Origin of the sequence: Rhizobium sp. CCGE531 (assembly GCF_003627795.1) — a bacterium.
Classification (GTDB): domain Bacteria; phylum Pseudomonadota; class Alphaproteobacteria; order Rhizobiales; family Rhizobiaceae; genus Rhizobium.
Genome location: NZ_CP032684.1, coordinates 3,525,967 through 3,984,599 on the forward strand (window position 1 = coordinate 3,525,967; position 458,633 = coordinate 3,984,599).

General features: G+C 61.0%; 426 protein-coding genes, 4 tRNA genes, 2 pseudogenes and 2 riboswitches (1 of these 434 running past the window's edge). Of the genes and pseudogenes, 199 read left to right on the forward strand and 233 right to left on the reverse strand.

Going from position 1 to position 458,633, the window contains the following annotated elements; all coding sequences use genetic code 11:
• Positions 1–236 precede the first annotated feature (236 nt).
• Entirely contained in the window at positions 237–902 is a 666-nt protein-coding gene (locus CCGE531_RS17180; protein ID WP_120665391.1) for a hypothetical protein, read from the reverse strand.
• 210 nt (positions 903–1,112) lie between these two features.
• Here CCGE531_RS17180 and ftsE point away from each other — a divergent pair, with 210 nt between their 5' ends.
• From ftsE to CCGE531_RS17200, 4 genes are all read left to right on the forward strand, one after another.
• Positions 1,113–1,772, forward strand: coding sequence for a cell division ATP-binding protein FtsE (gene ftsE / locus CCGE531_RS17185; RefSeq protein ID WP_120665394.1), 660 nt, complete (start codon positions 1,113–1,115; stop codon positions 1,770–1,772).
• A 91-nt stretch (positions 1,773–1,863) separates the two neighbouring features.
• On the forward strand, positions 1,864–2,811 hold the full coding sequence (locus tag CCGE531_RS17190) for an ABC transporter permease (protein ID WP_120665397.1): 948 nt from the start codon (positions 1,864–1,866) through the stop codon (positions 2,809–2,811).
• Positions 2,812–2,880: 69 nt separating this feature from the next.
• The gene (locus tag CCGE531_RS17195; RefSeq protein WP_205586453.1) at positions 2,881–3,603 is read left to right on the forward strand and encodes a YdcF family protein; all 723 of its coding nucleotides are present in this window, start codon (positions 2,881–2,883) and stop codon (positions 3,601–3,603) included.
• Between the two features lie 100 nt (positions 3,604–3,703).
• The gene (locus tag CCGE531_RS17200; protein ID WP_120665403.1) at positions 3,704–4,507 is read left to right on the forward strand and encodes a 1-acyl-sn-glycerol-3-phosphate acyltransferase; all 804 of its coding nucleotides are present in this window, start codon (positions 3,704–3,706) and stop codon (positions 4,505–4,507) included.
• 32 nt (positions 4,508–4,539) lie between these two features.
• Here the strand turns inward: CCGE531_RS17200 and CCGE531_RS17205 are convergent, their stop codons facing one another.
• Positions 4,540–5,073: a gamma-glutamylcyclotransferase gene (locus CCGE531_RS17205; protein ID WP_205586454.1), complete on the reverse strand. Its 534-nt coding sequence runs from the start codon at positions 5,071–5,073 to the stop codon at positions 4,540–4,542.
• A 50-nt stretch (positions 5,074–5,123) separates the two neighbouring features.
• Here CCGE531_RS17205 and CCGE531_RS17210 point away from each other — a divergent pair, with 50 nt between their 5' ends.
• Complete coding sequence (locus tag CCGE531_RS17210) at positions 5,124–6,137, forward strand: DUF2125 domain-containing protein (RefSeq protein ID WP_120665409.1); 1,014 nt, start codon at positions 5,124–5,126, stop codon at positions 6,135–6,137.
• A gap of 41 nt (positions 6,138–6,178) precedes the next feature.
• Here the strand turns inward: CCGE531_RS17210 and CCGE531_RS17215 are convergent, their stop codons facing one another.
• The 4 genes from CCGE531_RS17215 to CCGE531_RS17235 all read right to left on the reverse strand — a co-directional run bounded on the left by CCGE531_RS17215 (position 6,179) and on the right by CCGE531_RS17235 (position 10,200).
• Entirely contained in the window at positions 6,179–7,108 is a 930-nt protein-coding gene (locus tag CCGE531_RS17215; RefSeq protein ID WP_120665411.1) for a prephenate/arogenate dehydrogenase family protein, read from the reverse strand.
• Entirely contained in the window at positions 7,105–8,214 is a 1,110-nt protein-coding gene (gene hisC / locus CCGE531_RS17220) for a histidinol-phosphate transaminase (protein WP_120665413.1), read from the reverse strand. The genes CCGE531_RS17215 and hisC overlap by 4 nt, the downstream gene beginning before the upstream one ends.
• 247 nt (positions 8,215–8,461) lie before the next feature.
• A complete protein-coding gene (locus CCGE531_RS34290) occupies positions 8,462–9,235 on the reverse strand; it encodes a hypothetical protein (protein ID WP_162943919.1) in 774 nt (257 codons plus the stop codon).
• A 185-nt stretch (positions 9,236–9,420) separates the two neighbouring features.
• Complete coding sequence (locus CCGE531_RS17235; RefSeq protein WP_120665421.1) at positions 9,421–10,200, reverse strand: class I SAM-dependent methyltransferase; 780 nt, start codon at positions 10,198–10,200, stop codon at positions 9,421–9,423.
• A gap of 53 nt (positions 10,201–10,253) precedes the next feature.
• Between CCGE531_RS17235 and gloB the strand changes: the two genes are divergently transcribed.
• From gloB to CCGE531_RS17250, 3 genes are all read left to right on the forward strand, one after another.
• On the forward strand, positions 10,254–11,024 hold the full coding sequence (gloB, locus tag CCGE531_RS17240; protein WP_120665424.1) for a hydroxyacylglutathione hydrolase: 771 nt from the start codon (positions 10,254–10,256) through the stop codon (positions 11,022–11,024).
• Positions 11,024–11,449, forward strand: coding sequence for a cupin domain-containing protein (locus tag CCGE531_RS17245; RefSeq protein ID WP_120665427.1), 426 nt, complete (start codon positions 11,024–11,026; stop codon positions 11,447–11,449). The genes gloB and CCGE531_RS17245 overlap by 1 nt, the downstream gene beginning before the upstream one ends.
• 175 nt (positions 11,450–11,624) lie before the next feature.
• Positions 11,625–12,740: an alpha/beta hydrolase-fold protein gene (locus tag CCGE531_RS17250; protein ID WP_245458882.1), complete on the forward strand. Its 1,116-nt coding sequence runs from the start codon at positions 11,625–11,627 to the stop codon at positions 12,738–12,740.
• 33 nt (positions 12,741–12,773) lie between these two features.
• Here the strand turns inward: CCGE531_RS17250 and CCGE531_RS17255 are convergent, their stop codons facing one another.
• On the reverse strand, positions 12,774–13,673 hold the full coding sequence (locus CCGE531_RS17255; protein WP_120665432.1) for an EamA family transporter: 900 nt from the start codon (positions 13,671–13,673) through the stop codon (positions 12,774–12,776).
• A gap of 140 nt (positions 13,674–13,813) precedes the next feature.
• Positions 13,814–14,590, reverse strand: coding sequence for a DUF3108 domain-containing protein (locus CCGE531_RS17260; RefSeq protein WP_120666917.1), 777 nt, complete (start codon positions 14,588–14,590; stop codon positions 13,814–13,816).
• Between the two features lie 237 nt (positions 14,591–14,827).
• On the opposite strand from CCGE531_RS17260, the gene rpmB reads away from it, so the two are divergent.
• Positions 14,828–15,127: a 50S ribosomal protein L28 gene (rpmB, locus tag CCGE531_RS17265; protein ID WP_004107717.1), complete on the forward strand. Its 300-nt coding sequence runs from the start codon at positions 14,828–14,830 to the stop codon at positions 15,125–15,127.
• Positions 15,128–15,244: 117 nt separating this feature from the next.
• Positions 15,245–15,880: a VUT family protein gene (locus CCGE531_RS17270; protein WP_120665435.1), complete on the forward strand. Its 636-nt coding sequence runs from the start codon at positions 15,245–15,247 to the stop codon at positions 15,878–15,880.
• Positions 15,881–15,927: 47 nt separating this feature from the next.
• Here the strand turns inward: CCGE531_RS17270 and CCGE531_RS17275 are convergent, their stop codons facing one another.
• The 4 genes from CCGE531_RS17275 to CCGE531_RS17290 all read right to left on the reverse strand — a co-directional run bounded on the left by CCGE531_RS17275 (position 15,928) and on the right by CCGE531_RS17290 (position 20,872).
• Positions 15,928–16,923: an esterase-like activity of phytase family protein gene (locus CCGE531_RS17275; protein ID WP_120665437.1), complete on the reverse strand. Its 996-nt coding sequence runs from the start codon at positions 16,921–16,923 to the stop codon at positions 15,928–15,930.
• 110 nt (positions 16,924–17,033) lie between these two features.
• Positions 17,034–18,935 carry a cobaltochelatase subunit CobT gene (gene cobT, locus CCGE531_RS17280; protein ID WP_120665440.1) on the reverse strand — a complete coding sequence of 634 codons (1,902 nt, stop codon included), beginning with the start codon at positions 18,933–18,935 and terminating at the stop codon, positions 17,034–17,036.
• A gap of 17 nt (positions 18,936–18,952) precedes the next feature.
• The gene (gene cobS, locus CCGE531_RS17285) at positions 18,953–19,942 is read right to left on the reverse strand and encodes a cobaltochelatase subunit CobS (RefSeq protein ID WP_120665443.1); all 990 of its coding nucleotides are present in this window, start codon (positions 19,940–19,942) and stop codon (positions 18,953–18,955) included.
• A 309-nt stretch (positions 19,943–20,251) separates the two neighbouring features.
• On the reverse strand, positions 20,252–20,872 hold the full coding sequence (locus CCGE531_RS17290; RefSeq protein ID WP_120665446.1) for a J domain-containing protein: 621 nt from the start codon (positions 20,870–20,872) through the stop codon (positions 20,252–20,254).
• A 108-nt stretch (positions 20,873–20,980) separates the two neighbouring features.
• On the opposite strand from CCGE531_RS17290, the gene CCGE531_RS17295 reads away from it, so the two are divergent.
• Positions 20,981–21,268, forward strand: a complete 288-nt coding sequence (locus tag CCGE531_RS17295) for a BolA family protein (RefSeq protein WP_120665448.1) — start codon at positions 20,981–20,983, stop codon at positions 21,266–21,268.
• A gap of 54 nt (positions 21,269–21,322) precedes the next feature.
• On the opposite strand, the gene CCGE531_RS17300 is transcribed toward CCGE531_RS17295, so the two are convergent.
• The 5 genes from CCGE531_RS17300 to CCGE531_RS17320 all read right to left on the reverse strand — a co-directional run bounded on the left by CCGE531_RS17300 (position 21,323) and on the right by CCGE531_RS17320 (position 25,562).
• The gene (locus CCGE531_RS17300) at positions 21,323–21,907 is read right to left on the reverse strand and encodes a mobile mystery protein B (protein WP_120665451.1); all 585 of its coding nucleotides are present in this window, start codon (positions 21,905–21,907) and stop codon (positions 21,323–21,325) included.
• Positions 21,907–22,368 carry a mobile mystery protein A gene (locus tag CCGE531_RS17305; RefSeq protein WP_120665454.1) on the reverse strand — a complete coding sequence of 154 codons (462 nt, stop codon included), beginning with the start codon at positions 22,366–22,368 and terminating at the stop codon, positions 21,907–21,909. Before CCGE531_RS17305 ends, CCGE531_RS17300 begins: the two co-directional genes overlap by 1 nt.
• A gap of 163 nt (positions 22,369–22,531) precedes the next feature.
• A complete protein-coding gene (locus CCGE531_RS17310; RefSeq protein WP_120665456.1) occupies positions 22,532–23,842 on the reverse strand; it encodes an HlyC/CorC family transporter in 1,311 nt (436 codons plus the stop codon).
• Entirely contained in the window at positions 23,842–24,972 is a 1,131-nt protein-coding gene (aroB, locus tag CCGE531_RS17315) for a 3-dehydroquinate synthase (protein WP_120665459.1), read from the reverse strand. Before aroB ends, CCGE531_RS17310 begins: the two co-directional genes overlap by 1 nt.
• Complete coding sequence (locus CCGE531_RS17320) at positions 24,969–25,562, reverse strand: shikimate kinase (RefSeq protein WP_120665460.1); 594 nt, start codon at positions 25,560–25,562, stop codon at positions 24,969–24,971. The genes aroB and CCGE531_RS17320 overlap by 4 nt, the downstream gene beginning before the upstream one ends.
• A 161-nt stretch (positions 25,563–25,723) precedes the next feature.
• Here CCGE531_RS17320 and CCGE531_RS34295 point away from each other — a divergent pair, with 161 nt between their 5' ends.
• From CCGE531_RS34295 to CCGE531_RS17340, 5 genes are all read left to right on the forward strand, one after another.
• The gene (locus CCGE531_RS34295) at positions 25,724–25,891 is read left to right on the forward strand and encodes a hypothetical protein (protein ID WP_162943920.1); all 168 of its coding nucleotides are present in this window, start codon (positions 25,724–25,726) and stop codon (positions 25,889–25,891) included.
• Positions 25,888–26,877 carry a site-specific tyrosine recombinase XerD gene (gene xerD / locus CCGE531_RS17325; protein WP_120665463.1) on the forward strand — a complete coding sequence of 330 codons (990 nt, stop codon included), beginning with the start codon at positions 25,888–25,890 and terminating at the stop codon, positions 26,875–26,877. Before CCGE531_RS34295 ends, xerD begins: the two co-directional genes overlap by 4 nt.
• A gap of 63 nt (positions 26,878–26,940) precedes the next feature.
• On the forward strand, positions 26,941–27,894 hold the full coding sequence (locus CCGE531_RS17330) for an acetyl-CoA carboxylase carboxyltransferase subunit alpha (protein ID WP_120665466.1): 954 nt from the start codon (positions 26,941–26,943) through the stop codon (positions 27,892–27,894).
• Positions 27,895–28,124: 230 nt separating this feature from the next.
• On the forward strand, positions 28,125–29,420 hold the full coding sequence (locus tag CCGE531_RS17335) for a murein L,D-transpeptidase family protein (protein ID WP_120665469.1): 1,296 nt from the start codon (positions 28,125–28,127) through the stop codon (positions 29,418–29,420).
• Positions 29,413–29,646 (forward strand): sulfurtransferase TusA family protein, encoded by a 234-nt coding sequence (locus tag CCGE531_RS17340; RefSeq protein ID WP_120665471.1) that lies wholly within the window; start codon positions 29,413–29,415, stop codon positions 29,644–29,646. Before CCGE531_RS17335 ends, CCGE531_RS17340 begins: the two co-directional genes overlap by 8 nt.
• Before the next feature lie 199 nt (positions 29,647–29,845).
• On the opposite strand, the gene CCGE531_RS17345 is transcribed toward CCGE531_RS17340, so the two are convergent.
• Positions 29,846–31,042 carry a GTP-binding protein gene (locus CCGE531_RS17345; protein ID WP_120665474.1) on the reverse strand — a complete coding sequence of 399 codons (1,197 nt, stop codon included), beginning with the start codon at positions 31,040–31,042 and terminating at the stop codon, positions 29,846–29,848.
• Between the two features lie 15 nt (positions 31,043–31,057).
• Positions 31,058–32,176 carry a D-alanyl-D-alanine carboxypeptidase family protein gene (locus CCGE531_RS17350; protein WP_205586505.1) on the reverse strand — a complete coding sequence of 373 codons (1,119 nt, stop codon included), beginning with the start codon at positions 32,174–32,176 and terminating at the stop codon, positions 31,058–31,060.
• Positions 32,177–32,415: 239 nt separating this feature from the next.
• Here CCGE531_RS17350 and CCGE531_RS17355 point away from each other — a divergent pair, with 239 nt between their 5' ends.
• The 3 genes from CCGE531_RS17355 (at position 32,416) to CCGE531_RS17365 (ending at position 34,400) form a co-directional block, all read left to right on the forward strand.
• Positions 32,416–33,576 (forward strand): M20 aminoacylase family protein, encoded by a 1,161-nt coding sequence (locus CCGE531_RS17355; RefSeq protein ID WP_120665479.1) that lies wholly within the window; start codon positions 32,416–32,418, stop codon positions 33,574–33,576.
• Between the two features lie 119 nt (positions 33,577–33,695).
• A tRNA-Arg gene (locus tag CCGE531_RS17360) sits at positions 33,696–33,772 on the forward strand.
• 34 nt (positions 33,773–33,806) lie between these two features.
• Positions 33,807–34,400 (forward strand): GNAT family N-acetyltransferase, encoded by a 594-nt coding sequence (locus CCGE531_RS17365; protein ID WP_245458892.1) that lies wholly within the window; start codon positions 33,807–33,809, stop codon positions 34,398–34,400.
• Between the two features lie 527 nt (positions 34,401–34,927).
• Here the strand turns inward: CCGE531_RS17365 and CCGE531_RS17375 are convergent.
• Positions 34,928–35,194, reverse strand: a complete 267-nt coding sequence (locus CCGE531_RS17375) for a BON domain-containing protein (RefSeq protein ID WP_120665484.1) — start codon at positions 35,192–35,194, stop codon at positions 34,928–34,930.
• A gap of 201 nt (positions 35,195–35,395) precedes the next feature.
• Here CCGE531_RS17375 and dxr point away from each other — a divergent pair, with 201 nt between their 5' ends.
• Together dxr and CCGE531_RS17385 are read left to right on the forward strand one after the other, a co-directional pair.
• A complete protein-coding gene (gene dxr / locus CCGE531_RS17380) occupies positions 35,396–36,589 on the forward strand; it encodes a 1-deoxy-D-xylulose-5-phosphate reductoisomerase (protein ID WP_120665487.1) in 1,194 nt (397 codons plus the stop codon).
• Between the two features lie 97 nt (positions 36,590–36,686).
• Positions 36,687–37,652 (forward strand): pyridoxal-phosphate dependent enzyme, encoded by a 966-nt coding sequence (locus CCGE531_RS17385; protein WP_120665490.1) that lies wholly within the window; start codon positions 36,687–36,689, stop codon positions 37,650–37,652.
• Between the two features lie 103 nt (positions 37,653–37,755).
• Here the strand turns inward: CCGE531_RS17385 and hemA are convergent, their stop codons facing one another.
• From hemA to CCGE531_RS17405, 4 genes are all read right to left on the reverse strand, one after another.
• Entirely contained in the window at positions 37,756–38,967 is a 1,212-nt protein-coding gene (gene hemA / locus CCGE531_RS17390) for a 5-aminolevulinate synthase (protein ID WP_120666919.1), read from the reverse strand.
• A gap of 220 nt (positions 38,968–39,187) precedes the next feature.
• The gene (locus tag CCGE531_RS17395; RefSeq protein WP_120665493.1) at positions 39,188–39,982 is read right to left on the reverse strand and encodes a xanthine dehydrogenase family protein subunit M; all 795 of its coding nucleotides are present in this window, start codon (positions 39,980–39,982) and stop codon (positions 39,188–39,190) included.
• A gap of 20 nt (positions 39,983–40,002) precedes the next feature.
• Positions 40,003–42,348, reverse strand: a complete 2,346-nt coding sequence (locus CCGE531_RS17400; RefSeq protein WP_120665496.1) for a xanthine dehydrogenase family protein molybdopterin-binding subunit — start codon at positions 42,346–42,348, stop codon at positions 40,003–40,005.
• A gap of 82 nt (positions 42,349–42,430) precedes the next feature.
• Positions 42,431–42,919 (reverse strand): (2Fe-2S)-binding protein, encoded by a 489-nt coding sequence (locus CCGE531_RS17405; protein WP_120665500.1) that lies wholly within the window; start codon positions 42,917–42,919, stop codon positions 42,431–42,433.
• A 295-nt stretch (positions 42,920–43,214) separates the two neighbouring features.
• Between CCGE531_RS17405 and CCGE531_RS17410 the strand changes: the two genes are divergently transcribed.
• The 5 genes from CCGE531_RS17410 to CCGE531_RS17430 all read left to right on the forward strand — a co-directional run bounded on the left by CCGE531_RS17410 (position 43,215) and on the right by CCGE531_RS17430 (position 51,991).
• Positions 43,215–43,502, forward strand: coding sequence for a glycine zipper domain-containing protein (locus tag CCGE531_RS17410; RefSeq protein ID WP_113333910.1), 288 nt, complete (start codon positions 43,215–43,217; stop codon positions 43,500–43,502).
• 319 nt (positions 43,503–43,821) lie between these two features.
• A complete protein-coding gene (locus tag CCGE531_RS17415; protein WP_120665503.1) occupies positions 43,822–45,747 on the forward strand; it encodes an autotransporter assembly complex family protein in 1,926 nt (641 codons plus the stop codon).
• A 65-nt stretch (positions 45,748–45,812) separates the two neighbouring features.
• Positions 45,813–49,997, forward strand: a complete 4,185-nt coding sequence (locus CCGE531_RS17420; protein ID WP_120665506.1) for a translocation/assembly module TamB domain-containing protein — start codon at positions 45,813–45,815, stop codon at positions 49,995–49,997.
• Positions 49,998–50,220: 223 nt separating this feature from the next.
• A complete protein-coding gene (rocF, locus tag CCGE531_RS17425; protein ID WP_120665509.1) occupies positions 50,221–51,156 on the forward strand; it encodes an arginase in 936 nt (311 codons plus the stop codon).
• Between the two features lie 358 nt (positions 51,157–51,514).
• Positions 51,515–51,991 (forward strand): chemotaxis protein CheW, encoded by a 477-nt coding sequence (locus tag CCGE531_RS17430; protein WP_120665511.1) that lies wholly within the window; start codon positions 51,515–51,517, stop codon positions 51,989–51,991.
• A 115-nt stretch (positions 51,992–52,106) separates the two neighbouring features.
• Here the strand turns inward: CCGE531_RS17430 and CCGE531_RS17435 are convergent, their stop codons facing one another.
• From CCGE531_RS17435 to CCGE531_RS17475, 9 genes are all read right to left on the reverse strand, one after another.
• Positions 52,107–52,286, reverse strand: a complete 180-nt coding sequence (locus CCGE531_RS17435; RefSeq protein ID WP_120665513.1) for a hypothetical protein — start codon at positions 52,284–52,286, stop codon at positions 52,107–52,109.
• 23 nt (positions 52,287–52,309) lie between these two features.
• A complete protein-coding gene (locus tag CCGE531_RS17440; protein ID WP_120665516.1) occupies positions 52,310–52,576 on the reverse strand; it encodes a formate dehydrogenase subunit delta in 267 nt (88 codons plus the stop codon).
• The gene (gene fdhD / locus CCGE531_RS17445) at positions 52,566–53,393 is read right to left on the reverse strand and encodes a formate dehydrogenase accessory sulfurtransferase FdhD (RefSeq protein ID WP_120665519.1); all 828 of its coding nucleotides are present in this window, start codon (positions 53,391–53,393) and stop codon (positions 52,566–52,568) included. The genes CCGE531_RS17440 and fdhD overlap by 11 nt, the downstream gene beginning before the upstream one ends.
• Positions 53,394–53,622: 229 nt before the next feature.
• Positions 53,623–56,502 carry a formate dehydrogenase subunit alpha gene (gene fdhF / locus CCGE531_RS17450; RefSeq protein ID WP_120665522.1) on the reverse strand — a complete coding sequence of 960 codons (2,880 nt, stop codon included), beginning with the start codon at positions 56,500–56,502 and terminating at the stop codon, positions 53,623–53,625.
• 5 nt (positions 56,503–56,507) lie between these two features.
• A complete protein-coding gene (locus CCGE531_RS17455; RefSeq protein WP_120665525.1) occupies positions 56,508–58,064 on the reverse strand; it encodes an NADH-quinone oxidoreductase subunit NuoF in 1,557 nt (518 codons plus the stop codon).
• Complete coding sequence (locus CCGE531_RS17460) at positions 58,061–58,540, reverse strand: formate dehydrogenase subunit gamma (RefSeq protein WP_120665528.1); 480 nt, start codon at positions 58,538–58,540, stop codon at positions 58,061–58,063. The genes CCGE531_RS17455 and CCGE531_RS17460 overlap by 4 nt, the downstream gene beginning before the upstream one ends.
• A gap of 160 nt (positions 58,541–58,700) precedes the next feature.
• Positions 58,701–59,597, reverse strand: coding sequence for a LysR family transcriptional regulator (locus CCGE531_RS17465; RefSeq protein WP_120665531.1), 897 nt, complete (start codon positions 59,595–59,597; stop codon positions 58,701–58,703).
• Positions 59,598–59,667: 70 nt separating this feature from the next.
• Positions 59,668–60,006, reverse strand: a complete 339-nt coding sequence (locus tag CCGE531_RS17470) for a metalloregulator ArsR/SmtB family transcription factor (RefSeq protein WP_120665534.1) — start codon at positions 60,004–60,006, stop codon at positions 59,668–59,670.
• Positions 60,007–60,109: 103 nt separating this feature from the next.
• Complete coding sequence (locus tag CCGE531_RS17475; protein ID WP_120665537.1) at positions 60,110–60,880, reverse strand: SDR family oxidoreductase; 771 nt, start codon at positions 60,878–60,880, stop codon at positions 60,110–60,112.
• A 99-nt stretch (positions 60,881–60,979) separates the two neighbouring features.
• On the opposite strand from CCGE531_RS17475, the gene CCGE531_RS17480 reads away from it, so the two are divergent.
• Both CCGE531_RS17480 and glpD read left to right on the forward strand, forming a co-directional pair.
• On the forward strand, positions 60,980–61,753 hold the full coding sequence (locus CCGE531_RS17480; protein WP_120665539.1) for a DeoR/GlpR family DNA-binding transcription regulator: 774 nt from the start codon (positions 60,980–60,982) through the stop codon (positions 61,751–61,753).
• A 114-nt stretch (positions 61,754–61,867) separates the two neighbouring features.
• Complete coding sequence (glpD, locus tag CCGE531_RS17485; protein WP_120665542.1) at positions 61,868–63,379, forward strand: glycerol-3-phosphate dehydrogenase; 1,512 nt, start codon at positions 61,868–61,870, stop codon at positions 63,377–63,379.
• Positions 63,380–63,388: 9 nt separating this feature from the next.
• On the opposite strand, the gene soxR is transcribed toward glpD, so the two are convergent.
• Complete coding sequence (gene soxR, locus CCGE531_RS17490; RefSeq protein ID WP_120665545.1) at positions 63,389–63,853, reverse strand: redox-sensitive transcriptional activator SoxR; 465 nt, start codon at positions 63,851–63,853, stop codon at positions 63,389–63,391.
• A 74-nt stretch (positions 63,854–63,927) separates the two neighbouring features.
• Between soxR and CCGE531_RS17495 the strand changes: the two genes are divergently transcribed.
• Positions 63,928–64,503 (forward strand): NAD(P)H-dependent oxidoreductase, encoded by a 576-nt coding sequence (locus CCGE531_RS17495; RefSeq protein ID WP_120665548.1) that lies wholly within the window; start codon positions 63,928–63,930, stop codon positions 64,501–64,503.
• Between the two features lie 171 nt (positions 64,504–64,674).
• Positions 64,675–65,886: an acyltransferase gene (locus CCGE531_RS17500; RefSeq protein ID WP_120665551.1), complete on the forward strand. Its 1,212-nt coding sequence runs from the start codon at positions 64,675–64,677 to the stop codon at positions 65,884–65,886.
• A gap of 290 nt (positions 65,887–66,176) precedes the next feature.
• On the opposite strand, the gene CCGE531_RS17505 is transcribed toward CCGE531_RS17500, so the two are convergent.
• From CCGE531_RS17505 to CCGE531_RS17515, 3 genes are read right to left on the reverse strand one after another with little or no spacing between them, the layout of a single operon-like run.
• The gene (locus tag CCGE531_RS17505) at positions 66,177–67,298 is read right to left on the reverse strand and encodes a mandelate racemase/muconate lactonizing enzyme family protein (protein WP_120665554.1); all 1,122 of its coding nucleotides are present in this window, start codon (positions 67,296–67,298) and stop codon (positions 66,177–66,179) included.
• A gap of 60 nt (positions 67,299–67,358) precedes the next feature.
• Positions 67,359–68,858 carry an aldehyde dehydrogenase gene (locus CCGE531_RS17510; protein ID WP_120665557.1) on the reverse strand — a complete coding sequence of 500 codons (1,500 nt, stop codon included), beginning with the start codon at positions 68,856–68,858 and terminating at the stop codon, positions 67,359–67,361.
• Position 68,859: 1 nt separating this feature from the next.
• Positions 68,860–70,005 (reverse strand): iron-containing alcohol dehydrogenase, encoded by a 1,146-nt coding sequence (locus tag CCGE531_RS17515; RefSeq protein ID WP_120665560.1) that lies wholly within the window; start codon positions 70,003–70,005, stop codon positions 68,860–68,862.
• 117 nt (positions 70,006–70,122) lie between these two features.
• On the opposite strand from CCGE531_RS17515, the gene CCGE531_RS17520 reads away from it, so the two are divergent.
• Positions 70,123–71,028, forward strand: coding sequence for a LysR substrate-binding domain-containing protein (locus CCGE531_RS17520; protein ID WP_120665563.1), 906 nt, complete (start codon positions 70,123–70,125; stop codon positions 71,026–71,028).
• Positions 71,029–71,448: 420 nt separating this feature from the next.
• On the opposite strand, the gene CCGE531_RS17525 is transcribed toward CCGE531_RS17520, so the two are convergent.
• The 7 genes from CCGE531_RS17525 to CCGE531_RS17555 all read right to left on the reverse strand — a co-directional run bounded on the left by CCGE531_RS17525 (position 71,449) and on the right by CCGE531_RS17555 (position 79,384).
• Complete coding sequence (locus tag CCGE531_RS17525) at positions 71,449–71,856, reverse strand: F0F1 ATP synthase subunit epsilon (RefSeq protein WP_069613408.1); 408 nt, start codon at positions 71,854–71,856, stop codon at positions 71,449–71,451.
• Between the two features lie 77 nt (positions 71,857–71,933).
• Positions 71,934–73,364, reverse strand: a complete 1,431-nt coding sequence (gene atpD / locus CCGE531_RS17530; protein WP_120665566.1) for a F0F1 ATP synthase subunit beta — start codon at positions 73,362–73,364, stop codon at positions 71,934–71,936.
• Between the two features lie 23 nt (positions 73,365–73,387).
• Positions 73,388–74,272 carry a F0F1 ATP synthase subunit gamma gene (locus tag CCGE531_RS17535; RefSeq protein WP_120665569.1) on the reverse strand — a complete coding sequence of 295 codons (885 nt, stop codon included), beginning with the start codon at positions 74,270–74,272 and terminating at the stop codon, positions 73,388–73,390.
• A gap of 29 nt (positions 74,273–74,301) precedes the next feature.
• A complete protein-coding gene (gene atpA / locus CCGE531_RS17540) occupies positions 74,302–75,831 on the reverse strand; it encodes a F0F1 ATP synthase subunit alpha (protein ID WP_120665571.1) in 1,530 nt (509 codons plus the stop codon).
• Positions 75,831–76,397, reverse strand: a complete 567-nt coding sequence (locus tag CCGE531_RS17545) for a F0F1 ATP synthase subunit delta (protein WP_120665574.1) — start codon at positions 76,395–76,397, stop codon at positions 75,831–75,833. The genes atpA and CCGE531_RS17545 overlap by 1 nt, the downstream gene beginning before the upstream one ends.
• A gap of 262 nt (positions 76,398–76,659) precedes the next feature.
• Positions 76,660–77,043 (reverse strand): DUF4345 domain-containing protein, encoded by a 384-nt coding sequence (locus tag CCGE531_RS17550; RefSeq protein ID WP_120665577.1) that lies wholly within the window; start codon positions 77,041–77,043, stop codon positions 76,660–76,662.
• A 109-nt stretch (positions 77,044–77,152) separates the two neighbouring features.
• Positions 77,153–79,384 (reverse strand): primosomal protein N', encoded by a 2,232-nt coding sequence (locus CCGE531_RS17555; protein WP_120665580.1) that lies wholly within the window; start codon positions 79,382–79,384, stop codon positions 77,153–77,155.
• A 353-nt stretch (positions 79,385–79,737) separates the two neighbouring features.
• Here CCGE531_RS17555 and CCGE531_RS17560 point away from each other — a divergent pair, with 353 nt between their 5' ends.
• The 4 genes from CCGE531_RS17560 to CCGE531_RS17575 all read left to right on the forward strand — a co-directional run bounded on the left by CCGE531_RS17560 (position 79,738) and on the right by CCGE531_RS17575 (position 81,881).
• Positions 79,738–80,310 (forward strand): TetR/AcrR family transcriptional regulator, encoded by a 573-nt coding sequence (locus CCGE531_RS17560; RefSeq protein WP_162943921.1) that lies wholly within the window; start codon positions 79,738–79,740, stop codon positions 80,308–80,310.
• A complete protein-coding gene (locus CCGE531_RS17565; RefSeq protein WP_162943922.1) occupies positions 80,303–80,638 on the forward strand; it encodes a nuclear transport factor 2 family protein in 336 nt (111 codons plus the stop codon). Before CCGE531_RS17560 ends, CCGE531_RS17565 begins: the two co-directional genes overlap by 8 nt.
• On the forward strand, positions 80,613–80,972 hold the full coding sequence (locus CCGE531_RS17570) for a TfoX/Sxy family protein (RefSeq protein ID WP_120665588.1): 360 nt from the start codon (positions 80,613–80,615) through the stop codon (positions 80,970–80,972). Before CCGE531_RS17565 ends, CCGE531_RS17570 begins: the two co-directional genes overlap by 26 nt.
• Positions 80,973–81,236: 264 nt before the next feature.
• Positions 81,237–81,881: a glutathione S-transferase family protein gene (locus CCGE531_RS17575; RefSeq protein ID WP_120665591.1), complete on the forward strand. Its 645-nt coding sequence runs from the start codon at positions 81,237–81,239 to the stop codon at positions 81,879–81,881.
• Positions 81,882–82,019: 138 nt separating this feature from the next.
• On the opposite strand, the gene CCGE531_RS17580 is transcribed toward CCGE531_RS17575, so the two are convergent.
• Positions 82,020–83,156 (reverse strand): AAA family ATPase, encoded by a 1,137-nt coding sequence (locus CCGE531_RS17580; protein WP_120665593.1) that lies wholly within the window; start codon positions 83,154–83,156, stop codon positions 82,020–82,022.
• 25 nt (positions 83,157–83,181) lie between these two features.
• Positions 83,182–84,126: a 1-acyl-sn-glycerol-3-phosphate acyltransferase gene (locus tag CCGE531_RS17585; RefSeq protein ID WP_120665594.1), complete on the reverse strand. Its 945-nt coding sequence runs from the start codon at positions 84,124–84,126 to the stop codon at positions 83,182–83,184.
• 243 nt (positions 84,127–84,369) lie between these two features.
• Between CCGE531_RS17585 and CCGE531_RS17590 the strand changes: the two genes are divergently transcribed.
• Together CCGE531_RS17590 and CCGE531_RS17595 are read left to right on the forward strand one after the other, a co-directional pair.
• Positions 84,370–85,305, forward strand: coding sequence for a tyrosine recombinase XerC (locus CCGE531_RS17590; RefSeq protein ID WP_120666921.1), 936 nt, complete (start codon positions 84,370–84,372; stop codon positions 85,303–85,305).
• Positions 85,306–85,435: 130 nt separating this feature from the next.
• The gene (locus CCGE531_RS17595) at positions 85,436–86,527 is read left to right on the forward strand and encodes a TraB/GumN family protein (RefSeq protein ID WP_120665596.1); all 1,092 of its coding nucleotides are present in this window, start codon (positions 85,436–85,438) and stop codon (positions 86,525–86,527) included.
• Here the strand turns inward: CCGE531_RS17595 and CCGE531_RS17600 are convergent.
• From CCGE531_RS17600 to sdhC, 19 genes are all read right to left on the reverse strand, one after another.
• The gene (locus CCGE531_RS17600; protein ID WP_162943923.1) at positions 86,505–87,017 is read right to left on the reverse strand and encodes a DUF2867 domain-containing protein; all 513 of its coding nucleotides are present in this window, start codon (positions 87,015–87,017) and stop codon (positions 86,505–86,507) included. The two genes, CCGE531_RS17595 and CCGE531_RS17600, sit on opposite strands and share 23 nt — an antisense overlap.
• A 203-nt stretch (positions 87,018–87,220) precedes the next feature.
• Positions 87,221–90,082, reverse strand: coding sequence for an insulinase family protein (locus tag CCGE531_RS17605; RefSeq protein WP_120665599.1), 2,862 nt, complete (start codon positions 90,080–90,082; stop codon positions 87,221–87,223).
• Between the two features lie 113 nt (positions 90,083–90,195).
• Positions 90,196–91,602, reverse strand: coding sequence for a dihydrolipoyl dehydrogenase (lpdA, locus tag CCGE531_RS17610; RefSeq protein ID WP_120665601.1), 1,407 nt, complete (start codon positions 91,600–91,602; stop codon positions 90,196–90,198).
• Between the two features lie 28 nt (positions 91,603–91,630).
• Positions 91,631–92,269: a LysE family transporter gene (locus CCGE531_RS17615; protein ID WP_120665604.1), complete on the reverse strand. Its 639-nt coding sequence runs from the start codon at positions 92,267–92,269 to the stop codon at positions 91,631–91,633.
• A gap of 19 nt (positions 92,270–92,288) precedes the next feature.
• Positions 92,289–93,044, reverse strand: coding sequence for an SDR family oxidoreductase (locus CCGE531_RS17620; protein ID WP_120665607.1), 756 nt, complete (start codon positions 93,042–93,044; stop codon positions 92,289–92,291).
• Positions 93,041–93,568 (reverse strand): hypothetical protein, encoded by a 528-nt coding sequence (locus CCGE531_RS17625; RefSeq protein ID WP_245458896.1) that lies wholly within the window; start codon positions 93,566–93,568, stop codon positions 93,041–93,043. Before CCGE531_RS17625 ends, CCGE531_RS17620 begins: the two co-directional genes overlap by 4 nt.
• Positions 93,565–94,314: a DUF4241 domain-containing protein gene (locus CCGE531_RS17630; RefSeq protein ID WP_120665610.1), complete on the reverse strand. Its 750-nt coding sequence runs from the start codon at positions 94,312–94,314 to the stop codon at positions 93,565–93,567. Before CCGE531_RS17630 ends, CCGE531_RS17625 begins: the two co-directional genes overlap by 4 nt.
• Positions 94,315–94,329: 15 nt before the next feature.
• Positions 94,330–95,574 (reverse strand): 2-oxoglutarate dehydrogenase complex dihydrolipoyllysine-residue succinyltransferase, encoded by a 1,245-nt coding sequence (gene odhB, locus CCGE531_RS17635; RefSeq protein WP_120665613.1) that lies wholly within the window; start codon positions 95,572–95,574, stop codon positions 94,330–94,332.
• Positions 95,575–95,819: 245 nt separating this feature from the next.
• The gene (locus tag CCGE531_RS17645; protein WP_120665616.1) at positions 95,820–98,804 is read right to left on the reverse strand and encodes a 2-oxoglutarate dehydrogenase E1 component; all 2,985 of its coding nucleotides are present in this window, start codon (positions 98,802–98,804) and stop codon (positions 95,820–95,822) included.
• Positions 98,805–98,978: 174 nt separating this feature from the next.
• Complete coding sequence (gene sucD / locus CCGE531_RS17650; protein ID WP_120665619.1) at positions 98,979–99,881, reverse strand: succinate--CoA ligase subunit alpha; 903 nt, start codon at positions 99,879–99,881, stop codon at positions 98,979–98,981.
• A gap of 12 nt (positions 99,882–99,893) precedes the next feature.
• Positions 99,894–100,385: a DUF1579 family protein gene (locus CCGE531_RS17655; RefSeq protein ID WP_120665622.1), complete on the reverse strand. Its 492-nt coding sequence runs from the start codon at positions 100,383–100,385 to the stop codon at positions 99,894–99,896.
• A 5-nt stretch (positions 100,386–100,390) separates the two neighbouring features.
• Positions 100,391–101,584: an ADP-forming succinate--CoA ligase subunit beta gene (sucC, locus tag CCGE531_RS17660; protein WP_120665625.1), complete on the reverse strand. Its 1,194-nt coding sequence runs from the start codon at positions 101,582–101,584 to the stop codon at positions 100,391–100,393.
• 27 nt (positions 101,585–101,611) lie between these two features.
• A complete protein-coding gene (mdh, locus tag CCGE531_RS17665; protein WP_007690171.1) occupies positions 101,612–102,574 on the reverse strand; it encodes a malate dehydrogenase in 963 nt (320 codons plus the stop codon).
• Between the two features lie 180 nt (positions 102,575–102,754).
• Positions 102,755–103,918 (reverse strand): cell division protein ZapE, encoded by a 1,164-nt coding sequence (gene zapE, locus CCGE531_RS17670; protein WP_120665627.1) that lies wholly within the window; start codon positions 103,916–103,918, stop codon positions 102,755–102,757.
• A 62-nt stretch (positions 103,919–103,980) separates the two neighbouring features.
• On the reverse strand, positions 103,981–104,505 hold the full coding sequence (locus CCGE531_RS17675; RefSeq protein ID WP_120665629.1) for a protease inhibitor Inh/omp19 family protein: 525 nt from the start codon (positions 104,503–104,505) through the stop codon (positions 103,981–103,983).
• A gap of 326 nt (positions 104,506–104,831) precedes the next feature.
• The gene (locus CCGE531_RS17680; RefSeq protein WP_120665632.1) at positions 104,832–105,611 is read right to left on the reverse strand and encodes a succinate dehydrogenase iron-sulfur subunit; all 780 of its coding nucleotides are present in this window, start codon (positions 105,609–105,611) and stop codon (positions 104,832–104,834) included.
• Between the two features lie 17 nt (positions 105,612–105,628).
• Complete coding sequence (gene sdhA / locus CCGE531_RS17685; protein ID WP_120665635.1) at positions 105,629–107,485, reverse strand: succinate dehydrogenase flavoprotein subunit; 1,857 nt, start codon at positions 107,483–107,485, stop codon at positions 105,629–105,631.
• A gap of 7 nt (positions 107,486–107,492) precedes the next feature.
• Entirely contained in the window at positions 107,493–107,873 is a 381-nt protein-coding gene (sdhD, locus tag CCGE531_RS17690; RefSeq protein WP_120665638.1) for a succinate dehydrogenase, hydrophobic membrane anchor protein, read from the reverse strand.
• Between the two features lie 65 nt (positions 107,874–107,938).
• Positions 107,939–108,337 (reverse strand): succinate dehydrogenase, cytochrome b556 subunit, encoded by a 399-nt coding sequence (sdhC, locus tag CCGE531_RS17695; RefSeq protein WP_120665640.1) that lies wholly within the window; start codon positions 108,335–108,337, stop codon positions 107,939–107,941.
• A 302-nt stretch (positions 108,338–108,639) separates the two neighbouring features.
• On the opposite strand from sdhC, the gene CCGE531_RS17700 reads away from it, so the two are divergent.
• Positions 108,640–109,038 (forward strand): hypothetical protein, encoded by a 399-nt coding sequence (locus CCGE531_RS17700; protein WP_120665643.1) that lies wholly within the window; start codon positions 108,640–108,642, stop codon positions 109,036–109,038.
• Between the two features lie 6 nt (positions 109,039–109,044).
• Here CCGE531_RS17700 and CCGE531_RS17705 read toward each other — a convergent pair whose 3' ends face one another.
• Genes CCGE531_RS17705 through tsaD form a run of 5 tightly spaced genes read right to left on the reverse strand, consistent with a single transcriptional unit; the run spans position 109,045 to position 112,553 of the window.
• Positions 109,045–109,695 (reverse strand): methyltransferase, encoded by a 651-nt coding sequence (locus tag CCGE531_RS17705; RefSeq protein WP_120665645.1) that lies wholly within the window; start codon positions 109,693–109,695, stop codon positions 109,045–109,047.
• Positions 109,696–109,713: 18 nt separating this feature from the next.
• On the reverse strand, positions 109,714–110,145 hold the full coding sequence (locus tag CCGE531_RS17710) for an EVE domain-containing protein (protein WP_120665648.1): 432 nt from the start codon (positions 110,143–110,145) through the stop codon (positions 109,714–109,716).
• A gap of 3 nt (positions 110,146–110,148) precedes the next feature.
• Positions 110,149–110,442 (reverse strand): YciI-like protein, encoded by a 294-nt coding sequence (locus tag CCGE531_RS17715; RefSeq protein WP_120665651.1) that lies wholly within the window; start codon positions 110,440–110,442, stop codon positions 110,149–110,151.
• A 27-nt stretch (positions 110,443–110,469) separates the two neighbouring features.
• Complete coding sequence (locus CCGE531_RS17720) at positions 110,470–111,459, reverse strand: NAD(P)H-dependent glycerol-3-phosphate dehydrogenase (protein ID WP_120665654.1); 990 nt, start codon at positions 111,457–111,459, stop codon at positions 110,470–110,472.
• A complete protein-coding gene (gene tsaD, locus CCGE531_RS17725; protein ID WP_120665657.1) occupies positions 111,456–112,553 on the reverse strand; it encodes a tRNA (adenosine(37)-N6)-threonylcarbamoyltransferase complex transferase subunit TsaD in 1,098 nt (365 codons plus the stop codon). Before tsaD ends, CCGE531_RS17720 begins: the two co-directional genes overlap by 4 nt.
• Positions 112,554–112,637: 84 nt before the next feature.
• On the opposite strand from tsaD, the gene hemC reads away from it, so the two are divergent.
• From hemC to CCGE531_RS17755, 6 genes are all read left to right on the forward strand, one after another.
• Positions 112,638–113,567, forward strand: coding sequence for a hydroxymethylbilane synthase (gene hemC / locus CCGE531_RS17730; protein ID WP_120665660.1), 930 nt, complete (start codon positions 112,638–112,640; stop codon positions 113,565–113,567).
• Positions 113,568–113,573: 6 nt separating this feature from the next.
• Positions 113,574–114,302 (forward strand): uroporphyrinogen-III synthase, encoded by a 729-nt coding sequence (locus CCGE531_RS17735; protein ID WP_120665663.1) that lies wholly within the window; start codon positions 113,574–113,576, stop codon positions 114,300–114,302.
• 80 nt (positions 114,303–114,382) lie between these two features.
• A complete protein-coding gene (locus CCGE531_RS17740) occupies positions 114,383–115,648 on the forward strand; it encodes a mitofilin family membrane protein (protein ID WP_120665666.1) in 1,266 nt (421 codons plus the stop codon).
• A 15-nt stretch (positions 115,649–115,663) separates the two neighbouring features.
• A complete protein-coding gene (locus tag CCGE531_RS17745) occupies positions 115,664–117,271 on the forward strand; it encodes a heme biosynthesis protein HemY (protein ID WP_120665669.1) in 1,608 nt (535 codons plus the stop codon).
• Between the two features lie 114 nt (positions 117,272–117,385).
• Positions 117,386–117,871 (forward strand): TerB family tellurite resistance protein, encoded by a 486-nt coding sequence (locus tag CCGE531_RS17750; protein WP_120665671.1) that lies wholly within the window; start codon positions 117,386–117,388, stop codon positions 117,869–117,871.
• Positions 117,864–118,589: a glutamine amidotransferase gene (locus CCGE531_RS17755; protein ID WP_120665674.1), complete on the forward strand. Its 726-nt coding sequence runs from the start codon at positions 117,864–117,866 to the stop codon at positions 118,587–118,589. Before CCGE531_RS17750 ends, CCGE531_RS17755 begins: the two co-directional genes overlap by 8 nt.
• Positions 118,590–118,602: 13 nt before the next feature.
• Here CCGE531_RS17755 and CCGE531_RS17760 read toward each other — a convergent pair whose 3' ends face one another.
• Positions 118,603–119,217 carry a poly-gamma-glutamate hydrolase family protein gene (locus CCGE531_RS17760; RefSeq protein WP_120665676.1) on the reverse strand — a complete coding sequence of 205 codons (615 nt, stop codon included), beginning with the start codon at positions 119,215–119,217 and terminating at the stop codon, positions 118,603–118,605.
• A gap of 8 nt (positions 119,218–119,225) precedes the next feature.
• A complete protein-coding gene (locus CCGE531_RS17765) occupies positions 119,226–120,482 on the reverse strand; it encodes an MFS transporter (protein ID WP_120665679.1) in 1,257 nt (418 codons plus the stop codon).
• A 112-nt stretch (positions 120,483–120,594) separates the two neighbouring features.
• On the opposite strand from CCGE531_RS17765, the gene CCGE531_RS17770 reads away from it, so the two are divergent.
• On the forward strand, positions 120,595–120,918 hold the full coding sequence (locus tag CCGE531_RS17770; protein ID WP_120665681.1) for a YggT family protein: 324 nt from the start codon (positions 120,595–120,597) through the stop codon (positions 120,916–120,918).
• Positions 120,915–121,232 carry a DUF167 domain-containing protein gene (locus CCGE531_RS17775; protein WP_120665684.1) on the forward strand — a complete coding sequence of 106 codons (318 nt, stop codon included), beginning with the start codon at positions 120,915–120,917 and terminating at the stop codon, positions 121,230–121,232. Before CCGE531_RS17770 ends, CCGE531_RS17775 begins: the two co-directional genes overlap by 4 nt.
• Here CCGE531_RS17775 and ppa read toward each other — a convergent pair whose 3' ends face one another.
• The 4 genes from ppa to CCGE531_RS17795 form a co-directional block, all read right to left on the reverse strand.
• Complete coding sequence (ppa, locus tag CCGE531_RS17780; RefSeq protein ID WP_120665686.1) at positions 121,233–121,769, reverse strand: inorganic diphosphatase; 537 nt, start codon at positions 121,767–121,769, stop codon at positions 121,233–121,235. It abuts the gene before it with no gap.
• 202 nt (positions 121,770–121,971) lie between these two features.
• Positions 121,972–122,478 (reverse strand): N-acetyltransferase, encoded by a 507-nt coding sequence (locus CCGE531_RS17785; protein WP_112341386.1) that lies wholly within the window; start codon positions 122,476–122,478, stop codon positions 121,972–121,974.
• Between the two features lie 205 nt (positions 122,479–122,683).
• Entirely contained in the window at positions 122,684–124,510 is a 1,827-nt protein-coding gene (gene typA, locus CCGE531_RS17790; protein WP_120665689.1) for a translational GTPase TypA, read from the reverse strand.
• Positions 124,511–124,747: 237 nt separating this feature from the next.
• A complete protein-coding gene (locus CCGE531_RS17795; RefSeq protein ID WP_120665691.1) occupies positions 124,748–125,431 on the reverse strand; it encodes a glutathione S-transferase family protein in 684 nt (227 codons plus the stop codon).
• Positions 125,432–125,521: 90 nt separating this feature from the next.
• Between CCGE531_RS17795 and CCGE531_RS17800 the strand changes: the two genes are divergently transcribed.
• A complete protein-coding gene (locus tag CCGE531_RS17800; RefSeq protein WP_162943924.1) occupies positions 125,522–125,986 on the forward strand; it encodes a MarR family winged helix-turn-helix transcriptional regulator in 465 nt (154 codons plus the stop codon).
• Between the two features lie 100 nt (positions 125,987–126,086).
• Here the strand turns inward: CCGE531_RS17800 and CCGE531_RS17805 are convergent, their stop codons facing one another.
• A complete protein-coding gene (locus CCGE531_RS17805; RefSeq protein ID WP_120665696.1) occupies positions 126,087–128,150 on the reverse strand; it encodes a M3 family metallopeptidase in 2,064 nt (687 codons plus the stop codon).
• Between the two features lie 112 nt (positions 128,151–128,262).
• Positions 128,263–128,904 (reverse strand): LysE family translocator, encoded by a 642-nt coding sequence (locus CCGE531_RS17810; RefSeq protein WP_120665699.1) that lies wholly within the window; start codon positions 128,902–128,904, stop codon positions 128,263–128,265.
• 161 nt (positions 128,905–129,065) lie between these two features.
• Between CCGE531_RS17810 and CCGE531_RS17815 the strand changes: the two genes are divergently transcribed.
• Positions 129,066–129,548 (forward strand): MarR family winged helix-turn-helix transcriptional regulator, encoded by a 483-nt coding sequence (locus CCGE531_RS17815; protein WP_120665702.1) that lies wholly within the window; start codon positions 129,066–129,068, stop codon positions 129,546–129,548.
• A gap of 75 nt (positions 129,549–129,623) precedes the next feature.
• Here CCGE531_RS17815 and CCGE531_RS17820 read toward each other — a convergent pair whose 3' ends face one another.
• The 3 genes from CCGE531_RS17820 to CCGE531_RS17830 all read right to left on the reverse strand — a co-directional run bounded on the left by CCGE531_RS17820 (position 129,624) and on the right by CCGE531_RS17830 (position 131,502).
• Positions 129,624–130,847 (reverse strand): argininosuccinate synthase, encoded by a 1,224-nt coding sequence (locus CCGE531_RS17820; protein ID WP_120666927.1) that lies wholly within the window; start codon positions 130,845–130,847, stop codon positions 129,624–129,626.
• Positions 130,848–130,967: 120 nt separating this feature from the next.
• Positions 130,968–131,270 carry a type II toxin-antitoxin system RelE/ParE family toxin gene (locus CCGE531_RS17825; RefSeq protein WP_120665705.1) on the reverse strand — a complete coding sequence of 101 codons (303 nt, stop codon included), beginning with the start codon at positions 131,268–131,270 and terminating at the stop codon, positions 130,968–130,970.
• On the reverse strand, positions 131,260–131,502 hold the full coding sequence (locus CCGE531_RS17830) for a type II toxin-antitoxin system ParD family antitoxin (RefSeq protein WP_120665708.1): 243 nt from the start codon (positions 131,500–131,502) through the stop codon (positions 131,260–131,262). Before CCGE531_RS17830 ends, CCGE531_RS17825 begins: the two co-directional genes overlap by 11 nt.
• Positions 131,503–131,586: 84 nt before the next feature.
• Here CCGE531_RS17830 and CCGE531_RS17835 point away from each other — a divergent pair, with 84 nt between their 5' ends.
• Complete coding sequence (locus tag CCGE531_RS17835) at positions 131,587–132,441, forward strand: SDR family NAD(P)-dependent oxidoreductase (RefSeq protein WP_120665711.1); 855 nt, start codon at positions 131,587–131,589, stop codon at positions 132,439–132,441.
• Positions 132,442–132,509: 68 nt separating this feature from the next.
• Positions 132,510–133,151 carry a LysE family translocator gene (locus CCGE531_RS17840; RefSeq protein ID WP_120665714.1) on the forward strand — a complete coding sequence of 214 codons (642 nt, stop codon included), beginning with the start codon at positions 132,510–132,512 and terminating at the stop codon, positions 133,149–133,151.
• Here CCGE531_RS17840 and CCGE531_RS17845 read toward each other — a convergent pair.
• From CCGE531_RS17845 to CCGE531_RS17865, 5 genes are all read right to left on the reverse strand, one after another.
• Entirely contained in the window at positions 133,135–133,563 is a 429-nt protein-coding gene (locus CCGE531_RS17845) for a hypothetical protein (protein WP_120665717.1), read from the reverse strand. The two genes, CCGE531_RS17840 and CCGE531_RS17845, sit on opposite strands and share 17 nt — an antisense overlap.
• A 5-nt stretch (positions 133,564–133,568) precedes the next feature.
• On the reverse strand, positions 133,569–134,804 hold the full coding sequence (rlmN, locus tag CCGE531_RS17850) for a 23S rRNA (adenine(2503)-C(2))-methyltransferase RlmN (RefSeq protein ID WP_120666929.1): 1,236 nt from the start codon (positions 134,802–134,804) through the stop codon (positions 133,569–133,571).
• 285 nt (positions 134,805–135,089) lie between these two features.
• Positions 135,090–135,653, reverse strand: coding sequence for an invasion associated locus B family protein (locus tag CCGE531_RS17855; protein ID WP_120665720.1), 564 nt, complete (start codon positions 135,651–135,653; stop codon positions 135,090–135,092).
• A gap of 332 nt (positions 135,654–135,985) precedes the next feature.
• The gene (locus CCGE531_RS17860) at positions 135,986–136,375 is read right to left on the reverse strand and encodes a YkvA family protein (RefSeq protein WP_120665723.1); all 390 of its coding nucleotides are present in this window, start codon (positions 136,373–136,375) and stop codon (positions 135,986–135,988) included.
• Positions 136,376–136,442: 67 nt separating this feature from the next.
• On the reverse strand, positions 136,443–136,748 hold the full coding sequence (locus tag CCGE531_RS17865) for a 4a-hydroxytetrahydrobiopterin dehydratase (protein WP_120665726.1): 306 nt from the start codon (positions 136,746–136,748) through the stop codon (positions 136,443–136,445).
• 33 nt (positions 136,749–136,781) lie between these two features.
• Between CCGE531_RS17865 and CCGE531_RS17870 the strand changes: the two genes are divergently transcribed.
• Positions 136,782–137,264, forward strand: a complete 483-nt coding sequence (locus CCGE531_RS17870) for a low molecular weight protein-tyrosine-phosphatase (protein ID WP_120665728.1) — start codon at positions 136,782–136,784, stop codon at positions 137,262–137,264.
• Here CCGE531_RS17870 and thpR read toward each other — a convergent pair.
• Both thpR and CCGE531_RS17880 read right to left on the reverse strand, forming a co-directional pair.
• A complete protein-coding gene (gene thpR / locus CCGE531_RS17875; protein WP_120665731.1) occupies positions 137,195–137,791 on the reverse strand; it encodes an RNA 2',3'-cyclic phosphodiesterase in 597 nt (198 codons plus the stop codon). The two genes, CCGE531_RS17870 and thpR, sit on opposite strands and share 70 nt — an antisense overlap.
• Before the next feature lie 68 nt (positions 137,792–137,859).
• Positions 137,860–138,510: an arylesterase gene (locus tag CCGE531_RS17880; protein ID WP_120665734.1), complete on the reverse strand. Its 651-nt coding sequence runs from the start codon at positions 138,508–138,510 to the stop codon at positions 137,860–137,862.
• 80 nt (positions 138,511–138,590) lie between these two features.
• Here CCGE531_RS17880 and CCGE531_RS17885 point away from each other — a divergent pair, with 80 nt between their 5' ends.
• The 4 genes from CCGE531_RS17885 to CCGE531_RS17900 all read left to right on the forward strand — a co-directional run bounded on the left by CCGE531_RS17885 (position 138,591) and on the right by CCGE531_RS17900 (position 143,457).
• Positions 138,591–139,301 carry an ABC transporter ATP-binding protein gene (locus CCGE531_RS17885; protein WP_120665736.1) on the forward strand — a complete coding sequence of 237 codons (711 nt, stop codon included), beginning with the start codon at positions 138,591–138,593 and terminating at the stop codon, positions 139,299–139,301.
• The gene (locus CCGE531_RS17890) at positions 139,298–141,844 is read left to right on the forward strand and encodes an ABC transporter permease (protein WP_120665739.1); all 2,547 of its coding nucleotides are present in this window, start codon (positions 139,298–139,300) and stop codon (positions 141,842–141,844) included. The genes CCGE531_RS17885 and CCGE531_RS17890 overlap by 4 nt, the downstream gene beginning before the upstream one ends.
• 196 nt (positions 141,845–142,040) lie before the next feature.
• The gene (locus CCGE531_RS17895) at positions 142,041–142,781 is read left to right on the forward strand and encodes a Bax inhibitor-1/YccA family protein (RefSeq protein ID WP_120665742.1); all 741 of its coding nucleotides are present in this window, start codon (positions 142,041–142,043) and stop codon (positions 142,779–142,781) included.
• 118 nt (positions 142,782–142,899) lie between these two features.
• Complete coding sequence (locus CCGE531_RS17900) at positions 142,900–143,457, forward strand: GNAT family N-acetyltransferase (RefSeq protein ID WP_120665745.1); 558 nt, start codon at positions 142,900–142,902, stop codon at positions 143,455–143,457.
• A gap of 260 nt (positions 143,458–143,717) precedes the next feature.
• Here CCGE531_RS17900 and CCGE531_RS17905 read toward each other — a convergent pair whose 3' ends face one another.
• The 3 genes from CCGE531_RS17905 to acnA form a co-directional block, all read right to left on the reverse strand.
• Entirely contained in the window at positions 143,718–144,119 is a 402-nt protein-coding gene (locus CCGE531_RS17905; RefSeq protein WP_120665748.1) for a DUF2794 domain-containing protein, read from the reverse strand.
• 366 nt (positions 144,120–144,485) lie between these two features.
• Positions 144,486–145,229: a thioredoxin family protein gene (locus tag CCGE531_RS17910; protein ID WP_120665751.1), complete on the reverse strand. Its 744-nt coding sequence runs from the start codon at positions 145,227–145,229 to the stop codon at positions 144,486–144,488.
• 258 nt (positions 145,230–145,487) lie between these two features.
• Complete coding sequence (gene acnA / locus CCGE531_RS17915; RefSeq protein WP_120665753.1) at positions 145,488–148,178, reverse strand: aconitate hydratase AcnA; 2,691 nt, start codon at positions 148,176–148,178, stop codon at positions 145,488–145,490.
• A 261-nt stretch (positions 148,179–148,439) separates the two neighbouring features.
• Here acnA and ccmA point away from each other — a divergent pair, with 261 nt between their 5' ends.
• From ccmA to CCGE531_RS17955, 8 genes are all read left to right on the forward strand, one after another.
• On the forward strand, positions 148,440–149,087 hold the full coding sequence (ccmA, locus tag CCGE531_RS17920; RefSeq protein WP_120665756.1) for a heme ABC exporter ATP-binding protein CcmA: 648 nt from the start codon (positions 148,440–148,442) through the stop codon (positions 149,085–149,087).
• Between the two features lie 361 nt (positions 149,088–149,448).
• Complete coding sequence (gene ccmB / locus CCGE531_RS17925; RefSeq protein ID WP_120665759.1) at positions 149,449–150,108, forward strand: heme exporter protein CcmB; 660 nt, start codon at positions 149,449–149,451, stop codon at positions 150,106–150,108.
• Between the two features lie 180 nt (positions 150,109–150,288).
• A complete protein-coding gene (locus tag CCGE531_RS17930; protein ID WP_120665762.1) occupies positions 150,289–151,050 on the forward strand; it encodes a heme ABC transporter permease in 762 nt (253 codons plus the stop codon).
• Between the two features lies 1 nt (position 151,051).
• Positions 151,052–151,225 (forward strand): heme exporter protein CcmD, encoded by a 174-nt coding sequence (gene ccmD, locus CCGE531_RS17935; RefSeq protein WP_120665765.1) that lies wholly within the window; start codon positions 151,052–151,054, stop codon positions 151,223–151,225.
• A complete protein-coding gene (locus CCGE531_RS17940) occupies positions 151,222–151,833 on the forward strand; it encodes a DsbE family thiol:disulfide interchange protein (protein WP_120665768.1) in 612 nt (203 codons plus the stop codon). The genes ccmD and CCGE531_RS17940 overlap by 4 nt, the downstream gene beginning before the upstream one ends.
• Before the next feature lie 254 nt (positions 151,834–152,087).
• A complete protein-coding gene (locus CCGE531_RS17945) occupies positions 152,088–152,951 on the forward strand; it encodes a tyrosine-type recombinase/integrase (protein WP_120662595.1) in 864 nt (287 codons plus the stop codon).
• 5 nt (positions 152,952–152,956) lie between these two features.
• Complete coding sequence (locus CCGE531_RS17950; protein WP_120662594.1) at positions 152,957–154,144, forward strand: IS91 family transposase; 1,188 nt, start codon at positions 152,957–152,959, stop codon at positions 154,142–154,144.
• Positions 154,145–154,537: 393 nt separating this feature from the next.
• Positions 154,538–155,486 (forward strand): IS630 family transposase gene (locus CCGE531_RS17955; protein WP_120662593.1). Its coding sequence is split into 2 segments (ribosomal slippage): positions 154,538–154,873 and positions 154,875–155,486, totalling 948 coding nucleotides; the frame shifts between segments, so codons are not numbered across the junction.
• A 133-nt stretch (positions 155,487–155,619) separates the two neighbouring features.
• Here the strand turns inward: CCGE531_RS17955 and CCGE531_RS17960 are convergent.
• From CCGE531_RS17960 to CCGE531_RS17985, 6 genes are all read right to left on the reverse strand, one after another.
• Entirely contained in the window at positions 155,620–156,210 is a 591-nt protein-coding gene (locus tag CCGE531_RS17960; protein WP_120665771.1) for a DUF2585 domain-containing protein, read from the reverse strand.
• On the reverse strand, positions 156,207–156,926 hold the full coding sequence (locus tag CCGE531_RS17965; protein ID WP_120665774.1) for a septation protein A: 720 nt from the start codon (positions 156,924–156,926) through the stop codon (positions 156,207–156,209). The genes CCGE531_RS17960 and CCGE531_RS17965 overlap by 4 nt, the downstream gene beginning before the upstream one ends.
• Entirely contained in the window at positions 156,923–158,392 is a 1,470-nt protein-coding gene (ftsY, locus tag CCGE531_RS17970; RefSeq protein WP_120665776.1) for a signal recognition particle-docking protein FtsY, read from the reverse strand. The genes CCGE531_RS17965 and ftsY overlap by 4 nt, the downstream gene beginning before the upstream one ends.
• Before the next feature lie 18 nt (positions 158,393–158,410).
• Positions 158,411–159,685 (reverse strand): tRNA (N(6)-L-threonylcarbamoyladenosine(37)-C(2))-methylthiotransferase MtaB, encoded by a 1,275-nt coding sequence (mtaB, locus tag CCGE531_RS17975; protein ID WP_120665779.1) that lies wholly within the window; start codon positions 159,683–159,685, stop codon positions 158,411–158,413.
• Complete coding sequence (gene dapF / locus CCGE531_RS17980) at positions 159,682–160,587, reverse strand: diaminopimelate epimerase (protein WP_120665782.1); 906 nt, start codon at positions 160,585–160,587, stop codon at positions 159,682–159,684. Before dapF ends, mtaB begins: the two co-directional genes overlap by 4 nt.
• A 109-nt stretch (positions 160,588–160,696) precedes the next feature.
• Positions 160,697–161,296, reverse strand: a complete 600-nt coding sequence (locus CCGE531_RS17985) for a hypothetical protein (RefSeq protein ID WP_120665784.1) — start codon at positions 161,294–161,296, stop codon at positions 160,697–160,699.
• A gap of 277 nt (positions 161,297–161,573) precedes the next feature.
• Between CCGE531_RS17985 and CCGE531_RS17990 the strand changes: the two genes are divergently transcribed.
• Positions 161,574–162,017, forward strand: coding sequence for an SRPBCC family protein (locus CCGE531_RS17990; protein ID WP_162943925.1), 444 nt, complete (start codon positions 161,574–161,576; stop codon positions 162,015–162,017).
• A gap of 70 nt (positions 162,018–162,087) precedes the next feature.
• Here CCGE531_RS17990 and CCGE531_RS17995 read toward each other — a convergent pair whose 3' ends face one another.
• Positions 162,088–163,107: an MBL fold metallo-hydrolase gene (locus CCGE531_RS17995; protein ID WP_120665790.1), complete on the reverse strand. Its 1,020-nt coding sequence runs from the start codon at positions 163,105–163,107 to the stop codon at positions 162,088–162,090.
• Entirely contained in the window at positions 163,104–164,093 is a 990-nt protein-coding gene (locus CCGE531_RS18000; RefSeq protein ID WP_120665793.1) for a hypothetical protein, read from the reverse strand. Before CCGE531_RS18000 ends, CCGE531_RS17995 begins: the two co-directional genes overlap by 4 nt.
• Positions 164,094–164,465: 372 nt before the next feature.
• Here CCGE531_RS18000 and ffh point away from each other — a divergent pair, with 372 nt between their 5' ends.
• The 11 genes from ffh (at position 164,466) to leuC (ending at position 173,355) form a co-directional block, all read left to right on the forward strand.
• Positions 164,466–166,031, forward strand: a complete 1,566-nt coding sequence (gene ffh / locus CCGE531_RS18005) for a signal recognition particle protein (protein ID WP_120665796.1) — start codon at positions 164,466–164,468, stop codon at positions 166,029–166,031.
• An 18-nt stretch (positions 166,032–166,049) separates the two neighbouring features.
• Positions 166,050–166,352, forward strand: coding sequence for a chorismate mutase (locus CCGE531_RS18010; protein ID WP_015341476.1), 303 nt, complete (start codon positions 166,050–166,052; stop codon positions 166,350–166,352).
• A gap of 126 nt (positions 166,353–166,478) precedes the next feature.
• Complete coding sequence (gene rpsP, locus CCGE531_RS18015) at positions 166,479–166,841, forward strand: 30S ribosomal protein S16 (RefSeq protein ID WP_120665798.1); 363 nt, start codon at positions 166,479–166,481, stop codon at positions 166,839–166,841.
• Between the two features lie 222 nt (positions 166,842–167,063).
• Positions 167,064–167,645, forward strand: coding sequence for a ribosome maturation factor RimM (gene rimM / locus CCGE531_RS18020; protein WP_120665801.1), 582 nt, complete (start codon positions 167,064–167,066; stop codon positions 167,643–167,645).
• Between the two features lie 24 nt (positions 167,646–167,669).
• On the forward strand, positions 167,670–168,362 hold the full coding sequence (trmD, locus tag CCGE531_RS18025) for a tRNA (guanosine(37)-N1)-methyltransferase TrmD (RefSeq protein WP_120665804.1): 693 nt from the start codon (positions 167,670–167,672) through the stop codon (positions 168,360–168,362).
• 152 nt (positions 168,363–168,514) lie between these two features.
• The gene (locus CCGE531_RS18030; protein WP_120665806.1) at positions 168,515–168,934 is read left to right on the forward strand and encodes a DUF1801 domain-containing protein; all 420 of its coding nucleotides are present in this window, start codon (positions 168,515–168,517) and stop codon (positions 168,932–168,934) included.
• Between the two features lie 278 nt (positions 168,935–169,212).
• Positions 169,213–169,749 (forward strand): 50S ribosomal protein L19, encoded by a 537-nt coding sequence (gene rplS, locus CCGE531_RS18035; RefSeq protein ID WP_120665809.1) that lies wholly within the window; start codon positions 169,213–169,215, stop codon positions 169,747–169,749.
• Positions 169,750–169,960: 211 nt separating this feature from the next.
• Entirely contained in the window at positions 169,961–170,758 is a 798-nt protein-coding gene (locus CCGE531_RS18040) for a transporter substrate-binding domain-containing protein (RefSeq protein ID WP_120665812.1), read from the forward strand.
• Between the two features lie 34 nt (positions 170,759–170,792).
• Entirely contained in the window at positions 170,793–171,671 is an 879-nt protein-coding gene (locus CCGE531_RS18045) for an amino acid ABC transporter permease (protein ID WP_120665815.1), read from the forward strand.
• Between the two features lie 81 nt (positions 171,672–171,752).
• Entirely contained in the window at positions 171,753–171,875 is a 123-nt protein-coding gene (locus tag CCGE531_RS35205; protein ID WP_281024458.1) for a hypothetical protein, read from the forward strand.
• A 70-nt stretch (positions 171,876–171,945) separates the two neighbouring features.
• Complete coding sequence (gene leuC / locus CCGE531_RS18050; protein ID WP_120665818.1) at positions 171,946–173,355, forward strand: 3-isopropylmalate dehydratase large subunit; 1,410 nt, start codon at positions 171,946–171,948, stop codon at positions 173,353–173,355.
• An 80-nt stretch (positions 173,356–173,435) separates the two neighbouring features.
• Here the strand turns inward: leuC and CCGE531_RS18055 are convergent, their stop codons facing one another.
• Positions 173,436–174,335 carry an EamA family transporter gene (locus tag CCGE531_RS18055; protein WP_120665821.1) on the reverse strand — a complete coding sequence of 300 codons (900 nt, stop codon included), beginning with the start codon at positions 174,333–174,335 and terminating at the stop codon, positions 173,436–173,438.
• Between the two features lie 83 nt (positions 174,336–174,418).
• On the opposite strand from CCGE531_RS18055, the gene CCGE531_RS18060 reads away from it, so the two are divergent.
• Positions 174,419–174,910: a MarR family transcriptional regulator gene (locus CCGE531_RS18060; protein WP_120665824.1), complete on the forward strand. Its 492-nt coding sequence runs from the start codon at positions 174,419–174,421 to the stop codon at positions 174,908–174,910.
• On the opposite strand, the gene CCGE531_RS18065 is transcribed toward CCGE531_RS18060, so the two are convergent.
• Positions 174,884–175,810 (reverse strand): LysR family transcriptional regulator, encoded by a 927-nt coding sequence (locus CCGE531_RS18065; RefSeq protein ID WP_120665827.1) that lies wholly within the window; start codon positions 175,808–175,810, stop codon positions 174,884–174,886. The genes CCGE531_RS18060 and CCGE531_RS18065 overlap by 27 nt on opposite strands.
• Before the next feature lie 138 nt (positions 175,811–175,948).
• On the opposite strand from CCGE531_RS18065, the gene CCGE531_RS18070 reads away from it, so the two are divergent.
• A complete protein-coding gene (locus CCGE531_RS18070; protein WP_120666931.1) occupies positions 175,949–177,409 on the forward strand; it encodes an MFS transporter in 1,461 nt (486 codons plus the stop codon).
• A 43-nt stretch (positions 177,410–177,452) separates the two neighbouring features.
• Here CCGE531_RS18070 and CCGE531_RS18075 read toward each other — a convergent pair whose 3' ends face one another.
• Positions 177,453–178,349, reverse strand: coding sequence for a LysR family transcriptional regulator (locus CCGE531_RS18075; RefSeq protein WP_120665830.1), 897 nt, complete (start codon positions 178,347–178,349; stop codon positions 177,453–177,455).
• 69 nt (positions 178,350–178,418) lie between these two features.
• Here CCGE531_RS18075 and CCGE531_RS18080 point away from each other — a divergent pair, with 69 nt between their 5' ends.
• Entirely contained in the window at positions 178,419–179,075 is a 657-nt protein-coding gene (locus tag CCGE531_RS18080; RefSeq protein WP_281024430.1) for an NADPH-dependent F420 reductase, read from the forward strand.
• 86 nt (positions 179,076–179,161) lie between these two features.
• Here the strand turns inward: CCGE531_RS18080 and CCGE531_RS18085 are convergent, their stop codons facing one another.
• Complete coding sequence (locus CCGE531_RS18085; protein ID WP_120665833.1) at positions 179,162–179,992, reverse strand: aldo/keto reductase; 831 nt, start codon at positions 179,990–179,992, stop codon at positions 179,162–179,164.
• 144 nt (positions 179,993–180,136) lie between these two features.
• A complete protein-coding gene (locus CCGE531_RS18090; protein ID WP_120665836.1) occupies positions 180,137–180,685 on the reverse strand; it encodes a L,D-transpeptidase in 549 nt (182 codons plus the stop codon).
• Positions 180,686–180,833: 148 nt separating this feature from the next.
• Between CCGE531_RS18090 and CCGE531_RS18095 the strand changes: the two genes are divergently transcribed.
• Together CCGE531_RS18095 and CCGE531_RS18100 are read left to right on the forward strand one after the other, a co-directional pair.
• Positions 180,834–181,517: a response regulator transcription factor gene (locus CCGE531_RS18095; protein ID WP_120665839.1), complete on the forward strand. Its 684-nt coding sequence runs from the start codon at positions 180,834–180,836 to the stop codon at positions 181,515–181,517.
• A 9-nt stretch (positions 181,518–181,526) separates the two neighbouring features.
• A complete protein-coding gene (locus CCGE531_RS18100; protein ID WP_120665842.1) occupies positions 181,527–181,982 on the forward strand; it encodes a cyclic nucleotide-binding domain-containing protein in 456 nt (151 codons plus the stop codon).
• 11 nt (positions 181,983–181,993) lie between these two features.
• Here the strand turns inward: CCGE531_RS18100 and CCGE531_RS18105 are convergent, their stop codons facing one another.
• From CCGE531_RS18105 to tesB, 6 genes are all read right to left on the reverse strand, one after another.
• Positions 181,994–182,797 (reverse strand): exodeoxyribonuclease III, encoded by an 804-nt coding sequence (locus CCGE531_RS18105; RefSeq protein WP_120666935.1) that lies wholly within the window; start codon positions 182,795–182,797, stop codon positions 181,994–181,996.
• A 204-nt stretch (positions 182,798–183,001) separates the two neighbouring features.
• Entirely contained in the window at positions 183,002–183,670 is a 669-nt protein-coding gene (locus tag CCGE531_RS18110) for an outer membrane lipoprotein carrier protein LolA (protein ID WP_120666937.1), read from the reverse strand.
• A 137-nt stretch (positions 183,671–183,807) separates the two neighbouring features.
• Positions 183,808–186,477: a DNA translocase FtsK gene (locus tag CCGE531_RS18115; protein ID WP_120665845.1), complete on the reverse strand. Its 2,670-nt coding sequence runs from the start codon at positions 186,475–186,477 to the stop codon at positions 183,808–183,810.
• A gap of 273 nt (positions 186,478–186,750) precedes the next feature.
• Positions 186,751–188,118 carry an ammonium transporter gene (locus tag CCGE531_RS18120; protein ID WP_120665848.1) on the reverse strand — a complete coding sequence of 456 codons (1,368 nt, stop codon included), beginning with the start codon at positions 188,116–188,118 and terminating at the stop codon, positions 186,751–186,753.
• Between the two features lie 28 nt (positions 188,119–188,146).
• Positions 188,147–188,497 carry a P-II family nitrogen regulator gene (locus CCGE531_RS18125; RefSeq protein ID WP_034509110.1) on the reverse strand — a complete coding sequence of 117 codons (351 nt, stop codon included), beginning with the start codon at positions 188,495–188,497 and terminating at the stop codon, positions 188,147–188,149.
• Positions 188,498–188,711: 214 nt separating this feature from the next.
• Entirely contained in the window at positions 188,712–189,596 is an 885-nt protein-coding gene (gene tesB, locus CCGE531_RS18130; protein ID WP_120665850.1) for an acyl-CoA thioesterase II, read from the reverse strand.
• An 84-nt stretch (positions 189,597–189,680) separates the two neighbouring features.
• On the opposite strand from tesB, the gene CCGE531_RS18135 reads away from it, so the two are divergent.
• Positions 189,681–190,895, forward strand: coding sequence for a ubiquinone biosynthesis hydroxylase (locus CCGE531_RS18135; RefSeq protein WP_120665853.1), 1,215 nt, complete (start codon positions 189,681–189,683; stop codon positions 190,893–190,895).
• A gap of 252 nt (positions 190,896–191,147) precedes the next feature.
• On the opposite strand, the gene CCGE531_RS18140 is transcribed toward CCGE531_RS18135, so the two are convergent.
• The 6 genes from CCGE531_RS18140 to CCGE531_RS18165 form a co-directional block, all read right to left on the reverse strand.
• Positions 191,148–191,843: a methyltransferase domain-containing protein gene (locus tag CCGE531_RS18140; RefSeq protein WP_162943926.1), complete on the reverse strand. Its 696-nt coding sequence runs from the start codon at positions 191,841–191,843 to the stop codon at positions 191,148–191,150.
• Between the two features lie 19 nt (positions 191,844–191,862).
• Positions 191,863–192,576, reverse strand: coding sequence for a hypothetical protein (locus CCGE531_RS18145; RefSeq protein ID WP_162943927.1), 714 nt, complete (start codon positions 192,574–192,576; stop codon positions 191,863–191,865).
• Between the two features lie 193 nt (positions 192,577–192,769).
• Positions 192,770–192,958 carry a Trm112 family protein gene (locus CCGE531_RS18150; protein ID WP_069614795.1) on the reverse strand — a complete coding sequence of 63 codons (189 nt, stop codon included), beginning with the start codon at positions 192,956–192,958 and terminating at the stop codon, positions 192,770–192,772.
• A 10-nt stretch (positions 192,959–192,968) separates the two neighbouring features.
• On the reverse strand, positions 192,969–193,628 hold the full coding sequence (locus CCGE531_RS18155; protein WP_120665861.1) for an LON peptidase substrate-binding domain-containing protein: 660 nt from the start codon (positions 193,626–193,628) through the stop codon (positions 192,969–192,971).
• Positions 193,629–193,884: 256 nt separating this feature from the next.
• Positions 193,885–194,859: a thioredoxin gene (gene trxA, locus CCGE531_RS18160; protein ID WP_120665864.1), complete on the reverse strand. Its 975-nt coding sequence runs from the start codon at positions 194,857–194,859 to the stop codon at positions 193,885–193,887.
• 159 nt (positions 194,860–195,018) lie between these two features.
• Positions 195,019–195,528 carry a prolyl-tRNA synthetase associated domain-containing protein gene (locus tag CCGE531_RS18165; protein WP_120666939.1) on the reverse strand — a complete coding sequence of 170 codons (510 nt, stop codon included), beginning with the start codon at positions 195,526–195,528 and terminating at the stop codon, positions 195,019–195,021.
• A 244-nt stretch (positions 195,529–195,772) separates the two neighbouring features.
• On the opposite strand from CCGE531_RS18165, the gene CCGE531_RS18170 reads away from it, so the two are divergent.
• Positions 195,773–195,847: transfer RNA gene (locus CCGE531_RS18170), tRNA-Gly, on the forward strand.
• Positions 195,848–196,043: 196 nt separating this feature from the next.
• Positions 196,044–196,685 (forward strand): DUF1007 family protein, encoded by a 642-nt coding sequence (locus CCGE531_RS18175; protein WP_120665867.1) that lies wholly within the window; start codon positions 196,044–196,046, stop codon positions 196,683–196,685.
• A 137-nt stretch (positions 196,686–196,822) separates the two neighbouring features.
• Here the strand turns inward: CCGE531_RS18175 and CCGE531_RS18180 are convergent, their stop codons facing one another.
• Positions 196,823–197,566, reverse strand: coding sequence for a phosphatase PAP2 family protein (locus CCGE531_RS18180; RefSeq protein WP_120665870.1), 744 nt, complete (start codon positions 197,564–197,566; stop codon positions 196,823–196,825).
• Positions 197,567–197,913: 347 nt separating this feature from the next.
• Between CCGE531_RS18180 and CCGE531_RS18185 the strand changes: the two genes are divergently transcribed.
• Positions 197,914–198,762 (forward strand): MipA/OmpV family protein, encoded by an 849-nt coding sequence (locus CCGE531_RS18185; RefSeq protein WP_245458899.1) that lies wholly within the window; start codon positions 197,914–197,916, stop codon positions 198,760–198,762.
• On the opposite strand, the gene CCGE531_RS18190 is transcribed toward CCGE531_RS18185, so the two are convergent.
• The 12 genes from CCGE531_RS18190 to CCGE531_RS18245 form a co-directional block, all read right to left on the reverse strand.
• On the reverse strand, positions 198,703–200,037 hold the full coding sequence (locus tag CCGE531_RS18190; RefSeq protein ID WP_120666941.1) for a cyclopropane-fatty-acyl-phospholipid synthase family protein: 1,335 nt from the start codon (positions 200,035–200,037) through the stop codon (positions 198,703–198,705). The two genes, CCGE531_RS18185 and CCGE531_RS18190, sit on opposite strands and share 60 nt — an antisense overlap.
• Complete coding sequence (locus tag CCGE531_RS18195; RefSeq protein ID WP_205586456.1) at positions 200,037–200,462, reverse strand: EamA family transporter; 426 nt, start codon at positions 200,460–200,462, stop codon at positions 200,037–200,039. The genes CCGE531_RS18190 and CCGE531_RS18195 overlap by 1 nt, the downstream gene beginning before the upstream one ends.
• A complete protein-coding gene (locus tag CCGE531_RS18200) occupies positions 200,462–201,610 on the reverse strand; it encodes a GNAT family N-acetyltransferase (RefSeq protein ID WP_120665875.1) in 1,149 nt (382 codons plus the stop codon). The genes CCGE531_RS18195 and CCGE531_RS18200 overlap by 1 nt, the downstream gene beginning before the upstream one ends.
• Complete coding sequence (locus tag CCGE531_RS18205; protein WP_120665878.1) at positions 201,591–202,403, reverse strand: alpha/beta fold hydrolase; 813 nt, start codon at positions 202,401–202,403, stop codon at positions 201,591–201,593. The genes CCGE531_RS18200 and CCGE531_RS18205 overlap by 20 nt, the downstream gene beginning before the upstream one ends.
• Positions 202,393–203,265, reverse strand: a complete 873-nt coding sequence (locus CCGE531_RS18210; RefSeq protein ID WP_120665881.1) for a fatty acid desaturase — start codon at positions 203,263–203,265, stop codon at positions 202,393–202,395. The genes CCGE531_RS18205 and CCGE531_RS18210 overlap by 11 nt, the downstream gene beginning before the upstream one ends.
• Positions 203,262–203,615 carry an EamA family transporter gene (locus tag CCGE531_RS18215; RefSeq protein WP_120665884.1) on the reverse strand — a complete coding sequence of 118 codons (354 nt, stop codon included), beginning with the start codon at positions 203,613–203,615 and terminating at the stop codon, positions 203,262–203,264. Before CCGE531_RS18215 ends, CCGE531_RS18210 begins: the two co-directional genes overlap by 4 nt.
• The gene (locus CCGE531_RS18220) at positions 203,612–204,565 is read right to left on the reverse strand and encodes an arginase family protein (RefSeq protein ID WP_120665886.1); all 954 of its coding nucleotides are present in this window, start codon (positions 204,563–204,565) and stop codon (positions 203,612–203,614) included. The genes CCGE531_RS18215 and CCGE531_RS18220 overlap by 4 nt, the downstream gene beginning before the upstream one ends.
• A gap of 4 nt (positions 204,566–204,569) precedes the next feature.
• A complete protein-coding gene (locus tag CCGE531_RS18225) occupies positions 204,570–205,988 on the reverse strand; it encodes an aminotransferase class III-fold pyridoxal phosphate-dependent enzyme (RefSeq protein ID WP_120665889.1) in 1,419 nt (472 codons plus the stop codon).
• Positions 205,989–206,008: 20 nt separating this feature from the next.
• On the reverse strand, positions 206,009–206,692 hold the full coding sequence (locus CCGE531_RS18230; protein ID WP_120665892.1) for an MtnX-like HAD-IB family phosphatase: 684 nt from the start codon (positions 206,690–206,692) through the stop codon (positions 206,009–206,011).
• A 102-nt stretch (positions 206,693–206,794) separates the two neighbouring features.
• Positions 206,795–208,171: a HAMP domain-containing sensor histidine kinase gene (locus CCGE531_RS18235; RefSeq protein ID WP_120665895.1), complete on the reverse strand. Its 1,377-nt coding sequence runs from the start codon at positions 208,169–208,171 to the stop codon at positions 206,795–206,797.
• Positions 208,168–208,824, reverse strand: a complete 657-nt coding sequence (locus CCGE531_RS18240) for a response regulator transcription factor (protein ID WP_112341725.1) — start codon at positions 208,822–208,824, stop codon at positions 208,168–208,170. Before CCGE531_RS18240 ends, CCGE531_RS18235 begins: the two co-directional genes overlap by 4 nt.
• A 171-nt stretch (positions 208,825–208,995) precedes the next feature.
• On the reverse strand, positions 208,996–209,853 hold the full coding sequence (locus CCGE531_RS18245) for a LysR family transcriptional regulator (RefSeq protein WP_120665898.1): 858 nt from the start codon (positions 209,851–209,853) through the stop codon (positions 208,996–208,998).
• Positions 209,854–209,958: 105 nt separating this feature from the next.
• On the opposite strand from CCGE531_RS18245, the gene CCGE531_RS18250 reads away from it, so the two are divergent.
• Positions 209,959–210,387, forward strand: coding sequence for a VOC family protein (locus tag CCGE531_RS18250; RefSeq protein WP_120666945.1), 429 nt, complete (start codon positions 209,959–209,961; stop codon positions 210,385–210,387).
• A 70-nt stretch (positions 210,388–210,457) separates the two neighbouring features.
• Here CCGE531_RS18250 and CCGE531_RS18255 read toward each other — a convergent pair whose 3' ends face one another.
• Positions 210,458–211,909 carry a PLP-dependent aminotransferase family protein gene (locus CCGE531_RS18255; protein ID WP_120665901.1) on the reverse strand — a complete coding sequence of 484 codons (1,452 nt, stop codon included), beginning with the start codon at positions 211,907–211,909 and terminating at the stop codon, positions 210,458–210,460.
• A gap of 109 nt (positions 211,910–212,018) precedes the next feature.
• Between CCGE531_RS18255 and CCGE531_RS18260 the strand changes: the two genes are divergently transcribed.
• The 5 genes from CCGE531_RS18260 to CCGE531_RS18280 all read left to right on the forward strand — a co-directional run bounded on the left by CCGE531_RS18260 (position 212,019) and on the right by CCGE531_RS18280 (position 217,068).
• Positions 212,019–212,882: a DMT family transporter gene (locus CCGE531_RS18260; RefSeq protein ID WP_120665904.1), complete on the forward strand. Its 864-nt coding sequence runs from the start codon at positions 212,019–212,021 to the stop codon at positions 212,880–212,882.
• 84 nt (positions 212,883–212,966) lie between these two features.
• Entirely contained in the window at positions 212,967–213,431 is a 465-nt protein-coding gene (locus CCGE531_RS18265) for a nuclear transport factor 2 family protein (protein WP_120665907.1), read from the forward strand.
• Between the two features lie 5 nt (positions 213,432–213,436).
• Positions 213,437–214,000 carry a TetR/AcrR family transcriptional regulator gene (locus CCGE531_RS18270; protein WP_120665910.1) on the forward strand — a complete coding sequence of 188 codons (564 nt, stop codon included), beginning with the start codon at positions 213,437–213,439 and terminating at the stop codon, positions 213,998–214,000.
• A 251-nt stretch (positions 214,001–214,251) separates the two neighbouring features.
• Positions 214,252–215,568 carry a glucoamylase family protein gene (locus CCGE531_RS18275; RefSeq protein WP_120665913.1) on the forward strand — a complete coding sequence of 439 codons (1,317 nt, stop codon included), beginning with the start codon at positions 214,252–214,254 and terminating at the stop codon, positions 215,566–215,568.
• A gap of 225 nt (positions 215,569–215,793) precedes the next feature.
• Complete coding sequence (locus CCGE531_RS18280) at positions 215,794–217,068, forward strand: IS4 family transposase (RefSeq protein WP_245458850.1); 1,275 nt, start codon at positions 215,794–215,796, stop codon at positions 217,066–217,068.
• Positions 217,069–217,106: 38 nt separating this feature from the next.
• Here CCGE531_RS18280 and CCGE531_RS18285 read toward each other — a convergent pair whose 3' ends face one another.
• From CCGE531_RS18285 to CCGE531_RS18295, 3 genes are all read right to left on the reverse strand, one after another.
• A complete protein-coding gene (locus CCGE531_RS18285; protein ID WP_120662389.1) occupies positions 217,107–218,036 on the reverse strand; it encodes an IS110 family transposase in 930 nt (309 codons plus the stop codon).
• Positions 218,037–218,511: 475 nt separating this feature from the next.
• Complete coding sequence (locus tag CCGE531_RS18290; protein WP_120665916.1) at positions 218,512–220,047, reverse strand: aldehyde dehydrogenase family protein; 1,536 nt, start codon at positions 220,045–220,047, stop codon at positions 218,512–218,514.
• A 98-nt stretch (positions 220,048–220,145) separates the two neighbouring features.
• Positions 220,146–221,429: an FAD-binding oxidoreductase gene (locus tag CCGE531_RS18295; RefSeq protein WP_120666947.1), complete on the reverse strand. Its 1,284-nt coding sequence runs from the start codon at positions 221,427–221,429 to the stop codon at positions 220,146–220,148.
• A 207-nt stretch (positions 221,430–221,636) separates the two neighbouring features.
• Between CCGE531_RS18295 and CCGE531_RS18300 the strand changes: the two genes are divergently transcribed.
• The 3 genes from CCGE531_RS18300 (at position 221,637) to CCGE531_RS18310 (ending at position 224,863) form a co-directional block, all read left to right on the forward strand.
• Positions 221,637–221,873 carry an Lrp/AsnC ligand binding domain-containing protein gene (locus CCGE531_RS18300; protein WP_120665918.1) on the forward strand — a complete coding sequence of 79 codons (237 nt, stop codon included), beginning with the start codon at positions 221,637–221,639 and terminating at the stop codon, positions 221,871–221,873.
• Between the two features lie 184 nt (positions 221,874–222,057).
• Entirely contained in the window at positions 222,058–223,332 is a 1,275-nt protein-coding gene (locus CCGE531_RS18305; RefSeq protein ID WP_245458850.1) for an IS4 family transposase, read from the forward strand.
• A 328-nt stretch (positions 223,333–223,660) separates the two neighbouring features.
• On the forward strand, positions 223,661–224,863 hold the full coding sequence (locus CCGE531_RS18310; protein ID WP_120665920.1) for a glycosyltransferase family 4 protein: 1,203 nt from the start codon (positions 223,661–223,663) through the stop codon (positions 224,861–224,863).
• Here CCGE531_RS18310 and CCGE531_RS18315 read toward each other — a convergent pair.
• Positions 224,830–225,684 carry a glycosyltransferase gene (locus CCGE531_RS18315; protein ID WP_120665922.1) on the reverse strand — a complete coding sequence of 285 codons (855 nt, stop codon included), beginning with the start codon at positions 225,682–225,684 and terminating at the stop codon, positions 224,830–224,832. The genes CCGE531_RS18310 and CCGE531_RS18315 overlap by 34 nt on opposite strands.
• 200 nt (positions 225,685–225,884) lie before the next feature.
• Here CCGE531_RS18315 and CCGE531_RS18320 point away from each other — a divergent pair, with 200 nt between their 5' ends.
• The 4 genes from CCGE531_RS18320 to CCGE531_RS18335 all read left to right on the forward strand — a co-directional run bounded on the left by CCGE531_RS18320 (position 225,885) and on the right by CCGE531_RS18335 (position 231,322).
• On the forward strand, positions 225,885–227,384 hold the full coding sequence (locus CCGE531_RS18320; RefSeq protein WP_245458902.1) for a polysaccharide biosynthesis C-terminal domain-containing protein: 1,500 nt from the start codon (positions 225,885–225,887) through the stop codon (positions 227,382–227,384).
• Positions 227,385–227,394: 10 nt separating this feature from the next.
• Positions 227,395–229,185 carry an alpha/beta hydrolase gene (locus CCGE531_RS18325; RefSeq protein ID WP_120665925.1) on the forward strand — a complete coding sequence of 597 codons (1,791 nt, stop codon included), beginning with the start codon at positions 227,395–227,397 and terminating at the stop codon, positions 229,183–229,185.
• Between the two features lie 63 nt (positions 229,186–229,248).
• The gene (locus CCGE531_RS18330; protein WP_112341471.1) at positions 229,249–229,917 is read left to right on the forward strand and encodes a response regulator; all 669 of its coding nucleotides are present in this window, start codon (positions 229,249–229,251) and stop codon (positions 229,915–229,917) included.
• Positions 229,907–231,322, forward strand: coding sequence for a sensor histidine kinase (locus CCGE531_RS18335; RefSeq protein WP_120665927.1), 1,416 nt, complete (start codon positions 229,907–229,909; stop codon positions 231,320–231,322). The genes CCGE531_RS18330 and CCGE531_RS18335 overlap by 11 nt, the downstream gene beginning before the upstream one ends.
• 256 nt (positions 231,323–231,578) lie before the next feature.
• Here the strand turns inward: CCGE531_RS18335 and CCGE531_RS18340 are convergent, their stop codons facing one another.
• The 3 genes from CCGE531_RS18340 to CCGE531_RS18350 all read right to left on the reverse strand — a co-directional run bounded on the left by CCGE531_RS18340 (position 231,579) and on the right by CCGE531_RS18350 (position 234,414).
• Positions 231,579–232,460 carry an ABC transporter permease gene (locus tag CCGE531_RS18340; RefSeq protein ID WP_120665929.1) on the reverse strand — a complete coding sequence of 294 codons (882 nt, stop codon included), beginning with the start codon at positions 232,458–232,460 and terminating at the stop codon, positions 231,579–231,581.
• 13 nt (positions 232,461–232,473) lie between these two features.
• The gene (locus CCGE531_RS18345; protein ID WP_120665931.1) at positions 232,474–233,292 is read right to left on the reverse strand and encodes an ABC transporter ATP-binding protein; all 819 of its coding nucleotides are present in this window, start codon (positions 233,290–233,292) and stop codon (positions 232,474–232,476) included.
• Between the two features lie 108 nt (positions 233,293–233,400).
• A complete protein-coding gene (locus tag CCGE531_RS18350) occupies positions 233,401–234,414 on the reverse strand; it encodes an ABC transporter substrate-binding protein (RefSeq protein ID WP_120665932.1) in 1,014 nt (337 codons plus the stop codon).
• A 365-nt stretch (positions 234,415–234,779) separates the two neighbouring features.
• Here CCGE531_RS18350 and CCGE531_RS18355 point away from each other — a divergent pair, with 365 nt between their 5' ends.
• The 3 genes from CCGE531_RS18355 to CCGE531_RS18365 all read left to right on the forward strand — a co-directional run bounded on the left by CCGE531_RS18355 (position 234,780) and on the right by CCGE531_RS18365 (position 236,348).
• Positions 234,780–235,088: a hypothetical protein gene (locus tag CCGE531_RS18355; protein ID WP_120666949.1), complete on the forward strand. Its 309-nt coding sequence runs from the start codon at positions 234,780–234,782 to the stop codon at positions 235,086–235,088.
• A 209-nt stretch (positions 235,089–235,297) separates the two neighbouring features.
• A complete protein-coding gene (locus tag CCGE531_RS18360; protein WP_120665935.1) occupies positions 235,298–235,756 on the forward strand; it encodes a helix-turn-helix transcriptional regulator in 459 nt (152 codons plus the stop codon).
• 352 nt (positions 235,757–236,108) lie between these two features.
• Positions 236,109–236,348 (forward strand): hypothetical protein, encoded by a 240-nt coding sequence (locus CCGE531_RS18365; RefSeq protein WP_120666951.1) that lies wholly within the window; start codon positions 236,109–236,111, stop codon positions 236,346–236,348.
• 207 nt (positions 236,349–236,555) lie between these two features.
• Here the strand turns inward: CCGE531_RS18365 and CCGE531_RS18370 are convergent, their stop codons facing one another.
• Positions 236,556–237,233: a TetR/AcrR family transcriptional regulator gene (locus CCGE531_RS18370; protein WP_120665937.1), complete on the reverse strand. Its 678-nt coding sequence runs from the start codon at positions 237,231–237,233 to the stop codon at positions 236,556–236,558.
• Positions 237,234–237,413: 180 nt separating this feature from the next.
• On the opposite strand from CCGE531_RS18370, the gene CCGE531_RS18375 reads away from it, so the two are divergent.
• From CCGE531_RS18375 to CCGE531_RS18385, 3 genes are all read left to right on the forward strand, one after another.
• Positions 237,414–238,637, forward strand: coding sequence for an efflux RND transporter periplasmic adaptor subunit (locus tag CCGE531_RS18375; protein WP_120666953.1), 1,224 nt, complete (start codon positions 237,414–237,416; stop codon positions 238,635–238,637).
• A 9-nt stretch (positions 238,638–238,646) separates the two neighbouring features.
• On the forward strand, positions 238,647–241,793 hold the full coding sequence (locus CCGE531_RS18380) for an efflux RND transporter permease subunit (protein ID WP_120665939.1): 3,147 nt from the start codon (positions 238,647–238,649) through the stop codon (positions 241,791–241,793).
• Positions 241,794–241,954: 161 nt separating this feature from the next.
• Positions 241,955–242,398, forward strand: a complete 444-nt coding sequence (locus tag CCGE531_RS18385; protein ID WP_162943928.1) for a hypothetical protein — start codon at positions 241,955–241,957, stop codon at positions 242,396–242,398.
• Positions 242,399–242,586: 188 nt separating this feature from the next.
• Here CCGE531_RS18385 and CCGE531_RS18390 read toward each other — a convergent pair whose 3' ends face one another.
• The 4 genes from CCGE531_RS18390 to CCGE531_RS18405 form a co-directional block, all read right to left on the reverse strand.
• Positions 242,587–245,694, reverse strand: a complete 3,108-nt coding sequence (locus tag CCGE531_RS18390) for an efflux RND transporter permease subunit (RefSeq protein WP_120665943.1) — start codon at positions 245,692–245,694, stop codon at positions 242,587–242,589.
• Entirely contained in the window at positions 245,691–248,810 is a 3,120-nt protein-coding gene (locus CCGE531_RS18395) for an efflux RND transporter permease subunit (protein WP_120665945.1), read from the reverse strand. Before CCGE531_RS18395 ends, CCGE531_RS18390 begins: the two co-directional genes overlap by 4 nt.
• On the reverse strand, positions 248,807–250,306 hold the full coding sequence (locus tag CCGE531_RS18400) for an efflux RND transporter periplasmic adaptor subunit (protein WP_120665947.1): 1,500 nt from the start codon (positions 250,304–250,306) through the stop codon (positions 248,807–248,809). Before CCGE531_RS18400 ends, CCGE531_RS18395 begins: the two co-directional genes overlap by 4 nt.
• A 212-nt stretch (positions 250,307–250,518) precedes the next feature.
• Positions 250,519–251,628 (reverse strand): RHE_PE00001 family protein, encoded by a 1,110-nt coding sequence (locus CCGE531_RS18405; protein ID WP_120665949.1) that lies wholly within the window; start codon positions 251,626–251,628, stop codon positions 250,519–250,521.
• A gap of 173 nt (positions 251,629–251,801) precedes the next feature.
• On the opposite strand from CCGE531_RS18405, the gene CCGE531_RS18410 reads away from it, so the two are divergent.
• From CCGE531_RS18410 to CCGE531_RS18420, 3 genes are all read left to right on the forward strand, one after another.
• A complete protein-coding gene (locus CCGE531_RS18410; RefSeq protein ID WP_120665951.1) occupies positions 251,802–254,303 on the forward strand; it encodes a heavy metal translocating P-type ATPase in 2,502 nt (833 codons plus the stop codon).
• 106 nt (positions 254,304–254,409) lie between these two features.
• Positions 254,410–254,796: a Cu(I)-responsive transcriptional regulator gene (cueR, locus tag CCGE531_RS18415; RefSeq protein ID WP_120665953.1), complete on the forward strand. Its 387-nt coding sequence runs from the start codon at positions 254,410–254,412 to the stop codon at positions 254,794–254,796.
• 306 nt (positions 254,797–255,102) lie between these two features.
• On the forward strand, positions 255,103–256,044 hold the full coding sequence (locus CCGE531_RS18420; protein WP_120663283.1) for an IS110 family transposase: 942 nt from the start codon (positions 255,103–255,105) through the stop codon (positions 256,042–256,044).
• Positions 256,045–256,109: 65 nt separating this feature from the next.
• On the opposite strand, the gene CCGE531_RS18425 is transcribed toward CCGE531_RS18420, so the two are convergent.
• On the reverse strand, positions 256,110–257,306 hold the full coding sequence (locus CCGE531_RS18425; protein WP_120665955.1) for an acetyl-CoA C-acyltransferase: 1,197 nt from the start codon (positions 257,304–257,306) through the stop codon (positions 256,110–256,112).
• A 173-nt stretch (positions 257,307–257,479) separates the two neighbouring features.
• On the opposite strand from CCGE531_RS18425, the gene CCGE531_RS18430 reads away from it, so the two are divergent.
• Positions 257,480–257,707, forward strand: a complete 228-nt coding sequence (locus CCGE531_RS18430) for a type II toxin-antitoxin system VapB family antitoxin (RefSeq protein ID WP_120665957.1) — start codon at positions 257,480–257,482, stop codon at positions 257,705–257,707.
• Positions 257,707–258,102 (forward strand): type II toxin-antitoxin system VapC family toxin, encoded by a 396-nt coding sequence (locus tag CCGE531_RS18435; RefSeq protein WP_120665959.1) that lies wholly within the window; start codon positions 257,707–257,709, stop codon positions 258,100–258,102. Before CCGE531_RS18430 ends, CCGE531_RS18435 begins: the two co-directional genes overlap by 1 nt.
• Before the next feature lie 126 nt (positions 258,103–258,228).
• On the opposite strand, the gene CCGE531_RS18440 is transcribed toward CCGE531_RS18435, so the two are convergent.
• The 6 genes from CCGE531_RS18440 to CCGE531_RS18465 all read right to left on the reverse strand — a co-directional run bounded on the left by CCGE531_RS18440 (position 258,229) and on the right by CCGE531_RS18465 (position 262,787).
• Positions 258,229–258,534: a hypothetical protein gene (locus CCGE531_RS18440; protein WP_112341489.1), complete on the reverse strand. Its 306-nt coding sequence runs from the start codon at positions 258,532–258,534 to the stop codon at positions 258,229–258,231.
• A gap of 83 nt (positions 258,535–258,617) precedes the next feature.
• Positions 258,618–260,078: an MFS transporter gene (locus tag CCGE531_RS18445; RefSeq protein WP_120665961.1), complete on the reverse strand. Its 1,461-nt coding sequence runs from the start codon at positions 260,076–260,078 to the stop codon at positions 258,618–258,620.
• 205 nt (positions 260,079–260,283) lie between these two features.
• Entirely contained in the window at positions 260,284–260,946 is a 663-nt protein-coding gene (locus CCGE531_RS18450; protein WP_120665962.1) for a sulfite oxidase-like oxidoreductase, read from the reverse strand.
• Positions 260,947–261,018: 72 nt separating this feature from the next.
• A complete protein-coding gene (locus tag CCGE531_RS18455) occupies positions 261,019–261,651 on the reverse strand; it encodes a Fic family protein (protein WP_120665964.1) in 633 nt (210 codons plus the stop codon).
• Positions 261,652–261,843, reverse strand: coding sequence for a hypothetical protein (locus tag CCGE531_RS18460; protein WP_162943929.1), 192 nt, complete (start codon positions 261,841–261,843; stop codon positions 261,652–261,654).
• Positions 261,844–262,208: 365 nt separating this feature from the next.
• Entirely contained in the window at positions 262,209–262,787 is a 579-nt protein-coding gene (locus tag CCGE531_RS18465; RefSeq protein ID WP_120665968.1) for a HutD family protein, read from the reverse strand.
• Between the two features lie 75 nt (positions 262,788–262,862).
• On the opposite strand from CCGE531_RS18465, the gene CCGE531_RS18470 reads away from it, so the two are divergent.
• The gene (locus CCGE531_RS18470) at positions 262,863–263,126 is read left to right on the forward strand and encodes a type II toxin-antitoxin system prevent-host-death family antitoxin (RefSeq protein ID WP_120665970.1); all 264 of its coding nucleotides are present in this window, start codon (positions 262,863–262,865) and stop codon (positions 263,124–263,126) included.
• Complete coding sequence (locus CCGE531_RS18475) at positions 263,123–263,509, forward strand: type II toxin-antitoxin system VapC family toxin (RefSeq protein WP_120665972.1); 387 nt, start codon at positions 263,123–263,125, stop codon at positions 263,507–263,509. The genes CCGE531_RS18470 and CCGE531_RS18475 overlap by 4 nt, the downstream gene beginning before the upstream one ends.
• Before the next feature lie 17 nt (positions 263,510–263,526).
• Here the strand turns inward: CCGE531_RS18475 and hutU are convergent, their stop codons facing one another.
• The 3 genes from hutU to hutI are packed head-to-tail and all read right to left on the reverse strand — an operon-like array spanning position 263,527 to position 268,002.
• Complete coding sequence (gene hutU, locus CCGE531_RS18480) at positions 263,527–265,212, reverse strand: urocanate hydratase (protein ID WP_120665974.1); 1,686 nt, start codon at positions 265,210–265,212, stop codon at positions 263,527–263,529.
• A 1-nt stretch (position 265,213) separates the two neighbouring features.
• Positions 265,214–266,749, reverse strand: coding sequence for a histidine ammonia-lyase (gene hutH / locus CCGE531_RS18485; protein WP_120665976.1), 1,536 nt, complete (start codon positions 266,747–266,749; stop codon positions 265,214–265,216).
• Positions 266,746–268,002, reverse strand: a complete 1,257-nt coding sequence (gene hutI / locus CCGE531_RS18490; RefSeq protein WP_120665978.1) for an imidazolonepropionase — start codon at positions 268,000–268,002, stop codon at positions 266,746–266,748. Before hutI ends, hutH begins: the two co-directional genes overlap by 4 nt.
• Before the next feature lie 101 nt (positions 268,003–268,103).
• Here hutI and CCGE531_RS18495 point away from each other — a divergent pair, with 101 nt between their 5' ends.
• The gene (locus CCGE531_RS18495; RefSeq protein WP_120665980.1) at positions 268,104–269,447 is read left to right on the forward strand and encodes a formimidoylglutamate deiminase; all 1,344 of its coding nucleotides are present in this window, start codon (positions 268,104–268,106) and stop codon (positions 269,445–269,447) included.
• Positions 269,448–269,526: 79 nt separating this feature from the next.
• Positions 269,527–270,246: a histidine utilization repressor gene (gene hutC / locus CCGE531_RS18500; RefSeq protein ID WP_120666955.1), complete on the forward strand. Its 720-nt coding sequence runs from the start codon at positions 269,527–269,529 to the stop codon at positions 270,244–270,246.
• Positions 270,247–270,333: 87 nt separating this feature from the next.
• Here hutC and CCGE531_RS34300 read toward each other — a convergent pair whose 3' ends face one another.
• Positions 270,334–270,486, reverse strand: coding sequence for a hypothetical protein (locus CCGE531_RS34300; protein WP_162943930.1), 153 nt, complete (start codon positions 270,484–270,486; stop codon positions 270,334–270,336).
• A 321-nt stretch (positions 270,487–270,807) separates the two neighbouring features.
• On the opposite strand from CCGE531_RS34300, the gene CCGE531_RS18505 reads away from it, so the two are divergent.
• The 3 genes from CCGE531_RS18505 to CCGE531_RS18515 all read left to right on the forward strand — a co-directional run bounded on the left by CCGE531_RS18505 (position 270,808) and on the right by CCGE531_RS18515 (position 272,154).
• Positions 270,808–271,422, forward strand: a complete 615-nt coding sequence (locus CCGE531_RS18505; RefSeq protein ID WP_120665982.1) for a hypothetical protein — start codon at positions 270,808–270,810, stop codon at positions 271,420–271,422.
• Positions 271,423–271,511: 89 nt separating this feature from the next.
• Entirely contained in the window at positions 271,512–271,745 is a 234-nt protein-coding gene (locus tag CCGE531_RS18510) for an AbrB/MazE/SpoVT family DNA-binding domain-containing protein (protein ID WP_120665984.1), read from the forward strand.
• Position 271,746: 1 nt separating this feature from the next.
• Positions 271,747–272,154: a type II toxin-antitoxin system VapC family toxin gene (locus tag CCGE531_RS18515; protein WP_120665986.1), complete on the forward strand. Its 408-nt coding sequence runs from the start codon at positions 271,747–271,749 to the stop codon at positions 272,152–272,154.
• Positions 272,155–272,175: 21 nt separating this feature from the next.
• Here CCGE531_RS18515 and CCGE531_RS18520 read toward each other — a convergent pair whose 3' ends face one another.
• Positions 272,176–275,334: an efflux RND transporter permease subunit gene (locus tag CCGE531_RS18520; RefSeq protein ID WP_120665988.1), complete on the reverse strand. Its 3,159-nt coding sequence runs from the start codon at positions 275,332–275,334 to the stop codon at positions 272,176–272,178.
• Positions 275,334–276,503 (reverse strand): efflux RND transporter periplasmic adaptor subunit, encoded by a 1,170-nt coding sequence (locus CCGE531_RS18525; RefSeq protein WP_120666957.1) that lies wholly within the window; start codon positions 276,501–276,503, stop codon positions 275,334–275,336. Before CCGE531_RS18525 ends, CCGE531_RS18520 begins: the two co-directional genes overlap by 1 nt.
• A gap of 203 nt (positions 276,504–276,706) precedes the next feature.
• Between CCGE531_RS18525 and CCGE531_RS18530 the strand changes: the two genes are divergently transcribed.
• A complete protein-coding gene (locus CCGE531_RS18530; protein ID WP_120665990.1) occupies positions 276,707–277,330 on the forward strand; it encodes a TetR family transcriptional regulator in 624 nt (207 codons plus the stop codon).
• Here CCGE531_RS18530 and CCGE531_RS18535 read toward each other — a convergent pair.
• Positions 277,327–277,797, reverse strand: coding sequence for an Lrp/AsnC family transcriptional regulator (locus tag CCGE531_RS18535; protein ID WP_120665992.1), 471 nt, complete (start codon positions 277,795–277,797; stop codon positions 277,327–277,329). The genes CCGE531_RS18530 and CCGE531_RS18535 overlap by 4 nt on opposite strands.
• A 150-nt stretch (positions 277,798–277,947) precedes the next feature.
• Here CCGE531_RS18535 and CCGE531_RS18540 point away from each other — a divergent pair, with 150 nt between their 5' ends.
• From CCGE531_RS18540 to CCGE531_RS18565, 5 genes are all read left to right on the forward strand, one after another.
• Positions 277,948–278,697 (forward strand): tryptophan 2,3-dioxygenase family protein, encoded by a 750-nt coding sequence (locus CCGE531_RS18540; RefSeq protein WP_120665994.1) that lies wholly within the window; start codon positions 277,948–277,950, stop codon positions 278,695–278,697.
• Between the two features lie 414 nt (positions 278,698–279,111).
• On the forward strand, positions 279,112–280,470 hold the full coding sequence (locus CCGE531_RS18550; protein WP_120665998.1) for an Nramp family divalent metal transporter: 1,359 nt from the start codon (positions 279,112–279,114) through the stop codon (positions 280,468–280,470).
• A gap of 132 nt (positions 280,471–280,602) precedes the next feature.
• Positions 280,603–282,450 carry a M23 family metallopeptidase gene (locus CCGE531_RS18555; protein ID WP_120666000.1) on the forward strand — a complete coding sequence of 616 codons (1,848 nt, stop codon included), beginning with the start codon at positions 280,603–280,605 and terminating at the stop codon, positions 282,448–282,450.
• 174 nt (positions 282,451–282,624) lie between these two features.
• Positions 282,625–283,257 carry a TetR/AcrR family transcriptional regulator gene (locus tag CCGE531_RS18560; protein ID WP_120666002.1) on the forward strand — a complete coding sequence of 211 codons (633 nt, stop codon included), beginning with the start codon at positions 282,625–282,627 and terminating at the stop codon, positions 283,255–283,257.
• Positions 283,258–283,326: 69 nt separating this feature from the next.
• Entirely contained in the window at positions 283,327–283,704 is a 378-nt protein-coding gene (locus CCGE531_RS18565; protein WP_120666004.1) for a DUF427 domain-containing protein, read from the forward strand.
• A gap of 98 nt (positions 283,705–283,802) precedes the next feature.
• Here the strand turns inward: CCGE531_RS18565 and ugpC (CCGE531_RS18570) are convergent, their stop codons facing one another.
• The 4 genes from ugpC (CCGE531_RS18570) to CCGE531_RS18585 form a co-directional block, all read right to left on the reverse strand.
• Entirely contained in the window at positions 283,803–284,873 is a 1,071-nt protein-coding gene (gene ugpC, locus CCGE531_RS18570; RefSeq protein WP_120666006.1) for a sn-glycerol-3-phosphate ABC transporter ATP-binding protein UgpC, read from the reverse strand.
• Between the two features lie 20 nt (positions 284,874–284,893).
• Positions 284,894–285,742, reverse strand: a complete 849-nt coding sequence (locus CCGE531_RS18575; protein ID WP_120666007.1) for a carbohydrate ABC transporter permease — start codon at positions 285,740–285,742, stop codon at positions 284,894–284,896.
• Positions 285,735–286,673, reverse strand: a complete 939-nt coding sequence (locus CCGE531_RS18580) for a sugar ABC transporter permease (protein WP_120666009.1) — start codon at positions 286,671–286,673, stop codon at positions 285,735–285,737. The genes CCGE531_RS18575 and CCGE531_RS18580 overlap by 8 nt, the downstream gene beginning before the upstream one ends.
• 72 nt (positions 286,674–286,745) lie before the next feature.
• The gene (locus tag CCGE531_RS18585) at positions 286,746–288,047 is read right to left on the reverse strand and encodes an extracellular solute-binding protein (RefSeq protein WP_120666011.1); all 1,302 of its coding nucleotides are present in this window, start codon (positions 288,045–288,047) and stop codon (positions 286,746–286,748) included.
• A 220-nt stretch (positions 288,048–288,267) separates the two neighbouring features.
• Between CCGE531_RS18585 and CCGE531_RS18590 the strand changes: the two genes are divergently transcribed.
• From CCGE531_RS18590 to CCGE531_RS18635, 10 genes are all read left to right on the forward strand, one after another.
• A complete protein-coding gene (locus tag CCGE531_RS18590) occupies positions 288,268–289,470 on the forward strand; it encodes an ROK family transcriptional regulator (protein ID WP_120666012.1) in 1,203 nt (400 codons plus the stop codon).
• Between the two features lie 142 nt (positions 289,471–289,612).
• Complete coding sequence (locus tag CCGE531_RS18595) at positions 289,613–290,713, forward strand: Gfo/Idh/MocA family oxidoreductase (RefSeq protein WP_120666014.1); 1,101 nt, start codon at positions 289,613–289,615, stop codon at positions 290,711–290,713.
• Positions 290,714–290,737: 24 nt separating this feature from the next.
• The gene (locus CCGE531_RS18600; RefSeq protein WP_120666016.1) at positions 290,738–291,379 is read left to right on the forward strand and encodes a ThuA domain-containing protein; all 642 of its coding nucleotides are present in this window, start codon (positions 290,738–290,740) and stop codon (positions 291,377–291,379) included.
• 759 nt (positions 291,380–292,138) lie between these two features.
• Positions 292,139–293,221: an ABC transporter ATP-binding protein gene (locus CCGE531_RS18605; RefSeq protein ID WP_120666018.1), complete on the forward strand. Its 1,083-nt coding sequence runs from the start codon at positions 292,139–292,141 to the stop codon at positions 293,219–293,221.
• A gap of 9 nt (positions 293,222–293,230) precedes the next feature.
• The gene (locus tag CCGE531_RS18610; protein WP_120666020.1) at positions 293,231–294,301 is read left to right on the forward strand and encodes an ABC transporter ATP-binding protein; all 1,071 of its coding nucleotides are present in this window, start codon (positions 293,231–293,233) and stop codon (positions 294,299–294,301) included.
• A gap of 2 nt (positions 294,302–294,303) precedes the next feature.
• Positions 294,304–295,176, forward strand: coding sequence for a sugar ABC transporter permease (locus tag CCGE531_RS18615; protein ID WP_120666021.1), 873 nt, complete (start codon positions 294,304–294,306; stop codon positions 295,174–295,176).
• Positions 295,177–295,214: 38 nt separating this feature from the next.
• Positions 295,215–296,096, forward strand: a complete 882-nt coding sequence (locus tag CCGE531_RS18620; protein ID WP_245459177.1) for a carbohydrate ABC transporter permease — start codon at positions 295,215–295,217, stop codon at positions 296,094–296,096.
• Positions 296,097–296,128: 32 nt separating this feature from the next.
• Positions 296,129–296,395: a DUF2160 domain-containing protein gene (locus CCGE531_RS18625; protein WP_120666025.1), complete on the forward strand. Its 267-nt coding sequence runs from the start codon at positions 296,129–296,131 to the stop codon at positions 296,393–296,395.
• Positions 296,396–296,463: 68 nt separating this feature from the next.
• Positions 296,464–298,194, forward strand: coding sequence for an ABC transporter substrate-binding protein (locus CCGE531_RS18630; RefSeq protein WP_120666027.1), 1,731 nt, complete (start codon positions 296,464–296,466; stop codon positions 298,192–298,194).
• 229 nt (positions 298,195–298,423) lie between these two features.
• A complete protein-coding gene (locus CCGE531_RS18635; protein ID WP_162943911.1) occupies positions 298,424–299,491 on the forward strand; it encodes an IS5 family transposase in 1,068 nt (355 codons plus the stop codon).
• A 336-nt stretch (positions 299,492–299,827) separates the two neighbouring features.
• On the opposite strand, the gene CCGE531_RS18640 is transcribed toward CCGE531_RS18635, so the two are convergent.
• Entirely contained in the window at positions 299,828–301,123 is a 1,296-nt protein-coding gene (locus CCGE531_RS18640; RefSeq protein WP_120666029.1) for an ABC transporter substrate-binding protein, read from the reverse strand.
• 150 nt (positions 301,124–301,273) lie between these two features.
• On the opposite strand from CCGE531_RS18640, the gene CCGE531_RS18645 reads away from it, so the two are divergent.
• The 4 genes from CCGE531_RS18645 (at position 301,274) to CCGE531_RS18660 (ending at position 305,917) form a co-directional block, all read left to right on the forward strand.
• A complete protein-coding gene (locus CCGE531_RS18645) occupies positions 301,274–302,296 on the forward strand; it encodes a LacI family DNA-binding transcriptional regulator (protein ID WP_120666031.1) in 1,023 nt (340 codons plus the stop codon).
• A gap of 40 nt (positions 302,297–302,336) precedes the next feature.
• Positions 302,337–304,193: a DUF2264 domain-containing protein gene (locus tag CCGE531_RS18650; RefSeq protein WP_120666033.1), complete on the forward strand. Its 1,857-nt coding sequence runs from the start codon at positions 302,337–302,339 to the stop codon at positions 304,191–304,193.
• Positions 304,190–305,215: a hydroxyacid dehydrogenase gene (locus CCGE531_RS18655; protein ID WP_120666035.1), complete on the forward strand. Its 1,026-nt coding sequence runs from the start codon at positions 304,190–304,192 to the stop codon at positions 305,213–305,215. The genes CCGE531_RS18650 and CCGE531_RS18655 overlap by 4 nt, the downstream gene beginning before the upstream one ends.
• A 114-nt stretch (positions 305,216–305,329) precedes the next feature.
• Positions 305,330–305,917: a transglycosylase SLT domain-containing protein gene (locus tag CCGE531_RS18660; RefSeq protein ID WP_120666037.1), complete on the forward strand. Its 588-nt coding sequence runs from the start codon at positions 305,330–305,332 to the stop codon at positions 305,915–305,917.
• 31 nt (positions 305,918–305,948) lie between these two features.
• Here CCGE531_RS18660 and CCGE531_RS18665 read toward each other — a convergent pair whose 3' ends face one another.
• From CCGE531_RS18665 to CCGE531_RS18675, 3 genes are all read right to left on the reverse strand, one after another.
• Entirely contained in the window at positions 305,949–307,211 is a 1,263-nt protein-coding gene (locus CCGE531_RS18665) for a Gfo/Idh/MocA family oxidoreductase (RefSeq protein ID WP_120666039.1), read from the reverse strand.
• A gap of 398 nt (positions 307,212–307,609) precedes the next feature.
• The gene (locus CCGE531_RS18670) at positions 307,610–309,031 is read right to left on the reverse strand and encodes a mandelate racemase (protein ID WP_120666041.1); all 1,422 of its coding nucleotides are present in this window, start codon (positions 309,029–309,031) and stop codon (positions 307,610–307,612) included.
• Between the two features lie 422 nt (positions 309,032–309,453).
• Complete coding sequence (locus CCGE531_RS18675; RefSeq protein WP_120666043.1) at positions 309,454–310,149, reverse strand: TetR/AcrR family transcriptional regulator; 696 nt, start codon at positions 310,147–310,149, stop codon at positions 309,454–309,456.
• Positions 310,150–310,329: 180 nt separating this feature from the next.
• Between CCGE531_RS18675 and CCGE531_RS18680 the strand changes: the two genes are divergently transcribed.
• The 6 genes from CCGE531_RS18680 to ugpC (CCGE531_RS18705) all read left to right on the forward strand — a co-directional run bounded on the left by CCGE531_RS18680 (position 310,330) and on the right by ugpC (CCGE531_RS18705) (position 316,763).
• Positions 310,330–311,613, forward strand: coding sequence for an ABC transporter substrate-binding protein (locus CCGE531_RS18680; protein ID WP_120666045.1), 1,284 nt, complete (start codon positions 310,330–310,332; stop codon positions 311,611–311,613).
• A 61-nt stretch (positions 311,614–311,674) separates the two neighbouring features.
• Positions 311,675–312,586, forward strand: coding sequence for a sugar ABC transporter permease (locus tag CCGE531_RS18685; protein WP_245459181.1), 912 nt, complete (start codon positions 311,675–311,677; stop codon positions 312,584–312,586).
• Positions 312,587–312,614: 28 nt separating this feature from the next.
• Positions 312,615–313,463: a carbohydrate ABC transporter permease gene (locus CCGE531_RS18690; protein ID WP_205586506.1), complete on the forward strand. Its 849-nt coding sequence runs from the start codon at positions 312,615–312,617 to the stop codon at positions 313,461–313,463.
• Between the two features lie 72 nt (positions 313,464–313,535).
• Positions 313,536–314,561 carry a Gfo/Idh/MocA family oxidoreductase gene (locus CCGE531_RS18695; protein WP_120666051.1) on the forward strand — a complete coding sequence of 342 codons (1,026 nt, stop codon included), beginning with the start codon at positions 313,536–313,538 and terminating at the stop codon, positions 314,559–314,561.
• Positions 314,562–314,568: 7 nt separating this feature from the next.
• Entirely contained in the window at positions 314,569–315,639 is a 1,071-nt protein-coding gene (locus tag CCGE531_RS18700; protein ID WP_120666053.1) for a Gfo/Idh/MocA family oxidoreductase, read from the forward strand.
• Positions 315,640–315,683: 44 nt separating this feature from the next.
• Entirely contained in the window at positions 315,684–316,763 is a 1,080-nt protein-coding gene (gene ugpC, locus CCGE531_RS18705; RefSeq protein ID WP_120666959.1) for a sn-glycerol-3-phosphate ABC transporter ATP-binding protein UgpC, read from the forward strand.
• Positions 316,764–317,072: 309 nt separating this feature from the next.
• Here ugpC (CCGE531_RS18705) and CCGE531_RS18710 read toward each other — a convergent pair whose 3' ends face one another.
• From CCGE531_RS18710 to epmA, 7 genes are all read right to left on the reverse strand, one after another.
• Positions 317,073–319,541: a glycoside hydrolase family 2 protein gene (locus CCGE531_RS18710; protein ID WP_120666055.1), complete on the reverse strand. Its 2,469-nt coding sequence runs from the start codon at positions 319,539–319,541 to the stop codon at positions 317,073–317,075.
• Positions 319,542–319,617: 76 nt separating this feature from the next.
• Positions 319,618–320,577 carry a DUF1839 family protein gene (locus CCGE531_RS18715; RefSeq protein WP_120666057.1) on the reverse strand — a complete coding sequence of 320 codons (960 nt, stop codon included), beginning with the start codon at positions 320,575–320,577 and terminating at the stop codon, positions 319,618–319,620.
• Between the two features lie 7 nt (positions 320,578–320,584).
• Positions 320,585–321,493 (reverse strand): amino acid--[acyl-carrier-protein] ligase, encoded by a 909-nt coding sequence (locus CCGE531_RS18720; RefSeq protein WP_120666059.1) that lies wholly within the window; start codon positions 321,491–321,493, stop codon positions 320,585–320,587.
• Positions 321,494–321,498: 5 nt separating this feature from the next.
• Positions 321,499–322,692 (reverse strand): acyl-CoA dehydrogenase family protein, encoded by a 1,194-nt coding sequence (locus CCGE531_RS18725; protein WP_120666961.1) that lies wholly within the window; start codon positions 322,690–322,692, stop codon positions 321,499–321,501.
• Positions 322,692–322,943: an acyl carrier protein gene (locus CCGE531_RS18730; protein ID WP_112336202.1), complete on the reverse strand. Its 252-nt coding sequence runs from the start codon at positions 322,941–322,943 to the stop codon at positions 322,692–322,694. The genes CCGE531_RS18725 and CCGE531_RS18730 overlap by 1 nt, the downstream gene beginning before the upstream one ends.
• A gap of 360 nt (positions 322,944–323,303) precedes the next feature.
• Positions 323,304–324,356, reverse strand: coding sequence for a lysine-2,3-aminomutase-like protein (locus CCGE531_RS18735; RefSeq protein WP_120666061.1), 1,053 nt, complete (start codon positions 324,354–324,356; stop codon positions 323,304–323,306).
• Entirely contained in the window at positions 324,353–325,417 is a 1,065-nt protein-coding gene (gene epmA / locus CCGE531_RS18740; RefSeq protein WP_120666063.1) for an EF-P lysine aminoacylase EpmA, read from the reverse strand. Before epmA ends, CCGE531_RS18735 begins: the two co-directional genes overlap by 4 nt.
• A 151-nt stretch (positions 325,418–325,568) precedes the next feature.
• On the opposite strand from epmA, the gene efp reads away from it, so the two are divergent.
• Positions 325,569–326,138 (forward strand): elongation factor P, encoded by a 570-nt coding sequence (efp, locus tag CCGE531_RS18745; RefSeq protein ID WP_120666065.1) that lies wholly within the window; start codon positions 325,569–325,571, stop codon positions 326,136–326,138.
• 212 nt (positions 326,139–326,350) lie between these two features.
• Here efp and CCGE531_RS18750 read toward each other — a convergent pair whose 3' ends face one another.
• Positions 326,351–328,201 carry an ABC transporter ATP-binding protein/permease gene (locus CCGE531_RS18750; protein ID WP_120666067.1) on the reverse strand — a complete coding sequence of 617 codons (1,851 nt, stop codon included), beginning with the start codon at positions 328,199–328,201 and terminating at the stop codon, positions 326,351–326,353.
• Positions 328,202–328,366: 165 nt separating this feature from the next.
• Between CCGE531_RS18750 and CCGE531_RS18755 the strand changes: the two genes are divergently transcribed.
• Complete coding sequence (locus tag CCGE531_RS18755; protein WP_120666069.1) at positions 328,367–329,209, forward strand: MoxR family ATPase; 843 nt, start codon at positions 328,367–328,369, stop codon at positions 329,207–329,209.
• A 128-nt stretch (positions 329,210–329,337) separates the two neighbouring features.
• On the opposite strand, the gene CCGE531_RS18760 is transcribed toward CCGE531_RS18755, so the two are convergent.
• A complete protein-coding gene (locus CCGE531_RS18760) occupies positions 329,338–330,279 on the reverse strand; it encodes an IS110 family transposase (RefSeq protein WP_120663283.1) in 942 nt (313 codons plus the stop codon).
• 349 nt (positions 330,280–330,628) lie between these two features.
• A riboswitch (SAM riboswitch) is annotated at positions 330,629–330,706 on the forward strand.
• A gap of 48 nt (positions 330,707–330,754) precedes the next feature.
• On the opposite strand from CCGE531_RS18760, the gene metA reads away from it, so the two are divergent.
• From metA to CCGE531_RS18795, 7 genes are all read left to right on the forward strand, one after another.
• Positions 330,755–331,681 (forward strand): homoserine O-succinyltransferase, encoded by a 927-nt coding sequence (gene metA / locus CCGE531_RS18765; protein ID WP_120666071.1) that lies wholly within the window; start codon positions 330,755–330,757, stop codon positions 331,679–331,681.
• A 3-nt stretch (positions 331,682–331,684) separates the two neighbouring features.
• Positions 331,685–332,878: a VWA domain-containing protein gene (locus CCGE531_RS18770; RefSeq protein WP_120666073.1), complete on the forward strand. Its 1,194-nt coding sequence runs from the start codon at positions 331,685–331,687 to the stop codon at positions 332,876–332,878.
• Between the two features lie 383 nt (positions 332,879–333,261).
• Positions 333,262–334,287 carry an aldose epimerase family protein gene (locus tag CCGE531_RS18775; RefSeq protein ID WP_120666075.1) on the forward strand — a complete coding sequence of 342 codons (1,026 nt, stop codon included), beginning with the start codon at positions 333,262–333,264 and terminating at the stop codon, positions 334,285–334,287.
• Between the two features lie 236 nt (positions 334,288–334,523).
• Entirely contained in the window at positions 334,524–335,297 is a 774-nt protein-coding gene (locus CCGE531_RS18780) for a GntR family transcriptional regulator (RefSeq protein WP_120666077.1), read from the forward strand.
• Positions 335,294–336,325 carry an SIS domain-containing protein gene (locus CCGE531_RS18785; protein WP_120666079.1) on the forward strand — a complete coding sequence of 344 codons (1,032 nt, stop codon included), beginning with the start codon at positions 335,294–335,296 and terminating at the stop codon, positions 336,323–336,325. The genes CCGE531_RS18780 and CCGE531_RS18785 overlap by 4 nt, the downstream gene beginning before the upstream one ends.
• A complete protein-coding gene (gene nagA / locus CCGE531_RS18790) occupies positions 336,325–337,482 on the forward strand; it encodes an N-acetylglucosamine-6-phosphate deacetylase (RefSeq protein ID WP_120666081.1) in 1,158 nt (385 codons plus the stop codon). The genes CCGE531_RS18785 and nagA overlap by 1 nt, the downstream gene beginning before the upstream one ends.
• A 23-nt stretch (positions 337,483–337,505) precedes the next feature.
• Positions 337,506–338,234 (forward strand): SIS domain-containing protein, encoded by a 729-nt coding sequence (locus tag CCGE531_RS18795; RefSeq protein WP_120666963.1) that lies wholly within the window; start codon positions 337,506–337,508, stop codon positions 338,232–338,234.
• 5 nt (positions 338,235–338,239) lie between these two features.
• Here the strand turns inward: CCGE531_RS18795 and CCGE531_RS18800 are convergent, their stop codons facing one another.
• The 5 genes from CCGE531_RS18800 to CCGE531_RS18820 form a co-directional block, all read right to left on the reverse strand.
• The gene (locus tag CCGE531_RS18800; RefSeq protein ID WP_120666083.1) at positions 338,240–341,416 is read right to left on the reverse strand and encodes a multidrug efflux RND transporter permease subunit; all 3,177 of its coding nucleotides are present in this window, start codon (positions 341,414–341,416) and stop codon (positions 338,240–338,242) included.
• Positions 341,413–342,588, reverse strand: coding sequence for an efflux RND transporter periplasmic adaptor subunit (locus CCGE531_RS18805; RefSeq protein ID WP_245459183.1), 1,176 nt, complete (start codon positions 342,586–342,588; stop codon positions 341,413–341,415). The genes CCGE531_RS18800 and CCGE531_RS18805 overlap by 4 nt, the downstream gene beginning before the upstream one ends.
• 321 nt (positions 342,589–342,909) lie before the next feature.
• Entirely contained in the window at positions 342,910–344,739 is a 1,830-nt protein-coding gene (locus tag CCGE531_RS18810) for an ABC-F family ATP-binding cassette domain-containing protein (RefSeq protein WP_120666085.1), read from the reverse strand.
• 2 nt (positions 344,740–344,741) lie between these two features.
• Complete coding sequence (locus CCGE531_RS18815; protein ID WP_120666087.1) at positions 344,742–345,395, reverse strand: thiamine diphosphokinase; 654 nt, start codon at positions 345,393–345,395, stop codon at positions 344,742–344,744.
• A 72-nt stretch (positions 345,396–345,467) separates the two neighbouring features.
• On the reverse strand, positions 345,468–345,995 hold the full coding sequence (locus tag CCGE531_RS18820) for a MarR family transcriptional regulator (RefSeq protein ID WP_120666089.1): 528 nt from the start codon (positions 345,993–345,995) through the stop codon (positions 345,468–345,470).
• Between the two features lie 167 nt (positions 345,996–346,162).
• Between CCGE531_RS18820 and CCGE531_RS18825 the strand changes: the two genes are divergently transcribed.
• From CCGE531_RS18825 to CCGE531_RS18845, 5 genes are all read left to right on the forward strand, one after another.
• Entirely contained in the window at positions 346,163–347,698 is a 1,536-nt protein-coding gene (locus CCGE531_RS18825) for an MFS transporter (protein ID WP_120666967.1), read from the forward strand.
• Between the two features lie 71 nt (positions 347,699–347,769).
• Positions 347,770–347,885: riboswitch (TPP riboswitch) on the forward strand.
• Between the two features lie 197 nt (positions 347,886–348,082).
• A complete protein-coding gene (gene thiB / locus CCGE531_RS18830) occupies positions 348,083–349,075 on the forward strand; it encodes a thiamine ABC transporter substrate binding subunit (protein ID WP_245459185.1) in 993 nt (330 codons plus the stop codon).
• A 10-nt stretch (positions 349,076–349,085) separates the two neighbouring features.
• Complete coding sequence (thiP, locus tag CCGE531_RS18835) at positions 349,086–350,723, forward strand: thiamine/thiamine pyrophosphate ABC transporter permease ThiP (protein WP_120666093.1); 1,638 nt, start codon at positions 349,086–349,088, stop codon at positions 350,721–350,723.
• On the forward strand, positions 350,716–351,444 hold the full coding sequence (locus CCGE531_RS18840; protein ID WP_120666095.1) for an ATP-binding cassette domain-containing protein: 729 nt from the start codon (positions 350,716–350,718) through the stop codon (positions 351,442–351,444). The genes thiP and CCGE531_RS18840 overlap by 8 nt, the downstream gene beginning before the upstream one ends.
• 375 nt (positions 351,445–351,819) lie before the next feature.
• On the forward strand, positions 351,820–353,247 hold the full coding sequence (locus CCGE531_RS18845) for a M48 family metalloprotease (protein ID WP_120666969.1): 1,428 nt from the start codon (positions 351,820–351,822) through the stop codon (positions 353,245–353,247).
• Between the two features lie 39 nt (positions 353,248–353,286).
• Here CCGE531_RS18845 and CCGE531_RS18850 read toward each other — a convergent pair whose 3' ends face one another.
• From CCGE531_RS18850 to CCGE531_RS18870, 5 genes are all read right to left on the reverse strand, one after another.
• Positions 353,287–354,150 (reverse strand): RNA polymerase factor sigma-32, encoded by an 864-nt coding sequence (locus CCGE531_RS18850; RefSeq protein ID WP_120666097.1) that lies wholly within the window; start codon positions 354,148–354,150, stop codon positions 353,287–353,289.
• Between the two features lie 407 nt (positions 354,151–354,557).
• On the reverse strand, positions 354,558–355,130 hold the full coding sequence (locus tag CCGE531_RS18855) for a CarD family transcriptional regulator (RefSeq protein WP_120666098.1): 573 nt from the start codon (positions 355,128–355,130) through the stop codon (positions 354,558–354,560).
• A 398-nt stretch (positions 355,131–355,528) separates the two neighbouring features.
• Positions 355,529–355,867, reverse strand: a complete 339-nt coding sequence (fdxA, locus tag CCGE531_RS18860; protein ID WP_120666100.1) for a ferredoxin FdxA — start codon at positions 355,865–355,867, stop codon at positions 355,529–355,531.
• Positions 355,868–356,073: 206 nt separating this feature from the next.
• Positions 356,074–356,478 carry an RNA-binding S4 domain-containing protein gene (locus CCGE531_RS18865; protein ID WP_120666102.1) on the reverse strand — a complete coding sequence of 135 codons (405 nt, stop codon included), beginning with the start codon at positions 356,476–356,478 and terminating at the stop codon, positions 356,074–356,076.
• 3 nt (positions 356,479–356,481) lie between these two features.
• Positions 356,482–359,652 carry a helicase-related protein gene (locus CCGE531_RS18870; protein WP_120666104.1) on the reverse strand — a complete coding sequence of 1,057 codons (3,171 nt, stop codon included), beginning with the start codon at positions 359,650–359,652 and terminating at the stop codon, positions 356,482–356,484.
• 1,237 nt (positions 359,653–360,889) lie between these two features.
• Between CCGE531_RS18870 and CCGE531_RS18875 the strand changes: the two genes are divergently transcribed.
• The 3 genes from CCGE531_RS18875 (at position 360,890) to CCGE531_RS34305 (ending at position 361,770) form a co-directional block, all read left to right on the forward strand.
• Positions 360,890–361,045, forward strand: a complete 156-nt coding sequence (locus CCGE531_RS18875; protein WP_120666106.1) for a DUF3309 family protein — start codon at positions 360,890–360,892, stop codon at positions 361,043–361,045.
• A gap of 41 nt (positions 361,046–361,086) precedes the next feature.
• Positions 361,087–361,341, forward strand: a complete 255-nt coding sequence (locus CCGE531_RS18880) for a YMGG-like glycine zipper-containing protein (protein WP_112341591.1) — start codon at positions 361,087–361,089, stop codon at positions 361,339–361,341.
• A gap of 255 nt (positions 361,342–361,596) precedes the next feature.
• On the forward strand, positions 361,597–361,770 hold the full coding sequence (locus CCGE531_RS34305) for a hypothetical protein (protein WP_162943931.1): 174 nt from the start codon (positions 361,597–361,599) through the stop codon (positions 361,768–361,770).
• Between the two features lie 130 nt (positions 361,771–361,900).
• Here CCGE531_RS34305 and phbB read toward each other — a convergent pair whose 3' ends face one another.
• Both phbB and CCGE531_RS18890 read right to left on the reverse strand, forming a co-directional pair.
• A complete protein-coding gene (gene phbB, locus CCGE531_RS18885; RefSeq protein WP_120666108.1) occupies positions 361,901–362,626 on the reverse strand; it encodes an acetoacetyl-CoA reductase in 726 nt (241 codons plus the stop codon).
• Positions 362,627–362,787: 161 nt separating this feature from the next.
• Positions 362,788–363,969 carry an acetyl-CoA C-acetyltransferase gene (locus tag CCGE531_RS18890; RefSeq protein ID WP_120666110.1) on the reverse strand — a complete coding sequence of 394 codons (1,182 nt, stop codon included), beginning with the start codon at positions 363,967–363,969 and terminating at the stop codon, positions 362,788–362,790.
• Here CCGE531_RS18890 and CCGE531_RS18895 point away from each other — a divergent pair.
• Positions 363,953–364,207 (forward strand): hypothetical protein, encoded by a 255-nt coding sequence (locus tag CCGE531_RS18895; RefSeq protein WP_162943932.1) that lies wholly within the window; start codon positions 363,953–363,955, stop codon positions 364,205–364,207. The genes CCGE531_RS18890 and CCGE531_RS18895 overlap by 17 nt on opposite strands.
• 2 nt (positions 364,208–364,209) lie before the next feature.
• Positions 364,210–364,782: a polyhydroxyalkanoate synthesis repressor PhaR gene (gene phaR, locus CCGE531_RS18900; protein WP_120666114.1), complete on the forward strand. Its 573-nt coding sequence runs from the start codon at positions 364,210–364,212 to the stop codon at positions 364,780–364,782.
• Positions 364,783–365,138: 356 nt separating this feature from the next.
• Here phaR and tnpA read toward each other — a convergent pair whose 3' ends face one another.
• The 4 genes from tnpA to mtgA form a co-directional block, all read right to left on the reverse strand.
• Entirely contained in the window at positions 365,139–365,573 is a 435-nt protein-coding gene (gene tnpA, locus CCGE531_RS18905; RefSeq protein WP_120663694.1) for an IS200/IS605 family transposase, read from the reverse strand.
• Between the two features lie 175 nt (positions 365,574–365,748).
• Positions 365,749–365,934, reverse strand: a complete 186-nt coding sequence (gene rpmF / locus CCGE531_RS18910; RefSeq protein WP_006724402.1) for a 50S ribosomal protein L32 — start codon at positions 365,932–365,934, stop codon at positions 365,749–365,751.
• A 179-nt stretch (positions 365,935–366,113) separates the two neighbouring features.
• On the reverse strand, positions 366,114–366,761 hold the full coding sequence (locus tag CCGE531_RS18915) for a glutathione S-transferase family protein (RefSeq protein WP_120666116.1): 648 nt from the start codon (positions 366,759–366,761) through the stop codon (positions 366,114–366,116).
• A 175-nt stretch (positions 366,762–366,936) separates the two neighbouring features.
• The gene (mtgA, locus tag CCGE531_RS18920; RefSeq protein ID WP_245458906.1) at positions 366,937–367,698 is read right to left on the reverse strand and encodes a monofunctional biosynthetic peptidoglycan transglycosylase; all 762 of its coding nucleotides are present in this window, start codon (positions 367,696–367,698) and stop codon (positions 366,937–366,939) included.
• A gap of 163 nt (positions 367,699–367,861) precedes the next feature.
• Here mtgA and CCGE531_RS18925 point away from each other — a divergent pair, with 163 nt between their 5' ends.
• A complete protein-coding gene (locus tag CCGE531_RS18925) occupies positions 367,862–368,776 on the forward strand; it encodes a polyprenyl synthetase family protein (RefSeq protein WP_120666120.1) in 915 nt (304 codons plus the stop codon).
• A gap of 272 nt (positions 368,777–369,048) precedes the next feature.
• A complete protein-coding gene (locus tag CCGE531_RS18930; RefSeq protein ID WP_120666121.1) occupies positions 369,049–369,690 on the forward strand; it encodes a LysE family translocator in 642 nt (213 codons plus the stop codon).
• Positions 369,691–369,708: 18 nt separating this feature from the next.
• Here CCGE531_RS18930 and ispG read toward each other — a convergent pair whose 3' ends face one another.
• On the reverse strand, positions 369,709–370,962 hold the full coding sequence (gene ispG, locus CCGE531_RS18935; RefSeq protein WP_120666123.1) for a flavodoxin-dependent (E)-4-hydroxy-3-methylbut-2-enyl-diphosphate synthase: 1,254 nt from the start codon (positions 370,960–370,962) through the stop codon (positions 369,709–369,711).
• Positions 370,963–371,089: 127 nt separating this feature from the next.
• Complete coding sequence (locus CCGE531_RS18940; RefSeq protein ID WP_120666125.1) at positions 371,090–372,289, reverse strand: MFS transporter; 1,200 nt, start codon at positions 372,287–372,289, stop codon at positions 371,090–371,092.
• 256 nt (positions 372,290–372,545) lie between these two features.
• On the opposite strand from CCGE531_RS18940, the gene CCGE531_RS18945 reads away from it, so the two are divergent.
• Complete coding sequence (locus CCGE531_RS18945) at positions 372,546–373,418, forward strand: DMT family transporter (protein ID WP_120666971.1); 873 nt, start codon at positions 372,546–372,548, stop codon at positions 373,416–373,418.
• Between the two features lie 114 nt (positions 373,419–373,532).
• On the opposite strand, the gene CCGE531_RS18950 is transcribed toward CCGE531_RS18945, so the two are convergent.
• Positions 373,533–374,660, reverse strand: a complete 1,128-nt coding sequence (locus tag CCGE531_RS18950; protein ID WP_120666127.1) for an acyltransferase — start codon at positions 374,658–374,660, stop codon at positions 373,533–373,535.
• A complete protein-coding gene (locus CCGE531_RS18955) occupies positions 374,599–375,579 on the reverse strand; it encodes an SGNH/GDSL hydrolase family protein (RefSeq protein WP_162943934.1) in 981 nt (326 codons plus the stop codon). The genes CCGE531_RS18950 and CCGE531_RS18955 overlap by 62 nt, the downstream gene beginning before the upstream one ends.
• A 281-nt stretch (positions 375,580–375,860) precedes the next feature.
• Between CCGE531_RS18955 and CCGE531_RS34310 the strand changes: the two genes are divergently transcribed.
• From CCGE531_RS34310 to CCGE531_RS18980, 5 genes are all read left to right on the forward strand, one after another.
• Entirely contained in the window at positions 375,861–376,058 is a 198-nt protein-coding gene (locus tag CCGE531_RS34310) for a hypothetical protein (protein WP_162943935.1), read from the forward strand.
• Entirely contained in the window at positions 376,055–376,828 is a 774-nt protein-coding gene (locus CCGE531_RS18960; RefSeq protein WP_120666131.1) for an amino acid ABC transporter substrate-binding protein, read from the forward strand. The genes CCGE531_RS34310 and CCGE531_RS18960 overlap by 4 nt, the downstream gene beginning before the upstream one ends.
• An 82-nt stretch (positions 376,829–376,910) precedes the next feature.
• Complete coding sequence (locus CCGE531_RS18965; protein WP_120666133.1) at positions 376,911–377,591, forward strand: amino acid ABC transporter permease; 681 nt, start codon at positions 376,911–376,913, stop codon at positions 377,589–377,591.
• Entirely contained in the window at positions 377,588–378,349 is a 762-nt protein-coding gene (locus tag CCGE531_RS18970; protein ID WP_120666135.1) for an amino acid ABC transporter ATP-binding protein, read from the forward strand. The genes CCGE531_RS18965 and CCGE531_RS18970 overlap by 4 nt, the downstream gene beginning before the upstream one ends.
• Positions 378,350–378,604: 255 nt before the next feature.
• Positions 378,605–379,858 carry an MFS transporter gene (locus CCGE531_RS18980; RefSeq protein ID WP_120666138.1) on the forward strand — a complete coding sequence of 418 codons (1,254 nt, stop codon included), beginning with the start codon at positions 378,605–378,607 and terminating at the stop codon, positions 379,856–379,858.
• A 100-nt stretch (positions 379,859–379,958) separates the two neighbouring features.
• On the opposite strand, the gene pyc is transcribed toward CCGE531_RS18980, so the two are convergent.
• Positions 379,959–383,420, reverse strand: coding sequence for a pyruvate carboxylase (gene pyc / locus CCGE531_RS18985; RefSeq protein ID WP_120666140.1), 3,462 nt, complete (start codon positions 383,418–383,420; stop codon positions 379,959–379,961).
• A 116-nt stretch (positions 383,421–383,536) separates the two neighbouring features.
• Positions 383,537–384,277: a LuxR family transcriptional regulator gene (locus CCGE531_RS18990; protein ID WP_120666142.1), complete on the reverse strand. Its 741-nt coding sequence runs from the start codon at positions 384,275–384,277 to the stop codon at positions 383,537–383,539.
• Between the two features lie 379 nt (positions 384,278–384,656).
• On the opposite strand from CCGE531_RS18990, the gene CCGE531_RS18995 reads away from it, so the two are divergent.
• The gene (locus CCGE531_RS18995; RefSeq protein ID WP_120666144.1) at positions 384,657–386,426 is read left to right on the forward strand and encodes a glucan ABC transporter ATP-binding protein/ permease; all 1,770 of its coding nucleotides are present in this window, start codon (positions 384,657–384,659) and stop codon (positions 386,424–386,426) included.
• Between the two features lie 381 nt (positions 386,427–386,807).
• Here CCGE531_RS18995 and CCGE531_RS19000 read toward each other — a convergent pair whose 3' ends face one another.
• The 15 genes from CCGE531_RS19000 to CCGE531_RS34320 form a co-directional block, all read right to left on the reverse strand.
• The gene (locus tag CCGE531_RS19000) at positions 386,808–387,899 is read right to left on the reverse strand and encodes a porin (RefSeq protein ID WP_120666147.1); all 1,092 of its coding nucleotides are present in this window, start codon (positions 387,897–387,899) and stop codon (positions 386,808–386,810) included.
• A gap of 340 nt (positions 387,900–388,239) precedes the next feature.
• Entirely contained in the window at positions 388,240–389,454 is a 1,215-nt protein-coding gene (gene opgC / locus CCGE531_RS19005) for an OpgC domain-containing protein (protein ID WP_120666149.1), read from the reverse strand.
• Between the two features lie 91 nt (positions 389,455–389,545).
• On the reverse strand, positions 389,546–398,056 hold the full coding sequence (locus CCGE531_RS19010) for a glucoamylase family protein (RefSeq protein WP_120666151.1): 8,511 nt from the start codon (positions 398,054–398,056) through the stop codon (positions 389,546–389,548).
• Between the two features lie 890 nt (positions 398,057–398,946).
• Positions 398,947–399,105 carry a hypothetical protein gene (locus CCGE531_RS34315; protein ID WP_162943936.1) on the reverse strand — a complete coding sequence of 53 codons (159 nt, stop codon included), beginning with the start codon at positions 399,103–399,105 and terminating at the stop codon, positions 398,947–398,949.
• A gap of 162 nt (positions 399,106–399,267) precedes the next feature.
• On the reverse strand, positions 399,268–399,456 hold the full coding sequence (locus CCGE531_RS19015) for a hypothetical protein (protein ID WP_120666153.1): 189 nt from the start codon (positions 399,454–399,456) through the stop codon (positions 399,268–399,270).
• A gap of 161 nt (positions 399,457–399,617) precedes the next feature.
• Positions 399,618–400,367: an ABC transporter ATP-binding protein gene (locus CCGE531_RS19020; RefSeq protein ID WP_120666154.1), complete on the reverse strand. Its 750-nt coding sequence runs from the start codon at positions 400,365–400,367 to the stop codon at positions 399,618–399,620.
• On the reverse strand, positions 400,364–401,197 hold the full coding sequence (locus CCGE531_RS19025) for an ABC transporter ATP-binding protein (RefSeq protein WP_120666156.1): 834 nt from the start codon (positions 401,195–401,197) through the stop codon (positions 400,364–400,366). Before CCGE531_RS19025 ends, CCGE531_RS19020 begins: the two co-directional genes overlap by 4 nt.
• Positions 401,194–402,120 carry an ABC transporter permease gene (locus CCGE531_RS19030; RefSeq protein WP_120666158.1) on the reverse strand — a complete coding sequence of 309 codons (927 nt, stop codon included), beginning with the start codon at positions 402,118–402,120 and terminating at the stop codon, positions 401,194–401,196. Before CCGE531_RS19030 ends, CCGE531_RS19025 begins: the two co-directional genes overlap by 4 nt.
• Positions 402,117–403,184, reverse strand: a complete 1,068-nt coding sequence (locus tag CCGE531_RS19035) for an ABC transporter permease (RefSeq protein WP_120666160.1) — start codon at positions 403,182–403,184, stop codon at positions 402,117–402,119. Before CCGE531_RS19035 ends, CCGE531_RS19030 begins: the two co-directional genes overlap by 4 nt.
• Before the next feature lie 21 nt (positions 403,185–403,205).
• The gene (locus CCGE531_RS19040) at positions 403,206–404,846 is read right to left on the reverse strand and encodes an ABC transporter substrate-binding protein (RefSeq protein ID WP_120666161.1); all 1,641 of its coding nucleotides are present in this window, start codon (positions 404,844–404,846) and stop codon (positions 403,206–403,208) included.
• A gap of 48 nt (positions 404,847–404,894) precedes the next feature.
• The gene (locus CCGE531_RS19045; RefSeq protein WP_120666163.1) at positions 404,895–405,953 is read right to left on the reverse strand and encodes a dipeptidase; all 1,059 of its coding nucleotides are present in this window, start codon (positions 405,951–405,953) and stop codon (positions 404,895–404,897) included.
• 176 nt (positions 405,954–406,129) lie between these two features.
• On the reverse strand, positions 406,130–407,155 hold the full coding sequence (locus CCGE531_RS19050; RefSeq protein ID WP_120666165.1) for an ABC transporter permease: 1,026 nt from the start codon (positions 407,153–407,155) through the stop codon (positions 406,130–406,132).
• A 32-nt stretch (positions 407,156–407,187) separates the two neighbouring features.
• Positions 407,188–408,729 (reverse strand): sugar ABC transporter ATP-binding protein, encoded by a 1,542-nt coding sequence (locus tag CCGE531_RS19055; protein ID WP_120666167.1) that lies wholly within the window; start codon positions 408,727–408,729, stop codon positions 407,188–407,190.
• Positions 408,730–408,801: 72 nt separating this feature from the next.
• Positions 408,802–409,731, reverse strand: coding sequence for a sugar ABC transporter substrate-binding protein (locus CCGE531_RS19060; protein WP_120666169.1), 930 nt, complete (start codon positions 409,729–409,731; stop codon positions 408,802–408,804).
• A 37-nt stretch (positions 409,732–409,768) separates the two neighbouring features.
• Entirely contained in the window at positions 409,769–409,915 is a 147-nt protein-coding gene (locus tag CCGE531_RS34320) for a hypothetical protein (protein WP_162943937.1), read from the reverse strand.
• 189 nt (positions 409,916–410,104) lie between these two features.
• Between CCGE531_RS34320 and CCGE531_RS19065 the strand changes: the two genes are divergently transcribed.
• Positions 410,105–410,614: a DUF1993 domain-containing protein gene (locus CCGE531_RS19065; RefSeq protein WP_120666171.1), complete on the forward strand. Its 510-nt coding sequence runs from the start codon at positions 410,105–410,107 to the stop codon at positions 410,612–410,614.
• Positions 410,615–410,620: 6 nt separating this feature from the next.
• On the opposite strand, the gene CCGE531_RS19070 is transcribed toward CCGE531_RS19065, so the two are convergent.
• The 4 genes from CCGE531_RS19070 to CCGE531_RS19085 form a co-directional block, all read right to left on the reverse strand.
• A complete protein-coding gene (locus CCGE531_RS19070) occupies positions 410,621–412,192 on the reverse strand; it encodes an alkaline phosphatase family protein (protein ID WP_120666173.1) in 1,572 nt (523 codons plus the stop codon).
• A complete protein-coding gene (galE, locus tag CCGE531_RS19075; protein WP_120666973.1) occupies positions 412,170–413,153 on the reverse strand; it encodes a UDP-glucose 4-epimerase GalE in 984 nt (327 codons plus the stop codon). Before galE ends, CCGE531_RS19070 begins: the two co-directional genes overlap by 23 nt.
• Before the next feature lie 149 nt (positions 413,154–413,302).
• A complete protein-coding gene (locus CCGE531_RS19080; protein ID WP_120666975.1) occupies positions 413,303–413,983 on the reverse strand; it encodes a DUF1275 family protein in 681 nt (226 codons plus the stop codon).
• A 96-nt stretch (positions 413,984–414,079) separates the two neighbouring features.
• On the reverse strand, positions 414,080–414,268 hold the full coding sequence (locus tag CCGE531_RS19085; protein WP_120666175.1) for a hypothetical protein: 189 nt from the start codon (positions 414,266–414,268) through the stop codon (positions 414,080–414,082).
• Between the two features lie 252 nt (positions 414,269–414,520).
• Here CCGE531_RS19085 and CCGE531_RS19090 point away from each other — a divergent pair, with 252 nt between their 5' ends.
• The gene (locus CCGE531_RS19090; RefSeq protein WP_120666177.1) at positions 414,521–415,807 is read left to right on the forward strand and encodes a nucleotide sugar dehydrogenase; all 1,287 of its coding nucleotides are present in this window, start codon (positions 414,521–414,523) and stop codon (positions 415,805–415,807) included.
• Positions 415,808–415,822: 15 nt separating this feature from the next.
• On the opposite strand, the gene CCGE531_RS19095 is transcribed toward CCGE531_RS19090, so the two are convergent.
• Positions 415,823–416,758 (reverse strand): SDR family oxidoreductase, encoded by a 936-nt coding sequence (locus tag CCGE531_RS19095; protein WP_120666179.1) that lies wholly within the window; start codon positions 416,756–416,758, stop codon positions 415,823–415,825.
• A 187-nt stretch (positions 416,759–416,945) separates the two neighbouring features.
• Between CCGE531_RS19095 and CCGE531_RS19100 the strand changes: the two genes are divergently transcribed.
• The 5 genes and pseudogenes from CCGE531_RS19100 to CCGE531_RS19120 all read left to right on the forward strand — a co-directional run bounded on the left by CCGE531_RS19100 (position 416,946) and on the right by CCGE531_RS19120 (position 422,835).
• Positions 416,946–417,521 carry a sugar transferase gene (locus tag CCGE531_RS19100; RefSeq protein ID WP_120666181.1) on the forward strand — a complete coding sequence of 192 codons (576 nt, stop codon included), beginning with the start codon at positions 416,946–416,948 and terminating at the stop codon, positions 417,519–417,521.
• A gap of 159 nt (positions 417,522–417,680) precedes the next feature.
• On the forward strand, positions 417,681–419,066 hold the full coding sequence (locus tag CCGE531_RS19105) for an O-antigen ligase family protein (protein ID WP_245458909.1): 1,386 nt from the start codon (positions 417,681–417,683) through the stop codon (positions 419,064–419,066).
• Between the two features lie 266 nt (positions 419,067–419,332).
• Positions 419,333–420,196 (forward strand): tyrosine-type recombinase/integrase, encoded by an 864-nt coding sequence (locus CCGE531_RS19110; protein ID WP_120662595.1) that lies wholly within the window; start codon positions 419,333–419,335, stop codon positions 420,194–420,196.
• Positions 420,197–420,201: 5 nt separating this feature from the next.
• Positions 420,202–421,389, forward strand: coding sequence for an IS91 family transposase (locus CCGE531_RS19115; protein ID WP_120662594.1), 1,188 nt, complete (start codon positions 420,202–420,204; stop codon positions 421,387–421,389).
• Between the two features lie 387 nt (positions 421,390–421,776).
• A pseudogene (locus tag CCGE531_RS19120) lies at positions 421,777–422,835 on the forward strand (IS630 family transposase).
• 16 nt (positions 422,836–422,851) lie between these two features.
• On the opposite strand, the gene CCGE531_RS19125 reads toward CCGE531_RS19120, so the two are convergent.
• The gene (locus CCGE531_RS19125; RefSeq protein ID WP_120666185.1) at positions 422,852–423,961 is read right to left on the reverse strand and encodes a glycosyltransferase family 4 protein; all 1,110 of its coding nucleotides are present in this window, start codon (positions 423,959–423,961) and stop codon (positions 422,852–422,854) included.
• Positions 423,962–424,148: 187 nt separating this feature from the next.
• Between CCGE531_RS19125 and CCGE531_RS19130 the strand changes: the two are divergent.
• A pseudogene (locus tag CCGE531_RS19130) lies at positions 424,149–425,081 on the forward strand (IS630 family transposase).
• Positions 425,082–425,287: 206 nt separating this feature from the next.
• On the opposite strand, the gene CCGE531_RS19140 reads toward CCGE531_RS19130, so the two are convergent.
• From CCGE531_RS19140 to CCGE531_RS19200, 13 genes are all read right to left on the reverse strand, one after another.
• Positions 425,288–426,157 carry a glycosyltransferase family 2 protein gene (locus tag CCGE531_RS19140; protein WP_162943938.1) on the reverse strand — a complete coding sequence of 290 codons (870 nt, stop codon included), beginning with the start codon at positions 426,155–426,157 and terminating at the stop codon, positions 425,288–425,290.
• A 51-nt stretch (positions 426,158–426,208) separates the two neighbouring features.
• Positions 426,209–427,114 carry a glycosyltransferase family 2 protein gene (locus CCGE531_RS19145; protein ID WP_120666189.1) on the reverse strand — a complete coding sequence of 302 codons (906 nt, stop codon included), beginning with the start codon at positions 427,112–427,114 and terminating at the stop codon, positions 426,209–426,211.
• The gene (locus CCGE531_RS19150; RefSeq protein ID WP_120666191.1) at positions 427,107–428,486 is read right to left on the reverse strand and encodes an ABC transporter ATP-binding protein; all 1,380 of its coding nucleotides are present in this window, start codon (positions 428,484–428,486) and stop codon (positions 427,107–427,109) included. The genes CCGE531_RS19145 and CCGE531_RS19150 overlap by 8 nt, the downstream gene beginning before the upstream one ends.
• Positions 428,476–429,306 carry an ABC transporter permease gene (locus CCGE531_RS19155; RefSeq protein ID WP_120666193.1) on the reverse strand — a complete coding sequence of 277 codons (831 nt, stop codon included), beginning with the start codon at positions 429,304–429,306 and terminating at the stop codon, positions 428,476–428,478. Before CCGE531_RS19155 ends, CCGE531_RS19150 begins: the two co-directional genes overlap by 11 nt.
• On the reverse strand, positions 429,307–430,449 hold the full coding sequence (locus tag CCGE531_RS19160) for a glycosyltransferase family 1 protein (protein WP_120666195.1): 1,143 nt from the start codon (positions 430,447–430,449) through the stop codon (positions 429,307–429,309).
• On the reverse strand, positions 430,428–431,300 hold the full coding sequence (locus CCGE531_RS19165; RefSeq protein WP_120666197.1) for an NAD-dependent epimerase/dehydratase family protein: 873 nt from the start codon (positions 431,298–431,300) through the stop codon (positions 430,428–430,430). Before CCGE531_RS19165 ends, CCGE531_RS19160 begins: the two co-directional genes overlap by 22 nt.
• Positions 431,297–433,729, reverse strand: a complete 2,433-nt coding sequence (locus CCGE531_RS19170; protein ID WP_120666199.1) for a glycosyltransferase — start codon at positions 433,727–433,729, stop codon at positions 431,297–431,299. Before CCGE531_RS19170 ends, CCGE531_RS19165 begins: the two co-directional genes overlap by 4 nt.
• 105 nt (positions 433,730–433,834) lie before the next feature.
• The gene (locus CCGE531_RS19175) at positions 433,835–434,590 is read right to left on the reverse strand and encodes a glycosyltransferase family 2 protein (protein WP_120666201.1); all 756 of its coding nucleotides are present in this window, start codon (positions 434,588–434,590) and stop codon (positions 433,835–433,837) included.
• Between the two features lies 1 nt (position 434,591).
• A complete protein-coding gene (locus tag CCGE531_RS19180) occupies positions 434,592–435,527 on the reverse strand; it encodes a GDP-L-fucose synthase (protein ID WP_120666202.1) in 936 nt (311 codons plus the stop codon).
• 3 nt (positions 435,528–435,530) lie between these two features.
• Complete coding sequence (gene gmd, locus CCGE531_RS19185; protein WP_120666204.1) at positions 435,531–436,613, reverse strand: GDP-mannose 4,6-dehydratase; 1,083 nt, start codon at positions 436,611–436,613, stop codon at positions 435,531–435,533.
• A 1,020-nt stretch (positions 436,614–437,633) separates the two neighbouring features.
• A tRNA-Gln gene (locus CCGE531_RS19190) sits at positions 437,634–437,707 on the reverse strand.
• 237 nt (positions 437,708–437,944) lie between these two features.
• Positions 437,945–438,580 (reverse strand): NrsF family protein, encoded by a 636-nt coding sequence (locus CCGE531_RS19195; protein WP_120666206.1) that lies wholly within the window; start codon positions 438,578–438,580, stop codon positions 437,945–437,947.
• Positions 438,567–439,133 carry a sigma-70 family RNA polymerase sigma factor gene (locus tag CCGE531_RS19200; RefSeq protein ID WP_120666208.1) on the reverse strand — a complete coding sequence of 189 codons (567 nt, stop codon included), beginning with the start codon at positions 439,131–439,133 and terminating at the stop codon, positions 438,567–438,569. The genes CCGE531_RS19195 and CCGE531_RS19200 overlap by 14 nt, the downstream gene beginning before the upstream one ends.
• A 274-nt stretch (positions 439,134–439,407) precedes the next feature.
• Between CCGE531_RS19200 and CCGE531_RS19205 the strand changes: the two genes are divergently transcribed.
• The 5 genes from CCGE531_RS19205 (at position 439,408) to CCGE531_RS19225 (ending at position 442,240) form a co-directional block, all read left to right on the forward strand.
• Entirely contained in the window at positions 439,408–439,674 is a 267-nt protein-coding gene (locus CCGE531_RS19205; RefSeq protein ID WP_120666210.1) for a DUF2282 domain-containing protein, read from the forward strand.
• Between the two features lie 45 nt (positions 439,675–439,719).
• Complete coding sequence (locus CCGE531_RS19210; protein ID WP_120666211.1) at positions 439,720–440,007, forward strand: DUF2282 domain-containing protein; 288 nt, start codon at positions 439,720–439,722, stop codon at positions 440,005–440,007.
• 81 nt (positions 440,008–440,088) lie between these two features.
• Positions 440,089–440,943, forward strand: a complete 855-nt coding sequence (locus tag CCGE531_RS19215) for a DUF692 domain-containing protein (protein WP_120666977.1) — start codon at positions 440,089–440,091, stop codon at positions 440,941–440,943.
• Positions 440,944–440,953: 10 nt separating this feature from the next.
• Entirely contained in the window at positions 440,954–441,709 is a 756-nt protein-coding gene (locus tag CCGE531_RS19220; RefSeq protein WP_120666213.1) for a DNA-binding domain-containing protein, read from the forward strand.
• An 18-nt stretch (positions 441,710–441,727) separates the two neighbouring features.
• Entirely contained in the window at positions 441,728–442,240 is a 513-nt protein-coding gene (locus tag CCGE531_RS19225) for a DoxX family protein (RefSeq protein WP_120666215.1), read from the forward strand.
• Between the two features lie 32 nt (positions 442,241–442,272).
• On the opposite strand, the gene CCGE531_RS19230 is transcribed toward CCGE531_RS19225, so the two are convergent.
• Entirely contained in the window at positions 442,273–443,229 is a 957-nt protein-coding gene (locus CCGE531_RS19230; RefSeq protein WP_120666217.1) for a phytanoyl-CoA dioxygenase family protein, read from the reverse strand.
• A 453-nt stretch (positions 443,230–443,682) separates the two neighbouring features.
• Between CCGE531_RS19230 and CCGE531_RS19235 the strand changes: the two genes are divergently transcribed.
• Entirely contained in the window at positions 443,683–444,600 is a 918-nt protein-coding gene (locus CCGE531_RS19235; protein ID WP_120666218.1) for a DUF1003 domain-containing protein, read from the forward strand.
• 48 nt (positions 444,601–444,648) lie between these two features.
• Here the strand turns inward: CCGE531_RS19235 and CCGE531_RS19240 are convergent, their stop codons facing one another.
• The gene (locus CCGE531_RS19240) at positions 444,649–444,891 is read right to left on the reverse strand and encodes a hypothetical protein (protein ID WP_120666220.1); all 243 of its coding nucleotides are present in this window, start codon (positions 444,889–444,891) and stop codon (positions 444,649–444,651) included.
• A 383-nt stretch (positions 444,892–445,274) separates the two neighbouring features.
• On the opposite strand from CCGE531_RS19240, the gene CCGE531_RS19255 reads away from it, so the two are divergent.
• Positions 445,275–445,670 (forward strand): cupin domain-containing protein, encoded by a 396-nt coding sequence (locus tag CCGE531_RS19255; protein ID WP_120666222.1) that lies wholly within the window; start codon positions 445,275–445,277, stop codon positions 445,668–445,670.
• 98 nt (positions 445,671–445,768) lie between these two features.
• Positions 445,769–446,538 (forward strand): IS5 family transposase gene (locus tag CCGE531_RS19260; RefSeq protein ID WP_120663716.1). Its coding sequence is split into 2 segments (ribosomal slippage): positions 445,769–446,080 and positions 446,083–446,538, totalling 768 coding nucleotides; the frame shifts between segments, so codons are not numbered across the junction.
• 34 nt (positions 446,539–446,572) lie between these two features.
• Here CCGE531_RS19260 and CCGE531_RS19265 read toward each other — a convergent pair.
• Positions 446,573–446,662, reverse strand: a tRNA-Ser gene (locus CCGE531_RS19265).
• A gap of 303 nt (positions 446,663–446,965) precedes the next feature.
• On the opposite strand from CCGE531_RS19265, the gene rplU reads away from it, so the two are divergent.
• The 11 genes from rplU (at position 446,966) to modC (ending at position 456,579) form a co-directional block, all read left to right on the forward strand.
• The gene (gene rplU, locus CCGE531_RS19270; protein WP_004127263.1) at positions 446,966–447,283 is read left to right on the forward strand and encodes a 50S ribosomal protein L21; all 318 of its coding nucleotides are present in this window, start codon (positions 446,966–446,968) and stop codon (positions 447,281–447,283) included.
• 32 nt (positions 447,284–447,315) lie between these two features.
• A complete protein-coding gene (rpmA, locus tag CCGE531_RS19275; RefSeq protein WP_112429549.1) occupies positions 447,316–447,585 on the forward strand; it encodes a 50S ribosomal protein L27 in 270 nt (89 codons plus the stop codon).
• Between the two features lie 128 nt (positions 447,586–447,713).
• Entirely contained in the window at positions 447,714–448,349 is a 636-nt protein-coding gene (locus CCGE531_RS19280; protein WP_120666224.1) for a GNAT family protein, read from the forward strand.
• Positions 448,346–448,933, forward strand: coding sequence for a GNAT family N-acetyltransferase (locus tag CCGE531_RS19285; protein WP_120666226.1), 588 nt, complete (start codon positions 448,346–448,348; stop codon positions 448,931–448,933). Before CCGE531_RS19280 ends, CCGE531_RS19285 begins: the two co-directional genes overlap by 4 nt.
• A gap of 266 nt (positions 448,934–449,199) precedes the next feature.
• Complete coding sequence (gene obgE, locus CCGE531_RS19290) at positions 449,200–450,300, forward strand: GTPase ObgE (protein ID WP_120666228.1); 1,101 nt, start codon at positions 449,200–449,202, stop codon at positions 450,298–450,300.
• The gene (proB, locus tag CCGE531_RS19295; protein WP_120666230.1) at positions 450,297–451,466 is read left to right on the forward strand and encodes a glutamate 5-kinase; all 1,170 of its coding nucleotides are present in this window, start codon (positions 450,297–450,299) and stop codon (positions 451,464–451,466) included. The genes obgE and proB overlap by 4 nt, the downstream gene beginning before the upstream one ends.
• Positions 451,459–452,742, forward strand: coding sequence for a glutamate-5-semialdehyde dehydrogenase (locus tag CCGE531_RS19300; protein ID WP_120666979.1), 1,284 nt, complete (start codon positions 451,459–451,461; stop codon positions 452,740–452,742). Before proB ends, CCGE531_RS19300 begins: the two co-directional genes overlap by 8 nt.
• Positions 452,743–452,779: 37 nt before the next feature.
• A complete protein-coding gene (locus CCGE531_RS19305) occupies positions 452,780–453,361 on the forward strand; it encodes a nicotinate-nucleotide adenylyltransferase (RefSeq protein ID WP_245459187.1) in 582 nt (193 codons plus the stop codon).
• Positions 453,362–453,922: 561 nt separating this feature from the next.
• Positions 453,923–454,720, forward strand: a complete 798-nt coding sequence (gene modA / locus CCGE531_RS19310; protein WP_120666234.1) for a molybdate ABC transporter substrate-binding protein — start codon at positions 453,923–453,925, stop codon at positions 454,718–454,720.
• Between the two features lie 87 nt (positions 454,721–454,807).
• Positions 454,808–455,509 carry a molybdate ABC transporter permease subunit gene (gene modB, locus CCGE531_RS19315; RefSeq protein WP_120666236.1) on the forward strand — a complete coding sequence of 234 codons (702 nt, stop codon included), beginning with the start codon at positions 454,808–454,810 and terminating at the stop codon, positions 455,507–455,509.
• Complete coding sequence (modC, locus tag CCGE531_RS19320; RefSeq protein WP_120666238.1) at positions 455,506–456,579, forward strand: molybdenum ABC transporter ATP-binding protein; 1,074 nt, start codon at positions 455,506–455,508, stop codon at positions 456,577–456,579. The genes modB and modC overlap by 4 nt, the downstream gene beginning before the upstream one ends.
• Here the strand turns inward: modC and CCGE531_RS19325 are convergent, their stop codons facing one another.
• Positions 456,580–456,963: a winged helix-turn-helix domain-containing protein gene (locus tag CCGE531_RS19325; protein WP_120666240.1), complete on the reverse strand. Its 384-nt coding sequence runs from the start codon at positions 456,961–456,963 to the stop codon at positions 456,580–456,582.
• Between the two features lie 325 nt (positions 456,964–457,288).
• Here CCGE531_RS19325 and rsfS point away from each other — a divergent pair, with 325 nt between their 5' ends.
• From rsfS to CCGE531_RS19340, 3 genes are all read left to right on the forward strand, one after another.
• Positions 457,289–457,735: a ribosome silencing factor gene (gene rsfS, locus CCGE531_RS19330; RefSeq protein ID WP_075853393.1), complete on the forward strand. Its 447-nt coding sequence runs from the start codon at positions 457,289–457,291 to the stop codon at positions 457,733–457,735.
• 113 nt (positions 457,736–457,848) lie between these two features.
• Positions 457,849–458,331 (forward strand): 23S rRNA (pseudouridine(1915)-N(3))-methyltransferase RlmH, encoded by a 483-nt coding sequence (gene rlmH / locus CCGE531_RS19335; RefSeq protein ID WP_113360509.1) that lies wholly within the window; start codon positions 457,849–457,851, stop codon positions 458,329–458,331.
• 189 nt (positions 458,332–458,520) lie between these two features.
• On the forward strand, positions 458,521–458,633 hold the 5' end (the start) of the coding sequence (locus CCGE531_RS19340) for a murein hydrolase activator EnvC (protein ID WP_245458911.1). It continues 1,327 nt past the right edge of the window; only the first 113 of its 1,440 coding nucleotides appear in the window; it begins with the start codon at positions 458,521–458,523; its stop codon lies beyond the right edge, outside the window.

A 458,633-nucleotide genomic window follows, 5' to 3' on the forward strand; every position in this document is an offset into this window, starting at 1 on the left:
ATATATGACGCGCAAAGGTCGCTGTAGCACTTTAAATCTGCTGCATAATTTTATCCTTAAATCGGAATCGATTTAAGGAACTATGCAGTAGCCCGTAGCACAATCAACAGGCCCGACACACCCCCAGAGACGGATGATTTTAGGTCGATTCGACCTAAAATCTGAATCCGCTCCGGAATCGAATAGGTTGAGCATGATGTCGCCCGAAAACCGCCTACACTTTTCGGCATCATGCTCTACGGCATGAAGGAAAGCCGAACATCCGGCGTTTTTCCACCGGGATGCTGCAATCGCGTCGAAAATCCGCGGCTTTCATGCGGCCCGAGACGATCGACTGGCGTGTCCACGACGATGCTTCTGACCAGCTGATCGCCGGCGAAAAGATCGGCCCGCATCTGGGGAACCGAAAGCGTGGCACCGCTGTCATTTTCGATGATGCCGTTCAATTTCAGCACCTGCAGTCCGTTCTCGTCACGCGGCGTCAGCGTCACATGCGAGAATTGAAGCGGTGCGGCCGCTCCCTCGGCCGGCGCGCTGGACAGGCCGGAAAAGCCACCTGAAAGGCCGAAGATCAATATGGCAAGGGAGACGATCAGCGCCGCGAAACTGCGCCGCGATGCCTGCTGCAGGATCTCTTCCGCGCCGCGCAGGACGGACAGGATGCGCGAGAGAGCATTCTTGCGCGTCGCTGGCCGCGGCCGTGATTGCGGGTGGCCGCCATAGCGCATGTTGACGCTCGATGCGGTTTTCCCGCGTGCGCCGGAGACGGTCACGAATTCGGCATCGACGATATCGGGCTTCGGCATGAAGCGATGCGCGTGGCCTGATCCCGATCCGCGTTCGGGCGGAATGAGGTCATAAACCATTCCCGCCTGCTGTTGACGGTGGCGAAAAGCGCCCATGATGACCTCCCTTTGCGGTGATCCACATGGTTTCGACGCCCATTGCCAATCTGGGCATTGAAACGAATCCTGCCCAGTCGTAAATTTTAATGGTTAATGCTTTGCAAAGATCGCCATGAATAGGGCGCCTTTCCAGAAAAGTTTACCGGCTGTTAACGCCGTTGGTTAACAAGTCGCCTGATTGAACCCTGCGGAAGACTGGACTGCCCGTTGATTCACTTTGAGAACGTCGGTTTGCGCTACGGCATGGGTCCGGAAATCCTCCGTGACCTGAGCTTCGACATACCGAGGAAATCGTTCCAATTCCTGACCGGCCCTTCCGGCGCCGGCAAGACGACCCTGTTGCGGCTGCTCTTCATGTCGCTGCAGCCGACGCGTGGCCTGATCCGCATGTTCGACCGGGAGATTTCCTCGATCCCGCGCAATGAATTGCCGCTGCTGCGCCGTCGCGTCGGCATCGTCTTTCAGGATTTCCGGCTGCTGGAACATCTCACCACTTACGAAAACGTCGCGCTGCCCTTGCGCGTGCGCGGCAAGGATGAAAGCTCCTATCGCACCGACGTATTGGAGCTGCTGAAATGGGTGGGCTTGGGCGAGCGCATCAATGTGCTGCCGCCGATTCTGTCGGGCGGGGAGAAGCAGCGCGCGGCGATCGCGCGCGCCCTCATCGACCGCCCGGAAATCCTGCTCGCCGACGAACCCACGGGCAATGTCGACCCGCCGATGGCGCGCCGCCTGCTCAACCTGTTTCTGGAACTCAACCGCCTCGGCACCGCCGTCGTCATTGCCACGCACGATCTCGCCCTGATGGACCAGATCGAGGCCAGGCGCATGATTCTATCGGGGGGGCATCTCGATATCTATGACTGAGCCCGCCCCCCGCAGAAAAGCGCAAGGCACCGGCGCTCCGCAGGCACGGCAAGCGCCCGGTACGCCGCCTGTGGAACGCAAGCGCCCGGAGATGCGCGTGCGCCCGACCGGGCCGATCGTGCCGTCCTCCAATATTCAGGGCAATGCGCTGATCGTCGTCATCGCCATCATGGCCTTTCTCGCCTGCCTGACGCTCGGCGCCGTCAGCATGGTGCGTTCGACGGCGGCAAGCTGGGAGAGCCAGATTTCCCGCGAGATCACCATCCAGATCAAGCCGGACGACAATCTCGACATGGAAAAGACGCTGGCAAGCGCCCGCGATATCGCGCTGAGCTTCGTCGGCACCAAGTCCGGCCAGATCGTTGACGAGGCGGCGACGGCACGCCTTCTCGAGCCGTGGCTCGGCGCCGGCCTCGACATCAAGGAACTGCCCGTCCCGCGCCTCGTTATCATCACCATCGACGAGACGCATCCGCCGGATTTCGAGGCGATGCGCAGCCTGCTCAAGGCGCAGATCCCGCAGGCGTCGCTGGACGACCATCGCACCTGGGTCGACCGGCTCGTTTCGATGGCGCATACGACGGTTCTCATCGGCACCGGCGTGCTGCTGCTGGTCTTTACCGCCATGGTGCTGACGGTGGTCTTCGCCACGCGCGGCGCGCTGTCAGGCAATCGCCACATCGTCGAAGTGCTGCATTTCGTCGGCGCCGAAAGCACCTTCGTCGCCAACGAGTTCCAGAAGCATTTCCTGAAGATCAGCCTGAAAGGGTCGGCGGCCGGCAGCGGGCTCGCCGCCCTGTTCTTCACCATCGCCGGCGTTCTGCAGAGCCGCACGATCGCAACGCCGCAGACCGACCAGGCAACCGCGCTTTTCGGGACGTTCTCCGTCGGCGCGCTTGGCTATATCGGTATCCTCGCCACCATGATCATCATCGCATTGCTGACAACGCTGACCGCGCGTTTCACCGTCATGCGCACGATCTACGAAATAGATTTGATCCGTTCCGACCCCGGAAGGACGGATAGTGTCCAGAATTGACGCTTTGGCGATGTTTTTTTACCGTCCGCCAGCCCGTTCCTTGCCGCAATTGGCGTATAATAGCGAATCATGAGCATGGATCTGACGACTCGCAAAACCGTGAGTTCGCAGCCGTTGCAGGAGCAATCCCGCAGCGGTAGGCCCGTGCGGCGCAGCTTGTTTCGCCGTCTCCTGCGCTGGGGCGGCTTCGCCTTCATTTTTCTCGCCGCCATCGTTTTCGGCGGCTTCCTGCATTTCGCCGATTCGATCACCACCCTGAAGCCGCCGCCGGATCCGAAGGCCGATGCCATCGTCGTGCTGACGGGCGGTTATCAGCGGATCGATCAGGCGGTCGAGCTGCTGCGCACCGGTGCAGGCAACCGCCTGCTGATATCGGGCGCGCATCCGACCACGACGCCGTCGCAGATCCGCAAGCTGACGCAGAGCTCCGTCAACCTCTTCAACTGCTGCGTCGACATCGGCTATGATGCCCTCGATACCATCGGCAATGCGCGCGAAGCGGCAAAATGGATCCATGCCAGGGGCTACAAGAGCGTTCTCGTGGTGACGAACAATTACCACATGCCCCGCAGCCTTGCGGAACTGAAATATGTCGATCCGTCGACCGATTTCATTGCCTATCCGGTCGTTAATTCCGATCTCAAGGCCAAGAACTGGTTCACGGATCCGAATGCATTGCGCACGATGATCTCCGAATATGCCAAGGTGCTGCTCGCGGGCGCCCGCAATCTGACCGGCCTCGGGCGGCCCATTGGCTTGCGCTCGCGGCAACCGAGCGATGACGATGACTGAGATCGAAGCCGAAACCACGCGCCGACTTTTTATTGACGCCGTAATCGTGTAGGCAGACCTTCGAATGCCGGCGCCAAGCCGGTGCGCTGGGAAAGCCTCGATGATTATCTTGCGTTCGGTCCTGTTCAATACCGTCTTCTATGCCAATCTGATCATTCGCATGATCGTGCTGACGCCGATCTATTTCCTGATGCCGCGCAAGGCGGCCTATGCGATTCCCAAGGCATGGGCGCAATCGAGCACATGGCTGATGGAAAAGATCGTCGGCACGACCTTCGAGATCGAGGGCCTGGAGAACATTCCGAAGGGCAGCTACATCTTCGCGCCCAAGCACCAGTCCTTCTGGGATACTTTCGCGCTGCTGCCCTATCTCGACGACCCAGTCTATATCCTGAAACGCGAGCTGATGTGGATCCCGCTCTTCGGCTGGTATGCGAAGAAACAGCGCATGATCCCGGTGGATCGCAGCGCGCGCGGCAAGGTGATGTTCGACGTGTTGAAACGCACGCGCGAAGAGCTTGCCACCGGCCGCCAGCTCATCATCTATCCCGAGGGAACCCGCCGCCCGCCGGGCGCCGAACCCCTCTACAAATACGGCATCGCCCGCGTGTATCGCGACCTTGGAATACCCGTCGTCGCCGTTGCCATGCATCCCGGCCTGTTCTGGCCGCGCCGGACCTTCCGCAAATATCCGGGCCATTTCAAGGTGCGCATCCTGCCGCCGATCGAGCCCGGATTGGACCCGGACGCCTTCTTCGCGCGTTTGATCGAAGAGACCGAAAAGGCGAGCGACAAACTGCTGGTCGAAACGATCGCCGAAAACCCGCATCTGCCCATTCCGCCAACCGCGGCCCAGCGCCTGGCGGAACTCGGCAAGGCAAAGCCGGTGACCGCGGCGGTTTGAGCCGTTGCGACAGCTCGCATCGAAAAGAATGGCTAGGAAGCCTTTCGCATCCGCTCCACTTCACCGACGACCTGCTCAAGCCAGTGATCGCGGATGCCCATGTCGCGCAGATGCGTCAGCGTATTGAAGACATAGGCATCGTTCGGGCCGGAGCGCCCGCTGGCAGCCTCCACCACATGGGCCGCCTCGACCGCATCCAGCGTACCGGCATATTGCCTGTGAGCGCGGTCGACGACATAGGTGACGGCGCTGACGCGCCGTCCGTCGGCGAGCCGAATCGGCAGTGTCTTTTCGAGATAGACGTTGGTGACGAGTTCGCGCTCGCGCAGATAGGCCAATACCTCGTCCCAGCCGAAGGCCGGGACACGGAATGCCATGCCACGGCAGGAACCGCCACGATCGAGGCCGAGGACCAGGCCGGGGCTCGCTTCCGTGCCGCGATGGACCCAGGAACGGACGCAGAGCAAGCGACGATAACCGAAAATAAGGGCCTCGGCCCTTTCGTCATAACCAAAGCCCGGATTCCACATGAGGGATCCGTAGCCAAACACCCAAAATTCGTCCATATCCAACGCCAAATCACTGTGAAGCTTCAGTCCAACCATTGGAGAACAACATGGCAGCGTCAAGCCAGAGCGTAACGACCGGTCGAGGCAAGCGTCTGTGGCTCATCCTGCTGGGGCTCGTGGTGGTCCTGGCCGGCCTCTACACGGGTGGATGGTACTACGCGACCGGTTTCGTCAGGACCAGTGTCCTGAAGGCGCTCGGCCAGCAGAACAGCGCCGGCGTTGCCGGCAAATGCGGGAACATGGCCTTCAACGGCTTCCCCTTTTCGATCGGCCTGACCTGCGACACGGTGACGGTCGACAACCAAACGCGCGGCGTCTCCGCCAATTTCGACACGCTCAGCGCATCGGCGCCGGTCTTCCAGCCCAACCACGTCAGCTGGAGCCTGAAATCTCCCGCCGAATTGCGCACGACCGCAGGCCTGACCGTATCGGCGGAATGGACCGACCTGCAATCGAACCTCGTCGCCAAGGGCCGCGGCGTTGCACAGAGCCAGACTGTCATCAATGGGCTGAAGGCAGGCATCGTTTCCTCCTTCACCGGCCAGAGCGTCGATGTGACGGCCGCCCATACCGAGATGCATGCCAGCCAGAACGGCAGCGATCTGGATTTCGCCATCGGCGTCGAAAACGCCAATGCCGTGATCAAGGATTTTCCGCAGACCCTGCCGACCGCATCGACCAGCGCCAATGTGACGCTGTCAGGCAAGGCCGGCCTGCTTGACGGCAGCGACCGCGAAGGGCTTCGCGGCAGCGCGGGCGTGCTGCATCAGGCCGTCATCGACATCGGCGACGGCCGTATCATGACGCTTTCCGGCCCCTTCAATTTCGACGATGAAGGCTTCCTGTCCGGCCAGTTCAAGCTGGAGATCAATCAGATCGGCCCCTGGGGCGATAGCCTGACCGCGACGCTCCCCGCCGCCAAGAACATCATCAAGACGGCCACCAAGATGCTGAAGGCTCTTGCCAACGGCGCCGACAAGGTCTCCGTCGATCTCACCGCCGATCGCGGCCGCCTCTCGCTCAGCGGCTTCATCCCGCTCGGCAAGATCCCTCCGATCTGAACCCCAATACCTTCGCCCCAACGCGGAAGGCAGAAGAGCTGCTATTCCTTCGTATCCAGGGCATGACGGCCGAAATCCGGCGTGTCGACGTCCTGGCCGGCCTCAACGATCGAGCGGCGGATGGCGCGGGTGCGGGTGAAAAGTTCGAAGATCTTGTCGCCTTCGCCCCAGCGGATGGCACGCTGCAGCGATGCGAGATCCTCCGAGAAACGCGACAGCATCTCCAGGATGGCATCGCGATTGTGCAGGCAGACGTCGCGCCACATGGTCGGGTCGGATGCGGCAAGGCGCGTGAAGTCGCGGAAGCCTGAAGCCGAATATTTGATGACTTCCGACTCGGTCACCGTCTCCAGATCGTCGGCGGTCCCGACGATGTTGTAGGCTATGAGATGCGGCAGATGCGAGACGATCGCCAGCACCTTGTCGTGGTGCTCCGGATCCATCTCGTCGACGCGGGAGCCGAGAGTTTCCCAGAAGTCACGAAGCGCCTTGATCGCGGCTTCGTCCGTGCCGGGAACCGGCGTGAAGATGCACCACCGTCCCTTGAACAGCCCCGGAAAACCCGCATCCGGCCCGGATTTCTCCGTACCTGCCAGCGGATGGCCCGGAATGAAATGCACGTTGGAGGGCATATGCGGCTGCATCTGCGCGATGACCGACGCCTTGGTCGAGCCTACATCGGTGACGATGGCGCCCGGTTTCAGATGTACAGAAATCTCCTTGGCGACGCTCTCCGATGCTCCCACAGGCACGGAGACAATGACCAGATCGGCATCCTTGACCGCCTCGGCCGAGGACGGCGTATAGCGGTCGCCGAGCTGCAGCTCTTCCGCGCGTTTCAGCGTCTCGGCGCTGCGCGTCGAGATCACCACCTCCTTGGCAAGGCCAAGCCGCTTGATGTCATGGGCGATGGAAGAACCGATCAGGCCGATGCCGATCAGCGCGATGCGGTCGAACTGGATCGTGCTCATACCTTGCGCCCCATAAATTCGGTCAGGGTGTCGATGACGCCGAGATTGGCCTCCTCTGTGCCGATGCTCATGCGCAGAGAGTTCGGAAAGCCATAGGCGCGCACGGCCCGGACGATATAGCCGCGGCTCGTGAGGAAATCATCGGCCTCCGCGGCGCGCTTGCCGTCGCTGTCGGGGAAATGGACCAGAACGAAATTCGCGACCGACGGCGTCACTCTGAGGCCGATGGCTTCGAGTGCCGCCGTCATCTTCTCGATCCAGAGCGTATTATGCGCGACCGCCTTTTCCGTGAAGGCCTGATCGTGAATGGCGGCCGCACCCGCGGCGATGGCGGCGACGTTCATGTTGAACGGCATGCGCACCCGGTTGAGAGCATCCACGATATCGACAGGCCCGTACATCCAGCCGACACGAAGCGCCGCGAGACCATAGATCTTCGAGAAGGTGCGGGTCATGACGACATTCTGGTTGGCCGAAACGAGCTCCAGACCCGCCTCGTAGTCGTTACGACGAACATATTCGGCATAGGCGGCGTCAAGCACGAGAATGACATGATTTGGCAGGCTCGCCTGCAGGCGGCGGATCTCGCTGACCGGGACATAGGTGCCCGTCGGATTGGCCGGATTGGCGACGAAGACCATCCTGGTCTTCTGCGTGACGGCGGCGAGGATTGCGTCGACATCGACGGTGCAATCCTTTTCCTTCACCGTCACCGGTGTCGCGCCGGCCGCCATGATCTGGATCTTGTAGACCAGGAAGCCGTGCTCGGTGATGATGCCTTCATCGCCTGCACCGAGATAGGTATGGCAGAGCAAGGCGAGCAGTTCGTCCGAACCGTTGCCGCAAAGAATGTTGGCTACATTCAGCCCATGCACGTCGGCGATCGCCTGACGCAGCTCCCTGGCCTGCCCGTCGGGATAGCGCTCGAGATGCTCGGCAGCACCACGGAAGGCTTCGATGGCCTTCGGGCTGGCGCCGAGCGGTGTCTCGTTGGAGGAGAGCTTGAACACGCGCGCAACGCCCGGCGCATGCTCCTTGCCCGGCACATAGGCAGCGATATCGAGAATGCCGGGACGCGGGACGGGCTTGCTCATTTCCATGCTCATGGGATCGACCTTGGGAAGGGCCGGAAAATTCCGGTTTATGACACCCCGTCGCATTAATGCGGAAACGCTGTTTTGTCGAGGGTTTGACGGAGAAGCCCGGAAATCTTGGTTGGCTTTCAAAACAAAATCAGAAACCACAAACTGCTAAGTAGACATCCATGGCCGCAAGTAGAAACCGGGAGAAAAAGCCTTGATCCACGACCCTATCACTTTGGATTGTGCTCGCGAGATCGTACTGGCCGCTTTCTCAGTCGAAAACAGCGTTCAAAAATGCCAAAACGTAGCCAACCTTGAGGATCTGAAAAGTGTCCTTTCCCCCTCGAACTATGAGGCCGGCGAAATAGGCACGTGGTCGCCCATCTTCGAGCTGGACAACGAATGCCGATCCACCACTCATGCCGTCGGGAAGCTTATCCAAGGGCTTCGAAGCTTGAACAGTAAGCAGCGCTTCGTCGTTCGGTTGCGCGCCCGGTAGACAAACTATATTGCGACGAAAGAGACCAAGATGGTTGCTCTCATGGAGGTTATATATCTGGTCAGCAGAAGGGAACCCACTCAACAGAATTGCTAAGACATGGATATTTAATACGTCGGGCGGTCCCTCGCGCAGTTCAAAAAATCGTTTCTTGAGCTCAGGGCGATCCGCGCATGGTTCACTAAAATCGAAAGCAACTATGTCGTAGGCATCGGTATCTGACCGAGGGCTGTAGCGACGGACTCCTCCAGAAGTAATAATATGACTGCCGGAATCAGTCAGCATTGCGACCTGTGTTTCGTCCCTTCCACGAAGTTGATGCTGTGTGGCTAGCAGTATTTGACGACCACGATAACGAATCGCCGTTGCTGAGCCGACAAGGGAAACCTTGAAAACTTCATGGTCGTTGTTGATTATCAAATTAAATACGTGGCGAGAAAGAACACTCTCGATCGAACGTCCTGGAATGATCAGACCATTGATTTCGACGCCATGATCGGAAAACTGGCGAAGTATAGTACCCCGCATCTGATCTTCGTGAATCAAGCAAGCACCTCTAGTAAAGCGCATCCGCCAACGATCTACGCTCGGAGAAAAATGGTCTCTGAATCAGACAAGCATAAGATCAACTGTTTATTTCGTCGCCTCAAAACAAATTTCAAGTACAGCAAGGGATGAAACACTTGCTGCAGATGACCCATTACCGAACCGTTTAATGATGATCACTCAAGCTAAGTGCCGTCGCGCGTGGTCGGTATGCCACGCGGGGCCAGCACCGGCACGAAGACGCGGCGCGAGGCGCGAACGGCAACCGGCAGCCCCTGATAGAGCCGCTTCTGCGCCTCGACGATAATGACGCCGGAGAAAGCGGGCCAAAGAGTACGGCCGATCCGCTCGAAAGCATGGCGCAGCCGCAGCACCGCGCGCAGCTTGGAAGGTGGGAAGAACAGCGCCTCGGCCGTAGCACCCGGCGTGAAATTGGTTTCCCGCAGCAGCGACGTGAGCTGGCCGCGCGAATAGGGCCGGCCGGAGCCGAACGGCGTGTGCTCCATCCGCGCCCAGACGCCGCGGCGGTTCGGCACGGCAATCACAAGCCGCCCACCCGGCGCCAGCACCCGCCAAAGCTCCTTCAAGGTCTCGCGCGGGCTTTCGGCGAATTCCAGCGAATGCACCATCAGCACGCGATCGATCGAACTATCCGGCAATGGCAGTTCTTCATCGAAAATCAGCGCCGTCGACGATGCCGAGCCCATCGGCCAGTTCACCGCGCCCTGCCCCGCCGGCATGAAGGCGAAGGTGCGCTCGGTATCGCCACGGAAGCGATCGAGATAGGGAACGACATAGCCGAGGCCGACAAGCCGCTCCTCCGGCATACGCGCCCAGATGGAGGAAAGCGCCATGGCAATCGACTGCTCCGCCAAGCGACCGAGCTCGGAATGATAAAACTGGCGGAGATCGACGATATCGGTATGCATCGAAACAAATGTTACCAGCCGAACGTTGGACTTCAAGGCCGAACGGCTTACATTCTGCACTAACGGAAAAGACGAGGACGATTTTGATCATGAAACCATTGGAATTAGAGATATTTATCTGCCGTTCCGACAATTACGGCGTCTTGGTCCATGATCCCGAAACCGGGCTGACGGCATCGATCGACGCTCCGGAGGCGAATGCGATCCTGAAGGCGGCCGAGCGCCGCGGCTGGGCGATCAGCCATATCCTGACGACCCATCATCACACCGATCATGTCGAGGGCAATCTGGCGCTGAAGGAGCAGTTCGGCTGCGAGATCATCGGCCCGATCAACGAGGCCGTCGCCATTCCCGGCCTCGATCGCGCCGTCGCCGACGGCGATACGTTCGAGTTCGCCGGCCACACGGTCAATGTCATCGAAACACCCGGCCACACCGCCGGCCATGTCTGCTATCACTTTGCCGACGACAAGCTGCTGTTTGCCGCCGACACATTGTTTGCGCTGGGTTGCGGCCGCCTGTTCGAACGGCCGGCAACGGATATGTGGGCCTCCCTGCAGAAGCTTGCGGTCCTGCCGGACGAAACGGCCGTCTATTTCGGTCATGAATATACACTCTCGAATGCCCGCTTCGCGCTGACCATCGATCCAGACAATGAGCGGCTGAAGGCACGCGCCGCCGACATCGAGGCGTTGAGGGTGGAAGGCAAGTTCACCATTCCGACGACGCTGGCGCTGGAGAAGGAAACGAACCCGTTCCTGCGCGCCGCCGATCCCGCGATCCGACGCCACCTTTTGATGGAAAGCCGCAGCAACGACGAGGTCTTTGCCGAGATCCGCAAGCGCAAGGACAATTTCTGATGCAGGCAAAAGAGATTATCGAAACGCTTTCCATGCAGCGGCATCCGGAAGGCGGCTGGTACGTGCAGACGTTCCGGGACGAGAACGGCGGCGCACGCGGCCACTCCACGGCGATCTACTACCTGCTCGAGGCCGGCGAGCGCTCGCATTGGCATCGGGTGCGCGATGCGGCCGAGGTCTGGCACTACTACGCAGGCGCGCCGCTCGCCCTGCATCGCTCGGCCGACGGCAAGGCCAGTGAAAGGCTCGTTCTCGGCATCGACCTCGTAAAGGGCCAACGCCCGCAGGCGATCATTCCGGCCAACTGGTGGCAATCGGCCGAAAGCCTCGGCGAATTCACGCTTGTCGGCTGCACGGTCGCACCCGGCTTCGAATTTTCAAGCTTCGAGATGGCCGCGCCGGACTGGAAGCCCGCCTCGGGTTGAGCTTCATTACCTTTCATTGACATCACGCAGGATGCGGGCAGACGGCGCGGAGCAACGGCCTTGAAAAAGCTTGGGGCTGTGACAGCTTTACAGGGGGGGAGAGAATATTGGTTCATCCTGAGGAGGTTTTTTCGTGCGTTTGTTGTTTCCTTTGCTCGTTACGGCAGGCTGTATCATGAGCGTCCCTGCCCTTGCCCTTGATGCGCCGGCTTCGCCGCCGGCCGCCCAGCCCCTGAAAAACTTCGTGACCTCGGTCGAAAAGGACGGCTCGATCACCTTCCGCCTTTATGCACCGGCGGCAAAGGCGGTCGCCGTCGCCCTCGGATCGCGCGATCCCATCGCCATGCAACGCGGTGACGATGGTACCTGGACTGCCAAGTCCGACGTGCTGAAACCCGATCTTTATGAATATTATTTCAATATCGACGGCTTCCGCAGCATCGATACGGGCACCAATGCGCCCAAGCCGCAGCGGCAGGTCAATACCAGCCTCATCCTGGTGCCCGGCAGCATACTCGATACCCGCAACGTGCCGCATGGCGACCTGCGGCTGGTGACATTGCATTCCAAGGCGCTGGATTCGGAACGGCAGATGTATGTCTACACGCCGCCCGGCTACACCGATTCCTCCAAGCCGCTGCCCGTGCTCTACCTCTATCACGGCTTCGGCGACACTGTGGGGTCCTGGGTTGCCCAGGGCCGCGCGCCGCAGATCCTCGACAATCTTCTTGCCGAGAAGAAGATCGAGCCGATGATCGTCGTCATTCCCGATACGGAAACCGACGTACCGAATGCGATCGCCGAGAACTTCCCCGCCGCTGATCGCCGCGCGAATTTCTATCCGGCGAATGCCGAGGCGGCCGACCGCGAACTGACCGACGATCTCATTCCGCACATGAAGAAACACTACCGGGTGCGGAACGATGCCGACGGCCGTGCCGTTGCCGGCCTGTCACAGGGCGGATATCAAGCCCTCGTCTCCGGTCTTTCCCATCTCGACACCTTCGGCTGGGTCGCAACCTTCAGCGGCGTCAGCACGACGACCGTTTCGAACAAGACCGTGGACGCGGTGCTGAACGAACCGGACAAGATCAACAAGGCCTTGCACAACTTCACGGTGACGGTCGGAAGCAAAGATCAAGTCGTCGGCAAGGACGTGGCGGGCCTGAAGGCAACGCTCGACGAGAAGAAGATCAAGCACGAATATCACGAATATCCGGACCTCCAGCATGAGATGGATGTCTGGCGGCCCTCGCTCGTGGCCTTCTTGGAAAAGGTCTTCAAGAAGTAACGTCGGGAATTACTAGCAGCGACTGCGGCGGAGCTATTCCGCCGCTTCCGCCCGCGCCCGTTCGGAATTGTCCCGGCGCAGGATCATCCGATGCGCTGCCAGTACCGCCCCGCCGGTGACCAGCAGGCAGGCAAGCGCGATGCCCCAGCTCGGCTCGGCAAAGCCGAAAAGCGTCAGGATCAAGGTCGACAGCAACGGTGCGGCATAACTCGCCGCGCCGAGGATCTGGATATCGCCGTTCTTGACGCCGTAATCCCAGGCATAGAAGGCCGCGCCGACGGGAAAGAGGCCCAATCCGAGGACTGCGACCCACTGCGCCGCGCTCTCCGGCCAGATGGTTTCCTCCAGGCCGAGATGGCAGAAAAACGAGAGAATCGCTGTCACCAGGCAGAATATGGTAACGACGTCGGTGGAAACGGCCTCGAAACGGCGCGTGATCAGCGAATAGCCGGACCAGGTGAAGGCACAGAGTAAGGCCGCGCCGTAGCCGACCGCATAGGCGCCTTCGAAATGAAAGCCGTTGCGGCCGACGATCAGAACCGTACCCGCAAGCCCCATCAAGGCGCCGACGATATGATACCAGCGCAGCCGCTCGCCGGGCAGCAGCGCCGAGCCGACGACGATCAACAACGGCCAGAGATAGGCAATCAGCCCCGCCTCCACCGCCGGGGCATGGCGCAGAGCGGTGAAATAGAGGAAATGATAGCCGAACAGGCCCGCAATGCCTGTGATCCAGACCTTGGCCGGCTGGCGCAGGAGCTGAAGCCGCTCTGGCCTCAGCACGAGCACGACGATGCCGGGGATGCTGCCGATGGCAAAGCAGATGGCGAGCAATTGAAAGGGCTGCATCTTGCCCGACGCTACCGTCAAAAGCGCCAGAAACGACCACATTGCGATGGCCGAAAAACCTGTCAACGTCGCGCGAAATTTCAATTCTGCCCCCAGCTCGTTGCTGCGGACGTCCCCAATCCGCTAAAGCAATTCCAGGAAAAGCGTTCGGCGGCTTTCCGTCCGGAATTGCGTAGAATTACTAGCTAGGACCGTCAGACGCTTCCGTAAAGCGTCTGACGGTCCTAGCTGCCGTATTTCACGGCTGTAATCGTCACGGTCCCGTATTGCGTCGGTATGCGGACGTAGACCGGAGCATATACATTCATGGTATCGGCCTTGGCAAACCAGATCTCCATGTCGTCGCTCTTGGCGAGATAGAGGTAGTCCTTGCGCGTGCTCTTATAGCCGCTCTTCGGCATGAAGCGCACGCCGCAGGCAACCGTCTTGCCCTTGAAGCCTTCGGTCGAGAACGGGTGAGACCCCTTCGGCGATAGCTTCAGATCCATCCGCATCTCGCCGTCGAAGACGGCCAGCGTCTGATTGCAGAGGTTGAGGCTCGGCGTGATCGGAAAGATCATGCCGGAAATCGGATCGAGCACGGATTTCAGGTCGCCTTCCGTGATGGGGACCCAGGTGTCCGGCCGTTTCGGTTCGGGCGTGATCGTGTTCGATGTCACGTTGCCGTTGGTATAGGCGACATCATAGGTACGCTCCCTCTTCCCGCTCTTGTAGAAGAGCGTGTAGTGCGTCGCCTGCAGCCTACTGTCGTTGACGACGCCGGTCACATCCGTCCTGGCGTCGATGGAGGTGACAAGATCGGCAAGGCCCGCGGAGGTGATGTCGCCGCGGATGGTGAACTGCTTGCCGGTGACTTCCGTTTTGAAATCCGCCCTGGCGATCGGCAGGCCGGCCAGCGAAACGCGATAGCGCGTTTCATGGCGCAGCACGTCGGCCAATGCCATCGACGGCATCGACGCGACGATCGCTGAAATGAGAAGCCACTTCCGAATTTGAACCATGATCAAGGCCTTCAACGAGGATCAGGCAAGTTATATAGTTGCTTTGCTCGCCTGCTGCGAGCGTCAGACAACAGCAGCTTTTTGACGGAATTGCGGGAAAAGACAAGGTTTGGCTTGACGCGGCCGGCCTCTCTGACTATAGAACCGCAACTTTCCAATTATGGCCTGTTGGATTGCGTGTCGGGCTTTGCCCGGGATGTCTATCCGATGGCCGAGAAAAACAAAAGTAGGTGTACCATGTCCCGCATGTGCGAATTGACCGGCAAGGCCGTCCTCGTGGGCAACAATGTCAGCCACGCCAACAACAAGACCAAGCGTCGGTTCCTGCCGAACCTCTGCCAGGTCACGCTGATCTCCGACGTTCTCGGCCAGCGCTATCGTCTGCGCGTTTCCGCTGCAGCGCTTCGCTCGGTCGAACATCGCGGTGGTCTGGACGCTTTCCTCATCAAGGCAAGCGAAAACGAACTCAGCATGCGCGCTCGCCTGCTGCGTCGCCAGATCGTCAAGAAGTCCGCTGAAGCTGCAGTCGCTGCCTAAGCAGTACTAGCGTTTCGCGATTTCATACCGGCTAAGAGGCTTGCACGGATCATCTCCGGACAAGCCTTTTTCCATGTCCGGTTTCTTTCAACTGGTGGCATCTCCCAGGATAAAAAAATGCTGACGGCACGTCATACCATTATCTACGTTATGCTGATGACGCTGGTCGTCGTCGCCTCCAATATCCTCGTGCAGTATCCGCTGCAGGCCACATTCGCCGGCATCAATCTTGCGGATATCCTCACCTGGGGCGCCTTCACCTATCCGGTCGCCTTCCTCATCACCGATCTGACCAACCGCCAGTTCGGCCCGAAGGCCGCCCGCAAGGTGGTGCTGGCCGGCTTCGTCGTCGGCGTCGCCCTGTCGTTCTATACGGCTCAGCCGCGCATCGCGATCGCCTCCGGTTCGGCCTATCTCGCCGGCCAGCTGCTCGACATCTCGGTCTTCAACCGCCTTCGCCGCATGGCCTGGTGGCGTGCCCCGCTGTTCGGCTCGCTCATCGGCTCACTGCTCGATACGCTGATCTTCTTCTCATTCGCCTTCGCGCCCTTCTTCGTCTTCTTCGGGTCGAACGATCCCTTCGCGATCGAATGGGCTCCGATCCTCGGCGCGTTCTCTTCGTCGGCGCCGCGCTGGATCTCCTGGGCCATCGGCGATTTCGCCGTCAAGACGACTGTCGGCCTCGTCATGCTGCTGCCCTACGGCGCGCTGATGAATGTGCTGAAACCGATGTCGCAGGCGCCCACCGCCTGAACGGCGATGATTCGAAGCGCGCCAGCATCGGCGCGCGACGACATGTTTCAGTTCTGGCTCACGACGTTTTCGTCATGCAGGCGAAACTCGAGTATCAGGCTGCGCTGCAGGATCGAATGATTGTCATCCGAGACCAGGATGAGATGTAGGGAGCCATCGGCGGCGCGGAAGACGTCTATGCCCTCCATATTGTCGATCTGATCTCTGGTCCCGGCCTCGAAGATCACATTGCCGTCCACGACGGCGCCCGGCTTGATATCAGCGCCGGCGATGCGGCGGATACGCAGGCCAAGGCCATGTATCAGCCCGAAGCGTCGCTCCAGCAACAATAGATCCCCGTCGGGCGTAAAGACGCCATCGCTGACATTGAAGCCGCCATAATGCCGAACGGCAAACCGGCCTTGGAGCGGCCCGTCCAGGACGGCAGCCGCCATATTGCCCTGCTCGTCCAGACCATCTTCCGCGACGACGACGGCGCCTCCCGCAAGCGGACTTGACCGTGGCGCAATCATCAGCGCCTCGAGGCTGCGATTGGCGCGCAGCTGCCATCTTGGGATCGGGAGGGGGATGGTGCCGTCGGGCGGCGAAATCTCGAAGCCAGGATCGGGATAGACATCGACGCGATGATACTGCTCGTAACTGACAAGGACATGGTCGCCACGCAACGCAAGCCCCTCGGCATCCATATCCCCCTTGCCGGCATCGATGTCGCCGTCGCGATCGATCATCGGCGAGATCAGCGCATCACCGATGCCCTTCAACCGGCCCGCGGCGTCACGCTCGATGGCGCCGGTGAGCCAGTGGCCGGTATCGAGCACCGAGATGAAATGCCGTTGGTCGGGGCGAAAGCGAATGGCCGAGATGGCGCCGAGAAGCGGATTGTCAGAACTGAGCTCAAGACCGCCGAGGAACTCCAGCGCATCGAAGCGTGATTGATCGGAGCCGGACCTGAAGGTGGAAATAACCCTTGCCTGAATGGCAACCGGACCACCCCCGCCGGGGTCGTTTCCGAAGCCGCAGCCCGCGAGCAGGCCGGCAAGCATGGCTATCACGCAGGCGCATCTTCCGGCAGCCGGCAAGCCCCCAGAACCGGCGGCGCCGGATGGAAAGGGCACCGGCCATAAGGCCGATGACGCGGGACGACGCGGCGGGCTCAGCTGGCGCGGCGCATGCGCGAGCGCGGCATGCTCGTCTGATCCTCGAACAGCGAGGCAAGCTGCTCCGTCATCGCTCCGGCCAATTCGTCGGCATCGACGATGGTGACGGCGCGGCGATAGTAGCGTGTCACATCGTGGCCGATGCCGATCGCCAGCAATTCCACGGGCGAACGCGTCTCGATCTGATCGATCACGGCGCGCAGATGCCGCTCCAGATAATTGCCCGGATTGACCGACAGCGTGGAATCATCGACCGGCGCACCGTCCGAGATCATCATCAGGATACGGCGCTGCTCGCGACGTCCGAGCAGGCGGTTATGCGCCCAGATCAGCGCCTCGCCGTCGATATTCTCCTTGAGCAGGCCCTCGCGCATCATCAGCCCCAGATTGCTGCGCGCCCGTCGATAGGGCTCGTCCGCGGCCTTGTAGATGATGTGGCGCAGATCGTTCAGCCGCCCCGGCGTCTGCGGCTTGCCGCTGGCAAGCCACCTCTCGCGCGCCTGTCCGCCCTTCCAGGCCTTGGTGGTGAAGCCGAGGATCTCGACCTTGACGCCGCAGCGCTCCAGCGTGCGCGCCAGAATGTCGGCACAGGAGGCGGCAACCGTGATCGGGCGGCCGCGCATCGAGCCGGAATTGTCGATCAGCAGCGTCACGACCGTATCGCGGAACTGTGTATCGCGCTCCATCTTGAAGGACAGCGCCTGCGTCGGATCGATGATCAGGCGCGGCAGGCGAGCCGGATCGAGATAACCCTCTTCCAGATCGAAGTCCCAGGAGCGGTTCTGCTGCGCCATGAGGCGGCGTTGCAGGCGATTGGCGAGACGTCCCACAGCGCCCTGCAGATGCGCGAGCTGCTTGTCGAGGAAGGCGCGCAGGCGCTCGAGCTCGGCCACGTCGCACAGCTCCTGTGCCGTCGTGGTCTCGTCGAACTCCTCGGTATAGACGTGATAGTCGACCTTCTCGTTGAAATCAGCAAAGGGCGTATTCGGACGGCGGGTTTCACCCGGCGTTTCCGAATCTTCCTCGCCTTCTTCGCTCATATCGTCGTCGGAGATTTCGCCGCCGTCTTCGGTCGCGCCGTCGTCCATCTGCTCGTCGGAGGCTTCGCTATCCTCCGCCGGTGCGGCGTCGGCGCCCTCGTCTTCCTTGACGTCGTCGTTATCCTGGTCCTCGCCGCTCGGCTTGTCCTCTTCGCTCTGCTGATCGTCGCTGTCGGGCTCAGACTGCTCGTCGCCATATTCCTCGGCCATCTCCATGGCCGTCAGCATATTGCGCACGATACGGGCGAAGCTTTGCTGATCGTTGATGGACGAAAGCAGATTGTCGAGATCGCCGCCGGTCTTCTCCTCGATGAAGGGGCGCCAGAGATCGAGCACCTTGCCGGCGCTTTCCGGCGGCTTCTGGCCGGTCAGCTTCTCGCGCACGATCATCGCCATGGCTTCGCCGATCGGCGCATCCTCGCGCCGTTCGATGCCGGAGAAATTCGCCTTGGCGTATTTCTCCGTATTCATCGAGTTGATGTTGGCGGCAACGCCGCTCATGCGCAGCGAGCCGATCGATTCGACGCGCGCCTGCTCGACCGCATCGAAGATGCTGCGGGCATCGGCGCCCTGCGGCGCCATGACGGCATGCACGCGGGCATCGTGACAGGCGAGCCGCAAGGCCATCGAATCGCCCAAGCCCCGCGTCACCGCAAGCTCGTGAGCCGTCGGCCGTTTCGAAAGCTCCGGCAGGCGGATGCGCTCGCCGGTCATGCCCGGGCGTTCGTTGGCAAAAGCCACCTCGACCTCGGCATCGCCGGCGATCGAGCGGACACAGCCGGTGATCGCCCGGCGCAACGGCTCCATGTCCATCGGGGCGCCTGGCTTCGCTTTGGAATTATCTCCGCGACCTGACATGATGTGTCGGCTTTTCCTTAGGCTTCGAGCACGATGTTGGCGGCACTTTCCTTCAGCTCGACGCCGAAGGCGCGCTGATAGTGCTCGGCGACCAGCGGCCGCTCCAGCTCGTCACACTTGTTGAGGAAGGTGACACGGAAGGCAAAGGCGATATCGCCGAAGATCTCCGCATTCTCGGCCCAGGTGATGACCGTACGCGGGCTCATGACGGTCGACAGATCGCCGTTCATGAAGGCCGCGCGCGTCAGATCGGCGACGCGCACCATCTTGGAGACGGTATCGCGGCCCTTCTCGGTACGGAAGGACTTTACCTTCGCCAGCACGATATCGACTTCGTTGTTGTGTGGCAGGTAGTTCAGCGTCGTCACGATCGACCAGCGGTCCATCTGCGCCTGGTTGATCTGCTGCGTGCCGTGATAAAGGCCGGTCGTGTCGCCGAGGCCGATCGTGTTGGCGGTTGCGAACAGGCGGAAGGCCGGGTGAGGACGGATGACGCGGCTCTGGTCGAGCAGCGTCAGGCGGCCCGAGGATTCCAAGACGCGCTGGATGACGAACATCACGTCCGGACGGCCGGCATCGTATTCGTCGAAGACGAGGGCGACGTTGTGCTGATAGGCCCAAGGCAGGATGCCGTCCTTGAATTCGGTGATCTGCAACCCGTCCTTGACGACGATCGCATCCTTGCCGACGAGATCGATACGGCTGACATGGCTGTCGAGATTGATGCGCACGCAAGGCCAGTTGAGGCGGGCTGCGACCTGCTCGATATGCGAGGACTTGCCGGTGCCGTGATAGCCGGAGATCATCACGCGGCGATTATGGGCGAAGCCGGCGAGAATGGCGAGCGTGGTCTCGCGGTCGAAGAGATAGTCCGTATCCAGATCGGGTACGTAGGCGCCGCCCTTGCTGTAGGCCGGAACGCGGATGTCGGAATCAATGCCGAAAACCTCACGGACCGAAACGGTGGTGTCGGGGATCTCGGAAATATCAAGGTCAATCTTGCTCATCATGTCTCCAGGGCGGGTGGCTCTCACCCTGCCGTATCAATCTCAGCCGCCTAATCCGATACGCCGCAGCATTTTTGCCCGCATCCGTTCGGTCGGAACAACGGCGATACTTCTGCGGGACTAAAGCAAAATCTCGGCGCGATAATATGATCGCTTGCGAGCATCCTTGAACAGAGTCCCGGACAAGAAACGCCGCGTCCGGAAAGTTGGCCGAGGTGCAGCCAGCCAAATGCGCACCCTGCCGCGGTTGCCCGCAGCTTCAGCCGATTTGGACCATACCTGATTGAAGGCGGAGAGCAAGGACAGGAATTAACAAAAACCGTTCTGTTTCAATAATTGATAGGCCTGAATGACCTCGCGAAAACGTTCCTCCGACCCGCGGTCGCCGCCATTGGCATCGGGATGGTGCATTTTCACCAATTCCTTGTAGCGGCGCTTGATTTCCAGCGCCGTGGCGGTGGCGCCAAGCCCCATCGTATCGAACGCCTTCGCTTCCAGCGTCTTCAGCTTGCGCTGCTGCGGGAAGCGCGGGCCTCGACCCTGTCCCTCCCCCTCCTTGACGAAGCCGAAGGGATCGCGGACGCGGGAATAGGAGCCGGAGCGGATATCGGATTGAAGCGGGCTGTTTTTGGCAGCCTTGTTGACGCCTACAGTCCAGGTCGGACGATGGCCGGTGATGGCTTCCTTCTGGTAGCGCGCGATCTCCCCATCCGAGAGGCCGGAGAAATAATTGTAGCCCTTGTTGTATTCCTTGACGTGCTCGAAGCAGAACAAAAAGAACTGCCCTTCCGCATTGCGCCCGACGGGAGCGCGATGCGTACCGTGCTTTTCGCAGCCGTCCCACTGGCATGTCGGCGGGCCTTGCTCAGGCTCCTGCGCGCGCTTGCGACGGGTGCGAATGCGATCGAAATATTTTGAATCAAGTCTCATGGCGCCCTAATTATGGGGCCTTGGTTACCCCACAACAAGAATTGACAAACAGGAATGTTATAGGCTTTGTGGGAGCCTTTTTTTCGAGAGCGAGGTCGACGCGGGAATATGGAAACGACACTGCAATCCCGCATTGAGCGGAAGCTCAGAGACGCTTTCGCGCCCGAGCGCCTTGCCGTCATCAATGAAAGCCACCTGCATGCCGGCCATCAGCCCGATATGACGGGAGCCGGCGAGACCCATATAAGAATTCGCATCGTCTCCGCCAAGTTCGCTGGCATGCCGCGCCTGGCGCGCCACAGGGCCATCAATGAATTGCTGAAGCCGGAACTGGATGCCGGCCTTCACGCGCTGGCCGTGGAGCCGGCAGCACCCGGCGAAGCGGTTCGCTGGTAGTCTGATTGCCGCTGGCAACGGATAACGCGGCCGAGCCATCCCCCCAACGGTGCGTTATGCGCCGACAAAACTGAAAAGCGGCGCCATATTGCCGGTGTCTGCCGCCCTAAGAGCGTGGATATAAGCGCTCCGCCGTTCGTTATCGGCCTGCAGATCCACACCACTTGCCCACTCGATCGGCGGATGCCCGAAATAATCCCAAAGAAAAATGTCAGCCGCTATCCGGGCGTGGCGACCGTTTCCATTCGGGAACGGATGTATCCGTACCATTCTGTGATGAAAGCGGGCGGCCGCCTCCTTCGGCGGAAAAACCGAGTGCTCCGCCCAATAGCGCGCATCGTCCAGGAGAATCCGAACCTGAACAGATATTTGAAGAGGGTCGATGCCAATATTTTTCTCAATCAGGCGATAGGTCCCGGCCCATATCCAAACATCACCAAACAACCTCTTGTGCAGCAGCCTCGCAAACTCGCCCGTCAAAATGTCCCCTGTCCGCCGTCGGCCGACCCATCGAAGACCAGCCGTGATATTGGCGCTTTCAAGCTCATCAAGTTGAAGACGAGTCGTGATATGCTTGAATTTCAGTCCCTCGACGTCGTCAGCGTCAAGCGGTGTCGCGCCCTCAGGCTCTTGAAACATCACTCAGTCGCCCAGAGATCCGATGGTCTTTTTTCCGCGATTTCCCTGGCCAGACTCTCGATCTCCTCGTTGAGAGCATCTGGTTGCAAAGCCTGTTTCTCCAAGGCCATATGGGCATTCGTCCGATGGATCACCGATCGTGCCTTCATCCGTGCCTGATCCATGATCATCACTTCGACGGAGCCGTTCGGCACGATGCCATAGACGAAACGCCCTCCCATCGCTTCCGCAAGCTTTTCCATCTGCCCGATGGAGATCGCCTTGGAACGCTCATTCTGTTCTGCTTGATAGATCGAGCCACGGCTTACGGCCAGCCGATCGGCGAGCTGCTGCACGGACATTCCCAACGCCTTCCTCACCGTGGTTATCCAGCCTTCAGACGGCACGTCGCTCAAGGGCTGGTTCACAGCCATGTCGACCAGTCGAATATATTGCTTCGCCACGGTTTTCTTAATGTTCATTGGCCAGCCGCCGATATTTTATGTCTATCTATAACTAGACATTTATATCAAATTTGTCCAGTTACAAGGATACAAACAAGAAAGAAATGTACAGCTATAAATGACAAATCACGGCATGGATGGCGAGGTTGGCGCTGGAGACAATCGATCCTGATCGCCAAATCTAGTTCGGCTTCACCTCTTCCGTCTCGGCAGGGCGGATGCGCAGCTTGGTGATGCGGTTCTTTTCCCGCTTCATGACGATGAAGCGCTTGCCGTAGAAGGTGAAGGCCTGACGCTCTTCCGGGATGGTCATCGATTCGTGGATGACGAGACCGGCGATTGTCGTTGCCTCCTCGTCGGGCAAATGCCAGTCGAGAGCACGATTGAGGTCGCGAATCGGCACGACGCCATCGACGACGATCGAGCCGTCGGCCTCCTGCCGCACGCCCTGGATGTCGAGGTCATGCTCGTCGGCGATATCGCCGACGATCTCCTCCAGAATGTCTTCCAGGGTGACGATGCCCTGCACCTCGCCATATTCGTCGACGACGACGGCGAAATGCTGCTTGCGGCGCAGGAAGGCGTTGAGCTGGTCTTCGAGGTTAGTGCTGTCGGGCACGAACCAGGGCTTTTGCGCGATTTTGACGATGTCGAGATTTTCCGGTTCGACATTTCGCTCCGCCAGCGCCCGCAGCAGATCCTTGGCATGCACGACGCCGATGATGTTGTCGATGGTGCCGCGCCAGAGCGGCATGCGCGTGTAGGGACTGTCGAGAATGGCGCGCACCACCACCTCGGGCGGATCATCGGCATTGATGGCGCGCATCGCCGTACGGTGCACCATGATGTCGGAAAGCTCCAGCTCGCCGAGATCGAGCACGCCGCCAAGACGGTCGCGGTCGGCCTTGACGACCGAACCTTCGCGATGAAGCAGATCCACGGCGCCGCGCAGCTCCTCATGCGCCGACAGCATCGACACTTCCTTGGAGAGGTTGATGCCGAAAATGCCGAGAATCAAGCGAACGATGGCGTTGACGAAACTCGATACCGGGCCGACGACAGCGACAAACAGCCGCACCGGCGCGGCCACGTTGAGCGCAAAGCGATCCGGCGTCGAAATCGCCCAGCTTTTCGGCAGCACCTCGGCGAAGATGACGAGGATGACGGTCATCGCAGCCGTGGCCAGCGCCACGCCAGAATTGCCGAACAGGCCGAGGAACACGCTGGTCGCCAATGACGACGACAGAATGTTCGCGAGATTGTTGCCGATGAGCAAGGTGCCGATCAGCCGGTCGCGGCGCTCGATGAGGCGGCGCACGACGCCGGCGCTTTCGTCGCCATTGGCCTCCAGCGTGTGGATTCGCGTCCGGGAGACCGCGGTCAACGCCGTTTCCGAACCGGAGAAGAATGCCGACAGCAGCACGAGCACGATGATCGAGGCGATCTCGGGCCAATATTCGAACAATATAGCCAGCGTGCTTTCGACCGTCATCAGGGATGTTTTTCCTTCAGGAAGCTCAAGACCTCCGAGGACGGCACATCGTCCGCAACGAAGGACTGGCCGATGCCGCGCGTGAGGATGAAGGTGAGCTTGCCGCTCTTGACCTTCTTGTCCTGCGCGATCGCATCCATCAGCGTTTCGGCCGGCGGCAGCTCGCCGGGGATATCGCCCATCCGGGTCGGCAGGCCGACGGCCTTCAGATGCGCCTCGACGCGCTTCGCATCGTCGGGACTTGCGAGATTGAGGCGTGCGGAAAATTCATGCGCCAGCACCATGCCGATCGCCACGCCTTCTCCATGCACCAGCCGGCGGCTGTCGTAAGCGGTGGCCGCTTCGAGTGCGTGGCCGAAGGTGTGGCCGAGATTGAGCAGAGCCCGAGGACCATTTTCGCGCTCGTCGGCGACGACGACATCGGATTTCGCCTGGCAACTCGCCGCGATCGCCTCGATACGAGCAGCACCACCCGAGAAGACTTGCCTCCAGTTCGCCTCGAGCCAGGCGAAGAAATCCGGCTTGTCGATCAGGCCGTATTTGGCGACCTCGGCGTAACCGGCGCGGAATTCGCGTTCGCTGAGCGTATTCAGCACATCGGTATCGGCAAGCACCAGATCCGGCTGATGGAAGACGCCGACGAGGTTCTTGCCGTGATGGGTGTTGATGCCGGTCTTGCCGCCGACCGACGAATCCACCTGCGACAGCAGCGATGTCGGCACCTGGACGAAACGAACGCCTCGGCGCACGATGCCGGCGGCAAAGCCTGAGAGGTCGCCGATGACGCCGCCGCCGAGCGCGATCACCGTATCGTTGCGCTCCACGCGCGCGGTCAGCACCGCGTCGCAAACGGTCATGAGATGCTCGAAGCTCTTGGTCTTTTCGCCGGCCGGCAAGACGAGGCTGGAGGCATGGATGCCCGCAGCTTCGAGACTTGCGATCAATGCATCGAGATAATGCGGCGCGACGTTTTCATCCGTAATCACGGCGGCCTTGCGGCCCGTCAGCCGCGCGGCGATTTCGCGACCTGCGCGGGCGATCAGGCCGGGGCCGATCAGGATGTCATAGGCGCGCTCGTCGAGAGGCACGCGCACGAGACGCTCTGCGGAGGCCGGTGTGATCGCATTCATGGCACTTTGCTTTCTTTTGTCTTTCCGTCGACGATGGCGGCAAGGACTTCCTTGACCATGACGTCCTTGCTCACATCACGGGAGAGAACCGTAAGATCGGCTTCCGCATAGATGGGGTAGCGCGCATTCATCAGGTTCTCGAGGGTCTGTTTCGGATTCTCGGTCTTGAGCAGAGGGCGCGTGTCCCGCTTGTTGACCCGGTCCCACAGCACGTCGAGATCGGCCTTCAGCCAGACGGAAAGGCTGCCGCGCTTGACATGCAGGCGCGTGCTCTCGTTGATGAAGGCGCCGCCGCCCGTCGAGACGACACGCGGCCCGCCCTTGAGGAGACGCTTGATGACGCGCGTTTCCAGCGCCCGGAACTCCAGCTCGCCATAAGCGGCAAACAGTTCGGCGATCGTCATGCGCGACACGCGCTCGATCTCGACATCCGTATCGACGAAGGGAATGCCAAGCTGCTGTGCCAAAAGCCGGCCGACCGAGGATTTGCCCGCACCCATCAACCCCACGAGGACAAGATTGCGCTGACCCAGCGCAGCGCGCGCGCTGTCTTTAAGGCTTTTGGCAAGGGTCAGGACTTGTTCACTCATCGGCCCATTCACAATTTCTTTGGAAACGGTATCGTCAAATGCACCGGTAGCGTCAAGACGCCGCTATCGTAAACATGTCTGCAATATCCTTCAGCTAACGCTTGGCGAACATGATTGTTGCTCGTCGCCGGGCCGATGAAGGAGAGAAGGAGAGTTTTCGAATGCCAACCCTGTTTCGCTTCCTTGTCATCTGCGCGGTCATCGCCGGATCGATATATGGGGCGATGTGGGCACTCGTGCTCTTTGTCGATCCGCAGCCGCGCGACGTGACGATCCGCATTCCGCCTGAGCGCCTCAACCCGCCGACAACAGGCTCGCTGAAACCATGAGCACACCGGCCGTGAACGCAAAAACCGGCGCGCGTGATCTGGGGCGAGCGCACCTGGAAGCCTTCCTGGAGATGATGAGCGCCGAGCGCGGCGCGGCGGTCAACACGCTGCAGTCCTATCAGCGCGATCTCGACGACCTCCATTCCTTTCTGTCCGGGCAGGGTGTCCGCCTGACGGAAGCCGGCGCCAACGATCTCGGCGCCTATCTTTCCAGCCTGTCGAGCCAGGGCTTCAAAGCCTCGTCGCAGGCGCGGCGGCTCTCCGCCATGCGGCAGTTCTATAAGTTCCTCTATGCGGAAGGCCTGCGCACGGACGATCCCACCGGAATTCTCGATGCGCCCAAGAAAGGCCGCGCGCTACCGAAGACGATGGGCGTCGACGAGGTGACGAGGCTTCTGACCCAGGCCGAGCAGGAAGCAGCGGCTAACGGACCCGACCAGCTGCAGCGCCTGCGCATGCTGGTGCTTCTGGAAATGCTCTACGCGACCGGCATGCGCGTCAGCGAGCTCGTCTCTCTGCCGGCAAAGGTGCTGGATCAGGAGGGCCGCTTCCTGATGATCCGCGGCAAGGGAAACAAGGAACGGCTGGTGCCGCTGTCGCACTCCGCCATTTCGGCCTTGAAGTCCTATGGACGGTTGCAGACGGAGATTGCGGCGAATGCCAAACAGCCCGCGCCGGAGAGCCCATGGCTTTTCCCCGCTGCCTCCAAGCAGGGCTACCTGCCGCGCCAGGTCTTCGCGCGCGATCTCAAGGATCTTGCCATCCGCGCAGGCCTGAGACCCTCGATGATCTCGCCGCATGTGATGCGCCATGCCTTCGCGAGCCATCTTCTGGCCAATGGCGCGGACCTGCGCGTGGTGCAGGAACTTCTCGGCCATTCGGATATTTCGACCACGCAAATCTATACGCACGTGCTGGAAGAACGCCTTCATCAGCTGGTGCAAACGCATCACCCCCTTGCCAAACAGGCAAAAAAACAGGATTAGGACCGGCATACAGGCTAAAGCCGCCGTCTCTCGTCACGGGCAAAAGGATCGGAAACGCATCTCATGCACAATTATCTGGACTTCGAAAAACCCATCTCGGATCTCGAAGGCAAGATTCACGAGCTCAAGAAACTGGCGAGCGAAGACGAAAGCATCGACACATCGGACGAAGTCGGGCGGCTTGAAATCCGCGTCCGCGAGGCGATGGCCGATATCTATTCCAAGCTCAATGCCTGGCAGAAGACGCAGGTCGCTCGCCATCCGCAGCGCCCGCATTTCGTCGATTATGCCAGCACCCTCTTCACGGAATTCACGCCGCTGGCCGGCGACCGCAAATTCTCCGAGGATGCCGCCATTCAGGCCGGCTTCGCCCGTTTCCGCGGACAGCCCGTCGTCCTCATCGGCCAGGAAAAAGGCAACGATACCAAGAGCCGCCTGAAGCACAATTTCGGCAGCGCCCGGCCGGAAGGCTATCGCAAGGCGATCCGTATCCTTGAAATGGCCGACCGCTTCCAGCTTCCGGTCATCACGCTTGTCGACACGGCCGGCGCCTATCCCGGCGTCGGTGCGGAAGAGCGCGGCCAGGCGGAGGCGATTGCCCGCTCCACCGAGATGTGTCTTGGCGTGAAAGTGCCGATCGTTTCCCTCGTCATCGGGGAAGGCGGCTCCGGCGGCGCCATCGCGATTGCCGTCGGCAATCGCGTCTACATGCTCGAACATTCGATCTACAGCGTGATTTCGCCCGAAGGTGCGGCCTCGATCCTGTGGCGCGATTCAACGCGCGCAAAGGAAGCCGCGACCAACATGAAGATCACGGCCGAAGACCTCAAGGGCCTCGGCATTATCGACGGCATCATCCCCGAGCCGCTCGGTGGCGCGCACCGCGATCCCAACACGGTGATAGCCTCGGCCGGCGACACGATTGCGAGCGCGCTCGGCGAGCTTTCCAGCCGTTCGGGCGAACAGCTGCGCAACGACCGGCGCCAGAAATTCCTCTCCATGGGCCGCAATCTCTAACCGGCCTTCGGAAAAAGTGATCGCTGAAAACGGGAATGAGGCCAAACCTTGGCCACATTTCCGTTATCGAAGCTGTTATGGCAAAGAAAAGCTTGCCGACGCGCTGCGGGCAGGTCATAGGCTGGTAAGGAATTTTCAAGTATAAACCGTCTATGATTCCGTTTCATGCTTCGAGGGGAGTGGCGAAACAGATCAAGCTGCCGCTCTTCGCATTTATGGGCTAAGTCAGAATGCGCATCCGTCACCTTGCCTATGCCTCATTGATGGCGCTGTTACTCGCCGGCTGCAACGATGCGCTGGACACGGCGTCGGTTGACCTGTCGATGGTCAAGAACAAGGTCGAACAGCCGCTTCCGAGCCATATCCTCGCCGATATGACCAAGAAGGGCATGGACCGCAACTCGCCGATCATGATCCGCATCTTCAAGGAAGAGGGTGCGATGGAGATCCTGAAGGCGAACCAGAACAATCGCTTCGAAGTCATCGCGGATTACAAGATCTGCGCCTGGTCCGGGCGCCTGGGTCCGAAGGTGAAGGAAGGCGACAGGCAGGCGCCGGAAGGCTTCTACATGCTGACGCCGGCCAACCTGAACCCGAATTCGAAATACTACCTCGCCATCAACACCGGCTTCCCGAACCGCTACGACGCCGCCAATGGCCGTAGCGGCGCCAATCTGATGATCCATGGCGCCTGCTCTTCGTCCGGCTGCTATTCGATGACCGACCAGCAGGTGCTGGAAATCTACGCCTTCGCGCGCGACGCCTTCAAGGGCGGCCAGAAGGCAATCCAGCTCGAGGCCTTCCCCTTCCGCATGACTGCGGAAAATATGTGGAAGCACCGCCTCAGCCCCAATATCGACTTCTGGAAGATGCTGAAGGTCGGCTACGACAATTTCGAAGTCACCAAGCGGCCGCCCGAGGTCGAGGTCTGCGAGAAGAAATACGTCTTCAACCAGCAGGCCAGCGGGCCATTCAACGCCGGCGGCAAATGCCCGGTCATGACTACGCCGCCAGCCCTGCAGGTGGCGCTTGCGACCTACGACAAGCAATACCAGGCCGATTATGCCATCGCCACGAAGAAGTACGACGGTGTCGCCTGGTACGATCCGACCGAAGCCGAGCGCAAGGCCGTCGTCGCCAAGCAGCGCAAGGGGCACGATCTTGCCTATGCTCCCACAGGCACCGCACTCGCCGCCGGCAAGATGATGAAGGTTGCCGATCTGGAATCGATGACATCCAACCAATCGGCACAGCAGATTGCGCGCGGCGGCACGGTAGCGAGCCCGACGGCTAATCCCTCGACTGCAAGCATCCGCGTAGCAAGTGCGGCTCCCGAGACGACCGCCCAGCAGCCGGGCGGCCCCGTGGTAGCGGCCAATATTCCGGCCAATGTGCCGATCCCCATGGCGAACCCGATGAGCCAGGCCGTCAATCCACTCGCCTATGCGCCGCCTCCGCCTGTCGAGACCGCGCAGACCGAAGCCAAGAAGCCGCCTTTCTGGAAGTTCTGGGCCAAGAGTGAATAGCTCGGATGACGGGATCTATGATCTGCGTGGGCTGAAATGCCCCTACCCGGCGATCAAGACGGAAAAGCGCCTGCGCGGCATGGACAGCGGCGCGACGCTGACCGTCGAGACGACCGACCCGCTGGCCGCCATCGATATCCCGCATCTCTGCAATGAGAAAGGCCACACGCTTCTCGTGAACGAAAAGACGGAAAGCGGCCATCGCTTCGTGATCCGGAGAGGCTGACGGCCGGGACCATCCTCGTGGTTCGAGAGTCGCTTCGCTCCCGCCTCACCATGAGGATGGAGCGAGTCCGGGTGTACCTTGGCACGCCTAATGCCGTTCTCCGATAATAGGTGCCAAAGCACAGAGATCAGCCTCACCCTGAGGTGGCCCGCAGGGCCCTCGAAGGGCGAGGCGGGTTGTTTGGCCCCATCAACGGAGGCTAAAACCGCATCCCCGGCACGGCGAGCGGATTGTCCTGCAGCGCCGCCCTGTCAGGCGTATCGACGCGCGGCTTGCTGAGGAAGGCGTCGAAGAGGCCTTTCACGAAATCTTCCGGCAGGTCCTTGGTGATGATCACCATGCGTGTGCGGCGGTCTTCCGGATCGGGCCAAGCCGGCAGCCGCACCGGCGGATGGAAGATGTTCTGCACGCCATGCAGCACGACGGGGCGCTCCGGTCGGTCGGACACGGCAACGATCGCCTTCATGCGCAGCAGCTTTTCGCCGTGCGCGGAACGAAGGAGATCGATGAACATTTCCAGCGCCATCGGGTCGATCGGCTGGGTCTCGACGATCGAAAAGGATCGGATCGAGGCGTCATGGCGGGTCACATCATGGCTGTGCTGATGCCGGTGGCCGTGGTGATGTGCATGATGGTGATGTCCATGATCGCCGTGATGGTGGTCATGATCATGGTCGTGGTGATCGTGATCATCATGGTGATGATGATCGCCGTCCGCCTCCAGCTCGTCCCGCAGCCAGCGGCCGACATCGGCGATCTTCGAAGCCGGGTCATAAAGGCCGTTGACGAGAATGGCGGCGCGTCCCGCCTCGTCGCTATCGGCATTCAGGATCTGCGCGCGCGGATTGAGCGCCCTCAGCCGGCTCTCCAGCTGGCCTTCGGGCACAGCGCCGGCGATCCCGGTCTTGGAAACGATCAGCCGGTCGGCAACCGCCACCTGCTTGCGCGCCTCTTCGTGATTGTCGAGCGTCTGCAGGCCGTTGACCGCATCGACGACGGTGATGACGCCATCGAGGTCGAAATTGTTGGCGATGATTGGATTGCCCATGATCGACTGCATGACGGGAGCAGGATCGGCAAGGCCGGTCGTTTCGATGACGACGCGCTTCAGCGGCCGGATGCGGCCGGTCTGCATGGCGTCCATGAGGTTCGCCAGCGTATCCACCAGCTCGCCGCGCACCGTGCAGCACAGGCAGCCATCGGAAAGCTCGATGATGGAATCGCCGGAGCTTTCCACCAGCAGATGATCGATACCGACATCGCCGAACTCATTGATGATGACGGCCGCATCGCGCATGTCCCCGTCCTTGAGGATGCGGTTGAGCAAGGTCGATTTACCCGCTCCGAGAAAGCCGGTCAGGATGGCAACCGGCACTCTTTGCTGCGAAACGCTCATGGGTGATATCCGATATCAGAAAGTGGGACGCGGCATCGGGATCGGCACACTGGACGCGCCGCCGGAAATGGCGATTTTGTTGTCCCTGGTCGCCTTGTCGCCTCTTGCCGTGACATCGTCCTTGTCGCCTTTGACGGCGGTCGCGACATCCTGGCCGCCGATCAGGCCGGCATAGACGAAATTGGGGTCGTGATCCATTTCATGGATATAGGGCGACTGTACCTTGGTGCGGCCGAACGGGTCGCGGGTTTCGCTGCGCGCCTGCGCGCCCTTGGTGCTGCAGATGTCGGCGGTGACATCGGCGACATCGGCTGCAAGCGGCGCGTCGGGTCTGAGCGTCGCCAGCGTGTCGCGGGTCGACAGCTGGTTCTGGAAACCCTTTTCCAGGAAATTGGCGGAATCGTCGGCGCGCGCCGCCAGGCTATCGGTTCCGAGAACGACCGAGATCAGCGTACGGCCGTTGCGGGTTGCCGATGCGATCTGGTTGAAGCCGGACGCGCAGATGAAGCCGGTCTTCATGCCATCGGCGCCGTCGAAGCGGCCGATGAGCATATTGATGTTCGGCACCTGCTTCACGCCGTTGGTGAAGCCTTCGAGCGAGAAATAGCCGGCATATTGCGGAAACTCGCGGCGCAGCGCCACACTCAGAATGGCAAGATCGCGCGCCGTTGTATATTGCCCCTTGCCGGGAAGGCCGTTCGGATTGATGAAATGCGAGTCGCGCATGCCGAGGCGGGCGGCTTCCGCATTCATCCGCGCCACGAAGCCCTGCTGCGAACCGCCGACGGTCTCGGCAACGGCCATGGCAAGATCGTTGGCCGATTTGACCAGCATCATCTTCATGGCATTGTCGAGCGTCATCTTCTGGCCCGGCTTGAAATACATCTTCGCCGGCGGCTGTGCCGCTGCAAGCTTCGACATGACGACGGGCGAATCGAGCCTGACCTGGCCGGACTGGATGGCCCGGAACGTCACATAGGTCGTCATCAGCTTGGTGAGCGAAGCGGGATACCAGCGGCGAAACGCCTCCTGCTGGTCGAGCACGCGCCCGGTGCCGACATCGACGAGAATATGCGGATTGGCTCCGGCCGTTTGCGCGGTCGACAGGAAAAGCATGGATGCTGCTGCGGCCATAGGGGCGAGCCGCAGGGCGGCATACAAACGATTCTGCTTCGTCGGCACGATCTATCCTTCAGAAGTCCGGAATTTTCTCGAAAGCTTCGTCTATTTAACCTATATGGCTAGGAGAAGGCAAAGCGATTGACGACTTTTTTCCCGTTAGCACGCCGCAAAGGCCCCGATAAGCTGGCCAAAGCCGTGCGACGGATCCGTGAGTTGAACCAGAATCGATATTGAGCAGCAGGAAAATCAGCATGCCGATCTTGAACAGGGCCGCAGAACTCCAGGGCGAAGTGACCGAGTGGCGCCGCCACATCCATGCGCATCCGGAACTCCTCTATGCCGTTGAGAATACGGCCGCCTTCGTGGCCGAGAAACTGCGCTCCTTCGGCGTCGACGAGGTGGTGACCGGCATCGGCCGCACCGGCGTCGTCGGCCTGATCCGTGGCAAGGGCGAAGGACGAACGGTCGGCCTGCGCGCCGATATGGACGCCCTGCCGCTGACCGAAATCACCGGCAAGCCCTATGCTTCCGAAACGCCCGGCAAGATGCATGCCTGCGGCCATGACGGCCACACGGCCATGCTCTTGGGCGCTGCGAAATACCTCGCCGAGAACCGCACCTTCAACGGTAATATCGCCGTCATCTTCCAGCCGGCCGAAGAAGGCGGCGCCGGCGGCGACGCCATGGTCAAGGACGGCATGATGGAGCGCTTCAAGATCGCCGAAGTCTACGGCATGCACAATATGCCGGGCCTGCCTGTCGGCCATTTCGCCATCCGCAAGGGCGCGATCATGGCGGCGACCGACGAATTTACCGTCTCCATCAAGGGGCTCGGCGGCCATGCCGCCATGCCGCACAAGACGATCGATCCGATCGCCATCGGCGCGCAGATCGTCTCCAATTTGCAGCTCATCGCCTCGCGCAGCACCGATCCGCTGAAATCGGTCGTCGTCTCCGTCACCAAATTCAATGCCGGCAACGCACATAACGTCATCCCGAACGATGCGAGCCTTGCCGGCACGGTGCGCACGCTCGATCCCGAAATACGCGACCTGGCCGAACAGCGCTTCAAGCAGATCGTCTCCGGCATCGCCGCCACCCACGGGGCGGAAGCCGAGATCGAATTCCAGCGCAACTACCCGGTCACATCAAACCATGCCGACGAGACCGATCACGCGATCGCGGTCGCTCAAGAGATCGCCGGCGCGGGCAATGTCATCCGGGATATCGACCCGATGATGGGCGGCGAGGATTTCTCCTACATGCTGAACGCCCGCCCCGGCGCCTTCATCTTCGTCGGCAACGGCGACAGCGCCGGCCTGCACAACCCCGCCTACGACTTCAACGACGAAGCCATCGCCCACGGCATCTCCTATTGGGTGCGCCTCGCCGAGCAGCGCCTCAACGCCTGAGGCACCCCCATCATTCTCCGTGCGCCCACCAGGGCGCGCGGCACCGCAAAAGCGAATTGTCCCTAGGACGTAAAAGGGCTTGGCTTCGCGCCTTTGCTTTTGTATGGATCATCTCGAGTGGTCTCGTAGCTCAGCAGGATAGAGCACCAGATTCCTAATCTGGGGGTCACGCGTTCGAATCGCGTCGAGATCACCATTTTCCATCCTCACTGATGACCGCGTGATCGAGATTGGAAGAACATCAAACTTCAGCGCGTGCGAACGATTTAACCCTTGTTGAGCCAAGCCTGCTCAATTTACGGGGCTTTGAACAAGCGCTCATGCGCGGTTGGTCGCCCGATCCACGGCGCCAGCATGACAAGTCGTTTATCGAAACTGAACTGACGACACTCCGGAAAGACAGATCAGCTTTCCTCACCCGTACTATATCGAACGAAATCGTCGCCACAGCGGTATCGAATCGGGAACCTCAATGCCTTATTGCCCGCCCGTTCTGGATCTGGGATGGAGGCTTTTGCGGCTACATTACATTGCGTTATCTGGCTGGAACGACCCAACTGCCCTTACACGTGCCGGGTCATGTGGGCTATTCGATCGTCCCTTGGAAACAAGGACGAGGGTACGCAACGCAAGCACTGCTGCTTCTATTGCCTGTCGCAAGGAAGGCTGGCTTTGCCAATATCAGCATCGTCTGCAACGAAGATAACTTCGCCTCGAAACGCGTTATCGAGAAAGCGGGAGGCGTGCTTTGCCGGACGGGCACCCACGCATCGGATTCTCCAATCGTATCGAAACTATTCTTCGATCTGCCGACTCATTTGTAATTGAACGCATCCGGATGGTTCCCCAGACTGCCGGTCAGCGCTGCGTAGAGGACCGTCTTGCCGTTGATCCAATCCGGCACCCGTGGCCTTTCGCCATCGCCTTGAAGGCAGCGCTCGCGGCTGGGTCCGAGGCGATTTCGCGGAATGTTGTGGGATGATCTTGCGCGGATGCACCGATGGCGGCGAAGATGCCCAGCATTGCGACGGCCGCCATTATCTTTCTCATATATTTCACCTCGATAACCGGGGTAATCGCATGTGAGGCACATCGGTGCCGCACATCCCTTCTCCCCTCGGGGAGAAGGTGGCCCGAAGGGTCGGATGAGGGGGCTGGCCGATTTGAATGCGGGAATTTTCGTGCTCTTGGCAGGCGCCCCCTCATCCGCCTATCGGCACCTTCTCCCCGAGGGGAGAAGGGGGGACGCGGCAACGACCTCATTTCATATGCGATTGCCCTACCTCAAGAACGGAGTACGCCCGTAAATCCCCATCGGGCGCAGCATGAACGCGAACTCAAAGCCCGGATATCACCCCACCGCAATCCTATTCCTAACCAGCCTGACGCCGCGGATCGATTCGGCGACTGCGGTCGCCCGCATCACCTCCTGCTGCGTTGCGACCGAGCCGTCCAGGCGGATTTCCTGGCCCGCGGCAGTCACCGTGACATCGGAAGCATCGATTCCGCCGGCAACGGCGAGCGCATTGGCAACCGCGGATTCCAGGGCCGAGCGCCTGGCCTGTTCGTTTTCCAGATAGAGCTCCATGCCATGAAATGTTGCCGCCTTGAAAACCATCCATCACTCTCCGCATTCGAGTGGTCGGAAAACGCAGCACTTTGCATTTGGTTCAACAGAACCTCGAAAAATATTACTAAATCGGCTATTTCACCTTTTGCGTGCATATTCAACACGATGCAGTTACACGGCTGCGGACTTGCCGCTCCGGGCAATCCCCTGTAGAGCCTTGGGGGAACAGCAGCAAATGCGGATACCTGAATGAACACCGGCAGCAAGGCACGTCGCCGCCTGACGATATTGGGTTCGACCGGCTCCATCGGCCAGAATACGCTCGACGTCATTGCCCAGCTGGGCGGGCGCGACGCCTTCGACATCGCCGCCATCACCGGCCATGACAATATCGGCCTGTTGGCCGAGCAGGCCAAGGCGTGCGGTGCCGCTTTCGCGGTAACCGCCAATGAAGAGCGCTATCAGGAGCTGAAGAGTGCCCTGGCCGGGTCGGGCATAGCCGTCGGCGCGGGCAAGAACGCCTTGATCGAAGCCGCCTCGATGCCTTCGGATTGGGTGATGGCGGCGATCGTCGGCACCGCCGGCCTTGCGCCGACGCTGGCCGCCGCCCGCCGCGGCGCCGATATCGCGCTCGCCAACAAGGAATGCCTCGTCTCCGCCGGCGATCTTTTCGTGCGCGCCGTTGCCGAAGGCGGCGGCCGGCTGATCCCGGTCGACAGCGAACACAGTGCCATTTTCCAGGCGCTGGAAGAGGATCAGCAACACGCTGTCGAGCGCATCATCATCACCGCATCCGGTGGCCCCTTCCGCACCTGGACGCGCGAGCAGATGGCCAATGTTACGCCTGCGATCGCCCGCGCCCATCCCAATTGGTCGATGGGCTTCAAGATCTCCATCGGCAGCGCCTCGATGTTCAACAAGGCGCTGGAGATGATCGAGGCCAAGCACCTGTTCAATGTGCGCCCCGATCAGATCGAAGTCGTGGTCCACCCGCAATCCGTCATTCACTCGATGGTCGGCTATACGGATGGTTCCGTGCTGGCGCAGCTCGGCTGTCCGGATATGCGCACCGCCATCGGCTATGCGTTGACCTACCCCGCCCGCACGAAGCTCAGCGTCGACCGGCTGGATTTCGCCAAGCTCGCCCGACTTGACTTCGAGGCGCCGGACGAAGTTCGCTTCCCGGCTCTGCGGCTTGCCCGCACGGCGCTGGAACGCGGCGGCCTGCAGGGCGCGATCATGAATGCGGCCGAAGAGATCGCCTTCCATGCCTTCGTGGATGGCCGCATCGGCTTCCTGGAAATGGCCGATATCGCCGAAGCCGTCATGGACGAGATGATCGCGACCGGCAGCGCCGAAACCATGGATGCCGTCTTTGCGGCGGACGCCGAGGCGCGCGGCCGTGCCGCCGTGCTCATCGCCCAGCGGGACAAGGCGGCCTAAGCAATTCCAGCAAAAGTGCGAAGCGGTTTCGCATCTGGAATTGCGTGAAAGCAAATAAAACATCATCGCCCACAGCGCTTTGCGGAGAGATCACTGCATGTCCCTTCATCTCGAAACTCCGCTTCTCGAATCCGCCACGCTGAGCCAGGCATCGGGACGCTCCATCTGGTTGAAAATGGATGCGTTGCAGCCGCCCGGCTCCTTCAAGATCCGTGGCATAGGTGCCGCCTGCGAACACCATGCCCGAAACGGAAAGCGGCGCTTCGTGTCCTCCTCCGGCGGCAATGCCGGCATTGCGGTCGCCTATGCCGGCCGTCGCCTTTCGATCCCGGTCTCGGTCTTCGTTCCCGAGACGGCGACGGACCGGGCGAAGTCGCTGATCCGCCAGGAGGGAGCCGAGGTCTTCGTGCACGGCGCTTCGTGGCAGGAGGCAAACGAACGCGCGCTTCAGGCCGTCGATGCGGAAACCGCATTCATCCATCCCTTCGACGATCCGCTCCTCTGGACCGGCCATGCGACGATGATCGACGAGGCCGTCAGGGCCGGCTTCGCCTTCGACGCGGTCGTTCTTTCGGTCGGCGGCGGCGGATTGATGGCTGGCGTCTCGGAAGGGCTCGATCGCAACGGCCTTCAGCATATTCCGATCATCGCCGCCGAAACGGAGGGCGCTGCCTCGCTGGCAGCTTCGGTCAAGGCCGGCAGACTGGTGGAACTGCCCGGCATCACCAGCATCGCGACATCGCTCGGCGCCCGAAAGGTCTGCCAACGCGCCTTCGACATCACCCAAAACAGGCGGGTCGATTGCGTCACCGTCAGTGACCGGGCTGCCGTCGACGCCTGCCTGCGCTTCCTCGACGATCATCGCGTCCTCGTGGAGCCCGCTTGCGGCGCCGCATTGGCCGTCGCCTATGCCCATGCCGATCGGCTGGCGCGCTTCGAGCGCGTGCTGGTGATCGCCTGCGGCGGAGCGACTGCTACCCTCAAGCAGCTGCAGGCCTGGCAAACATCCCGATCGCTGCCAGGCGTCGAGCATGGACGCTCTTCGATGTGGTGGGTTTGCTGAGGGATAAACGTAAGCCTATGCCTACGCATATATTTCCGAATATCCCAATGGGAAGGAGCCGTGCCCGTCAAATTCGGCACGGCAGACTTCAGAAAGCCGCCCCTTACGCGACAGCCCGCGCAAGCGCACAGCGCGACCACAGCGCATGCAGCGCACCGACCAGCTGCTCGATATCGCCATCCGAATGCAGCGGCGTCGGCGTGATGCGCAGGCGCTCGGTCTTCTTCGGCACGGTCGGATAATTGATCGGCTGGACGTAGACGCCGGCGTCGAGCAGCAGATCCGAAATCCACTTGCACTTGGCGGCATCGCCGACCATGACCGGCACGACATGGCTCGGGTTAGGCATGTGCGGAATGCCGGCGGCATCGAGCTGCGCACGCAGCTTGCGCACGCGATCCTGATGGCGCATGCGTTCGAACTGGCTGACCTTCAGGTGCTGGATGGAGGCGACAGCGCCCGCAGCAAGCGCCGGCGGCAGCGAGGTCGTGAAGATGAAGCCGGACGCGAACGACCGGATGAAATCGCACAGCGCGGTCGAAGCGGCAATATAGCCGCCCATGACACCGAATGCCTTGCCGAGCGTACCTTCGATCACGGTCAGGCGATCCATCAGTCCCTCGCGCTCGGCAATGCCGCCGCCGCGCGGGCCGTACATGCCGACGGCATGGACTTCGTCAAGATAGGTCATCGCGCCGTACTTGTCGGCGAGGTCGCAGATTTCCTTGATGGGGGCGATATCGCCATCCATGGAATAGACGCTCTCGAAAGCGATGAGCTTCGGCGCCTTCGGATCGGCAGCCTTCAGCTTGGCTTCGAGATCGTGCAGGTCGTTATGCTTCCAGATGACCTTGTCGCACTTCGCATAGCGGATGCCTTCGATCATCGATGCGTGGTTGAGCGCGTCCGAGAAGATGATGAGGCCGGGAATGCGCGCGCCGAGCGTGCCGAGCGTCGCCCAGTTGGAGATATAGCCCGAGGTGAAGATCAGAGCCGATTCCTTGCCGTGCAGATCGGCGAGCTCCTGCTCGAGCAGAACATGGTAGTGGTTGGTGCCAGAAATATTCCGGGTGCCTCCCGCACCCGCGCCACAGTGATCTATGGCTTGCTTCATCGCCTCGATCACTTTCGGATGCTGGCCCATGCCGAGATAGTCGTTGGAGCACCAGACGGTCACTTCCTGAGGGCCATTGGCCGTATGCCGGATTGCGCGGGGGAAATTGCCACGGCGGCGTTCGAGATCCGCGAAGACCCGGTAGCGGCCTTCATTGTGAAGACCTTCCAGCTCGCCCTTAAAAAATGCTTCGAAATCCATCATCTGCTCCAGTACCGTGCGACCGTTTTCGAGAATGCCGGTTCGCACGTCAACCCCTCGATATTGCTTTCACGCCCCGCTGCGGCAAATGGCCCCTAATTTTGAACAATTCCAGACAAGAATAACCATTCACGTCAAATTGACAATCCAAACCGTGCTGGAAACACTCTCTCCGGAGCGAGGGGTAAACCCCATCGCTCCGGTGTTTCTCTTGGCTCACCTATGCTGCGGCCACGGCGCGCTTTGCCATGACCTTGACCAGGTTGGCGCGATATTCGGCCGTCGCATGCAGGTCGGAGAGCAGCGAACCGGGATCGACGGTCACGCCTGCAACCGCCTCCGGCAGCCAGTTCGCCGCAAGCGCCTGTTCCATATCGCCCTGGCGGAAGACGCCATCCGCACCGGCACCTGTGACGGCAACGCGCACGCCGCCCGCATTTTTGGCGACGAAGACCCCGGTGATCGCATAGCGCGAGGCCGGATTGCGGAACTTGGCGTAGCCCGCCCTTTCCGGCGCGTCGAAGGCAATCGACGTGATCAGCTCGGCGCCTTCCAGCGCCGTCTCGAACAGGCCCTGGAAGAAGTCGTCGGCCGCGATCTGGCGGCGATCGGTGACGATGGTGGCATTCAGCGCCAGCATCGCCGAGGGGTAGTCCGCCGCCGGATCATTGTTGGCGACGGACCCGCCGATCGTGCCCATGTGCCGGACATGCGGGTCGCCGATCATGCCGGCAAGCTCGCAGAGCGCCGGACAAACCGCGCGGATCGCCGCCGAAGAGGCGACCTCCGCATGGGTGGTCGCCGCCCCGATCGTGACCCTGCGGCCATCAACCCGTATTCCTTTGATCGAAGGGATATGCCTGAGATCGACGAGATCGCTCGGCGAAGCCAGGCGCTGCTTCATGGTGGCGATCAGCGTCATGCCGCCGGAGACGTATTTACCCTCGTCCGTGTTCGACAGCAGCTTGACGGCTTCGTCGACCGAAGAGGCGCGATGGTAATTCGTTGCATACATTGTCCTATCCTCCTCTCGTCTCAGGCCGTAGCCTGCGCCGCTTCCCACACCTTGAGCGGCGTGGCCGGCATGGTCAGCGTGTTGTTACCGATGGCGTCGGTGATGGCATTCATCAGCGCCGGCGGCGAGCCGATGGCGCCCGCCTCGCCGCATCCCTTGATGCCGAGCGGATTGCTCGGGCACGGCGTGTTCTGGTGCGAAAGCTGGAAGGACGGCAGATCGTCGGCGCGCGGCATGGTGTAGTCCATGAAACTTGCCGTCAGGAGCTGGCCGTTCTCATCGTAATGCACGGCTTCCAGCAGCGCCTGGCCGATGCCTTGCGCGATGCCGCCATGCACCTGTCCCTCGACGATCATCGGATTGATGATGTTGCCGAAGTCGTCGGCCGCGACGAACTGGATAATTTCGGTCTTGCCGGTTTCCGGATCCACCTCGACCTCGCAGATGTAGCAGCCGGCCGGGAAGGTGAAGTTCGCCGGATCGTAGAAGGCGGTTTCCTTCAGACCCGGCTCCATGCCGGCGGGCAGGTTGTGCGCGGTGTAGGACGCCAGCGCCACCTGGAACCAGGGCAGCGATTTGTCGGTGCCCGCCACCTTCACTTCACCATTCTCGATGACGATATCGCTTTCGTCGGCCTCCATCAGATGCGCGGCGATCTTCTTTGCCTTCGCCTCCACCTTGTCGAGCGCCTTGACGACGGCGGACATGCCGACGGCGCCCGAGCGGGAGCCATAGGTGCCCATACCCATCTGCACCTTGTCGGTATCGCCATGGACGATGGACACGCTGTCGATCGGCACGCCGAGCCGGTCGGCGACGAGCTGCGCGAAAGTGGTCTCATGTCCCTGCCCGTGGCTGTGCGAGCCCGTGAGCACTTCGATCGTTCCGACGGCATTCACGCGCACCTCGGCCGATTCCCACAGGCCGACGCCCGCGCCGAGCGAACCCACAGCTTGCGACGGTGCGATGCCGCAGGCCTCGATATAGCAGCTCATACCGATGCCGCGCTTCATGCCGCGGCCGGCCGCCTCCGTCTTGCGGGCGGGGAAGCCAGCCCAATCCGCCTGCTGCATGGCGGCATTGAGCGAGGCTTCGTAGTCGCCGGCATCGTAGTTCATGATGACGGGTGTCTGGTAGGGGAAGGAACGGATGAAGTTGATCCGTCTGAGCTCCGCCGGCGAGACGCCGAGCTCACGCGCTGCCGTCTCCACCGTACGCTCGAGCAGATAGGTCGCCTCCGGCCGTCCCGCCCCGCGATAGGCATCGACCGGCACGGTATTGGTATAGACCGTGCGGACATTGGCGTGGATCGCCGGAATGGCGTACTGGCCCGACAGCAGCGTCGCATAGAGATAGGTCGGCACTGCCGAGGAGAAGAGCGACATATAGGCGCCGAGATTGGCGATCGTATCGACCTTCAGCGCCGTCATGCGGTTCTGTGCGTCGAAGGCCATCTTCACCTTGGAAACATGATCGCGGCCATGCGCATCCGTCAGGAAAGCTTCGGTGCGGTCGGCCGTCCACTTGACCGGCACGCCGGTCTTCTTCGATGCCCAGAGACAGACGATTTCTTCCGGGTAGATGTAGATCTTCGAGCCGAAGCCGCCGCCGACGTCAGGTGCGATGACACGCAGCTTGTTTTCCGGCGCGACATTGTAGAAGGCGCTCATGACGAGCCGCGCCACATGCGGGTTCTGGCTCGTCGTGTAGCAGGTATAGTGGTCTTCGGCCGCATCATAGATGCCGAGCGTTGCGCGCGGCTCCATGGCATTCGGCGAAAGCCGGTTGTTGTAGATCTCGATCTCGGTGACATGTGCGGCCTCGGCGATCGCCTTGTCGGTCGCCGCCGCATCGCCAAGTTCCCAGTCGAAGATCAGATTGTTCGCCGCTTCCGGATGGATCTGCGGCGCGCCCGCTTTCAGCGCATCCGCCGCCTGGACGACGGCAGGCAGTTCCTCATAGTCGACAACAACGGCCTCGGCCGCATCGCGGGCCTCGCCGAGACTGTCGGCAACGACGATGGCGACGGCATCCCCGACATAGCGGACGGTGTCGACCGCTAGGGGTCGCCAGGCGCCCATATTCATCGGCGACCCATCCCTGGAATGGATCATCCAGCCACAGATCAGGTTGCCGATGCCATCATCAAGCAACTGCTTGCCCTCGAGCACGCCGATCACGCCAGGCATGGAAAGTGCCGCCGTCGTGTCGATGCTTTTGATCTTTGCATGCGCATGCGGGCTGCGGACGAAATAGGCATATTTCATGCCCGGCGTCACCATGTCGTCGGTGTAGCGCCCCTTGCCCGTCAGAAATCGCTTGTCTTCCTTGCGCGCCACACGCGCACCAATGCCTTCAACGCCCATCACATCCTCCATCGGGGTTGCGGGCCTGGCACCACGCCAAGACGACGATCATCGGCGTTCGCCAGACGGTCTCGGTGAAACTCTATTCAGCCGCTTGGCTGGCGGCATTCATCTCGGCATTGGCTGAAAGCACCGCCTTGACGATATTGTGATAGCCGGTGCATCGACAGATATTGCCCTCGAGCTCGCTACGAACAGTCTTTTCATCCAGTTTGCCGCCATGACGGTTGATCATGTCGACCGATGTCATCACCATGCCCGGCGTGCAGAAGCCGCATTGCAGGCCATGATGTTCCTTGAAGGCGGCCTGAACCGGATGCAGCTCACCATTGGCGGCGAGACCCTCGATGGTTGTGATCTTGGAGCCGGAAGCCTGAGCGGCCAGGATCGCACAGCTCTTCACCGACTTGCCATCCATATGGACGACACAGGCGCCGCACTGGCTGGTATCGCAGCCGACATGGGTTCCGGTCAGGCCGAGTTTTTCCCTGATGAAATGGACAAGCAGCGTGCGATCCTCACACTCGCCGCTGACCGAACGGCCGTTCACCGTCAAAGTCACTTTTGCCATATTTTCCTCCTCGCCTCTCCTCCAGAGGCAAGGGGCATCATTTGACTTTTTTGAAGTCCAATCAACCTCTACTTTAGAGCGGTCGCGGATTTTCTGTTTCGCGCACGCCGTTTTACTCTCCGGACGCGGAGCTGCCTTTGTTCGGCAACAAAAAAACTATTGGCAACCAATGGACAATCATATTTTGCACGATATTTTCTACACGTGCAGGACTGAAAGACAGCCCATCGCGGTGGAGCTGAAGAATGGGACGACGTTGGCCGGGGTTCGGCTTAACTAACGTTGGAGAGAGTAAATGAAAAAAGTTCTTATGCTCGCATTGGTCGGCTTGTCTATCGCAAGCTGCACGCCGACCGAACAGGGCGCAGGCATCGGTGCAGCATCCGGCGCCATCATCGGCGGCGCAGTCACCGGCAACGTCCGCGGCGCCGCAGTCGGCGCAGCTATCGGCGGCGTTTCCGGCGCCGTCATCGGCAGCGTCCAGGAACAGCCCGGCCAGTGCTACTACCGCGACCGCTACGGTCGTCGCTACATCGACGATTGCCCGCGCGGCGGCTATCGCGGTGGCTACGGCGGCTACTGATCGATCCTCTATCGAAATTTCGAAAGTCCCGGACGGCAAGTCCGGGACTTTTTGCTTCCGGCTGGCAAAGGGGCTTTGCATCGACGCCAGCTCGGCCCGCCGCATGGCCGGGACAACCCACGGGCGCTGCGTTTCAGGCCACGCGAATATATGGAAACTATGCGGGAAACCTCGGCGTTTCACCCATTATTGGGCATCTTTTCCACGTTTTTGACTCCAAAAAGGTACACCTGAAAGATTTTTGCCTCTATGGTGGCCGCGCGTTAACTCCCGGGAAACGTCAAACTGAGTAAGTTCTCATGTAACCGTAAAGCGGCGTATGCATAAAAGAACTGGACCGAGGAAGAGTATTGCGTATCGGCGGGCAGGAACCGTGGCAGCGGTTGCGGCAGTGCTTGCGCTCGGTCCGATATATGCCGGAAACGCTTTTGCGTTCAAACTCTTCGGTATAAAGCTCTGGGGCGAGGACGAAACGGCGGATCAGGTTTCCGATCCCGTTCGCTACACGGTCGATTTCAAGGCCGACAATCTCGACAAGGATCTGAAGGAAGCGTTGAACGACAGCTCGATGCTGGTTTCCGACGCGAAGAAGCCGGTGTCCGGCGATCTCGGCGTTGTCGTCAAGGCGCGTGACGATCGCGACAGGCTGATTGCCGCCCTCTATGAAAAAGCTCGCTACGGCGGCGTGGTCACCATTACCATCAATGGCACCCCGCTCGATGCATTGCCGCCGACGCCGACCTTCAGCCGCGCCAAGCCGGTCGCGGTGACCATCGGCATCGACCCAGGCCCGGTCTTCAAACTCGGCAGAATCAACCTGCAGGGCGACGCCGCCAGGCTGGACCCGGCGAATTATGGGCTCGTGCGTGGCGGCGATGCCGGCTCTCTGACGATCCTGAAAGCAGGCGACAAGATGGTCGCCGACTTCAAGAACGAGGGGCATCCGCTCGCCAGGTTCGACAAGCGCGACGTCGTCGCCGACCATGCGACCAACACCGTCGACGTATCGCTGAAGGTCGAAAGCGGCCCCGTCGCTCCCTTCGGCAATGTCGGCGTCACCGGCCAGAAATCGGTCGACCCGGATTTCATCAAGCGCTATGCCCGCATCAATGAAGGCAAGCCTTACTCTCCCGACGAATTGAAGAAAGCGTCGGACCGCTTGAGAAAACTCGGCGTCTTTTCCAGCGTCACCATCCGCGAGGCCGACAAGCTGGCGCCTGATGGTAGCATCCCGACGACCATTGAAGTCTCCGAAGGCAAGCAGCGCTTCTTCGGCGTCGGCGCGCAATATTCCACCATCGATGGTTTCGGCCTGCAGGGCTATTGGGGACACCGCAACCTGACCGGCCGCGCGGATTCGCTGCGCATCGAGGGCTCCGTTTCCCGCATCGGCGAGACGACCGATGTCGGCCAGTTCGATTACACGGCCGGCATCACCTATGTCAGGCCCGCGACCTTCTATCCTTCGGCGACCTTCACGACCGGCCTCAAGATGCAGAGCCTGCATCCGGACGCCTACGACGCCAATACCGTGACGGCGAGCGGCAGTCTTGCTTACGAAATCAACGATCAGGATACCGTCTCGGCCGGCGGCGAGGTATCTTATGAACAGGATACCACCGACGCCTTCGGAAAGCACAACTATCTGACGGTCGCGATCCCGCTCGAATACATTCGCGACACGCGCGACAACAAGCTGGACCCGACGGAGGGCTACCGCGCCTCGATCAGCGCCAAGCCGAGCTACGAGGCGATGGGCGGCACGATCTTCGGCTCGTTCGAGGGCTCGGTCACCGGCTACAAGGGCATCGGCGCCAACAACAATGTCGTCCTTGCCGGCAAGCTTGCCGCCGGCTCGCTGCTGGGCGCGAACAATATCGAGGATATTCCAGCCACCCGGCGCTTCTATGCCGGCGGCGGCGGCTCGGTGCGCGGCTACGGCTACCAGGAGATTTCGCCCTACAACTCCAACGGTGACGAGACCGGCGGGCGCTCCTATGTGACGGCGTCATTCGAAGCCCGCGTGAAGATCACCGATACGATCGGCGTCGTACCCTTTATCGACATGGGAAGCGTTACCGACACCACCTTCCCGGACTTTTCCGATCTACGCATTGGCGCTGGCGTCGGCCTGCGCTACGCTACGCCCTTCGGTCCGATCAGGCTCGATGTCGCCGTTCCATTGAAGAAATATGACAACGGCACATCTTATGGCATCTATGCCGGCATCGGTCAGGCCTTCTGACAAGCCGTATAGTTGTCGCGGACGTTTCAGCACACGGTCACAAAATTGGGGTTACTGTCTCTTTCATGAGCATATTGATTCGAATCCTCGGGAGATTGGTGCGCTGGATCGCCTACGCGGTCGTGGCGATCCTTTTGCTCGTGATCGCGGCTGTGCTCGTCGTCGGCATGATACCCTCCGCAACGAGCTACGCCGTCGACCAGGTGGCAAAACTCGCTTCGACACCCGACCGCACCGTTACCATCGCAGCGCCTTCCGGGCTGCTGAACGGAAACCTGAGGGTTGGCGCCATTACGGTGGCGGACGCGAAGGGTGTCTATGCCAAGGTGCAGAACCTTGCCGTGGATTGGTCCCCGCTGTCCTTGCTGACGGGTACGTTCCACGCAGATCGTATCGCCGCCGATGTGGCCGATTTCCAGCGCCTGCCGGTTTCGACGGCGGCGCCCACGCAGGAAACACAAACGGCAGGCGGCAACGGCTTTTCGCTGCCCGTCGCCGTCAATATCGACGCAATCGCGCTGCCCGATCTTCGTATTGGTCAGGCCGTCGCCGGACAGGATTTCATTCTGGCCGCCAATGGCAGCGTCAAGGCAAACGGCAGCAGCATGGGCCTCACGCTCAATGCCACCAGGCGTGACGTGCCCGACGCCAAGCTTTCCGCCGATATCGCTTTCGTGCCGGCCGAGAACCAGCTGAAGCTGAAGACGCAGATCTCCGAGCCGCGCAACGGCATGCTGGCGGGCCTCCTGCATCTGCCTGGCGGCCCGGCCGTCAACATCGATCTTTCGGGCGAAGGTCCGCTATCCAACTGGGCCGGCAAACTGCAGGCCGCGCTCGACGGCAAGCCGACAGTCGCCATCAACGGCCATCACGGCCTTTCCGCCGACGGCCTGCATCATATTGACGTCAAGGGCGGCGGCGATGTCGATTCGCTGCTCCCGCCGACCATGCGGCCGCTCTTTGCCGGACAGACCACCATCGATCTCTCCGCAACCTTCGACGGCAAGGGCAAGATCGACATCCAGACCGGCAATCTTGCCACCGGCAGCGCGGTGCTTGCCGCATCCGGCACACTGGATCCCAACGGCAATAACAGCCTCAATGCCAATCTGCTCGGCACCTCCGGCCCCGTCGACTTCCGCTGGCCGATGGAGAACGGCGAGGTCCGCGCTTTGATTTCCCGCGTCGATATCGCGCTGACGGGCGCGGCGCAATCGGTGAAGATCGATGCGAAGGCAGCTCTCGACAGCGCCAGCACGCCGCAGGGGCAGATCGGCCAAGTAAACCTTAGCGCCAGAAGCGACGCCTTCAATCTGACCGCCATGTCCGGCCCGCTGCAGCTCCGCCTGGTCGTCGGCCAGACGGCCTTCCTCAGCGCCGATCTCAACCGTCTGATCCGGGCGCCGATCGCGCTGACCGCGCCTTTGCAGCTCTCGCCCGACACGATCGGCTTCAACAATACAACGTTGGAAAGCGCCAGCATCGGCGGAACGGTCAATGGCAAATATACGCTGTCTTCGAAGGCGCTGACGGGCAATTTCAAGCTCTTCGCCCTGCCTGGCGTGCTGCCCGACGGCGTCTCGGACAAGTTCGAAGGCACGATTTCGCTGGAAGGCCAGGTCGCCGGCACGGTGCCGACCAAGATGACGCTCTCCAACCTTGCGGTGAAATCCAATGTTGCCGAGATCACCGGCAATGTCGCGCTCAACGACCAGTCGCTGACCTCGGATCTATCAGGCAAGCTGCTCGACCTTTCCAAGCTCATTCCAAACGCCGAAGGGCAGGCCGATATCGGCCTCAAGGCCAAGGGACCGCTGACCGCGCTTGGCATCGACGCGACGGCCAAGGCCGTCAACGTCAAGCTGGCGGGTCGGCTGCTGGATACGCTTGATATCGGCGTGACAGGAACCGCGGATCCCATGGCCCCGCAGGCCAAGGTTCAAGCGAGCGGAGCGATCGACGGCAAGCCGATCCGCATCGCCGCCGACGCCGTTTCCAAGGATGGCCGCACCAGCATCCCGTCGCTATCGGCCGAAATCGGCACGAACAAGCTGCAAGGCAAGCTGGACCTGTCGCCCAGCTTCGAACCATCAGGCGCGCTGACATTCGATCTGCCGGATCTGAGCCTCCTTGCAGCCCTTGCCGGACAAAAGGCCGAGGGTGACCTCAAGGGCTCGCTCGATATCGCCAGCGCCAATGGAAAGACCGGTCTGAAGGTCAACGCCAGCGGCAATGGCATCCGCCGTGACGATCTCGTCATCGGCAAGCCGGCTGTCGCGCTCACCATCGACGACCTCAAGGCCTTCTCCGCCAATGGCAGCATCCGCGCGGATACCATCGCCTCCGGCGCCAACCGCATCACCGGTCTCGACCTGACCTTCACTCAGCAGGGAAGCCGCACCGACTTCGATCTGAAATCCACATATGACAACGCGCCGCTGACGACGCGCGGCGGCGTCGAGACATCAGGCGGCCAGACGACGGTGAGCCTCGACTCATTTGCCGGCGCTCCGCGCACGATCCCGGTGAAGCTGGCATCGCCGACCAAGATCGTCATCAAGGATGGGGCAGCGTCGCTGAATGGCCTGACCCTCCAGACGGGCGGCGGCTCGGTGACCGTTGACGGCACCGCCGGTCAGACATTGAACATCAATGCCAAGATCACCAACCTGCCGGCGAGCCTTGCCAATGTCTTTGCACCGACGCTTGCAGCTGAAGGCATCATTTCCGGCACGGTAGCGGTCACCGGCAAGGCCACCGCGCCCGCCGTCGTGTTCCAGACAAACTGGTCGGGCGCGGCGACGAGCCAGACGAAATCCGGCGGTCTTGCCGCGCTCGGCATCAAGGCGGATGGCAAATTCGCCGACAATGTCGTGACCATCAACACCAACCTGACCGGCCAGAGCGGCCTCGCGCTCAACGGCGGCGGCACTGTCGTCATCGCCGGCGGCAAGGCCATGGCGCTGAAGTTTTCCGGCAATGTGCCTTTCGATGCCCTTGCCGGCCAGCTCGCCGCCCAGGGCCTGGTCGTGACAGGTGCGGCGAGGATCGACATGCAGATCGGCGGCACGACGGCAGCACCTGCCATATCAGGCACGATTGCCACCGACGGCGGCAAGCTGGTCGACGTCCGCCGGAACCTGACCCTCAACGCCCTTGCCGTCACCGTAACCCTCGACGGCAAGCAGGCCGTCATCTCGCGGCTCAGCGGCAACCTGACGAGCGGCGGCAGCATTTCGGGCAGCGGCACGGTCGGCATTACCCCGGACAGCGGCTTCCCCGCCGATATCCAGATGAAGTTCAACAACGCGACCTATGTCGACGGGACGCTGGTGGCTGCGACCATCAACGGCACGCTCGGCGTCAAGGGTCCGCTGATGACGGCGCCGATGCTGACGGGCAATCTGAGGATCAACAAGGCATCGATCACGATACCGGAGAAGCTGCCGGCATCGCTCTCCGAGATCAATATCAAGCACAAGAACGCCCCGGCCGCGGTCAACGCCCAGTTCAAGGATCAGAAGCCAGAGGGACCGCGCAGCAAATCGACCACCCTCGGCATCGACCTGCAACTCGAGGCACCCTCGCAGATCTTCGTGCGCGGCCGCGGCATCGACGCCGAACTCGGCGGCAGCATCACGGTGCGCGGCACGGCAGCGGAACCTGTCGTATCCGGCGGCTTCACCATGCGCCGCGGACGCCTGACCATCCTCAGCCGCCGGCTTGATTTCACGGATACCAGCAAGATCACCTTCGGCGGCGACCTGACGCCGGCACTCAACATGGAGGCGACATCGACGGTGAGCTCCACCACGATCACCGTCGATGTCATCGGTCTCGCCACCGACCCGCAGATCGGCTTTTCCTCTTCGCCGGCGCTGCCGCAGGACGAAGTGCTGGCGCAGCTGATCTTCGGCCAATCCATGTCGAAACTATCGGCCATGCAAATCGCCCAGCTCGCCGATGCGGCAAGCCAGCTCGCCGGCGGACGCTCCACCTCGCTGTTCGAAGGATTGCGCAGCCATCTCGGCGTCGACGATCTGGATATTTCGACCGATGCGAACGGCCAGGCGCAGGTCGGCGCGGGTAAGTATTTGAACAAACGCACTTATATCGAGCTGCAACAAGGCGCCTCCAACAACACCAAGGCGATCATCAACCTCAATGTCGGACGCGGCGTGAAGCTGCGCGGCGCGGCCGGCTCGGACGGAGCAGGCGAAGCCGGTATCGTCTACGAGCATGAGTATTGAAATATAAATCCCCTCGCGCCTCATCAGCCGCCTCATTCGCGCGCTGCTACCCGACGAACCGAAGAGGTTGATGTCAAGGTCACCCGTATATTTGTCATTTTTGCTAAATCGAATTGACCAATTCGCCAAAAGCTAGTCAGTTTTCGACAATTTTCCATCTTTTTGCTGTCATGCGGAAAATCGATAATGCGGGTCAATAGCCTCTAACCTCGGAGCAATGCCGATGAATACGCAATCCACTTCCATTACCTTGATCGGCGTTCCCCTGGAGGAAGGCTCCGGCCGGCGCGGCGCCGGCATGGGTCCGACGGCACTGCGCATCGCCGGCATCGAAACCACGCTGATCGAGCTTGGCCATCGCGTCACCGACAGCGGCGACCTGCATCCTGTTCCGGCAGCAGATCTTCCGGAGCATCCGCAGGCCCATAATCTGAAGATCGTCGGCGCTTTCACGCGTGCGCTGGAAGCAAAGGTCTACGATGTCGCCTCATCCGGAGGCTTTCCGCTGATCCTTGGCGGCGATCACAGCCTGTCCATGGGCAGCGTCTCCGGCATGGCGCGCTGCGCCGCGGAGGTCGGCCGGCCGCTCTTCGTGCTCTGGCTGGACGCACATTCCGATTTCAATTCGCCGGCCACCTCGCCGTCAGGCAATATTCACGGCATGCCCGTCGCTTTCTTCTGCGGCGAGGCCGAGATAGAGGGCGTTCTGCCGGCCGGCCGGCCGTTGGTCGATCCGACGAAGGTCTTCCAGGTCGGCATCCGCTCCGTCGATCCGCGCGAGCGCGAGGAAATCCGCGAGCACGGCGTCAACGTCTTCGATATGCGTTCGCTCGACGAGCAGGGCGTGGCCGCCATCATGCGCAAGGTGCTCGATACCGTCAGCGCCGCCAACGGCCTGCTGCATGTGAGCTTCGATCTCGATTTCCTCGATCCGGATATCGCGCCGGGCGTGGGCACGACGGTGCCTGGCGGCGCCACCTATCGCGAGGCGCATCTGATCATGGAGATGCTTTCCGACAGCAGCCTCGTCTCGTCGCTCGACCTCGTCGAGCTCAACCCCTTCCTCGACGACCGCGGCAAGAGCGCCCGCGTGCTGGTCGAGATGGCGGCAAGCCTCTTCGGCCGCCGCATCTTCGACCGTCCGACACGGGCTGCCTGAGGACGGTCCTCACTGACAGAAGAATCGGATGCGCGTTGCCGGAAGGCGGGCCATTCTTCCCTCGAGGCCATCCTCGCCCTTCGACGGGCTCAGGGTGAGGATGGAGCGAGCAGCATCGTTAATGCAGCTTGTGGTTCCTTGGCAGCGAAGCAAGAAGATCAGCCCTCACGGTGAGGTGGCGCGCAAGCGCCCTCGAACCGCGAGGGCGGGTGACCGTCCCCTTTTTCAAACCGTCGCACTTTGCAGCATCAGGTCCAGTCGAAACCGCTTGTATAGATTTAGGTTTGAGCAATGTTCTTGCTCTATCGTGGCATGAACACGCCGTATTCGGCGTCACGGTTCAATGGGAAGAACGTTCATGGCCACGATCAATTCCACAAGCTTCAGCGGCGAGACTCTGGAGATCATTGCCTTCCGGCTGCATGATCAGGAATTCTGCGTCAAGACCACCACGATCCGCGAAATTCGCGGCTGGGCGCCGTCGACGCCGATTCCGCATGCACCGGCCGATGTCATCGGCGTCATGAACCTGCGCGGCTCGGTCATCCCGATCATCGATCTCGCCTACAAGCTCGGCATGCAGAGCACGGTTGCCAACGAGCGCAGCGCCATCGTCGTCGCCGAAGTGCACAACATGGTCATCGGCATGCTGGTCGACCGCGTCTCCGACATCCTGACGATCGCCTCCAGCCAGGTGCAGCCCGTGCCGGAAGTTACGGCCTCCTTCGATCGCGTCTATTGCGAAGGCATCATCGCGACGGAGAATGGAATGATCTGCTTCCTGAACCTCGCCAAGATGTTCAAGGAAAACGAAACGGACGAACTCGCCGCATAATTTCGCACAGCTCTGTTTTTGAGAGCCGCCCGGCATAATCGCCGCCGCACATGCCTTCTCTGCACGAAGCCGCCTCGAAAACTCAAGGCGGCTTCGTCGTTTTCCGAGAGATTGTTTAGCCGAACAATGCGTAGGTGCTCCTGATCGTCACCCAAACACCCCAGAGCAGCGGAATGCCGACGAGCGCCCAGGCGATCAGCGCCTTGCCGTCGAAGCCGCCCGTGCCGATACCGAAGGAGCCGGTGGGGCCGGCATTGACGGGAACTCCATATGCGGATGGATTCTTCCTCTCCACCGCTTCACCTTGTCATGTGAATACTAAGCCGGCTTGATTTCTTCAACGGATGGCGGCTTGTGGATCAACGGCGCCGCCTCGAGAACCAGGGGGCTCAGCCCGCTATCGCCGTGGTCGATGATCGCAAACAGCTGGCGCCGCATGCGCGGTTCCCAGAATTTGTTGATATGCGTAGCAACGCCCTGAACCGCCTCGCCTGCCGGCTGCGTCTTGAAGAAAGTGGCGATCTGGTTCGCCATATAGATGAGCTTGGTTTCGGTCTTGCCGTGCGGCGTGTCGTCAGGCGACATCGGCGATGCTCCCCGTGATAATGCGATGCGGATGGGTGAAAATCTCGAAATCATCGCCGCGCACCAGCGCCACCAGCGTCATGCCCGCCTCATCGGCCGTACGGATGGCGAGCGCCGTCGGCGCGGAGATGGCGACAAGCACGGAGCTGCCCAATATCGCCGCCTTCTGCACCATCTCGACCGACAGCCGGCTGGTCACGGCTACGACACCGTCTGCCCCCTTGCGGCCGGAACGGATGACCGCGCCGCAGAGCTTGTCCAGCGCATTATGCCGGCCGACATCCTCGCGCACGGCAAGCAGACCCTCGGACGGAACATAGAAACCCGCGCCATGAACGGCATGCGTCTCGCGATGCAGCGGCTGCGCATCGTTGAGCAGCGCGACCGCACGGACGATATCCCGCTGCGTCAGCTTCAATGCGATTTTCGAAACGTCAGGCACCTTGCGCACGGCCTGCTCGATCGATTCGATGCCGCAAAGGCCGCAGCCGACGGGACCTGCCATATGGCGGCGGCGCAGCCGCAGGGCATCTGCCGCATCATCGACGAGAGTGATCTGCACGTCGATCCCCTGCTCGTCCTCGATCGGTTCGACAGCCGCGATCTGAACGACTTCAGTAATAATGCCCTCGGTCAGGCTGAAACCGATGGCAAAATCCTCGATATCGGCAGGCGTTCCCATCATGACCGCATGCGACGTCCCGCCATAGGAAAAGGCGATCGGCACTTCCTCGGGGACGATGCGGGAGCCGGCATGGACGACGCCATTGCGACGGGCGGTTTCGGGGACGGGGGTGGTGGGGAGGAATTTGGTCATTGGGTGATGGGGCGTGAAATACCCCCCTCTGTCGCTTTCGCGACATCTCCCCCACAAGGGGGGAGATCGTTAGGAGTTTGCCGTTCCCTATCTGCAAAACAATAGGCTGCTGCTTCTGCGGATTCGATGTCTATTTGAGGCGAGAGCGCCCCGCGAGTTACCAATCTCCCCCCTTGTGGGGGAGATGTCACGAAGTGACAGAGGGGGGTATCCCTCCACATCCTCAAACTCACTCCGCCGCCTCCATCTTGCCGACAATGCGACGCGACTGCCGGGCCTGCTCGTCATAATCCACCTGCCATTGCGACGGACCATTCGACGGCGAAACCTGCACCGCCGTCACCTTGTATTCCGGGCAGTTCGTCGCCCAGTCGGAATAGTCCGTGGTGATGACGTTCGCCTGCGTGTCCGGATGGTGGAAGGTCGTGTAGACGACGCCCGGCGCGACACGATCGGTAATCAGCGCGCGAAGCGTCGTGTCGCCCGAGCGGCTCGTCAACTTGACCCAATCACCCTCGCGAATGCCGCGCTGCTCTGCATCATGCGGATGGATTTCCAGGCGATCTTCCGCATGCCAGACGACATTCTCGGTGCGCCGCGTCTGGGCGCCGACATTGTACTGGCTGAGGATGCGCCCGGTGGTCAGCAGCAGCGGGAAGCGCGGGCCGGTGCGCTCGTCGGTCGGGACATATTCGGTGCGGATGAACTTGCCCTTGCCGCGCACGAAGCCGTCGATATGCATGATCGGCGAACCGAGCGGCGTCTTCTCGTTGCAGGGCCACTGCACGGAGCCCATCTTCTCCAGATAGTCGTAGGACACCAGCGCGAAGCTCGGCGTCGTCGCTGCGATCTCGTCCATGATCTCGGATGGATGCGTGTAGTTCCAGCCAAGACCCATGGCCTGCGCCATCTTCTGCGTCACTTCCCAGTCGGCATAGCCGTTGCGCGGGGTCATGACCTTGCGGACGCGATTGATGCGGCGCTCGGCATTGGTGAAGGTGCCGTCCTTTTCCAGGAAGGTCGAGCCGGGCAGGAAGACATGCGCGTAATTGGCCGTCTCGTTCAGGAAGAGATCGTGGACGACGACGCATTCCATCGCGGCAAGGCCGGCTGCGACATGCTTGGTATCCGGATCGGACTGAAGGATATCCTCGCCCTGAATATAGATGCCCTTGAACGTACCTTCGACCGCGGCATCCAGCATGTTCGGGATGCGAAGACCCGGTTCGCTGTTGAGCTTCACGCCCCAGAGCTTTTCGAAGATATCGCGGGTCGCATCATCGGAGATATGGCGATAGCCCGGCAGCTCGTGCGGGAAGGAGCCCATGTCGCAGGAGCCCTGCACATTGTTCTGCCCGCGCAGCGGGTTCACACCGACACCCGGACGGCCGATATTGCCTGTCACCATGGCGAGGTTGGCGATGGCCATGACCGTGGTCGAGCCCTGGCTGTGCTCGGTGACGCCGAGGCCGTAGTAGATCGCGCCATTGCCGCCCTTGGCATAGAGGCGGGCAGCACCACGAACGAGATCGGCGGGAACGCCGGTGTATTTTTCCGATTCCTCCGGGCTGTGCTGCGGCTCGGCGACGAAGGCTGCCCAATCCTCGAATTCGGACCAGTCGCAGCGCTCGCGGATGAACTTTTCGTCGAACAGGCCTTCGGTAACGATGACATGGGCCAGCGCCGTCAGCATGGCAACATTGGTGCCCGGCTTCAGCGGCAGGTGATAGCTCGCCTCGACATGCGGCGTACGTACCAGATCGATGCGGCGCGGATCGATGACGATGAGTTTCGCACCCTGGCGCAACCGCTTCTTCAAACGCGAGCCGAAGACCGGATGGCCGTCCGTCGGATTGGCGCCGATGACGATGACGACATCGGAATGCTCGACGCTGTCGAAATTCTGCGTGCCGGCCGAGGTGCCGAAGGCCTGGCCAAGGCCATAGCCTGTGGGAGAATGGCAGACACGGGCACAGGTATCGACATTGTTGTTGCCGAAGCCAGCGCGCACCAGCTTCTGCACCAGGTAAGTCTCCTCATTGGTGCAGCGCGAGGAGGTGATGCCGCCGATAGAATCGCGGCCATACTGATATTGCAGCCGCTTGAACTCGGTGGCGATATGGGCAAAGGCCTCGTCCCAGGTCACTTCGCGCCAGAGGTCGGTCACCTTCTCGCGGACCATCGGGTTGAGGATGCGGTCCTTATGGGTCGAATAGCCATAGGCAAAGCGGCCTTTGACGCAGGAATGGCCGCGATTGGCCTGGCCGTCCTTCCAGGGCACCATGCGCACCAGCTCCTCGCCGCGCATCTCCGCCTTGAAGGAGCAGCCGACGCCGCAATAGGCGCAGGTGGTGACAACAGAATGTTCCGGCTGGCCGATCGAGATTACCGATTTCTCGGTCAGCGTCGCGGTCGGGCAGGCCTGCACGCAGGCACCGCAGGAAACGCACTCGCTGTCGATGAAATTCTCGTGCATGCCGGGCGAGACGCGCGAACCGAAGCCGCGGCCTTCGATGGTCAGCGCGAAGGTGCCCTGCACTTCTTCGCAGGCGCGCACGCAGAGCGAGCAGACAATGCACTTGGAAGGATCATAGGTGAAATAGGGATTGGACTCGTCCTTCGGCATCCATTTCAGATTGATGTCGCCGTTATCGCGCGCCTTGACGTGGTTGTCGCCTTCGTAGCCGTAACGCACATCGCGCAGGCCGACCGCACCGGCCATGTCCTGCAGTTTGCAATCGCCGTTGGCAGCACAGGTCAGACAGTCGAGCGGGTGATCAGAGATATAGAGCTCCATCACGCCGCGACGGATGTCCTTCAGCCGGCCCGTCTGCGTATGCACGACGATGCCGGATGCCACAGGCGTCGTGCATGAGGCCGGCGTTCCGTTGCGGCCTTCGATCTCGACGAGACAGAGGCGGCAGGAGCCGAACGCATCGACCATGTCGGTGGCACAGAGCTTCGGCACCTGAATGCCGGCTTCCATCGAGGCGCGCATGATCGACGTGCCTTCCGGCACCGTAATCTGCTGCCCGTCGATGGTCAGCGTCACCATGGTTTCGGAGGTGGAGGCCGGCGTACCGTAATCGATTTCTGGAACGAGGGACATGGATCTTACTCCGCCGCTTTAATCAAGGGAGCCGGAGAAAAGTCCTCCGGAAAATGGGTCATCGCGCTCATGACGGGATAGGGCGTGAAGCCGCCGAGCGCGCAGAGCGAACCGAACTTCATCGTGTTGCAGAGATCGGCAAGCAGAACCCGGTTCTTCTCCGGCTCGATCCCTTGCGCGATCTTGTCGGCCGTCTCGACGCCGCGCGTCGAGCCGATGCGGCAGGGCGTGCACTTGCCGCAGCTTTCGACCGCGCAGAATTCCATCGCGAAACGCGCCTGCTTCAGCATGTCGGCGGTATCGTCGAAGACGACGATGCCGGCATGGCCGATCAGGCCGTCCTTGGCCGCAAAGGCTTCGTAGTCGAACGGCGTGTCGAACAGGGCGCGTGGGAAATAGGCTCCGAGCGGCCCGCCCACCTGCACCGCCTTGACCGGCCGTCCCGTCGCCGTGCCGCCGCCGATCTTGTCGACGATATCGCCGAGCGAAAGGCCGAAGGCTGTCTCATAGAGGCCGCCATGCTTGACGTTGCCGGCGATCTGCAGCGGGATCGTGCCGCGCGAACGGCCCATGCCGAAATCGCGGTAGAAGGCCGCACCCTTGTCCATGATGATGGGGACGGAGGCGAGCGAAATGACGTTGTTGATGACGGTGGGGCAGTCGAACAGGCCCTTATGCGCCGGCAGCGGCGGCTTGGCGCGCACGACACCGCGCTTGCCTTCAAGGCTGTTCAGCAGTGCCGTTTCCTCGCCGCAGACATAGGCGCCGGCGCCAGTGCGGATTTCCATATCGAATGCCTTGCCGGAACCAAGCACCGAGGCGCCGAGAATGCCGGCCCCGCGTGCGATTTCGACCGCTTCGGTCATCGCGGCGATCGCATGCGGATATTCCGAGCGCGTATAGACGAAGCCCTTGGTCGCACCCGTCGCCAGGCCGGCGATTGCCATGCCTTCGATCAGCACGAAGGGATCGCCTTCCATGATCATGCGGTCGGCGAAAGTGCCGCTATCGCCTTCGTCGGCATTACAGACGATGTATTTACGATCGCCCGACGCATCGAGCACCGTCTTCCACTTGATGCCGGTCGGGAAGCCCGCACCGCCACGGCCGCGCAGGCCGGAATCGGTGACGTCCTTGACGATATCGCCTGATGCCATGCCGACGGCGCGGCGCAGCCCCTTGAGGCCGCCATGGGCTTCATAATCCTGCAGCGACAATGGATCGGTGATGCCGCAGCGGGCGAAGGTCAGGCGGGTCTGTTCCTTGAGGAATGGGAGGCTTTCGACCTCCCCAAGACAGAGCGGATGCCCGCCGCCTTCGGCGAGCCCGGCGTCGAACAATGCAGAGACATCCTTTGCCTTCACCGGCCCATAGCCGATGCGCTTGCCGCCGATCTCGACTTCGACCAGCGGCTCGAGCCAGAACATGCCGCGCGAACCATTGCGCACGATGCGCGCATCGAGGCCACGCCTGGCGATTTCCTGCGCGACTGATTTCGCCACTTTCTCTGCGCCGAGCGCGAGGGCTGCGGCATCGCGGGGAATATAGATAGTCAGCGTCATTGGCGCGCCTCCTTCACGAGGTCTTCGGCGCTCTCATCATCGAGCCGGCCATGCAGCTCACCGTCCAGCATCGCAGTCGGCGCACAGGCGCAAAGCCCGAGACAGTAGACCGGCTCCAACGTGACACTTCCGTCGAGCGTCGTCTGATGGAAATCGATGCCCAGCAGCCGCTTGATACGCTCCGCCAGCGCATCGCCACCCATCGACTGACAGGCCTCGGCGCGACAGAGCTTCAGGACATGACGGCCGGCAGGATGGTCGCGATAGTCGTGATAGAAGGTCATGACGCCGTGCACTTCGGCGCGTGAAATGTTCAGTGCCTTGGCGATCAGCGGCAGCGTATCCTGCGGCACATATCCGAATTCCTCTTGAATTCCGTGCAGGATCGGCAAAAGCGGCCCCTCCATCGATTTCATGTTATCGATGATGGCACCGGCGCGAGTTGCGACATCGCCCGCGGCCTGATTCAAATTCATTAGCAGCCTCCCGCGCATAGCTCCGAAAATCGAAGGCGAATTTTCGGAAAAGGCTTATGCGGCATTTCCTCCTGGCATGCGATCGACACGCCATGACGATAAGCTCGCAGGGAGAAGGCAAAGGATCAATAAGGCAGTCCCGTCGTTCGATAGGAATTTTCTATCGATTCTTGTTCTCTTCCGCGAGCAATCTCGCCTCATGCAACAATGCGGAGACAAGCGGCGTAAAGGGTTCCCGGTGCGTGGCGACCAGGCCGACAAGATGCTCGGCGTCAGGTTCCGTGATCGGAATCTTGTGAATATCGGCCGGAAAACCGAAGGAATCGGCAATATTCTTCGGCATGATGCTCGCCCAGCGCCCGGTCTGAACATGCGAAAACAACACGATCATCGAATTGGATTCCAGCGTCGGCTTGGCCATGACGCCCGCCTCGCCTAGGTGGCGATTGATGATGCGGCGGTTTTGCATGTCGGCGGTCAATAGACAAAGCCGAAGGTCGCCGACTTCCTTCCAGGTAACGGTCTCGCGCTCGGAAAACGGGCTGCCCGCCGCCGTGATCAGGTGATAGCGCTCGGCATAAAGCGGCACGCTGGTGACGCGGCCGAGCGGTTCGTTTTCCAGGTAGGTAATGCCGGCATCGATCTCGAGATTTTCAAGCAGGCTCAGAACCTGCAGCGAATTGCGCGACAAAATGGAGAAGGTGACGTCCGGATGCCTCTCCTGAAAAGGCGTGGTGATTTTCTGCACCATCGCAAGCGCCGTTGGAATGGCGGCCATGCGGATGTGACCGGCAAGACCCTTGCGCGCCGCTCGCATTTCCTCGCGCATGGTGCGGCTGTCGCCGACGATGCGGCGCGCCCATTCCAGCACGCGCTGCCCCTCGGGCGTCAATCCCTGGAAGCGGGAGCCGCGGCTGACGAGCATCACGCCCAGCTGGTCTTCCAGCTGCCGGATCGCCGCCGACAAGGTCGGCTGCGTCACGCCGCATTCCTCGGCCGCGCGGCCGAAATGCTTCTGATTAGCCAGCGCGATGAAGAATTCCAGCTTGTCGATCATGGCGCTCTCCCGAAGCGAAAGAGTTAGACCGACCGCCCGGCGAACGCAACACGCAAGGCTGTTTCAAACCTCAAGGTTCACCCTGACAGAATGCCTTCTGCAACCAATCGACCACGGCGCAGATTTCCGAATGCGCAACGGCATAGTGGATGAGCCGCCCTTCGCGGCGCGTGTCGACGAGCTTGTCCAGGCGGAGGCGTGCCAGATGCTGCGAAACGACAGCCTGTGGAAGATCGAGAAGCGCCTCGAGTTCCATCACTGTTTTCTCGCGCTTGGCGAGCATGAAGAGGATCGCCAGACGGGTTTCATGGGAGAGTGCTTTCAGCAGGGCGCTCGCCTTTCGAGCCCTGTCAGTCATTTCCTCGACATCATATTCCGCAGCACCGCCTTGCGGTGGAGACGACAACATATCACTGCCTCTAGTGAGAACTCGCACAGGGAAATGCTTATAATATTATCAAGCCAAAAGCTGATTCGAAAAAGATATGGAAAACCAAAAAAGGTCCGTTTTATCAGCAGATAAGCTGGCCGCCATTGATCTCGATCACCTGTCCGGTGATGTAGCCGGACAACGTCGGCGCCGCCAGGAACAGATAGGCGGGGGCGCAATCCTCCGATGTGCCCAAACGCTGCAGCGGGATCGACTTGCGCGTCTGCTCCAGCTTCTCCCTGGACGAATAGCGCTCGTGGAAGTCGGTCGATATCGTGCCGGGCGAGACGCAATTCACCCGAATACCATCAGGCGCCAGCTCGCGCGCCAGTGCCTTCGAATAGGTCGAGACGAAGGCTTTGGAGGCGGAATAGATGGCGGAGCCGGGACTGCCGCCGGTGATCGCGGAAATCGAAACCGTGTTGACGACCGCGGCCTGACCGGCAGCCCGCAGCAGTGGCAACAATCCTCGCGTTATCTCCACGACGGAGGTCTGGTTGAGGTGAACGATCCCTTCATACTGCTCGTCAGTCAATTCACCGGCGGGAAAGCGCCCGACCATGGTGCCGGCATTGTTGATCAGCACGTCGACGCGGTCGAAACGCTCGCTGGCGGCGCTGACGAAATCCCGCGTACCGTGGCCGGTAGCGAAATCGCCGGCAATGAGAAAGGCGCGACGATCGGCTTCCGCTTCCATCAGGAAATCAGGCAATTCGCGACCGGCATCACGGCCGATATGGACAAGCACGCGCGCACCGCAATCGAGAAACTGCCGCGCGACTTCCAGTCCGATACCGCGGCCGGCGCCGGTGACGACGACGTTGCGATTTTCGAATAGCTTCGGATGAAACACGATAACCTCCTAAACCGCACTCAATTCGCGCGCCGGTAATTGCGGAATTTTCACTTTATCATATGATGACGAAAAAACGAAAGAAAGGGAGCGAAAACCATGTTCCTATCCGGACGTCAGACCGAAATCCTCGAAATCGCCAAGACCGAGGGGCGCGTGCTGGTGGAGGAGCTGGCGTCGCGCTTTTCGGTCACGCCGCAAACCATCCGTAAGGATCTCAATGATCTCTGCGATGGCCGCGTGCTGTCGCGCGTGCATGGCGGCGCAATCTTTCCCGGCGGAACCGAGAACGTGAAATACGAGGCGCGCCGCTCGATCGCCGCGCCCGAAAAGCAGGCGATCGGCCGCGCCGCCGCCAGCATGATCCCCAACAACAGCTCGCTTTTCATCAATATCGGCACGACGACGGAAGCCGTTGGCGAAGCGCTGCTCGGCCATCACGAGCTGATGGTCATCACCAATAACATCAACGTTGCCAACAAGTTGCGAATTTTCCCATCCATCGAGGTCGTCATTGCCGGCGGCGTCGTACGCGGCTCCGATGGCGGCATCGTCGGCGAAGCCGCCGTCGATTTCATCAAGCAGTTCAAGGTCGACTACGCGGTCATCGGCGCCTCCGCGATCGATGCCGACGGCGCGCTTCTCGATTATGATTTTCGCGAAGTGAAAGTGGCGCAGGCCATCATTGCCAATGCCCGGCACGTTATTCTCGTCGCCGACGGCACCAAGTTCGAACGAACCGCTCCGGTTCGCATCGGCCATCTGTCGCAAGTTCACACCTTCGTCACCGACGAATGCAGCATTGAATCCGTGCGATCCATCGCCGCGGAACATGATGTGCGCCTCGTGGAAACCGCCCGCCGGCAGACCTGAGCGGCTCGCTTTCTGTCAAGAAACGTTCGTTTGACATTCGTATCTGTTTCGCTTTAGATGGATTAGTTTCGATTTTCCATCTTCACGGGATGGCTGACCTTTGCGGAGGGGCGGGTGAGCGAACAGGTCTACGATATTTTCGTTATCGGCGGCGGCATCAACGGCTGCGGCATTGCCCGTGACGCCGCGGGACGCGGCTACAAGGTCGCGCTCGCCGAGATGAACGACTTCGCCTCCGGCACATCTTCCGGTGCTACCAAGCTCATCCATGGCGGCCTGCGCTATCTCGAGCACTATGAATTCCGCCTCGTGCGCGAATCGCTGATGGAGCGCGAAGTGCTCTGGGCGATGGCGCCGCATATCATCTGGCCGATGCGCTTCGTCCTGCCCTATCACAAGGGCGGCATCCGGCCGGCCTGGCTCATCCGGCTCGGCCTTTTCCTCTACGACCATCTCGGTGGCCGAAAACTGCTGCCGCCGACGGCAACGCTGGACATGAGGAAGGATCCGGCCGGCAAGCCGCTGAAGGCGCTTTTCACCAAGGCTTTCGAGTATTCCGACGGCTGGGTCGACGACGCCCGCATGGTGGTGCTGAACGCCCGCGACGCCGCCGATCGCGGCGCCGCGATCATGCCGCGAACGAAGGTAATTTCCGCCCGCCGCGACGGTGCCGCCTGGGCGATCGAAACGGAAGATACGATCAGCGGCCAGAAGCGCCGCTTTCGCGCGCGCATGCTGATCAATGCCGCCGGCCCCTGGGTCGATCATGTCTTGTCCGATGCCTTCGGCAAGAACCAGGTACACAATGTCCGCCTCGTACAGGGCAGCCACATCATCGTGCGCAAGAAGTTCGACGATCCGCGCGCCTATTTCTTCCAGAACCCGGACAACCGCATCATCTTCGCCATTCCCTACGAGCAGGATTTCACGCTGATCGGCACCACGGATCGCGATTACAGGGACGATCCGAAGGATGTGAAGATCACCGAGGAAGAAACCGTCTATCTGTGCAACGCCGCCAGCGAATACTTCAAGGAGCCGGTTCGGCCAGAGGATATCATCTGGACCTATTCGGCCGTGCGCCCGCTTTACGACGACGGGGCGTCCAAGGCGCAGGAGGCGACGCGCGATTACGTGCTGAAGGTCGAGGGCGAAGAAGGCCAGGCGCCGCTCTTGAATGTCTTCGGCGGCAAGCTCACCACCTATCGTCGCCTGAGTGAGCATGCGCTGGAAAAGATCGGCGAGGCCATCGGCCTGAAGGGCACGCCCTGGACGGCCAAGAGCTCGCTGCCGGGCGGCGATTTTCCGGCTCGCGGTTATGATGCCGAAGTCTCGAAGTTGAAGTCGCGCTACCCCTTCCTTGCCGATCAGCATGCGCGCCGGCTCATCCGGCGCTATGGGACGCGGGCCGCGATGATCCTTGGCGACGCGAAGGCGATTGCCGATCTCGGCCGCTGCTTCGGAAGCGATCTTTACGAGGCGGAGGTGCGTTACCTCGTCGAACAGGAGTGGGCCTATAGTGCGGCCGATATTCTCTGGCGCCGCTCCAAGAAAGGCCTCTATCTTTCGAAGGAAGAAGCCGCCGCTCTCGAAAGCCACATGGCCGACAGCCGCGTCCACGCCTGAGCGTTCAATTCACTCTTCGGGATCGAGCAGCCGCGGTCCCGCCCCTTCGTCCGAAAGCGTATCCCAGGGGTTACGCAAGGGACAGCTGTCGAGCGACAGGCAGCCGCAGCCGATGCAGCCGTCCAGCTGATCGCGAAGCCCCTGCAGGCGCTTGATGCGAGTGTCGAGATCGTCTTTCCACAATTCAGAGAGCGCCTTCCAGTCGGCCGCCGTCGGCGTGCGCCCCTGCGGCAAGGCCTCGAGCGCCGCCTGGACTTCGGCAAGCGGAATGCCGACCCTTTGCGCCACCTTGATGATGGCGACCCGGCGCAGGACTTCGCGCGGATAGCGCCGCTGGTTGCCGCGGCTGCGATGGCTCTCGATCAGCCCTTTCGCCTCGTAGAAATGCAGCGCGGAGACCGCCACGCCACTACGCGCCGCCACCTCACCGACCGTCAGCTGCTTGGAAAATTGACCAGGCTCGATTTTTCCCATTTTGCGCTATTGACCTCAACTTTACTTGAGGTTTTATAACCCCAGCTCCAAACCGCGTAAAGCAGGAGCAAGACATGACAGAAAGAACCCGGCTGGCGATCATTTACGGCAGCACCCGCCCAGGCCGCCTGTGTGACCGGGTGGTCAACTGGGTCGCGCGGGAACTGGCGCATTATCCCCTCATCGACATCGATCTGATCGACCCCCTGGAATTCGACCTGCCCTTCCAGCACGACCGCGAGCATCCCGGCGTTGCCGCGCTTTCAGCGCGGCTTTCGGAGGCGGATGCCTTCATCGTCGTCACGCCCGAATACAATCACAGCTTCACGGCCTCGCTGAAATTCCTGCTCGATCTCGTCTATGAGCCGTGGCACGGCAAGCCCGTCGCCTTCGTTTCCTATGGCGGTATTTCCGGCGGCCTGCGCGCCGTCGAGCAGCTGCGGCTGGTCTTTGCCGAGCTGCATGCCGTCACCGTGCGCGATACGGTCAGCTTCGCCAATCCGTGGGGCAGGTTTGCCGAAGACGGTGCGCTGGAAAATCCGCTCGATGCCCGGAAATCGCTGGTGCTCTTGATTGCGCGGCTGACCTGGTGGAGCAATGCTCTGAAACCGGCTCGCGCAACGCGCCCCTATCGCTCCGTCGCCGCCTGATCCTCCTTCCACCATCCGAATCCGGTCTCTCGTCTCTGGCAGGTACGGGAGATCGGTTCGACGCCCGGACCCTGCACCACGGGTCCGGGCGTCGTGCCATCAAGGATCCGCCTTGCCGAAACCGTCGCGATGACCTAACGCAATGGAGAGGGAGTTTCGGCGGATACGGGAATGGAGAACAGAAGACGTCTGGGAGGAGCGGATTTCATGCGCGCCGTCGCATGCCTGATGGTGCTCGTTCACCATCTCGTGCTTCGCATGAACTTCTACAAAATTCCGCCGACCTTGGACCTGACCTTCATCCTGGCGCGCTTCGGCAATCACGGCGTCTCGGTCTTCTTCGTTCTCAGCGGCTTTCTTCTTGCGCGCCCTTTCTGGCTGGCGCTGGATAAGGCCCAACCCTTGCCTTTACTGAAGATCTACGCCATGCGCCGCGCAGCACGCATTCTGCCGGGCTTCTGGTTCGCGCTGACGGTCGGCTTCCTGATCAGCTTCACGGTCTACGGGTTTGCGCTCGATGGAGAGCTGGTCGGCCGGTACATCGCCGGCTTCCTGTTGATGAGCCAATGGCATTGGCGCACCTTTTTCCCGGTGCAGGGTGACGGTCCTCTATGGTCGATCCCCTTCGAGACGACCTGCTATGTTCTCCTGCCGATCGGCTTCCTGCTGCTGTTCCATGCGAAGCTGGGATCACGCTCCGCTCTGGTCAGCCGTCTGCTCTGGATCAGCATCATCGCAGCCTCGCTGCTCGGCCACTGGCTTGTCGTCACCTATCTCCCGACTGATAGCATCGGGCGGGGATGGCAATATGGCTTCCAGGGCGGCGCCAAGGAATGGATGCCGCGCTACAACCCCATCGGCTTCTTCGCGATATTCGCGATCGGCGCATTGGCCGCCGGAATCCAGACCGTCATTCCGGGCCGCCGCTCGGCAATCTACGATGTCATCGGAGGGCTCGCGATCGTCATGGGCGCGTGGCAATTGCCGCAGTCGATCGGCGGCGCCGGAGAAGGCTATGCCTTGCTTGGCATTCCCTATCAATTCCCGCTGCTTCCGCTGGCGGTCGCCATTGCGCTTTGCGCGCTGCCGCAATCGGTGCTGCTGGCAAGATTGCTCGACAACCGCCTTACCCGCTACATCGCCACCGTCTCCTTCGGCGTCTATATCTGGCAGGACATCGTACTGACCTTGATGCCGCAGCTCTTTCCCTCGTCCTTCGGCGCAGGCTCGGACGATGTGCTGGGCGGCTGGATAACCTCAAGCCTCATCGCAACCGCCATCATCTTCACCATCGGCACGCTGAGCTACGTGCTGCTCGAACGCCCCGTCATCCAGTGGGCACGGACACGAGAAAGCAAAGTAATGCGACCCGTCACCGCGTGACATGGGACCATCAGGCACGTCGGCGCCGCAAATTCCTTCTCCCCTCGGGGAGAAGGTGGTCCGAAGGGTCGGATGAGGGGGTTGCCCGATTTGAATGTGGGGATTTTCGTACTCCTGGCAGGCGCCCCCTCATCCGCCTATCGGCACCTAACCGGGGTTGAGCCGCGGGTCTCAACCCGTCCTTTGGACCCCCGAGGGGAGAAGGAGGGCAGGCACCGACGTGCCTGACATGGCGATGGCCCTGCTGTATGATGGGGCAAACAGATAAGGCTTAGAATTCTGAAGGCGCCTTAAATGCGCGTCGCCTTCAGGCGCTCTTCATCGAGAACGATCCCGAGCCCCGGCGCAACGCCGAGATCCAGCCAGCCGGCATCGTGCCTGAGCGGCGATGCCATCGGATAGTCGCGGCGGGCTTCGCTCCATTCCGGATTGTCGTAGGGATATTCGAGCCAGGCGGCATCGCCGACGCCGGCGGTCAGATGCGCATTGGCCAGCACCCCGATGCCGTTCGTCCAGGAATGCGGCGTGAACTGCACGCCCGCCTCGCGCGCCTGATAGACCAGCCGTCGGCAACCGGTGATACCGCCGACGAGCGCGACGTCGGGCTGCACGACGTCGAAGGCGCGCTCCTCGATGATATCGCGGAATTCGTAAAGCTCGCGCGTCATCTCGCCGCCGGCGATCCTGACCGACGTCGCCTGTTTCAATTCCTTCATGCCCTTGCGATCGGACCGATGCAGCGGCTCCTCCATCCAATAGACGCCGAGCCGTTCCAATTCCTTGGCGACAGCAAGCGCGTCCTTAAAGGTCCAGGGCAAGGTCGTATCCCAGGGCATGCGCCAACCCTGATTACAGTCGACCATCAGCTCCAGCCGATCGCCGACGCGGGCGCGGATCGCTTCCAGCGCCTTGACGTCGGCGCGCCAGCCGCCGCGGCCGCCCGAAGACGAAGAGAAACGCACCTTCATGGCCGGAAAGCCTTCGTCGATATAGCGCTCCGCCTGATCGGCCATTTCAGAGGGTTCGCGCAGAACGCCGGAGGATGCGTAGAGCCGCACGCGGCTGGCGCGCCCACCGAGCATCCGCCAGACCGGCTCGCCGGTGATCTTGCCGGAGAGATCCCACAGAGCCAGATCCATCGGCCAGCAACGGCCATAGTGGAAGTTGATATGCGACAGGACTTCATAATGGCGCTCAAGGTGCCGGGGGTCCTGCCCGATGAACAGGTCCTCGTGCCCCTCGAAACCCTTCATCAAGTCGCCGGAGCCGATGCCCTCCCTGCCCTCGTCATCCCTGACCCGAACGATGGTCGCATCGAAATGCCGGCGCGGACGGCCGTCCCAGCTTGCCTTGAATGCCGGATCGAGCGGCAGGCGGTGATGGGTGATTTCGATGGAAACAATCTTGCTCATGGTAACTCCCCTCCTCCGAGGCATGATCCCGTCATTTCGGGATCATGCCGATGTCACATCTCAACCGAACTGCTGCCAGATCGTCTTGTAATCGCAATATTTATCGATCGCATGCACCGAACGGTCGCGGCCGAAGCCGGACTGCTTGAAGCCGCCGAACGGCGTGGCGAAGTTCGACATGTCATAGGTATTGATCCATACCGTACCCGCATGGATCTCTTCGGAAAAGCGATGCGCGCGATCCATGTCCTTGGTGAAAACGGCGCCGGCAAGCCCATAGATCGTGTCGTTGGCGATCTTGAGTGCCTCCTCCTCCGTATCGAAGGGAATGGCGGCTAGTACCGGGCCGAAGATTTCCTGCCGCGCCAGGCTCATGTCGTTGGTCATGTCGACGAAGACGCCCGGCGAAACATAATAGCCGCCGGTTTCACTCAAGACGCGCTCGGCACCGAAGGCACGCCGCGCGCCTTCCTTCTCGCCGGCCGCGATCATCGCCAGCACCTTGTTCATGTGTTCCTCCTCGATCAGCGCACCGATCTGTGCCGAGGGGTCGAGCGGATGCTTGAGGGCGATATCCGAGCGCGTCACTGCCTCGATCTTCTCGATCAGCCTGTCCTGCACCGAACGCTGCACGATCAGCCGCGTCGAGGCGTGGCAGGTCTCGCCGGAATTATAGAAGCAGCCCCAGGCGGCCGCGACGGCGGCGGCATCGAGATCGGCATCTTCGAAGACGACCAGCGGCGACTTGCCGCCAAGCTCCAGCGCCACGCGCTTGACGTTCGATTGCGCTGCATAGCCCATGATCAGCTTGCCGACCTCGGTGGAGCCGGTAAAGGCGATCATGTCGACATCCATGTGCAGCGCCAGCGGCTTGCCGGTCTCTTCGCCGTAACCTGTCACCACGTTGAAGACGCCGGCAGGCAGGCCTGCCTCGACTGCGAGTTCGGCAAGGCGGATCGCCGAAAGCGACGACTGTTCGGCCGGCTTCAGCACCACGGAGTTGCCGGCGGCGATAGACGGCCCGAGTTTCCAGGCATCGATGATCATCGGATAGTTCCAGGGCGTGATCGCACCGACAACGCCAATCGGCACCTTGCACACCAGTGCGCGGGCATTCGGGCCGGTCGGGGCGATCTCGTCATATATCTTGTCGATCATCTCGGCATAGAACTGGATGCCGTCCGCACAGAGGCGCACATCCACCGTCAGCGACGCCATGACCGGCTTGCCGACATCGATCGTCTCCAGCATGGCAAGTTCATCGCCATGGGCGCGGATCAGCTCGGCCCATTTCAGCATGATCTTCTTCTTTTCCAGCGGCTCCTTCTTGCGCCAGACGCCGCTTTCGAAGGCCGCGCGGGCAGAGGCGACGGCGGCGTCGATATCGGCAGCATTACCGCGAGCGAGCTCAGCGCCGGGCTTGCCATCCATCGGGCGGATGCGGGTGAAGGTCTCGCCCGATGCGGCGGCACGATGGGCGCCGTCGATGAAATGGCGCCCTTCGGGCTTGAGGCCAGAAAGAACGCTTTCCCAATAATCGCGCGTATAGTTCTTGGTCATCTCAGATTCCTTTCGGCAGCGCCATGACGGCAGCGGCAAAGCGGTCGATATCGGCATCCGTCACGTCGCGGATCGTCGCGCGCCGCATGGGCTGGTTTTCGGTTGCGCGCATCTCGCGGGCGAGATCGCTTTCATCGAACGGCTTGAAGGCAGCCGGCAGCGAGCGGACGACACCGCAGCGATCCATCCAGTCGGACACGAAAGCGGGCAGCTCAGCGGCGCTATCGACACCGCAGGCCTTGGCCGCGGCATTCAGCTCCGGCGTGTCGGCTTCGACAAGCCAGCCAAGCGTCACTTCGAAGCCCAGCGCCGTCGCAAGCCCGTGATGAACGGGACCAAGACCCGCCAGCGCGTGGCTGACATTATGCGCGATCGCCGTGCCGCAATTGTCGATGGCGATGCCGGCAAAGCAGGAGCCGAGCAACACATCGCCGCGAGCGGCGATGTCATCCGGCTGCTTGACGGCCGTCTCCAGAGCGCCGGTGATCAACCGCAGTGCCTGATGCGCATAGAATTGCGCACCACGATGGGTGTTGCGGTTCGTTGCCGCTTCGAAAGCATGGATGAAGGCATCGAGGCCGCACCATGCCGTCAGATTGGCCGGCAAGGTCTTCGTCAGCGCCGGGTCGAGGATGACGAGATCGGCCTTCGTCTCCGGCCCCCAGATCCAGAGCTTCTTGCCCTCGGGCCCGGCGAAGATATTCGTCGCCGACGTCTCCGAGCCAGTGCCGGCCGTGGTCGGTATCATGATCTTCTTCAGCGGATTTTTCGGCAGCGGATTGGCCGCCAGCGCGTAGTGCATCGGATCCTCACCGGAGGCGATGCAGCAGGCGACGATCTTGGCGATATCGAGTGCCGAGCCGCCGCCGATGCCGATCACCATATCCGCCCCCTGCCCGACCTCGATCGCCGCATGCAGATGCGCCAGCTTCGGCTCGCCGGCAAAATCGGAAAAGACCTGCGTCTTCACACCGGCTTCGGCAAGCTCGGCGTTGACCTTGGCGGCTAGGCCCGACTGCGCCAGGAATGCGTCGATCACAAGCAGAACGGCTCCGACGCCATCGAAGGATTTGACCGCGGCAGGCAAGCCGGAGAGCCTACCCTCGCCGAAATGAATGTCTGGAATGGCGGAAATGGAAAAGGACACGCAAAAACCCCTTGGAAAAGCGGCCGAAAATGATGCCACAATCTTGCATCACAATTTCAGATCTTCAAATCCGGGCAATTATCGGGAATATTGATGATCTGAAGTTATGGAGAACTCATGCTGGAGAAAATACCGCTGGAGGCCTTCCGCGTGTTCGATGCGGCCGCGCGCGCCATGAATTTTTCCCGCGCCGGCCGCGAGCTGAACATCACCCAGGCCGCCGTCAGCCGCCGCATCAAGGGGCTCGAGGATCACCTCGGCGCGACGCTCTTTACCCGGCGCGGCCGAAATCTGGCGCTGACGCCGGATGGTGAGCGGCTGTTCCAGCGCGTGCGCGCCACTTTGGAATATCTGGAGGAGAGCCTGGAGCCGTTTCGCGCCGGTACGGGCGAGATCATCTCGATTGCGGCGAGCGGCTCGATCTCGCATCTCTGGCTCGGGCAGCGGCTCAGGGACTTCGGCAAGGAGAGCCCAGGCATCTCCGTGCGCCTGCTGACGACGGACGTCCATTCGGAACTTGCCTCGGAGAACAACGACCTCATCATCATCTATTCCACGGGTGAACATCCGCGCTGGAGCCTGACGCCGCTGATGAAGGAGGTGCTGGTGCCGATCGTATCGCCGGACTATCTGGCTGTCCGTGGCCTCGACCCGGAGGCGCTGACAGCGGTCGACATCGCCGGGCTTGATCTCATCGACTACGAGCGCGCCAACGCCCATTGGATCAGCTTCCGCCAATGGTTCGGCCGCATCGGCGATCCCTTGAAAGGCAAGCTGCCGAGGCCGCGCCTGTCATTCTCGACCTATATCATGGCAGTGGAAGCAGCGCTCAGGGGCGAAGGCATAGCGCTCGGCAGCCTCGGCCTCATCGAGGAATATCTGCAGTCAGGCGCGCTCGTCACCGTCGGCAACGATCGCGTGGAAAGCGGCTTCGGATACTATCTCGGCGCTCCTCGTTTCCGCTCGCTGTCTCCCGAAGCGGCCCAGCTGCACCGGTTTCTGCTGCAGGGGCAACAGGTCTGATGGGATTTCGGGAGGAATCTTCTCACCCCTCCGCTTTGAGAAGTCGGAGTTGCAGTCGCTCGCCACCCGCCCTCGTGGTTAGAGGCTTCAGCCCCCATTCGACAAGCTCATGGGGCTTTCGCACCTCACCATGAGGACTAATCTTGCGTGCCTCTCCACAGGGGCTCTTGCGTGCCTCGCCACAGGGCGTGCTCCACCTCATGGTGAAATGCAACGCCGTTAAGCGGAGCGAAAACGGTGATGCCTCGAACCACGAGGTGGCCCGGGTTCGCACCGAATGTTATCCCAACCCTGTGATTTGCTCCACCCCACCTTGAAGTAAGCAGCCGAAGCCTCGAAGGGCGAGGATGGCCCCGGCTCCTCCAACAAAAAAGCGGCCCATAGGACCGCTTTCATCTCATTCACCACTTTGGGATCGCATCAATCCTGCGGGATCGAGCCACGCAGATGCGAGAGTTCCATGATGAAGTGCTCCAGGCGCGACTTGTGCTCGTGATGCTCGGCATCTTCAAGCTCTGCCTTGGCGGCATTGATGCGGCGGTCCAGCTCGTCGCGGCTCATGTCCTCGACCGGCACGGCGGATTCGGCAAGCAGCGTGCAGCCGGTCGGCAGGATATCGGCAAAGCCGCCGAAAACGACATAGTCCTGCTTCTTGCCCGAAGCGGAATGCACCTTGACGACGCCCGGCTTGATCGTCGTCATGGTCGGCGCATGGTTCGCCATGACGGTCATCTCGCCTTCGGTCGCGGGGATGACGACATCGATGACCTGTTCCGACAGCAGCAGGCGCTCCGGAGAAACCAGTTCGAAATTGAAATTGTCAGCCATGGCCCGTCACTTCTCGATTGTCTCATTCGCAAGGCAAAGGCGCGCGGGCAGTGCCGCGCGCCGATGGATTGGCCTTATCAGGCAGCCAGCTTCTTGGCCTTTTCGATCGCTTCGTCGATCGAGCCGACCATGTAGAAGGCAGCTTCCGGCAGGTGGTCGTATTCGCCGTTGACCAGGCCCTTGAAGCCCTTGATCGTGTCTTCGAGCGCAACGAGCTTGCCCGGCGCACCGGTGAAGACTTCGGCGACGAAGAACGGCTGCGACAGGAAGCGCTCGATCTTGCGGGCGCGGGCAACGGAGAGCTTGTCGTCTTCGGACAGTTCGTCCATGCCCAGGATGGCGATGATGTCCTGCAGGGCCTTGTAGCGCTGCAGCGTCGACTGAACCTTACGAGCGATTTCGTAATGCTCTTCGCCGACGACCAACGGATCGAGCATGCGCGAGGTGGAGTCGAGCGGGTCGACAGCCGGGTAGATGCCCTTTTCAGCGATCGAGCGCGACAGAACCGTCGTTGCGTCCAGGTGGGCGAACGAAGTTGCCGGCGCCGGGTCGGTCAAGTCGTCGGCCGGAACGTAAATGGCCTGAACCGAGGTGATCGAACCCTTGGTCGTCGTGGTGATGCGTTCCTGCATCTGGCCCATGTCGGTGGCGAGCGTCGGCTGATAGCCCACGGCCGAAGGAATACGGCCGAGCAGAGCCGACACTTCCGAACCTGCCTGGGTGAAGCGGAAGATGTTGTCGACGAAGAACAGAACGTCCTGGCCTTCATCGCGGAAGTTCTCGGCAACCGTCAGACCGGTCAGAGCGACACGAGCGCGGGCGCCCGGCGGTTCGTTCATCTGGCCGTAAACCAGCGCTGCCTTGGAACCTTCGCCGCCGCCGTGCTTGTTGACGCCGGACTCGATCATTTCGTGGTAAAGGTCGTTGCCTTCGCGGGTACGTTCACCCACGCCTGCGAACACCGAGTAACCACCGTGCGCCTTGGCGACGTTGTTGATCAGTTCCATGATGAGAACGGTCTTGCCGACGCCGGCGCCGCCGAACAGGCCGATCTTGCCGCCCTTTGCATAAGGCGCGAGCAGATCGACGACCTTGATGCCGGTGACCAGGATCTGGCCTTCGGTGGATTGCTCGACGTAGGACGGAGCGTCCTGGTGGATGGCGCGCTTGTGGGCAGTCACCAGCGGACCGGCTTCATCGACGGGCTCGCCGATGACGTTCATGATGCGGCCGAGCGTTTCGTGGCCGACCGGAACCGAAATCGGAGCGCCGGTATCGGAAACGGGCTGGCCGCGAACCAGACCTTCGGTGGAGTCCATGGCGATCGTGCGGACCGAGTTTTCGCCGAGGTGCTGCGCGACTTCCAGAACAAGGCGGTTGCCGTTGTTGCTGGTTTCGAGAGCATTCAGGATCTTCGGCAGATCGCCGTCGAAAGAAACGTCCACGACGGCGCCGATAACCTGCGTAACCTTGCCGACCGAAACTGCGGCCTTAGCTGCGTCAGCCATAATCTTACCCTCTTTTCCTAACCTCAGAGCGCTTCCGCGCCCGAAATGATTTCAATCAATTCCTTGGTGATCTGCGCCTGACGCTGACGGTTGTAGTTCAGCGTCAGCTTGTTGATCATCTCACCGGCATTGCGCGTCGCGTTGTCCATCGCGCTCATCTTGGCACCCATTTCGCCGGCGACGTTTTCGAGCAACGCGCGGAAGATCTGGACGGAGATGTTGCGCGGGATCAGGTCCGCGAGGATCGAAGCCGCATCCGGCTCATATTCGTAGACGGCGCCCTTGTGAGCGGCGTCTTCTTCGACAACAGCCGGAGCCGAGGCCGGAATGAGCTGCAGCGCCGTCGGCACCTGGCTGATCACCGACTTGAACTCGGAATAGAACAGCGTGCAGACATCGAACTCGCCAGCTTCGAACATCTCGATGACGCGCTTGCCGATCGCATCGGCATTGTCGAAGCCGATGCGCTTGACGTCGCGCAATTCCTTGCGCTCGATGATCAGCGAGGCATATTCGCGACGCAGGATGTCGTGGCCCTTCTTGCCGACGGTGAAGATCTTCACCGTCTTGCCTTCGGCCAGCAGCTTGCGGGCATGATCGCGGGCGAAGCGCGCAATCTGCGAATTGAAACCGCCGCAGAGACCGCGCTCGGCCGTGCAGACAACAAGCAGATGCACATTGCTCTTGCCGGTGCCGGTCATCAGCAGGGGTGCGTCATCCGCATCGCTGACGGCAGCGGTAATGTTGGCGAGAACGGCGCCCATGCGCTGCGAATAAGGCCGTGCGGCCTCAGCCGCCTCCTGGGCACGCCGAAGCTTCGCCGCGGCGACCATTTTCATCGCCTTGGTGATCTTCTGCGTCGCCTTGACGGAGGCGATCCGGTTTTTCAGATCCTTAAGTGAAGGCATCCGGTATCCGTCCTAGAAGTGAGTCCCGATCAGGCGAAAGACTTGGCGAAGCTATCGAGAGCAGCGGTGAGCTTGCCCTTGGTCGCGTCGCTGATGGCCTTTTCGGCGCGGATCGTGTCGAGGATTTCCTTGCCTTCCGAACGGAGGTAGGACAGCAGGCCCTGTTCGAACTTGCCGATCTGCGGAACCGCGACCTTGTCGAGGTAGCCATTGACACCGGCGAAGATCACCGCAACCTGCTCTTCCGTCTTCAGCGGCGAGAATTGCGGCTGCTTCAGGAGTTCCGTCAGGCGTGCACCGCGGTTCAGCAGGCGCTGGGTTGCGGCATCGAGGTCCGAACCGAACTGGGCGAAGGCGGCCATTTCACGATACTGGGCGAGTTCGCCCTTGATCGAGCCGGCAACCTGCTTCATCGCCTTGATCTGCGCGGACGAGCCGACGCGCGAAACCGACAGACCGACGTTAACGGCCGGACGGATGCCCTGATAGAACAGGTCGGTTTCGAGGAAGATCTGGCCGTCGGTGATCGAGATCACGTTGGTCGGAATGAAGGCCGAAACGTCGTTGCCCTGGGTTTCGATGACAGGCAGAGCGGTCAGCGAGCCGGCGCCCAATTCGTCGTTCATCTTGGCAGCGCGCTCAAGGAGACGCGAATGCAGATAGAAGACGTCGCCCGGGTAAGCTTCGCGGCCCGGCGGGCGGCGCAGCAGCAGCGACATCTGACGATAGGCAACGGCCTGCTTGGAAAGGTCGTCATAGCCGATCAGGGCGTGCTGGGCGTTGTCACGGAAATATTCGCCCATGGCGCAACCGGCAAACGGAGCCAGGAACTGCATCGGAGCCGCGTCGGAAGCGGTTGCCGCAACGATGATCGAATACTTCAGCGCGCCGCGCTCTTCGAGCACCTTGACGAACTGGGCAACGGTCGAACGCTTCTGGCCGACGGCGACGTAGACGCAGTACAGCTTTTCGCTGTCCGGGCCGGCATCGTGGATGGCCTTCTGGTTCAGGATCGTGTCGAGAATGATGGCGGTCTTGCCGGTCTGGCGGTCACCGATGACGAGCTCGCGCTGGCCGCGGCCAACCGGGATCAGAGCATCAATAGCCTTGAGGCCGGTCGACATCGGCTCATGAACCGACTTGCGCGGGATGATGCCCGGAGCCTTGACGTCGACGCGCGAACGGCGGGTCGCATTGATCGGGCCCTTGCCGTCGATCGGGTTGCCGAGCGCGTCGACAACGCGGCCGAGCAGTTCCGGACCGACCGGAACGTCAACGATCGCGCCGGTGCGCTTGACGGTGTCGCCTTCCTTGATGTCACGGTCGGAGCCGAAGATAACCACGCCGACATTGTCGGATTCGAGGTTCAGCGCCATGCCGCGGATGCCGCCGGGGAATTCGACCATTTCGCCGGCCTGGACGTTGTCCAGACCGTAGACGCGGGCGATACCGTCACCGACGGAGAGAACCTGGCCGACTTCGGAGACTTCAGCTTCCTTGCCGAAGTTTTTGATCTGATCTTTCAGAATTGCGGAAATTTCCGCTGCGCGGATATCCATCAGCCGACCTCTTTCAATGCAAGCTTAAGGGTGGAGAGTTTGGTGCGAAGGGACGTATCGATCTGGCGGGAGCCGACCTTGACGATCAGGCCGCCGAGGATCGTCGGATCGACGGTGACGGCAATTGCCACGTCCTTGCCGGTGACGCCCTTCAGCGCCGCCTTCAATTCATCTTCCTGCGCGGGGGTGAGCGCATGGGCCGAGGTGACCTCGGCGGAAATCTCGCCGCGATGCTGGGCGGCGATGATACGGAAAGCCTTGATCATGCCCGGCAGCGCAAAAAGGCGCCGGTTGCTGGCCACAAGCTTCAGAAAATTGGTGACATAGGCGCCGAAGCCGGTCTTCGTTGCCAGCGCCTGGATCGCGCCGACCTGCTCTTCGGCCGAAAAGACCGGGCTGAGGACGAAACGCTTCAGATCTTCGCTTTCGTCGAGCATGGCTTGGAACCGATCGAGATCGGCAGTCACTGCCGGCACCGCACCTTCTTCAAGGGCCAACTCGAACAGCGACGAGGCATATCGTTCTGCAACACCAGAAATATGCTGGGATGTGTCTGCCACGGGCACAAAATTCCCTGATTTCAACCCAAGAACTCGGCTCCCGGGAGACGGAAGCCATATGTCCTTGAATTCGTTTTGATTTCCCCCAGAAATCAGCAGGAGCGCGCTCCCACCTCATCCGAAATTCGGGGTTCGTCTAACATAGGATATTGAGACTCGCAACACGCGTAATCGACGAATACGCCATTCGGGCGAATTTATGATGCCAAAATTCACGAAGCATGGGGATAGCGCAGGCAAATAAGGCCGCGCCGGAGTCGTTTTCGGCTCAAATATAGCCCAGCCCATAGAGAAAAGGTAGCGTCGCGAGAATCGCCTGCACAACCAGAAGGAGAAGACTCAAAAATAAGCTGCCACGATCAGACATCAGCGACAGGATGCGGCCGAACGCCGCGACGCCGAAGGAGGCGCCGAGCGCGAGATAGATCATCGGCTGCGCCAGGAGGATCGCCACCAGCCCCAGGCCGACCATGAAGCCGCCGGCCGACCGAGCCTCGGCATAGGCTTCAGACCGCCCTTCCTTCACCTGCAGCTTGAGGAAGCGATAGGCGTAACCGGGCGCAAACATCAGGAAGAGGCCGATCAACGCCGTGACTGCAGCCGAACAATAGGCAAGCCGCTCGCCGAATTCGGTCGGAAAATAAAGCTCCATCGATCGCCCTCAAATCAGCCGGCGCGCAAATCACGCAGTTGAGAAGGCCGACTTATGGCATGATCCGGGTTGCAAGGGGAAGGCGCAGTCAAGATATCTGCCGCATCAATCACAAGAAGCTTTGCGGATCGATATCGAGCTGAACCTGCACGGAGCCGCGCTCCTTCGGTGACTGCGCCAGCAAAGCGCGAAGGAAACCCTGCATGTCGGAATTGCGCCGGCCGTGCACCAGCAGGCGGAAGCGATGGCGGCCGCGCACCAGCGCGATCGGCGCTTCCGCCGGGCCGAGCACCGATATGCCGGTCACCTGCGGCGCCGCGTTGCGCATGCTTCGTGCGTGGGTTTCGGCATCCTGCCTCGTGTCGGCGGACACGATGATCGAGGCGAGCCGGCCGAAGGGCGGCAATATGGCCCTTTCGCGCTCCGAAATCTCGCGCTCGTAAAAGGCGCTGGCGTCGCCTGATACGATCGCCTGCATGACGGGATGCTGCGGCTGGTAGGTCTGCAGCAATCCGTGGCTCTCAAGACCGGTTCGCCCGGCGCGTCCCGTCACCTGCGACAGGAGCTGGAACGTCCGCTCGGCGGCGCGGGGATCGCCATTGGCCAAGCCTAGGTCCGCGTCGACGATGCCGACCAGCGTCATCAGCGGAAAATTGTGTCCCTTGGCGACGAGCTGCGTGCCGATGACGATGTCAGCCTCGCCCTTGGCGATCGCATCGAGCTCAAGCCTCAGCCGCTTGACGCCGCCCATGATGTCTGAGGACAGCACGATCGTCCGCGCCTCGGGGAAATGCCGCTCCACTTCTTCCGCGATGCGCTCGACGCCTGGCCCACAGGCGACGAGGTGATCGAGCGTGCCGCATTCGGGGCAGGCTTCCGGCGTGCGCTCGGCATAGCCGCATTGATGGCACTGGATCTGGCCGCGAAACCGGTGCTCCACCAACCAGCTGGAGCATTGCGGGCACTGGAACCGGTGGCCGCAGACGCGGCAGAGCGTCAGCGGCGCATAGCCGCGCCTGTTGAGGAACAAGAGCGCCTGCTCGCCCTTGGCAACCGTCTTGCCGATCGCGCGGATCATGACGGGCGAAAGAAAGCCGCCGCGCTCCGGCGCATGCCGGCGCATGTCGATCAGGTGCAGGTCTGGAAGTGCTGCATCGCCAAAGCGGGTCGGCAAATGGATTGTCGTGTAGCGCCCGCTCTGGCCGTTGACCTGGCTTTCGACCGAAGGGGTCGCCGAGACCAGCACCACGGGAAAATCGCCGATGCGGCCGCGCACCACGGCCATATCTCGCGCATTGTAATAGACCCGGTCCTCCTGCTTGTAGGCGGGATCGTGCTCTTCATCGACGATGATGAGGCCGAGATCCTCGAAAGGCAGAAAGAGCGCCGAGCGCGCGCCGGCCACGACCCTGACCTCGCCGGTGACGGCCTGGCGCCAGACCTTTTCGCGCATGCGCGGCGCAAGATCGGAATGCCATTCGGCCGGCTTGGCGCCGAAGCGATCCTGAAAGCGATCGAGAAAACTTGCCGTCAGCGCGATCTCCGGCAAGAGGATCAGCACCTGCTTGCCGCGCCTCAGCGTTTCGGCAATGGCCTCGAAATAGACCTCCGTCTTGCCGGAGCCGGTAACGCCGTCGATCAGCGAAACCGCAAACTCGCCCTTGCGCACGTCAGCCAGGATCTCGTCGGCCGCCTCCTTCTGCGGTCCTTGCAGCCGCGAAAGAGTGAATTCCGGGTCTGGCTTGGCGACGACCGGGGGCGGCGGCAAAAAAATGGTCTCGAAAATGCCCTGCGAAATCAGCCCGTCGATGACGCTGGTGGAAACCCCCGCCGCGTGCGCCAGCCCCGTGCGCGTCCAGGATAGCCCGTCGGCGGCAATCTCCATCACCTTGGCGCGGGCCGGCGTCAGCCGCTCCGGCTGGCCTCCGATAAAGCGCAGCCCTTCGATCATCGGTTCGGGATCGAAGGCGGCCGGCGCCCGCAAGGCCATGCGCGCCACCAGCCCCGGCGGCGACAGCGTATAAGTCGCGACCCAATCGACGAAATCGCGCATATGCTTGCCGAGCGGCGGGCAATCGAACACATGGCTGATCGGCCGAAGCTTCTTCGGATCGACACCGCCGTCGTCATCACCATCCCAGACGACGCCGATGACCTGCCGCGGCCCGAGCGGCACCTGCACGACCGAACCCGGCTCCACCGCCATGCCCTCGGGCACGGCATAGGAATAGGCCCTCGGCGCCGGCATCGGCACGAGAACAGGAACCGTGCGGCTCATGACAGGCTTCGCGGGCGCCGCCTCGAAAAGCGCACCGAACAGATCGGAAGAATCTTTGCTCATTGCGCCAGACCATGCCCCGGACGAGCGCAAAAGAAAACCCGGCAGCTACTCAAGAGCACGCGCAAAATGCGAACGGTCCGCAACTCCGGCGAATGTCTGGCCCTGTGCGGCAACACCACCAATGACCACAATCGGCCCGAAGCGACTATCAAAGTCAGAAGCGACTTCCAAGGGCTATTAGAATCTGTGGGCTCAGCCCTTGACCTTGCCAGCGTGAGCAAGGACGCGTCGGAACTGACCCCGCACTGTGAGATTTAAGATACGAAATCAGCGTTCTCCATAAGAACCGATTTCGTGTTGACTCCATTCTAATATGATTGTTATAGAATGACCATATTAGAATGGAGAAGCACATGGCTCGACCAGTCGAGTTCGACGAGAAGCAAGCGCTGACTTCAGCCATGGAGATTTTCCGACGGCGTGGTTTCGCTGGTGTTTCCATAAAAACACTTGAGAAAGACACAGGAGTATCGTCCGGCAGCCTTTACAATAGCTTTGGCTCTAAGGATCGACTGTTCGTCAGAGCTATCAATCACTACAATGCGTACGTGGTTGCCAATCGCATCCATCGTCATCTCGAAGCGGACGATCCTGGCGCGGGCCTGCTTTCGATGTTTCTGTCATTACTCGATGAGCCCGGCGGTGGTTCAGCAGGTTGCCTGTTGACCAATACCGCCGTTGAATTCGCTGGCGAGGGCGGTCCGGTCACAGACGGCGTTTCACAAGGATTTGAGCTTTTGCTCAGCGCTTTTGAAAAAGTGCTCCTTCGAATCGGAATTATCGCGGGATCACGGCAGGGAGCGCTCAAGCTATTGGTCCTCTACCAGGGGCTGCTTGTGCTCATCCGCCACGGTCATTCAAACCAAGACTTACGCGCTATCATCTATGCCGAAATCAATTCAATTACAGGAGAAAACCATGTCTGAAGCCAATTGGAGTCGTTACAGCAAAAGCTGGTCGCAACCGCAAGCGGAGCGCGATGCAGCGCTCGCGGCGTTGACGTCAGATAATGTCACTTATACGGACCCCAATGTCGAGCTAACCGGACGCAAGGCCTTTTCCCAGTACATGGGCGAGTTTCAAACTCAGTTCCCTGGAACCGCATTTGAGATAGTCGACGTACGCGAACATCATGAGCAATCGCTCGCCAACTGGAAGCTGGTCGACGGCAATCGCGCTACGATCATGCTGGGTACAAGTCATGCGAGACTGACACCCGAGGGGAAATTTGCGTCGTTCACAGGATTTTTTTGAGATCGATTTGGCAACGGCACGTAAACCGGATTTCGTTGATTTTCTGGAAGCGGAGTTCAATCGGTTAGTCAAAGTCGAAACTCTGCGGTTTTTTGGTGGTTGGCAGTTCCGTGCGGCAGGAAAGCAATTCGCGATCCTGATGCGTGATGTCCTGTATTTCATCGCCGATCCCGCCATGCGGGCCGAGCTTGAAGCGGCGGGCAGTCAGCCATTTAGTTATCACAAAGATGGAAGGCTGGTCGTTGTTGGGCGCTATTTTTCGGCCCCAGACGATGTAATGGATGACATCGACAAGTTGCACCATTGGACTGCGCGCGCGATAAACATATCATGATCTCGATTTCATCGAACATCTGACATCATCGCCCTGGGACAGACGCGGTTCAGTTGGGAGGAGAGGATTTTTGGTTCCTCCGCGCCCGCTCCGGCTCGCGCTAAAAGCTGCCGATGTCACTTGGCAGCTTTTAGCGCGAGCCGGACATCCGCCGTTCGGCGTTTTTCAACAATTTTTCACTGCGATGTCGGATCGCCACACGCTCGTGCGTCTTAGAGGCACTGGCGGACGGACGTCGGCTCCTCGGCGAGAAGGAGATGGGCCATGATCACGGTTTACGGTGAAGGAAGAGGGTTTCGGGTCGTCTGGCTTCTGGAGGAAATGGGCCTTCCGTACCGACTGAGGCCCGTAGACCTGATAGCCGGAGTTGCCGATGACGCAGAATTCCTGGCGATCAATCCAGCCGGATTCATTCCGGCACTTCGGGACGGCGAAGTCACGATGGTCGAGTCGATCGCGATCATGGAATATTTGATGGCGCGATACGGACCGACGCCGCTTGCGCCGTCCCCACGCCATCCCGCCTTTCCCCTATACCAGCAATTCCTGCATCTTGGCGAAGCCAGCCTTGCGACCTTCATGTATGTCGTCGCCGTCAGCCGCAATCTTGCGCCGGAGGCCGAGCGTAACAACTGGGGCGCCCGCATGGCACAGGCGGTATTCGAGAACCGGTTGGGACTGGTGACACGGCAGCTCGCACGCACACCCTATATTGCCGGCGAAATGTTCACGGCAGCCGATATTTCGGTGATCTACGCCCTGGAGTTCGCGCGAAGATCCAAAGGATTGGTCTACGGCGAGACGGAGCAAGCCTATATCGCCAGAACCACCCAGCGCGATGCCTACAAGCGCGCCATGGAAACATGTCAGGACACAAAAGCTTGGAACGCCAGAGTTTCGGGCCAATGACCGCTATTGGCGCAAAGTTGCCGCGAACACCTCCGCCCAGGATGGTGGCATCTGCCACCGCATGATCATTCAGCAGAGCGGCTCTACTCCCGTTTCATGAGGTGCATAGGCTGGAAGGCGGCGAAGTCGGATCGTCCCTTATTCATCGTCATCGTCGATCTCGCCGGTCAGCCGCATGCCGTCGATCCAGGTGGAGCCGTCTTCGCGGATCACCCGGCGCGGCTTGGCACCGCAGCGCTCGCGCACGGCCTCTGCCAGACCTTCGGAATGGGTGACGATCCAGATCTGGCTCGTTTTCGCCGCCTCGGCGATCATGTCGGCAAGCGGCGGCAGCATGTCCGGATGCAGGCTTGCCTCCGGCTCGTTGAGCGCGATCAGCGGCGGCAGGCGATAGGACATCAAGGCCGCGGCAAGACCGAGAAAACGGATCTGGCCATCGGAAAGCTCGCGTGGCTGGAAGACGCGATTGGAAAATTCCGGCAGCATCAGGCCGAAATCGGCCGCCTCCCGCGGCTCCGGCACGACGAGCCGCGCGCCACCGAGCGCTGCCGCAAGAACCCGGTCGAGCTCAATGGTATCTTCCCGCGTATGCACGAGGGTGGCAAAGACGGTCGCGATGTTGGCTCCGTCTTCGTCCAGCATGGGCGATGTCACGGCAAGACACGGCGCGCGCAACGGCGAGCCGCGATCGGTGCGAAAGCCATGATAGAACCGCCAGGCGTCGACGGCGCGCCGGAAGGTACCGATTTCAGGATAGTATCCGGCATCACCCAGCAACGCGATCGCCGTCTCAGACGTCAGCGCCTGCTCGCGGTGCTGCTCCATGCGGCCGCCTTCGCCACGAACGGCAATCCCGGGTCCATCGCGCTTCATCATCGTCACCGGCCGACGGCCTGTTTCAATCGACAGTTCCTCGGCCTTGACCTGCGGCTCCAGCGGAAATCCGGCGGATGCCAAGGGCGGCCGCATGCCGGCCTCAATGTAATAGCGGAAGGTCGCCGCCCGTTCCATATCGAGCAGCTCGACATCGAAGCGGATGCGGGCGGATTCATGCGAACGCCGCTTGCCCGACCACATGGCCGAGAACATGCCGCCCTCGCTGGAGATTTCATGCGCCAGCCGCCCGCGAACCGCCGCCTGCACGAGCTGCAGCGAGCGATAGAGATTGGACTTGCCCACACCGTTCTCGCCGATGAAGAGATTGACGTCGGAGAGATCCATGCGGATCGAGCGCAGGGAGCGATAATTCCGGGCAAACATGGAGCGTAGCTGCATGCCCGGGGTTTAGCCGATTCCCACGTTAAAGAGAATGCGAAACCAGGGGCTGGTCCTGCTCGGTGGGAACAAGCGGCGAGAAGGTTGCATTACCGTCGGCGGCAAGGTCGACGACCGTGTGCTTCTCCAGTGCCTTCGTCACCTCGTTCACATCGCCATCCAGATGTTCGACGGGGATGAGATTGCCCACGAGGAAATCGAAGCGGTCGCCGCGCTTGTTGAGCAGCTCGTGAAAGACCGTCATGTCGCGCAGCTCGGTCGACCACTTGGCGAACCAATAGAACAGGCCGGAATTGCGCGCCGTCAGATGAACCGGCAGGATCGGCAGATTGTATTTGCGCGCCAGGCCCACGGCCGACGTTTTCCACGGGCGCTCGTTGAGCCTGCCGTTCGCCCAGTAGGCGATGCGGCCGGAGGGAAACAGCACCGTGACCTTGCCGTCGGCAACAGCGCGGTTGGTCAGCTGCAGCGTTTCGCGCGTCTTCGGTTTGCTCTTATATTCCTCGCGCCACTCCACAGGGATAATCATCTCGGCAAAGCGCGGATTGACCCGCACCGCGTCCCGATTGGCAAAGATCATCATATCGGGTCGGCGCGATTTCAGAAGATCGAAGACCGCAACGCCGTCGGCAATGCCTGTCGGATGATTGCTGACAAGAATGAAGCCGCCGGAGGCGGGAATCCGATCAGCGTGGGTGACGCCGATGTCGAGCCGCAGCAGATCGCTCATATATTCGAAGCACTGGAAGCCCGAAAGCTTGGCGACATCATCGGCGAATTCGATCGCCTTGTTGTAGCGCAGCAGCGTGTAGAGAAACGGGCGCATCAGCGGCCAGAGCGGATTGCGGACGATCTTCTGGCCACGCTCGGCGATCAAAGTATCGACAATATGTCCCGGCTGACCCTGGGACACCAAAGCGATCGCCTCTGCAAGCTGTCCCAGTGCAGTTATCGACCCGCGGCGTGCCATGAAGTGTCCTGAATGGTTGGGAAATATTCTATCGCAATCGAATATGATCGAAGCATGACAAGCGCCCCGCATACAGCCACCGAACCACCGGGGATATGGGAGCAGGCCTGCATGCCGTTTTGTGTGCCGCCGCATCCCCGGGCACATGTGGAAACATGCCTGGAGCAGCGGGAAAGTTAGCGATTCCATAACCTTCCTTCCTTCAAAGTGGCAGAAGGAATCCGAATTTCAAGGGGTTTTCCACTGAACGAATTGTTGATCATCGCCGACTCAGGGTTGATGGCGGAGCGCAGCCGCTGGCTCGAAGCGCTCGGTCACGAGCGGCGGCTCGCCGCTCACACATTGAATGCCTATGAGCGCGACACACGGCAGTTTTTGACGTTCCTCACCGGCCATCTCGGCGGTCCGGCGACGATCGCCGATATCCACGCGCTGCGCCCCGCCGACTTTCGCGGCTTTCTCGCCGCCCGCCGAAAAGATGGCGCCGGCGCTCGCTCGCTTGGGCGCAATCTCGCCGGCCTTCGCTCGCTGCTGCGCTACCTCGAAAAGAAGGGTTTGGTCAACGCCGCCGGTGCTGCCGCCGTGCGCTCGCCGAAGCAGCCGAAATCGCTTCCCAAACCGCTCTCCGACACGCAGGCGATCACCGTCGTCAGCGACGAATCGCAGCTGCACGAGGAACCCTGGATCGCCGCGCGCGACGCCGCGGTCCTGACCCTGCTTTACGGCTGCGGCCTGCGCATTTCCGAGGCGCTCGATCTGAAGCCGCAGGATTTTCCGCCGGGCGCAACCTCGCTGCGCATCACCGGCAAGGGCAACAAGACACGGCTGGTGCCGTTGCTGCACATCGTTGCAGAAGCGGTCGACCACTACCGGGCGATTTGCCCTTACCATCTCGATGCGGACGGCCCGCTCTTTCGCGGCGCGCGTGGCGGCAAACTGCAGCCGGGCATCATTCAGCACGGCATGCAGAAGCTGCGCAGCGCCTTCGGCCTGCCGGATACGGCCACGCCCCATGCGCTTCGCCATTCCTTCGCCACCCATCTGCTCGCCGGTGGCGGCGACCTGCGCACCATCCAGGAACTGCTCGGCCATGCCAGCCTCTCGACGACCCAGGTCTATACCGGCGTCGATTCCTCGCGCCTGCTAGAGGTCTACGACCGCGCTCATCCCCGCGCGTAAGAAAAGATTAACTTCTTGCGTTAAGGAAATCTCCGTCTCGTGCGCATAAAGCAGAACCATGTCTCGGCATGCCTCCCGAAAGCCGCTTTCGAGCGTTAGGGATCACGCCCGCTGCAAACGGAAGATTTTGATGATTTCTGCCCTCGGATCCAGGACGATGCGGTCGATGAAGCCGGCGCCTGGCGATATCATGCTTTGGCTTGCCACGGCCTTTCCGTTGACGCTGGCGATCCTGCTGATCGCGACGATGCTGACGCTGCAGCCGGCGCATGCGGAAGGTGCTGTCTCAGATAGTTGCGGCGGCAAGGATCTTATGGCCGAACTTCAAAAGACCGATCCGGCCAAATATGCCTCCATCATCACCGCTGGCGACAAGGTGGAAAACGGCAAGGGCATCTTCTGGAAGATCGAAAAGCCCGGCCTGAAGCCCTCATGGCTGCTCGGCACCATGCATGTCTCGGATTCCCGCGTGCTCACCATGCCGAAGGGCGCCGCGGACGCCGCTGCCGGCGCCGATGCGATCATCGTCGAATCCGACGAGATCCTGGATGACAAGAAGGCAGCCCTTGCCCTTTTCGCCAATCCCTCGCTCACGATGCTGACCGACGGATCGACCATCAGCGAGCATCTGTCGCCTGAAGACAATACCCGGCTGGAAGCCGGTCTGAAGGAGCGCGGCCTGACGCTCGCCGCCGTCTCGCGCATGCAGCCCTGGTTGATCTCCAGTTCCTTCGAAATGACCGGCTGCGAGGTTCGCCGCAAGGCGGTCGGCACGAAGTTCCTCGATCAGAAGCTGGCAGGCGATGCCGCCGCCAAGGGCAAGAAGGTCGTCGGCCTCGAGACGCTGGCCGAGCAGGCCAAGGCCATGAGCGATCTGCCGATCGCGCTGCATCTGAAATCGCTGATGCAGACGCTGGAACTGGGCAACAAGATCAACGACGTCAACGAAACGATGACCGGCCTCTATCTCGCCGGCAATATCGGCGCGATGATCCCGATGCTGAAGGTGATCGAGCCGGACCAGAAGATCACGGACGACGATACCGCCGCCTTCGAGCAGCGCATCATCCTCGACCGCAACAAGGTGATGGCCGAACGCGCCGCGCCGGTTCTCGACCGAGGCAACGCCTTCATCGCTGTCGGCGCGCTTCACCTCGTCGGTGACCAGGGTCTGGTGGCGCTGCTTCGCAAGCAGGGCTTTACAGTGACGGCGGTGAACTGACTGCTCGCATCCGCTTGCTCAAATTCGAAAGCGTCGTCGCGACGATCAGCCGATGGAATGGCGTGATGATTGCGAGATAGATCCGTCCAAGCAATATTTTCCGCCTAACGAGCGTCGTGGCATCGACCAGTCGACGCCCCTGATCGTCGTTCCGCACGTCGATGACGACCCGAAAATCGAGATGCCGATCGTCGAACCCGAGCACAACCTGATGGTCGGACTTGCTGACGATGGGAAAGAAGCCGATTTTTTCCAGCTCGTCCGCCCGAAGGTCGCTGCTGGATCTCAACCCAAACAAGCCTGTTACCGCATCGCGCACTCGTATCAGCAGCCGTACCCAAAACGGAAAGCGGCTGAGCATCGTTTGGGCAGCGGCAATGGCCGTCAGATCCGAGTTCGGGATATTCAGTTCGTAGCAGTCAGCCCAATCGGCATCCGGCAACGCCGGATGCGGCATAAGGGGCTTCACCATCAAAGGCCTTGCAGACATGGTTTCATCCGCCTTCATTCGACGTCTGCAAGCTACCACACATTGCGATGCTACCCGATCGACAAACGTCGGCTGCGGCAATTTGGCCGGCAGACGGCAGGCTAGCGCAATTCCAGGAAAAGTGCGCAGCGGCTTTCCATCAGGAATTGCGTGAAAACAATGAGATAGAGCGGTTCAGGGATGCAGTGAAAAGCTGAGCCGGTCTAACGCACCGCCGATCCGCCGGCCGGCAATATCTTCATCCGCCAGGAGGTTGCCGGCTTCAGATAGGTCGTCGCGATGGCGCGGACGTCCTGTGCGGTCACGACCTGATAACCGCTGATGGCGCTGCGAATCCGTTCGAGGCGACGCGGGTCCGTCTGGGCGTTCTGCAGGCTTTGAAGCCAGTAGCTGTTGCTCTGCTGCGAACGCTTGACCTCCTCGATGATCGGAGCCTTCGCGCGCGTCAGCTCATCCGGCGAAACATCTCCGACGCGCAGATCGCCGGCGATCTTGTCGACCAGATCGAAGAAGTGATCCAGCTTGGCCGGCGTCGTCTCGACATAGGCATAGGCAAAGCCGTAGCCTGGGATCGATCTCGACAGATCGACTTCGCTCTGGGGGCTGTAGGTTGCTCCCTCGGCGAGACGGAACTGGTCGACCAGGCGATTCTGCAGGATCGCCCCGGTCACATTTGCGGCGGCGGCTCTGGGCAGATCCGAGAGAAAATCGCCGATCGGCATGGCGACGGCTGCGCCGGCATTGTCGCTTCGCCCGTCGTGAAGCCGGATGACCGGCTCTACGGTCGGCGCGGGAAAATGCACATCGGCGCTGTTGACCTGACCCTGCGCGTCGCTGCGCGGCGGCAGCGCGCCGAAGGTTTCGGCGGTCATGCGGATGGCGTCATCGACCTCGACGTCGCCGGCGATGATGACCTCGATCCGCCCCTTGGAAAGGAGCGGCTGCAGAAGCGCCTCGAAATCCTCCGGCCTGGCATCGAGCAGTTGCGACCGGCTCGGGAATACCCAGCGCGGATCTCCGGAGTGCAGGAGGCCGGGCAGATCGCGACCGACCACGCTGCCCGGCGCCGCCTGAAGCTGAGCAAGACTGTTCAGGTAGGCCTGCTGCACCCGCTTGAAGACGTCAGGACGGTAAGCCGTATCAGAGGCATAGGCCGTCAGAAGCTGCAATTGCGCCGCCAGATCGCGCGGCCGCGTCGCGCCCTCGAATTTGAAGGCGGCATCCTGGATGGCAAAATCGTTGCCGGCGACCTTTTCAGCAAAAGCCTTTTGTATGTCGTCATAGCCGATGGCCTTCAGGCCTGATAGCGGCAGTGCCGGCGCCGCCCATATCGGCAGCGGACGGTCTTGCGGCAGGTCCAGCCGGCCATGGCCGATATTGGCGCGTACCAGCACCTCGTCGAGGCGGTACTTCGTCGGCTTCACCGTCAGGCGGACGCCATTGGCGAAGCGAACCATGGTAATGCCGAGATCATCGACCGAGCGCCGTTCGACAATGGTCCCAGGCTGCCCGAAATTGGTATAGGGCCAGGCGATCGCGGCCGCTTGCTCCGGCGCGGTGACCACAACGGCGCGTGACGCGGCGTAGGCTTTCTCGACGGCGGCATCGCCACCCTCGGGCATTTGCGGGATTTGCAGCACGAGCTGCGGGCCGTTGCCGGCGAAGACGCGCTGAAGGGTTTGATTGACTTCATCCGCGCTCAGGCCCTTCATCGCGGTATCGAACAGCGAAAGATCGTCCGCGGGCGAGGTGAAAACCAGGCGCTCGCCGACGCTCCAGTTGAGCGATGAGGCAATGTCCGGGCTGGTCCGCGTAGCCGCCCCGCCCGCAGCCGCCTGCAGGGTGGAACGATATTCGGCGATTTCGCGGTCGATCTCGCTTTGATCGACGCCGAACCGCGCGATGCGGCGCTGCTCCTGATCGATGGCCGCAAGTGCTGCCTGCCACTTGGCGGAATCGCTATCGGCGGCAATCAACGCGACGCGGGCCGACTTGAAGAAGTCCTGCGCACCGGCCTGCGCATTGACGAAGGGCGGATTGGGCTGCTGTGCCAGAAGGGACAGGCGCCGATTGAGAACGGCGAGACCGATATCCTCGATCAGCTGCGCGCGACGCTTGGCGGCCATATCAGGCGAAGCATCATAGGGGCGTGTCCAGGCGAGCTGAACGCGGGTAGCGCCACCCGGCACGACGACCGTACCGACGCGTTCGCCATGCTTTTCCAGCGTGCCGAGATCGGGATCGATCGGCGCAGGGTTGGCGGCGGCCCAATTGCCGAACCGGTTGCGGATATCGGCTTCGATGGCGGCGGCATCGACATCGCCGACCACGATCAGCGTGGCGCGATCCGGGCGATAATAGCTGCGGTAAAAGTCCCGCACGAGATCGACCGGAGCATTGTTGATGATGTCGGTCTTGCCGATCGGTGAGCGCTGCGGCACGAGCTGGCCCGGCAGCAGCTGATTGAGGAAGCCGGTCCCGCCGCGATATTGCGGCGTGTCGCGCAGCTTCTCTTCCGAAAGGATGACGCCGCGCTCGCGGTCGAAGGCCCCGGCATCGAGCTTCAGCTCGCTGGCCGTCTCCCGCATCAGCATCAACCCGGTCGAAACCGTCTCCGGATTGGCCTCCGGCAGATCCAGCGCATAGACGGTTTCGCCATAGCTTGTGGACGCATTGGTATCCGCGCCGAAGGCCAGGCCGAGACGCTGCAGAGTGCGCACCATCTCGCCTTCGGGAACATGGGTCGAGCCCTTGAAGGCCATATGCTCGAGGAAATGCGCCAGGCCCTGCTGGTCGTCACGCTCCTGCAGCGAACCGGCGCCGATACGGAAGCGGATCGCCACCTGGCCCGCCGGTGTCGCATTGTGCATGACGGCAAAGCGCATGCCGTTCGGCAAGATCCCGAAACGAATTCCTTGCTCCGCGGGCAGGTCGCTGGCCGCCTGCGGCCAACCCGCAACCGGCGCTTCGGCATGCACAGGCGCCGCAACGGTAACGAGGAAAGCGAACGCCGTCGCAACGAAAAGTTTCAGGGATGGGTAAGCGGCTGGGATTTGGCGTGACATGCTTGCTTTGTTGGTGAGAACGATCGGACGATGCGATGCACGGGAGCCCCGTACATCGCATCATCAGGCAAGCATTGCAATCCCGGCGCTTGTCTCGCCGGGGCCGTCCGATCTTACATATGGATCGGCTTGAAGAAGGTCGCGAGAGCGGCTTCCTTGACGGCTTCCGACATCGTGGGATGCGCGTGGCAGGTGCGGCCGAGATCTTCCGAGGAGCCGCCGAATTCCATCAGCACGGCAATCTCGTGTATCATCTCGCCGGCGCCGAAGCCGACGATATGGCCGCCGAGAACGCGATCCGTTTCCTTGTCGGCCAGAATCTTGACGAAACCGTCCGTCGCCAGCATGGCGCGGGCGCGGCCATTGGCGGTGAAGGGGAACTTGCCGACCTTGTAGGCGATGCCCGCGGCCTTCAGCTCTTCCTCGGTCTTGCCGACAGAGGCGACTTCCGGCTGCGTGTAGACGACGCTCGGGATGACGTCGTAATTCACATGGCCGGCCTGGCCGGCGAGGATTTCGGCCAGCGCCACACCCTCGTCTTCCGCCTTGTGCGCGAGCATCGGCCCCTTCACGACGTCGCCGATGGCAAAGATGCCGGCGACATTGGTCTTGAAGTGGCCGTCGATCTCGACGCGGCCTCTGGCGTCGAGCACAACGCCGGCTTCTTCGAGGCCGAGGCCTGCCGTGTAGGGCTTGCGGCCGGTGGCGACGAGAACGACATCGGCATCGAGCACGACCTTGTCGCCGCCCTTGACCGGCTCGAAGGTGACCTTCGCGCCATTGCCTGATTTTTCGACACCGACGACCTTGGCGCCGAGATTGAATTCGATGCCCTGTTTGGCGAGCATGCGCTGGAACTGCTTGGAGACTTCGCCGTCCATGCCGCCGAGGATGGTGTCGAGATATTCGACGACGGTGACCTTGGCGCCGAGGCGCGACCAGACCGAGCCGAGCTCGAGACCGATGACGCCGCCGCCAACCACGATCATCTTGCCCGGTACCTTGTCGAGCGCGATGCCGCCCGTCGACGAGATAATGATCTTCTCATCGATTTCGAGGGACACGCCCGGAATGCCGGCAACGTCGGAGCCGGTGGCGATGACGATATTCTTGCCTTCGATCTCGGTCACCTTGCCGTCGTCGGCGGTGACGGCAACCTTGCCGGCCGAAACGATCTTGCCGGTGCCCTGGAAGGCATCGATCTTGTTCTTCTTGAAGAGGAAGGCGACGCCGTCGACATTCGACTTAACCGTCGCGTCCTTGTGCGCCAGCATCTTTTCAAGATTGAGCTTCGGCGCAGCAACCTCGACGCCGAGCGCATCCATGCCATGGCCGGCATGATGGAACACTTCGGAAGCGTGCAGCAACGCCTTGGAGGGGATGCAGCCGATGTTGAGGCAGGTGCCGCCATAGGTCGCGCGCTTTTCGACGACCGCGACCTTCAGGCCGAGCTGCGCTGCCTTGACTGCGCAGACATAGCCGCCGGGGCCGGTTCCGATAATGATCACATCGTAGGACATGTCTTAATTTCCTTGTTTTCTATCTCTGTTAGTCGGCCGCCCGCGCCAAGGCGAGGCGGATGCCGAAGCCGACGAGCGCCGCTCCGGTGATGCGGTTGAACCATTTGCCTGACGCGATGAAGCGATCGCGGACCGGCTTGACGGTGAAGAAGGTGGAAACGCCGGCAAACCAGGCGACAAGCGCCACCGCCATGCCGATGCCGTAGCTGAACTGGATGAGCGCCGGCGTGTCGTGATGAACGAGCGTCGAAAACAGCGACAGGAAGAACAGCACCGGCTTCGGGTTGAGAGCATTGGTGATGAAGCCCGTCACCAGGCAACGCCAGACGGAAATCGGCTTGCGGTCCGCCTCGGTGATCTCGACATCCTTCACCTTGAAGCCCGGCTCACGGAAGGACTTGATGCCCAGATAGACGAGATAGAGGACGCCGGCCCACTTCACCACGCTGAACAGGGCAAGCGACTGCGACACGATCAGGCCGAGGCCGAGAATGGTGTAGCTGATGTGGAAGAGCAGCGAGAAGCCCATGCCGAGCCCTGTCATCATGGCGGCACGCCGGCCATGCACGATGCTCTGGCGCAGGATGACGGCGAAATCGGCGCCGGGAACGACGATGAAGATCGAGAACACCGCCATCAGGCCGAGGAATTCGAGAATATATTGCATCTTGTCGCACCCTTTCCGATTAGCGCCCGCCGCTCACATCGAGCACTGCGCCGGTTATATAGGACGCGTGCGGACTCAAAAGGTAGAGGATGGCGTCGGCGACCTCATCGGCCGTTCCCGCGCGCTTCATCGGCAATTGCGGCGCGATATCGCGTGCCCGATCCGGCAGGCCGGCGGCTGCATGGATATCGGTATCGATGATGCCGGGCCGCACCGCATTGACGCGGATGCCTTCCGCCGCCACCTCACGCGCAAGCCCCACAGTGAATGTATCGATCGCTCCCTTCGAGGCGGCGTAGTCGACATATTGTCCGCCGCCGCCGAGCGTGGCGGCCATGGAGGAGACATTGACGATCACCCCGCCCTTGCCGCCATGCCGGGTCGACATGCGGCGCACGGCTTCCGCCGCCGCCAGCATCGAGCCGGTGACGTTGATGCGGAACATGCGGTCGAGCCGCTCCGGCGTCATCTCGTCCAGGCGCTGGATGGCGTCGACAATGCCGGCATTGTTCACAAGCCCGTCGATGCGGCCGAAATGTGCGTCGACTTTGGCGAAGATCGATTTGATATCCTCGGGCTTGCCGACATCACCGGCGATCGCAATCGCCTCGCCGCCGGCATCGCGGATCGTTGCCACCACGGCCTCGGCGGCATCCTTGTTGGACGCATAGTTGACCGCCACGGCCCAGCCATGCTGGGCGGCGGCCAGGCAGACCGCGGCACCGATGCCGCGACTGCCGCCGGTCACGAGGAGAACGGGCGCATTCTCGGTCATTGATTGCATCCTTTCAGGCTGAGGACGTCCCAGGGTGCGACGGTCGCTTTCCCTTTGCCCCACAGCGACGATTTCTGGATCGAGGGGCCAAGCGCCGGCAGGAACAGCCGGTCCGCAGCACTCTCGCCTTCCGCCGGCAATGCGCGGATATGGCCCTTCAGGTCGGAGGCATAGACCATGCCCTGCCAGACGGTGCAGGCCCGCAGATCCGCGCCGGTGACATCGCCCTCGGGGCATTCGAACATGATCCGGCCATCGGCGCGCAGCTGATCGTCTGTGCGCATGACGATGCCTTCGGCCACGATGGCGGTATTGCGCACGGCGAGCTTGAACCTGTTGCTGACCGACGATTCCGACCCCATCGGCTCGAACCGCAGCTCGTAGGCATTGTCCATATCGACGTAGACGGCCTTTTCCTGCACGCATTCTTCCGCATGGACAGAGACGGGAGCAGCCGCGCAGGCCAGTGTTACCAACGGCATCGAAGCCAGTCGTGCCATCATGTTCTGAGCCGGCATGGTCATTCCCCTCCCGGCTCATGCCGGCCATCGGCATTTTCGGTCACGCCGAAATCGGTGAGAAGCACAAGCGGCCGGCCGCTGGCATTGAGCCCCCAGAAGACCGGATAGAAGCCGTCGCCCCAGCCGCTCCAGAAGATCGCGACATTGCCGCGCTTGCCCGATACCGGCCGATGCATGACATAGTTGTCGCTGTTGGCGCTCAGTTCGGACGCCAGAACATCGTCATAGTAATTGACGTCGGACGAGGCCTTCTCCAGCTGAACCTGCTTTTCGCGCATTTGAATCAGCGCATAGGTATCGGCATCCATGTAGCAGCCGAGACCGGCATCGACCGGATAGCCGAAGAATTCGTCATTCTTCAGCGAATTGATATCCTGGCCGGGGATCACGGCCAGCTCCCAACGCACCGGCTTGCCCTCGGCAAAGCGCATGCTCGCCGCGGCGATCCGGCCGAAGGCTTGATAGAGCGTGACGGGATAATCACCGGGGGAAACGGCGCGAGTAAGCGCTGGACGGTCAGGCCCGACGAGCGGATCGCTGGCGACGATACGCCCCGAGGTCAGTTCCACCTTGCCGATGCGCAGGACATTGATCGAGCGGGCGGCAAGATCGGCGTCGCTGAGCGACGCCAGATCGAGATTGCTGCTGAGCTTGGAAATGTCGAGCTCGACCGAGCCAGCGGACGATGGCATCCATGCGGAAACGGCGCACATCAATCCGCGCAGCGTCCGCATGGGCCATGTCGACATGATCCAACGCTCCCCTTAGAGATCGAGAACGAGACGTTCCGGATCTTCCAGGCTTTCCTTGACGCGCACGAGGAAGGTAACCGCTTCCTTGCCGTCCACCATGCGGTGGTCGTAGGAGAGCGCCAGATACATCATCGGGCGGATGACGACCTGACCGCCGATGGCGACCGGACGCTCCTGGATCTTGTGCATGCCGAGAATGCCCGACTGCGGCGCGTTCAGGATCGGCGAGGACATCAGCGAACCGTAGACGCCACCATTGGTGATGGTGAAAGTACCGCCCTGCATGTCCGCCATCGACAGCGTGCCGTCGCGAGCAGCCTTCGCCAGACGGCCAAGCTCCTTCTCGACTTCGGCAATCGACATCTGGTCGGCATCGCGGATAACCGGAACGACGAGGCCCTTGTCGGTGCCGACGGCCATACCGATGTGGCAGTAGTTCTTGTAGACGATGTCGGTGCCGTCGATCTCTGCGTTGACAGCCGGCAATTCCTTCAGCGCGTGGGTAACGGCCTTGGTGAAGAAGCCCATGAAGCCGAGCTTCACGCCATGCTTCTTCTCGAAGACGTCCTTGTACTTGTTGCGCAGGTCCATCACGGCCTTCATGTCCACCTCGTTGTAGGTGGTGAGCATGGCGGCGGTGTTCTGTGCATCCTTGAGGCGCCGAGCAATCGTCTGGCGCAGGCGCGTCATCTTCACGCGCTCTTCGCGGCTGACGTCCTCGACGGCAGTCGGGGCGCGCGCGGCAACGGGTGCGGCCGATGCGGCGGCAGGCGCCGAAGCAGCCTTGACGACAGCGGCGATGGCATCGCCCTTCAGCACCTGGCCGCGCTTGCCGCTGCCTTCGACCTGATCGGCGGAGAGATTGTTTTCGGCAAGCAGCTTGGCTGCGGCCGGCGCCGGCGGCATGGAAGAAGCCGGAGCGGAAACGGCGGGCGCTGCAACCGGTGCGGCAGCGGCCGGTGCCGGAGCAGCCGGAGCCGCGGGTGCGGCAGCCTGTGCCGGAGCGGCGGCGGCGCCATTGCCGGCGGAGATCTGGCCGAGCAGCGCGCCGAGGCCTACGGTTTCGCCGGCCTGGGCAACGATTTCGGAAAGCGTGCCGGCGGAAGGCGCCGGGACTTCGATCGTCACCTTGTCGGTTTCAAGTTCGAGAAGCGGCTCATCAGCCTTGATGGCATCGCCGACCTTCTTGAACCAGGTACCGACGGTCGCTTCGCTGACGGATTCGCCGAGGGTAGGAACGCGGATTTCAGTGGCCATTGTTCAAATCCTGATTTTCGTCATTATGAGTTAGATGGAATTCCGGCGGCAGAGGGCCGGGGGACGGGTGATACGCCGCGACGCTGGCGCCCGGACAACGACAGCGGTCGACCGGGCTTTTGCTTGATCGCGGCGATAGGCTGCATGTTGCTGCATGACGGCCATCTTCTCCCCCGTCGCATCATGCGGAAGGCTGGAGCGCGACGACGCGATTTTCAAACGAAAACGCGTCATCGCGCAACCCCTCAACCGCCGAGCGCGTCCTCGAGGAACGCCGCAAGCTGCGACAGATGCTTGGACATCAGGCCCGTCGCCGGTGAGGCGGCGGCCGGACGGCCGGTGTAGCGAACGCGCTGGTACTTGGCATCGATATGGGCAAGCACCCATTCCAGATAGGGATCGATGAAGGACCATGCGCCCATGTTCTTCGGCTCTTCCTGGCACCAGACCATCTCCGCATTGCGGAAGCGGCTGAGTTCGTTGATGAGCGCCTTGGCCGGGAACGGATAGAGCTGTTCGATGCGCAGCAGGTAGACATCGTCGATGCCGCGCTTCTCGCGCTCTTCCAGGAGATCGTAGTAGACCTTGCCCGAGCAGATGACGACGCGACGGATCTTGTTGTCCTTCTGCAGCTTGATCGGGCCATCCTTGATCACTTCCGCATCGTCCCACAGCAGACGGTGGAAGGAGCTTTCGCCCGCCATCTCCGCAAGCGTCGACACGGCGCGCTTGTGGCGCAACAGCGACTTCGGCGTCATCAGGATCAGCGGCTTGCGGAAGTCGCGCTTCAGCTGACGGCGCAGGATGTGGAAGTAGTTCGCCGGCGTCGTGACGTTGGCAACCTGCATGTTGTCCTCGGCGCAGAGCTGCAGATAGCGTTCCAGGCGGGCGGAAGAGTGTTCCGGCCCCTGGCCTTCATAGCCATGCGGCAGCAGGCAGACGAGGCCGGACATGCGCAGCCACTTGCGTTCGCCCGACGAGATGAACTGGTCGAAGACGACCTGCGCACCGTTGGCGAAGTCGCCGAACTGGGCTTCCCAGAGGGTCAGCGCGTTCGGACGGGCGAGCGAATAGCCGTATTCGAAGCCGAGAACCGCTTCTTCCGAGAGCATCGAGTTGATGACTTCGTAGCGAGCCTGGGTCGGCGCCAGGTTGGCGAGCGGAATGTAGCGCTCTTCGGTCTCCTGATCGTAGAGGACTGAATGGCGCTGCGAGAAGGTGCCGCGTTCGCAGTCCTGGCCGGACAGGCGGATCTTGTGGCCTTCGACGACGAGCGAACCGAACGCCAGGGCTTCCGCCATGGCCCAATCGATACCATCGCCCGTCTGCACCATGTTGGCGCGGTTTTCCATGAAGCGCTGGATGGTGCGGTGCGCATGGAAGCCGGACGGGATTTCCGACAGCTTGCGGCCGATTTCCTTCAACGACTTCATCGGCACGGCGGTCTTGCCGCGGCGCTGCTCGTCGGCATTGTCGGCCGCATGCAGGCCCGACCACTCGCCGTCAAGCCAGTCGGCCTTGTTCGGCTTGTAGGACTGGCCGGCCTCGAACTCCTGTTCGAGATGGGCGCGCCAATCGGCCTTCATTTTCTCGACTTCGCCTTCGGTCAGCACGCCTTCACCGACCAGCCGCTGCGAATAGATCTGCAGCACCGTCTTGTGGGCGCGGATGACCTTGTACATGTTCGGCTGCGTGAAGGACGGTTCGTCGCCTTCATTGTGGCCGTAGCGGCGGTAGCAGAACAGGTCGAGGACCACAGGCTTGTGGAACTTCATGCGGAATTCGGTGGCGATCTTCGCCGCATAGACGACAGCTTCCGGATCGTCGCCGTTGACGTGGAAGATCGGCGCTTCGATCATCTTGGCGACGTCGGACGGATAGGGCGACGAACGCGAGAAGGCCGGATTGGTGGTGAAGCCGATCTGGTTGTTGATGATGACGTGCATCGTGCCGGCAACGCGATGGCCGCGCAGACCGGAGAGGCCGAGGATTTCGGCGACCACGCCCTGGCCTGCGAAAGCCGCGTCGCCGTGGATCAGCAGCGGCACGACCTTGGCGCGTTCCGAAAGCGGAATGATGTCGCCGTCCCATTGGGTGGCGCCCATGTCCTGCTTGGCGCGAGCCTTGCCCATGACGACGGGATTGACGATTTCCAGATGCGAGGGGTTCGCCGTCAGCGAGACGTGCACCTTGGCACCATCGAAATCGCGGTCCGAGGACGCGCCGAGATGGTATTTCACGTCGCCCGAACCTTCGACTTCGTCAGGCGCATAGGAGCCGCCCTTGAACTCGTGGAAGATGGCGCGATGCGGCTTGCCCATAACCTGCGAAAGCACGTTCAGGCGGCCGCGATGGGCCATGCCGAACAGAGCTTCCCTGAGGCCGAGCTGGCTGCCGCTCTTCAGGATCTGCTCGAGCGCCGGGATCAGCGATTCGCCGCCGTCGAGACCGAAACGCTTCGTGCCCTTGAACTTGACGTCGAGAAACTGCTCGTAGCCTTCGGCTTCGATGACCTTCTGCAGGATGGCCTTCTTGCGCTCGGGATTGAAAGCGATGCCCTTGTCCGGCCCTTCGATGCGCTCCTGAATCCAGGCCTTCTCCTCCGGATTGGAGATGTGCATGAATTCGACGCCGAGGGTGGAGCAATAGGTGCGCTCGAGGATATCGATCATCTCGCGAATAGTTGCGAATTCGAGGCCGAGCACGTTGTCGATGAAGATCTTCCGGTCGAGGTCCGCATCGGTGAAGCCATAGGCTTCCGGCGACAATTCCTTGTAGTCTTCGACAGGAGCAGCAATGCCGAGCGGGTCGAGCTTGGCGTGCAGGTGGCCGCGCATGCGATAGGCGCGGATCATCATGATGGCGCGCACGGAATCGCGCGTCGCCTGCAGGACGTCGGTCGTGTCGGCCGGCGCGCCGGCGGTTTCGGCCTTCGTCTTCAGCTTGGTTTCGATGACCTTTTCGACAACGCCCCAGTCGCCGTCAAGCGCCGACACGAGATCGCCCTTTGCCGGAATCGGCCAGTTCTTGCGCTGCCAGGAGGCACCCTTGGCCGCCCTCTTCACATCGTCGGGGCTATCCTCGAGCGCCTTGAAGAAAGACCGCCATTCGTCGGAGACCGATGAAGGATCGTTCTCGTAGCGCGCATAAAGCTGCTCGATATAGGCAGCATTGGCGCCATCCAGGAACGAGGTGATCTGAAATTGCTCGTTGGCTTCTTGCCTTGCCATGGTGAATCCGCGGACGCTCTCGCCCGTCTCCCAACTTGTTTGCGCTGCCGGTTTTCGGATCCCGGCGACCGTATTTCGTTCGCGGCCCTCAGGGCCGCTGATATGCACTTGCGAATTTCGAAACCGGACGGGACAAGGCGGCTGCCGCCCCGTCCGGCCTTGCTATAGGTAGGCTCAGCCCTTCAGGACTTCCACCAGCGTCTTGCCGAGACGCGCCGGCGACGGCGACACGCGGATGCCCGCCGCTTCCATCGCCGCGATCTTGTCTTCCGCGCCGCCCTTGCCGCCGGAGATGACGGCACCGGCATGGCCCATGGTGCGGCCGGGAGGTGCCGTGCGGCCGGCGATGAAGCCGACCATCGGCTTCTTGCGGCCCTTCTTGGCTTCGTCCTTGAGGAACTGCGCGGCTTCTTCTTCCGCCGAACCGCCGATTTCGCCGATCATGATGATCGACTTGGTTTCGTCGTCGGCGAGGAACATTTCCAGGATGTCGATGAATTCGGTGCCCTTGACCGGGTCGCCGCCGATGCCGACAGCCGTCGTCTGGCCGAGGCCTTCATTGGTGGTCTGGAATACGGCTTCGTAGGTCAGCGTGCCGGAACGCGAGAGAACGCCGACGGAGCCCTTCTTGAAGATGGAGCCCGGCATGATGCCGATCTTGCATTCGTTCGGGGTGAGCACGCCCGGGCAGTTCGGCCCGATCAGGCGCGACTTCGACTTCAGGAGGCGGTCCTTGACCTTGACCATGTCGGCGACCGGAATGCCTTCCGTGATGCAGACGATCAGCGGGATCTCGGCTTCGATCGCCTCGAGGATCGCGGCCGCGGCACCCGCCGGCGGCACGTAGATGACCGAAGCGTTGGCGCCGGTGGCATCCTTGCCTTCAGCGACCGACTTGAAGATCGGCAGCTTTTCGCCGTCCTTGCCGGTCCAGGTTTCACCGCCCTTGGAGGGATGGATACCGCCGACCATCTTCGTGCCGTGATAGGCAAGCGCCTGTTCGGTGTGGAAGGTACCGGTCTTGCCGGTCAGGCCCTGAACCAGAACCTTGGTGTCTTTGTTGATGAGAATAGACATGCGAGGCCTTTGTTACGAGAGGTTGGAAGACGCGGAGGCAACGCGACGATAGACACCGCTGACGACCTCCTGCCATGTATCGCTGCCGGCGGGCGAGAACGTGACGCCCATGCGGTAGCAGTCTTCATTTTCGAACTGAAAGAGAGTGCGTTGCTGACCGCGCGGCGAGACTTTGGTCAGGACAAGCCTGTCGTCGATCCACTCGCCGGAGGCCGGCGCGGCGGGCACAAAGCCCACCGTATCGAACTGATAGAGCTTGTAGGCCTGATCCGCAGCGTCGAAGCCGAGAATGTTCCGGGCTTCGAACGATGTGCTGCCGTCCCGCCTCTGCACGTAGCGCTGTTCGACGAAAAATCCGCCAAACAGACACTCTGCCGTGAGCTGCGCGGTTGCCGTTCCTTCCTTCGTCCAGGCCGAAGCCGCGACGCGCTCTTCCCCTTCCCAGGTGCCGGCAAAGGCACCGAGGCGAAGATGAGCAGCCGTTGGAGCGAAGGAAGCAGCCATCCCGATCAGCCCTTGACTGCCTTGACGATCTTCTGGGCGGCATCGTCCAGGTCATCGGCGGAGATGACGTTGAGACCGGATTCGTTGATGATCTTCTTGCCGAGCTCGACATTGGTGCCTTCGAGGCGAACGACGAGCGGAACCTTCAGACCGACTTCCTTGACGGCGGCGAGCACGCCTTCGGCAATGACGTCGCACTTCATGATGCCGCCGAAGATGTTGACCAGAATGCCCTGGACAGCCGGATCGGCGGTGATGATCTTGAAGGCGGCCGTGACCTTTTCCTTGGTGGCGCCGCCACCGACATCGAGGAAGTTCGCCGGCTCGGCGCCGTAGAGCTTGATGATGTCCATGGTCGCCATGGCAAGGCCGGCGCCGTTGACCATGCAGCCGATGTTGCCGTCGAGGGCGACATAGGCGAGATCATGTTCGTGCGCCTGAATTTCCTTCTCGTCTTCCTCCGACGTATCGCGCAGCGCGCGGACGTCTTCATGACGGAAGAGGGCATTGCCGTCGAAAGAAACCTTGGCGTCGAGAACGCGCAGGCGGCCGTTGGTCATGACGATCAGCGGGTTCACTTCGAGGAGCGCCATGTCCTTTTCGACAAAGGCCTTGTAGAGGATCGGGAAGAGCTTGGCGGCATCTTCACGGGCAGCCCCTTCGAGCTTCAGCGCGTCGGAAAGAGCAGCCGTGTTGGCCGCCGTGACGCCCGTCGACGGATCGATGGCGACAGTGATGATCTTTTCCGGCGTGTCATGCGCGACGGTCTCGATGTCCATGCCACCTTCGGTCGAAACGACGAATGCGACCTGACCGACGGAGCGGTCGACGAGGATCGAGAGATAGAGTTCGCGGTCGATGTCGGCGCCGTCTTCGATGTAGAGGCGGTTGACCTGCTTGCCGGCCGGGCCGGTCTGCTTGGTCACCAGCGTGTTGCCGAGCATGTCCTTGGCGTTGGTAACGACATCGTCGACCGACTTGGCAAGGCGGACGCCGCCCTTGGCATCCGGGCCGAGTTCCTTGAACTTGCCCTTGCCGCGGCCGCCGGCGTGGATCTGGCTCTTGACGACGTAAAGCGGGCCTGGAAGCTGCTGGGCAGCGGCGGCGGCTTCGTCAGCGGAGAAGATGGCAACGCCGTCCGCGACGGGTGCGCCATAGGTCTTCAGCAGAGCCTTGGCCTGATATTCATGAATGTTCATGGGTTTATCCCTGTTATAACGGCTAGATTACTTCAGCGACGGCGCAATGGTGATGCAGGCTTCGCAAAGGCCGGCGACGGATGCGACCGACTTGTCGAAGGCTTCCTTTTCGGCCTTGTTCAGGTCGATCTCGATGATGCGCTCGATACCGCCGGCGCCGATGACGGTGGGAACGCCGACATACATGTCCTTGACGCCATACTGGCCGTCGAGGTGAGCAGCGCAGGGCAGGACGCGCTTCTTGTCCTTGAGGTAGGATTCGGCCATCGCGATGGCGGAAGCGGCCGGAGCGTAATAGGCAGAGCCGGTCTTGAGCAGGCCGACGATCTCGGCGCCGCCGTCACGGGTGCGCTGGATGATCTCTTCGAGGCGCTCGGCGGTGAGCCAGCCCATGGTGACGAGGTCCGTCAGCGGAATGCCGGCAACGGTGGAGTAACGGGCGAGCGGAACCATCGAGTCGCCATGACCGCCGAGAACGAAAGCAGTGACATCTTCGACGGAGACGTTGAATTCCTTGGCGAGGAAGAGGCGGAAGCGCGACGAGTCGAGCACGCCGGCCATGCCGACGACCTTGTTGGCCGGGAGGCCCGAGAACTTCTGCAGCGCCCAGACCATGGCGTCGAGCGGATTGGTGATGCAGATGACGAAAGCATTCGGGGCATACTTCTTGATGCCGGCGCCGACTTGCTCCATGACCTTGAGGTTGATGCCGAGAAGATCGTCGCGGCTCATGCCGGGCTTGCGGGCAACGCCTGCCGTAACGATGCAGACGTCAGCGCCTTCGATCGCGGAATAGTCGCTGGCCCCGGTGAGGTTGGCGTCGAAGCCTTCGACCGGCGAAGACTGGGCGATGTCGAGACCCTTGCCCTGAGGAATGCCGTCCGCGATGTCGAACAGGACGATGTCGCCCAGCTCCTTCAGGCCGGCGAGATGCGCCAGCGTGCCACCAATCATGCCAGAACCAATAAGTGCGATCTTGTTGCGCGCCATTTCGGTATATCCTTTGCGATCAAAATCCGTGGCGGGACACCGTGAAAAGCATCCACAATAGCCGTCAATCGCATAGACCCAAAGGGTGAAATTGGCAATTGATTATTTTGAGATCAGGAATTTCAATCGGTTAGATATAAAATCTCTTACGTAAACGTAAGATACTCTGTCACCGAATTGTTACTCGGCGGCTCGCCTGGCTGGAGTCTGGGCCAGATATTCGGCGCTGCGCATCTCAAAAAGCCGCGACGCCGTGCGGTCGAATTCGAAGCCTTCCGTCCCTCGCCGTCCCTCCAGCAGATCCTCCGGCATGGCGGCCGCAGACACATAAAGACGGATGTTGTGATCGTAGAGCGTGTCGATGAGAATGATGAACCGCTTCGTCTGATTGCGCTTTTCCGGCCCGAGCTTCGGTATGCGATCGAGGAAGATCGTATCGAAGCGTTCGGCGACGGCGAGGAAATCGGCGGGCCCGAGCGGCGCCTCGCAAAGATCGGCGAAGGAAAAACGCGCCATGCGGTCGACGGCGAGCGGTACGTGAATGGAGCGTCCTTTCATCGGGATCTCCATCGGTTGCGCCTTGCGTCCGTGCAATGCCTGCATCCACGACGCATCCATTGCCATATCGGTGCGCTGGTCAAGCGGGATGAGATAGACGGGCTGGCTGTTCAGCTTCTCCATGCGGTAATCGGTCGGAGAATCGAGCGTCGCTACGCCAACATGCTTCTTCAATAGATCGATGAAAGGCAGGAACAGGCCGCGGTTGAGCCCGTCACGATAGAGATTGTCCGGCTCGACATTCGAGGTGGCGATCAGCACGCAGCCGAGCGAGAATAGCTCGGAAAACAGCCGCGACAGGATCATCGCATCGGCGATATCCGTCACGGTGAATTCATCGAAGCAAAGCAGTTCGGCTTCGGCGTAGAGATCGGCGGCAACCGGCGGCAGCGGATCGGTCTGCTTGGTCTCGCCATTCTTGAATTTTAGCCGCTGTGCGGCAATGCGATTGTGCACATCGGTCATGAACTCGTGGAAATGCGCCCGGCGCTTCTTCTGGCAGGGCGCCATCGAGAAGAACATGTCCATCAACATGGTCTTGCCGCGTCCGACGCTGCCGTGAATATAGAGGCCCTTGATTGTTTCGGCGGACTTCTTGCGCGCGGCAAACATCCAGCCGAGCGCGCTGGATTTGGCAGCGGGCCGCTTCCGCTTGAGATCGGCAAGCACCCGGTCCAGCATTTTCGCCACATCCATCTGCGCCGAATCCACCTGGAGGGATCCGGATGCCGTCAGCGCCTTTAGCTGTTCGCAGACGCTGATCGAGTAATCTGGCATGGGCTGCATGGGGAACTATCCGCCTGTGCAAATGGGGCGCATCCTAGGGATGCCGCCCCTTTCAAATAAGCTTATCGGCTGAGGCTGAGCGGTTGGCCGGAGGCGGTCGAGCCGTCGAAGCGCGAATCGGCTGTCTTGTAGACCGTGCCGACCGTCGAGCCGTCACGATTCTTCAGGAGAACCTGCTTGCCGGAAACTTCCCACGAGCCCATCGATGTCAGTTCGCCCGCACAACCGCGCGTGCCGCCGCGCGAACCGCTGCCGAGGTTCGTCAGCGTCAGGAACATGTCGCAGCTCGATCCGCCATTGCTGACCTTCCAGCTGCCGACCATCGATTCTTTCGTGACATCCATGGCCGAGGCCGCCATCGCCTGCTGTTGCTGCGGATTGGCGGCGTTCGGCAGGCTCGCCGGAGCGGCCGGAAATTGCGAACCGTTGCCGGCGCCGGCAGGCGGAAGCTGGCTGGATTGTACGGAAGGAACAGGCTGGGCCTGCAGTGGCGGGGCAGAATAACTGTCGTTATTGTATGCCGTGCGCTGGCAACCGGCAAGCGACAGACCAATCGCCGCAGCCGTCACTGCATATCTGAACTGCATCATCACACTCCTAATTGATTGTCCACCGCTGACATCTGCGAAGTAATGTTTAATGATGTCGGAATTATCGTATTTCACTTTGGTTAATCAAGTCGGTACCGCTACAAATTGCCGTAGGCGATAGCTGGACAAGAATCGGGTGGTTTCAAGGCTATCCGCCAGACCTCGCCCAAAATGGATGCAAGCGGCGAATTTCGGCATCCTCTCGGATCCTATCTCGTGTCATCTGGAGGACCACTCCGGCGCTTCGGCAAATCTGCCGAAGCATTTCTTTCGTCCTTCGCGGTAAACGCCGCAGACATGTCGAAAACAGCCGGAACGGCGGGTTAAACCCGCCGCTCGACCATCATCTTCTTGATTTCGGCAATTGCCTTGGCCGGGTTCAGACCCTTCGGGCAGGTCTGGGCGCAGTTCATGATCGTGTGGCAGCGATAGAGGCGGAATGGATCCTCGAGATTGTCGAGGCGCTCGCCCGTGGCTTCGTCTCTGGAGTCGATCAGCCAGCGGTAGGCCTGCAGCAGCACGGCCGGGCCGAGATAGCGGTCGCCGTTCCACCAATAGCTCGGACAGGAGGTCGAGCAGCAGGCGCACAGGATGCACTCGTAAAGGCCGTCGAGCTTCAGGCGGTCTTCATGGCTCTGCTTCCATTCCTTGGCAGGCGGCGGCGATACCGTCTTCAGCCAGGGCTCGATCGAGCGATGCTGCGCGTAGAAATTCGTCAGATCCGGTACGAGATCTTTGACGACAGGCAGATGCGGCAGCGGGTAGATCTTTACCGTGCCCTTGACTTCGTCCAGACCCTTTGTGCAGGCGAGCGTATTGGTTCCATCGATGTTCATCGCGCAGGAGCCGCAAATGCCTTCACGACAGGAGCGGCGCAGCGTCAGCGTCGGATCGATCTTGTTCTTGATGTAGAGCAGACCGTCGAGCACCATCGGGCCGCAATCGTCGATATCGATGTAATAAGTATCGATGCTCGGGTTCAGGCCGTCATCCGGGCTCCAGCGATAGACGCGGAATTTGCGCGTATTCTTGGCTCCGACCGGCTTCGGCCAGACCTTGCCTTCGCGCATCTGAGAGTTCTTGGGGAGAGCGAGTTCAACCATGGTCAGTTCCTCTCAGATCAATACACGCGTGCCTTCGGCTCGATCTTGTGCGGATCGATGCCTTCGGCGATCAGGTCGGTGTGAACGGGACGATAGTCGAGCTTCACGTCGCCTGCATCATTGACCCAGGCAAGCGTATGCTTGCGCCAGTCTTCGTCGTTTCGGCCGGCGAACTTGCCCTCGGTGTAGTCCTCGCGGGCATGCGAGCCACGGCTTTCCTTGCGGGCCTCGGCGCCGTAGATCGTCGTGATGGCGTTGGCCATCAGATTGTGCAGTTCCAGCGTTTCGACGAGGTCGGAATTCCAGATCAGCGAGCGGTCGGTAACCTTGATATCGGACATTTCCGTCCAGATCTCCGAAAGGCGGCGGCAGCCGGATTCCAGCGATTCCTGGGTGCGGAACACGGCGGCGTCTTCCTGCATGGCGCGCTGCATCTTTTCGCGCAGTGCTGCCGTCGGCGTCGAGCCGCTGGCGTGGCGCAGACGATCGAAGCGCTCCATGATCTTGTCGCAGGCCGCGACGTTCACAGGCGGGACCGGACCGACGCGATCGACGACCTGGCCGGCGCGGATGGCGGCGGCGCGGCCGAAGACCACAAGGTCGATCAGCGAGTTGGAGCCAAGACGGTTGGCGCCGTGCACCGAGGCGCAACCGGCTTCGCCGACGGCCATCAGGCCGGGCAGCACCCGCTCGGGATTATTGCTGTCGGCATTCAGCACTTCGCCCCAGTAGTTGGTGGGGATGCCGCCCATGTTGTAGTGAACCGTCGGCAGGACCGGGATCGGCTCGCGGGTCACGTCGACGCCGGCGAAGATGCGGGCGCTCTCGGAAATGCCGGGCAGGCGCTCATGCAGCACGGCCGGATCGAGATGGTCGAGATGCAGGAAGATATGGTCCTTGTTCTTGCCGACGCCACGACCCTCGCGAATTTCCAGTGTCATGCAGCGCGAAACGACGTCGCGCGAGGCAAGGTCCTTCGCGGAGGGAGCATAGCGCTCCATGAAGCGCTCGCCCTCGGAATTGACGAGATAGCCGCCTTCGCCGCGCGCGCCTTCGGTGATCAGGCAGCCCGAACCGTAGATGCCGGTCGGATGGAACTGCACGAATTCCATGTCCTGCAGCGGCAGGCCGGCGCGGGCCACCATGCCGCCGCCGTCGCCGGTGCAGGTATGGGCCGAGGTTGCCGAGAAATAGGCGCGGCCGTAGCCGCCGGTCGCCAGCACCACCATCTTGGCGGCGAAGCGATGGATCGTGCCGTCATCGAGACACCAGGCAACGACGCCGGTGCAGCGGCTGCCATCGTCGGACATGATGAGGTCGAGCGCGAAATACTCGATGAAGAATTCCGCATTGTTGCGCAGCGACTGGCCATAGAGCGTGTGCAGGATGGCGTGGCCGGTACGGTCGGCGGCAGCACAGGTGCGCTGCACCGGCGGTCCGTCGCCGAAATTCTGCATATGGCCGCCGAACGGGCGCTGATAGATCTTGCCCTCTTCGTTGCGCGAGAAGGGCACGCCGTAGTGCTCGAGCTCGTAGACCGCCTTCGGGGCTTCCATGACCATGTACTGCATGGCATCGACGTCGCCGAGCCAGTCGGAGCCCTTGACGGTATCGTAGAGATGCCACTGCCAGCTGTCCGGCGTCATGTTCTGCAGCGAGGCGGCAATGCCGCCCTGGGCTGCGACGGTGTGCGAACGGGTGGGGAAAACCTTGGTAATGCAGGCGGTGCGGAAGCCCTGCTCGGCCATGCCGAGCGTGGCGCGCAGGCCGGCGCCACCGGCGCCGACGACGATCACGTCATAGGAGTGGTCGACATACTTGTAGGCTTTCCCGTTCTGAGCGGGCCCATTCTGAGCAGAAGAGTTCGGTGCCATGATACAATTATCCTACGAACGCGATCTTCAGAATGGCGAAAAGACAGAGCCCCGCCACCACGACCGCAAAGAACGTGTTGAGCATGAGAAGGACGATCTTGCCGAATTCGCCGTGGACATAGTCCTCGATGATGACCTGCATGCCGATCTTCATGTGAATGATGGCGGAGATCACCATCAGGCCGAAGATGACGGCGACGATCGGGTTCGAGATCGCATGCACGACTTCAGCGTAGGGCGCGCCGGCATAGATCATCAGGAAGATGACGAAGAAGAGAAAGAGCGGAACGTTGGCAACGGCGGTCAGGCGCTGACGCCAGAAATGATCGGTTCCTTCCTTGGCGGAACCGAGACCGCGGACTTTGCCCAGAGGAGTGCGCATATCCATGAGAATTATCCTTTAAAGCATGATCCCGAAAGGCATCCGAGCGCTTCCGGGAATGATCATGCCAATCAACCCAGCCGGATGACGGTGCCGATGATCCAGACCAGCGCGGTCAGACAGATCGAAGCGACGAGCGTGAACTTGGCCATCTTCGTCGAGACGGCAGGATCGAAACCATACCCGAGGTCCCAGACGAAATGGCGCAGACCACCGACCATATGGTGCAGCAGCGCCCAGGTGTAGCCGAGCAGGATGATGCGGCCGATGATCGTACCCATGATCCAGTTGACCAGCTCGAAATAGGCCTGGCCCGTCGCGGCGGCGATCAGCCACCACGCAACCAGCACCGTGCCGAAATAGAGCGCGGCGCCGGTGATGCGGTGGACGATCGACATGACCATGGTGGGGATGGGTTTGTAGATTTGCAGATGCGGCGACAGAGGCCGGTTTTGTGTGACGTTCGCCATCAGAACCTCGCGGCGTTACGATACGCTTAGAACCCGGTTATCCGGGGCAACGCGCGCGCAGAGACATGCGGTGTGCGTTGCATCATTGCGACCATTAATCACCCAGACGCCTATCGACAAGCACAATTGATGCCAGCATTGAATTTAATCGATTCGGATCGCTCTGCACTTTAGCGAGCATGCAGAGACCAGCCGCCCAATCCGCGCCATTTACCATTTCGGCAACCCTGGCGTGGACTTCGCCGCGGTCTTGGGGCAATCTGCCGTTAAGATTTCATTAACGAACCGGAGCGGGGCGAATCATGACACCGCATCTTTTCAAGGCGGCAGCGCTCGTTTTGGCGGCAGCAGCCACCCTCTCCTTCGCGCCGGCATCGGCGGGCGACTACCGCCACTGGCATCATCACGATAGCTCCGGCATTGTGCGCCTGCACCAGATTTCTCAGCCGCAGGGTCTCGGGCAGCAGCCGGCAAGGATCGTAATCATGGAACGTCGCGACGCGGCAAACGCTGGCAGCTATGCCGGCACGGCCGATGTCTATCGGGCCGATGGCGGCACCTACGTTATCGGCTACGGCGGCTACGATCCCTACGCGCGGCCCACCGCGCCGCAGCTGAGGCCGAAGGCGAAGGTCATTGATATCCGCTATGCCGGCAATCCCTGCTCCTACGAAGCCGGCGTCTGCGTCATCAGGCACTGACGATTTTCAACTGGCGAGAAATCGCCAGACCGTCGTTTTCTTGATCTCGCTATCCTCTAGCGCCCGCGTCACCGGTACCTGGTAGGTCGCCTGCGCCTCGAGGTGGTCCTTGGGAAGATAGGCTCTGCCGGGATCGCCGACGAGAACCAGCCTCCCCTCACCGGCCAGCTGCCGTACCCAGGGAATGAGGCTCGCGGCAAAATCGCGATCGTAGAAGACATCGCCGGCAAGAATGACGTCCGCATCCACGGCTCGGCCGATGATATCGTCACCGGCGAAATCGAGATCCACGCCATTTTCAGCGGCATTTAGCCGGATCGCCGTGCCCGCCCAGGGATCGATATCGACGGCAAGCACATGGGCGGCACCCGCGCGCTTCGCCGCAATGGCGACAAGCCCGGAACCGCTGGCAAAATCCAGCACGGTTTTGCCAGTCATGGTCTCCGGATGATCGAGGATATAACGCGCCAGACCCTGGCCGCCCGCCCAGGCAAAGGCCCAGAAGGGCGGCGGCAGGCCGATCTCTTCCAGCTCCTCCTCCGTCTTCAGCCAGAGCGCATGCGCCTCGCTTGCAAGATGCAGCCGGATTTCCGGCACATGCGGCGGCGCCATCAGGCTGGTATTGGCGCGGATGAAGCTTTCCGGATCGGTTTTCAACGGGTTCCTCGCGCCTACTCAGACCGGCGGGTTGTCCAAACCGCCCATGCGGCAGACTTCGAGCCATTCCTCATCGGTCACCGGCTGTACGGAGAGCCGCATGGAGGTGACGAGCGCCATCTGCGAAAGCTTCGGATTGGCCTTGATATCCTTCAAGGAGACAAATTTCGGCATGTCTCGGACGGCGCGGATATCAACGCATTCCCAGCGCGGATCGTCCTTGGCGGTCGAATCCGGATGCGCCAGCGCGCAAACCTCGACGATGCCGACGACCTCCAGCCCATCATTGGAGTGATAGAAGAAGCCCTTGTCGCCGATCTGCATGGCCCGCATGTTGTTGCGGGCGAGATAGTTGCGCACGCCGGTCCATTCGGTTCCCTTCGCCCCCGCGTCCTTCTGCTGCTGCCAGGACCAGGAGGACGGCTCGGATTTATAAAGCCAGTGCGCCATCTCTCATGCCTCCGGATTGTTGAAGACCCAGTTGAACGGCTTGATCTCGACGCTCTCGAACAGGCCGGCCTTCGTATAGGGATCGGCATCGGCAATCACCTTCGCCGCCTCGATGCTCTCGGCATTGACGACCACGAGACTGCCGTTCGGCTTGCCTTCGGCATCCAGGAAAGGCCCCGCCATCTTCAGCGTCCCCTCGGCATTGAGCTTGTTCAGATGCTCCAGATGCGCCGGACGCGTCTCCATGCGAACATTCAGATGGCCGGGCTTGTCCTTGCAGACAAAGGCAAACAGCATTGTTTGGCTCCTTTAGATATCCAGAAATTATTCCGTGGTGATCGGCCGTGTCATCAATTGCCCGATGGCTGTGGCTATGTCGAGCTTGCCGTCGATGATGGCGGAAACCGCGTCTGTGATCGGCATGTCGACGCCGAGTTCGTGGGCAAGCCGCGCGGCGATGGAGGCCGCATAGGCGCCTTCGACCAAGGTGCCATGTGTCGGATCGGCTGCTTCGCCCTCGCCAAGCGCGATGCCGAATCGCAGGTTGCGGGATTGATGGCTGGTGGCCGTCAGCACGAGGTCGCCAAGGCCCGAAAGCCCGCGCACCGTCTCAGCCTTGCCGCCCTTGGCCGCGACAAAGCGCGACATCTCGGCGAGGCCGCGGCTGATGAGCGCCGCGCGCGCGGAATCGCCGATGCCCCGTCCCTCGACGATGCCGCAGGCGATGGCGAGAACATTTTTCAGCGCGCCGCCGAGCTGTACGCCGATGCGATCATCCGATGCATAAAGACGGAAGGTCGGTCCGGAAATCGTCTGGGCGAGCCTTTCGGCCACGGCGATGTCGGCAGCGGCAATCGCCATGGCCGTCGGCAGGCCCTTGGCGATGTCGGAGGCAAAGCCAGGCCCGGAGAGAACGGCGATGGCATGCTGCGGCAATTCCCGCTCCAGCATGTCGGTCAGGAGATCGCCGGAGATCTTGTCGATGCCCTTGGCGCAGGTGACGACGACGGCATCCTTGGCGAGATAGGGGCCATACTGGCGGGCGGCATCGGCCTGCGCCTGCGAGGGCATCGCGAAAAGAACGATGCCGGCGCTGGAAACGGCATCCGCCTCGGCCGAGAACCGCAGCGAATCCGGAAGCTCGATCCCGGGCAGGACGGCATCATGCATGCGATCGGCGGCAAGATCCGCCATCAGCCCGGCTTTCCGCCCGACGAGCGTCACGTCGCTGCGGCCGGTCAGCGCGATGACGGTTGCGAGCGCGGTGCCGAAAGCGCCCGCGCCGATGACTGCGATCTGCTCGTTGCCGCTCATGCCTTTGCTCCTCGTTTGCCATGTCCAAGCAGAGTTGCCGCCTTCTGATCCAGCGGCCAGCGCGAACGCGGCTGCACATCGAGATCGTCAGGGGCCGCCCCCGTCGCCATGCGTTCCAATCCCGCCCAGGCGATCATGACCGCATTGTCCGTACACAATCTCAATGGCGGCGCGATGAAGCGGAAACCGTTGGCATCGCAAAGCTCCTGCAGGGTGCGGCGCAGCTCGAGATTGGCGGCAACGCCGCCTGCCACGACAAGCGACGGCTTTTCCGCCGTCTTCGGAAATTCCGTCTTGAAGCGCTGCAGGCCGCGGCCGATCCGGTCCTTCAGCGTGCGCGAAATCGCCTTTTGGAAGGAGGCGCAGACATCGGCGATATCTTGCTCCGTGACCGGCGCGATCGCCGTCGCCGCCTGCCGCACGGCCGTTTTCAGGCCGGAAAAGGAAAAATCGAGGCGCGCTTCGCCGACAAGCGGGCGCGGAAGATCGAAGCGATCCGGATTGCCGTTCCTGGCGGCTGCCTCCACCGCCGGACCGCCGGGATAGGGCAATCCCAATAGCTTGGCCGTCTTGTCGAAGGCTTCGCCGAGCGCATCGTCGATCGTCGTGCCCCAGCGTTCGTAGTCGCCGACGCCGCGCACCAGGATCAGCTGGGTATGCCCGCCGGAAACGAGCAGCATGAGATAAGGAAAAGCGAGCCCGTCGGTCAGCCGCGCCGTCAGGGCATGGCCTTCCAGGTGGTTGATGGCGTATAATGGCTTGCCTGTCGCCCGCGAGATCGCCTTGCCGGTCATCAACCCGACAAGCAGCCCGCCGATGAGGCCGGGGCCGGAGGTGGCGGCAATGGCATCGACGTCTGAGAGCGACACATTGGCGCGTTTCAATGCTTCGTCGATCAGCGTATCGAGCGCCTCGACATGCGCCCGCGCGGCGATTTCCGGCACGACGCCGCCATAGGCGCTATGCTCGTCCAACTGGCTGAGGACGACATCGGAACAGACCGTGGGCGTGCCGTCATCCCGGCGCTCGACAATGGCCGCGGCGGTTTCGTCGCAGCTTGTTTCGATGCCGAGAATGCGAAGAACGGGCGCCATGGAGATTGTTCGTTGCCTACAGGTCGATTGCGATAAAGCGGAAATATGGTTACGGGAACTGTCGGTAACAACGGATCAAAGCGGATGCAAACAAAACCTTTCCGGATCGGCACGCGCGGCAGCCCGCTGGCGCTTGCCCAGGCGCGAGAAGCGCGCGACCGCCTGATGGCGGCCCATAGCCTTCCGGAGGAGATGTTCGAAATCGTCGTTCTCAGCACCAAGGGCGATCGCATCACCGACCGCTCGCTAGCCGCAATCGGCGGCAAGGGCCTGTTCACGGAAGAACTGGAAGAAAAGCTGATCTCGGGCGAGCTCGATTTCGCCGTGCACTCCGCCAAGGACATGGCGACGAAGCTGCCGCAGGGACTGGCACTGACGGCCTACCTGCCGCGCGAGGACATTCGCGATTCCGTCATCGGCCGCACCGCGCCGAAACTGATCGAGCTGCCACATGGCGCAATCGTCGGCTCGGCGTCGCTGCGCCGCCAGGCGCTGATCCGCCGCCTGCGCCCGGATATCAACGTCATTACCTTTCGCGGCTCGGTCCAGACCCGGCTCCGCAAGCTGGAAGAAGGGCAGGCCGACGCGACCTTGCTGGCGCTCGCCGGCCTGAAGCGGCTCGGCATGGTCGAGGTCATTACGGATATTCTCGACCCCGATGAATTTCCGCCGGCACCCGCGCAAGGCGCGATCGGCATCGAGAGCCGGATCGACGACAGCAGGATGAACGACCTGCTCGCCGCCGTGAATGACGCGGCGACCTTCGACGCGGTATCCTGCGAGCGCGCCTTCCTCGCAGCGCTTGACGGCTCCTGCCGCACACCAATAGCCGGCTACGCAATTTGCGAAGGCGATCATCTGCGCTTCTTCGGCATGATCCTCACCCCGGATGGCGAGCAGGTACACACGACCACCATCGAAGGCCACCGGCGCGATGCCGAGGCACTCGGCGTCAACGCCGGCCAGGCGATTCGCGCCGAGGCCGGCAGCACTTTCTTCGAAGACTGGACCTGACGAAAGATGCGCGTGGTCGTCACCCGCCCTCAGCATTCGGGTGAACGCACCATGCGGCGACTGGCGCGGATGGGCCACGAGGCTTTCCTGCTGCCGCTCGCCGAACCTGTCCATTACATCGAGGAAGCAGGGCCGGCGCTGCTGAGCACCCAAGGCGCCATCGCCGTCACCAGCGCCGAGGCAATCCGGGCGCTTGCATCATTGGGCTCCGATCTGGCGCCGCATCTTGGTCGTACCCTCTTTGCTGTGGGAAAGGCGACAGCCAAAGAGGCGGCCGATCTCGGCTTCGGCAATATCGCCATGTCGGAAGGTGGCGGCGCCGAGCTTGCCGCCTTGATATCAGGCCATCCGGCCAGCCTTGGCGGGAACCCCCTTCTCTATCTGGCCGGCTCCCCTCGGGCGCCCGGTTTCGAAGCGGGGCTGATGGAGCTGCAAGTGCCGTTCTTCATCGTGGAATGCTATCGGATGCGAGACATTGCTCCGGACAATGCCGTTCTTCGCCGACTTTTTACAGACGCCCGCGCCGATGCCGTGCTGCTTTACTCCTATCAAACAGCGCAGCGCTTTTTCAGCCTGCCCTTCATCCAGGAAAATCCGGAAGCCTTTACCGAAACGCGGTTCCTCTGCCTGAGCGAGGCCATCGCCGAGGCGATTCCGGCGCGGATGCATTCTCGCACCGATATCGCCGACATGCCGAACGAAGACCGACTTCTGGCGCTTCTGATCCATGAGTAACGCCGCAATTTTGATCTAAGGTCTTTCCATAATCGTCTTGTCTGTCTAACTTCGTTGCAGCGCATGATAAAGAGGACCTCATGGTATCGCGAAAACCGCCTAACCATTCGAAGCCCAACGACGAACCGGTCACGATCGACCTGGAAGCCGAAAAAACAGCGCAGGACGCAGCTCCAGAAGACGTGACGGAGCGCAGTCACGACGAATTCGGCTCCTCCTCCGCCAATGAAGTGGAAATGCCGCTCGAAACGGACAAGGAGCCGCTGCGCGAGGAGTTTCAGGAGTCTATCTTCGCGTCTGCCCCCGAAGAACGGCAAACGACGACACAGCAGGCAGACCCTGAGCCTCCCCATGCCGAGCGGCCACAGCAGCAGCCCCGCGAAGGCTCGACCTCGGGCCTCATCGCGGCCGGCATCGTCGGCGGCTTGATTGCCCTCATCTGTGCCGGCGCGTTGCAATATGCCGGTCTTTTGCCGGGCGGACGCGCCGCGAAGGATAGTTCCGCCGATGTAGCCGCACTGAATGCGGAGATCGACGGCCTCAAGCAGAGCATCGCCAATCTCGCGGCCGTGCCGGCGGCCAAGCCCGACGAGGCGCTTACGGCCCGCGTCGCAGCGCTTGAGACGAGCGCCGCCAACGGCACTTCGACGGGCGGATCCGGCGGAGCCGCAAGCGCGGCGTCGGATCAGAAGATCGCCTCGCTGACCGGTGAAGTCGAGCAGCTGAAGGCGGACCTCGGCAAGGCGACCCAGAGCCAGGCCACTTCCGATGCTGAAGTCAGCAAGCGTCTCGACGACGCCGAAAAGAAGCTGAGCGGACCGAGCCAGGAAAGCGCCGTTGCCCGCGCCATTGCCGCGGCTGCCTTGAAGGCGGCGATCGACCGCGGCGGCCCCTTCCAGCCCGAGCTCGACACTTTCGCCAACGTCGCGCCGGACGATCCAGCCGTTGCCGATCTCAAGAACTTCGCCCAGACAGGCGTTCCCTCCCGCGCCGACTTGATCCGCCAGGTTTCCGATGTTGCAACCGCAATCGTCGCGACGGCGCAGACGGACGATCCCAACCAGAGCTGGAGCAGCCGCCTGATGTCGGGCGCCAAATCGCTGGTCCAGGTCCGTCCTGTCGGCAACGTCCCCGGCGACAGCATCGATGCCATCGCCGCCCGCTTCGAGGACAAGGTCAGGAATGGCGATCTGCCGGGAGCTGTCACCGAGTGGAACGGCCTGCCCGATGCGGCCAAATCGGCTTCGGCCGCCTTCAAGCAATCGCTGGAGGCCCGCATCCGCGTCGAGGATCTGGTGAGCGACGCCTTGTCGAAGGCGATCGCCAATACCGGGAAACAGAACTAAGGACGGAGCGCGGCAATGATCAGACTGCTTATCTTCGCCATTCTCGTCCTGGCTCTCGGCTATGGTTTTTCCTGGCTGGCGGATCGTCCCGGCGATCTGTCGCTGGTGTGGGGAGGCCAGCTTTACCAGACCAAACTGATCGTCGCCGCCGCAATCCTGATTGCGCTCGTCGCGGCCGTCATGATCCTTTGGTGGTTCGTGCGGCTGATCTGGACCTCGCCTCACTCGGTCACCCGCTATTTCCGCGCCCGCAAGCGGGATCGCGGCTATCAGGCATTGTCCACCGGCCTGATCGCCGCCGGCGCCGGCAATTCGCTGCTGGCCCGCAAGATGGCGGCGCGCACCCGCGGCCTCATTCGTGCCGATCAGGAGCCGCTCATCAACCTGCTTGAAGCGCAGGCGGCCTTGATCGAAGGCAAGCATGACGAAGCCCGCCAGAAATTCGAGCTGATGGCCAATGACCCCGAAACGCGCGAGCTCGGATTGCGCGGTCTTTATCTCGAAGCCAAGCGCCTCGGCGCGCATGAGGCGGCGCGGCAATATGCCGAGAAGGCGGCCGACCAGGCGCCCTACCTGCCTTGGGCGGCGCAGGCGACGCTGGAATATCGCAGCCAGGCCGGCCGCTGGGACGATGCCGTCAAGCTGCTGGACCAGCAGAAGGCTGCCCATGTCGTCGACAAGGCCACGGCCAACCGGCAACGCGCCGTGCTCCTGACGGCACGCGCCAACGACAGGCTGGAGAGTGATCCCGCCGGCGCTCGCGACGATGCGCTGGCGGCGCTGAAGCTCGTGGACGATTTCGTGCCCGCGGCACTGATCGCGGCCAAGGCGCTCTTCCGCGAAGACAAGGTGCGCAAGGCCGCCTCCACCCTCGAGCAGGTCTGGAAGGCGCATCCGCATCCCGAGATCGGCAGGGCCTATGTGCGTGCCCGCAGCGGCGATTCCGTCCTCGACCGCCTGAAGCGCGCCGAACGGCTGGAAGCCATTCGCCCGAACAATGTCGAAGCGCTGCTGTTGACGGCGAAGGCGGCGATGGACGCTGGCGATTTCGGCAAGGCCCGCGCCAAGGCCGAAGCCGCCGCGCGGATCGATACGCGCGAAGGCGCCTTCCTGCTCCTCGCCGACATCGAGGAAGCCGAAACCGGCGATCAGGGCCGTATCCGGCACTGGATGGCGCAGGCGTTGCGCGCGCCGCGCGATCCGGCCTGGGTTGCCGACGGTTTCGTATCGGAAAAGTGGCTGCCATTGTCGCCGGTCACGGGCCGTCTCGATGCTTTCGAGTGGAAGGCGCCCTTCGGCCAGATCGAAGGCCCGGTGGAAGAGGGCTCAACCGTTTCGGTCGATGCGGCACTGAAGTCGCTCCCGCCGGTACGCGAGGCCGCCTCCGCAACCGTGGCGGAGAAGCCAAGTTCACCGAAAGTTGCATCGCCGGCGCACGATACTTATGTCATGGAATTGGAGCCCGCCGTGGCGAAGCCCGCATCGAGCGCACCCGGAGCAGAACCGCAGCCGACGCAGCAGGATGCGGAACCCCGGCCTTTCTTCGGCGGCGCGCCGGACGATCCGGGCGTCAAGGATCACAAACTTGAACCGGAACCCAAGACACGGCTCAAGTTATTTTAGGAGCAATTCCAGCAAAAGTGCGCAGCGGTTTTGCGTCCGGAATTGCGTGAAGACAAAAAGATGGAGCATGGTGACCCAAGCACCTTGCTCGGCTTGTTTTGAGAACGGAAACGCATGTTCGAACGCTTTCAGGAATTCCTTCATAACCTGACCCAGGACAACCCCAGATCCGGCTTTGCACCCGACGACCCGCGCGTTGCGGTGGCGGCGCTGTGCATCCAGGTCATGGAGGCGGACGGCAAGATCGAGAACAGCGAGAAGAAAAGGCTGCGCAAGCTCCTGAAGGACCAATATGGTCTCGACGGCCGCCAGCTCGAAGCGCTGATCGCCGCCGGCCAGGAAGCCGAAAGCGAGGCCGTCGATTATTATCGCTTTACCTCGGACCTGAAGCGCCATCTCGACGGCGCCCAACGGCTGGAACTGCTCGGCATACTCTGGGATATCGTCTATGCCGATGGCGAGCGCAGCGAGATGGAAGACCATGCGATCTGGCGCATCGCCGACCTGATGGGCATTTCCGACCGCGAACGCATCATGAAGCGACAGGAAGCAGCCTCACGCGCACCCGGTTCCAGGGTAGAGACAGGCAATGATGATTGAAGCGCCGAAGAGCGCGGGCCGCCCGATACTGATCGTCCTGCATCAGGAGCGCTCCAGCCCCGGCCGCGTGGGCCAGATGCTGCTGCAAAAAGGCTATGATCTCGATATCCGCCGCCCGGTCCTTGGCGATCCCCTGCCTTCGACGCTCGCGGCCCACGCCGGCGCCGTGGTCTTCGGTGGCCCGATGAGCGCCAACGACCCGGACGAGTTCATCAAGACCGAGACCGACTGGCTGAAGATCCCCCTCAAGGAAAACCGCCCCTATCTCGGCATCTGCCTCGGGGCGCAGCTGCTCGCCCGCCATCTCGGCGCCAAGGTGAAGGGCCGCGACGACGGCAAGACGGAGATCGGCTGGTATGCATTGCAGCCGACCGAAAAGGGCCGGCTGCTGATGCGCTGGCCGCAGATGGTCTATCATTTCCATCGCGAAGGCTTCGAGCTGCCGCACGGCGCCGACCTGCTGGCAACGGCGGAGACCTATCCCAACCAAGCCTATCGCTACGGCGCCAATGCCTGGGGCCTGCAATTCCATGCCGAGCTTACCCGCGCCATGATGCAGCGCTGGGTCGTGCATGGCGAACATCGCTTCTGCATGCCGAACGCCCAGCAGGGCCGCGAGCATCTGGAAGGCCGCATGATCTTCGATGCCGCGCTCAAGGCCTGGCTATCGGAATTCCTTGACCTCGTCTTCGAGGGCAAACAGGCGATGGCCGCCTGACACGCTCGACGCCTCAATCAGGTGTATGATCGAATTGATCGATCGCGTGGCGAACCGCCCTTGCATACCGTTCCAGCTTTTCCGTATCCGCCATGAGAGCGTCCCTCACGCCTCTCGGGATCTCGATCTGCACGCCGGCATGACGCTTGCCGCGATTGCAGATATTGCCGACGGACGTTCCGGCGAGTGCCTCCCCTCTTGCTCTTACGGCCGCCGCAAAACCATTCCGGCATAAGGCCTCCACAATCCGGTCGCGCAACGAGAGGCCGAGGCCGCCGATCCAGCTCGTCTCCGGATCGTCCCGATCCGTCCGGCCATGAATGGCGACGACGACCGATGATTTGGCCACCAGGCTGTTGGCCACCGGCTCGTCGAAGTTGTCGGAGGTGATGTGCAGCTCGTGATGGAGCCTCGCCGGGTCGAGCCCTTCGAAACAATAGAGGGAAAAGCGATCGCGCGCGATCGCCAGCGCGACGTCCGACGTGGCGGGCTCTATGAAGCCGCCATGCGGAGTGATGATAGCGACATTCGACGATCGATCCTCGATGCGGATGCGATAGTCGATGCCCTCAGTCTCATGCTCGCAAAGCGCCGAAAACGAACCATATCGATCCGGCTGCCTTGTCATAGCGCTCCTCAAACCGGCTGCGGCTCGCGCTCGCGGTCGGGGGCATTGAGACTATCGATCTGGCGAAGCTGCGGGAAGCCTGTAGCCCAGAGGACGGCAACCGCAAGCGTGCCGATGCCGCCGATGACGACGGCGGGGATCGCGCCGAAATAGTGCGCCATGGTGCCGGCGCGGAATTCGCCGAGCTCGTTCGATGCGCCCACGAAGACCATGTTGACGGCATTGACGCGGCCACGGACATGATCGGGCGTCCAGAGCGTGATCAGCGTTTCGCGCACATAGACGGAGATCAGATCGGACGCGCCCATGACGGCAAGAGCTGTTATCGACAGCCATGGCGTATGCGAGATGCCGAAGACCAGCGTGCCCACACCGAACATGGCGACGCCGGCAAACATATAGAGGCCGGCGCGATGCCGGATGGGATAGGTCGCCAGAAACAGGCCCATGGCGATCGCGCCGAAGCTCGGCGCCGCGCGCAAGAGGCCGAGCCCCCAGGGTCCGAGCGTCAGGATATCACGCGCATAGATCGGCATCAGCGCCACGGCGCCGCCGAGCAGCACTGCGAAGAGATCGAGCGAGACTGCGCCAAGCACCACTTTTTCCGACCAGATGAAGCGGAACCCGGCAAGGATCTCGTTCATGCTTTTCGACTGATGCGCCGCACGCTGCTGCGGCTTCGGGATGAGGTAGGTCAAGATCGAGCCGGCGGCCAGGAAGATCACGGCGACCGTATAGGATGCGCCGGCGCTGAAGCCATAGAGCAGGCCGCCAGCGACGGGACCGAGAATGGCCGCCGCATCCCAGGACATCGAATTCCATGTCACCGCATTCGACAGATCCTGCGGCGGAATGAGATTGGGAGCGAGCGACTGCATTGCCGGCGTCATGAAGGCGCGCTCGACGCCGAAGACGGCGAGGATCATGAAGACGGGCAGAGGTGCAAAGGTGCCGGTGACGGTCAGGAAGAGCAGCGCTACCGTGCAAAGCATGCCGGCGAAGATGCAGATCGCGGCGACCCTGCGCCTGTTGTAGCGGTCAGCCACAGTGCCGGTGACAAGGATCAGGAGCAGGGAGGGAAGGAACTGCACAAGGCCGATCAGGCCGAGATAAATCGGGTTGCCGGTGTGGTCGTACATCTGCCAGCCGACCGAAACACTGACTATCTGGGTGGCGAAGGCCGTCAGAAACCGCGCGAAGAAGAAATAGGTATAGGCGATGTGCCTGAAGGCGGCAAACCGGTCTCCGCTGGCGGCAAACGACATGGGACGAGACTTTCCGACGCGAAGGCCAGCGCAAACGCCCGCACCGGCCTTTTAAACATGATTCAACATGCTTCGGAGCATGGGACTTGCCCGTTTAGTCGCCAATGTCTACATGTCTGTCAACCGCGAAATGGAGACAAACATGCTCGCCTTATTTCAAACCATTGATCTGGCTTTGAATCTTTATACCTGGGTACTGATCGCCAGCGCCATCTTTTCCTGGCTCCATGCTTTTAACGTTATCAATTCGAGCAATCAGTTCGTCAATTCCGTCGGTAGCTTCCTTTATGCGGTCACCGAGCCGGCATTGCGCCCGATCCGCCGCATCCTGCCCGATCTCGGCGGCATCGATATCTCGCCAGTGATCCTGCTTCTCCTCATCTTCTTCATCCGCTCGCTGATGTGGAATTCGATCGTTCCGCTGTTCCTGCGGTGAACGAGCCCTGGCAGGCGTCTTCGGATCACCTGCGACTGTCAATCCGGCTCACGCCCAACGGTGGGCGTGATGCGATCGACGGGGTGGAGACCGGCAGCGACGGCGAAAGCTATCTGAAGGCGCGCGTCTCCGCCGTGCCGGAAAAGGGCAAGGCCAACAAGGCGCTCATCGCGCTGCTGGCCAAGAGGCTAGGCATCCCCAAATCATCGCTCAGTCTGATCAGCGGCGACACCGCACGTAAAAAAATCCTCCGGATCGAGGGCGAACCGGAGGATTTGATAGAAAGGCTTTGCGCCGTAACCGAAGGCCGCTGATCAGGCCTTGGTGTTCTTGGCGCGTTCGATCGCTTCGAGAATGAGCTCGCCGGCTTCCTTCGAGCCCTTCCAGCCGAAGATCTTGACCCACTTGCCGGGCTCGAGATCCTTGTAGTGCTCGAAGAAATGCTCGATCTGCTTCACCGTGATCTCGGGCAGGTCGGTATATTCCTTGACCTTGTCATAGCGCATCGTCAGCTTCGGCGAGGGAACGGCGATGATCTTCTCGTCCTTGCCGGAATTGTCTTCCATCATCAGCACGCCGATCGGGCGGACATTGATGACGCAGCCCGGCACCAGCGGGCGGGTGTTGGCGATCAGAACGTCGATCGGGTCGCCGTCGTCGGAGAGCGTGTGCGGAACGAAGCCGTAATTGCCCGGATAGGTCATCGGCGTGTAGAGGAAACGGTCGACGACCAGCGTGCCGGCCTCCTTGTCCATTTCATACTTGATCGGATGACCGCCGACCGGCACTTCAACGATGACGTTGACGTCTTCGGGCGGGTTCTTGCCAATGGAAATCGCGTCGATACGCATACTTGTCCCCTAATAAGGATGGTTGCCGCCAGCCAAATAATAGGATTCATCCCGCAACGCAACAACGCATCGGGAAACAGGCGGATTTACTGCATAATTCCTTAAATCGGAATCGATCTAACGATAAAATTATGCAGAAAATTTAAAGCTCTGCAGCGACCTTTTGCGCGTCATATATGACGCACGGCGTTGTAGGTGCCGCTCAGGGCCAGACGAAGCCGATCTTTCGCAGCTGCCTGTGATCGAAGGTTTCGATGCCCTCGCAGAAATCCGCGCCGCCCTGCCCGCGATAGAAGCGGTAGGCATTTTCATTTTCCTCGAGGCACCAGACGACCAACCCCTTGCAGCCAAGAGACTTCAACAGCCGGCGCGCCTCGCCGAACAGCATGCGCCCCAGGCCCAGCCCCTGATATTGCGGGCGCAGGTAGAGTTCGTAGATTTCGCCCTCCTGCGGCAGCGCGCGGGCACGGTTGAGGCCGAGCGTGGCATAGCCCGCGATCTCGCCGGCAACGTCCAGAACCAAGAGCGTTGCCGGACCGCTGGTCGCCTTGCGCCACCAGTTTTCGCCGCGGCGCTCGATCATCTGGCCGAGGGCGCGATGCGGAATGATGCCGGCATAGGTGTACTGCCACGACTGGCGGTGCACCTCCGAAATGGCTCGGGCATCATGGGGTTCTGCCCGCCGAACATCAATCGACAACGTCTTCATAACGTCTACTCTGGTCTTGCGAGCCCGAATTAACCATCCTCATTCATAAAGACGGCAGACTTGCCCACAGGCTTTATCCGTGGATCATCAATAAAAATTAACGACTTTTTAACCTATACAGCAAGAGCCCGGAATCGAACACACAAAATAAAACCCCGGCACAATGGCCGGGGTCTGATGGTTCGAAGAAGTTCAGGCTTTGCCGTTATGCGGTACGTGCCTTTTCGAAGCGCTTACGCTCGTTCGGGTCGAGGTACATCTTGCGCAGGCGAATAGACTTCGGCGTGACTTCCATCAGCTCGTCGTCCTGGATCCAGGAAAGCGCGCGGTCGAGCGTCATGCGGATCGGCGGCGTCAGCTTCACGGCTTCATCCTTGCCGGCGGCGCGGATGTTGGTCAGCTGCTTGCCCTTGAGCACGTTGACTTCGAGGTCGTTGTCGCGGGAATGAATGCCGATGATCATGCCGGCATAGACCTTTTCACCCGGTTCGATGATCATCGGACCGCGGTCTTCCAGGTTGAACATCGCGTAGGCGACGGCTTCGCCGGAGGCGTTGGAGAGCAGGACGCCGTTGGTGCGGCCGCCGATCGCGCCCTTGAAGGGCTGATAATCATGGAACAGACGGTTCATGATGGCGGTGCCGCGCGTATCAGTCAGCAGTTCCGACTGATAGCCGATGAGACCGCGGGTCGGCGCAAAGAATTTCAGGCGCAGGCGATTGCCGCCGGACGGACGAAGCTCGACCATTTCGGCCTTGCGCTCGGACATCTTCTGCACGACGACACCGGAATGTTCTTCATCGACGTCGATGACGACTTCTTCGATCGGCTCCAGCATCTGGCCGGTGGCTTCGTCCTTGTGCATGACGACGCGCGGACGCGATACGGCAAGCTCGAAGCCTTCGCGGCGCATGGTTTCGATCAGGACTGCGAGCTGCAATTCGCCACGGCCGGAGACGTAGAACGAGTCCTTGCCTTCGGCTTCTTCGATCTTCAGCGCGACGTTGCCTTCGGCTTCCTTGAACAGGCGGTCGCGGATGACGCGCGAGGTAACCTTGTCGCCTTCGGTGCCGGCCAGCGGGCTGTCGTTAACGATAAAGGACATGGTGACGGTCGGCGGATCGATCGGCTGGGCGTGCAGCGCACCGGTGACGGACGGATCGCAGAACGTGTCGGCGACCGTGCCCTTGGACAGGCCGGCGATGGCGACGATATCGCCTGCATGGGCTTCCTCGATGGGCGTGCGCTCGATGCCGCGGAAGGCGAGGATCTTGGAAATGCGGCCGGTTTCGATCTGCTTGCCGTCCTGGCCCAGAACCTTGACGGCCTGGTTCGGCTTGATCGAACCGGAATGAATGCGGCCAGTAATGAGGCGGCCGAGGAACGGGTTGGCTTCGAGAAGCGTGCCGATCATGCGGAATGCGCCGTCTTCTTCGCCGACACTCGGCTCCGGCACATGCTTCAGCACGAGATCGAGAAGCGGGCCAAGGCCATCTTCAACTGGGCCTTCCGGTGAATAGTTCATCCAGCCGGCGCGGCCCGAGCCGTAAAGGATCGGAAAATCGAGCTGCTCGTCGGTGGCGTCGAGCGCTGCGAACAGATCGAAGACTTCGTTGATGACTTCTTCGTGGCGAGCGTCCGGACGGTCGATCTTGTTGATCGCGACGATCGGGCGAAGGCCGACCTTCAGCGCCTTGCCGACGACGAACTTGGTCTGCGGCATCGGGCCTTCCGAGGAATCGACCAGCACGATGGCGCCATCGACCATCGAAAGGATACGCTCGACTTCACCGCCGAAGTCGGCGTGGCCGGGCGTGTCGACGATGTTGATGCGCGTGCCCTTCCAGACGACCGAAGTCGCCTTGGCGAGGATGGTGATGCCGCGCTCTTTTTCCAGATCGTTCGAATCCATCATGCGCTCAACGGTGCGCTGGTTCTCGCGGAAGGAACCGGACTGCTTCAGAAGCTCGTCAACGAGGGTGGTTTTCCCATGGTCAACGTGCGCGATGATCGCGATGTTGCGAAGTGCCATATGTCTTAATCTCTGAGGCTGGGGCGCAGTGTCTACTAAACACGCCAATTGCATTTGGCGCGCTCATAGCCTTTTTTTCGCGATTGCGAAAGGGGGGAGGCGCGAAAGGGGCTGAAAGCTTGCCCTTGCGCCCCAGGAATACATCAATCTCGTGCTGGCCGACAGCAAAGCCTCCGCTCCGCCATGCCGCCAAGATAAGCTGCACGCAGCGCCTTAGCCGGGATTTTTGCGACTCCGTCAGGCAGCCCGTTTCAGCAGCCATGCATCGTGATTCACCAGGAAGGCCTTGAGGCGATCGGGGTAGTCCTGCGTCACCGCATCCCGCACGCTTTGCCGCAAAGCCAGTTCCGCGCGCCATGCCATAACACGCGGCAGCGCATCGAATATTCCCGTCGGTGTGATGGCATCGAACACTTCGAAATAACGAAAGATGGCGGCGAAGACCGCATCGACCAGGCTGAACGCCTTACCGGCGAAAAACGGCCCGTCGCTCAGCTCGGCATCGACGCGACCGAACTTCTCGATGAGCGCCTTGCGCTTGGCCTCATAGGCTCCCTCGTCCTTCGCGGTCTCGAACCCCCACAAGTCCGAAAGGATCGAGGAGCCGAACTCGATCCAGCCGCGATGGCGGGCACGTGCCAGCGGATCGGCTGGGTGGAGCCGAGCGCCAGACTGGGTTTCCTCGAGATATTCGCAGATCACTGCGCTTTCGAACAATACCGTTTCTGACCCGTCGCCCTGCCGCACGATCAGAAGGGGCACCTTGCCGAGCGGAGAAATGGCAAGAAACCAGTCGGGCTTTGCCGACAGATCGACATAGCAGATCTCAAATGGCACGGACTTTTCGGCAAGTGTGATGGCCGCCCGCTGGACGTAGGGGCAAAGGTAATGGCTGACGAGGATCAGCTTTGCGTCGGACATGGTCAAATCTCCTAGACTACATTTCATGTAGATGTAATTGCATCTATATCCGGACTTGCCACGGTCGTCAATATAGATGTAATTGCATCAATGTCCGATTATTCAGATGCCACCCCCGTAAAGCCCTCCCCTGCCATCACGCGAGCATGGGTGCACCTCATGCGTGCCCAGCAAATCACTCTCGCGGCAATCGAGCAGGATTTGAAGGCGGCCGACCTGCCGCCGCTTGGCTGGTATGACGTGCTGCTGGAGCTGGCGCGGGCCACGGACGGTAGATTGCGGCCCTATGAGATCGAGGAGCGCACGCTGCTTGCCCAGCATAACCTGTCCCGCCTTCTCGACCGGATGGAAAAGGCTGGCTTTGTTCACCGCGAGGTATTTTCCGAGGACGGACGAGGCCGGTGGGTGGTTATCACCGAGGCGGGGAGTGCGATGCGGAACGGCATATGGACCGTTTATGCCTCGGCGCTCCAACGCCACCTCGGCGATAAGCTGGACGACGCCCAAGCCGGTCAACTGGCCGAGCTGTTAGCTGCGCTTTCGCGCAAATCCTGATCCGCAATGCAAAATCGCTCCAAACCAAGCACGGTCACACAAATCGGTCGCGAAAGTTGACCTTCCGCGACTGACCTTGCGACAGGCCGAAGGTGGAGAATCAGGCCGCCAGCCCCTTCTTCTTCAGCATCGCATCCGCACTAGGCAGCTTGCCGCGAAAGGCCTTATAGGCATCTTCCGGGTCGATCGAGCCACCGACGGAATAGATGTTGCCCTTCAGTTTTGCAGCCATATCCGGATTGAAGGCATCGCCGGTTTCCTCGAAAGCAGCGAAGGCATCGGCATCGAGCACTTCCGACCACATGTAGGAATAATAGCCCGCCGAATAGCCGTCGCCGGAAAACACATGTTGGAAGTGCGGCGTCGCATGGCGCATGACGATCGATTTCGGCATGCCGATCTCGGCAAGCACTTCCCCCTGCACCGTCATCGGATTCTCGACCACGCCGCGGGTATGGAAGGCCATGTCGACCAGAGCCGAGGAGGTGAACTCGACGGTGTTGAAGCCGGCATTGAAGGTGCGGGCCGCCAGCACCTTGTCGAGCAGCGCTTGTGGGATCGGCGCGCCGGTCTCGTAGTGGACGGCGTATTCCTTGAGGATGGCAGGCACCGTCAGCCAGTGCTCGTAGAGCTGCGACGGCAGTTCGACGAAATCGCGGGAAACGCCGGTGCCCGATACCGAGGGATAGGTGACATTGGAGAGCATTCCGTGCAGCGCATGCCCGAATTCGTGGAACAGCGTGCGCGCGTCGTCGAGCGACAACAGTGCCGGCTTGCCCTCCGCCGGCTTGGCGAAATTGCAGACATTATAGATGATCGGCAGCTCGCCGACCTGGCCGTTCTTCAGCGGCAGCTTATGCTGCGACTGGAACGAACTCATCCAGGCGCCGGAACGCTTGGAGCTGCGGGCGAAGTAATCGCCGAGGAACAGGGCGACGAGCTTGTCGGAGCGGTCGCGGATCTCGAAGACGCGCACGTCCGGATGATAGGCGGGAATGCCCTTCTGCTCGACGGCCTTGATGCCGAAGAGGCGGCCGGCAACATCGAAGCAGGCAGCGATGATCTTTTCGAGCTGCAGATAGGGCTTCAGTTCGGTTTCGGAGAAATCAAACTTCCGCGTCCGGATCTTCTCGGCATAGTGCCGCCAGTCCCAGGGCATGACCTCGTGATTGCGGCCTTCCTCGGCGATGAGCCCGGCAATATCCCTTTCCTCTTCTCCCGCGCGTGCGGTCGCCTTCGTCCACACGGTCATCAGAAGATCGTTCACCGCTGCCGGCGTCTTCGCCATGGTGTTGTCGAGCTTGAGTTCGGCAAAGTTGGCATAACCGAGCAGCTTCGCCTTCTCCGCCCGCAGCGCCAGCGTCTCCCGGATGATTTCGCGGTTGTCGGTCTTGCCGCCATTGGCGCCGCGCGCCACCCAGGCGTTGAAGGCCTGCTCGCGCAGGTCGCGCCGTTCGGAGGACGTCAAGAACGGCTCGATGATCGAGCGCGACAGCGTGACGGCATATTTGCCTTCGTCGCCGCGTTCGCGGGCAGCCGCCGCCATCGCATCCCGCAGATAGTCGGGAAGGCCTGCAAGATCGGCCTCTTCCGACAAAAGCAGCGCCCAGTCCTTTTCATCCGCGAGCACGTTCTGGCCGAACTGCGCGCCAAGGCCGGCGAGCTTCTCGTTGATTGCCGAGAGCCGCTCCTGCTCGGCCTTCGGCAGCTTGGCGCCCGACTTGACGAAACCCTTCCAATGCCGCTCCAGCACGCGGGTTTCCTCCAGCGTCAGTCCAAGGGCGTCGCGACCCTCCCAGAGCGCATCGAGGCGGGAAAAGAGCGCCGCATTCGTGCCGATCTTCGAATAGTGCCGCGCCATCTTCGGCGCTATCTCGCGCTCCAGCGCCTGGATGGTCTCGTTCGTATGGGCGCCCGCCTTGTTCCAGAAAAGCGCCGAGATGCGCGACAGCGCGTCGCCGGCGATTTCGAGCGCCGTCACGGTATTGCCGAAGGTCGGCGCCTCGCTGTCCGCTGCGATCGCATCGATCTCCGACTCGTGCGACGTGATCGCCGCGTCGAAGGCAGCGGCAAAATCCGTATCCTTTACCGCATCGAAACGCGGCAGCCCCTGATGTCCGGTCCATTCGGTGAGCGCAGGATTGACGGCGGTAAGGGAAGACATGCGAGGCGTCCTTTCGACAGACATCTGATCGAAGCACGATATAAGGCTACTCCCGCCGAATTGGTATGGCGCCGGGCCGAACAAATTGAACGAACAAATTGAATGAGGACGATCAGGCCTTGCGCCAGCCAAGCAAGCCCGGCGTAGCATGCCATAGCGCCTGCGCCGCGAAACCCATGAAGAGCACACCAGAGCAAAGCACGATCAGCCGCTCGTGGGCGCGATAGAAACGCCGAACGGAGCCGGCGCCGATGATGCTGATCAGGATGAGATCGGCCGTTATGAAGCCGACGAAGGAAACGACAAGCAGCAGCGGCAGCGCGCTGAAGGTCAGCGCGCCGGCGGAGCCTGCGACAAGGGCCGTGAAGGTCGCCAGAGCGACGGGATAGCCCTTCGGATTGGTAACGCCGAAAATCAGGCCACGACGGAAGGGCCGCTCGACATTGACGAGCGATTTGCCTTCGCCCTTCGGCTTGGCGGTCACGGCGCTCCAGCCGATCCAGGCAAGATAGAAACCGCATAGCAATCCGAGCAGATCGAAGACGAAGGTGCCGATGGTCTTTGCGCCGACGATGGCGACCAATGCAAGCGTGGACCAGACGAGATCGCCTAGCAGATGGCCGCTGACGAAGAATGCGCCCGCCTTGCGCCCCTGCCCCGCGCCGATGCCCAGCAGCGCCAGAAAAGCAGGGCCGGGAATAAGGACATAGAAGAGCGCGGCCAGAAAAGCGCCTACAACAAGTGATTGCGTCATGATGGGCGTTCCCGCTGGCAGTCGCGCGAGAGTAGCAATCTGTGGAACCCGGTCAAGCGGCAGCGCGTTTTCGGACAGAAGAAGTCGTTGTGTTCATGGGACGAAATCAATAAGAACGTAGTGGGGCCTAAAAATTAAAGAGCGTAGGTAGGGAAGCGCTTATGACCAGCAGGATTAATACGGATTCGCTCGCCTTTCTTGTGAGCGATTGCGCCCGATTGATCAGGACGGCCTTCGAGAGACGTATTCTCGTCGCAGGGCTCGGACTGACGGCGGGCGAAGCACGGACGCTGATGCAGGTCGCCGCCATCAACGGCAGCCGCCAGCTCGACATCGCCTCCCGGATGGGGCTGGAGCCGATGACGGTCAGCGCCTTTCTGGACAAGCTGCAGGCACGCGGCTTGATCGAACGCCAGCCCGATCCGCTCGATCGCCGCGCCAAGCGGATCGTACTTTCGGAATCTGCCGACGCCAAGCTGAAGCAGATCGACAGAGAAATCTGCGAAGTCGAACGCAATGCGACGCAAGGCTTCGATAAGGATCTTCAACTTCAGTTGCATGACGCACTCTGCGCCTTCCGCAGCAATCTGCAGAAGGCCGAAGCGCCTGTCGAAGTCGAGCGCGAATTACGGCCGGTCGATTAATTCCGGCCGTCGATTCCATAAGAAAGCCCGCCTCCGGTGACCGGAAGCGGGCTTTTCAGTATATGGAAACATCGATTACTTCGACAGATTGCGCTTGGCGAGCGTGCGCAGGCGCAACGCATTCAACTTGATGAAGCCGGCCGCATCCTTCTGGTCGTAGGCGCCCTGGTCGTCCTCGAAAGTGACGAGCTTGTCGGAATAGAGTGACTTCGGGCTTTCGCGGCCGATGGTCATGACATTGCCCTTGTAGAGCTTCAGCGTCACTTCGCCTTCGACATGCTCCTGGCTCTTGTCGATGAGGGCCTGCAGCATCTCGCGCTCCGGCGAGAACCAGAAGCCGTAATAAATCAGCTCGGCATAACGCGGCATCAGCTCGTCCTTGAGGTGCGCGGCACCGCGATCGAGCGTGATGGATTCGATGGCGCGATGGGCTGCCAGCAGGATCGTGCCGCCGGGGGTCTCGTAGACGCCGCGCGACTTCATGCCGACATAGCGGTTCTCGACGAGGTCGAGGCGGCCGATGCCGTTGTCGCGGCCGTAGTCGTTGAGGGTGGCGAGCAGCGTTGCCGGGCTCAGGCGCTTGCCGTTGATCGAAACGGCATCACCCTTTTCGAAGCCGACCTTGATGATCGTAGCCTTGTCGGGAGCGGCTTCGGGAGAAATCGTGCGCATATGCACATATTCCGGGGCTTCCTGGGCCGGATCTTCCAGAACCTTGCCTTCGGAAGAAGAGTGCAGCAGGTTCGCGTCGACGGAGAACGGCGCCTCGCCCTTCTTATCCTTGGCAACCGGGATCTGGTGCTTCTCGGCAAATTCGAGCAGGTCGGTGCGGCTTTTGAACGACCAGTCACGCCAGGGGGCGATGATCTTGATGTCCGGGTTCAGCGCATAGGCCGACAGTTCGAAGCGAACCTGGTCGTTGCCCTTGCCGGTCGCGCCATGCGCGATGGCATCGGCGCCGGTCTTCTTGGCGATCTCGATCAGATGCTTGGAGATCAGCGGCCGGGCGATAGACGTGCCGAGCAGATAGACGCCTTCATAAACGGCGTTGGCGCGGAACATCGGGAAGACGAAATCGCGCACGAATTCCTCGCGCACATCCTCGATATAGATTTCCTTGATGCCAAGCAGCTCGGCCTTCTTGCGCGCCGGCTCCAGCTCTTCGCCCTGGCCGAGATCGGCGGTGAAGGTGACGACTTCGGCACCCAGTTCCGTCTGCAGCCACTTCAGGATAATCGAGGTGTCGAGGCCGCCGGAATAGGCGAGAACGACTTTCTTCACGTCTTTATGTGATGCCATGATGAGTTCCGTTTCGAGGCGGGCCAGAGGAAAGGCCCGCAAACCTGTATCGCGGAACTTTTAGCGAGATTATCGCAAGGCGCAAGGGGAAGCGCGAGCTGGATGTTTCGCAGGACAGCGTCAGAGATGAGCACCGATATTCATTCGCCGATGCAGGATGCGGATGATTGTGACCGTTTGAGCGCCATCTTTGTAGATGATGAAATGTGAGCCGGAGGCCAGAGCAAGATAATCAGGTTTGATACCGCTAACTTTGCGACCCCGGGCGGTTCCAGCTGCCAATTCCGGAAAACAACCAATCAGCTCGTTGTAGTAAGTATTTGCCTGCTGAAGAGACCAAGTCTCAAATGTGTATCGCCAAATAGCATCCAAATCCTGTCGCGCTTTCGGCAAGAGCTTATAGGATCGGCTTTTAGCGGACATATTTGCGGTGCAGCTCCGTCAGAAACGCCTCACCGTCAAACTCCTCCGGCTCTCCCGAGGCCTCGCCCTCGGCAATGGCGATCGCAATCGCTTCTATTTCCGCCCGGCTGCGCAATAGTTTCAGTGCCGCGTCAATGACCTCGCTCGGCGAAGCGTAGTTGCCGTGGCTGATCTGCTCGCCGATGAATGCCGCCATCTGCTCGTCGATGTCTATGGACACATGCTTTGTCACCCGCCGGCCTCCAACTGGTTTGACTTGGTTCCCGAAAGTACCATATTCGGCGGCGACCGAACAATGCCTGGGGAGGACCTGCCCGTGACCGATATTAAAGAGATTTTCAAGAAATCCAATGTTGCCGTCATCACCGGAGGCGCATCGGGCATCGGCTTTGCAGCGGCGAAATATTTCGCCTCGCTCGGCATGAGCGTCGTCATCGCCGATCTCGGCGGCGACCGGCTGGCGCAAGCGGCCGCCGAACTCAAGGCGATCACCGGCGAAGAGCATGTCATGGCCGTGGAGACCGATGTCGCCAGCAAGGATGCGCTGGAAGCGTTGCAGCGCGCCGTCCTGCAGCGCTTCGGCCGAGTGCATGTGCTGATGAACAATGCCGGCATCGGTCCGGAGACCTCGGTCTTCAGCGCCCAGGCCGGTTGGGATGCCATCCTCGGCGTCAACCTCCTCGGCGTCATCAATGGCACGCGCGCCTTCGGACCCGGCATGCTGGCGCATGGCGAACCGGGTGTCATCATCAACACCGGCTCGAAGCAGGGCATCACCACACCCCCAGGCAATCCCGCCTACAATGTCTCGAAGGCCGGCGTGAAGGTCTTCACCGAAGCGCTGCAGCACGAATTGCGCAATACGGACGGCGCGAAGATATCGGCCCATCTCCTCATTCCCGGCTTCGTCTTCACCGGTCTGACCAAGGGCGAGCGCCGGGAAAAGCCCGCCGGTGCCTGGACGCCGGAGCAGACGATCGAGTTCATGGTCGAAAGCCTGGAGCGTGGCGATTTCTATATCCTTTGCCCCGACAACGATGTCGCCCGGCCTGTCGACGAGCGCCGCATGCTTTGGGCCGCCGGCGATATCGTCGAGAACCGCCCGCCGCTGTCGCGCTGGCACCCCGACTATGCCGATCAATTCAAGACCTTCCTCGAAAAGAAGGATTGATTTGCAATCCCCTGAAAGCCGGATAAGAAAACGCTGAGCATCATCATCCGGCTTTCGGAGCGACTTTCATGGATTTCATACCCAGCCTGCCGACCCTCTTCGCCTTTGCGGCAGCGAGCCTGTTGCTGGCCATGACGCCCGGCCCCGACATGACGTTGTCGATCAGCCGCGCGCTCGCACAGGGCAAGAAGCCGGCGCTCTTTGTCGTGCTCGGCACCAGCCTCGGCGTCGTCGTCCACACCTGCCTGGTGGCCTTCGGCATTTCGGCGCTGATAACAGCCTCTCCGCTTGCCTTCACCATGCTCAAGACCGGGGGTGCTGCCTATCTGCTCTGGCTGGCGATCCAGGCGATCCGCTTCGGCTCCAGCCTGTCGGTCAAAAAGGTCGATGCCATCAAGGGCACGCCGCTTGCCAATATTTCAACCGGCTTCTGGGTCAATCTGCTGAACCCGAAGGTCATCATCTTCTTCATGACCTTCCTGCCGCAGTTCGTCACGGCGGGCGATCCGGCCGTCACGCACAAGCTGCTCTTCCTCGGCTTCTTCTTCATCGTCATCGGCATGCCGGTGAACATGCTCGTCGTTCTTGCCGCCGACGGCCTGTCGTCGTGGCTGCAGAGGAACCGCGGCGTGATGCGCGGCCTCGACTACACCTTTGCCGGCGTCTTCTCGATTTTCGCGATGAAGATCTTCTTCACTCAGGCTCGTTGAGCATGGAACAGCGACCGGCAAACCGGCCGGCAATCCACCAATAGACGGTGGCGCTGGCTGTGCCCAGAAAGGCGAAGCAGACCGCAATGGTGATCAGATTGAGGGTCTGCGGTCGTTCCACGCCGCCGGATATCAGGATGGAAGCCACGGCCGACAGAATGGCCCCATAGATCGCGTAGCCGTACCAGCGGCGAACCCGCCGCCATTCGAGAATGGGGATGACGACAAGGGACGGCAGGATGCTGACGATCAGCGCGACCTTCGTCAACGCGACGGTCAGAACGAAAAGCTCGGGTGCCGCGGTCTCCGGCACTGTCCATGCGGCAGCACAGGCGAGTACGAAGCCCATCAGAACGCAAGCGGCGAGATAGCCCCATAAGAGCCGTATCGGCTTGCGCAGTCCGAGAAGCATCGATCTCAATCCTCGCCGTGATTGGCGATCATCATGGCTTCGAAAGCCAACCGCTCCGTCTTGCGCATGCGCTCCGACTCCGACTTCAGCTGACCGCAGGCGGCGAGAATGTCGCGCCCGCGCGGCGTGCGGATCGGCGAGGCATAGCCGGCCGAATTGATGAAATCGGCAAACTTCTCGATCTGCTCCCAGTCGGAACACTGGTAGTTCGTGCCCGGCCAGGGATTGAAGGGGATCAGATTGATCTTGGCCGGAATGCCCTTCAGAAGCTGGATCAGCCCCTTGGCATCCTCGAGGCTGTCGTTGACGCCCTTCAGCATCACATATTCGAAGGTGATGCGCCGGGCATTCGAGAGGCCGGGATAGGCGCGGCAGGCGTCCATCAGCTCCTTCAGCGGATATTTCTTGTTGATCGGCACCAGCATGTCGCGCAGATCGTCGCGCACGGCGTGCAGCGAAATCGCCAGCATGACGCCGATCTCGTCGCCGGTGCGATAGATTTCCGGCACGACGCCCGAGGTCGAAAGGGTGATGCGCCGCTTTGAAAGCGACAGGCCGTCGCCGTCGGATGCGATCAGCAGCGCCGTCTTGACGCTGTCGAAATTGTAGAGCGGCTCGCCCATGCCCATCATGACGATGTTGCTGACCTTGCGTCCCTCAGCCGGCATGATCGTGCCTTGCGGCGCTTCGCGGTCCGGGAAATCGCCGAGACGGTCGCGCGCCAGAAGCAGCTGCGACAGGATTTCCTCCGCCGTCAAGTTGCGCACCAGGCGCTGCGTGCCGGTATGACAGAAGGAACAGGTGAGCGAACAGCCGACCTGGCTGGAAATGCAAAGCGTGCCGCGACCTTCTTCCGGGATGTAGACGGCCTCGATCTCGACGGGCCGGCCGGCGCCGCGCGGCGGAAAGCGCAACAGCCATTTGCGGGTGCCGTCATTGGAAACCTGCTCCTCGACGATCTCGGGACGGGCGATGGTGAAATGCGTCTTCAGCATTTCGCGCATGTCCTTCGAGACATTCGCCATGGCATCGAAATCGGAGACGCCGCGCACATAGATCCAGTTCCAGAGCTGGCTGACGCGCATCTTGATCTGCTTGTCGGCGACGCCCTTTTCCTTGAGGGCAGCACCCATTTCCTCGCGCGTCAGGCCGATCAGCGACGGCTTCGGCGAGAGCTCGACCGGCTGCGACATGGGCATCGGCTTGAGCCTGGAGGGGGTCATGACATCGGTGGCGGACATAGGATCGTTCCAACGGTTCACATCGGCGATGCCGCAAAAGCCGACGATAGCTGCGGATGCGGGCAAGGCACGGAAATCTGAAGATTCATGCGGTGGCGGGACAAGCTGTCTGCCGGACACCTGCTGTTGGCGCGGCCTTTAGCATTAATTTCCGCTCGCGTCATCCCTTTCCCTAAAAAGCGAGTTTAGCTCTAAAAAGCAAAAGGCCGGTCGATATGGCCGGCCTCGTCATTGCGGTCGCCGCGGCATAGGGATCACGTTTTCGTGATCCCTATGCCTTCGATCTTACTTGCAGTTTTCAATCTGCTTGAGCGCAGCGCTGACGCCCTTCAGCGAATAGGTGTAGGAGGTCGCCGTACCCTTCTTCGAGGTCGCCGAAACCTTCAGCGAATGGCCTGATTTCAGCGCGGCGACCAGAGCCGGCTCCTGCGCGGCGTTTTCGACCCAGGCGGCTTTGTCCTTGGTGAACATCACGAAGGTCTTGTTGTCGATGATGACGTTGACCTTGGAACTATCCTTGAGCGGATAGCCCATCATCGCCTGCGGCTCATAGGAAATATTCTGGCCCGGGCGCTGTGACACGATGAAGAAATTGTCGCCATGGTCGATGCCCGTCGTCGGCGCCTTCGCTGTGGGCACCGAGAGAACGTAGCACACCTTTCCGCCGGCGGACTGATAGGAATAAGCGCCCCAGGCTTCGAACTGCTGAATGCGCGTGGGAGCTGCTGGCGCGGCCGCTGTCGCCGCCGGTGCCTGCTGCGTCTGCTTCTGCTTCTTGGTCTGCGCGGACGCGATGCCGGTTCCGGCCAGAACGAGCGAGAGGGCGATTGCGAAGCTTTTTACAAACATGGTTTCCTGCCGATTTCTTGCGATCCAGAGCTCATGGCGATTCGATTGACGCACGCCTGTGCTCGTGAGCTGCCTTATTTTGACTTTATTCAGGTTACCAAACCGTCAACGGAGCGCTGCCGCCACCGGCTCCGTGCCATTTCAATCCAGTTATCGCGCAAAGCTTGAAACGCATCAGAAGGAATTGGAAAACCCGGATGGTGAAGTACCACCCTGCAGGTTCGATTTAAGACAGAAAGATTCGGGCAAGAATTTGACCTCGCTAAAATCAGGGAGGCCTCATAAATCTCTGGAAACCCGAAAGAATTCAGATCGGCCCCGCAAAACGAGCATCAGGCCGTCTTGACGGCCTCGGGCTCGCTCTCCAGCGCGCGGTCGGCGGCGTCGTAATGTTCCTGGCGGATATGGCCCCTGATCATGCTGAAAGCGAGCGTCAGCACCGCGACATCATCGGAAAAGCCGATGACGGCAAAGAAATCGGGGATAATATCGATCGGCATGACGAAATAGCCGAGTGCCGCCAGCAGGATGCCGCGCACACGCGTCGGCGTCTGCGGGTCGAAGGCACAATAGAAGGCGGCCACGACGTCGCGGGAAAAGGGAATATGGCGAGCTGCCTTTCGCAAGGTCGGCCAGAATTTGCTGCGCACCGATTTCTCCTGCTCTTTTTGGGTCTCTTCGTCACCAGGCATCAGGATTTCCCCATACTTGATGTCATCCATTCCATTTCACCTCTAGCGAGGCCCGTCGCCCGGGCCGGGTAAACATATGGTGATCGCTTGCCGCGATTCAATCGAGCCGGCGCGCCACCGCCTTTTCCATTGCCTTGGCCAGCTTGACGTCATGGTCGGTCAGGCCGCCGACGTCGTGCGTCGTCAGCTTCACCTCGACCCGGGAATAGACGTTGAACCATTCCGGATGGTGGTTGAATTTTTCCGCGGCAAGCGCGGCTTCCGTCATGAAGCCGAAGGCCTCGACGAAATTGCGGAATTTGAAGGTCTTCGAAATCGAAAGGCCGTCGTCCGCAAGCGCCCAGCCTGAAAGTTCCGCAAGATTTTCATCGATTGCCGTCCGGTCCAGCTTCTCGTATTTCATGGCAAACTACTCCTCTAGCGGTGAAACGATAGCATGGATCGTCACAGGATTCTTTTCGTCTGCGCCGGCAATATCTGCCGGTCACCCCTTGCCGAAGGCATATTCAGGCATCTGGCGGGCGAGGCCGGCCGCTCGGACGAATTCGAAATCGATTCCGCCGGCACCGGCGGCTGGCATCAAGGCGAGCGGCCGGATCGCCGCTCGATCGCCGTCGCGGCAGGTCACCGAATCGATATTTCACGCCAGCGCGCCCGGCGTATCGAACCTGCCGATTTCGGCAGGTTCGATCTGATCCTGGCAATGGATCAAGACAATTTGAAGAACTTGCGCAAGACGGCACCCGCCGATGCGCTCGGCAAACTGCATCTCTTCAATGCCCTCGCGCTCGGCAACAGCAGGGATATTCCGGACCCCTACTATGGCGATCGCGAGGATTTCGAGACGGTTTACACCATGCTCTTGGCGGGCTGCAGCGAGCTGTTGCCCAAGGCAGGGAAGGTGCTGCGCGGCTCGTGAAGCGGGAATATCTCTTCCGTGAGATAGGGGCCGCCGCCAACCGATTCGCGTGACGACAGAAGCACGAAGCGCCCCACCGTGAACGGCTGAGTATAGAAGTTGCCGCGACCGGAGAGATAGTGCACGACATCGTCGACCCGCGAGGACTTCAGCCTTGCGAGCGTAACATGCGGCGTGAACTTGCGGGGATCGGGCTGCAGGCCGATGCGCTGGCAGATGCGCTCGATCTCGCCTTGCAGCGCGTGCATGTCCGGCGTCTGCGAGACACCGGCCCAGACCGAATGCGGTTTCTTGGAGCCGAAGGAGCCAATGCCCTCCAGCCGAAGCTGGAACTCTGGGCGATCTATCCGGTCCAGCCGGTCGACGATCTCATCAGCCGTGCGGCCATCGACATCGCCGATGAACCGAAGGGTGATGTGATAATTTTCAACGTCGATCCACCTGGCTCCGGGAAGACCACCGCGCAACAACGAAAGGCTCATGGCCGCGTTGCGCGGAATTTCGAGGGCGGTAAAAAGTCTCGGCATGACGAGCACTCCCCGAATCTCTTGCAGGTACAAGTAGGGAATCACGCATTTGCAGTCGGTGCAAGCACCTATTTCGCACCTGCGTCAATCGTCCCTACAAAACTAATAACAGTCGGCAACATATGCTCGACCATCACATCCACGCCCTTGGGGTTCGGATGCATGCCATCGGCGAGCTGCAGATCCGCATGCGTGGCGACACCGTCGAGGAAGAACGGATAGAGGACAAGCTGGTATTTATCGGCAAGACGCTTGTAGATCGGGTTGAACTTGTCGGCGTAGTCAGGTCCCATGTTCGGCGGAGCCAGCATGCCAACGAGAAAGATCGGGATTTTTCTGCCCTTCAACCGCTCGATCATCGTTTCGAGGTTCTTTTCCGTCTGCTCCGGCGGAATGCCGCGCAGCGCGTCGTTGGCGCCGAGCTCGAGGATGACGCCGTCGGTGCCGTCGGGCACCGACCAATCTATGCGCGCGAGCCCGCCCGAGGTCGTATCGCCCGAGACGCCGGCATCGGCGACGGCGAGATCCAGCCCCTTCGCCTTCAGCGCCGCCTCCAGCTTGGTGGGAAAGCCATCGCCAGGCGGCAACTGATAACCCGCCATCAAGCTATCGCCGAAGCCGACGAGCTGGATGGTCCGCGCGTTCGCAGCGCCCATCGCGCCAAACAAAAGACCGAAAGTGATGACAGCGAAGTGAAGCGCGACAACTTTAAAACCCATGATCCATTCCCTAAATTCGCTGCTCGGGCTCGTCGCGCCCGCCATGTCTCTGATGTTCTCTGATATATAGGTCGTTCGCATTGGCAAAAACCATCATCGAGCTGAAGAAGGCGGATTTGACGCTCGGCAATGCCGCCGCGTCAGTCCATGTGCTGAAGGGGATTGATCTCACGGTCATGGAAGGCGAAGCTATCGGTATCGTCGGCCCCTCCGGCTCCGGCAAATCGACCCTGCTGATGGTGCTGGCCGGCCTCGAAAAGCTCGACAGCGGCGAACTTCTGATCCGCGATACGCCCCTGCACAGCCTGAGCGAGGACCGCATCGCGGATTTCCGCGGCCGCAATATCGGCATCGTATTCCAGTCCTTCCATTTGATCGCCAACATGACGGCGCTGGAAAACGTCGCCGTGCCGCTGGAGCTTGCCAATGTCCGCGATGCCTTCGCTATCGCCCGGCGAGAGCTGGAAGCCGTAGGCCTGGGCGAGCGGCTCAATCACTACCCAGGCCAGCTCTCCGGCGGCGAGCAGCAGCGCGTCGCCATCGCCCGCGCGCTGGCGCCTTCGCCCGCCGTCCTGATCGCCGACGAACCGACAGGCAATCTCGACACCGATACCGGACGGCAGATCGCCGACCTGCTCTTCGCCCAGCAGGCCGAGCGCGGCACGACCATGCTGCTCGTCACCCACGATCCGGCGCTTGCCGCCCGCTGCTCGCGTCAGATCCGTGTCCGCTCCGGCGAAATCGAGAATGACAGTGCGCGCACACGCACCAGCCAGGCAGTGATTGCATGAGCGCGGCGGGATTTCGCCTGACGCTCGCCTTCCGCCTTGCCCTGCGCGAGCTGCGCGGCGGCCTCGGCGGCTTCTACATCTTCCTCGCCTGCATCGCGCTCGGCACGGGAGCGATTGCCGCCGTCAATTCCGTTTCCCGTTCGATTACCGATGCGATCTCGACGCAGGGGCAGTCACTGCTATCAGGCGATGCCCGGTTCGAGCTGCGCAACCGCGAGGCGACGCCGGAGGAATTTGCCTATCTCCAAAGCTTAGGCAAAGTCTCCCGCTCCACCGGACTGCGCTCCATGGCGCGCCTGCCCGACGGCTCCGATCAGGCGCTGGTCGAGGTCAAGGCGGTTGACGATGCCTATCCGCTCTACGGCACCTTCAAGGCCGAGCCGAACCAGCCGCTCGCAACGCTGCTCGCCGCCAGGGATGGCACCTATGGCGCCGTCGTTGCCCCCTTGCTGCTCGAACGCCTGAACCTCAAGATCGGCGACGCCCTGCTGCTCGGAAACACCAAGCTGCGCATCACCGGCACCGTTGAGCGCGAGCCGGACGCCGTCTCCGAAGGCTTCGGCTTTGCGCCGCGCCTGGTGACGAGCCGCGACGCGCTGATTGCCTCCGGCCTGATCACGACAGGCAGCCTCGTCGAGCAGGCCTACCGGATCCGCATGGACAATCCCGCAACGGGCATCCGCAATATCGGCGACCGTGCCAATGCCGCCTTCCCGCAAGCCGGCTGGTCCATCCGCAGCAGCGACCGCGCAGCGCCTCAGCTCGCCGACAATGTCACCCGCTTCTCGCAATTCCTGACGCTCGTCGGCCTGGCGGCTCTCATCGTCGGCGGCGTCGGCGTCGCCAATGCCGTCCGCGCCTTCCTCGATTCCAAACGCACGACCATCGCCACCTTCAAGTGCCTGGGCGCGCCGGCCTTCGTCGTGGTGCTGATCTATCTCATCCAGATCGCCGTCATTGCGCTGGCCGGCATCACCGTCGGCCTTGTTCTCGGCGCCATCGCACCGATGATCGCGTCGCAGTTCATGGCTGAATTCCTGCCGATATCGACGGCGCCGAGGCTTTACCCCGGCGCGCTGACGCTTGCCGCCGTCTTCGGCCTGCTGACGACGCTTGCCTTCGCTATTCCGCCGCTCGGCCATGCCCGCGAGGTGCCGGCGACCGCATTGTTCCGTGAGCAGGGCTTCGAAGCGCGCCGCCTGCCCGGCTGGCCCTATCTGCTTGCCGCCGGCCTGCTGGTGGCGGCACTTGCAGCGCTCGCGATCGTCACCGCCTATGACCGCTTCATCGCGGTCGTCTTCGTCGTGTCGATCGCCGTCGCCTTCGTCATCCTGCGCGTCGTCGCCGCCGCGCTCTCCTGGCTTGCCCGCCGCAGCCCGCGCGTACGCTCGCCCGCGCTACGCCTGGCGATCGGCAATATTCATCGGCCGGGCGCACTCACCTCGTCCGTCGTGCTGTCGCTCGGCCTCGGCCTGGCGCTTCTGGTGACGCTGACACTGATCGACGGCAACATGCGCCAGGAATTGACCGGCCGCATGAGCGAACAGGCGCCGAATTTCTTCTTCGTCGATATTCAGGGGCCGGAACTGGAAGGTTTCCGCAAGATCGTGCTCGCCGAAGATCCTAAGGGCAAGCTCGTCGAGGCGCCGATGCTGCGCGGCCGCATCGTCGCCTTCAACGGCGAGGATGTCACCAAGATGAAGGTGCCGGCCGCCGGGCAATGGGTGCTGCGCGGCGATCGCGGCATCACCTATGCCGAAACCGTGCCGGAAAACACCTCGATCACGGAAGGCAAATGGTGGGACAAGGATTATGGCGGCGAACCGCTGGTCTCCTTTTCCGATGAAGAGGGCAAGGCGCTCGGCCTGAAGCTCGGCGACAAGGTCACCGTCAACGTGCTCGGCCGCAACGTCACCGCCAAGATCGCCAGCTTCCGCAAGGTGCAATGGCAATCGCTGTCGATCAATTTCGTGATGATCTTCTCGCCCAATACCTTCAAGGGCGCCCCGCATGCCTGGCTGGCAACGCTGACCGACACTTCGGCCACCTCCGCTCAGGAAGCTGCGATCCTCCGGAAGGTCACCAATGCCTACCCGACCATCACCAGCGTCCGCGTCAAGGATGCGCTCGATGTCGTCAACACGCTTGTGGGACAGCTCGCCACCGCCATCCGCTCCGCCGCCTCGGTCGCCCTCATCTCATCCGTGCTGGTGCTGGCGGGTGCGCTCGCGGCCGGCAATCGCGCCCGCACCCACGACGCGGTCATCCTCAAGACGCTCGGCGCGACACGAGCGACGCTGATCCGCGCTTTCAGCTACGAATATCTGATCCTCGGCGCGGCAACCGCCATCTTCGCGCTGATCGCAGGCTCCGCATCGGCCTGGTACATCGTCAGCCGCGTCATGCACCTGCCGTCGGCCTTCCTGCCAGACGTCGCCTTCTCGACGCTGATCATCGCCCTGGTGCTGACCGTCGGCATCGGCCTCATCGGTACCTGGCGGATTCTCGGCCAGAAGGCGGCGCCCGTTCTGCGCGAGCTCTGATTCATTACGAACGATGAACCAGAAGCCGGCAAAACGGCTCGATATTACATCGATTTAACATGCGCCAGATCGCTTGACCCTTGTGTATGAGGCACGAAAGCCTCATATTCTGTGCAGGCATGCTGAAGCTCCGCAGCGGCGCCTGGGCTTGAAAGGCCCGACACCGTTCCCAAATCGGAGCTTGAAAGAGGAAAACATGGCTGACTTCCGCAATTACCAAAACCGGACGCAGAGCGGTGCGCAATCCGGTGCGATGATAGACGAGGGCCTTCGAGCCTACATGCTCAAGGTCTATAACCTGATGGCGCTGGGTCTGGCGATCACCGGTGTTGCCGCCTATCTCTCCTTCTCGCTCGCCTTTGCAAACGGACAGATCACGGCCTTCGGCCAGGCGATCTATCTGAGCCCGCTGAAGTGGGTGGTCATCCTGGCCCCGCTGGCAATGGTCTTCTTCCTGAGCTTCAGGATTAACCGCATGAGCGTGGCTGCCGCGACGACGACCTTCTGGGTCTACGCCGCGCTGGTGGGCCTGTCGCTGTCGTCGATCTTCATCATCTACACCGGCCAGAGCGTCGTGCAGACCTTCTTCGTGACCGCCGCCTCCTTCGGCGCGCTGTCGCTCTACGGCTACACGACCAAGCGTGATCTCTCCGCGATGGGCTCGTTCCTGATGATGGGCCTCTTCGGCCTGATCATCGCGTCGCTGGTCAACATCTTCCTGGCTTCGTCCGCCATGCAGTTCGCCATCTCCGTGATCGGCGTCCTGATCTTCGCGGGCCTCACCGCCTACGATACGCAGCGGATCAAGGAAATGTACTATACGGCCGATGATGCGACCGTAGCCGGCCGCAAGGCCATCATGGGCGCCCTGTCGCTCTACCTGGACTTCATCAACCTGTTCATGTTCCTGCTGCAGTTTATGGGCAATCGCCGCTAATCGCACGGCATGAATAAGCAACGGAAAGGCGGCTTCGGCCGCCTTTTTTATTTGCCTGGCTGCCGGCCGTACGATTTGATACCGACGGTCATATCAAGCAGATCAGGCAATAGAAGCAATGTCCGTCAGCCTTCGCAGCGCAACTCCAGACGACCTCCCCCACATCACCGCCATCTACCGGGATTCCGTGTTGAACGGCACGGCGAGCTATGAGCTCACGCCCCCGACCGAAGAGGAGATGGCAGGCCGTTTCCAGGCAATCCGTGAAAAGAACTACCCCTATATCGTCGCCGAGGACGAGGCCGGCGTGTTCCTCGGCTATGCCTATGCCTCATCGTTCCGCACGCGGCCGGCCTATCGCTGGATGGTGGAGGATTCGATCTATCTGGCGGCCGAGGCCCGCGGGCGCGGCGTCGGCAGGCTGCTGCTCGATGCGCTCGTCGAACGCTGCGAGACACTCGGCTTCCGCCAGATGATCGCCGTCATCGGCGGCGCGCATCCCGCCTCCGTCGCCGTGCACCGCGCCGCAGGCTTCACCGAAATCGGCCTCTTGAAGGGCACCGGCTACAAGCACGGCCGATGGCTCGATACCATGCTGATGCAGAAGGCGTTGGGCGAAGGCAACGGCACCGATCCGGATCCGTCGGTCTATCCTGGGACGTTGTTTGGAGGCTAAAGCAGGTCTCATATATGCCGCACCTCTGATACCCCCCTCTGTCCCTGTCGGGACATCTCCCCCACAAGGGGGGGAGATTGTGGGGAGTTTGACGCTCGTTCCTTCCAAATCAACAAACTGCAGTTTCTGCAGATTCGACATTCGCTTGGGGCAAGAGCACGCAACGAGTTACCGATCTCCCCCCTTGTGGGGGAGATGTCACGACAGTGATAGAGGGGGGTGCCGCACTTTCCGCGTGATACACAGCCGATGAAGAGAAACTACTTATCCACCAGCTTCAGCTGCTTGTCGAAAACCTTCAGAACCTGCTGTACCTCGTGGCCGCGCTTCAGGATCATGCCGTTGGTGTTGATGACGGAAAAGGCGCCCTGCTTGGCCGCGAGCTTCGGATTCTTTTCGATGCGGAAGAGCGGCATTTCGCCGGAGCGCTTGAAGACGGAGAAAACCGCCTTCTCCTTCAGGTGGTCGATGGCGTAGTCGCGCCATTCGCCTTCGCCGACCATGCGGCCGTAGATCCATAAAATCGCGTCCAGCTCCCGGCGATGGAAGGTCACCGGTAGCGGATCCTTGCTTTGTTTGTATTCCCTGATATCGACGACGACGGAGGAGTTAGTATCGGCGGAACGGTGTTCGCCGTGTCGCAAATCCGGCTGATCAGTCATCAATCCCCCAGGGGCTATCTCATGACAGGAGAATGACAGTTTGCCTCAGCCACACCAAATTGCAAGTCGGCTGACAGCTCACAATTTCTTTCCCACGCCCGAAAGCATCTCGGCAGTGCCGCATTTCAGACAAAACGACGCCCAATTTACAGGAAGTATAGGGCCAGTTTGACGCCGCCGCGTCAAACGGCCCGGCCGGGGCGCATCGATTAAACCCCAGCCCCGCTGCGTCCTCGCCGGGCACCCCCTCTTTTCGGCGTCAGCCGAAATAGAGACTTTTTGGCGCGAGCCAAAATAGGGAATCTTTTGGCGTCGGCCGAAATAGAGAACTTTTCGAAATTCAGATTCGAAATTCAGAAATGCCGCTCAGCCGTCAGAGCCGATCGTCAGAACCGTTGCTCCAAGAATAGCAGCCGGATCGCCCGAAGGCGTCGACGATTGCAGAAGGACAGCAAGACCTCTTCGGCCGGCCTTATCAAGCACGGTGGAGGGCAGTACCAGGCTCATGGCCTTGCCATCCCACATGCCCACGGTCTCGACATCCGATACGGCATGCATGTAGGCGATCTGCTGGCCGGTGTTTTCACCGCCTTTCGGCGCCACCATCTGCTCCTTGTCGAAATAGACGACGACCACATTGGCCCTGCCCTCACCGGCGCCGATCTTGATCTCGAACTCGTCGCCCTTCGCGGCGGCATTCACCGGAACCGTCAGCCCTTCGCCGTTGCGCTGGAAGTCGTCGAGCTTGACATTGATGGCATTGAGATCGGCGCCGTTCATATGGTCCCTGCCATTGACGATCGCTTGCGGCGTATAGACCCCGCTGCGCCCCATCGTGCGGGCATAGGCATATTGGCGCGCCGTATTGTCCTTGGACGCCATGGTGTCGTTCCAGCCGAGATAGTTCCAATAGTCGACATGATAGGCGAGCGCGACGACATTGCCCTGGCGAATCAGCTTGCGGAACGCCGCATCGGCGGGGGGGCAGGAAGCGCAGCCCTGCGAGGTGAAGAGCTCGACGACGCCCACGATCTTCGACGCCTCCTGCGCGTGCAGCGAACTTGCCAGCGCGATGCCTGCCAGAAGTGGAGCCGAAAATCGAAGGCGCATTTCTATTTTACCTCTGCATCCAATCTCAAGAGCCTTCTGCCCGCATGGGCTCCGAAACACTCATGCTCGTCGAGCGATCATGCTCACATCAAGCCCGAAAAACCTGAAACAAGAGATAATAGTTTAGCGCGATGACGCAAAGTCACGATGGGGTGAGACAAAGGCCGCATAGCAAGAGCGCCGTACACATCCCCGTGAAAAACAAGACGCCGCCGGGAGACTTTTCCCGGCGGCGTGCAAGAGTGGTTCAGACGCCTATCAGGCGGCGAGATCGCGCAGAACGGTCTGCAGGATGCCGCCATTGTTGACGTAGACGACCTCATCGAGCGTATCGATGCGGCAGATGATCGGGATATCGCGAACCGTGCCGTCGCCATAGGTGATCTTGGCGATCTTGCGCTCGCGCGGCTTGATATCAGCCAGGCCTTCGATGGTGACGAGTTCGTCGCCCTTCAGCTCAAGGCTGGCCCAGGTGGTGCCGTCCTCGAAGACGAAGGGGATGACGCCCATGCCAACCAGGTTCGAGCGATGGATGCGCTCGAAGGACTGGGCGACGACGGCGCGCACGCCGAGCAGGTTCGTACCCTTGGCAGCCCAGTCGCGCGACGAGCCGTTACCGTATTCGACGCCGGCGAAGATGACGAGCGGAACGCCCTCGGCCTTGTACTGCATGGCCGCATCGTAGATCGACGTCTCTTCCTTGGACGGATAGTGGATGGTGTAGCCACCCTCCTTGCCGTTCGGGCCGAGCATGTGGTTGCGGATGCGGATGTTGGCGAAGGTGCCGCGCATCATGACCTCATGATTGCCGCGGCGCGTGCCGTACTGGTTGAAGTCGGCAACGCCGACGCCATGGTCGATGAGGTAGGAACCGGCCGGCGAGGCAGCCTTGATCGAACCGGCAGGCGAAATATGGTCGGTGGTGATCTTGTCGCCGAAGAGGCCGAGGACGCGAGCGCCCTTGATGTCGGAAACGCCGGCGCCGGTCTTGCCCATGCCCACGAAGTAGGGCGGGTTCTGCACATAGGTCGAGTTGTCGTCCCAGGTATAGGTCTGGCCCGGAGGAACCTGCACGGCCTGCCAGTTGGCGTCGCCCTTGAAGACGTCGGCATATTTGCTCTCGTAGAGCTCGCGGGTGACGTATTTCTGGATGAACTCCTGAACCTCGTGCGAGGTCGGCCAGATGTCCTTCAGGTAAACGGGCTTGCCGTTCTGGTCTTCGCCGATCGGCTCCTCCGTCAGGTCGATCTGCACCGAGCCGGCGAGCGCATAGGCGACGACGAGCGGCGGCGAGGCCAGGTAGTTGGCCTGGACGTCAGGCGAAATACGGCCTTCGAAGTTACGGTTACCGGAGAGCACGCCCGATACGATCAGGCCCTTGTCATTGATCGTCTTCGAGATCGGCGCCGGCAGCGGGCCGGAATTGCCGATGCAGGTGGTGCAGCCGAAGCCGACCAGATTGAAGCCGAGCTTGTCGAGATCGGCCTGCAGGCCGGACTTGGCGAGATATTCGCCGACGACCTGGGATCCCGGTGCGAGCGAGGTCTTGACCCACGGCTTGGTCTTCAAGCCCTTGGCAACGGCGTTGCGGGCGAGAAGGCCGGCGGCGATCAGCACAGACGGGTTAGACGTGTTGGTGCAGGAGGTGATGGCGGCGATGGCAACGTCACCATGGCCGAGATCGAAATCCGTGCCTTCGACGGCATAGCGGTTCGAAAGCTGGCCGGGCTTCTTGTATTCGGTGTCCAGCGAGGTGGCGAAGCCGGAAGCGATGTTTTCGAGCGCGATACGGCCTTCCGGACGCTTCGGGCCGGCCATCGACGGCACGACATCGTTGAGGTCGAGTTCCAGCGTGTCGGTGAAGACGAGGTCGGAGCCGTCATTGTCGCGCCACATGCCCTGAGCCTTGGAATAGGCTTCGACGAGAGCGATGCGGTCCTTGGCGCGGCCGGACATGTTGAGGTAGTGCAGCGTTTCCTTGTCGACCGGGAAGAAGCCGCAGGTCGCGCCGTATTCCGGACCCATGTTGCCGATGGTGGCGCGGTCGGCGAGCGGCATATTGTCGAGGCCGGGGCCGAAGAATTCGACGAACTTGGAAACGACGCCCTTCTTGCGCAGCATCTGCACGACGGTCAGAACGAGGTCGGTCGCGGTGACGCCTTCCTTGAGCTTGCCGGTCAGTTTGAAGCCGATGACCTCAGGCAGCAGCATGGAGACCGGCTGGCCAAGCATCGCAGCTTCAGCTTCGATACCACCCACGCCCCAGCCGAGAACGCCGAGGCCGTTGATCATGGTCGTGTGGCTGTCGGTGCCGACGCAGGTGTCGGGATAGGCGATCGTTTCGCCGTCCTCTTCCTTCGTCCAGACGGTCTGGCCGAGATATTCGAGATTCACCTGATGACAGATGCCGGTGCCGGGGGGAACGACGCGGAAGTTCTGGAATGCCTGCTGGCCCCACTTCAGGAAGCGGTAGCGCTCGCCGTTGCGCTGGTATTCCAGCTCGACGTTGCGGGCAAAAGCCTGCGGCGTGCCGAATTCGTCGACGATGACGGAGTGGTCGATGACGAGGTCGACGGGAACGAGCGGATTGATCTTTTCCGGATCGCCGCCGAGGGAGACCATCGCGTCGCGCATGGCAGCAAGGTCGACCACGGCCGGGACGCCGGTGAAGTCCTGCATCAGCACGCGCGCCGGGCGATAGGCGATTTCGTTCTCGACGGTGCCCTTGTTGGTCAGCCATTCGGCGACCTGGGCGATATGTTCCTTGGTGACCGACTGCCCGTCTTCAAAACGCAGCAGGTTTTCCAAAAGCACCTTCATGGAATAAGGCAGCTTGGAAACGCCGGGCAGACCATTGGCCTCAGCCTTGGGAAGGCTGAAATAGACATAGTCTTTCCCGCCCACAGTCAGCGTGGAACGACAATTGAAACTGTCAAGAGATTTAGACACGAGATACCCCGTTTCTGATAGCCAACACAGTCGTGCGAACGCCTATGCACTTTATGCACATCAGGATGCGGGTGCGGCCATTTCCGCTGTCCGCACGTAAGGGAAAACCTTAAGTTCGGCGCAAGGATGGAATTCACGCCGACCGCTGGCGTGGTTGCAGGTCTTATAGATAATTTCGTAAAGACTTGCCAGAGTGGCAAAGCGCAAATTTGGACAATTTTTTGCGCGCTGCGGCAACGAGAACGAGGAGAGCCTGGGCGAATGCATCTATGCGCTGAAAATCTGGCGGCAAGGCGGGGTGAAGACCTGATTTTCTCCAATGTTTCCTTTGACTTGGAAGGTGGCGACGCCCTCGTTCTGACCGGGCGCAACGGCTCTGGAAAGTCGACGCTTCTGCGCGTGGTGGCTGGCCTTCTCAGGCAGGAAAAAGGCCGTGTCACATGGAGGGGCAAGGACGACGAATCCGACAGGCCGGCCGGCGAAGCCAGCCACTATCTCGGCCACCGCAATGCGATGAAATCCGAGCTGACCGTCGCCGAAAACCTGACCTTCTGGAAAACCTTTCTCGGCGATATGCCGGGCGGCTTCGGCCTTAATGTCGATGAAGCGGCCGACGCCGTCGGGCTTGCGAACATCACCCATCTGCCCTTCGGCTACCTCTCCGCCGGCCAACAGCGGCGAATCGCTTTCGCAAAGCTCCTCGTCGCCCATCGCCCGATCTGGATACTCGACGAGCCGACGGCGGCGCTGGACAGTTCGTCCGACCAGCTCTTCGCGCAGCTGATCACGGCCCACCAGAAGAATGGCGGCATCGTTCTTGCGGCGACGCATCAACCGCTGGGGTTGGAGAATATGCAGGAGATGCGGATGACGGGGTTTGCCGGGGTGAGCGAGGGGGTGTGGGGATGAAATCGACAATACCGAATTTGCCGAGCCTTCGTCACCCCCCTCGTGCTGCGCATCTTCATGACATCTCCTTCAGGAGAGGCTCATCGCTGCGCGATGAGTTACCCCCCTCTGTCACTATCGTGACATCTCCCCCACAAGGGGGGAGATCGTGGGCGGCAGCTACGTGCCATAAGCAACTTCGATATTGTCTGCGAGTACCGGAAGCCGTTGCGTGGCTTCGAGCGCGCAGCGAGCTTCCGATCTCCCCCCTTGTGGGGGAGATGCCCCAAAGTGGCAGAGGGGGGTGGCGAGAAGCAAACGCTTCTCGCGCCTTGAGCCAGGCGAAAGGCGCTCCCTCCGGCCACTTTGAAAGTCACCGTCCATGACCGCCCTCTTCCTCCGCGACCTCAAACTTTCGGTGCGCGCCGGTGGCGGGGCGTTGATCGGCATCCTCTTCTTTCTGACCGTCGTCGCCGTCATTCCCTTCGGCGTCGGCCCCGACCTCAAGCTTCTCTCGCGCATCGGCCCGGCCATCGTCTGGATCGGCGCGCTGCTGGCGAGCCTTCTCGGCCTCGACCGGCTGTTCCAGGCCGAACGCGACGACGGTTCGCTCGACCTGCTCGTCATGCAGGAAACGCCGCTGGTCCTCACGGTCTTCATCAAATGTGCGGCGCATTGGGTGGCGACCGGCCTGCCCCTCGTCATCGCCTCGCCGCTGCTCGGTCTCTTTATGAATATGAACGAGACGGCGATTGCCGCCACGGCGCTGACCCTGCTCGTCGGCTCGCCGGCGATCACCTTCATCGGCGCGGTCGGTGCCGCCGTCGCCGTGGCGCTGCCGCGCGGCGGGCTGCTGGTCTCCATTCTGGTGCTGCCGCTCACCATTCCCGTGCTGATTTTCGGCGTCAGCGCCACCTATGCCGCCGTCGAGGGACCGCAACCCTTCCTGCCGCCCTTCCTGATCCTGATCGCGCTGACTTTGTTCTTCGCCGTCATCGGCCCAGCCGCCGCCGCCCTTGCCTTGCGGAACACGACTGATTGATCAGAGCAATTCCAGGAAAAGTGCGAAGCGGTTTTCCGTCCGGAATTGCGAGACAATAAAAGGATAGAGCGTTTTCGCGTTTCGAGGAAAAGCGGAAAGGCTCTAACGGAGATACTGTTTCGTCGATCTGAGACAATGCTGTCGATTGCCGCAAAAGCCATATCGGGTTAAACAAGCCGCATGAGCGATATCAGCCCTGCGATCAGCCGATTTTCCGACCTCGCCAACCCCACGCGGTTTCTGGCCTTTTCGGCGCGTCTCATTCCCTGGCTGGCGGTCATCTCGGCCGTGCTTCTCGCGATCGGCCTCTATTTGTCCTTTACGACCGCCGGCGATTACCAGCAGGGCGATACCGTCCGCATCATGTATATTCACGTTCCGGCCGCCTGGCTTTCGATGATGTGCTACACGATCATGAGCATGTCGGCGATCGGCACGCTGGTCTGGCGCCATCCGCTGGCCGATGTCGCCGGCAAGACGGCCGCCCCGCTCGGCGCCGCCTTCACGCTGATCGCGCTGGTCACCGGCTCGCTCTGGGGCAAGCCGATGTGGGGCACCTATTGGGTCTGGGATGCGCGCCTGACCTCGGTCTTCATCCTGTTCCTGATGTATCTCGGCCTGATCGCGCTGAACCGCGCCATGGACGATCCGTCCAAGGCCGCGCGCGTCGCCTCGATCCTGACGCTGGTCGGCTTCATCAATATTCCGATCATCAAGTTCTCCGTGGATTGGTGGAACACGCTGCATCAGTCGGAAAGCATCATGCGCCTGGACGGCCCCGCCATCGACGCGGAATTCCTCCGGCCGCTCTTCGTCATGGCGCTCGCCTTCACGCTGCTGTTCTTCACGCTGCACCTGATGGCGATCCGCAACGAGATCTGGCGCCGCCGCATCGCCGCACAGCGCCGCATCGCCGCGCGCATGGCGGGCCGGGAGGAATAGCATGACGCATCCCTTCTACGTTTACGGCTCCTATGGCTTTGCCGCGATCATGATCCTCGCCGTCATCGCCTGGACCTGGGTAGACGGGCGCCTGCGCCGCCGCGAGCTGGCAGCACTGGAGGCATCGGGGATCCGTCGCCGCTCGCAGCGCACGCCCGAGGGCGAGACGAAATGACGGCCGATGCCGACAACAAGAATGGCGTAAAATCGAGCGGCACCGCGCGCTATCTGCTGGCGCTGATCCCGCTCATCGTCTTTGCCTGCATCGCCTTTGCCGTCGGCAAGGTCATGTATGACCAGGAAGTGCACGGCACCGATATCTCGGCCATCCCCTCGGCCCTGATCGGCACCAAGGCGCCCAAGCTTGCGCTCGCGCCGCTTGAGGGTTCCAACCTGCCGGCGCTGACCGATGACGCCATCAAGGGCAAGCTGACGCTCGTCAATGTCTTCGCCTCCTGGTGCATCCCCTGCCGCGACGAGCATCCGGTGCTGAAGGAGCTTGCCAAGATCGGTCAGCTCAACATCGTGGCGATCAACTACAAGGACACGAGCGAGAACGCGCTCCGCTTCCTCGGCGAACTCGGCAATCCCTATAACGCCATCGGCATCGACGCGAACGGCTCCGCCGCCATCGACTGGGGCGTCTACGGCATTCCGGAATCCTACCTCGTCTCCCCCGACGGCACGATCCTCTACAAACAAGTCGGCCCCTTCACGCCGACCAGCCTGAAGGAAGGGCTTTATCCGGCGATAGCGAAGGCGCGGGAGAAGCCGGCAACTTAGACACCTTCTCTCCTCGGAGAAGGCGGCAGCAACAACAACCCGCCCTCGTGGTTCGAGGCTTCAGCCCTGCGGGCTTCCGCACCTCACCATGAGGGCTAATCTCTGTCCATCAACCGCTAGAGCGTTTCTGACTTTGTTAGAATCGTGGATTGAACTAAGCCGCTGATCGCGGCGATTTGAGGCAGGCTTTGACGAGAGCGCCCTGACTGAGAGGATGGTTGTGTTGCAACCCACCCTTCAGACAGGAGGCCCCGATGGCTGAGATGAGCCCTCTTCGCCGCCGGATGATTGAGGACATGACGGTCCGCAATTTGTCCCCGGCGACCCAACGATCCTACATCAGTGCAGTCCGGAAGTTCAGCCGCTATTTCGCCCGATCGCCTGATCGGCTCGATCTTGACGATATTCGTAGCTTCCAGGTTTACCTCGTCTCAACCGGGATATCCTGGGCATCGTTGAACCAGATTGTATGCGCTCTTCGGTTTTTCTATGGGATCACTCTGGGTCAGGACGATGTCCCCGAGCGGATCCCGTACGCGCGCGAGCCACGGAAACTTCCTGTTATTCTGTCGGCGGACGAAGTGGTGCAATTTCTTGAGGCCGTCTCCAGTCTGAAGGCGCGCGTGGCGCTGACTACGGCTTATGCTGCTGGCCTCAGGGTCGGTGAGGTCTGCGGACTGAAGGTCGAGGATGTCGACAGCTCCCGCATGGTGATGCATGTTCGCCATGGTAAAGGCGCCAAAGCCCGATACGTTATGCTGTCGACAGAACTGCTCGGCATCCTGCGCAGCTATTGGCGTCTATCGCGCCCCACGGCATTCCTTTTTCCAGGGCGTGATGCCGACAAACCGATCGAACCGACAGTCTTGAATGCCGCTTGCCGATCGGCGGTTGCCGCAACGGGTCTTTCAAAACGCGTCACCGTTCATACGTTGCGGCATTCCTTTGCCACTCACCTACTGGAGAATGGCACTGACATCCGGATCATCCAGGTCCTGCTCGGCCATGCCCATCTGTCGAGCACGGCACACTATACGCAGGTTTCCACCGACACGATCCGATCAACAGCCAGCCCACTTGATCTGTTGCAGCTGGAGGTGACGCCGCCGGGATCGTAAATCGGTTGCGCCCGACCTTCGAAGTCGCCGACATCTTCCGGCGACATGGGGACTCTTATAGGTGGGAGAACGTCGGTCATCTTGGCCGCGGCGAACGACGCGTCATGGGCGCGATAGAAGCTTGCCGGACACCCAGGCTCGGGGGTCACGTCGATGCCTGCGACGAGTGCGGCAAGACCCGCATCTCTTACAATTCCTGCCGTAACCGCCACTGCCCGAAGTGTCAGGGCGCGGCTCGCAAGGAGTGGGTCGACGCACGCGTCGCCGATCTCTTGCCAGTCCCATACTTCCATGTGGTCTTCACGCTACCGCGTGGCGTCGCCGAGATCGCCTTCCAGAACAAGGCGGTCGTCTATGCATTGCTGATGCGGATCTCAGCCGAGACGCTGCAGACCATCGCGGCCAACCCCAAATGGCTGGGCGCCGAGATCGGCGTCACCGCCGTCCTTCACACTTGGGGCCAGGCGATGACCCACCATCCCCATGCCCATTGTCTCGTGCCGGGCGGCGGTCTTTCACCAGACAGATCAAGGTGGGTCGCGTGCCGACCGGGCTTCTTTCTACCCGTTCGGGTGTTGTCACGCCTGTTTCGGCGACTCTTTCTGACCGCCCTCGCTGAAGCTTTCGCCCAAGGTGAGCTGCACTTCGTCAACGAACTCGCTCATCTCAACGACGACAACACATTCACCTGCCATCTCTCGCGCGCTCGCAGCATCGAATGGGTCGTCTATGCCAAGCCGCCCTTCGGTGGGCCGGACCAGGTGCTTGCCTATCTCGGCCGCTACACCCATCGTGTCGCTATCGCAAACAGCCGTATCGTTCATGCCGATGGCGACCACGTCGCCTTCCGATGGAAGGATTATCGTGGCAATGGTCGCGACCGTGACAAGATCATGCGCCTTCGTCCCTACGAGTTCATTCGGCGCTTTCTCCTTCATGTAATTCCGGATGGTTTCCACCGCATGCGCCACTTCGGCTTTCTCGCCAATTGTCATCGGCGGGATCGTATCAGTCTCTGCAGAAGCCTCCTCGGCCAGCCATCACCAACAGGCGGGCAACCCCATTCAGCCAAATCGCAGCAAACGCACTCCTACGAATGCCCCGACTGCCGGCGCCCCATGCGTAGGACAGGCGTCAACGTTGCACCAGTTGCGCCCCTCCGACCTTCATCCTTCCGGTGCGATACATCATGACGCCCGACAATCCGCGCCACGTTATACGACCACAGACCCAGCGCATCTCCAGCGTGCGATATCGCTTGACCTTAGCCAGGTCAAAAGACCGCCGGTACCGACCCATTTCGCAAATAGATCCCCGAAACGTACGGCAAACCGCTCCTGAAAGCGTACATTCGACCTATCTTCCCGATGGACCGGCCGTGGCTAAATTGTTCCCGGTACCGCTCCGGCGGGCGTGCTCTAAAATTCCCCATAGCAGCGTCAAACTACCCGCGCCTTAGTTCAATCCGGCTTACATGAGGTCGCCCGAATTCGCCGGACCGCCTGATGCGCCCTCAAATAACCCTCCAGATTCCCTTTTGGGTTCGAATGTGATTCAAGATGCTGGCTGAGAGGAGGTCAGCATCGATGGTCGCACCTCTTTCGAATGATCTGCGTGAACGTGTCGTGGCTGCTGTCACGGCGGGAGAGAGCTGTCGCTCGGTGGCCGCGCGGTTCGGCGTCTCGGTGTCGTCTGTCGTGAAGTGGTCGCAGCGGTATCGCCGCAGCGGTTCGGTTGCGCCCGGTCAGATGGGAGGGCATCGCAAGCGCCTTTTGGAACCGCATCGTGCTTTTATAGCCGAGCGGATTGCTCAGACGCCGCAGATCAGCCTGCACGGCCTCAAGGACGAACTGGCGGTGAGAGGCATCATCGTCTCGCATGACGCCGTTTGGCGTTTTCTGCGCCGCGAGGGGCTGCGCTTCAAAAAAAACGATGTTTGCCCTCGAGCAGGCGCGCACTGATATCGCCCGTCGACGCAAGCGCTGGCAGTCATGGCAGACGCGGCTCGACCCTCAAAGGCTCGTGTTCATCGACGAAACCTGGATCAAGACCAACATGGCTCCCCTTTACGGCTGGGGTGTTAAGGGCAAGCGACTGCGAGGCTTTGCCCCGCACGGCCATTGGCGGACATTGACCTTCGTCGGCGCGCTCCGGGCCGATTGTCTCACCGCACCCTGCGTCTTCGACGGCCCGATCAATGGCCAGTGCTTCAGGGCCTATGTCGAACAACAACTCGTCCCGACGCTGCAGCCAGGCGACATCGTCATCATGGACAATCTGGGCAGCCACAAATCCGGGCAGATACGCCAGTTGATCAAGGCCGCCGGTGCAAGGCTCTGGTTTCTGCCGCCCTATTCACCAGACCTCAATCCGATCGAACAGGCCTTCGCCAAGATCAAGCATTGGATGCGAAAAGCACAGATGAGAACCATCGACGACACCTGGCGATATCTTGGCTCACTCGTCCAGACAATCGGCCCAGACGAGTGTGCCAACTATCTTGCCAACGCTGGCTATGCTTCAAACAAAACATGAAACACTCTAAAGCCGCTCCACCTCATGGTGAGGTGCCTTGTTGCCGAAGCGATAGCGTAGGAAACAAGGCCTCGAACCACGAGGTGGCCAAGAGGCCAGCTCACCTTGAAGACGCCGCCAAATCCGGCAGTCGCTAAATCCCACCCTGCCACGTCTTGATCGCCTCGACCGGCCAAACCAGCATCAGCACATTGAGGGTGAGGTTATCGCGGATGAGCCAGCCAGTGAGCAGTTCGAAGAAGATGGCGATGGCGACCGTCACCAGCACCGGCGCGCGCCAGGCGAACAGGAAGCCGACCACCATGAACACCGCATCCATCGACGAGTTGAGGATGCTGTCACCGACGTAATCGAGCGAGATCGTCGCTGAACGGTAGCGGTTGATGATGATGGGGGAGTTTTCCAAGAGCTCCCAGCCAGATTCGATCAGCATGGCAACGAAGAGCCGCATCGACAACGGCTTGCCGCGCATGATCAGATGCGTGAGGCCGAAGAACAGGAAGCCGTGGATGATGTGCGACGGCGTGTACCAATCGGCGATATGCTGCGAATTGCCGCTGGATTTCACCACCGGCTCGAAGAGCTTCACATAGCCGCAGGTACAGATCGGCACGCGGCCCATCATATATTCCGCCACGATTTGCACGAGCAGAACGACGGCACAGGCGATGAACCAGAAGCTCTGCTGCCGGTAGCGGCTTTGGGCGTCGATGGCTTCGCTCATTTCCCGTTTTCCGTAGGTGGCTCGATCGTGTGCTTCATGATCAGCGGCATCTGCGACAGGGTGAAGAGAATGGTGATCGGCATCGTCGCCCAGACCTTGAAGTTCACCCACAGATTGTCCGCCGCCTTGGCGTCGGGCAGGTAATACCAGTTCGAACCGCGCCAGACGACTTCGTTGAGCACGGCCAGAATGAAAAAGAAGACGCCCCAGCGCAGCGTCAGCTTGCGCCAGCCCTCGGCATCCAGCTGGAAGGCAGCATTGAAGACATAGCCGAGCAGCGACTTGCCGAAGGCAAGGCCGCCGAGCAGCGCCACGCCGAACAGGGCGTTGACGATGGTCGGCTTCATCTTGATGAAGGTTTCGTTCTGCAGATAGATGCCGAGCGCGCCGAAGATCAGCACCACGATGCCGGAGACGAAGGGCATTAGTGGCAGATGGCCGAGCATGACTTTCGAGACGACGAGCGAGATCACCGTCGCCGCCATGAACAGGCCGGTGGCCACGAAGAGCGGACCACCGAGCGTCGCCAATTGCGGAAAATGCTGCACCAGCCATTCGCCGCGCAGGTTGCCAAAGAAGAACACCAGCAAGGGCCCGAGTTCCAGCACCAGCTTCAGCATCGGGTGATGCTTGTCGGCGGCACTTGGGGTAAGATCACTGTCGCTGGTCGTCATTGCGGCACTTTTCCTGTCATCGAATTCGTTCTTGTCGTTCATTGGCTGTTTACAGCCCCCGTACCGGCAATGGCATGGGCAAAATCCTCGGCCTCGAACGGCTCGAGATCATCTACACCCTCGCCGACGCCGATGAAATAGACCGGCAGCTTGTGCTTGGCCGAGATGGCGACGAGAATGCCGCCCCGCGCCGTACCGTCGAGCTTGGTCATGATCAACCCGTTGACGCCGGCGACGTTGCGGAAGATCTCCACCTGGTTCAGCGCGTTCTGGCCCGTGGTCGCATCTAGCGTCTGCAGCACAGTATGCGGCGCATCCGGATCGAGCTTGCCGAGCACGCGCACGATCTTCTCAAGCTCGGCCATCAGCTCCGCCTTGTTCTGCAGGCGGCCGGCGGTATCGATGATCAGCACGTCGCTCTTATTGGCCTTGGCCTGCTGGAAGGCATCGAAGGCAAGGCCGGCGGCATCCGCACCGAGCTTGGTGCCGATGAATTCCGATTTCGTGCGATCGGCCCAGATCTTCAATTGCTCGATGGCCGCGGCGCGGAACGTATCGCCGGCGGCGATCATGACCTTCAGCCCGGCGCCCGAAAGCTTGGCCGCCAGCTTGCCGATCGTCGTCGTCTTGCCGGTGCCGTTGACGCCGACGACGAGGATGACATGCGGCTTGTGGCTGAGGTCGAGCTGCAAGGGCTTCGCGACGGGCTTCAGCACCTTGGCGATTTCCTGCGCCATGATGCGGCCGACGTCCTCGCTCGTCACGTCCTTGCCGTATCGCTCCGAGGCCAGTGTATCGGTCACCCGCATCGCCGTCTCGACGCCGAGATCGGCCTGGATCAGCAGATCCTCCAGATCCTGCAGCGTCTGATCGTCAAGTTTGCGCTTGGTGAAGAGCGCCGAGATCTGGCCGGTGAGCTGCGACGAGGTGCGCGCAAGGCCAGCGCGCAGGCGCTGGAACCAGGAGAGTTTCTGCTTCGGGGCTTCGGGAACGGGTGCTGGCGCGGAGGTGGAGAAGCCCTTGGGGAGGTTGGGGGCGGCGGCTGGGATTTCCGTGCTTTTCGACGAAGATTCCGAGCTTGCGGGAGTTTCGTCACCCCCCTCTGTCCTGTCGGACATCTCCCCCACAAGGGGGGAGATCGGTTCGATGGGGTGCTCTTCCGGCGTTAAATCAATTTCGGCGTTTGCGGCCTGTTCCGGAGCACCTGCAACTTCATCGTCGTTATCTGCCTCGACGGTCTCGGGCTCTTTCGCGCCAAGAGCATCTGATTGCACTTCAGCCTCCTGCTCTTGCTCAGCCGGCACGGCATCCTCCAACCGATCTCCCCCCTTGTGGGGGAGATGTCCCGAAGGGACAGAGGGGGGTGACGCAGGCTCGACAAACTCGGAAGCCGGCGAAACATCTACAACAGGTGTCTCAACCCTAGCCAAACTCTCCGCAGGCGCCTGCTCCTCAGCCGGCTTTTCTCGGCCGAAGGTGAAGACTTTTTTGATGAAACCGAGCGCCATGAAGTGTCCGTTGAAGCATTAGGCCGCGTCGGCGGCCAGAAGTTGCATGTCGAGGTGCTTGCCATTGTGGCCGGTGATTGCGACCTGCACAAGGTCGCGCGGGCGAAGGCCGGGGGCGGCGACAAGCGTGAAGTTTTCCGTATGCGCCAGCCCGTTATTCTCGACAAGCAGCCATTGCCGCGTGCCGACCATGTTGTCGAGATGGGTCCGGTGCAATCTTTGTCCGGCCTCGCGCAGGCGGGCGGCGCGTTCCTTGATCAGGCCGCGATCGAGCTGCGGCATGCGGGCGGCCGGCGTGCCGGGGCGCAGACTGTAAGGGAAAACATGCAGATGCGCGATGCCGGCCTCTTCCGCCAGGCCGACGGCATTGGCGAACATCTCTTCCGTCTCCGTGGGAAAGCCGGCGATCATATCGGCGCCGAAGCTCGTCTCGGGGCGGAACCGACGCACATCTTCGATGAAGCTGATAGCGTCAGCGCGCGAGTGCCGCCGCTTCATCCGCTTGAGGATCATGTCGTCGCCATGCTGCAGGGAGAGATGCAGATGCGGCATGAAGCGCGGCTCGTCGGCGATGAGGTCCATCAGATGTCCGTCGGCCTCGATGCTGTCGATCGAGGAAAGCCGCAGCCGGCGGATCTCCGGGATCTGCTTCAGCAGCGTCTTGGCAAGCAGGCCGAGCGTCGGCGTTCCGGCCAAATCGGCGCCATAGCTGGTGGCATCGACGCCGGTGAGCACGATCTCGCGATAGCCGCTTTCCACCAGGTTGCGGGCCTGATCGACGACGGCGCCCATCGGTACCGAGCGCGAATTGCCGCGGCCATAGGGAATGATGCAGAAGGTGCAGCGATGGTCGCAGCCGTTCTGCACCTGGATGAAGGCGCGCACATGGCCATCGATATGGCGGATCATCTGCGGCGCCGTCGCGCGCACGCTCATGATGTCGTTGACGCGCAGCTTCTCTTCCGCCGAAACGCCGAAATCCGGCAAAGAGCGATAGGAAGCGCTTTTCAGCTTTTCCTCGTTGCCGAGGACGGCATCCACCTCAGCCATCTCAGCAAAGGTCTGCTTCTCCGTCTGTGCGGCGCAGCCGGTGACAATGATGCGCGCATGCGGATTGTCCCGGCGCGCGCGGCGGATTGCCTGGCGCGCCTGGCGCACGGCCTCGCTTGTCACGGCGCAGGTATTGACCAGAATGGCGTTGTTGAGCCCGGCTTTCTCTGCCTCGGCCCTCATCACTTCGGATTCATAGGTGTTGAGACGACAACCGAAGGTAATGACCTCGACCCCGCTCACCGCGCCTGAGCCCCCTGCTCTTCATCGCGCGCCCAAAGACCGGTGACCGGGTCGACCGTGCCGGACCATTCCCATTCGGCGGGACCGGTCATGACGACATGATCGTTACTGTCTAGCCACTCGATGGTGAGCTTGCCCGGAGCCGGCGCGGAGGCGACGTCGATCGTCACCTTGCGGCCGGTGCGGCCGGTGCGCGCGGCGCTGACGGCGGCGGCACAGGCAGCCGAACCGCAGGCAAGCGTCAGGCCGGCGCCGCGTTCCCAGGTGCGGGTGCGCAGCGACGAAGGCGAAAGCACCTGCGCCAGCGTGATGTTGGCGCGCTCGGGAAACATCGGATGGTTTTCGAGCAAAGGGCCGAAGCGATCGAGATCGAAGGACATCGGGTCCTTGTCCACCCAGAAGATCGCATGCGGATTGCCCATCGACATCACAGAGGGCGAATGCAGGACGGGATTGTCGATCGGCCCGATCTGCAGCTCGATGCGGCTGGTATCGGCAAATTCCTCGGCAAGCGGGATTTTGTCCCAGGCAAAGACCGGCGTTCCCATATCGACCGAGATCGTGCCGTCTTCATGCTCCCTGGCATTCAGGATGCCGGCGACGGTCTGGAAGGTAAAGACCTTCCTGCCGGTTTCGGCCGCCAGCGCCTGCACGACGCAGCGCGTGCCGTTGCCGCAGGCCTGCGCCTTCGTGCCGTCGCAGTTCAGGATATCGATCCAGGCATCGGTACCCTCAAGCTTCGGATCATGGATCGCCATGATCTGGTCGAACTGGGTCGCCGGATCGGCATTGAGCGCAATCGCCGCCGCCGCCGTCACCACGTCCTTGCGGCCGCGCATATCGATGACCAGGATCTTGTTTCCAAGCCCGTTCATCCTCGCGAATTCGACCGTATTGCTCATGATGCCATGTCCGTCAGTGTTTTCGAGCTGTATATGGCGGAATTGCGGGGGAATTACCAGTGGGACGTGGCTTGCAACGTGGTACGGCGAATCATGCTCAGGCTGAGCGTTAGTCGGATCTACGCAACTCCGTCGCAAAGAGACCGTAATGAGTACCGTGGCCGGCAACTATGATATGGGTACCGGTCGCAAGGCCTTTCCTGAATTCGTCTGACACACCGCACACTTTGTCGAAACCGATCATGAGCCCCTGAAGCTGCAAGGGCGAATAGCAATGCTTTTCATAGTGGTTGTCGGCGCGACCGACCGTATAGGAAAGCTCTGCATGATGCCCAACGACCAAGGCCAGCATCATAGGCCAAGCCATGACCCCCGCCACATAGCCTCCAAAATAACCGAGAACTGGAGCAAACAGAATGCCCAGAACCGGCTTCAACCCCTGTTCATAAGTTCCGTTTTGCAACTGTCTGGTGGCGCCAGCCAACACTAGACAGAACACAAGCAGCGCGGTTCCCGCGCCCACTACGACACCCAACCAACCGATTGATGCTATCCATTTAGTCGACGGAAGGAAGCGGTAGCCTGCGAGCCCCGTGCAAACTATAAAGAGCATTACAATCAGCAGACAAAAAAGCAGCCAGCCCAACGCCGCAAACCTAACGGCTCTCGCTAATACATGACCGCTTTTCCATTCCCCAAATGCGCCCATCAAACAACCACCACCGAAACTGATCTACGAATCATATCGTATACCATCGGTTGTCAGTTCAAGATGTACGCACAGACAGCGATCGATTATTGTGCGGCGTCCCAGCGCTGATTGGAGTCGTCAATATGAGAGTGCCGCCCGCCTATTGCTTCACTCTGTGTTATGGGCATCGCCGTACGCCGACCTAGTTCTGGAAAAATTGGCGCCCCATGTCGGAATGCCAGCCCCCCGCACGTCCTAGGCTCGTCCACTCCGTCAAACCATAGGGATTATGACCATGCCGAATACCATACGCCTGCACCGCGTCCTGGCAACCAGCCCGGAAAAGGTCTATCGCGCATTCATCGAGGCGGATGCGCTTGCCAAGTGGCTGCCGCCAAACGGCTTTGCCTGCACCGTGCATCATTTGGAGCCGAGCGTTGGCGGTACGTTCAGAATGTCCTTCCGCAACTTCACGACGGGCGACAGCCATGCCTTCGGCGGCGATTTCCGCGAGCTTATTCCGGGCGAACTGGTGCGCTACACCGACAAGTTCGACGATCCGAACCTGCCGGGCGAAATGGAAGTGACCGTGACCTTGAAGAAGGTCCTGGTCGGGACCGAGGTGAATATTACCCAGGCAGGCATTCCGGATGTCATCCCGCCAGAGGCTTGCTATCTCGGCTGGCAGGAATCGCTGATCAATCTGGCAAAGCTAGTCGAACCCGAGATTACGCAGTAAGGCTCGGCACGCAACAAGGCTTCCGGACACTCCTTCTCCCCGAGGGGAGAAGGAGTTTTTGGCGCAATACTCAAGCAACCGGCACGTCAAAAACTTCCCCTGCCCGGAGCGGTCGAAACCGATCCGGCTCCATGCCTTCGGCCTTCAGCGCTGCATCCAGCGCCTGGACTGGCGCATCGATGCCCTCGTCCGTCAGCTGGAACGTCGCGAAGTGATGCCCGGCGACATAGGCGGCGTTGCAGAGCTTCATGCCCTTGACCGCTTCTTCCGGATTCTGGTGCTGGCCCTTCATGAACCAGCGCGGCTCGTAGGCGCCGAAGGGCAGGATCGCGAGGCGGAAGCCGCCATGCTTGCGGGCGGCCGCCTCATAATTGATGCCATCGTGAAAGCCGGTGTCGCCGATATGATAGATTTTGCCCGCCGGCGTCGCCAGCACGAATGCGGCCCACAGCGCCATGCGCTGGTCGCCCATCCCTCGCGCCGACCAGTGATGACAAGGCTCGACATCGATGGTCACATCAGCCTTGACGGCGATGCGATCACCCCAATCGACCACAGTGATGTCGGCGTCGGGAACGATGCGGCGGATGATCGTGTCGTTGCCGAGCGGCGTCACGATCTTTGGCCGATGCGCCTGATGCAGGCGCGCAAGCGTGACCAGATCGAGGTGGTCGTAGTGATTATGCGTTACCAGTACGAGGTCGATATGCGGCAGGTCCTCGAAGCGGATGCCGGGCGGCACCACGCGCTTCGGCCCGACGGATCTGAACGGACTGACCCGTTCCGACCAGACCGGATCCGTCAGAATGTTCAGCCCGGCAATCTGCACCAGCATCGACGCATGCCCGACCATGGTCACCCGCATCTGCTCGCCGAACACATGCCGGTCGGGCCTTGCCGGAGGAAAGGCGCTGATGACAGGATTGGGCCAGCGCACCCGGCCGCCGCCGAACTGCCAGCGCAAAAGGTCGAATGCACTGCCCGGCTCGACGCCGCCGGGATTGAAGAAGCGCTGACCGTCGAAATGATCGGAAACCGGACCCTGATAATAAGGATTGCGCTTCTTGTTGGAGCCGGGTGAGCTCGTCATGGCTTTTCCGCTCCTTCAGCACCCGTCGCCTGTCGGGCCGGCAGGCCGATCTTGCTGAGCCACTCCTCGGCCTCACGCGCCGTCAGCGTCTCTTCCAGCACGACGTTCGCCGGCATGGCGAAAAGCTGCGGCGTGAAGAAGCTCGTATCCCAGAGCGCGGCATCTTCGGCCGGAGGCGAAAGCAGGATGACCTGCCGGCCATCGATACGGGCAATCGTCTCGACGGAGGCCTCGCCGGAAATCTCTGTCAGTCCCGGTTGGTCCGGCCGCACGGTCTCATAACGCCACCAAGGTTCGTCATTGCCTTCCTCGGCCACAGTCATGCACCGCGCCATGTCGATAATGAACCTGTTAGGCGCGCGGCCGCCGGTGAGCGTCTCGCCGAATGCCGCCTGGATCAGCGTGAACAGATGAAAGCCGTTGACGATATTCTCATAGCGCAGGCGAAAGCCCTGGCGGCTCGGCAGATGCAGCACCAGCAGGGCGTCGCTTCGGCTCAGGAGCACCTGGCGGACCCAGGCAGCACCCGGCGTATAATCCTGCAGCTCGGCAAGCTGCGCCATCAGCGCCTTGTCGCCGGCTGCGAGCTGGCGCTCCTTCGGCATGGCGGCAAGATGCGAAACCGCCGATTGCCCGAGCAGCTGGAAGGCATCGAGCAGCTGCCTTTGCTTCGGGCTCAGCTCCTTGCGGCCGGCAAAGCCGCGATGGATCTGCGGCAGCCACGCCATGTAGAGTTCCCACACGGCGGCACCGCTGCGGTCCACCGACCCACCCTTTTCGAGGATGGTACCAAGCATGTTGGCAAGCACTGCCGCTCCCGGCGGTGGCAAGCGGCCAAGCTCGCGCGCCGCCCGCGCCACGATCTTCGGCTGCGTCATGGCGCTCGCGTAGAAGGCTTGTGCCGCCGCATTGAATTGCGCGTCGACACGGCCGCCGGCGTAAGCGCGGCAGGCGGCGAGAAGATCGGTCAGGGCTGCATCATTCATTCGGAACTGTCTCGGGAATCACTTGATGGCGAGGATCGATACAACACTTGGAAGGCGATGGTGCAGGCAAAAAGACATTGATATGGCAATATGGCCAGCGTAAATCCGGCATTTCCGCCGCCCTGGGTTGACTTCGCCGGCCTTTTCCTGTTTATCGCCCGCAATCTGCGACGAGCACAAGCCTCCGAGCCACCGACCGGGACCCATAAAGGTATAAAGAGATCCCGGAGGTCAACACCCGACAGCGCGATGCGCCCTCGGGTGCTTTTTGGCTTTGCGTCTTGTTTTCGTCATGGAAAAGCACGACGTTTTCGGGCGAGGAACGCGCAGTTGCGCCAAGTCCAATCCCGAGCGATCGATAAGGAAGAACCGATGTTTGAGAACCTCCAGGACCGTCTTGGTTCCATTCTGAATGGACTGACAGGCCGCGGCGCGCTTTCGGAAGCCGATGTTTCCGCAGCACTTCGCGAGGTTCGCCGCGCGCTTTTGGAAGCCGACGTGGCGCTGGATGTCGTTCGCTCCTTTACCGACCGCGTCCGCGAAAAGGCTGTCGGCGCAGGGATCCTGAAGTCGATCAAGCCCGGCCAGATGGTCGTCAAGATCGTCCATGACGAGCTGATCGAAATGCTCGGCGGCGAAGGCGTGGGCATAGACCTCAACGCGCCGGCCCCGGTCGTCGTCATGATGGTCGGTCTGCAGGGCTCCGGTAAGACCACCACATCAGCCAAGATCGCCAGCCGCCTGACCAGCCGCGACCGCAAGAAGGTCCTGATGGCCTCGCTCGACACGCGCCGCCCGGCAGCACAGGAGCAATTGCGCCAGCTCGGCGTGCAGACGGGCGTCGATACGCTGCCGGTCATATCAGGCCAGTCCCCGACCGATATCGCCGCGCGCGCCGTGCAGGCCGCCAAGCTCGGCGGCCATGACGTCGTCATCCTCGACACCGCCGGCCGTACGCATATCGACGAGCCGCTTATGGTCGAGATGGCGGATATCAAGAAGAAGTCCAACCCGCATGAAATCCTGCTGGTCGCGGATAGCTTGACCGGTCAGGACGCCGTCAACCTCGCCCGCAATTTCGACGAGCGCGTCGGGATCACCGGCCTCGTGCTGACCCGCATGGACGGCGACGGCCGCGGCGGTGCAGCCCTTTCGATGCGCGCCGTCACAGGCAAGCCGATCAAGCTGATCGGTGTCGGCGAAAAGATGGGCGAGCTGGAAGAATTCCATCCCCGCCGTATCGCCGACCGCATCCTCGGCATGGGCGACATCGTCTCGCTGGTCGAAAAGGCGGCTGAGAACATCGACGCCGAAAAGGCGGCCGCCATGGCCGCCAAGATGGCCAAGGGCAAGTTCGATCTGAACGACCTTGCCGACCAGCTCGGCCAGATGCAGAAGATGGGCGGCATGGGCGGCATCATGGGTATGATGCCCGGCATGGGTGGCATGAAGGACAAGATGGCCGCCGCTGGCCTGAACGACAAGCTTTTCGGCCGCCAGATCGCCATCATCTCCTCGATGACCAAGGCAGAGCGCGCCAATCCGGACCTCTTGAAACATTCCCGCAAGAAGCGCATCGCCGCCGGCTCCGGCTCCGACGCCTCCGACATCAACAAGCTTCTGAAGATGCACCGCCAGATGGCGGACATGATGAAGATGATGGGCGGCAAGGGCAAAGGCGGCATGATGAAGCAGCTGATGGGCGGCCTTGCCGGCAAGATGGGCCTCGGCGGCGGTATGGGCGGCATGCCCGACCTGTCGAATATGGACCCCAAGCAGCTCGAAGCCCTGCAGAAGCAGGCCGAAGCCGCAGGCCTCGGCCGTCCCGGCGGCATGCCCGGCCTTGGCGGCGGTGGATTGCCGGGCCTGGGCGGCGCCAAGCTGCCCGGCCTCGGCGGTGGTTTCCCGGGACTTCCCGGTTTGCCGAAGAAGAAGTGAGAAGGATCGTTGACCCCCATGATTGATCCAGACATCAAAGCCCAATTGGGCAACTATCGCCAGTCGATCGACAATATCGATGCCGCACTGGTGCACATGCTGGCCGAACGCTTCCGCTGCACCAAAGAGGTCGGCGTGCTGAAGGCCAAGTACGACCTGCCGCCGGCCGATCCGGCGCGCGAGGAATTTCAGATCGAACGCCTGCGCCGCCTGGCAAAGGACGCAAATCTGGACCCGGATTTCGCCGAGAAGTTCCTGAACTTCGTCATCAAGGAAGTCATCCGGCATCATGAACAGATCGCTGCCGATTTCAAAGGGTAACCCCTGGCCGCATGATCCCGAAAGACGCAGGACGTTTTCGCCAGGGATCACGCAGCAAGAGAAAAGCAGCGCGACGTAACCATACCGCACAACGAAGCGGTCAAGAAAAGCCTAAGGAGAATTAACATGGCACTGAAAATTCGTCTCGCCCGCGGTGGCTCCAAGAAGCGCCCGTACTACCACGTTGTTATCGCCGACGCCCGCTCGCCGCGCGACGGCCGCTTCCTGGAGAAGGTTGGTTCCTGGAACCCGATGCTCGCCAAGGACGATGCCAAGCGCGTTGAACTCGACGCCGACCGCATCAAGCATTGGCTCGACAACGGCGCCCAGCCGACCGACCGCGTTCTGCGCTTCCTCGCCGAAGCCGGCGTTACAACGCGCGACGCCAAGAGCAACCCGGAAAAGGCGAAGCCGGGCAAGAAGGCTCAGGAGCGCGCTGCCGAGAAGGCACAGAAGGCTGCTGACGCCGCCGCTGCTGCTTCTGAATAATCAGTCCTTGTGACTGTCGAAAACGGGCGACATGGCGACATGCTGCCCGTTTTTTATTTCCCATCGGCGGGTGTTCATCCTATGAGAGAACGCAACTACAGCGCCGCCCGTCACATATGACGCGCGAAGGTCGCTGTAGCACTTTAGATCTGCTGCATAATTCCTTAAATCGATCCCGATTTGAGGAATTATGCAGTAATCCCGGTAATCGGCGAAGAGACCATGACGAAACTGCAAAACCCGGTATTGATGGCGACCATCGGCGCGGCACAGGGCCTCAAAGGCGAGGTACGCGCCCGTGCCTATACTTCGGACCCCACAGCGCTTGGCGATTACGGCCACCTGCACAGCATGGACGGCCGCAGCTTCGAGGTTCTGGAAATCCGCGAAGCCAAGAACGTGGTGGTGGTGCGCTTGCGCGGCGTCAACGACCGCGATGCCGCCGAAGCGCTGAATGGCCTGGAGCTCTACATCGAGCGCGACAACCTGCCTGATGATGAACTCGATAACGACGAATTCTTCTACACCGATCTCGAAGGGCTGGAAGCTGTCGACGACAAGGGCACCGGCTACGGCACGGTCAGCGGCATCTATGATTTCGGCGCCGGCGACCTCCTGGAGCTGAAGGGTCCGGGCAAGCGTCCGGTCCTGATCCCCTTCTCAGAAACGGCCGTTCTCGAAATCGATCTCGAAGGCGGCAAGATTCTGATCGATCCAATGGCCGCAGGCCTGATCGACAATCCCGACGATCTCATCGGCAAGCCGCCGAAGCCGGAAAAGCCGGAAGGCAAGACGAAGAAGTAATCCTCATTGGGAAGTGACCGCGCCATGAGTTTCCGGGCGACCATCCTGACGCTTTATCCCGAGATGTTTCCCGGCCATCTCGGCACGTCGCTTGCCGGCAAGGCGATGGAGCGTGGTCAGTGGGCGCTGGACACCGTGCAGATTCGCGATTTCGCCACGGATAGGCACCGCACCGTCGACGACACGCCCGCCGGCGGCGGCGCCGGCATGGTGCTGAAGCCGGACGTGCTTGCCCGCGCCATCGACCATGCCGGCGAAAACGACAGCCGCCCGCGCCTGCTGATGAGCCCGCGCGGCAAGCCGCTGACGCAACAGCGCGTGCGTGAGCTCGCGGCAGGTGACGGCGTCATCATCGTCTGCGGCCGTTTCGAAGGCGTCGACCAGCGTGTCATCGACGGCCGCGGCCTCGAGGAAGTCTCGATCGGCGACTACATCCTCTCCGGCGGCGAGCCAGCGGCGCTGATCCTGCTCGACGCCATCGTCCGCATCCTGCCCGGCGTCATGGGCAACGATCTTTCCGGCCTGCATGAAAGCTTCGAAGGCGGCCTGCTGGAGCATCCGCATTATACGCGCCCGCAGATCTGGGAAGGCCATGAGATCCCCGCCGTGCTCACCTCAGGCAACCACGCGGCAATCGCCAAATGGCAGAAGGAGCAGGCCGAACAGCTGACACGGGAACGCCGGCCGGATCTGTTGGAAAAAAAGGCTGAGAAATAGCTCGTTGGGCAGGCTTCGAAGAAGCCAACGCGTTTTGCTTAGAGATCAGGTCACTAAGTGGATTTCTCCGCCGCAGGCGCGCTATAGCGCCCAGTGCTATCAGGCGGTAGGGAAACAGCGACGAACATGGAAAAGCGAGGAGGCGCTGGAGGATGGCAAAAGACAACGCGACGGAAGCGGAACAGACAGTTCCCGCTTCCCAGCTGATCGATCAGAGAATTCAGGAACTGGCCGACTGGCGCGGCAAGACGCTTGCCCGGGTCCGCGCCCTCATCAAGCAGGCCGAGCCTGAAGTCGTCGAGGAATGGAAGTGGCGCGGCGTTCCCGTATGGTCGCATGCCGGCATCATCTGTACCGGCGAGACCTACAAGAGCGTGGTCAAGCTGACTTTTGCAAAGGGCGCCTCGCTGGATGATCCAGCCGGCCTCTTCAATTCGAGCCTTGAGGGCAATACGAGGCGCGCGATCGACATTCGCGAGAATGAAGAGATAAATGAGGAAGCGCTGAAGACGCTCGTTCGCGCCGCATCTGCCCTGAATGCATCGAGCCGGAAAAAGAAGAAAAGCGGCTGAACGGCGGAAGCCGGTGCCGATAGGCCGAAAATCGCCTCTCGGCGCCGCCCGAGCCGCAACAAACGCCACATAATTCGGCCGCAAGGGGTGACAAAGGCGTGACAATAGGGTATGTGCGCGCCCGGCATGGGAAATTTCCCATCAACCACCAAAGAAAAGCAGACGTATCCGCCCCCGCCGTAACAGGCATATATCCGAGGCGAGACCTTGAAGGTCCGACCAGGGATAGAGATCGTTCAGGGCGCTCTGGCTGTTGAAGCAACAACGAGGTTGATACTATGAACATCATTCAGCAGTTGGAAGCCGAACAGGCTGCCAAGATCGAAGCCAAGCGCACTCTTCCGGAATTCTCCGCTGGCGACACGGTCCGCGTCAACGTGAAGGTCACGGAAGGCAACCGTACCCGCGTTCAGGCCTATGAAGGCGTCTGCATCGCCCGCTCCGGCGGCGGCCTGCAGGAAAACTTCACGGTCCGCAAGATCTCCTACGGCGAAGGCGTCGAGCGCGTATTCCCGGTCTACTCGCCGATGATCGAAAGCGTCGAAATCGTTCGCCGCGGTAAGGTCCGTCGCGCCAAGCTCTACTACCTGCGCGATCTGCGCGGCAAGGCTGCCCGTATCGTCGAGAACACCGGCACCCGCGCCCGCAAGCTCAACGACGCAGAGCGTCAGGCTCTCGCCGAAGAGAAGGCACGCATCGAAGCCGAGAAGGTTGCAGCCGCTCAGGCGCTCGCAGCCGAAAAGGCAGCAGCCGAAGCCGCAGAAGCAAAGGCAGCTGCAGAAGCTGCTGCAGCAGCCGAGCCGGCCGCAGAATAATTTTCGATCCACACGGATCGCAAAGCTTGAAGGCGGCCCTTGGGTCGCCTTTTTGCTGCCTGCCGCAGGCATCGAGCGAAAAGAATATTTCTCAATTCGCTGCTCATTTTAGAGTTGCTTTTCCATTTTTATGATCGCGACCGTGGCAATGGCCTTGCCATCCCCTTCGCAAATATGACACTTTTCCGCCGCGCTCATCGGGGAGATTTCCATGGCATTCCGTCGTTCGTTTCTTCTGGGGCTCAGCGCCCTCCTGCTTGCACCCTTCGCCTCCTTCGCCGCCGATCTTCCGAACCTCAACGGCAAGACCGTCGTCGTCGTCACCGAGAATGCCTATCCGCCGCTGCAGTTCATCGACCCAAAGACGAACAAGGCGATTGGCTGGGAATATGACGCGATGAACGAGATCGCCAAGCGCCTGAATTTCAAGGTCGAATACCAGAACACCAGCTGGGATGCGATGATCCAGGCCGTCTCGGAAGGCCAGTACAACATCGGCATGACCGGCATCACTATCAAGGAAGACCGCAAGCAGAAGGTCGATTTCTCCGACCCCTACATGCGCTCCGAACAGTTCATGCTGGTGCGCGGCGACGAGAAGCGCTTCACGGACGCCAAGAGCTTCGCCGCCTTCAAGGACGGCCTCATCGGCGCGCAGCCGGGCACGACCCCCTTCTATACCGCCGTCTATTCGGTCCTCGACGGCAATGAACAGAATCCGCGCATCAAGACCTTCGAAACCTTCGGCGCCACCGTTCAGGCGCTGAAGACCGGCGACGTCGACATGGTGCTGACCGACGGCACGGCCGGCAAGGGCTATGTCGATGCCTCCAATGGCGGCCTGAAGCTCACCGGCGGCCCGCTCGGCACCGAGGATTTCGGCTTCATTTTCCAGAAGGGCTCCGATCTCGTCGCCCCGATCAATGCCGCGATCGCCAGCCTCAAGGCGGACGGCACGCTCGACGCGCTGAACAAGAAGTGGTTCCTCGACTACAAGATGGGTCAATGAACCCTGCAGATCGACATACAGGAAGCCCGCTCTAATGGCACCAATGGCAGGCCCGGGCGGGCACCACGGCAAGGATGACTTTCCCTGGTGGTTGGTCGCCCTTGCCACACTCGGCGTCGTCGCCTCGATCGCAATCGCGGCAAACGGCCTTTACGCCCAGATCTTCTCCCTTCTGCTCAACGGCATCGGCGTCACGATCTTCGTGACGCTGGTGGCTTTTACGCTTGCCATGCTGCTCGGCCTTGGGCTTGCGCTGCTCGGCCTGTCGGATTTTCTCGTGCTGCGGCAGGTCGCGCGCTTCTATATCGAGATCGTGCGCGGCATCCCGATACTGGTGCTGCTCGCCTACATCGCCTTCGTCGGCACGCCGGCCTTCGTCGCCGTCTACAACGGGGTCATCTCCCCGCTGATTTCCGCCGGCTGGACAAGCCCGCTCATCACCCGCGACGTGCCCTTCATCTGGCGCACGATCATCGCGCTGACGATCGCCTATTCGTCCTTCATCGCCGAGATCTTCCGCGCCGGCATCCAGGCGGTCGACCAGGGCCAGATCGAGGCGGCAAAGGCGCTCGGCCTCAGCCGCTTCCAGCGCTTCCGCCTCGTCGTCTTTCCGCAGGCGATCCGCGTCATCCTGCCGCCGCTCTCCAACGACTTCATCGCCATGGTAAAGGACAGCTCGCTGGTCTCCGTCCTCGGGGTTGCCGATATCAGCCAGCTTGCCAAGCTCTATTATTCGGCCAATTTCCGCTATTTCGAAACGCTGTCGATCCTCGCCTTCATCTACCTGCTGCTGACGATCGGCCTGTCGCTGCTGCTCAGGCAACTCGAAGCCTGGATGCGCCGCCGCTCCGGTGCCGACCGGTCGGCCTTCCGCCGTCTCGGCGCCGGCCAGCCGCCCGACGTGCAGGTGTAGCGACTGCGGCCAGACGCCAGCCCCCAACATGCCCTATCGTTGCCATTGCCGAGACTTCGGAAAATTGATATGAGCATGGCCATGAATAAGATCATGAGCAAGGACGGACGATACGTCACGGCTTTCGTGCTGCAGGACCACAAGCGCCTGCCGGCACGCTTCTTTGCGATGATTTCGGGCGCGCTCAACAGCCGACTTCGCTGATCACACCCGAGGCCGGCGGTCCTGATCCGTCCATTCCCCTTTTCGATAATGCCAATATGGATCTGTAGCCATGAGCGCTCCACGCACACTGTACGACAAAATCTGGGATGACCATCTGGTCGACGCCCAGGACGACGGCACCTGTCTTCTCTATATCGATCGCCACCTCGTTCATGAGGTGACGTCGCCGCAGGCCTTCGAAGGCCTGCGCATGACCGGCCGCAAGGTTCACGCCCCGCAGAAGACGCTGGCTGTCGTCGACCACAACGTTCCGACCTCGGCCGATCGCCATCTCGGCATCAAGAACGAGGAAAGCCGCATCCAGGTCGAGCAGCTCGCCAAGAATGCCGCCGAATTCGGCGTGGAATATTACTCCGAAAACGACAAGCGCCAGGGCATCGTCCACATCATCGGCCCCGAGCAGGGCTTCACCCTGCCCGGCATGACCATCGTCTGCGGTGACAGCCATACCTCGACGCATGGCGCCTTCGGCTCGCTGGCCCACGGCATCGGCACCTCCGAGGTCGAGCATGTGCTCGCCACGCAGACGCTGATCCAGAAGAAGGCCAAGAACATGCTGGTGCAGGTCGACGGCCAGCTGCCGCCGGGTGTCACCGCCAAGGACATCATCCTTGCCATCATCGGCGAAATCGGCACCGCAGGCGGCACCGGCTACGTCATCGAATATGCCGGCGAAGCCATCCGCGCACTGTCGATGGAAGGCCGCATGACCATCTGCAACATGTCGATCGAAGGCGGCGCCCGCGCCGGCCTGATCGCGCCGGATGAGATCACCTTCGAATATATCAAGGGCAAGCCGCGCGCGCCGAAGGGCGAAGCGCTGGAGCAGGCGATCGCCTACTGGAAGACGCTGACGTCGGACGAAGGCGCGCATTACGACCGCATCGTCACGCTCGACGCCGCCGCTCTGCCGCCGATCGTCTCCTGGGGTTCCTCGCCGGAAGACGTCATCTCCATCCAGGGCATCGTTCCCAACCCGGACGAAATCCAGGATGAGACCAAGCGTACATCCAAGTGGCGCGCGCTGGACTATATGGGCCTGAAGCCGGGCACGCCGATGACCGAGATCAACGTCGATCGCGTCTTCATCGGCTCCTGCACCAACGGCCGTATCGAAGACCTGCGCGCCGTCGCCAAGGTCGTGGAAGGCAAAACGGTGGCCTCCACGGTTGATGCCATGATCGTTCCGGGCTCCGGCCTAGTGAAGGAACAGGCGGAAGCCGAAGGCCTCGACAAGATCTTCAAGGCTGCCGGTTTCGACTGGCGCGAGCCTGGCTGTTCCATGTGCCTCGCCATGAACGACGACCGCCTGAAGCCGGGCGAGCGCTGCGCTTCGACCTCGAACCGCAACTTTGAAGGCCGCCAGGGCTTCAAGGGCCGCACGCATCTGGTCTCGCCCGCCATGGCCGCCGCCGCCGCGATCGCCGGTCACTTCGTCGATATCCGCGAGTGGAACTGATCCTCTCAAAGGCATGAATGACAAGGGGCGGCTTGAAAGCCGCCCTTTTCTTTTGTCGAAAATGAATGTGACCGCTCGCTCTATCGCTTCGATACGACGGGCTGGCTGCCGAGCGCGGCATTTCCTTGCCGCGGAGCCTGCTGCGCCCGCTGGCTGAGCCAGACGCTACCGAGCACGACGACGATGCCGAACATCTGCATCGGGCTCAGCTGCTGGCCGAGCACCACCCAACCGAGTATCACGGCAGTCATCGGGCTGAGAAAGCCGAGCGGCGAGACCACCGAGGGCTCCAGCCGCGACAGGCCCCGGAACCAGAGAATAGAGGTGAGCGCCGCGCCAATCAGCCCGAGATAGGTGAAGCCGAGAAGGTTTGCGCTGCTCAACGCGGGAAGTGGCGGCTCAAGCGTCAAAGCGGCGGGCAGCAGCAGCAAGCCGCCCGCCGTCAACTGCCATGCCGTAAAGGTCAGCGGCGAGACGTCTGGCCTCCAGCGGCGGCTGAGCACGACGCCGGCCGCCATGGAAACGGCGCCGCCGATACCGGCCATGATGCCGATGGGGTCGAGCGCTGCTGCCGGCGTCAGAATGAGGAGCGCGACGCCGGCAATGCCGGCAACCGCCGCAACGATCGAAAGACTGCGGATCGGCGATCCCAGCAGCAACCGCGCCAGCACGATGACGATCAGCGGCTGAACGGCGCCGACGGTCGCCGCCACGCCACCGGGCAGCCGGTAGGCCGAAATGAACAGCAGCCACCAGAAGACGGAGAAATTCAGCGCGCCGAGAACCAGCGACTTCAGCCACCAGACCCCGTGCGGCAGCCGCCGTACGATGGCGAGCAGCAGCAGCCCGGCAGGCAGGGCACGCAGCATGGCGACCGTGAGGGGATAGCCGGCCGGCAGCAATTGTGTCGTCACCAGATAGGTGCTGCCCCAGATCGCCGGCGCGATGGCTGTCAGCAACAGGTCGAAATTACGGTTCATGGCCTCGGTCTCAATATTTATCTTGACCTCAAGATAATACGAAATACCTTGACGTCAAGGTAAATTCGTGGCGAGGTTTCGCCATGGATCGCATCGACAAAATTCTTGAGCAATGGCGCCGCGAACGGCCGGATCTCGACACCACGGCCATGGGTCTCTTCGGGCGCATGCGCAATCTCACGCTCCACCTCTCCCGCGAAATGGAGAAGACCTTTACACGCTTCGACCTGAATTCGGCGAACTTCGACATGCTGGCAACCCTGCGCCGCTCGGGCGAGCCCTATGCCCTCTCCCCCGGCGACCTCATGGATACGATGATGGTGACATCGGGCACGATGACCAATCGCATCGATCAATTGGAAAAAGCCGGCCTCGTCGCCCGCAGCCAGAACCCGGATGACGGCCGCAGTTTCCTGATATCCCTGACGCTGAAGGGTTTCGAGCTCATCGACGCGGCGGTGACGGCGCATGTGGAAACGCAGGCGCGGCTGGTTTCAACTCTTTCGGAAGAAGAGCGAATGGCGCTGGACGGCCTGCTGCGCAACTACTTAGCCGACTTCGAACCCCGCACCTAAGCCCGCGCGCCGCTCGGCGCAGATATCGCGAATACAGCCGCGCAGCCAGCGATGCGCCGGATCCGCATCCATCCGTGGATGCCAGAGCAGCGAGATCGTCACATGCGACGTCAGCACCGGCAGCGCGAAACTATGCATGCCGACGCGCAGGTTCCCCGTATACCGTTCGGGAACACTGACGATCAGGTCGGAAGCGCGCGCCAAGGCCAGCGCCGCCGAAAAGCTGCCGACGATGGTTGCGATCTGCCGCTCCAGCCCCAGCCCCTCCAGCGCCTCGTCGATCTGGCCTTTCTGCAATCCGCGCCGAGAGACGAGGATATGCCGGCCGGCGGCATAGCGGGCAGGCGTCATCACCCCCTCGCTCAACGGATGCCCGTTTCGCACCACCCCGATGAAGTGATCGTGGAACAGCGCCTGCGTCCGCAGCTCCGGGCCGGTATCGTCGCCCACCACGCCGGTCTCGAGATCGACCGTGCCATCCCGTAGCGGCGTGCTGTCCTTATCCAGCTTCTGCGTGAAATAGAGCCGCGCGCCGGGCGCCTGCTCGGCAACGCTGGCGATCAGCTCCGGCCCGAAATTCTCCACGAAACCCTCGCGGGTCCGTATCGTAAAGGTCCGGGCGAGCTGCTTCAAATTCAAGTTCTCGGCCGGCCGCAAGGCCGCTTCCGCCTCCTGCACGAGCCGGCCGAGGCTCCCGCGCAACTCCAGCGCCCGCGGTGTCGGAACGAGCCCGCGCCCGGCCCTGACCAGCAGCGGATCTCCTGTCGTCTCGCGCAAGCGGGCGAGCGCCCGGCTCATGGCGGATGGGCTCAGCCGCAATCGCCGGGCGGCGCGCGCGACACTGCCTTCGGCAAGCAGGACGTTGAGAGTGACGAGCAGGTTGAGATCGGGTGTGGACATGGCGCAACCATAGCATGGTTTTCCCGATATATAGCGTCAAACGCACGAATTAAGTGCAAATGATGCGCGTTCCGCCACATCACATCGAGAGCTACTTGTCTGCCGGGACTTTCTATTACCTCGTCAGAAATGGAGCTCATGTTGAAACCGATCATTGAAACGCCGGACAAGGCCGGGTCCGGACATATCAAAGCCGCTGCCTCGGTCCGCTGGGCGCTTGCGAGCCTCTCGCTCTCCATGCTGATGCCGTCGCTCGATACCAGCATCGCCAATGTCGGCCTGCCGACGCTCGCCCAGGCATTCGGCGCCTCCTTCCAGCAGGTCCAGTGGATTGTGCTTGCCTATCTGCTCGCCATCACCACGCTGATCGTCAGCGTCGGACGGCTGGGAGACATTTTCGGCCGGCGGCGCATGCTGCTGATCGGCATAAGCCTCTTCACGCTCGCCTCGCTCTTCTGCGGCATAGCGCCGACGCTCTCTCTCCTGCTCGCCGCCAGGGGCCTGCAGGGCCTCGGGGCCGCCATGATGATGGCGCTGACAGTGGCGATGGTCGGCGAAACCGTGCCGAAGGAAAGGACGGGCAGCGCCATGGGCCTGCTAGGCACAATGTCCGCGATCGGCACCACGCTCGGCCCATCGCTCGGCGGCATCCTGATCGCCGGCTTCGGCTGGGAAACCATCTTCCTCGTCAACGTGCCGCTCGGAATTGCAAACTTCCTTCTCGCCGCCCGCTTCCTGCCGGCGGATCGTCCAGGCACGAAAACCGGCCAAGACCGTCCGGATGCGATCGGCACCTTTCTGCTGGCCCTGGCGCTGGCAGCTTACGCGCTGGCCATGACCATGGGACAGGGCAGCTTCGGCGCGTTGAATCTCGGCCTGCTGCTGGCGGCCGCCTTTGGCATCGCCCTCTTGGTCTTCACCGAGGCGAAAGTGAAGTCGCCGTTGCTGCGCCTTTCCATGTTCCGCGATACCTCGCTGAGCGCGGGCCTTGCCATGAGCACGCTAGTTTCAACGGTCATCATGGCGACACTGGTGGTCGGGCCTTTCTATCTCTCCCGCGCCCTCGGCTTCGATGCCGCCGATGTCGGCGCCATCATGTCGGCCGGCCCTTTGGTGTCAGCCCTGACAGGCGTGCCGGCCGGCCGCATCGTCGACCGCTTCGGCGCCCGTCGCATGAGCGTGATTGGCCTGATCGGCATGATGACGGGCCTCTCGCTGATGGCAGCGCTGCAGGGACGCTTCGGTGCCGCCGGCTATATCGGCCCACTGGTCATCGTCACCGCCAACTACGCGCTGTTTCAGGCGGCCAACAACACCGCGATCATGAAGGACATAAGCTCGGAGCAACGTGGCGTGATTTCCGGCATGTTGAGCCTCTCGCGAAATCTCGGCCTGATCACCGGCGCCTCCGTCATGGGCGCAGTCTTCACGCTGGCCTCGGGAACGACAGACGTCACCACGGCCCGCCCCGAAGCGGTCGCCACGGGCATGCAGATCACATTCTCGGTTGGAGCCTTGCTGATCGCCGTGACGCTGGTCATCGCCATCACCGGCCTGGCTTTTGCAAAGCGCAGCACCCTTTCGCGGGAAGCCTCGTGAGGATGGAATGCAAGGGATGGCGGACAACAGATCCGCCATCCGATCAAGCCGACCCGTGGCTGCCGAACTCGGCGGAGACGAAGTCGAGAAAGCTGCGGAGCTTCGGCGTGACGCGGCGATCCGGCGCGTAGAGGATATGCAACGGGCGCGTCGGCACGCCGTATCCGGGCAGAATAGGCACCAGCGCACCGGTCTCGAGGCTGGATTGAATGAGCTCGAACGACTGCAGGACGATCCCCAGCCCCGCCAATGCAGCGTTCAGCAGCGCCTCGCCATTGTCGATCATCAGCCGGCCGGAGATCGGAATGCTCACACTCCCCTCCGGCCCTTCGAAGTCCCAATGCGTCCTCAACATGGTATGCGAGAAGATGAGGCACTCATGGTCTCGAAGATCATCCGGCCTGGAGGGAGCCCCATGGGATTGGAGGTAGCTCGGCGCCGCGCATGCCACCAATCGATACGGGTCGAGGCGGCGGGCAATCAATCCGCTGTCGGCAAGATCCCCGATACGAAAGACCGTATCATAGCCCTCGTCGATCAGATCCACCATGCGGTTCGTAAGCGACAGATCGATCGAGACCTCCGGGTGCGCGCTCAGATATTTGGGAAGTTTCGGCGCGAGAGCATGAATCCCGAACGTAACCGGAGCGTTGACCCTCAGCTTTCCGCGCGGCACGGCCCGCGTTTCAGCCGCCAGCGCCTCCGCGGCCTCGACCTCGGCGAGGATATTGCGGCAGCGCTCGTAAAACTGGCTGCCGACCTCCGTCAGATGCTGACGACGCGTCGTACGGTTCAGAAGCCGAACGCCAAGATGCTGCTCAAGAAACTGCACATGCTTGCCGACGAGCTGCGGCGACATGTTCAATGCATCCGCCGCGGCGCTGAACGAGCCCAGCTCGACCGCCTTGACGAAGATGCTCATGCTGGAAAAGCGGTCCATTAGAAACATTCCGTTTCAAGTATAAACTCACATAGCTTATTTATCTCGATATAGCGATAATTCTATTGATTGGTCAGCAACAACAAGGAGCTGACGAACATGAAAATCGCTGTAATTGGTACTGGAAATATGGGTGCAGGTCTGGCCCGGCTTCTGGCTGGAACGGGCTCCGAGATGGTGATTGGTCATCGCGACCCGGCAAAGGCCGCATCTTTCGCCGCAGAGCTGGGCGGGAATGTCGAAGCAGGTGGCATTGCCGCCGCCATCAAGCTCGCGGATATCGCCATTCTGGCTCTGCCCTATGGCGCGATAGCGGAAGCCTTGAAGGAAGCGGGCAATCTCAAGGGAAAGGTGCTGATCGATGTCAGCAACCCCACTACCGCGGACTTCCGTGGTCTCGTCGTCGGACACTCGACTTCAGCAGCCGAGGAGATCCAGGCGCTCGCGCCTGGGGCAACGGTGATAAAGGCCTTCAACACCATCTTCGCACCGCTGCTGCCGCGCGAAGCCCGCAACGGCAAGGTGCTGCAGGTCTTCATCGCCGGCGATGATGAAAAGGCCAAGGACGCCGTCTCCCACCTCGCCAGCGCCGCCGGCTTTGAAGCGGTCGATGCCGGTCCCCTCTCCAATGCCCGCTTCATCGAGCCCATTGGCGAGATGAATATCCACTTCGGCTTCTTCCTCGGCAAGGGTCCTTCCGTGGCGCCCGTCTGGGTTCAGCTCTGACCGCGGTCGACACAGAATCGAGACGAAAAAGGCCGGGAACTTTTGTTCCGGGCCTTGTCACATGAATGATCGACGGCTCCTGCCAATCAGAAGCTTGCCGTCATCGGATCCGGACCGATGCGGCCGCCGGCCGAATCGAGCTTGGCGATCTCGGCCAGATCGTCGCCATCGAGCTTGAAATCGAAAACCTTGAGGTTTTCCTCGATGCGGCTCGGCGTCACCGATTTCGGGATGACGATCAGGCCGTTGTCGATGTGCCAGCGGATGATGACCTGCGCCGGCGTGCGGCCGTGCTTGGCGGCAACCTTGCCGATCACGGCATTGGTCAGAAGCTTGCCCTGGCCGAGCGGGCTCCAGGATTCGGTCTTGATGCCGAGCTTGTCGTGCACCTCGCGAAGCGCCTTCTGCTGGAAGGTCGGGTGCAGCTCGATCTGGTTGAGCACAGGCGTCACGCCGGTTTCGCCGATGATGCGGTCGAGATGTTCGTTGGCGAAGTTGGAAACGCCGATCGAACGGGCACGACCTTCTTCCTTGAGGCGGACGAAGGCCTTCCAGGTATCGAGGTAGCGGTTGCGGTGCGGCGACGGCCAATGGATGAGATAGAGATCGACATAGTCGGTGCCGAGGCGCTTCAGGCTTTCGTCGAAGGCCCTCAGCGTGGAATCGAAGCCCTGGGCCTCGTTCCAGAGCTTGGTGGTCAGGAAGATGTCCTTGCGGGCGACGCCGGACTGGCGCATGCCTTCGCCGACACCATCTTCGTTTTCATAAATGGCTGCGGTATCGACATGGCGATAGCCGGCTTTCAATGCCGTGCTGACCGCCATCGGCGCGACGTTCTCCGGCGTCTGCCAGACGCCGAGGCCGACCTGCGGAATGGAATTGCCGTCGTTGAACGTGATTGTCGGTTGCGTGGTCACGATAAGTCTCCAAGGGATGAGAAGCGGGTGGAGTGAAGGCGTGATGTAAATTCGGAAAGAAAGGATCCGGGCCGCGCCCGCGCGCGCGCGCCGGTAAAAACCCATATAGTGGAGGACGTTGGTATTTTAACCCCGGGCCGCCGCTCAGACAACCCGGATAGTCGTTCCCTTGCGCAGCAGGGGAAGGATGCGCCGCATGTCGCGAAGATTGACTGCGACGCATCCCGCCGTCGGCTCGTAACCCGGCCTGATCAGGTGGAAGAAGATCGCCGAACCGCGATAACGCCGGCGCGAACGCACATTCCAGTCCAGCACCAGGCAGATATCGTAGAGACTGTCCCCCCGCCGCATTTCCTCGTGGCTCGGCTTGAAGGGAGCCTTCACCAGCCTGTTGTAGTTGGCGTTGTCAGGCTGGTCGCACCAGAGCATGTCCTTGCGAATGCGCCGCATCGGCAGGGAGGTCCGCAGGAAGCGGACCTGATCGCCGCGCGTGAAGCCATAGAGCAGCTTCATGCAAGCAATCGGCGTCGCGCCGTCCCCTTCTCGCTTCAAGATGCTGCGCCCGGATCTGCCGATTGCCGCCGGCACGATGAGCGGCCCCACCTGCACCAGCGCCCGTATTTTCTTACCCGGCGCAGGACGCACGATGATGGTGGAAGCGGTCCGCCTGGCCGCCGCCCTTGTCTTTTCCATTTTTCTCACATGTTTTTGCTTTGCGTGTGATTTCATTTGAAATCATAGCAGTTTCGATCAAACGACCAAGCCTGGGCCGCGTCGCGGCTTGCTAAAAATGCAATTTGGCGTAGGACTTAGGTGGGATTAGAACGAGGATCCGAACGGCATGACCGCACGCACCATTCTTCTGGTGGACGATGACAACGACCTGCGCGAGATGCTGGTCGAGCAACTATCGCTTTATGAGGAATTCACCGTCCTGCAGGAAGCGACCGCCGGAAAAGGCGTGCAGACCGCGCGTACCGTGCCTGTCGATCTCCTCATCATGGATGTCGGACTGCCTGATATGGACGGCCGCGAAGCCGTGAAACTGCTGCGCAAGAACGGCTTCAAGGCACCGATCATCATGCTGACGGGTCACGACACGGATTCCGACACCATTCTCGGCCTGGAAGCCGGCGCGAATGATTACGTCACCAAGCCGTTCCGCTTCGCCGTGCTGCTGGCGCGCATCCGCGCGCAGCTGCGCCAGCACGAGCAGAGCGAGGACGCGACGTTTACCGTCGGCCGCTATCTCTTCAAGCCGAGCCAGAAGCTTCTGACGACCGAGGACGGACAGAAGATCCGCCTCACGGAAAAGGAAGCAGCCATCATCCGCTATCTCTATCGCGCCGACCAGAAGGTCGTCACCCGCGATATCCTTCTCGAAGAAGTCTGGGGCTACAATTCCGGCGTTACCACCCATACGCTCGAAACCCACGTCTACCGCCTCCGCCAGAAAATCGAGCGCGACCCTTCCAATGCCGAGATTCTGGTGACGGAAAACGGCGGCTACAAGATCATTCCGTAGGCCGCAAACATGGCGCTGAACGACGATATCCGACTGCTGTCGCAACTGCCGCTGTTTCACGGCATGGGCGATGAGCCGCTGCGGCTGATCGCCTTCGGCGCCGATCGCCGTCACGTGAACCTGGGCCAGACCCTGTTCAGGGAAAAATCACCCGCCGAATGCGCCTATGTCGTCACGCGCGGCAGCTTCGAACTCAGCACGGTCGATGCGAGCGGGCAGAAGCAGGTCGAAGCGATGGTCCAGGCCGGCACCATGCTTTCGGAACTGGCGCTGGTAACGCTGGTGGAGCGGAAATATACGGCTGTTGCCGCCGAGGAATCCGACGTGATCCGCATCACGCGCGCTCTCTTCCACCGGCTGATCGAAGAATATCCCGATGCCGGCCTGCTGATCCAGAACCGCATCCGCGAAAACTTTGCCGCCCTCGCCAGGCAGGCGGCAGCGCTTCTCGGCCGTTTTTCCTAGCGCGCTCCCCTTTAGAGATTGAAATGCGCCGTGACAGGCACATGGTCGGACGGACGATCCCAGCCGCGCGCTGCCTTGAGAATCTCGATCCGCTGAAGATGAGGGCCAAGATCGGATGACGACCAGATATGGTCGAGGCGGCGGCCGCGGTCGGCAGCCTCCCAATCCTTGGCGCGGTAGCTCCACCACGTATAGAGCTTTTCGTTTTCCGGCACGTGCTGCCGCATCAGGTCGAGCCAGGCGCCGCGCTTCATCACCTCGATCAGCCCGTCGGTCTCGACCGGTGTATGGCTGACGATCTTCAAGAGCTGCTTGTGCGACCAGACGTCATGCTCCAGCGGCGCGATATTGAGATCGCCGACAAGGATCGCCGACGTGTTCTGTTCGGCATTGGCATGCAGCCGCTTCATTTCCTCGATGAAATCGAGCTTGTGGCCGAACTTCGGATTGATGCTGCGATCCGGTTCGTCGCCGCCGGCCGGAACGTAGAAATTATGCAGCCTGATGCGCCGGCCGCCGCGCTCGAAGATCGCCGAGATATGCCTGCTGTCGCCGACATTACAATAATCCTGCCGATGATCCTCGGTCAGCGGAAAGCGCGAGGCGATCGCGACGCCGTGATAGCCCTTTTGGCCATGGATGATGATGTGCTCATAGCCGAGGGCGCGTAAGGGAGCATGGGGGAAAAGGTCGTTCGGAACCTTGGTTTCCTGCAGGCAGAGAATGTCGGGCCGGGCCTGCATGACGAACTGCTCGACGATGGGCATGCGCAGCCGCACCGAGTTGATGTTCCAGGTCGCAATCGATAATCCCATGCCCAAGCCTTTCCCCAAGAACAATTCCAGGAAAAATGCGCAGCGGTTTTCCATCCGGAATTGCGTCAAAACAGACAACTGGAGCAGCCCGGCGATTCGGTGAAACGCGGGGCCGCCCCAGTCAGGCTAAGGCTTTAGACCGGCCGCGACGGAAAGGAAAGCGCCATTCCGTGCTCACCCCGCGGCCGAATGTGGAGAGGTCGATCAGCGCGTATAATCGATGCGGAAAACGCTGTCGTCGAAGGCGACATTGGCCTTCACATTGTTGATGATGACGTCGGTCGTCTTGCCCTGCGGATCGATCACGGTCCACTGGCGCAGATCGTAGGTTTTCGAATCGAAGATCATCGTGATGGTGGAATCGCCGAAGACGGTACGGTTGCCGAGCGTGATCTTGGTGAGATCCGGTTTGGAATCGACATCGCGAACCATGTCGGCGGAAAGATCGATCTTGTTGGCAAGCAGCAGGCTCAGCGGCGTCTTCGACAGCTGATACATGTTTCTGGTCTGCGTCTGGTCGTTGATGACCTGCACGTTGCTGCCGTCGCAGATGACGCGCATGCGGGACGGCGGGTCGTAGTTGAAGCGCATCTTGCCGGGCCGCTGGATGAAGAAGGTGCCGCTCATCTGATCGCCGCGCGGACCGATCTGCAGGAAGCCGCCCTTCATCGATTTGATGGACGAAAAGTGATCGGCGATGGCCTGGGCAATACCGGGATTGAGGGTGGCTGTGGCTGCCTGAGCCTGGTCTTGGGCCTGCGCAAAGGCCGAAACCGGCAGAGCGCCCGCCGCGCCGGCCGCGACCACGGCGCCGAGGAAATGCCGGCGGGTCAGGGAAAGTCGGCTGGACGGCCGCGCATCAAACTTGGTCATCGAATTCTCCTTCATGCTTTGTCCATGGCGCGCAAAATCGGCGTCTTCATGGCGCAACGGCCCATGTCCGGTTGTGGGCCGCGATCAAATTTCCCTGAGCATAGCCGGGATATACGACGCGAAAAGAACCTGTGGCCTCAGCGATCCAGAATATCGGCCTTGGTTGGAACGAGAATCTCGCGCTTGCCGGCATGGTTGGCCGGGCCGATCACGCCTTCCTCCTCCATGCGCTCGATGAGCGACGCCGCACGGTTATAGCCGATGCCGAGACGGCGCTGGATATAGGAGGTCGAGGCCTTGCCGTCGTTAAGAACGATCGCGACCGCCTGGTCGTAGGGATCCTCCGAATCGGCGAGATTGGAGGTGCCCGCCGGGCCGTGGCCGTCATCGTCCTCGTCGTCATCGGCGGTGATCGCATCGAGATATTGCGGCGCGCCCTGCGTCTTCAGATAAGCGACGATATCTTCCACTTCGCCATCCGCGACGAAGGGGCCGTGTACGCGCTGGATGCGCCCGCCGCCGGCCATATGCAGCATGTCGCCCATGCCGAGCAGTTGTTCGGCCCCCTGCTCGCCGAGAATGGTGCGGCTGTCGATCTTCGAGGTCACCTGGAAGGAGATGCGGGTCGGGAAGTTCGCCTTGATCGTGCCGGTGATGACGTCGACCGAGGGACGCTGCGTCGCCATGATGACGTGGATGCCGGCGGCGCGCGCCATCTGCGCCAGGCGCTGCACCGCGCCTTCGATATCCTTGCCGGCGACCATCATCAGATCGGCCATTTCGTCGATGATGACGACGATATAGGGCATCGGCTTCAGGTCGAACTCTTCCGTCTCGTAGATCGCCTCGCCGGTCTGGCGGTCGAAGCCGGTCTGCACCGTGCGGCTGATCGCCTCGCCCTTGGCAACGGCCTGCTCGACGCGGGAATTGAAGCCGTCGATATTGCGCACGCCAATCTTCGACATCTTCTTGTAGCGCTCTTCCATCTCGCGGACGGTCCATTTGAGCGCGACGACAGCCTTCTTCGGGTCGGTGACGACAGGCGACAAGAGGTGCGGAATGCCGTCATAGACGGAAAGCTCCAGCATCTTCGGATCGATCATGATCAGGCGGCACTGTTCCGGCGTCATGCGATAGAGCAGCGACAGGATCATGGTATTGATGGCGACGGATTTACCCGAACCGGTGGTTCCGGCGACAAGCAGATGCGGCATCTTGGCGAGATCGGCAATGACGGGTTCCCCGCCGATCGTCTTGCCGAGCGCCATCGCGAGCTTCGCCTTGGAGGTCTCGAAATCGCGGCTGGCGATGAGCTCGCGCAGATACACCGTTTCGCGCGTCGAGTTCGGCAGCTCGATGCCGATGGCATTGCGGCCGGGAACGACGGCGACGCGCGCGGCGATGGCGCTCATCGAGCGGGCGATATCGTCGGCAAGGCCGATGACGCGTGAGGACTTGATGCCGGGCGCCGGCTCCAGTTCATAAAGCGTGACGACCGGACCGGGACGGACATGGATGATCTCGCCCTTGACGCCGAAATCCTCCAGCACGCCTTCGAGCATGCGGGCATTCTGCTCCAGCGCATCGGCCGAGAGCGTCGCATCGCGGGCGACGGCCTTCGGCTCGGCCAGCAGGTGAACGGCCGGAAGCTGGAAGCCATAAGGGCGAATGAAGGAGGTCTGCGCCTCGCGTTCAGCCCGTGCGCCGGGCTTCGGGCGCGGTGCGGCCGGAGTGACGCGATGACCGTCGGCTCCCCTCGGTGAGGCCGTGGTCAGCGGCCAGGCGTCGTCCTCGTCGTCGGGCAGGATACCGGCCGGGCGCGGCGGATCACGATCATAGATCGAATCCTCGTCTTCATCCTCGTCATCGCCGAGGCTGATCGACGGCGCGGAAACCACGCGGCGCGCCGCGGGGCCATCCATGGACGGATCGAGACGATCGCCGCGAGCAACCGGCGCCTTGGCGCGCACGGGCTCGTTCAGTGTCCCGAATTCGTCATCGTTGAAATCATAGGGCGCGTCAAAGGCGTGGTCGCGGCGCTTGCGCGGACCCATGCCGAACAGGCGGCGAAGGCGGGCCTGCGTATTGTACCAGGCATGCATGACGGCACCGAAGGCCAGGAAGTTGCTAAGGAAGCCGCCGCGATCGTCATCCTCGTCTTCATCGCCCACCCGGCGGGCGCGGCTGCGCGTTTCCTCATAATCCTCCTCGCCCTCTTCATCCTCGACCAGGCTTTCCCCGATCACGCCGGAGGCGAAGAGCATGAGCCAGATGGCCGGAACGGCGAGAAGCGAGCCGACGATCGTGGCCACGACGCCGCTCGGATAGGTGCCGATGAACAAGGCGGGAAAGCGCAGGAGAAGATCGCCGATCACGCCGCCGATACCGTTCGGGATCGGCCAGGTCGGCGGTGCCGGAAAGCAGGCGATCGAGCCGGCCGCGACAATGCAGCCGCCGAACCAGGCGCCGAGCCGCGAGGGCACCCGATGAAGCTTGCGGTTGGAAATCAGCGCGAAAGCCCAGGCAACGATCGGCAGCAGCGCTAGCACCGAGGCAAGGCCAAACGACTGCATCATGATGTCGGCAAAGGCAGCGCCGGGAAACCCGAGAAGATTGGTCGGCGCATTGGCAGTTGCGTGGGAATAGCTGGGATCCATGACGTTCCAGGTCGCCAGCGCCGCAACGGCGAGCGCCAGCAGGAACAGCAGTGCGAAGCCCGTCAGGCCCTTGACCTGACGCCAAACCACACTCGATAGCGATAAACGGTCTGGCCGACCGCTCAACGCCGCCGAATTGCTTCTGCCCATGATATCCAGCCCCGTTCCTTGTCGATAGCGCAAGCGAATCGGCCGATGCCCACTCGCCGGCAGGTTAGCCCTACCTAATCAGAGGAGGGTTAATGGCATGTTAACCATGCGCTCCAGCTCGACGAATCGCCGATTTTTACAGCCCGCTGAGCCCTATAAACAAAAAGGGCCCGAACCGGGGTTCGGGCCAAGAGCGGCCTATTTGCAATGAAACAGGTCGCGACGGGACGTTTGACGATGCCGGGGGCCTTACCCCGGCATCGCAAGCTCCGATCAGGAATTGTGGTATGCAGCTTCGCCGTGCGAGGCGAGGTCGAGACCTTCGCGCTCGGCTTCCGGAGCAACCCGCAGGCCGATGATGACGTCGACGACCTTGTAGAGGATCGCGGAGCCGATGCCGCACCACAGGATGGTGGTAACGACGGCGGTCAGCTGGACCATGACCTGGCTGCTCATGGTGACACCTTCGGCATAGCCGACACCGCCGAGCGAGGCGCTGGCGAAGATGCCGGTCGCAATGGCGCCGAAGATGCCGCCGATGCAGTGCACGCCGAAGACGTCGGCCGTATCGTCGTAGCCGAACTTGTTCTTCACGACCGAGACGAAGAAGTAGCACAGCGGCGAGACGATGAGGCCCATGACGATCGCGCCCATCGGGCCGGCGATGCCGGCGGCGGGCGTGATGGCGACGAGGCCGGCAACCATGCCCGAAGCGCCGCCGAGCATGGAGGCCTTGCCGCGGGTGAAGGTTTCAACCAGCGACCAGGAGATGATGGCGGCCGCGGTGGCGATGAAGGTGTTGACGGTCGCAAGCATTGCGCCGCCGGACGCTTCGAGGTTCGAGCCGGCGTTGAAGCCGAACCAGCCGACCCAGAGCATGGATGCGCCGACCATGGTCAGCGTCATGGAATGCGGAGCCATCATGTCCTTGCCGAAGCCGACGCGCTTGCCGACCAGAATGGCGCCGACGATGCCTGCGATACCGGCATTGATGTGAACGACGGTGCCGCCTGCGAAGTCGAGAGCGCCCATCTTGAAGAGCATGCCGTTGGAATCCCAGACCATGTGAGCGATCGGGAAATAGACGAAGGTCGCCCACAGCGCGCAGAAGAGCACGGCGGCGCCGAACTTGATGCGCTCGGCGAAGGCGCCGATGATCAGGGCCGGCGTGATGGCGGCGAAGGTCATCTGGAACAGCATGAAGATGAATTCAGGAATGACGACGCCCTTGGAGAAGGTCGCAGCCGTGGTCGACGTCGAGACGCCCGAAAGGAACATCTTGGCCGTGCCGCCCCAATAAGGGCTGGTGCCGCCGCCGAAGGCGAAGGAATAGCCGTAAAGGACCCAGATGATCATCACGACGGCGCCGATCATCGTGCACTGCATCAGAACCGACAGCATGTTCTTGGCGCGGACGAGGCCACCGTAGAACAGCGCAAGACCCGGCACGAGCATGAAGAGCACGAGAATGGTGGAGATGAACATGAAGGCGGTGTCGCCCTTGTCCGGAACCGGAGCGGCAGCGGTCGCGGCAGCAGCAGCCGGAGCGGCCTCCTGCGCGAAGGCGATCGCCGGCGCGAGCAGCGCCGCAGAAAGCGCGCCCACCCGTGCGAAGGTGGAGGAAAGCTTGGAAGATGACATGCAAATAACTCCCTGATCGGCCGTGTTCTTACAGCGCTTCTGAATCGGTTTCGCCCGTACGGATGCGCACGGCATGGTCAATGGAATAGACAAAGATCTTGCCGTCGCCGATCTGGCCGGTCTTGGCGGCCGACGCGATGGCCTCGACGGCCTTGTCGACGATTTCGGATGCGACTGCGACCTCGATCTTCAGCTTCGGCAGGAAGCTGACTGCATATTCGGTGCCGCGATAGATTTCAGTATGCCCCTTCTGGCGCCCGTAGCCCTTCACTTCGGTCACAGTCAGGCCCTGGATGCCGACAGCCGTGAGGGCCTCACGGACCTCATCGAGCTTGAACGGCTTGATAATGGCCATCACAATTTTCATCTGGTTTCCCATCCTTTGTTTACCCTCGGCACGGAGCCGACTCTCCTTGCCGCCGACGAGTGTTTCTGCAGCGACTGGGCATACACATTCAAAGGACGTGCCAGTTTCGTGACGTATTTATAACGCGTTGAAATCTAAGGAGTTTATTGCGCAAAGCCAATAAAGCGGCAATTTGCGCCGCGCCAACCGCACAAATAAAGTGCAAATTTATAAATTTGCCTTTTATTTAATCATTTGCCTTTTTACGAATCAGGCCTTCCTGCGCCACCGACGCAATCAGGACACCGGATCGCGTAAACAGGCTGCCGCGGGTAAAGCCGCGCGCGCCGGATGCGCTGGGGCTTTCCTGGCTGTAAAGCAGCCAGTCGTCGAGCTTGAACGGACGATGGAACCACATGGCATGGTCGAGGCTCGCCACCTGGATGCTCGGATCGAGAACCGATGTGCCATGCGCATTGAGGGCAACATCGAGCAGCGTCATGTCCGAGAGATAGGCAAGCACGGCATTCTGGTAGAGCCGGTCGTCCGGCACCGGCCCGGTCGGGCGGATCCAGATATTCTGCCGCTGGCTTGGCTGCGAGCGGGAAAAATAGCTCTCGATCGAAACGGGCCTGATTTCGATCGCCCGCTTGCGCTCCCAGTAACGGCGCACGTTCTCGGGCGCGTGGGCAAGATAACGCTGCTTCACCTGCTCCTCGTCCATCAGCTCCTCCGGCATCGGTACATCGGGCATGTCGCCCTGATGGTCGAAGCCGGGCTCATCGAGCTGGAAGGACGCCGTCAATGCAAAGATCGCCTTGCCGTGCTGGACTGCGAGCACGCGCCGCGTATTGAAGCTGGAACCGTCACGCAGGCGGTCGACCTGATAGAGGATAGGCACGGAAGGATCGCCCGGCAGCATGAAATAGGCATGCAGCGAATGCGCGAAACGATCGCCGTCAACAGTTCTTTGCGCCGCCATCAGCGCCTGGCCGATGACCTGACCGCCGAAGACGCGCTGCCAGCCGACCTGCGGGCTGTTGCCGCGAAACAGGTTCATCTCGATCGTTTCCAGATCGAGCGTCGCGAGCACGGTTTCCATCGGGGTAAGCTTCTCGGTCTCTCGCGACATTTTGCTTGAACTCCAATGGTAGGAACCAGGAATAGGATGCTCTATATAGAGCAGGAAGCGACAGTAAGACACGGGGTGAGCACTATGTTGGACATGCTGGTAGTGGGTGGCGGATATGTGGGTCTTGCCGCAGCGGTCGCAGTCAAGCAGGCAGCCCCCCACCTCGGCGTCATGATCGTCGAGGCGTCCCCCGAAACCGCCTGGAAGAAGGACATGCGGGCTTCGGCGGTCATCGCGGCTGCCTCGAAGATGCTGGATGTCCTGGGCATCTGGGACGAGATCGCGCCGGAAGCCGAACCGATCACCCGCATGATCGTCACCGATTCGCGCACCAGCGATCCCGTCCGCCCCGTCTTCCTCACCTTCGACGGCGAAGTGGCCGAAGGTGAGCCCTTCGCCCATATGGTGCCGAATCTGATCATGGTCGGGGCGCTGCGCGGCGCCTGCGAGCGTCTCGGCGTCACGATCAAGCATGGGCTCAGCGCTACCGGATTCGTCACCGACGATGCCAAGACCACCCTTACCCTATCCGATGGCAGCACGTTGGAAACGCGGCTCCTGGTCGCCTGCGACGGCGTGCGCTCCAAGTTGCGCGACATGGCTGGCATCAAGACGGTCAACTGGGACTACGGCCAGTCCGGCATCGTCGTCACCGTCGAGCACGAGCGGCCGCATGGCGGCTGCGCCGAGGAGCATTTCCTGCCCTCCGGCCCCTTCGCCATCCTGCCGCTGAAGAACAACCGCTCGTCGCTCGTCTGGACGGAGCGCACCTCCGACGCCGAACGGCTGGTCGCCTCCGACGATCTCCTCTTCGAGGAAGAACTGGAGCGCCGCTTCGGCCATAAGCTCGGCAAGCTCGCCGCCGTCGGCGAGCGCCGCGCCTTCCCGCTCGGCCTGACGCTTGCCCGCGCCTTCGTCGCGCCGCGCTTTGCGCTGGCCGGCGATGCCGCCCACGGCATCCACCCGATCTCCGGCCAGGGCCTCAATCTCGGCTTCAAGGATGTGGCGGCCCTTGCCGAAACCATCGTCGAGGCCGACCGCCTAGGCCTCGATATCGGCTCGATCAATATCCTCGAGCGCTACCAGACCTGGCGCCGCTTCGACACCTTCCGCATGGGGGTGACGACCGACGTGCTGAACCGGCTCTTCTCCAACGACAACACGCCGCTCCGCATCGCCCGCGACTTCGGGCTAGGGATCGTCGACCGCCTGCCGAACCTCAAATCCTTCTTCATCGGCCAGGCCGCCGGCACCACCGCTAAGGATAATCCTCGGCTGCTGGCCGGCGAGGCGATTTGAAGGGGCGGGACCGAAGTGAGATCAATTTGGTGGCAAATGCCACATGAGCCAGCAATAAGCCCTGAATTGGCAATCAGCTCCCGAATAGTATGCGGGCCGCTGGTCAATTCCCAACCAGCTGTGGCTTTTATCCAACGGCCCCATGGTTTCGCCACAACCTACCTAAGCCGAATCAATGGTCAAAATTGACGGCGCAGTCACTGCCAACATCATCTATGCGAGACCCCATCTAAGTTAACAAGGTGCGGCGGGTCATGCTGTCGCAAGAGCCGTTGCCAACCTTAAATCAGCCGTGTCGTACGAAGGTACTCCTTGTGATTGATTATCTGCCCGGTGAGCCCAAATATAAACGCTGCCGTCATGCAGTTGCTGGCTCACAATGTGAAAGCCAGCTTGGTCGACCATTTCAGCAAGCGCTTGTGGCGTGATCAACGCGTAGAACGAGTAACCACGCAAAGATTTCAGAAGGAAGCCATCGTACCAAGGCTCTGCAGCCGGCAACTTCGCCATGCGCGTGAAATCAGAGTTTCTATATTGCACCACAAACAGGCAGCCAGCATTGGGTTCCAGCTTACACAGTATCTGGGCAAGAAGCCGTTGCCTCTCACTTGGCACAGGAATGGCCGACAGAACGTTGATGCAGAATGCTCTTTCGTAGAGGTCTGGACACTCAGCAAACTCAATGGTGCTAAAAACAGAAATGCGATTTGAGCCCCGGAAAATGTCTCGTATCGAAGTACGGTTTCCCTGTAAGGTCTGCTGCCGAGAAATTTGCACCTCTGAATCCACTAGGGATAGATGCTCAGTGGTTTGTAGCAGTGGTTCATAGTACCTCAACTTTCCACACCCAAAGTCGAGCGTACGGTTCACCGGTGACAGGTTGGCAACCAGAGTGGTTAGAAATTTCGAGCTTTGAGTTGCTGGCTTGGCGGCGTTTTCAGATTTCACAACCCTGCCGCCTGGTAGATTATAGTGCATTGAATTCCGCTGCCACGGCAGCACGTCGCGTCTCGTCTCGAACGACTTGAGCGACTTGGCTCTCTGCATATGCCGCGCTTTGCAGCCGAAAAAACCGCATGAGAAGCAGCAACACTATACATGCGATCAGAAGTAATGCAGCTGGGGTCCACGCGCCATAGACCGCCAAGATGGTCGCCGTAGCGAAGAGAAGCGTGATCGCTTCTAAGCAAATCCAAAACCAAGACCAATTCGTAAGAGCTTGAGTTATCGTGTGGCTATCGATTACTGGCTTAGTGCTAGAAACGTAAGCATAAAAGGTCGCGCCCATCAGACTTTTCCGTGATAGTCTTACTTTGTCGAACTGCGCAACCGACAGAGTAGATCCAGACGCAATGGCGAGCGGGTATAGTACATAATTCACATCAAACTCGCTGCGGATACGGAGGAGATCCGAAAGTCTATCATGTAGCTTTACCGCATGGGCGATAAGCGCGAACAAAATCGCTAAGGCTAGCACGCCGATAAGTGAAATGGGTAAATGCAGAAAATCTGCCGCTTCCTTGGGAAACACGCTATCGATGTAGTCGCTGAGTTCTGTCATCGGCCGCACGAATTGCCTTAACATGACGATACAGAAAATTGAAACGCCCCAAGTATACCAGCCAAGCTTGGTGAGCATTTCGCTATAGTTGTTCACGCTTAAGATTGGAAAGAAAGACATTTTTCGCCCCAAATATGTCTCGCTACTCAAATTGTACCATCTATGGACGCATTTACCTCGGAAATCAATCAACTTTTGGTCGAGACGGCGCTTATCGGTGATCATTATCTGTTGGTGACCACAGGCATAAACTTTCCCTCACTCACCTGTGGGATGCAGTAACACTTACTCCTGAATTCCGAAGAAACCAGCCTCAATCCTCGATGCGGCGTGCTTCCGAAATCAGCATGATCGGAATGCCGTCGCGGATCGGGTAGGCAAGGCGGCCCTTTTCCGAGATCAGCTCGTTCTTTTCCCGATCGTAGCTCAGCCGCCCCTTGGTGAGCGGGCAGACGAGCAGATCGAGCAGTTTCGGATCCACCTTGCTGACCGTGACATCCATGAGAAAGCTCCTATTGCATCATGGAATCGGTGTCGCCGGCGCCGGCCAGCACGATCTTGACGATGGCGATGAAGGTCTCGGCGCGGGTTTTCAGGTCCGGTGCCTCGAGGAGAGCCTGCTTTTCGGCCGGATCGAAGGGCGCCATGATCGACAGCGAATTGACCAGCATCATGTTATCGGCCCGCTCGACGCTTTCCCAATCCGCCTCGAGCTTGTTGGCCTCCAGATAGGCCCGGAAAGCCGAAAGCAGCGCCGTGCGATCCACCGTGTCTTCCTCGTGGTGGGATTTGAGATCCGAGATGAAGGGCGTGATGCGGAATGTGCGATAGGGCAGATGTCCGGTGATTTCATCCATCAGCCGGAAGCGGCATATGCCGGTCAGCGCGGCGATGTAACGCCCGTCGCCGGTCTCGGCGATGGACGTGATGCGCCCGAGACAACCGACATGCGAGAGATTGGAGGATTCGGCCGGTTCGGAAAGAGCGGGCTGCACGATGCCGATCAGCCTGTTGCCGGCGATGGCGGCATCGAACATGGCGAGATAGCGCGGCTCGAAGATATTGAGCGGGAGTTGCGCGCCGGGCAGCAGCAGCGCGCCGGACAGGGGAAACACAACCACCGATTCGGGCAGATCGCCCGGCTTCAGATATCTGGCATTACCGACTTGCATCTCTTCCATCCCGCTAGATCACCGCGCTGCCGGCCGCAGTGGGCCGCACAGGAACGACACACTCGCGGTCGCCATCCCGCGCCGCGTCGTCAGACAATGTGGGCTCATCCGCCGAAAACACAAGAGCATTTTGGCCAATGCCGATGCCTCACGCTCCCGGCCATCCGCGGCCGTTGTCTAACAACCGATCGCGCGGAAGGTTTCGCACGATCGTCATGTCCATCGAGAAAACAGGCCCGTCAGCAAAAAAGGCCTATTAGGAAAACAGGATCGAAGACAGCTTGCGGCGAGCCGCGATCGTGGCCGGATCCTTCGGACCCCACACATCGAAGAATTCCAGGAGCTGGCGGCGCGCGCCGTCATCGTCGAAGCCGCGATCTCTCCGCATGATGGTCAGAAGGTGATCTGCCGCCTCCTCGCGCTTGCCTTCGACATTGCGGATCTTGGCGAGCTTGACGCGCTGCTCGTGATTGTCGGGATTGGCGGTGAGTTCCTGCTCGATCGCAACGGGATCGCCGAGCTTGCGGGCCTCGTCGATCTGGTCGAGCTTCTTGACCACGGCCTGGATGCCGGCATCATTGGCGAGCGTCTCCGGCAGATCGGCAAGCGCCTCGCGAGCGCGCTGGCTCTGGCCAGCGGCGATCATGCATTCCGCCATGCCGGCAAGCGCCTTGGCATTTTCCGGATCGGCCTGCAGCACGGCGCCGAAGAGTTCGGCCGCGCCGTTGACGTCGCCGTCGGCGAGCAGGCCGCTCGCTTGTTCGAGAACGGCGGCAATCTCCGCCGCCTGATCGTCGGCACCACCCTCGGGACCGCCGAGACGATCGATGAACTGGCGGACCTGGCTTTCGGGAACCGCGCCCATGAAGCCGTCGGCCGGACGGCCATCGACGAAGGCGATGACAGCCGGGATCGACTGGATGCCGAGCTGGCCGGCGATCGACGGGTGGTCGTCGATGTTCATCTTGACCAGCTTGACGCGGCCCTGGGCTTCGGTGACGACTTTTTCGAGGACCGGCGTCAGCTGCTTGCACGGACCGCACCAGGGCGCCCAGAAATCGACGAGCACCGGCTGCTTGCGCGACTCTTCGATAACGTCCTTGGCGAAGGTCGCCGTCGTCGTGTCCTTGATCGGCGAAGCGCCGCCTGCGGCAGGCGCGCCGCCGTAGGATGCCGTGGCCGACATCTGTCCGCCGAAGGAAGCGTTATAGGGGTTGTTCGGACCGCTCATGAGTGTCTCCCGCCTGCCGGCATCCTTGATCTTATGAAAAACATGCTTCCCAAACGGTCCGGTAAGGTCCGCCCGGCAGCACGCCCGATGGAATGGTCAAGGCGACCGGACAATCCGAAGAGAAGCCGCCCGCCGTGATATTAGCGCTAAAATCGTACCTTAGCTCGTGACTTTCAAGACTAGCGGCGCATGACCCGTCGCCTCCATGAAGCGAAGCAGATCGGCGCTGGCAATCGACGTCGTCGCATCGTTCGACAGGGGATGGCAATTGACGATGTCATGCGCCATCAAATCGGCGTCGAGGATGAAGGTGACGTTGCTGGCCGTATCGTTGATCGCGCCGAAGGCCGTGACCGAGCCGGGAATGACGCCGAGATATTCCATCAGCTTTTCCGGCTTGCCGAAGGATACCTTGCTCGCGGCACCGATCAGCGTGTGCACGGTCTTCAGATCGACGCTGGCGTTTTCCTCGACGGTCAGCAGGAAGAAATTGTCCTTCTTATCCTTCACGAACAGGTTCTTCGTGTGGCCGCCGGGGATTTCGTCGCGCAGCGACACCGATTCGGCGACGGTGAAGACGGGAGCGTGGTCCTTGGTCGCATGGGCAATGCCGAGCCCGTCCAGGAAGCGGAAAAGATCGTCGCGGGTTTTCGGGTTGGTCTCGGTCATGACGTCTCGCAATCGAAAATGGTTCGCCCCTGATACGTCGCCCGCAATTTCATTGCAATCTTTGAGACGACAAAGCCCGGCGTTTCCGGGCTTTCCGGCGATCGCGGCAAAGACGCCGAAATTTTTCTTCGCGAACTCGTCATTTCCCTGTTGCATTTGAAAAACGGTTAGGCCATATAGCGCCCGTCGCCGCAAGACGACGCCCAGCGGTCCAACACACTACCCCGGATCGCGACGGGAATGAGCGGGTGTAGCTCAGGGGTAGAGCACAACCTTGCCAAGGTTGGGGTCGAGGGTTCGAATCCCTTCGCCCGCTCCAGTTTTCCAATTTTTTTCTGAAAAGAAGAAGCCACGGCCCAGGCCGAAGGCTACCTTTTCCGAAAAGACGGGTTTCCATACTCCCGTATCCTCCCCCGGCCTATGCTTTGCCCGATGCACCTTAAGGTCTCAAATCAGTCTCAATTGACGTTCAGGTCTGCGCTTCATTCTGACGGCTGGAACGCGGTACTCTTCGGATGAAAACAAAGATTTCCCCGCTGATTGCGATGCTGTCGCTTCTGCCGGCGCCTGTGCTTGCCCATCCGCACATTTTCATCGACGCCAAGTTCGAGGTCGTCGCCGCGCCCGACGGCTCGATCAGCGAGCTGCGCAACGTCTGGAACTTCGATGAGGTATTCTCCTCCTCCGTACTTCTGGATTACGACAAGGGCGGCAACCAGACGCTGACGGCGAGCGAACTCAAGGCTGTGGGCAAGACGGTCAGGGATTCGCTGGCGCAGTACGGCTACTATACGAATGTCACCAGCAACGGCAAAGCCGTGCCGATGGCCAAGCCGGACGCGATTGAGGCGGACTACAAGGATGGCTCGCTGATCCTCACCTTTTCGCTGAAGCCGGAGCAGAAGACCTTCCTCAAGGGGACGACGATCTTCGGAATCTACGACAAGACGCTTTATACGGCGGTCGATTTCGCCACCGACAACGACCTGGCCACATCTGGATCGGGCCTCGGCCGCTGCAAGCGCAAGGTGATCAGGCCCAATCCCAAGGAAGTCATGGCGGAGAACCAGGCCGCTCTCACCAGCATGTTCTTCAGCGATCCCAAGGGCACGGATTATTCGCTGCTCGTGGCGACGCGGCTGGAAGTCGACTGCTGATCCCGTTGGAGCAATTCCAGGAAAAGTGCATGGCGGTTTTCCGTCCGGAATTGTGGGAAAACAAGAGGATAGAGCCTTTTTCGCGATTCGAAGAAAAGCGGAATACTCTAGGGCCGCGCCGGAACTGACGCCTTCCCTCACTCCGGCGGCGGAGTATCGCTTCGCGCGCCTTCGCCGTTTCGCAAGGACGATATGGAGCGGCGGGCGATGATCCAGCAGCCGAGCGCCCAGGTCGCGCCGGCGCACCAGCCGCCGAGAACGTCCGACGGGTAATGCACGCCGAGATAGACCCGGCTCACGCCGATCATCAATGTCAGCAGGATGCCGGCAGCAACAGTGAAGGCGCGCGTCGAGCGATAGGTTCGCGTGCTTGAGATCAGCGCGGCCAGGGTCAGATAGGTCACCGCCGACACCATCGCATGGCCGCTCGGGAAGCTCAGATCATGCACTTCGACCAGATGCGGCACGATATCGGGCCGAGGCCGCGCGACGCCGATCTTCAATAACGCGCTCAGCGCCCATCCGCCAAGCACCGACGCGAGGAGGAAGATGGCGATGGCCCGCTGGCGGTCCAGCAGCAGATAGATCGTCACCAAAGCCGTCATCAGCGCCAGCACGGTCGTCCCACCGAGGCTGGTGATGTCCTTGACGGCATGGGTGAGCCATCCCGGCCCGATCGGCACGGAAAGATTGCCGGGCTGGCGAAGCGCCAGCAATATCGCCTCGTCGAATCCCCTCGTGCTTCCTTCGAGAACCTCACCCGTCAGATAGATGAACAGAAGAATTCCGCCCGAAAGAGCGGCGAACATCAAAAGCAGAAAGGGCTCATGCCGCTTCAACCATCCAGGTATGCCCGACGTGCCAAATGGCCGATCCTTCATGCGCTGAAACCTGCGTGTCGTGCTTTCATATCGCTTCTTTCATGGTCAAAGTCCAAATGGGACAAGGCCTATCTAGGAATTAAATTTGTCGCTTCCAACCTTGGCGAAGACGAGCGTTGTGCGTTTGGCAGGTCAAGCGCTTCAGGTTCGTGAAATGTTTTTCATCTATCCCAGCGCGTATTGCTCGCTCACGCGGCAGCAGGTCGAAAGAATGCAGCGCCACGCTTGCAAAAGCCCTCGGGCCGCAAGTTGAGCGCGGTAATTGTTCTTTAATTTTCTGCTGTTTTCGGAAGCTTGAGCTGTGCTAGTAATGCGGCAGGGGCGATCAGGGATCGGATGTTGTCAGAGTGTTAAGTGTTGGGACATCTTTCTCCGCTCGCTTGTCGACGCTGGCCGGAATGGGGCTGCTGGCCGCGTCCGTAGCCGGCGCTTTTCCCGTATCGTCCAGGGCGGAAGACGCCGCGAAATCCACATCCGATACATGGGTTGTCACCCTTGGAGCGACGGTGGAATACGGCCCCAATTATGAGGGATCGAAGCGCTATTCCTTCAGCGCCCTGCCTTCTTTCGATTTCCACCGCCTCGGGGAAACCCAGGAATACAGCGCTCCGGATGACAATTTCGACTATCAGCTCTTCGATCTCGGCGGCCTCGAAATCGGTCCCGTGGTGGGCCTGCGGGATGACCGCTTCGACCTCAACGATCTGCACCTGCAGAGCCAACGCAAAGTGCGCTGGAATTTCGATGCGGGCGGTTTCGCCCAATATTGGCTGATGGAAAATCGGCTGCGGTTCCGCACGGAACTGCGCCAGTCGCTTTGGGGCGGGGATGGTCTGGTCGGCGATCTCGCGCTCGACTGGTTTCAGCCGGTCGGCGACAGATGGCTCCTGTCGGCCGGACCTCGCCTGTCGATGGCAAACGACGCCTATATGCGCGCCAACTTTGGCATCTCGGAGAGCGAGGCTGCAAGACATGGCCATATCAGCGCGTTCGATGCCGGCGCCGGCGTGAAGTCGCTCGGCGTCACGGTGGCGGCGACCTACACCATCTCCCCCGCCTGGAGCGTGCAGGTCTATGAGAAATATAACCGCCTGGTCGGCAACGCCGCCGATAGTCCGATCACCTCGCGCTTCGGCTCACGTAACCAGAACATCATCGGCTTCACGCTGAACAGAACCTTCAACGTCAACTTCTGAGGCGCTGCGCGCTTCATTCTCGGCTATGTAGTTGCGCGTCAGCGGAATGATGTCGTTTCGCTTGGTCATCTGAATCTGGAAGACGACGAGATCCTCGTAGCGGAAGGCGGCTTCCGCCGTCGAAAGATAATATTCCCACATCCGGCAGAAGCGCTCGTCATAAAGCTTGGCGGCATCGTCCCAGCGCGCCATGAAGCGGGCCCGCCAGCTCTCCAGCGTCATTGCGTAATGCAGCCTGAGCACCTCGACATCGGTAATGGCGAGCCCCGCCGCCTCGATCTCGGGCACGATTTCGGAAAGTGCCGGAATATAGCCGCCGGGGAAGATATATTTGTCGAGCCACGGCGTCGTGAAGCCGGGCGTCGCCGAGCAGCCGATGGTATGCAGCACCATGATGCCGTCATCCTCGAGCAATTCAGCGCATTTGCGGAAGAAGGTGCGATAGGAGGCCAGTCCGACATGTTCGAACATGCCGACGGAAACGATCCTGTCGAAATGGCCGTTGAGGCTGCGGTAGTCCCTCAGCGCGAACTGCACCTCCGCCGGCGTTCCCCCGATCTTGTCGGTCACGCGCTTCGAGGCATAGTCGTGTTGTTCCTCGGAGAGGGTAACGCCAAGCACATAGCCGCCCGGCGCATGCTCGGCCACATGCAGGGCCAGGCCGCCCCAGCCGCAGCCGATATCGAGAATGCTGTTGTTCGGCTCGATCAGGAGCTTGGCGGCGAGATGCCGTTTCTTGGCAACCTGCGCGTCATCCAGCGATTGGCCGGCATGTTCGAAATAAGCACAGGAATATTGCCGGTCCGGATCGAGGAAAAGTTCGTAGAGCCGGCCATCGAGATCGTAGTGATGGGCGACGTTGGCCTTCGAACGCCCCGGCAGGTTGCGGTGGCGGAAAATCCGCAGCTTCGTTCGCGCATGATCTATGATGCGGGCGATCAGCGGGTGGGTGCTGTTCTGCGCCTCGCGCAGCATCATCGCCACGAAATCGTAGAGCGTGCCCCGCTCGACGATGAAGCGCTCATCCATATAGAGTTCACCGAGCCGCATATCGGCATCGATGAGCAGCGCCCATTGCGCGCGGTCATCGGCAAAGCGGACGTGAACGGGCTCGCCGGTGCCGTCGCCGAATGTCAGCACCCGGCCGCTCGCCGTCGTCACGGTCAAAGCGCCCCGTGTGACGATCGACGACAGCGCGCGCTTCACGCACCAGTCCACCAGGCCAGAGAAAACGGCATTGCCCTTGGGGCGATTTTCAGCGTGAGAACCTGGCATCATCCATCCTTGCCGACACCACTATGCAGACCATCGCGCTTGGCGTGCCAGTCATCCTGCTCTTCCGGCGCCACATTAGCGCCTGCAATCAGCCAGACCCCCAAGAGGATCAAGCCGCTGCCGATCACCTGCAGGGCGACGATCCGCTCGCCGAAGACGAACCAGCCCGTCGCGATGATCAGCACATAGCTGACGCCTGAAAGCGGAAAGGCGCGGCTGAGGTCGAGCGCCGCAAGCACGTTCATCCAGATGAAGAAGGTCACAATCTCGACGGCGATCGCCGCCAGAATCCAATAGGACGTGAGCGCCTGCCAGAGCCAACCCTCTACGCTGCCCCCGCCCAGCTGCTCCGCCCCAAGCTTGATGAAGAATTGGAACAGGGTGTTCAGCACCGGCACCGCAAGCCACAAAAAGCGCATCGGCATCACGCATCCCCCTCGTCTGAAGAGAACATCGGCGATACCAGCCGCAGCAATCTCTGGAGGAAGGGATTGCGATGGCGGAAATACATCGCATTGGCGGTCAGCTTGCTGCCGAGCCGTACCTTGTTTTCATAATATGCCTGGCCGCTCTGGTAACGGCTCAAGCCATTGTCGAGGCAATAGCGCAAATTGGTGAACCAGCTGAGGAAATAGAGGTTGTAGGGCCGTCCTTTTTCGCCATCCATGCAGAAGAACTTGTCGATCGCGATGCGCTCGTCATGGACGATCAGGTTGGCGGCCATCAGTCTGTCTTCGACGAAATAAAAGGCGCAGAAGGAGCGGCCGCTCATGCCACTGAGAATGCCCTGGAAATAGTCTGGCGTCAGCTCCTCGAACTGCCATTCGCTGCGATTGCGCGTGTCGTGATAAAGCGCCATCACCTCGGGCAGGAACTCGCCGAAATCCGTGCGGATCTCCACCCTCACCTGCTCGAAGGATTTCATCTTGCGGCGCATATCCTTGCGGGTGCCGGATGAAAGCCTGCCGAGATATTCGTCGATCGTCTTGAAATCGATGTCGAGCCAGGCCGTCGGAAGGCCGCCGATCGAGGCATAGCCGCGGGTGGCAAAGAGCGCCCCGAATTCAGCAGAGGTTGGTTCGGGAATATCCTTGAGGCCGATCAGCGCGCAATGCTCCGTCGCGGCAACCTGCTCGAAGAAGGACAGCATCTCCGCCAGCAAGGCGCCGCGGCGCTCGCCCGAAATATCGGGATGAAAGCCGATCGCTCCTGTCTCCGTGCAGGGCGATCCGAGGCAGGCAAGGCGCAGCTTCAGGAAGTTCGGGAAATAGCGCTGGATCTTGCGCACCGATCTCCGCAAAAATCCCTCCTCCAGCGTCGTATCGAGCGCATAAAGGCAGAGAAAGGCCGGCATGGCGGCGCTGACCCGCCCATCTTCGACGATGGTGATGTAGCGCCATTCGAAGCCTTCGAGGCCAGCCTCCTCGATGGCGAGCAGGCAGTCATAATCCTCCACTTGGCCCTGGAAGCAGGCGTTCCATGCATCGCGGCCGATGGCGCGGATGCTGAAATGAACCTCGGCCATCGGCTTGCCGGCCGGCCGCGGCAGCATTTTAAGCAGCGGCTGCGACATGACGCGCCTCGAAGAAATCGGCCGTGAAATCGGCCACCTGGCGATGCTGCCGGTCGACATGGATCATGTGATAGCTGTCCGTGATCCACTTCAACTCGTGCGGAGCGCCGATATGCTCGGAAATATAGCGGGCATGCTTGGGGCTGGCGAGATCGTCGTCTTCCGCATGCAGGATCAGCGTCGGCGTTTGCATCCGCGGCAGCATGCTCTTGAGGGCCTTGCCCAGCCGATGCATCTCGACCAAGCCCTTGCCGGGGAATTTTTCCAAAACCCCCTCGCTCGCCATGCCTTCGATCAGGCGGCGCATGCGCTCGTCCTTGATCCCGAGCGACGTCGTCTCGCTGAAGCTCAGGCGATCGAGGAAGGGAACGCGCGACAGCCAGCCGATCTGCGATGCCAGCAGCGGATAGTAAAAGGGAACGTCCCAGCCGTCATAGCTGAAGCAGGGAGAATAGATCGCCACGGCACTGATCGCCTTTTTCTGCTCGGCAGCCAGCATCGCCAGCTTGCCGCCGACGCAGATGCCGGCCGCGAAGACTTCCTGCGTTCGCGATGCCAGCAGCGCCGACGCCTCGATGACCGAACCGAGCCAATCTTCCCAGCGGGTCTGACGCAGCGTCTTCACATCGACGCCATGACCCGCCAGCAGCGGCGCATAGACGCTGTAGCCCCTGCGGTTGAGATGACGGGCAACCAGCTTCATTTCGGCGGGCGCCCCCGTCAGACCATGGATCAGAAGAATGCCTTTGCCGTTTGAGCCCTCCATGAAGAAGCTCAATTCGTCATGCCTCATGAGTGAGCTCCGACTGCCGGTTTTCCTTGGCCATGAAGCCAAGGGCATGGCAGGTGCTGATCACATGCGTACCGTTCTTTTCCTGCTCGTCCTTGATCTGCTCGTGCAGCGCCGGGAGCTTCGTCCAGTGAGTGCGCGGACGATAATGATGCTCCGCATGATAGCCATTGCCGAACCACAGCCAGTTGTAGAAAGGCTGGTGGCTCGAAACGCCCCAGGCAATCGGTTCGTCCGGATCGCCGTTCAGATGCTCGTAATAGCCGTTCAGCGACGACAGGCAGTTGCCGATATAATAGAACGGCACGAAGAACAGCACCGCCTTCCAGTCGTAAAGCAGCGCAAGCGCCGCAAGACCCAGGAAGAAGTAGAGTTCGAACCGCCCCCAGGCCGCATCGAACGGACGGTTGCGGGCAATGGCCTTGTGAATGTCGCCAAGGCTGTCGCGAAAGAAGCTCAGGAACGTGTAGGACCAGACGTTTTCCGGCGCGCCGTCATGGCCATGGCGATAGATCGACAGCAGATCGATCGTATCACCCTTTTCGTCCGGCCGGTCGCTGTTGCCGGAATGATGGCGCATATGCACCCAATGATAATAGGTCTGCGAAAAGCCGATCGCGACCGACTCCAGCAGGCTGAAGGCATAGTTCAACCAGCGCGGCTTGAAATAAGGCGTATGGATGAAATTGTGCGATATGCTGTTGATGTTCCAGGAGATCGAAACGGCATAAAGGCAGCCGAGAGCGGCCGAGAGCCAAAGCGGGCGGCTTTCGAAGCCGACGATCAGATAGACATCGAAGGCGAGATGAGCGACGGCTGCCAGAACCGGCATTAGATCCCATCGGGTATGCGCAAAGATTTTCATAATCCTGTAACTCCCACACAAGCCACGCCGGCCGTGACGAGAAACACGCCGGTCGCGTGGCGCAGGTTGATGTTTTCCTTGAAGATGACGGCGCCGGCAAGCACGATGACGACATAGCTCAGCGCCATCAGCGGGAAGGCGATGGTTAGGGGGACGCGCTCCAGAACGGCCGTCCAGGCGAAAAGCTCCACGGCCCAGAACAGAATGCCGAGCCAGGTGATTGGCTTGGCCAACGCCGAAAGCAGAGCGCTCTCGCTGGCCGATTGCTTGAAGCAGACTTCGCGGGCCGTCTCCGCAAGTACGCAGAACAGGATGAGCCCAAGCATGGGAAGTGTCAGGCTGCCGGTCATTCCATATACTCCGCCAGGACTTCCAGCAGCGCATGATTGGCCGCGCTGTTGATGTTCCTCGTCGTTTCGGCGCCCTGCCGCATGCGCGGCTGATCGATGAAGATCTCCGCCCGCTTCATGAACTGGGTCCGCAGACTGCCAGCATAGCTCGGGGTCGAATAATCCCCAATGACATCGGCGCCGATAATGCGGTAGCGGCTGCCGATTTCGCTGAGCAGGGCCAGGAGGTAAGGCAGCCGCATGCGGCCCTGATCCCAGTTGGTCACGGCATCGTCGGCCGCCAGCACATCCTTGTCGATGGTGACGTAGACGGCCTCGGTGCGAATGCGGCTAAGCATGCGGTCGATGAAATTTTCCTCGCCGATCTCCGTGATCGATTTCCAGTGCAGCGCGCCCTTTTCCTGCTGATAGCTGGCGCCGTTGCCGTAATCGGCCAGCACGCGGCTCGGCGGATGTTCGTAAGGGTAGAGCTCCAGCTTGCCTTCTCCGAGCCAGTGCAGGTTCGCTCCCTTGCGCTCGGGGCTGCGAAGGTCGCTGCTGCAGACCCCGATCGTGATGACCTTCTGGATATTGCGATTGGCAAGCGCCCTGTTGACCCAGGAGCCGCAGTGCATGCCGCCATCGAATTTCACCCAATCCGGATGATTGTCGAAATGGATCAGCGTCGCCGGGCCGGGCTGCCGTTCCAGCGCGCCTTCAAGCAGCAGCGCCGTGATGTGATGGAAATCGCCGGACCCCATGAAGCACAGCTGCGGATCCTTGCTCATCGCAGGACCATTCTTGACGATCTCTCGGCTGAGGTTGTCAAGGGCGCTCTGCTTGCCCCATAGCCGCACCAGCTGCCCCGCATCCTTGCCGAAATACTGGTGCGCGCCCGCAAATTTGCAGGCACGCACGAAGTCTGGCTGCAACTCCAATGCATCGTCGAGATGGAGAAGCAGGAGCTGCACCGTCTTATCTCCGGGCCGCGCGCGTCAGGAGCTGGTCGAGCAGGGCAAGCGCCAGATCGATTTCCTCGCGGGTGATGAGCAGATTGGGCGCGAAGGTGATGACGTTCTTGTGATAGCCACCGACATCGAGCACGAGCCCGTAGGTCTTGGAGCCAACCTGCATGTCGCCCTTCATGCCTTCGTCGCACATCCAGTCCATCGTCGCCTTGTCGGGCGTGTAACTGTCGTCCTTGCAGATCTCCATTCGCAGCGCTAGGCCAAGACCGTCGACTTCGCCGACGATGGCATGGCGCTTCTGCAATTGCTGCAGCCCGTCGAGGAAGTAAGCGCCCTTGGCCATGATCGAAGCGCCGAAATCCTCTTCCTCCAGCATCTTCATCGCTTCGAGCGCCACGGCGGTCCCCATCGGGTTGCTGGCGAAGGTCGAATGCGTGGAGCCGGGCGGGAAGATCTCCGGATTGATCAGTTCTTCGCGGGCCCACACGCCGGAAAGCGGATTGAGGCCGTTAGTGATCGCCTTGCCGAAGATCAGCGCATCCGGTGAAACGCCGAAATGCTCGATCGACCAGAGTTTGCCGGTACGGTAGACGCCCATCTGGATCTCGTCGACGACGAGCAGGATGCCGTGATCATCAAGCACCTTCTTCAGTTCGACGAAGAAGTTCATCGGCGGGATGACGTAGCCGCCGGTGCCCTGGATCGGCTCGACGTAGAAGGCGGCATATTCGGACTTGCCGGCCTTCGGATCCCAGACGCCGTTATATTCGCTTTCGAACAGGCGAGCGAACTTCTGGACGCAATAATGTCCGTACTCTTCCTTCGACATGCCCTTCGGGCCACGGAAATGATAGGGGAATTCGACGAACTGCGCACGGTCGCCGAAATGGCCGTAGCGGCGGCGGTAGCGATAGCTCGATGTGATCGCCGAAGCGCCGAGCGTACGGCCGTGATAGCCGCCTTCGAAGGCGAACATCAGGCTCTTGCCGCCGGTGTAGTTGCGCACGAGCTTCAGCGAATCCTCGACGGCCTGCGAGCCGCCGACGTTGAAGTGGACGCGGCCCTTGTGGCCGAACTTGCGCTCGGCGTCCTGGGCGATCATCGCGGCAAGCTCCACCTTTTCACGGTGCAGATACTGCGACGCGACCTGCGGGAGACGGTCGAGCTGGCGATGCGCGGCCTCGTTCAGGCGCTCGTTGCGATAGCCGAAATTGACGGCGGAATACCACATCTGCAGATCGAGGAACGGCGTGCCGGTCCGGTCGTAGACGAAGGAGCCTTCGCATTCTTCAAAGAATTTAGGCTTGTCTGTGTAGTGAACCGTGTCGCCATGCGAGCAATAGAGCTCTTCGAGGGCGCGCAATTCCTCTTCGGAGCGGACGGACTCGGTCTCGCCGCTGAAGGCTTCGGCTACATTCGTTTTCATTCAATGCCTCTCGGTCTGTTTCACGCCGTCTTGAAATGCGGCAGTGCACGGGAGCGTCGCTCGACGCTCGGGAGAACGGCTTCCATCTTTGGAAGCAGGTCGGAAAAGTCTTCGAAACCGACATAGGGAATGCCGTTTTCCTCGCAGTAGTCGACAAGCTTGGCCTTGGCGAAAACGAGGTCGACCTTGTCGGAAACGCAGAAGTCGCTGCGCCCGTCGCCGATGTAGACCTGCAGGTCGTTGCTATCGACAACGCGGCATTTGCAGACGCCGGCACCGGACACGCAGCCGGTTGCCGTAAATGGCGGAAAGAGCGAATAGGACTCGCGGCCCTGGGAGACGCTGCAGGTGAGCACATTGGCGACGATCGGCAAGCCGTCCATGCCATGGCGCGCCAGAATGCGGCGGATGAAGTAATCGACGCCATCGCTGACGATGGTGACAGGCAGGTCGCCGCGGCTGCAATAGGACAGGAAGCCTTCGAAACCCGGATCGATCGACAGCGTGTCGAGAAACTGGTCGAGCTCGGATCTGGTCGCTTCAATGAGAGCGATCTGCCGACGCATGCACTCGCCGGAGCCGATCAGCCCCTGCTTCCACAGCCGCTCTATATCTTCCCATTCGGAGCCGGCGAAACGGGACAACACCATATCCGTCGCGTCTTCGATGGATATGGTTCCATCAAAATCGCAAAACACCCGCATGAAATACCCTTTCGCCTTATCCTAAGTTGCGTCTAACAACCTCAGATGAGCCGTGCATGAGGTGAAAATGATGCGAAAATGAAAAACGGGGCGGCGTCGATTTTAACTCAGGGGCAATCTTAGTTCGACCTGAAGGCCATTTCCCCAACGCGGCGTGGAAAGCTCCACCGCGGCGGAAAGGCGATCGGCCGTATCCGCAACGATCGCAAGGCCGAGCCCCGCCCCTTCGGTATGAAGGGTGTTGAGGCGATAGAACCGCTGGAACACCGCCTCCCTCTCGTGTAGCGGAATGCCGGGTCCACTGTCACCGATCGAGATGCGGCCGAAGCCGTCCTCCGATGAAATCGAAACTTTGATCTCCCCGCCGACGGGCGTGTATTTGATGGCGTTATCGAGCAGATTCGTCACCATCATGCGCAGCAGCGATTCATCGGTCCTGACCTGGATCTTTTCGTCGCCTTCCAACACCACGCCGAGTTCGCGGTCGGTGATGATATTGCCGAATTCGGCGATCAGCGACGCGATCCAATGGTAAAGCGTCACGGATGTCAGATTAAGGGGATGATGGCTGACCCTTGCAAGCCGCAGCAATTGCTCGATCAGGTGGATGGTGCGGTTGTTGCTGGCGACGAGATCGGAAACGATCGCCTGCCGCTCATGGTCGCTGTCACTGTTTTCGAGCATGCGCAGCAGCAGCTTCACGCTTGCCTGCGGCGTGCGCAGCTGATGCGCGGCAAGATCGGAAAAGCGGCGCTCCAGCGTCAGCGACTGGCCGAGCTTTTCCAATAGCTGGTTGATCGACCGGCCGAGCGGTAGCAGATCGCGTGGCAGCCCGTCCACGGGAATAGCCGAGAGATCGTCCGGCGATCGCGTGCGGATCTGCCGCACCAGCCCGTGGATCGTGCGCAGGCCGCTGTTGATACCGAGCCAGATGAGAAAGGCGATGACGGGCACCAGCATCAGCAGCGGAAAGAAGAGATTAAGGAGTATGTTGGAGACGAGCGTTTCGCGAAGCGCGATCTTCTCGCCAAGCTCGATCACGATGGTGGTGTTGGGGATCGGCAGCGAATAGACGCGCCACTCATCCCCGCCATAGGTCAGGGTCGTGAATCCGACCTTCTGCTGCGGGACGTCGGACAGGAAAGCCGTGCTGCTGTAGAAGCGGATGCTGCCGTCGACCCAGGCGCGAAACATGTGCGCATCGGCATAATCGTCGGCATCCTCGTTGAATGCCAGCTGATTGTCCATGTTGAAGTCGATGTCGTCGATCTGCTTTGCCGCATGGCCCGGATTTTTCTCCAAGGGACGGCGCAGCAGGCTCCAGATCACATTGGCATCGTCGATCAGCTGAGCGTCATAGATATTGTTGATTTCGCGCGTCGCGCTGTTGAAGGCGAAGGCGGCGATCACGACGATCGTCACCACGACTACGGGCGCGATGCGCAGAAACAGTTTGCGTGTAAGCGTGGAGTTGTTCATCGCTCGATCATGTAGCCGACGCCGCGGATCGACTTGATGAAATCGGTGCCGAGCTTCTTGCGCAGATTGTAGATCGTCACTTCGATCGTGTTGCTCTCGACGGTATTTTCGGCGTCGTAAAGCGCGTATTCGATATCGTTCTTCGTCACGTAGCGGCCGCTGCGCTCCATCAGGAGCTTCAGCAGATGGAATTCCTTGGCCGTGGTATGCACTTGAACACTGCCCTTGCGGGCGACCATGGCCGACGGATCGACCTCCACCTCGCCGCAGCGGATGACGCTTTCGGTCCGCCCATCGCGCCGGCGGATCAACGCGCGCAGGCGCGCCAGCAGCTCATCGAGATCGAAGGGCTTGACCAGATAGTCGTCGGCGCCCTCGTCGAGACCCTCGACCTTCTGCCGTACGGAATCCATCGCCGTCAGCAGCAGCACAGGCACGGAATTCCCGCGCTGCCGGATGCGCCGCAACACTTCCATGCCGCTCAGCTGCGGCAGATTGATATCGAGGACGATCGCCGCGAAATGCGAATTCTCCGCCGCCTCTAGGCCGGATTCGCCATCACGCATCCAGTCGACGCCATAGGCATGCTTTTCCAAGGCCTTCTTGAGCGATGATCCGAGGATATTGTCGTCTTCAACAAGTAGAACCCGCACGACCAACCTCACTTAGCCGAATTTCATAGCCGATGTGAGCCGCAATTGAAGCGGCCATGTGGCAAAGCTATGACGGATCATTTCCATCTGGCAAGAGCCGCGAGAAAAGCTCGCCGCCTGTCGGGTATGGTGCTCCCAAGCCGAAAGGACGAAACCACCCGGCCGGCAACATCAAAGCCGCGCATCGATCAGGCATTCGGCAAGATGCACTTTGGCCGGATTTCGATCGGGCGACTGCAATATCCCGATCTCGCGATAGAAGGTTTCCTCGGCGAGGGACACCATGCGCACCGGCGCGGCGGGAGGCGGGCCGCCCTCGACGATCGGCAGGAGCGCCACCCCGAGCCCACATGCGACCAGAGCCGACATCCCGGCTATGTCGTCGATCTCGATCGCCTCGTTGGGATCGATCGACTGGGCCTGCAGAAACCGGTCGACTTGCCGACCTCCGAAGGAGCCGCGGTCATAACGGATGAACGGCTGTTCTCTCAACAATGTCCGCCAATCGTCACCCTCCAGCCATTCGGGAACCGCCAGTGCATAGGGCTCACGTAGCAGGGGTTGCCATGCGAGGTTCTTCGGCAGGCCAAAAGGAGGCTCGATGAGAACAGCCAGATCCAGCTCGCCGGCATCGATCAAATCGAGCAGATGAAGGGAAACGCCGGGAATGATACGAACGCGGGTGTTCGAAAACCGGTGCCGAAACGGCACGAGCGCACGCGCAAGGATCGCCGACTGAACCGAGGCGATGGCGCCAATACGGAGCTGGCCGCTGGATGCGTCATCGGCCGGATCGGCGAGATGGTCGAACATTGCGATGATGGTCTTGGCGCGTTCGAGCGTTCTCAAGCCGGCAGCGTTCAACATCGCGGAACGGCCTGTCCGCTCGAACAGCGTCACGCCGAGCCTTTCTTCAAGCCGCTTCATCTGGCCACTGACCGCCGCCTGAGTGAGCCCGATCCTCTCTCCCGCGGCGGCAAATGTCCCAAAACGCGCGACCGCGACCAAGGTTTTAAGTTCCGGAATCATGATTCATAATTTTCTCTATATCTCAGCCTCACAATATACAGTTTTTCATAGGAAAAAATGTATCTTATCCATGACTGCATCGAGTTCGCACCTCAGGAGACGACCATGAGCGCAGCACCACTCCACCCGTTTCATCTCGCATTCCCCGTCAACGACCTTGCCGCGGCGCGTACTTTCTACGGCGGCCTTCTTGGCTGCCCCGAGGGCCGAAGCTCGCCGGACTGGATCGATTTCAATTTCTACGGCCATCAGATCGTCGCCCATCTGGCGCCGGGCGAAACCGGCGAGGTCGCCGCGAATGCCGTCGATGGCCATGGCGTCCCCGTCCGCCATTTCGGCGTGGTTCTATCGATGGACGAATGGGAGGCAGCGGCCGAGAAACTGACCAAGGCCAACATCGATTTCGTCATCAAGCCCTATATCCGCTTCCGCGGCGAGCCCGGAGAGCAGGCGACCATGTTCTTCAAGGATCCCAGCGGCAACGCCATCGAGATGAAGGCCTTCGCCGACATCAACAGCTTGTTTGCCAAGTAGCGCCGAGCGCTGGCGATATGGGCATCCGTGGCCTTGGCACTGCGCGATGCTCATATCCCTTATCAATTCCCTAGACCGTGGTCGAACCAATGGCATCGACGGCCCGATCACGCGTCCTCAGCTTGCCCATGGCCGCCTCCAGCACAGCGAAGATCCGTGCATCGGTCGCCTGCGCCACATTGAAGCGCATGAAACGGCCCGCGGTGTCGGACACGCTGAAGGCATTGCCGGGCGCAAGGATGATGCCTTCGGCAAGGCAGGCGCGGGCGACATCGGCCGCGTCCAGCCCTTCGGGCAGCCGGCACCAGAGGAACATGCCCGCCTGTGGCTTGAGCCAGGGAACGATGCCGATGGCCTCAAGACGCGCCGCCACCTCGACCATGGTCTTTGCAAGCCGGACGCGCAGTGCTTCGATATGCTTGCGATAACTGCCGTCCTTCAATGCCAGGTAAACGAGCTCGGCCGACAATTGCCCGCAGCTGAAGCTGCTGGCGACCTTCAGATCGACGAGACCGTCGATCCAGTCCGGCTTGGTGGCGATAAAGCCGCAGCGCGCGGAGGCCGAGAGCGTTTTCGAAAAACTGCCGATATGGATCACCCGGTCGAGCCCGTCATAGGCGGCGAGGCGCGGCGCCGGAACATTCTCGAAATCGGCGAAGATATCATCCTCGATGATGATCAGCCCGAAAGCATCCGCCAGCTTCAGTAGCCGGTGCGCCATCACGGGCGAAAGCGCGGCACCCGTCGGGTTATGAATGGCCGAATTGGTGATGTAGAGCCGTGGCTTATGGCGTTCGAGAGCCTGACCGAACAGCTCGATATCCGGCCCCGTGGGCGTAAATGGCACCGAGACGACATTGGCGCGATGGGCTCGCAGCAGCGCATGGAAATTGAAATAGCAGGGGTCGTCCACCAGCACGGTATCTCCGGGCTCGAGCAGAAAGCGGCAAAGGAGGTCGATCGCCTGCGTGCCGGACTCCGTCAGCATGATCTGGTCCGGAGGCGCATTGATGCCATGTTCACCGAGGCGCCTGGCAAGCAGCTGCCGCAGCGGCGGCAGGCCGAGCGGTGTCCCGTAATTGGCGAGTGCCCCGATATCGCCGCGCGACAGCGTCCGCATCGCGCGGCGCAAGGCCGCCTGCGGCAGCCAGGACGGCGGAAGCCAGCCGCAGCCCGGCTTCAAAGCATCATCGCCGACCTCGAGCGATTGCCGCGAGATCCATAGCGGATCGACATTGCGGTCCGATCTTGCTCCAGTCTCGGTGAGCGACAGCGGCGGCAATGGCCCGCAGACGTAAAATCCCGAGCCTGGGCGCGAACGGATCGTGCCCTCGGCGGCGAGCCGCTCATAGGCCTCGACCACGGTGGAAACCGAAACATGCATCGTCTTGGCGAAACCACGCACGGACGGAAGCCGCGCACCCGGCGCCAGGCTGCGGCTGGCGATCCGCTCGGAAATCGCCGCCATCACCCCTTCGATCCGCGTACTGCCGCTTGCGCTCGCCACCGAAAGATTGTCCATCCGTACCACGCCTTCAACCATAACAGTTCGCACGAATTGTACTGTACCGTCTCTGGCTTGACCAGGCAAATGCGCCGATACCCCCCGAACATCAAGAAGGAGCATGCGCATGGACAAGACGACGACGGGATGGGTCTACGGTTTGACGGGGGTGGTGATCTTCAGCGGCTCGCTGCCGGCAACGCGGGTGGCCGTCATGGATTTCGATCCGCTGTTCCTGACCGTCGCCCGCGCCGTGATCGCCGGTCTGCTCGGCCTCTGCCTCCTGCTCGCCTTTCGTGAGAAGCGCCCGGCTCGCGGCGACATCACCGCGCTCGTCATCGTCGCTCTCGGCTGCGTGGTCGGCTTTCCTCTGCTGACCGCACTGGCGCTGAAGCACGTCACCTCGGCTCATTCGATCGTCTTCATCGGCCTGCTGCCGCTTGCAACGGCCATCTTCGGCGTGCTGCGCGGCGGCGAGCGGCCACGGCCCGCCTTCTGGATATTCTCCGCGCTCGGCAGCGCGCTCGTCAGCGGCTATGCCCTGGCGCAGGGCGTATCGGCCTCGCCGGTCGGCGATCTCTTGATGCTGGCTGCCGTTCTCGTCTGCGGCCTTGGCTATGCCGAAGGCGCGGTGCTGTCGCGCCGGCTCGGCGGCTGGCAGGTCATCTGCTGGGCGCTGGTCCTGTCCCTGCCTGTTACCATCGCGCTCTGCGTCATGACCATGCCGCACAGCATCGACGGCATCGGCCGCCCGGCCTGGCTCGGCCTCACCTATGTCTCGCTCTTCAGCATGCTGATCGGCTTCGTCTTCTGGTATCGCGGGCTGGCGCAGGGCGGCATCGCGGCCGTCGGCCAACTGCAATTCCTGCAGCCCTTCTTCGGCTTCGCGCTTGCGGCAGCACTCCTCAAGGAAAGCGTCAGCTGGTCCATGCTCGTCGTCACGATCGCCGTCGTCGGCTGCGTCGCCGGCGCCCGAAAATTCGCGCGCTGAGCCATAAAGCCGACTGAAAGCCTCCACTTGACCTTCTAAACCAATCGGTCTATTAAAATCTGATCGGTTTAGAAGGAGATCATCATGCCGACCCCTCTCGTCCCGCCTTTCACCCGCGAAACCGCCATCGCCAAGGTCCGCATGGCCGAGGACGGCTGGAACAGCCGCGATCCGGAGCGTGTCTCCAAGGTCTATACGGAAGACAGCCAATGGCGGAACCGCGCCGAATTTCCGCGCGGCCGCAAGGAGATCGTCGAATTCCTGACGCGTAAATGGGCAAGGGAACTGGACTATCGGCTGATCAAGGAACTCTGGGCCTTCGACGGCAATCGCATTGCCGTGCGCTTCGCCTATGAATGGCGCGACGACAGCGGCCATTGGTTCCGTTCCTACGGCAACGAGAACTGGGAGTTCGATGCCGACGGCCTGATGCAACGCCGTTTCGCCTCGATCAACGACATGCCGATCAGGCAAGAAGACCGGAAATTCCATTGGCCGCTCGGCCGCCGGCCGGACGACCATCCGGGCCTCTCCGAACTTGGCCTTTGAGTGAGATGGTGCGCACCGTCTTCGAAAAACCCGATGCCATTGCCCTTGTCGCTGAGGTCTTTCGCGAACTCGGCTACGAGGGAGCGTCGATGAGCGAGATCACCGCCCGCACGAAGCTGTCGAAAGGCAGCCTCTATCACTTCTTCCCCGGCGGCAAGGAAGAGATGGCGGCCGAGATCATGGCCCATATCGATGCCTGGTTCGTCACGGAAATGTTCGAGCCGCTCGAGGAGGGGGAACCGCGCGCGGCCATAGCCCGCATGTGGAAGACGACGGATAGCTATTTCCGTTCCGGCCGCCGCGTCTGCCTGATCGGCGCCTTTGCGCTGGACGAAACGCGCGATCGCTTCTCGGCCGCCATCCGCGGCTATTTCCATCGCTGGATCGAGGCACTCGCCGGCGCTTTGCTCAAGGCGGGACTGTCGGGCGCGAAGGCAAAAGCCCTTGCGGAAGAAGCCGTCGTCGGCATTCAGGGCGCATTGACGCTTGCCAGGGCACTTGGCGATGAGACGATTTTCGGCCGATCCCTTGCGCGGCTGAAGCAAAGGCTGGAAACTGCGCTCGATTAGCACCACCCGGCTGGTACGAATCATTGACAGCGTGGCGGTACCAGTCGGGACGGATGATTCGCTCGCTCCGACGGCAGAAGACCGCCGAAACCAGCATCCCTTACGACGGGAATGAGGATGACCGGTACAACAAGGCCTTGATCTTAAGCAATCCTCCATAAATGTATGGCATTATTAACCATGTTTGATTTGCAACTATCCAGGCTCCTATGCTCAGCAGGGAACGGGAGCGCCGAGGAGACGGATAGAAGATGCTGCAACAGGTACACGACACCGACGACGCGCTGATCGATCAACTGCAACGTTCGGCATTCGACTATTTCATGCTCTACACCAATCCGGAAAACGGACTGGTGGCGGACACCTCCATCAAGACGAGCCATTGCAGCATTGCCGCGGTCGGCTTTGCGCTGTCGAGCTACCCCGTCGCCGTCGAGCGTGGATGGATCAGCCGCGCCGACGCAGCCACTCGGGTGCTCGCCGCACTCGATTTCTTCGCCAACAGCCAGCAGGGCACCGAGCGCGGCGCCACTGGCTATCGCGGTTTCTACTATCACTTCCTCTACATGGAGACCGGCAAGCGCGCCTGGAACAGCGAGCTTTCGACCATCGATACGGGCCTGCTGCTGCTCGGCGTCCTGACGACTGCCGCCTATTTCAATGGTTCCAGCCAGGCCGAACGCGATATTCGCAAGCAGGCGAAATTCCTCTACGAACGTTGCGACTGGCATTGGGCGCTGAACAAGGGCCAGACCATCAGCATGGGCTGGAAGCCGGCGAGTGGCTTCCTGCGCTGGCGCTATCAGGGCTATGACGAGGCGGTCTTCCTCTATGTGCTTGCGCTCGCCTCGCCCACGCATGCGGTCCCCTCTTCGAGCTACGACGCCTTTGCCTCGACTTACACATGGATGATGTTCAAGGACGCGCCATTTCTCTATGCGGGGCCGCTGTTCATCCACCTTTTCTCGCATGCCTGGATCGATTTCCGCGGCATCCGCGACGAGCATGTCGCAGACAAGGATACCGACTACTTCCGCAACACACAGACGGCAATCGCCGTGCAGCGCGATTATACCGAGCGCAATCCCGGCCATTTCACCGGTTATACCAAGGACATATGGGGCCTTTCCGCCTGCGACGGCCCGAACCCCACAGGCACCAAGCACAGCCTTCGCTATGCCCCGAAGGTCTTCGGCTATGCCGCCCGCGGCGCTCCGCTCGGCCCCGATGACGGCACCATCGCCCCCTGGGGGCCGCTGTCCTGCCTGGCTTTCGACCGCCGAGCCGCGCTCGACGGCACGAGGGCGCTATTGTCAACCTATCCCAATCTGCTGCTCGACGGCCGTTTCCCCGGCGGCTTCAATCCGAGCGTCACGGGCACCGGCCCGGAAGGCTGGATGGACGACCGCTCGGTCGCCATCGACCAGGGCCTGCTGGTCATGATGATCGAAAACGCCCGCACGGGCATGATCTGGGACCTGATGCGCCAATCTCCGATTCTCCGCAGCGGCCTGGAACGCGCCGGCTTCACCGGCGGCTGGCTGGACGAGAAGCCGGCTATCGCCTGATCTTTGCGCGGTAACCCCTTCTCCCCGCAAGCGGCCGGGGAATCGCACACGAAATGAGGTCGTTGCCGCGTCCCCCTTCTCCCCTCGGGGCTATGGCATTCACACATTTGGAATTGCGTATGGAATGAGGTTCTGATTCTGTTGCTGCCGGCAGGAGAATTGAGCGATGGATGATTTGAGCTTGGGACGGTTTGGCGACCGTCGGCTGGAAAAAGGGGGGCGTTCTTGCTGGAGCGCCTGGTTTCGACGGCAGGCCAGGGAATGCGGGTGCGCAAGCTCGGCGGCAATCGGGCCGGAGAGATCCGCTTGAGCCGGTTCTTGCGCAATGGAGCGGTCGATCCGCAGGCGATGATCGATGAGGCGGCCTTGCGCACGGCTAGCCGCTGCGCGGATCGGCATATCCTGGCCATTCAGGATACGACGGTGGTCCGCTCCGACGGCGGTGGCGGTCTTTATCTGCATGCGATGATCGGGGTCGACGCCGACGATGGCGCGATCGTCGGGGCAATCCACGGGCAGTTTCTAAGCCGCGACCAGGGCGAGCGCGGCACGCAGCGCGCGCGTCCGATCGAGGAGAAGGAGAGCTATCGCTGGCTGGAGGGCGCCGATCGTGCGGCGAAGGTTTGCGCCGCTGCACGCCACATCACCATCATTGCCGACCGTGAAAGCGATATCTACGAGGCCTTCGCCCGCCGACCCGTCAATGTCGACCTCGTCATCCGGGTTGCGAGGGACCGCAGCCTCGGCAAGGACCAGCCGTCGCTGCTTTGTCTGGCGGATGCCTTGCCGGTTGCGGTCAACCTAGCCTTTAGCCTGCCGGCCAAGCCGGGCCGCAAGGAGCGCGACACGCAACTGGCGATCCGCTTCAGCGCGGTGACATTGCTGCCCCCGAAGAACGGCATCTACAGGAAGACCCCGGATGGCGTACGTCTTTATCTGGTGGATGTGCGCGAGACCGCCGCACCACCGGGCGAGACGCCGATCCATTGGCGGCTGCTGACAAGCTATGCCGTGTCGGATGCCGACGAGGCGGCGGCGGTCATCGCCCTTTATCGCCGTCGCTGGGCGATCGAGCAATTGTTCCGCACCCTGAAGACGCAGGGCTTTGATATCGAAGGCCTGCGCATCGAGGACGAGGGCGCGCTGAGCAATTTGGTGATGGCTGCCTTCGTCGCGGCCGTGATCGTGCAGCAACTGGTCCATGCCCGCGACGGCGCTCCGCCCGGCGCCACCTTGCGCCCCATCGAAGACGCCTTCGAGCCAAGCGACCAGCCGCTGCTGGAAGCCTTCTGCGCCAAGCTGGAGGGCAAGACCGCCAAACAGAAGAACCCCCATCCCAGAGGGTCGCTGGCCTATGCCGCCTGGGTCTGCGCCCGCCTCGGCGGATGGACCGGCTACTACGGAAAGCCAGGACCGATCGTCATGCTCGACGGATGGCAACAGTTCCAGGCCGCCAAGCGCGGCGTAGCACTCCTCCTCTCCGCCGCCGACAATGTGTGAATCCAATAGCCCCGAGGGGAGAGCGACTGTCTTGTTTGTCAAGCGTTTTGCCACGGTCGTGCGTCCCTGATGATGGCGTTGAGGATGGTGAGCAGCTTTCGCATGGTAGCGACGATGGCGACGATCTTTGGCTTTCCGGCTGCCACGAGGCGGTCACGGAAGGCCTTGAGGCTTGGGTTATGGCGGCTGGCGACGAGGGCGGCCATGAACAGCACGGCGCGCACCTTGCCTCTGCCGCCGCCGATGAAGCTCTTGCCTTTCCATTGACCCGATTGCCGCGTCCAGGGCGCAAGCCCTGCCAGTGAGGCGATCTGGCGCCGGTCGAGGCTGCCGAGTTCGGGCAGCTCGGCCAGCAGCGTGCGCGCCGTTGTCGGCCCGACACCTGGCACCGAGACGAGCAGCGTCTCGCGCACCCGCCAGACCGGCGATTTGCGGATATGGTCGTCGAGATCGGCATCGAGGCTTTCGAGTTCGCGCCGCAAGGCCGCAAGCAATCGCTTGATGCTTTTCTGCGCCTGTTTGGCCAGCGCCATGCGCAACCGGTTCTCCTCGGCCACGATCATCTGCACGATCTGGCGCCTGCGGGCCACCAGCTCGGACAGAGCCTGTGTCTCGGCATCGCGCAACGGCCGGATCTCCGGCTTCGTCGCCAGGACGAAGGCGGCGATGACGGCGGCATCGATCGGATCGGTCTTGGCCCTGCGGCCGATCGCATGGGCATAGGCGCGCACTTGCGCCGGATTGACGACGAGAACCGTCAATCCGGCCGATGACAGACCGGCCACCGCCAGCGTCTCGAAGCCGCCCGTCGCCTCAAGCGCAATCACATCGACGCCGACCGCCTGCAGCCGCTCGACCAACGCATCGACACCGGCATGGTCATTGCCAACGGCAAAAACCTCCCCTTGCGGCAGGACTGCAACATCCAGCCGCTCTTTCGAAACATCAATGCCAACAATCGTTTCCATCTGATCCCATCCTTGCCTAAGCGGGCTTTGCTTGCGCAAGCGGCCCTGGCGACTGTTCGGGTTCAATGGAACGGCGGATGAAGACCCAAGCTCTCCCACGGGCTTGGTGTCCCAAAGGTGCATCGGTCTTCCATCCGCCACCGCAACAGGCATTACTACGCCAGCAGCGGGTAAAGGGAAGTTACAAAGGTGCCGATAGGCGGATGAGGGGTGCCTGCCAAGAGCACAAAAATCCCCGCATTCAAATCGATCAGCCCCCTCATCCGGCCCTTCGGGCCACCTTCTCCCCGAGGGGAGAAGGAACTTGCGGCGCCGATGTGCCTCACATGGGATTGTCCCGCCGCTTGCGATGAGAGGGTCGGGGTGAAGGGTCGTGCTGCAGGCCCAGCAAAAACACACTCACCCGGCCATCATCCGCGGGACAAAGGCTTCTACGCCTTTGCCTCTCCCATCGCCATGCAGCAAACCTCTCGCATCACGCGACGTCGAACTTGACGCCCTGGGCCAATGGCAGCGTGCGGCCGTAATTGATCGTGTTGGTCGCCCGGCGCATATAGGCCTTCCAGGCATCCGAACCGGATTCGCGGCCGCCGCCTGTTTCCTTCTCGCCGCCGAAAGCGCCGCCGATCTCGGCACCGGACGGACCGAGATTGACGTTGGCGATGCCGCAATCCGAACCGCGCGCGGATACGAATGTCTCGGCTTCCCGCATGTCATTGGTGAAGATCGAGGACGACAGGCCCTGCGGCACGGCGTTGTGCAGCGCCAGTGCCTGATTGAAATCGCCGTACTTTATCACATAGAGGATCGGCGCGAAGGTCTCCTGCTCGACCGGACCGGTTTGCTCGGGCATTTCGACGAGGGCTGGGCGGACGTAAAAGGCATCGGCCGAACCGTTTTCGACGCGCTCGCCGCCGGTGATCTTGCCGCCTACAGCCTTGGCTTCGACAAGCGCCGCCTGCATGCGGTCGAAGGCCTGCCGGTCGATCAGCGGCCCGACAAGGGTTCCCGCTTCAAGCGGGTTGCCTATTGTCACCGAGCCATAGGCCTTCCGCAGGCGCGGAACGAGCTGGTCATAGACGCTTTCGTGAACGAAGAGGCGGCGCAGCGTCGTGCAGCGCTGGCCGGCCGTGCCCATCGCGGAAAAGGCAACGCCGCGCAAGGTGAGGTCGAGATCGGCCGTCGGGCAGACGATGGCGGCATTGTTGCCGCCAAGCTCGAGGATGGCGCGGGCGAAACGGCCGGCGAGACGCGGGCCGACGGCGCGGCCCATGGCCGTCGATCCGGTCGCCGAAACCAGCGGCACCTGCGGGTGATCGACCAGCAACTCACCGAGATCGCGGCCGCCGATCAAGAGCGTCGAAAGATTGGCCGGCGCCTCGCCGCCCTCGGCGACATAGCGCTTCAGCGCCTTTTTGAACAAGGCCTGGACGGCCAGCGCCGTCAACGGCGTCTTTTCCGACGGCTTCCAGATGGTGGAATTGCCGCAGACGATGGCAAGCGCCGCGTTCCACGACCAGACGGCAACGGGAAAATTGAAAGCCGAGATGATGCCGATCGCACCCAGCGGATGCCAGCTTTCCATCATCCGGTGCTCCGAGCGCTCGGTGGCGATCGTCAGGCCGTAGAGCTGGCGGGAAAGACCGACTGCGAAGTCGCAGATATCGATCATCTCCTGCACTTCGCCGAGGCCCTCGGAGGTGATCTTGCCGACCTCGATGGACACGAGACGGCCAAGGGCCGCCTTGCCGGCGCGCAACTCCTCACCCAGCAAGCGGATCAGCTCGCCACGCTTCGGCGCCGGCACATTGCGCCATGCGAGAAACGCCTCATGCGCCGCCGCGATCGCAGCCTTCGCCTCACCGGCAGAATGTTCCTTCAGCCGGCCGATTTCGGCGCCCGTCACCGGGGAGGTGACCACAAGCGTTCCACCGATGTAGCGATCGGCCGATACGCCGATATCAGTCAATATGGCCTTGGTCTCGGCAGCAAGATCTGATGTCCCGGTCATCTTGTTTCCTCTTCCCGTAATGCTGGTTCGATTGTCGTTCTATCTATTTTCTCGCAATTCCGGACGGAAAACCGCTGCGCACTTTTCCTGGAATTGCTTTAAACCCTGGCGCCGACGAAATGCGCGGCCTGGGCGCCGGCCTCGTACCACATTTCCTTCGCCGCCCTGAAGCTCGGCTCGACGATGTCGGTCACCGGCAGCGGCAGGTCAGCCTCGGAAATCTGCCCTAAGATATGGCGGGCAAGCACCTTCCCGAACACGGTGCCGGGCGCGATACCGCGGCCATTATAGCCGGAGAAGCCGACGACATTCTGAGCCAGCTTGTGGAAGCGTGGCAACGCATTGTCGGTCATGCCGATCTTGCCATACCATTCGCATTCGAAGGGAATGTCGCCGAGCTGCGGAAAGAGCTTCCTGATCGACCGCCTGGCCCAACTCTTGTGGATAGCAAGGCCGGTATTGCGCAGCGCGCCGACGCTGCCGAAGACGAGCCGGCCGGCCTGATCCATGCGGAAGGACGAGAGCACTTCCTTGGTATCCCAAGCCCCTTCGCGCCCGGGCAGCACGGATTTCTTGAGGTTGTCGCCGAGCGGCACGGTGGCAAAATTGAAATAGGGCAGATGCACCTGCTCGTTTCGGACCGCCTCCCAGGGGCCGGTGCTGTAGGCATCCGTCGCAACGACGATCCACTCGGCGCCAACCTTGCCGCCATCGGTCGAAACCACCCATTTCGCGCCGCTTCTTTCGGTCGAAGTCACGCGGCTACCGGTATGAACTGTAACGCCGGCTTTCACCACGGCATGGGCCAGGCCGCGCGCATAGGCAAGCGGCTGCAGCGTGCCGGCGCGCATGTCGAGCAGCGCTCCCGCGTAAGCCGAGCTGCCGACGCGGCGCTCCGTTTCCCGCGCATCCAGTATCGTAACCGGCGCGCCGCGCTTGCCCCATTGCCGGGCGCGCTCCTCGATTTCCTTCAATCCATCCGGCCCGACAGCACAGTGCAAGGTGCCATTGCGCTCCAGCTCGCAGGCGATGGCGTGCTTGTCGATCAGCTCCATGACAAGCTTCGGCCCATTGCCGAGCAGTTCGAGAAGCCGTTCGCCATGGACGGCACCGAGTTCACCCGGCAGATCGTCCGGCATCACCCACATGCCGGCATTGATCAGGCCGACATTGCGCCCAGCGCCGCCGAAGCCGATCTCATTGGCCTCGAGCAGCACGACGTTCGCGCCGGCCTCGGCCAGATGCAGCGCCGTCGAAAGACCGGTATAGCCGCCACCGACCACCACGACATCGGCATAGACATCACCGGAAAGCGGCTTTGTCGCCGGCGGCGGGGGAGCGGTCTTTTCCCAAAGACCATGGGAGCGCGGGTCATTCAGCATGAAATCGGTCCGATCGACAGAGATAATCACGCCAATCTAGCGCTATGCTCCAAATTGCGGAAGCGGCAACAGCGACATCCGGTGGACAGAGAAAAACTTGCATGGCGATGGCGCTTTCGACCATTATAGAGGAAATGCCGGCCGCCATCGCGGTCCCAGGCAAAACCACGCCGCGATCGCGGCTGCCGACAGAAGCAGGACAATCTCATGAAGCCCATTTTCGTTCAGCTCCAATGCGCCCCCGGCAAGACCTACGAGGTCGCCGATGCAATCTACCAGACGGAACTGGTCTCGGAGCTGTATTCCACCAGCGGCGATTACGACCTGCTGCTGAAGGTCTACATCAAGGAAGAGCAGGATATCGGCATTTTCATCAACGACAACATCGCCAAGATCCCCGGCATCGTCCGCTCGCTGACGACGCTGACGTTCCAGGCGTTCTAAGAGTTCGGGACTTTCGGGTCGGCGCCGCAAGTTCCTTCTCCCCTCGGGGCTATGGCATTCACACATTTGGAATTGCGTATGGAATGATGTTCTGATTCTGTTGCTGCCGGCAGGAGAATTGAGCGATGGATGATTTGAGCTTGGGACGGTTTGGCGACCGTCGGCTGGAAAAAGGGGGGCGTTCTTGCTGGAGCGCCTGGTTTCGACGGCAGGCCAGGGAATGCGGGTGCGCAAGCTCGGCGGCAATCGGGCCGGAGAGATCCGCTTGAGCCGGTTCTTGCGCAATGGAGCGGTCGATCCGCAGGCGATGATCGATGAGGCGGCCTTGCGCACGGCTAGCCGCTGCGCGGATCGGCATATCCTGGCCATTCAGGATACGACGGTGGTCCGCTCCGACGGCGGTGGCGGTCTTTATCTGCATGCGATGATCGGGGTCGACGCCGACGATGGCGCGATCGTCGGGGCAATCCACGGGCAGTTTCTAAGCCGCGACCAGGGCGAGCGCGGCACGCAGCGCGCGCGTCCGATCGAGGAGAAGGAGAGCTATCGCTGGCTGGAGGGCGCCGATCGTGCGGCGAAGGTTTGCGCCGCTGCACGCCACATCACCATCATTGCCGACCGTGAAAGCGATATCTACGAGGCCTTCGCCCGCCGACCCGTCAATGTCGACCTCGTCATCCGGGTTGCGAGGGACCGCAGCCTCGGCAAGGACCAGCCGTCGCTGCTTTGTCTGGCGGATGCCTTGCCGGTTGCGGTCAACCTAGCCTTTAGCCTGCCGGCCAAGCCGGGCCGCAAGGAGCGCGACACGCAACTGGCGATCCGCTTCAGCGCGGTGACATTGCTGCCCCCGAAGAACGGCATCTACAGGAAGACCCCGGATGGCGTACGTCTTTATCTGGTGGATGTGCGCGAGACCGCCGCACCACCGGGCGAGACGCCGATCCATTGGCGGCTGCTGACAAGCTATGCCGTGTCGGATGCCGACGAGGCGGCGGCGGTCATCGCCCTTTATCGCCGTCGCTGGGCGATCGAGCAATTGTTCCGCACCCTGAAGACGCAGGGCTTTGATATCGAAGGCCTGCGCATCGAGGACGAGGGCGCGCTGAGCAATTTGGTGATGGCTGCCTTCGTCGCGGCCGTGATCGTGCAGCAACTGGTCCATGCCCGCGACGGCGCTCCGCCCGGCGCCACCTTGCGCCCCATCGAAGACGCCTTCGAGCCAAGCGACCAGCCGCTGCTGGAAGCCTTCTGCGCCAAGCTGGAGGGCAAGACCGCCAAACAGAAGAACCCCCATCCCAGAGGGTCGCTGGCCTATGCCGCCTGGGTCTGCGCCCGCCTCGGCGGATGGACCGGCTACTACGGAAAGCCAGGACCGATCGTCATGCTCGACGGATGGCAACAGTTCCAGGCCGCCAAGCGCGGCGTAGCACTCCTCCTCTCCGCCGCCGACAATGTGTGAATCCAATAGCCCCGAGGGGAGAAGGTGGTTCGCGGGAATCCGGAACGCTCCCTCTCCTCGTCCTGAGCCTGTCGAAGGATGGAGAGAGGGCTAGGGTGAGGGGCCAGGCACTATAATCCGGCATCAACACACTCGCCTGACAAGCTCAAACCTCCCTCGCATATCCCTCCGAAATTAACCCTCTTGCCCAAAACCACGCAGCTTTCCACACGCGATTAAACCCTTTTTAACCGCCCCGATGATCTGCTTTGCCGACTGATCAACGGGCGGCGCGCTGTAGCGCCGGATTGCCGATGCGTGGCGCGGCATAAGGGTCGAGGGTGGATCGATGACATCGGCTGTCGCGGATATTCAGGCAAGCAAGCAGGCCGGGCCGCTGATCGTGCATGTCGTGCGCCAGTTCCTGCCGAACAAGGGCGGCCTTGAAGATGTGGTTGCCAATCTCTGCCGTCAACTGGTCGCCCGCGGCTATCGCGTGCGCGTCGTCACCTGCAACAGCCTGTTTTCCGATCCCGGCCGGGAACTCGCGGAACACGAAACCATCGATGGCATCGAGATCGTGCGCATCCCCTGGTCCGGCTCCAGCCGCTATCCGCTGGCACCCAAGGTTTTCCGCCATCTGGCCGATGCCGATCTCGTTCATGTCCACGCGGTCGATTTCTTCTTCGACGCGCTGGCCTGGGGCAAGCTGATGCATGGGCGGCCGATGGTCGCCACCACGCATGGCGGCTTCTTCCACACGCGGAAATATGCCGCCATCAAGAAGATCTGGTTCAATACGGCAACGCGGCTTTCCGCACTCGGCTATGCCTCTCTCATCTGCTGCAGCCAGTCCGATGCACGGCTCTTCTCCCAGATCGCCGACAGCCGCGTGCGCCTGATCGAGAACGGCGCCGACGTCAGCAAGTTTTCCAATTGCGCTGCGCTGGAAGCCCGCCGCCGCATCGTCACCATCGGCCGCTTCTCGGTCAACAAGCGGCTCGATCGCATGCTCGATGTCATGAAGGTGCTGGCGGCCCGCGACGCCGACTGGCATCTCGATATCATCGGCGCTGAATCGGATCTCGATCGCGCGACCTTGGAAGAGGAAATCGCCGCTCGCGGTCTCGAACATAATGTAACGCTACATGTTTCGATCGACGACGGCTCGATCCGCAATATCATCGCCCGCGCCTCGCTCTTCGCCTCGGCCTCGGAATATGAAGGCTTCGGCCTGGTGGCGATTGAAGCCATGAGCGCCGGCCTGCTGCCGGTGCTGAACATCAACGAAGCCTATAAGGCGATGGCCGAAACCCATCCGGCTCTCATGCTCTCGGATTTCTCCGATCCTGAAGCAACCACCGATACCCTGACCGCAGCGTTCGAGCGCCTCGATGCCGACGACCAGACCTTGCGGCAGGAGCTGCTGCGCGATGCCCGCGCTTACGCATGGGACGAAGTCGCCCAGCGCTACATGGATGTCTATGCCGAAACCCTGACGCCGAAAGGCAAGTCGCCTCAGCTCCTGCGCCACCGCGGCCAGGTGGCATAACCTTCCAGAATGCCCATAAGCCAGGCCCGCTTGTAGCGGGCGGCATCGCGGTTGAAGCGCGCAAGCGCCGCCAGCCAGCCGGCGACCGGCCGCAGCAGACGATAACAGACATAATACAGGGGAAAGGCCTGCTTGCGCATCAGCGCGCCGAAGCCGCGTCCATATTTGCGCGCCCGCTCCACTTGCCGCGGGCCATATTCGCTGGTGACCTGATCGTGATGAACGATGAGGTCGGGAAAGAACATTGCTTGTCTGCCGGCCGCAAGCGCGCGCAGCAGAAAATCCGCCTCCTCGCCGCTCTGAAAGGGCGACTCCGAGCCGACGCCGAGGTCTTCATCAAAGCCGCCGATGGCATTGAGCGCCGCACGGCGCACGAAGATGCCGTTGGAATTGCCGCATTTCAGATAGTTCCAGCGCGTCAGCGTAAGCCGCGTCTCGCCCGTCGGGCTGACGGAGGGCGCACCTTCGGCATCAAGCGTGCGGCCGGTGACGATCGCCAGGTCCGGATGAGCCGAAAACAGCGCCGCCGCCGTCGAAAGCGTATCGGCTTCGTACCAGCAATCGTCATCGGGAAAGCAGACATAATCGCCTTCGGCAACCGCCATGCCATTGTTGCGCGCCCGCGAAAGTCCCTTCGGGGAACGGATATGGCGAATGAGGAAGGACGGCGAGAAACCGTCGATGAGCACACGCAGCCGGTCGTCGACGTTCTGATCGACGACGATCACTTCGAAATCCCGGTGGCTTTGCCCCGCCAGCGAACGGAAGAGCCGCTCCAGCTGGTCGAACCGATCGATCGTGCAGACGATGAGGCTGAACACTAAAACCCTCCGCACAAGCCCCAGGCGACCAATATCAGAGAGAAAGAATATTAGCCGAAGTAAAAAACGAACTTTGGGCAGCATTAAACCCTAAATATTAAGGCATATGAAATAGAGCTGACGCTATCCCCACGAAGAGCCGGAATCTGCGTAAGTTCCGGCGATTTGAGGAACGGTCTATCTTCATGTCGAAGAGCATAATGGCAAATTCGGTTTTGAACGCGGCGGCGGGATTGACCCTGCTGGCGACCGGCTTTGCATGTTCGATCATAGCCGCCCGCTTGCTCGGGCCGGAAGCCAACGGCATCATCGCCTTTTCCCTGTGGCTGACGACGACGGGTGCGCTGATTGCCGAGCTTGGCGCCGGCGTCACACTGCTGCGTATCCTGCCGCAATTGAAGGGGAACGGCTATTCGGCCGAAGAACGGCTTGGCTTTGCCGCCTATCTCCTGCAGCCGACGATCCTCGCGACCGTGATCCTGCTCGCCGGCTATGCCGCCTATTATTGGGATGCCGAGCGCCTGCACTGGGCCGGCGATGCATCTGAAGTCATCGCCATAACAGGCATATTCTTCGTTCTTCAGTCGCTCGGCGCCTACAGCAAGAACTATCTGATCGGCGAACAGCAGGTCGGCGCCTTCCTGCGCATCACCGTGGCAAGTTCGGTATTGCAGCTTGCCACCGTGCTCGCCGGCGCCATTTTCTTTGGCGTCAGCGGCGCGCTTGCCGGCTATGCAATCGGTCAGCTGCCGATGTTCATCGCGACGCTCAGGATCGCGATCGCGCGCAAAAACAGCTGCGGCGTCGGCCTTTCCGCGCTCATCAGCTCATCGCTCATTCTCTCGATCGAGCTCATCAACAGCTCGATCTTCCTCAACCGCATCGAACTCTTGTTCCTGCAGCGTTACTGGGGGATCGAAGCGGTCGGCTTTTATGCCGTCGGCCTGTCGCTCGCCAATCTGGCGCTGCAGCTGCCGGTGCAGTTGAGCGGCAGCCTGCTGCCCTATTATTCCGAACAGATGCATGCGCGCGCGTCGGACAAGCTGCCCGTCGAAGTCTTTGCGGGCGTGGCGCGCAGCATCGCCTATATCACGCTGCCAATGAGCTTCGGCCTTGCGGCGATCGCACCCGAGCTTGTCGTGACGATCTTCGGCCAGCCGTTTGCTCCGAGCGGCGGCATGGTGTCGCTGCTGTCGCTGACGGCAGCGCCATACGTCTTCATGCAGATCTGCACGCAATATCTCTATTCGCTTGATCGCATGCGCGAGCGCACCGTCGTCGGCGTCATTGCCAGCTTTATCATGGTCATCGGCTGCCTGGTCGCGGTGCCTTTTTACGGCGGAGAGGGTGCGGCGCTGGTGCGTTTCCTGGCCTTTACCGCCATGTGCCTTCTGATGGTGCGCCGCATGGAATTCGAGGGCTCGACGCGGGGCATGCTCATCAACCTTGCAAAAGTTGCAGTTGCTGCCATTCTGTGCGCAATTGCAGCCTATGGTTTTGTTCAGGCGTTGACCGGCGTCGCAGGCCTCGTAAGCGCCATCATTGCCGGCGCCCTGGCCTACGGTGTCGCGCTCAGACTGCTGAAAGCCGTTCCAGCCGAGGATATCGAGGTGTTGCAGAAGATCGCGACGCGACTGCCTGGCAGGGCTCACCCGATTGCGACGCAGGCCTTGGCTCTACTGGCCCCGCGCCGAATGTGAGGAGACTATCATGGCTGGTTGGGGAGCCGCCGAAGAAGAACGGAACGAAGGCAAGCAGATAAGATCCGCGGCGGCGGTGACCTTCGCCGGCACGGTCGGCCTGTTTACACCGGCTGCTGCACCTTCGCGCGGCACTGCCGTGCTGTTTCTCAGCCCCTGGGGTTTCGAGGAAATGTGCGTCCGCAAGTTCTGGCGGATTCTGGCCGAGAATCTTGCCGATATCGGCATATCAAGCCTCCGCTTCGACTATGCCGGCACCGGCGATGCGCTTGATATCGCGGATGAAGGCGATGGCCTGACGCCCTGGCAGGAGACCGCCCTTGCCGCTGCCGCAAGGTTGAAAGCACTTTCCGGCTGCGAACGCCTGATCCTCGTCAGCCAGGGCCTTGGGGGCGCCATTGCCGCCGCGCTCGCCGAACGCCTGCCCGACATCGGCGGCATCGCCTTTCTTGCGCCCGTCATCTCCGGCCGCGCCTACCTGCGCGAACTGACCGTCTGGTCGAAGATGATCGATGAAGGCATGGGGCTTGCCGAAGCGCTGCGCCAGATCGAAGGCGTCACAGTCGCCAGCCTGCACATGCCTGATAGCGCCGCCGATGCGGTCAAGAAACTGAACCTGATGACGCTCGAGCGGCTCGGCACGCCGAACTGCCTTGTACTGACGCGACCCGGCCGCCCGTGGGATGCGGACTTCGCGCGTCATCTCGAGACGCTCGGCCTTCATGTCGAGCAATCCGCCTATAACGGCTATGACGATCTCGTATCGAACCCCACCATCGCCATCATGCCGACCGCCGCTGGCCGAAAAATCGTCGAATGGATACGGTCGATCGCCGCCGAGCCCGCTAAAGTCGCATCGACCGATCCTACGCCGCCTGTTGCGGAGCCTCTCGCCGGCGACGGCTTTCGCGAGACGCCGCTGCGTTTCGGCGCTGAAAGCCGCTTGTTCGGCATTCTCTGCGAACCCGAGGGTGCCCGCACCGGCGCAACCGCACTGCTCCTGACAACAGCCTATGACAGGCACGCCGGCTGGGGCCGGATGTCGGTCACCATGGCGCGCGCGCTCGCTCGCGACGGCATCGCGTCGCTGCGTTTCGATACGGCCAATGTCGGCGACAGCCCGCCGCTTTCCGGCGCCCCCGAGCAGGTGCTCTATTCCCGCGAACAGCACCTGGATGTCGCCGACGCGCTGGACCTTTTGGAGGAGCGAAATCTGCTGCCGGCCTATGCCGTGGGACGTTGCAGCGGCGGCTATCTCGCCTTCCAGGCGGCCGTGCGCGATGCGCGGTGTGGTGGCCTTATCACCGTCAACCCCTACAGCTTCCATTGGGATGAGAGCCGATCGGTCGACGAAGCGCTGCGCTTCGCGCCCCGGTCGCTGGAAACCTATGGCCGAAAGCTTCTGCAGATGGAAACGCTGAAGCGGCTCCTCGGCGGCCAGATCGATGCGAAAAGCGCCGTCCTCAACGTGGCGACCGGCATCGGCCGGCGCGCAGCGCGAACGGGCCGCCATCTGCTCGGCACCCTTCCCTTCTTCGCCGCCGCGCAAGGACCCGTGCTCAGCGGCTTCCGCACGCTCGCCAGGCGCGGCGTCGACATGTCGCTGATCTACAGCGCCCACGATATCGGCCTTGATCATCTGCATGATCAGTTCGGCGAGAACGGCGTCGGCCTGAAACACTTCCCAGACATACGCCTGACCATCATTCCCGAAGCGGACCACAACCTGACCCCGCCCTATGCGCGCAAGGTCTATCTGAGGGAGGTCAGGGAGATGGGCCTGAGGCTCGCCAATCGATGACGAGCTGACTGGAAAACCGCCGGAAATGCTCGCCCCGTCCGATACTTGCTGTATAATTGCTTCATGAGGCTCCTGATCGTCGAAGACAACCGCGAACTGGCGTCCTGGCTCGGCAAGGCGCTGCGTCAGGCGCAATATGCCGTCGACATCGCCTATGACGGCGAGGATGCCGAGCATATGCTGAAGGTTGCGGGCTATGCCGTCGTTATTCTGGATCTGTCGCTGCCGAAGATGGATGGTTTGACGCTGCTGAAACGCCTGCGCCAGAGCGGTAACAAGGTGCCGGTCATCATTTTGACGGCCAATGCCAGCCTCGACGGGCGGGTCGCCGGGCTCGACAGCGGCGCTGACGACTATCTTGCCAAGCCTTTCGAGATTGCCGAACTCGAGGCGCGCATCCGGGCCGCCGTGCGCCGTGGCCATGACCGTGCCGCTCCCGAAATCGCGGTCGGCGACCTGCTGTTCGACGGCGGAACGCGGCAGTTCTATCTGGCCGGGGAATCCCTGGCACTGACGCCGCGCGAACACGCCGTGCTCGAACATCTCATCATGAAGGCCGGCACGACCGTCACCAAGACCACGCTGTCGGAGAGCGTCTTCGGCTTCGACGATCTCGCCGATACCAGCGCCATCGAAATCTATGTGCATCGCGTGCGCAAGAAACTCGAAGGCAGCACGGTACAGATCGCCACGCTGCGCGGCCTGGGTTATCTCCTTCGCCATGCGCAGTGATGAGGCTTCCCCACCCAAAGGGCACCTTGGTCGCGTCGGCGGCGCGCTGACGACCAGCCTCCGGGCGCAATTATTCGCCTGGGTGGTGCTGACGCTGATCGGCGCAATCTGCATCAACCTTTATCTCAGCTTCCGTTCGGCCAATGCGACGGCCGATCTCGTCACCGATCGCACGCTACTCGCCTCGGCCCGCGTGATCGCGGAGGCCGTGCATGTCGATGCCAGCGGCTCGGTACAGATCGACATTCCGCCTGCCGCCCTGGAAATGTTCGATACCGGCTATGGCGACCGCGTCTTCTACAAGGCGGTGACCGCATGGGGAAATCTCGTTGCCGGTTTCCCCGATCTGCCGCGGCCGAAGCGGGATCTGGTCGGCGAAGACAGGACGTTTCGGAGCGACGGCGTCCGCGTGCTCATGCTGAGCCACCCCGTCGTCGGCCTCGATCAGGACAGCACGATCTCCGTGGCGGTCGCCGTCACCCACAACAGCCAATACGCCATGCGCCGCAGGCTGTGGCTCTCGGACTTCACCAAGCAGCTCGCCCTTGTCCTCCTTGCCGGCGTCGTGACCATTATCGGCCTGCAGCGGGGCCTCGCACCCGTCCTGAGGCTGCGCGATGCCGTGCGCGAGCGCGGCCGCCAGCGCCTGGATCCACTGGACCCTCACATGGTGCAGAACGAGCTTCGCCCGCTCGTCCATGCGCTGAACGATCACATGGAGCGGGTACAGAACCAGATGGCCGCGCAGCGCCGCTTCGTCTCGAATGCCGCCCATCAGCTGCGCACGCCGCTGGCCCTGATTTCGACGCAGGCGAGCGTGGCGGCGCGCGAGGTCGACAACGGCAAGCGCGACGAGGCATTGACCGCATTGCGCTCGAGCACGCGGCAGGTGACCCGTCTTGCGAGCCAGCTCCTGACGCTTTCGCGGGCCGAACCCGGCAGCCGCCGGCCGCGAAACGACACGATCGATCTCGCGGAAACCGCCCGGCGGGTGCTGGAAACACTGGCCGAGGAAGCCCTGCGCCGCAATATCGATCTCGGGTTGGAAGCGGACGAGACGCCGGTGCATATCGAGGGCGATGGCACCATGCTGCGCGAGATGCTGGTCAATCTCGTCGACAATGCGCTGCGCTACACGCAGGCGGGTGGTCGCGTGACGGTCGGCGTCGGCCGCGACGGCGATACGGCCCTGCTATGGGTCGAGGACGACGGTCCGGGTATTCCCGAAACGGAACGCGCCCAGGTCTTCGAACGCTTCTATCGCATCATGGGCACCGAGCCGGAAGGCAGCGGCCTCGGGCTCGCCATCGTCCGCGAAGTCGTCGACGGCGCCGGCGGATCGGTCACGCTTGGCGAGGCGGAGGGCGGCGGGCTGCTGGTCAGTGTGAGACTGCCGGCTGTTTGAAGATGGAAAATATGGTTGTTCACCACCCGCCCTCGTGGTTCGAGGCTTCGGCCTTACAGCCTGCGCGCCTCACCATGAGGGCTAACTTTCTGCGCAAGACCGCATCTTGAATTGGCTACATGCTGCGGAGCGCACTCCATCCTCACCCTGAGGAGCGAAGCCTCGAAGGGCGAGGTTGGCCACTGTCTTCCGACCAACAAAAAGGCCGGGCAAGAATGCCCGGCCCCGGCCTTGGGAGGCTACGGAAAATAGTCGCTTAGTGCGTATCGAGGCTCTGCTGCGGACGCCAGCGGGTGATGCGGTTCTCGATGAGCGTCATGACGTATTCGGCGCCGAGCGTGACCACCATCACGAGGATGATCGCGGCATAGAGGCCGGCTGCATCGTAGGTGCCCTTGGCGATCGAGATCAGGTAGCCGATACCGGCCAGTGAACCGACGAACTCGCCGACGATGGCGCCGATGATGGCGAAGGAGAAGGAGATGTGCAGGCTTGCAAAAATCCAGCTCATCGCCGACGGCAGGATGACGTTGCGCGTGACCTGCCAGTTGGAAGCGCCGAGAATGCGGGCATTGGCGATCATGTTGCGGTCGGCTTCGCGAACGCCCTGGAAGGCATTGGCGAACACGACGAAGAACACCATGATGAAGGCGAGCGCTACCTTGGAGGCAAGGCCGAGGCCCATGATCATCACGAAGATCGGCGCCAGAACGACGCGCGGGATCGAGTTGATCGCCTTGATGTAGATCGACAGGATATCGGAAGCGAGCTTGTTGCGGCCAAGCGCGACGCCGACAAGAACGCCGGTTACTGAACCGATGACAAAGCCGATCAGTGCTTCTTCCATGGTGACGCCGAGATGATACCAGAGCGAGCCGCTCTCGGTGCCCTCGCTGATCCAGTCCCACAGGCGCAACGCAATGCCATAGGGGCTCGAATAGAAGAACGGGTCGATCCAGTGCAGATCGGAGGCGAGTTGCCAGAGGCCGAGGATGCCAAGCAGAATACCGATCTGCCAAGCCACGACGACGTACTTGCGGCGGCTGAGCGCCTTCAGCGCTGCGGCTTCGATTTCCGCGTCCGAGGTGCCGGCGCGGAAGATCGGGGCGTTGCCTGCTTCGAGAGCTGTGTTTGCCATGGTCAATCCTCCCTTATGCCGCTTCCGCGGCACGGCGATAGCTGGTTTCGACCTCTTCGCGAAGGTCGTCCCAGATCGTCTTGCAATAATCGATGAAGTTCTGCTCGTAGCGAATTTCCGAGACGACGCGCGGGCGCGGCAGGTCGATCGTGTAGACCGATTTCACCGTCGCCGGGCCGGCTGTGAGAACATAGACCTTGTCGGCAAGCGCCACGGCTTCTTCGAGATCGTGCGTCACGAAGACGACGGAAGCCTTGCGTTCGGCCCAGAGCTTCAGGAGCTCTTCATGCATGACCGTGCGGGTCTGCACGTCGAGCGCCGAGAACGGCTCATCCATCAAAAGGATTTCCGGCTCGTTGATGAAGGTCTGCGCCAGCGAGGCGCGCTTGCGCATGCCGCCCGAGAGCTGGTGCGGATAGTGATGCAGGAACTTCGAAAGCCCGACGCGGGCAAGCCAGTCCTTGGCGGTCTTTTCCGCCTCGGCCTTCGACTTGCCGCGGAACAGCGGGCCGGCCATGACATTTTCGATGACGTTCTTCCAGGGGAAGAGCGCATCCGTCTGGAAGGCGAAGCCGACGCGCGGATCGATGCCGTTGACCGGGCCGCCCATCAGGCGGACTTCGCCGGCGCTGGGCTTGGCAAGACCGGTGACGAGGTTGAGCGTCGTCGACTTGCCGCAGCCCGTCGGTCCCACGACGGCGACGAATTCGCCGCGTTCGACGGTCATGTTGAAATCGCGCAGTGCGGTCAGCGACTTGCCGGTCGGCGATACGAAACGGCGGCTGACATTGATGAGCTCGATCGCCGGGGTGCGGCGTTCATCCTGTTGCATGGTGCTGATCCTGACGCGTGCCTCTGGGCATGCACGCAAAGCCCGGTGAACTGCAAAGTCTCTTGAACTGCCGCTTCCGGAACCGTCCGGAAGCGGCGTTATGACTGCTTACTTGACGTTCTTGACGAATTCGGTCGTGTAGGTCTTCGACAGGTCGATCGTCTTGCCCTTGACGTTCTTGGAGAACTGCGAGAGCACGGCGAGAACCGTCTTCGGACCGTCTTCCGGCATCACGCCATCGGCCGTGAACATTTCCTTGCCGGCGTCGAGAGCCTTGATGTAGCCGTCCTTGTCGCCGACGTAGAAATCTTTCGACATCTTATCGGCGATCTCGGCGCCGGAATGCGTATTGATGAAGCGCAGCGTCTTGACGAAAGCATTCGCAAGCTTCTGCACTTCTTCCTTGTGGGCGTCGACCCACGCGGCATCCATGTAGAGCGAAGCGGCCGGATAGGTGCCGCCGAGCGCTTCCTCGGTGCCCTTCAGCGTACGCAGATCGACGAGGATCCTGGCTTCGCCCGTCTTCAGCAGGCGCGAGATCGTCGGTTCGGTGGTCATGCCCACCTGGATGGCGTCCTGCTGCATGGCGGCAATGAAGGTCTGGCCCGCGCCGACCGGAACCGGTGTTACGTCAGCCGGCGAAAGGCCGGCCTTCGATGCCATGTAGAGCGTCAGGAAGTTTGTGGACGAGCCGAGGCCGGTGACGCCGGCGCGCTTGCCCTTCAGGTCGGCGAAGGACTTGATATCAGGATATTTGGCCGAAACCAGCTCGACTTCGCCGGGCGCCTGGCTGAACTGCACGACCGACTTGATGAACTTGCCCTTGGCCTGCAGGTCGACGCAGTGGTCGTAGAAGCCGACGACGCCTTGAACGGCGCCTGCGAGCAGCTGGTTTTCTGCGTCCACGCCGGCGGATTCGTTGAGAAGCTCGACGTCGAGGCCTTCGTCCTTGAAGTAGCCGAGGGATTCGGCGAGCTTGGCCGGCAGATAGATCTGCTTCTCGTAACCGCCCACCATGATGGAAATCTTGTCAGCGGCATTGGCCGCGGTGGCTGCAAGGGAAGCAGCTGTCATGACGAGGGAAAGGGCCACGGTATGAAAAAACGCGCGCGATGGACGCATCAATGTCTCCTCCTGTTTGAATAGTCGTCGCGCCATACGACGCTGCAGAAATGCGCTTCCTCCACGAAGCTCGGCAAAACTAGCGTGGGCAACCTTTCAGTCAGCTTTCAGTCCCGGATCTTCCGATACGAAGTCCGAATTTTGTTTCAACGCTGCCGGCAAGGCAAATCGGGTGGTCGTTGCCCGCTTATGCAGCCAGGATGGATGTGAAGGGGAAATAGGCCTTCTTGGAAGGTCGCCGGCAACATGGTGCGCCTTGCTGAAACATTCACCGTCAGCCGGTATCCGCCGAAAACAGTCGCCTGATCTTGGCGATTTTCTTCGAGCAACTACTTATGATTGATCGTCGCATGGAGGTGCGATCCATGAAAACCGCAGCCGCAATCCTGATTCTAGCGACCATCTCGATAGCCGGGCCGGCATCGGCCATCTCGCGCTACGAGTCGTCGAGCAAGACTTGCGTGTCCGTGCAGCAGCTGATCGCCAGCGAGCGCGCCGCGATATTTCGCTACCCTTCGCGAGACGGCCGTATCGTCCTGTATGACCGGTACGTCGCCGATGACGGCCAATGTGGCTTGGGTGACTATGCCGCACGCGCCTACATTCCGACGAAAGACAATCCGCTCTGCCCGGTCCGTAACTGCAAATCGTCTTCCATTTTCAATCCGCATTAGCGCGCGTTGATACGCATTGACGCGAACCGGATTTTTCTGTGGTTATGTGACGGTTGGATTACAAAATATTACAGAAAATGACTCTTGGTTGAATTCTACCCATATTTAACGCACATTTTGCGGGCAGATAGAGCCCGCGAATCTTACTCCCGAGTCTCTGGAGTGAGGTCATATCCGCTAGGTCCCCTATTTGATAAGGAGATTGCGCAGTGAGTGCAAAAGTACCTAACCCGATCGATGCCTATGTTGGCTCTCGCGTGCGCACGCGTCGACTTATGCTCGGCATGAGTCAGGAGCGGCTCGCTGAGCAGATTGGCGTCACGTTTCAGCAGGTACAGAAATACGAAAAAGGCACCAATCGCATCGGTGCCAGCCGATTGCAGGCGATAGCCGGCGTGCTGGCCGTGCCGGTTGCCTTCTTCTTCCAGCAGGACAATACGCAGCCGCTGAACACGGACGGCCTCGGCGCAATCAACGGCCTCGAGGATCTGTCGGATTTCCTGACCTCGAAAGAGGGCCTGAACCTCAACAAGGCGTTCATGAAGATCAACGATCCCAGCGTTCGCCAGTCCGTGCTGATGTTGATCAAGTCGCTGGCGAATGCGTCCGACCCCCTGACGGACCATATACCGCAAACGGCGAACATGTCGGCGAGCCTTCGCAACTGACCTGTGGCCTCCCGGCAAACGGGCTACGGGCATAGTGCCTGCGTCAACCCGAAACACGCCATGAGGCCCGACATCCTGGCCCGGTGCCGAACCGTCCTGCGGGCGGCGGCATGGGTCGGGGCCATGTTGGGCCAGGCATCCGGCGCCGGGATATTGCTTGCCCTTCCTTTCGCCGATCGCGCTTCAAACCGTTTCTCGTCCTGAAATTGCAAAGACGAGATTTTGCCGCAATCGAGCCTCGTGTCACGCTGCATTGTCACGCGCCAAGCTGCAAAACATCCGTTACGGTTTGCTCATGTTCCCGGGCCAGACACGATTCGTCTGCCGGGAACGGGGCAATAGAGGGCATGAAATGACAGCAATACTTCCGATCAGAGCGGCATACCAGGATCCAGACTCACTCAAGGAACTGGCATCGATCGCTCGGCTCATTACCTATGCGCGGCAGAGCGCCAAGAACCTGAATGCGGAATTCCCGGTGTGGTGCCTGGATCTGGCGCTTGGGGCCGTCCTGCAGGAAATGTATGCAAATGGCTTGCCGAATCCCTTGTTCGACGAGGGTACGGATATAGCAAACGTGGTGGCACACTGAGCTAGAGCAATTCCAGGAAAAGTGCGCAGCGGTTTTCTGTCCGGAATTGCTAGGAAACAAAGAGATAGAGCGGTTCGGAGTTTCCGTGAAAAGCTGAACTGATCTAATCTATTCCGGCGTCTGCCGGGATCTCGAACGATGCCGATATGGTTCAACAGGCCATATCGGCATTGTTATTTTGTGCAGGAAGATTGCGGGATAAACAGGCTACCGGTCGCCCTTGCGCGGCTGCACGCCCGCGACGAAAATCGAGATGCACTGGCGTAGATGGCGCAGCCGCGTTTGTCGGTCCGGCCAGTCATTCGGATGGCCCGGTTTGGAAATCATGGCACCGAAGATCATGTTCATCAGCATGCGCGCGCCGCTGGCCACATCGGCAATCTCGATCAGGCCACGTCTTTGCTGCTGGCTGAGCCAATCCGCCAGCATCTGCTGCGATTGCTTGGCGCCATAAGTGTGCAACAGCATCGCAATCTCCGGAGATTGTTGCGCTTCGCTGATGGCAAGATGGATGAAAGCCTCGCGTTCGCGCTCCTGGGCTTCATCCATATCGATCATGAAGATCTGCTCAAGCGCCTCGGTAAGGGGCAGATTCTCGTCGGGATCGCGCGGCAGGGCCAGCATGGATGCGCGGTGTTCGGCAATGATCGCCATGAACAAATCAGCCTTGCGCGGAAACAACCTGTAGAGGGTCTGCTTCGAAATCCGGCATCGCGCGGCAACGAGATCCATCGTCGTGCCGCCATAGCCCAATTCGTAAAATGTCGCGCGCGCCTCACTGACGATCTCCACGCGGCGCGTGTCGTCATTCACGGTTTTCGGGCGGCCGCGCGGTCGCCGCTTGGCGACCTGATCGGCCTTGCCTGCTCGTTCTTTTGTCAGCACTTCCGTCTTGACCCCAACAGCCGAATGCGATTGACATTTGAGGCAGTACAAATATTTTCTGTACGACTTGGTACTGTAAATAAGGCAACAGGAAATAGCAACGTGCGAAAGCTCGCCAATCCCACTTCCGCGCCCGCGTATACGACGGTATCCAACCGCCTTTCAGCCGGCCGCGCCTCGATGACCGTCGCGGGGATTGCCCTCGCGATGCTGCTGGCCGGCTGCAACCAGCAGAATACCGCCCAGAACAATGTGCCGGCCGTCAAGACGGAAGTCAGCGCGATGTCGCTGCATCCGCAATCCGTCGCGATCACCGCCGAACTGCCCGGCCGCACCAGCGCCTATCTCGTGGCCGAAGTGCGGCCGCAGGTCGGCGGCATCATTCGCAGCCGCAATTTCAAGGAAGGCAGCGAGGTCAAAGCGGGCGATGTGCTCTATGAAATCGATCCTGCCTCCTACCAGGCATCCTATGACAGCGCCGCCGCTGCTTTGCAGAAGGCGCAGGGCGCCTTGCCGAGCGCTCAGTCGAAGGTGGATCGATACAAGAGCCTCACGCAGCAGGACGCGGTCAGTAAACAAAATCTGGACGATGCCGTTTCCACCCTGGCCCAGGCAAACGCCGACGTGGCATCCGCGAAAGCGACCCTGGAAACGGCCCGCATCAACCTCGATTACACCAAGATGCGTGCGCCGATCGCCGGCCGTGTCGATGCGTCCGCGGTGACCGTCGGCGCCCTCGTCACCGCCGAGCAAACGACAGCACTGACCACCATTCGCCAGCTCGATCCGATCAATGTCGACGTCACGCAGTCGAGCACCAACCTGCTCGAATTCCGTCGAGCCATTGCCGATGGCAGGCTGAAGACCAGCGGCGACAATGTCTCCGTCCATCTGATGCTCGAAGACGGCAGCCAGTACAAGCAAACCGGCAAGCTGGAATTTGCGGAATCCTCCGTCGCCGAAACCGTCGGCACCATCACGGTGCGCGCCGTCTTCCCCAATCCCGATCGTGTTCTGCTGCCTGGCATGTATGTGCGCGCAACTATTCAGGAAGGCATTGCCGAAAACAGCTTCCTGGTGCCGCAGCGCGCCGTGACGCGCAACACGAAGGGCGAACCGGTTGCCATGTTCGTGACCGCCGACGGCAAGGTGCAGCAGCGGGTGCTGAAAGTTCAGCGCAGCATCGGCAACAGCTGGCTCATCGCCGAAGGCGTCAAGGATGGCGATCGCGTCATCGTCGAAGGCATCCAGCGCGTGCGCGACGGGCAGGAAGTCACGGTTTCTCCGGTGACGATCGACGATGCCACCGGCGAGGTGAAGCAGGCTGCCGCCGATGGCAAGTCCACGGAGCAGGCCGAATTGGAAAAGACCGATACCAAAGCCGCCTCCGGCGCTCAGAAGTGAGGTGGTTCAATGTCTCGTTTCTTTATTGACCGGCCGATCTTTGCCTGGGTTATCGCCATCGTCATCATGCTGGCGGGTGCGCTGTCGATCTTCACTCTATCGATCTCGCAATATCCGCAGATAGCCCCCACCACGGTCAGCATTTCCGCCACTTATTCGGGCGCTGACGCCGCAACCGTCGAAAACTCGGTGACCAAGGTCATCGAGCAGGGCATGACGGGTATCGACAATCTTGACTACATGACGTCGACCTCGACCTCCACGGGCCAGGCCTCGATCTCGCTGACCTTTAACAACAAGGCGGATTCCGACGTCGCGCAGATGCAGGTGCAGAACAAGCTGCAGCTCGTTACCGCGCAATTGCCGACGACGGTTCAGACCAGCGGCATCGTCGTTTCCAAGTCGACGTCGAACTTCCTGATGGTCGTCGGCTTCGTATCGACGGATGGCAAGCTCAACTCGAACGACCTTGCCGACTATGTTTCGAGCACCCTCAACGATACGCTGAAGCGTATCGAAGGCGTCGGCAATACGCAGATCTTCGGTTCCGGCTATGCCATGCGCATCTGGGTGGATCCGGACAAGCTTGCCAAGTACCAGCTGATGGTGAGCGATGTCACCAGCGCGATCCAATCGCAGAATTCGCAGGTTTCCGCCGGTCAGCTCGGCGCCCTGCCCCAGCGCAAGGGCCAGCAGCTCAACGCGACCGTGACGGCCAAGAGCCGCCTGCAGACGCCCGAGCAATTCGAAAACATCATCCTGAAGAGCCAGTCCAACGGCTCGCTGGTCCGATTGAACGATGTCGCCACCGTCGAGCTCGGGGCAGAGAGCTACACGACGTCGAGCACCTACAACAGTCATCCTTCGGCCGGTCTCGCCGTTAACCTCGCCTCGGGCGCCAATGCCATCAACACGGCGGAGGCGGTGCGGACCACCATCAACAATCTGAGCCAGACGCTGCCGCCGAACGTCGAGGTGGTCTATCCCTACGACACGACGCCGTTCGTGAAGCTGTCGATCGAGGACGTGGTCAAGACGCTGTTCGAAGCCATCGTGCTCGTCTTCATCGTCATGTTCGTCTTCCTGCAGAACATCCGCGCCACGCTGATCCCGACGCTCGCCGTGCCCGTCGTCCTGCTCGGCACCTTCGGCGTGCTCTCGCTCTTCGGCTACTCCATCAACACATTGACCATGTTCGGCATGGTGCTCGCCATCGGCCTTCTCGTCGACGATGCCATCGTCGTCGTCGAAAACGTCGAGCGCGTGATGGAGGAAGAGGGATTGTCGCCGCGCGAGGCGACGATCAAGTCGATGCAGGAAATCACCGGCGCCCTGATCGGCATCGCGACGGTCCTGTCGGCCGTGTTCATTCCGATGGCGTTCTTCTCCGGTTCGGTCGGCGTCATCTACCGGCAGTTCTCGGTAACGATCGTCTCGGCGATGGTCCTGTCGGTCATCGTTGCGTTGATTCTGACGCCTGCCCTTTGTGCCACTATTCTCAAGAAACCTCAGCACGGGGCCAAGGAGAGGGGCGTCTTCGGCTGGTTCAACCGCAACTTCGAGCGCGCGACGCATCGCTACCAGCGCGGCGTCCACGGCATGATCCGCCTCACCATCGTCTTCCTGCTGGTGTTCGTTGCGATCGGCGGCGGCGTCGCTTACCTGTTCAACCGCCTGCCGAGCTCCTTCCTGCCGGAAGAGGACCAGGGCATCCTGTTGACCGCGATCCAGCTTCCGCCGGGCGCCACATCCTCTCGGACCTGGACCGTGCTCAACCGGGTGAAGGACTACTATCTCAACAATGAGAAGGATTACGTGGAAGGCGCATTCGCGGTCGCCGGTTTCGGCTTCAGCGGCCAGGGCCAGAATGTCGGTATCGTCTTCGTCAGGCTGAAGGACTTCGACCAGCGCAAGACGCCGCAGTCGAAGGCGCAGGCAATTGCCGGCCGCGCCATGGGTGCCTTCTCGAAGATCAAGGATGGCAGCGTCTTTGCGCTTGCGCCTCCGGCGATCCCCGGTTTCGGCAGTTCGAGCGGCTTTGACTTCTTCATCAAGGATATCAACGGCGCCGGCCATGCCGCATTGATCCAGGCCCGCAACCAGTTGCTCGGCGCCGCGGCAAAGAACCCGAAGCTGTTCGGCACCCGTCCGAACGGCCAGGAAGATACGCCGCAATATTCCCTGAACATCGATCAGGAAAAGGCGAGCGCGCTGAATATCAAGCTTTCCGACATCGACACGACCTTGTCGACGGCCTGGGGCGGCACCTACGTCAACGACTTCATCGACCGCGGCCGCGTGAAGAAGGTTTACGTACAGGCGGATAAGAATTTCCGCATGCAGCCGGAGGATTTCGGCCGCTGGTACGTGCGCAACTCCGGTGGCGACATGGTGCCGTTCTCGGCCTTCTCGAACGGCGAGTGGAACTACGGTTCGCCGCGCCTGGAACGCTATAACGGCTCGTCCGCCGTCGAAATCCAGGGTTCGGCGGCGCCGGGCGTCTCGTCGGGCGACGCCATGAACGAGATCGACAAGGTCATGGCAAGCCTGCCGCCGGGCTTCAGCCACGAATGGACCAGCCTGTCCGCCCAGGAAAAGCTCTCCGGCAACCAGGCAAGCCAGCTCTATGCCATCTCCATCCTGGTCGTCTTCCTGGCGCTCGCCGCCCTCTACGAGAGCTGGTCGATCCCGCTTGCCGTCATGCTGTCGGTGCCGATCGGCATCTTCGGCGCGCTGCTGGCCGCAACCCTGTTCGGCCAGTCGAACGACGTCTATTTCAAGGTCGGTCTGCTGACGACCATCGGTCTGGCCGCCAAGAACGCCATCCTGATCGTCGAATTCGCCATCGAGCAGCAGAACCAGGGCAAGAACCTGATCGACGCGACGCTGGTGGCATCCCGCCAGCGCCTGCGACCGATCCTGATGACCTCGCTCGCCTTCATCCTCGGCGTTATGCCGCTGGCGATCGCCAACGGTGCCGGCTCGGGCAGCCAGAACTCGATCGGCATCGGCGTCATGGGCGGCATGATCTCGGCAACCGTACTCGGTATCTTCTTCATCCCGCTGCTCTTCGTCTCGGTGCGCCGCATCTTCAAGGGCAAGGTCGCATCGACGGCATCGGACACTCCGGCGACCGATACCGGCACTACGCACTAACGAGCGGGTCGCCCGCTCTCGATTAAATCAAAGGGCTCCCGCGACAACGCCCAGCGACTAACGAAAATGTGGAACCGATAAAATTTTACGGTTCCACATTTCTGGTCATCGAGGAGAGCTTTAGAACCTTGTCGGCCGACACAAAGTCCGGAACGCAAAGCATGAACAACTTCAGTCCATCCCAAGCCTTCGCTGAATTTTTCTTTTTTGCCATCGACCACGGCTTCGCGAGTGTTGAAGATGGTGGGGGTCCGCTTATTCCGTTCACAATGCTTGTGGACTCAGCAGGTCAAAAAAAGCTCACTCGTTTTGCCATGGACAAGCTCGAAGATGGTGTTCAAGCTGCCAAGAATAGTGTCACGCCGACTGGAGCGATAGCGATGTATGCAATAGCTTGGGACGGCTTCATCACAATTGAAGGGCGTAAATGGGATGCTATTTGCGTTGAAGCTGGCGAAGCCCAAACGGAATTCGGTGTGCTGCTTTGTCAGCGATACACCGCGGAAAAGAAGGGATTGCTGCGAAAGACCCGCTCAGTGCGCGTGGGCAACCCGGCGCTTATAGAGAGACTCCCGTCTCGACTCTGGGTCGGCAGCGGGCTGTAGTGGTCGGCAGCTCTCCATCCCATCGAGACTCTTATTACTCTATGCGGTATCTGTTGGTTCCCTTTCGACCTGTCACGCTGATCCTCCACTACAGCGGCGATGCCGAAGTTCGGACAATGCGGTTTTTGCAAAAATAAGATTCGTTCCCCGGAAGATCGTGATCTGCGATGAGGGAAACAGAGTGCTCGTCAGCTCGACGAAGCCGGAACCGGCGCCGCAGGCTGCGCCTTCGGCGACCATTTTGCATGCAGCTTGGCAAGCATCAGGTAGATGATCGGCGTGGTATAGAGCGTCAGCACCTGCGACACGACAAGGCCGCCGACGATGGTGATGCCGAGCGGGCGGCGCAGCTCCGAGCCCGGGCCGGTGGCGATGATCAGCGGGATGGCGCCCATCAGCGCCGCCAGCGTCGTCATCAGGATCGGCCGAAAACGCTTGAGGCATGCCTGATAGATGGCTTCCTCCGAAGACAGGCCGAGCGTTCGCTCGCCATGCAGGGCAAAGTCCACCATCATGATGCCGTTCTTCTTGACGATGCCGATCAAAAGGATGATGCCGATGAAGGCGATCAGCGTCAGCTCCGTACCGCTGATGGCGAGCGCCAGCAGCGCGCCGAGGCCGGCCGACGGCAGCGTCGAGATGATCGTCAGCGGATGCGCAAGGCTTTCGTAGAGGATGCCGAGAACGATGTAGACGGTCAGCAGCGCCGCCAGAAGCAGCAGCGGCTGGCTGCCGGACGATTGCGTGACGCTCGCCGCGTCGCCGGCAAAATCCGCATGCAGCGTATCGGGCAGGTGCATGTCCAGTACCGCTTTCTGGATGGCATCGTTCGCCACCTGCAGCGGCGTATTGAGCGCCAGATTGTAGGAGATGGTCACCGACGGATACTGACCCTGATGGTTGACCACCAGCGGCGCCAGCGTTCGATCGATCGATGCGACCGCGTTCAGCGGCACCTGCTTGCCGCCGGAGGCCGGCACATGCAGCTTGGAAATGTCATGGGGATCGAGAGCATAGTTTGGATTCGCCTCCAGCACGACGCGATACTGGTTGCGCTGCGTATAGATCGTCGAGATCTGCCGCTGCGCGAAGGCATTGTTTAACGCGGCGTCGATGGACTGGATGCTGACGCCGAGCTGCGAGGCCATGCTGCGGTCGATATTGACTGTCGCCTGCAAGCCGTTGGGCTGCCTGTCGGTCGCGACATCGGTCAGCTCATGAAGGGTCTGCAGGCGCAGCATCACCTTGGGCGCCCATTCGACCAGCTCGTCATAGTTCGGGCTCCAGAGCGTGAACTGATATTGCGATTGCGACTGGCGCGCGCCGGCGCGGATATCGCCGGGCGAAAACAGGAAGGTGCTGAGGCCCGGAACGGCCATCAGCTGCTTGCGAAGCCGGTCTATGACTTCGGCCGTCGGCGCGCGCTCCGATTCCGGCTTCAACGAAATAAAGAGCTGCCCGCGATTGGCGGAGCTGGAGAAACCTCCACCGCCCACGGAGGAGCCGAGACCGGAAACCGCCGGATCCTTCGCGGCAATATCGGCCGCCTGCTGCTGCAGCTTGACCATGGCCGGATAGGAAATATCGGTCGCCGCCTGCGTCCCGCCCTGGATGAATCCCGTATCGTCCTGCGGAAGGAAGCCCTTCGGCACCTTGACGTAGAGATAGCCGGACATGAGCACGCAGGCGATGATGACAAGCACGGAAAGCACCCGATGGTGCAGCACGGCTTTCAGCGTGCGGCCGTAAAATCCGATAATCGCGCCCAATGTGCCCTCGACGAGGCGGCCGAACGGGCCGGGCCGCGCGCCGATGTCATGTGGACGCAGGCGATGGCCGCAGATCATCGGCGTCAGCGTCAGCGACACCAGGGTCGAAACGACGATCGTAAAGCCGAGCGTCAGCGAAAAGGTCTGAAAGAAGCGGCCGACGATGCCGCCCATGAAGAACAGCGGGATGAAAGCGGCAAGCAGCGACAGGCTGATCGAGATGACCGTGAAGCCGATCTGCTTCGCGCCTTCGAGCGCTGCCCGCATGGGCTTCATGCCGGTTTCCAGGTTGGCGTAGACGTTCTCGATCATGACGATGGCGTCATCGACGACGAAGCCGACGGAGACGGCGAGCGCCATGAGGGAGAGATTGTCGATCGACAGCCCGAAGAGCCACATCGCGGCAAAGGTTCCGGCAAGCGACAGAGGCACGGTGACGCCGGCGGCAAAGGTCGGCGTGGCGCGCCGCAGGAAGACGAAGACCACGCCCATGACCAAGCAGATGGTGGCAAGCAGCGTCCATTGCATGTCGTTGACGCTGGCATGGATCGTCGTGGTGCGGTCGGAAAGGATGGAAATCTTTACCCCGGTGGGAATGAGCCGCTGCAGCTCGGGGATCAGCTGCTTGACGCCCTCGACGGTGGCGATGACATTCGCATCCGCCTGCTTGGTGATATTGAGCAGCACGGCCGGCTTGCCGTCATACCAGGCATCGGAGCGGCTGTTGCGCACGCCCGGCTCGACGGTGGCGATATCGGAGAGACGAACGGCCGTGCCATCGCGGCTTTGCACGATGATCCTTCCATAGGCCTCCGGCGTGCGCAGCTGGCTGTTCATGCCAACGGAGAACGCGCCGGCCGCCCCGTCGATGGAGCCGAAGGGACCGAGCACATTGGCATTGACGATCGCCGTGCGGATGGTGTCGAGCGACAGGCCCATGGCCGCGAGCCGATCGGGATCGAGCCTGACGCGCACGGCCGGCTGGTCGGCGCCGCTGACGGTGACGCCGCCGACGCCATCCACCTGCGCGATCCGCTGCACGACCACCGTGTCGGCCGCATCATAGATGGCGCTTGCGGGGACATTGTCCGACGTCAGCGCCAGGATCAGGACGGGCGCTGCCGCCGGATTGATCTTGCGGAAGGACGGCAAGGTCGGCAGATCGCCCGGCAAATCGGTCGCCGCCGCATTCAGCGCTGCCTGCACATCCTGAGCGGCGCCATCGACGCTGCGCGAAAGGTCGAATTGCGCGATGATGGTGCTCGATCCGAGCGAGCTGACCGAGGACAGTTGCGTGATGCCGGCAATCGTGCCGAGATGTCGTTCGAGAGGGGCTGCAACGCTCGCCGCCATGCTGGCGGGATCGGCGCCGGGACGGCTGGCTGAGACGACGATGGTCGGCAGATCCACGGTCGGCAGGCTTGCCACCGGCAGGAAACGATAGGCGACGATGCCGAGGATCATCAGCCCGATCGCCAGAAGCGTCGTCCCGACCGGGCGTTTGATGAACGGCTCGGAGATGTTCATGTCTCGCCACCCGCCAGATCGTTCATTTCAGCGCTCGGCGTGCCGCTGGTGCGGCCGACGATGCGGGCGCGCAGACGCTCGAAAGCCAGGTAGATCACCGGCGTCGTATAGAGCGTCAGGAGCTGCGAAAGCACGAGACCGCCGATGATGGTGATCCCAAGCGGAATGCGCAGCTCGGCGCCCGTGCCCTGCGCCAGCGCCAGCGGCAAGGCCCCGAAGAGCGCCGCGAGCGTCGTCATCATGATCGGCCGGAAACGCAGGATCGAGGCCTTGAGGATCGCCTCGCGCGGCTCGAGGCCTTCCTTGCGCTCCGCTTCCAGCGCGAAGTCGATCATCATGATCGCATTCTTCTTCACAATGCCCATCAAGAGCACTATGCCGATTAGGGCGATGATCGACAGATCCTGCCCGAACAGCATCAACGCCAGCAGCGCGCCGACGCCGGCGGAAGGCAGCGTCGAAAGGATCGTCACGGGATGGACTGCGCTCTCGTAGAGCAGGCCGAGCACGATGTAGATCGTCACGACCGCGGCAAGGATCAGCCAGGGCTCGCCCGCAAGCGACGAGGCGAACTCCTCGGCATCGCCGGAATATTTGCGCTGGATGGTGTCGGGCATGCCGATGTCCAGCTCCGCCGCCTTGATCTCGGTCACGGCCTCGCTCAGCGACGCGCCCTTGGCGAGGTCGAAGCTGAGCGTGACGGCCGGAAACTGCTCGTCATGGCTGATGACCAGCGGCGCGGTCGTGAAACTCGCCGTCGTGAAGGCGTTGAGCGGCACTTGCGTATCGCTGGCGCCGGCGACATAGAGCTTGTCGAGCGACTTCGGATCCGACTGGTATTGCGGTGCCGCTTCCAGGATGACGCGGTACTGGTTGGCCTGGCCGTAGATCGTCGCGATCTGGCGCTGGCCGAAGGCGTCGTTCAGCGTATCGCCGATAGCCTGCATCGAGACACCGAGCCGCGAGGCGATCTCGCGGTCGACATCGACGAAGATGCGGCCGCCGCCCATTTCGACTTCGGAGGCGACATCCATCAGCTTCGGGCTTTGTTGCAGCCGTTGCGCCAGCTTTGCGGCCCAATCGACCACGGTCGCCGTATCCGTTCCCGTCAATGTATATTGATAGGGCGCGCGGCTTGCCCGGGTGCTGATCGAGATGTCGCGCACGCTCTGGAAGGTCACGTGGATGCCCGGCATGCCGGTGACCTCATCGCGCATCCGATCGATGATCTGATCGGCGGAAGCGTTGCGCTGGTTTCTCGGTTTCAGCACGAGGCTGAGATTGCCGGTGTTCAGCGTCAGATTGCTGGCGCTGGTGCCGATGACAGAGACGACGCCGCTGACATCCGGATCTTTGCGCAGCCGGTCGGCGACATCAGCCTGTATCTTCTTCATCGTTTCGAAGGAAGTGGTCGGCTCGGCCTCGATGACGGCGGTGATCAGGCCGGTATCCTGAGCCGGCAGGAAACCTTTGGGGATGACGACATAGAGCGCGGTCGTCGCGGCCAGCGTGACGATGGTGATCACGAGCATCAGCGCGCTGCGATCCACCGCCCAGACGAGGCTGCGGCGATAGCCTTCGATCAGCCACTCGGTGAAGCGATCGGCACCGGCCAGGAAGCCGCCTTGCCGCTCCCGAGGCTTGCGCAGGATGCGCGCGCACATCATCGGCGTCAGCGTCAACGAAACCACGGCCGACACGACCACGGCGATGGTCAGCGTCAACGCGAATTCGCGGAACATGCGCCCCACGATCCCGGTCATGAACAGCAGCGGAATGAACACCGCAACCAGCGAGACGGTGAGCGAAATGATAGTGAAGCCGATCTCGCCGGCACCCTTCAGCGCCGCCTGCATCGGGTTCTCGCCCTCTTCGATATGGCGGGCGATGTTCTCGATCATCACGATGGCGTCGTCGACGACGAAGCCGGTGCCGATGGTCAGCGCCATCAGCGAGAGATTGTCGAGGCTGAAGCCGGCGAACCACATGACGCCGAAGGTCGCGATCAGCGACAGCGGCAGCGCGACGCCGGCAATGAAGGTCGCCGTCATCGTTCGCAGGAACAGCAGAACCACGAGAATGACGAGGCCGATGCTGATGACCAGCGTCCATTGCACGTCATGGATCGAAGCCCGGATGGTCTCGGTGCGGTCATTGACGATATCGAGCGAAACGCCGGCCGGCATGGCCTGCTTCAGCTTCGGGATCTGCTTCAGCACGTCCTCGACCGTCTGGATGACGTTGGCGCCCGGCTGGCGCATGATGTCGATAATGACGGCGGGCTGTCCCTGATACCAGGCGCCGACGCGATTGTTCTCCAGCCCCTCGACAACGGTTGCCACGTCCTTCAACTGCACCGGCGCACTGTTGCGATAGGCGACGATGACGGACTTATAGACGTTGGGATCGACGATCTGGTCGTTGGCGGCAAGCGTGAAGCTCTGCTGCGTGCCGTCGAGCGCCCCCTTGGCGCCGGCGACGCTGGCATTGGTAATCGCGGTGCGGATATCCTCGAGCGCAAGGCCATAGGAGGCGAGACGCGGCAGATCCACCTGGATGCGGATGGCGGGCTTGACGCCGCCCTGGATGTTGACGTCGCCGACGCCGGATACTTCGCTCAAGCGCTGCGCCATCATCGTATCGGCGAAATCGCTGAGTTCGCGGATCGAATAGCTGTTGGAGCGCAACGCCAGCGTCACGATCGGCGTATCGGCCGGGTTCACCTTCGAATAGGTCGGCGGATAGGGGAGCGTGCGCGGCAACGTCGAGCCGGCGGCATTGATCGCCGCCTGCACGTCCTGCGCGGCGCCATCGATATCGCGGCCGAGATCGAACTGCAGCGTGATCTGGCTGATGCCGAAGGCGCTCGACGACGTCATGGAGGCGAGCGACGGAATCTGGCCGAGCGGCCGCTCCAACGGCGCCGTCACCAGCGCGGCCATCGTATCGGGATCGGCTCCCGGAAGCTGCGTCGTTACCTGGATCGTCGGAAAATCCACCTGCGGCAACGGCGCGACCGGCAGGAAGAGAAAGCCGAGAATGCCGCCCAGCAGAACCGCCACCCCGAGAAGCGAGGTGGCGATGGGCCGGCCGATGAAGAGTGACGAAACGTTCATTGTTGCTGCGTCGGCGCGGCGGAGGAATTGTTGGATGCAGAGCCGCCGCCCGTATCCGCACCCTGCCCGGCACCGGCGGCAGGCTGACCATCCTGGCCGCGATGACCGCTATGACCCCCGGCACCACCCTGGCCGCCTTGACCACCTTGGCCGTTGTGCCGACGATGCGGCCGCTCGCCGCCATCGGCATTGTCCTGGCTCTTCTGCGGATCGTTCTCCGCAACCGGCTGCCCGCCACTGCCCGCTGACGGGACGTCCGGCGCAGCCTGGTCCGGATTGGTCGAAATCTGCACCTTCGATCCGTCCTGCAGCCGTGCGAAGCCCGTGGTCACCACCTTGTCGCCCGGGGATACGCCATCGGCGATGACGGCGAGTGTATCGTCCTGCTGACGCACCTTGACCGGCTTCATGGCAACGGTCTGGCCCTGGCTGACGCTATAGACGAATGTGCCGTTCGGCCCGCGCTGCACCGCCCCGCTCGGAATGACGGTGACGCCCTTCAGCGTCTCCACCAGCAGGCGGGCATTGACGAAGGCGCCCGGCCACAGCGCCAGCTTGTCGTTCGGGAAATTCGCCTTCAGCTTGACCGTACCCGTGGTCGGGTCGACCTGGTTGTCGACCACCGCCAGCGTGCCGTTGTCGACCACCGTCTGGCCATCGCTTCCCATCGCCTGGACGGTGAGCGTTCCGGCCGCGCTTGCCGCATTGATGCGGGCAAGCTGCTGCTGCGGAATGGAAAACAGCACAGAGATCGGCCTGATCTGCGACAGCGTCACGATGCCGGTCGTATCCGAGGAACCGACGAGGTTGCCGATGTCGACGTTGCGGATGCCGGTGCGCCCGTCGATGGGCGCCTTGACCGTCGTATAGTCGAGGGTCGCCTGCGCGCTTTCGATGGCCGCCACATCCACCTGGACCTGCGCCGTATATTGCGCCACCAGCGAGATCTGGGTATCGACCTGCTGCTGCGTGCCCGAAGCGCTCTTCACCATGAGCTGAAAGCGGGCGAGGTCACGCTGAGCGCCGGCAAGCAGGGCTTCGTCCTGCGCCTTCTTGGCAACCGCCTGATCACGCTGTGCCTTGTAGACCCCATCGTCGATGCGGGCGATGACATCGCCCCTCTTGATATCCTGGCCTTCCACGAAGTCGATTTCAACGATCTTGCCGCTGACCTGCGCCCGCACCGTTACCGTGTTCAGGGCTTTCACCGAACCCACGCCATCGATATAGACGGGCACATCGGCTGTCTTTGCGTCGGCGGCCAGTACCGGAACGGGGCCGCTGAACTGCGAAAGGCTACGCCGTCCTCCGCCACCGCCTTGACCTCGTCCGCCGCCACGGCGTTCACCTTGCGCCTGCTCGGCAGGCGCTGCGGCATTCTGATAGCCGAGCAGCTTCTCCGCCGGACCAAGCCAGCGATCACGGGTCGCATAAGCCCCGTATCCAACCGCGCCGATGACCGCCAACCACACTACGACCCGAAATGTCCGAGCCATCAACACACCTTCCTTCAAAGCCTTCGGTGATCCGCGACCGCCGATATCGATTGCGCGACTTTAGCTTGCATCGCGCCGCTTAGGAATTTGGTATGGCCATTAAATTTTGTCCATTTTAGCGCGACTTAGCGTAACAAACTGTTACATTGGACAAAAACTAGGGTTGTAGTTGCAAAGATGGGATATGTACGCGTGCTGGCCGATCTAGCAGGTCAAAGTACGCCCCAGCCGCGGTAACGCCCGCGACCTGTCATCTCCCGCAGGCCGAGTTCGGCCACCAGATTGAGCGCGCCTCTCGAGGTAACGCCGACATGGCGGGCGATCATCTTTGCCGAAACGATTGGCCGCGACAGCACGATATCGATGACCTCGGGCAGGCTGCTGTTCGAACGCCGATCCTTGAGCCTCAGCTCCATCTGCAGCTTGGCAAGCGACAGCCGATCGAGCTCCTTCAGACCCGAATCCGCCGAAAGCGCCATGGCTTCCAGGAAGGCCGTCAGGCGCGTGATGCGGTCCGACGAGCGCCGCCGGTCATGCCGGACCGCTTTCAAGCCGACATTCAGACAGAAGAGATGCGAGGTGATCTTGCCGCGGCTGCGCAGATAGGCGCTCACAAGCAAGCCGCCGAGCCAGTGCTGCCGCCGCAGCGGTTCGATCCGCTCCCAGGCATCGAAAAGCACGGCGGCGCCGAGAACCGGCGGCAGCTGATCCGCATCGCGAATGGCGGCGCGCCAGCGCTCCAATCGCTCGTCCTCATCCCAATCCTCGTCGCGAACGAGTGCAAGCGGATCATGGACATCGACGGTTGCCTGCCGGACTTCCGGGGCGGCGCCATTCAGGATCTTGTCGGATCGGGCGAGGATGGCGTCGATTTCAGCGAAATCGACACCAAAATCGCCTTCCTCATCCTCCTGCGCTTCGGGTTCCAATGTTCCGGCAGGTGTGGGGCGTGGCAGGATCGCTTCTTCCGCCTCCCCCACATCGCCGCGCAGGACCGCAAGGCCGGCGGCCTCCAGCCCCCAGGAAGGTCCGGCGGTCCAAAGGCGCCGCCTGGTCCGCAGCACGGCATGAGCGATGGTCAGCTCATGAGTCGGTGTGCGCGTATCCATGCGCGCATCATGCAGGACCAGATCCTCCACATGCACCAGCTCGCCGCCGACCCAAAGGGCGCCTGCCGCATCGAAGAAATGCCCGCGCTCGCGAAAACCTTCCGCCACGGCATGCCGCAGAACCCGCTCGTCGAGACGCGCCAGCATGTCCTCCGCCTTGATGATGGCGGGCAGAAGCGTCGGTATCGGGAGTGTGGTCAGATCATATCGCATTGGAATCGCTTCATTGAATCAGCCTTACGGAACTTAGCATCGCCCTACGCGATGCGATAGGAAAGGAGCTCTGTGAACTGTGGACGACAATCACTATTTTTCATCTTGACCTTCCAGCAACGGGAAGGTTCATAAACCTATCCAACACCCGATTCCGGGCAATGGAGTTTAATATGGCATTGCACGACGAACATGATCACAGCCATCACGGCCACGATCATCACCATCACGACGGCCAGCCACAGGAGACGGTGACGCGCGATCCCGTCTGCGGCATGACCGTCGATCCCGCCGGCAAGCCGTCGCTGCACCATCAGGGCCGCACGTTCCATTTCTGCTGCAATGGCTGCCGCGCGAAATTCGAGGCGGCGCCTGAGAATTATCTCACCGCTAAGGACCCGACCTGCGGCATGACGGTCGACCGCGCCACCGCGCGTCATTTCCTGAAGCACGAGGGCGAGAAATTCTATTTCTGCTCGGCCGGCTGCAAAGCGAAGTTCGAGGCGGATCCATCGGCCTACCTCAGCGGCAACAAGCCCACGCCGAAACCGGTGCCGAAGGGCACGCTCTATACCTGCCCGATGCACCCCGAAGTCGTCAGCGACCATCCCGGCGATTGCCCGAAATGTGGCATGGCGCTGGAGCCGATGGGCGTGCCCGCCGCCGATGAAGGCCCGAATCCCGAGCTGGTCGATTTCACGCGCCGGCTCTGGATTAGCGCCGTCCTGTCGCTGCCGCTGCTCATCATCAGCATGGGTCCGATGATCGGCCTGCCCATCCGCGACTGGATCGGCGAACCCACAGCCACATGGGTCGAACTCGTCCTGGCAACGCCGGTCGTGCTTTGGGCGGCCCTGCCCTTCTTCCGCCGCGCCTGGAACTCGCTCGTCAATCGCAGCCCGAATATGTGGACGCTGATCGGTCTCGGCGTCGGCACCGCCTATCTCTACAGCGTCGTCGCCACGCTGGCGCCCGGCCTGTTCCCCATGATGTCTAGTGGACACGGCGAGGCCATACCCGTTTATTTCGAGGCGGCCTCCGTCATCGTCGCCCTGGTCTTTGTCGGCCAGGTGCTGGAACTAAAGGCGCGCGAGCGCACCGGCTCGGCCATCCGCGCTTTGCTCGATCTCGCGCCGAAAACGGCACGGCGTATCGACGCCAACGGCAGCGAGACCGATGTGCCCATCGACGACATCCAGGCCGGCGACCGGCTGCGCGTCCGCCCCGGCGAGCGTGTCCCCGTGGACGGCTCCGTCATCGAAGGGCAATCCACCATCGATGAATCGATGATCACGGGCGAACCCCTGCCGGTCGAAAAGGCCAGGGGCGACGCCTTGACCGGCGGCACGATCAACAGGAACGGCACGCTCGTCATGCAGGCCGAGAAGGTCGGCGCCGAGACGACGCTGTCGCGCATCGTCGAGCTCGTTGCCAAGGCGCAGCGCTCTCGCGCGCCGATCCAGACGATGGTCGACCGCGTCTCCGCCATCTTCGTGCCAGCCGTCGTCGCGGCGGCCGTCATCGCCTTTGCCGTCTGGGCCTTTGTTGGGCCAGAGCCGCGCCTTGCCCATGCGCTGCTGGCCGCCGTCGCGGTGCTGATCATCGCCTGCCCCTGCGCGCTCGGCCTGGCAACGCCCATGTCCATCATGATCGCCACCGGTCGCGGCGCCCAGGAAGGCGTGCTGGTGCGCGATGCCGAAGCGCTGGAACGCTTCGCGAAGGTCGACACGCTGATCGTCGACAAGACCGGTACGCTGACCGAGGGCAAGCCCAATCTCACCGACATTGTTACGGCCACGGGCACCGACGAGGTACGCCTGCTCTCGCTCGCCGCCAGCCTGGAACGCGGCTCCGAGCATCCGCTGGCGGAAGCCATCGTTGCCGGCGCCGAAGAGCGCGGAGCGCGGTTCATCGAGATCTCCGGCTTTTCGGCGATAACAGGCAAGGGCGTCGAAGGCCGCGCCGGCGAAACCGCGATCGCTCTCGGCAATGCCGCGATGATGGCCGACCTTGGCGTCGCGACCGACGCTCTGAAGGCCGAGACCGAGCGCCTGCGCGGCGAAGGCAAGACCGTGATGTTCGTCGCCATCGACAGGAAGCTCGCCGGCCTCGTCGCCGTTGCCGACCGGATCAAGCCGACCACGGCCGCCGCCATCAAGGCGCTGCATGACAGCGGCCTGAAGATCGTCATGGCGACCGGCGACAACGGCAAGACCGCCGCTGCCGTCGCGAAGCAGCTTGGGATCGACGAGGTGCGCGCCGACATGCTGCCGGAAGGCAAGAAGGCGCTGATCGACGAGCTGCGGGCCAAGGGCCGCATCGTTGCCATGGCCGGCGACGGTGTCAACGATGCGCCGGCGCTCGCCTCTGCCGATGTCGGCGTCGCCATGGGCACCGGCGCCGATGTCGCGATGGAAAGTGCTGGCATTACGCTGGTAAAGGGCGATCTCAACGGCATCGTGCGGGCGCGCCACCTGTCGGAAGCAACCATCCGCAACATCAAGCAGAACCTCGCCTTCGCCTTCGGCTACAATGCGCTCGGCGTCCCACTGGCGGCCGGCGTCCTCTATCCGGTCTTCGGCCTGCTTCTGTCGCCGATGATCGCGGCGGCGGCCATGAGCCTGTCCTCGGTCTCGGTCATCGGCAACGCACTCCGGCTGCGGCTGGCGAAATAGAGCAATTCCAGGAAAAGTGCGAAGCGGTTTTCCGTCCGGAATTGCGCAAAAACAAACAGACGGTTCAGCGATTCCATGAAACGCTGAACCGCTCGGGAGATCTCAGATGAACATCGGCGAAGCATCCGGCCGTTCCGGCCTACCGGCCAAAACCATACGCTACTACGAAGACATCGGGCTAATCCGCCCCGATCGCGGCGGCAACGGCTATCGCGATTATGGCGCCGACGACGTGCACAAGCTGCGCTTCCTGCACCGCTCGCGCAGCCTCGGCTTCTCGGTGGAGGAGTGCCGGCAGCTTCTGGCGCTCTACGAGGACAAGAGCCGCGCCAGCGCCGACGTCAAGGACATCGCCGCCACGAAACTCACGGAGATCGACCGCAAGATCCGCGAGCTTACGGAACTGCGCCGTACGCTGGAACATCTCGTTCACTCCTGCCACGGCAATGAACGGCCGGACTGTCCGATCCTGGAGGAGTTGTCTGAGGGGTGAGGTTGCTGAGCCACCCGCCCTCGCTCTTCGAGGCTGCGGCTTCAGCCTCCGCACCTCAGAGTGAGGGCTGATCTTCTCGCCAGCCGCCCTTGCCGAAAGAGAATAAGCCGCAGCAGCTCTAATGCTTTCCGCTGCACTCTCTCCGCCTCATCCTTGTACGTTGGCGATAGTGTAAGATGGGTGGCGTGACGGAGGTGCGTGTCATCCTTGGGTCTTGAACCCGTACCTCAGCAAGCGTCTCTGTCGCATCCTTTCTGCTCGAACGGTTGGCTGGGCTTCGAGCCCGCGTTGCAAGGAGGAGCACCCATGAATGCCTCACAGGATGTTATGGTCGGGATAGACGTCTCCAAGGCTTATCTTGACGTCGCGCTCGACGGCGCCACATCGGTGGCGCGATGGAACAATGATGCGGCAGGTTGCGATGGGCTTGCAGCCGCGGTCGCGGGAGCTAGTCTGGTCGTCGTCGAAGCAACCGGCGGCTACGAGATGCGCATGGTGCGCACATTGATGGCGGCCGGTATTGCGGTTGCCGTCGTCAATCCCCGCCAGGTCCGCGATTTTGCCAGAGCCAGTGGCCGATTGGCCAAGACCGATCAGGTCGATGCCCGGGTCATCCTGCACTTCGCCAAGGCGATGCGGCCGGCACAGATCCCCCATATCGACGACGGCCGCATCGCCTTGGCCGCGCTGGTGGCCCGCCGTCGGCAACTCATCGACATGGCCGTTGCCGAGAAGAACCGCCTCGAACATGCATCTGCGGATATCGCCGCCCTCATTCACGAGCTGCTTGCCTCCTTCAAGGCGCAGCTTACCCGCATCGACACGGCCATCACCCTGGCCATCGAGACCGAACCCGATATGGTCGAACGGCGCGATCTTTTGCTTTCCGTGCCCGGCATCGGCGAGATCACCGCCGCCATTCTCATCGCCGAACTCCCTGAACTCGGCAGCATCGATGACAAGAAACTTGCCGCCCTGATCGGCGTTGCACCAATGGCCCACGACAGCGGCGCCATGCGCGGCCAGCGCCATATCGCAGGTGGACGGTCCGCCGTGCGCTGCGCCCTCTACATGGCGACCTTGTCAGCCCTCCGCTGTTCGCCAACCATCAAGGCCTTCTACGCAAGGCTGCGCGATGCCGGCAAACCGCCAAAGGTCGCCATCGTCGCCGCTATGCGAAAACTCGCAACCATCCTCAACACAATCGTCCGAAGACGGACACCCTGGATCAACCAACACGGTTGCTGAGGTGCCCGGGCGATGAAGCGTTAGCGGAAGCGACTGGGCCTCGAAGGACGAGGCGGCCACCGCCTCTATCCTTGGCTCACTCTCTCGATAGCAATCGCCGTCGCCTCGCCGCCGCCGATGCAGAGTGCGGCGACTCCCCGTTTCGCGCCCTGACGCTCCAAGGCATGCAGCAGCGTCACGATCAACCGTGCCCCGGTGGCGCCGATCGGATGGCCAAGCGCGCAGGCGCCGCCATTGACGTTGAGGCGATTACGCGCAATGCCGAGCTCCTTTGCGGCCGCCATGGCGACGACGGCGAAGGCCTCGTTGATCTCAAAGAGATCGACATCGCCGATCTTCCAGCCCGTCTTGTCGAGCACCTTGCGGATCGCCGGGATCGGCGCGGTGGTGTACCAGGCTGGCTCCTGCGAATGCGTGGCATGCGCCTTGATCTCGGCGAGGATCGGCAATCCCTCGCGCTCGGCAACCGAGCGGCGCGTCAGGATCAATGCGGCCGCGCCATCGGCATTGGCCGAGGCACTGGCGGCCGTGATCGTACCGTCCTTGCGGAAGGCCGGCTTGAGCGTCGGGATTTTCTCCGGCGAGACCTTCTGCGGATGCTCATCCTTGGAGACCGTGACCGGGCCGCCCTTGCCCATCACCGAAACCGGGGTGATCTCAGCCTCGAAAGCACCCGTCTCGAGCGCGTTGCGGGCGCGCGACAGGGTCTCCACGGCATAGGCATCCTGATCGTCGCGGCTGAACTGATAGGCCTCGACCGCCATCTCGCCGAAATCGCCCATGGAGCGGCCCTTCTCATAGGCATCCTCGAGCCCGTCGAGCATCATATGGTCGAAGATGCGGTCATGGCCCATGCGATAACCGCCTCGCGCCTTGGCCAGCAGATAGGGCGCATTCGACATGGATTCCATGCCGCCGGCAACCGCGATGGTGGCCGAACCGGCGAGAAGCAGGTCATGCGCCAGCATGGTCGCCTTCATGCCCGAACCGCAGACCTTGTTGATCGTGGTGGCGCCGACGGCATCCGGAAGGCCGGCTCCACGTGCCGCCTGCCGGGCCGGTGCCTGCCCCTGCCCCGCGGGCAGCACGCAGCCGAACAGAACCTCATCCACCTTCTCTGCCGAAAGACCGGCACGCTCCAGCGCGGCGCGAATGACGTGTGCGCCGAGTTCTGGCGCCTGCAATGACGAGAGCTCTCCCTGGAAACGGCCGAGCGGCGTGCGCGTGGCGGAAACGATAACGACGGGATCGATAGCGGGCATGACATCTCCTCGCGGTCAGCAAAACATATCTCTTCGACCTCCATTGCTACCACGTTAGATGATGCGCGTCATCTAAATATCACAAGAAGCTGCACACAAAGCTGCCAGTAGATGCAATTGCCATCGCAGCGGATGCGCCTTATGCATATCCAAAAAATTGAAAAGGATATTCGATGCCGCTTTATATCAAGGACGACGCCATCGATCGGCTGGCACGGCGCTACCAGGCGTTGACCAAGGCTCCCACAAAGACCGAAGCGGTGCGGCTCGCCCTGCAAAAGGCGCTGGATGAGGAGCTGACGAAACCGGCCTTGGCCGATGTCGCCGTCGCTTTCTGCCGCAATCTCAAGCAGAAAGCTACCAACAAGGCCGCAAGCACCGGCACGGCGGGAGGGGCTTGATGTTTATCGATACTTCGGTGCTGTCGGCGATGATGACCGACGAGGGAGAGGCGCGCGCCTTCGCCATCCGCATGCAGCCGGCAACGGCCCGAATGACCTCGCCGCTTGCAGCGGCGAATGCCGCAATTCTGATTTCAGGCATTTTGTCGTTATCGCCGACCGAGGCCGGCGACGCTGTCCGCACGTTTCTGCAGCTCATGAACATTCAGCTGCTTGCGGTGCCGCCCCGCGCCGCCGCTTTGGCGACCGAAGCCTACGAGCGCTATGGCCAAGGCGACCATCCGGCGCGCCTCAGCCTTGACGATTGCATGACTTATGCCTGCGCTCGCTATTATCGCCAGCCGCTCTTGTCGAAAAGCGACCGGTTCAAGCAGACGGATATCGAGCTGGCCTAGAGCATGTCGCGTAAAAGTGTGCAGCGGTTTTGCGACGACGACATGCACAAAATCAAAGACCTAAAGCGCGGGAAGCGAATCTGAAAGATCGCAACGCGCTTTAGGCGAGCTCGAGCCATCAAGCCGTTACGGGCAAAGCGAAGCGGAGCCTGCACTATATGTGCTCGAACGAGCGCCGACCGAGTTCGGGGCAGCGGCGCATTGCAGGCGGGAAATGGAGTCGCCGGCGCGGATCGGGCCGGTCACCGACGGGTCGGTGTTGATCGTGCCGTCCGGGAGGATTGCGTCCTTGGAATGGTCGACATTGCCGACATCGGCCTGGAACGCCTCGACATTGACGCGCTTGGGATGATGCTTGTGGGCCTGTTCCGCCATGGCGGCGCTGGACATGCCGAGGACAAGAGCCGAGATGGCGAGGGTTCTGAGCAGCATAAGACTGCCTCCTATGGGAGTTGAAGCAACAATCATATGGGAACGGACGAGCCATTTTTACAGCGGCTTGCGTCTCGATATCGTTAAGAATTTGAAGGTTTTGATCGGGTCTTCACTTTATGGCGGGACACCTCTGCGCCCGCATCGCGCGGCAGGTTGATAAAGCGCAATGCGGAGATGGCACCGATAAGCCCAACGACAAGGAAAGCCCAGCGAAAATCGACAAGCGAAAGCGTTTCCCCACCATGAATCATGCGCGAGAGATTGAGGACGGCGGCGGCTACGGCAACGCCCAGCAGCAGCGAAACCTGCTGCAGCATGCTTGACAATGTCGAGGCGGAACTGCGCTGCGCGGCATGGATATCGGCAAACCCCAGCGTATTCAGCGCCGTAAAGTTCATCGACCGCGAGAGGCCGGCAATGAATAGCAAGCAATATATCAAGAGGTCCGGCGTCGCCGGGGATAAGAACGCGCATCCGCCAACGCTGGCCGACGAGATCAGGCCATTGATGACGAGCACATTGCGAAAGCCGAAGACCTTCAGCATCTGCGTCGTGATCGCCTTCATGCCGAGATTGCCGGCGAAGTAGAAGAGCAGATAGGTGCCGGCATCGATCGCCGTGCGCCCAAAACCGACCTGAAAGAACAAGGGAATTAGAAAGGGCGTGGCGTTGATCGCGACACGGCTTGCCGTGCCGGCCGAAAGCGTCGACATGGCGAAGGTCTGCACCTTGAAAGCGGAGAGATCGAGCAAGGGCGCATCGACCCTCATGAAATGCCGGGTGGCGATGACGGAGAAAACCACGCCGGCGGCAATGAGCGCAATGCTGGGCGCCAAACCCGTCGTCCCCTGCACCACCAATTCCAGACCGGCAAGCAGAAACGTCAGCCCCGCCGCCGATTGCAGGAAGCCGATGAAATCGAGCCGCGCGACCTTTTCCTCCCGTTGATCCGGCACGAAGCGCAGGACAAGACCGAGGCCGATGATGCCGATCGGGATATTGATCAGGAAGTTCCAGTGCCAGCTGAGATAGGTGGTGATGAAGCTGCCGAGTACGGGACCGATGACCGGGGCCGTCAGCGCCGGCCAGGTGATCATCGACACGGCATGCACCAGATCGGATTTGCGCGCGTTCTTCAGCACGATAATGCGTCCCACAGGGGTCATCAGCGCGCTGCCGACGCCCTGGACGGCGCGGGCGATGATGAATTCGGTCAAATTGCCCGAGAGACCGCAAAACAGCGACGCCACGGTGAAGATGGTGATCGACGCCAGGAACACCCGCCGCGCGCCGTAGCGATCACCCACCCAGCCGGCCAGCGGCACGAAAGCCGCCATGGTGAGCAGATAGACCGTGATGCCGATGCTCATCGACACCGGCTCGACGCCGAATGTCCTAGCCATCTGCGGCAGGGACGTGGTGACGATGGTGCCGTCCAATATCTGCATGAAGAAGGAGACGGCGACGACAAGGGCGATGATGCGAGACTGCCGGCCGAAGCTTGCTTCGGAAGGCTCTTCTATGGTCCGGGCAACGGTCATGACATGAAATTTCGGAGATTGGCGTTCACGGGAGCCGAGCAGTGCCGGCAGCAATCATACGATCATTGAATACGCCTATCATGGCGACTTGCAAAGCCGTAAACCTACGCCAGCGCCATCAAAAATTGGCACGGTGACATAAGAAATCGCTATCCTTATCGGGCTTCCTTCGGCCATACCGCCCAACTGCCATGTCCTGCAGGCGTCAATCGTCCGAGTAACGCTGCTCGCGCCAGGGATCGCCATACATGTGATAACCGTTCTTCTCCCAGAAGCCGGCCCTATCGGCGCCGATGAGCTCGATGCGGTTCAGCCATTTGGCGCTCTTCCAGAAATAAAGATGCGGCACGACGAGACGCATCGGGCCGCCATGCTCGCCGGTCAGCGGCTGGCCCTCCCAACCGGTGGCGAGGATCGCATCTTCGGCCGCGAAATCTGAAAGCGGCAGGTTGGTGGTGTAGCCGTCATAGCTCGTCAGCAACACATGATGAGCCTCGGCCGTCGGCATGGCGAGATCAAGGAGATCGCGCGTCGAGACACCTTCCCAGCGATTGTCGTAGCGCGACCAGGTCGTCACGCAATGAATGTCGCTGACGCGGGTGCTCTGTTCGATCGCCTGGAAAGCCGCCCAATCCAGGCTGAGCCGCGTTTCCACGAAACCGACCACATCGAGCCGCCAGCTTGACAAGGACACCTGCGGCTGCACGCCGAGATCGAGCACCGGCCAGTTCTTGACGAGATGCTGCCCCGGCGGCAGCCGCTCGGTCTCGGGCCGGCTGACACGCCCCGTCAGAAACTTGCCCTCGGCCGCCCAGCGGCGCTTGGAGGTGGTGAGCTTGCTATCGGCGGGAATCTGGTCGTCGCTCATGCAGGTATCCTCTCTGCTGCGCAGAAATAGATGCCACCGTGAATTATTCTAACGCGCTGCAAGCGCTCCTGCTTAATTTTCCGGCGGCGCCTCGTCACCATCCACCGGACCAAGTTGCTGGTTTAAGAGCTCAGAAACAAGGGCATGTAGTTCTGTTAGATCGAGGCTACCCCCATTTTCCAACGAAACATCTGCCGTCTTAAGCGCCACTACGTACCGATCTCTATTTTGGGTTAGAAGTTCAGGTAAAATTTTCTCGCCCGGCAAAAGAGCGCCAACTTTGAGACAGAGCACGAAGTAACATGCAGCGCGGGCTGTTCTTCCGTTTCCGTTAATAAAGGGATGAATATGATTTAGGCGCCATAATACAAAACATGCCAAGCCTACAGGATCCGAACTCTCCCATGAACGGTTGACTGTATTAACAAAGTCATCCATCAGCGCTGGGACACGATAGTGTTCTGGCGGCGCATAATCACCAACGTATACCGGACAGGGTCGATATTCACCTGCATTGGTATGCAGACACGTTATGGCCTGGAAGTTAAGTGCCTTAATGACATGCTGAGAAAGGAATGGTCGCCCAATTTCCAACGACGATTCCACAATAGATTTTAAAAAATCATATTGGCGATTGCCATTCGCAATCGCCAATTTCTGATATACCGGATTGTTCTCTGTACCCGTCAGTTCAAACAGGATCACTTATGCGCTCTTCTTACCTTCGATATCCGCTAGCGCTTTCGTAACCTGTGCGCGAGTAACGGTGCTCGAGTCAGAAAGCGACCCCATAATAAATGACACGCGCTGCTTGTAAAGCTCCTCAGCGGTAAGCTTACGCAAAGCTGCACTGCGAAGTTTTCTTAGAAGAGCTTCATCTGTTTTTAGGTCGGTCATAACCGTGCTCCTCATAGTCGCTGATCCATAGTTAAGTCTATGATTTTCAACAACATTCGTTCTTTTTATTAACGACAACCTATGCTCAAGGTGCTCAATAGTCAACTGTCAAGCTAGGTATAAAATCCTCTATCCTTACGTAAAGGTAAGAAGCCGCACACCTTTTAATCAGGGCTATCAATAGCTTACCCTGAATCAGTTAACGCGCCGTGACATCCTACATAAAAACTCTGGCTGGAATGAGACTGAACACGATTACATGAGTATTTTCTACTTTAGGTAAATCGAATCACCTAGTCCGTTCTACTCCAAATACCGGCCGCTAAATGGAGGGATTCAGAAAGACCACGCGAAGAGCCGAACTCCTAAACCGCCTGAATCTCAACCAGAAATAATATCGCTGCCCCTGAAACGGAGTAACGCGTTCCGGCATTGCTCACCACAAGCAAACAATCATCAGCTGAAAGCGTCCAATCACCAATATCGAGATGACCACGACAGCAAAGAATCAACCCGATCTTGCTGCCAATCGCGACTTCGCTGTTGCCATCAACCGAAACGCGCCGCACCGAATGCGTAAAGCGCCCTCGCCGCGTCATCACGTTGAAATCCGTGATCGTGCCGTCGATCAGAGTCGCCGAAGTCGGCGCATCGGCCGCAAAGGGCAACGGCTCGCTCGCCTGTGTCAGCCGCTCGGGCGCGCGCCCCTCGATGAAGAGGGTCATGCCCTCGCCATCGAGAATGGATAGCGTACGATCGATACCCGGAAAGACCGAGAAAGGTCCGTCCGTGGCAACGATCGCCATGCTGACGCGCCAGTCGAAATCGGCAAGCCCGGCTCCATCAGGCGAAACGGCAATCTCAACCGTCTCGCCGCCGCCGTTTTTCCAGGGCATGCGACGGTGACTATCGCGGTGGAGAAGCATGATTTTCGGCGTTGCCATCTATTCCTGTCCCATCATTGCAATTCGATTCAGGGTAAACTAAGTTTAGTGGACTAAGTCCATTTGGAGCCTGCTATGGAAACCGTCAATATTCATGAGGCGAAAACGCATTTGTCGCGGCTGATCGAAAAAGCCGCCAAGGGCGAAGCTTTCATTATCGCCAAGGCGGGCAAGCCGATGGTGAAAGTTGTCCCCCTCGAGGAGAAGGATGTGCCGAAGAAGCGCCGCATCGGCTTCATGAAAGGCGAGATCGTGGTTCCCGAAGATTTCGACACCATGATGGCTGATGAAATCGAAGAGATGTTTTACGGCAATCGAGACGGCATCACCAGCAAATGAGATTCCTCCTCGACACGCATATCCTCATCTGGGCGGCCGGTGATATCGCGCTTCTCTCGCAGGAAGTGAGAGCGCTTATCGACAACGACGAAAACGAGCTCCTCTTCAGCCCGGCAAGCATATGGGAGGTCGCGATTAAACACGGTTCCGGGCGAACCGATTTTCACACCGACCCGTTTCGGTTGCGCTATAAGCTAACGGAGAATGGCTACACGGAATTGCCAATCACCAGCGAACACACAATCGCAATTGCAGGGCTTCCACTGCTTCACAAGGATCCCTTCGATCGTATTTTGATCGCTCAGGCTATTGTCGAAGGCATTCCGTTGATTACCGTCGATGAAACCATCTTGCGTTATCCCGGCCTCAATCGGAAATACTGAGACCGGGAAGCGCTTTATCAATTCCCCAGGATTGCCGGCAGGCGCAGGCCCTGCTGCTTGGCCCAATCGAGGGCGATGTCGTAGCCTGCATCGGCGTGGCGCATGACGCCGGTTGCCGGGTCGTTCCAGAGAACGCGCTCCAGGCGCTTGGCCGCATCATCCGTGCCGTCGGCGCAGATGACCATGCCGGAATGCTGGGAAAAGCCCATGCCGACGCCGCCGCCGTGGTGCAGCGATACCCAGGTTGCGCCCGAAGCGGTGTTGAGCAGCGCGTTGAGCAGCGGCCAGTCGGACACGGCATCCGAGCCGTCCTTCATGGCTTCCGTCTCACGGTTCGGCGAAGCGACCGAGCCGGAGTCCAGATGATCGCGGCCGATGACGACAGGCGCTTTCAGCTCGCCGTTCCTGACCATTTCGTTGAAGGCCAGGCCGAGGCGGTGGCGATCGCCGAGGCCAACCCAGCAAATGCGTGCCGGCAGGCCCTGGAAGGCGATGCGCTCGCGCGCCATGTCCAGCCAGTTGTGTAGGTGGGTGTTGCCGGGCGTGAGTTCCTTCACCTTGGCGTCGGTCTTGTAGATATCCTCCGGATCGCCCGAGAGCGCAGCCCAGCGGAAAGGACCGATGCCGCGGCAGAACAGCGGGCGGATATAGGCCGGCACGAAGCCCGGGAAGGCGAAGGCGTTTTCGAGGCCTTCGTCCTGAGCGACCTGGCGGATGTTGTTGCCGTAGTCGAGCGTCGGCACGCCGGCATCCCAGAAGGCGACCATGGCTTCCACATGCACCTTCATCGAAGCGCGGGCGGCAGCTTCGACGGCCTTCGGATCGCTCTCGCGCTTCGCCTTGGCTTCGGCCACGGTCCAGCCAAGCGGCAGATAGCCGTTCAGCGGATCATGCGCCGAGGTCTGGTCGGTGACGATGTCGGGGCGCGGACCGCCGGCCTTCATGCGCTTCACCAGTTCCGGGAAGATTTCGGCGGCATTGCCGAGCAGGCCGACGGACTTGGCTTCACCGGCCTTCGTCCACTTGTCGATCATGGCAAGTGCTTCGTCGAGGCTCGATGCCTTCTCGTCGACATAGCGGGTGCGCAGGCGGAAATCGATGCGGGTTTCGTCGCTCTCGACGGCGAGGCAGCAGGCGCCGGCCATGACGGCAGCCAGCGGCTGGGCACCGCCCATGCCGCCGAGACCGCCGGTCAGGATCCACTTGCCCTTCAGGCTGCCGTTATAATGCTGGCGGCCGGCTTCCACGAAGGTCTCGTAGGTGCCCTGCACGATGCCTTGCGTGCCGATATAGATCCACGAGCCGGCCGTCATCTGGCCGTACATGGCAAGGCCCTTCTTATCCAGCTCGTTGAAGTGATCCCAGGTCGCCCAGTGCGGCACGAGATTGGAGTTGGCGATCAGCACCCGCGGCGCATCCTTGTGGGTGCGGAACACGCCGACCGGCTTGCCGGATTGCACCAGCAGCGTCTCGTCTTCGTTCAGTGTCTTCAGCGTCGCGGCGATACGGTCGAAATCGTCCCAGGTGCGGGCGGCGCGGCCGATGCCGCCATAGACGACCAGCTCGTTCGGGTTTTCCGCAACGTCCGGATCGAGGTTGTTCATCAGCATGCGCAGCGGCGCTTCGGTCATCCAGCTCTTGGCGTTGAGCTCCGGGCCGCGAGGAGCGCGGATTTCGCGGATATTATGGCGTGGGTTGGTCATGTCACATCTCCAAGGAGGGCAGGATGTCGGTTGAGATCGAGGCATTGAGTGCGCCGGAGGCGATAAGATCTGCGGCGGCCTTCAGGTCGTTTGCCATGTAGCGGTCTTCTTCGAGCGACGGCACGACCGCACGGATCGCCGAGATAGCAAGGGTCAGTTCCGGGCTGGTCGTCAGCGGCGCGCGCAGCTCGACGCCCTGGGCGGCGGTCAGCGCTTCGATGCCGATAATGGCGAAGAGATTATCGGTCATCCCAAGTAGGCGGCGCGCGCCATGGCAGGCCATGGACACATGGTCCTCCTGATTGGCTGACGTCGGCGTCGAGTCGACCGAAGCCGGGTGCGACATCTGCTTATTCTCAGACATCAGCGCCGCCGAGGTCACCTCGGCGATCATCAGGCCGGAATTCAGCCCCGGCTTCTTGGCAAGGAAGGCTGGCAGGCCGTAGCTCAGTGCGGGATCGACGAGAAGCGCGATGCGGCGCTGCGCGATCGCGCCGATTTCACAAACGGTGATGGCGATCTGGTCGGCGGCGAAGGCGACGGGCTCGGCGTGGAAATTGCCGCCGGAAACGACGGAATTGTCAGACAGCACAAGCGGATTGTCCGTCACCGCATTGGCTTCGATTTCAAGCGTGCGGCCAACGGAGCGCAAGAGATCAAGGCAAGCGCCGTCAACCTGTGGCTGGCAGCGGATGCAATAGGGATCCTGCACGCGCTCGTCGCCTTCGATATGGCTTTGACGGATCACGGAACCGGCAAGCAGGCCGCGAAGGGCGGCGGCGGTATCGATCTGGCCCTTGTGGCCGCGCAGCGTATGGATATCGGGATGGAACGGTGCCGAGGAGCCCATGGCCGCATCCGTCGACATGGCGCCGGTGATGAGGGCGGACTGAGCGGCACGATGGGCGCGGAAGAGACCGGCAAGCGCAAGCGCGGTCGATACCTGCGTGCCGTTGATCAGCGCCAGCCCCTCCTTGGCGGCAAGCACGACCGGCGTCAGGCCTGCCTTTTCCAGCGCTGCCGCGCCGGAAAGCCGCTCGCCGGCATAAAAGGCTTCGCCGTGACCCATCATGACGGCGGTCATATGCGCCAGCGGCGCGAGATCGCCCGATGCACCGACCGACCCCTTCTCAGGGATGATAGGCACGACACCCTTTTCGAGCATGCCCTCGATTAGCCGCACGAGTTCCAGCCGCACGCCGGACGCGCCGCGGCCGAGCGAAACCAGCTTCAGCGACATGATGAGGCGAACGACATTCTCGGGCAGCGGCTGGCCGACGCCGCAGCAATGGGAAAGGATGAGATTGCGCTGCAGCGTGGCGACATCGGCGCTGTCGATCTTGATGGATGCCAGTTTGCCGAAGCCGGTATTGATGCCATAGACCGGCGCATTGCCGGCGGCGATCTCAGCGATGCGGGCGGCGGCCTTGGAAATGCCGGCGTCAAAGGACGCATCAAGCTTAGCCGGCTCACCGCTCCAATAGATTGTCGCCAGCTGTTGCAGCGAAACGGAGCCTGGACGGAGAACGACGGTCATCGGTTGAACCTTTTTCCCTTGAAGACATGGGCATGGAGCGGATTGAAGCCGATGCGGTAGACAAGCTCCGCCAGGCTTTCGACATTCCAGATCGCAAAATCGGCCGACTTTCCGGCTTCGAGCGTTCCGGTCTCGGACAGAAGACCAAGGGCACGAGCACCTTCGCGAGTGGCTCCGGCGATGCATTCCTCGACCGTCAGGCGGAAAAGGGTGGCAGCCATATTCATGGTCAGCAGCAGCGAGGTCAGCGGCGAGGTGCCGGGATTAGAGTCCGTGGCGATGGCGATCGACACGCCGGCTTCGCGCAGCGCCTGGACCGGCGGCTTCTGCTTCTCATGGATGGCATAGAAGGCGCCGGGGAGAAGCACGGCGACAGTACCGGAGGCAGCCATCGCCTCGACGCCGTCCTCATCCAGATATTCGACGTGATCGGCTGATAGAGCGCCGTAGGAGGCGGCAAGCTTGGCGCCACCGAGATTGGAAAGCTGCTCTGCATGCAGTTTCACCGGAATACCGAGCGACTTGGCGAGATCGAAGACGCGGGCGATTTCCGCCGTCGAAAAGGCGATCCCCTCGCAAAAGCCGTCGACTGCATCAACGAGCCCTTCGGCATGGGCCTGCTTGAGGCCCGGCAGCACGACATCATCGATATAGTCGCCGTTGCGGCCTTTATACTCCGCCGGCGTCGCATGCGCGCCAAGATAGGATGTGACGACGCGGACCGGGCGAACCTCGCCGAGCTTACGCGCCGCGCGCAGCATCTTCAGTTCGGATTCGATGCTGAGACCGTAGCCGGACTTTACTTCGATGGTCGTCACGCCTTCGGAAAGCAGCGTGTCAAGGCGCGGCAGCGCAACGGCAACGAGTTCGTCCACCGAGAGCGCACGCGTGGCGTTGACGGAGGAAACGATGCCACCGCCGGCGCGGGCGACCTCTTCGTAGCTCGCACCCCCCAGCCGCATCTCGAATTCGCGGGCGCGGTTGCCGCCGTAAACGATATGCGTATGGCAATCGACGAGCCCGGGCGTCACCCAGCGTCCCTCGAGATCGATCGTTTCGGCGCCGGAAGTATCGGGCAAGTCGGCCTCGCTGCCGGCAAAGACGATACGGCCATCCTTGGTCAGGATCGCGCCCTTCTCGATCGTGCCGAGCCGGGCCTCGCCCTCCTTCAGGGTCGCGAGGCAGGCATTGCGCCACACGCGGCTGGCCGCGCCGTTTTCCTTGCCATCGTCGGAAAAATTGTTCCCACCCATCAGCTTTACGCCTTTCCTCGTTGGCTCATAATGTATATACATAATCGAAAGACTGACAAGAGGGATTTTGGACTCCGTGTCCGAAAGGAAAGGGTGAGACCATGACGATACTTCATGCACGCACGGCTTTGCTTGGCGACGGATGGCACGAGAATGTGCGATTGACCCTCAAAGGCAGCCGGATCGCCGAGATCGCGACCGATGTTGCACCCGAAAGCGGCGATGACCGACAGGGGATACTCGTGCCGGCGATGCCGAACCTGCACAGCCATGCCTTCCAGCGCGCCATGGCCGGCCTTGCCGAAGTCCGCGGCCCGGCGAACGACAGCTTCTGGAGCTGGCGCACCGTCATGTACAAGTTCGCCTTGTCGATGACCCCGGATCATGTCGAGGCCGTCGCCGCGCAACTCTATATGGAAATGCTGGAAGCCGGCTTCTCCCGCGTCGGCGAATTTCACTACCTGCACCACGACAAGGACGGCAGCCACTACGCCAATATCGCCGAACTGGCCGAGCGCATCGGCGCCGCCAGCACTGAGACCGGCATTGCGCTGACGCTGCTGCCCGTCTTCTACGCCCATTCCGGTTTTGGTGGCGCGGCCCCCATCGAAGGCCAGCGCCGCTTCATCAATTCGATCGAAAGCTTCGAAGCGCTGATGGCCGGCTGCCGCACGGTCACCAGCCGCCTGCCCGGCGCCGAACTCGGCATTGCGCCGCATAGTCTGCGGGCCGTGACGCCGGAGGAACTGGCAAAGCTCGTGCCGATCGCCGGAGACGGACCGATCCATATCCATGTTGCCGAGCAGGTGAAAGAAGTCGAGGACTGCATTGCCTGGTCGGGTGCCCGCCCCGTGCAATGGCTACTTGATAACGCCCCGATGAACGAACGCTGGTGCCTGATCCATGCCACGCACATGACCGAGGACGAAACCCGGCGCATGGCGAAGAGCGGCGCGATTGCCGGCCTTTGCCCGATCACCGAAGCCAATCTCGGCGATGGCGTCTTTGCCGCACCGCTCTTCCTGGAGGAAGGCGGACGCTATGGCGTCGGCTCGGATTCCAATATCCTGATTTCGGTGCCGGAAGAGCTGCGGCAGCTCGAATATTCGCAGCGTCTGGCGCTGCGCGCCCGCAACGTCATCGCAACGACCGGTGGTTCGACTGCCCGTATGCTGTTCGACGGCGCGCTGGCGGGCGGCGGCGCGGCTCTGAAGGCACCGGCGGTCCTTGCCGTCGGCAATCATGCCGACATCGTTTCGCTCGACGCCAGTGCGGCACCCTATCTCTCCGGCGACCGCATTCTCGATCACTGGACGTTTGCCGGCGGCGTCAAGGTCGATGGGGTCTGGGCGCTGGGGCGCAAGCAGGTCGAAGGCGGTCGTCATATCAAGCGGGAAGCAATCTCGGCGCGATTCCGCAAGGCGATGGCTGAACTCGTCGCCTAAATATCGCTTTTCCTCCCATTGATTGGCCCCTAAATAACTTGCGGGAAATTCCATGTCTCTCACGGAACAGATGGGCGGTATGAGCACGGGCAAAGATGCGACCCTGCATCAGCGTATCCTCACCGATATCGAGGGCCAGATCGTCTCCGGCGCCTGGCCGCCGGGGCATCGCATTCCATTCGAAATGGAATTGGCGGATCAATATGATTGCTCGCGCATGACGGTGAACAAGGCGTTGACCCAGCTTGCGCGTGCCGGCCTGATCGAACGGCGAAAACGCTCGGGCAGTTTCGTCACGCATCCGCAGGCGCAATCCGCCGTGCTGGAGATCCACGACATCAAGTCGGAGGTCCTGTCGCTCAACCTGCCTTATTCACACAGGCTGACAAAGCTTGCGGAGCGGCGCGGACGGCCGGAAGACGCCCACCGGTTGCAATTCGTCGGCTCGGTTTCGGTGATGGAGATCACCTGCATCCATTATGCCGGCCCGCGCCCCTTCTGTCTGGAAGATCGCGTCATCAATCTCGATGCCGTGCCAGAGGCGGCCACGGCCGATTTCGGGACCTTGCCGCCGGGGCCGTGGTTGCTCAACCAGGTGCCGTGGAGCACCGCCGAACACCAGATCCGCGCCATATCGGTCGAGGGTGATGCTGCCGCAAACCTCGACGTTCAGAAAGGCACGGCCTGCCTCGTGGTCGAACGACGCACCTGGAGCGCCGCCGGCCCGATTACCCATGTCCGGCTGACTTATCCCGGTGATCGTCATAGCCTCGTGGCACGCTTTACCCCTTCCAGCTGACGCTCGCCCGCTGGAGCATTTCCGGGAAAAATGCGTAGCAACAAAAAGATGGAGCGTTTTCGCGATTCGGAGAAAAGCGAGAATGCTCTAAGGGCGCTGCGGCGACTCGGTCGGCGGCGGAATGAGACTCTCGGATTGACGGACAGGCTGGACGGGATCGACCAGCAGGATACTGAGCGCAATCAGAACCAGTGCCAGAATCAGGAGGATTCCGATCAGAAGCGGACGAATCGCGGTCATTTCGTTCTCCAATCTCCCCAGCCCAGCGCAAAGCGCGATAGGGAATTCGAGATAACCAGCGCAGTCTAACGATAAATGTTAAGCAATGCTTGATGTTCCGGGAAATATCCGGCCTTTTCCCGGAATTTCTGGCCGCACCGGACGAGACGTCCGTCTCACGCTTGTTTGAGTGGCGAGTGATGAAAGCGGCGCCTAGGATCATGATGCAGATGGCGCAAACCCATTGCGCGGCCTGCTGCCGATCAATTGAACCCTCCATATCCTCCATATCAAAGGCGACCGACAGATCGCTCGGCCGGTATATCAAGGGAGACAATGCCCATGCATCGCAAACGTCTGATCACGGCTGCGCTGACGCTTTCCGTCGCCATGTTTGCCGCGCTGCAAAGCGCTGATGCCGCCGAACTCGTGAAAGTGCGCGGCACCGTGGAAAGCCTCGATGGCGATATGCTCAAGATCAAGTCCCGCGACGGCAACGACGTGACCGTCACGCTGAAATCCGGCTTGAACGTCGGCGGCGTCGTCCAGGCCGCCGTCGGCGACATCAAGCCCGGCGATTTCGTCGGCATCGCCTCACAGCCGACCGATAGCGGCATCAACGGCGCCATAGAAGTGGTCATCTTCCCGGCCTCGATGAAGGGAACCGGCGAAGGCGATCGCCCCTGGGATTCGAAGCCGAACAGTTCGATGACCAATGCCACGGTCGCCAATGCCGTGACCTCCGTCGACGGTCCGACGTTGACGCTCACCTACAAGGGCGGCGAACGCAAGATCAACATTCCCAAGGGCACGCCCGTCGTGACGCTGACATCGGCGACGAAAGCCGATCTGAAGCCCGGCGTCGGGGTCTTCATAACAGGCGAACGCAATGGCGATTCCACCGTATCAGCCGACCGCATCGCCGTCGGCCTCAACGGCACCGTGCCGCCGATGTGATGGCCGCGAGACCTGCGAGCAGCCTCGCAGCCTTGAACTCGGCGGGCAAAAGTAATACCTCTTCTTGAGAGACTATTACCGAGGAACGGATGAGCACGACCCTAACAGCAAAAGGACAGGTCACGATTCCCAAGGCTGTTCGCGACATGCTGGGAATCGGACCTGGAAGCCAGGTCGATTTTCGACGGATGCCCGATGGCAGCATCGTCGTCGTCCCGGTGGACGCGCAGGAGCAGGTTAGCCGATTTGCCAAATTCCGTGGTCATGCCGGAAAGGGGATGAGCACGGACGAAATCATGGCTTTGACGCGCGGCGACGATTGACGTGATTTTCGTCGATTCTAACATACTGCTCGATATCATCACGAATGACCCCGTTTGGTACGACTGGTCGCTCGCGCAGCTCGATGCCGCAAGCCTTCTTGGCCCTTTGTGCATCAACGACGTCGTTTATGCCGAAATTTCGGTGCGCTACGACAGGATCGAAGATCTCGACGACATGCTTGGCGAGACTGGCGTCAGCATCGTGCCGATTCCGCGGGCGGCGCTTTTCCTCGCCGCCAAGGTTTTCGCTCAATATAGAAAATCGGGCGGAACGCGCGGCGGCGTCCTGCCCGATTTCTTCATTGGCGCTCATGCGGCCATTGGCGGCCTGTCTCTCCTGACGCGCGATACGAAGCGCTTCCGAACCTATTTCAGATCGGTCACGCTCATCAGCCCCCAGGAAACCTGAGACCGAACGGAGCAGGAAATCCTACTCCGCCGCCTGCGCATGCGGGCGATGATCGATCGCCGCATCCTCGTCGTCCTCATCCGGCTTCGGCTGCTTCCAGGCGATCAGTCGGTAGAACATCGGGATGAAGAAGGTGGCGACGAAGGTCGCCGCCAGCATGCCGCCGATGACGCCTGTGCCGATGGCATGGCGGCTCGCCGAACCTGCACCGCTGCTGATCGCCAGCGGCACGACGCCGAGGATGAAGGCGAGCGAGGTCATGACGATCGGGCGGAAGCGCAGCCGCGCAGCCTCGAGCGCCGCTTCCGCCGCACCCATGCCGTCCTTGCGCTTCAGCACGGCGAACTCGACGATCAGGATGGCGTTCTTCGCCGCCAGGCCGATCAGCGTCACCATACCGATCTGGAAATAGACGTCGTTGGTGAGCCCGCGCAGATAGGTGGCAAGCAGCGCGCCGAACAGCGCGAAGGGGATCGCGGTGATGACGGCGAGCGGCAGGCTCCACTTTTCATACTGCGCGGCCAGGATCAGGAACACCATGATGATGCCGAAGATCATCGCCTGCGTGCCGGCGCCGCTGGTCTCCAGCTCCTGGTAGGCGGAGCCCGTCCAGGCGATCTGGAATCCCTCGGGCAAGGTCTCGGCCGCCACCTGCTGCATCGCCTTGATCGCATCGCCTGACGTGTAGCCGGGCGCCGGGTTGCCGGTGATCTTGGCGGCGTTGAAGGCATTGTAGCGTTCGAGCTGGTCCGGACCGATGGTGCGCGTCACCTTGATGAGCGCATCGAGCGGGATCATCTTGCCGCTGTCGGAGCGGACGAAGACCTGGCGCAGATCGTCGGGGGACTCGCGGAACGGCGCTTCCGACTGCAGGTTGACCTGATAGTTGCGGCCGTAGAGCGTAAAGTCGTTAACGTAGAGGCTGCCGAAGGTCGCCTGCATGGCATCGAAGACCGAGTTGATCGGCACGCCGAGCGCCTTGGCCTTCTCGCGGTCGAGGTCGGCGCGGAATTGCGGGACGTTGGTGTCGAGCGTGGTGCGCACGCCCGCAAGCTCCGGCCGCTTGGAGGCGGCCGCCACGAGCTTCTGCGCCTGTTCGGAAAGCCCCGCGACGCCCTTGCCGCTGCGGTCCTGCACATAGACTTCGAAACCGCCTGTTGTCGACAGGCCCTGGATCGGCGGCGGGTTGAAGGCAAGCACCATGGCATCCTTGATGCCCATATTGGCGCCGATCATCGGGCCTGCGAGATTGCGGGCATCGAGTTCCGGCGTCTTGCGCTCGCTCCAGTCCTTCAGCGTCACGAAGGCGACGCCGGCGCTGCTCTTCAAGCCACCCGACAAGAGGTCGAAGCCCGCGACCGCAAAGACGTTCTCGACGCCGGGCAGCTTCTCGGTATTGACCAGCGCCTCGTCCATGACAGCCTGCGTGCGCGTCAGCGAAGCCGCCGGCGGCAGGATGGCGATCTGGAACAGCGAGCCCTGGTCTTCGTCCGGCACCAGCGATCCCGGCAGCGTATAGAAGAGATAGCCGGTGACGCCGAGCAGGCCGGCAACCAGCACGCAGCCGACGATGACGCGCTTCAGGAAGAAGGCGACGCCGGCGGCATAGCCCTCAGTCAGCCGCTCGAAGGCGCGGTTGAAGATGCGGAACGGCAAGACCGGTTCGTGATGGCCGGGCTTCAGGATCAGCGCGCAGAGCGCCGGCGTCAGCGTCAGCGCCACGATGCCGGACAAAGTGACCGAGATCGCGATCGTGACGGCGAACTGCTTGTACATCTGGCCCGCCAGCCCGCCCATGAAGGAGACCGGAATGAAGACGGCGCAGAGCACCAGCACGATGGCGATGACCGGACCGGTGACCTCGCCCATCGCCTTGATGGCCGCCTTCCTCGGCGACAGCTTCTCGGTCGACATCAGTCGCTCGACATTTTCGAGCACGACGATGGCGTCGTCGACGACGATACCGATCGCGAGCACCAGTCCGAACAGCGTCAGCAGGTTGATCGAGAAGCCGAGCAGATACATGCCGGCGAAGGTGCCGATGATCGAGATCGGCACGGCGATGACGGGGATCAGCGTCGCGCGCCAGTTCTGCAGGAAGACGAAGACGACGATGATGACGAGCAGGATGGCTTCGATGAAAGTCTTGACCACCTCCTCGATCGACACCTGGATGAACTTCGTCGTGTCATAGGGGATCTGATAGGCGACCCCCTGCGGGAAGGACTTCTGCAGCTCGTCGAGGCGCGACTTCAGCGCAGCCATCGTATTCAAGGCATTGGCGCCGGGCTGCAGATAGACGGCGATCGGGATCGCCGGCGTGCCGTTCAGGCTGCTCTGCACAGAATAGCTCTTGGTGCCGAGCTCGATGCGCGCCACATCCTTCAGCCGGAGCGTCGCGGCATTGGCGGTCGAACGCAGGATGATTTCGCCGAAGGCATCGACATCGGGCAGGCGCCCCTGCGTCGTCACCGTGTAGGTAAAAGCCTGCGGATTGTTGCTGGGCTGATCACCGAAACGGCCGGCGGCGAACTGCGAATTCTGCTCCTGGATGGCGGTCGCGACATCGCTTGGCGTCAGATTGTACTGCGCCAGCTTGTCCGGCCGCAGCCAAATGCGCATCGAATAGTCGACATCGCCGAGCAGGTTGACGTCGCCGACGCCCGGAATGCGCTTGAGGTCGTCGATGACGTTGAGCAGGGCATAATTGCCGACATAGGCACGGTCATAGCGGCTGTCGGTCGAATACATCGCCACGAAGCCGAGGATCGACGTCGAGCGCTTGGTGACGACGACGCCGAGACGGGTCACATCCTGCGGCAGGGTGGAAACCGCCCGCTGCACGCGGTTGTTGACGTTGATCGCCGCCTGGTCCGGATCCGTGCCAAGCGCGAAGGTCACCGTGATCTGCATCGCGCCGCTGTTGGAGTTCGTCGACTGCATGTAGAGCATGTTTTCGACGCCGTTGATCTGCTGCTCGAGCGGAGCGGCAACGGTCTGCGCCACGGTCTCGGCGCTGGCGCCGGGATAGGTCGCGGTGACCACCACCTGCGGCGGCGTCAGCTCGGGATATTGTGCGATCGGCAGGATACGAATGCAGACAGCGCCTGCAAGCAGGATGACGATCGAGATCACCGCCGCGAAAACGGGGCGATCGATGAAGAATCTGTTGCCCAACATCAGTTCTGCACCACCTTCTTCGCATCCTTGGGCGTTGCATCCGCCGTCGCCTGCACCGGGGCGCCCGGGCGCACCTTGATGATGCCTTCGGTAATCAGCTTGTCGCCGGCCTTGAGGCCGGAAAGCACCAGCCAGCTGCCGCCGATCTTCTGGCCGAGCGTCACCGGATTGACGTGTGCCTTGCCTTCCTGGTCGATCGTATAGACGAACTGGCCCTGCGGGCTCTGCATCAGCGCCACTTCCGGGATCGTGATGGCGTCGTCGAGCGAAACGCCCGTCACCTTCGCGCGCACGAACTGGCCCGGCAGCAGCCGGCGATCGGGATTGTCGACCACGGCGCGGGCCTGCAGCGTGCCGGTCGACACGTCGATCGTGGAGGAGGTGAAGTCGACGACGCCGTCATGATTATAGGACGTACCGTCGCCGAAGGAGATCTTGACGCCGAGATTGGGCGCCTCGCCCTTGGCCTTCTTCATGTCGATCAGCCGGCGCACTTCCGCCGCTTCGGAATCCGAGAAGGAGAAATTGACGTAGACGGGATCGAGCTGCGTGATGCTGGTGAGCAGGCCGGTATCGCCCGTAGTGCCGATCAGGCTTCCCTCGGACACCTGTTCCAGGCTGGTGATGCCGCCGACCGGTGCTGTGACCTTGGTATAGTCGAGATTGAGCTGCGCCGTCTGGACCTGCGCCTGCGCAGCGGCAACCGCCGCTTCCGCCAGCTGCCGTGTCGAAATCGCATCGTCGCGCGCCTTCTGGGTGACGGCGCTCTGCTCGAACAGCGTGACGTTACGCTTTTCCTCGCGCTGCCCCTGGGCCAACTGAGCCTGGCTTTGCTGCAATTGGGCCTGAGCCTGGGCAAGCGCTGCCTGGTAGGTCGCCGGATCGATCAGGAAGAGCACGTCGCCCGCCTTGACCTCGGCGCCTTCGACGAAGTTCCTTTTCAACAGGATACCGCCGACACGCGCCCGCACATCGACTTGCCTAAAGGCGGAGATGCGCGCAGCATATTCATAGGTCAGCGATACGGTCTGCGGCTTGACGTCGATGGCCGTCACCTGCGGCGGCGGCATTTGTGCGGCCTGCTGCGCGAGGGAGGGAAATGCGCTGAAGATAAGCAGTCCGGCTGCAATGAAGCTGCTGCGGAGGGGGAGAGAATGATGCGTCGTCATGGGAAAATCACCGCGAGATTCGACATTTTTGTTGCGCCGAAATATACAAACATTCATGAATGATTGTAAATATCAAATCGACGTGATCTTTTGCCCGATATCGAGAACAGCTCGCCGCTAAGCAGGTATCAGCGCATGAAATCAAACCTATAGAATGAGATGGAACGCCCCCCTTTCCTCTCGACAAGGCTTCCAGGAGGAGCATGCGTAGAACCAAGGAAGATGCAGCCAAAACCAGAGAGGAAGTCCTCACCGCCGCCGCCGAAATTTTCTACGAGAACGGCGTCAGCGGCTCGAGCCTCGAAAAGATCGCCCAGCGCGCAGGCGTAACGCGCGGCGCGATCTACTGGCATTTCAAGGACAAGGCCGAGGTCCTGACAGCGCTGCATAGCGAGATCCGCCTGCCGCAAGAGACGATCGTCGACTACGCGATTGCTCACGGCCATGACGATCCCCTCGGCCTGATCGAAAATGCCGCAATCGAAGTCTTGCAGATCCTGGTGAATGATGAGCATCAGCAGCGCGTCTTCGCCATCATGATCCTCGGCTGCGAGTTTACGGAACACCTGTCCGACGCAGCCCAGCGGATCGTCACGGCCAATGCCGAAATGTTCGGCAAGCTGCAGAAGCTGATCGAGATGGCGGATGAACAGAGCCCGCTTGGGCCGCTATGGACCGCCGATGCCGCCGCCCGCGCCATTCAATGCTCCATGAACGGCTTGCTTGCCGAATGGCTTCGGTCGGGCAAATCCTTCCCGCTGGTCGACGTGGGCGAGCGGCTGGTCCGTAGCCTGATCCGCTCCATGCGCGGCGAAACCACGCGTTAGGCGCCCGCATGCCGCATGGCCTCGGCCAGCGAAATGTCCGATTTGATTTCCCGCGTCGACATCGACGTCACCGTGTGCCGCACACCGGGCAACCTGTTGAGCTCCTGGCGCAACAACCTGTCGAGCGCCGCCATGTCGGTGGCGAGGATGTGCAGGAGATAATCAGCCTCCCCCGTCGTCGCATGGCAGCGCCAGATCAGCGGGTGCCGGCGCACGGCGGCCTCAAACGCGTCGAAGCGCTCGACATCGATGGAGACCTGCACGAAGGCCTCCAGACCGAAGCCGAGCCGGGGCGGATCAAGAAGTGTCCTATACCCCCTGATGACGCCGGCCTCCTCCAGCGCCTTCACCCGCTTCCAGCAAGGCGTCTTGCTGAGGCCGGCGTGATCGGCAAGCGCCGCAAACGAAATGCGGGCATCGGCCTCAAGGGCGGCGATGATCTTGTGATCCAAAGCGTCCAATTCCATTGTTCTCTCCATGGCGCAAAAGATGATCGATCGTACTCTATTTCTGCGATTTTGGATGACAAATAGGAACAATGTTCAAGTCGAAATTTCGTATCCTGGAGGAAAAGCAAACATGCTTGGTGGCCAATCGCCGGAACAAAGGGAACGAGGATGCAGAAGAAAGACTATTACGCGCGCATCGAAGCGCCCGAAATGCGCGACTATGGAGTCTACCTCCAATGCGACAGGCTGCTCGCCTGCCAGAAGCCGCTTGACGGCATGGTCAATGGCGACGAATTGCAGTTCCAGATTGTGCATCAGGTGGAAGAGCTCTGGATGAAGCTCATGGCCTATACGCTGGTCGATGTCATTGCTTTCTTGGAGGAGCGCAACACGCATCGCGTCGTCACGCTCATGGGCCGCGTGCACCGGATCATGCGCATGATGACGGCCCAGCTCGACCTCCTGGAAACCATGTCGCCGAAGGAATATCAGCAAATCCGCCTGCAGCTCGGCAACGGCAGCGGGCAGGAATCGCCCGGCTTCAAATTCCTGCTGCGCATGCCGCCCGACCTCTGGCACGCCTTCAAGGCGAACTATCTCGATGCGGCCGGCCTGACGGTCGCGGACATTTATGACGGCAAATATGATCACGGCGACAGCTACGTGGTCGCCGAAGCTCTAGTGGAATATGACGAGCTGTTCCAGAAATTCCGCGCCAACCACATCTACCTGATCCAGCGCTCCATCGGGCTCGGCTCGAAATCGCTGAAAGGCCGCCCGGTCGAACTGCTGCAGGCCGGCACCCGCCATCGCTTCTTTCCCGACCTCTGGGACATCCGCGCCGAGATGACCGATCGCTGGGGCAGCGAATACGGCGTCGTCCGCGATTCCATTTCCAACCACGACGCCGCCGAATAGGCGCTGACTGGAAACAGCCTTCCGCTGCCGCCGATTTCAGCGGAAGGCCTTCGATTGTCGGGCAGACCCAGTTTCCTTGGATAGACCCACAGTCATTGTCCATTCCGCAAACGCCGCCAAGGGTGTTGCGATCCGGTCCCTCGCAAGCATTCGGCCGTCAATCGATTGACGCACGGGCCGGGGCATCTTCTCCCTGGTCTTAACGGTCAAATCGGCCGCCCCCTTCCTCATCAAGCAAATCACCCGGCCCCGCCGGCACCGGGAAACCGCTGACGCCTTCCCTCAAGGAGCCATAAAGCTCGGATTTCGGCCCTGTGAAATGCAAAAACTATGAAATATAGCCTATTGCATAAATTTGTTACCTGACATATTTATTTAGTAACCTCACAGTCCGATCCTCCCCCGGAGCCCCGCATGACGCAATTTCAGGAAGCCGCCGCGCAAGAACGAGCATGGAAGTTCGCGAGCCGCGACGAGGACGACCGCCCCAGCCTTCCGGAGGTCAATTCGACTGTTAAGGTTCCCCATGCCGGCAGCTGGATCCGGCGCCTGATCGCCTTCCTCGGCCCGGGCTATATGATTTCCGTGGGGTACATGGATCCCGGCAACTGGGCGACGGATCTCGCCGGCGGAGCGCGGTTCGGCTATACGCTGCTTGCCGTCATCATGCTGTCGAACCTGATGGCGATCCTCCTGCAGGCGCTGTCGGCCAGGCTGGGTATCGCTACCGGCCGCGACCTCGCCCAGGCCTGTCGCGATCATTATCCCCGGCCCGTGAACCTGGCTCTATGGTTTGCCTGCGAACTCGCGATCATCGCCTGCGACCTCGCGGAAGTCATCGGCACGGCAATCGCGCTGCAGCTGCTTTTCGGAATTCCGCTGATCGGCGGTGCGCTGATCACCGCGCTCGACGCCTTCCTGCTGCTGCTTCTGATGAGCAAGGGCTTCCGCTACCTCGAAGCCTTCGTCATCGCGCTGCTGATCGTCATCGCCACATGTTTTGCCATCCAGATTGCCGCCGCCTCCCCGCCGGTTGCAGCGATCCTCCATGGCTTCATTCCCTCGACCGAAATCGTCACCAATCACGAAATGCTCTATATTGCCATGGGCATCATCGGCGCGACGGTCATGCCGCATAACCTCTACCTGCACTCCTCGATCGTGCAGACGCGAGCCTATAAGCGCACGGAAGACGGACGCCGCGACGCCATCAAATGGGCAACTGTCGACAGCACCGTCGCGCTGATGCTGGCGCTGTTCGTCAATGCCGCGATCCTGATCGTCGCAGCCGCCGCCTTCCACACCACCGGCCACTCCGATGTCGCCGAGATCGGCCAGGCATACGAACTGCTATCGCCGCTGCTCGGCCTCGGCATCGCCTCGACGCTGTTTGCGGTGGCGCTGCTCGCCTCCGGTCTCAATTCGACCGTCACGGCGACGCTTGCAGGCCAGATCGTGATGGAAGGCTTTCTCCGGCTGCGGATTCCGCACTGGGCAAGACGACTTTTGACCCGCGGCCTCGCAATTATTCCGGTTGTGTTCGTGACCGCCTTCTATGGTGAAAAAGGCACGGCGAATCTGCTCGTGCTGAGCCAGGTTGTCCTGTCCATGCAGCTGCCTTTCGCGGTCATCCCGCTCGTCCAGTTCGTGACGAATCGCGAGAAAATGGGCAGTTTCACAGTCTCCAGAAGCATTGCCATTCTTTCCTGGGCTGTTGCGGCAATCATCCTGCTGCTGAACTTCAAGCTGCTCTACGACACCATCTTCGGTTGACGAATCATTTTGAACGCGCGAATCTGGATCTGTGGATGATCACGACAATTAACTGACTCGTAATATTTGCCTAGATTTCGCCACGATTTGCCCTAGTTTGGGCCCACCGCAGTCTGCAGGGTTCCTCACTTCATGGCCGAAAGTCCATTGCGCGTTCAATTTCCTGCGGAGGCTGCCATCCAGGCGCGGCCGCATCATGATTTTCACATTCCGTTTCTGCCGCGCTCCGCGCATCTGCGTCATCTGATCGCCATCGGCCTGGCGGGCACGGCATCCTTCGGCCTTCTGGCAACTGTGCTCTACCCGCTGCTGGCCCGTCATACGATCGAACAAGCCGTGCCTCTGCGCACGGCAGAGCTGGCCCATCCCCAGCCTGCAATGCGCAAAGCCAGCCGGCTGGCTGCGAAACAGCGTTTCGACGGCGCTCGCTTCGCTCAGGTTGCGGAAAAGCTCTCCAGCGGGGAAACCCGCATCTTCACCTATCACCGCACGACGCTCGTCTTCAAATCCGATGAGTCTGGAAGTGCGCGCAACAGTGCGGAAGCCATCAATGTCGCCTATGGCGGCGAGCGTGCCGACAACATGGTGTTTTCACCACCGTCGCTTTCGGATATCCGCAACGGCATCTATCCGCAAACGACGCATTATGATGCCGTGCGCCGCTCCCGCTTCCCCGTTCGCGGCGTACCGCTGAACGTCAGCGTATCGAGGGCGACGACAGGCGAGCAGGGCCGTGAATTCCACCGGCTGGTCTCCATGCCGAAGGACAAGCAGGACCTGCAGGACATCCTGGCTTCCGCAGGCCTCGGCAGCGACGCCGGCGACGAGCTGCAGCGCGCCCTGGAGACCGATACGGTTTCGCCCGGCGACAGCCTGGAACTGCTGCTCGAGAAGACGGGGCCGAACGCCCGCCCGAAACTGATCATGGCCCGCCTCAGCGGCGACAGGACGCCGGAGCGGGTCGTTGCCCGCGACGATGCCAACGGCTTCGTGCCAATGGCCAACGACAGGCTGTTTTCGACGCTCTATGGCGAAAGTCAGGCCGAGGCGCCGTCCTCTTCGGAAGTAGCGGCGGTCGATCTCAGGAACGTCGACGGCAATGACGAGGCGGCGGTCAGCGCCAAGCTGGAGAGATCCGGCCTGAGCAAGGAATACGCCTTGCAGCTCATCAAGCTCGCCAAGGCGAAAGGCGTTTCGCTGACCAGCATCGAGGATGCTCCCGACAGCGTCGACCTCCTCTTCCGAAAGTCCGATGACGGCCGCAACGAGCTGATGTTCATCGAATTCCATGCCGATGGCGACATGCATCGCTTCTATCTGCATAAGGACGGGAGCGATGGCTCCTCGGAATTCTACGATGAAAGCGGCCACTCGATCGCCAAGTCGCTCGTCCACCGCCCGGTGCCGAACGGCACGCTCGGCGATGGTTTTGCCTGGCGCATCCATCCCATTCTCGGCGTGAAGAAATTCCACAACGGCGTCGATTTCCGCGCGCCGATGGGTAGCCCCATCCAGGCGGCCGGCGACGGCGTCGTCGAGAAGATTTCCTGGGAAACCGGCTACGGCAAATATGTCCGCATTCGTCATGACGGCGGCTATGAGACGACCTATGCCCATATTTCCGCAACGCCGCAAAATCTGCGCATCGGCCAGCGTGTCGCGCAGGGTCAGGTCATCGCCTATGTCGGATCGACGGGCTACTCCACCGGCCCGCATCTCTATTATGAACTGCGCGTCAACGGCCGCTATGAAAACCCGCTGACAACGCAATTGCCGGCCGGCACGAATCTCACCGGCAAGTCGCTCGACAGGCTGCGCTCGCAGGTCAGCCACGTCGAAAACATCATGAGCTATCTCGACGTTCCGCCGGCCCGCGGCAATCAGCCCGCGCCCTTCTCCAGCTTCGATCCGGCGCCGAATTTAGGCCCGAACCTCGGACCAAGTTTCGGGCCGAACCATTACGGCGCGCCGTCGCCATAAGCCGGTCAAAACCGGTACCTGCGCGGTCATCTTGCGATCCGTGCGGGCGGCAATGGCGCCTCGGTGCCGAATGCGATAACAATCCTCCGATACATCGCCAATGGAGACGATATCGCTGGGCCGTGTGAATAGGCACGACGAAATCGTCCCACGGCAATCCGCAAGGAGCAGACATTGGCGCGCAAGCCGTTGCCGGAACCCAAGGATACGTTGTCAGGCGAAAGCAGGCGCCTGCGCGCCGATGCGCGGCGCAACCGCGACACGCTGATTGAAGTCGCGGCGCATGCCTTCGCCAGCCACGGCACCGCCGCCTCGCTGGAGGATATAGCGCGGCGGGCGAATGTCGGTATCGGAACGCTCTATCGCCATTTCCCCAGCCGGGAGCATCTCGTGGAGGTGGTCTATCGTCACGAAGTCGAGGCGCTATGCGCTGCGGCCGAGACGCTTTCCAGCGAACTTGCCCCCGATTTGGCCCTGGAGGAATGGATGCACCGCTTCGTTGGATATCTCGCCACCAAGCGCGGCATGGCCGACAGCCTGCGCATTCTCGTCAATAGCAACTCCAAGCTCTTCGCCGACAGCTACGGCAAGGTGCCCGTCGCGCTTGCCGGCCTGATCGAAAGAGCGGTCGCGGCCGGTTCGATCCGCACCGATGTCGACAGCACGGACGTGCTGCATGCCCTGTCGGGCGCCTATTCCATGCCCAATTCGCCGGAATGGCACGATCGCGCCCAGCGTCTCGTGCGCCTGTTGATGGATGGATTGCGCTGGGGTGCCCCGAAAACGCAGGGGCAGCAAGGGGCCTGATAATCGGCAGAATGCTTCCTATATGCTTTTGAACTCACCTGACCATTACCCAAGCTGAGGAGAGCAAGAATGTCCGAAAAGCTGGTAAAAATCCCCGGTCCCGATCATCCCATCACGATCGAGGAAAAGCATGCGCATGTCACCGTCTCCGTCGCCGGCAAGGTGATTGCCGACACGCACGAGGCGCTGTCGCTCAAGGAGGCATCCTATCCGGCCGTGCTCTACATTCCCCGCAGGGATGTCGACATGTCCCTGCTGCAAAAGACCGGCCACGAGACCTACTGCCCCTACAAGGGCGAATGCTCCTACTACAGCATCCCGGCCGGCGGCGAGCGTTCGGTGAACGCCATCTGGAGCTATGAAAATCCCTATGCATCCGTCAGCCGGATCAAGGACTATATGGCCTTCTATCCCGATCGCGTCGATTCGATCGACGTCGTCACCTAAAGCAATTCCAGGAAAAGTGCGCAGCGGTTTTCCGTCCGGAATTGCGGAAAAACAAGAGGATAGAGCCTTTTCGCGATTCGAGGAAAAGCGGAAATGCTCTAAAGAGCAAGACCGCTCGACGCGTCGAAGACATAGACTTGTTCCGGGCTCACGGAAACGTTCAGCGGCTGCCCATAGCGCACCGGCGCCTCGCCATCGACGACGGCCGTCACCTGCTCGCCGGCAAGATCGAACAGCACATGGGTCTGCGCGCCGGTCGGCTCGACCAATAGGGTCAGACCACTGAGCGGCGAGCCGCCGCTTGCAAGGCTTAGATGTTCGGGCCGCAGCCCGATCTTCACGCTCTGCCCCGGCTTCACCTTGCGTTCGCCGGCAATGCGCACCGGCGTGCTGTCCTTCAGCCGCACGGCCGGCTGGCCATCGACACCATCTACGACACCCTCGAGGAAATTCATCGCCGGCGAGCCGATGAAGCCGGCGACGAAGAGATTGGCCGGCTTGCGATAGAGCTCGATCGGCGTTCCCTGCTGCTCGATCTTGCCCTGGTTCAGCACCACGATGCGATCTGCCAGCGTCATGGCCTCGATCTGGTCGTGGGTCACGTAGATCGAGGTGGTCTGCACCTTCTGATGCAATGCCTTGATCTCCGAGCGCATCTGCACCCGCAGCTTCGCATCGAGGTTGGAGAGCGGCTCGTCGAACAGGAAGACGGCGGGATTACGCACGACGGCGCGGCCCATGGCGACGCGCTGGCGCTGGCCGCCGGAGAGCTGCGCCGGCTTGCGGTCGAGCAACTTGGTAAGATCGAGCATGCGCGCGGCTTCGTTGACCCGCTGTTCGATGACCTGTTTGGTCTGGCCCGAGAGCTTCAGGTTGAAGCCCATGTTCTCGGCGACCGTCATATGCGGATAGAGCGCGTAGGACTGGAAGACCATGGCGATGTTGCGCTCACGCGGCGTCATGGCGTTGACCACCTGCCCGCCGATCGACACATCGCCATCGGTGATTTCTTCCAACCCGGCGATCATCCGCAGCAGCGTGGACTTGCCGCAGCCGGAGGGGCCGACGAGGGCGATGAACTCGCCGTCCTCGATCGAAAGCGAGATATCGTGGATGACGGTCAGCGCCCCATAGGCCTTATGGATGTTATGCAGTTCGACGGATGCCATGCTTTTTGCTCCAGTAAGGCTCAGGACTTCACCGCACCGGCGGTGAGGCCGGCGATGATATGCTTCTGCGCCAGGAAGAAGACGATGATGGTGGGGAGGATGGTCAGCGTGATGAAGGCGAGAACCAGCTCCCATTCGGTGCCGAACTCGCCGCTATAGACCATCATGCCGAGCGGCCAGGGATAGATCGAGTCCGAGTTCAGCATGATCAGCGGCAGGATGTAGCTGTTCCAGCTGCCGACGAAGGAAATGATGCTGACGGTGGCGATGATCGGCCGCGAGAGCGGCAGCGAGATGTGCCAGAAGAAGCGGATATAGCCGCAGCCATCGACAAAGGCCGCCTGGAACAATTCTTCCGGAAGGTTTCGAAAATAGTTTCGGAAGAGCAGGATGCTCATGCCGAGGCCGAACGCCACCTGCGGCAGCACCACGCCCCAATAGGTGTTGAGCAGGCCGAGATCGCGGATGCGGATGAAGAGCGGCAGGATGGCGGTGGCGGCCGGAAACATCAGGCCGATGAGGAAATAGTTCAGCAAGAAGTTCGAGCCGAAGAATTTCACATGCGCGAAGGCGAAGGCCGCCATGGCCGAGACCGACAGCGTCAGGAACACTGTGAGAACGGCGATGATCAGGGAATTCATCATCTGCCGCCAGTAGCGGTCGCCGAACAGGATGCCGGTATAATTCTCGAAATGCCATTCGGCCGGCAGGCCGAAGGGATTGGTGCGGAGATCGCCGAGCGTCTTGAAGCCGCCGAGCGCGGTCGTCAAAAGCGGGATCAGCACGATGGCGGCGATGATGGTCAGCGCCACATAGAGATAGATCTTCGTGCCGATAGTCAGTCGAACGGATGAGGCCATGTCAGTCATTGCGCATAAATATCCGTTTGTAGCCGAAGGCGAGGGTGACGCAGATCACGAACAGCACGACGCCGACGGCGCTGCCGAGGCCGACCTGCATGCGGGTGACACCGAAATTGTATAGGAAGGTCACCATCGTCTGGGTCGAGTTGAACGGGCCGCCGCCGGTGAGCGGCATGATCATGTCGAAAAGCTGCAGCGATCCGACGACGGCGAAGAAGACGGAAAGACGCAGCGTCGAGCCGAGCAGCGGCAGCGTCACGTAGCGGAATTTCTGCCAGCCGGTGGCGCCGTCGATCTCAGCCGCCTCGAGCACGCTCTTGTCGAGGGATTGCATGCCGGCGATGAACAGCATCATGTGAAAGCCGAAATATTTCCACACGATCACGCCGAGCACGGCGTACATCGCCAGGTCCTTGTCGGCGAGCACATAGGGTGTTGGCGTGCCGAGGAAATGCGCGATCGCGGCAAACAGGCCGTAATCGCCATCATAGACGAAGCGCCAGATCAGGCCGGCGGCCACTTCGGCCAGCACATAGGGCAGGAAAAAGATCAGCCGGAAGAGCACGACGCCGCGAATGCGGTGCGCCAGCATCGTCGCCAGCCAGATGGCAAGCGGCACTTGGATGGCGATCGACACCAGGATGATGAGCGCATTGTTCTTCAGCGACGTCAGGAAGGCGCTGTTCTTGAACAGAACCTGGAAATTGCGCAGCCCCACAAACTCTGTTGGCGGGCCGTAGCCGTTCCAGCGATAAAGGCTGTACCAGGCCGCTTCCCCCATCGGCAGGATGACGAAGATGGTAAAGAGCAGCAGCGCCGGCGGCAGGAACAGCAGGATGACGGGCAGGCGGCCGCGGGCGGCCGGCGATTTTCGTTTCGCTGCGGGTTTCGCTCTGGCGATGGACGGTATGGCGGTCGTTGCGCTGACATCGGTCATGGGCGGTCTCGACGATTGCAATTCAGGGAAAAACCGGCGCCGGCACAAGGGAGCGGCCGGCGCCGGATGCCGCTAGAGCTGGTCCTGTTCGAAGGCGTCCTGGACCTGCTGCGCGCCATCCTTTGGCGATATCTGGCCGGAGACGATACCGACGGCCACATCGTTGACGACGCGGCCGACCGAGGGGCCGAGATCCTGGTCGAAGAAGTTCTGGTGCCAGGTCGAATGCGCCAGCTGGTCGGCGGCTTCGTGCATCAGCGGACCCTTGACGCCGTCTTCGCCGCCGACGGCAACCGGGATGATCATGCCGGCCTGCGCCATGGCGCGCTCGCTTTCGGCGCTGGTCAGATAGGCGAGGAAATCGACGGCCTCGGGCGGGGCCTTCTTGGTGACGGCCCAGCCGTTCAATCCGCCGAGCGTGTCGGTCGGAAGGCCGGCGCCGCCGGTCACGGCCGGGAAGGCGAAACGGCCGATATTGTCGTTCGCCAGGCCCTTGGCGTCGCCGGAATTGGTGCGCTGGTTGGCAACCGTATTTTCGAAGCCGAGGATCATCGCGGCCTTGCCGTCGCCGAAGACGCCGAGCGCCTGCGGCCAGGTGGTGCCGAGATAGCCCGCCTGGAAGGGTTCGAGCTTGCCGAGTTCGGCAAGCTGTTCGCCGGCCTTGATGATGGCGGGATCGTTGAAGCCGTTGCCCTTGCCGTTCTTGGCGTTGTTGAAGACCTGCTGACCGCCGTCGCGCATCACCAGATAGCTCCAGTAGAAGTGGATCGGCCACTTCTCGCCGCCACCGCCCGCGATCGGCGCGATGCCGGCCGCCTTGATCTTCTTGACGGCGGCCAGATAATCGTCCCAGCTCTTGATGGCATTGGCATCGACGCCGGCCTTGGCGAACAGCGCCTTGTTATAGAAGAAGGAAACCGTGCCGAGCTTGTAGGGCACGGCGCTGATCTTGTTGTCGAAGGTCAGACCCTTCACCGCCGCCTGATTGTAGCTCTTCAGCCAGGCGCCATCCTTGGCGTTCATCGCCGCGGTCAGGTCCATGAGCGTGCCGGTCTGCTGCTGCTGCTTCAAGACGCCGCCGCCCCAGCTGAAGAAGAAATCGGGAGCGTCCTTCGATTGTAAAAGCGTCGGCAGCTTCGCCTTGAAGGCCTCGTTGGCCAGGAACTGCATCTCGATCTTCGTGCCGGGATGCTTGGCCTCGTACTGATCCGCGATCTTGCGCCAGACGGCGACATAGTTCGGGTCGGTTTCCAGATGCAGCCATTTGACGACGGTGTCGGCGGCGGCGCCCGTCGCGCCGGCCAGGATCGCCAAGCCGGTCGTGGCGGCAACGGCAGCGATGCGAAGGGCCTTGGCCCCACGTAGATGGATCATGATTTTCTCCTCCCAAGGGAACCAAGAGCCTCAATATTTTTTCCCTTATGCGGAATAATTCAACGGAGCTTTGCTGAAATGTCAACCACCACCGCTAAATTTTCGGCAGGTTTACCGCAAAACGGCTTGACATTGAGTGATGACCATAGGTTATTTAATTCGCATTCCGTTAAAAATACCAGGCCGCAGCCGAGCGGGTCCATCATTCGGCGCCATTCTTATGAAAACAGCAGATCCCGAGCTTATGCGGGCGATAAACCGCTTTAATGTGCTGGATACGATCCGGCGGGCGGGCTCCATCGCACGTATCGAAATCAGCGACCGCACCCAGCTTTCGACCACCACCGTGTCGGCGATCACCGCGTCGCTGCTGGATGACGGGCTCATCCTGGCGCGCACGGAAGGCGACCTGCGCGAGGCCGCCACTCGAGGCCGGCCCCGCGTCATGCTGGAGCTCAATCCGGATGCCGCGCGCGTCGTCGGCGCGAAAATCGCCGCCAACCGCATGGTTTTCGTGGTGACGGACTTTCGCGGCGAGGTTCTTTCCACGCTGACGCTGGCGCTGCGCGTCGACCGGCAGCCGATCGGCGTCATCGCCGATCTGATCGAAGATGGCGTGCGCCGCTGCGTCGTCGACGCCAATCTGGCTTTGGACGAGATCGATTCCGTCTGCCTCGGCCTGCCTGGTGTCATCGAGCACCGCACCGGCCATGTCCGCACCAGCCCGATCTTTCGCGAGACGGGCGTCGATTTTGCCAGGGAAATGTCCGAGCGGCTGGGCGTGACCACCATCGTCGAGAGCGACGCGCATGCCATCACGCTGGCGCATCACTGGTTCGGCAAGGCAAGAGACCTGGACGACATGGTGCTCGTGTCGCTGGAACAGACGCTGGGGCTCGGTGTTCTGCATGGCGGCCAGCTGTTTCGCGGCGCCGGCGGCCTCAGCCACAATCTCGGCGATCTGGTTCTCGGCATCGGTTCGCAAGGTATGGTCAGGCTGGCAAGCCTTGCCGGCGAAAGCGCCATTCTCGGCGATCAGCCGAGCGGCCGCTTCGCCGAGGCCATCCGCCTCGGCCAGGGCATGGCGCATGCGAAGACCCTGATTGCGGCGGACGACAATACATTGATCGGCGCGGCGATCCGGGCCGGCGAAGCCTGCGGCACGGCGCTCGCCAATATCGTCACGCTGTTTGCCCCGCCGCGCGTCATTCTTGTGGGATCGAGCCTGGCGCTCGGCCAGCCCTTCCTCGACAGCCTGCGGGAAGCCTATTCGCTGGCGATCCCACCGTCGATCAAGGGCGTGACCGAACTCGTTTTCGACCAATCGACGGACGAGACCTGGGCGCAAGGCGCCGCGGTCGTCGCGTTGCGCGAACTCTACGAATCGCCCTGGGGAACGACGGGACCGGCACCGGCCCTCTGATCCCCAGAGCAATTCCAGGAAAAGCGCGCAGCGGTTTTCCGTCCGGAATTGCGTCGAAACAATAGGATAGAGCGGTTCAGCGATTCCTTGAAACACTGAACCGCTCCAGTACAGACAAAGACAAGCTATCTGGAGGAAGTCCATGAACAAGGTCGGCATCGGCATCATCGGCTGCGGAAATATTTCCGGCGCCTATCTCACCGCCATGAAATCCTTTCCCATTCTCGACATCAAAGGCGTGGCCGACCTCAATCGCCAGCTCGCCGAGGCAAAGGCAGCCGAATTCGGCCTGAAGGCGGTCGATATCGCCACCCTGCTTGCCGATCCCTCGATCGAGATTATCGTCAACCTGACCATTCCAAAGGCGCATGTCGCCGTCGGACTGCAGGCGCTGGACGCCGGCAAGCACACCTATTCGGAAAAGCCGCTCGGCATCAATTTCGCCGAGGGCAAGACGCTTGCGGATGCCGCAACCGCCAAGGGCCTGCGCATCGGCGCGGCCCCGGATACCTTTCTCGGCGGTGGCCACCAGACGGCGCGCGCCATCATCGACGAGGGCGCGATCGGCATCCCGGTCGGCGGCAGCGCCACCTTCATGTGCCCCGGCCATGAGCGCTGGCATCCGAATCCGGCTTTCTATTATGAAGTCGGCGGCGGCCCGATGCTCGACATGGGTCCCTATTACATCACCGATCTCGTCAACCTGCTCGGCCCCGTCTCCCAGGTCGCCGGTTTTGCCGTCGCGCCGCGCAAGGAACGCATTATCACCAGCGAGCCGCGCAATGGCGAGCACATCCCGGTGCATGTGCCGACGCATGTCGCCGGCGTCATGGCCTTTGCCAATGGCGCCGTCGTCCAGATCGGCATGAGCTTCGATGTCGCCGGCCACAAGCATGTGCCGCTCGAAGTCTACGGCACCGAAGGCACGCTGATCGTGCCCGATCCCAACCGTTTCGGCGGCCCGGTGGAGTTTTTGAAGAAGGGTGGAGAATTCGCCGAGCGTGAGATCACCGCGCCCTATGCCGACGGCAATTACCGCTCGCTCGGCGTCGCCGACATGGCGCATGCCATCCGCTCGAATCGACCGCACCGCGCCAATGGCAGCCTCGCGCTGCATGTGCTCGAAGTCATGGAAGCCTTCCAGACGGCCTCCGACAGCGGGCGCACGGTCACCATCACGACGCAAACGGAGCGCCCGGCCCCTCTGTCCGAATCCCTGGTGGATGGACAGATCGGCCGCTAATTGAGCTAGTTCAGGAGGACTATCATGCGTGAAGCACTTATCGTCTGGGGCGGCTGGAGCGGCCACGAACCACAGGAATGCGCCCATATCATCCGCGACATGCTGGAAGAGGACGGCTTCAAGGTCTACCTCGAAAACAGCACCGAAGCCTTCGCCGATCCCTCGATCCACGATCTCAGCCTGATCGTGCCGATCGTCACCATGTCGAAGATCGAGAAGGAAGAGGTGAAGAACCTCGCCGAGGCGATCGAAAGCGGCGTCGGCATCGCCGGTTATCATGGCGGCGCAGGCGACTCGTTCCGCGAAAGCGTTGAGTACCAGTTCATCATCGGCGGCCAGTGGGTCGCCCATCCCGGCAACATCATCGACTATACGGTCAATATCACGCGGCCGGACGACCCGATCATGGAGGGAATCACCGATTTCCCCTACACGTCGGAGCAGTACTATATGCATGTCGACCCGTCGAACGAGGTGCTGGCGACCACGACCTTCACCGGCGACCACGCCTATTGGATCGACGGCGTCGTCATGCCGGTCGCCTGGAAGCGCAAATACGGCAAGGGCCGCGTCTTCTATTCCTCGCTCGGCCACCAGGCCAAGGAATTCGACGTGCCGCAGATGAAGACCATCTTCCGCCGCGGCGCCAACTGGGCGGCGCGCTGAGCGCTCCATATCTTTCGAAAATACCGCTCCTCATATCATTTGAGGAGCGGCCCTGCGAAAGCATCTCCATCGGGCTCGACCACCCGCCGGAGCCTCAACAAACAGCCAGATCAGGCCGGACAGGCCGCCGCTATAATCTGCCGGCGAAAACGCCGCGCGGCGTCCGTTCTCTAGGGCCGCCTCCCCCAGTCCATCCCAGACATCCCAGATTCTCGCTTCGCGCTCGGCGGCTGCTTCGTGCTCGACCATCGGCTGCCGACACTGAAGTGCGGCCATGAGCCGGAACGGACGCGACCCGCAAGGCCGCGGCCACGAGGCTCGTCAGGTTTCATTTCCAATGCCGATCAATCGGTTACCGGTTTTGTTATTTATCCCTAAAATAGGCCTCTGACGAGATTCATGAAGCGAAGCTGAAACGCGACCAGTTTTCGTTTGACATTCCTTTATCTTCATTTATCGTCATTCTGGTTTCGGTTTTCGCGTGAGGGGTGCAAATCGAAACAAAGGGAGGAATAATTGTCCGAAAATCAGATCAGTACGGAAAACGGCATGGTTTGCGACTTCGTCCGCACCGCCATTGACATCACGCGGCGCAATTCTTGCCGGCGCGAAGTTTCCGCAGGCAGATCGGCACAATCCACTTCCCGACAACCATAATCTCAGCAACGGACACCGCCCGGCAACGGCATTTCCGGACGGATCAGTCTCTTCGCGATCCTCGCGGCAGCATCGATATGCGACGCATGGAAGGAATTTATCGTGCTTGAACTTAGAGGCGTATCGAAGTCGGTCGGCGGAGAGACGCATATCGCAGAAACGAACCTGACCCTGCAGCGCGGCACGCTGAATGTGCTGCTGGGACCGACGCTTTCGGGCAAGACGTCGCTGATGCGACTGATGGCCGGGCTCGACAAGCCGACCGCAGGCACGATCCATGTCGACGGCGCCGACGTCACCGGCCTGCCGGTGCAGCGCCGCAACGTCGCGATGGTCTACCAGCAATTCATCAACTATCCCTCCATGACCGTCTACGACAATATCGCCTCGCCGATGCGATTGAGCGGCAAAAGCACGGCGATCATCGACAAGGAGGTCAAAAAGGCAGCCGATCTTCTGCGCCTCGGCCCCTTCCTCGATCGCCTCCCTTTGAGTCTTTCTGGCGGCCAGCAGCAGCGCACGGCGCTCGCCCGCGCCATCGTCAAGAACGCGGGGCTGGTCCTGCTCGACGAGCCGCTCGCCAATCTCGACTACAAGCTGCGCGAGGAGCTGCGCGCCGAATTGCCGAAAATCTTCGCCGAATCCGGCGCCATCTTCGTCTACGCCACCACGGAACCATCCGAGGCCCTGCTTCTCGGCGGCAATACCGCAACCTTGGCGCAAGGCCGCATCACCCAGTTCGGACCGACGATCGAGGTCTTCCGCAACCCGAAGGACCTGATCACAGCAATCACCTTCGCCGATCCGCCGCTGAACACGATCATGCTCGACAAGCGCGGCAGCGAATTCATGCGCGACGGCAATATCCGCCTGCCCGTGCCGAAGGATCTCCAGGACCAGCCGGATGGCCGCTACACGATCGCTTTCCAGCCGCATCACCTGGCGCTTGCGCCGCAGACGCCGGAAGCCATCGCCGCGCCGGCAAGAGTGACCGTCACCGAGATCACCGGTTCGGAAAGCTTCATCCATATCGATGTTTCAGGCCAGCGCTGGGTGATGCTGACCCAGGGCGTGCAGGATATCGATGTCGACGATGCGATCGATGTCTTTATCGATCCGCGCCACATCATGGTCTTCGACACCGAAGGCGCCGCCGTCACTCCCGCCCTGCAACAAGCCGCCTGAGGAGAGACAATGGCCCGCATCGATCTTGACCACATCAGGCACGCTTACAACGACCACCCGAAATCCGACGCCGATTACGCGCTGAAGGAAGTGAACCATAGCTGGGAAGACGGCAGCGCCTATGCGCTGCTGGGGCCTTCAGGCTGCGGCAAGACCACGCTTCTCAACATCGTTTCCGGTCTGGTGCAGGCCTCGGAGGGCCGCATCCTCTTCGACGGCAAGGACGTGACCCGGCTGTCGACCCAGGAGCGCAACATCGCGCAGGTCTTCCAGTTCCCTGTCGTCTACGACACGATGACCGTCTACGACAATCTCGCCTTCCCGCTGCGTAACCGGCATGTTCCGGAGGCCGAGGTCAAGCGCAAGGTCGATGAGATCATCGAGATGATCGGCCTTTCCGACAGCGCGCACCGCAAGGCGCGCGGGCTCACCGCCGATGCCAAGCAGAAGATCTCGCTCGGTCGTGGCCTCGTGCGCTCCGATGTCAACGCCATCCTCTTCGACGAGCCGCTGACGGTCATCGATCCGCATATGAAGTGGGTGCTGCGCTCGCAGTTGAAGCAACTCCACCGCCGCTTCGGCTTCACCATGGTCTACGTGACCCACGACCAGACGGAGGCGCTGACCTTCGCCGACAAGGTGGTGGTCATGTACAATGGCGAAGTGGTGCAGATCGGCACGCCGAACGACCTGTTCGAGCGCCCGCGCCACACCTTCGTCGGCTATTTCATCGGTTCGCCCGGCATGAATGTCATGCCCGTCGAGATCGAAGGCAGCAGCGCACGCATCGGCAACCGCACGATCGCGCTGCCCGGCGCTCCGCTGGAAAGACGCGCGGGCCGCTCCGAACTCGGCATTCGCCCCGAATTCGTCCGCATCGGCCGCGAGGGCATGCCCGCGACCGTGACGAAGGTCGAGGATCTCGGCCGCCGCAAGGTGGTCCGCGCCAAGCTCGACGGCCAGGATATCGTCGCCGTCATCGGCGAGGACCAGACGGTGCCGGCAGAGCCGCACATCGCCTTCGATCCGGCCGGCATCAATATCTACGCCGACTCCTGGCGCATCGAGATGGGAGCCTGACGATGGAGAAGACCTGGAACAACAAAGCCTGGTTCATGCTCATTCCGGTTCTGCTACTGGTCGGCTTTTCCGCCGTCATTCCGCTGATGACGGTCGTGAACTATTCGGTGCAGGACACGTTCGGGAACAACGTCTTCTTCTGGGCCGGCACGCAGTGGTTCGAAGAGATCCTCCATTCCGGCCGCTTCTGGGATTCGATGATCCGCAACCTGATCTTCTCCTTCGTCATTCTGGCGATCGAAGTGCCGCTCGGCATCTTCATCGCCCTCAACATGCCGAAGAAGGGCATCGGCGTTCCCGTCTGCCTCGTCCTGATGGCCTTGCCGCTGCTCATCCCCTGGAACGTCGTCGGCACGATCTGGCAGGTCTTCGGCCGCAGCGACATCGGGCTGATGGGCTATGTTCTGGTCAATCTCGGCATCGACTACAACTATGTCTCCGATCCGGTAGACGCCTGGGCGACGATCATCGTCATGGACGTCTGGCATTGGACGAGCCTGGTCGTGCTGCTTTGCTATGCCGGCCTCGCCTCCATTCCCGACGCCTTCTACCAGGCCGCCAAGATCGACGGCGCCTCGCGCTGGTCCGTCTTCCGCTACATCCAGCTGCCGAAGATGAACCGCGTCCTGCTGATCGCCGTGCTGCTGCGCTTCATGGATAGCTTCATGATCTATACCGAACCCTTCGTCGTGACCGGCGGCGGCCCCGGCAATTCGACGACCTTCCTGTCGATCGATCTCGTGAAGGTGGCGCTCGGCCAATTCGACCTCGGCCCGGCAGCAGCCATGTCGCTGATCTACTTCCTGATCGTGCTTCTGCTGTCCTGGGTCTTCTACACCGTCATGACCAATTACGATGCGGGAGAAAGCCGATGAGCGGCAAACCCTTCTCCACCACGGCCGATGACGCCGCGATGCACAAGATGGCAGCGTCGGATGCCGCCGCAAACACCGTCACCGCGACGGGCGCGCAAGCCATCCGCCGCCACGGCGAAAAAGGGCGCTGGTCCTGGCTGGTGCCGACGCTCTATATCGTCTTCCTGCTGCTGCCGATCTACTGGCTCGTCAATATGAGCTTCAAGACCAATGAAGAGATCATTGGCGGGCTGACGCTCTATCCGCATGAGCCGACGCTGCGCAACTACGCGATCATCTTCACCGATCCGTCCTGGTACAAGGGCTATATCAATTCCATCACCTATGTCGTCATGAACATGGTGATCTCGGTTGCCTGCGCTCTTCCGGCGGCCTACGCCTTCTCGCGCTACCGCTTCCTCGGCGACAAGCATGTCTTCTTCTGGCTGCTGACGAACCGCATGGCGCCCCCGGCGGTTTTCGCCCTGCCGTTCTTCCAGCTCTATTCGGCCTTCGGCCTGATCGACACCCATATCGCCGTGGCGCTGGCGCATTGCCTGTTCAACGTGCCGCTGGCGGTCTGGATCCTCGAAGGCTTCATGTCCGGCGTGCCGAAGGAGATCGACGAAACCGCCTATATCGACGGCTATTCGTTCCCGCGCTTCTTCATCAGGATCTTCATTCCCCTGATTGCCAGCGGCATCGGCGTCGCCGCCTTCTTCTGCTTCATGTTCTCCTGGGTCGAACTGCTGATCGCCCGCACCTTGACGACGACCGACGCCAAGCCGATCGCCGCCATCATGACGCGCACGGTCTCGGCTGCCGGCATGGACTGGGGCCTGCTTGCCGCCGCCGGCGTGCTGACGCTGATCCCCGGCGCGCTCGTGATCTACTTCGTCCGCAACTACATCGCCAAGGGCTTCGCGCTCGGCCGCGTCTAAAGGAAACCGCTGTGAATACTGACTTTTCCTGGATGGCCTGGACACTACCGACAGCGCTCTTTTTCGCGACGATCCTGCTTTTGCTGATCGGCATGGCGGTCTGGGAGTATTTTTCGCCGGGCGGCAATCCGCGCCTCGGCATCCTGCGCTTCGAAACGACACGCGGCGACCGGCTGTTCATCTCGCTGCTCGGAGCCGCCTTCATCCATCTCGCTTGGCTGGGCCTGGGAGGCCCCAGCCTGTGGTGGGCTCTTGCTCTTTCCGTGGTCTACGCCGCCGGCGTCTTCCGTATGGTCTGAGCAAACCAATACGGCGGCCGGCGATCCGGCCGTCCTGAAATGCACTCGCAACCTGTAGGGAGGAATATATGCGAAGACATCTCTTGACGACGACGGCTGTCGCCCTGCTGGCCTTGGCCGGCGCGGCCAATGCCGGCATGAATGAAGCCAAGACGTTCCTGGACAAGGAGATCGGCGATCTTTCGACGCTCTCGCGCGCCGACCAGGAAAAGGAAATGCAGTGGTTCGTCGATGCGGCCAAGCCTTTCCAGGGCATGGAAATCAAGGTCGCTTCGGAAACGCTGACCACGCACCAGTATGAATCGCAGGTTCTCGCGCCGGCCTTCACGGCCATCACCGGCATCAAGGTCACGCACGACGTCATCCAGGAAGGCGACGTCGTCGAAAAGATCCAGACGCAGATGCAGACTGGCCAGAACCTCTATGACGGCTGGGTCAACGATTCCGACCTGATCGGTACCCATTGGCGCTACAAGCAGGTGCGCAACCTGACGGATTGGATGGCTGGCGAGGGCAAGGACGTCACCAATCCCAATCTCGATGTTGCGGATTTCATCGGCACCAGCTTCACCACCGCTCCGGACAAGAAGCTTTATCAGCTTCCCGACCAGCAGTTCGCCAACCTCTACTGGTTCCGCTACGACTGGTTCAACGACCCGAAGAACAAGGCTGACTTCAAGGCCAAATACGGCTACGAGCTCGGCGTGCCGGTCAACTGGTCGGCCTATGAGGATATTGCCCAATTCTTCACCGGCCGCGACGTCGACGGCAAGAAAGTCTTCGGCCATATGGACTACGGCAAGAAGGACCCGTCGCTCGGCTGGCGCTTCACCGACGCCTGGCTTTCCATGGCCGGCAACGGCGACAAGGGCCTGCCGAACGGCCTGCCGGTCGACGAATGGGGCATCAAGGTCGATGCCAACTCCCGTCCTGTCGGCTCCTGCGTCGCGCGCGGCGGCGATACCAACGGCCCGGCCGCCGTCTATTCGATCCAGAAATATCTCGACTGGCTGAAGGCTTACGCTCCGGCGGAAGCGCAGGGCATGACCTTCTCGGAATCGGGCCCGGTTCCGTCGCAGGGCAATATCGCCCAGCAGATCTTCTGGTACACGGCCTTCACCGCCGACATGGTCAAGCCCGGCCTGCCGGTCATGAATTCCGACGGCACGCCGAAATGGCGCATGGCGCCGTCTCCGCATGGCGTCTACTGGAAGGACGGCATGAAGCTCGGCTATCAGGACGTCGGCTCCTGGACGCTGATGAAGTCGACCCCGGTCGACCGCGCCAAGGCCGCATGGCTCTACGCGCAGTTCGTGACGTCGAAGACGGTGGATGTGAAGAAGAGCCATGTCGGCCTCACCTTCATCCGCGAATCCACCATCCGCGACAAGAGCTTCACCAAGCGCGCGCCTGAACTCGGCGGCCTGATCGAGTTCTATCGCTCGCCGGCCCGCGTGCAGTGGTCGCCGACCGGCACCAACGTTCCGGATTATCCGAAGCTGGCACAGCTCTGGTGGCAGGCGATCGGCGATGCCGCATCGGGTGCCAAGAACGCGCAAGGCGCCATGGATGCACTCTGCGCCGACCAGGAAAAGGTAATGCAGCGCATCGAACGCGCGGGCGTTCAGGGCGACATCGGCCCGAAGCTCGCCCAAGAGCACGATCTTGCCTATTGGAACGCCGATGCCGTCAAGAACGGTCATCTCGCTCCGCAGCTGAAGATCGGCAACGAGAAGGAAAAGCCGGTCACCGTCAATTACGACGAGCTGGTCAAGAGCTGGGCCGACGCGGCGAAATAAACCAGGCTCATAATGCTATACGGATGCCGGGGCTCGAAAGGGCTCCGGCATTTTTCGTCAGGAAGCTGCCGGCGGGAGAGCATCGCAAGCTGAAGCCTTGGGATGGAAAATAAACATTGGCAGTGGAATCGAACGAGGGAACACCCCCCTCTGTCGCTGTCGCGACATCTCCCCCACAAGGGGACTATTGCAAAATTGAGTGGATATGATTCCCTGTTATTGAACGGGGATGATTGTCATGGTGCTGAAGCGGACAGGTCAGTTCAGTTTTGTGGATGCGTTGATGCCGGCCGGTGGCGGCAACCAGCGTCTGGATCGGTTATCGGGTCTTGTCAAATGGTACCGGTTCGAGAAGGTGCTGCAGCGGCTGCGCAATGATGCGGCTGCCGGCCGCCCGGCCTATCCACCGTTGATGATGTTCAAGGCACTGCTCTTGCAGTCGCTGTACGGCCTGTCGGACATGGAGCTGGAAGAAGCGCTGTATGATCGGCTGTCGTTCCGCCGCTTTGTTGGCCTGAGCTTGGAAGAGACTGTTCCCGATCACACGACCTTGTGCCGGTTCCGCAATCATCTGATCGAGGCGCGACTGCTGGAGGCGCTGTTTGCTGAACTCGACAGTCAATTGGACAAAGCCGGGTTGATTCTGCGGCGTGGCACGATGCTGGACGCCACCATCATCGAGACGGGAGCGGCTCGGCCGCCGAAGGGGCGCCTGCCTGGACAGGAGCCGGGACGGGAGCCCGGACAGGAGCCCGGACGGGAGATTGCCGAGCGTGGGGGAGATGCCGATGGCGTGGACACGGTGCCGCCGGTGAGGCTGAGCGACCCGGACGCCCGTTTCACGCGGCGCAAGGGCCGGCAGGGCTCGTCCTATGGCTACAAGGCCCATGTCGGCGTCGATGAGGGCTCGGGCCTGGTGCGCCGGCTGATCACCACCCCGGCCAATGTCAACGATACGGTCTGTGCCGATGATCTGATCTGCGGTGACGAACAGGCGGTATTGGCCGACAGCGCTTATCATACCCATGCCCGCGAGAAGACGCTGAAGGCCAGGGGCATCAAGGCGCGGCTGATGCGCCGGCCCAACAAACATCACCGCACACTGCCCCCGAAGCTGCAACGCTTGAATGATCTGATCGCTCGCCGGCGCGCTGCCGTCGAGACGACCTTTGCTACATGGAAGCGCCGCATGGGTCTTTCGGTCATTCGTTATCGCGGACTGATCAAGGCGCAAGCCCAGGTGCTGATGACGGCAATCGCCTTCAACATGCGCCGCTGGGTGACGCTGACCGCCTAATCCGAGGGGCGGACTCTGTCCGCCACCCGCTCAAAACCAAAACAGCCACCTAAAAACAGCCCGCTCACCAACATAGCGGACCCAAAAACTCCGCCCCAACCCTTAGGCCGTGTCTCTGCTCTCGTTTATGCAACGATCCCACAAGGGGGGAGATTGGTAATATGTGGTGGCCTCTCACGCCCAATTAATATCGCATCTGTTGAAGCCGAGGCTATTGTTTCTGCAGGACATGCGGCAAACTCCCAACGATCTCCCCCCTTGTGGGGGAGATGTCACGAAGTGACAGAGGGGGGTACCAGCCTTTCCGTATATTGTGAGGCCTCCGACGAGCCCCAATCAGCTCTTCCGCTTCAGTTTCGTCGCACCCTCTTCCACCAGCCGTTTCGCCGCCTCGGCGACCGTGATCTTGCCGAAGGCGAGCTGGTCGGCGACGGGGCGGGCGACGTTCTGGTCGAATTCTCCCGAGCCGAGCGGCGCCGGTACGGGATAGGTGCCCACCTGATCCTTCAGCAGCTCGACATACTGCACGGTCTGCTGCTCGACCGGATTGAGCGTCGGCAGGATGGCGGCACGCACGGCGGGCGACATCGGCACGCCGCGCTCGACGCCGAGGATCTTGCCCGCTTCAACATCGTTGACGAAGAAATTGATGAATTTCGCGGCCGCTTCGCCGTTCTTGCTGGTGGCGCCGACGCTCCAGATCAGCGCCGGGCGATAGTAGTGGCCGGAGGGGCCGTCCTTCTTCTCACGCGGCAGCATAGTGACGGCAAGCTTGCTCTTGACGACAAGCTGATAGCCGACGAGCTGATTGGAATAAGCCATGCCGATGGCCGATTTGCCGAGCGCCAGGCAGTTGCTCTCGATGACGTTCTGGTCGAGCGTCTGGACATCGGCAGAGACCGTGCCGCCGCGTTTGCGCAGGTCTTCCCAGTAGCTGTACCATTCCTTGGCGTCGTCGACGCCAAAGCCGAGGCCGCCCTCTTCCGTGAAAAGGCTCTTGCCGCGCTGGCGCAGCCAGACGTCGAGCACATAATTGTAGCGTGCGCCATAAGGACCACCCCAATAGCCGCGCTTGCCGGCAGCCTTGGTCATTTCCACCGCGAGATCGGCATATTCGGTCCATGTCGTGGTCGGGCCGGGCGGCGTCAGGCCGGTCTTCTTGAACATGTCCTCGTCATAGAACATCGCAAAGGAGTTAAGCCCAAGGCCGACACCATAGAGCTTGCCGTCGACCGTGGTCAGCTTCAGCACATCCTTGCCAAAGCTGTCGATATTCAGCGTCGAGGGCAGGAACTGGTCGAGCGGCATGCAGGCGCCGCGTTTCGAATAATCCGAGATCGTGCTCGGCTCGAGCTGGAAGACATCGGCGATGTTCTGGCTGGCCATGCCGGTCGCGAGCTTGGCCCAGTAGCCGTCGCCGCTGATGCTTTCGCCGACGACGGAGATATCCGGATTCTTGCCGTGGAACAGCTCGGCGACGGCGACTGTGCGCTTGCCGCGATCGGGCGAGCCCCACCACATCGCCCGCAGCTGCGTCGCATCGGCGAATGCCGGCATCGCTCCTCCGCCGAAGGCAAGACCAGCCGCGGCCCCAGTGGCCCCGATCATGAATGAACGGCGATTCATGCGCATGAGATTCCTCCTTCTCTTGCGTTGTCGTCCGCGACGATCTCCCCGACGCCTTTGCGGACAAGGTGAAGCGAAGATATGCAACTTCCTTGCGCTGTGCAATAAAAAATCTTTCTATTGCAAATTTGCATAATTTTGCATAGCGTTTGCGGTATGAACGATATTCGCTCCAAACGTATCAGGCAGGCCGATATTGCCGCCGCAGCCGGCGTCTCCGTTTCGACGGTGTCGCGGGTTCTCACCAACGAACCCGGTATCAGCGAGACGATCCGTCAGCATATCTTCAAGGTCGCGAGCGATCTCGGCTATCCGCTGAAGACGGCAGCCGAGGCGATGGCTGGCGGCCTGGCGCTGATTGCGAGCGACAGCGTCACCGGCGGCTTGAGCGTTTTCTACGAAGGCATCCTGGAAGGCCTGCGCGCCGGCGCCACCGAACGCGGGATGCGCTTCGACATCCGCCTCATCCGCGAGGCGAGGACCGAGCCGGAACTGGTGAAGGAATATCTGCAGGCCGCCGGCGCCGAAGGCCTCTTTCTCGTCGGCATCGACCCCTCGGAAGACCTATGCCGCTGGCTTGAGGCAAGCGGCACGCCGACCGTGCTTGTCAACGGCACCGACCCGAAGCTGCGCTTCGACGGCGTTTCGCCTGCGAATTTCTTCGGCGCCTATAATGCGACGCGGCGCCTGCTCGATGCCGGCCACCGCCGCATCCTGCATCTGACCGGCTCGCATCGCCAGACGATCCGCGAACGCATCCGTGGCTTCGAGGCGGCGATCGCGTCCGTGGAAGGTGCGGAAGGCCGCATCGTACCGATGAACTTTCGCGGCAGCTCCAGCCAGGAAGCCCATGACACCACGACTGCGATCCTCGCCGAGAAACGCGGCTATACCGCCGCCTTCTGCATGAACGATTTCATTGCCGTCGGCGTGCTCGACGCCGTAACCGAGGCTAGCCTGCGCGTGCCGGAAGATTTCGCCATCGTCGGTTTCGACGACCTGCCCTGTGCCCTGATGACCAATCCCCGGCTGGCAACCATGCGCGTCGACCGCGCGGCGCTCGGCCGGGAGGCCATCGGCCTGATGATCGCGCGCTTCCGCGACCGCGATGCGCCGGCACGCCAGATTTGCCACGGCGTTCCACCGGTCACCGGAGGCACGCTGCCACCCGAAACCTGAAGCCAATCCCGCCGCGGAAACGATCGAGAAAGCCGAACCGATGATCTATGACCCCGCCAGCACCAATCCGCTCGCCGGCAACCCGCTGAAGACCCTTGCCGACATGCGCCGTGCGCTGACCGACCTGTTCGATCCACTGCTCTCCTATTTCTCTGAAGGCAATGCCCGCGTCCGCATCGATGCCGCCGGCGCGCATTTCGACCGCGCCGCCGCCGATCTCGAAGGTTTCGCCCGTCCGCTCTGGGGCCTTGCGCCGCTCGGCGCCGGCGACGGCGACTTCCGCCATTGGGACCGCTACGCAGAAGGCCTCGCCAATGGCGTCGACCCGAAACATCCGGAATATTGGGGCACGGTCAACGGCCGCGACCAGCGCATGGTCGAGCTCGCCGCCCTCGGCTTCGCGCTCGCCCTCGTGCCGGAAAAGATCTGGGAGCCGCTCGATCAACGCGCGCGCGACAATCTGATTGCCTATCTCAAGCATGCCCGCACCTTCGACTATGCCGACAACAACTGGAAATTCTTCCGCATCTTCGTGGACATCGCGCTCGACCGGCTCGGTGCTTCCTTCGACCGCAGCCTGACGGAAAGCTACCTGAACGAACTCGACGGCTTCTACATCGCCGATGGCTGGTACCGCGACGGCAATATCAGGCGCATCGATCACTACATTCCCTTCGCCATGCATTTTTACGGGCTGATCTATTCCAAGCTCGTCAATGACGACCGCGCCGAACGCTACCGCGAACGCGCCATCCTCTTCGCCAGGGATTTCCGGCATTGGTTCGCGCCCGACGGGGCCACCATCCCCTTCGGCCGGAGCCTCACCTATCGCTTCGCCTGCGCCGGCTTCTGGTCGGCGCTCGCCTTTGCCGATGTCGAGGCGCTGCCATGGGGCGAGATCAAGGGCCTCTGCCTGCGGCATCTGCGCTGGTGGTCCGACAAGCCGATCGCCCATCGCGACGGCACGCTGCCGATCGGCTTTGCCTATCCCAACCTGCTGATGTCGGAGAACTATAATTCCGCCGGCTCGCCCTACTGGGCCTTCAAGGCCTTCCTGCCCTTGGCGCTGCCTGAAACGCATCCATTCTGGGCCGCCGAAGAAAAACCGCCAGAAAATGAGCCGGCTATCATCCCGCAAAAGCATCCCGGCATGGTCCTGCTGCGCAGTAGGGATGATGTCGTGGCACTCTCCTCCGGCCAGGAAAACCAGCAGATGCGCTTCGGCGCGGAGAAATATTCGAAATTTGCCTATTCCGCACGCTACGGCTTCAGCGTCGAAAGCGACGAACGCATCTTTACCGGCGGCGCCTTCGACAGCGTGCTCGCCTTCAGCGATGATGGCCTGCACTACCGCGTGCGCGAAACCAACGAAGAGGCAAAGCTTGCAGGCGATACGCTCTACGCCAAATGGTCGCCATACCCCGACATGACGGTGGAGACATGGCTCATCCCCGCCTCGCCCTGGCATGTCCGCCTGCACAAGATCACCACGCCGCGACCGCTGCAGACGGCCGAAGGCGGCTTCGCCATCGCAAGGCGTGATTCTGAAGCCGATACGCTCTCTTCCGCAACCGGTGCCGCCTATGCCATCGGCGAGGAGGATTTCAGCGGCATTCTCGACCTCGGCTCGACGATTGCGCGACAGGGCGTCGCGCAGAAAGCGCCACCGAACACCAACCTCATCGTCGCAAAGACCTTGGTGCCGCAGCTGCGTGGCACGATCCCAGCGGGCGAGACCATTCTCGTCTCCGCCGTGCTTGCGGAGAGGGACCCGTCCGCCATCGATCACGCCTGGACGAAGCCACCTGCCAAGCCCGATATCGATGCCCTGCGTGCCCTCGTGAAAGACAAGGGCATCACGGTGAGCGCCATCGAGGCGCCGGGTCGCCTGCCATGACGTCATTCTCTGCCAGCCGCCCGGCCATCGCCTTCGCCATGCAGCCGTCGCGCACGCAGCATGTGCTGCCGGACGCGCTCGTTCAGCGCCTTGGGGCCATCGGCCATGTGCTCGACGCAGCGCCGATGCAGCGCTTCGACGACGAGCGCGCCAGAAAGCTGCTGGCGGAAACCGAAATCCTGATCACCGGCTGGGGCTCGCCGACGATCGACGCCGCCGCGCTTGCCCAGGCTCCGCATCTGAAGCTGGTGGTCCACGCCGCAGGAACGGTGAAGGGACTGCTGGGGGACAGGCTGTTCGATCGCGGCATCCTGGTTAGTCATGCCGCCCAGGCCAATGCCTTGCCGGTCGCCGAATTCACGCTCGCCGCCATCATCTTCGCCGGCAAGAAGGTGTTTCAGTTTCGTGATCTTTATGTTGCCGACCGCAACCGCAAGCGGACGCAGCCGATCCAGGCCGAGGCCATCGGCAATTACGGCCGCACGGTCGGCATCATCGGCGCCTCAAGAATCGGCCGTCGCGTGATCGAGCTGCTTTCACCCTTCGACTACCGCATCCTGCTCTATGATCCCATGGTCGGTGACGCCGAGGCGGCCGGGCTGGGCGTGAAGAAGACCGAGCTGGACGCCCTGATGGCAGCAGCCGACATCGTCTCGCTGCACGCGCCATCCCTGCCGGCGACGCGGCACATGATCGACGCCCAACGCCTGTCGCTGATGAAGGAAGGAGCAACCTTCATCAATACGGCGCGCGGCGCGCTGGTCGATGAGACCGCCCTGATCGCCGTTCTGAAGACCGGCCGCATCGACGCGATCATCGACGTCACCGATCCGGAAATTCCGGAGGCGGCATCGGCCTTCTATGACCTACCGAACGTCTTCCTGACGCCGCATATTGCCGGCGCCGTCGGGCTGGAGCGGACCCGGCTCGGCGAGATGGCGGTCGACGAGGCCATCCGCTTCATCGAAGGTAAGCCGCTGCTCTACGGGGTGCGCCGAGAGGACATGGCGCTGATGGCATGACGCGACGCAGCAAATCCATGAAAACACCCTGAAATCGCCCCATTTCGGCACAGGCAAACAACCCGTTTTTAATCATTCCCCGCTAGCACTCTTCTTAGCGAAGAGGTTCTAGTAATGCGTAGCCGCGTCCTTTCCATTCTGGCCGTAATACTGCTCGGCGTGCTGGCGGGCTGCGCCACCGCACCATCGCGCACCCGCAACATCTGCGCGATCTTCGACCAGCGCGACGGCTGGTTCAACAACTGGCAGCGGGCAGCCGAACGCACGCAGCGCAAATACGGCGTGCCGGTGCCGATCCTGATGGCGACGATCTACACCGAATCCGGCTTCCGGCCGCGCGCGCGGCCGCCGCGGCGCTATCTGCTCGGTTTTATCCCCTGGAAACGCCCGACGACGGCCTATGGTTATTCGCAAGCACTCGACGGCACCTGGGATAAGTACAAGCGCGAGACCGGCAACTGGACGGCAAGCCGCACCAACTTCCCGGATGCCATCGACTTCGTCGGCTGGTATCACTACCAGACCCACCTGCAGACCGGCATCGCGCTGAACGATTCCTACGATCTCTATCTCGCCTATTACTCAGGCGCCAAGGGCTATCTGCAGGGATCGTGGCGCGGCAATGGCACGGCGCTAGCCGGTGCCAAACGTTTCAACGGCATGACGAGGATCTACGCACAGCAGCTTCCGAGCTGCAGCTAATCTCGACGCCGGAAAGCATAAAACCGCAGCCTTAGGGCCGCGGCTCCAGCAGGTTCAAACCGCCATCTTCACCCCAGATATCGGCAATCGACACCTGCTGGCCGGTGCGGCTGCTCTGCAGCGCGGCAATGCCGCACAGGACCGACATCGCCCCCGCGCGCGAACCGGCGCGCTGCTTCAGCTCGTCGTTCGGGCCGGAGCGCAAGATCATGTTGCGCAGCCTGTCATCACCGCCATAGTGCCCGCCGGAGGAATGCGGCACCCATATGCGTTCGACATCGCCGAAATTCTTCATGACGACAATCTCGTCGGCCGGTGGCGTTGTCCAGTTCTGCTTCTCATATTGCCTGAGCTCCATGCGGCCCTTGTGGCCGTTGAAGGCAATGTGATGGCCTTCGATCGGCATGTAGGTATTGAGCGAATAAGAGACGTTGACGCCGCTGCGATAGCGGATCGCGGCAACCATCGTATCCGGAATATCGATATCCTCGCGGAAGACGCAGGCATCGCGCACATAGCCGTCGACGGTCGAGGGCTCCTCATAGAGGCTTTCGAGCAGCGGCGTCGCGCTAATGTCGAGATAATAGTCGCACTCCTGCTTGTAGCGACAGGTGCGACAGCGCTCGCCGCGGAACGGGCCTTTGCGGCCGTAATGCTTGAGATCGGCAAAGGCGGAAACCGTTTCCGGATCGGAATCCAGATACCAGTTCAGAAGGTCGAAATGGTGCGTCGCCTTGTGAACGAAGAGGCTACCGGAATTCTCCACGTAAGCATGCCAGCGGCGGAAGTAATCGGCGCCATGGCTGGTGTCGAGATACCAATGGAAATCGACGGACGTGACGTCGCCGATGACACCGAAATTGATCAGTTCCTTGATCTTCGCCGCCGTCGGCGCGAAGCGATAGTTGAAGGAAATATCCAGCCGCTTGCCGGTGCGCGCCTCGGCATCGAGAATACGCTTGATCTTGTCGACCGTCGTCGTCATCGGCTTCTCGCTAATGACATTGGCGCCGGCCTCCATCGCCCTGACGATCAGATCGTCATGGGTGGAATCGCGCGTGCAGACGATGACGAGATCCGGCTTCTCGACGCGCAGCAGCTCATCGAAGTCGGTATAAACAGGCACCGATGCTCCGATATACTCAAGCGCCCGCTTCGCACGCATGGCATTGAGATCGCACACCGCCACGAGCTCGACCTCGTTGCTCCAGCGCTCGACCAGATCCTTGCCCCACATGGTCGCGCCACGGTTTCCCGTGCCGACCAGAACGTAGCTTTTTTTCGATGACTGCATCTGCTCCTCCAGAATCTGCAAACAGCGATGATGAGGCCTCGGCGGCCTGAATTTATTTCGGTGGTGTGCCCCTCACCCCGCTCGCGGCGGAACAATCGCATATGAGGCACATCGGCGCCGCAAGTTCCTTCTCCCCTCGGGGAGAAGGTGGCCCGAAGGGCCGGATGAGGGGGCTGACCGTTTTGAATGCGGGGATTTTCGTGCTCTTGGCAGGCACCCCCTCATCCGCCTCCTGAGCTTGTCGAAGGGCGGCACCTTCTCCCCGAGGGGAGAAGGAAGTGCGCGGCAACAATCTCATTTCACATGCGCTTGCCCTACCGCTTGCGGCCAGAGGGTCGGGGTGAGGAGCCACGCGCGGCAATAGGTTTGGACAAACTCTCATAACCTTGGCCGGATCCTTATCTCGGAGACCTCTCCATCGCCGCCCAATCCGGCTCGACCGACGAGCCTAGACCGACAGCATTGATAACGGAGCCGATAGCAAGCTGCCCCGCCTCGATCCGCAGCCGGGTGCGGCCGTTGCTGACGCGGTAGAGATCGGAATGCGCCTCGGCGAAAGCCGCCTGCTCCGCCTCCGGCGCGCCGGCCATGCCGTCGACATAGTGATGGCCGTTGCGCTCGATATGCGTCATGCCGATCAAGGATGCGAGCGCCAGGTCCTGCTGCACGGCAAGGCCCCCTTGCGTCGTCAGATCCTCCGCCGACATGAAATAGGGGATGCCGTCCTCCGCACTCCATTTGGCGACCCGCGCCCGGTTCAATAGCGAGCGATAGAAACCCTTGCAGGATTTCGAGGAGATGCCGGTATAGCCGAGCCCTCTCGCCGTGACGAAGGCATCGATGTCGGCATCGGATTCATCGATCTCCACCGGCTTGAAGGCGGCAAGCGCCTTCACCGGCTTTTCGAAAGCATAGGCACGGGCGATCGGCTGCTCGACGAACAGGATCGACGCCGCAAACCGTTCGAGCCTCGGCTCCCTCTTCACGCGGGCCAGCAGATCGGCAACCGCTTCAGCGGATGAAAACTGCTCGTTGCCGTCAAGCGTCACCGAATAGCTGGACATCTTGGCATCGATGACGGCAGCGACACGGCAGAGCCGATCGATATCGGCGTCAGGGGCACCCGAAACCTTGACCTTGAAGAAGGTGAGGCCATAGGCGTCGATCGCCTCCTCGAAACTCTCCGGCAGGCCGTCATTCAGGCGCTCGTTTGCCGGAATATCGCCCGCCACGATAGCATCGACCAGGCCGACCGTATGGCGGGCGGCAAGGCTTGCCGCTGGTTCCAAAGTCGACAGGAAGCCGGAGAGATCGAAACCGGAGAGATCGCGCGCTGTCGATGCATCGATGCCAGGGCGGTTCGCCTTGATCGCCTGAGCGACAGTCAGTCCTTCCAGCCGGCAAAGCGCATCGAGAACAGCCCGGTTGGCAAGTGCGAGGCCGAAGGAGGCGACGAGGCCATTCAGCCTTTCAGCCGCAGCGCGGGCATGATGCGAGGCCTCGACGGCCGCATGCAGCCCGAAAGCCGTTCCCGACTCCGCACTCCCAAGCGCATCCAGTGCCAGCGCGAGCGAGCGGCGAAGCTGGTTTTCATTGTCGGCATTGGAAAGCTCGGGCGACTTGTCGAACCATTTCGGCACCATCAGCTCGGCCGCCACGCCCTCGGCCGAGCGCCCCAGCGCATCCTCGATGCGTACACGCAAAAAAATCTGCCGCGCCTCGCGCAAGGTTGCCGCCCCGAAGCGGAATGGAAGCCGCAGCTTGACCGGGCGCTCGAACGCCTCTGCCTCGATAAGCCTGATTTTCAATGGATCGGTCATGATGTTAGTCAGCTCCCGTGATTGTCAGGCAGGTCTGTTCGCGTAGGCACTACATGCATGGCCCCTCACCCCAACCCTCTCTCCGCAAGCGGGGAGAGGGAGTCTTTTGCTTGCAGCCAGCTCGAAATTAGAAGCGAGCAGACTTGCGCTGTCGCCCCTCTCCCCGTTTCAACGGGGAGAGGGCTGGGGTGAGGGGCCATTTAGATAGTTGCAGAAGAAATTCTTCATATCGCCGGCCACGTCATACATTGTGGCCAACACACTTCCCAATTTCTCCTCTCCTCCCAATTCCCTCCAGAATCGGGAAAAACAAATGCTTGATCGCCCAAGCAATGTAACCATATGGTTACAAGATCGCGCTTTACCTCAAGGCTTGTCAATCGCCTTTTGAAAATTTCTCCAAGCCGCCACATCAGAATTGTCTACGCCCGGATTGAAGCCAGCGTGACCGCAACGATGTGCTCGCCCCAGGCATTGAGCGCTTCCTGGCTCGTCAGCTTGCGCGCAAAAATTGTCGATAGCGTGTGCCGGTTCGACAAATAGAAGAAGCCGAGCGCGGCGATCGTCAGATAGACGGATACCGGATCGACCGCTGGCCGGAAGATGCCGGCCGCCTCGCCGCGAAGCAGCACGTCCGAGAGTTCGTCGATAAAGTGGGAATGCATGGCCGACACCTTCTCGGACCGTTGCAGGTAATGTGCGTGATGCAGATTTTCGGTGGCAAGCAGGCTTAGAAACTCGGGATGCGCGAGGAAGTGCCGCCAGGTGAATAAAGCGAGTTCCCGCATTCCCTCCTCCGGATGGCGACGCGCGAGGTCGAGCTGCTTCTCGGCATTGCGGATCGTCGCATAGGTCGCTTCCAGCACGGCGAGATAGAGCCCCTCCTTGTCGCCGAAATAATGATAGAGCATCCGCTTGTTGGTCTGCGCCCGCGCCGCGATCGCATCCACCCGGGCACCGCCGAAACCGTGCGCGGCAAATTCCTCCGTCGCCGCGTCCAGGATCATGGCATGGGTGCGTTGCGGATTGCGCGATATCTTCTTCGACCGCGTCTCTACGGTCTTGTCGGCGTCGGCTTCTGCTTTATTTTCAGTCTGTTGCCTCGCCCTGGCCACCATGGACGATCTCCTTCCCGATCGGTGTTGCGGCGATGGATGCCGCCAGCGCGCATGAGCCCCGTTTTGGCTGCAACGCGATTGGCGCTTGACAGCGGTCACGTTTCTATCCAACTTGTAACCAAATAGTTATATCATGCAAAGCAGTTCGTAAATCATCGGTTCACTGGGGAGGAGACCAGGATGAGTTTGACGATCGACCGCCGGCAGTTGCTTGCCGGCATGGCGGCCACGCTCGCTTTCAGCGGTATCGGGCTTTCACGCGCCAATGCGGCAACCGCAATGCGCCTTCTTTGGTGGGGATCGAAGGAGCGAAGCGACCGTACGTTTGCAGCCGTAAAGGCCTATCAGGCGAAGAACCCGGATATCACCATCGCCGGCGAATCCTTTGGCTGGGACAGCTATTGGACGCGTCTGGCAACGCAGACCGGGGGCGGCAATGCGCCCGACCTCATCCAGATGGATTATCGCTACATCTTCGAATATGCCCGCCGCGGCGCGCTGCTCGACATGACGCCCTATCTCGGCAAAAGCCTGGCGATCGAGGATTTCGGCGCCGCCAATATCGATTCCGGCAAGGTCGACAACAAGATCTATGGCGTCAGCCTCGGCGTGAATTCCTCGATGGTGGTCGTCAATACGGCGGCCTGGAGCGAAGCCGGCGTCGAGCCGCCGCATGATGGCATGACCTGGGAACAGCTCGGCGACGCCTGCGCCAAGGTGACATCAGCCAAGAAGCGGCGCGGCTTCTACGGCACGGCGGATGCGAGCGGCGGGGAGCCGGCCTTCGAATGCTGGCTGCGCCAGCGCGGTAAGGCGCTCTACACGGCCGACGGCAAGCTGGCCTTCGAGGCCAAGGATGCCGCCGAATGGTTCGATTTCTGGGGTCATATGCGCAAGATCGGCGCCTGCGTGCCGGCCGACGTCCAGGCGCTGGATCAGCAGACCCTCGAAACCGACATGCTCGTGACCAAGAAGGCAGCTGTCAGCTACGCTCATTCGAACCAGTTCGTCGCCATTCAGGGGCTCGTCAAGGAAAAGGTCGATCTCGTCTCCTATCCGGTCGATGCCGGCGGCAAACCCGGCCAGTACCTGAAACCTTCGATGCTGATGTCGGTTTCGGCAACATCCGCAAACAAGGACGCCGCCGTCGCCTTCGTCAATTACCTGGTGGAGAACTCGGACGGCGCAAAGACGCTCGGCGTCGAGCGCGGCGTTCCCGCCTCGCCGAAGATCCGCGATCTGCTGACGCTGGATCTGGATGAGACAAGCAAGAAAGTGGTCGATTATATCGGCCGGCTGACGTCGCGTGTCGGAGCACTGCCGCCGTCTCCACCCAATGGCGCTGGCGAGAATTCATTCCTGCTGAAGAAGATCGCCGAGGAGGCGGCTTTCGGCAAAACCAGCACACAGGACGCTGGCGCGAAATTCACCGAACAGGCAGCAGCAAACATTACGCGAGGCTGATATCGTGGGTACACACAGCAAGAGCGTTGCCGGCGGCTTGGCCGTCGGCGCGCGCGCGCCATTGCGCGTGGAAACCGCCTACAAGGCGCCGAGCGCGTTCGCGCGCAACGCACCCGGCTATCTCTTCCTTCTGCCGTGGTTCATCGGCTTCTTCGGACTGACCCTCGGGCCGGCGATCGCCTCGCTCTATTTGTCCTTCACCGACTATAATCTGCTCCAGGCGCCGAACATGGTCGGGCTGGACAACTACGTGCGGATCGCGACGGCAGACGACAAATTCCTGTCGTCGATGAAGGTGACGCTGTTCTACGTCGTCTGTTCCGTGCCGCTAAAGCTTGCCTTCGCGCTGCTGGTGGCGCTGCTGCTCAACCGTGGCATCAAGGGCCTGCCGGTCTACCGCGCCATCTTCTACCTGCCGTCGCTGCTCGGCTCCAGCGTTGCCATCGCGGTGCTGTGGCGGCAGATCTTCGACGCTGACGGCATCGTTAACACCCTGCTCTGGTACGCCTTCGGCATCAACGGGCCGAGCTGGATCTCCAATCCGGACTATTCACTCTATACGCTTGTCATTCTCGCCATCTGGCAGTTCGGATCGCCGATGATCATTTTCCTGGCCGGCTTGCGCCAGATCCCGACCGATCTCTATGAAGCCGCCAGTCTCGACGGCGCCTCCAAGGTGCGGATCTTCTTCAAGATCACCCTGCCGCTTTTGACGCCTGTCATTTTCTTCAATGCCGTGGTCCAGACGATCGACGCCTTCAAGGCCTTCACACCGGCCTACGTCATTTCCTCCGGCACCGGCGGACCGATCGATTCGACGCTGTTCTACACGCTCTACCTCTACCAGGAAGCCTTCGGCTATTTCCGCATGGGCTATGCCGCGGCACTCGCCTGGGTCCTGGTTGCTATCATCGCCATCTTCACCGCCTTCTCCTTCCTCTCCGCTCGTTATTGGGTTCACTACGATGACTGACGCGAAGCTCACCCATTTTGCCGAGGACATGAAGCCGCCGCGCGAGCGCCCCTGGTTCTTCTCCGTCCTCATTCACATCGCCCTCGTCGCCGCATCGATCGTGATGCTCTATCCGCTGCTGTGGATGCTTTCCGGCTCGATCAAGGACCAGAACGAGATCTTCGGCACGGCATCGCTGATCCCCTCGCACTTCGATTTCAGTTCCTATGCCCGCGGCTGGTTCGGCGGCCAGGTCACCTTCGGCAAATTCGTCTGGAATTCGGCCGTCATCGCCGTGCTTTCCGTCCTCGGCAACGTCATTTCCTGTTCGCTGGCGGCCTATGCCTTCGCGCGGTTGAGCTTCTGGGGCAAGAATTTCTGGTTCGCCCTGATGCTGGGCACGCTGATGCTGCCCTATCACGTCACGCTGATTCCGCAATATATCCTCTTCCTGAAGCTCGGCTGGGTGAAGACGATGCTGCCGCTCGTCGTGCCGAAATTCCTCGCGGTCGACGCCTTCTTCATCTTCCTGATGGTGCAGTTCTTCCGCGGCATCCCGCGCGAGCTGGACGAGGCTGCGATGATGGACGGCTGCAGCCCGTGGCGCATCTACTGGCGCATCATGCTGCCCCTGTCGCTGCCGGTGCTGGCAACGGCCGCCATCTTCTCCTTCATCTGGACCTGGGACGATTTCTTCGGGCCGCTGATCTATCTCTCGGATATCAATACCTACACCGTGCAGCTCGGCCTGCGCTCCTTCGTCGATTCCACCGGAAGTTCCGACTGGAGCAGCCTGTTCGCCATGTCGAGCCTGTCGCTGATCCCGGTCTTCCTGATCTTCCTCTTCTTCCAGAGGCTGCTGATCGACGGCATCGCCACGGCAGGCCTCAAACGCTGATACGAGCCGCGCGGTTCCGAACGCCCAAGATTTGGGACCGCATCTTAGAAACCCATTGAAAGGAAATGTCGCATGAGCGCGCTGCGCTTTGCCGCCATCGGCCTCAATCACGATCACATCTACGGCCAGGTCAACGTCATGCTGCGTGCGGGCGCAGAGCTGATCGCATTCCATGCTATCGAGGATGACCTTGCAGCCGTCTTCGCCGAGCGCTTTCCGCAGGCGAAACGGGTTGCCGACAAAAGGGAGATCCTTGAGGATCGCTCGATTGCTCTCATCGTCAGCGCCGCCGTTTCCAGCGAGCGCGCCGGCCTTGCCATCGAGGCTATGCGCCACGGCAAGGACGTGATGCTCGACAAGCCGGGCATGGTGACGCTGGATCAGCTCGCGGAAGTCAAAAGGGTGCAGGCCGAGACTAAGCGCATCGTCTCCATCCTCTATTCCGAACATTTCGAGACGGCATCGACCGTCAAGGCCGGCGAGCTGGTGAAGGCCGGCGCCATCGGCAAGGTCATCCACACGACGGGCCTCGGGCCTCACCGGCTGCGCAAGCCGACCCGGCCGGACTGGTTCTTCGACCGCAAGCGCTATGGCGGCATCATCACGGACATCGCCTCGCACCAATGCGAGCAGTTCCTGTTCTTCGCCGATTCCCTTGAGGCCGAAGTGCTGTCGGCGACGGTGTCCAACCGGGCCAATCCCGAAACACCCGGGCTGCAGGACTATGGCGATTTTCACCTGCGCACGCCCGACGTCACGGGCTATGTCCGCGTCGACTGGTTCACGCCGGACGGTCTCCCCACCTGGGGGGATGGCCGCCTCTTCATTGTCGGCACCGAAGGCACGATCGAGCTGCGCAAATATATCGACGTCGCCGGCCGGCCCGGCACCGATCATCTCTTCCTCACCGACCGCAAGGGCATGCAGCATATCGACTGCACCGGCTTCGACCTGCCCTACGGCCGCCAGCTTGCCGCCGACATAAGAGACCGTACCGAAACGGCGATGGGCCAGGAACATTGCTTCAAGGCCATGGAGCTGGCGCTGAAGGCACAGGCGCTCGCCGAGGCAACATCGCTCAACAGCATTCAAAGGTAATCTCGATATGTCCGACATCAAGAAAGTCGCGATCATCGGCCTCGGCATCGGCCGCTCCCACATCGTCGAAGGCTATCTGCCGCATTCGGACCGTTTCGAGGTCGCGGCTCTCTGCGATCTCAACGAGGAACGCCTGAATGCCGTCGGCGATGAATTCGGCATAGGCAGGCGCCTCAAGGATTTCTCCGAAGTCCTCAACATGCCTGATATCGACATTATCGACATCTGTACGCCGCCCGGCTCGCATTTCCAGCTGATCATGCAGGCGCTGGCTGCCGGCAAACATGTGGTCTGCGAAAAGCCGCTCGTCGGCTCGCTCGCCGATGTCGATGCCGTCATCGCGGCCGAGAAGACAGCCAAGGGCCGGCTGATGCCGATCTTCCAGTATCGCTATGGCGACGGCATCCAGAAGGCCAAGCGCATTATCGCTTCAGGCATTGCCGGCAAGCCCTATGTCGCCACCTCCGAAACCCATTGGGTGCGTGGCGCCGATTATTACGCGGTCCCCTGGCGTGGCAAATGGGATACCGAGCTCGGAGGCGTGCTGATGACGCATTCGATCCATTTGCACGACATGCTCACCTATCTGATGGGACCGATCGCGGGCCTCTTCGGCCGCGTTGCCACGCGCGTCAACGATATCGAAGTGGAGGATTGCGCCAGCGCCAGCCTGCTGATGGAAAACGGCGCGCTCGCCACCATCAGCGCCACGCTCGGCTCGCAGGAGCAGATCAGCCGCCTGCGCCTCGCCTTCGAAAACGTGCTTATCGAAAGCAACCACGAGCCCTACAGCCCCGGTCAGGACCCTTGGAAGATCGTGCCCGCCAATGACGAGATCGGCGCGAAGATCGATGCGCTGCTTGCCGATTGGTCACCGATCCCGAACCGCTTCAACACGCAGATGAAGCTATTCCACGAAGCGCTGGTGTCGGGTGGCTCGCTGCCGGTGACGACAGCCGATGCCCGCCAGGCGCTGGAGCTGGTCACAGCCTTCTATGAATCATCGGAAACCCGCGCCGAAGTCCGCTTTCCCGTCGGGCCGGAAGCCAAGAAATACAAGAGCTGGAGGCCGTCATGAACGTTGCCCCGCGAGCCATCAGGACCAATAAGGAGGAAGCACCCATGGCGACAAGCGTCTCGCTGCAGAAGGTCATCAAGCGCTATGGCGAGCTTCAGGTGGTTCACGGCATCGATCTCGAAATCGAGCCGGGGGAATTCACCGTCTTCGTCGGCCCTTCCGGTTGCGGCAAGTCCACGCTGCTGCGCATGATCGCCGGGCTGGAACCGATTTCCGGCGGCGGGCTCTATCTCGACGGCAGCCGCATGAACGATGTCCCCGCCTCCAAGCGCGGCATCGCCATGGTGTTCCAGTCCTACGCACTCTATCCGCATATGAGCGTTTACAAGAACCTCGCCTTCGGCCTGGAAACGGCCGGCATGAAGAAGCATGAGATCCAGCCGCGCGTCGAAAAGGCCGCCGAGGTCCTGCAGATTGCGCAGCTTCTCCAACGCAAGCCGAAGCAGCTGTCCGGCGGCCAGCGCCAGCGCGTCGCCATCGGCCGCGCCATCGTGCGCGAGCCCAACATCTTCCTCTTCGATGAGCCGCTTTCGAACCTCGATGCCGAGCTGCGCGTGCAGATGCGCGTCGAGATCGCCCGCCTGCACCAGCGGCTCGGCAACACGATGATCTACGTCACCCACGACCAGACCGAGGCCATGACCATGGCCGACAAGATCGTCGTGCTCAACGGCGGCAAGATCGAGCAGGTGGGCGCGCCGCTGGAGCTCTACAACAAGCCGAAGAACAAGTTCGTCGCCGGCTTCATCGGCTCGCCGAAAATGAACTTCCTCGATGCGAAGATCGTCGCCTCCGACGACGGATCAGCGGTTATCGATCTCGCCGGCCAGACGGTACGCCTGCCGCGCCGGCTCGGCGGCCTCCAGCCCGGACAGCCCGTGACCCTCGGCGCCCGCCCGGAACATCTGAACGTCGGTGATCGCGGCCTGGCACTCGGCAACGCCCGCGTCGATCTCGTCGAGCACCTGGGCGGCCAGACGATCCTCTACGTCACCCTGCATGGCGGTCAGGCGCTGACGGTCGCGCTGGAGGATCAGCAGAGCATTCGCGCTGGAGAAACGGTCAGCATCCATATCGATCCCGAGCGCTGCCACCTGTTCGGTCCGGATGGCGTGACTTTGTAGTTGGGGCTAGCTGCGGGCACGGAGTTATCTCGCCCCTGGCGGGCGAGAAAGTAAAAACTTAGGATTAGGCGAGGGTTCATCCCTCGTCTAATTCTTAGTTTTTACAAGAGCGGGGGTAGGCAGGGATGCAATGAGCTTCCAGCATATCGGCGCGAGAAATCGACCCCCCGCTCTTGCAATTTCAATGGCTTAGAAATTGCGCTAGGCTTTTGAACATGCTGAACCTTCGGTGTCGCAATTCCTAAACCAGTGAAATTGCTTTCTCGCCCGCCAGGGGCGAGATAAGTCCCCGCATTTGCGGCGACTTGGTCAAACCTCGACAACCCGGCGGCTGCCGATGGTGCGAATCTGGCCGGATGGAATGACATCGGCCGGAATGCCCTCCCGCCGATGCAGCCGAAGCCGCCTGCTGCCCGGCGCCAGATGGAACCAGTCGTCTTCAGCCCGATAGGCTTCCAGATCGATCTGCACCGATTGCGCCAGCCGGTCGGTGCTCAGGTCAAGGAACCAATCCTCGCCCTCCTGCACTGCCGATACCGTGATCTCCGCATCGTGAAACGCCCTGGCTCGCCCAAGCGGAAAATAGAAGGCCTGAGCGATGACAGCGCCGGTCGCCGATGCCGTCAGCCGCGCCACAGTGACATCATGCGACGGCGGGCCGAAGCGGAAGGCATAGGTCGCATCGAAGAAGGCGCCGAAAAGATCAGTGCAGGCTATCTTTTGCTTGCCGCGGGCTTCAAGCACGAGATCGCGACCCCCGCCAACGACAATCTGGCGGCCATCGCGCAGGCAGGACACTTCGACCGTCAGATCAAGCGCCGCATCGCTCTCATTGATGACATGCACATCGAGACCGTTCGTGCCCTCGTCCATGAGCAGCACCTGCACCGGCCGGAAGGCGCGGCGCAGCGCGTACCAGACCGGCTTCGGCTCCCCGGTCGAATCGATAACGCCCCAGCCGGCGCCGGGAAGCAGGTCCTGCAGCGTCCAGACGAGTGCCCCGTTGCAGCCGGAACCATGACGCCGCCATTCGGCATAGGTCTCCTCGGCAATTTCGCCGGTCACGGCGCGTGAGAGGCTGAGATAGAGATCGGGATCTTCACGCCGCAACCGGTTGGGCTCGAAGCCGTAAAGCTCCTGGAGGTAATGATCGCGCACATCCTCGAAATCCCAGGATGCGCCGCGATCGCGCGGCACGCGCTCTTTCCATAGCGGGCTATGAACTGGAGGGACCGGCAGATGCTGGCCGAGCGTGCGGGCTTGCGGCACATGCGCGAACGCCAGGCTTTCGGCGGCAAAGCGAACGTCGGCGCGGCGCGCATCGGTGAGCGGCCGCATATAGGCGCCGACGCCGTAATAATGCGTGACGCCGGCATTCGGCGAAAACGGCATGGCGCCGCCCGACGGCGAATCGACCACATAGGGCACATCGGGCCGAAGCGATTGCACCAGCGGCGGGATGATCTCCTCGACAACAGGACTTTTCCAGAACTGTTCGGGCAGGCCCATCATCGCCGCTTGCTGATGGATCTCGCTGCCGCCGCAAAGGACAGCCAGCGACGGTGACAGGCGCGTGCGGTTCAGAAACTGCGAAACCTCCGCCTCGACATGGGCATTGAACGCCTTGTCGTTCTTCGGATAGTCGAAATTGGCAAACATGAAATCCTGCCAGACCAGCAGGCCGAGTTCGTCGCAGAGACGGAAGAATTCGGGCGTTTCGTAAGCCATTGTGCCGCCGATGCGGATCATGTTCATGCCGGCCTCAGCCGCCAGTCGCAGCCAGCGCTCGCAATCGTCGCGGCCGCCGGGCAGGCGAACGATGTCGGCCGTGGTCCACACAGCGCCCCGGCAGAAAATCCGCTCGCCATTGACGATCAGGGCGAAATCCTGACCGCCGGCACCGCGATCGACCGACAGCCGTCGAAAACCCGTCTGCCCGAGTGCGTGCTCGACGCCATCGATAACGAGCGCGACATCATGGAGCTGCGGCGCGCCATGCATATGCGGCCACCAGGGCGCTACGCCTGGAATTTTCAGGATGGCGGTGTAGCGGCCCGCGCCGCCCTTCTCGAAAGGCTGTTCGGCATCCCCGCACCGCAGCACCAGTTCTTCGACATCACCCTCGATCGAAAGCGAGGCATAGAGCCTGCCCTCGCCATTTTCGAGCATATCAGGCCGCAGCGAGAGATCACGAATAACGGGCGCGCTCGGCCGCAGCAGCGAAATCGGCCGCCACGGACCGACGGCATGCGCTTCCGGGCACCAGCCGGGCATATGACCAAGCAGCGTCGTGCGCACCATCCGCAGCCCCTGCGGCGTAATCATCTGCGGTCGCCAGCGGGCGCGAGGTCCCGGCTCGGAAAGCTTCGGCTCCAGCGCGCGGAAGCAGAGCGCCAGCTCGTCGCCGCCAAGCAAGGTGACGTCGATGTCATGGGCCTCGAACATGCTTTCGGAAACGAGGATCTGCTGGCCATTGAGGAAGACTTCGCAAAGCGTCGCCAGCCCCTCCAGCCGCAGGACGGCATCGCCGGCCTCGGCGTCCACCAGACGGCAAATGTACCAGGCATCGCGATCATGAAGAGGCTGGGGCTTCGTCCGTTCGAAACGCCCGGCCTTTTCCAGCGCCTCCGCCACCGTGCCCGGTACGGGTGCTGGCAGGAACCCTGATGTCAGCGGCACATCGGATGGCGAGATGCAGGTGCCCGCATCCGTCAATACCAGATTCCAACCTTCGCTCAGCCGCATACCGCCGCCGAGATCCGCCAAGCGCCCGCCCATGACATCTTCCGGGGATTTCCCCCGCCCCACTATTTCCAGAAATAACCCAGCCGTATCGCGATCGAACGGAAGCCGGTCAAAGCTTCCGTGCGAGCTCTCCCATCATGGAATCCCATGCATCGGCGGCCGGATCAAGCGCTGTGCGCAATGGCTCGAATTTCTTGCGCGTGATGGCGCGGGCAAGCTGGAACTGCACCGACTTCGCCGTTTCGGAAATCCTCCTCGCCTCGCCGGCCGCATCGGACATTTCAGCCGAGAGCCAATCGAAATGGCTGCCCGCCAGCTCGAAATTGGCGCCGAGCTGACGCAGCGTATTGAAGGCGTATTTATGGAAGAAGCCGAAAGGTCGTTCGGCAACCGCTTCCACCTGCACGGGGAAAACCTCGGCGAAGGCACGGATCGGATTGGCCCGCGGGCGACGGCGGAAATGGAAGGACAGGAGCTGCCGCGCCGTCTCGCGGATGGCGGCTTCGCTTGGTGACTTCTCGGGGAATTTCGCAAATTCCGTATAGGGCAGGAAGGGCAGGTCCTCATCCGTCAGATGCAGCTGGAACAGCCCGTCGAAATCCTCACCCGACAGGTGGAAGAACCCGCCATTGTGGAAATAATCGAGCGTGCGGCCCTCCATGTCGAGCCGGTTGATCGCCACCGTCGTCTTGCCGTGCTCGCGGCGATAGCCGACGCCCTGCGTGTCCGGCATGAAGAAGGAATCCATCTCCACCAGGCAGAGCCGGCCGCGGCCGATCTGCTCGGCGACATGGTTCTGCACCTTGTCATAGATCGCAAGCTCTGTGCAGCGGATACCGTAAAGCGCTTCCAGATCCTCAAGCGGTACCTTGAAGAAGGTGAATTGGTCGCCCTCGAAATCCTGGCCCACCGTGAAGCCGAGCATGGCCTCCGGCGGCAGTTTCAGGCTCGCGAGCACTTCGATCCAGAGATCGATGTAGCAGTTGGTCTCGGGCCACATGCGTTCGCTGTCATGCAACGCATGTGGCTTGTAAGTGGCGGGCTCCAGCCCCTGAAAGACGACGGCCATGGAAGGCTCAGCCCCACAGCGCCTTGCGCACACTCTCGGGCCATTCCTTGACGTCGAGACCGTGGGTGTGGAAAAGCGCCAGCGCAATGCGCTCCAGGCCGAAGCCGACGCAGGCGGTGTGCACCACGCTGCCATCGGCAAAGTTCAGGCCCCACTTCGTGCCGAACGCGTCCTGGTGATAGTTGAAGCTCATGCAGGCTGTGGGATTGGCGGTCGAGGTGATCGGAATCAGCAACTCGAACTTCAGGTTCTGGTCGCGCTGGTTGTTGGCGAGCATCTTGCCGGCGCGGCCGAAGAACGGGTCGTTGGCGACGTCGATGGTCACGTCGAGGCCGACGGCCTTCATCATCTCGACACCGCGATCCATCCAGCTCTGGCGGAAATCCGTCACATGCTTTTCGCTGCCCATGCAGACATATTCGCGCATGCGGAAAAGCTGCTGGCGGGCCGGATCCTTGGAGGGCTCGTGGCGGAAGCAATAGGACTGCAGGTCGAAGAGCGCGCCGTCGTCGGGCAATGCGCCGCGCTTGGCAACCGTCGGGTAGAGCGGATAGCAGGCCGCCGGCGTCAGCACGATATCGGTCGCCTGCTGATCCTTCGTCCAGTCGTCGCCGACTTCCATGCACTTCAACAGGCTCATATGATCGAGCTCGTTGCCGCAGAAGCTGTGCACGGTGCCGGCAAGCTGCGGGAAGCTCTTCATGTAACCGCTCGTTTCGAAGAAGGCGCGGTTCATGCCGGGCGGAAAGCGGATGGCTTCGGCGCCATCGGCGCCGCCGAACGTGTCGATCAGACGCTCGAAGGCGGAAATAACGTCTTCGAACTGGCCGCTGCGGCCATAGAGGCCGTCAACGCCGGTGTCGATCAGAAGACCGGATTCGAAAAGCCGGTCGAGAAACGAGGTCTGCATATCCATGGCGATTACCCCAACAGGCTGGTATCTTGTTTGTGGACGAGCAGCATGGTCGACGTATTGCCGAGGATGCGGTCGTTCGAGATCATCAATTGCGCCGAGTGCGCGTCGCGCAGGTGGCGGCCGAGGCTGTAGGGCGTACCGTTCTTGTAGCCCATGATGCCGCAGATCAGCATCGCGTGGTTGATGATCGGCAGGATCATCTCCGAGGATGCGATCTTGACGTTGTTCATCGCCACGGCAAAGGCCATCGACGACAGGCGGTCGGCATCGAGCTTCGCCTCTTCATAGGCCTTCAGCCCCGCGACCACATTGGACTTCACCATCTGCAGCATGCTGGAAGCTTCGGCGAGGCGCAGCGCGCCGGGCGGCGGCGCACCGGGGGATTTGCGGGCCGCGGCACGTACGAAGGTCTGTGCGCGGGAAACCGCGTCGGCGGCGATACCGTACCAGACGCCGCTCCAGAGGAGGTGTGAGCTTGCCAGCATCGATTGCGCGGCGATCTCGGCAAACGGCTTCGGCAGGATCTGCACGGCAGGCGCTTCGCCCTTGAAGAGGAAGCCGTCGGAGCAGGTGCCACGCATGCCGAGCGTATCCCACTCGACCGTGCGCTTGATCTCGTACTGGTCTTTCAGGAAGCAGCTGAGCACCTGATCGGAAGACGCCGCCTCGGCATGGCTGCGCGAGGTGATCAGAATGGCGTCGGCATGGGCGCCATAGGAGATGACGGTCGCATCCTTTTCGAGGTAGCAGGTGTCGCCTTCGACCTTGATGGCGCAGATGCTGTTGCGCAGGTTGCCGCCGATACCGCCCTCGGTCGTCGCCGAAGCCAGCAGCAATTGTTCCTTGGCGATGCGGCGCATGAACTCGCGGTGCCATTCGCTGTCGACGCCGTGTTCGACCAGGCTCGAAAGCTTGATCTGATGCATGGCGAAGACCATGGCGCTGGCGGCACAAGCCTGCCCGATAATCGAGCCGAGTTCGGCGATTTCGGTGATCGACGCGCCCTCGCCGCCGAGATCGACGGGAATCTGGATGGAGAGCAGTCTCTCGGCGCGCATTGCGTCGACAGCCTCGCGCGGGAACCGGCCCTCGGCATCGACGGCATCGGCGTGTTGGCTGGCGATCGCCGCGACGCGCGCGGCACGCACCGCCGCCCCCTCACCCGTCCCAACCTCAAGCAAAGCGACCGCCGCACTCATCATGCGACCTTTCTGCTGTCCAGGATCATGCCGACGGTTCTTTCGATTGCGGCAATGCTGGCGAAGGACTTGCGGTTCAGCAGGTTGTCGGGAAATTCGATGTCGAAGGCTTCCTCGATGCCAAGCATCAGCTGCACGGAGGCGAAGGAGGACAATCCCGCAGCATAAAGGTCGGCGTCGTCTTCGATCTGGTCGACGGCAACGGGAAGCGTACCGAACTTGGCCAGCAAATCGCGAATCGTCTTGTTCATAGTCTAGTCCCTTCTGGCAATGGCAAGCACAACCGAAGTCATGCCGTCTTATCGTTGGCCAAGAAGTAACAGGTAAAATAGAACATTCCGCTAAGCGACGTGGTAAATACAACCAACTTATACTTCATGGAAAATTGCTATATTCGACACTTACCTGATTGGAATTTACGATGCGTAAGCCATCTAACTCGCGGCCCAAGCATAAATATCGAAAATCACTAATATTAAGCAATGGCGATTTTTGGAATGTTGAGATGCGAAAGAAGGTTAACGCACCAAAATTCGCCGCCACGTTTTATTCAAAAAACGTCATAACAATCAGAGCGTCAGTGAAAGTATAAGCCTGCGGGACAAAGACCGTTAGCCTTCCGGCGGATAGATGTGCTCGCCGCCGCGATAGTCCGAAATCGAATAGCAGCCTTCGCGCAGCTCCCGCACCGACGTTTGCCCGATATCCGCCTTGCCATAGCCGCCGGGGATATCGAGAATATAGGTCGGTTGGCAAAGGCCGGAAATACGGCCGCGCAGTGCCGCGACGATCGCCTGGCCCTCGGCGATGGTCAGGCGGAAATGGCTGGTGCCGGGCGCAAGGTCGGGATGGTGCAGGTAATAAGGCTTCACACGCGTTTCGACGAAAGCCTTCATCAGCGCCGCCAGCACTTCCGGATCGTCGTTGACGCCCTTGAGGAGCACCGACTGGCTGACGAGCGCGATCCCGGCATCGACGAGCCGGGCGCAGGCAGCGCGCGCCTCATCCGTCATCTCACGCGGATGATTGGCATGCAGCGCCACGTAGGTGGTCTTGCCGCTCGCCTTCAGCGCCGCGATCAGCGCCGCATCGACCTTCAAGGGATCGACGACGGGAATGCGGGTGTGGAAGCGGACGATCTTCACATGATCGATGTCGGCAAGCTGCCTCAGAATATCTTCCAGCCGCCGAGGGGAAAGCACCAGCGGATCGCCACCCGTCAGGATGACCTCCCAGATCTCACTATGGTCGCGGATATAGGCAAAAGCGCCGTCGAGCGCATCCCCATCCAGCGTCCCGAGCCCCTGCGGGCCGACCATTTCGCGCCGGAAGCAGAAGCGGCAATAGACCGGGCAGACATGCACGGCTTTCAGGAGCACGCGGTCCGGATAGCGATGCACGACGCCCTCGACCGGGCTATGCGCGTGATCGCCGATCGGATCGGCCCTCTCTTCGGATGTGACGAGCAATTCGGCCGGATCGGGCACGAACTGCCGGGCGATGGGGTCGGCTGGATCGGCCGGATCGATCAGGCGAATGACCGATGGCGTCAGGGCGACGGCATAGCGCTCCGCCACCGCTTCGAGCCCGATCGCCTGATCCGCATCGATCAGTCCGGCACGCTCAAGCTCGCCGATGTTCCGGATCGGGCGCATGGAATTCATTGGTCGAACTCCGCAACCGGCGCCCACAGCACCTGCTCGATACGCGAGGCTCCGGTCGCCAGCATGACAAGCCGGTCGAAGCCGAGCGCAATGCCGCTCGCATCGGGCATGACGGCAAGCGCCTGCAGAAAATCCTCGTCCAGCGGATAGGTCTCGCCATAGACGCGCTGCTTTTCCGCCATCTCGATCTCGAACCGGCGTCGCTGCTCCTTGGCATTGGTGAGCTCGCCGAAGGCATTGGCAAGCTCGACGCCGCAGGCATAGAGCTCGAAGCGTTCGGCAACGCGGTGATCCCCAGCCGAAGGCCGGGCAAGGGCCGCCTCGGAAACGGGATATTCGTCGAGGACCGTGGCGCGGCCGAAGCCAAGATTGGGTTCGATCTTCTCGACCAGCACCCGGCTGAAGAGATCCTGCCACAGATCGTCGTCGGCAACGCGAATGCCCGCCTGGCGCATATCCGCCGCCAGACGCTCGCGATCCGTCGACCCGTCGAGGCCGATGGAGGCAAAGAGATCGATGCCGGCATAGCGCTCGAAGGCGTCAGCGACGCTGATACGCTCGGGCGTCAGGAACGGGTCCGTCTCGGCACCGCGATAGCTTAGCTTCTTTGCACCGACCGTCTCGGCCGCCAGCGCCAGAAGCGCGGCGCAATCGGCCATCAGTGCCTCGTAGCTCTCGCCTGCCCGGTACCATTCGAGCATGGTGAATTCCGGATGGTGCAGCGGCCCGCGCTCGCGATTGCGGTAGACATGGGCGAAACAGGCGATGCGCTCCTCGCCCGCCGCCAAAAGCTTCTTGCAGGCGAATTCCGGCGAAGTGTGCAGATAAAGAGGCGAGGCCCTGCCGTCGGTCGTTAGCGCCTCGGTCTCGAAGGCATGCAGATGCGCCTCGTTGCCGGGCGACACCTGCAGCGTCGCCGTATCCACCTCGATGAAGTCGTTGCGCGCGAAGAAAGCCCGCAGCGCCACCTGAATGGCATTGCGGCCGATGAGGAACGGCCGCCGGTCCGCATGGACATTGCGGGTCCACCAGGGGGACGCTTTGCTCGTCTTCGGCTTCATTCCTAGCTTTCTTCAGGACACCAGCCGCCTTAGGGGTGGCAATTTCCATTAATTTAGGGTAGTTGCGCCCCCAAGCAAACAAAAGCTGCGTCTCGGAGAGCATTTCGACAGTCCCTCTACGACGCAAAACGCAGCGTTACAAGGAAGTCTTATGGTCAAGGTCATCGCCTCTTCCGTCCGCAAGGGCAACGTTCTCGACGTCGACGGCAAGCTCTACGTCGTTCTCACCGCCGCGAACTTTCATCCGGGCAAGGGCACGCCGGTCACCCAGGTCGACATGCGCCGCATCGTCGACGGCGTGAAGGTCTCCGAACGCTGGCGCACCACCGAGCAGGTCGAGCGCGCCTTCGTCGAAGACGTGAACTTCCAGTACCTCTATGAAGACGGCGAAGGCTTCCACTTCATGAACCCGGCCAACTACGACCAGGTCGTCGTCGACGTCGACACCATGGGCGACCAGAAGGCTTACCTCCAGGAAGGCATGACCTGCGTTCTGTCGATCCACGAAGGCATTCCGCTGGCACTCGAACTGCCGCGTCATGTCACGCTGGAAATCACCGAAACGGAACCGGTCGTGAAGGGCCAGACGGCATCGTCTTCCTACAAGCCCGCCATGCTGGCGAACGGCGTGCGCACCATGGTGCCGCCGCACATCAACGCCGGCACCCGCGTCGTCATCGCCACGGAAGACAATTCCTACGTCGAGCGGGCCAAGGATTGAGCAATTCCAGGAAAACTGCGCAGCGGTTTTCCGCCCGGAATTGCTAGGAAACAAAGAGATGGAGCGGTTCGGAGTTTCCGTGAAAAGCTGAACCGCTCTGAGCGGCCAGCCGCTTCATTGCATGAGAAAACGCCTCGTCGGGATGACGGGGCGTTTTGCGTTTCGGGAGAACGGAAGCCAAATCGATCTCGTCGAGGCATCACGAGATCGCGTTATGGCGTATTGGCCCTTTTCTGACCCTTCTGCGCCGTACTGACGGCTTCCGGCGGCGTATCGATCTCAATGCTGTGCTCATGCGAAACCAAGGTCTGCAGATGCAGGAGGCGTGGCGACATGGCCTGCATGAAGGCCTCGGAGCGGCCGATATAGATCAAGGTCGCACCAGCCAATTCGGCCAGCAAGGCACAGGCCTTCACCTGAACTTCGGCCTCCAGCCCTTCCAAGGCATCGTCCAGGATGACCCATTTCGGCTTTGCCAACAGCAGATGCGCAAAGCCGATGGCCTTCTGCTCTTCGGTATCCAGCAATCGATCCCAGCGGGCCTGCGTATCGAGGCGACTCTTGAGGCGGCCGAGGCCCACCTTCTCCATGACGGCATCGACGGCGGCATCGTCATAGGCGTCGCGATCCTCGGGGAAGCAGATCGCCTCTCTCAAAGTGCCGCTCGGAACGTAGGGCGTGTGCGGCATGAACAGCATATCGTCCATCGGCGGCAAACTGACCGTGCCGGAGCCGCTGTACCATTGATGCGCCAGCACCTCGAACAGCAACCGCCGGTTCACCCCGTGATCGCCATTGATCATGAGGTGTTCGCCGGCATTGATCGTGACCATACCCTCGGCGACCTGGAAGCCGTTTTCGGTGTCCTCGTCATTGGTCTTCGTCGAAATCTCGAGGTCGGTCCACACCATCGTACCCGGTGCTGCCTTGTCGAAGACCAGCATGTGCGGCATCGGGGTCTTGTCGTCCATTTCCGTCAGGGCCTTGCGGAAATCGGTGACGCGCATCAGCGTGGCGCGCCATTCGGCGATCGGGCCGAAATTGGCGACATACCAGCGCAATGCCGAATTGACCTGATTGAAGGCACCGACGGCCACCATGAGCTGGCCGAAGGTCAGACCACCGGAGAAATAGGCGGGTGCGGCAACGAGGATCGGGATGATCAGCACAAGCCAGCCATAGCCTGCCGAGACCCAGGTCAGATTGGTATTGGCGATGGCAAGCTGGCGGATGACGCCAAGGACAGCGGAAATATCGAGATTGATCCGCCGCCGTTCGTTCTCCTCGCCACCGGCAATGGTGATCGCCGCCATATGCTCGTTGGCATGCATGAGCGCAAAGCGCAGCTCGGCTTCCTTCGAATAGCGGTCCGCATTCAGCCGCACCAGCCGGCGGCCGACGAACTGGCTGAGGAACGACGCCGACCCGGCATAAAGGATCGCCGCCCAGACCATGTAGCCGGGGATCGCGAAGCTCGCGCCGTTGACCTTGAATACCATGCCGCTGGACAGCTCCCAGAGCACGCCGATAAAGCTCAAGAGCAGGATCGTTGCCTGCACCAGGCCGATGGCAAGCCCGGTCGTGCTTTCGGCGAGATTGCGGGCATCTTCATGCAGGCGCTGGTCGGGATTGACGCCGATCAGCCCGGAGGAGGCGAGACGAAGCGCGCGCTTGGCCTGGAGCCACTGATTGACCAGGTCCCGCGCCAGGCCTTCGCGCATGTAGAGCGCGGTCATCTGGTTGAGCCAGGCCTGGACGACGTTGAGGACCAGAAGCGAGCCGGCGATGATGCCGAAGACGCCGAGCTGATGGAAGAAGGCGGTGATATCGCGCCTTGCCAGCGAATCGTAAAAGGGCGCGTTCCAGCTGTTGAGCAGCACCTGGACATAGGCCGTGACCATGATGATCAGGAAAAGCGCTACGGTCAGGGAAATGATCTTGATGCGGACGGGCGAATTCCAGAAAGCCGAGAACATCATTCTCAGCCGGAAGAAAAGGCTCAAATCGTACCCGACCTGCTCGTTTCCCTGGATATTCGGCTTGGCTTGCGCTTCAACTGCCATCAGCACTTCCCTGCGACGCACATCCCGTCAATTAACCATGACCCGCCCCCATGTCCATCCTTGCAATAGATCAGTGCGATCACGTTGCTATATACACGGTTTCACGCCTTGAACCGAATTCGGCCAGCAATTAGCTTGCACATGAAAGATTGAGAAAGCCTTCCGATGCAATTTCAGGGAACCGCGGACTATATCGCCGACAAGGATCTGATGGTCGCCGTCAATGCCGCAATCCGGCTGGAACGCCCGCTTCTCGTAAAGGGCGAACCGGGCACGGGCAAGACCGAGCTCGCCCGTCAGGTGGCTGCGGCCCTCGGGCTCGATCTCCTCGAATGGAATGTAAAATCGACGACGAAAGCGCAGCAGGGCCTCTACGAATATGATGCGGTTTCACGCCTGCGCGACAGCCAGCTCGGCGACATCAGAGTTCACGATGTCGGCAACTATATCCGCCGGGGCAAGCTCTGGCAGGCCTTCACCTCGCCGAAAAAATGCGGGCTGCTGATCGACGAGATCGACAAGGCCGATATCGAGTTCCCCAACGACCTGCTGCAGGAACTCGACCGCATGGAATTCCATGTCTACGAGACCGGCGAGACCATCCGGGCCGCCGTCCGCCCGATCGTCATCATCACGTCAAACAACGAGAAGGAACTGCCGGACGCCTTTCTGCGCCGCTGCTTCTTCCACTATATCCGCTTCCCCGACATGGAAACGCTCGCCCGCATCGTCGAGGTGCACTATCCCGGCATCAAGCAGGCGCTGGTGCATGCGGCACTCACGCAATTCTTCGAAATCCGCGACGTGCCGGGCCTTAGGAAGAAACCTTCGACCTCCGAAGCCCTCGATTGGATCCGCCTGCTGGTCGCCGACGACATCGATGCCGAAACGCTGCGCGCCGATGCGAAGAACGCACTGCCGAAGCTGCATGGGGCGCTTCTGAAGAACGAGCAGGACGTCCATCTCTTCGAGCGGCTGGCCTTCCTGGCGCGCGGGCAAGGGAAGTAATGCGGCTTGCCGAGCCTTTCGCCCGCAGAACTGCGGACGTCACTTGCAAGAAGACGTCACTTGCAAGAATAAGAGAGCTGCGCCACCCGCCCTCGCCCTTCGAGGCTCCGGCCTTCGGCCTTCGCACCTCAGCAACCGTGTTGGTTGATCCAGGGTGTCCGTCTTCGGACGATTGTGTTGAGGATGGTTGCGAGTTTTCGCATAGCGGCGACGATGGCGACCTTTGGCGGTTTGCCGGCATCGCGCAGCCTTGCGTAGAAGGCCTTGATGGTTGGCGAACAGCGGAGGGCTGACAAGGTCGCCATGTAGAGGGCGCAGCGCACGGCGGACCGTCCACCTGCGATATGGCGCTGGCCGCGCATGGCGCCGCTGTCGTGGGCCATTGGTGCAACGCCGATCAGGGCGGCAAGTTTCTTGTCATCGATGCTGCCGAGTTCAGGGAGTTCGGCGATGAGAATGGCGGCGGTGATCTCGCCGATGCCGGGCACGGAAAGCAAAAGATCGCGCCGTTCGACCATATCGGGTTCGGTCTCGATGGCCAGGGTGATGGCCGTGTCGATGCGGGTAAGCTGCGCCTTGAAGGAGGCAAGCAGCTCGTGAATGAGGGCGGCGATATCCGCAGATGCATGTTCGAGGCGGTTCTTCTCGGCAACGGCCATGTCGATGAGTTGCCGACGGCGGGCCACCAGCGCGGCCAAGGCGATGCGGCCGTCGTCGATATGGGGGATCTGTGCCGGCCGCATCGCCTTGGCGAAGTGCAGGATGACCCGGGCATCGACCTGATCGGTCTTGGCCAATCGGCCACTGGCTCTGGCAAAATCGCGGACCTGGCGGGGATTGACGACGGCAACCGCAATACCGGCCGCCATCAATGTGCGCACCATGCGCATCTCGTAGCCGCCGGTTGCTTCGACGACGACCAGACTAGCTCCCGCGACCGCGGCTGCAAGCCCATCGCAACCTGCCGCATCATTGTTCCATCGCGCCACCGATGTGGCGCCGTCGAGCGCGACGTCAAGATAAGCCTTGGAGACGTCTATCCCGACCATAACATCCTGTGAGGCATTCATGGGTGCTCCTCCTTGCAACGCGGGCTCGAAGCCCAGCCAACCGTTCGAGCAGAAAGGATGCGACAGAGGCGCTTGCTGAGGTACGGGTTCAAGACCCAAGGATGACACGCACCTCCGTCACGCCACCCATCTTACACTATCGCCAACGTACAAGGGTGAGGTCTGATCTCCTGCACCCTAGTACGAACCCTCTCTGCCTCACCCTGAGGTGCCTTGGCGCTGAAGCGTCAGCGCAAGCGTCAAGGCCTCGAAGGGCGAGGCAGCCCCGGAGCCTATTTGCCCACGTCAAAAACGGAACCAGCCCACCGCCTCGCTTGCCCATTGACCCGCAGGAATAGCAGGTTTATGCATTTCTCCTTGTGGTGATTTGGCCGGCCGGCTTGCAGCCACGTTAAATAAGTCGCTAAAGGGCCGCGTGCGGACCGGTAGCGATTCATGATCGCGGCCGGTTTTTTTGTATTTGGCGAGTGAAACAATGCCCATCAGGATTCCCGATACACTGCCCGCATTTGAAACCCTCCAAACCGAGGGCGTGCGGGTGATGACCGAAACGGTGGCGTTCCGTCAGGATATCCGCCCCCTTCAGATCGGGCTTCTCAACCTCATGCCGAACAAGATCAAGACCGAGGTCCAGATGGCGCGCCTAGTCGGCGCATCGCCGCTGCAGGTGGAGTTTTCGCTGGTGCGCATCGGCGCGCACAAGGCCAAGAACACCTCCGAGGAGCATCTCCTTGCCTTCTACGAGACGTGGGAAGAGGTGAAGCACCGCAAGTTCGACGGCTTCATCATAACGGGCGCGCCGATCGAGCTGCTCGAATACGAAGATGTCACCTACTGGGACGAGATGCAGCAGATCTTCGACTGGACGGCCACCAACGTCCATTCGACGCTGAACGTCTGCTGGGGCGCGATGGCGGCCGCCTATCATTTCCACAAAGTGCCGAAATACACGCTGACGGAGAAGGCATTCGGCGTCTATCGCCACCAGAACCTGAAGCCCTCTTCCGTCTATCTCAACGGCTTTTCCGACGATTTCGCCATTCCCGTCTCACGCTGGACGGAAGTGAAGCGCGCCGATATCGAAAAAGTGCCCGGCCTGCAGATCCTGATGGATTCGAGCGAGATGGGCGTCTGCCTCGTGCACGAACAGGCCTGCAACCGGCTCTACATGTTCAATCACGTGGAGTATGATTCCACCTCGCTGGCGGACGAGTATTTCCGGGATGTGAATGCGGGCGTGCCGATCAAGATGCCGCACAACTACTTCCCGCACAACGACCCGGAGACTGCCCCGCAGAACCGGTGGCGCAGCCACGCGCACCTGTTCTTCGGCAACTGGATCAACGAGATCTACCAGACCACGCCGTATGATCTGGAGGAGATCGGCCAAGAAAGGACTTGAGGCTTGTTCATTCCCTTCTTCCTGAAACTGAAGGAAGCGAAGGTTCCGGTCACGCTCCGGGAATTCCTGTCGCTGCTCGAAGGGATGGAAGAAGGGATTGCCGATTATGACGTCGAAGCCTTCTACTATCTGGCGCGCACGACGCTGATCAAGGACGAGCGCTTCATCGATCGCTTCGACCAGATCTTCGCCGACTATTTTCGCGGCGTGGAAGCGATCGGCGGCAATGCCGATGGAGAAGCGGTTGAGCCGACCGCCATTCCCGACGAATGGCTGCGCAAGCTCGCCGAGCGGCATCTGACAGAAGAGGAAAGACGGCAGATCGAGGCGCTCGGCGGCTTCGACAAGCTGATGGAGACGTTGCGCGAACGGCTGGCCGAGCAGAAGGGCCGCCACCAGGGCGGCTCGAAATGGATCGGCACGGCCGGAACCTCGCCCTTCGGCGCCCATGGCTACAATCCCGAGGGCGTGCGCATCGGCCAGGAAACCTCGCGTCATCGCCGCGCGGTCAAGGTCTGGGATCGCCGCGACTTCAAGAATCTCGACGACGGCGTCGAGCTCGGCACCCGCAACATCAAGGTGGCGCTGAAGCGCCTGCGCCGCTGGGTGCGCGAGGGTGCGGCCGAAGAGCTGGACCTTTCCGGTACCATCCGCTCCACCGCCGAACATGGCTATCTCGACGTCCAGACCCGGCCGGAACGCCGCAACGCCGTCAAGCTATTGATGTTCTTCGATGTCGGCGGCTCGATGGACGACCATATCCGTGTTGTCGAGGAACTCTTCTCCGCCGCTCGATCAGAGTTCCGGCACATGGAGTATTTCTACTTTCACAACTGCCTCTACGAGGGCGTGTGGAAGGACAATCGCCGCCGGCGGGTGGACATCACGGCGACGACGGACCTGATCCGCACCTTCGGCCCCGACTACCGCATCGTCTTCGTCGGCGATGCGTCGATGAGCCCCTACGAAATCACCCACCCGGGCGGCTCGGTGGAGCATTGGAACAAGGAGGCCGGCGAAGCCTGGCTTGCCCGCATGACCGGCCATTTCCGCAAATGCATCTGGATCAACCCCGTGCCGGAGAGCTATTGGGGCCACACGGCCTCCATCTCCATCGTCCGCCGCCTGATGACCGACCGCATGTATCCGCTGACGCTTGGCGGCCTGGAAAAGGCGACGCGGGAATTGTCGCGCTGAGTGTTGTGATCTGGAATTCGTAATAATCGGGCGTGCACTGTCTTGCTGAACCTTCGTGCCTGGCCCCTCACCCCAACCCTCTCCCTGCTCGCGGGGAGAGGGGCTCTACAGCGGTCTCTTTACGAACCAAAGTGCAACCGTCTGCCACGGTCATCCCCTCTCCCCGCGAGCGGGGAGAGGGCTAGGGTGAGGGGCCGTTACGAAAACCAGCCGCTCTGTCTTACCCATTGCATACTCCCGGCGCAGTCTGGGAACCATGAGGCTGAGCCGAGGCTTGATCGGCAGCCCCATGCCTCTAAATTTCGCCATTGAATCGGTTGCGGAACGGCGCGAATGGGGGCAGGGTCTGGCCTCGCATTTCGATAGGGAGTGGATGAGCTGATATGACGGAAAGCACTTTGCAGCGGGAAATTTTTGGGACGACGGCCGATGGGGAGACCGTCTATCGCGTCAAGATATCAGGCGGTGGCCTGACGGCGCATATCATGTCCTGGGGCGCGGTCATCCAGGATCTTCGCCTTGACGGCCACGAGCCGGCGCTTCTGCTCGGCTTCGACAATTTCGTCGACTATCCCGCCCACTCCTCCTATTTCGGCGCCACGCCCGGCCGCTGTGCCAATCGCATCGGCGCCGGCCGCTTCACGCTTGACGGCAAGGACTACCAGCTCGAGCTCAACGAGAAGGGTGTCACGCATCTGCACGGCGGCAAGGACAATATCGCCAAGCGCAACTGGACGATCGTGGAGTATGATACCGACCGCGTTGTCCTGAAGATCGTCGATCCCGATGGCCGCGCCGGCTATCCCGGCAATTGCACCATCCACGCGACCTATCGGGTGCATGGCAATGGCGAACTCTCGGTGACCTACGAATCGACCACCGACCAGCCGACGCTCGCCAATGTCTGCCAGCATGCCTATTTCAACCTCGACGGCCGCGACGATGCGCTCGGCCACGACATCATGATCGCCGCCGACCATTATACGCCGACGGATGAGAAGCAGATACCGACAGGCGAAATCCGCTCAGTGGAAGGCACGGTCTTCGATTTCCGCGAGATGGCGCCGATGAAGCGTTTTGAAGGAAGCGAGCAGGCGCTTTACGATCACAATTTCTGCCTGTCGAGCGAGCGCACCGCCAAACGCTCCGTCGTGCTTGCCCGCAGCGTCAATTCCGGCGTGTCGCTCGAGGTGCGCACCACCGAGCCCGGCGTGCAATTCTATGCCGGCTTCAAGCTCGACGTGCCGGTTCCCGGCCATGACGGCCGCAAGATCGGCCCGTTCGCCGGCTTCTGTCTGGAAACGCAGATCTGGCCCGATGCCATCAACCATGAAGGCTTCCCCAATGCCGTGCTCCGCCCGGGCGAGGTATTGCGGCAGGAAACGGACTATATCTTCACCAAGAACTGAGGCCGAGCATGATGCCGAAAAGTGTAAACGGTTTTCGGACGACATCATGCTCTACTTCCTTGATTCCAGAGCGAATTCAGATTTTAGGCCGAACAGACCTAAAATCTGAATTCGCTCTGGGCCACGTCCTGCTCTCTTGAGAATCGGCCGGGCGTCCAAAGCGCCCGGCCGATTTTTTTGCGACGCGAACAGATTCACCTTGTGAATTGGTTCTAAATAGGTTCTAAATAAACACCATGGATAGAACCAGTTTGATCGCCGAATTGAACAATCGCGGCCTCGGCGAGGGAACCGGGAACGGACCACTTTATAAGCGCCTGGCGCAGGCGCTGACCGGCCTCATCCAGGAAGGGCTGCTGAAACCAGGTACGGCGCTGCCGGGCGAGCGCGATCTCGCCGGCGCCCTGCAGATCGGCCGCGTTACCGTACGAACTGCCTATCGTGACCTGCTCACATCGGGCGTCATCGAATCCCGTCACGGCAGCGGCACCTTCGTCTCGCAGCATGTCGAGCGCATTGAGCAGCCGCTCTGGCGCCTCTCTTCCTTTTCCGCCGATATGCGCTCGCGCGGCCGCGAACCGGCAGCGCGCATCCTCCAGCGCACCGTCAGCGCACCGGCCCCGGAAGAATCATTCCTCCTCGGCCTCGGCCTCGACGAGCCCGTGCTGCGGCTCGACCGATTGCGCCTTGCCGACGGCCAGCCGCTTGCCATCGAGCGCGCCGTCGTTCCCATCAAATTCCTGGGCGAAGAAGCCATATCCGAAGGATCGCTCTATGATGCGCTGGCCGCCAGGGGCTTCAAGCCCGTGCGCGCCCAGCAGAGGCTGACCGCGGTGACGCTCGACCCCACCTCCGCGTCGATCCTGACGGTCAAGGCGGGGGCGCCGGCGCTGCTGATCGAACGCGTCTCCCGCCTCGCAGACCAGCGCGTCGTTGAATACACACGTTCGCATTATCGCGGCGATGCCTATGATTTTGTTGCTGAATTGAGAATTGGAGATGACCAATGAGCGAGACCCAATCCCTGATGCTGACGGAAGCCGGACAATCGCCGGAGGTGGTCGCAACCCTGCTTGAGAAGGAAAAGCCTGCTTTTGCCGAGATCGCGAAGCTCTTCGCCTCGGGGCGCCCGTCGCTGATCACGACGGCGGCGCGCGGCTCTTCCGACCATGCGGCGACCTTCTTCAAATATCTCTTTGAAATCTCCTGCGGCATCCCGGTCGCCTCCGTCGGCCCGTCGATCGCCTCGGTCTATGGTGCGCCGCTTCACCTGAAGGGCGGCATCCACTTCACGGTTTCCCAATCCGGCGGCAGCCCCGACATCATCGCGCTGCAGACCGCCGCCAAGAAGGGCGGCGCAACTACGATCGCCGTCGTCAACGTCACCGACAGTCCGCTCGCCAGGGAAGCCGATATCGTGCTTCACCTCAATGCCGGCCCGGAAAAGAGCGTTGCGGCCACGAAATCCTTCATCGCTTCCGTCGCCGCGCTCGCCGGCGTCACCGCGACGATTTCGCAGGACAAGGCGCTGTCTGCCGGCCTCGCGAAGCTGCCGGAAGCACTTGCGGCGACATCAGGCATCGACGGCAAGGCTGCCGAAGACGTGCTGTTCAATGCCTCCTCGCTCTATACCGGCGGCCGCGGCCCCGCCTTCGCCATTGCGCTCGAAGCGGCCCTGAAGGCGAAGGAAACCGCCGGCCTGCATGCGGAAGCCTTCTCGCTGGCCGAACTCATGCATGGTCCGATGCGCCTCGTACAGCCGGGCTTCCCGATCGTCGCCTTCTCTCCCGACGATGCCGCCTTCGCCAACAATGCGCAGGCGCTGGAGCGCCTGCAGAAGCTCGGCGCGACCGCCGTCTCCTTCTCGACCGCGCCGCTTGCCGGCATCAATCTGCGCATGCCGAGCACCGGCAACGGCCTGCTCGACCCGCTGGTGTCGCTGCTGTGCTACTATCGCCTCGTCGAGGCCGTAACGCGGCGCAAGGGTTTCGATCCGGATAAGCCGGCTAATCTTCTTAAGGTAACGGAGACCATGTGATGGACTACAAGGTCTTTACCGGCGCCCGCATCTTCGATGGCGACCGTTTTCATGAAGACAGCGCGCTTGTCGTCGGCAATGGCCGCATTCATGCCATCACCGCCGTCAACGACGTGCCCGAGAATGCCGAAACGATCGGCCTCGATGGCGGCGTCCTTTCCCCAGGCTTCATCGATGCGCAGGTGAACGGCGGCGGCGGCCGCATGCTGAACGATGAGCCCTCGCCCGAATCCATGTATATGATCGCCGCGGGACATCGCCCCTACGGCACGACATCGCTGCTGACGACCCTCATCACCGATGTCGCAGCCGCGACGACAGCGGCGATCGAAGCGGCCATCGAGGCCGTCAAGGCCAATCGCGGCGTCGCCGGCCTGCATCTGGAAGGTCCGCACCTGGCGCCGGCCCGCAAGGGCGCGCATCTGGCCGAGCTGATGCGCCCCGTCGAGGACAGCGACGTTAGAACCTTCATCCGCGCCCGCGAGGCGATCGGCACGCTGCTGGTCACGATCGCGGCCGAGCAGGTCACCGAGCGGCAGGTGCAGGCGCTCAGCGAAGGCGGCGTCATCGTCAGCATCGGCCACAGCGATTGCACGGCGGAAGCGGCCAATGCGCGTTTCGATGCCGGTGCGCGCGGCGTCACCCATCTTTTCAACGCCATGAGCCAGATGGGTCATCGCGCACCCGGTCTCGTCGGCGCGGCGATCGACCATCCCGCCCCCTGGTGCGGCATCATTGCCGACGGCCATCATGTCGAGCCGATCGCGCTTAGGGTTGCGCTGCGTGCCAAGCGCGGCGAAGGCCGGCTGTTCTTCGTCACCGATGCCATGTCGCTCGTCGGCACCGATCTTCCGAGCTTCACGCTGAACGGCCGCACGGTCTATCGCACCAAGGGCGGATATTGCTCCAAGCTGACGCTTGACGACGGCACGCTGGCGGGCTCGGATGTCGATATGGCCTCCACCATCCGCTATGGCGTCAATATCCTCGAGCTGCCGCTGGCGGAAGCCTTGCGCATGGCGACCTCCTATCCCGCCCGCTTCCTGCGACTGGCGGATCGCGGCCACCTCACACCGGGAATGCGCGCCGATCTCGTTCACATCAGCGACGGCATCGAAGTCACGGAAACATGGATCTCGGGTCAACCTTCGGCTTGACACAGCATACAGGGACGTTCGGCATGACCGCAGTCACGGACAGCTATTTCTCCGCCCTCATCGGCCGGCTGGAAATCCTGCGCGAGGCGCTGGCCGAACCCATGTCCCGGGCTTCCGCCGCCATTTGCGCGGCCGCGCGCGCCGATCGCCGCGTCTACGTCTTCGGCACCGGCCATTCGCACATGCTGGCGGAAGAGGTGCATTATCGCGCCGGTGGTCTAGCCTTCACCATCCCCGTGCTTGTGGGATCCGCCATGCTGCATGAAGGCGCCGTCATCAGCTCAGTCTATGAGCGTACCGAAGGCCTTATCCGCCCGGTCTTCGAGCGTTACGGCATGCAGCCGGGTGATGTGCTGATCATCGCCTCCAACTCGGGCGTCAACGCCGCGCCGCTTGAGGCGGCGGACTATGGCCGCGAAATCGGCGCTACCGTGATCGCCATCACCTCGCTCGCCTATTCTGCCGCGATTGCCAACGGGCGCAGGAAACTCGCCGATATCGCCGAGATCGTGCTGGATAATGGCCTGCCGCCGGGCGACGCCATGATCGACCTGCCGGGCACCGGCCTGAAGGTCGGCCCGGCATCGACGGCGGTCGGCGCCACCGTGCTGAACGCCATCTTCGCCGATGTCGCCGCCGAACTCAGTAAGGATGGCGATGCGCCGGTCTACCTCAGCGCCAACATGCCGGGCGCCAAGGAAACCAATCAGCGGCTGGTCAGGAAATACCGGCCGCGCAATCCGCATCTCTGATCGGTTTATTGGGCTGCATCGGAGGCTGATGACTCTTCTGCCGCAGCCTCCGCCTGTCGGCGCCGCCGGCGCAGGACGACGTAGAAGACAGGCGTCAGGAACAGGCCGAACAGCGTCACGCCGAGCATTCCGGAAAAGACCGCCGTGCCGAGCGACTGGCGCATTTCCGCGCCCGGGCCGGTGGCGATCATCAGCGGCACGACACCGAAGATGAAGGCGAAGGCCGTCATCAGGATCGGACGCAGGCGCAGATGGCTGGCCTCGATCGCCGCTTCGACGGCACTCTTTCCCTCGAGCTGCGCCTGCCGTGCAAATTCCACGATCAAAATCGCGTTCTTGGCCGCAAGACCGATCAGCACGATCAGCCCGATCTGCGTCAGGATGTTGTTATCCATCCCTCGCAGATACACGCCGATCAGCGCCGCCAGAACCGCCAGCGGCACGATGAGGATGATCGCAAGCGGCAGGACCCAGCTTTCATACTGCGCCGACAAAGCGAGGAAGACGAAGATGACCGACAGGGCGAAGATATAGATCGCCGTATTGCCGGTATGCTTCTCCTGATAGGCGAGTTCCGTCCATTCGAATGTCGTGCCCGAAGGCAAGAGGTTCTTCGCCAACCCCTCCATGATGTCGAGGGCCGAGCCGGTGGAAATCCCCGGCCCCGGATTACCCTGGAGAGGAACCGAGACATACATATTGTAGCGCTGCACGAGTGTCGGCCCGGTCGTATCCCGGATATCGACCAGCGTGCCGAGCGGCACCAGCGCCCCGGTCGCCGAACGGACCTTCAGCGCCAAAATGTCCTCGCGATCCATGCGATACTGCTGATCGGCCTGCGCCCGCACCTGATAGACGCGGCCGAAGGCGTTGAAGTCGTTGACGTAGGACGTGCCAAGATTGATCGACAGGGTCTCGAAGATATTCGGGATCGGCACGTTGAGCGCCCGCGCCTTGTCGCGATCGATTGCCAGGAAATATTGCGGGCTGTTGGCGGAGAAGGTGGTGAAGACGCCGCTGACGCCCTTGTTCTGCGCGGCAGCGCCCATCATCTGGTAAGCGAGCGGCAGGATGCGGCGCATATCCGGATTTTCCCGGTCCATGATCTGCATCTTGAAGCCGCCGGAATTGCCGACGCCGCGGATCGACGGCGGCGGAATGGCGATGATGAAGGCTTCCTGGAGGCCCTGCAGGCTGCCGAAGAGTTGGCCGATGATCTTGGTGGCCGTATCGCCGCTCTTCAACCGCTCCTCGAACGGCTTGAACGGCGTGAAGATGACGCCCGAATTCGAGGCATTGGTGAAGGTCGCGCCGTTGAAGCCGGCGAAGGCGACGGCATTGGCGATACCAGGCGTCTTGTTGATGATGCCGGTCGCCTTCTGGATGACCGCATTGGTGCGCGCGAGCGAGGCCCCGTCAGGCAATTGGACGACGACGATCGCATAGCCCTGGTCCATTGTGGGAACGAAGCCCTGCGGCACGATCCGACCCATGTACCATGTGCCGGCGAGTAGCCCGGCGAAGACGAGAAGCGTGCAGGCCAGCGCCACCCATGTGGTCACGAGATGGCGGACGATCCAGGAATATCCGCGGCTCATCCGCTCGAAACCCCGGTTGAACCCGTCGCCCATAGCACGGCCGAACCGCGCGAAGATATTGTTGGATTTCTCGTGGCTGTGCGGGCGTAGCACGATCGCGGCGATCGCAGGCGAGAGTGTCAGCGAGTTCAGGCAGGAAATCGCCGTCGCGACCGAGATCGTCACCGCGAACTGCCGGTAGAACTGTCCGGAAATGCCGGGAATGAAAGCAGTCGGCACGAAGACGGCAATCAGCACCAGCGAGATTGCCAGGACAGCGGTGCCCACCTCGTTCATCGTCACATGCGACGCCTCCTTCGGCGTCATGCCGAGCGCGAGATTGCGCTCGACATTCTCCACCACCACGATCGCATCGTCGACAACAATGCCGATCGCAAGCACGAGGCCGAACAGCGTCAGCATGTTCAGCGAGAAGCCGAAAGCCAGCAGAAAGGCGAAGGTGCCGATCAGCGAGACGGGGATGGCGACGATCGGGATGATCGCCGTCCGCCACGACTGCAGGAAGACCAGCACGACGATGGCGACGAGAATCGCCGCCTCGAAGATGGTCTTGTAGACCTCGTGGATCGATTCGGCGATGAACTCGGTCGGGTTATAGATGATGCGATATTCGAGCCCCTGCGGGAAATCCTGCGCCAGGCTCTCCATCGTCTTCTGGATATCGGCGGCGGCGGCAAGCGCGTTGGTGCCGGGCCGAGCGAACACACCGAGCGCGACCGCCGGGCTGCCGTTCAGATAGCTGTTGGTGACGTAGTCCTGTGCGCCGAGCTCGATACGGGCGACATCCTGCAGCTGCACGAGGCGGCCATTGCCCGTCGCCTTGACGATGACGTAGCGGAATTGCCGCGCGTCGGAGAAGCGCCCTTGCGTCGTCACCGTATATTGGAAGGCATTGGTGCCCGAAACCGGCGGCCCACCGATCGCGCCGCCCGAAACCTGCACGTTCTGGTCCCGGAGCGCCTGCACGATATCGCCGGCGGTCATGCCGTAGGCCGCGAGCTTTTCCGGATCGAGCCAGATGCGCAGCGAATATTGCCGCTCGCCGAAGAGCTGCACATCACCGACCCCGTCCAGACGAACGAGAATGTCGCGGATGCGCGTGCGCGCATAGTTGGAGATGTAGAGCTGGTCGTAGCGATTGTTCGGGGAGAGAAGATGGACGACCATCATCAGGTCGGGCGAGCTCTTGACCGTCGTGATGCCGATGCGCCTGACCTCGTCGGGCAGGCGCGGCTCGGCAATGGCGACGCGGTTCTGCACCAGCACCTGCGCCTTGTCGAGATCGGTGCCGAGCTTGAACGTGATCGTCAGCGACATGGAGCCATCGGCACTGGAATAGGAGGACATATAAAGCATGTCCTCGACGCCGTTGACTTCCTGTTCGATCGGCGTTGCCACCGTATCGGCGATGGTCTGTGCGTCGGCGCCGGGATAGGAGGTGCGAATTACGATTGTGGGAGGTGCAACCTCGGGATACTGCGCCACCGGCAGCTGGAAATAGGCGATGCCGCCGACGATCAGCAGCACGATGGATAGAACCGATGCGAAAATCGGCCGATCGACGAAGAAATGGGAAAACCTCATTGGTTCGTCCCCTGTATATCGGCCTGAGCCGGCGGCTCGTCATTCGTCGCCTGCTGCGGCAGCTCGATCAGCTGCGGCGTCACCTTGACGCCGGGCCGGATGCGCATCAGCCCATTGACGACGATCGTCTCGTCGCCGGTCATGCCGTCACGGATGACGCGATAGCCGTAGAGCTTCGGCCCGAGGCGCACCGATTTCGGCGTAATATTGCCGGCGGTATCCGCGACATAGACGACGCGCTGGTTCTGGTCCGAGCCGATGGCTTCATCGGGAACCAGGATCGCCTTATAGCTGTTGGAACCCTGCACCTGAACACGTCCGAAGAGACCGGGCTGAAGGGTAAGATCGGGATTCGGGAATCTGGCGCGGACGCGGATCGTGCCCGTCTCGTTGTCGACGCGGTTTTCGGCGAAATCGAGCTTGCCCTTGAACGGCTTCTGCCGCTGATCGGCAATCGTCACGGTCACGTCGAGCCCGCCGCCACCCTGCTGCAGGGCGCTGCCGTTCTTGCGAGCCTCATCGGCGTAGGAAAGCAGCCGGCGTTCGTCGACATCGAAATAGAAATCGATGGGATCGAGCGAGACGATGGTCGTCAGCACAGTCTGGTCGGCCTGCACGAGGTTGCCGACCGAAATCAGCCGCCGGTCGATCCGGCCGCTGAGCGGCGCGGTGATCTTGGTGAAATCCATGTCAAGATTGGCACGGTCGACGGCTGCCTGCGCGCCGCGCACATTCGCCTGCGCAGAGAGAAGGTCGCGTCGGCGATCATCCAGCGTGGATGCCGACTGGCTACCCGTCGTCGACAGGGATTCCGTCCGCTTGAATTGCGCGTCAGCGAGCGTCAGCGACGATTTCGCCACCTCCAGCGACGCCGTGGATTCGTTCAGCGTCGTAATGAACGGCCGCTGGTCGATGACGAAAAGCAGGTCGCCCTGCTTAACCATGGTGCCATCCTGGAAATGCACTTCCTGCAGATAGCCGCCCACCCGCGAGCGCACGGAAACTTCATCGACCGCTTGGAAGCGCCCGATGAACTCGTCGCTGTCGACGACATCGCGAACGATAGGCTTGGCGACCGTCACCGGCGGGGCCGGCGGCGCACCCTGTGCCAGCGCCTGGGCGCCTGAGAAAACGGCAAGAACACAGCTGAATAAAACGACACGCGGCAGCATCGGCATGAAGCCCCCCTCGAAAAACCGCATACGGCAAGAGGCGCCGTTATCACGGTAAGCGCTCACAAAATTTGTCTGCAACTTTCCGCGAAGAACCCGTCGCCATCAGGCGCAATCCAATCAGGTCTCTTCGGACTTTCCCAACATGCGCCACGGGCCGCGTGGGCCCGGGTATCATCCAGCCCTTGCGGCCGGCGTCACGCGTTAATGTATAAACGGTTTATCGAATTGGACAACAGGGAATGAAGCGGCCGCGACCAAACGCAACCGTTTGTTTTTATTATGTCGAAGGACGCCCATAAGATGAGCTGGCCGAGGTGATCAGCCCTCCAGCTCCTCGCGCAGCATTTCGAGCTCGAGCCACTCCTCCTCCATACCGATCAGGCGTTCCCGCAGTTTTTCCATCTCCGCCGCAAGGCGGTTGAAGGTTGCGGGATCCTTGGAAAAGAGGTTCGGATCGGCCATCTTCTGCTCGCGGGCAGCGATTTCCGCTTCCGCCTTGACCATGTCCTTCGGCAGGTTTTCCAGCGCGAATTTCTGCTTGTAGGACAGCTTGGCCTTGCCTTTCGAGGCATCGGCGGCGGATGGCGCAGTTTCCGCCGATTTCGGCTTCTCGGCCGCCTTTTCCGCCCGCTTGCGCTCTTCGATCGCGCCCTTGCGCTGGGCCAGCATGTCGGAATAGCCGCCGGCATATTCGATCCAGCGCCCGTCCGGCTCTTCCGGATTGGCGGGCGCGATCGTCGAGGTCACGGTGCGATCGAGGAAATCGCGGTCGTGGCTGACGAGGATGACAGTGCCGGAAAAACCGGAAACGATTTCCTGCAGCAGGTCGAGCGTCTCGATGTCGAGGTCGTTCGTCGGTTCGTCGAGGATCAGGAGATTGGTCGGCCGCGACAGGATGCGCGCCAGCATCAGCCGGGCGCGCTCGCCGCCGGAGAGGTTCCTGATCGGCGTGCGCGCCTGCTCCGGCTGGAACAGGAACTCCTTCATGTAGCCGGTGACATGCCGCTGCTCGCCATTGACGAGCAGGTTCTCGCCGCGACCGTCGGTCAGGTAGTTGGCGAGCGTCTCTTCCAAATTGAGCTCTTCGCGCTTCTGGTCGAGCGTCGCGATCTCCAGATTGGTGCCGAGCTTCACCGTGCCGCTGTCCGGCTCGAGCTGGCCGGTCAGCATCTTCAGGAGCGTGGTCTTGCCGGCCCCGTTCGGGCCGACGAGACCGATGCAATCGCCGCGATGCACGCGGATCGAGAACGGCGCGACGATCGATCGATCGCCATAGGTCTTGGTGATCTTGTCCGCCTCGATCACCAGCTTGCCGCTCTCCTGCGCATCGGAGGCAGCCGCCTGCACCGTGCCCAGAGCGCCCCTATGGCCGCGATGGCGCGAACGCATGTCCTGCAATTCGCCGAGGCGGCGCATGTTGCGCTTGCGCCGCGCCGTTACGCCGTAGCGCAGCCAGTGCTCCTCGCGCTCGATCTGCTTGCCGAGCTTGTGCTGCTCCAATTCCTCCGCCTCGAGCACCTGATCCCGCCAGGCTTCGAAATGGGCAAATCCCCTGTCCAGCCGGCGCGAGGTGCCGCGATCGAGCCAGACGGTCGCGGTCGAGACTTTTTCCAGGAACCGACGGTCGTGCGAGATCAGCACGAGCGCGCTGCGGCTCTTCTGCAATTCACCTTCCAGCCATTCGATGGTCGGCAGGTCCAGATGGTTCGTCGGCTCGTCGAGCAGCAGGATATCCGGTTCCGGCGCCAGAACGCGCGCCAGAGCTGCGCGGCGCGCCTCGCCACCCGAAAGATTGTTCGGATCCTCTTCGCCAGTCAGGCCGAGATGCGAGAGGAGATAGGTGACGCGATAGGGATCATCGCCCGGTCCGAGACCGGCTTCGGCATAGGCGGCAACCGTCTTGTAACCGGCAAAATCCGGGGCCTGTTCGAGGTAACGCACGGTCGAAGACGGATGGCGGAACACCTCGCCGGACTGCGCTTCGACCAAGCCGGCGGCGATCTTCAGCAGTGTCGACTTGCCCGAACCGTTGCGGCCGACAAGGCAGATCTTGTCGCCCGGCTCCACCTGCAGCGCGGCACCGGCGAGCAGTGGCGCGCCGCCAAAGCTCAGGAAGATGTCGTCGAGTTTCAGAATGGGAGGGGCCAAGATCAGACTCCGCTGAGATCATAAGGGCGGGCAAGAACGATCGCCCTGCCGCTGCCGAGCGAAAAGCGCACGTCACCTTCCGCCACGTTGGAAATGGTGCGCGATGCGCCGAAGGGCAAATGGAAATCACGCAGGGGATAGCGGGCATTATCGATGAAAAGGCCCGTCAGATCGCTGAAACCGAGAACCGAAAACAGCGAGCCAGCCGGCAGCGCCAGTGTGAGGTCGCCCGGCGGCAGCGGCACCGCCTCCTCGTCACCGGAGGTCAGCAGGACATCGAAGCCTTTCTCGGCCAGGCGGATGCCATAGAGCAGGTGCTGGATGGCATGATCGGAGCGTTCGCCGCCCATGGCGCCCGCGAGAATCAGCCTGACGGCACCGCGATCGATCGCTTCCGAGACGGCAATCTCGCCGTCGGTCGCAGCCTTCGCCGCCGGATAGGGCTGCTTGGGCACATTGGCAAACGCAGCTTGCAAATCGGCGGGCGTGGAATCGAAATCCCCGACCCACAGCTCAGGCTCCACCCCGAGCGCGATCGCATGGCGCATTCCGCCATCGGCTGCGATGAAACGGCTGCCGGAAATGGCGGCGCGCAACCGCTCGGTCAGGCGGAGTTCGCCGCCGAGCAGGATGGTGAAGGTGGTGGACTGGCTCATGAGGCATGCCCATAGCGCAAAGTCATATCCCTAGGGAAGAGCAGCATGGGCAAGAACGGCCACGACGGCGGTTCAGTCGTCCGTTTCCTTGAGGCGCGCCTGGAAAACCTGCTCGTAGCCGCTGACATAGCGATCGAACAGCAGCGAGAAGCTCTCGATCTCCTCCGGCGTCCAGTCGGCGAAGATGCTGCCGATGACGGAATATTTCTGCGCCTGGATCTCCGACAGCAATTTCTGCCCGAGCGCGGTCAGTATCACGACGATGCGCCGCGCATCCGCCTGCGATGCCTTGCGCCGCAACACGCCGCGCGTCACCATGTCGGCAACGATGCGGCTCGCCCGCGAAGGATCGATGCGCAGCATCTCGGCGATGGTGCCGACGGTGACCTCGCCTGTCGTCTCCGCCCGCCGCACAACATCGAGCACGTCGAGATGCGAAAGCTCGAGCCCCGGCGCAACGCTCTCAATGGCGAGCCTGCCGATCATGCGGCGACCTGTCAGCAGCCGCATGCGCGTCATCGCATGGCCGATGCGCAGGAGATTCTCGTCGTCGGTCAGGGCCTGAGCTTCAACTTCACGTGTATTCGTCGCAGATGTCATCTTTCCACCATACCAGAGGCGGACAAGAAATAAAACATGCAAACAGCATTCACATGTCATTGACATTTATATGCTATTGGCACATATGTATCAGGTATGAAAACCGGGGCGTGCCGCGCATTCGATCGACCGCGCAGCGTTTCGGCCAAGCTCGGATTTCCTGCCCCATGGACATGCAAACAACCTTCGCGCCGCTCGTCGCGGATCACAGACGGCGGCTTATACTCTTCCTGTTTCTGATGACTGCCATGTTTATGGCAACGCTCGACAACCAGATCGTCTCGACGGCGCTTCCGACGATCGTCGGCGAATTCGGGCATTTGGAACGCTTCGGCTGGATCGGATCGGCCTATCTTCTCTCCCTCTCCGCCGTCATGCCCGTTTACGGCAAGCTCGGCGATCTCTTCGGCCGCAAATATGTGATGATGACGGCGATCGCGATCTTCACGATCGGCTCCGCCGTCTGCGGCCTTGCCGTTTCGATGAACACGCTGATCGCCGCCCGCGTCCTTCAGGGCCTCGGCGGCGGCGGCATCCTCGTGTCGATCTTCGCCGTCAACGCCGACCTGTTCGAGCCGCGCGAGCGCGCCCGCTACCAGAGCTATTCCAGCCTCGTGCTGATGGCCTCCGGCGCCATCGGCCCCGTTCTCGGCGGCACGATGAGCGATCTCTTCGGCTGGCGCTCCATCTTCCTCGTCAATGTGCCGATCGGCTTTATCGTGCTGGCCGGCCTTGCCACCATGCTCCCCTACCGCAAGCCGGCCCGCCGCCCGAAGATCGATTATGCCGGCGCAATCCTCCTTGCGCTGACGACGACGAGCATCGTGCTTGCCGCCGACGGCAGCGAACTCTTCGGATCGCTGTTGTCGCCGCAATGCCTCGGCATCATTGCCTTGGGCGTGATCTGCGCCATCGCCTGGGTTTTCATCGAGCGCCGCGCGCCCGAGCCGATCGTGCCGATGTCGCTGTTCCGCAACCCGACATTCGGCCTCCTGCTGATCATCTCGATCACCAGCGGCGCCGTTGCCATCGGCATGGTCAATTATTTCGCGCTCTTCCTGCAGACGACGACGGGCCTTTCGCCCTCGATGGCCGGCCTGCTGTTCATTCTCCTGACCGGCGGCATCGTCTGCGGCTCGTTGTCAGCAGGCAGGCTGATTGCGGCCAGAGGGCGCTACAAGCCCTTTGCCATCGCGAGTGCTGCCTGCAGCGCCATCGCATTTGGCTCGCTCGCCTTCGTCCATGCGGGCACGCCCATCGTCTTCATCGGCGGACTGATGCTGCTGCATGGCATCGGCATCGGCCTTGCGCAGCAGGTTCCCGTCATCGGCGTGCAGAACGCGGCAGCAGCCCGTGACGTCGGCGCGGCGACCGGCGCCGTCACGCTCTCGCGCATGGGCGGCGCCTCGATCGCCATCTCCATCTATGGCGCCATTATCGCCGCCAAGCTCGGCAATGTCGGCGTCTCCATCGCGGGCGTATCCGACATCGAGCAGCTGACGCCGAAGATGATGGCCGCATTGCCCGAGGCGACCCGCGAGGCCGTCGCCAATGCCTATGCAAGCGCCTTCAGCCCGCTGTTCATGACGGCTGCGGGCATCTGCCTCATCGGCCTTCTGACCGCGCTGACGCTGAAGAACGTGCAGCTACCCGGTGCTGTGAAGAAATTCGAAAGCACCGCCGCCGCTCAGGCCGCCGAGTAAGGTCATCCGGCCTGCAATCGACAAGGGAATCATTTCCCTTGTCATCCCTTCGTCACAGGGCTAAATCTGCCGACGCTCTAACGGGGTGCCTCATGTCCTTCCGGACATCTGGCTGAGAGGCTTCACCGGCCAACCCGCGGAACCTGATCCGGCTAACACCGGCGGAGGGATTAGACGCGTGACGAAATCATAGCGCCCTTTCCCCTTCAAGACGAAACCCAGAGCATGGTGCCGAAAAGTGTAAACGGTTTTCGGGCGACATCATGCTCTAATTATTTGATTTTAGAGCGGATTCAGATTTTAGGTCGATAGACCTAAAATCATCCGGCTCTAGGAGGAGGCGCTGTCGTGCAAAACCGATCGCTATTGTCATACTTCGCCGGACTGGCCCTTGCCGCCGGCGCAACGTTTTTTGCTGCCCAGACCGCCGAGGCGGCCGACAAGACCCTGACCATCTACACCTATGAGAGCTTCACCGCCGATTGGGGTCCGGGCGCCAAGGTCAAGGCCGCCTTCGAAAAGACCTGCGGCTGCACGGTCAATTATGTCAGCGTCACCGATGGCGTCGCCCTTCTGTCCCGCCTGAAGCTGGAAGGTGCGGGCACCAAGGCCGATATCGTTCTCGGCCTCGACACCAATCTCGTCGACGAAGCCAAGGATACCGGCCTCTTCGATAAAAGCGGCGTCGACACCTCGGCCCTCAAGCTCCCCGGCGATTTCAAGGATGACGTCTTCGTGCCCTACGACTACGGCCATTTCGCCGTGATCTACGACAGCCAGACGGTCAAGAACCCGCCGAAGAGCATGAAGGATCTGATCGAGGGCGATCCCTCGCAGAAGATCGTCATCGAGGATCCGCGCACCTCGACGCCTGGCCTCGGCCTGCTGCTCTGGGTCAAGTCGATCTATGGCGACAAATCAGCCGATGCCTGGGCGAAGCTCAAGGGCCGTATCCTGACCGTCACCCCCGGCTGGTCGGAAGCCTACGACCTCTTTACCAAGGGCGAAGCGCCGATGGTGCTCTCCTACACGACGTCGCCGGCCTATCACATGATCGAGGACAAGACCGACCGCTACCAGGCCGCCGCCTTCTCCGAGGGACATTACATCCAGATCGAAGTCGCCGGCCTCATCAAGTCCTCGCCGAACAAGGAGCTCGCCCGCGACTTCCTGAAGTTCATGATCTCCTCAGGCTTCCAGGACATCATCCCGACAAGCAATTGGATGATGCCGGTCTCTGCTACCTCGGAGCCGCTGCCGGATGCCTTCAGCAAGCTCGTCGTGCCGTCGAAGACTTTCCTGATGAGCCCCGCCGACGTCGACAAGAACCGCAAGGCCTGGATCGACGAATGGCTGGCAGCCACCAGCGGCAATTGACGCCCTGACCATGCTCGCGGCACCCGAACGAAGACGCGCCATTTCCGGCGGGGCGCTCAGCCTCGCCGGCATTGTGCTCTTCGTCGGGGTCGCCGTCCTCGTCCTCTTGGCCGCCGGCATCGAATCCGGCGGCGACACCACGCTGAGCGACCCCTATCTGCTGGGCGTCCTGCGCTTCACGCTGCTGCAGGCGGTGCTTTCGACGCTGCTCTCCGTAGTGCTCGCCATACCGGTCGCCCGCGCCCTGGCGCGCCAGCCGCGCTTTCCCGGCCGGCTATGGCTGCTCCGGCTGATGGCCGTGCCGATGGGCTTGCCCGTGCTGATCGGCGCGCTCGGCCTGCTCGGCATATGGGGCCGGCAGGGATTGTTCAATCAGGCGCTTGCAGCGCTCGGCCTGTCGCAGCCCGTCAGCATCTATGGCCTTGCCGGCATTTTGCTCGCGCATGTCTTCTTCAACATGCCGCTCGCCTGCCGGCTGATGCTGGCCGGGCTGGAGCGCGTTCCGGCGGAATATTGGCTTGTGGCCGGCGGTCTCGGCATGCGGCCCGCCTCGGTCTTTCGCTTCATCGAATGGCCCATCCTGCGAGGCCTCATTCCGGGCATCGCCGGCCTGATCTTCATGCTCTGCGCCACCAGCTTCACCCTGGTCCTGATCCTCGGCGGCGGCCCGGCCGCAACGACGCTGGAGGTAGCGATCTATCAGGCGCTCCGCTTCGATTTCGATCCCGGCCGCGCCGTGATGCTGTCGCTGCTGCAGATCGCCGTCACTCTCCTCATCCTCGGCGCCATGACGCTGTTTCGCGCGCCTGACGACCACGGACTGACCAGCGGCCGCGCGCTCCACCGCATCGATGGGCAAGGGACGACTGCCCGATGGATCGACGCTCTTCTGCTGTCTGCCGCCACACTCTTTCTCGGCCTGCCGCTCGCTTCCATCGTGGTGACCGGGCTCGAGGCGAACCTTCTGAAACTCGCCGGCCAGCCGATCTTTCTGCAGGCGGCCGTTACGAGCCTGGCGATTGCGCTCGCCGCCGGCCTTCTGGCAGTCTTGATATCCTTTGCCATCATTCGCGCCCGATCGGTGATATCGGCGGATCGCCGCAAGACCGTCAGCCTGTGCGGCCTAGCGCTCACGTTGAGCGCAAGCTCGTCCCTTATTCTGCTCGTCCCACCGATCGTGCTGGCAACCGGCTGGTTTCTGGCGCTGAGACCATTAGGCGATCCCAGCCGCTTCGCCGCCATCCTCATCGTTGTTATCAATGCGCTGATGGCGCTGCCCTTCGTCATTCGCGTCGTCGAGCCGGCCTATGCAATCCATGTCAGCCGCACCGAACGGCTGGCGGCGAGCCTCGGCCTTCACGGCATGGCCCGCCTTCGGCTGATCGATTGGCCGGGTCTGCGCAAGCCGTTCTTCACCGCGCTCTCCTTCGCCATGGCGCTGTCGCTTGGTGATCTCGGCGCTGTCGCCCTCTTCGGCTCGGATAGCCTCATGACCCTGCCCTGGCTGGTCTACAGCAAGCTCGGCAGCTACCGCACGAACGACGCCGATGGATATGCCTTGATCCTCGGCCTGGTGTGCCTTCTTTTGACCATCGCCGGCACGGCCGGCCAAGGCACGCGCGATCATGAAAGCAGGGGAAATGACTGACGGCCACGACATGAAGGAACAGGGCATCGCCATGGCCGGCGTCGAGCTGCGCCTCGGCACGCATGACTTTCGGTTCGACTGCACGTTGCCGCAGGGCAAGATCATCGCCATTGCCGGGCCGTCGGGATCTGGAAAGTCGACCTTCCTCAATTTAGTGGCCGGGTTCGAACAGCCCGATCGCGGCCGCATTCTGCTCGCCGGACAGGACGTGACCGGCCTGCATCCCGCCGAACGACCGGTGTCGCTGGTCTTTCAGGACAACAACCTCTTTGCCCATCTCGATCTCTTCACCAATGTCGGCCTTGGCATCAACCCATCATTGAGGCTTTCGGCACAGGACCGGCAAAGGGTCTCGGGGGCCTTGGCGCGCGTCGGCCTGCCCGGTTTCGAGAAGCGCAAGCCGGGAACGCTCTCCGGCGGCGAACGGCAACGCGCCGCGTTCGCAAGGGCGCTCGTACGCGACAAGCCGATCCTGCTGCTGGACGAACCCTTCGCCGCCCTCGATCCCGGCCTGCGCTCCGGCATGGTCGAACTCCTGAAAGCCCTGCATCGCGAGAGCGGCAATACGGTGCTGATCGTTTCGCACGATCCGGCCGAGGTGCGGCGTCTTGCCGACCACGCCGTCTTCATCGACGGCGGCGCGATCAGGCTTGCCGCCTCCCTCGAGACCTTCCTGAAGGCGGGCGATATTCCGGCTCTGACCACATTTCTGCAGCATTGATTGCGCTGCAGCATCCTGCTGTCGGCTTTGCCTTAATTTCGTCGCGCCGAACGGCTGAAAGTCCTGGGAAATGCTTGCTAAAATACAACGCCGCCACATTTAAACGGAGTCTCGCTATGCAACCGGTGCTAAAATCGGCTACAGCAGGGGTCGGAGACCGCCCGGGCAAATGCGGACCGATGGGGATGCAAGCAACCTTTATCGGCGCGCGACGATGAGCAGCCCGGTAACGATCAACCGGATTTGGCGCCAAGCCGGCATGGCAGCGAAATGAGTGGGACACTGGTACTGAAGCAGAGCGAACGAGCAGAACGAAGGATCAGCGTGACCGTCGCAGCCCGTGTGCGCCGCCTTGCCCCGCTCCTTGTCGCTGCCATGGTGCTGGACAGCTGCCAAACGGTGATGGACCAATCCTACCAGCCGAGCGTTTCGCCCTCCGCCAATCCGCAGATCGTCTCCGAGGTACAAAAAAACGATCCGCGCGCGCAGATGGGCGCACGCGAGCATCCGCGCATCCTCGCAAGCTATGGCGGCGAATACAAGGACGCCAGGACAGAGCGGCTTGTCGCCCGTATCGCCGGCGCCCTGACCAGCGTGTCGGAAAACCCGCAGCAATCCTATCGCATCACCATTCTCAATTCGCCCTCGATCAACGCCTTCGCGCTTCCGGGCGGCTATCTTTATGTGACCCGCGGCCTTCTGGCGCTTGCCAATGATGCTTCCGAAGTCGCTGCCGTGCTGTCGCACGAGATGGCGCACGTGACAGCCAATCACGGCATTGAGCGGCAGAAGCGCGAAGAAGCCGAAGTCATCGCCAGCCGCGTCGTTTCGGAAGTCCTGTCGAGCGATCTGGCCGGCAAGCAGGCGCTCGCGCGCGGCAAGCTGCGTCTCGCCGCCTTCTCGCGCCAGCAGGAACTCCAGGCCGACGAGATCGGCATCCGCACACTCGGCCAGGCGGGCTACGATCCCTATGCCGCCACCCGCTTCCTGAACGCGATGGAAGACTACAGCCGCTTCATGTCGGCCAATTCCGATGCCGACCAGAGCCTGGACTTCCTTTCGAGCCACCCGAGCACGCCGCAGCGCATCGATCTCGCCAAGGCGCATGCCCGCGAATTCGGCGAGGAAGGCAAGGTCGGCGACATCGGCCGCGATTATTACCTGAACGGCATCGATGGCCTGCTCTATGGCGACAGCCCCGAGGAAGGCTATGTGCGCGGCCAGACCTTCCTGCATGGCGGCCTTGGCATCCGCTTCGACGTGCCGCCCGATTTCCGCATCGACAACAAGGTCGAGGCCGTGATGGCGACTGGCCCGGGCGATATCGCCATTCGTTTCGACGGCGTTGCCGACAGCCAGAACCAGAACCTGACGAATTATATTTCCAGCGGCTGGGTGACAGGCCTCGATCCCTCCTCGATCCGGTCGATCACCGTCAACGGCATGCCTGCCGCCACCGCGCGTGCTTCCGCCGATCGTTGGGATTTCGATGTCACCGTCATCCGTGACCGCACGCAGATCTTCCGCTTCCTGACGGCCGTACCGAAGGGGAACATCGCTCAGCTCAACCAGACGGCGGACGTGCTACGGTCGAGTTTCCGGCATATGACGCCGGACGAAGCCGCCTCGCTGAAGCCGCTCAGGGTCCGCGTCGTCACCGTCAAGCCCGGCGACACGATCACGACGCTCGCCGCCCGCATGATGGGCACCGACCGCAAGCTCGACCTGTTCAAACTGATCAACGCCCTACCGACCGGGGCGACGATTGCACCGGGCGACAAGGTCAAGATTATTTCGGAATAGCAATCGGTCTATCGTCTCTCGGCCGGAAGAAGACCCTTCTCAGGCATAGGTCGCCATGCGGGGATCCGCATCCACCAGCGCGTTGCGGAGCTTGTCCATCGCGCGGCTTTCGATCTGACGCACGCGCTCCTTGGAAATTCCGAGATCGGCGCCGAGTTCCTCGAGCGTCGCTCCATCCTCGACGAGGCGGCGTGCCTGGATGATCTTCATCTCGCGTTCGTTGAGGTGCTTCAGCGCCGAGGCAAGCCATATGCGACGGCGTTCACCGTCGATCATGTCGGAAACCTGCTCGTCCGGAAGCGGCTCGTTGCTGATGAGAAAATCGATCCGCTCCGCGCTTTCGGAATCGCCCGATATCGAGGGCGCCTGCAGGGACGTATCGCTGCTGGAAAGGCGCGCATCCATCGTCTGCACGTCGGCAAGGCTGACGCCGAGCGCAACCGCGATTTCCTCATGGATGGACTGGACGGTAACGCCTGAATTGCTGCGGGCGAGCTTGGCGCGCAGGCGGCGAAGATTGAAGAACAACGCCTTCTGCGCCGAACTCGTGCCACCGCGCACGATCGACCAATTGCGCAGAATATAATCCTGGATCGAAGCGCGGATCCACCAGCTTGCATAGGTCGAGAAGCGAACTTCCCGTTCCGGCTCGAATCGGGCGGCCGCTTCCAGGAGACCGACATAGCCTTCCTGCACGAGATCGCTCATCGGCAGTCCGAAATTGCGAAATTTGCCCGCCATGGAAATGACGAGGCGCATATGGGCGGTTGCTATCTGATTGCGGGCGCCGCGATCATCGTGATCCTTCCAGCGTATAGCAAGATTATGCTCTTCGTCGCGATCGAGATAGGGGGCAGCCATCGCAACTTTGATCATGCGTCGATCTGCAGACATATTCGTCATACGCATCTCCTAGGTTCGGCCTCAAATCGTCTGTAATGCCGCAGTCGACGAAAAGGGCAGCAAGTATCGTTTCCGAACATCGCTGCTCGGATGGAAATCAATGAATGAAATTCAAATTGGAGACCGATATCCGGTTCACCGGATAATCGATGACTAGTCTTGTTCGATCTCAGCGAATGGGTCTGACGATTGAAGCATGCTCAGATCGCCGGGGGGCTTCAAATGAAAACGCATAGGCCGGTCCTCGTGAATGTCGATAAAACAGGCCGTTCGGAAACTTCTCCCCACTGGAGTGCACCCACACCGACCGCTAACACGAGGCTTAAACGCGGCAGAAGCAAAAAGGTTCCAAAGAAAAAACCCGGCACGATGGCCGGGTTTTTTTAAGCAGGATTGGCGCTCTGGCCTTATGCGGCTTCGTCCTGGGAATCGTCTTCCTCGACGACCTTGCCACGCTTCGGGCCTTTGTTGAGATTGATCTCGACAAGGCGAACGGCTTCCGTTTCCGACATCTTGTTGACGGCTGCAATTTCGCGCGCCATGCGATCGAGCGCAGCTTCATAGAGCTGACGTTCGGAATAGGACTGCTCCGGCTGGTTCTCGGCGCGATAGAGATCGCGAACCACTTCAGCGATGGAGAGCAGATCGCCGGAATTGATCTTGGCATCATATTCCTGGGCGCGACGCGACCACATGGTGCGCTTCACGCGGGCTTTGCCCTGCACGACCTTCAGTGCCCGCTCGACGAAATCCGTCTCGGAAAGCTTGCGCATGCCGATGCTCATGGCCTTGGACACCGGCACCTTCAGGCGCATCTTGTCTTTCTCGAAGTCGATTACGAACAGCTCGAGCTTCATGCCTGCGACTTCTTGTTCTTCGATCGCAGTGATCGTGCCGACACCGTGGGCCGGATAAACGATCGCTTCACCAGTTTTGAAGCCATGGCGTGCTGCTGAAGGTTTTTTCTGCTGGGTCGTCATTCTTTTCAAAAACTCCCTGTTACGCGCCCGGTTGGGCCCGGGGGCCGGGTCAGTCAGGCCCGGATGAGACGGATGTACCGTCGGGTCACTTCATCCTGGTCCAGCCAGACTTATGCAAACAGAAACCCATCCATCGCGATCCGGGACCCGACAACACAAATCGTTGATATGTCAAGGAAACCGCGTACGGATTGGTGATTTGCTTTCGTGATGGTTTTGGGCATGCGAAATGCCGCAGTGGATCAGTGTGAGGAACCTATCACAAAAATCTGAGGAAATCAATAATTTGCTGCGCGCGCGCCAAAAAGGCCACGGTGACCGCCATGCGGCCCAGCGGCAGTGATTCGCTTTCTGCGATATCGACTACACCTTTATCGACGGCCTGTCACGGCCCTCGATCAGTCGCCGGTTCCTGGGTTTGTCGAGAAATACTTCTCGAACTTCCCCTGTTCGCCGTCCATCTCCTTGGCTTCCGGCAGCGGGTCGCGCTTGACCGTGATGTTGGGCCAGATGGCGGCATATTCCGTATTGATCTTCAGCCACTTGTCGAGGCCCGGCTCCGTATCGGGCTTGATCGCCTCGGCGGGACATTCCGGTTCGCAGACGCCGCAATCGATGCATTCGTCTGGATGGATGACGAGGAAATTCTCGCCTTCGTAGAAGCAGTCGACGGGGCAGACTTCCACGCAATCGGTATATTTGCAGCGGACGCAATTATCGGTCACGACATATGTCATGAAGTACTCCAGGAATGTCTCTAGCTTCCGCGGACGCGCAACCTGGAACGTCGCACCGTCCCGCGGAGCCGAACGGGCAAACGAATGCGTCATACGCAAACGCGCCGCCCGGCTGGTTACCGGCAGGTTGATGGTGAGGTATCGACTTTGCCAGCCAATTTCAAGGACAAACAATCTTGAAAGCAGCCTGGAACAGGCAGAGTTTTCTAATCGTCGTCGGAGATCAGGCGGTCGATTGCACGGCGATCGCGCTTCGTAGGTCTTCCGCTCCCCGGCGCACGCAACGCCTGCTCGAAAGAGGTGAGGCGTTTTGTCTCATCCGGCGGCGGCGTCAGATCCTCATAAAGCAGCTTGGCTTCCTCGAAAGGTCCCCTGCGCTCGCCGGGAGCACGCACGACGAGGACGACATCCCGTCGCTCCAGCGAGAGCTCGATGCGGTCGCCGGCCTTGACGCCGAAACTCGGCTGCGCGATCCGCTCGCCATTCACCCGCACGCTGCCGTTCTGAACGTAGAGCTGCGCCAACGAGCGGGATTTCACCATGCGGGCAAAAAACAGCCATTTGTCGATGCGCTGGCGCGAACCGGAAAATGGCTGTTTCTCGTCCGTCATGGCCTATTTCTTCATCTGCTCCTTGAGGGCAGCGAGCTTGGCGAAAGGAGAATCCGGATCGATCGGCTTTTCCTTGCGCGGCGGCTTGGCTTCGAAGCGCAACGGCTGCGATGCGCCGCGATTGTTGCGATTGTTGCGATCGTTCCGGTCGTTGCGTTCGCCACGCTCCTGACGATCGCCACGGTTGCCCTGCTGCGGACGACCGCCCTCGCCGTTGCCGCGCGGTCCCTTGTCGCCGCCGCCGCGATTATCACGGCCATCGCGACGATCACGCCCCTCGCGGTTGCCTTCACCACCGCTGGCCTGCTGCTCGCCACCACCACGGCGATTGCCCTGTTGACCACGGCCCTCGCCCTGCTGGCCGCGACGGTCACCATGACCACGGCCACCCTGGCGCTGCTGATTGTCGCTACGGCCACCCAGCCGCCAGAGCAGGACCGGCTTCGGCTCGATAGGTTCGCCAGCAGCTTCCGCAATGGCAGCGGCTTCCACAACGGCATCGGCTTCTGCAACGGCAGCGGCTTCCACAGCCACGGGGGCGGCCTCAGCCGATGCATCGGCGGGCGCTGCCGCTTCCTGGGAAGCGGCCTCTGCTTCCTTAGCCGGCTCTTCGGTTACGGCATCGGCGTCGTCATCATCAGTCTTTTCGGCAGCGGTTTCCGCGGCCGGCGGCGCCGGAACTGCGGCAACATCCTGCTGAGCAAGGAAAGCGGTTGCTTCCTCGGCCTTCACGGAATCGGCGCGATAGCCGAGACCCTTGAGGATTTCCTCCATGTCCTCGAGCGTCGCGCCGAGAATGGAGAGCATCGCTGTCGTCGTGGTGAAGCGACGGCCGTCATAAGCGCCTTCGGGGCGCGAAGCCTGGCCGGGCTTCCACTGCAAGAGCGGACGGATGAGATCCGCCAGGCGCTCGAGAATGTCGATGCGAACCGCGCGCTTTCCAAGGAAGCGGAAGCCCGCAAGCTTGTAGAACATGCGCTCGTAGCTCGGATCGGTGACGACCGAGGTGCGGCCGGCGGCAAGAACCGGGATCAGGTCGCCATAGCCCGGCTTGTCCAGGCCATCGTTCTTCAGAGCCCACAGCAGCGTGATGAGCTCGGCCGGAGCCGGCTTCAGCAGCGCGGGGACAAAAATATGATAGGCGCCGAAGCGAACGCCGTAGCGGCGCATGGAGGCGCGCCCATCCTGATCGAGCGACTTCACCTCCTCGGTGACGTCGCGGCGGAACAGAACGCCGAGATTCTCCACCAGCTGGAAGGCTAGCCCCTTGGCGAGGCCCTGCAGGTCCTCTGCGCGCTGGAGATCGTCGAGCGGCTTCAGGATCGTGCTGATATGATGGTTCACGAAGCGCTCGATGCGCGAGGCGACATGATCGCGCGCATGGCCCGTCAGCTGCTCGTCGGCGAGCAGGATGACGCGCGGACGCATGACATGATCGCTCCCCGACAAACGCGCCACGGGATCGCCGAGCCAGCGCACGAGTCCATCGGCGCTGATCGCAAGATCACTGTTGCCAGCCGCATGCAGGCGCGCGGCGCGCGCCTCAAACTCCAGAGACAGCGCCTTCTGGGAGGCTGTCTGGACGGCCTTCGCATCCGGCCCCTCGGTGCCCGCAATAGGCGTGAACCGGAATCCGGTCAACTGCCCCACATGATGCCCCTCAACGAAGACATCCCCATTCACACTGATTTCAGCTTCCAGCATCGCATTCTCTCTCAGGCGCTTCATGAGCACAGATGTCCTGCGATCAACAAAGCGTTTCGTCAACCTCTCATGTAACGCGTCAGACAATCGATCTTCGATTTCCCGCGTCTTTTCTTGCCAGTGTGTCGGATCGGCAAGCCAGCCGGGCCGGTTCGACACATAGGTCCAAGTCCTTATCTGCGCGATTCGCGCCGAAAGCGTGTCAATCTCACCATCCGTCCGATCGGCGCGATGCACCTGTTCGGCGAGGAACTCCTCTTTCACCGTGCCATAGCGCACCAGGTCGGAAAAGAGGGCGGCGATGAGATCGGCGTGCTGGGCAGGCGTAATGCGCCGATAGTCGGGAAGCGCGCAGGCCTCCCATAATTTCTCAACCCGAGCCGGGTTGCTGGCAAGATCGACTATCTCCAGATCGCGTGACAGATATTCCAATGCCTGCTGGTCTACCGCAGGCAGCGCCCGCGTCAACCCCTGCACGCGAGGCGAGCCTTCCAAACTGGCGCGCAACGCCGCGATTGAGGAAAAATCGAAAGTCTTGCTGCGCCATTGCAGCACTTTCACCATGTCGAATTCGTGTCCCTCGATCCGGCGTACCAGCTCGTCGTCGAAAGGATCGACCTGTCCGGTCACCCCGAAGGTGCCGTCCTTCAGGTGGCGGCCGGCGCGGCCGGCGATCTGGCCGAGCTCGGCGGGATTGAGGTTGCGGAACTGATAACCATCGAACTTGCGGTCCTGGGCGAAGGCGACATGGTCGACATCGAGATTGAGGCCCATGCCGATCGCATCGGTCGCAACCAGATATTCGACATCACCGGCCTGGTAGAGCGCCACCTGTGCATTGCGGGTCCGCGGGCTCAGCGCGCCGAGAACGACGGCGGCGCCACCGCGCTGGCGCCGGATGAGCTCCGCGATCGCATAGACCTCGTCGGCGGAAAAAGCCACGATCGCCGTGCGCTGCGGCAATCGCGTGATCTTCTTCTGCCCGGCATAGAAGAGATGCGACAGCCGCGGCCGCTCCAGGACGGTGATCCCGGGCAGAAGCTGTTCGAGGATGGGCCGCATCGTGCCGGCACCCAATAGCAGCGTCTCGTCCCGGCCACGCAGATGCAGGATGCGGTCCGTGAAGATATGGCCGCGCTCGAGATCGCCTGCGAGCTGAACCTCGTCGATGGCGACGAAGGAGGCACGCGTCTCGCGCGGCATGGCCTCTACGGTGCAGACCGAAAAGCGGGCATTGGGCGGCGATATCTTTTCCTCGCCCGTGACAAGCGCGACATGCTGAGCCCCGACCTTCTCGACGACGCGCGTATAGACCTCGCGGGCAAGCAGCCGCAGCGGCAGGCCGATCACGCCGCTGCCGTGCGCCACCATGCGTTCGATGGCATAATGGGTCTTGCCGGTATTGGTCGGTCCGAGCACCGCGGTCACGCCGCGTCCGCTCAGGATCATGGGCTGCGAAGTCTGTGTCATTGGTCCGTGCATGGGCGAGAAACCACCGTCTTTCGATCAGCAAGTTCCCCTGGGAGGAAACGAAGAGATGACGACCATATGCGACAAAGGCAAGACCCGAATGAAAAAACAACCGCAACAACAATCGATTTCATTATTGGCGGCCTCAACCAGGAGCTACATTTATCCTGCACCTCATGCGAGTCCCGGCGATTCCGGAACAGCTTGAGAACGAATCGGAGACGAATCGCTGACTCGACGTCGTTCTTTTTTTGTTCACTACAACATGTGGATTTAAATGAAAAGATTCCCACCAAATGCTGAATCTCGTTTTCACGCCTTTTCCACGAGAAAAGGAGTCAAGTGGAGAATCCGAAGCCGGCGAAAATCGACGTCTTTTATGGTTAATTGTTTGTAAATGATGCAGTTTCCCAGAATGCCGCTCCTTCCATTAAGATTCGGGCCAAAGCCGGAACGAATCGGCGACGAATCGCGGATTCCAGCCGATTCTGTTTTTGTTCCACACAATATCTAGCACTTCCTGGACCAAAACCCATAGGACTCCGAATGGTTGAACCCGCGATTCGAGCCGAATCTGTAATTGCGATCAATCTTTTAACGAGCGCAAATATAATGAATCTGCAAACACACGCATAAGCTGTTCGCATCGGCACCTCAATCGAGGCCGGAGCGAAGCGGATTTCACGGCTACATATTTGTATTTCGCCAGGACAGCATCGAAATATGGAAAGCGGCATGGGTGCGGAATGTCTCCGCCGGCCTATTCCGCGCGAACCGATCGGGAGCATGAAGGCATCATCCTGCGAACATCCGCCTTCCGCTGGATTCCGCTCATTTTGCACGCCCGGGACGTACAAAAAGGCCTCCATATTAACCAAAGTCCAAACGCAGAACGAATCACCGACGAATCACGGACACGCCCCTTTTCTCGTTTCGTTCACCGCAACATATTGTATTTTAATCATATTTTAACCATAAGAGCAGATCGCGGACCCTCCCTTCGCCGTGCGTATCATGCGGTCGCGTTAACATCCGGCTGATCGCGGCGGCGCCGACGTCTAGGCATTTTTATTTCTTAGCCGGAACAATTTTCAGCGACGCAAGTTTCTATCTGCAGAATTGGGGAACTCCACCCATTCACCAAGGAACCGATTCGAGCTGGAGCCGCTGAAGCATAGTGCCGGATTGAACGACATTGCCGGTGCTATTCAAGCGATGGACATGGAGGAGACATATCATGCTTGGTACGGTATTGCTTATCATACTGATTCTGCTGTTGGTCGGCGCGCTTCCCAGCTGGGGTTACAGCCGGGCATGGGGCTACGGTCCATCGGGCGGTCTCGGGCTTGTTCTCGTCATTGTACTCATTTTGCTATTGATGGGGCGGATTTGATCCGCGGGTCATTGTTCAAACTTCACCAGGGAGCTAACACCATGAAGAAGATCATCGTCGCGATCGCCCTTGTCGGCGCTTTGGCGTCGTGCACCGCAACGGAAAAAGGGACTGCCATCGGTGCCGGCACCGGCGCCCTGATCGGCGGCGTAGCCACCCATAGCTGGGGCGGCGCGGCAGTCGGCGCTGTCGCCGGTGGCGTCGTCGGCAATCTTATCGGACGCTCCCATGAGCGGCGCGGCTATTGCATCTATCGCGACCGCTATGGCCATCGTTATGAGGCTCGTTGCCGCTAAGGCTTGACTGCTCGCGACCGGCCGTTCCGGCGGGTCGGTCGCGACCATCCGGCCCGCGGGCCGGGCGCTAACGCATGTCGCGCAAAAGTGTGTGGCGGTTTTGCGATAACGACATGCGCAAAATCAAGAGCTTAAAGCCAAGGAGCGAATCTGAAAGATCGCGACGCGCTTTAAGAGCCAGAATTTCTGAGGAAATCCTCTTCCCGCGCGCTCAGTCGCGGGAAGGACGCAGTGTTTTGAGAAAGGAACGGCATCATGGCCGCAATCATCGCAAGCATTGCAGCACTCGCGCTCATCGGCACCACTTTTTACGCGCTTGGAAGCGCAGCAAGAGCACGGAACAAGGAGAAGCGGCGGGAAGCACTGGAAGCCGTCATCCTGGAATTCAAACCACGACAGCGACAGCAGGCAAATTCAGGCCGGGGATGATTGCCGGGCCGGCCCGGCAATCCTGTCCATGATGCGAACGGCCAAGAAAAGCCGCTGCGATTTTCCGTCCGGAATGCGCAAAAACAAGAAGATAGAGCGCTTTCGCGATTCGAAGAAAAGCGAAAATGCTTTAGACGAAGAACTGGCCGCCATTGGCTGATATCGTCGATCCTGTAATGAAACCGGCGTCGTCGCTGGCAAGAAAGACAGCTATGCGGGCGATTTCCTCGGGCTCGCCCAGGCGCCCCACCGGAATCTGCGGGATGATGCGCTCGTTCAATACCTTTTCCGGCACCGCCAGCACCATTTCCGTACCGATATAGCCGGGGCAAATGGCATTGACCGTTATGTTCTTGGCAGCGCCTTCCTGGGCAAGCGCCTTGGTAAAGCCTAGATCGCCCGCCTTAGCGGCGGAATAGTTCGCCTGCCCCATCTGCCCCTTCTGACCGTTGATCGAGGAGATGTTGATGACGCGGCCGAAGCTGCGATCGCGCATGCCCTGCCAGACATGGTGCGTCATGTTGAACAGGCCGGTGAGGTTGGTATTGATGACCTCGTGCCACTGCTGCGGCGTCATCTTGTGGAACATGGCGTCGCGGGTGATGCCGGCATTGTTGACCAGGACTTCGACATGGCCGAGATCGTGCTCGATCTTGGCGATGCCCTTGCCGCAGGCTTCGTAATCGGTCACATCCCATTTATGGACGGCGATGCCTGTCACATCGTGGAAAGCCCGGGCCTTCTCGTCGTTGCCGGCATAGGTTGCCGCCACCTTGTAACCCGCATTATGCAGCGCCATCGAAATGGCCGCTCCAATGCCGCGCGTGCCTCCGGTTACCAATGCCACTCTGCTCATGTGCCACTCCCCTTTGTTGCTGCGGAGACGGGACGCCCGAAGGCCGGGTCGCCCGCTCACTTCACCACTTCTTCTGGAAAATTCCTTTCAAGACGCCCTAGAGCATGATGCCGAAAAGTGTGAGCGGTTTTCGGACGACATCATGCTCTATTTCTTTGATTCTAGAGCGCCTCGAAGCACATGGCGACACCCATGCCGCCGCCGATGCACAGCGTGGCGAGCCCCTTGCGGGCGCCGCGGCGCTTCATTTCGAACAGCAGCGTATTGAGGACGCGGGCACCGGAGGCGCCGATGGGGTGGCCGATGGCGATCGCGCCGCCGTTGACGTTGACGATCGACGTATCCCAGCCGAGGTCCTTGTTGACGGCGCAAGCCTGGGCGGCAAAAGCTTCGTTGGCTTCGACGAGATCGAGATCTGCGACGGACCAGCCCGCCTTTTCCAGCGCCTTGCGCGAGGCCGGAATCGGCCCGGTGCCCATGATCTGCGGATCGACGCCGGCGGTTGCCCAGGAAACGATGCGGGCGAGCGGCTGAATGCCGCGGCGCGAGGCTTCCGCCTCGGTCATCAGCACGGCGGCAGCCGCGCCATCATTGAGACCGGAAGCATTTGCCGCAGTAACTGTGCCGTCCTTATCGAAGGCGGGCCGCAGTTTGGCCATCGAGTCGATTGTCGCGCCGTGGCGGATATATTCGTCTGCATCGACCGTGATATCGCCCTTGCGGGTCTGGATGGTGAAAGGAACGATCTCGTCCTTGAACCGACCCGCCTTCTGCGCAGCTTCCGCCTTGTTTTGGGAGGAAACGGCGAACTGATCCTGCTCATCGCGCGAAAGCTGCCACTGGCGCGCAATGTTTTCGGCCGTGATGCCCATGTGATAGCCGTAGAAGGCATCCGTCAGGCCATCCTTGATCATGGTATCGATCATCTTCATGTCGCCCATCTTGGTGCCGCCACGAAGATGGGCGGCATGCGGCGCCATGGACATGGATTCCTGGCCGCCGGCGACGATGATCTTCGCATCGCCGGTCGCGATCTGCTGCATGCCGAGTGCCACGGCGCGCAGGCCGGAGCCGCAAAGCTGGTTGACGCTCCAGGCGGTCGCTTCCTGCGGAATGCCGGCCTTCATCGCGGCCTGGCGGGCCGGGTTCTGTCCTTCGCCGGCCTGAAGCACCTGACCGAGGATCACCTCATCGACTTCCCTGGCATCGACGCCGGCGCGCTCCAGCGCACCCTTGATGGCGGCCGCACCGAGCTCATGAGCCGGAACGGTTGCGAAAGCGCCGTTGAAGGAGCCGACCGCGGTGCGGGCGGCGCTGGCGACGACGATGGATGAACTGCTCATGGAAGCCTCCTCGGAAAATGAACGTGTATATGAGGCGAAACTGTCAAAGCTTTGCGCCGGAGTCAAATTGCAAGAATTTCCCGCGTACAGATTTCATGAAGCCGTCATTGCCAGCTGGAAATCCGATCAAGGGAAAGGGCTTGCCGCATCGCACAAAGCGATTGTCACCAAGCTTCTTTTGCGTCTACACTCGGGAATGGAGGAGTTTCCATACAATCAGACGGGGCCAGGAGACTGATAATGGCAAAGAATGAGGGCCAGATCGTAATCAAGAAATATGCGAATCGCCGCCTATACAATACCGGTACCAGCACCTACGTGACGCTGGACGACCTGGCGGAGATGGTGAAGAAGGGCGAGGAATTCACTGTCCAGGATGCCAAAAGCGGCGAAGACATTACGCATTCGGTCCTGACGCAAATCATTTTCGAGCAGGAATCAAAGACCGGCAACACGCTACTGCCGATTCCCTTCCTCCGGCAGTTGATCGGCTACTACGGCGATCAGATGCAGATGGTCGTGCCGAGCTTCCTCGAGCATTCCATGCGCGCCTTCACGGAGCAGCAGACGCAGATGCGCGAGCAGATCAATCGCGCCTTCGGCGAAACGCCGCTCGGCAAGAATCTTCAGCTGCCCATGCAGATGGTCGAGGAGCAGGTTCGCCGCAACACCGAGATGTTCCAGCAGGCCATGCAGATGTTCTCGCCCTTCATGAAGCCGCAGGCGAAAGAGAGCCGCAAGGCCGAAGCCAAGGATATCGACGAGCTGAAGGAACAGCTCCGCGCCATGCAGAGCAAGCTGGATAGTTTGTAAAATAAGACGGCGCAGGAAAATCGCCCGGAGTTCATGGAGAGTTTTTACCCCCCTCTGTCACTGACGTGACATCTCCCCCACAAGGGGGGAGATCGGTAACGCGCAGCACCTTCTCGCTTCATATCATCAACGCATCTGCTGAAGCTGAGCTATGAGTTCACCTCAGAGCGAGCGATACACTCCCAACAATCTCCCCCCTTGTGGGGGAGATGTCCCGAAAGGGACAGAGGGGGTATCAGAGCTTCGGCACACAAACAGGCACCTTTTCACCCACCCCGATCACAAGTCATGACCTCCACCAAAGGTGGAGGTTTGAAACGCTGCGCTTGAACCACTAGAAGTGGTTTTGTTAGCGCTTAGTAGCTACGATTGAAGAGGTCGGCAAAGTCGGAAGCTTTGTCGGCCTTTTCCTGATTACGGATATATTGTCTGACGACCTGCTCGTTGTAGCCCGTCGTCGATACGAAATACCCGCGCGCCCAAAAGTGATAACCCTTGTAGCGCCGCTTGCGCGCATATTTGTTGGCAACATAAAGCGCCGTCTTGCCCTTCAGAAAGCCAACAATATGCGCAACCGAATATTTCGGCGGGATCGATATCAGCATATGCACATGGTCGGGCATCAAATGACCCTCTTCGATCTGGCAGCCTTTCTGCTGTGCCAGCCGACGTAAGAGTTCTCCCAACTCACGCCGCACGTCCCCGTAAAGTCTTTTCGTTCGGTATTTGCTGCCAAAAACAACGTGATACTTGCAGTCCCACGTCGCATGCGAGAGCGTTTGCTCATCCATAAAACCTCCTTGTTCGAAGTCTGGGCCACGCCAGCGGTTCAAGCAGGAGGTCTCTCAACTACCGTGTAGAACGCGTCCAGTCCTCCACCGTAGGTGGAGGTTTACTTTGATTACAACGAAAAAAGGCCGGCGAACCGCCAGCCTTTTCATTCATGCCATCAAGGCAGCGCTGAAATTATGCGCTTTCCTTCGGCGTCAGAACCTGGCGACCACGATACATGCCGGTCTTCAGGTCGATATGGTGCGGGCGACGCAGTTCGCCGGAGTTCTTGTCTTCAACATAGGTCGAAGCCTTCAGCGCATCAGCCGAACGGCGCATACCGCGCTTGGACGGGCTCGTTTTTCTCTTCGGTACAGCCATTCTCGTTACTCCATGTGCGGACGAAACATATCCACGGCCAGCAAGGCGGCCGAAACAGACATGCATCAATTTCGGAAATTGGCCGGGCTTATACATGGCTTGTCGGGCTTTGACCAGACCCTTCCGGCATTTTTTGCCCGTCGCGCTTGATTCGTAGATATCGACGCCGAATCAAGCGATCAGGCCTCGTCCTCCGGCACGATCCACGTTTCCTTCAGCGCCGCTTCCTCCCATTTCTTCCAGGCAGGCAGGGCTTTCATGACAGCCATATAGTCCTTCGTATCGGCGGAGACGGCAATGTCATACCGTTCCAGGCGGCTGACGACCGGAGCGAACATGGCATCGGCTCCCGAGAACGCCCCGAACAGGAAGGGACCGCCGGAGCGGGAACGCGCCTCGCGCCAGATGGCTTCGATGCGCGCCACATCTTCCATCACCCCTTCCGGCAGGCTAAGCGGGCTCACGGGGCGGCGCATGTGCATCGGGCAGGCATTACGCAAGGCGCTGAAGCCAGAAAGCATCTCCATGCTATAGGATCGCGCCAGCGCGCGGGCCTGCCGATCCTCAGGCAAAAGACCTGCATCGGGGAAAAGCTCGGCCACATACTCGATGATGGCAAGCGACTCCCACACCTTGAAGCCGCCATGCACCAGCATCGGCACCTTGCCTGTCGGCGAAACCTCGCGAATGTTTGGATTGCCCGCCGGAAAATCGAAGGGGATCAGCACCTCCTCGAAAGCTATGCCGCAGCCTTCGAGCGCAATCCACGGCCGAAACGACCAGGAGGAATAGTTCTTGTTGCCGATATAGAGGGTCAGCTTGCTCACGATCTTGTTCCCTTTTTAGCATCGGAACTCGAAGGGGAAGAGTTCCTCGAAATGGTTCATATCCTCGAACGCGCGGAGGGCCGACGGTCCGATCGTCGGTGGCAGGTCATCCGCCCATATGTCACGGCCAAGAATGCCAGATGACAACAAGCCGATCGAACGACAAGTTCTGATCTCACTCATAAAGGCATTTGATGTATGCGTCGGCATTCCTCGCGCGGCGCTGGATCAGCGAGGCAAGCTGACCAAGCCCTCGCCCCGGCTTGCTCGCCACCCGATCGATCGGATTGGGAAGCGAGACGGCGAGAAGGGCCGCCTGACGTGCCGTGAGCTTGGAGGCCGGCACCTTGAAATGGTAGCGCGCCGCCGCTTCGATGCCGTATATGCCCGGCCCCCATTCGGCGACGTTAAGATAAATCTCCATCATCCGGCGCTTCGACCACACGGCGGAGGCGGAGACCGCTAAAGGCAATTCCATCGTCTTGCGGACGAAGGAGCGGCTGTTCCATAAAAACAGGTTCTTCACCGTCTGCATCGGGATCGTGCTACCGCCGCGTGTGGATTTGCCGCGCAGCGTTTCCTGGACCAGCACCCGCATCTCGCCCCAATCGACACCGCCGTGGTAACAGAATTGCCCGTCCTCGGAGACCATGACGGATTTCACCAGCACCGGCGCGATTTTTTCCAACGGCACCCAGCGACGATCGTATCCCTGAAGGGTAGCGGCATCCCCGATCATCAAGGTGGAGACCGGATGGATGAACGGCAGCAGGTAGAGGAGGATGAGGGGATAGGGCAGGAGGGATATGCCGACCAGGACGAGAACGATGCGCTGCCAGAGCGGCCTTGCCTTGAAGCGCGCAAGCCGCGAGGACCGTTGCAGCACTTCGGCTTCCTCCCCATTATCAGTCGATATGTCCAACTGCCTGACGTCCACGATGGCTCCATCCCGAAACACTTTGGGTGCAGCCGGGAAACGCTCTGCTGTTGCACTCGTCATACCGCCTACACAGAGCGATGACCAGAGTGCGGCGCGTTTCCCCGCTGGGCTGTTGACAATTCTCGTTGCCAGCAACTGCCTCTCATGCCAAACAGCGGCCATGGACAGCACCGATACCTCATTCGAACAGCGCCTCAGGGACAATGCCGTCAGAACCGAAGCCATGCTGACCCGGCTTCTCGGCGATGACGGCCTCGACGACGAGATCGTTCGCCCTGTCCGGCTTCTGAGTGCGATGCGTCACGGAGTGCTGAACGGCGGCAAGCGGCTGCGGCCCTTCCTCGTCATGGAATCCTCAGCGCTTCTCGGCGGCAATGCCGAGGCGGCGCTCAGGGTCGGCGCCGCGCTCGAATGCGTGCACTGCTATTCCCTCGTCCACGACGATCTGCCCGCCATGGACGACGACGACCTGCGCCGCGGCCAACCGACGGTGCACATCGCCTTCGACTACGCAACGGCGATCCTGGCGGGCGACAGCCTGCTGACCTATGCCTTCGACATCATCGCAGCCCCGGAAACGGAGCTGCCGGCCGACCGGAAAATGGCGCTCGTGCTGGCGCTGTCACGCGCAGCCGGCATCGGCGGCATGGCCGGCGGGCAGGCGCTCGATCTCGCGGCGGAAAAGGAGACGCCGGACGAAGGCGGCATCACCACGCTGCAGGCGATGAAGACGGGGGCGCTGATCCGCTTTGCCTGCGAGGCCGGCGCCATCATTTCAGGCGCTTCGGCAGATGACCGCAAGCGCCTTCGGACGTTCGGCGAAAAGATCGGCCTTGCCTTCCAGCTCGCCGACGATCTGCTCGACCTGACAGCCGACGCCGCCACCATGGGCAAGGCAACCGGCAAGGACGCCGCCCGTGGCAAGGGCACGCTGGTGGGCCTGCGCGGCCAGGAATGGGCCGAAGCGACACTCGCAAGGCTGGTAAGGGAAGCGACCGACCTCCTGTCCGGCTATGGCGACAAGGCAAGCATCCTGACGGAAACCGCCCGCTTCGTCGCAAACCGCAAGAGCTGAGTTCTGCCTAACCGGGTACGGTGCTGCCTGACGACGGCCAGCCTATCTTCCGCTGCGCATCGGCTCATGGGCGCGGAGAAGCCGCTCCAGCCGGGATAGCGACACACACCCGTTCGTCAATGATCATCCATTCAGCGCGGGAATGTCACCATCACAAGAATCCATGGCGGCGCCCGGTGATTTCCGCTGCATTCTATGACACATTCCCGTGCCGCGTTGGCCCGTAGACGTGGAATTCTTCGCGGCCGGCCAATGCTTCGGGAATATTCTCCATGCGCGAAATGCTTTCCTATCTGCCGCACATCCTGCCGGCCTATATCGCTTACATCGTTGCCGTCATCAGCCCCGGTCCCGCCATCATGGCCATCATCGGCACATCGATGACCCATGGCCGCAAAGCCGGCATGACCCTGGCGCTCGGCATCTTCGGGGGATCGCTGACCTGGGCGACAGCGGCCGCGGCGGGCCTTGCCACGCTGCTGCAGACCTATGCGATGGCGCTCGAGGTTCTGAAGATCTTCGGCGGCCTCTATCTGCTTTATCTCGCCTACAAGGCATTTCGCGCCGTTCGCGCCAACGACGAGTTGCCGACCGCCGCCGAGGGGCCGAAAACGCCCAGCTTCAAATCGCTGATCCTGCGCGGCTACGGCATCCACGTCACCAATCCGAAGGCCATCTTCGCCTGGCTCGCCATCATCGCGCTCGGCATGCCGCAGGGCGCGCCGGGCTCGGTCGCGATGCTGATCATCGGCGTCTGCGGCGTGACCGGTTTCGTGGTGTTCATGGGCTATGCGATCCTATTTTCGACGCCGCACGCGCTGAAAATCTATCGCAGTGCCCGGCGCTGGATCGAAGGCGCCATGGCCGGCTTTTATTGCTTCGCCGGCATCAAGCTGCTGACGAGCAATATATAATCTCTGAACTGCGGCGGATCACTCCGCCGCGACGGTCTTCTGGCCGAAGCGCTTTTCGATGTAATCGGTCACCAGCGCCTCGAAGTCGGAGGCGATGTTCGGTCCGCGCAGCGTCATCGCCTTCTGGCCGTCGATGAAGACGGGAGCCGCCGGCGTTTCGCCCGTGCCCGGCAGCGAGATGCCGATATCGGCATGCTTGCTTTCGCCGGGGCCGTTGACGATGCAGCCCATGACGGCGACGTTCAGTGCCTCCACACCCGGATATTTCTCACGCCAGACCGGCATGTTCTTGCGGATGTCGTTCTGGATGTTCTGCGCCAGTTCCTGGAAGACCGTCGAGGTCGTGCGGCCGCAGCCGGGACAAGCCGCGACGACGGGAATGAACTGGCGGAAGCCCATCACCTGCAGCAGCTCCTGCGCCACCTGCACTTCGCGGGTACGGTCGCCGTTCGGCTCGGGCGTCAGTGAAACGCGGATCGTATCGCCGATGCCGTGCTGCAGCACATAGCCCATGGCGGCGGACGAGGCGACGATGCCCTTGGAGCCCATGCCGGCCTCGGTGAGGCCGAGATGCAGCGCATGGTCGGAACGCTCCGACAGCATGGAATAGACGGCGATCAGATCCTGTACCTGGCTGACCTTGGCCGACAGGATGATGCGGTTGCGCGGCAGGCCTATTTCCTCGGCAAGATCGGCCGAGATCAGCGCCGACTGCACGATCGTCTCGCGCGTCACCTGCCGGGCCGATAGCGGCGAGCCCTCGGCGGCGTTCTTGTCCATCAGCGCGGTCAGCAAATCCTGATCGAGCGAGCCCCAATTGACGCCGATGCGCACCGGCTTGTCGTAACGGATCGCCATCTCGATGATTTCGGCGAACTGCTTGTCCTTCTTGTCCTTGAAGCCGACATTGCCGGGATTGATGCGGTATTTCGCCAGCGCTTCAGCGCAGGCCGGATGATCGGCCAAAAGCTTGTGACCGATATAATGGAAATCACCGATCAGCGGCACGTCCATGCCGAGACGCAGCAGCCGCTCGCGGATCTTCGGCACCGCGGCGGCACTTTCATCGCGATCGACGGTGATGCGCACGAGTTCCGAGCCGGCTTTGTAAAGGGCCGCCACCTGGGCGACGGTCGAATCGATATCGGCCGTATCGGTATTGGTCATGGACTGCACGACGACGGGAGCACCGCCGCCGACAATGACGCCGCCAACATCGACGGCAACGGAAGAACGGCGCGGTTTCGGATCGAAATCGGTGGCGGACGACATGGAAATCTCTCGCAGGCCTCGAAAATGGGTGTCTTTCAGGTGGATCACGAAATGGTCGTTGTCAACCGCTGCGGCAATCTCTTTTGATCGGACGGGACCTATCCGCTAGCAAGCAAAAGCGACGAAATTAATGCTCGCTCTCGCCGATACCGTCAGCGTAGCGTGCGAGCGACGAGAACGCCAGCACGACGAGCAGCAGCACCGGCAGCGCCATCAGGACTGGCGAGAAGCCGACATGCTCGGCGGCAAAGCCGATGGCCGAAGGCGCTACCAGCATGCCGGAATAGCCAAGCGTCGTGACGACCGAAATGCCGATACCGGGCTGCAGCCCGGGAATATTGCCGGCCGCGGAAAAGGCGATCGGCACCATGTTGGAAATGCCGATGCCGCAGAGCGCGAAGCCGAGGATCGCGATCTCGGCATTCGGCGCCAGTGCTGCCGTCAGCATGCCGACGATGGCAAAGACCGTGCAGACACGCAGCGTGCGCACCGCCCCCAGCCAATCGCGGACGAAATCACCGGCAAAGCGCATGGTTGCCATGGTGGCGGAGAAGGCGGCAAAGCCGAAGCCTGAAAGTGCCACCGATGCCCCCTTTTCCTGGCCGAGATAGAGCGCGCTCCAGTCGAGCACGGCACCTTCCGGCACCATGCAGAACAGTGCGACGATGCCAAGGAGCCAGGGCAGCGGGATCATCGGCAGTTTTGCCTTCGGCTTGGCCTCGTCGGGATGCGGCTGATCACCGAAAACCATTGGCCAGGCAACGACCAGGAAAAGAACGGCAAGAACAGTCGAGGCCTCGGCATGACCGAGAACGCCCAGGCGCGAGATCAGCAACCCGCCGATCGCCGAGCCCAGCAGGCCGCCGAGGCTCCAGAAGGCATGGCAGGAGGACATGATCGCCCGGCGCATGGATTTTTCGACCGAGACGGCATTGGCATTCATCGCCACGTCCATGGCGCCGATGAAGCCGCCGAAGAGGAAGAGCGCGACGGCCGCGGTCCAGACGCTCGGCGCCAGCGTGAGCGCCAGGATCATCGGCAGCAGCAGCACCGCAAAGGCCCGCATGACGACGCGCGAGCCGCGCACGGCGATCTGCGCGCCGGCAAGCGGCATCATGACGAGCGAGCCGACGCCGAAGACGAGGATCATCAGGCCGAGCTCGAATTTCGTCAGCTGCAGTCGCTCGGCAAATTCGGGAATTTTCGGCGCCCAGCAGCCAACCATGAAACCGTTCAGCAGGAACATCAACGAGACGGCCGCGCGCGGTTTTGTGAAGAATCCGCTCCTTTTCGCCTCAAAACCCTCCATCCTCGTCATATCGTCCATGAAAATTCCTCCAAATTAGTGGCCGCAGTCTATTTAAATCGATTGAAATCGCAACAATCGAAAGCAGCTGAAACGGTCACATTTCGTCTCCCTCTGTTAAAGCGGAGGCAAAGATGCCACAACCTCGAATAAATCATTCATAGGTGCATGGCATCGGCAAAATGTCCTATTGACGCCAAAAAAGTAGGCTCCTATCGATTGAGACCTGAAAGATTCTTCAGCGCGGCCCGCGTTGGCCATCCCTTTGGTGCATCCCGTGAAAAACCCCATCAGCTATGGCATCCTGCTCACGGTGTTTGCCTACATGCTGTTTACCGCCCATGATTCAGCGGTGAAGCTGCTCGTCGCCTCCATTCCCGTCTGGCAGGTCCTGTTCATCCGAAGCTGCACTATCCTTGCCGGCTGCTTCGTCTTCGAAGGCCCCTCGCTCGTCCGCAAGGTGGCGCGCTCGCCGATCATCAAGCCGATGATCCTGCGCAGCATCATCATCCTGATCGCCTGGATTTCCTATTATTCGGCGGCGTCCTACCTGCAGCTCGCCGAGGTGACGACGCTCTATTACGCAGCACCCATCGTCGGCACGATTCTTGCGACCATCGTGCTGCGCGAAAAGGTCACCGTCGCCCGCTGGATGGCGGTCGGCGTCGGCTTCTGCGGCGTGGTGATCGCCTCCAATCCCGTCGGCCTGTCGATCTCCTGGCCGGTCTACCTGGCGCTGCAGGCCGCCGTCCTCTGGGCGAGCGGCATGGTTCTGCTGCGCAAGACCGCGCTGCACGAGAAGAGCCACATCCAGATGGCCGTCTCCAACATCCTGTTCATCATCCTGACCGCCGGCATGGCGATCGCTCATTGGCACACGCCCACACCGTTCCAGATCGTCCTGCTCGCACTCACCGGCATCATCGCCGGCGCCGGCCAGCTCGCTCTCTTCGAAGGCATGCGCCAGGCGCCCGTCTCGGTGCTGGCGCCGTTCGAATATACCTCGCTTGTCTGGGCCTTCCTGCTCGGCTACCTGATCTGGGGAGACATCCCCGGCCCCAACACCTTCATCGGCGCCATCCTGATCCTAAGTGCCGGCTTCATCATCATTATCAGCGAACGGATGAAGCGGCGCGCCGCCGCGGCTTGAGCCGGAGCAACGCGTTTTCCGCAAACGCAAGTCAAGATTGCGTGGAGCGGTTCAGCGTTTCACGGAATCTCTGAACCGATCCATCTCTTTCTGACCCACGCCGAGGGTTGAATTTCACTCTGCCACAGCAGCAGTCTGTTCGATGGGTTGCGGCCGCCGCATCAAAAGAGCCTGCATCGGCCGCTCGAAGAACTTGAGAAGCGCCACCGAGATCCCGATCGTGCAAAGCGTGACCAGCGCCATTATTACCGTCACGAAGGGTAGCGAGAGCTGCTTGCCCAGCAATTTGAGCGGAAGCTGTAGCGTGTAGGGGTGGATGAGGTAAAGCGAGTAGGATGCGTCTCCCAAGAGAACCAGAATGGCCCATAATTTCCCGGACGGCACCCGCATAAGCAGGAAGCCCGACACGAGCAGGACGGCAAACAGGCTTGAGGCGAAAAGACTGGGGCCGGCGAGTGTCACAATGGAAACGTGAGCCGCGCATGCCAGAAGAACGAGCATGAAGGCCGCGATATTCGATCCGCTCCTGAAGGCACCGTATGCCGAATATGCTTTATGAAGCATCATGCCGAGAACGAATTCGATCAATATCGGATTTGTATAGAAGCGCCATTCGACGGATCCCTCCGGCCAAATCTCATGCAGCGCGACCAGGAAGAGGACGGCCGCGGAGGCGAACCAGGTTGCCCTGGCGCCAAAGATCAGACAGGCGCCATAAATTATGTAGAAAAACACCTCGTAACAAAGCGTCCAACCCAGGAAAAGGATCGGCTGCACGGCGCCGCCGCTTTTCTGATAGGGGACGAAAAGAAGAGATTTGACGATCGTTTCCACGGTCACGATCGTCGAGTTGAGCAGGCTGGGTTTCACAAGCGCAATCAAGACGACCCCGAATGTCAGCAGCCAGTAGAGCGGAACGATTCTGGAAATCCGCTTGCGTGCGAAATAGACAAGTCCGCGCGCCGGATCGGAGGAGTAGCTGATGATGAAGCCGCTGAGAACGAAGAAAACGTCGACGCCGGTCGCACCCATGAAGAAATAATTGCGATCGAGATGGTATTCGATCGCAAGGCCGCTTCCGAAATGGAAGAGAACGACTGAAAAGGCGGCCACGAACCGGAGAAACTGGAGAGAATCCAATTGTTTCGAGGTTGACCGCCGAATGGAAGGCATCTGCTCGTTAATCATGAGGGCCCCAATCCGCTCTGATAGCTTGTTCCAACAAGGTTGCCATGGCCGCATTGGTGCTGCGGCTTGGATGCCAATCGCATCCGAAATCCTTCGGTTTGACACGTAAATTCAGATATCGCAGGCGAGTCTCGCCTTTCGCGGCGCTCGTCCGGACGACGGCCTCGATTGCTTTCTCGGCCACATCGAAGTCCTTCTGCGACATCATCGGACCGAGCGCGGCGTAGAGATACGCCTTTGGAAACTGATATCTGAGCTTGAAGACAAGCTTGACGTATTCGTCAATAAAATCGCTGGGATTCCTGTTGTCGGAAAAGTCGTTCGTCCCGAGATTGACGACCACTGCGGAAACACGCTCGTCAGGAAGAGCGGGCGCGCCCTTTCTCAACGGCGTTACACTGTCGATGACATCAGACATGGTTTTCGCGTTCTTGCCGGCACGCGAAAGGCCGATTCCCGAAACCGCGAGCGTCGTAAGTTCCATCCCGAGGCTGCGCGCCGCGACCGCGGCATATGTCAGGTATTGATTTTCAGTTCCGGGGCTGAACTTGCATCCGGGACCGACACCCTCGAGGCCATAGCCCGCGGTAATGGAGTCTCCGATTGCCACCAGCTTTGCGGTCGGTGCTTCCGCGGGAAGGAACGACCCATCGGTTTCGGCGGAAACGAATATGGTATCGCCAATCCATCCCTCGGTGCGACGCGTCACGCGAACCTCATGGGTGCCTTGCTGCAAACCATCTGCAAGCGGGTATCGGTGCTGCCCAGCCTGCAGATCAAGCCGCTGGGGAACGCCGTCCAATTCGATCTCCAGGCTATTTTTCCCGGTATCAGCGAGAGTAACGGAGAGCGACGCGCCGTCGAAACGCAGCGCAAAACCACTGCCGGGCCAGCCGAAAGCCGCATCGCTGGCGGCAACGCGGCCGATCCATTTCGACGGCCGATCGATCGTTTCCGCCGCGAAGGTCGGCATGAACGTACATAAACCTAGAAAGAGAGACGCGACCGCGACATCAAACCTCATGACCGGCCAAGACCGGCGGCGCGCAATGATGGGCAATTCATCACCTCTTCGGGCTGCGTCTGATCAATTTTTGCACTTTAAATTTTCTAGTAGAATCGCAGTTTGATTGCCGCCGGCGTCTCGCGGCAAGCTGCCAAGACACGCTAATCGACGCGCACGCCTTGCGTGAAGGGTGCTGCACCGCAACAACAATCAGATGACGAAATAGGGCGGCTTTGAGAATTGTCACCATGCCGCACTGCACCATCGATCATCAATTATTAGCGGTGACGGAAACGGCGGCTCTCTCGGCGGCCCAATCGCCATTCCTTGAGAAAAATATTCGCAATTGCCCGATTGTTTTGCAGTTTTCTACGCTTTCGCGCTGCAATTTTTCTGCCATGTATGCAACATTGAATGAACGCTCCAGAAACGGAAGAAAACGATGAACTGGTTGAAGACTGTTGCCGCCGCCGCCCTCGTGCAGGCGGCATTCCTGCTCCCCGCCCATGCCGGTGAAAACCTCAAGGCGATCCAGTCGGCCGGCGTATTCAAGGTCGGCACGGAAGGTACCTACGCGCCCTTCACCTTTCATGACGGGAGCGGCAAGCTCACCGGCTTCGACGTCGAGATCGCCGAGGCGATCGCCGGAAAGCTCGGCGTCAAGGCGCAGTTCCTGGAAGGCAAGTGGGATGGCCTGATCGCCGGCCTCGACGCCAACCGCTACGACGCCGTCATCAACGAAGTCGGCGTCACCGAAGCCCGCAAGAAGAAATATGACTTCTCCGAGCCCTACATCGCCTCCAAGGCCGTGCTGATCGTCAAGGACAGCAATACCGACATCAAGAATTTCGCCGATCTCAAGGGCAAGAAGTCGGCACAGTCGCTGACCAGCAACTTCGGCAAGCTCGCCACGGAAGCCGGCGCCGAACTCGTGGGCACCGACGGCTTCGACCAGTCGATCCAGCTCGTGCTGACCGGCCGCGCCGACGCCACCATCAACGACAGCCTTTCCTTCCTCGATTTCAAGAAGCACAAGGCCGACGCGCCGGTGAAGATCGTCGCCCAGCAGGCCAATGCCGATTTTTCCGCCGTCATCGTCCGCAAGGGCGAGCCTGAACTGGTAACCGCCATCAACAAGGCGCTGGCCGATATCAAGGCCGATGGCACCTATGACAAGATCTCGCAGAAATACTTCGGACAGGACGTTTCGAAGTAAGAAGTAGGCAGCGACATAAAACTGTGAAAAAGATGCGTCCGGGGTCACCTCCGGACGCATTCTCTTATCGAAAGGCTTCTTCGTGGAGCATTGGCTGCAACTGATGTGGGAGTCACTGGGCACGCTGCTTTGGGCAGGGCTCATCTTCACCATCCCGCTCACCTTGGTTACCTTCGTCCTCGGTCTGTTGCTTGGCCTGCTCACCGCCGTCACGCGCCTGTTCGGCCCGCCGCCGCTGGTGGCTGTCGCCCGTTTCTATGTCTGGGTGATCCGCGGCACGCCGCTTCTGGTGCAGCTCTTCGTCATCTTCTACGGCCTGCCGAGCCTCGGCATTCTGCTCGACGCCTTCCCGGCCGCCGTGATCGGCTTTACGCTGAGCGTCGGCGCCTATACGTCCGAGATCATCCGCGCCGTCATCTCCTCCGTGCCGAAGGGCCAGTGGGAAGCCGCCTATTCGACCGGCATGAACTGGCGCCAGGCGATGAGCCGCACCATCCTGCCGCAGGCGGCGCGCGTCGCCGTGCCGCCGCTCTCCAATACCTTCATCTCGCTGGTCAAGGACACCTCGCTTGCCGCTGCCATCACCGTGCCGGAGTTGTTCCAGGCCGCGCAGCGCATCGTGGCGACGACCTACGAGCCGCTGATCCTCTATGTCGAGGCTGCCCTCATCTATCTGGTCATGAGCTCCTTCCTGTCGGTGCTGCAGGGCTCACTCGAGCGCCGTTTCGCCCGCTATGGCGGCACGCTGGAGGCACGCACATGATCGAGCTGTCCCACATCGAAAAGCGCTTCGGCGACAACATCATCCTCAAGGACATCAGCCTGATGATCCCGGAAGGAACAGTGACGGCGCTCGTCGGTCCTTCAGGCGGCGGCAAGAGCACGCTCTTGCGCTGCATCAACCTTCTGGAAATCCCGACCGCCGGAACGATCCGCATCGGCGGAGAATCCGTCTCTTTTGTGCCCAACAAGCGCGTTGCATGGCAGGATATCCAGAAGATCCGCCGCCAGACCGGCATGGTCTTCCAGAATTTCCAGCTCTTCCCGCATCGCACCGCCATCGAGAACGTCATGGAAGGGCTGACGACCGTGCTGCGCTGGCCCGCCGCAAAAGCGCGCGCCCGCGCCGTCGAGCTGCTGACCAAGGTCGGCATGGCACACAAGATGGACGCCTGGCCCTCGACGCTCTCGGGCGGCCAGCAGCAGCGCGTCGCCATCGCCCGGGCGCTTGCCCCCTCGCCGCGCGTGCTGCTCTGCGACGAGCCGACCTCGGCGCTCGATCCGGAACTGGCGGCCGAAGTGGTCGATGTCCTCGGCAAACTCGCCAATGAGGGCACGACCATGGTCATGGCGACACACGACCTGCGCTTGGCGTCGAAGATCGCCAACAACGTGGTATTTCTCGAGGCCGGCGACATCGTCGAGACCGGCTCGTCGCGCAACGTCTTCTCCAACCCCTCGCAGGAGCGGACGAAGCAGTTCATCTCGACGCTGAATTCAGGGCTCAGCTACGATATATAAGCGGATCGCAAGCGCCCATTTCGTGGGCAAGCCATGCATTGACGATGCAGGGCTTTGCGAATAGCTTTGGCGCCATGAACACAGCACTTGTTCTCGTAGTAGTAGGAAGGCGCATGGGCAGGATGGTGTAACCATCCGGCGAAAGCACCCATGCGCGGTAAGCAGGCTCCTGACGGGGCCTTTTTTATTGCCCTGAAACAGGGCGGCGCCTCGTCAGATCTCCCTCGACTTCCCACTCACACGACGGACAAGGCCATGACGCGCACCGAGAGCCGCATCGAAAGTTCAGCCACGCAAGCAATCGAAGACACAACCATCGGACAAGCCGCCACGCCGCCGCGGCTGACGACCCTCATCCTGCTTTCGGCGCTTGCCGTGCTGCCGGTCAACATGATCCTGCCGTCGCTGCCGAAGATCGCGGCGACGTTCCACGCCGATTTCGCCCTCGTGAACCTCTCGGTTGCTGGTTTTTCCATCGTCACCGCCTCCCTTGAGGCGATCGGCGGCGCGATATCGGATCGGTTCGGCCGCCGACCGGTGGTCCTGACGGCGCTCGCGATCTTCATCGTCGCCTCGATCGGCTGCGTTCTCGCCCCCGATATCGGCACCTTTCTCGTCTTCCGCTCGATGCAGGCCTGCATCGGCCCGTGCTATTCCGTCGCCCTCGTCATCATCAAGGAAACATCAAACGAGCGCGAGGCTGCCAGCAAATTCGGCTATCTCGCCATGGGATGGGCGTTGGCACCCATGGTCGGGCCGCTGTTCGGTGGCTCGCTGGACGAGTTTTTCGGCTGGCGGGCGAGCTTCATCGTCCTCGCGATCCTCGGCATTGCCGCCTTCCTTCTCTCCATGCGCGAATTAAGGGGATCGAGAGCACCGCCGGGTACGCGGAGGAACTATCTTGCCTCCTATGGGCTGCTTTTGTCTTCGGCGCGATTCTGGTCCTATACCCTCTGCATGGCCTGCTCGATGGGCGTTCTGTATATCTTCCTCGGAGGAGCGCCGCTCACGATAGGCGATACGCTCGGCGGCTCGAGCGCCAGGCTCGGCTTCTACATGGGCCTGGTTCCAGCCGGTTTCATTCTGGGCAGCTACCTGGCCGGCCGCTACGCCGCGAAAATTCCGCTCGGCATGATCCTCGTCATCGCCCGGCTTCTGACCTGCATCGGCCTGTCGATCGGCTTGGCGTTGCCGCTATCGGGCGCGACAAATATCTGGGCACTGTTCGGCCCCTGCATATTCATCGGCATCGGCAACGGCCTGACTATGCCGGCGGCCAATAGCGGCGCCATGTCGGTACGATCGGATATGGTTGGGACGGCCGCTGGGCTTGCCGCCGCCATGCGGATCGCAGGCGGCGCGCTCATCGGTTCCATTGGCGGGCTGTTCCTTGCGCAATCGGCAACGATCCATGCGCTGTTCGCGCCGATGCTGATATCCGCACTGCTCGCGCTGCTGGCGGCACTTTGGGCCGTCTTCGTGGAGCGGTATGCCCATAAGCCGGGATAAGGGCATCCCTGCCGCAAAGCCGGCTGTAACAGTCAGGCTTTGCGGCAGAAGACATTCTGCATGTCAGCCGGCAGCTATGGTCGAAGCTGCCCTTGGCCGATTAAGCGCCATAGACGACGAGCAGATCCTTTGCGTCGATCTGGTCGCCGGCGCGCACGAGAACCTCGGAAACCGTGCCGTCCTTTTCGGCGTGCAGCGCCGTCTCCATCTTCATGGCTTCGATGGAAAGCAGCACGTCGCCGGCCTTGATCGCCTGGCCGGGCGAGACGAAGACCGTGGAGATGACGCCCGGCATCGGCGCGCCGATATGGGCTGCATTGCCCGCCTCGACCTTGCGGCGGATAGCGCTGCCGGAAGCGCCATGGGCGCGATCCGGCACCTTGATGCGACGCGGCTGGCCGTTGAGCTCGAAAAAGACAGTCACCATGCCCTTCTCGTCGGTCGCCGTCATCGCCTGGTTGACGATGACGAGCGTCTTGCCCTTCTCGATTTCGGCAAACAGCTCGTCGCCTTCCTTCAGGCCATAGAAATAGGCCGGCGTCGGCAGCACCGAGACCGGGCCGTAGGTGTCGGCGGCCAACGCGTAGTCGGTGAAGACCTTCGGATACATCAGGTAGGAGGCAAATTCGAAATCGTCGACCTTGCGCTCCAGCTTGGTCTCGATGACTTTACGCTCCGCACCGAGATCGGCTTCTGCCAATAGCGAGCCCGGGCGCACCGTATAGGGCTTGTCGCCCTTCAACGCCTTCTTCTGTAGCGCTTGCGGCCATCCGGACGGCGGCTGGCCGAGATCGCCCTTGAGCATCGAAACCACCGAATCCGGGAAGGCGATATCCTTGGCCGGGTTTTCGACATCGGCGACCGTCAGGTCCTGGCTCACCATCATCAGCGCCATGTCGCCAACGACCTTGGACGACGGCGTCACCTTGACGATATCGCCGAACATCTGGTTGGCATCGGCATAGGCCTGCGCCACCTGGTGCCAGCGGGTCTCCAGGCCAAGCGAGCGAGCCTGCTCCTTGAGGTTGGTGAACTGACCGCCCGGCATTTCATGCAGATAGACTTCCGAAGCCGGTCCCTTGAGATCGCTTTCGAAGGCGGCGTACTGGTGGCGCACTGCTTCCCAGTAGAAGGAAATACGGCGGATCCATTCGGGATCGAGGCCCGGATCGCGCTCGGACCCTTTGAGGGCTTCAACGATCGAGCCGAGGCAGGGCTGCGAGGTATTGCCCGACAGCGCATCCATCGCCGCGTCAACCGCATCGACGCCCGCGTCCACGGCAGCCAAAACCGTGGCGGCTGCAATGCCCGAGGTATCATGCGTGTGGAAGTGGATCGGCAGCCCGGTCGCCTCGCGCAGCGCCTTGAACAGCACCTTGGCCGCGGCCGGCTTCAAGAGGCCGGCCATGTCCTTCAGCGCGATGATGTGGGCACCGGCCTTTTCCAGCTCGACGGCGAGATCTGTATAATATTTCAGATCGTATTTCGGGCGGGCGGAGTTGAGGATGTCGCCCGTGTAGCAGATCGCCGCCTCGCAGAGCTTATTCTCCTCAGCAATGGCATCCATCGACACCCGCATGTTCTCGACCCAGTTCAGGCAATCGAAGACGCGGAAGAGATCGATGCCGCCCTTGGCCGCCTGGCGGACGAAGTATTTCACGACATTGTCGGGATAGTTGGTGTAGCCGACGCCGTTGGCGCCGCGCAGCAGCATCTGCAGCAGCAGGTTCGGCGCGCCCTCGCGGATCAGCGACAGGCGTTCCCACGGGTCTTCCGTCAGGAAGCGCATGGAAACGTCGAAGGTGGCGCCGCCCCAGCATTCCAGCGACAGCAGCTGCGGCAGGGCGCGCGCATAGGTGCCGGCGACGCTGGCGATATCATGGGTGCGCATGCGGGTCGCAAGCAGCGATTGATGGCCGTCGCGCATCGTTGTGTCGGTCATCAGCACGCGCTTCTCGCCACGCATCCATTCGGCGAATTTTTGCGGACCGAGCTTGTCGAGCAACTGCTTGGTGCCATCAGGCACCTTGCCGTCGATATAGGGCAATACCGGCTCGGCGACCTTCGGTGACGGTGCCGGGCGGCCGCGCGTTTCGGGATGGCCGTTAACGGTGACATCAGCGAGATAGGTCAAAAGCTTTGTGGCGCGATCCTGGCGCTTGACCTGCTGGAACAGCTCCGGCGTCGTGTCGATGAAGCGCGTCGTATAGCTGTTGTCGCGGAATTTCGGATGCGTGATGATCGCTTCGAGGAAGGTGAGGTTCGTCGCCACGCCGCGAATGCGGAATTCGCGCAGCGCGCGGTCCATGCGGGCGATCGCCTCCTGCGGGTTCGGCGCCCAGGCGGTCACCTTCACCAGCAGCGGATCGTAGTAGCGGGTGATGATCGCGCCCGAATAGGAGGTGCCGCCGTCGAGACGGATGCCGAAGCCGGAGGCGGAGCGATAGGCGGTGATGCGACCGTAGTCCGGAATGAAGTTGTGCTCCGGATCTTCGGTCGTCACGCGGCACTGCAGCGCATGGCCGTTGAGACGAATGTCCGCCTGCTTCGGAACGCCCGATTCCGGCGTGCCGATGGCGAAACCGTCGAGAATATGGATCTGCGCCTTGACGATATCGATGCCGGTGACAACTTCAGTCACGGTGTGCTCGACCTGGATGCGGGGATTGACTTCGATGAAATAGAATTTACCGGTATCGGCATCCATCAGATATTCGACGGTGCCGGCGCCGACATAATTCGTCGCCTCGGCGATCTTCAGCGAATAGGCGGCCAGTTCCTGGCGCTGCGCGTCGCTGAGATAGGGCGCCGGCGCACGCTCGACGACCTTCTGGTTGCGGCGTTGGACCGAACAGTCGCGCTCGAACAGGTGCACGACATTGCCATGCGTATCACCGAGGATCTGGCTTTCGACGTGACGGGCGCGCTCGACCAGCTTTTCGAGATAGACCTCGTCCTTGCCGAAGGCGGCCTTCGCCTCGCGCTTGGCTTCCGTCACTTCCTTGGCGAGATCGGCCTTGGAGCGGATGACGCGCATGCCGCGGCCACCGCCACCCCAGGAGGCCTTCAGCATCACCGGATAGCCGATCTCCTCGGCCATCTTCGCGACGAGCTTCATATCCTCCGGCAGCGGCTCGGTTGCCGGCACGACGGGCACGCCGACCGAAATCGCCAGATTGCGCGCCGCGACCTTGTTGCCGAGCTGGCGCATCGTGTCGGCCCTCGGGCCGATGAAGGTGATGCCGGCGGCATCGCAGGCATCGACGAATTCGGGGCTTTCCGACAGCAGGCCGTAGCCCGGATGGATGGCATCGGCGCCGGAAAGCCTGGCGACGCGGATAATCTCATCGATCGACAGATAGCTCTCGATCGGCCCGAGGTCACGGGCAAGATGCGGGCCGCGCCCGACCTGATAACTTTCATCCGCCTTGAAGCGATGCAGCGCGAGTTTGTCTTCCTCGGCCCAGATGGCGACCGTTTTTATGCCAAGCTCGTTAGCGGCGCGGAAGACGCGGATGGCGATTTCGGAACGGTTGGCGACCAGGATCTTGGAAATGGGCAATGCGCTCTCCTCACGGCATCGAAACGGGCAATGCTGCACCCGCGAAGGAAATTCTTAACTTCTTGTCATAGGAAGTTCAATTTCTCCTGCGACATCCGACAGCAAAATAGTTGCCATTACGGAATAAGTCCGTTTCTGAAAGCGATGGCAACGATATGCTGTCTGTTCTTGGCATCCAGCTTGTCCTGGATACTATTCATGTACCAGTCGACGGTGTGGTTGGAGATCGTCAGCAGCCGGCTGATCTCGATCGAGGTCATACCGTCGGCCAGGTGGTTCAGCACCTCCATCTCGCGCTTGGTCAGCCTCAACTCAGCCCTTGCCGGGTCTTCCAGCGATTGCGCTTCGTTGTTCAGCTCCAGAAGTCGCCAGAAGGCCTTTTTGGCGACTGCGTCGAAGAGAGAAAGCTCCGTCGGAGAAAGATCGACCGCCTCGCCGCCGACCGTCATGCATCCGAGCAAGCCGCTCCGCCCATGGATCGGGAAAACATAGCCGTCGACAAGCCCGTTGGCGCGGGCATCCGCCATCATCTGCTCCATCCGGCGCCGCAGCGGGTCCGCCTTCAGGGCAATCACCGCATCGCGCCAGCGGAAAGGACGCTGCGCCCGGCTAAGATAGCGCGCGACCGGATCGACAAGCATGTACCGCTTGCGAACATAGGTCAGCGACCATTGACCGGGCCAACGACCCGAGAGCATGAAATTCGCGACGTCGACATTCGGCCGCGTCTGTTTCAGCAGGCCGTAGAATTCGAACTTGTAGGAACGGAGCACGAGTTCGAGCTCGGTCACGACGTTCTTGGCGAGCTTGCACTCTTCGATGACCACAAGCAATTGTAATAGCGAATGGATATTCACATCTACCCCTTGGCTTTGCAGCCTGAATTACCGTCGGACGGGCATGACAACCATGTCCCGCCTGGCCCCACGGCGCGCCCAATCGCCGGCAACATACTCATGCCGGCGCAAAATTGAACGCCTTTCGCGATTTTTTTACCATTCAACCCTGAATGGCGATCTTTGCGCAGCCTGAGGATACCCGATATTGCCGCGTCGAAGTCTCCTCAAATTGTCATATTTCTGCGGCGACCGATAGCACCATCATCATGCCATCGCGCGCGCCGCGCGAAAATTTCCTTGAAAAAACAGCTGCGGATTCCGTTAATCGCCGGTTCAGGTAGCAATCTGTAGCATCCGAGCATTCCAAGTTTTGCTGATGCACAGAGGGTGCCAGACCGTGTCACTGTTCAAAGTCTACGCAAGAGCCCTGAAGTATCTTGGCGCGTATCGATACCGCGTATGGATGGTCGTGATCGCGAACATCGCGCTTGCGATGACCACCATCTACGAACCGGTATTGTTCGGCCGCATCTTCGACGCCATTGCCAAGAAGGGCGCAGTCGCTCCGACCATGGTGTTGTGGGCCGGCTTTGCCGTCTTCAGTGCCGTAGCCTTCATCGTCGTGTCCCGCGAGGCGGATCGTCTCGCGCATGGCCGCCGCGCATCCCTGCTCACCGAAGCGTTCGGCCGCATCATCTCGATGCCGCTCTCCTGGCACAGCCAGCGCGGTACCGCGAGCGCGCTGAACACGCTGCTGCGCGCCTGTGAAGCGCTGTTCGGCCTGTGGCTCGAATTCATGCGCAATCACCTGACGACGGCCGTTGCGCTCATCGTCATGATCCCGACCGCCATGGCCATGGACCTGCGTCTCTCGGCCGTGCTGATCCTGCTCGGCGTCTTCTACTGGACCATCGGCCGCCTGGTCATGAGCCGCACGAAGGATGGCCAGACCTCGGTCGAAAGCCATTACAATACCGTCTTCTCGCATGTCAGCGACTCGATCAGCAACGTTTCGGTGCTGCACAGCTACAACCGCATCGAAGCCGAAACCAGGGCGCTGAAGTCGTTCACGGAGCGGCTGCTGGCCGCACAGTATCCGGTTCTCGACTGGTGGGCCCTTGCCGGCGCCCTGAACCGCACGGCATCGACCGTCGCGATGATGGCGATCCTGATGATCGGTACCGTCCTCGTGCAGGACGGCAGCCTGAGCCTCGGCGCCCTGATCACCTTCATCGCCTTTGCGAACGTACTGATCGGCCGCCTGGAGCAGCTGCGCAACTTCGCCAACCAGATTTTCGAGGCTCGCGCCAAGCTCGAAGACTTCTACACGCTGGAAGATTCGGTCCGCGACCGCGAGGAACCGGCCGGCCTTGCCGAGATCAAGGACGTCAAGGGCGAAGTGGAATTCCGCGACATATCCTTCGGCTTCGCCAACTCGTCGCAGGGCCTGCACGACATCTCCTTCAAGGTGAAGGCTGGCCAGACCGTCGCCATCGTCGGCCCGACCGGCGCCGGCAAGACGACGCTCGTCAACCTGCTGCAGCGCGTCTTCGACCCGCAGAAGGGCCAGATCCTCGTCGATGGTCACGACATTACCAAGGTAACGCGCAGGTCGCTGCGCCGCTTCATCGCCACCGTCTTCCAGGATGCCGGTCTGCTGAACCGTTCGATCAGCGACAACATCCGCCTCGGCCGCGAAGGTGCGACGGAGGAGGAAATGGTCCGCGCGGCACAGGCCGCCGCCGCCAACGACTTCATCGAAAACCGCGAAAGCGGCTATGAGACCCGCGTCGGCGAGCGTGGCAACAAGCTTTCCGGTGGCGAACGCCAGCGTATCGCGATTGCCCGCGCCATTCTGAAGGATGCTCCGATCCTCGTGCTCGACGAAGCCACGAGCGCGCTCGACGTCGAAACCGAAAACCGGGTCAAGGCGGCGATCGACAACCTGCGCCAGAACCGTACGACCTTCATCATCGCGCACCGCCTGTCGACCGTACGCGAGGCCGATATGGTCCTCTTCCTCGACAACGGACGGATCATCGAGAACGGCAGCTTCAACGAGCTCAGCCAGAGCAACGGCCGCTTCGCCGCCCTGCTGCGCGCCAGCGGCATCCTGACGGACGAGGAAGTCCGCAAGGCACACGCTACGGAAACCGAAGCCGCCTGATCTTCGCAAGGGGCCCAAGATCGAAGCCGGAAGAGCGATGCTCTTCCGGCTTTTTTGTTGCGGATAAGGCTCGCTCTCCCCGCTTGCAGCACGGGAATCGCGTGTGAAATGAGATTGTTGCCGCGCACTTCCTTCTCCCCGAGGGGAGAAGGAACTTGCGGCGCCGACATGCCTCATATGCGATTGCCCTGCCGCTTGCGGGGAGAGGGCTAAGGTGAGGGGCCATGCTCGCGAGAAACCTAAGCAGCAAGCTCCGTTCCTCGATCGGCTAACCAAAACAAGAAAGGCCCGGCGGGAAAACCGGGCCTTTCCGTTTTCTGATCGGAGGTCAATTTGGCAGGGCGCACCAGGAGTTAACATCGGCGCCTGACCGGTGTCAGATCAGAACTTGCGCTCGAAGCGGAGCACGCCGGCCCACTGGTCGCGGTTGGCGGCATCCCAGTTCGTGTAGGAGACTTCCGGCTCGACCAGCAGGTCCTTGACCGGGCGCCAGGCGACGTTGGCGGTGGCGGCGAAGATCTTCGAGTCGGTGTAGGCAACCTGGGCGTTGGCCTGCAGCTTCGGGGTCAGCTGATAGCTGGCGCCCGTCCAGAAGGCCCAGTCGCCCCAGCCGCAATCTGCGCCGTTGGTCGGGCAAGCGGAACGATTGCTGTTGAGATAGGAGCCGGCATACTTGTTCAGCTTGTCGCCGTCGGTGTTCCAGCCGCCCATCAGGAAGGCCTTGAAGGCACCGAAATCGGCATCGATACGAGCCTTGATCGCGCCTTCCTCGACGACGCTGTCATAGCCGCCGATAACGCGAAGGGTCCATGCGCCCGTCTTGTAGCCGGCGCCGAGGACGACGTCCGGAGCATAATGGTTGCCCTTGCCGGTCTGCCATGCGCCGCCGTAGGACGAGGTATCGCTGGAAGAGTTGGAATCTTCGAGCGAGATGACGGCCGTGAAGCCATTGCCGGCATCATACTTGTAGGTGAGCTGGTTGAGTTCCTTCGGGCCGTCATAGATGACGTCGTCATTGATGACGTTGCCGGCGTAACCCATGTAGTTGTTGTACTGCGAATCGGCCTTGCCGACGAGGAAACCGCCGAGGCTGATATTGGCCCAGAGCAGCTTGGTGCTGGTCGTGTTGCCGTCATTCCAGTCCCAACGGACGACCGTGTTGGTCTTCAGCGGGCCATATTCGGTGTCGGTCGCGGTGTCGACGCTCAGTTCCGCGCGGGTATGCCAGAGCGTGCCGTTCTTGCTGCGGGCGTTGTAGGCATCGTACCATTCGCCCTCGGTGCGGACGCGGCCGCCGACCTTCAGGCAGGTTTCGGTGCCCGGAATGAAAAAGTAGCCGGGGCCGTAAGCATCGCAAATGCGAACGTACTGGAGCGGTTCCGGCTCGGCAGCCACGATGGCGTCAGCCGCCTGCGCGCCCGATGCAGCTGCCAGTGCGGCGGCGGAACCAAGAAGAAGACCTCTGATATTCATAGATTACCCCAATTCACTATCGATTGGACATGAGCCATCGCGCCGAAAATTCGACGTCCGCTGCTCATTCCCGATTTTGACAATCCCCACGAAAGCGCGGCCATCCCCTTGGACGCCGGCGACGCGATGACGGCGCTCCCCGAGCGCCGTCACATCGACCATATAACAATTAAATTTTGCACAACAAGATTTTGGACACTCGAAATTCTGCTGCGACGCACGCAATTATGCCGCGTTGCAGAAAAATCACGTCACACTTCCTTCGTGAAAGTGTCACAAACAAAAATATTGAATGAAATCATGATATTGAGCTGCGCATCGACGCGCAGCTCCAGAAAAATCAGCGACGCTTCCCGATATGGGCGGGCACCGTGAGCACCCTTGCAGGCACCTTCGCCGCGCGCGGGCCGGCGAGTTGCAGGCGCTTGCGTTCCAGATGATAGGCATAGAGGAACTGCGCGGCGATGCCGATGACGACATAGATCGCACCGACGATGGGACCGTCGTTGGTCACATAGAGGATCACCTGGCCGGCCATGGCGAGGATCGTGCCCGCCACGAAGATGCTGAGTGAATGCCGACCAAGGATCGTCAGCGGATGATTCGCGGAACGGCGGAGCAGCTGCGAGATGGAGGGTATGCTGACGATCAGATAGGCGAGTGCCAGCACGTGCAGCAGGCGCGGCAGCGACAGGAACGTCTTGTCGAAGCCGGTGACGACGGTGGGCAGGCCGAGCGTGGCGAGATAATCGCCGATGATCCAGAGCTTGTCGGTCACCCAGATGAAGGACAGGAGCACATAGGCGGACGCCAGCGTGATCAGTACTGGATGGACGGGGATGCGCCCGCCGCGCTTGACATGCATGGTAGCCATAAAGCCGATGACGAACAGGAGCTGCCAGGACAGCGGATTGAGGAACCAGAATCCATCAAGCAGCGTCGTATGCGGCGCGATATAATAAATGCCCGACACCAGCCAGACGCCGACCGAAATCGCGAGCAGGAGCAGCGGGTTTTTCGCCTCCAGCAGCATGATCAGCGGCAGCATCAGGAACAGGGCGCCGTACATCGGCAGGATATTGTTGTAGCCGATCTGGTGTCCGAGCGTCAGCAGCGCGGGAATGCCGCGCGCCGGATCCATCAGCAGCGCAAGGATGTTCACTTCGCAGAGCAAGCCCTTCTGGTGAAAAATCCATGCCCCCGAGATAAACAGCACCAGCGTCACGAAGGTCGTGATCATATGCGCGGTATAGAGCGTGAATGCCCGCTTGATCGCCTTCCACGCCATCTTCAGCCGATTGCCGGATGAGAACTTCGTTCCATAGGCAAGACCGACGGAGATACCGGAGATCAGCACGAAAGCCTCCGCCCCATCGGAGAAGCCGAAATTCTTCGAGGTCAAATCCTCGAAAAACTGCCCTGGCACATGGTTGATGAAGATCATGATCAGAGCCAAGGCCCTGAGAACATCCAGTCGGGTATCCCTCTGAGTGACCGGCTTCGGCAAACTGATTCGTTGCACCGCCGCCGAGCCGATATTCGCCCTTGGATTCATAAAACCCTCCTGTTCCGACGATCAAATGCAATCGGGGCCAAAGAGTTCCCCCTTTGGCCCCGATCGTTGAAGCGAAACAGCGCAGGAAACGCTACTGTCCGATCGGATGGCCCTCTTCGGGATGGGCGATCGCCCTGTCATTGATGGTGACCGAGTATCCGGTCGCATCGGGCGCTTTTGAGACGGAAATACGGTAACTTCCGCCCGGCAGCTCGAGATCCGCCGCAAAGCCGTCCCAGTTCGAAGGCAGCGCCGGCTTGACGAAAAGTCGGCCGTTTTTCACGCGGATACCGAGAATGCCTTCGACAGCGACACGATACAGCCAGCCGGCGGACCCTGTGTACCAGGTCCAGCCACCACGGCCGGTCAATTGTCCTTCACCGTAGATATCAGCCGCGACCACATAGGGCTCTACACGATAGGTATCGGCCTGATCACGATCGCGTGCATGGTTGACCGGGTTGAGCATGTCGAAGCAATGCCAGGCATCGTCGCCACGATCCATCTCCGCCAACGCCATGACGACCCAGGTCGCGGCATGGGTATACTGGCCGCCATTCTCACGCACACCAGGCGGATAGGACTTGATGTAGCCCGGATCGCGCGCCGACTTGGCAAAGGGTGGAGTGAACAGCCGGATGATGCGGTTTTCGTCGTCCACCAGCTTGTCGAGGACGGCATTCATCGCCTTCTCGCCACGCGCCTTGTCGCCTTCGCCGGAGAGAATGTTCCAAGACTGCGCGATCGAATCGATCTGGCACTCGAAATTCTCGGCAGAGCCGAGCGGGCTGCCGTCGTCGAAATAGCCGCGGCGGTAATGACCGCCGTCCCAGCCTGCCGTCTCCAACGCCTTGCGCAGTTCCGGCAGGTGATCGGACCAGCGCTTGACACGCTCCTTGTCGCCGCGTGCTTCGGCATAGGGCAGGAAGGCGGTGAGCATGCCGGCCAGGAACCAGCCGAGCCAGATGCTTTCGCCGCGGCCCTGGATGCCGACGCGGCTCATGCCGTCGTTCCAGTCGCCGCCGAGGATCAGCGGTAGGCCGTTGCCGCCCTTGCGCTTGATCGCAAGGTCGAGAGCAAGGGCGGCATGTTCGTAGATGCTGACTTTGTCCTGCGACACGGTGGGTTGATAGAAGGCGTCGTGCGTGCCGGGCATCAGAGCGGCACCCTCGATGAAGGCAAGCTCCTCGTCGAGGATCGACTTGTCGCCCGTCACGGTGCAGTACTGGTCGATGGCATAGGCGAGCCAGACGACGTCGTCGGAAATATGCGTGCGCACGCCGGCGCCGCTGCCCGGCAGCCACCAATGCTGCACGTCGCCCTCGCGGAACTGACGCTGGGCTGCATTGAGGATCTGGTTGCGGGCAAGCTCCGGTCTATGCACCAGGAATGCCAGCGTATCCTGCAGCTGGTCGCGGAAGCCGAAGGCGCCCGACGACTGGTAGAAGGCCGTACGCGCCATGATGCGGCAGCCCAGGCTCTGATAAGGCAGCCAGGCGTTGATCATGTTGTTCATCGCCTTGTCCGGCGTCGAGATCTTCACATGGCCGGTGAAGCCGCTCCAGAACTCCCGGCCTGCCGAAAGCACGGCCTCGAAATCTGCCTTGCGGATCTCCGAAACCAGCGCGCGGGCTTCTTCGACGGTGGCCGTATCGCCCATGTAGAAGCAGATTTCCTTCTGCTCGCCGGCAGCGATCGTCACATCGAAGGCCAGAGCGCCGCAGGGGTCGCCATCGAGATCCGCCGAGTTGGAGAGCGCGGCGGCCGTAACGACGGCTTCCGGCAACTGGATGGTGCCATGGCGGCCGATGAATTCGCGGCGGCTTGCCGAGAAGCTCGAATGCGTCTCGCTCGCCGCCATGAAGGCGGTCCGCTTGAAGTAATCGATGCTGTAGGGATTATTGGCAAACAGCGCCCCCGTCTCCTCATCCAGCGTCGACAGGATGAAGGGCCTGGTCTTGTTCTGATTGGTGCCGAGCACCCATTCCGCATAATTGTAGATCCGCAAACGCCGGCTGCCGGCGCCGTTGTTGCTGAGCCGCAGGCGGAAGAGCTTGACCGGACGCTCGCGATCGACCGTCTGCGTCAGCTCCAGCGCCACGCCATCCTCCTCGCTCGAGAAGACGGAATAGCCGAGACCATGGCGGGCCTCATAGCGGACCTTCGCATTGCGCGACAGGCCGGCATAGGGCGTCATGACCTTGTTGCTGTCGAGATCGGCCACATAGAGCGCCTCGCCCGGACGGTTGACGACCATGTCGTTGGTCCAGGGCGTCAGCTGGTAGTCGCGCGAATTGTGGCTCCAGGTGAAGCCGCCGCCTTCGGCGGGAACATGGAAGCCGAAACGCTCGTTCGCAATGACGTTGATCCACGGATGCGGCGTCGACTGGCCACCGGGCAGACGAACCACATATTCGCGGCCGTCCTTGGAGAAGCCGCCATAGCCGTTCCAGAAATCGAGATCGTCCTGCGCCTCCAGGATGTCGGCCGCAAAGACCGTCTCCTGTAGCGCTGCCGGCACGGTAAGGCGGTTGACCGGCGCCGGCTCATCGGACTGCGCCGAGGCAAACAGCGTCGCCGCGCGGGCGATCTGGTCGACGAGCTTGCCGTTGCGGGCATGGAAGATCACCCGCGATGCGGCAAGGATCTCCTGGTAGGTCTCGTTTTCGATCTGGTCCTTGCGAACCGAGAAGATGTTCTGCCGGAGGCCGTCGCCCTGATTGTGACGCACATGCTCGACGAGCTTGTCCAGCTCGCGCTGCATGTCCTGAGCCTGCTCGACAGCGCGTTCGTTGACGATCACCAGATCGGCGCTGATGCCGCGCGAGCGCAGATATTCCGCCGCCATCAGTGCTTCCCTGGCGATTTCGAGGTCGATATCGTCATTGATGCGCAAGGTGAAGATCGGGAAATCGCCCGAGATCGTCACCGGCCAGAGTGCGGACTGCGAATGCAGGCCGGCCTGCACGGTGGCGCCGTCGGCGCGCAGGTGCATGTCCGGATAGACCAGATAGCGCGCGAGCTTCTGGAAGGCTGCCGCCTGCTGCGAGGTGACGCCGACATGGCGCATCTGCATTTGCGTGCGCGTCCATGCCTGCGTGAGTTCGATGCCGAACGTATCGGGATTGCGGTAGCGCTCGACGGCCTTGTCGACCTCTTCGCGGTTCGGCGCGGCGATGGTCCAGAAGATCACGCTGACCTTCTTGCCCGCGGGCACGCGCACGACGCGACGAAGCGACAGGCAGGCATCCATGGTGAAGCCGTCGGTGCCGGAGAGAGTCGTGCCCGGATCGAAAGCGGCGGCTTCCGCAAGCGTGCGGCCGCGACCGAGGAACTTGCGGCGATCCGTTTCGAATTCGGTCGGACGTTCCGATCCGGCATTGTCGACGACCAGATGGGCGATCGATATATCCGGCTCGTTGAAGTCGCGCTTGTTGCGCTCGGCGCGGATCACGTCGCCGCTCTTGCCGATCTCGGTGCGCACGAACATGCGCGTAAAGACCGGGTGACCGGAATCGACGTCGTCGCTGGCAAGTGCCGGCTCGAGATAGGAGGTCACTTCGATGAAGCGGTCCTCCGCGCCCATGTTGAGCAGCGTCACGCGACGGCCTTCGGCATCGTGTTCAGTCGCGACGATGCATTCGACGTCGCTGGTGAGATCGCCGACCGTCTTGCTGTATTCGGCCTTTTCATCGCTGAACGAGACCTTGGTCTTCTCGCCCTCGATGCTGCGCGGCTCCGCGGTCGCCGACCACCACTGGCCGGAGGCGGTGTCGCGCAGGAAGATGAAGCTGCCCCAACGGTCTTCCGTCGGATCGGCGCGCCAACGCGACACCGTCAGGCCGTTCCAGCGCGAATAGCCGGCGCCGGTCGCGGTCAGCATGACCGAATAATGGCCGTTGGAGAGGAAAGCGAGTTCGCGATCCTGCGTGGCCGGATCGGCGATCTTGCGGATTTCCGGACGCAGCATGTCTTCCTGGATATTCGCCGGCTGGTCGCTCTCATGCTTGGCGGCCATGACCGGAATATCGCGCGGCGCCTTTTCCTGCAGCAGCAGTTCGGCCGCTTCGATCACCGGATCGGCATGGAAGAGTTCGCGCAGGCGGCCATTGAAGGCGACGTTGGCGATCGCGGCGATCGACATGCCGTGATGGTGGGCATAGTAATTGTAGACCACCGCGCACTTCTTGCCTTCGGGAACGCGGGTCGGCGTGAAATCGACGGCATCGTGGAAGCCGTAGACGCCGAGCGCGCCCACCTTGCGCAACTTCTGCAGATTTTCGAGCGCCGCCGCCGGACGATACTGGCTGGCCAGGATCGAGGCATAGGGCGCGATGACGGCGTTCTGGCCGAGACCGCGCTTGAGGCCGAGGGAAGGCACGCCGAAATTGGTGTACTGGTAGTGCATATAATGGTCGCGGGCATTGAAGGCCGCTTCCGAAATGCCCCAGGGAATATCGGAGCCAAGGCGCTTGGCGTAGTTCATCTGCTCCTGCACGACCAGATTGTTCGTCTGGTTGAGGATACCGCCCTGGCGCTCCTGCATGACTAGCGGCGGCATCAGATATTCGAACATCGAGCCGGACCAGGAAACCAGTGCACCGCGCGAGCCTACGGGCACAACCTGGCGGCCGAGGCGATACCAGTGCTCGGTCGGCAGGTCGCCCTTGGCGATGGCGAAAAGGCTGGTGAGGCGGGCTTCGGAGGCGAGCAGGTCGTAGCAGGCTGCATCGAGCTCATTGGTTTCGACGCGGAAGCCGATGGAAAGCAGGCGCCGCTCCGGGCGATAGAGGAACGCGTATTCCATGCCGAAGGCGAGTTCGCGCATCTGGTCGCGCAACTTCGCCAGGCGCTGGCGCAGCGAATCCACATTGGCGAGATCGAAGATGCTGTCGGCGATATGGCCCTCGCAGACCTTGACCAGCGATTGCGACCAGGTCAGCACTTCGCCGCTCTGCGTGGACTTGACCTCATGGTCGAGGTTTGCCGCAAGCTTCTGGATATCCTGCGCCAGAACCGAAAGGTTGATGACGCGGATGGAGGCGAACTCGTGCTCGCGCTTGACGGCGGCAAGGGCGCTCTGGAAGCCGACGATGCGCTCTTCCAGCCGGCGGCGCAGCGGGCGCACCGTCTTGCGGTCATCGGGAAGCTCGGCAAGCGTTTCGGCGAGAATGCCGGCAACGTCGCCGATACCGTCGAGATTGCCCTGCATATGCGCGGAGGGTGCTTCCGCCCAGATGCGGCAGGCGGAGGAAACCGCAATCAGGTGTCCGGCGAAATTGCCGCTGTCGACAGCCGAGATGTAGCGCGCGCCCATCGGCTTCAGCGTATCCGTGTGATACCAGTTGCACAGGTGCCCACGGAACTTTTCGAGCTTCGCCACGGTCGCCATGGTCTTTTCCATGCGATCGATGGTTTCCTCGAAGGACGTCCAGCCGAAATGACGCGCGGAGATGACCGACAACAGGTAGACGCCGATATTGGTCGGCGAGGTGCGCGACGCCACGACGGCATTCGGGGTCTGCTGCACGTTGTCGGGCGGCAGATGGTTCTGCTGTTCGACGACGAAGGTTTCGAAATAGCGCCAGGTGCGACGGGCGATCTTGCGCAGCTCGAAGGAAACGCTTTCCGGCACCTCGAGCCTGTCTTCGGTCTCGGCCGACTGGCTGACATACCAGGCGATCGCCGGCGACAGGACCCAGAGCAGCGCAAAGGGAATGCCGACAAAGAAGGCGTTGTCGCCGGAGAGCGAGGCAAAGCCGAGTGCCAGCAGCGCCAGCACGGGCGCATGCCACATGACGCGGTAGTGGCCGAGGATCGTCGTCTGTGCCGCGGCCTGGGCGCTTGCGGCGGTTCGCCATTGCAGCATCAGCTTGCGGCTGACGAAGGCGCGGTAGAGCGAACGGCCGATGGCATCGGCCATGATGCAGGCGCCGTCGGCGATGAAGACGATACGCAGCGCGACCTGGGCATTGGCGGCGCGGATATCCGACCAGACCGTATAGAGATGGGCCCGCGCGACGATATCGCTGGTGCGCGGGATGATGCCGTTGATGAGCGACAGCGTCGGGGCGACGAACAGGCAGAAGATCAGCAGGATCTGCCAGATGAGCGCCGCCAGCGGCTCCATGAAGTACCATCCGAGAACGGAAGCGAAGAACCAGGCGATCGGCGTCAGCGATCGGCGCAGATTGTCCATCATCTTCCAGCGGCCGAGGCCGGTGACGCCGCGCTTCGGATTGAAGAGATACGGGAGGAGCTGCCAATCGCCGCGAGCCCAGCGATGCTGGCGCGAGACTTCCACTTCATAGCGGATCGGGAAATCCTCGACGAGTTCGCAGTCGGTGACCAATGCGCAGCGCGCCATCGAACCTTCGAGCAGGTCGTGGCTGAGAACGGCGTTCTCCTCGATCTTGCCCTTCAGCGACGCCTCGAACGCATCGATGTGATAGAGGCCCTTGCCGGTGAACGTGCCTTCTTCGACCAGATCCTGGTAGACGTCGGAAACGGCGAAGACGTAAGGATCGAGACCGCGATTGACCGAGAAGACGCGCTGGAACACCGACGCGTCCTTGCCCGTCGTCAACGACGGGGTGACGCGCGGCTGCAGCACGCCGTAGCCGCGCACGACGCGCTTGCTCTCGGCGTCGAAGACCGGGCGGTTGATCGGGTGATGCAGCTTGCCGACGAGCTTCGTGACCGTATCGCGCACAAGGCGCGTATCGGAATCGAGCGTCATGACGTACTGCACGTCCTTCGGCACGATGTTCGCGCCGGGCAGGAAGGTGGTGTCGCGGTCGCCGCGCAGCAGCATATTCAGCTCGTGCAGCTTGCCGCGCTTGCGCTCCCAGCCCATCCAGGCGCCTTCGGCCGGATTGTAGAGACGGCGGCGGTGCAGCAGATAGAAGCGCTGTACGCCGTCCTCATCATAGCGCGCCGCAAGATTGGCCACTTCGCGGCGGGCGTAATCGAGGATTTCCAGATCGCGCTCGCTCTCTTCCTCCTGACTGTCGGGCCAGTCACTGACCAGCGCGTAATAGACTTCGCCGCGCGGGTTGGCGAGATAATGAACTTCGAGATTGCGCACCAGTTCGTCGACGCTGTCGCGATTGCCGATCAGCGTCGGCACGACGACCAGCGTGCGGGCCTCTTCCGGAATGCCTTCCTTGAATTCGTAGCCGACCAGACGCGCCGGCGTCAGATACATGGTGACGAAGAAGTTGAAGAGGCCGGTGGCGCCTTCCGATGCCGGCAGCGAGAACATCAACAGCAGCAGGATGGTCTCGGCCCAGCCCATGCCGGCATGCAGCATGAAGTAGCCGACGATGGCGAGCGCCAGAACGCTCAAGAACAGGACCGGCGCCGCGATGGACAGCCAGTTGAGCTTGCGCCACTGGCGCACGAAACTCGCTGACAGCGGCGGACGATAGCCGATCGCCTTCTCTAGCTTCTGCGTCTGCTGGCCCATGATGAAATCGCCGATATTCGGCTCATGTGGGTGCCCCTCGCCCGATACCTTGGCCGCCTCCGTCATCGCCATGGCGACCTGGGCAATCTCCATCTCGGTCTTGTCGGAGCGGCGGGCGAGCTTTTCGATGCGGCGGCGATAGCTGTTGCGCGAGCCCGGATCGAGCTTGGCGTAGTCGGTCTCGTCCCAGAGTAGCTTGTCGACGGCGCTGACCTCCTCGACCCAGACGGACCAGTCGGTGTCGTCGATCAGGCGCAGGCTTTTGATGATATTGCCCATCGTCACATTGCCGGACGAGAGGCGATTGTGCTCGGCCATCATGACGCTTTCTGCGTCGGTGCCGGCCTCAGTGAGCCGCTTCTCAAGCCAAGTGACGGCAAGGCCGGACGTATGCGAGCCGTCGCGCAGGCGATAGAGGAACTGCGTGGCGAAGGTATTGTCCGAGGTAAGGGGTTCGAGCGTCTTCAGGAATTCGGCGACCTTGGCGTCGTCATTGAGGCGGATCAGCTCGTCGACGGCGGCATTGGCCTTCTTGCGCGTCATGCGGCTCTGCTCGACGCGGCTCGAAATGCGGCGCAGGTTTTCGACCAGAATGTAGCGCACCAGCGAGGGGACGGCCCAGAGCTCGCCGATCTTCAGCATCTCCACCGACTGGAAGCCTTCCACCAGCGCCAGCAGGCCCTGATTGGATACCGTGCTGTGGGTGTGAGCGACATAGAGCCAGGCTAGCGCCATGGTGCGCGGCATCACCATGCCGCCGATGGTGATCGTCTGCAGCTGATCGTAGAACTTCTTCGGGAAGTCGCGGCGGACTTCCTGAATGGCCTCTTCGATGATGTAGTGATTGTCGAGCAGCCATTCGGCCGCCGGCGTGATCGACTCGCCGGCATCGACATCGGCATTGGCCGAGCGATAGACGCGCAGGATCTCTTTCTCGTTTTCCTTGTGGCGGGCGAAGAAATCGAAGGGCGCGAAGCCCGGCAGCTTGGTACTGGCGCCATTGCGGGCAAAGGTCGCGCCGCATTCCTTTATCTGCTCGTTGGAGAAATAGGTGGCGCGGATCGCATCATTGTGATCGATCTGCTTGGCTTCAGAATCACGTGGCGTAACGGTGGAGAGATTTTGAGATGTCATGGATTCGGGTTCTGGGTCCAAACAGAGTGAGTGGCATTGCCGCCTTTATCGTTTTTGCCCTGCCCGACACAAGAATTCACGCATTTGGACCCTTTTGCTTCGCTTCCCGGCGGGCGAAGGGGGTGAATTCAAAGTGACGGCTTAGAACAAACATATAAAGGCGAAGATTTTCACGGGCGGTTCTTAAGGAACGCGGCGACTATCCGCCATCATCCCAAAAGGGTGTCCGTGAAACTGGATACGCGGCCAAATGGTTCCGGCAGCGATCCGCACACGTCAACGACAATCGATCAAGGTCATGAGGCATTCTCCCTGGGCTGATTCATCCCGTTTCGGAAATTCAGCATGGTTCGGCATATTGAACCCTCAATATCCCGCAGAAGATGAACTTAAACTGAACCCCATAAAAAGATTCGCAAATTCCTGTCGGGAGGCATCGCTTTCGAAACGGTTCACGAGCCGATCGATTGGCCGCCGCTCGCCGGCGCATGAAGGCGCGGAACTCAAGCCCGTTCGGCTCTCGCCCCGCCATATGGAAACGGTCCTGCTCACGATCGGGGAAATGCACAGCGCACAAGAGCCTTTTGATCCCCTCCACGCCGCCAGATCATGACCGCGCCAATTGCTCTCCCGGATGCTCCTTTATTGGGGCGAAGCTTACCGTGTCTGCGCCGCATATTCTATCGGCCGGGCAAATTTTCTTTGCCCGGCGAAGTTCTGTCAGTGGAAGAAAGCGAGAATTCCGGTGAAATGGAACCGGGCTTCGGACAGGCCGGTCCGCATGGCGTCCGGCACTTCAGCCCCACATGACCCTTGACGCCGCTACGAGCGCCGCGAACAGGACCACGCTGTGCAGGTGGCATAGGCTGCCGCCCCGCAAAACATCTCGTTTAGACGACGATGCCGCAAACGATGGCCGCCACGAACAGGAATGCGGCGGAGAAGAGGACGACATGGATCGCCGTCTGTATCTTGTGCCGCGTCTTGGCGGCGCGCTTGGAACCATCGAACTGATTCACATGCGTATTCGAAATACCCAAATTCGCCATGTGTTGCCTCCGTTCGTTTCTTATATGTCTCTCGGGCCAAGCCCAGGACGGATATTCATATATTTCCTATCAACTAGGTAGAGATGAATTTCCGTCCAGAACACGAGCTGAGAAAAATTAAACCACTGGATTTCGAGGACCCGAAAGATCGGCAATGCCAATTCAGCAGAGAATGCGGCGGGCCCAAATCAAACTGCGCTCGATGGCGCTGGTGTCGGCCGCCTGCTCTTCGGCAGGGGCGGACTGGCGGCGGCTGTTTTCATCGGAAAGAGAAGCGGACCGCGCACCTTCCTGCTTCGCCGGCACCGGCGGTTGAAGATAGCCCATGGTCATGCCACCCATGAAAAACATGCCTGCCTCCACTTAACGTCTGACCCTTGATCGGGATCACGAAAGTTAACTGCCATTAACGAGATCATGACAGAATTGCGGCAGGTGTCAATAGTCTATACGATTGGTCGTGTTTAACCGGCTCATTCGTTAACGTGGCGCAGGCGCAAAGGGTTGCCCGTTCAGGCGCGGACGAACCCCTTGCTGGCGACCATCAGATTGCGCGTGTAATCTTGCCCGACGTTGCCTGCCGCCAGCTCCTTCGCGGTCAATCTTTCCACGACCGCGCCATTGCGCATGACGGCCAGACGCTCGCACATATGGGTGATGACGCCGAGGTCATGGCTGACCATAACGAATGTCAGATTGCGGTCCTTGCGCACCTGTTCGAGCAGATTGAGCACCTCGGCCTGCACGGAGGCGTCAAGGGCCGAGGTCGGCTCGTCGAGCAACAGGATGGAAGGCTCGACGATCAGCGCGCGGGCAATGGCGACGCGCTGACGCTGGCCGCCGGAAAGCTGGTGCGGATAGCGGAAACGGAAACCGGAGCCGAGACCGACTTCGTCGAGCGCTCTCGCGATGCGCGTCTCGCTGTCGCCGATTGCGTGGATCGCCAGCGGCTCCAGGAGCAGCCGGTCGATCGTCTGGCGCGGATGCAGGGAACCGTAGGGGTCCTGAAACACCATCTGCACCTGGCGATAGAAGGTCTTGCTGCGCTTGGCACCCTTCAGCTGCTCGCCGCCGACGCGGATGGTGCCATCCGTGACGGGCGCAAGGCCCGCAACGGCGCGCAGCAGCGTCGACTTGCCGGAACCGGACTCGCCGACCAGACCGAAGGATTCGCCCTTCTTCACCTCGACGCCGACGGCATCGAGCGCATAGTAGCCGTCATAGACGACGCTGAGACCGTCAACCGCAAGTGCCGCCATCATGCCGCCCACTCCGGCTTGCGATCCAGCACGGGCAGCGGATGCCGGTTTTCGCCGATGACGGGCATGCAGTTCAGCAGGCCGCGCGTATAGGGATGCTGGGCATTGTTCAATTCGGAAGCCTTGAGTTCTTCCACGACCTTGCCTGCATACATGACGATCACCCGGTCGCAGAAGGAAGACACCAGCCGCAGATCGTGCGATACGAAAATCAGCCCCATGCCGCGCTCCGAAACGAGCTTGTCCATGATGCCAAGCACATCGAGCTGCACCGTGACGTCGAGCGCGGAGGTCGGCTCATCTGCGATCAAAAGCTCCGGCCCGGCGATCAGCATCATGGCGATCATGACGCGCTGGCCCATGCCGCCCGATACCTCGTGCGGATGCAGGTCGTAGACACGGCCGGGATCGCGGATCTGCACGGCTTCCAGCATGGCCATGGCACGGTCTCGCGCCTCGGCCTTGCTGACCTTCTCATGCGTGCGCAGCGTCTCGGCGATCTGCCGGCCGATGGTCATGACGGGATCGAGCGAGTATTTCGGGTCCTGCAGCACCATGGCGATGCGCTTGCCGCGCAGCGACCGGCGCGCCCTGGCCGAGGCCGATAGCAGGTCGATGCCGCTGAAGTCAAGCCTGTCGGCGCTGACGAGCGCGTGCGGCGACGTCAGCCCCATGATGGCGCGGCCGGTCTGCGACTTGCCGGAACCGCTTTCGCCGACAATGCCTAGCCTTTCGCGGCCGAGCGTGAACGACACGCCGCGCACGGCTTCGATGACGCCCGTGCGTGTCGGATAGCGAACCCTGAGGTTGTCGACGGTCAAAAGTGTCGTCATTGCCCGCTCTCCTTCGGATCGAGCGCGTCACGCAGGCCGTCGCCGAGCAGGTTGAAGCCGAGGCTGACGATGAGGATCGCAATGCCGGGCATGGCCGCCACCCACCATTGATCGAGATAGTATTTGAAACCGCTCGCGATCATCACGCCCCACTCCGGCAACGGCGGCTGCGCGCCAAGGCCTAAGAAGCCGAGGCCGGCGGCCGTCAGGATGACGCCTGCCATGTCGAGCGTGACGCGGACGATCACCGAGGAGATGCAGAGCGGCATGACATGGCGAAAGATGATGCGCAGCGGCGAGGCGCCCATGAGCTGCACGGCGGCGATATAGTCCGACCGCCGCACCGTCATCGTCTCGGCCCGCGCCAGACGCGCATAGGGCGGCCAGGAGGTGATAGCGATGGCGATGATGGCGTTCTCGATGCCGGCCCCGAGCGCGCCGGCAAAGGCAAGCGCCAGCACCAACTTCGGAAAGGCGAGGAAGATGTCGGTGACGCGCATCAGGATCGTATCGATCCAGCCGCCCATATAGCCGGACACCATGCCGATGATCAGCCCGATCGGCGCCGAGATGATTGCGACCAGGACGACGATGTAGAGCGTCCAGCGCGAACCATAGATGAGGCGCGAAAGGATGTCGCGCCCGAGATCGTCGGTGCCGAGAAGATAGCCCGGCGTGCCGGGCGGCTTCAGATAGGCGTTGCTCAGGTCCCCGATGACGGGCGAATGCGGGGCGATGACATCGGCGAGCGCCGCCACGAGCACGAGCCCGATGATGATGACGAGCCCGATGACGGCCAGACGATTGGCGGAGAACTGCCGCCATGTGACATAGGCTCGCCCTAGTCTCGCCTGCCGGCGCGATCGCGGCCGATCGGAGAGAAGCCAGTCCCTCAAACTGGGTTGGGTGGTCTCAACAGTCATTTACGTCGAGTCCTTGGATCGAGGGTCCGATACAGGAGATCGGAAATCAGATTGATGCCGATGAAAACCGTACCGACGACGATGGTGCCGCCGAGAACTGCATTCATGTCGGCATTGCGCAGCGAACTGGTGATGTAGAAGCCGATGCCCGGCCAGGAGAATACGATCTCCGTCAGCACGGAACCTTCGAGCAGCCCGGCATAGGAAAGCGCAATCACCGTGATCAGCGGCACGACGGCGCTGCGCAGGGCATGCCCCCAGATCACTCGCGTCTCGGAAAGTCCCTTGGCGCGGGCCGCGACGATATATTCCTGGCCCAGTTCGTTCAGCATGAAGCTGCGCGTCATGCGGCTGATATAGGCGAGCGAGAAATAGCCGAGCAGCGACGCCGGCAGGATAATATGGCGGAACACGTCCCAGAAGACGTCCCATTGCCCCTGCATGGCGCTGTCGAGCAGGAAGAAGCCCGTGATCGGCGTGAAGGTATACTCATAGGCGATATCGATGCGGCCGGGATAGGCCACCCAGCCGAGCTTCGCATAGAAGATGACGAGCGAAACCATCGCCAGCCAGAAGACGGGCACCGAATAACCGACGAGGCCGATGACGCGGACGATCTGGTCGATGATGCTGTTGCGGCGCACGGCGGCAAGAACGCCGAAGGGAACACCGAAAATGGCGCCGATGATCGTGCCGACGGTGGCAAGCTCCATCGTCGCGGGGAAGACGCGCTTGATATCGTCCATGACCGGGTTGGTCGTCAGCACCGAAGTGCCGAAATCGCCGGTCAGCGCGCTCAGCAGGTAATAATAGAATTGCAGATAGAGCGGCTGGTCGAGATGCATCTCGCGCCGCAGACGCTCCAGCACTTGCGTTGGCGCATGGTCGCCGGCAATCGCCAGCGCCGGATCGATCGGAATGACGCGCCCGATGAAGAAGGTGACGGCCAGAAGACCGAGATAGGTCGTGACGGCCACGACAAGGAATCGCAGCAGCCCCATGAAAAAGGGAGCGGCACGGCCCTTCCTGGGCCGCACCTGCATTTTTCGTTCGACAGTGCTCAAAGGACTAGTCCCGCCGGATCATCACTTCGAGATCGGCCAGACGAAGTTGGTGTCGAAGCTCGGACCGAGCTTGAAGTCCTTCACATCCTTGCGATAGCCGGCGACTTCCGTCTGCTGGTAGAGGAAGACGAAGGGGCTGGCCTCCAGATATTTCTTCTGGATCTCCCGGTACATGGCGGCGCGCTTGTCGGTATCGACCTCGAACAGCGCCGCCTTCGTTTCCTTGTCGAGCTCCGGCGTCGTCCAGGTGTTGCGCCAGGCAAGCGTCTTGTTGGTGCCCGCGTCGGAATTGTCGGGATTGTTGGTGAACGTATCGGCGTTGGAATGGGGGTCCCAATAGTCGTTGCCCCACTGGCCGTAGTAGATGTCATGATTGCGGGCGCGGTACTTGGTCAGCTTCTGCTTGCCGTCGCCGGGAATGATCTCGACCTTGATCCCGGCCTGGCCGAGCGTCTGCTGGATCGCGGTGGCGATGCCGGTATCCGGCTCGATGCTGCGCGCATCCATGGTCACCGAGAAGCCATCCGGCAGGCCGGCCTTGGCCAGGAGTTCCTTCGCCTTGGCGACGTCGAGCTTGAACGGATTTTCGTCCAGCGCGCCGAGCAGGCCCTTCGGCTCGAAGGTCTGGTGGACTTCGCCGACGCCCTTGATCAGCGTCTTGCCGATGGCATCATAGTCGACCAGGTACTTGAACGCCTGCTGCACTTCCGGCTTGGCAAGGTTCGGGTTCTTCTGGTTGAGGCTGATGTAATAGATCGTGCCCTTCGGCGCATTGGTAGCGGCAAGCTGCGGGTTCTTCTCGACGGCGGCGAGATCGGTCGGCGACAGGTTGCGGGCGATGTCGATATCGCCGTTCTCCAACGCCAGGCGCTGCGCCGAGCTTTCCTTCATGAAGCGGTAGATGACGCGGGCAAGCTTCGGCTTCTCGCCGTAATAATTGTCGTTGCGCTCGAGCACGACGGCTTCGTTGGCGCGCCATTCGCGCAGCTTGAGCGGGCCGGAGCCGGCAAAGCCGGTCTTCAGCCAGCTGTTGCCGAAATCATTGTCATATTTGTAGTCGGCCGACGGCGTTGCCGGCTTTACATGCTGCAGGACCAGCTTCTTGTCGACCACTTCGGCAACGGTCGCCGTCAGGCAGTTCAACACGAAGCTCGGCGCATACGGCTTGTCGACAGTGAAGGTGAAGGTGTTCGGATCGGTTGCCTTGGCCTTTTCCGTCACATTGTCGCCGGTGACACCGAACTGGGTGAGAATGAAGGCCGGGCTCTTGTCGAGCTTGACGACGCGCTCGAAGGACCATGCAACGTCTTCAGCGGTGATCGGATTGCCGGAGGCGAATTTCAGGCCGGGCTTCAGCTTGAACGTATAGGTGAGGTGATCGTCGGAAACCGACCAGCTCTCGGCCAGATCTCCCTTGATCTTGGACGTATCGTTGATATCGAGGCGAACGAGCAGGCTATAGGTGTTGCCGGTGATTTCGGCAGCTGACAGTTCGTAGGCTTCCGCCGGATCCATGCTCAGAATATCATCGAAGGCAAAGCCTTCGACCAGCGTATCCTTGGGCGTCGCGGCGTAAGCGTTCGGCGCCGCCATCAGCAGAAGCGAGAGAGCCACCCCGGCGGAAAGCGCGCGGAAAGCACTGTTCATCTTGGTTGTCATCATTGTTTTCATTCCCCTTTTTTAAACTCTACGCAATATTCAGAACGCATGCTACCGGCCGCCTTCCTTCCAGGCGGATGCCAGGACGCGAAGCCAGTTCTCCCTGCACAGCTTTACGAGATCGGCTTCACCATAACCAACGTTCCGAAGAGCGGCAATCAGGTTTTGGTTGCCGGCCGCATCGCCGATCTCGGCTGGAATCGTCGCTCCGTCGAAGTCCGAACCGAGGCCGACGCAGTCGATGCCGACGCGGCTGACCAGATGATCCACATGCCGCACCATCGCCTCGATCGGCGTATCGGCATCCGAGCGCGCATCCTCGCGCAGCATCGCCGTCGCATAGTTGAGGCCGACGATGCCGCGGCTTTCCTTGATAGCGTCGAGCTGCCTGTCGGTGAGGTTGCGCGCAACGGGCGTCAGCGCATGCGCGTTGGAATGGCTCGCGACCAGCGGCTGGTCCGAGGTCTTCGCCACATCCCAGAAGCCCTTTTCGGTGATATGGGCGAGATCGACGAGGATGCCGAGCCGGTTGCACGCGCGCACCAGCGCGAAGCCGGCCTCGGTCAGGCCAGGCCCGGTGTCCGGCGAACTCGGATAGGCGAAGGGCACGCCATGGGCAAAGACGTTGTTCCGGCTCCAGACCGGGCCGAGCGAGCGCAAGCCGGCGGCGTAAAAGGTTTCGAGTGCTGCAAGATCGGCATCGATGGCTTCGCAGCCTTCCATATGCATCACGGCGGCGAAAACCCTTTTCTCCATGCAATCGCGGATTTCCGTGGTGGAACGGCAGAGCTTCCAGGCACCGGCGCGATCGAGCCGCAGGGCGATCGCCGCCATTTCCAGCGCGATATCTAGCGACGGCGCACGCTCCAGCGGAGCCGCCAGCGGCGTGGCGTAATGGCCGTTACTGTCCGGCTCGGCAAAGACGAGATCGCCTGATGGAATGTAGATGGCGCAAAGGCCGCCGGCCAGGCCGCCTGCGCGCGCTCGCGGCGCGTCGATATGGCCGCCCGACGTTCCGTCCCCGAATTCGGCGATCGGATCGGCGCCGTCGCGCGCATGATGCCAGAGCCTCAGGAGAACGTCGTTGTGACCATCGAATACGGCTTGCATTTTCTATCCCGGATAAAGCGCTCGGGGGAGCGAATGGAAAGCGGCCAGAATAGAAAAGCTGACAGGATTCGCCATACCCAAATGAAAAAAATTTGCATTTGCATGGAATGGCACATTCAAACGGAAAAGGCGGGGTCATAACCCCGCCCTAAAGACGCTGACGATGTTCAGGCGTTTCAGCGCTTGGCCCGCTTCTTCTGGCGGTAGACGTCGATGGCGACGGCGGCGACGATGATGACGCCCTTGGCGATTTCCTGGTAATAGGCATCGACGTTGAGGAAGGTGAAGCCGGAAATCATCACGCCGAGGATGATCGTGCCGATGACCGTGCCGGCAATGCGACCGACGCCGCCGGTGAGCGAAGTGCCGCCGATAACAGCGGCTGCGATGGCGTCCAGTTCATAAGTCACGCCCATGCCGGCCTGCGCGGTCTGCACGCGAGCGGCGGTGATGATGCCGGCAAGGCCAGCCAGAAGCCCCGCGATTGCATAGACCTTGACCAGATGCCCCTCGACATTGATGCCCGACACGCGCGCCGCCTGCACATTGGCGCCGATCGCATAGGTGAACTTGCCGTAGCGCGTGTAGCGCAGCACGATATGGAAGACGATCGCGATGATCAGGAAGACGACGACAGGCCAGATGCCGGAGCCGATGAAATTGAACTGGTCGGTCAGGCCCGAGATCGGCTGGCCCTTGGTGTAGAGCTTCGACAGGCCGCGGGCCGAGACCATCATGCCGAGGGTCGCGATGAAGGGAGGAATCTTCGTCTTGGTGATCAGCTGGCCGTTGATATAGCCGGCCAAAAGCCCGAGCAGCAGGCCGACGCCGATCGGCACGAAGAAGGGCATGTCGGTCAATGCCGGATAGACGGCTCTCGCCCATGTCGACGACTGGGCGAAACTTGCGGCGACCATGGCCGTCAGGCCGACCACCGAACCCGACGACAGATCGATGCCGCCTGTTATGATGACCTGCGTCACGCCGACCGAGATGATGCCGATGACGGAGACCTGAAGGATCATGATCTTCAGGCGCTGCAGGTTCATCAGGAAGCTCTGACCCACGAAGATCCAGCCGAGAACTTCACAAAGAAGAGCGATACCGATCAGCACCAGGAAGATGCCAAGCTCAGGCGGAACGCGGCGACGTCTTGGCCGCGTAACTGCCGGGGCGGTCGCCTCTGCAACTTTGGTAACCATGGTTCAATCCTCCCTTGCGATGGTTGGCGGCGTCACTGCGCGGCCAGCTCCATCACCTTCACTTGAGTTGCGTCCGCGCGATCCAGGAATCCGGTGACCCGTCCCTCATGCATCACCATGATGCGGTCGCTCATGCCGAGCACCTCGGGCATTTCCGACGAGATCATGATGACGGCGACACCGTTGCGCGCCATTTCGGTGACGAGACGATGGATTTCCGCCTTGGCGCCGACATCGATGCCGCGCGTCGGCTCGTCCAGGATCAGAATACGGGGATTGGTGAGCAGCCAACGGCCGATCAGCGCCTTCTGCTGATTGCCGCCGGAAAGGTTCTCGATGCGCTCGTCGAGGTTCGGCGTCTTGACGCGCAACTTCCTGGCCATCTCCTCGCAGGCCTCCTCGACGGAACCCTCCTGCACGAAGCCGCCGCGCACGAATTTATCGTGCAGCACCGCCACCTGCATGTTTTCAAGCACGCTGAGGATGAGAAGACAGCCCGTATCCTTGCGGTCCTCGGTCAGGAAGGCCATGCCATGGCGGATCGCCGCCGCCGGCGAGGAGATCTCGGTCTTCTTGCCGAAAAGCTCGATCGTGCCCGACGAAGCAGGCGTGACGCCGAAGATCGTCTCGGCGACATTGGAGCGGCCAGATCCCACAAGCCCGGCGACGCCGAGGATCTCGCCGGCCCTCACATCGAAGGACACATTGGAGAAAACGCCGTCGAGGCTCAGATCCTTGACGGACAGCACGGTTTCCCCGATCGGCACCTCTTCTTTCGGAAACATCTGCGTGATCTCGCGGCCGACCATCATGCGGATGATGTCGTCGCGGGTGACGTCAGTAGAGGCATGCGTGCCGATATATTTGCCGTCGCGGAACACCGAAAACTCGTCGGCGATCTCGAACAGCTCGTTCATCTTATGGGTGATGTAGACGATGCCGATGCCCTGGGCACGCAGGTCGCGAATGATCTGGAAGAGATGCGCAACTTCGCGCTCGGTCAAGGCCGAGGTCGGCTCGTCCATGATCAGCACGTCGGAATTATAGGACACCGCCTTGGCGATTTCGACCATCTGCCGGCTGGCGACGGAAAGCTCGCGCACCTGGATTTCCGGATCGATGGAAATGTTCAGGCGCTGGAAAAGTTCCTCGGTCTTGCGGCTCATCTCCGCGTGGTCGACGAAGCCGAAGCGGTTCTTCGGCTCGCGGCGGATCCAGATATTTTCCGCAACCGTCATGAAGGGCATCAGGTTCAGTTCCTGATGGATCATGGCAATGCCGTTTTCCAGCGCGTCGAGAGGCGACTTCAGCTGGATTTCGATGCCCTTGAGGCGCACCTCGCCCTGGTCGGGGATATAGATGCCGGCAAGGATCTTCATCAGCGTCGACTTGCCCGCGCCGTTTTCGCCCATCAGCGCATGGACCGTTCCGCGCTTCAGGCGGAAGGAAACGTCGTCGAGAGCCAGCACGCCGGGAAATTCCTTGCGGATGCCTTCCGCGCTCAGCAGATAGGCGGCATTGGGGACAGCGCCGCTGGCGCGCACCGCCGCCATGGTGGATGGGCTCACAACCATTTTTCCCTCCCGGGCAGATCGGGTTTCAAAGGATGCGGGCTTTAGAGCCCGCATCCGTCGATCATTGCGTCATCAGTTCTTCTTGACGAAGTCCTTGACGTTGGTCGGCGTGACGAGCTGGAAGGGAATATAGACCTTCTTCTCGACCTTTTCGCCCTTGGCGAGCTTCAGCGCGACGTCGACCGCACCCTTGCCCTGGCCGGCGGCATCCTGGAATACGGTGACCTTCAGGTCGCCGGCCTGCATGGCCGCCAGCGCATCCTGCGTCGCATCGACGCCCGCGACGATGACCTTGTCCAGCGGCTTGCCGGCAGCCTTCAGCGCCTGGATGGCACCGATTGCCATTTCGTCATTGTTGGAAATCACGGCATCGAACTCGATGCCGCTGGAGAGCCAGTTGGTCATCAGGTCGGCGCCCTGGGTGCGCTGCCAGTTGGCGGTCTGCTCCTGAACGATCTGGATGCCCTTGCACTCGTCGGCCGCCACCACGTCATGGACGTCTTTCGTGCGCATGCGGGCAGCCTGGTTGGAGAGTTCGCCCATCATGATGACGGCCTTGCCCTTGCCACCCAGCAGTCGGCACACTTCCTTGGCTTCCAGCGTGCCGGATTCCTTCTCGTTGGAGGCGACGAAAGCCTGCTTGTCCGGAAGGCTGTCGACGTTTGCAGGCTCGCGGTTGACGTAGACCAGCGGAATCTTGGCCTCGGCGGCCAACTTGGAAATGGCTGCCGTCGCATCGGTATCGACCGGGTTTACGATGATGGCATCGACCTTACTGGCGATGAAGTTCTGGATCTGGCTCTGCTGCTTGGCGATATCGTTCTGAGCGTCTTCGACCTGCAGCGTCACGCCCTTCATGCCCTTTGCATAGTCCTGCATGCCGTTGCGCAGGACGGTCAGGAAGTTGTCGTCGAACAGCGCCATGGAAACGCCGATGGTTTCGGCATGGGCAGCGGTCGACAGCATAAGCGCCATCGCAGAGCCAAGGATAAATTTCTTCATGTTTTCCTCCCAGATACGGTGCCCGGCCACACCCCTCCTAAATGCCGGAGCCCTCGGTCTCGACCGCAGGGCCTGTCATCAATTCGGCCATCACTCCCATGACGGCCATATTGAAAAACGGAACAAACAAACCGTAAAATTCCTTATGCGGAATATTCATTCCATTTTTCACTGCAAAGGTCAACACCAAATTCTGGCCGCGTTGCGGGAACCGGCGAAGACGGATTTTATCGCCGGCACCGCTGTAAGAATCGAAGACCGAACCTACATACGGGCGCCCGTGTCGATGGAACGGTTATTCCATCGGCACGGGAACGGAATTAGAATGCTGATGACCAACCGGCCGCAGCGCGGCTAGCAACGGAGAATACGCATGCCTTCGATGTACAGTTTCTCGGTCCCCATCTTTCAACGCGGCCTGCAAAACCTCTCTGTCTATCTCGACGCGATCGAGACCCACGCCTCGGAAAAGGGCATCGCGCCCGGCGAGCTCCTTTCCGCCCGCCTCATTGACGACATGCTGCCGCTTTCCGGTCAGTACCAGCGTGCATCCGATACGGCGAAGCTTGCCATCGCCCGGCTTGCCGGCATCGATGCGCCGCGTTTCGAAGACAACGAGACGACCGTCGCGGACCTGCGGGAGCGCCTGAAGAAGACGCAGGATTTCCTGGCCACAGTCACGCCAGCCACGATGGAAGGCAGCGACACGCGGGAGGTGACGATCTCGCCCGGAGGCAACAAGATCGTCTTTAACAAGGGTGAGGATTATCTGGCGAAATTCGCGCTGCCGAATTTCTTCTTCCACGTCACCACGGCGCACGACATCCTGCGCAGCCGCGGCCTGCCCGTCGGCAAGCAGACCTATCTCGGACAGATCGGCTAAAGCAACTCAGGGCCGGAGCGAAACCGGCCCTTTTTCCGTCAGCTCCGTATAGGCGAGCGTCTGGTCCAGATGCCGGGCGCGAAGGGAGAGAAGCTTTTCGGCATAGGCCAGCCTGATCGCCAGATAGGCGCCGTCCTCGGCGACATTGGATAGCTCGGCCGCATCCTTCACAAGATCGAAGAGCAACGGCGGAAGCCCGGCGCAATGGACGTATTTGAAGCGCTTGTCACGCACGACGGCCAGATTGCAGGCATTGGGCCGCAAGCCGAAATGCCGCTCGGGAATGCCCACGGCGATATCGCGGAAATCGAATTCCCAGAAAGCCGCATCGCGCCAGCTCCCCGGTTCGGAACCGGAGAGGAACGGCACAAGGCTCTCGCCGTCGACATGGTTTGCCGGCACTATGCCGAGCCGGTCGCACAGGCTCGGGAAAATATCCGCGGCACTGGTGAAATGCTCCACCTGCCGGCCATGCGTGGCAGGCTGGCCGGGATCGCGAATGACCAGCGGAACGTGATAGCTGCCGTCGAAGAAGCCACCCTTGCCGAGCATCCAGTGATCGCCCATCATCTCGGCATGGTCCGACGTGAAGACGATGATGGTGTCGTCCCAGGCCCCGGCATCCTTCAATGCCTGCCAGATACGGCCAAGCTGCGCGTCGACTTCGGCGATCATGCCGTAATAGATGGCGCGGATCGCCGAAAAATCCTCGGACGTCCACTCGGCGATGGAGCCTTGGCCGCCATGCATGAATCCGCCCTTGTCAATGAGCGGCAGACCGAAGGCAAGCGGCGGATGCGATGCCATTTCCGCTTCGCGGTCGGCAGCGCGCGCGAAAGCCGGGCCATCGGCGGCCGAGAACATGCGGTTATAGGGTTCCGGCACCGAGAAGGGCGGATGCGGCCTCAGGAAGGACACATGCGCGAACCAGGGCTGATCCTGCTCGCCGAGCCAGCGGATGAACTCACCCGCCAGGAAGGCCGTCTGCGTCTCGTCCCTGGAATAGGCCGGTGCATTGCTGGAAATTTCGCCGGGCTCGGCACTGAGCGGAATATGAATATCGCGGCTGACGGCATCGGCATGGCCGCGCGACCGCAGCCAGGATAGCCATTGCTTCTCATGCTCGGGCAGAAGCTGCCGTGCCGTGAAGCCGGGCAACACGCCCTCATAAGTTGTCAGATGCGGATCGTGGGGATCGCGGCCGCGCGGATCGGGCGCCGTGTCCGTATAGCCGAACAGCGTCGGATCATAGCCCGCCCGACGTGCCGCAAGCGCGACATTGTCGAAACGCGCATCCAGCGGCGAGCCGTTGCGGCAGACCCGGTGGTTCATCTGGTAAAGGCCGGTATAGAGCGTTGCCCGCGCCGGCGAACACGGCGCCGCACCGGCATAGTGCCGCCGAAACAGCACGCCTTCCCGCGCCAGCGCATCGACATTCGGCGTCCGGACGCAGTCATGACCGACGGCGGAGAGGCAATCTCCCCGCCATTGATCGGCCGAAATCAACAGGACATTCGGGCGCTTGCCCCCAACAGCAACTAGGGAAGAACGCCCTTCAATGCTGGTTGGACTTGGCATGCCAATTCCAGGCGGATTGGATGATCTCGGTCAGATCATATTGCGGCGCCCAGCCGAGAATATCGCGGGCCTTGTCGTTGTTGGCGACCAGCGTCGTCGAATCACCCTCGCGGCGGCCGACATATTCGACCGGGAAAGGCCGGTTCGACACGGTCTCGATCGTTCCAAGCAGCTCCTTCACCGTCGTGCCCGTGCCGGTGCCAAGATTGAGTGCGACGGAATCGCCACCGCGCAGCAGATATTCCACGGCGCGGACATGGGCGTCGGCAAGATCGAGCACATGGATGTAATCGCGCACGCAGGTGCCGTCGCGCGTATCATAATCGCTGCCGAAGACCTTGAAGCCCTGCCGCCTTCCGAGCGCCGCATCGATGGCGAGCGGGATGGCATGGGTTTCCGGCGTATGCCACTCGCCGATGCGACCCTCGAAATCGGCGCCGGCAGCGTTGAAATAGCGCAGCACGACGGAGCGCAGGTCCTTGTACTGGTCATAATCCGCCAGCGCCTGCTCGACGATATATTTGGTGCGGCCGTAGGGATTGATCGGCACTTGGCGATGGCTTTCGTCGAGCGGCACGCTCTGCGGCAGGCCGTAGGTCGCGCAGGTGGAGGAAAAGACGAAGGCGTTGACGCCCGCGGCCTGTGCCGCCGAAAGGAGGGTCAGGGTGCCGATGACGTTGTTTTCATAGAAGGAGACCGGATCCTTGACCGACTCGCCGACCTCGATCAGCGCGGCGAAATGCAGGATCGCGGCAGGCTTGTGCTTGGCCAGCACCTCGTCGAGACGCGCACGATCGCGGATATCGCCTTCCTCGGCCGGACCCCATTTGACGAATTCGCGGTGCCCATTGGAGAAATTGTCGTAGACGACAGGCTGAAAACCCTTGTTCGCCAGGTCCAGACATGTATGCGAGCCGATATAGCCGGCTCCACCTACCACAAGCACCGTTTCTCCTGCCATGACCATCCCTTCTCGACTGACAACGATTTGCCGCCCCAAAGCGGCGGACCGGGTTCGATCCGACGCGTACACTTAGAGAGCTGTAACCGACTTGCAAGGCGGGAGAAAGGCGCAAGATCGGCAGATCAGGAATGGATGGAGGCGAAAAGCTAAGCCGGCTTCGCCGACGTGCCCGTATGCATGAGAATTCCGGCAAGCGCCAGCACCGGCGGCAGCAGGAAGCATTGCATGCCGGCAAACAGGAAAAGCACTGCCGCCATCGCGCAGCCCAGCCCAAAGCCGCCGACGGCGGCCCCCATGCGGGCAAGCCGCGCCGTCATGGCCGCTTTCTCCTCGGGCGTGGCGCCGCGCAGGAGATCGGCGATATCGATCATGATCTGCGTCGTCGTGCCCGTCATCATCGTCGTCGGCGGCGCCGAGCCGAGGTGGATGCGATGCGCCGTCGTCTGGATCGCCATCGCCGCAATGAGCGTCATCCCGGTGATGGTCGGCTGCCAGCCGTCACCATCGGCAAACGGCCCGAAACGAATGGCGAAGACCGCGGCCAGTATCAACAGCAGGAGTTTCAGCGAGAGGATGATCCGTAGCGTCGGCAAATTGCGTCGCGACAGATCGCCTCCGACCAGGCGGGCAAGAACGACGACGACGCAGAAAACCGGCAAAGCCAGAAGCTTTGCCACGGCACCCGAGGCGCCAAGCGCCAAGGTGGCGCCAAGGGTCACGAAATTGCCCGTGACATGGGCGGTGAACAGCCCGTGAAGTGCCAGAAACCCGGCGGTATCGACATAGCCGCCATTGATGCTCAACAGGGTGGGCAGGCTCGGCTTCATCGGCCCCTCGCGCGCTTCGATCGTTGCCGATCTTATCGCGCCGAATAGCCGCCCATGCCGAGACTGCATCGCTGAGGTTTTCGCATGCCTGCGTTTCTATTCGCCACGCTCGCCCTCGAGATTGGCGATCTCGTCGGAGATTTCCGAAATCCTTTGCCGGAGCTCGGACTCGGTGCCGTCGTCCACCTCGCCATCGCCAAAACAATAGCGCGCAATATGCAGCTCGAGCCTGGCTTCGAGCTGCTCGCGCTGGGTGTGGAGTTGTTTAAGGTAGCCGTTTCGCATTGCGAACCACGCTTTCCAAGAAATTAGGTCTTACCCAATAGATAGGTTCGAAGCCTGAAAGTTTCGATAGCCACCCCTCTCCACTCCCCCTGAAACGAGTGTGGCAATACCCTTCCGTTGCGCTCATTGCAAAGGCGGCGGCTGGTCATCACATTCATGCGACCCGCACCTGAAATGATCCTGAAGGCGAAGATTGCCGCTGACATCGGCTTCGGATTTAGGCTAATTCAGGTAGATTGTTCGAGGTATGCTGTGTTGAACGAAAAAATTGCCGTCATCGGCCTGGGCTATGTGGGCCTGCCAGTCGCGATCGCGCTCGCCGGAAAATTCCATGATGTGGTCGGTTTCGATATCAAGACCTCCCGCGTCGAAGCGCTGAAGGCAGGCGAGGACGACACACGCGAGGTTTCCGCCGAGCGGCTGAGGTCGAGCGGGCTGCGCATCAGCAGCGAGATCGAGGATCTCAGGGATCGGGATATCTTCATCGTCGCCGTGCCGACGCCGATCGACGGCAACCGGCAACCGGATCTGCGGCCGATGATTTCGGCCTCCCGCACGGTCGGCAAGGTTTTGCGTGAAGGTTCGGTTGTCGTCTACGAATCGACTGTCTATCCCGGCGTCACGGAAGAGGTCTGCGGCCCGGTGCTGGCGGAGGTTTCCGGCCTGCGGCAGGGCGAGGACTTCCATGTCGGCTATTCGCCGGAGCGCATCAATCCCGGCGACAAGGAACATACCTTCGAACGCATCGTGAAGGTCGTTGCCGGTGATGACGCGGAAACGCTGGAGAGGGTCGCCGCCATCTACGGCGCCGTGGTCGAGGCCGGCATTCATCGCGCCCCCAGCATCAAGGTGGCCGAGGCGGCCAAGGTGATCGAAAACACGCAGCGCGACGTCAATATCGCGTTGATGAACGAGCTTTCGATCATTTTCGAGAAGATGGATATTCGCACGGCCGATGTGCTGAAGGCAGCCCGCACGAAATGGAATTTCCTGCCCTTCACCCCCGGCCTGGTGGGCGGCCACTGCATCGGCGTCGATCCCTATTACCTGACGGCCAAGGCGGAAGAACTCGGCTACCACCCGGAGGTCATTCTTTCCGGCCGCCGCATCAATGACGGCATGGGCGCCTTCATCGCCCAGAAGCTCATCAAGATGCTGGTCGCGGCGAAGAAGCCGATCAATGGCGCCCGGATCGGCATCTTCGGCCTGACCTTCAAGGAAAACGTCCCCGACCTGCGCAACAGCCGGGTGCCCGACATTATAAGTGAACTGCACCAGTTCGGCATCGAGCCGCTGGTGCACGATCCGATGGCGAGCCATGCGGAAGCGGAAGAGGAATACGGAATACGCCTGATCGAGCTGAAGGACTTCGGCAAGCTCGACGCCCTCGTGCTGGCCGTTCCCCACAAATCCTATCTGGCCGACGGCGCCATCGAGATCCTCAACCTGCTGAGCGAAAGCGGCGTGGTGGTCGATGTAAAGGCCGCCCTCGATCGGACCAATCCCCGGTTAGCAGGCCATTCGGTCTGGAGCCTTTGAGGCCCCCAAGCCAAATCAGCGTGCCTTCACTCCACCAGCCGCGACCGTTGCCGCCAGCCCCTTTTCGACGGAATAGGGCGGCGACCAGCCGGTGATCGTTCTCGTCTCGCCGATATCGACCTGAAGCGAACCCAGGAGCCGCTGCGCGGCGGCCTCGCGGCCGAGAAGGGCTGCAAGCCCTTCCAGCAGCGCCGGTGGCACTGGCAGCATCAGAGCCTTCTTTCCTTTGGCCAACGAGAGTTTGGCGATCAACTGACCGATCGAAAGATCTTCGCCGTCGCTGATGAGGAATACGCGATTGCCGGCGGACGGATGGCGGGCGCAAAGCAGCATGAAATCGACGAGATTACCGACGAAGACGAGGGATCTGCGATTTCGAACCGCACCGAACGGCCACGGAAACGGCCGGGCGGCCCATGTCATCAGGCTTGCGAAATTCGCCTTGACGCCGGGACCATAGACCAGCGGCGGCCGGATGATGACAATCTCCATCCCGGTTTCCGCTGATATCGCAAGCAAGGCCTCTTCCGCTTCCAGCTTGGAGCGGCCGTAGGCATCTTCCGGATGCGGCGCGTCCGAACCTTTGAACGGCTTTCCCGGCACCGTCACCTCGCCATTGACCTTGATCGAGCTCAGGAAAATGAAGCGCTTGACGCCGGCGTTTGCGGCCTGCCGGGCCAGATTGACCGTCGCATCGACATTGACGGCACGAAATGCGGCCAGCGGATCGGCGGCATTTTCATTCATGACGTGAACACGCGCCGCCAGATGCATGACGATATCGACGCCGGCGAGTGCGGCCGACCAATCCGTATCCCCACCGATTGCGCCGCTAACGACGAACCCCTGCCGGGGAGAACGGCTGACCGGCCGATAGTCCACCTGCCGACGGGAAAGCTCGGCACACAAGGCCTGCCCGACAAAACCCGTCGCACCCGTCACCAGGATCATGCGTCCACCATCTCCGCTTTTTCGCACCATCATTACCGCCGACATGCTTTGCACGGGATAGCGGCCCGGAACAAGGCCGGGGAATCTTGACCGGGGCGGTTGTGCTTAAATTCGCGATATGAGATGCACAGGGCAACGACGACCTTCATCGCCGCCCCGACCGGCGTCGATGCAACAGCAAGAGATGATGTTTTACACGATCGCCAAGCGCCTTTTCGATTTTCTCGCAGCTCTTGCCGCGACCATCGTCTTTTTCATTCCCATCCTCGTTGTCGCCATCGCCGTGCGGCTGACGTCGCGAGGCCCGATCCTCTATTGGTCGGATCGGGTCGGCCGGAAAAACAGGATCTTCCGCATGCCGAAATTCCGCAGCATGCGCACGGACACGCCCGCGGTCGCAACCCATCTCCTGAAGGACGCCAATATCTATCTGACGCCGATCGGCTCCTTCCTGCGCAAGTCGAGCCTCGACGAACTGCCGCAGCTCTGGTGCATCCTGAAGGGGGAAATGAGCATCGTCGGCCCGCGTCCCGCCCTTTTCAACCAGCACGACCTCGTCGCCCTGCGCACGGAGCGCGGTGTTGACGCGCTTCTGCCTGGTTTGACCGGCTGGGCGCAGGTCAACGGCCGCGACGAACTGCCGATTCCTGAGAAAGTGGCGCTGGATGAAGACTACTTGCGCCGGCGCTCGTTTTTCTTCGATCTCAAGATCATCTTCCTGACAGCCTTGAAAGTGGTCCGACGCGATGGAGTTGCCCATTAGCAAGCATCCGGCGAAATCGACATCACGCATCCACCGGCATTATAAAATGCCGCATTCCTGCCCTTTTGCGGCCATAGGGGCCGTCATGGGGGGGCACACATGCGGGGTAGTGAACCGACTATGGACGAAGGGTGGACGACGACAGTGGACGACTCGCGCATGAACAAACCGCATGCTGATCTCGCAGCCGAGCCGATCGGCGTCACCAAGGCTGCAGGCAACATGGCAAAACCGGTAGCGGTCATCGGCGGCCTTCTCTGGCTTCTCGTCGCCTCGCCGACCGTCGTCGAAAGCGATGCCTATCGCTATGCCACTGCGCTCCTGTCCCTGATTGCGCTCTTTTATTACCTGAGAGCGCAGATACGGCCGCGCACGGACTGGATCGGCTGGCTCTGCATGGGCTGGGCCTTCTATGTCATGGCCCGTTTCGGCATTACCTTCTGGCTGACGCCGCAGCACGATATCGGTGCCTCGGATTGGCTCTATGCCTTCCCCTTCTTCTTTCCCATCATGGGCGTCGCCTTCCTGCTTTATGAAGAGCTGATGGAAAAGATCGTCGCGGCCTATTTCGCCATGGTCCTCATCATGCTTGTGGCAACGCAGCATCTGCGCGAAGTCTTTGCCGGCGAAACCATCCGTCCGCTGATCATGAACAATCAGATCCACGGCGCCGTCGCCTGCGGCATGATCGTGATCTTCACGCTGTTCTGGCTGCTGCATTATCTCACGGAAAAATCCAGCGACCGCCGGATCGCGCGTTTTGCCTATGTCGTTTCGCCCTTCATCTTTGCGCTTTGTTTCATCGCCATCTACGGCGCCAAATCGAAAGGCGTCTGGCTCGCGCTCGGCGTAACCCTGCCTATCCTGGCGCTCATGACGCTGACCTATCTGCGCTTGAAAAGCGGCGCCATCATTATCATCGCCGTGGCAGCGCTGTTGATCGCCGGCATTTACGGCGTGCGGCACAATCTCGACAAGACGGCCGGACCGACCGTGTCGGCCGCCATTTCCATGGTCGAGAATATGGCCGACGGTCATGAAATGAGTGGCGTGGTCTCAAACGCGATCAGCTCCACCAATACACCCGTATCGATGGACGAGCGCCTGCAGCTCTGGTCCAACAGCTGGGAAGTCTTCTCCTCCGCGCCGATCTTCGGCTGGGGCAACCGCTGGCTGGAGCGCTGGGCCGAGACGCGCTACTCGCATATCCAGTACACCTTGCTGCACAATGGCTATCTGGAGATCCTGGTGCGCTACGGCATCTTCGGCGCCGCCGTGATGGCCTTCATGCTCGGCGTCTTCATCCGCGCCGTCTGGCGCGCCCGCAAGGCAGGCATCATCCCGCGTGCGGCATGGCACGCCTACATCGCCTGCCTCTTCTTCTTCTCATTGACGCTCCTCAGCAACTCCAACAACCGCCTCGCCATCGGCGAAGGCCTCGCCTTCGCCAGCTCAGCCTTCGCATGCTGGTGTCACATGCGGTTGAAGGGCGAGTATTTGGCACCGGGGAAGCCGATGTTGAAGACCGCAGCTACAACTGCTTGAACTGCTTAGCGCCGGCGCGCTTCAATCGACGCCTCATGGGAAGGCTCTGACTTTGGCGCGAATGTTCACGCCAAGAGGCGTTGATCTCAATGGCATTTTCAACTGATCGAGGACTCAGCGCGTTGTCGACTGCGCTCGATCGAGCCGTAATACCGACGGGATTGAACTAAGCCGCTGATCGCGGCGATTTGAGGCAGGCTTTGACGAGAGCGCCCTGACTGAGAGGATGGTTGTGTTGCAACCCACCCTTCAGACAGGAGGCCCCGATGGCTGAGATGAGCCCTCTTCGCCGCCGGATGATTGAGGACATGACGGTCCGCAATTTGTCCCCGGCGACCCAACGATCCTACATCAGTGCAGTCCGGAAGTTCAGCCGCTATTTCGCCCGATCGCCTGATCGGCTCGATCTTGACGATATTCGTAGCTTCCAGGTTTACCTCGTCTCAACCGGGATATCCTGGGCATCGTTGAACCAGATTGTATGCGCTCTTCGGTTTTTCTATGGGATCACTCTGGGTCAGGACGATGTCCCCGAGCGGATCCCGTACGCGCGCGAGCCACGGAAACTTCCTGTTATTCTGTCGGCGGACGAAGTGGTGCAATTTCTTGAGGCCGTCTCCAGTCTGAAGGCGCGCGTGGCGCTGACTACGGCTTATGCTGCTGGCCTCAGGGTCGGTGAGGTCTGCGGACTGAAGGTCGAGGATGTCGACAGCTCCCGCATGGTGATGCATGTTCGCCATGGTAAAGGCGCCAAAGCCCGATACGTTATGCTGTCGACAGAACTGCTCGGCATCCTGCGCAGCTATTGGCGTCTATCGCGCCCCACGGCATTCCTTTTTCCAGGGCGTGATGCCGACAAACCGATCGAACCGACAGTCTTGAATGCCGCTTGCCGATCGGCGGTTGCCGCAACGGGTCTTTCAAAACGCGTCACCGTTCATACGTTGCGGCATTCCTTTGCCACTCACCTACTGGAGAATGGCACTGACATCCGGATCATCCAGGTCCTGCTCGGCCATGCCCATCTGTCGAGCACGGCACACTATACGCAGGTTTCCACCGACACGATCCGATCAACAGCCAGCCCACTTGATCTGTTGCAGCTGGAGGTGACGCCGCCGGGATCGTAAATCGGTTGCGCCCGACCTTCGAAGTCGCCGACATCTTCCGGCGACATGGGGACTCTTATAGGTGGGAGAACGTCGGTCATCTTGGCCGCGGCGAACGACGCGTCATGGGCGCGATAGAAGCTTGCCGGACACCCAGGCTCGGGGGTCACGTCGATGCCTGCGACGAGTGCGGCAAGACCCGCATCTCTTACAATTCCTGCCGTAACCGCCACTGCCCGAAGTGTCAGGGCGCGGCTCGCAAGGAGTGGGTCGACGCACGCGTCGCCGATCTCTTGCCAGTCCCATACTTCCATGTGGTCTTCACGCTACCGCGTGGCGTCGCCGAGATCGCCTTCCAGAACAAGGCGGTCGTCTATGCATTGCTGATGCGGATCTCAGCCGAGACGCTGCAGACCATCGCGGCCAACCCCAAATGGCTGGGCGCCGAGATCGGCGTCACCGCCGTCCTTCACACTTGGGGCCAGGCGATGACCCACCATCCCCATGCCCATTGTCTCGTGCCGGGCGGCGGTCTTTCACCAGACAGATCAAGGTGGGTCGCGTGCCGACCGGGCTTCTTTCTACCCGTTCGGGTGTTGTCACGCCTGTTTCGGCGACTCTTTCTGACCGCCCTCGCTGAAGCTTTCGCCCAAGGTGAGCTGCACTTCGTCAACGAACTCGCTCATCTCAACGACGACAACACATTCACCTGCCATCTCTCGCGCGCTCGCAGCATCGAATGGGTCGTCTATGCCAAGCCGCCCTTCGGTGGGCCGGACCAGGTGCTTGCCTATCTCGGCCGCTACACCCATCGTGTCGCTATCGCAAACAGCCGTATCGTTCATGCCGATGGCGACCACGTCGCCTTCCGATGGAAGGATTATCGTGGCAATGGTCGCGACCGTGACAAGATCATGCGCCTTCGTCCCTACGAGTTCATTCGGCGCTTTCTCCTTCATGTAATTCCGGATGGTTTCCACCGCATGCGCCACTTCGGCTTTCTCGCCAATTGTCATCGGCGGGATCGTATCAGTCTCTGCAGAAGCCTCCTCGGCCAGCCATCACCAACAGGCGGGCAACCCCATTCAGCCAAATCGCAGCAAACGCACTCCTACGAATGCCCCGACTGCCGGCGCCCCATGCGTAGGACAGGCGTCAACGTTGCACCAGTTGCGCCCCTCCGACCTTCATCCTTCCGGTGCGATACATCATGACGCCCGACAATCCGCGCCACGTTATACGACCACAGACCCAGCGCATCTCCAGCGTGCGATATCGCTTGACCTTAGCCAGGTCAAAAGACCGCCGGTACCGACCCATTTCGCAAATAGATCCCCGAAACGTACGGCAAACCGCTCCTGAAAGCGTACATTCGACCTATCTTCCCGATGGACCGGCCGTGGCTAAATTGTTCCCGGTACCGCTCCGGCGGGCGTGCTCTAAAATTCCCCATAGCAGCGTCAAACTACCCGCGCCTTAGTTCAATCCGGCTTACATGAGGTCGCCCGAATTCGCCGGACCGCCTGATGCGCCCTCAAATAACCCTCCAGATTCCGTTTCCAGACAAATTATGATTCAACATGGCGAAAGGAGATTTCGCCATGGGAACAGCGTTGGTAATTCGGACGGATTATACGGCGGATGACCCGCGCCGGTTGGCGAGGCAAAGTCGAGATGCAGATTTGTCACGTCGGCTGTTGGCCGTGTCGGTCATTTATGAAGGTGGCTCTCGCAGTCGGGCGGCGTCTATTGGGGGTGTCGGTCTGCAGATCGTCCGCGACTGGGTCGAACGTTTCAATCAGCACGGTCCTGATGGTCTTAAGACCGGAAAGGCGAAAGGCCGGGAGCCCTTGCTGAACGACAAGCAGCGCAAGGCGCTTGTCGAAGCTGTTGAGAAAGGGCCGGTTCTCTACCTTGATGATGTGGTGCGCTGGAGGCTCGTCGACCTGGCGCAATGGCTTTGGCAGGAGCACCGCATTTCCATCAGCCGCCAGACGCTTGGGCGCGAGTTGAATGCCATGGGCTATCGCAAGCTCACCGCACGTCCCAAGCACCATGCACAGGACAACCAAGCGATTGAGGACTTAAAAAAACTTCCCTGCCGCAGTGGCGGAAATCGCCGCCGGAACCGGCAAAGGCAAGCGAATAGAAGTCTGGTTCCAGGACGAGGCCCGGATCGGCCAGAAAAACAAGATTACAAGGCGGTGGGCCAGGTGTGGAACACGACCCTCAGCGCCGCATGACCAGCGCACGAGGTCGGCCTATATCTTCGGAGCGATTTTCCCGAAGCTCGGCAAGGCGGCCGCACTCGTCATACCATGGTGCGACACTCATGCCATGAACCAGCATCTGGCCGAAATCGCACGCCATGTCGCCGAGGATGCGCATACTGTTCTCATCATGGATCAAGCTGGCTGGCACATGTCCAACAATCTCGTCGTGCCCGAAAACATCACGATCCTGCCGCTGCCGCCAAAGTCGCCTGAGCTCAACCCGGTCGAAAACCTATGGCAGTTCATGCGCGATAACTGGCTGCCAAACCGCGTCTTCAATCCTACGAGGACATCGTCGACCACTGCTGTGATGCATGGCGCAAGCTGCAACGACAGCCGTGGCGCATCGTGTCCATTGGTCGGAGAAAATGGGCTAATGAGTTCTAATCATTGAGCGTTGGTATTAGTTGTTAGCCATTTCTCTGTAAAGTCGATAATAAGCCGAACACATTATCTCCGCCGTGAAATGTTCCATGTAACGCTCGCGCGCAGCAGAGCCCATCGCCACGGTCTTCTCCTTGTCCCGCCAAATGCGCTGCATCGCATCTGTTAAGGCATCGACATCGTTCGGTGGGATAACGAGCCCGGTTTCGTTGTTCAAATTGACGAAACTTGTCCCGGTACCGATTTCGCAGGAAATCATCGATTTACCAAACATGGCGGCTTCCACGAGCGACAATCCGAAGGCCTCCGAGCGAAGCGGTGATGGGAAAACAAGCGCCTCGCAAAGTTCAAGCAGTGCCACTTTGTCTCGGTCCGACAGGGCGCCGACAAAATGAACGTTATGGGCACCTTGTTCCGCCGCCTGCTTCAATTCCTCTTCCATTGGCCCGCTGCCGACAACAACGACGCTCAGGCCATTTCTCTTCGCCGCCTCTAGCAGGATATGGATACCCTTGTAGTATCTCAGAACGCCGATAAACAGGAAAAAGCGGCCAGGAAAACGTTTGCGCCAGCGCATGCGCGTCGTGTCGTCCGCTTTGGGATAATCAGCCTCATCCAGCCCCAAAGGAATGACGGTCGTCTTCCCTTCGAACCTCCTCAACACTTCGCTTGACATTAAGTAATTGGGAGAGGTCGCGACGATACGATCAACACTGTTCAAAAAGCGGAACATCAAGGGCTTGTAGAATTGCAGTAAGATCTTCTGTTTCACAATATCGGAATGATAGGTGACAAGTGTCGGCTTATTACTGTGGGTGACAAGATGAACGACATCCATCACCGGCCAGGGAAAATGATAATGGACTATATCGGCTTTGCTGCTCAGCTCATGGAAGCGTCCAAACACCGTCCGTGAAAATCCGGTAGAGGCAAATTCGAAATCGAGCTTGGCCTTGTAAGCCATATGGCCATCAAATTTGAGGCTGTTTTCGCCGGGCTTTTCACTGAGCGAGAGGACATCTGATTCGACACTATATTTGGCTACACCCTTCGCAATCGCATGGATCGTCCGCTCGATGCCGCCGAATGTGTCGGGCCAATATGTTTTGAAGAAATGGAGAACGCGCATCCCGCTCCTATATCGAAAAGCATCGGCTGCGTCACCTGGGAAGCTTTGAGCCCTATTGAAACCAAGAGGTACTGGAGTTTCCGGACAAACCTTCCGCACCTAGAGCAGATCCTGTGATCGATGAATCGATTGTGAGGTGACGGGGCGAGCCGAAGCTGATTCAACATCCACAACGAAGAGGTGGATAATGGCACGAGCACTGAGCGACGATCTTCGGTTACGCGTATTGAAAGCGTCTGCGGCGGGCATGTCAGCGCGGCAAGCCGCGACCCGCTTTGGAATTGGGATTTCGACGGCAATCCGTTGGATAGGCAGGGCCAGCGATGGTGAACCGACTTCACTACCGCAAGGCTGGAGACGCCCGTCGACCCTGGATGCGCACGAGGCGTTCATTGTCGAAATGATTGACGACCGCAAGGACGTGACGCTCGATGAAATGGTCGAGCGTCTGTCTGTGGAGCGGCAGGTGAGCATTAGCCGGAGTGCGCTTGGTGCCTGGCTGCGAGGCCGCGGATGGACCTTTAAAAAAGTCCGCACCATGCATTGGAGCAGGATCGGCCAGATGTCTTGAAGCGGCGACGTGCTTGGTTCGATGGCCAACTCGATCTCGATCCAGAGAAGCTGATCTTAATAGACGAGACTGATCTGTCAACGAAGATGGCACGTCTGCGTGGACGTGCAATTCGAGGCGAGCGTTGCCGAGCGGCCATCGGAAAACAACGACATTTACCGGCGCGTTGCGCCTCACCGGAATGACTGCGCCGTTTGTCTACGATGGAGCGATGAACGGTAACGTCTTCCTGGCTTATGTCGAGCAGGTGTTGCTGCCGACCCTTCGGGTGGGTGGCGTTGTGGTTATGGACAATCTACCGGCCCACAAGACATCCGGTATGCGCGATGCCATCGAGCGCGCCGGCGCCAAACTCATGTTCCTGCCGCCGTATAGTCCCGACTTCAATCCTATCGAAAACGCATTCTCCAAACTGAAAGCTATGCTGCGCGCTCGCGCGCGGAGCGGAAGATCGATGCTTTATGGGATACGGTGGGCGCTCTGATCCCACGCTTCACTCCGCAGGAATGCGCAAACTACTTCAGGGCCGCTGGATATGACCCGGAATGAGCTGGTACGGATTGATTTTGAAGGTCGACAGATCTTTTGTCCCGGCGCCGGCCCCGACCCACATCGTCGAAAGCGGTGCTCCGACAGAAGCGCTGCTCGCCTATATCGCGGTCTCAAAATAGGGTGACGACCTGCCGCTTGATCGAGAGGCAATCTTCGAGCGCGGCCATGTCGACGTCAATCGTGATGTGATGGTCGCAAGCGCATTAGAAAACTCTTGATATTATGTTTCGAAGGCGCCCAAGATAACGTTGCCCGCGTCCGCTTATCGCCGCGGTTTCCATCGCAGGAAAGGCCTCCCGCAGTGCACTTACAAAAAGCGCGGACTCGTGCCCATATTTTTGTCGGAGTTTCTCAACCGCACCGGTTTCTCCCCAGCCTCTTACTCCATACAGAAGATATTTCGCTTCTCCCTGTGACAGAAAAGGAAAGTTGCGTTGTATGACACTGCATGCCTCCACTATAATTTCTTCTGGATTGGTGGATGATGTGCCTTCAGTCCCAAATTCGACAAATACCTGTTCCACCTTGTGGCACGATATATCCAATTTGATCGCCCGATGAACCCATTCCGCATCAGCGCAAATTCGATAGGTCAGATCATACAACCCAACCGCCTGATAGGCTTCGCGAGAAGCGAACATTGCGTTGTGACCGAATGGAATGCCGCTAATCAACGCCGCCGATCCATACCCCTCGTCCGCCCGCAACTGCCCATCGATCAGAGTTAAACCTGCCACGATCTCCCTACCCCCCGAAGCGTTTTCCTTCACGGCCGAGAGTATGTTCGGCTTGTAGGCATCGTCCGCGCCGAGAACACCGATCAATCCACCTTTTGCACGCGAAACGCCCTTGTTGATCGCATCGTAGATGCCTCGATCCGGCTCGGAAACAATTATCATGTTTGGCGAGGAAAAGCTCTGCGCGATGGACGCTGTACCGTCTGACGATCCTCCGTCAATGACGATGATCTCCGTTGACACGCCTGGTTGAGAAAGAACGGATTCCAAACAGTGTCTGATGGTCTTTTCAGCCCTGAATGTCGGGACAATAACTGTGATGTCAAACTCTTGCATTCTATACCTGGATACCCTCATCAATTAAGAAATCGGGGAAATCGTTCATCCTCATTCAAGCGGTCTGGCACCCAGCATCGCATGTCGCCATAGATAGAATATATGCAGCGGGAATAGCAAATACCGTATCATACCACTGGTATAGCGTTTTCGAACTCGCCGCATTTCTCGCTTACCGGCGGCTATCGCCGCTTGCGTCTTTTGCGATGCGTGAACCCTAAAGGCGCCTGTGAAGACAGAAATATGGGCGATACGCGCGCCAACAGCTTGGAATTTAAGTATGAGATCCCAGTCCATCGCGAACTGCAAAGTATCGTCCATGCGCCCCCCCACCCGTTCCCACAAGCTGCGGCGCCAGAACAGAGTTTCCTGCGGCACGTAGTCAACGAGACGCAGGACGGCTGAACTATGTCCTGGGAGCCGCCAATGCCCAACAACGGCGCTTTGCTCATTGATTATCACGCGATCGGCATAGAGTGCATCGACATCCAAATTAGCTTCGAAATACGCTGCAATCTGTCCCAAGGCATGCGGAAGAAGAAGATCATCGGAATTTAGATAAGCCATGATGTCTCCGCTCGTGCGGAGAAAGCCACGATTTATCGCATTGGCCTGACCGGTGTCCTTTTCATAGTAGGTCTTTAGGCGCGGATCATGGAAAGATGCAATTACTTCGGACGTTTCATCCGTCGAGATTGAGTCTTGAATGACATATTCGACAAGTGGATAGCTCTGGGAAAGAACGCTGTTAATTGTCTCGCCGATATAACGCCCCTGATTGTAGGAAGGCGTCACAATGGAAAACGTCAACTTCGCTCGCTCAGCAATAGGCAACACACATGTCCGTAGAGCGCTCAATGGGCGCGCATCGTATAGATGGAATAGCCCAAGTGAAATACCCAGCTTCTGCTTAAGACGGGCGACAAACTGGGTGTTTCTATGCTGGTGGCTATCCATCTGATCGGTTTCCTGCAACAGCCAGATGTGACTGCGAGGGAATACCCGCTAGACCATAAAACGGTTGCGCCTTATAACCACCGCCGGTCTTCCCTACTACGGAAAAATTGATCGCCGCCGTGACAACACTATGCCGCGCCGCGGTTCCCTCCAGCTCGATGGCCGGGATAGCATTCTGTCGCGCGTAAACATCTGGAGGAAAACTGGAGAAACCTAGATCGATCACATACTCGCCCACCGATACATCCAGCTTCAGCTCATGAATCACCCTAACCGTCGTACCACTGAGGATCGATCTCGGCACAACGGCGTTGGTTTGTGCCGTATGACGCCCGTGAACAATAACACCCTTGTCCGTTCGCACGACAAACCCCCCGCAAGGTGATCCGATGTCGTTTTGGGTCCGATATTCTGCAAGTAAATGCAGCGTATCGCCTTGACGAAAGACACTCTTTGCTTGACCGCTGTCATCCTGCATTCGAATGGCAGTACAAACGACCTTTCCGTCCCCCGTCTGGCGTTTGGGGGGAATGCTCGTAAAGCCATCAATCGGCCATACCGTTGGCATCGCTCCGTCAATATGTATTTCTTCGTGTTCCTCGCCACCCCATTCGGCTGCTTCCTTTGGCTCTGTTGGGGCGCTCATATGCCCCAGTTCGTAGTAACGATTAACTGCTTCGGTTGGATCGCCACAAAAAAGCGCGTTACCGTGATCCAATAAGAGAGCTCGATCACAATAGTACATTATATCTTCTGAACTATGCGTCACCAGAATTACGGTTGTGCCGTTCGCCTTGAGCGCGTTGAGGCGATCATAGCACTTCATGCGAAAAAAAATGTCGCCAACGGCAAGAGCCTCATCGATGATGAGGATATCCGGGTTGATCGCGGTCTGGACAGCGAAGGCTAGACGGACGAACATACCACTCGAATAAGTCATGACAGGTCGGTCGATAAAGTCCCCAATATCTGCGAACTTCTCGATTTCAGGCATCGCTGCGGTTATGTCCGCGTTCGACAGACCAAGTATCTGCGCATTAAGACGTGCATTTTCACGACCGGTAAACTCCGGATTGAATCCCGCACCAAGTTCCAGCATCGCCCCAACACGACCGTTGACATGAATATGCCCGCTCGTTGGGGGTATAATGCCTGATATCATCTGAAGGAGGGTCGATTTGCCGCTTCCGTTACGTCCGATAATTCCAAAGAATTCCCCTTTTTTGATTTCAACATCGAGGGAATTCAAGGCGGTGAAGCGCTTGATATGGCTAGCACCGAAAATCAGGCTCCGTAGCCGCTGAGCGCTGCTGTTGTAGAGACCGTAGCTCTTCGAAACTCCTCGGCAGATAATCGCCGTCTCATAGGACATCTGCAAAACCTACCCTCAATTTCTGGAAGAAGAGATATCCCGTAACCATAATTACCACTGCGATCAGGCAATAGATGCCGAGAACTTCAAAACTGAAATCGCCACCGAAAATCATGGCTCGAATGGTTTCGACCGGAATCGTCAGCGGATTGAATCCTAACAACCGGCCGAATTGTTCAGGCACCATAGTCTTCGGATAGCAAATGGGTGCAGTGAAGAGCAAAATCGTGCTTAGGAACGGCGTTATCTGATTGATATCTCTGAAATAAACACCCAAAGCCGCCATGTACCAACCAATTCCGAGCGCCATGCAAGCCAAGGCAAGCAGGGGGACGATGATCAGCGGAGTGCACATCGATACATGACCGATGAAGCCGATCGATATCAATACGACGAGCGCCAGAGCGATGGCCGCGAGGACAAGCGCGCTGAAAACGACGATCATGGGCAGAAGAGCGAGGGGAAAAACAACTTTTTTCACATAGGATGTACTGCTCGAAATGATAGCAGGACACCGGATCAACGCATCCGCAAGCAGAGTGTACACGCTTAGCCCCGTAAACAGAATGAGCCCGACCGGAACATTGCCGTTCGAAAAAACGGCATCTTGCCACCGCACGCGCATGACGACCTGGAAGACAAACGAATAAACGAGCAGAAGACACAAGGGTTGCAGCACCAACCAAAGGAAACTGAACGCGGACTGCCTGAAGCGCATCGTGATGTCACGATGCACCAAGCTGTAAATAAGGCTCCGATATCGCTTAGCCTGTATCAATAAGGCGAGCGGATTTCCTCTCCCTCCAAGTCCCATCGACATTCAAACGCCTCCGCTTACATTCGTGACGATATTCATAAAGCTTTCAGCAAACTGGCGTCTGTGCGCAGCGTAGTCGATCGTGATATTCTGACCATGATCGGCGAGGCGTTGCTTAATGGCCCGCGCCAGATCGCTCGGATCGTGCGGATCGAAGAAAAGGGCATTCTCGACAAGCTGTTCGCGGTGAACCGCAATATCCGAAGCGATAATGAATTGAGACTTCGATTTCGCTTCTTCCACGACCGTGGACCAGCCTTCGAAGAGCGACGGCTGCAATAGAGCGTTGGCGCGCTCGATAAGAACATATTGGTCTTCCTTGCTGATGAAGCCGAGAAATTTGATCCGCTCTGCAAGTCCAAGCTCGGCAACCCTGCTCTTCAAATTCGTGACATGCATGGGATCTCGACGATCCAGCTCCTTCCCGGAGAAAGCAACTGTGATCTCTATCCCTTCCTGCGCCAACAAATGCACAGCCTCTATCACCAACTTGTGGTTCTTGTGCATCCAGAACTGATTTGGGCAATAGAAGAAGGTATCGGGAAGCTGAAGACGCCTTAGTACCGATACATGGTCTCGACTATCCGGGACATTTGCCACAGCGAATTGCATTACATGTTTTGTATTTTTTGCATCTGGGTAATATTTTTCGAAATCATCTTTTGCCGCATAGCTGCTGAATAATATATTATCGAAATTATTGATATAGTACAGATGCTGCTCCTTTCGGTATTCAAGCTCCTCTTTCGAAAAGAGATGCGGAAGCGCCCTTTCCTGAAAATCCGGGATCCAACAAATAGTCTTATGCCGCTCTTTGGTGTCGATAGGAAACGGGAAGATCGCATCATAGGCGATTTTCCTTTTGACGAAACGCGGCAGCAATTTCGACAGAATCCGCAGTCTTTTGAACAAACCGCCATCGATGTCGCTTATCATTAGCGACGAAATCCAGTGCAGCCTGGGGTAGTTGGCGGTTTGAGCGACGAAATCGAAGGACGCACGGTTGTGGCTTAAGATGTAAACTTCCGGCTGCCGGATTGCGGGAATACTGTTCAGCGACGAAACCAGGTTGGAAATATAATAATTCCCTCCCGTCCAACCCTCGTCATAGTTAAATGGAATTATTATTCTTGTTCTTTTAGCCATTGGGCCGTCGCCTTGATCCCATCAATGATTGATGTTCTGTTTTCGAAGCCTAGGGCTTTCAGTGTTGTAATATCGGCGCACCAAGAATCCGGGTCGCCCTCGCGTTTTTGACCTACGAAATTGGCTTGATGCGCGCCACCCAGTTCCTTCAATAGCAATGTGACAATTTCACGGATCGAAATGGCCGTTCCGCTCGCTATATTGATGCTTTCACCGCCGAATTCGGCTCTCTCCACCACCGCTCGTATGGCTTCGCAGACATCATCGATGAAGATGAAGTCCCGCATCTCGCCACCTGTGCCAAACAGTTTGACTTCGGTGGAATCCCGCGACTTGCAGTAGGTGTCCCAAAGCAGCTGCTTCCGCAGACCCGGTCCGTAGGCGGAAAAAATCCGCAACGATACGGTTCTGATGCCATAGATGCTTGAAAACTCTTGGCAAAACTGTTCGGCCGCTAATTTATGGTAGCCGTAGGGCGATACAGGGCTCAGCGGTGCACTTTCCGCTATTGGAAGTGTGACAGGGCTTCCATAAACTGCGGCACTCGACAGATGAACGAACCGAGTCCTAGGGCTCTCCTGCCGTATCGCAGCCAGCATTTCATAAACGCTCGCCGCGTTCAGCTCGAAATCGTTAAGTGGATTACTGAATGAGCTTGGAACGTGGGCTGCCCCCGAACAATTTACGCAAACGTCAGGCTGGATACGTGCAAATAATTGTGTGAGATGCTGCTTCCGATCACCACCCTGAAGGGAAGACAAACTTACAGTTACAACCTCACCGAAGTTGGCCATATATTCTTTTAGGTGCGAGCCTATGAAGCCGCGCGCTCCCACGATCAACGTTTTCATTTCGACCGCCCAGATTTGACTGCCACAAAAGTGTAAGGACGTCCGGCAATATCACGCTCATCCAACTCCTGTGCAATTTCGCGAGAATGCGGTTCATAGTTGATCGGGCTGTCACCAAACTTGAGCACTTTCTCAACGACCAGGCCGCTCTTCTTGATGAAATCAATATACTCTTCCACAGAGTAGGCATTTTCACCGCCATAGAATTTTTGAAACGGATGGCCTTTCAAAAATGCTTGTTTGTCATCGGCGTCAAAAATAACGTGCTCACGGACGAAGAGCGCGGTTCCGCCCGGTTTGAGCAGATTAAAAATATTCTGAACAGCAAGGTATGGATCGGAAAAATGATGAAGGGCCTGACGGCACAGAACTGCATCGAAGCGCTTTTCTGTCTGATATGTAAGAATGTCAGCTCTTTCCCAGCTCAATCTGTCAAGCATCGTTGGATCAATCCAAGCGCCGTGCCCAGCCATTGTCTCAACGGCATCAATGCCGCCTATAGGACCCTCCCCTGGCTCGATAGCAACAACCTCGTGATTTTCAAGCGCAAAGGCCACAGAACAAACGCCATTCCCGGCGCCTACGTCTAGGATGCTAGCAGGTTGCTCATGCCGATCAGCGATTATCCGGGCCACCTCCCGGAATTCCTCACTGCGACGGTATCTTTTGAGCGTGTCGGCATAATCCTTATGTATGTAGCTATACCGCAGTGTATCTCGCATCGCCGGGTCACCATGCGCTGCCGCCAGCGTATCTTCCCAATTCCACTCGCCGCGCGGCACGTAAGAAATGAAAGCCGCGGGATTTCCCCCGACGATAGTGAAAGGGGCAACATTCTTGGTTACAACGGATCTCGATGCGACAACCGCGCCCCGGCCAATAGTAACACCCTTCATGATCGTCGAACCAAATCCAATCCATGCACGATCTTCGATGATGATTGGCGCGGCCGCTACATCTTGCCAGTCCTTGAACGCGCCGTAGTGGCCCGTCTCTATGCCCGACAACCAATCAAAAGCGTCGCTGGCCCTCAACTCTGGATCAAGCGGATGGGAGTTGCTGTCGATGACGGTCACATCCCAGGAAATCAAGACTTGATTGCCGATTTTGATACCTTCCGGCTGGGTACAGATCATCATCGTCCCGTGCCCAACAGAACTGAAATTGCCGATTGAGATGGTACCGATACCACGTTCGAAAACGTAACTGCCGCCAACGAGACTGTGATTTCCAACCACCAGATAATCACGTTGCTCAGACTGAAGGCGGACATCGACGCGCGCATGCTCAAGTCTGGAACCGGTCCCCAGACGGTAATTCAGAGCGGGAACATGACCGGCTTCGATAACCTGACGTGCTTTTGTTCCAAATGACCGTGCTTTACGCACAAAACGCCGTAACAATACAATTAGGCGAGTCCTGAGAGCAAGACGCAAGCGAGTGCGCCCCTCGGCCGACATCAAAAGCTTGATCCGGCGCACGGTTGCCTTTTCCGGCTTCGGCAAGCGGCCAGCTATAGCGCCGCGAACGAAATCTATGCGAACCGGATCGCCTACCTTTTCAAGCAAGGTCTGATCTTCAGGTGTAATCAATTTTCCCAGACGCTCGACAAATTCCTGGCGGAACGGCTCCGCGACATGTGCATCGTAGAAGTTGCGAGGCGAGACATAGGAAGAGGCCAGTTCGCTGAACTCTTCAAATTTGCCAAAACGCTTGAAAAGATCAATGGATAGCTGACGAACCGTCAGAAAATCGAACGCCTTGCGGTCATTGGCATGGGTGGTCGAGCCCGGACGCTGGAAATACGCGTAGGAGGCCGGAGGATAGATGAAAACCCGTTCCGCTACCAGCATCAGGTGGATCGCGAATGGGTGATCCTCGTAAAAGACGCCCTCCGCGAATACGATGCCGTGATCGAGAAGCAGCTGCCTCTTACAGACCAGACGCCAGGGTGGCGTATTCCAGCAGGACACAGAGGCGAACACATTCTCCTTTGCGGCCGGCTTTATGACCTTTCCAAGCAGCTCCGGCGCGATATTGGGCCTCGGGATATAACGGCCGTCATCGTATGCGTTGACGTAGTTCAGAACAACGACCTCCGGCGAATACGCACTCGTCACCTTCGCCACGCGCGAAACGGCACCGTCGAGCAACCAGTCGTCGCTGTCGACAAACCAGATATATTCGCCCCGCGCAGCCCTTACCCCTGCGTTTCTCGCGGCACCTTGCCCGCAATTGGCTTGGCTGAGCGGACGAATAGCCGAAAACCGCCGCGCCAATCCTTCGATTATCTCCGCGGAACCATCCGTAGAACCATCATTGATGATAACGATCTCGTAATCGGAAAAGCTGTTGGCCGTGATGGATGCAACACATTTCTCCAGCAGACTACCAGTGTTGTAAACCGGGATGACGAATGAAAATTTCATTTCTCAATTCCATTTCGGCAAGTGGAGCGACATCCGTATCCACAATGTCTTGAAAGCGGCCATTCTTGTGCTTATTGCAATTCCCGGGTCAAATCCTGCCAATGTTCATCGCTGGATGACATTGAACAGGCCCTTGTACCAGACGGCATATGGCTGCGCGAGCCACCACTTCAGCGGTACGCGGCCATAGTGCTTTCGTACGGTCGTAATGGCTTCCCGGTAATGGCGCCGCCTTTGCGAGCTGGTCTTCGTGAATTCATGTTCACGGTTAACCGCAACGAATTTGTCGACGTAGCACAATGGTCCACCGAAACTATAGAGCCGCCACCACAGGTCATAGTCCATAACCATGTGGAGACTTTCGTCGAGGCCGTTCACGCCTTCCCAACAGGAGCGTCTCACTAGGGTCGCAGGTTGCGAAACGATGCAACGCACCGCCATTCGCTCGACAGAAAACGGCTCGGTCCAAATGGGCCGCTTCGAGCCGGTCTTTTCCTTGACGTTCCAAGCCCGACCATAAACAGCGGGTGCCGTTGGATTGTCGTCACAAGTTGCCAAAAGCGTACGCAGTCCGTTGGGAAGAAACCAATCGTCGCTGTTGAGCCAACAGACGAAGGGCGCGCTCCCTCTAGCAATCCCTTCGTTGATGGCAGCAGCTTGCCCGCGATCGCTATGACTTCGCCATCCCGCCAGCCGATGCTCCCATCGATGAATTACATCCAAGGAATTGTCAGTCGAACCGCCGTCGAGCACAAAAACTTCCACTGGCACGTCCTGTTCGAAGATCGAACTCAGGGCGTGCTCCAGAAACTGTCCTTGATTGAACGATGGAACGGCGACGGTGACAATTGCTGCAGTCATATCAGGAATTGACGCCCTGAGACTGGAAATCGGCATAGGCTTTTGAAATACCGTCTCGCAGTGACGTTTTCGCCTTCCAGCCAAGCTCGTTTATACGGTCGACATTGAGAAGCTTGCGCGGCGTCCCGTCGGGCTTGGAGCGATCAAATACGATTTCTCCATTGAAGCCGACGACATCCATGACGATTTCGGCAAGCTCCCGGATGGTCACGTCGGTGCCCGTGCCGATGTTGAATAATCCAGCGGCAATGCCTTTCTCCATCAAGTACACGCAGGCGTCCGCCATATCGTCGACGTAGAGAAATTCTCGCATGGGTGTACCGGAGCCCCAGACCACAAGTTGCGTGTCTCCACGCATCTTCGCCTCATGAGCTTTCCGGATGAGTGCGGGAAGAACATGACTCTTGTTCAAGTCATAATTGTCATTCGGCCCATACAAATTCGTGGGCATGGCCGAAACGTAACGCGTCCCGTACTGCGCGTTGAAGCTATCGCAGAGTTTTACGCCTGCGATTTTGGCGATCGCGTAAGGCTCGTTCGTCTTTTCCAGCAGGCCAGTGAGAAGATAGTCCTCCCGGATGGGCTGTGGGCAGTCACGGGGATAGATGCAGCTGGATCCCAAGAAAAGCATCCGGTCGACGCCGGCTTTGTGAGCGGCACCAATAACATTGGCCTCTATCAGAAGATTTTCATAGATAAAGTCGGCCCGGTAGGTGTTGTTCGCATGAATGCCACCCACCTTAGCTGCAGCCATGAACACATAATCCGGTTTCTCAGCGGTGAAAAATTCCATCACCGACTGTTGATTCACAAGATCGAGCTCATCGTGCGTCCTCGTCACGATGTTCGTATAGCCGACTCCCTGAAGCTGCCTAACGATCGCTGACCCAACCATTCCGCGATGGCCCGCAACATAAACCTTGGCGTTTTTCTGCATGGGTCACTCGTGATAGTCGTATGCCGAAAAGCCGTGGCGTTTCACAAGCTCGTCGCGTTCCGCCGACTTCATGTCTTCCAGCATCATCTCGGAGACCAATTCGTTAAAGGTGATCTTCGGCGTCCACCCCAGTTTTTGCTGGGCTTTGGTCGGATCACCCAACAATGTTTCTACTTCCGTTGGCCGGAAATAACGCGGATCAACCGACACGATGCATTTGCCGCTTTCATCATATCCCTTTTCGTCGACGCCTTCACCCTTCCATGTCACGACAATCCCGATTTCGCGGGCGGCGGCGTCTACGAATTCGCGGACGCTGTATTGCACACCCGTCGCGATCACGAAATCTTCCGGCTGCTCCTGTTGAAGCATCAGCCACTGCATCTCAACATAGTCTTTCGCGTGGCCCCAGTCGCGGCGCGCATCAAGGTTGCCGAGATACAGGCAATCCTGGAGGCCCAGCTTGATGCGGGCCAACGCGCGCGTGATCTTGCGCGTTACAAAGGTCTCGCCGCGAACCGGGCTCTCATGATTAAACAGAATGCCATTACATGCGTACATGCCATACGCTTCGCGATAGTTGACGGTTATCCAGTAAGCGTAAAGCTTCGCAACCGCATAAGGCGACCGCGGATAAAATGGAGTGGTCTCTCGCTGCGGTATCTCTTGAACCAACCCATATAATTCCGAGGTCGAAGCCTGGTAGAAGCGAGTCTTTTTCTCAAGCTTCAAAATCCGAATGGCTTCGAGCATGCGCAATGCACCCAAAGCATCCGAATTGGCTGTGTATTCCGGCTCCTCAAAGGAAACCGCCACATGGGATTGCGCGGCGAGATTGTACACCTCATCAGGCTGCACCTGCTGCATGATCCGCACCAGACTGGAAGAGTCGGTCATATCGCCATAGTGGAGGATGAATCGACGATCCTGATCATGTGGATCCTGATAGAGATGATCGATACGATCCGTGTTAAAGATCGAAGATCGCCTTTTGATACCATGAACTTCATAGCCTTTTTCAAGCAAAAGCGATGCGAGATAAGAGCCGTCTTGACCCGTTACACCAGTGATGAGCGCTTTTTTCATCCGTAGTCCACTTTCTTGATATCAACTCTTGAACTCGGTCTTCCTGATCGGTTCGCTTCGCTGGGGAAATACTTCGTCTAACGCGGCGGTGTCAACGAAAGAGGCATCACGTGACATAAATCGGCTTTGCCGGACATTGCGTAAAACGTCCGATAGCGCACCAGATCGCCAGACTCCATGAACAATCTAGCGTCACCTGTGAAATCACGTTCTCTGCACTCTGGAAAAAATCGTTTACTCCATCTCCACTGCTCAACAGCGCCAGAAACACAACGCCGCCATTTTGCGGAACATTCTGCAAACAACCATGCAGAATGACACAAAATTGAAACCACCAACAATCGCAGAAAGACAACGCCTCTCGTCAGTGATTGTGGCAAGTCTGACGAGAATGAATAAGACCGAATCTCTCGTAGATAAGGTCCTCGGCAATCGCTGATTTCTTGCGATGTCGATTCCGAGAGTAGCGCCACCATTCGCTTTGAAGCCCACCTGTATCGGCTACCTGAAGATATAATGTGCTCCATAGCGTCGATCACATGAGGTCCCCGACGCACGTCCGTAACACTTTTGCCGCCGAAAGAGCAACCTCGATTCGCGAATTTGCCGACATAGGAGAAGCCAAAACCTCAGCCTCCATCCATAATGCAGTGATTGAATCAACGAGATCTCCCATGCAAAACTGCCGCGTTCATCGGCAAATGCACTGGCATAAGTATAAGCCAAACATCCATTTAGGTTCTCCAGCGCGCATTGGCTTTCCCATTTCGTTTCCTGGATGCGTGCGGTCGTTTCGCGCTTGTACTTGCAGGAAACATTGCGTGGATAGGCGTTGGCTTGGAAGATTGGATGCGTGCGGTGCCCACCCTGGCGCGCGTTATTGCGAGCCGGAGGATGCGCTCCGATGATCTGCGCCTCACGCTAACTGCTCATCACCGTGGATCAGGAACGTCGGATTCATTCCCAACAATGGGACCATTACGCTCCGGCTATTCTCTTAGCTTTACTATTGAAAGTGATTGGCTGGGGAACCTGGACTCGAACCAAGATTAACGGAGTCAGAGTCCGTCGTTCTACCATTGAACTATTCCCCAACGACCGCCGAACATTTTATGTCCCGCGGGGAAAGCATGGCCTCTATAATCGAATTTTCCGCGGATGCAAACACTTTAACGCGGGCGAGTGCAATTTTTTGGAGGATCGGGGCGGCAAGCGATAATGGTATCGAATCCCCGCGTTGTGGCGGAGATTCCGAACCTCATCATTGGGACCGCCCGGAAGACCAACCAGAGAGAGACCTTCACTTGTCGCTTAGGTCGACAGGATCGCTTTCACCACCGCAGGATGCGCTTGCCAAGGGCATATCCGACTGATGTCACCATAGCGATCGCGATCGGGTACCAGAGCATGACGAAAAGCGGGCTGTCGTCTGTGCAGTTGGACGCATAGAAGGTCGCGGCGATGCCGCTGGCGGCGAGCCCGGCGACGGCGCCGGCCGCACCCGGCTTTTCCGGCGCGCTATGGCGTAGTGCAAAAAGAAAGCAGGCAAGCGGGCCGATCGACAGCAGCGGAATGAACGTCAGGCAGAAGCGGGCATTGTGCCCGATCATCCGTGCACTCCAGCTGTCGGCCGGCATGACGGCCATTTCGATGGCAGAGGCCGCAAGCAGCAGAAGCGGTGCCGCCAGCAGCGCCCAGCCCCAGATGCGCAGCGATACACCCGGCCGGCCGATGCGGAAGACGACGGCGCAAGCCGTCACGGCGAGCGCAATGGTCACCACGAATTTGAACAGGAAGCGGATGGTCTCCATCGCGCTGTCTATGTCGGCCCGAAAGCCGATCATTGCAAAGAAAATGCCGCCGCTGATCAGGATACCCGCGACGACCGCCATGGTCAGGGCCTTGCCGATCCGCATGCGGACCGGCGCGTCCTGCGCCAGAAGATTGATGAGGTCATCGGTTTTCACTGGTTTCACTCCGATAGAGGGCCGCAAGCGCCTTCAGCGCGCGATGCAGCGCCACGCGCACCGCCCCTTCCGTCATTTTCAGCCGGTCCGCCGTTTCCCGCACGCTGGTTCCCTCGACGGAAATCGAGCGTACGATGGTTTTCTGCGGATCCTTCAACTGCTCCAACATACGATCGACATCGAACCGATCCAAGGCGTCGGCATGCTCTTCCGCCTGCAGAAAATCGACCACATCGTCGATCGGCACGCTCATATGTCGCCCACGCCGCCTCAGGCTGTCGATCAGCTTGTTGCGCACGATCGTCGACAGCCATGGCCCGATCGGACGCGATGAATCCCAGGTTCCGCGCTTGAGATGGATAGCCAGCAGCACTTCCTGGACCACATCCTCCGCCTCGCTCGCCGGCGCGCCAAGCTGATCGCAGCGCCTTTTCGCCATGGCGCGCAGATGCGGCGTCACCGAGGACAGGAAACGATGGTAGGCCTGCGCATCGCCGCTGATGGCGGCGCGCATCCAGACTGCCCATTCCTCTTCGCGCGCCGAATGATTCATCCGACATCTCCTCTACGCGGAACCGCAGGCTTTCGTTACCGGCAACGGCACTTATTTTTCAAGTCCTTTCGTTTCCATCAGGAATCGTCAACCTCCCGCGCCTTTCGTCAATGCCCGGTATAGGCGCATATAATCCGGCCGGGGCGGATAGCCGGCGCAGCATAATGGGCGCCATCTCGAAAAAATTCCGATATGGCTGTAACATCCGGCCGGGATGCTCCGTAGACCTCGATGCAAGCCAATGGCGGCTCGCATCCATCAAGGAGACAGATCCATGAAGAACAGCATCATCACCCTGGCCATCGCCGGCTCGATCGCCTCGGCGCTTGCATCCATCGCTGTCCCGGCATCGGCGGCCGACTCCAGGGAAAAGTGCTACGGCGTCGCCCTCAAGGGTCAGAACGATTGCGCCGCCGGCAAGCATGATTGCGCCGGCAAATCGACCATGAGCTACGACAAGATGTCCTTCAAGCTCGTTCCCACGGGCACCTGCACTTCCATGAAGACGCCGAAGGGCCATGGCTCGCTGACCCCGGCCTGATCCGAAACCGATCACGAGCCAATCCCCTTTTGTAAGGAGCATATCATGAGCAAGATGTCCGCATTCACCCTGGCCGCATCGGTTGCCACCGCCGTGACGCTGGCGGCCGGCGCAACGACGACCGCCTCGGCCGCCGATGCCAAGGAAAAATGCTACGGCGTCGCCCTCAAGGGCCAGAACGATTGCGCCGCCGGCGCTGGCACGACCTGCGCTGGAACATCGAAGATCGATTACCAGCGCAATTCGTGGAAGCTGGTTCCCGCCGGAACCTGCGAGACGATGAAGACGCCGAACGGCCACGGCACCCTGATGCAGGGTCCGGCGCCCGTCTGACCAAGCGCCACGATGCAGGGCGGCGCATATTCTGCGCGCCGCCCTTCCTCCAACATCAGGCATATGCAAACGGAGGCCGCAATGAAACCGTCAGAACTTCCCCGCCGCGCCGGCGTCGGCTTCAAGCCGAAGCATTTCGGCGCGATCGATGCCGAAAGGCAGCCGATCGGCTTTTTCGAGGTTCATGCCGAAAACTATATGGGCGCCGGTGGCCCGCCGCATGCCCAGCTCGGCCGGCTGCGAAAGGATTATGCCTTGTCCATCCATGGCGTCGGCCTTTCCATCGGCTCGATGCAGCCACTGGATGCCGAACATCTTGCCCGCCTGAAGATCGTCTGCGATCGCTACGAGCCGGAGAGCTTTTCGGAGCACCTCGCCTGGTCGACGCATGACACGACCTTTCTCAACGATCTTCTGCCGCTGCCCTATACCGAGGCGACGCTTCGGCAGGTCTGCGAACACATCGATCAGGTTCAGACACTGCTCGGCCGGCAGATGCTGCTGGAGAATCCGGCTACCTACCTGCTCTTCGAGGAAAGCACGATCGAGGAGACGGCGTTTTTAGCCGAAGTCGCCGGCCGCACCGGCTGCGGCCTGCTGCTCGACGTCAACAATGTTTTCGTTGCCGCCACCAATCACCACATGGATGCGCGGGCCTATCTTGAGCGCTTTCCGGTGCAATGGGTGCGCGAGATCCATCTGAGCGGCCATTCCGAGACCATCGACGATGCCGGCGCGCCGCTGCTGATCGACAGCCACGATACGCCGGTAAAGGATCCGGTCTGGGCGCTTTACGAAGAGCTTATCGGCCGGATTGGACCGATCGCCAGCCTGGTCGAATGGGACAATGACGTGCCGGAATGGCCGGTTCTGCGGGCGGAAGCCGAGGCTGCGGACAGGATTTTGAAACGCGCCGCCGCGCGCCGAGCAGCTTGAGGAGGGGGTGATGTCTCTCAGCACGCAAAGCAAGTTCGCCGCAGCCCTCATCGATCCCGATCTCGCTGTGCCCAAGGGGCTGACGGCCTGGAGCGGCTCGGAGCCCTCGCGACGCTTCGGCGTCTATCGCAACAATGTCGCGATCGGCCTGATCGGCGTGCTCGCCTCCCGCTTTCCGGCGGCCGAAAGGATCGTCGGCGAGGAATTCTTCGCAGCCATGGCGCATGAATTCATCCGGCTGCATCCGCCGCGATCGCCGCTGCTGCTTGCCTATGGCGATGATTTTCCCAAATTCGTCGAGGGTTTCGAGCCGACGCGGGAAATCCCTTATCTGCCCGACGTCATGAGACTGGAGGCAGCCCGGGGCCGCGCCTATCACGCCGCCGACGCAACGTCGCTCGATGCCGCTTTATTGACGACCATCGAGCCGGCGGGCCTGGCTGATCTGGCCTTCGTGCCGCATCCCTCCGCCTCGATAGCGCGTTCCGCCTATCCGGCCGTCACCATCTGGGCCATGAACACCGGCGAAATCGAGCTTGCGGATATTGCCGATTGGACAGGCGAGGATGCCCTCGTCGTCCGCCCGCAAATGATCGTCGAGGTCCACCGTCTGCCGCCAGGCGGCGCGACTTTTCTGGAGCGGCTATTTGCCGGCGCCGATCTCGGCAGCGCCTTCGAAACGGCCCTTGCCGAAGCCGCGGATTTCGATCTTTCCGCCAACCTCGCCGGTGCGTTCACGGCAGGCGCTTTCATGGCCATTCGCTGAACGCCAAGAGGAATCGACATGCAGAACCAGATGATGACGGCCGCTCCGGCCGAACGCGAAACCGTGCCTCAAAGGCTCTATGGCGGCTTAAAGCTTCTCGACCGCATTCCGCACGATCTGATCGCGCTCATCGCGCGGCTGTCGATCGCCGCCGTCTTCTGGCAGTCCGGACAGACGAAAGTGGAAGGCTGGCATGTGACCGACAATGCCGTCTATCTCTTCCAGACGGAGTATAAATTACCGCTGGTCGATCCCTGGATCGCCGCCCATATCGCGGCCTTCAGCGAGCATTTCTTTCCCTTTTTGCTCGTCATCGGGCTGGCAAGCCGGCTGTCGGCGCTGGCGTTGCTCGGCATGACGCTGGTGATCGAGATTTTCGTCTATCCCGATGCCTGGCCGACGCACGGCACGTGGGCGACCTGCTTTCTGGTGATCATTGCTGGCGGGCCTGGGCGTATCGCTCTCGATCATCTGATCGCCAGGCGGTTTGGCCGCTCGTCCCGAGGCGGGACGGAGGGGAGCGCCCCGTAGCGGCGCTCCTTGGCATGATGGTCGAACGAGGCCTATCGCAGGACCGGCTCCCCATGGAATCGGCGCTGCGACGGCTTCGAGACGCCGAAGCCAACCTCCATCATCAGCCGCGGCTTCTGCGTGGGCACCGTGCCCATATGGAAGCCGAAGGGATCTTCGACGAAGCCGGAGCCGGCCTTGCCGGTCAGCGTCAGCGCATTCGCCTGCCCATAATAATCGAGCACCTCGTTTGCCGGATGCCCCACAAGCAAAGTCAGCTGATGCCGGACCCGGCGGCGGCGGTGGCTTCCCTTGATGAAGACGTGCGGGCCGGTGCCCTCGTCCACGTCGACGAGATTGAAGAAGAACTTCAGCATCCGCCAATCGTCGAGATCGAAGTGATACTTGTCGAGCGAGGCGAGGCTCCTGTCGGCTTCGGAAGCCTGCGTGGGAAAGCTCCACCAGATGCGGGTGGTGATCACCTTGGCCTGCCCGCCGAGATATTGGCGGGCGACATCGATCAGCAACGGATCGCGCTGCACCGCCATGACGGCATCGCAATCAAGCGAGCGTTCGAAGAAGTGACCGCTCAGAATCGGCCGCCCGAACCGGGCTTCCGCTTGCCCGTGTTCGCTCGCGACGAATTCGAGCTGCCTGTTGAAATTGCCGTAGCAACCGGTATTTCCAGCGAATTCGGCGATCTCGCGATGGATGTGATCCGGCAGCGTCAAGCCCGGATAGATACCATCCGTCCGCAAGGCATTGACGACGGCGCTGCGCTCGACATCGGCAAACATCGAGGCGCCGGAAACGGGGAGCCTGACGGCCTGCCTGGTTGCAAGCCAATGGATCCGCCGAAACGGCAGGGTTCTGGCCAAGAGGAACATGGGCAACCAGGCCGGATTTTCTTTAAGATCGGTCAGGTAAGTTGGTATCCTGACAGCCATACGCTTGAAGCGGCCGCCCTGTCGGGCAATGGACTCCAAGTCTCTTGCCGGGGGAGTGTGCATAGCTATCCTTTCCGCACGTTTGCAAAAACCCGTGGCAACAGGCCCAACACCCTGTTGATGCGATATAATTCTTTGAAACTCTAAGTTTATTCGCAGCAGCGAATATCTGCTGCAGCGCGGCAAATAGCGGTCGTCCGACCTTGGTCAAGGGGCTTGAAAGTCAAAACCTGATTGTATCTGTAGAAATTTCCGCAGAAACACGCGGCGCTTTCGAAAGCGTTTAAGAGATCGCCCGGAGCGGTTGTTTTCAGGCCCGATAAGCGGAGTAACGCCAAGAGATACGGGAACGGCGCATTATCATTTGCCGTTACTTAGGATAATGGCGCTAAGCATGTTCAGGAAAAGTGGACGGCGGTTTAAACCGGCTACGATTTCAACAGTCTTCCAACAGTCACATTTCTGTTCGCATTATTGGTTAGATGAGCGAGAAAACGTCAAAAAGGGCCCCCTTATATGGCAGAAACGAAGACCTTTGAACCGGCGGAAGGCATGGTCGATTTCGACGCGGGCGAGGGCGAGACCCCGACTGTGGTGGAGATGGATGACTATACGAAGAGCCTCGCGCAGGCGAAGGCCAAGTCCGTCAAGCTTATCGACGCCATCACCGGTCAGGTGCTCAAGAAAAAAGATGCGGTGCATGTCGACGACCTTCGTCCATCGCTGGCGGATTTCATGCGGCTGAAGCACCCCGAGCTTCGCGCCGACGACTATATCGGCCGCAAGGTGATGGACGACTATCGTGCCCAGTATATCGCCGAGCTTTTGACCGACGAGCGTGGCGAGCTTTCCACCCTCGAAGATGAAGTCGTCGAAAGCCTGAAGACGCATGATACGCTGGCTGAAAACATCGAAGAGGACTACGAGGACCACCGCTCGATCGGCGACCGGATGGCCGACGGGGTCGCGATATTCGGCGGCAGCTGGACCTTCATCATCTCCTTCTGTCTGTTCTTGGCCGTATGGATGGGCATCAATGTCCTCATGGGCGACAACAAGGCTTTCGATGCCTATCCGTTCATTTTGCTGAACCTTATTCTCTCGACGATCGCCGCCCTGCAGGCCCCGATCATCATGATGAGCCAGCGCCGCCAGGAACAGAAGGATCGCCTGCGCGCCCTTAACGACTACAAGGTGAACCTGAAGGCCGAACTGGAAATCCGCCACCTGCATGAAAAGGTCGACCACCTCCTCAACCGCCAATGGGAGCGGCTGACCGAAATCCAGCAGATCCAGATCGAGATGATGCTGGAACAGGCCAAGGCCGCGACGCGCGCGATCAAGGCAAACAAGGCAACGAAAGCCAAGACCAGCGCGCTGAAGAGCCTCTTCACCAAGGGCAAGGACGCCGATCCGGATGAATCCGTCAGCTGATCACAGCCAAGCGGCGGCGCCTTTCGCTATGGCGCCGCCGAGCGCCCTTCAGGGCCGCTCGCCTTGCCGATGCGCCGCTCCTTCCGGAAGTTCGGCCACCCGCCGCCGGTTTGCAAACAGAACCGGCATGCACAGCAGATAGAGCGAGGCTCCCAGAACCCAGACCAGGCCGGGAAAGACATGCCTTGAGGCGAAATAGATCTCGCTGATCGCCAATGGCGCCACCATGGATGCGAGGCTCGTCAGGCTGGTCAGCACCCCCTGCAGGCGCCCCTGTTCATCCGCGCCCACCCGAACCTTGCCAGAGCTTTGTCACTTTACCGCGCCAACGGCCATGAAGCCCTGTTCGAAGCCGGCCTGGAGCTGCTGATAGGCGGGGCCGAAGCCGGCAAATGAGGTATATGATCGCGCAGATGGCCCCGGCCGGAGAATGCTTCATCTCTCCGCCTTGAAGGTGCGGCCGAGATCCGGCCCGACGCTGAAGTAATGTCGAAACACGTAGAGCAGCTTCCCGCTACCGTCACCTGCGATACTGCCCACCCCTGCCCGCTTCGTGTCGCGGCAGAACACAGCGCGCGACAATCGGCAGACGCCAATCCGAGATCCATCCAATTGACTTTCATCGCCGTTGTGACACCGTTCCGGTTGGTTGCCGACCCAACGTTTGAGGCAAAATGACAAAGCGATCGCAAGCCGTTATCACCACAGCCGAGGAGCGCCCGCGCGACGGCTGGAACGACCCCGTCCACGGTTCCATATCCTGGCACACGCTGCTCAGCAGCGACATTACCCCCACCGACAGCATGAGCGCCGGCATCGCCGATCTTGCACCCGGCGACGAACTGAAGCCGCATCGGCACGACCCATCGGAAATCTATTTCATCTTCGAAGGAACCGGCATCGTTGGGATCGACGGACAGGAAACGACGGTCAAGGCCGGCACGACAGTCTTCATCCCCGGCAACGCCGAACACGGCATCCGCAACGAATCCGAAGCCAACCTGAAATTCTTCTATGTTTTCCCCACGGGCTCTTTTGCCGACGTGATCTATCGGTTTCCCGAGAGTTGAAGAGTTTTCGGCTGTGGTAACGCTAGGTCACATACCCATAAAATAGTTTTGGATTTGAATGATTTGTGATTCTCTGTCTGTCAGGCTTGGAGGCAGAGATGGCGCGCTTTGATTTGACGGATTTCGAATGGTCGGTGATCGAACCCCTTCTGCCGACAAAGGTTCGTGGTAAGGCCCGCGTTGATGACCGACGCGTATTGAATGGGATCTTCTGGCGGCTGAGAACTGGTGCGCCGTGGGCGGATATTCCCGCGCGCTATGGCCCTTATACGACCTGTGTCAACCGCTTTAACCGATGGCGTCACGCGGGGCATTGGGCACGTATTCTCGATGCAATATCAGAAGCTTACGATGGCGACATCCAGATGATCGACAGCTCGTCGATCCGCGTTCACCAACATGCTGCCAACGGTCAAAAAAAGACGAGCGATCCGGTTGCATGGGTCGCTCGCGCGGCGGGCTGACAACCAAAATCCATGCTCTTGTCGATGCCGATGGCCGACCGATCCGCTTAAAGCTGACAGCCGGACAGGCCCATGACGGACGCTCGGCGACCGATATGTTTGCGACCATCGGGCCCGGTCAAATACTTCTGGCTGATCGCGCTTATGATAGCGACAGGCTGCGACAAGACCTCAAAGCACGTGGAGCATGGGGCTGTATCCGTCCCATGCCAAACAGGGTCAATATTCCTGCCTTCAGCTCACGGCTCTACAAACAACGCAACGCTGTCGAGCGGTTCTTCAACAAACTCAAACACTTCCGGGCCATCGCAACACGATATGACAAACGCGACGACAACTTCCTCGCATCTATCCAGCTCGCCTCAATTCGTATCTGGCTACGATCTTATGAGTCGGTGACCTAGCTTGGCTGATAACAGCAAACAGCTGAAGCCATTATGGCGGAGAGGGTGGGATTTGAACCCACGATGCCCTTGCAGGCATGCCGCATTTCGAGTGCGGTGCATTCGACCACTCTGCCACCTCTCCGGTTATGCTGGTCGGCGCTGGTTGGCGCGGGCTGTCTCATAGCGAGAGACGGGGGGGATGGCAAGGGCGAATATGAAAGCTTTTCATCCTTTTGCCTTGACAGATAAAGGGCGCTTATATATCCCGTGCGACGCAATAGGTGTGGACAAGTCCGCGCCTTGCCCGCCCTGCTTTGCGCAGGGCTTCACCGGCAGATCTTTTGTAAGGCCTAAAGCCTTTGGAATTCCTGCTAAATTTCGACTGATAAAAAGACGGCCGCTTGCCTTGGGCAAGAGAGCCGGAACGAACATGAAAGGATAAAAAATGTTCGCAGTCATTAAGACCGGCGGTAAGCAGTACCGTGTGGCAGCCAACGACGTGCTGACCATCGAGAAGCTCGAAGTCACCGCCGGCGGCACCGTAGAATTCACCGAAGTCCTCGTTATCGGCGAAGGCGCCGACGCTGCGATTGGTGCTCCCTTCGTCAAGGGCGCTTCCGTCAAGGCCGAAGTGGTCGAGCACAACCGCGGCAAGAAGGTCATCGCCTTCAAGAAGCGCCGTCGTCAGAACTCGAAGCGTTCGCGCGGCCATCGCCAGCATCACACGGTTGTCCGCATCACGGACATCGTGGCTGCCAAGTAAGTAACGGGATCAGGGTTTAAAGGAGAACTCCAATGGCACACAAAAAAGCTGGCGGTTCGTCGCGCAACGGTCGCGATTCCGAATCCAAGCGCCTTGGCGTGAAGAAGTTCGGTGGCGAGAACGTCATCGCAGGCAACATTATCGTGCGTCAGCGCGGCACGCAGTGGCACCCGGGTTCCAACGTTGGCCTCGGCAAGGATCACACGATTTTTGCGCTTACGGCGGGCAACGTGAACTACCGTACGAAGGCCAATGGCCGCGTGTACGTGTCTGTAATGCCGAAAGCGGAAGCAGCGGAATAAGCCGGTAGCGCTCTAAAACAGCCGGCGTCTCATCGACCCGGCTGACGCTACAAGGTTCAGTCAAGAAAAAGGGGAGATGGGGCGCCATCTCCCCTTTTTCTTTACCCTCAACCAAGGAGGACTGAACCATGCAAGGCGAATTGTTAAGGGAAGACCAATCAAGGTCTCCCGAAGAGCGGCTGAGGCCGGAACGGTTAAGGACCGATTGCCCCGTCTTACTGTCGGAAAGGCTCGTTCTGCGCGCGCCCCACGAAGAAGACATCGACGCCCTTGCCCATCTCGCCAACAACGCCAATGTCGCCACTATGGTATCGCGCATGCCGCACCCGTATACGACCAATGATGCCGCCGATTTCGTGCGACGCACGAAGCTTGGCGAGATTGGCAAGTGCGTCTATGCGATTACCAAAGCCGACAACGGCGCCTTTCTCGGTTGCTGCGGGGTCGAACCCACGGGCGATCCGAACACGGTCGAGATCGGCTATTGGCTGGGCGAACCTTATTGGAACCAGGGCTATACGACCGAGGCCGCCCATGCCCTGGTCGACATGGTCTTCCGCACCCGCGAAAACGTCGCCCAGATCGACGCCCGCTGCCGGGTGATGAACGTCGCTTCCAGGCGCGTCATCCAGAAGTGCGGCTTCCAGTTCCAGGGATCCGGCCTTGCCGCTTCGCTGGCGCTCGGCGGCACCGTGCCGGTCGAATGGTACCGGCTCGACCGCAAGACCTGGATGTCGTTGCGCAGTTGGGGAGGCATGAGATGAACGCTCTCGCTCTCACCCGCCGCGATGCCCGGATTTTGATGCCCGGCCCGACGCCAGTTATCCAGACCGGGCGGCTGACCTTGCGCCCGCACCGGCTCAGCGACGCCGATATGATCGCGGAATCGCTCTCCGATTTCGCCATCACCCGCATGCTGGCCCGCGTGCCCGCGCCCTATGACCGGCAGGATGCGCTGGACTGGCTGGTCCAGCACACGTCCGGCCTCGGCCCCGACTGGCAGCTGGCCATCACCGAGCCGGATGATGCCCATATCGGCTGCGTCGGCATCGAGCTCAGGCACGGCGGCTGGCATCTCGGCTACTGGCTGAACCGCTTCTACTGGCGGCGCGGCATCATGACCGAGGCGGTCGTATCGGCCCTTGGGCGCTTTGCCCGCCGCATGCCCGAAGTCGCCGTCCATTCCGGCGCCTTCGCCGACAATCCGGCATCCTTGAAGCTGCAGCAGAGGCTCGGCTTCGAGATCACCGGCTGCTCGGAGATCTACAGCTTCGCCCGCAACACCATGGTTCCGCATATCGAAACCGTGCTGAAGCCGGGTGCGCTGCGGCTCTCGCAAGCGGCGTAAAGCCCTGAAACCCGTCATCGCCGGCCTTGCCGGCGATGACCATCATGCCAATCGTGCAGTTCCCCCCTTTATGGCACGGGGACTGCACGATATTCTTTGACCTCAGCCCGAAGCGCCTATATCGAAGGCGACATGACGGGCAAACGGCCGCCCGATGCGTTTTTTGGACGTGTAAGGCGCGGCAGCAATTGAAAAGAGCGCATAGGCTTTTGTGAATCCCATTCGATCCGAAGGGATATGCGCCGATACCGGGTGACGGACGTAAGATGAAATTTCTCGACGAAGCAAAAGTCTATATTCGCTCAGGCGACGGCGGCGCGGGCAGCGTCTCCTTCCGGCGTGAGAAATTCATCGAATTCGGCGGCCCGGACGGCGGCGATGGCGGCCGTGGCGGCGATGTCTGGGTCGAGGCCGTCAACGGCCTGAACACGCTGATCGACTTCCGCTATCAGCAGCATTTCAAGGCCACGATCGGCACGCACGGCATGGGCCGGAACCGCGCCGGCGCCAAGGGCGAAGACGTGACGCTGAAAGTCCCCGTCGGTACGCAGATCTTCGAAGAAGACGGCGAAAGCCTGATCTGCGACATCACGCAGGAAGGTCAGCGCTTCCGCCTCGCCGCCGGCGGCAATGGCGGCTTCGGCAACGCCTATTTCAAATCCTCGGTCAACCAGGCGCCGGATTGGGCCAATCCCGGCCTGCCGGGTGAGGAAAAGACCGTCTGGCTGCGGCTGAAGCTGATCGCCGATGCCGGCCTCGTCGGCCTGCCGAATGCCGGAAAATCGACCTTTCTAGCCGCCGTCAGCCGCGCAAGGCCGAAGATCGCCAACTATCCGTTCACGACGCTGCATCCCAATCTCGGCGTCGCCACCATCGACGGCCAGGAATTCATCCTGGCCGATATTCCCGGCCTGATCGAGGGTGCCCATGAAGGCGTCGGGATCGGTGACCGCTTCCTTGGCCATGTCGAGCGCACCCGCGTGCTGCTGCATCTGGTTTCCGCCCAGGAAGAAAAGGTCGGCAAGGCCTACAAGACCGTGAAGCACGAGCTTGAGGCTTACGGCAACAGCATCCCCGACAAGCCTGAAATCGTCGCGCTGTCGCAAATCGACGTGGTGGACGAAGAAACGCTGAAGAAGAAGACGCGCGAACTGGCGCGGGCTTGCGGCAAGACGCCCTTCCAGATTTCCGCCGTCACCGGCCGCGGCATGACGGAAGTGCTGCGCGCGCTGCGCGACGTCATCGTCGAAGCCAATGCCGGCGAAGCGGACAAGCCGGCGAAAGCGCCCAAGCTGCGCCATCGCGACCTGCAGACCTCCGACGACGTGGACGAGCGTCTTAGTGAAGACGGGGATAATCAGGGATGACTGCCCGCAAGCCGCTCGACCGCTACCGCCGCATCGTCATCAAGATCGGCTCCGCTCTTCTGGTCGATCGCAAGACCGGCTTGAAGAAATCCTGGCTCGACGGCATGTGTGCCGATATCGCCGCGCTGAAAGCCAAGGGCATCGATGTCCTGGTCGTCTCGTCGGGCGCGATCGCGCTCGGCCGCTCCGTGCTCGACCTGCCGTCCGGCGCGCTGAAGCTCGAGGAAAGCCAGGCGGCGGCGGCCGTCGGCCAGATCTCGCTTGCCCGCGCCTGGTCGGAAAGCCTGTCGCATGATGATATCGTTGCCGGCCAGATCCTGCTGACGCTCGGCGACACGGAAGAGCGCCGCCGCTACCTCAACGCCCGCGCCACCATCAACCAGCTTCTGAAGATCGGCGCCGTGCCGATCATCAACGAGAACGATACCGTCGCGACCAGCGAAATCCGCTATGGTGACAATGACCGTCTCGCCGCCCGCGTCGCCACCATGACCGGTGCCGACCTTCTCGTGCTATTGTCAGACATCGACGGGCTCTATACCGCCCCGCCGCATCTCGATCCGCAGGCGAAATTCCTCGATACGATCGCCGAGATCACGCCTGAGATCGAAGCCATGGCTGGTGGTGCCGCTTCCGAACTCTCGCGCGGCGGCATGCGCACCAAGATCGATGCCGGCAAGATCGCGACCGGCGCCGGCTGCGCCATGATCATCGCCTCGGGTAAGACCGACCGGCCGCTGAAATCAATCGAAAACGGCGCTCGCTCCTCCTGGTTCGCGCCGTCGGGCACGCCTGTGACCGCGCGCAAGACCTGGATTGCCGGACAGCTGCAGCCGGCCGGCGAATTGCATGTCGACGATGGTGCGGTGACCGCGCTTGGCGCCGGCAAGAGCCTGCTGCCAGCCGGCGTGCGCCGCGTCGTCGGCCATTTCGGTCGCGGCGACACCGTCGCCGTCATCGGACCCTCGGGCCGTGAAATCGCCCGCGGCCTTGCCGGTTATGACGCCGAAGAGGCCCGCCAGATCACCGGCCGCAAGTCGGCCGAGATCGCGGCGATCCTCGGCTATGCCGGCCGCGCCGCCATGGTGCATCGCGACGACCTCGTCATGACCGCGTCCGTCAAGACGAAGGCCGAGAAATTGAAGAAGGATGAAGCTCATGCTTGATAGCGTCGCCCAAAGCCCCGACATCGATGCGCTGATGAACGATATCGGCCGCAAGGCCCGGGCTGCGTCGCGACCGTTGGCGTTTGCTTCGACGGAGAGCAAGAACAAGGCCTTGAACGCCATGGCGGACGCCATCCTGGCCCGCAAGGATCATATCCTTGCCGAGAACGCCAAGGATCTGAAAGACATCGAAGGCACGGATATGCTCGCCTCTTTCGTCGATCGCCTGACGCTGAACGGCAAGCGCGTCGCCGAGATGGCCGACGGCATTCGCGCCATCGCCGCCCTTGCCGACCCGGTGGGCGAAGTCATTGCCGCCTGGGATCGCCCGAACGGCTTGAAGATCGAGCGCGTTCGCACGCCGCTCGGCGTCATCGGCGTCATCTTCGAAAGCCGGCCGAATGTGACGGCCGATGCCGGCGCGCTGTGCCTGAAGGCTGGCAATGCCGTCATCCTCCGCTGCGGCAGCGATTCGCGCCGCTCCTCGCAGGCTATTCATGATTGCCTGGTCGAGGGGCTGAAGGCGGCGGGCCTGCCGGAACATGCCATCCAGCTCGTGCCCGTCAGCGATCGTGCCGCCGTCGGCGCCATGCTGCGTGGCCTCGAAGGCAATATCGACGTCATCGTGCCGCGCGGCGGCAAGAGCCTTGTCGCCCGCGTCCAGACCGAAGCGCGCGTGCCGGTCTTTGCCCATCTCGAGGGCCTCTGCCACGTCTATATCGATGCCTCGGCCGATCTGGAGATGGCGAAATCCATCGTCGTCAACGCCAAGATGCGCCGTACCGGCATTTGCGGCGCGGCCGAAACGCTGCTGGTCGATTCGAAAGTCGCTTCCAGCCATCTGAAGCCGCTGCTCGACGGGCTTGCGGCGGCAGGCTGCGAAATCCGTGGCTCCGCCGACGTGCTGCAGCTCATTCCCAGCCTCAAAGCCGCAACGGAAGAGGATTGGACGACGGAATATCTGGCCGCAATCATCTCTGTCGCGCTGGTCGACGGCATTTCCGGCGCAATTGCCCACATCGGCAAATATTCGTCGAACCATACCGAAGCCGTGATCGCTGAAGATCCCGCAATCGTCGAACGCTTCTTCACCGAGATCGACTCGGCGATCCTGCTGCACAATGCCTCGACGCAATTTGCCGATGGCGGCGAATTCGGCATGGGCGCGGAAATCGGCATCGCCACCGGCAAGATGCATGCGCGCGGGCCGGTCGGCGTTGAGCAGCTCACCTCCTTCAAATATCGCGTACGCGGCACCGGACAGATACGGCCCTGACGTGCTGAAGGAAGAGATCGATCAACGCTATCTGCGCATGCCCCATGCCGAGCGCGGCATGGTGGTCGGTCTTTTCGGCGGCTCCTTCAACCCGCCGCATGAAGGCCACGCACTCGTGGCCGAGATCGCCATTCGCCGGCTTGGCCTCGATCAGCTCTGGTGGATGGTGACGCCGGGCAACCCGCTGAAGAGCCGCAATCATCTGGCGCCGCTCGCCGAGCGTCTCGCACTCAGCGAACAGCTTCTCCATGATCCGCGCATCAAGGTGACGGCGTTCGAACAGAGGCTGGGCATGAGCTATACGGCGAATACCTTGGCGCATGTAAAGGCCCGCAACAGCCGGGTCCATTTCATCTGGATTATGGGTGCCGACAGCCTGAATACGTTCCATCGCTGGCAGAAATGGCAGGAAATCGCCCGCACGTTTCCGATCGCCGTCATTGACCGACCGGGATCGACGCTATCCTATCTCTCGGCCAAGATGGCCAAGACGTTCCACTATGCACGCGTCGACGAGGATGACGCCCGCGTGCTCTGGAAGAAGCGGGCGCCGGCCTGGACCTTCATCCATGGACCGCGCTCGGCACTCAGCTCGACAGCCTTACGCGACGCACAATAATCAATCCGAATTCTTGGGGAAGGTCTGGAAAATAAAAAGCCCGACGCGGGAGGAGGTGCGTCGGGCTTTTGAACCTGATCAGCAACTGGGAGGAGGAGAGTTGCTGATCCATATCGAACGGCATTGGGAGGAGGAGATCGCCGTTTCGATGATTATGTTTTAGCAGATTTTACCGATTGATAAATGGCTGATTGCGCAATGCAGCAATGCACAAGAAGCATGCCTTTGAAAATTTTCTGCCCAAAAAACGCTTCTTTTACAAATTTTCCGCCACTTGATTTTCATCGTCCAAATGAAACCGGCGAAAGAATGGCTCAAGATCCCACGGTTCGTAACGTTACGTCTTGTTTCGTGAGCGTTCGCCAATCCATTGGGCGAATCCAGTCATGCATTTTTGTAATGCCCAAAAGAATTCATATGCACTGCGCCACGGAAAATCCATAGATTTCGTGTGGTTACACTGCGATATCGCGATATATTTTTACAAACACATCCCTAGCCAAGCTTCGCGCGTCGTTATATCTGTCGAAATATGTCGATACCTTTGGGGAGAAATTTAAGATGGTCACCAGCCGACGCCGATGGATCAAGCTTGCAACCGCCGCCCTATCAGCCGCGTGGCTGGGCCTTTCGGTCGCGCCCGTGCCGGCATTCGCCGCCGACAAGATCGTCGTCTTTGCCGCCGCCAGCATGAAAAACGCGCTTGATAGCGCCGATGCCGTCTTCACCAAGGAAACCGGCAAGGAAGTGACCGTCTCCTATGCGGCGAGCGGCCCGCTCGCCAAGCAGCTCGAAAACGGCGCGCCGGCCGATGTCTTCATCTCCGCCGACACCAACTGGATGGACTATGTCGCCCAGAGAAAGCTGATCAGGGACGACAGCCGCGTCAACCTTCTCGGCAACAAGCTCGTCCTCGTGGCCGCCAAGGACAAGGCGAAGCCGGTCGAGATCAAGCAAGGCATGGATCTCGCCAGCCTGCTCGGCGACGGCCGCCTGGCGATCGGCCAGCCGGAATCAGTGCCTGCCGGCAAATACGGCAAGAGCGCGCTGGAAAAGCTCGGCATCTGGTCGTCGGTCGAAAAGAAGGTCGCCGGCGCCGAAAGCGTGCGCGCCGCGCTCGCGCTGGTTTCGCGCGGCGAAGCGCCCTATGGCATCGTCTATCAGACCGATGTCTCGGCCGATCCGGGCGTTGCCGTCGTCGGCACCTTCCCGGCAGACAGCCACCCGCCGATCGTCTACCCGATCGCCATCACCAGCAACAGCACCAACCCGGATGTGCAAGCCTATTTCGATTTTCTGAAATCGGCTAAGGCTGTTCCATTCTTCGAGCATGAGGGCTTCACGATCCTGAAGCAGTGAGCGTCATCACCGCAAATCAGGCATGAAAGTTCAATCATCAGGCTCGCCGACCCGTGGCGAGCCTGAGATGTTTTAAGGGGCGAGTATTTGGAAGCGTTGGGTTTGAGCAGCGACGAATGGACGGCCATAGAGCTGAGCCTGCGCGTGTCCGTCGTCGCCATGCTGGTAAGCCTGCCCTTCGGCATTGCCGCGGCACTCCTGCTCGCGCGCGGCCGGTTCTGGGGCAAATCGATCCTCAACGGCGTCATCCATCTGCCGCTGATCCTGCCGCCTGTTGTCACCGGCTTCATCCTCCTCATTCTCTTCGGCCGCAAGGGGCCGATCGGGTCCTTGCTCGATCAATATCTCGGTATCGTCTTCTCGTTCCGCTGGACGGGCGCGGCACTTGCCTGCGGCGTCATGGGTTTCCCGCTGATGGTCAGAAGCATCCGCCTGTCGGTCGAAGCCGTCGACCGCAAGCTGGAGGAAGCGGCCGGCACGCTGGGCGCCAGCCCTAACTGGACCTTCCTGACGGTCACCCTGCCCTTGATCCTGCCTGGCATCATCGCCGGCATGATCCTCTCCTTCGCCAAGGCCATGGGCGAGTTCGGCGCGACCATCACCTTCGTCTCCAACATTCCCGGCGAAACCCAGACCCTGTCCTCGGCCATCTACACTTTCACCCAGGTTCCGGGCGGCGATGCCGGCGCCATGCGGCTCACCATCGTCGCCATCGTCATTTCGATGGCAGCCCTGCTCGCTTCGGAATTCCTTGCCTATCTTGCCGGACGGAGGGTGGATTTCGAATGACGCTTTCGGTCGATATCCGCCACCGCCTCGGCGCCTTTTCGCTGGAGGCGGCATTCACCTCCGACGGCGGCGTAACCGCCCTTTTCGGCCGCTCCGGCTCCGGCAAGACGTCGCTCATCCGGATCATTGCCGGCCTCATCCGACCCGATCACGGCCGCGTCAGCCTCGACGAAACGGTGCTTGCCGACACCAGCAGGCAGATCTTCGTGCCGCGCCACCGCCGCCGCTTCGGCTATGTCTTTCAGGAAGCGCGCCTGTTTCCTCATCTTTCGGTGCGGAAGAACCTCAGTTACGGCCGCTGGTTCGCTCCCCGGAACGAGCGCGGTGAAAGCTTTGACGGCGTCGTCGATCTTCTTGGCATCGGCGCATTGCTCGACCGCAGGCCGGCCAAGCTCTCCGGCGGCGAGAAGCAGCGCGTCGCGATCGGCCGCGCCCTGCTTTCCTCTCCGCGGCTGCTATTGATGGATGAGCCGCTTGCCGCGCTCGACGAAGCCCGCAAGGCGGAAATCCTTCCCTATCTCGAGCGGCTGCGCGACGAGACCAGGATACCGATCATCTATGTCAGCCACTCGATCGCCGAGGTGGCGCGGCTCGCCAACCGCGTCGTCGTCATGCGCGACGGCAAGGTCGAGACGATCGGTGCCGCCGTTGATATTTTCAGCCAGCTATCCGGCCCGCTGGCGGCCGACCGCCGCGAAGCCGGCGTGCTGCTGGAAGGCCGCGTGGAATCGATGGACGACCGGCATCATCTGACCATCATTGCCCTGAAGACGGCAAAGCTCGTCGTGCCGGGTCAGGCGGCCGCTGTCGGCAAGACCGTACGCATCCATATTCCCGCCCGCGACGTCATGCTGGCGACAACCAGGCCGGAAGGCCTCAGCGCCCTCAATATTCTCGACGGCGAAGTGCTGGGGATCGGCATGGCCGCCGATGGAACCGTGGAAGTCAGGGTCGATTGCGGCGGCGACATCGTAACCGCCCGCATCACGCAATTCTCGTCAGAACGGCTGGGGTTGCGGATCGGCCTGCCGATCCATGCGGTCATCAAGACCGTGGCACTCGAACATTAATCAGGATTTTCCCCGAGAAGCCCCGGCCGGGTTGCGATTGGCGTCGAGCCAGGTGAGATCGTCGGCTATTGCCGCGCGCAGCGTCGTTTCCATGCCGCGGAAGCGCCGCAGCAACTCCTCGCCGAACGGAGTCAGTGCCGCGCCGCCGCCCTTCTGCCCACCGCGCTGCGATTCCACGACCGGCTCGCGGAACATATGGTTCAGTTCGCTGATAAGCAGCCAGGCGCGACGATAGGACATATCCATGGCGCGGCCGGCGGCCGAAATCGAGCCGGTCTCCTGGATATGCTCGAGAAGCTCCATCTTGCCGCGCCCGAGCCGATCCTGCCCCGAAAAGCTGATGCGGAGGATGGGCGTCAACGATGGCTGCGGAGCGTCTGTCATGGCATCTGTAACCGTTTGCTTTGCCTAGTGTATACGCGGCCTTCACCTGCCTGTACATGCCGGCGGGAATGGACAAGCGGCGGCACCGGCCTATCTGATCTCCATGTAAAAGATGCGTCCTTAGCCGCAGCTCATTCTTGTCGCCGGAGTGGCGCCGACAACCTGATTTTTGACCCTCGGTGCGAATATTTACCCATATCTGGTGCGAAAGAGCCCTATTCAGGCACAAATCCTTGTCCCGAACGCCTCAAGATGGCCGTTGGCGTCTTGAAACCTTAATGCTTTGATGCCTATCTTTATGGGGTGATCGACTCAGATCACTTCCGTGCATGTTCTGTTACTCAAGGAAGGAAGAGCACTGACAACAGTACACGCCAAGGGAAGAACGCCTGTCGTTATCCCGAAGAGCTCGGAACGTGGCGCCGATGCCGCTGCCCGCGCCCTGCAAGCCGTCCTCGTAAGCCTCGAGGATTCCAAGGCCGAAAATATCGTCACCATCGACATTGCTGGCAAATCCGCGCTTGGAGACTATATGGTCGTTGTCTCCGGCCGATCGAACCGCCATGTCGTGGCGATTGCCGACCATCTCATGACCGATCTCAAGGACGAGGGCTTCGGCAATGCCCGCGTCGAGGGTCTCGATGGCGGCGACTGGGTGTTGATCGACACCGGCGACATCATCGTTCATGTCTTCCGACCGGAGATCCGCGAGTTCTACAACATCGAAAAGATGTGGGCGGCACCCGATCTCGACGAAGGCACGCTGCACTAACCGACCGCGGAACACCTCCCGGCCCCGGTTCGCAGCTTCACATCGCCGGACATGAGCTTCCGGCAACGGTTTGTTTTGTGCCGCCATGACGGCGGATGTGGCTGGGAGCGGGAATGCGGATAGGTCTTTTTGCGGTGGGACGGTTGAAGGCCGGCCCGGAAAAGGATCTTGCGGCTCGTTACCTCGATCGTTTCGCCAAGGCCGGGCCGGCGATCGGCCTGGAAATGGCGCGCATGACCGAGGTTGCCGAAAGCCGCGCCTCCAACAGCGAGACCCGCAAGCGCGAAGAGGCGGGTCTGCTGCAGAAGGCGCACCCCGAAGGCGGTGTGCTCATTCTTCTCGACGAACGCGGCAAGGCGCTCGACAGCGAAGCCTTCGCCGCCATGCTCGGGACATTCCGCGATCAGGGAAAGCGCGACCTGACGATCGCCATCGGCGGCGCCGACGGCCTCGACCCATCCCTTTACGACAAGGCCGACATGACCATTTGCCTCGGCAAGCTGACCTGGCCCCACCAGCTCGTGCGCATCCTCATTGCCGAACAGCTCTACCGCGCCGTCACCATCCTCTCCGGCCACCCCTACCACCGGGTGTAATCGTCCCATCCCATCTCGAAAACTGTTTGGCTTTCGGTTCTTTTGCGTTAACGAAACGCTCACACAGGCGTGTTTTGATTCCCGCCCTGAAAATGACGATGCTTCCTAGCCGATCGCGGCAAATCAGCCTATTTTCACGCGATCCGAAGGGACCAGGCCCGAACCGACTGGATGAGAAAAGCCCAGCCCATGCTTTCCCGTCTTCTGCTGCCACCCCTGGCGGCATGTCTCGGTGTGGGCGCTTATGTGACCGGCCCTTTCCCTTTGCTGGATGTGGCCGTGGCGCAGGAGGCCGAGACCAC

Bases quoted from the DNA above. Each gene is read 5' to 3' on its own strand.
- CCGE531_RS17180 (WP_120665391.1), bottom strand. From the start codon at position 902: ATGGGCGCTTTTCGCCACCGTCAACAGCAGGCGGGAATGGTTTATGAC.
- CCGE531_RS17190 (WP_120665397.1), top strand. From the start codon at position 1,864: ATGCGCGTGCGCCCGACCGGGCCGATCGTGCCGTCCTCCAATATTCAG.
- CCGE531_RS17195 (WP_205586453.1), top strand. From the start codon at position 2,881: ATGAGCATGGATCTGACGACTCGCAAAACCGTGAGTTCGCAGCCGTTG.
- CCGE531_RS17200 (WP_120665403.1), top strand. From the start codon at position 3,704: ATGATTATCTTGCGTTCGGTCCTGTTCAATACCGTCTTCTATGCCAAT.
- CCGE531_RS17205 (WP_205586454.1), bottom strand. From the start codon at position 5,073: ATGGACGAATTTTGGGTGTTTGGCTACGGATCCCTCATGTGGAATCCG.
- CCGE531_RS17210 (WP_120665409.1), top strand. From the start codon at position 5,124: ATGGCAGCGTCAAGCCAGAGCGTAACGACCGGTCGAGGCAAGCGTCTG.
- CCGE531_RS17215 (WP_120665411.1), bottom strand. From the start codon at position 7,108: ATGAGCACGATCCAGTTCGACCGCATCGCGCTGATCGGCATCGGCCTG.
- hisC (WP_120665413.1), bottom strand. From the start codon at position 8,214: ATGAGCATGGAAATGAGCAAGCCCGTCCCGCGTCCCGGCATTCTCGAT.
- gloB (WP_120665424.1), top strand. From the start codon at position 10,254: ATGAAACCATTGGAATTAGAGATATTTATCTGCCGTTCCGACAATTAC.
- CCGE531_RS17245 (WP_120665427.1), top strand. From the start codon at position 11,024: ATGCAGGCAAAAGAGATTATCGAAACGCTTTCCATGCAGCGGCATCCG.
- CCGE531_RS17250 (WP_245458882.1), top strand. From the start codon at position 11,625: ATGAGCGTCCCTGCCCTTGCCCTTGATGCGCCGGCTTCGCCGCCGGCC.
- CCGE531_RS17260 (WP_120666917.1), bottom strand. From the start codon at position 14,590: ATGGTTCAAATTCGGAAGTGGCTTCTCATTTCAGCGATCGTCGCGTCG.
- rpmB (WP_004107717.1), top strand. From the start codon at position 14,828: ATGTCCCGCATGTGCGAATTGACCGGCAAGGCCGTCCTCGTGGGCAAC.
- CCGE531_RS17270 (WP_120665435.1), top strand. From the start codon at position 15,245: ATGCTGACGGCACGTCATACCATTATCTACGTTATGCTGATGACGCTG.
- CCGE531_RS17275 (WP_120665437.1), bottom strand. From the start codon at position 16,923: ATGCTTGCCGGCCTGCTCGCGGGCTGCGGCTTCGGAAACGACCCCGGC.
- cobT (WP_120665440.1), bottom strand. From the start codon at position 18,935: ATGTCAGGTCGCGGAGATAATTCCAAAGCGAAGCCAGGCGCCCCGATG.
- cobS (WP_120665443.1), bottom strand. From the start codon at position 19,942: ATGAGCAAGATTGACCTTGATATTTCCGAGATCCCCGACACCACCGTT.
- CCGE531_RS17290 (WP_120665446.1), bottom strand. From the start codon at position 20,872: ATGAGACTTGATTCAAAATATTTCGATCGCATTCGCACCCGTCGCAAG.
- CCGE531_RS17295 (WP_120665448.1), top strand. From the start codon at position 20,981: ATGGAAACGACACTGCAATCCCGCATTGAGCGGAAGCTCAGAGACGCT.
- CCGE531_RS17300 (WP_120665451.1), bottom strand. From the start codon at position 21,907: ATGTTTCAAGAGCCTGAGGGCGCGACACCGCTTGACGCTGACGACGTC.
- CCGE531_RS17305 (WP_120665454.1), bottom strand. From the start codon at position 22,368: ATGAACATTAAGAAAACCGTGGCGAAGCAATATATTCGACTGGTCGAC.
- CCGE531_RS17310 (WP_120665456.1), bottom strand. From the start codon at position 23,842: ATGACGGTCGAAAGCACGCTGGCTATATTGTTCGAATATTGGCCCGAG.
- aroB (WP_120665459.1), bottom strand. From the start codon at position 24,972: ATGAATGCGATCACACCGGCCTCCGCAGAGCGTCTCGTGCGCGTGCCT.
- CCGE531_RS17320 (WP_120665460.1), bottom strand. From the start codon at position 25,562: ATGAGTGAACAAGTCCTGACCCTTGCCAAAAGCCTTAAAGACAGCGCG.
- CCGE531_RS34295 (WP_162943920.1), top strand. From the start codon at position 25,724: ATGCCAACCCTGTTTCGCTTCCTTGTCATCTGCGCGGTCATCGCCGGA.
- xerD (WP_120665463.1), top strand. From the start codon at position 25,888: ATGAGCACACCGGCCGTGAACGCAAAAACCGGCGCGCGTGATCTGGGG.
- CCGE531_RS17330 (WP_120665466.1), top strand. From the start codon at position 26,941: ATGCACAATTATCTGGACTTCGAAAAACCCATCTCGGATCTCGAAGGC.
- CCGE531_RS17335 (WP_120665469.1), top strand. From the start codon at position 28,125: ATGCGCATCCGTCACCTTGCCTATGCCTCATTGATGGCGCTGTTACTC.
- CCGE531_RS17345 (WP_120665474.1), bottom strand. From the start codon at position 31,042: ATGAGCGTTTCGCAGCAAAGAGTGCCGGTTGCCATCCTGACCGGCTTT.
- CCGE531_RS17350 (WP_205586505.1), bottom strand. From the start codon at position 32,176: ATGGCCGCAGCAGCATCCATGCTTTTCCTGTCGACCGCGCAAACGGCC.
- CCGE531_RS17355 (WP_120665479.1), top strand. From the start codon at position 32,416: ATGCCGATCTTGAACAGGGCCGCAGAACTCCAGGGCGAAGTGACCGAG.
- CCGE531_RS17375 (WP_120665484.1), bottom strand. From the start codon at position 35,194: ATGGTTTTCAAGGCGGCAACATTTCATGGCATGGAGCTCTATCTGGAA.
- dxr (WP_120665487.1), top strand. From the start codon at position 35,396: ATGAACACCGGCAGCAAGGCACGTCGCCGCCTGACGATATTGGGTTCG.
- CCGE531_RS17385 (WP_120665490.1), top strand. From the start codon at position 36,687: ATGTCCCTTCATCTCGAAACTCCGCTTCTCGAATCCGCCACGCTGAGC.
- hemA (WP_120666919.1), bottom strand. From the start codon at position 38,967: ATGGATTTCGAAGCATTTTTTAAGGGCGAGCTGGAAGGTCTTCACAAT.
- CCGE531_RS17395 (WP_120665493.1), bottom strand. From the start codon at position 39,982: ATGTATGCAACGAATTACCATCGCGCCTCTTCGGTCGACGAAGCCGTC.
- CCGE531_RS17400 (WP_120665496.1), bottom strand. From the start codon at position 42,348: ATGGGCGTTGAAGGCATTGGTGCGCGTGTGGCGCGCAAGGAAGACAAG.
- CCGE531_RS17405 (WP_120665500.1), bottom strand. From the start codon at position 42,919: ATGGCAAAAGTGACTTTGACGGTGAACGGCCGTTCGGTCAGCGGCGAG.
- CCGE531_RS17410 (WP_113333910.1), top strand. From the start codon at position 43,215: ATGAAAAAAGTTCTTATGCTCGCATTGGTCGGCTTGTCTATCGCAAGC.
- CCGE531_RS17415 (WP_120665503.1), top strand. From the start codon at position 43,822: ATGCATAAAAGAACTGGACCGAGGAAGAGTATTGCGTATCGGCGGGCA.
- CCGE531_RS17420 (WP_120665506.1), top strand. From the start codon at position 45,813: ATGAGCATATTGATTCGAATCCTCGGGAGATTGGTGCGCTGGATCGCC.
- rocF (WP_120665509.1), top strand. From the start codon at position 50,221: ATGAATACGCAATCCACTTCCATTACCTTGATCGGCGTTCCCCTGGAG.
- CCGE531_RS17430 (WP_120665511.1), top strand. From the start codon at position 51,515: ATGGCCACGATCAATTCCACAAGCTTCAGCGGCGAGACTCTGGAGATC.
- CCGE531_RS17440 (WP_120665516.1), bottom strand. From the start codon at position 52,576: ATGTCGCCTGACGACACGCCGCACGGCAAGACCGAAACCAAGCTCATC.
- fdhD (WP_120665519.1), bottom strand. From the start codon at position 53,393: ATGACCAAATTCCTCCCCACCACCCCCGTCCCCGAAACCGCCCGTCGC.
- fdhF (WP_120665522.1), bottom strand. From the start codon at position 56,502: ATGTCCCTCGTTCCAGAAATCGATTACGGTACGCCGGCCTCCACCTCC.
- CCGE531_RS17455 (WP_120665525.1), bottom strand. From the start codon at position 58,064: ATGACGCTGACTATCTATATTCCCCGCGATGCCGCAGCCCTCGCGCTC.
- CCGE531_RS17460 (WP_120665528.1), bottom strand. From the start codon at position 58,540: ATGAATTTGAATCAGGCCGCGGGCGATGTCGCAACTCGCGCCGGTGCC.
- CCGE531_RS17465 (WP_120665531.1), bottom strand. From the start codon at position 59,597: ATGATCGACAAGCTGGAATTCTTCATCGCGCTGGCTAATCAGAAGCAT.
- CCGE531_RS17470 (WP_120665534.1), bottom strand. From the start codon at position 60,006: ATGTTGTCGTCTCCACCGCAAGGCGGTGCTGCGGAATATGATGTCGAG.
- CCGE531_RS17480 (WP_120665539.1), top strand. From the start codon at position 60,980: ATGTTCCTATCCGGACGTCAGACCGAAATCCTCGAAATCGCCAAGACC.
- soxR (WP_120665545.1), bottom strand. From the start codon at position 63,853: ATGGGAAAAATCGAGCCTGGTCAATTTTCCAAGCAGCTGACGGTCGGT.
- CCGE531_RS17495 (WP_120665548.1), top strand. From the start codon at position 63,928: ATGACAGAAAGAACCCGGCTGGCGATCATTTACGGCAGCACCCGCCCA.
- CCGE531_RS17500 (WP_120665551.1), top strand. From the start codon at position 64,675: ATGGAGAACAGAAGACGTCTGGGAGGAGCGGATTTCATGCGCGCCGTC.
- CCGE531_RS17505 (WP_120665554.1), bottom strand. From the start codon at position 67,298: ATGAGCAAGATTGTTTCCATCGAAATCACCCATCACCGCCTGCCGCTC.
- CCGE531_RS17510 (WP_120665557.1), bottom strand. From the start codon at position 68,858: ATGACCAAGAACTATACGCGCGATTATTGGGAAAGCGTTCTTTCTGGC.
- CCGE531_RS17520 (WP_120665563.1), top strand. From the start codon at position 70,123: ATGCTGGAGAAAATACCGCTGGAGGCCTTCCGCGTGTTCGATGCGGCC.
- CCGE531_RS17525 (WP_069613408.1), bottom strand. From the start codon at position 71,856: ATGGCTGACAATTTCAATTTCGAACTGGTTTCTCCGGAGCGCCTGCTG.
- atpD (WP_120665566.1), bottom strand. From the start codon at position 73,364: ATGGCTGACGCAGCTAAGGCCGCAGTTTCGGTCGGCAAGGTTACGCAG.
- CCGE531_RS17535 (WP_120665569.1), bottom strand. From the start codon at position 74,272: ATGCCTTCACTTAAGGATCTGAAAAACCGGATCGCCTCCGTCAAGGCG.
- atpA (WP_120665571.1), bottom strand. From the start codon at position 75,831: ATGGATATCCGCGCAGCGGAAATTTCCGCAATTCTGAAAGATCAGATC.
- CCGE531_RS17550 (WP_120665577.1), bottom strand. From the start codon at position 77,043: ATGGAGCTTTATTTTCCGACCGAATTCGGCGAGCGGCTTGCCTATTGT.
- CCGE531_RS17555 (WP_120665580.1), bottom strand. From the start codon at position 79,384: ATGAGCAAAGATTCTTCCGATCTGTTCGGTGCGCTTTTCGAGGCGGCG.
- CCGE531_RS17560 (WP_162943921.1), top strand. From the start codon at position 79,738: ATGGCTCGACCAGTCGAGTTCGACGAGAAGCAAGCGCTGACTTCAGCC.
- CCGE531_RS17565 (WP_162943922.1), top strand. From the start codon at position 80,303: ATGTCTGAAGCCAATTGGAGTCGTTACAGCAAAAGCTGGTCGCAACCG.
- CCGE531_RS17575 (WP_120665591.1), top strand. From the start codon at position 81,237: ATGATCACGGTTTACGGTGAAGGAAGAGGGTTTCGGGTCGTCTGGCTT.
- CCGE531_RS17580 (WP_120665593.1), bottom strand. From the start codon at position 83,156: ATGCAGCTACGCTCCATGTTTGCCCGGAATTATCGCTCCCTGCGCTCG.
- CCGE531_RS17585 (WP_120665594.1), bottom strand. From the start codon at position 84,126: ATGGCACGCCGCGGGTCGATAACTGCACTGGGACAGCTTGCAGAGGCG.
- CCGE531_RS17595 (WP_120665596.1), top strand. From the start codon at position 85,436: ATGATTTCTGCCCTCGGATCCAGGACGATGCGGTCGATGAAGCCGGCG.
- CCGE531_RS17600 (WP_162943923.1), bottom strand. From the start codon at position 87,017: ATGTCTGCAAGGCCTTTGATGGTGAAGCCCCTTATGCCGCATCCGGCG.
- CCGE531_RS17605 (WP_120665599.1), bottom strand. From the start codon at position 90,082: ATGTCACGCCAAATCCCAGCCGCTTACCCATCCCTGAAACTTTTCGTT.
- lpdA (WP_120665601.1), bottom strand. From the start codon at position 91,602: ATGTCCTACGATGTGATCATTATCGGAACCGGCCCCGGCGGCTATGTC.
- CCGE531_RS17615 (WP_120665604.1), bottom strand. From the start codon at position 92,269: ATGCAATATATTCTCGAATTCCTCGGCCTGATGGCGGTGTTCTCGATC.
- CCGE531_RS17620 (WP_120665607.1), bottom strand. From the start codon at position 93,044: ATGACCGAGAATGCGCCCGTTCTCCTCGTGACCGGCGGCAGTCGCGGC.
- CCGE531_RS17625 (WP_245458896.1), bottom strand. From the start codon at position 93,568: ATGACCATGCCGGCTCAGAACATGATGGCACGACTGGCTTCGATGCCG.
- CCGE531_RS17630 (WP_120665610.1), bottom strand. From the start codon at position 94,314: ATGTCGACATGGCCCATGCGGACGCTGCGCGGATTGATGTGCGCCGTT.
- odhB (WP_120665613.1), bottom strand. From the start codon at position 95,574: ATGGCCACTGAAATCCGCGTTCCTACCCTCGGCGAATCCGTCAGCGAA.
- CCGE531_RS17645 (WP_120665616.1), bottom strand. From the start codon at position 98,804: ATGGCAAGGCAAGAAGCCAACGAGCAATTTCAGATCACCTCGTTCCTG.
- sucD (WP_120665619.1), bottom strand. From the start codon at position 99,881: ATGTCTATTCTCATCAACAAAGACACCAAGGTTCTGGTTCAGGGCCTG.
- CCGE531_RS17655 (WP_120665622.1), bottom strand. From the start codon at position 100,385: ATGGCTGCTTCCTTCGCTCCAACGGCTGCTCATCTTCGCCTCGGTGCC.
- sucC (WP_120665625.1), bottom strand. From the start codon at position 101,584: ATGAACATTCATGAATATCAGGCCAAGGCTCTGCTGAAGACCTATGGC.
- mdh (WP_007690171.1), bottom strand. From the start codon at position 102,574: ATGGCGCGCAACAAGATCGCACTTATTGGTTCTGGCATGATTGGTGGC.
- zapE (WP_120665627.1), bottom strand. From the start codon at position 103,918: ATGCAGCCCATGCCAGATTACTCGATCAGCGTCTGCGAACAGCTAAAG.
- CCGE531_RS17675 (WP_120665629.1), bottom strand. From the start codon at position 104,505: ATGCAGTTCAGATATGCAGTGACGGCTGCGGCGATTGGTCTGTCGCTT.
- CCGE531_RS17680 (WP_120665632.1), bottom strand. From the start codon at position 105,611: ATGGTTGAACTCGCTCTCCCCAAGAACTCTCAGATGCGCGAAGGCAAG.
- sdhA (WP_120665635.1), bottom strand. From the start codon at position 107,485: ATGGCACCGAACTCTTCTGCTCAGAATGGGCCCGCTCAGAACGGGAAA.
- sdhD (WP_120665638.1), bottom strand. From the start codon at position 107,873: ATGGATATGCGCACTCCTCTGGGCAAAGTCCGCGGTCTCGGTTCCGCC.
- sdhC (WP_120665640.1), bottom strand. From the start codon at position 108,337: ATGGCGAACGTCACACAAAACCGGCCTCTGTCGCCGCATCTGCAAATC.
- CCGE531_RS17700 (WP_120665643.1), top strand. From the start codon at position 108,640: ATGACACCGCATCTTTTCAAGGCGGCAGCGCTCGTTTTGGCGGCAGCA.
- CCGE531_RS17710 (WP_120665648.1), bottom strand. From the start codon at position 110,145: ATGGCGCACTGGCTTTATAAATCCGAGCCGTCCTCCTGGTCCTGGCAG.
- CCGE531_RS17715 (WP_120665651.1), bottom strand. From the start codon at position 110,442: ATGCTGTTTGCCTTTGTCTGCAAGGACAAGCCCGGCCATCTGAATGTT.
- CCGE531_RS17720 (WP_120665654.1), bottom strand. From the start codon at position 111,459: ATGAGCGGCAACGAGCAGATCGCAGTCATCGGCGCGGGCGCTTTCGGC.
- tsaD (WP_120665657.1), bottom strand. From the start codon at position 112,553: ATGGCGCCCGTTCTTCGCATTCTCGGCATCGAAACAAGCTGCGACGAA.
- hemC (WP_120665660.1), top strand. From the start codon at position 112,638: ATGCAAACAAAACCTTTCCGGATCGGCACGCGCGGCAGCCCGCTGGCG.
- CCGE531_RS17735 (WP_120665663.1), top strand. From the start codon at position 113,574: ATGCGCGTGGTCGTCACCCGCCCTCAGCATTCGGGTGAACGCACCATG.
- CCGE531_RS17740 (WP_120665666.1), top strand. From the start codon at position 114,383: ATGGTATCGCGAAAACCGCCTAACCATTCGAAGCCCAACGACGAACCG.
- CCGE531_RS17745 (WP_120665669.1), top strand. From the start codon at position 115,664: ATGATCAGACTGCTTATCTTCGCCATTCTCGTCCTGGCTCTCGGCTAT.
- CCGE531_RS17750 (WP_120665671.1), top strand. From the start codon at position 117,386: ATGTTCGAACGCTTTCAGGAATTCCTTCATAACCTGACCCAGGACAAC.
- CCGE531_RS17755 (WP_120665674.1), top strand. From the start codon at position 117,864: ATGATTGAAGCGCCGAAGAGCGCGGGCCGCCCGATACTGATCGTCCTG.
- CCGE531_RS17760 (WP_120665676.1), bottom strand. From the start codon at position 119,217: ATGACAAGGCAGCCGGATCGATATGGTTCGTTTTCGGCGCTTTGCGAG.
- CCGE531_RS17765 (WP_120665679.1), bottom strand. From the start codon at position 120,482: ATGTCGTTTGCCGCCAGCGGAGACCGGTTTGCCGCCTTCAGGCACATC.
- CCGE531_RS17770 (WP_120665681.1), top strand. From the start codon at position 120,595: ATGTCTGTCAACCGCGAAATGGAGACAAACATGCTCGCCTTATTTCAA.
- ppa (WP_120665686.1), bottom strand. From the start codon at position 121,769: ATGCGTATCGACGCGATTTCCATTGGCAAGAACCCGCCCGAAGACGTC.
- CCGE531_RS17785 (WP_112341386.1), bottom strand. From the start codon at position 122,478: ATGAAGACGTTGTCGATTGATGTTCGGCGGGCAGAACCCCATGATGCC.
- typA (WP_120665689.1), bottom strand. From the start codon at position 124,510: ATGGCACTTCGCAACATCGCGATCATCGCGCACGTTGACCATGGGAAA.
- CCGE531_RS17795 (WP_120665691.1), bottom strand. From the start codon at position 125,431: ATGTCCGACGCAAAGCTGATCCTCGTCAGCCATTACCTTTGCCCCTAC.
- CCGE531_RS17800 (WP_162943924.1), top strand. From the start codon at position 125,522: ATGTCCGATTATTCAGATGCCACCCCCGTAAAGCCCTCCCCTGCCATC.
- CCGE531_RS17805 (WP_120665696.1), bottom strand. From the start codon at position 128,150: ATGTCTTCCCTTACCGCCGTCAATCCTGCGCTCACCGAATGGACCGGA.
- CCGE531_RS17810 (WP_120665699.1), bottom strand. From the start codon at position 128,904: ATGACGCAATCACTTGTTGTAGGCGCTTTTCTGGCCGCGCTCTTCTAT.
- CCGE531_RS17815 (WP_120665702.1), top strand. From the start codon at position 129,066: ATGACCAGCAGGATTAATACGGATTCGCTCGCCTTTCTTGTGAGCGAT.
- CCGE531_RS17820 (WP_120666927.1), bottom strand. From the start codon at position 130,847: ATGGCATCACATAAAGACGTGAAGAAAGTCGTTCTCGCCTATTCCGGC.
- CCGE531_RS17825 (WP_120665705.1), bottom strand. From the start codon at position 131,270: ATGTCCGCTAAAAGCCGATCCTATAAGCTCTTGCCGAAAGCGCGACAG.
- CCGE531_RS17840 (WP_120665714.1), top strand. From the start codon at position 132,510: ATGGATTTCATACCCAGCCTGCCGACCCTCTTCGCCTTTGCGGCAGCG.
- CCGE531_RS17845 (WP_120665717.1), bottom strand. From the start codon at position 133,563: ATGCTTCTCGGACTGCGCAAGCCGATACGGCTCTTATGGGGCTATCTC.
- rlmN (WP_120666929.1), bottom strand. From the start codon at position 134,804: ATGTCCGCCACCGATGTCATGACCCCCTCCAGGCTCAAGCCGATGCCC.
- CCGE531_RS17855 (WP_120665720.1), bottom strand. From the start codon at position 135,653: ATGTTTGTAAAAAGCTTCGCAATCGCCCTCTCGCTCGTTCTGGCCGGA.
- CCGE531_RS17860 (WP_120665723.1), bottom strand. From the start codon at position 136,375: ATGGATGACATCAAGTATGGGGAAATCCTGATGCCTGGTGACGAAGAG.
- CCGE531_RS17865 (WP_120665726.1), bottom strand. From the start codon at position 136,748: ATGAAATACGAGAAGCTGGACCGGACGGCAATCGATGAAAATCTTGCG.
- CCGE531_RS17870 (WP_120665728.1), top strand. From the start codon at position 136,782: ATGGATCGTCACAGGATTCTTTTCGTCTGCGCCGGCAATATCTGCCGG.
- thpR (WP_120665731.1), bottom strand. From the start codon at position 137,791: ATGCCGAGACTTTTTACCGCCCTCGAAATTCCGCGCAACGCGGCCATG.
- CCGE531_RS17880 (WP_120665734.1), bottom strand. From the start codon at position 138,510: ATGGGTTTTAAAGTTGTCGCGCTTCACTTCGCTGTCATCACTTTCGGT.
- CCGE531_RS17890 (WP_120665739.1), top strand. From the start codon at position 139,298: ATGAGCGCGGCGGGATTTCGCCTGACGCTCGCCTTCCGCCTTGCCCTG.
- CCGE531_RS17895 (WP_120665742.1), top strand. From the start codon at position 142,041: ATGGCTGACTTCCGCAATTACCAAAACCGGACGCAGAGCGGTGCGCAA.
- CCGE531_RS17900 (WP_120665745.1), top strand. From the start codon at position 142,900: ATGTCCGTCAGCCTTCGCAGCGCAACTCCAGACGACCTCCCCCACATC.
- CCGE531_RS17905 (WP_120665748.1), bottom strand. From the start codon at position 144,119: ATGACTGATCAGCCGGATTTGCGACACGGCGAACACCGTTCCGCCGAT.
- CCGE531_RS17910 (WP_120665751.1), bottom strand. From the start codon at position 145,229: ATGCGCCTTCGATTTTCGGCTCCACTTCTGGCAGGCATCGCGCTGGCA.
- ccmA (WP_120665756.1), top strand. From the start codon at position 148,440: ATGCATCTATGCGCTGAAAATCTGGCGGCAAGGCGGGGTGAAGACCTG.
- ccmB (WP_120665759.1), top strand. From the start codon at position 149,449: ATGACCGCCCTCTTCCTCCGCGACCTCAAACTTTCGGTGCGCGCCGGT.
- CCGE531_RS17930 (WP_120665762.1), top strand. From the start codon at position 150,289: ATGAGCGATATCAGCCCTGCGATCAGCCGATTTTCCGACCTCGCCAAC.
- ccmD (WP_120665765.1), top strand. From the start codon at position 151,052: ATGACGCATCCCTTCTACGTTTACGGCTCCTATGGCTTTGCCGCGATC.
- CCGE531_RS17940 (WP_120665768.1), top strand. From the start codon at position 151,222: ATGACGGCCGATGCCGACAACAAGAATGGCGTAAAATCGAGCGGCACC.
- CCGE531_RS17945 (WP_120662595.1), top strand. From the start codon at position 152,088: ATGGCTGAGATGAGCCCTCTTCGCCGCCGGATGATTGAGGACATGACG.
- CCGE531_RS17960 (WP_120665771.1), bottom strand. From the start codon at position 156,210: ATGAGCGAAGCCATCGACGCCCAAAGCCGCTACCGGCAGCAGAGCTTC.
- CCGE531_RS17965 (WP_120665774.1), bottom strand. From the start codon at position 156,926: ATGAACGACAAGAACGAATTCGATGACAGGAAAAGTGCCGCAATGACG.
- ftsY (WP_120665776.1), bottom strand. From the start codon at position 158,392: ATGGCGCTCGGTTTCATCAAAAAAGTCTTCACCTTCGGCCGAGAAAAG.
- dapF (WP_120665782.1), bottom strand. From the start codon at position 160,587: ATGAGCAATACGGTCGAATTCGCGAGGATGAACGGGCTTGGAAACAAG.
- CCGE531_RS17985 (WP_120665784.1), bottom strand. From the start codon at position 161,296: ATGGGCGCATTTGGGGAATGGAAAAGCGGTCATGTATTAGCGAGAGCC.
- CCGE531_RS17990 (WP_162943925.1), top strand. From the start codon at position 161,574: ATGCCGAATACCATACGCCTGCACCGCGTCCTGGCAACCAGCCCGGAA.
- CCGE531_RS17995 (WP_120665790.1), bottom strand. From the start codon at position 163,107: ATGACGAGCTCACCCGGCTCCAACAAGAAGCGCAATCCTTATTATCAG.
- CCGE531_RS18000 (WP_120665793.1), bottom strand. From the start codon at position 164,093: ATGAATGATGCAGCCCTGACCGATCTTCTCGCCGCCTGCCGCGCTTAC.
- ffh (WP_120665796.1), top strand. From the start codon at position 164,466: ATGTTTGAGAACCTCCAGGACCGTCTTGGTTCCATTCTGAATGGACTG.
- CCGE531_RS18010 (WP_015341476.1), top strand. From the start codon at position 166,050: ATGATTGATCCAGACATCAAAGCCCAATTGGGCAACTATCGCCAGTCG.
- rpsP (WP_120665798.1), top strand. From the start codon at position 166,479: ATGGCACTGAAAATTCGTCTCGCCCGCGGTGGCTCCAAGAAGCGCCCG.
- rimM (WP_120665801.1), top strand. From the start codon at position 167,064: ATGACGAAACTGCAAAACCCGGTATTGATGGCGACCATCGGCGCGGCA.
- trmD (WP_120665804.1), top strand. From the start codon at position 167,670: ATGAGTTTCCGGGCGACCATCCTGACGCTTTATCCCGAGATGTTTCCC.
- CCGE531_RS18030 (WP_120665806.1), top strand. From the start codon at position 168,515: ATGGCAAAAGACAACGCGACGGAAGCGGAACAGACAGTTCCCGCTTCC.
- rplS (WP_120665809.1), top strand. From the start codon at position 169,213: ATGAACATCATTCAGCAGTTGGAAGCCGAACAGGCTGCCAAGATCGAA.
- CCGE531_RS18040 (WP_120665812.1), top strand. From the start codon at position 169,961: ATGGCATTCCGTCGTTCGTTTCTTCTGGGGCTCAGCGCCCTCCTGCTT.
- CCGE531_RS18045 (WP_120665815.1), top strand. From the start codon at position 170,793: ATGGCACCAATGGCAGGCCCGGGCGGGCACCACGGCAAGGATGACTTT.
- CCGE531_RS35205 (WP_281024458.1), top strand. From the start codon at position 171,753: ATGAATAAGATCATGAGCAAGGACGGACGATACGTCACGGCTTTCGTG.
- leuC (WP_120665818.1), top strand. From the start codon at position 171,946: ATGAGCGCTCCACGCACACTGTACGACAAAATCTGGGATGACCATCTG.
- CCGE531_RS18055 (WP_120665821.1), bottom strand. From the start codon at position 174,335: ATGAACCGTAATTTCGACCTGTTGCTGACAGCCATCGCGCCGGCGATC.
- CCGE531_RS18060 (WP_120665824.1), top strand. From the start codon at position 174,419: ATGGATCGCATCGACAAAATTCTTGAGCAATGGCGCCGCGAACGGCCG.
- CCGE531_RS18065 (WP_120665827.1), bottom strand. From the start codon at position 175,810: ATGTCCACACCCGATCTCAACCTGCTCGTCACTCTCAACGTCCTGCTT.
- CCGE531_RS18070 (WP_120666931.1), top strand. From the start codon at position 175,949: ATGTTGAAACCGATCATTGAAACGCCGGACAAGGCCGGGTCCGGACAT.
- CCGE531_RS18075 (WP_120665830.1), bottom strand. From the start codon at position 178,349: ATGGACCGCTTTTCCAGCATGAGCATCTTCGTCAAGGCGGTCGAGCTG.
- CCGE531_RS18090 (WP_120665836.1), bottom strand. From the start codon at position 180,685: ATGGAAAAGACAAGGGCGGCGGCCAGGCGGACCGCTTCCACCATCATC.
- CCGE531_RS18095 (WP_120665839.1), top strand. From the start codon at position 180,834: ATGACCGCACGCACCATTCTTCTGGTGGACGATGACAACGACCTGCGC.
- CCGE531_RS18100 (WP_120665842.1), top strand. From the start codon at position 181,527: ATGGCGCTGAACGACGATATCCGACTGCTGTCGCAACTGCCGCTGTTT.
- CCGE531_RS18105 (WP_120666935.1), bottom strand. From the start codon at position 182,797: ATGGGATTATCGATTGCGACCTGGAACATCAACTCGGTGCGGCTGCGC.
- CCGE531_RS18110 (WP_120666937.1), bottom strand. From the start codon at position 183,670: ATGACCAAGTTTGATGCGCGGCCGTCCAGCCGACTTTCCCTGACCCGC.
- CCGE531_RS18115 (WP_120665845.1), bottom strand. From the start codon at position 186,477: ATGGGCAGAAGCAATTCGGCGGCGTTGAGCGGTCGGCCAGACCGTTTA.
- CCGE531_RS18120 (WP_120665848.1), bottom strand. From the start codon at position 188,118: ATGTCATCTTCCAAGCTTTCCTCCACCTTCGCACGGGTGGGCGCGCTT.
- CCGE531_RS18125 (WP_034509110.1), bottom strand. From the start codon at position 188,497: ATGGGAAACCAGATGAAAATTGTGATGGCCATTATCAAGCCGTTCAAG.
- tesB (WP_120665850.1), bottom strand. From the start codon at position 189,596: ATGTCGCGAGAGACCGAGAAGCTTACCCCGATGGAAACCGTGCTCGCG.
- CCGE531_RS18135 (WP_120665853.1), top strand. From the start codon at position 189,681: ATGTTGGACATGCTGGTAGTGGGTGGCGGATATGTGGGTCTTGCCGCA.
- CCGE531_RS18145 (WP_162943927.1), bottom strand. From the start codon at position 192,576: ATGTCTTTCTTTCCAATCTTAAGCGTGAACAACTATAGCGAAATGCTC.
- CCGE531_RS18150 (WP_069614795.1), bottom strand. From the start codon at position 192,958: ATGGATGTCACGGTCAGCAAGGTGGATCCGAAACTGCTCGATCTGCTC.
- CCGE531_RS18155 (WP_120665861.1), bottom strand. From the start codon at position 193,628: ATGCAAGTCGGTAATGCCAGATATCTGAAGCCGGGCGATCTGCCCGAA.
- trxA (WP_120665864.1), bottom strand. From the start codon at position 194,859: ATGAGCGGTCCGAACAACCCCTATAACGCTTCCTTCGGCGGACAGATG.
- CCGE531_RS18165 (WP_120666939.1), bottom strand. From the start codon at position 195,528: ATGACCGAGACCAACCCGAAAACCCGCGACGATCTTTTCCGCTTCCTG.
- CCGE531_RS18175 (WP_120665867.1), top strand. From the start codon at position 196,044: ATGAAAACAAAGATTTCCCCGCTGATTGCGATGCTGTCGCTTCTGCCG.
- CCGE531_RS18180 (WP_120665870.1), bottom strand. From the start codon at position 197,566: ATGAAGGATCGGCCATTTGGCACGTCGGGCATACCTGGATGGTTGAAG.
- CCGE531_RS18190 (WP_120666941.1), bottom strand. From the start codon at position 200,037: ATGCCAGGTTCTCACGCTGAAAATCGCCCCAAGGGCAATGCCGTTTTC.
- CCGE531_RS18195 (WP_205586456.1), bottom strand. From the start codon at position 200,462: ATGCCGATGCGCTTTTTGTGGCTTGCGGTGCCGGTGCTGAACACCCTG.
- CCGE531_RS18200 (WP_120665875.1), bottom strand. From the start codon at position 201,610: ATGTCGCAGCCGCTGCTTAAAATGCTGCCGCGGCCGGCCGGCAAGCCG.
- CCGE531_RS18205 (WP_120665878.1), bottom strand. From the start codon at position 202,403: ATGAGGCATGACGAATTGAGCTTCTTCATGGAGGGCTCAAACGGCAAA.
- CCGE531_RS18210 (WP_120665881.1), bottom strand. From the start codon at position 203,265: ATGAAAATCTTTGCGCATACCCGATGGGATCTAATGCCGGTTCTGGCA.
- CCGE531_RS18215 (WP_120665884.1), bottom strand. From the start codon at position 203,615: ATGACCGGCAGCCTGACACTTCCCATGCTTGGGCTCATCCTGTTCTGC.
- CCGE531_RS18225 (WP_120665889.1), bottom strand. From the start codon at position 205,988: ATGAAAACGAATGTAGCCGAAGCCTTCAGCGGCGAGACCGAGTCCGTC.
- CCGE531_RS18230 (WP_120665892.1), bottom strand. From the start codon at position 206,692: ATGCGGGTGTTTTGCGATTTTGATGGAACCATATCCATCGAAGACGCG.
- CCGE531_RS18235 (WP_120665895.1), bottom strand. From the start codon at position 208,171: ATGAACAACTCCACGCTTACACGCAAACTGTTTCTGCGCATCGCGCCC.
- CCGE531_RS18245 (WP_120665898.1), bottom strand. From the start codon at position 209,853: ATGATTCCGGAACTTAAAACCTTGGTCGCGGTCGCGCGTTTTGGGACA.
- CCGE531_RS18250 (WP_120666945.1), top strand. From the start codon at position 209,959: ATGAGCGCAGCACCACTCCACCCGTTTCATCTCGCATTCCCCGTCAAC.
- CCGE531_RS18255 (WP_120665901.1), bottom strand. From the start codon at position 211,909: ATGGACAATCTTTCGGTGGCGAGCGCAAGCGGCAGTACGCGGATCGAA.
- CCGE531_RS18260 (WP_120665904.1), top strand. From the start codon at position 212,019: ATGGACAAGACGACGACGGGATGGGTCTACGGTTTGACGGGGGTGGTG.
- CCGE531_RS18265 (WP_120665907.1), top strand. From the start codon at position 212,967: ATGCCGACCCCTCTCGTCCCGCCTTTCACCCGCGAAACCGCCATCGCC.
- CCGE531_RS18270 (WP_120665910.1), top strand. From the start codon at position 213,437: ATGGTGCGCACCGTCTTCGAAAAACCCGATGCCATTGCCCTTGTCGCT.
- CCGE531_RS18275 (WP_120665913.1), top strand. From the start codon at position 214,252: ATGCTGCAACAGGTACACGACACCGACGACGCGCTGATCGATCAACTG.
- CCGE531_RS18285 (WP_120662389.1), bottom strand. From the start codon at position 218,036: ATGGAAACGATTGTTGGCATTGATGTTTCGAAAGAGCGGCTGGATGTT.
- CCGE531_RS18290 (WP_120665916.1), bottom strand. From the start codon at position 220,047: ATGACCGGGACATCAGATCTTGCTGCCGAGACCAAGGCCATATTGACT.
- CCGE531_RS18295 (WP_120666947.1), bottom strand. From the start codon at position 221,429: ATGCTGAATGACCCGCGCTCCCATGGTCTTTGGGAAAAGACCGCTCCC.
- CCGE531_RS18300 (WP_120665918.1), top strand. From the start codon at position 221,637: ATGAAGCCCATTTTCGTTCAGCTCCAATGCGCCCCCGGCAAGACCTAC.
- CCGE531_RS18310 (WP_120665920.1), top strand. From the start codon at position 223,661: ATGACATCGGCTGTCGCGGATATTCAGGCAAGCAAGCAGGCCGGGCCG.
- CCGE531_RS18320 (WP_245458902.1), top strand. From the start codon at position 225,885: ATGGCAAATTCGGTTTTGAACGCGGCGGCGGGATTGACCCTGCTGGCG.
- CCGE531_RS18325 (WP_120665925.1), top strand. From the start codon at position 227,395: ATGGCTGGTTGGGGAGCCGCCGAAGAAGAACGGAACGAAGGCAAGCAG.
- CCGE531_RS18330 (WP_112341471.1), top strand. From the start codon at position 229,249: ATGAGGCTCCTGATCGTCGAAGACAACCGCGAACTGGCGTCCTGGCTC.
- CCGE531_RS18335 (WP_120665927.1), top strand. From the start codon at position 229,907: ATGCGCAGTGATGAGGCTTCCCCACCCAAAGGGCACCTTGGTCGCGTC.
- CCGE531_RS18340 (WP_120665929.1), bottom strand. From the start codon at position 232,460: ATGGCAAACACAGCTCTCGAAGCAGGCAACGCCCCGATCTTCCGCGCC.
- CCGE531_RS18345 (WP_120665931.1), bottom strand. From the start codon at position 233,292: ATGCAACAGGATGAACGCCGCACCCCGGCGATCGAGCTCATCAATGTC.
- CCGE531_RS18350 (WP_120665932.1), bottom strand. From the start codon at position 234,414: ATGCGTCCATCGCGCGCGTTTTTTCATACCGTGGCCCTTTCCCTCGTC.
- CCGE531_RS18355 (WP_120666949.1), top strand. From the start codon at position 234,780: ATGAAAACCGCAGCCGCAATCCTGATTCTAGCGACCATCTCGATAGCC.
- CCGE531_RS18365 (WP_120666951.1), top strand. From the start codon at position 236,109: ATGACAGCAATACTTCCGATCAGAGCGGCATACCAGGATCCAGACTCA.
- CCGE531_RS18375 (WP_120666953.1), top strand. From the start codon at position 237,414: ATGACCGTCGCGGGGATTGCCCTCGCGATGCTGCTGGCCGGCTGCAAC.
- CCGE531_RS18380 (WP_120665939.1), top strand. From the start codon at position 238,647: ATGTCTCGTTTCTTTATTGACCGGCCGATCTTTGCCTGGGTTATCGCC.
- CCGE531_RS18385 (WP_162943928.1), top strand. From the start codon at position 241,955: ATGAACAACTTCAGTCCATCCCAAGCCTTCGCTGAATTTTTCTTTTTT.
- CCGE531_RS18390 (WP_120665943.1), bottom strand. From the start codon at position 245,694: ATGAACATCTCCGAGCCGTTCATCAAACGCCCGGTCGGGACGACGCTT.
- CCGE531_RS18395 (WP_120665945.1), bottom strand. From the start codon at position 248,810: ATGAACGTTTCGTCACTCTTCATCGGCCGGCCCATCGCCACCTCGCTT.
- CCGE531_RS18400 (WP_120665947.1), bottom strand. From the start codon at position 250,306: ATGGCTCGGACATTTCGGGTCGTAGTGTGGTTGGCGGTCATCGGCGCG.
- CCGE531_RS18405 (WP_120665949.1), bottom strand. From the start codon at position 251,628: ATGCGATATGATCTGACCACACTCCCGATACCGACGCTTCTGCCCGCC.
- CCGE531_RS18410 (WP_120665951.1), top strand. From the start codon at position 251,802: ATGGCATTGCACGACGAACATGATCACAGCCATCACGGCCACGATCAT.
- cueR (WP_120665953.1), top strand. From the start codon at position 254,410: ATGAACATCGGCGAAGCATCCGGCCGTTCCGGCCTACCGGCCAAAACC.
- CCGE531_RS18420 (WP_120663283.1), top strand. From the start codon at position 255,103: ATGAATGCCTCACAGGATGTTATGGTCGGGATAGACGTCTCCAAGGCT.
- CCGE531_RS18425 (WP_120665955.1), bottom strand. From the start codon at position 257,306: ATGCCCGCTATCGATCCCGTCGTTATCGTTTCCGCCACGCGCACGCCG.
- CCGE531_RS18430 (WP_120665957.1), top strand. From the start codon at position 257,480: ATGCCGCTTTATATCAAGGACGACGCCATCGATCGGCTGGCACGGCGC.
- CCGE531_RS18435 (WP_120665959.1), top strand. From the start codon at position 257,707: ATGTTTATCGATACTTCGGTGCTGTCGGCGATGATGACCGACGAGGGA.
- CCGE531_RS18440 (WP_112341489.1), bottom strand. From the start codon at position 258,534: ATGCTGCTCAGAACCCTCGCCATCTCGGCTCTTGTCCTCGGCATGTCC.
- CCGE531_RS18445 (WP_120665961.1), bottom strand. From the start codon at position 260,078: ATGACCGTTGCCCGGACCATAGAAGAGCCTTCCGAAGCAAGCTTCGGC.
- CCGE531_RS18450 (WP_120665962.1), bottom strand. From the start codon at position 260,946: ATGAGCGACGACCAGATTCCCGCCGATAGCAAGCTCACCACCTCCAAG.
- CCGE531_RS18460 (WP_162943929.1), bottom strand. From the start codon at position 261,843: ATGACCGACCTAAAAACAGATGAAGCTCTTCTAAGAAAACTTCGCAGT.
- CCGE531_RS18465 (WP_120665968.1), bottom strand. From the start codon at position 262,787: ATGGCAACGCCGAAAATCATGCTTCTCCACCGCGATAGTCACCGTCGC.
- CCGE531_RS18470 (WP_120665970.1), top strand. From the start codon at position 262,863: ATGGAAACCGTCAATATTCATGAGGCGAAAACGCATTTGTCGCGGCTG.
- CCGE531_RS18475 (WP_120665972.1), top strand. From the start codon at position 263,123: ATGAGATTCCTCCTCGACACGCATATCCTCATCTGGGCGGCCGGTGAT.
- hutU (WP_120665974.1), bottom strand. From the start codon at position 265,212: ATGACCAACCCACGCCATAATATCCGCGAAATCCGCGCTCCTCGCGGC.
- hutH (WP_120665976.1), bottom strand. From the start codon at position 266,749: ATGACCGTCGTTCTCCGTCCAGGCTCCGTTTCGCTGCAACAGCTGGCG.
- hutI (WP_120665978.1), bottom strand. From the start codon at position 268,002: ATGGGTGGGAACAATTTTTCCGACGATGGCAAGGAAAACGGCGCGGCC.
- CCGE531_RS18495 (WP_120665980.1), top strand. From the start codon at position 268,104: ATGACGATACTTCATGCACGCACGGCTTTGCTTGGCGACGGATGGCAC.
- hutC (WP_120666955.1), top strand. From the start codon at position 269,527: ATGAGCACGGGCAAAGATGCGACCCTGCATCAGCGTATCCTCACCGAT.
- CCGE531_RS34300 (WP_162943930.1), bottom strand. From the start codon at position 270,486: ATGACCGCGATTCGTCCGCTTCTGATCGGAATCCTCCTGATTCTGGCA.
- CCGE531_RS18505 (WP_120665982.1), top strand. From the start codon at position 270,808: ATGCATCGCAAACGTCTGATCACGGCTGCGCTGACGCTTTCCGTCGCC.
- CCGE531_RS18510 (WP_120665984.1), top strand. From the start codon at position 271,512: ATGAGCACGACCCTAACAGCAAAAGGACAGGTCACGATTCCCAAGGCT.
- CCGE531_RS18520 (WP_120665988.1), bottom strand. From the start codon at position 275,334: ATGTTGGGCAACAGATTCTTCATCGATCGCCCCGTTTTCGCGGCGGTG.
- CCGE531_RS18525 (WP_120666957.1), bottom strand. From the start codon at position 276,503: ATGACGACGCATCATTCTCTCCCCCTCCGCAGCAGCTTCATTGCAGCC.
- CCGE531_RS18530 (WP_120665990.1), top strand. From the start codon at position 276,707: ATGCGTAGAACCAAGGAAGATGCAGCCAAAACCAGAGAGGAAGTCCTC.
- CCGE531_RS18535 (WP_120665992.1), bottom strand. From the start codon at position 277,797: ATGGAATTGGACGCTTTGGATCACAAGATCATCGCCGCCCTTGAGGCC.
- CCGE531_RS18540 (WP_120665994.1), top strand. From the start codon at position 277,948: ATGCAGAAGAAAGACTATTACGCGCGCATCGAAGCGCCCGAAATGCGC.
- CCGE531_RS18550 (WP_120665998.1), top strand. From the start codon at position 279,112: ATGACGCAATTTCAGGAAGCCGCCGCGCAAGAACGAGCATGGAAGTTC.
- CCGE531_RS18555 (WP_120666000.1), top strand. From the start codon at position 280,603: ATGGCCGAAAGTCCATTGCGCGTTCAATTTCCTGCGGAGGCTGCCATC.
- CCGE531_RS18565 (WP_120666004.1), top strand. From the start codon at position 283,327: ATGTCCGAAAAGCTGGTAAAAATCCCCGGTCCCGATCATCCCATCACG.
- ugpC (WP_120666006.1), bottom strand. From the start codon at position 284,873: ATGGCATCCGTCGAACTGCATAACATCCATAAGGCCTATGGGGCGCTG.
- CCGE531_RS18575 (WP_120666007.1), bottom strand. From the start codon at position 285,742: ATGACTGACATGGCCTCATCCGTTCGACTGACTATCGGCACGAAGATC.
- CCGE531_RS18580 (WP_120666009.1), bottom strand. From the start codon at position 286,673: ATGACCGATGTCAGCGCAACGACCGCCATACCGTCCATCGCCAGAGCG.
- CCGE531_RS18585 (WP_120666011.1), bottom strand. From the start codon at position 288,047: ATGATCCATCTACGTGGGGCCAAGGCCCTTCGCATCGCTGCCGTTGCC.
- CCGE531_RS18590 (WP_120666012.1), top strand. From the start codon at position 288,268: ATGAAAACAGCAGATCCCGAGCTTATGCGGGCGATAAACCGCTTTAAT.
- CCGE531_RS18595 (WP_120666014.1), top strand. From the start codon at position 289,613: ATGAACAAGGTCGGCATCGGCATCATCGGCTGCGGAAATATTTCCGGC.
- CCGE531_RS18600 (WP_120666016.1), top strand. From the start codon at position 290,738: ATGCGTGAAGCACTTATCGTCTGGGGCGGCTGGAGCGGCCACGAACCA.
- CCGE531_RS18610 (WP_120666020.1), top strand. From the start codon at position 293,231: ATGGCCCGCATCGATCTTGACCACATCAGGCACGCTTACAACGACCAC.
- CCGE531_RS18615 (WP_120666021.1), top strand. From the start codon at position 294,304: ATGGAGAAGACCTGGAACAACAAAGCCTGGTTCATGCTCATTCCGGTT.
- CCGE531_RS18620 (WP_245459177.1), top strand. From the start codon at position 295,215: ATGCACAAGATGGCAGCGTCGGATGCCGCCGCAAACACCGTCACCGCG.
- CCGE531_RS18625 (WP_120666025.1), top strand. From the start codon at position 296,129: ATGGCCTGGACACTACCGACAGCGCTCTTTTTCGCGACGATCCTGCTT.
- CCGE531_RS18630 (WP_120666027.1), top strand. From the start codon at position 296,464: ATGCGAAGACATCTCTTGACGACGACGGCTGTCGCCCTGCTGGCCTTG.
- CCGE531_RS18635 (WP_162943911.1), top strand. From the start codon at position 298,424: ATGATTGTCATGGTGCTGAAGCGGACAGGTCAGTTCAGTTTTGTGGAT.
- CCGE531_RS18640 (WP_120666029.1), bottom strand. From the start codon at position 301,123: ATGCGCATGAATCGCCGTTCATTCATGATCGGGGCCACTGGGGCCGCG.
- CCGE531_RS18645 (WP_120666031.1), top strand. From the start codon at position 301,274: ATGAACGATATTCGCTCCAAACGTATCAGGCAGGCCGATATTGCCGCC.
- CCGE531_RS18650 (WP_120666033.1), top strand. From the start codon at position 302,337: ATGATCTATGACCCCGCCAGCACCAATCCGCTCGCCGGCAACCCGCTG.
- CCGE531_RS18655 (WP_120666035.1), top strand. From the start codon at position 304,190: ATGACGTCATTCTCTGCCAGCCGCCCGGCCATCGCCTTCGCCATGCAG.
- CCGE531_RS18660 (WP_120666037.1), top strand. From the start codon at position 305,330: ATGCGTAGCCGCGTCCTTTCCATTCTGGCCGTAATACTGCTCGGCGTG.
- CCGE531_RS18665 (WP_120666039.1), bottom strand. From the start codon at position 307,211: ATGCAGTCATCGAAAAAAAGCTACGTTCTGGTCGGCACGGGAAACCGT.
- CCGE531_RS18670 (WP_120666041.1), bottom strand. From the start codon at position 309,031: ATGACCGATCCATTGAAAATCAGGCTTATCGAGGCAGAGGCGTTCGAG.
- CCGE531_RS18675 (WP_120666043.1), bottom strand. From the start codon at position 310,149: ATGGTGGCCAGGGCGAGGCAACAGACTGAAAATAAAGCAGAAGCCGAC.
- CCGE531_RS18680 (WP_120666045.1), top strand. From the start codon at position 310,330: ATGAGTTTGACGATCGACCGCCGGCAGTTGCTTGCCGGCATGGCGGCC.
- CCGE531_RS18690 (WP_205586506.1), top strand. From the start codon at position 312,615: ATGAAGCCGCCGCGCGAGCGCCCCTGGTTCTTCTCCGTCCTCATTCAC.
- CCGE531_RS18695 (WP_120666051.1), top strand. From the start codon at position 313,536: ATGAGCGCGCTGCGCTTTGCCGCCATCGGCCTCAATCACGATCACATC.
- CCGE531_RS18700 (WP_120666053.1), top strand. From the start codon at position 314,569: ATGTCCGACATCAAGAAAGTCGCGATCATCGGCCTCGGCATCGGCCGC.
- ugpC (WP_120666959.1), top strand. From the start codon at position 315,684: ATGGCGACAAGCGTCTCGCTGCAGAAGGTCATCAAGCGCTATGGCGAG.
- CCGE531_RS18710 (WP_120666055.1), bottom strand. From the start codon at position 319,541: ATGGGCGGGCGCTTGGCGGATCTCGGCGGCGGTATGCGGCTGAGCGAA.
- CCGE531_RS18715 (WP_120666057.1), bottom strand. From the start codon at position 320,577: ATGGCCGTCGTCTTTCAGGGGCTGGAGCCCGCCACTTACAAGCCACAT.
- CCGE531_RS18720 (WP_120666059.1), bottom strand. From the start codon at position 321,493: ATGGATATGCAGACCTCGTTTCTCGACCGGCTTTTCGAATCCGGTCTT.
- CCGE531_RS18725 (WP_120666961.1), bottom strand. From the start codon at position 322,692: ATGAGTGCGGCGGTCGCTTTGCTTGAGGTTGGGACGGGTGAGGGGGCG.
- CCGE531_RS18730 (WP_112336202.1), bottom strand. From the start codon at position 322,943: ATGAACAAGACGATTCGCGATTTGCTGGCCAAGTTCGGTACGCTTCCC.
- CCGE531_RS18735 (WP_120666061.1), bottom strand. From the start codon at position 324,356: ATGAATTCCATGCGCCCGATCCGGAACATCGGCGAGCTTGAGCGTGCC.
- epmA (WP_120666063.1), bottom strand. From the start codon at position 325,417: ATGAAGCCGAAGACGAGCAAAGCGTCCCCCTGGTGGACCCGCAATGTC.
- efp (WP_120666065.1), top strand. From the start codon at position 325,569: ATGGTCAAGGTCATCGCCTCTTCCGTCCGCAAGGGCAACGTTCTCGAC.
- CCGE531_RS18750 (WP_120666067.1), bottom strand. From the start codon at position 328,201: ATGGCAGTTGAAGCGCAAGCCAAGCCGAATATCCAGGGAAACGAGCAG.
- CCGE531_RS18755 (WP_120666069.1), top strand. From the start codon at position 328,367: ATGCAATTTCAGGGAACCGCGGACTATATCGCCGACAAGGATCTGATG.
- CCGE531_RS18760 (WP_120663283.1), bottom strand. From the start codon at position 330,279: ATGAATGCCTCACAGGATGTTATGGTCGGGATAGACGTCTCCAAGGCT.
- metA (WP_120666071.1), top strand. From the start codon at position 330,755: ATGCCCATCAGGATTCCCGATACACTGCCCGCATTTGAAACCCTCCAA.
- CCGE531_RS18775 (WP_120666075.1), top strand. From the start codon at position 333,262: ATGACGGAAAGCACTTTGCAGCGGGAAATTTTTGGGACGACGGCCGAT.
- CCGE531_RS18780 (WP_120666077.1), top strand. From the start codon at position 334,524: ATGGATAGAACCAGTTTGATCGCCGAATTGAACAATCGCGGCCTCGGC.
- CCGE531_RS18785 (WP_120666079.1), top strand. From the start codon at position 335,294: ATGAGCGAGACCCAATCCCTGATGCTGACGGAAGCCGGACAATCGCCG.
- nagA (WP_120666081.1), top strand. From the start codon at position 336,325: ATGGACTACAAGGTCTTTACCGGCGCCCGCATCTTCGATGGCGACCGT.
- CCGE531_RS18795 (WP_120666963.1), top strand. From the start codon at position 337,506: ATGACCGCAGTCACGGACAGCTATTTCTCCGCCCTCATCGGCCGGCTG.
- CCGE531_RS18800 (WP_120666083.1), bottom strand. From the start codon at position 341,416: ATGAGGTTTTCCCATTTCTTCGTCGATCGGCCGATTTTCGCATCGGTT.
- CCGE531_RS18805 (WP_245459183.1), bottom strand. From the start codon at position 342,588: ATGCTGCCGCGTGTCGTTTTATTCAGCTGTGTTCTTGCCGTTTTCTCA.
- CCGE531_RS18815 (WP_120666087.1), bottom strand. From the start codon at position 345,395: ATGAGCCAGTCCACCACCTTCACCATCCTGCTCGGCGGCGAACTCCGC.
- CCGE531_RS18820 (WP_120666089.1), bottom strand. From the start codon at position 345,995: ATGACATCTGCGACGAATACACGTGAAGTTGAAGCTCAGGCCCTGACC.
- CCGE531_RS18825 (WP_120666967.1), top strand. From the start codon at position 346,163: ATGGACATGCAAACAACCTTCGCGCCGCTCGTCGCGGATCACAGACGG.
- thiP (WP_120666093.1), top strand. From the start codon at position 349,086: ATGCTCGCGGCACCCGAACGAAGACGCGCCATTTCCGGCGGGGCGCTC.
- CCGE531_RS18840 (WP_120666095.1), top strand. From the start codon at position 350,716: ATGACTGACGGCCACGACATGAAGGAACAGGGCATCGCCATGGCCGGC.
- CCGE531_RS18845 (WP_120666969.1), top strand. From the start codon at position 351,820: ATGGTGCTGGACAGCTGCCAAACGGTGATGGACCAATCCTACCAGCCG.
- CCGE531_RS18850 (WP_120666097.1), bottom strand. From the start codon at position 354,150: ATGACGAATATGTCTGCAGATCGACGCATGATCAAAGTTGCGATGGCT.
- CCGE531_RS18855 (WP_120666098.1), bottom strand. From the start codon at position 355,130: ATGACGACCCAGCAGAAAAAACCTTCAGCAGCACGCCATGGCTTCAAA.
- fdxA (WP_120666100.1), bottom strand. From the start codon at position 355,867: ATGACATATGTCGTGACCGATAATTGCGTCCGCTGCAAATATACCGAT.
- CCGE531_RS18865 (WP_120666102.1), bottom strand. From the start codon at position 356,478: ATGACGGACGAGAAACAGCCATTTTCCGGTTCGCGCCAGCGCATCGAC.
- CCGE531_RS18870 (WP_120666104.1), bottom strand. From the start codon at position 359,652: ATGACACAGACTTCGCAGCCCATGATCCTGAGCGGACGCGGCGTGACC.
- CCGE531_RS18875 (WP_120666106.1), top strand. From the start codon at position 360,890: ATGCTTGGTACGGTATTGCTTATCATACTGATTCTGCTGTTGGTCGGC.
- CCGE531_RS18880 (WP_112341591.1), top strand. From the start codon at position 361,087: ATGAAGAAGATCATCGTCGCGATCGCCCTTGTCGGCGCTTTGGCGTCG.
- CCGE531_RS34305 (WP_162943931.1), top strand. From the start codon at position 361,597: ATGGCCGCAATCATCGCAAGCATTGCAGCACTCGCGCTCATCGGCACC.
- phbB (WP_120666108.1), bottom strand. From the start codon at position 362,626: ATGAGCAGAGTGGCATTGGTAACCGGAGGCACGCGCGGCATTGGAGCG.
- CCGE531_RS18895 (WP_162943932.1), top strand. From the start codon at position 363,953: ATGGATGAACTGCTCATGGAAGCCTCCTCGGAAAATGAACGTGTATAT.
- CCGE531_RS18890 (WP_120666110.1), bottom strand. From the start codon at position 363,969: ATGAGCAGTTCATCCATCGTCGTCGCCAGCGCCGCCCGCACCGCGGTC.
- phaR (WP_120666114.1), top strand. From the start codon at position 364,210: ATGGCAAAGAATGAGGGCCAGATCGTAATCAAGAAATATGCGAATCGC.
- tnpA (WP_120663694.1), bottom strand. From the start codon at position 365,573: ATGGATGAGCAAACGCTCTCGCATGCGACGTGGGACTGCAAGTATCAC.
- rpmF (WP_006724402.1), bottom strand. From the start codon at position 365,934: ATGGCTGTACCGAAGAGAAAAACGAGCCCGTCCAAGCGCGGTATGCGC.
- CCGE531_RS18925 (WP_120666120.1), top strand. From the start codon at position 367,862: ATGGACAGCACCGATACCTCATTCGAACAGCGCCTCAGGGACAATGCC.
- CCGE531_RS18930 (WP_120666121.1), top strand. From the start codon at position 369,049: ATGCGCGAAATGCTTTCCTATCTGCCGCACATCCTGCCGGCCTATATC.
- ispG (WP_120666123.1), bottom strand. From the start codon at position 370,962: ATGTCGTCCGCCACCGATTTCGATCCGAAACCGCGCCGTTCTTCCGTT.
- CCGE531_RS18940 (WP_120666125.1), bottom strand. From the start codon at position 372,289: ATGGACGATATGACGAGGATGGAGGGTTTTGAGGCGAAAAGGAGCGGA.
- CCGE531_RS18950 (WP_120666127.1), bottom strand. From the start codon at position 374,660: ATGCGGCCATGGCAACCTTGTTGGAACAAGCTATCAGAGCGGATTGGG.
- CCGE531_RS18955 (WP_162943934.1), bottom strand. From the start codon at position 375,579: ATGCCGACCTTCGCGGCGGAAACGATCGATCGGCCGTCGAAATGGATC.
- CCGE531_RS34310 (WP_162943935.1), top strand. From the start codon at position 375,861: ATGCCGCACTGCACCATCGATCATCAATTATTAGCGGTGACGGAAACG.
- CCGE531_RS18960 (WP_120666131.1), top strand. From the start codon at position 376,055: ATGAACTGGTTGAAGACTGTTGCCGCCGCCGCCCTCGTGCAGGCGGCA.
- CCGE531_RS18970 (WP_120666135.1), top strand. From the start codon at position 377,588: ATGATCGAGCTGTCCCACATCGAAAAGCGCTTCGGCGACAACATCATC.
- CCGE531_RS18980 (WP_120666138.1), top strand. From the start codon at position 378,605: ATGACGCGCACCGAGAGCCGCATCGAAAGTTCAGCCACGCAAGCAATC.
- CCGE531_RS19000 (WP_120666147.1), bottom strand. From the start codon at position 387,899: ATGAATATCAGAGGTCTTCTTCTTGGTTCCGCCGCCGCACTGGCAGCT.
- opgC (WP_120666149.1), bottom strand. From the start codon at position 389,454: ATGAATCCAAGGGCGAATATCGGCTCGGCGGCGGTGCAACGAATCAGT.
- CCGE531_RS19010 (WP_120666151.1), bottom strand. From the start codon at position 398,056: ATGACATCTCAAAATCTCTCCACCGTTACGCCACGTGATTCTGAAGCC.
- CCGE531_RS34315 (WP_162943936.1), bottom strand. From the start codon at position 399,105: ATGGCGAATTTGGGTATTTCGAATACGCATGTGAATCAGTTCGATGGT.
- CCGE531_RS19015 (WP_120666153.1), bottom strand. From the start codon at position 399,456: ATGTTTTTCATGGGTGGCATGACCATGGGCTATCTTCAACCGCCGGTG.
- CCGE531_RS19020 (WP_120666154.1), bottom strand. From the start codon at position 400,367: ATGATGGCGGCACTTGCGGTTGACGGTCTCAGCGTCGTCTATGACGGC.
- CCGE531_RS19025 (WP_120666156.1), bottom strand. From the start codon at position 401,197: ATGACGACACTTTTGACCGTCGACAACCTCAGGGTTCGCTATCCGACA.
- CCGE531_RS19030 (WP_120666158.1), bottom strand. From the start codon at position 402,120: ATGACTGTTGAGACCACCCAACCCAGTTTGAGGGACTGGCTTCTCTCC.
- CCGE531_RS19040 (WP_120666161.1), bottom strand. From the start codon at position 404,846: ATGATGACAACCAAGATGAACAGTGCTTTCCGCGCGCTTTCCGCCGGG.
- CCGE531_RS19045 (WP_120666163.1), bottom strand. From the start codon at position 405,953: ATGCAAGCCGTATTCGATGGTCACAACGACGTTCTCCTGAGGCTCTGG.
- CCGE531_RS19050 (WP_120666165.1), bottom strand. From the start codon at position 407,155: ATGGTTACCAAAGTTGCAGAGGCGACCGCCCCGGCAGTTACGCGGCCA.
- CCGE531_RS19055 (WP_120666167.1), bottom strand. From the start codon at position 408,729: ATGGTTGTGAGCCCATCCACCATGGCGGCGGTGCGCGCCAGCGGCGCT.
- CCGE531_RS19060 (WP_120666169.1), bottom strand. From the start codon at position 409,731: ATGAAGAAATTTATCCTTGGCTCTGCGATGGCGCTTATGCTGTCGACC.
- CCGE531_RS19065 (WP_120666171.1), top strand. From the start codon at position 410,105: ATGCCTTCGATGTACAGTTTCTCGGTCCCCATCTTTCAACGCGGCCTG.
- CCGE531_RS19070 (WP_120666173.1), bottom strand. From the start codon at position 412,192: ATGCCAAGTCCAACCAGCATTGAAGGGCGTTCTTCCCTAGTTGCTGTT.
- galE (WP_120666973.1), bottom strand. From the start codon at position 413,153: ATGGCAGGAGAAACGGTGCTTGTGGTAGGTGGAGCCGGCTATATCGGC.
- CCGE531_RS19080 (WP_120666975.1), bottom strand. From the start codon at position 413,983: ATGAAGCCGAGCCTGCCCACCCTGTTGAGCATCAATGGCGGCTATGTC.
- CCGE531_RS19085 (WP_120666175.1), bottom strand. From the start codon at position 414,268: ATGCGAAACGGCTACCTTAAACAACTCCACACCCAGCGCGAGCAGCTC.
- CCGE531_RS19095 (WP_120666179.1), bottom strand. From the start codon at position 416,758: ATGATCCTGGTGACGGGTGCGACGGGTTTTGTCGGGCAGGCCTTGTGT.
- CCGE531_RS19100 (WP_120666181.1), top strand. From the start codon at position 416,946: ATGTTTTACACGATCGCCAAGCGCCTTTTCGATTTTCTCGCAGCTCTT.
- CCGE531_RS19105 (WP_245458909.1), top strand. From the start codon at position 417,681: ATGAACAAACCGCATGCTGATCTCGCAGCCGAGCCGATCGGCGTCACC.
- CCGE531_RS19110 (WP_120662595.1), top strand. From the start codon at position 419,333: ATGGCTGAGATGAGCCCTCTTCGCCGCCGGATGATTGAGGACATGACG.
- CCGE531_RS19125 (WP_120666185.1), bottom strand. From the start codon at position 423,961: ATGCGCGTTCTCCATTTCTTCAAAACATATTGGCCCGACACATTCGGC.
- CCGE531_RS19140 (WP_162943938.1), bottom strand. From the start codon at position 426,157: ATGCAAGAGTTTGACATCACAGTTATTGTCCCGACATTCAGGGCTGAA.
- CCGE531_RS19145 (WP_120666189.1), bottom strand. From the start codon at position 427,114: ATGGATAGCCACCAGCATAGAAACACCCAGTTTGTCGCCCGTCTTAAG.
- CCGE531_RS19150 (WP_120666191.1), bottom strand. From the start codon at position 428,486: ATGTCCTATGAGACGGCGATTATCTGCCGAGGAGTTTCGAAGAGCTAC.
- CCGE531_RS19155 (WP_120666193.1), bottom strand. From the start codon at position 429,306: ATGTCGATGGGACTTGGAGGGAGAGGAAATCCGCTCGCCTTATTGATA.
- CCGE531_RS19160 (WP_120666195.1), bottom strand. From the start codon at position 430,449: ATGGCTAAAAGAACAAGAATAATAATTCCATTTAACTATGACGAGGGT.
- CCGE531_RS19165 (WP_120666197.1), bottom strand. From the start codon at position 431,300: ATGAAAACGTTGATCGTGGGAGCGCGCGGCTTCATAGGCTCGCACCTA.
- CCGE531_RS19170 (WP_120666199.1), bottom strand. From the start codon at position 433,729: ATGAAATTTTCATTCGTCATCCCGGTTTACAACACTGGTAGTCTGCTG.
- CCGE531_RS19175 (WP_120666201.1), bottom strand. From the start codon at position 434,590: ATGACTGCAGCAATTGTCACCGTCGCCGTTCCATCGTTCAATCAAGGA.
- CCGE531_RS19180 (WP_120666202.1), bottom strand. From the start codon at position 435,527: ATGCAGAAAAACGCCAAGGTTTATGTTGCGGGCCATCGCGGAATGGTT.
- gmd (WP_120666204.1), bottom strand. From the start codon at position 436,613: ATGAAAAAAGCGCTCATCACTGGTGTAACGGGTCAAGACGGCTCTTAT.
- CCGE531_RS19200 (WP_120666208.1), bottom strand. From the start codon at position 439,133: ATGAATCATTCGGCGCGCGAAGAGGAATGGGCAGTCTGGATGCGCGCC.
- CCGE531_RS19205 (WP_120666210.1), top strand. From the start codon at position 439,408: ATGAAGAACAGCATCATCACCCTGGCCATCGCCGGCTCGATCGCCTCG.
- CCGE531_RS19210 (WP_120666211.1), top strand. From the start codon at position 439,720: ATGAGCAAGATGTCCGCATTCACCCTGGCCGCATCGGTTGCCACCGCC.
- CCGE531_RS19215 (WP_120666977.1), top strand. From the start codon at position 440,089: ATGAAACCGTCAGAACTTCCCCGCCGCGCCGGCGTCGGCTTCAAGCCG.
- CCGE531_RS19220 (WP_120666213.1), top strand. From the start codon at position 440,954: ATGTCTCTCAGCACGCAAAGCAAGTTCGCCGCAGCCCTCATCGATCCC.
- CCGE531_RS19225 (WP_120666215.1), top strand. From the start codon at position 441,728: ATGCAGAACCAGATGATGACGGCCGCTCCGGCCGAACGCGAAACCGTG.
- CCGE531_RS19230 (WP_120666217.1), bottom strand. From the start codon at position 443,229: ATGCACACTCCCCCGGCAAGAGACTTGGAGTCCATTGCCCGACAGGGC.
- CCGE531_RS19235 (WP_120666218.1), top strand. From the start codon at position 443,683: ATGGCAGAAACGAAGACCTTTGAACCGGCGGAAGGCATGGTCGATTTC.
- CCGE531_RS19255 (WP_120666222.1), top strand. From the start codon at position 445,275: ATGACAAAGCGATCGCAAGCCGTTATCACCACAGCCGAGGAGCGCCCG.
- rplU (WP_004127263.1), top strand. From the start codon at position 446,966: ATGTTCGCAGTCATTAAGACCGGCGGTAAGCAGTACCGTGTGGCAGCC.
- rpmA (WP_112429549.1), top strand. From the start codon at position 447,316: ATGGCACACAAAAAAGCTGGCGGTTCGTCGCGCAACGGTCGCGATTCC.
- CCGE531_RS19280 (WP_120666224.1), top strand. From the start codon at position 447,714: ATGCAAGGCGAATTGTTAAGGGAAGACCAATCAAGGTCTCCCGAAGAG.
- CCGE531_RS19285 (WP_120666226.1), top strand. From the start codon at position 448,346: ATGAACGCTCTCGCTCTCACCCGCCGCGATGCCCGGATTTTGATGCCC.
- obgE (WP_120666228.1), top strand. From the start codon at position 449,200: ATGAAATTTCTCGACGAAGCAAAAGTCTATATTCGCTCAGGCGACGGC.
- proB (WP_120666230.1), top strand. From the start codon at position 450,297: ATGACTGCCCGCAAGCCGCTCGACCGCTACCGCCGCATCGTCATCAAG.
- CCGE531_RS19300 (WP_120666979.1), top strand. From the start codon at position 451,459: ATGCTTGATAGCGTCGCCCAAAGCCCCGACATCGATGCGCTGATGAAC.
- CCGE531_RS19305 (WP_245459187.1), top strand. From the start codon at position 452,780: ATGCCCCATGCCGAGCGCGGCATGGTGGTCGGTCTTTTCGGCGGCTCC.
- modA (WP_120666234.1), top strand. From the start codon at position 453,923: ATGGTCACCAGCCGACGCCGATGGATCAAGCTTGCAACCGCCGCCCTA.
- modC (WP_120666238.1), top strand. From the start codon at position 455,506: ATGACGCTTTCGGTCGATATCCGCCACCGCCTCGGCGCCTTTTCGCTG.
- CCGE531_RS19325 (WP_120666240.1), bottom strand. From the start codon at position 456,963: ATGACAGACGCTCCGCAGCCATCGTTGACGCCCATCCTCCGCATCAGC.
- rlmH (WP_113360509.1), top strand. From the start codon at position 457,849: ATGCGGATAGGTCTTTTTGCGGTGGGACGGTTGAAGGCCGGCCCGGAA.